At 43.3% G+C, this 461,373-nt stretch carries 377 protein-coding genes, 3 tRNA genes, 1 other RNA gene and 2 riboswitches (2 of these 383 cut by a window edge); of the genes, 222 read left to right on the forward strand and 159 right to left on the reverse strand.

What is annotated here, in order from left to right; genetic code table 11:
• A protein-coding gene (locus tag QEP08_RS04060; RefSeq protein WP_285056028.1) for a hypothetical protein crosses the window boundary here: on the reverse strand, nt 1-15 show its start. Its footprint begins 585 nt before the window's first position; only the first 15 of its 600 coding nucleotides appear in the window; its start codon is at nt 13-15; its stop codon lies beyond the left edge, outside the window.
• Nucleotides 2-499 (reverse strand): RNA polymerase sigma factor, encoded by a 498-nt coding sequence (locus QEP08_RS04065; protein WP_285056029.1) that lies wholly within the window; start codon nt 497-499, stop codon nt 2-4. The genes QEP08_RS04060 and QEP08_RS04065 overlap by 14 nt, the downstream gene beginning before the upstream one ends.
• A gap of 134 nt (nt 500-633) precedes the next feature.
• Between QEP08_RS04065 and QEP08_RS04070 the strand changes: the two genes are divergently transcribed.
• The 4 genes from QEP08_RS04070 (at nt 634) to rpmA (ending at nt 3,479) form a co-directional block, all read left to right on the forward strand.
• Entirely contained in the window at nt 634-2,061 is a 1,428-nt protein-coding gene (locus QEP08_RS04070; RefSeq protein ID WP_285056031.1) for a dicarboxylate/amino acid:cation symporter, read from the forward strand.
• Between the two features lie 2 nt (nt 2,062-2,063).
• Complete coding sequence (locus tag QEP08_RS04075) at nt 2,064-2,573, forward strand: hypothetical protein (RefSeq protein WP_285056034.1); 510 nt, start codon at nt 2,064-2,066, stop codon at nt 2,571-2,573.
• A gap of 85 nt (nt 2,574-2,658) precedes the next feature.
• On the forward strand, nt 2,659-2,970 hold the full coding sequence (gene rplU / locus QEP08_RS04080; protein ID WP_008241463.1) for a 50S ribosomal protein L21: 312 nt from the start codon (nt 2,659-2,661) through the stop codon (nt 2,968-2,970).
• Between the two features lie 56 nt (nt 2,971-3,026).
• A complete protein-coding gene (gene rpmA / locus QEP08_RS04085) occupies nt 3,027-3,479 on the forward strand; it encodes a 50S ribosomal protein L27 (RefSeq protein WP_285056036.1) in 453 nt (150 codons plus the stop codon).
• A 76-nt stretch (nt 3,480-3,555) separates the two neighbouring features.
• On the opposite strand, the gene QEP08_RS04090 is transcribed toward rpmA, so the two are convergent.
• Complete coding sequence (locus QEP08_RS04090) at nt 3,556-4,524, reverse strand: polyprenyl synthetase family protein (protein WP_285056038.1); 969 nt, start codon at nt 4,522-4,524, stop codon at nt 3,556-3,558.
• Nucleotides 4,525-4,544: 20 nt separating this feature from the next.
• Nucleotides 4,545-6,677 carry a ribonuclease R gene (gene rnr / locus QEP08_RS04095; protein WP_285056039.1) on the reverse strand — a complete coding sequence of 711 codons (2,133 nt, stop codon included), beginning with the start codon at nt 6,675-6,677 and terminating at the stop codon, nt 4,545-4,547.
• Nucleotides 6,678-6,784: 107 nt separating this feature from the next.
• Here rnr and QEP08_RS04100 point away from each other — a divergent pair, with 107 nt between their 5' ends.
• A complete protein-coding gene (locus QEP08_RS04100; RefSeq protein ID WP_285056041.1) occupies nt 6,785-7,735 on the forward strand; it encodes a mechanosensitive ion channel family protein in 951 nt (316 codons plus the stop codon).
• Here the strand turns inward: QEP08_RS04100 and QEP08_RS04105 are convergent.
• Entirely contained in the window at nt 7,728-9,443 is a 1,716-nt protein-coding gene (locus tag QEP08_RS04105) for an ABC transporter ATP-binding protein (RefSeq protein WP_285056043.1), read from the reverse strand. The two genes, QEP08_RS04100 and QEP08_RS04105, sit on opposite strands and share 8 nt — an antisense overlap.
• A 95-nt stretch (nt 9,444-9,538) precedes the next feature.
• On the opposite strand from QEP08_RS04105, the gene QEP08_RS04110 reads away from it, so the two are divergent.
• Nucleotides 9,539-10,849, forward strand: a complete 1,311-nt coding sequence (locus QEP08_RS04110) for a nicotinamide mononucleotide adenylyltransferase (RefSeq protein ID WP_285056045.1) — start codon at nt 9,539-9,541, stop codon at nt 10,847-10,849.
• Between the two features lie 8 nt (nt 10,850-10,857).
• On the opposite strand, the gene QEP08_RS04115 is transcribed toward QEP08_RS04110, so the two are convergent.
• Together QEP08_RS04115 and QEP08_RS04120 are read right to left on the reverse strand one after the other, a co-directional pair.
• Nucleotides 10,858-11,292 carry a GNAT family N-acetyltransferase gene (locus QEP08_RS04115; RefSeq protein WP_285056047.1) on the reverse strand — a complete coding sequence of 145 codons (435 nt, stop codon included), beginning with the start codon at nt 11,290-11,292 and terminating at the stop codon, nt 10,858-10,860.
• Complete coding sequence (locus tag QEP08_RS04120) at nt 11,292-11,783, reverse strand: YajQ family cyclic di-GMP-binding protein (RefSeq protein ID WP_285056049.1); 492 nt, start codon at nt 11,781-11,783, stop codon at nt 11,292-11,294. Before QEP08_RS04120 ends, QEP08_RS04115 begins: the two co-directional genes overlap by 1 nt.
• Nucleotides 11,784-11,906: 123 nt before the next feature.
• Here QEP08_RS04120 and QEP08_RS04125 point away from each other — a divergent pair, with 123 nt between their 5' ends.
• The 3 genes from QEP08_RS04125 to QEP08_RS04135 all read left to right on the forward strand — a co-directional run bounded on the left by QEP08_RS04125 (nt 11,907) and on the right by QEP08_RS04135 (nt 15,572).
• Nucleotides 11,907-12,509, forward strand: a complete 603-nt coding sequence (locus QEP08_RS04125) for a hypothetical protein (protein WP_285056051.1) — start codon at nt 11,907-11,909, stop codon at nt 12,507-12,509.
• Nucleotides 12,510-12,618: 109 nt separating this feature from the next.
• Nucleotides 12,619-14,676 carry a polyphosphate kinase 1 gene (gene ppk1 / locus QEP08_RS04130; protein ID WP_285056053.1) on the forward strand — a complete coding sequence of 686 codons (2,058 nt, stop codon included), beginning with the start codon at nt 12,619-12,621 and terminating at the stop codon, nt 14,674-14,676.
• Complete coding sequence (locus QEP08_RS04135; protein WP_285056055.1) at nt 14,676-15,572, forward strand: Ppx/GppA phosphatase family protein; 897 nt, start codon at nt 14,676-14,678, stop codon at nt 15,570-15,572. The genes ppk1 and QEP08_RS04135 overlap by 1 nt, the downstream gene beginning before the upstream one ends.
• On the opposite strand, the gene QEP08_RS04140 is transcribed toward QEP08_RS04135, so the two are convergent.
• From QEP08_RS04140 to QEP08_RS04170, 7 genes are all read right to left on the reverse strand, one after another.
• On the reverse strand, nt 15,563-16,024 hold the full coding sequence (locus tag QEP08_RS04140; protein ID WP_285056057.1) for a 4'-phosphopantetheinyl transferase family protein: 462 nt from the start codon (nt 16,022-16,024) through the stop codon (nt 15,563-15,565). The two genes, QEP08_RS04135 and QEP08_RS04140, sit on opposite strands and share 10 nt — an antisense overlap.
• Nucleotides 16,021-16,275, reverse strand: a complete 255-nt coding sequence (locus QEP08_RS04145) for an acyl carrier protein (protein ID WP_285056059.1) — start codon at nt 16,273-16,275, stop codon at nt 16,021-16,023. The genes QEP08_RS04140 and QEP08_RS04145 overlap by 4 nt, the downstream gene beginning before the upstream one ends.
• Entirely contained in the window at nt 16,276-17,547 is a 1,272-nt protein-coding gene (locus QEP08_RS04150) for a beta-ketoacyl-[acyl-carrier-protein] synthase family protein (protein ID WP_285056060.1), read from the reverse strand. It abuts the gene before it with no gap.
• Nucleotides 17,540-17,986, reverse strand: a complete 447-nt coding sequence (locus QEP08_RS04155) for a 3-hydroxyacyl-ACP dehydratase FabZ family protein (protein WP_285056062.1) — start codon at nt 17,984-17,986, stop codon at nt 17,540-17,542. The genes QEP08_RS04150 and QEP08_RS04155 overlap by 8 nt, the downstream gene beginning before the upstream one ends.
• Before the next feature lie 237 nt (nt 17,987-18,223).
• Nucleotides 18,224-19,276 (reverse strand): type III polyketide synthase, encoded by a 1,053-nt coding sequence (locus tag QEP08_RS04160; RefSeq protein WP_285056064.1) that lies wholly within the window; start codon nt 19,274-19,276, stop codon nt 18,224-18,226.
• 9 nt (nt 19,277-19,285) lie between these two features.
• Nucleotides 19,286-20,017 (reverse strand): methyltransferase domain-containing protein, encoded by a 732-nt coding sequence (locus QEP08_RS04165; protein WP_285056065.1) that lies wholly within the window; start codon nt 20,015-20,017, stop codon nt 19,286-19,288.
• Nucleotides 19,998-21,122, reverse strand: coding sequence for an NAD(P)/FAD-dependent oxidoreductase (locus QEP08_RS04170; protein ID WP_285056067.1), 1,125 nt, complete (start codon nt 21,120-21,122; stop codon nt 19,998-20,000). The genes QEP08_RS04165 and QEP08_RS04170 overlap by 20 nt, the downstream gene beginning before the upstream one ends.
• Before the next feature lie 88 nt (nt 21,123-21,210).
• Between QEP08_RS04170 and QEP08_RS04175 the strand changes: the two genes are divergently transcribed.
• On the forward strand, nt 21,211-24,024 hold the full coding sequence (locus QEP08_RS04175; protein WP_285056069.1) for a family 78 glycoside hydrolase catalytic domain: 2,814 nt from the start codon (nt 21,211-21,213) through the stop codon (nt 24,022-24,024).
• A 47-nt stretch (nt 24,025-24,071) separates the two neighbouring features.
• On the opposite strand, the gene QEP08_RS04180 is transcribed toward QEP08_RS04175, so the two are convergent.
• The 3 genes from QEP08_RS04180 to QEP08_RS04190 are packed head-to-tail and all read right to left on the reverse strand — an operon-like array spanning nt 24,072 to nt 29,055.
• On the reverse strand, nt 24,072-25,184 hold the full coding sequence (locus QEP08_RS04180) for a Gfo/Idh/MocA family protein (RefSeq protein ID WP_285056071.1): 1,113 nt from the start codon (nt 25,182-25,184) through the stop codon (nt 24,072-24,074).
• 1 nt (nt 25,185) lies between these two features.
• Entirely contained in the window at nt 25,186-26,049 is an 864-nt protein-coding gene (locus QEP08_RS04185; RefSeq protein ID WP_285056073.1) for a sugar phosphate isomerase/epimerase family protein, read from the reverse strand.
• Nucleotides 26,050-26,055: 6 nt separating this feature from the next.
• Complete coding sequence (locus QEP08_RS04190) at nt 26,056-29,055, reverse strand: PVC-type heme-binding CxxCH protein (RefSeq protein ID WP_285056075.1); 3,000 nt, start codon at nt 29,053-29,055, stop codon at nt 26,056-26,058.
• 148 nt (nt 29,056-29,203) lie between these two features.
• Between QEP08_RS04190 and QEP08_RS04195 the strand changes: the two genes are divergently transcribed.
• Nucleotides 29,204-30,073 (forward strand): AraC family transcriptional regulator, encoded by an 870-nt coding sequence (locus tag QEP08_RS04195; RefSeq protein ID WP_285056077.1) that lies wholly within the window; start codon nt 29,204-29,206, stop codon nt 30,071-30,073.
• Between the two features lie 10 nt (nt 30,074-30,083).
• Here the strand turns inward: QEP08_RS04195 and QEP08_RS04200 are convergent, their stop codons facing one another.
• From QEP08_RS04200 to QEP08_RS04215, 4 genes are all read right to left on the reverse strand, one after another.
• Nucleotides 30,084-30,962 carry an Rpn family recombination-promoting nuclease/putative transposase gene (locus tag QEP08_RS04200; RefSeq protein ID WP_285056079.1) on the reverse strand — a complete coding sequence of 293 codons (879 nt, stop codon included), beginning with the start codon at nt 30,960-30,962 and terminating at the stop codon, nt 30,084-30,086.
• Nucleotides 30,963-31,047: 85 nt separating this feature from the next.
• Nucleotides 31,048-31,995: a T9SS type B sorting domain-containing protein gene (locus QEP08_RS04205; protein WP_285056081.1), complete on the reverse strand. Its 948-nt coding sequence runs from the start codon at nt 31,993-31,995 to the stop codon at nt 31,048-31,050.
• Nucleotides 31,996-32,023: 28 nt separating this feature from the next.
• On the reverse strand, nt 32,024-32,755 hold the full coding sequence (locus tag QEP08_RS04210; protein ID WP_285056082.1) for a hypothetical protein: 732 nt from the start codon (nt 32,753-32,755) through the stop codon (nt 32,024-32,026).
• A gap of 34 nt (nt 32,756-32,789) precedes the next feature.
• Nucleotides 32,790-34,343 (reverse strand): Ig-like domain-containing protein, encoded by a 1,554-nt coding sequence (locus QEP08_RS04215; RefSeq protein WP_285056084.1) that lies wholly within the window; start codon nt 34,341-34,343, stop codon nt 32,790-32,792.
• Nucleotides 34,344-35,109: 766 nt separating this feature from the next.
• Here QEP08_RS04215 and QEP08_RS04220 point away from each other — a divergent pair.
• The 3 genes from QEP08_RS04220 to QEP08_RS04230 all read left to right on the forward strand — a co-directional run bounded on the left by QEP08_RS04220 (nt 35,110) and on the right by QEP08_RS04230 (nt 37,838).
• Nucleotides 35,110-35,778 carry a DUF6266 family protein gene (locus QEP08_RS04220; RefSeq protein ID WP_285056085.1) on the forward strand — a complete coding sequence of 223 codons (669 nt, stop codon included), beginning with the start codon at nt 35,110-35,112 and terminating at the stop codon, nt 35,776-35,778.
• A gap of 363 nt (nt 35,779-36,141) precedes the next feature.
• The gene (locus QEP08_RS04225) at nt 36,142-37,119 is read left to right on the forward strand and encodes an Rpn family recombination-promoting nuclease/putative transposase (RefSeq protein WP_285056086.1); all 978 of its coding nucleotides are present in this window, start codon (nt 36,142-36,144) and stop codon (nt 37,117-37,119) included.
• 149 nt (nt 37,120-37,268) lie between these two features.
• The gene (locus tag QEP08_RS04230; RefSeq protein WP_285056088.1) at nt 37,269-37,838 is read left to right on the forward strand and encodes a DUF4833 domain-containing protein; all 570 of its coding nucleotides are present in this window, start codon (nt 37,269-37,271) and stop codon (nt 37,836-37,838) included.
• Nucleotides 37,839-37,872: 34 nt separating this feature from the next.
• Here the strand turns inward: QEP08_RS04230 and QEP08_RS04235 are convergent, their stop codons facing one another.
• Nucleotides 37,873-39,126 carry a purple acid phosphatase family protein gene (locus QEP08_RS04235; protein ID WP_285056089.1) on the reverse strand — a complete coding sequence of 418 codons (1,254 nt, stop codon included), beginning with the start codon at nt 39,124-39,126 and terminating at the stop codon, nt 37,873-37,875.
• A gap of 204 nt (nt 39,127-39,330) precedes the next feature.
• On the opposite strand from QEP08_RS04235, the gene hflK reads away from it, so the two are divergent.
• Entirely contained in the window at nt 39,331-40,338 is a 1,008-nt protein-coding gene (hflK, locus tag QEP08_RS04240) for an FtsH protease activity modulator HflK (protein WP_285056091.1), read from the forward strand.
• Between the two features lies 1 nt (nt 40,339).
• A complete protein-coding gene (hflC, locus tag QEP08_RS04245; protein WP_285056093.1) occupies nt 40,340-41,275 on the forward strand; it encodes a protease modulator HflC in 936 nt (311 codons plus the stop codon).
• A 6-nt stretch (nt 41,276-41,281) separates the two neighbouring features.
• Here hflC and QEP08_RS04250 read toward each other — a convergent pair whose 3' ends face one another.
• From QEP08_RS04250 to QEP08_RS04270, 5 genes are all read right to left on the reverse strand, one after another.
• A complete protein-coding gene (locus QEP08_RS04250; protein ID WP_285056094.1) occupies nt 41,282-41,995 on the reverse strand; it encodes a hypothetical protein in 714 nt (237 codons plus the stop codon).
• Nucleotides 41,996-42,118: 123 nt separating this feature from the next.
• Nucleotides 42,119-42,844, reverse strand: a complete 726-nt coding sequence (pgl, locus tag QEP08_RS04255) for a 6-phosphogluconolactonase (RefSeq protein WP_285056095.1) — start codon at nt 42,842-42,844, stop codon at nt 42,119-42,121.
• Between the two features lie 16 nt (nt 42,845-42,860).
• Entirely contained in the window at nt 42,861-44,375 is a 1,515-nt protein-coding gene (zwf, locus tag QEP08_RS04260; protein ID WP_285056096.1) for a glucose-6-phosphate dehydrogenase, read from the reverse strand.
• Between the two features lie 41 nt (nt 44,376-44,416).
• Nucleotides 44,417-45,829 (reverse strand): NADP-dependent phosphogluconate dehydrogenase, encoded by a 1,413-nt coding sequence (gene gndA, locus QEP08_RS04265; RefSeq protein WP_285056098.1) that lies wholly within the window; start codon nt 45,827-45,829, stop codon nt 44,417-44,419.
• Nucleotides 45,822-46,595, reverse strand: coding sequence for an ROK family protein (locus QEP08_RS04270; RefSeq protein ID WP_285056100.1), 774 nt, complete (start codon nt 46,593-46,595; stop codon nt 45,822-45,824). Before QEP08_RS04270 ends, gndA begins: the two co-directional genes overlap by 8 nt.
• Before the next feature lie 758 nt (nt 46,596-47,353).
• Between QEP08_RS04270 and QEP08_RS04275 the strand changes: the two genes are divergently transcribed.
• The 14 genes from QEP08_RS04275 to QEP08_RS04340 all read left to right on the forward strand — a co-directional run bounded on the left by QEP08_RS04275 (nt 47,354) and on the right by QEP08_RS04340 (nt 71,327).
• A complete protein-coding gene (locus QEP08_RS04275) occupies nt 47,354-50,263 on the forward strand; it encodes a SusC/RagA family TonB-linked outer membrane protein (protein ID WP_285056101.1) in 2,910 nt (969 codons plus the stop codon).
• Between the two features lie 50 nt (nt 50,264-50,313).
• Nucleotides 50,314-51,861 (forward strand): RagB/SusD family nutrient uptake outer membrane protein, encoded by a 1,548-nt coding sequence (locus QEP08_RS04280; protein ID WP_285056103.1) that lies wholly within the window; start codon nt 50,314-50,316, stop codon nt 51,859-51,861.
• A gap of 16 nt (nt 51,862-51,877) precedes the next feature.
• Nucleotides 51,878-53,113: a fasciclin domain-containing protein gene (locus tag QEP08_RS04285; protein ID WP_285056104.1), complete on the forward strand. Its 1,236-nt coding sequence runs from the start codon at nt 51,878-51,880 to the stop codon at nt 53,111-53,113.
• A gap of 27 nt (nt 53,114-53,140) precedes the next feature.
• Nucleotides 53,141-54,244, forward strand: a complete 1,104-nt coding sequence (locus QEP08_RS04290; RefSeq protein WP_285056106.1) for a DUF5007 domain-containing protein — start codon at nt 53,141-53,143, stop codon at nt 54,242-54,244.
• Between the two features lie 88 nt (nt 54,245-54,332).
• Nucleotides 54,333-57,476, forward strand: a complete 3,144-nt coding sequence (locus QEP08_RS04295; protein ID WP_285056108.1) for a SusC/RagA family TonB-linked outer membrane protein — start codon at nt 54,333-54,335, stop codon at nt 57,474-57,476.
• A 23-nt stretch (nt 57,477-57,499) separates the two neighbouring features.
• On the forward strand, nt 57,500-59,122 hold the full coding sequence (locus QEP08_RS04300) for a RagB/SusD family nutrient uptake outer membrane protein (protein ID WP_285056109.1): 1,623 nt from the start codon (nt 57,500-57,502) through the stop codon (nt 59,120-59,122).
• A 19-nt stretch (nt 59,123-59,141) separates the two neighbouring features.
• Nucleotides 59,142-59,939 carry a hypothetical protein gene (locus tag QEP08_RS04305; RefSeq protein WP_285056111.1) on the forward strand — a complete coding sequence of 266 codons (798 nt, stop codon included), beginning with the start codon at nt 59,142-59,144 and terminating at the stop codon, nt 59,937-59,939.
• A 37-nt stretch (nt 59,940-59,976) separates the two neighbouring features.
• The gene (locus tag QEP08_RS04310; protein WP_285056112.1) at nt 59,977-61,587 is read left to right on the forward strand and encodes a DUF5008 domain-containing protein; all 1,611 of its coding nucleotides are present in this window, start codon (nt 59,977-59,979) and stop codon (nt 61,585-61,587) included.
• 58 nt (nt 61,588-61,645) lie between these two features.
• Nucleotides 61,646-63,433 (forward strand): DUF4983 domain-containing protein, encoded by a 1,788-nt coding sequence (locus QEP08_RS04315; RefSeq protein ID WP_285056113.1) that lies wholly within the window; start codon nt 61,646-61,648, stop codon nt 63,431-63,433.
• Between the two features lie 77 nt (nt 63,434-63,510).
• Nucleotides 63,511-64,974, forward strand: a complete 1,464-nt coding sequence (locus QEP08_RS04320; RefSeq protein ID WP_285056114.1) for a carbohydrate-binding protein — start codon at nt 63,511-63,513, stop codon at nt 64,972-64,974.
• A gap of 31 nt (nt 64,975-65,005) precedes the next feature.
• On the forward strand, nt 65,006-66,037 hold the full coding sequence (locus QEP08_RS04325; RefSeq protein ID WP_285056116.1) for a PKD domain-containing protein: 1,032 nt from the start codon (nt 65,006-65,008) through the stop codon (nt 66,035-66,037).
• Between the two features lie 380 nt (nt 66,038-66,417).
• Nucleotides 66,418-67,467, forward strand: coding sequence for a PKD domain-containing protein (locus QEP08_RS04330; RefSeq protein WP_285056118.1), 1,050 nt, complete (start codon nt 66,418-66,420; stop codon nt 67,465-67,467).
• 186 nt (nt 67,468-67,653) lie between these two features.
• Nucleotides 67,654-68,772: a DUF5013 domain-containing protein gene (locus tag QEP08_RS04335; protein WP_285056120.1), complete on the forward strand. Its 1,119-nt coding sequence runs from the start codon at nt 67,654-67,656 to the stop codon at nt 68,770-68,772.
• An 89-nt stretch (nt 68,773-68,861) separates the two neighbouring features.
• Entirely contained in the window at nt 68,862-71,327 is a 2,466-nt protein-coding gene (locus QEP08_RS04340; protein WP_285056121.1) for a glutaminase family protein, read from the forward strand.
• A gap of 55 nt (nt 71,328-71,382) precedes the next feature.
• Here QEP08_RS04340 and QEP08_RS04345 read toward each other — a convergent pair whose 3' ends face one another.
• A complete protein-coding gene (locus tag QEP08_RS04345) occupies nt 71,383-71,688 on the reverse strand; it encodes a hypothetical protein (RefSeq protein WP_285056123.1) in 306 nt (101 codons plus the stop codon).
• A 16-nt stretch (nt 71,689-71,704) separates the two neighbouring features.
• Nucleotides 71,705-72,421 carry a pirin family protein gene (locus tag QEP08_RS04350; protein WP_285056125.1) on the reverse strand — a complete coding sequence of 239 codons (717 nt, stop codon included), beginning with the start codon at nt 72,419-72,421 and terminating at the stop codon, nt 71,705-71,707.
• A gap of 104 nt (nt 72,422-72,525) precedes the next feature.
• On the opposite strand from QEP08_RS04350, the gene QEP08_RS04355 reads away from it, so the two are divergent.
• Together QEP08_RS04355 and QEP08_RS04360 are read left to right on the forward strand one after the other, a co-directional pair.
• Entirely contained in the window at nt 72,526-75,060 is a 2,535-nt protein-coding gene (locus QEP08_RS04355; protein WP_285056127.1) for a BamA/TamA family outer membrane protein, read from the forward strand.
• A gap of 110 nt (nt 75,061-75,170) precedes the next feature.
• Nucleotides 75,171-75,773: a sterol desaturase family protein gene (locus tag QEP08_RS04360; RefSeq protein ID WP_285056129.1), complete on the forward strand. Its 603-nt coding sequence runs from the start codon at nt 75,171-75,173 to the stop codon at nt 75,771-75,773.
• A 5-nt stretch (nt 75,774-75,778) separates the two neighbouring features.
• On the opposite strand, the gene QEP08_RS04365 is transcribed toward QEP08_RS04360, so the two are convergent.
• On the reverse strand, nt 75,779-76,075 hold the full coding sequence (locus QEP08_RS04365; protein WP_285056131.1) for a GNAT family N-acetyltransferase: 297 nt from the start codon (nt 76,073-76,075) through the stop codon (nt 75,779-75,781).
• 270 nt (nt 76,076-76,345) lie between these two features.
• Here QEP08_RS04365 and QEP08_RS04370 point away from each other — a divergent pair, with 270 nt between their 5' ends.
• The 4 genes from QEP08_RS04370 to QEP08_RS04385 are packed head-to-tail and all read left to right on the forward strand — an operon-like array spanning nt 76,346 to nt 83,325.
• Nucleotides 76,346-78,673 (forward strand): PSD1 and planctomycete cytochrome C domain-containing protein, encoded by a 2,328-nt coding sequence (locus QEP08_RS04370; RefSeq protein ID WP_285056133.1) that lies wholly within the window; start codon nt 76,346-76,348, stop codon nt 78,671-78,673.
• A 3-nt stretch (nt 78,674-78,676) separates the two neighbouring features.
• Nucleotides 78,677-80,125 (forward strand): DUF1501 domain-containing protein, encoded by a 1,449-nt coding sequence (locus tag QEP08_RS04375; protein WP_285056135.1) that lies wholly within the window; start codon nt 78,677-78,679, stop codon nt 80,123-80,125.
• A 1-nt stretch (nt 80,126) separates the two neighbouring features.
• The gene (locus QEP08_RS04380; RefSeq protein WP_285056137.1) at nt 80,127-81,152 is read left to right on the forward strand and encodes an NHL repeat-containing protein; all 1,026 of its coding nucleotides are present in this window, start codon (nt 80,127-80,129) and stop codon (nt 81,150-81,152) included.
• Between the two features lie 7 nt (nt 81,153-81,159).
• Nucleotides 81,160-83,325, forward strand: coding sequence for a c-type cytochrome domain-containing protein (locus tag QEP08_RS04385; RefSeq protein ID WP_285056139.1), 2,166 nt, complete (start codon nt 81,160-81,162; stop codon nt 83,323-83,325).
• Nucleotides 83,326-83,343: 18 nt separating this feature from the next.
• Here QEP08_RS04385 and QEP08_RS04390 read toward each other — a convergent pair whose 3' ends face one another.
• Entirely contained in the window at nt 83,344-84,717 is a 1,374-nt protein-coding gene (locus QEP08_RS04390; RefSeq protein ID WP_285056141.1) for a flavin monoamine oxidase family protein, read from the reverse strand.
• A 140-nt stretch (nt 84,718-84,857) separates the two neighbouring features.
• Between QEP08_RS04390 and QEP08_RS04395 the strand changes: the two genes are divergently transcribed.
• The gene (locus tag QEP08_RS04395) at nt 84,858-85,034 is read left to right on the forward strand and encodes a DUF6496 domain-containing protein (RefSeq protein WP_285056143.1); all 177 of its coding nucleotides are present in this window, start codon (nt 84,858-84,860) and stop codon (nt 85,032-85,034) included.
• A 132-nt stretch (nt 85,035-85,166) separates the two neighbouring features.
• On the opposite strand, the gene QEP08_RS04400 is transcribed toward QEP08_RS04395, so the two are convergent.
• Nucleotides 85,167-85,292 (reverse strand): hypothetical protein, encoded by a 126-nt coding sequence (locus QEP08_RS04400; protein WP_285056145.1) that lies wholly within the window; start codon nt 85,290-85,292, stop codon nt 85,167-85,169.
• Between the two features lie 154 nt (nt 85,293-85,446).
• Here QEP08_RS04400 and QEP08_RS04405 point away from each other — a divergent pair, with 154 nt between their 5' ends.
• The 7 genes from QEP08_RS04405 (at nt 85,447) to QEP08_RS04435 (ending at nt 94,123) form a co-directional block, all read left to right on the forward strand.
• Nucleotides 85,447-86,037 (forward strand): TetR/AcrR family transcriptional regulator, encoded by a 591-nt coding sequence (locus QEP08_RS04405; RefSeq protein ID WP_285056147.1) that lies wholly within the window; start codon nt 85,447-85,449, stop codon nt 86,035-86,037.
• A gap of 13 nt (nt 86,038-86,050) precedes the next feature.
• Nucleotides 86,051-87,343 (forward strand): MFS transporter, encoded by a 1,293-nt coding sequence (locus tag QEP08_RS04410; protein ID WP_285056149.1) that lies wholly within the window; start codon nt 86,051-86,053, stop codon nt 87,341-87,343.
• An 18-nt stretch (nt 87,344-87,361) separates the two neighbouring features.
• On the forward strand, nt 87,362-88,375 hold the full coding sequence (locus QEP08_RS04415) for a hypothetical protein (RefSeq protein ID WP_285056150.1): 1,014 nt from the start codon (nt 87,362-87,364) through the stop codon (nt 88,373-88,375).
• Between the two features lie 220 nt (nt 88,376-88,595).
• Nucleotides 88,596-89,801 (forward strand): sugar MFS transporter, encoded by a 1,206-nt coding sequence (locus tag QEP08_RS04420; protein ID WP_285056152.1) that lies wholly within the window; start codon nt 88,596-88,598, stop codon nt 89,799-89,801.
• A gap of 142 nt (nt 89,802-89,943) precedes the next feature.
• On the forward strand, nt 89,944-90,360 hold the full coding sequence (locus QEP08_RS04425) for a VOC family protein (protein ID WP_285056153.1): 417 nt from the start codon (nt 89,944-89,946) through the stop codon (nt 90,358-90,360).
• 201 nt (nt 90,361-90,561) lie between these two features.
• The gene (locus QEP08_RS04430; RefSeq protein ID WP_285056154.1) at nt 90,562-91,200 is read left to right on the forward strand and encodes a 3-keto-disaccharide hydrolase; all 639 of its coding nucleotides are present in this window, start codon (nt 90,562-90,564) and stop codon (nt 91,198-91,200) included.
• A gap of 40 nt (nt 91,201-91,240) precedes the next feature.
• On the forward strand, nt 91,241-94,123 hold the full coding sequence (locus tag QEP08_RS04435) for a PVC-type heme-binding CxxCH protein (RefSeq protein ID WP_285056155.1): 2,883 nt from the start codon (nt 91,241-91,243) through the stop codon (nt 94,121-94,123).
• A 295-nt stretch (nt 94,124-94,418) separates the two neighbouring features.
• On the opposite strand, the gene QEP08_RS04440 is transcribed toward QEP08_RS04435, so the two are convergent.
• Nucleotides 94,419-98,402 (reverse strand): hybrid sensor histidine kinase/response regulator transcription factor, encoded by a 3,984-nt coding sequence (locus tag QEP08_RS04440; RefSeq protein WP_285056156.1) that lies wholly within the window; start codon nt 98,400-98,402, stop codon nt 94,419-94,421.
• A 198-nt stretch (nt 98,403-98,600) separates the two neighbouring features.
• Between QEP08_RS04440 and QEP08_RS04445 the strand changes: the two genes are divergently transcribed.
• From QEP08_RS04445 to QEP08_RS04465, 5 genes are read left to right on the forward strand one after another with little or no spacing between them, the layout of a single operon-like run.
• Nucleotides 98,601-101,621, forward strand: coding sequence for a SusC/RagA family TonB-linked outer membrane protein (locus QEP08_RS04445; RefSeq protein ID WP_285056157.1), 3,021 nt, complete (start codon nt 98,601-98,603; stop codon nt 101,619-101,621).
• 11 nt (nt 101,622-101,632) lie between these two features.
• Nucleotides 101,633-103,162 carry a RagB/SusD family nutrient uptake outer membrane protein gene (locus QEP08_RS04450; protein ID WP_285056159.1) on the forward strand — a complete coding sequence of 510 codons (1,530 nt, stop codon included), beginning with the start codon at nt 101,633-101,635 and terminating at the stop codon, nt 103,160-103,162.
• A 9-nt stretch (nt 103,163-103,171) separates the two neighbouring features.
• Entirely contained in the window at nt 103,172-104,236 is a 1,065-nt protein-coding gene (locus tag QEP08_RS04455; RefSeq protein ID WP_285056160.1) for a glycoside hydrolase family 43 protein, read from the forward strand.
• Complete coding sequence (locus QEP08_RS04460; protein WP_285056162.1) at nt 104,233-106,293, forward strand: family 43 glycosylhydrolase; 2,061 nt, start codon at nt 104,233-104,235, stop codon at nt 106,291-106,293. The genes QEP08_RS04455 and QEP08_RS04460 overlap by 4 nt, the downstream gene beginning before the upstream one ends.
• 31 nt (nt 106,294-106,324) lie before the next feature.
• Nucleotides 106,325-107,428 carry a glycoside hydrolase family 2 TIM barrel-domain containing protein gene (locus QEP08_RS04465; protein WP_285056164.1) on the forward strand — a complete coding sequence of 368 codons (1,104 nt, stop codon included), beginning with the start codon at nt 106,325-106,327 and terminating at the stop codon, nt 107,426-107,428.
• Nucleotides 107,429-107,544: 116 nt separating this feature from the next.
• Here the strand turns inward: QEP08_RS04465 and QEP08_RS04470 are convergent, their stop codons facing one another.
• Nucleotides 107,545-110,124, reverse strand: a complete 2,580-nt coding sequence (locus QEP08_RS04470; RefSeq protein WP_285056166.1) for a TonB-dependent receptor — start codon at nt 110,122-110,124, stop codon at nt 107,545-107,547.
• 444 nt (nt 110,125-110,568) lie between these two features.
• Nucleotides 110,569-115,050, reverse strand: coding sequence for a beta-L-arabinofuranosidase domain-containing protein (locus QEP08_RS04475; protein ID WP_285056168.1), 4,482 nt, complete (start codon nt 115,048-115,050; stop codon nt 110,569-110,571).
• A gap of 125 nt (nt 115,051-115,175) precedes the next feature.
• Here QEP08_RS04475 and QEP08_RS04480 point away from each other — a divergent pair, with 125 nt between their 5' ends.
• The gene (locus QEP08_RS04480) at nt 115,176-116,153 is read left to right on the forward strand and encodes a GntR family transcriptional regulator (protein WP_285056169.1); all 978 of its coding nucleotides are present in this window, start codon (nt 115,176-115,178) and stop codon (nt 116,151-116,153) included.
• Here the strand turns inward: QEP08_RS04480 and QEP08_RS04485 are convergent.
• The 3 genes from QEP08_RS04485 to QEP08_RS04495 all read right to left on the reverse strand — a co-directional run bounded on the left by QEP08_RS04485 (nt 116,148) and on the right by QEP08_RS04495 (nt 117,448).
• Nucleotides 116,148-116,600: an SRPBCC family protein gene (locus tag QEP08_RS04485; RefSeq protein ID WP_285056170.1), complete on the reverse strand. Its 453-nt coding sequence runs from the start codon at nt 116,598-116,600 to the stop codon at nt 116,148-116,150. The genes QEP08_RS04480 and QEP08_RS04485 overlap by 6 nt on opposite strands.
• Nucleotides 116,601-116,691: 91 nt before the next feature.
• Complete coding sequence (locus QEP08_RS04490) at nt 116,692-117,015, reverse strand: ArsR/SmtB family transcription factor (protein WP_285056172.1); 324 nt, start codon at nt 117,013-117,015, stop codon at nt 116,692-116,694.
• Nucleotides 116,996-117,448, reverse strand: a complete 453-nt coding sequence (locus QEP08_RS04495) for an SRPBCC family protein (protein ID WP_285056173.1) — start codon at nt 117,446-117,448, stop codon at nt 116,996-116,998. Before QEP08_RS04495 ends, QEP08_RS04490 begins: the two co-directional genes overlap by 20 nt.
• A gap of 230 nt (nt 117,449-117,678) precedes the next feature.
• Here QEP08_RS04495 and QEP08_RS04500 point away from each other — a divergent pair, with 230 nt between their 5' ends.
• From QEP08_RS04500 to QEP08_RS04510, 3 genes are read left to right on the forward strand one after another with little or no spacing between them, the layout of a single operon-like run.
• Nucleotides 117,679-119,007 (forward strand): hypothetical protein, encoded by a 1,329-nt coding sequence (locus QEP08_RS04500; protein WP_285056194.1) that lies wholly within the window; start codon nt 117,679-117,681, stop codon nt 119,005-119,007.
• Nucleotides 119,008-119,027: 20 nt separating this feature from the next.
• Entirely contained in the window at nt 119,028-121,805 is a 2,778-nt protein-coding gene (locus QEP08_RS04505; protein WP_285056196.1) for a family 78 glycoside hydrolase catalytic domain, read from the forward strand.
• A 5-nt stretch (nt 121,806-121,810) separates the two neighbouring features.
• The gene (locus QEP08_RS04510; RefSeq protein ID WP_285056198.1) at nt 121,811-124,576 is read left to right on the forward strand and encodes a family 78 glycoside hydrolase catalytic domain; all 2,766 of its coding nucleotides are present in this window, start codon (nt 121,811-121,813) and stop codon (nt 124,574-124,576) included.
• On the opposite strand, the gene QEP08_RS04515 is transcribed toward QEP08_RS04510, so the two are convergent.
• Nucleotides 124,571-125,461, reverse strand: coding sequence for an AraC family transcriptional regulator (locus tag QEP08_RS04515; protein WP_285056200.1), 891 nt, complete (start codon nt 125,459-125,461; stop codon nt 124,571-124,573). The genes QEP08_RS04510 and QEP08_RS04515 overlap by 6 nt on opposite strands.
• Before the next feature lie 203 nt (nt 125,462-125,664).
• On the opposite strand from QEP08_RS04515, the gene QEP08_RS04520 reads away from it, so the two are divergent.
• The 8 genes from QEP08_RS04520 to QEP08_RS04555 all read left to right on the forward strand — a co-directional run bounded on the left by QEP08_RS04520 (nt 125,665) and on the right by QEP08_RS04555 (nt 138,939).
• On the forward strand, nt 125,665-126,759 hold the full coding sequence (locus QEP08_RS04520) for a Gfo/Idh/MocA family protein (RefSeq protein ID WP_285056202.1): 1,095 nt from the start codon (nt 125,665-125,667) through the stop codon (nt 126,757-126,759).
• A 16-nt stretch (nt 126,760-126,775) separates the two neighbouring features.
• On the forward strand, nt 126,776-128,515 hold the full coding sequence (ilvD, locus tag QEP08_RS04525) for a dihydroxy-acid dehydratase (protein WP_285056204.1): 1,740 nt from the start codon (nt 126,776-126,778) through the stop codon (nt 128,513-128,515).
• The gene (locus QEP08_RS04530) at nt 128,505-129,362 is read left to right on the forward strand and encodes an amidohydrolase family protein (protein WP_285056205.1); all 858 of its coding nucleotides are present in this window, start codon (nt 128,505-128,507) and stop codon (nt 129,360-129,362) included. The genes ilvD and QEP08_RS04530 overlap by 11 nt, the downstream gene beginning before the upstream one ends.
• A gap of 105 nt (nt 129,363-129,467) precedes the next feature.
• A complete protein-coding gene (locus QEP08_RS04535) occupies nt 129,468-132,677 on the forward strand; it encodes a SusC/RagA family TonB-linked outer membrane protein (RefSeq protein WP_285056207.1) in 3,210 nt (1,069 codons plus the stop codon).
• 11 nt (nt 132,678-132,688) lie between these two features.
• Nucleotides 132,689-134,602 (forward strand): RagB/SusD family nutrient uptake outer membrane protein, encoded by a 1,914-nt coding sequence (locus QEP08_RS04540; protein WP_285056209.1) that lies wholly within the window; start codon nt 132,689-132,691, stop codon nt 134,600-134,602.
• A 21-nt stretch (nt 134,603-134,623) separates the two neighbouring features.
• Entirely contained in the window at nt 134,624-135,811 is a 1,188-nt protein-coding gene (locus QEP08_RS04545) for a DUF5000 domain-containing lipoprotein (protein ID WP_285056211.1), read from the forward strand.
• A 35-nt stretch (nt 135,812-135,846) separates the two neighbouring features.
• The gene (locus tag QEP08_RS04550; protein WP_285056212.1) at nt 135,847-137,043 is read left to right on the forward strand and encodes a DUF4998 domain-containing protein; all 1,197 of its coding nucleotides are present in this window, start codon (nt 135,847-135,849) and stop codon (nt 137,041-137,043) included.
• A 6-nt stretch (nt 137,044-137,049) separates the two neighbouring features.
• On the forward strand, nt 137,050-138,939 hold the full coding sequence (locus tag QEP08_RS04555; RefSeq protein ID WP_285056213.1) for a beta-N-acetylhexosaminidase: 1,890 nt from the start codon (nt 137,050-137,052) through the stop codon (nt 138,937-138,939).
• Nucleotides 138,940-138,951: 12 nt separating this feature from the next.
• Here QEP08_RS04555 and rhaT read toward each other — a convergent pair whose 3' ends face one another.
• The 6 genes from rhaT to QEP08_RS04585 form a co-directional block, all read right to left on the reverse strand.
• A complete protein-coding gene (gene rhaT, locus QEP08_RS04560) occupies nt 138,952-140,007 on the reverse strand; it encodes an L-rhamnose/proton symporter RhaT (RefSeq protein WP_285056214.1) in 1,056 nt (351 codons plus the stop codon).
• Nucleotides 140,008-140,321: 314 nt separating this feature from the next.
• Nucleotides 140,322-140,411, reverse strand: a tRNA-Ser gene (locus tag QEP08_RS04565).
• Nucleotides 140,412-140,505: 94 nt separating this feature from the next.
• Entirely contained in the window at nt 140,506-141,498 is a 993-nt protein-coding gene (locus QEP08_RS04570; RefSeq protein WP_285056215.1) for a YihY/virulence factor BrkB family protein, read from the reverse strand.
• Nucleotides 141,499-141,505: 7 nt separating this feature from the next.
• Nucleotides 141,506-141,913, reverse strand: coding sequence for an acyl-CoA thioesterase (locus tag QEP08_RS04575; RefSeq protein ID WP_285056217.1), 408 nt, complete (start codon nt 141,911-141,913; stop codon nt 141,506-141,508).
• Between the two features lie 3 nt (nt 141,914-141,916).
• Nucleotides 141,917-142,975 carry an endolytic transglycosylase MltG gene (gene mltG, locus QEP08_RS04580; RefSeq protein WP_285056219.1) on the reverse strand — a complete coding sequence of 353 codons (1,059 nt, stop codon included), beginning with the start codon at nt 142,973-142,975 and terminating at the stop codon, nt 141,917-141,919.
• A gap of 18 nt (nt 142,976-142,993) precedes the next feature.
• The gene (locus QEP08_RS04585) at nt 142,994-143,764 is read right to left on the reverse strand and encodes a PASTA domain-containing protein (protein ID WP_285056220.1); all 771 of its coding nucleotides are present in this window, start codon (nt 143,762-143,764) and stop codon (nt 142,994-142,996) included.
• A 287-nt stretch (nt 143,765-144,051) separates the two neighbouring features.
• Here QEP08_RS04585 and QEP08_RS04590 point away from each other — a divergent pair, with 287 nt between their 5' ends.
• Nucleotides 144,052-145,038: a D-alanine--D-alanine ligase gene (locus QEP08_RS04590; protein ID WP_285056222.1), complete on the forward strand. Its 987-nt coding sequence runs from the start codon at nt 144,052-144,054 to the stop codon at nt 145,036-145,038.
• An 88-nt stretch (nt 145,039-145,126) separates the two neighbouring features.
• On the opposite strand, the gene QEP08_RS04595 is transcribed toward QEP08_RS04590, so the two are convergent.
• Nucleotides 145,127-145,888 (reverse strand): DUF3575 domain-containing protein, encoded by a 762-nt coding sequence (locus QEP08_RS04595; protein ID WP_285056223.1) that lies wholly within the window; start codon nt 145,886-145,888, stop codon nt 145,127-145,129.
• Between the two features lie 105 nt (nt 145,889-145,993).
• Between QEP08_RS04595 and QEP08_RS04600 the strand changes: the two genes are divergently transcribed.
• Both QEP08_RS04600 and QEP08_RS04605 read left to right on the forward strand, forming a co-directional pair.
• Nucleotides 145,994-146,572, forward strand: a complete 579-nt coding sequence (locus QEP08_RS04600; protein ID WP_285056225.1) for a Crp/Fnr family transcriptional regulator — start codon at nt 145,994-145,996, stop codon at nt 146,570-146,572.
• 120 nt (nt 146,573-146,692) lie between these two features.
• Nucleotides 146,693-147,100 (forward strand): DUF983 domain-containing protein, encoded by a 408-nt coding sequence (locus QEP08_RS04605; RefSeq protein WP_285056226.1) that lies wholly within the window; start codon nt 146,693-146,695, stop codon nt 147,098-147,100.
• Here QEP08_RS04605 and QEP08_RS04610 read toward each other — a convergent pair.
• Nucleotides 147,090-148,517 (reverse strand): MATE family efflux transporter, encoded by a 1,428-nt coding sequence (locus QEP08_RS04610; RefSeq protein WP_285056227.1) that lies wholly within the window; start codon nt 148,515-148,517, stop codon nt 147,090-147,092. The genes QEP08_RS04605 and QEP08_RS04610 overlap by 11 nt on opposite strands.
• A 470-nt stretch (nt 148,518-148,987) precedes the next feature.
• Nucleotides 148,988-149,425 carry an acyl-CoA thioesterase gene (locus QEP08_RS04615; protein WP_285056229.1) on the reverse strand — a complete coding sequence of 146 codons (438 nt, stop codon included), beginning with the start codon at nt 149,423-149,425 and terminating at the stop codon, nt 148,988-148,990.
• Between the two features lie 106 nt (nt 149,426-149,531).
• On the opposite strand from QEP08_RS04615, the gene rpsO reads away from it, so the two are divergent.
• The 6 genes from rpsO (at nt 149,532) to QEP08_RS04645 (ending at nt 157,398) form a co-directional block, all read left to right on the forward strand.
• Complete coding sequence (rpsO, locus tag QEP08_RS04620) at nt 149,532-149,834, forward strand: 30S ribosomal protein S15 (RefSeq protein WP_285056230.1); 303 nt, start codon at nt 149,532-149,534, stop codon at nt 149,832-149,834.
• A 152-nt stretch (nt 149,835-149,986) separates the two neighbouring features.
• The gene (gene pnp / locus QEP08_RS04625; protein ID WP_285056232.1) at nt 149,987-152,134 is read left to right on the forward strand and encodes a polyribonucleotide nucleotidyltransferase; all 2,148 of its coding nucleotides are present in this window, start codon (nt 149,987-149,989) and stop codon (nt 152,132-152,134) included.
• A gap of 120 nt (nt 152,135-152,254) precedes the next feature.
• Complete coding sequence (gene rpe / locus QEP08_RS04630; RefSeq protein WP_285056233.1) at nt 152,255-152,926, forward strand: ribulose-phosphate 3-epimerase; 672 nt, start codon at nt 152,255-152,257, stop codon at nt 152,924-152,926.
• Nucleotides 152,927-152,933: 7 nt separating this feature from the next.
• On the forward strand, nt 152,934-155,324 hold the full coding sequence (locus QEP08_RS04635; RefSeq protein WP_285056234.1) for a TonB-dependent receptor: 2,391 nt from the start codon (nt 152,934-152,936) through the stop codon (nt 155,322-155,324).
• 47 nt (nt 155,325-155,371) lie between these two features.
• On the forward strand, nt 155,372-156,436 hold the full coding sequence (gene serC / locus QEP08_RS04640) for a 3-phosphoserine/phosphohydroxythreonine transaminase (RefSeq protein ID WP_285056236.1): 1,065 nt from the start codon (nt 155,372-155,374) through the stop codon (nt 156,434-156,436).
• A gap of 11 nt (nt 156,437-156,447) precedes the next feature.
• Nucleotides 156,448-157,398, forward strand: a complete 951-nt coding sequence (locus QEP08_RS04645) for a D-2-hydroxyacid dehydrogenase (protein ID WP_285056238.1) — start codon at nt 156,448-156,450, stop codon at nt 157,396-157,398.
• Nucleotides 157,399-157,591: 193 nt separating this feature from the next.
• On the opposite strand, the gene QEP08_RS04650 is transcribed toward QEP08_RS04645, so the two are convergent.
• The 3 genes from QEP08_RS04650 to QEP08_RS04660 are packed head-to-tail and all read right to left on the reverse strand — an operon-like array spanning nt 157,592 to nt 159,128.
• Complete coding sequence (locus QEP08_RS04650) at nt 157,592-157,735, reverse strand: hypothetical protein (RefSeq protein WP_285056239.1); 144 nt, start codon at nt 157,733-157,735, stop codon at nt 157,592-157,594.
• Between the two features lie 9 nt (nt 157,736-157,744).
• Nucleotides 157,745-158,299: a hypothetical protein gene (locus QEP08_RS04655; protein ID WP_285056241.1), complete on the reverse strand. Its 555-nt coding sequence runs from the start codon at nt 158,297-158,299 to the stop codon at nt 157,745-157,747.
• Between the two features lie 49 nt (nt 158,300-158,348).
• Entirely contained in the window at nt 158,349-159,128 is a 780-nt protein-coding gene (locus tag QEP08_RS04660) for an SAM hydrolase/SAM-dependent halogenase family protein (RefSeq protein WP_285056242.1), read from the reverse strand.
• Nucleotides 159,129-159,230: 102 nt separating this feature from the next.
• Between QEP08_RS04660 and QEP08_RS04665 the strand changes: the two genes are divergently transcribed.
• From QEP08_RS04665 to QEP08_RS04680, 4 genes are read left to right on the forward strand one after another with little or no spacing between them, the layout of a single operon-like run.
• Nucleotides 159,231-160,202: a PhoH family protein gene (locus QEP08_RS04665; RefSeq protein ID WP_285056243.1), complete on the forward strand. Its 972-nt coding sequence runs from the start codon at nt 159,231-159,233 to the stop codon at nt 160,200-160,202.
• A gap of 5 nt (nt 160,203-160,207) precedes the next feature.
• Complete coding sequence (locus QEP08_RS04670) at nt 160,208-161,158, forward strand: phosphoribosylaminoimidazolesuccinocarboxamide synthase (protein WP_285056245.1); 951 nt, start codon at nt 160,208-160,210, stop codon at nt 161,156-161,158.
• Nucleotides 161,159-161,206: 48 nt separating this feature from the next.
• On the forward strand, nt 161,207-161,593 hold the full coding sequence (locus tag QEP08_RS04675) for an STAS domain-containing protein (protein ID WP_285056247.1): 387 nt from the start codon (nt 161,207-161,209) through the stop codon (nt 161,591-161,593).
• Nucleotides 161,593-162,504: a ribonuclease Z gene (locus tag QEP08_RS04680; protein WP_285056249.1), complete on the forward strand. Its 912-nt coding sequence runs from the start codon at nt 161,593-161,595 to the stop codon at nt 162,502-162,504. The genes QEP08_RS04675 and QEP08_RS04680 overlap by 1 nt, the downstream gene beginning before the upstream one ends.
• A 1-nt stretch (nt 162,505) precedes the next feature.
• Here QEP08_RS04680 and QEP08_RS04685 read toward each other — a convergent pair whose 3' ends face one another.
• The 3 genes from QEP08_RS04685 to QEP08_RS04695 are packed head-to-tail and all read right to left on the reverse strand — an operon-like array spanning nt 162,506 to nt 165,238.
• Entirely contained in the window at nt 162,506-163,459 is a 954-nt protein-coding gene (locus QEP08_RS04685; protein ID WP_285056250.1) for an MlaD family protein, read from the reverse strand.
• A 35-nt stretch (nt 163,460-163,494) separates the two neighbouring features.
• Entirely contained in the window at nt 163,495-164,337 is an 843-nt protein-coding gene (locus QEP08_RS04690) for an N-acetylmuramoyl-L-alanine amidase family protein (RefSeq protein ID WP_285056252.1), read from the reverse strand.
• Nucleotides 164,338-164,359: 22 nt separating this feature from the next.
• Nucleotides 164,360-165,238, reverse strand: a complete 879-nt coding sequence (locus QEP08_RS04695; RefSeq protein WP_285056253.1) for an N-acetylmuramoyl-L-alanine amidase family protein — start codon at nt 165,236-165,238, stop codon at nt 164,360-164,362.
• Between the two features lie 155 nt (nt 165,239-165,393).
• On the opposite strand from QEP08_RS04695, the gene QEP08_RS04700 reads away from it, so the two are divergent.
• The 3 genes from QEP08_RS04700 to QEP08_RS04710 are packed head-to-tail and all read left to right on the forward strand — an operon-like array spanning nt 165,394 to nt 170,615.
• A complete protein-coding gene (locus QEP08_RS04700; protein ID WP_285056255.1) occupies nt 165,394-167,982 on the forward strand; it encodes a putative LPS assembly protein LptD in 2,589 nt (862 codons plus the stop codon).
• Between the two features lie 9 nt (nt 167,983-167,991).
• Entirely contained in the window at nt 167,992-169,239 is a 1,248-nt protein-coding gene (locus QEP08_RS04705; protein ID WP_285056257.1) for a competence/damage-inducible protein A, read from the forward strand.
• A 50-nt stretch (nt 169,240-169,289) separates the two neighbouring features.
• Complete coding sequence (locus QEP08_RS04710; RefSeq protein WP_285056259.1) at nt 169,290-170,615, forward strand: dihydrolipoamide acetyltransferase family protein; 1,326 nt, start codon at nt 169,290-169,292, stop codon at nt 170,613-170,615.
• Nucleotides 170,616-170,677: 62 nt separating this feature from the next.
• Here QEP08_RS04710 and QEP08_RS04715 read toward each other — a convergent pair whose 3' ends face one another.
• The 4 genes from QEP08_RS04715 to QEP08_RS04730 all read right to left on the reverse strand — a co-directional run bounded on the left by QEP08_RS04715 (nt 170,678) and on the right by QEP08_RS04730 (nt 175,920).
• The gene (locus QEP08_RS04715) at nt 170,678-171,919 is read right to left on the reverse strand and encodes a homoserine dehydrogenase (protein ID WP_285056260.1); all 1,242 of its coding nucleotides are present in this window, start codon (nt 171,917-171,919) and stop codon (nt 170,678-170,680) included.
• A gap of 7 nt (nt 171,920-171,926) precedes the next feature.
• On the reverse strand, nt 171,927-172,985 hold the full coding sequence (locus tag QEP08_RS04720) for a homoserine O-acetyltransferase family protein (RefSeq protein ID WP_285056262.1): 1,059 nt from the start codon (nt 172,983-172,985) through the stop codon (nt 171,927-171,929).
• A gap of 21 nt (nt 172,986-173,006) precedes the next feature.
• The gene (locus QEP08_RS04725) at nt 173,007-174,311 is read right to left on the reverse strand and encodes an O-acetylhomoserine aminocarboxypropyltransferase/cysteine synthase family protein (protein ID WP_285056263.1); all 1,305 of its coding nucleotides are present in this window, start codon (nt 174,309-174,311) and stop codon (nt 173,007-173,009) included.
• 206 nt (nt 174,312-174,517) lie between these two features.
• A riboswitch (SAM riboswitch) is annotated at nt 174,518-174,631 on the reverse strand.
• 173 nt (nt 174,632-174,804) lie between these two features.
• Nucleotides 174,805-175,920 carry a trans-sulfuration enzyme family protein gene (locus QEP08_RS04730; protein WP_285056265.1) on the reverse strand — a complete coding sequence of 372 codons (1,116 nt, stop codon included), beginning with the start codon at nt 175,918-175,920 and terminating at the stop codon, nt 174,805-174,807.
• A gap of 116 nt (nt 175,921-176,036) precedes the next feature.
• Here QEP08_RS04730 and QEP08_RS04735 point away from each other — a divergent pair, with 116 nt between their 5' ends.
• From QEP08_RS04735 to QEP08_RS04745, 3 genes are all read left to right on the forward strand, one after another.
• Entirely contained in the window at nt 176,037-176,525 is a 489-nt protein-coding gene (locus tag QEP08_RS04735) for a lipocalin family protein (RefSeq protein WP_285056267.1), read from the forward strand.
• Nucleotides 176,526-176,870: 345 nt separating this feature from the next.
• The gene (locus QEP08_RS04740; RefSeq protein ID WP_285056269.1) at nt 176,871-178,568 is read left to right on the forward strand and encodes an ABC transporter ATP-binding protein; all 1,698 of its coding nucleotides are present in this window, start codon (nt 176,871-176,873) and stop codon (nt 178,566-178,568) included.
• Nucleotides 178,558-180,333 carry an ABC transporter ATP-binding protein gene (locus tag QEP08_RS04745; protein ID WP_285056270.1) on the forward strand — a complete coding sequence of 592 codons (1,776 nt, stop codon included), beginning with the start codon at nt 178,558-178,560 and terminating at the stop codon, nt 180,331-180,333. The genes QEP08_RS04740 and QEP08_RS04745 overlap by 11 nt, the downstream gene beginning before the upstream one ends.
• Here the strand turns inward: QEP08_RS04745 and QEP08_RS04750 are convergent.
• Nucleotides 180,330-180,863, reverse strand: coding sequence for a methylated-DNA--[protein]-cysteine S-methyltransferase (locus QEP08_RS04750; protein ID WP_285056272.1), 534 nt, complete (start codon nt 180,861-180,863; stop codon nt 180,330-180,332). The two genes, QEP08_RS04745 and QEP08_RS04750, sit on opposite strands and share 4 nt — an antisense overlap.
• A 187-nt stretch (nt 180,864-181,050) precedes the next feature.
• Here QEP08_RS04750 and QEP08_RS04755 point away from each other — a divergent pair, with 187 nt between their 5' ends.
• From QEP08_RS04755 to QEP08_RS04790, 9 genes are all read left to right on the forward strand, one after another.
• Nucleotides 181,051-182,385: a sigma-54-dependent transcriptional regulator gene (locus QEP08_RS04755; protein WP_285056274.1), complete on the forward strand. Its 1,335-nt coding sequence runs from the start codon at nt 181,051-181,053 to the stop codon at nt 182,383-182,385.
• Between the two features lie 258 nt (nt 182,386-182,643).
• Nucleotides 182,644-182,721 (forward strand): potassium-transporting ATPase subunit F, encoded by a 78-nt coding sequence (locus QEP08_RS20900; RefSeq protein ID WP_431844604.1) that lies wholly within the window; start codon nt 182,644-182,646, stop codon nt 182,719-182,721.
• A 9-nt stretch (nt 182,722-182,730) separates the two neighbouring features.
• Nucleotides 182,731-184,449, forward strand: a complete 1,719-nt coding sequence (gene kdpA, locus QEP08_RS04760; protein WP_285056275.1) for a potassium-transporting ATPase subunit KdpA — start codon at nt 182,731-182,733, stop codon at nt 184,447-184,449.
• 16 nt (nt 184,450-184,465) lie between these two features.
• Nucleotides 184,466-186,496 carry a potassium-transporting ATPase subunit KdpB gene (gene kdpB, locus QEP08_RS04765; RefSeq protein WP_285056277.1) on the forward strand — a complete coding sequence of 677 codons (2,031 nt, stop codon included), beginning with the start codon at nt 184,466-184,468 and terminating at the stop codon, nt 186,494-186,496.
• A gap of 22 nt (nt 186,497-186,518) precedes the next feature.
• Nucleotides 186,519-187,085, forward strand: a complete 567-nt coding sequence (gene kdpC, locus QEP08_RS04770; RefSeq protein ID WP_285056279.1) for a potassium-transporting ATPase subunit KdpC — start codon at nt 186,519-186,521, stop codon at nt 187,083-187,085.
• A gap of 37 nt (nt 187,086-187,122) precedes the next feature.
• The gene (locus QEP08_RS04775; protein ID WP_285056281.1) at nt 187,123-188,196 is read left to right on the forward strand and encodes a porin; all 1,074 of its coding nucleotides are present in this window, start codon (nt 187,123-187,125) and stop codon (nt 188,194-188,196) included.
• 141 nt (nt 188,197-188,337) lie between these two features.
• A complete protein-coding gene (locus QEP08_RS04780) occupies nt 188,338-189,468 on the forward strand; it encodes a sensor protein KdpD (protein ID WP_285056283.1) in 1,131 nt (376 codons plus the stop codon).
• Nucleotides 189,469-189,560: 92 nt separating this feature from the next.
• Nucleotides 189,561-191,318, forward strand: a complete 1,758-nt coding sequence (locus tag QEP08_RS04785) for a HAMP domain-containing sensor histidine kinase (RefSeq protein WP_285056285.1) — start codon at nt 189,561-189,563, stop codon at nt 191,316-191,318.
• Between the two features lie 192 nt (nt 191,319-191,510).
• Nucleotides 191,511-192,194, forward strand: coding sequence for a Crp/Fnr family transcriptional regulator (locus QEP08_RS04790; RefSeq protein WP_285056287.1), 684 nt, complete (start codon nt 191,511-191,513; stop codon nt 192,192-192,194).
• A gap of 40 nt (nt 192,195-192,234) precedes the next feature.
• On the opposite strand, the gene nirD is transcribed toward QEP08_RS04790, so the two are convergent.
• Both nirD and nirB read right to left on the reverse strand, forming a co-directional pair.
• Nucleotides 192,235-192,606 carry a nitrite reductase small subunit NirD gene (gene nirD / locus QEP08_RS04795; RefSeq protein ID WP_285056289.1) on the reverse strand — a complete coding sequence of 124 codons (372 nt, stop codon included), beginning with the start codon at nt 192,604-192,606 and terminating at the stop codon, nt 192,235-192,237.
• Entirely contained in the window at nt 192,591-195,101 is a 2,511-nt protein-coding gene (nirB, locus tag QEP08_RS04800) for a nitrite reductase large subunit NirB (protein ID WP_285056291.1), read from the reverse strand. The genes nirD and nirB overlap by 16 nt, the downstream gene beginning before the upstream one ends.
• 275 nt (nt 195,102-195,376) lie before the next feature.
• Here nirB and cobA point away from each other — a divergent pair, with 275 nt between their 5' ends.
• From cobA to QEP08_RS04830, 6 genes are all read left to right on the forward strand, one after another.
• Nucleotides 195,377-196,135, forward strand: coding sequence for a uroporphyrinogen-III C-methyltransferase (gene cobA / locus QEP08_RS04805; protein WP_285056292.1), 759 nt, complete (start codon nt 195,377-195,379; stop codon nt 196,133-196,135).
• 70 nt (nt 196,136-196,205) lie between these two features.
• Nucleotides 196,206-197,399: an aminofutalosine synthase MqnE gene (gene mqnE / locus QEP08_RS04810; RefSeq protein ID WP_285056294.1), complete on the forward strand. Its 1,194-nt coding sequence runs from the start codon at nt 196,206-196,208 to the stop codon at nt 197,397-197,399.
• A complete protein-coding gene (locus QEP08_RS04815; RefSeq protein WP_285056296.1) occupies nt 197,399-198,019 on the forward strand; it encodes a histidine phosphatase family protein in 621 nt (206 codons plus the stop codon). Before mqnE ends, QEP08_RS04815 begins: the two co-directional genes overlap by 1 nt.
• Nucleotides 198,016-198,741 (forward strand): menaquinone biosynthetic enzyme MqnA/MqnD family protein, encoded by a 726-nt coding sequence (locus QEP08_RS04820; RefSeq protein ID WP_285056298.1) that lies wholly within the window; start codon nt 198,016-198,018, stop codon nt 198,739-198,741. The genes QEP08_RS04815 and QEP08_RS04820 overlap by 4 nt, the downstream gene beginning before the upstream one ends.
• Nucleotides 198,742-198,848: 107 nt before the next feature.
• Nucleotides 198,849-201,461 (forward strand): DNA mismatch repair protein MutS, encoded by a 2,613-nt coding sequence (gene mutS / locus QEP08_RS04825; RefSeq protein WP_285056299.1) that lies wholly within the window; start codon nt 198,849-198,851, stop codon nt 201,459-201,461.
• 9 nt (nt 201,462-201,470) lie between these two features.
• Complete coding sequence (locus tag QEP08_RS04830; protein ID WP_285056301.1) at nt 201,471-201,983, forward strand: C40 family peptidase; 513 nt, start codon at nt 201,471-201,473, stop codon at nt 201,981-201,983.
• Between the two features lie 114 nt (nt 201,984-202,097).
• Here QEP08_RS04830 and QEP08_RS04835 read toward each other — a convergent pair whose 3' ends face one another.
• Nucleotides 202,098-204,005: a DUF3858 domain-containing protein gene (locus tag QEP08_RS04835; protein ID WP_285056303.1), complete on the reverse strand. Its 1,908-nt coding sequence runs from the start codon at nt 204,003-204,005 to the stop codon at nt 202,098-202,100.
• Entirely contained in the window at nt 204,005-205,984 is a 1,980-nt protein-coding gene (locus tag QEP08_RS04840) for a DUF3858 domain-containing protein (protein ID WP_285056304.1), read from the reverse strand. The genes QEP08_RS04835 and QEP08_RS04840 overlap by 1 nt, the downstream gene beginning before the upstream one ends.
• 157 nt (nt 205,985-206,141) lie before the next feature.
• Between QEP08_RS04840 and QEP08_RS04845 the strand changes: the two genes are divergently transcribed.
• Nucleotides 206,142-207,122: a 3'-5' exonuclease gene (locus QEP08_RS04845; protein WP_285056305.1), complete on the forward strand. Its 981-nt coding sequence runs from the start codon at nt 206,142-206,144 to the stop codon at nt 207,120-207,122.
• Between the two features lie 3 nt (nt 207,123-207,125).
• On the opposite strand, the gene queG is transcribed toward QEP08_RS04845, so the two are convergent.
• A complete protein-coding gene (queG, locus tag QEP08_RS04850; protein ID WP_285056907.1) occupies nt 207,126-208,061 on the reverse strand; it encodes a tRNA epoxyqueuosine(34) reductase QueG in 936 nt (311 codons plus the stop codon).
• Between the two features lie 97 nt (nt 208,062-208,158).
• Between queG and QEP08_RS04855 the strand changes: the two genes are divergently transcribed.
• Nucleotides 208,159-208,383: a hypothetical protein gene (locus tag QEP08_RS04855; protein WP_285056307.1), complete on the forward strand. Its 225-nt coding sequence runs from the start codon at nt 208,159-208,161 to the stop codon at nt 208,381-208,383.
• Nucleotides 208,384-208,393: 10 nt separating this feature from the next.
• Here QEP08_RS04855 and QEP08_RS04860 read toward each other — a convergent pair whose 3' ends face one another.
• From QEP08_RS04860 to pdxH, 4 genes are read right to left on the reverse strand one after another with little or no spacing between them, the layout of a single operon-like run.
• Complete coding sequence (locus QEP08_RS04860; RefSeq protein ID WP_285056309.1) at nt 208,394-209,902, reverse strand: carbon-nitrogen hydrolase family protein; 1,509 nt, start codon at nt 209,900-209,902, stop codon at nt 208,394-208,396.
• A gap of 56 nt (nt 209,903-209,958) precedes the next feature.
• Nucleotides 209,959-210,981, reverse strand: coding sequence for a Holliday junction branch migration DNA helicase RuvB (ruvB, locus tag QEP08_RS04865; protein ID WP_285056310.1), 1,023 nt, complete (start codon nt 210,979-210,981; stop codon nt 209,959-209,961).
• 31 nt (nt 210,982-211,012) lie between these two features.
• Nucleotides 211,013-211,900: a 3-hydroxyacyl-CoA dehydrogenase family protein gene (locus QEP08_RS04870; RefSeq protein ID WP_285056311.1), complete on the reverse strand. Its 888-nt coding sequence runs from the start codon at nt 211,898-211,900 to the stop codon at nt 211,013-211,015.
• A complete protein-coding gene (gene pdxH, locus QEP08_RS04875; protein WP_285056313.1) occupies nt 211,897-212,547 on the reverse strand; it encodes a pyridoxamine 5'-phosphate oxidase in 651 nt (216 codons plus the stop codon). The genes QEP08_RS04870 and pdxH overlap by 4 nt, the downstream gene beginning before the upstream one ends.
• A 44-nt stretch (nt 212,548-212,591) precedes the next feature.
• Here pdxH and QEP08_RS04880 point away from each other — a divergent pair, with 44 nt between their 5' ends.
• On the forward strand, nt 212,592-213,155 hold the full coding sequence (locus QEP08_RS04880; protein ID WP_285056314.1) for a YqgE/AlgH family protein: 564 nt from the start codon (nt 212,592-212,594) through the stop codon (nt 213,153-213,155).
• Between the two features lie 93 nt (nt 213,156-213,248).
• On the opposite strand, the gene purE is transcribed toward QEP08_RS04880, so the two are convergent.
• Nucleotides 213,249-213,737 (reverse strand): 5-(carboxyamino)imidazole ribonucleotide mutase, encoded by a 489-nt coding sequence (gene purE / locus QEP08_RS04885; RefSeq protein WP_285056316.1) that lies wholly within the window; start codon nt 213,735-213,737, stop codon nt 213,249-213,251.
• Nucleotides 213,737-214,876: a 5-(carboxyamino)imidazole ribonucleotide synthase gene (locus QEP08_RS04890; protein ID WP_285056318.1), complete on the reverse strand. Its 1,140-nt coding sequence runs from the start codon at nt 214,874-214,876 to the stop codon at nt 213,737-213,739. The genes purE and QEP08_RS04890 overlap by 1 nt, the downstream gene beginning before the upstream one ends.
• Nucleotides 214,877-214,954: 78 nt before the next feature.
• Between QEP08_RS04890 and QEP08_RS04895 the strand changes: the two genes are divergently transcribed.
• Nucleotides 214,955-216,145: a BaiN/RdsA family NAD(P)/FAD-dependent oxidoreductase gene (locus QEP08_RS04895; protein WP_285056320.1), complete on the forward strand. Its 1,191-nt coding sequence runs from the start codon at nt 214,955-214,957 to the stop codon at nt 216,143-216,145.
• A 301-nt stretch (nt 216,146-216,446) separates the two neighbouring features.
• A complete protein-coding gene (locus QEP08_RS04900; protein WP_285056322.1) occupies nt 216,447-216,905 on the forward strand; it encodes an SRPBCC family protein in 459 nt (152 codons plus the stop codon).
• 18 nt (nt 216,906-216,923) lie between these two features.
• Here the strand turns inward: QEP08_RS04900 and QEP08_RS04905 are convergent, their stop codons facing one another.
• Nucleotides 216,924-220,184, reverse strand: a complete 3,261-nt coding sequence (locus QEP08_RS04905; protein WP_285056324.1) for an amidohydrolase family protein — start codon at nt 220,182-220,184, stop codon at nt 216,924-216,926.
• 77 nt (nt 220,185-220,261) lie between these two features.
• Between QEP08_RS04905 and QEP08_RS04910 the strand changes: the two genes are divergently transcribed.
• From QEP08_RS04910 to rplT, 7 genes are all read left to right on the forward strand, one after another.
• A complete protein-coding gene (locus QEP08_RS04910) occupies nt 220,262-222,154 on the forward strand; it encodes a RecQ family ATP-dependent DNA helicase (RefSeq protein WP_285056326.1) in 1,893 nt (630 codons plus the stop codon).
• 15 nt (nt 222,155-222,169) lie between these two features.
• Nucleotides 222,170-223,465 carry an MFS transporter gene (locus tag QEP08_RS04915; protein WP_285056328.1) on the forward strand — a complete coding sequence of 432 codons (1,296 nt, stop codon included), beginning with the start codon at nt 222,170-222,172 and terminating at the stop codon, nt 223,463-223,465.
• Nucleotides 223,465-224,202 carry a (Fe-S)-binding protein gene (locus QEP08_RS04920; protein WP_285056330.1) on the forward strand — a complete coding sequence of 246 codons (738 nt, stop codon included), beginning with the start codon at nt 223,465-223,467 and terminating at the stop codon, nt 224,200-224,202. The genes QEP08_RS04915 and QEP08_RS04920 overlap by 1 nt, the downstream gene beginning before the upstream one ends.
• Before the next feature lie 78 nt (nt 224,203-224,280).
• Nucleotides 224,281-226,206, forward strand: a complete 1,926-nt coding sequence (gene thrS, locus QEP08_RS04925; protein WP_285056331.1) for a threonine--tRNA ligase — start codon at nt 224,281-224,283, stop codon at nt 226,204-226,206.
• A gap of 12 nt (nt 226,207-226,218) precedes the next feature.
• Nucleotides 226,219-226,788, forward strand: a complete 570-nt coding sequence (gene infC, locus QEP08_RS04930) for a translation initiation factor IF-3 (RefSeq protein WP_008238148.1) — start codon at nt 226,219-226,221, stop codon at nt 226,786-226,788.
• 26 nt (nt 226,789-226,814) lie between these two features.
• On the forward strand, nt 226,815-227,015 hold the full coding sequence (rpmI, locus tag QEP08_RS04935) for a 50S ribosomal protein L35 (protein WP_048905002.1): 201 nt from the start codon (nt 226,815-226,817) through the stop codon (nt 227,013-227,015).
• Nucleotides 227,016-227,090: 75 nt separating this feature from the next.
• Nucleotides 227,091-227,435, forward strand: a complete 345-nt coding sequence (gene rplT, locus QEP08_RS04940) for a 50S ribosomal protein L20 (protein WP_048905003.1) — start codon at nt 227,091-227,093, stop codon at nt 227,433-227,435.
• A gap of 69 nt (nt 227,436-227,504) precedes the next feature.
• Here rplT and bioD read toward each other — a convergent pair whose 3' ends face one another.
• From bioD to QEP08_RS04955, 3 genes are all read right to left on the reverse strand, one after another.
• Nucleotides 227,505-228,116: a dethiobiotin synthase gene (gene bioD / locus QEP08_RS04945; protein ID WP_285056342.1), complete on the reverse strand. Its 612-nt coding sequence runs from the start codon at nt 228,114-228,116 to the stop codon at nt 227,505-227,507.
• Nucleotides 228,109-229,245, reverse strand: a complete 1,137-nt coding sequence (locus QEP08_RS04950) for an aminotransferase class I/II-fold pyridoxal phosphate-dependent enzyme (protein ID WP_285056344.1) — start codon at nt 229,243-229,245, stop codon at nt 228,109-228,111. Before QEP08_RS04950 ends, bioD begins: the two co-directional genes overlap by 8 nt.
• Before the next feature lie 96 nt (nt 229,246-229,341).
• Entirely contained in the window at nt 229,342-230,118 is a 777-nt protein-coding gene (locus QEP08_RS04955; RefSeq protein ID WP_285056346.1) for an XRE family transcriptional regulator, read from the reverse strand.
• 135 nt (nt 230,119-230,253) lie between these two features.
• Between QEP08_RS04955 and QEP08_RS04960 the strand changes: the two genes are divergently transcribed.
• Nucleotides 230,254-230,604 (forward strand): GIY-YIG nuclease family protein, encoded by a 351-nt coding sequence (locus tag QEP08_RS04960; RefSeq protein WP_285056347.1) that lies wholly within the window; start codon nt 230,254-230,256, stop codon nt 230,602-230,604.
• A gap of 86 nt (nt 230,605-230,690) precedes the next feature.
• Here the strand turns inward: QEP08_RS04960 and QEP08_RS04965 are convergent, their stop codons facing one another.
• From QEP08_RS04965 to QEP08_RS04975, 3 genes are all read right to left on the reverse strand, one after another.
• Entirely contained in the window at nt 230,691-233,861 is a 3,171-nt protein-coding gene (locus QEP08_RS04965) for a tolB protein precursor (RefSeq protein WP_285056348.1), read from the reverse strand.
• 67 nt (nt 233,862-233,928) lie between these two features.
• Nucleotides 233,929-236,385: a penicillin-binding protein 1A gene (locus tag QEP08_RS04970; RefSeq protein ID WP_285056349.1), complete on the reverse strand. Its 2,457-nt coding sequence runs from the start codon at nt 236,383-236,385 to the stop codon at nt 233,929-233,931.
• Between the two features lie 198 nt (nt 236,386-236,583).
• A complete protein-coding gene (locus QEP08_RS04975; RefSeq protein ID WP_285056351.1) occupies nt 236,584-237,828 on the reverse strand; it encodes a serine hydrolase in 1,245 nt (414 codons plus the stop codon).
• Nucleotides 237,829-237,885: 57 nt separating this feature from the next.
• A riboswitch (cobalamin riboswitch) is annotated at nt 237,886-238,091 on the forward strand.
• Nucleotides 238,092-238,245: 154 nt separating this feature from the next.
• On the opposite strand from QEP08_RS04975, the gene QEP08_RS04980 reads away from it, so the two are divergent.
• The 4 genes from QEP08_RS04980 (at nt 238,246) to QEP08_RS04995 (ending at nt 242,443) form a co-directional block, all read left to right on the forward strand.
• Nucleotides 238,246-240,117, forward strand: a complete 1,872-nt coding sequence (locus QEP08_RS04980; RefSeq protein WP_285056353.1) for a TonB-dependent receptor plug domain-containing protein — start codon at nt 238,246-238,248, stop codon at nt 240,115-240,117.
• 38 nt (nt 240,118-240,155) lie between these two features.
• A complete protein-coding gene (locus QEP08_RS04985; RefSeq protein WP_285056355.1) occupies nt 240,156-240,746 on the forward strand; it encodes a DUF6580 family putative transport protein in 591 nt (196 codons plus the stop codon).
• Nucleotides 240,747-240,815: 69 nt separating this feature from the next.
• Entirely contained in the window at nt 240,816-241,760 is a 945-nt protein-coding gene (locus QEP08_RS04990; RefSeq protein WP_285056357.1) for an ABC transporter substrate-binding protein, read from the forward strand.
• Nucleotides 241,757-242,443 (forward strand): Dph6-related ATP pyrophosphatase, encoded by a 687-nt coding sequence (locus QEP08_RS04995; RefSeq protein WP_285056358.1) that lies wholly within the window; start codon nt 241,757-241,759, stop codon nt 242,441-242,443. The genes QEP08_RS04990 and QEP08_RS04995 overlap by 4 nt, the downstream gene beginning before the upstream one ends.
• Nucleotides 242,444-242,463: 20 nt before the next feature.
• Here QEP08_RS04995 and QEP08_RS05000 read toward each other — a convergent pair whose 3' ends face one another.
• The 7 genes from QEP08_RS05000 to QEP08_RS05030 all read right to left on the reverse strand — a co-directional run bounded on the left by QEP08_RS05000 (nt 242,464) and on the right by QEP08_RS05030 (nt 250,647).
• Nucleotides 242,464-244,212, reverse strand: a complete 1,749-nt coding sequence (locus tag QEP08_RS05000; RefSeq protein WP_285056359.1) for an STN and carboxypeptidase regulatory-like domain-containing protein — start codon at nt 244,210-244,212, stop codon at nt 242,464-242,466.
• Entirely contained in the window at nt 244,209-245,165 is a 957-nt protein-coding gene (locus QEP08_RS05005; protein ID WP_285056360.1) for a FecR family protein, read from the reverse strand. The genes QEP08_RS05000 and QEP08_RS05005 overlap by 4 nt, the downstream gene beginning before the upstream one ends.
• 8 nt (nt 245,166-245,173) lie before the next feature.
• Nucleotides 245,174-245,752, reverse strand: a complete 579-nt coding sequence (locus tag QEP08_RS05010; RefSeq protein ID WP_285056362.1) for an RNA polymerase sigma-70 factor — start codon at nt 245,750-245,752, stop codon at nt 245,174-245,176.
• Nucleotides 245,753-245,815: 63 nt separating this feature from the next.
• Nucleotides 245,816-247,360 (reverse strand): DUF4833 domain-containing protein, encoded by a 1,545-nt coding sequence (locus tag QEP08_RS05015; protein ID WP_285056364.1) that lies wholly within the window; start codon nt 247,358-247,360, stop codon nt 245,816-245,818.
• A 10-nt stretch (nt 247,361-247,370) separates the two neighbouring features.
• Nucleotides 247,371-248,021, reverse strand: a complete 651-nt coding sequence (locus QEP08_RS05020; RefSeq protein ID WP_285056366.1) for a head GIN domain-containing protein — start codon at nt 248,019-248,021, stop codon at nt 247,371-247,373.
• 61 nt (nt 248,022-248,082) lie between these two features.
• Nucleotides 248,083-249,201, reverse strand: a complete 1,119-nt coding sequence (locus QEP08_RS05025; protein WP_285056368.1) for a hypothetical protein — start codon at nt 249,199-249,201, stop codon at nt 248,083-248,085.
• 219 nt (nt 249,202-249,420) lie between these two features.
• Nucleotides 249,421-250,647 carry a multidrug effflux MFS transporter gene (locus QEP08_RS05030; RefSeq protein WP_285056370.1) on the reverse strand — a complete coding sequence of 409 codons (1,227 nt, stop codon included), beginning with the start codon at nt 250,645-250,647 and terminating at the stop codon, nt 249,421-249,423.
• A 150-nt stretch (nt 250,648-250,797) separates the two neighbouring features.
• On the opposite strand from QEP08_RS05030, the gene QEP08_RS05035 reads away from it, so the two are divergent.
• The 13 genes from QEP08_RS05035 to QEP08_RS05095 all read left to right on the forward strand — a co-directional run bounded on the left by QEP08_RS05035 (nt 250,798) and on the right by QEP08_RS05095 (nt 271,823).
• Nucleotides 250,798-253,056: a heavy metal translocating P-type ATPase gene (locus QEP08_RS05035; protein ID WP_285056371.1), complete on the forward strand. Its 2,259-nt coding sequence runs from the start codon at nt 250,798-250,800 to the stop codon at nt 253,054-253,056.
• Nucleotides 253,057-253,076: 20 nt separating this feature from the next.
• Entirely contained in the window at nt 253,077-253,283 is a 207-nt protein-coding gene (locus tag QEP08_RS05040) for a heavy-metal-associated domain-containing protein (protein WP_285056373.1), read from the forward strand.
• Entirely contained in the window at nt 253,280-253,843 is a 564-nt protein-coding gene (locus QEP08_RS05045) for an AraC family transcriptional regulator (protein ID WP_285056375.1), read from the forward strand. Before QEP08_RS05040 ends, QEP08_RS05045 begins: the two co-directional genes overlap by 4 nt.
• Nucleotides 253,844-254,481: 638 nt before the next feature.
• A complete protein-coding gene (locus QEP08_RS05050) occupies nt 254,482-257,694 on the forward strand; it encodes a SusC/RagA family TonB-linked outer membrane protein (protein ID WP_285056377.1) in 3,213 nt (1,070 codons plus the stop codon).
• Nucleotides 257,695-257,715: 21 nt separating this feature from the next.
• A complete protein-coding gene (locus QEP08_RS05055; RefSeq protein WP_285056379.1) occupies nt 257,716-259,527 on the forward strand; it encodes a RagB/SusD family nutrient uptake outer membrane protein in 1,812 nt (603 codons plus the stop codon).
• Nucleotides 259,528-259,703: 176 nt separating this feature from the next.
• Nucleotides 259,704-261,506 (forward strand): sodium:solute symporter family transporter, encoded by a 1,803-nt coding sequence (locus QEP08_RS05060; RefSeq protein ID WP_285056380.1) that lies wholly within the window; start codon nt 259,704-259,706, stop codon nt 261,504-261,506.
• Between the two features lie 19 nt (nt 261,507-261,525).
• Nucleotides 261,526-262,332 (forward strand): glutamine amidotransferase, encoded by an 807-nt coding sequence (locus QEP08_RS05065; RefSeq protein WP_285056381.1) that lies wholly within the window; start codon nt 261,526-261,528, stop codon nt 262,330-262,332.
• A 15-nt stretch (nt 262,333-262,347) separates the two neighbouring features.
• Nucleotides 262,348-263,562 carry a hypothetical protein gene (locus tag QEP08_RS05070; protein ID WP_285056383.1) on the forward strand — a complete coding sequence of 405 codons (1,215 nt, stop codon included), beginning with the start codon at nt 262,348-262,350 and terminating at the stop codon, nt 263,560-263,562.
• A 6-nt stretch (nt 263,563-263,568) separates the two neighbouring features.
• On the forward strand, nt 263,569-265,722 hold the full coding sequence (locus QEP08_RS05075) for a hypothetical protein (protein ID WP_285056385.1): 2,154 nt from the start codon (nt 263,569-263,571) through the stop codon (nt 265,720-265,722).
• Between the two features lie 8 nt (nt 265,723-265,730).
• On the forward strand, nt 265,731-267,023 hold the full coding sequence (gene hisD / locus QEP08_RS05080) for a histidinol dehydrogenase (RefSeq protein WP_285056387.1): 1,293 nt from the start codon (nt 265,731-265,733) through the stop codon (nt 267,021-267,023).
• A 15-nt stretch (nt 267,024-267,038) separates the two neighbouring features.
• Nucleotides 267,039-269,297, forward strand: coding sequence for a DUF2961 domain-containing protein (locus QEP08_RS05085; protein WP_285056388.1), 2,259 nt, complete (start codon nt 267,039-267,041; stop codon nt 269,295-269,297).
• Nucleotide 269,298: 1 nt separating this feature from the next.
• Nucleotides 269,299-270,738, forward strand: coding sequence for a sialate O-acetylesterase (locus tag QEP08_RS05090; RefSeq protein ID WP_285056390.1), 1,440 nt, complete (start codon nt 269,299-269,301; stop codon nt 270,736-270,738).
• 80 nt (nt 270,739-270,818) lie between these two features.
• Nucleotides 270,819-271,823, forward strand: coding sequence for a LacI family DNA-binding transcriptional regulator (locus QEP08_RS05095; protein WP_285056392.1), 1,005 nt, complete (start codon nt 270,819-270,821; stop codon nt 271,821-271,823).
• 73 nt (nt 271,824-271,896) lie between these two features.
• Here the strand turns inward: QEP08_RS05095 and QEP08_RS05100 are convergent, their stop codons facing one another.
• The 5 genes from QEP08_RS05100 to QEP08_RS05120 all read right to left on the reverse strand — a co-directional run bounded on the left by QEP08_RS05100 (nt 271,897) and on the right by QEP08_RS05120 (nt 279,699).
• Nucleotides 271,897-273,093: an Sb-PDE family phosphodiesterase gene (locus QEP08_RS05100; RefSeq protein ID WP_285056394.1), complete on the reverse strand. Its 1,197-nt coding sequence runs from the start codon at nt 273,091-273,093 to the stop codon at nt 271,897-271,899.
• Nucleotides 273,090-274,838 carry a RagB/SusD family nutrient uptake outer membrane protein gene (locus QEP08_RS05105; protein ID WP_285056396.1) on the reverse strand — a complete coding sequence of 583 codons (1,749 nt, stop codon included), beginning with the start codon at nt 274,836-274,838 and terminating at the stop codon, nt 273,090-273,092. Before QEP08_RS05105 ends, QEP08_RS05100 begins: the two co-directional genes overlap by 4 nt.
• A 39-nt stretch (nt 274,839-274,877) precedes the next feature.
• The gene (locus tag QEP08_RS05110) at nt 274,878-278,093 is read right to left on the reverse strand and encodes a SusC/RagA family TonB-linked outer membrane protein (RefSeq protein ID WP_285056398.1); all 3,216 of its coding nucleotides are present in this window, start codon (nt 278,091-278,093) and stop codon (nt 274,878-274,880) included.
• A gap of 226 nt (nt 278,094-278,319) precedes the next feature.
• The gene (locus QEP08_RS05115) at nt 278,320-278,967 is read right to left on the reverse strand and encodes an ankyrin repeat domain-containing protein (RefSeq protein ID WP_285056399.1); all 648 of its coding nucleotides are present in this window, start codon (nt 278,965-278,967) and stop codon (nt 278,320-278,322) included.
• Nucleotides 278,968-279,063: 96 nt separating this feature from the next.
• Nucleotides 279,064-279,699, reverse strand: coding sequence for an MgtC/SapB family protein (locus QEP08_RS05120; protein WP_285056401.1), 636 nt, complete (start codon nt 279,697-279,699; stop codon nt 279,064-279,066).
• 105 nt (nt 279,700-279,804) lie between these two features.
• Between QEP08_RS05120 and QEP08_RS05125 the strand changes: the two genes are divergently transcribed.
• A complete protein-coding gene (locus QEP08_RS05125) occupies nt 279,805-280,695 on the forward strand; it encodes a PPK2 family polyphosphate kinase (protein ID WP_285056403.1) in 891 nt (296 codons plus the stop codon).
• A 29-nt stretch (nt 280,696-280,724) separates the two neighbouring features.
• Here QEP08_RS05125 and QEP08_RS05130 read toward each other — a convergent pair whose 3' ends face one another.
• Entirely contained in the window at nt 280,725-281,714 is a 990-nt protein-coding gene (locus tag QEP08_RS05130; protein WP_285056405.1) for a GlxA family transcriptional regulator, read from the reverse strand.
• A gap of 156 nt (nt 281,715-281,870) precedes the next feature.
• Here QEP08_RS05130 and QEP08_RS05135 point away from each other — a divergent pair, with 156 nt between their 5' ends.
• The 3 genes from QEP08_RS05135 (at nt 281,871) to QEP08_RS05145 (ending at nt 283,687) form a co-directional block, all read left to right on the forward strand.
• Nucleotides 281,871-282,317 carry an SRPBCC family protein gene (locus QEP08_RS05135; protein ID WP_285056406.1) on the forward strand — a complete coding sequence of 149 codons (447 nt, stop codon included), beginning with the start codon at nt 281,871-281,873 and terminating at the stop codon, nt 282,315-282,317.
• A gap of 90 nt (nt 282,318-282,407) precedes the next feature.
• Nucleotides 282,408-282,935, forward strand: a complete 528-nt coding sequence (locus QEP08_RS05140; RefSeq protein ID WP_285056407.1) for a DinB family protein — start codon at nt 282,408-282,410, stop codon at nt 282,933-282,935.
• 8 nt (nt 282,936-282,943) lie between these two features.
• Complete coding sequence (locus QEP08_RS05145) at nt 282,944-283,687, forward strand: isocitrate lyase/PEP mutase family protein (protein ID WP_285056408.1); 744 nt, start codon at nt 282,944-282,946, stop codon at nt 283,685-283,687.
• Nucleotides 283,688-283,946: 259 nt separating this feature from the next.
• Here the strand turns inward: QEP08_RS05145 and QEP08_RS05150 are convergent, their stop codons facing one another.
• Both QEP08_RS05150 and QEP08_RS05155 read right to left on the reverse strand, forming a co-directional pair.
• Nucleotides 283,947-285,137: an MFS transporter gene (locus tag QEP08_RS05150; RefSeq protein ID WP_285056409.1), complete on the reverse strand. Its 1,191-nt coding sequence runs from the start codon at nt 285,135-285,137 to the stop codon at nt 283,947-283,949.
• A 75-nt stretch (nt 285,138-285,212) separates the two neighbouring features.
• On the reverse strand, nt 285,213-285,488 hold the full coding sequence (locus QEP08_RS05155; protein WP_285056410.1) for an ArsR/SmtB family transcription factor: 276 nt from the start codon (nt 285,486-285,488) through the stop codon (nt 285,213-285,215).
• A gap of 206 nt (nt 285,489-285,694) precedes the next feature.
• On the opposite strand from QEP08_RS05155, the gene QEP08_RS05160 reads away from it, so the two are divergent.
• Nucleotides 285,695-285,892, forward strand: a complete 198-nt coding sequence (locus tag QEP08_RS05160) for a hypothetical protein (protein ID WP_285056411.1) — start codon at nt 285,695-285,697, stop codon at nt 285,890-285,892.
• Between the two features lie 18 nt (nt 285,893-285,910).
• On the opposite strand, the gene QEP08_RS05165 is transcribed toward QEP08_RS05160, so the two are convergent.
• Nucleotides 285,911-286,810, reverse strand: a complete 900-nt coding sequence (locus QEP08_RS05165; protein WP_285056412.1) for a VanZ family protein — start codon at nt 286,808-286,810, stop codon at nt 285,911-285,913.
• Nucleotides 286,811-286,877: 67 nt separating this feature from the next.
• Nucleotides 286,878-289,667: a TonB-dependent receptor gene (locus QEP08_RS05170; protein ID WP_285056413.1), complete on the reverse strand. Its 2,790-nt coding sequence runs from the start codon at nt 289,665-289,667 to the stop codon at nt 286,878-286,880.
• A 200-nt stretch (nt 289,668-289,867) separates the two neighbouring features.
• On the opposite strand from QEP08_RS05170, the gene QEP08_RS05175 reads away from it, so the two are divergent.
• The 3 genes from QEP08_RS05175 to QEP08_RS05185 are packed head-to-tail and all read left to right on the forward strand — an operon-like array spanning nt 289,868 to nt 292,086.
• Nucleotides 289,868-290,947: a sensor histidine kinase gene (locus QEP08_RS05175; RefSeq protein WP_285056414.1), complete on the forward strand. Its 1,080-nt coding sequence runs from the start codon at nt 289,868-289,870 to the stop codon at nt 290,945-290,947.
• Nucleotides 290,944-291,687, forward strand: coding sequence for a LytR/AlgR family response regulator transcription factor (locus QEP08_RS05180; protein ID WP_285056415.1), 744 nt, complete (start codon nt 290,944-290,946; stop codon nt 291,685-291,687). Before QEP08_RS05175 ends, QEP08_RS05180 begins: the two co-directional genes overlap by 4 nt.
• Before the next feature lie 33 nt (nt 291,688-291,720).
• Entirely contained in the window at nt 291,721-292,086 is a 366-nt protein-coding gene (locus QEP08_RS05185; RefSeq protein ID WP_285056416.1) for a DUF2200 domain-containing protein, read from the forward strand.
• Nucleotides 292,087-292,104: 18 nt separating this feature from the next.
• Here QEP08_RS05185 and QEP08_RS05190 read toward each other — a convergent pair whose 3' ends face one another.
• Nucleotides 292,105-292,884 (reverse strand): class I SAM-dependent methyltransferase, encoded by a 780-nt coding sequence (locus QEP08_RS05190; protein ID WP_285056417.1) that lies wholly within the window; start codon nt 292,882-292,884, stop codon nt 292,105-292,107.
• Between the two features lie 49 nt (nt 292,885-292,933).
• On the opposite strand from QEP08_RS05190, the gene QEP08_RS05195 reads away from it, so the two are divergent.
• Genes QEP08_RS05195 through QEP08_RS05240 form a run of 10 tightly spaced genes read left to right on the forward strand, consistent with a single transcriptional unit; the run spans nt 292,934 to nt 301,971 of the window.
• Complete coding sequence (locus tag QEP08_RS05195) at nt 292,934-293,677, forward strand: proteasome-type protease (RefSeq protein ID WP_285056418.1); 744 nt, start codon at nt 292,934-292,936, stop codon at nt 293,675-293,677.
• Nucleotides 293,674-294,513 carry a transglutaminase-like domain-containing protein gene (locus QEP08_RS05200; RefSeq protein WP_285056419.1) on the forward strand — a complete coding sequence of 280 codons (840 nt, stop codon included), beginning with the start codon at nt 293,674-293,676 and terminating at the stop codon, nt 294,511-294,513. Before QEP08_RS05195 ends, QEP08_RS05200 begins: the two co-directional genes overlap by 4 nt.
• Before the next feature lie 17 nt (nt 294,514-294,530).
• Nucleotides 294,531-296,069, forward strand: coding sequence for a SulP family inorganic anion transporter (locus QEP08_RS05205; RefSeq protein WP_285056420.1), 1,539 nt, complete (start codon nt 294,531-294,533; stop codon nt 296,067-296,069).
• A 60-nt stretch (nt 296,070-296,129) separates the two neighbouring features.
• Nucleotides 296,130-296,825 carry an HAD family hydrolase gene (locus QEP08_RS05210; RefSeq protein WP_285056421.1) on the forward strand — a complete coding sequence of 232 codons (696 nt, stop codon included), beginning with the start codon at nt 296,130-296,132 and terminating at the stop codon, nt 296,823-296,825.
• The gene (locus tag QEP08_RS05215; RefSeq protein ID WP_285056422.1) at nt 296,822-297,658 is read left to right on the forward strand and encodes a phosphoribosyltransferase family protein; all 837 of its coding nucleotides are present in this window, start codon (nt 296,822-296,824) and stop codon (nt 297,656-297,658) included. The genes QEP08_RS05210 and QEP08_RS05215 overlap by 4 nt, the downstream gene beginning before the upstream one ends.
• A gap of 1 nt (nt 297,659) precedes the next feature.
• Nucleotides 297,660-298,214, forward strand: coding sequence for a TerD family protein (locus QEP08_RS05220; protein ID WP_285056423.1), 555 nt, complete (start codon nt 297,660-297,662; stop codon nt 298,212-298,214).
• A gap of 6 nt (nt 298,215-298,220) precedes the next feature.
• On the forward strand, nt 298,221-298,835 hold the full coding sequence (locus QEP08_RS05225) for a TerD family protein (protein WP_285056424.1): 615 nt from the start codon (nt 298,221-298,223) through the stop codon (nt 298,833-298,835).
• 27 nt (nt 298,836-298,862) lie between these two features.
• Nucleotides 298,863-299,966, forward strand: coding sequence for a toxic anion resistance protein (locus tag QEP08_RS05230; RefSeq protein WP_285056425.1), 1,104 nt, complete (start codon nt 298,863-298,865; stop codon nt 299,964-299,966).
• 9 nt (nt 299,967-299,975) lie between these two features.
• Nucleotides 299,976-300,938, forward strand: coding sequence for a hypothetical protein (locus QEP08_RS05235; RefSeq protein ID WP_285056426.1), 963 nt, complete (start codon nt 299,976-299,978; stop codon nt 300,936-300,938).
• 52 nt (nt 300,939-300,990) lie between these two features.
• On the forward strand, nt 300,991-301,971 hold the full coding sequence (locus QEP08_RS05240; protein ID WP_285056427.1) for a TerC/Alx family metal homeostasis membrane protein: 981 nt from the start codon (nt 300,991-300,993) through the stop codon (nt 301,969-301,971).
• A 66-nt stretch (nt 301,972-302,037) separates the two neighbouring features.
• On the opposite strand, the gene QEP08_RS05245 is transcribed toward QEP08_RS05240, so the two are convergent.
• The 4 genes from QEP08_RS05245 to QEP08_RS05260 all read right to left on the reverse strand — a co-directional run bounded on the left by QEP08_RS05245 (nt 302,038) and on the right by QEP08_RS05260 (nt 306,129).
• A complete protein-coding gene (locus tag QEP08_RS05245) occupies nt 302,038-303,351 on the reverse strand; it encodes an OmpA family protein (RefSeq protein ID WP_285056428.1) in 1,314 nt (437 codons plus the stop codon).
• 222 nt (nt 303,352-303,573) lie between these two features.
• Nucleotides 303,574-304,959 carry an MBL fold metallo-hydrolase gene (locus QEP08_RS05250; RefSeq protein ID WP_285056429.1) on the reverse strand — a complete coding sequence of 462 codons (1,386 nt, stop codon included), beginning with the start codon at nt 304,957-304,959 and terminating at the stop codon, nt 303,574-303,576.
• A 61-nt stretch (nt 304,960-305,020) separates the two neighbouring features.
• On the reverse strand, nt 305,021-305,839 hold the full coding sequence (locus tag QEP08_RS05255) for an NAD-dependent epimerase/dehydratase family protein (RefSeq protein WP_285056430.1): 819 nt from the start codon (nt 305,837-305,839) through the stop codon (nt 305,021-305,023).
• Between the two features lie 83 nt (nt 305,840-305,922).
• Entirely contained in the window at nt 305,923-306,129 is a 207-nt protein-coding gene (locus tag QEP08_RS05260) for a cold-shock protein (protein ID WP_285056431.1), read from the reverse strand.
• Between the two features lie 154 nt (nt 306,130-306,283).
• Between QEP08_RS05260 and QEP08_RS05265 the strand changes: the two genes are divergently transcribed.
• The 6 genes from QEP08_RS05265 to QEP08_RS05290 all read left to right on the forward strand — a co-directional run bounded on the left by QEP08_RS05265 (nt 306,284) and on the right by QEP08_RS05290 (nt 313,709).
• Complete coding sequence (locus QEP08_RS05265) at nt 306,284-306,490, forward strand: hypothetical protein (RefSeq protein WP_285056432.1); 207 nt, start codon at nt 306,284-306,286, stop codon at nt 306,488-306,490.
• A 62-nt stretch (nt 306,491-306,552) separates the two neighbouring features.
• Nucleotides 306,553-307,011, forward strand: a complete 459-nt coding sequence (locus tag QEP08_RS05270; protein WP_285056433.1) for a YMGG-like glycine zipper-containing protein — start codon at nt 306,553-306,555, stop codon at nt 307,009-307,011.
• A 113-nt stretch (nt 307,012-307,124) separates the two neighbouring features.
• On the forward strand, nt 307,125-307,514 hold the full coding sequence (locus QEP08_RS05275; RefSeq protein ID WP_285056434.1) for a response regulator: 390 nt from the start codon (nt 307,125-307,127) through the stop codon (nt 307,512-307,514).
• On the forward strand, nt 307,495-308,574 hold the full coding sequence (locus QEP08_RS05280; protein ID WP_285056435.1) for a sugar transferase: 1,080 nt from the start codon (nt 307,495-307,497) through the stop codon (nt 308,572-308,574). The genes QEP08_RS05275 and QEP08_RS05280 overlap by 20 nt, the downstream gene beginning before the upstream one ends.
• 45 nt (nt 308,575-308,619) lie before the next feature.
• Nucleotides 308,620-309,921 (forward strand): glycoside hydrolase family 2 TIM barrel-domain containing protein, encoded by a 1,302-nt coding sequence (locus QEP08_RS05285; protein ID WP_285056436.1) that lies wholly within the window; start codon nt 308,620-308,622, stop codon nt 309,919-309,921.
• A complete protein-coding gene (locus tag QEP08_RS05290) occupies nt 309,918-313,709 on the forward strand; it encodes a glycosyltransferase family 2 protein (protein ID WP_285056437.1) in 3,792 nt (1,263 codons plus the stop codon). Before QEP08_RS05285 ends, QEP08_RS05290 begins: the two co-directional genes overlap by 4 nt.
• Nucleotide 313,710: 1 nt before the next feature.
• On the opposite strand, the gene QEP08_RS05295 is transcribed toward QEP08_RS05290, so the two are convergent.
• The 4 genes from QEP08_RS05295 to QEP08_RS05310 form a co-directional block, all read right to left on the reverse strand.
• Nucleotides 313,711-315,150: a glycoside hydrolase family 26 protein gene (locus tag QEP08_RS05295; RefSeq protein ID WP_285056438.1), complete on the reverse strand. Its 1,440-nt coding sequence runs from the start codon at nt 315,148-315,150 to the stop codon at nt 313,711-313,713.
• Between the two features lie 305 nt (nt 315,151-315,455).
• Complete coding sequence (locus QEP08_RS05300) at nt 315,456-317,594, reverse strand: OmpA family protein (protein ID WP_285056439.1); 2,139 nt, start codon at nt 317,592-317,594, stop codon at nt 315,456-315,458.
• A gap of 2 nt (nt 317,595-317,596) precedes the next feature.
• A complete protein-coding gene (locus QEP08_RS05305; RefSeq protein ID WP_285056440.1) occupies nt 317,597-318,523 on the reverse strand; it encodes a PorP/SprF family type IX secretion system membrane protein in 927 nt (308 codons plus the stop codon).
• Between the two features lie 2 nt (nt 318,524-318,525).
• A complete protein-coding gene (locus QEP08_RS05310; RefSeq protein ID WP_285056441.1) occupies nt 318,526-321,345 on the reverse strand; it encodes an Ig-like domain-containing protein in 2,820 nt (939 codons plus the stop codon).
• Nucleotides 321,346-321,699: 354 nt separating this feature from the next.
• Between QEP08_RS05310 and QEP08_RS05315 the strand changes: the two genes are divergently transcribed.
• From QEP08_RS05315 to QEP08_RS05355, 9 genes are all read left to right on the forward strand, one after another.
• A complete protein-coding gene (locus QEP08_RS05315) occupies nt 321,700-322,389 on the forward strand; it encodes a TolC family protein (RefSeq protein WP_285056442.1) in 690 nt (229 codons plus the stop codon).
• Nucleotides 322,390-324,528 carry a GumC family protein gene (locus QEP08_RS05320; protein WP_285056443.1) on the forward strand — a complete coding sequence of 713 codons (2,139 nt, stop codon included), beginning with the start codon at nt 322,390-322,392 and terminating at the stop codon, nt 324,526-324,528. It begins immediately after the preceding gene.
• A 10-nt stretch (nt 324,529-324,538) separates the two neighbouring features.
• Nucleotides 324,539-325,735, forward strand: a complete 1,197-nt coding sequence (locus QEP08_RS05325; RefSeq protein ID WP_285056444.1) for a glycosyltransferase — start codon at nt 324,539-324,541, stop codon at nt 325,733-325,735.
• 126 nt (nt 325,736-325,861) lie between these two features.
• Nucleotides 325,862-327,367, forward strand: a complete 1,506-nt coding sequence (locus tag QEP08_RS05330) for an O-antigen ligase family protein (protein ID WP_285056445.1) — start codon at nt 325,862-325,864, stop codon at nt 327,365-327,367.
• A 30-nt stretch (nt 327,368-327,397) separates the two neighbouring features.
• Entirely contained in the window at nt 327,398-328,252 is an 855-nt protein-coding gene (locus QEP08_RS05335; protein WP_285056446.1) for a glycosyltransferase family 2 protein, read from the forward strand.
• Between the two features lie 27 nt (nt 328,253-328,279).
• A complete protein-coding gene (locus QEP08_RS05340) occupies nt 328,280-329,473 on the forward strand; it encodes a glycosyltransferase (RefSeq protein ID WP_285056447.1) in 1,194 nt (397 codons plus the stop codon).
• On the forward strand, nt 329,463-330,362 hold the full coding sequence (locus QEP08_RS05345; RefSeq protein ID WP_285056448.1) for a glycosyltransferase family 8 protein: 900 nt from the start codon (nt 329,463-329,465) through the stop codon (nt 330,360-330,362). The genes QEP08_RS05340 and QEP08_RS05345 overlap by 11 nt, the downstream gene beginning before the upstream one ends.
• A complete protein-coding gene (locus tag QEP08_RS05350; RefSeq protein WP_285056449.1) occupies nt 330,363-331,889 on the forward strand; it encodes a lipopolysaccharide biosynthesis protein in 1,527 nt (508 codons plus the stop codon). It abuts the gene before it with no gap.
• A 2-nt stretch (nt 331,890-331,891) separates the two neighbouring features.
• On the forward strand, nt 331,892-332,965 hold the full coding sequence (locus QEP08_RS05355; RefSeq protein ID WP_285056450.1) for a glycosyltransferase family 4 protein: 1,074 nt from the start codon (nt 331,892-331,894) through the stop codon (nt 332,963-332,965).
• A gap of 6 nt (nt 332,966-332,971) precedes the next feature.
• On the opposite strand, the gene QEP08_RS05360 is transcribed toward QEP08_RS05355, so the two are convergent.
• The 5 genes from QEP08_RS05360 to QEP08_RS05380 form a co-directional block, all read right to left on the reverse strand.
• Nucleotides 332,972-335,401 (reverse strand): LruC domain-containing protein, encoded by a 2,430-nt coding sequence (locus QEP08_RS05360; protein WP_285056451.1) that lies wholly within the window; start codon nt 335,399-335,401, stop codon nt 332,972-332,974.
• A gap of 179 nt (nt 335,402-335,580) precedes the next feature.
• Complete coding sequence (locus tag QEP08_RS05365) at nt 335,581-336,108, reverse strand: hypothetical protein (RefSeq protein ID WP_285056452.1); 528 nt, start codon at nt 336,106-336,108, stop codon at nt 335,581-335,583.
• On the reverse strand, nt 336,108-336,443 hold the full coding sequence (locus tag QEP08_RS05370; protein WP_285056453.1) for an STAS domain-containing protein: 336 nt from the start codon (nt 336,441-336,443) through the stop codon (nt 336,108-336,110). Before QEP08_RS05370 ends, QEP08_RS05365 begins: the two co-directional genes overlap by 1 nt.
• Nucleotides 336,430-337,569, reverse strand: coding sequence for a SpoIIE family protein phosphatase (locus tag QEP08_RS05375; RefSeq protein ID WP_285056454.1), 1,140 nt, complete (start codon nt 337,567-337,569; stop codon nt 336,430-336,432). The genes QEP08_RS05370 and QEP08_RS05375 overlap by 14 nt, the downstream gene beginning before the upstream one ends.
• A complete protein-coding gene (locus tag QEP08_RS05380) occupies nt 337,566-338,102 on the reverse strand; it encodes a hypothetical protein (RefSeq protein ID WP_285056455.1) in 537 nt (178 codons plus the stop codon). Before QEP08_RS05380 ends, QEP08_RS05375 begins: the two co-directional genes overlap by 4 nt.
• Before the next feature lie 36 nt (nt 338,103-338,138).
• On the opposite strand from QEP08_RS05380, the gene QEP08_RS05385 reads away from it, so the two are divergent.
• Both QEP08_RS05385 and QEP08_RS05390 read left to right on the forward strand, forming a co-directional pair.
• A complete protein-coding gene (locus QEP08_RS05385; protein WP_285056456.1) occupies nt 338,139-339,053 on the forward strand; it encodes a glycosyltransferase family 2 protein in 915 nt (304 codons plus the stop codon).
• A 16-nt stretch (nt 339,054-339,069) separates the two neighbouring features.
• Nucleotides 339,070-340,242 (forward strand): glycosyltransferase family 2 protein, encoded by a 1,173-nt coding sequence (locus QEP08_RS05390; protein ID WP_285056457.1) that lies wholly within the window; start codon nt 339,070-339,072, stop codon nt 340,240-340,242.
• Nucleotide 340,243: 1 nt separating this feature from the next.
• Here QEP08_RS05390 and QEP08_RS05395 read toward each other — a convergent pair whose 3' ends face one another.
• From QEP08_RS05395 to QEP08_RS05405, 3 genes are all read right to left on the reverse strand, one after another.
• On the reverse strand, nt 340,244-340,804 hold the full coding sequence (locus QEP08_RS05395; RefSeq protein ID WP_285056458.1) for a hypothetical protein: 561 nt from the start codon (nt 340,802-340,804) through the stop codon (nt 340,244-340,246).
• A gap of 325 nt (nt 340,805-341,129) precedes the next feature.
• Nucleotides 341,130-341,381, reverse strand: a complete 252-nt coding sequence (locus QEP08_RS05400; RefSeq protein WP_285056459.1) for a hypothetical protein — start codon at nt 341,379-341,381, stop codon at nt 341,130-341,132.
• Between the two features lie 16 nt (nt 341,382-341,397).
• On the reverse strand, nt 341,398-343,578 hold the full coding sequence (locus tag QEP08_RS05405) for a S46 family peptidase (protein WP_285056460.1): 2,181 nt from the start codon (nt 343,576-343,578) through the stop codon (nt 341,398-341,400).
• 384 nt (nt 343,579-343,962) lie between these two features.
• On the opposite strand from QEP08_RS05405, the gene QEP08_RS05410 reads away from it, so the two are divergent.
• The 13 genes from QEP08_RS05410 (at nt 343,963) to QEP08_RS05470 (ending at nt 356,138) form a co-directional block, all read left to right on the forward strand.
• The gene (locus QEP08_RS05410; protein WP_285056461.1) at nt 343,963-344,439 is read left to right on the forward strand and encodes a GAF domain-containing protein; all 477 of its coding nucleotides are present in this window, start codon (nt 343,963-343,965) and stop codon (nt 344,437-344,439) included.
• Nucleotides 344,440-344,457: 18 nt separating this feature from the next.
• Entirely contained in the window at nt 344,458-345,063 is a 606-nt protein-coding gene (locus QEP08_RS05415) for a DNA-3-methyladenine glycosylase (protein ID WP_285056462.1), read from the forward strand.
• A 64-nt stretch (nt 345,064-345,127) separates the two neighbouring features.
• Nucleotides 345,128-346,435: a kynureninase gene (gene kynU / locus QEP08_RS05420; RefSeq protein ID WP_285056463.1), complete on the forward strand. Its 1,308-nt coding sequence runs from the start codon at nt 345,128-345,130 to the stop codon at nt 346,433-346,435.
• Nucleotides 346,436-346,505: 70 nt separating this feature from the next.
• A complete protein-coding gene (locus QEP08_RS05425) occupies nt 346,506-347,366 on the forward strand; it encodes a bestrophin family protein (protein ID WP_285056464.1) in 861 nt (286 codons plus the stop codon).
• Nucleotide 347,367: 1 nt separating this feature from the next.
• A complete protein-coding gene (locus QEP08_RS05430) occupies nt 347,368-348,267 on the forward strand; it encodes a histone deacetylase family protein (RefSeq protein ID WP_285056465.1) in 900 nt (299 codons plus the stop codon).
• Nucleotides 348,268-348,270: 3 nt separating this feature from the next.
• Nucleotides 348,271-350,100 carry a DNA topoisomerase III gene (gene topB / locus QEP08_RS05435; RefSeq protein WP_285056466.1) on the forward strand — a complete coding sequence of 610 codons (1,830 nt, stop codon included), beginning with the start codon at nt 348,271-348,273 and terminating at the stop codon, nt 350,098-350,100.
• Nucleotides 350,101-350,110: 10 nt separating this feature from the next.
• Nucleotides 350,111-351,193: an MBL fold metallo-hydrolase gene (locus tag QEP08_RS05440; protein WP_285056467.1), complete on the forward strand. Its 1,083-nt coding sequence runs from the start codon at nt 350,111-350,113 to the stop codon at nt 351,191-351,193.
• A 49-nt stretch (nt 351,194-351,242) separates the two neighbouring features.
• Nucleotides 351,243-351,629, forward strand: coding sequence for a hypothetical protein (locus tag QEP08_RS05445; RefSeq protein WP_285056468.1), 387 nt, complete (start codon nt 351,243-351,245; stop codon nt 351,627-351,629).
• Nucleotides 351,620-352,444 (forward strand): hypothetical protein, encoded by an 825-nt coding sequence (locus tag QEP08_RS05450; protein WP_285056469.1) that lies wholly within the window; start codon nt 351,620-351,622, stop codon nt 352,442-352,444. Before QEP08_RS05445 ends, QEP08_RS05450 begins: the two co-directional genes overlap by 10 nt.
• 2 nt (nt 352,445-352,446) lie before the next feature.
• Nucleotides 352,447-353,385, forward strand: coding sequence for a tRNA (adenosine(37)-N6)-dimethylallyltransferase MiaA (miaA, locus tag QEP08_RS05455; RefSeq protein WP_285056470.1), 939 nt, complete (start codon nt 352,447-352,449; stop codon nt 353,383-353,385).
• Between the two features lie 86 nt (nt 353,386-353,471).
• The gene (locus tag QEP08_RS05460) at nt 353,472-353,993 is read left to right on the forward strand and encodes an outer membrane beta-barrel protein (protein ID WP_285056471.1); all 522 of its coding nucleotides are present in this window, start codon (nt 353,472-353,474) and stop codon (nt 353,991-353,993) included.
• A 185-nt stretch (nt 353,994-354,178) separates the two neighbouring features.
• A complete protein-coding gene (locus QEP08_RS05465) occupies nt 354,179-354,736 on the forward strand; it encodes a DUF3347 domain-containing protein (RefSeq protein WP_285056472.1) in 558 nt (185 codons plus the stop codon).
• A gap of 115 nt (nt 354,737-354,851) precedes the next feature.
• Nucleotides 354,852-356,138, forward strand: a complete 1,287-nt coding sequence (locus QEP08_RS05470) for a citrate synthase (protein WP_285056473.1) — start codon at nt 354,852-354,854, stop codon at nt 356,136-356,138.
• Between the two features lie 178 nt (nt 356,139-356,316).
• Here the strand turns inward: QEP08_RS05470 and QEP08_RS05475 are convergent, their stop codons facing one another.
• From QEP08_RS05475 to QEP08_RS05490, 4 genes are read right to left on the reverse strand one after another with little or no spacing between them, the layout of a single operon-like run.
• On the reverse strand, nt 356,317-357,582 hold the full coding sequence (locus QEP08_RS05475) for a nucleoside permease (protein WP_285056474.1): 1,266 nt from the start codon (nt 357,580-357,582) through the stop codon (nt 356,317-356,319).
• 57 nt (nt 357,583-357,639) lie between these two features.
• The gene (locus tag QEP08_RS05480; protein WP_285056475.1) at nt 357,640-358,254 is read right to left on the reverse strand and encodes a bifunctional nuclease family protein; all 615 of its coding nucleotides are present in this window, start codon (nt 358,252-358,254) and stop codon (nt 357,640-357,642) included.
• A 48-nt stretch (nt 358,255-358,302) separates the two neighbouring features.
• The gene (locus QEP08_RS05485) at nt 358,303-359,274 is read right to left on the reverse strand and encodes an electron transfer flavoprotein subunit alpha/FixB family protein (protein WP_285056476.1); all 972 of its coding nucleotides are present in this window, start codon (nt 359,272-359,274) and stop codon (nt 358,303-358,305) included.
• Nucleotides 359,275-359,321: 47 nt separating this feature from the next.
• Nucleotides 359,322-360,059, reverse strand: a complete 738-nt coding sequence (locus QEP08_RS05490) for an electron transfer flavoprotein subunit beta/FixA family protein (RefSeq protein WP_285056477.1) — start codon at nt 360,057-360,059, stop codon at nt 359,322-359,324.
• A gap of 85 nt (nt 360,060-360,144) precedes the next feature.
• Here QEP08_RS05490 and QEP08_RS05495 point away from each other — a divergent pair, with 85 nt between their 5' ends.
• Together QEP08_RS05495 and chrA are read left to right on the forward strand one after the other, a co-directional pair.
• Nucleotides 360,145-360,480 (forward strand): heme biosynthesis protein HemY, encoded by a 336-nt coding sequence (locus tag QEP08_RS05495; protein ID WP_285056478.1) that lies wholly within the window; start codon nt 360,145-360,147, stop codon nt 360,478-360,480.
• 11 nt (nt 360,481-360,491) lie between these two features.
• Complete coding sequence (chrA, locus tag QEP08_RS05500) at nt 360,492-361,694, forward strand: chromate efflux transporter (RefSeq protein WP_285056479.1); 1,203 nt, start codon at nt 360,492-360,494, stop codon at nt 361,692-361,694.
• 5 nt (nt 361,695-361,699) lie between these two features.
• Here the strand turns inward: chrA and dnaB are convergent, their stop codons facing one another.
• Nucleotides 361,700-363,274: a replicative DNA helicase gene (gene dnaB / locus QEP08_RS05505; protein ID WP_285056480.1), complete on the reverse strand. Its 1,575-nt coding sequence runs from the start codon at nt 363,272-363,274 to the stop codon at nt 361,700-361,702.
• A 207-nt stretch (nt 363,275-363,481) separates the two neighbouring features.
• Between dnaB and rlmB the strand changes: the two genes are divergently transcribed.
• Nucleotides 363,482-364,246 (forward strand): 23S rRNA (guanosine(2251)-2'-O)-methyltransferase RlmB, encoded by a 765-nt coding sequence (rlmB, locus tag QEP08_RS05510; RefSeq protein WP_285056481.1) that lies wholly within the window; start codon nt 363,482-363,484, stop codon nt 364,244-364,246.
• A gap of 13 nt (nt 364,247-364,259) precedes the next feature.
• On the opposite strand, the gene QEP08_RS05515 is transcribed toward rlmB, so the two are convergent.
• Complete coding sequence (locus QEP08_RS05515; protein ID WP_285056482.1) at nt 364,260-365,351, reverse strand: mannose-1-phosphate guanylyltransferase; 1,092 nt, start codon at nt 365,349-365,351, stop codon at nt 364,260-364,262.
• Between the two features lie 17 nt (nt 365,352-365,368).
• The gene (locus QEP08_RS05520) at nt 365,369-366,334 is read right to left on the reverse strand and encodes a KpsF/GutQ family sugar-phosphate isomerase (protein ID WP_285056483.1); all 966 of its coding nucleotides are present in this window, start codon (nt 366,332-366,334) and stop codon (nt 365,369-365,371) included.
• 89 nt (nt 366,335-366,423) lie between these two features.
• Between QEP08_RS05520 and recQ the strand changes: the two genes are divergently transcribed.
• The gene (recQ, locus tag QEP08_RS05525) at nt 366,424-368,613 is read left to right on the forward strand and encodes a DNA helicase RecQ (RefSeq protein WP_285056484.1); all 2,190 of its coding nucleotides are present in this window, start codon (nt 366,424-366,426) and stop codon (nt 368,611-368,613) included.
• Nucleotides 368,614-368,645: 32 nt separating this feature from the next.
• Nucleotides 368,646-369,461, forward strand: coding sequence for a 3-deoxy-8-phosphooctulonate synthase (gene kdsA, locus QEP08_RS05530; protein ID WP_285056485.1), 816 nt, complete (start codon nt 368,646-368,648; stop codon nt 369,459-369,461).
• Between the two features lie 3 nt (nt 369,462-369,464).
• On the opposite strand, the gene QEP08_RS05535 is transcribed toward kdsA, so the two are convergent.
• Both QEP08_RS05535 and QEP08_RS05540 read right to left on the reverse strand, forming a co-directional pair.
• A complete protein-coding gene (locus QEP08_RS05535; protein ID WP_285056486.1) occupies nt 369,465-371,360 on the reverse strand; it encodes an OmpA family protein in 1,896 nt (631 codons plus the stop codon).
• Between the two features lie 52 nt (nt 371,361-371,412).
• The gene (locus QEP08_RS05540; protein WP_285056487.1) at nt 371,413-372,036 is read right to left on the reverse strand and encodes a 7-carboxy-7-deazaguanine synthase QueE; all 624 of its coding nucleotides are present in this window, start codon (nt 372,034-372,036) and stop codon (nt 371,413-371,415) included.
• Between the two features lie 95 nt (nt 372,037-372,131).
• Between QEP08_RS05540 and QEP08_RS05545 the strand changes: the two genes are divergently transcribed.
• Entirely contained in the window at nt 372,132-372,464 is a 333-nt protein-coding gene (locus QEP08_RS05545) for a Rieske (2Fe-2S) protein (protein WP_285056488.1), read from the forward strand.
• Nucleotides 372,465-372,467: 3 nt separating this feature from the next.
• Here the strand turns inward: QEP08_RS05545 and QEP08_RS05550 are convergent, their stop codons facing one another.
• The 6 genes from QEP08_RS05550 to QEP08_RS05575 are packed head-to-tail and all read right to left on the reverse strand — an operon-like array spanning nt 372,468 to nt 378,917.
• Nucleotides 372,468-373,349 (reverse strand): bifunctional 5,10-methylenetetrahydrofolate dehydrogenase/5,10-methenyltetrahydrofolate cyclohydrolase, encoded by an 882-nt coding sequence (locus QEP08_RS05550; RefSeq protein WP_285056489.1) that lies wholly within the window; start codon nt 373,347-373,349, stop codon nt 372,468-372,470.
• A 2-nt stretch (nt 373,350-373,351) separates the two neighbouring features.
• Entirely contained in the window at nt 373,352-375,139 is a 1,788-nt protein-coding gene (gene lepA, locus QEP08_RS05555) for a translation elongation factor 4 (RefSeq protein ID WP_285056490.1), read from the reverse strand.
• A gap of 21 nt (nt 375,140-375,160) precedes the next feature.
• A complete protein-coding gene (locus tag QEP08_RS05560) occupies nt 375,161-375,901 on the reverse strand; it encodes a copper homeostasis protein CutC (RefSeq protein ID WP_285056491.1) in 741 nt (246 codons plus the stop codon).
• A 17-nt stretch (nt 375,902-375,918) separates the two neighbouring features.
• Nucleotides 375,919-376,941, reverse strand: coding sequence for a glycosylasparaginase (locus tag QEP08_RS05565; RefSeq protein ID WP_285056492.1), 1,023 nt, complete (start codon nt 376,939-376,941; stop codon nt 375,919-375,921).
• A gap of 3 nt (nt 376,942-376,944) precedes the next feature.
• Nucleotides 376,945-377,748 carry a nitrilase family protein gene (locus tag QEP08_RS05570; RefSeq protein ID WP_285056493.1) on the reverse strand — a complete coding sequence of 268 codons (804 nt, stop codon included), beginning with the start codon at nt 377,746-377,748 and terminating at the stop codon, nt 376,945-376,947.
• Between the two features lie 23 nt (nt 377,749-377,771).
• On the reverse strand, nt 377,772-378,917 hold the full coding sequence (locus QEP08_RS05575) for a methionine aminotransferase (RefSeq protein WP_285056494.1): 1,146 nt from the start codon (nt 378,915-378,917) through the stop codon (nt 377,772-377,774).
• 66 nt (nt 378,918-378,983) lie between these two features.
• On the opposite strand from QEP08_RS05575, the gene QEP08_RS05580 reads away from it, so the two are divergent.
• Nucleotides 378,984-379,754, forward strand: a complete 771-nt coding sequence (locus tag QEP08_RS05580; protein WP_285056495.1) for a queuosine precursor transporter — start codon at nt 378,984-378,986, stop codon at nt 379,752-379,754.
• A gap of 2 nt (nt 379,755-379,756) precedes the next feature.
• Here the strand turns inward: QEP08_RS05580 and QEP08_RS05585 are convergent, their stop codons facing one another.
• Nucleotides 379,757-380,119 (reverse strand): response regulator transcription factor, encoded by a 363-nt coding sequence (locus tag QEP08_RS05585; protein WP_285056496.1) that lies wholly within the window; start codon nt 380,117-380,119, stop codon nt 379,757-379,759.
• A gap of 207 nt (nt 380,120-380,326) precedes the next feature.
• Between QEP08_RS05585 and QEP08_RS05590 the strand changes: the two genes are divergently transcribed.
• The 3 genes from QEP08_RS05590 to QEP08_RS05600 all read left to right on the forward strand — a co-directional run bounded on the left by QEP08_RS05590 (nt 380,327) and on the right by QEP08_RS05600 (nt 382,227).
• Nucleotides 380,327-380,506, forward strand: coding sequence for a histone H1 (locus QEP08_RS05590; RefSeq protein ID WP_285056497.1), 180 nt, complete (start codon nt 380,327-380,329; stop codon nt 380,504-380,506).
• A 64-nt stretch (nt 380,507-380,570) separates the two neighbouring features.
• Entirely contained in the window at nt 380,571-381,566 is a 996-nt protein-coding gene (gene mgrA / locus QEP08_RS05595; protein ID WP_285056498.1) for an L-glyceraldehyde 3-phosphate reductase, read from the forward strand.
• Between the two features lie 7 nt (nt 381,567-381,573).
• Nucleotides 381,574-382,227: a YceH family protein gene (locus QEP08_RS05600; protein ID WP_285056499.1), complete on the forward strand. Its 654-nt coding sequence runs from the start codon at nt 381,574-381,576 to the stop codon at nt 382,225-382,227.
• Between the two features lie 233 nt (nt 382,228-382,460).
• On the opposite strand, the gene QEP08_RS05605 is transcribed toward QEP08_RS05600, so the two are convergent.
• The gene (locus tag QEP08_RS05605) at nt 382,461-384,800 is read right to left on the reverse strand and encodes a GAF domain-containing protein (RefSeq protein ID WP_285056500.1); all 2,340 of its coding nucleotides are present in this window, start codon (nt 384,798-384,800) and stop codon (nt 382,461-382,463) included.
• A 102-nt stretch (nt 384,801-384,902) separates the two neighbouring features.
• Nucleotides 384,903-385,295, reverse strand: a complete 393-nt coding sequence (locus QEP08_RS05610) for a hypothetical protein (RefSeq protein ID WP_285056501.1) — start codon at nt 385,293-385,295, stop codon at nt 384,903-384,905.
• A gap of 95 nt (nt 385,296-385,390) precedes the next feature.
• Between QEP08_RS05610 and QEP08_RS05615 the strand changes: the two genes are divergently transcribed.
• Nucleotides 385,391-385,846 carry a low affinity iron permease family protein gene (locus QEP08_RS05615; protein WP_285056502.1) on the forward strand — a complete coding sequence of 152 codons (456 nt, stop codon included), beginning with the start codon at nt 385,391-385,393 and terminating at the stop codon, nt 385,844-385,846.
• Nucleotides 385,847-385,848: 2 nt separating this feature from the next.
• On the opposite strand, the gene QEP08_RS05620 is transcribed toward QEP08_RS05615, so the two are convergent.
• Nucleotides 385,849-386,115 (reverse strand): hypothetical protein, encoded by a 267-nt coding sequence (locus QEP08_RS05620; protein ID WP_285056503.1) that lies wholly within the window; start codon nt 386,113-386,115, stop codon nt 385,849-385,851.
• A 64-nt stretch (nt 386,116-386,179) separates the two neighbouring features.
• On the opposite strand from QEP08_RS05620, the gene QEP08_RS05625 reads away from it, so the two are divergent.
• The gene (locus QEP08_RS05625; protein ID WP_285056504.1) at nt 386,180-386,638 is read left to right on the forward strand and encodes a ferritin-like domain-containing protein; all 459 of its coding nucleotides are present in this window, start codon (nt 386,180-386,182) and stop codon (nt 386,636-386,638) included.
• 91 nt (nt 386,639-386,729) lie between these two features.
• The gene (locus QEP08_RS05630; protein ID WP_285056505.1) at nt 386,730-389,312 is read left to right on the forward strand and encodes an AsmA-like C-terminal region-containing protein; all 2,583 of its coding nucleotides are present in this window, start codon (nt 386,730-386,732) and stop codon (nt 389,310-389,312) included.
• 6 nt (nt 389,313-389,318) lie between these two features.
• On the opposite strand, the gene QEP08_RS05635 is transcribed toward QEP08_RS05630, so the two are convergent.
• Nucleotides 389,319-390,794 (reverse strand): TPM domain-containing protein, encoded by a 1,476-nt coding sequence (locus QEP08_RS05635; protein WP_285056506.1) that lies wholly within the window; start codon nt 390,792-390,794, stop codon nt 389,319-389,321.
• A gap of 40 nt (nt 390,795-390,834) precedes the next feature.
• Between QEP08_RS05635 and QEP08_RS05640 the strand changes: the two genes are divergently transcribed.
• A complete protein-coding gene (locus tag QEP08_RS05640; protein WP_285056507.1) occupies nt 390,835-391,503 on the forward strand; it encodes an O-methyltransferase in 669 nt (222 codons plus the stop codon).
• 7 nt (nt 391,504-391,510) lie between these two features.
• Here the strand turns inward: QEP08_RS05640 and QEP08_RS05645 are convergent, their stop codons facing one another.
• Nucleotides 391,511-392,554 (reverse strand): NAD(P)-dependent alcohol dehydrogenase, encoded by a 1,044-nt coding sequence (locus tag QEP08_RS05645; RefSeq protein ID WP_285056508.1) that lies wholly within the window; start codon nt 392,552-392,554, stop codon nt 391,511-391,513.
• A 108-nt stretch (nt 392,555-392,662) separates the two neighbouring features.
• A complete protein-coding gene (locus QEP08_RS05650; RefSeq protein ID WP_285056509.1) occupies nt 392,663-393,520 on the reverse strand; it encodes a 3-keto-disaccharide hydrolase in 858 nt (285 codons plus the stop codon).
• 177 nt (nt 393,521-393,697) lie between these two features.
• Here QEP08_RS05650 and QEP08_RS05655 point away from each other — a divergent pair, with 177 nt between their 5' ends.
• Nucleotides 393,698-397,030 (forward strand): VCBS repeat-containing protein, encoded by a 3,333-nt coding sequence (locus tag QEP08_RS05655; RefSeq protein ID WP_285056510.1) that lies wholly within the window; start codon nt 393,698-393,700, stop codon nt 397,028-397,030.
• A 218-nt stretch (nt 397,031-397,248) separates the two neighbouring features.
• Here QEP08_RS05655 and QEP08_RS05660 read toward each other — a convergent pair whose 3' ends face one another.
• Nucleotides 397,249-398,010 carry a response regulator transcription factor gene (locus tag QEP08_RS05660; protein WP_285056511.1) on the reverse strand — a complete coding sequence of 254 codons (762 nt, stop codon included), beginning with the start codon at nt 398,008-398,010 and terminating at the stop codon, nt 397,249-397,251.
• A gap of 243 nt (nt 398,011-398,253) precedes the next feature.
• Between QEP08_RS05660 and QEP08_RS05665 the strand changes: the two genes are divergently transcribed.
• On the forward strand, nt 398,254-398,436 hold the full coding sequence (locus QEP08_RS05665; protein WP_285056512.1) for a hypothetical protein: 183 nt from the start codon (nt 398,254-398,256) through the stop codon (nt 398,434-398,436).
• 226 nt (nt 398,437-398,662) lie between these two features.
• Here the strand turns inward: QEP08_RS05665 and QEP08_RS05670 are convergent, their stop codons facing one another.
• Nucleotides 398,663-399,283, reverse strand: a complete 621-nt coding sequence (locus QEP08_RS05670; protein WP_285056513.1) for a LuxR C-terminal-related transcriptional regulator — start codon at nt 399,281-399,283, stop codon at nt 398,663-398,665.
• 307 nt (nt 399,284-399,590) lie between these two features.
• Nucleotides 399,591-399,663, reverse strand: a tRNA-Lys gene (locus QEP08_RS05675).
• Nucleotides 399,664-399,875: 212 nt separating this feature from the next.
• On the opposite strand from QEP08_RS05675, the gene QEP08_RS05680 reads away from it, so the two are divergent.
• The 9 genes from QEP08_RS05680 (at nt 399,876) to QEP08_RS05720 (ending at nt 409,236) form a co-directional block, all read left to right on the forward strand.
• Complete coding sequence (locus QEP08_RS05680) at nt 399,876-400,919, forward strand: adenylate/guanylate cyclase domain-containing protein (protein ID WP_285056514.1); 1,044 nt, start codon at nt 399,876-399,878, stop codon at nt 400,917-400,919.
• Nucleotides 400,920-401,089: 170 nt separating this feature from the next.
• Nucleotides 401,090-401,407, forward strand: a complete 318-nt coding sequence (locus QEP08_RS05685) for a hypothetical protein (protein ID WP_285056515.1) — start codon at nt 401,090-401,092, stop codon at nt 401,405-401,407.
• 41 nt (nt 401,408-401,448) lie between these two features.
• Nucleotides 401,449-401,886 carry a tail fiber domain-containing protein gene (locus tag QEP08_RS05690; RefSeq protein ID WP_285056516.1) on the forward strand — a complete coding sequence of 146 codons (438 nt, stop codon included), beginning with the start codon at nt 401,449-401,451 and terminating at the stop codon, nt 401,884-401,886.
• Between the two features lie 329 nt (nt 401,887-402,215).
• Nucleotides 402,216-404,066 (forward strand): glycoside hydrolase family 127 protein, encoded by a 1,851-nt coding sequence (locus QEP08_RS05695; protein ID WP_285056517.1) that lies wholly within the window; start codon nt 402,216-402,218, stop codon nt 404,064-404,066.
• Nucleotides 404,067-404,219: 153 nt separating this feature from the next.
• The gene (locus QEP08_RS05700; protein WP_285056518.1) at nt 404,220-405,869 is read left to right on the forward strand and encodes an alpha-L-rhamnosidase-related protein; all 1,650 of its coding nucleotides are present in this window, start codon (nt 404,220-404,222) and stop codon (nt 405,867-405,869) included.
• A 147-nt stretch (nt 405,870-406,016) separates the two neighbouring features.
• The gene (locus QEP08_RS05705) at nt 406,017-407,288 is read left to right on the forward strand and encodes a glycoside hydrolase family 99 protein (RefSeq protein ID WP_285056519.1); all 1,272 of its coding nucleotides are present in this window, start codon (nt 406,017-406,019) and stop codon (nt 407,286-407,288) included.
• Between the two features lie 103 nt (nt 407,289-407,391).
• Nucleotides 407,392-407,958, forward strand: a complete 567-nt coding sequence (locus tag QEP08_RS05710; RefSeq protein ID WP_285056520.1) for a thioredoxin family protein — start codon at nt 407,392-407,394, stop codon at nt 407,956-407,958.
• A gap of 102 nt (nt 407,959-408,060) precedes the next feature.
• Nucleotides 408,061-408,468, forward strand: a complete 408-nt coding sequence (locus QEP08_RS05715; RefSeq protein ID WP_285056521.1) for a transcriptional regulator — start codon at nt 408,061-408,063, stop codon at nt 408,466-408,468.
• A 90-nt stretch (nt 408,469-408,558) separates the two neighbouring features.
• Entirely contained in the window at nt 408,559-409,236 is a 678-nt protein-coding gene (locus QEP08_RS05720; RefSeq protein WP_285056522.1) for a class I SAM-dependent methyltransferase, read from the forward strand.
• Between the two features lie 32 nt (nt 409,237-409,268).
• Here QEP08_RS05720 and ppnP read toward each other — a convergent pair whose 3' ends face one another.
• Genes ppnP through QEP08_RS05740 form a run of 4 tightly spaced genes read right to left on the reverse strand, consistent with a single transcriptional unit; the run spans nt 409,269 to nt 412,476 of the window.
• Nucleotides 409,269-409,580 (reverse strand): pyrimidine/purine nucleoside phosphorylase, encoded by a 312-nt coding sequence (ppnP, locus tag QEP08_RS05725; RefSeq protein WP_285056523.1) that lies wholly within the window; start codon nt 409,578-409,580, stop codon nt 409,269-409,271.
• 34 nt (nt 409,581-409,614) lie between these two features.
• Nucleotides 409,615-409,863: a hypothetical protein gene (locus QEP08_RS05730; RefSeq protein WP_285056524.1), complete on the reverse strand. Its 249-nt coding sequence runs from the start codon at nt 409,861-409,863 to the stop codon at nt 409,615-409,617.
• A 49-nt stretch (nt 409,864-409,912) separates the two neighbouring features.
• On the reverse strand, nt 409,913-412,012 hold the full coding sequence (locus QEP08_RS05735; protein ID WP_285056525.1) for a xanthine dehydrogenase family protein molybdopterin-binding subunit: 2,100 nt from the start codon (nt 412,010-412,012) through the stop codon (nt 409,913-409,915).
• Nucleotides 412,009-412,476 carry a (2Fe-2S)-binding protein gene (locus QEP08_RS05740; RefSeq protein ID WP_285056526.1) on the reverse strand — a complete coding sequence of 156 codons (468 nt, stop codon included), beginning with the start codon at nt 412,474-412,476 and terminating at the stop codon, nt 412,009-412,011. The genes QEP08_RS05735 and QEP08_RS05740 overlap by 4 nt, the downstream gene beginning before the upstream one ends.
• 186 nt (nt 412,477-412,662) lie before the next feature.
• On the opposite strand from QEP08_RS05740, the gene QEP08_RS05745 reads away from it, so the two are divergent.
• A complete protein-coding gene (locus tag QEP08_RS05745; RefSeq protein WP_285056527.1) occupies nt 412,663-413,802 on the forward strand; it encodes a serine hydrolase in 1,140 nt (379 codons plus the stop codon).
• On the opposite strand, the gene QEP08_RS05750 is transcribed toward QEP08_RS05745, so the two are convergent.
• Nucleotides 413,799-414,572 (reverse strand): sensor histidine kinase, encoded by a 774-nt coding sequence (locus QEP08_RS05750; protein WP_285056528.1) that lies wholly within the window; start codon nt 414,570-414,572, stop codon nt 413,799-413,801. The two genes, QEP08_RS05745 and QEP08_RS05750, sit on opposite strands and share 4 nt — an antisense overlap.
• 57 nt (nt 414,573-414,629) lie before the next feature.
• On the opposite strand from QEP08_RS05750, the gene QEP08_RS05755 reads away from it, so the two are divergent.
• The 3 genes from QEP08_RS05755 to QEP08_RS05765 are packed head-to-tail and all read left to right on the forward strand — an operon-like array spanning nt 414,630 to nt 418,663.
• The gene (locus QEP08_RS05755; protein WP_285056529.1) at nt 414,630-416,084 is read left to right on the forward strand and encodes a flavin-containing monooxygenase; all 1,455 of its coding nucleotides are present in this window, start codon (nt 414,630-414,632) and stop codon (nt 416,082-416,084) included.
• Between the two features lie 36 nt (nt 416,085-416,120).
• Complete coding sequence (locus QEP08_RS05760; RefSeq protein WP_285056530.1) at nt 416,121-417,902, forward strand: histidine kinase; 1,782 nt, start codon at nt 416,121-416,123, stop codon at nt 417,900-417,902.
• A gap of 8 nt (nt 417,903-417,910) precedes the next feature.
• Nucleotides 417,911-418,663, forward strand: coding sequence for a LytR/AlgR family response regulator transcription factor (locus QEP08_RS05765; protein ID WP_285056531.1), 753 nt, complete (start codon nt 417,911-417,913; stop codon nt 418,661-418,663).
• A gap of 36 nt (nt 418,664-418,699) precedes the next feature.
• On the opposite strand, the gene QEP08_RS05770 is transcribed toward QEP08_RS05765, so the two are convergent.
• Both QEP08_RS05770 and QEP08_RS05775 read right to left on the reverse strand, forming a co-directional pair.
• Nucleotides 418,700-418,772, reverse strand: a tRNA-Lys gene (locus QEP08_RS05770).
• A 112-nt stretch (nt 418,773-418,884) separates the two neighbouring features.
• Nucleotides 418,885-419,715 (reverse strand): alpha/beta fold hydrolase, encoded by an 831-nt coding sequence (locus tag QEP08_RS05775; RefSeq protein ID WP_285056532.1) that lies wholly within the window; start codon nt 419,713-419,715, stop codon nt 418,885-418,887.
• 110 nt (nt 419,716-419,825) lie between these two features.
• Here QEP08_RS05775 and QEP08_RS05780 point away from each other — a divergent pair, with 110 nt between their 5' ends.
• Nucleotides 419,826-420,362: a D-glycero-alpha-D-manno-heptose-1,7-bisphosphate 7-phosphatase gene (locus tag QEP08_RS05780; protein ID WP_285056533.1), complete on the forward strand. Its 537-nt coding sequence runs from the start codon at nt 419,826-419,828 to the stop codon at nt 420,360-420,362.
• 93 nt (nt 420,363-420,455) lie between these two features.
• Here the strand turns inward: QEP08_RS05780 and fsa are convergent, their stop codons facing one another.
• Both fsa and ffs read right to left on the reverse strand, forming a co-directional pair.
• The gene (gene fsa / locus QEP08_RS05785; protein ID WP_285056534.1) at nt 420,456-421,115 is read right to left on the reverse strand and encodes a fructose-6-phosphate aldolase; all 660 of its coding nucleotides are present in this window, start codon (nt 421,113-421,115) and stop codon (nt 420,456-420,458) included.
• 137 nt (nt 421,116-421,252) lie between these two features.
• An RNA gene (ffs, locus tag QEP08_RS05790) (signal recognition particle sRNA small type) lies at nt 421,253-421,352 on the reverse strand.
• A 377-nt stretch (nt 421,353-421,729) separates the two neighbouring features.
• On the opposite strand from ffs, the gene gltB reads away from it, so the two are divergent.
• The gene (gene gltB / locus QEP08_RS05795; protein WP_285056535.1) at nt 421,730-426,241 is read left to right on the forward strand and encodes a glutamate synthase large subunit; all 4,512 of its coding nucleotides are present in this window, start codon (nt 421,730-421,732) and stop codon (nt 426,239-426,241) included.
• Between the two features lie 2 nt (nt 426,242-426,243).
• Nucleotides 426,244-427,710, forward strand: coding sequence for a glutamate synthase subunit beta (locus QEP08_RS05800; RefSeq protein WP_285056536.1), 1,467 nt, complete (start codon nt 426,244-426,246; stop codon nt 427,708-427,710).
• 64 nt (nt 427,711-427,774) lie between these two features.
• Here the strand turns inward: QEP08_RS05800 and QEP08_RS05805 are convergent, their stop codons facing one another.
• From QEP08_RS05805 to QEP08_RS05820, 4 genes are all read right to left on the reverse strand, one after another.
• The gene (locus tag QEP08_RS05805; RefSeq protein WP_285056537.1) at nt 427,775-428,380 is read right to left on the reverse strand and encodes a hypothetical protein; all 606 of its coding nucleotides are present in this window, start codon (nt 428,378-428,380) and stop codon (nt 427,775-427,777) included.
• The gene (locus QEP08_RS05810; protein ID WP_285056538.1) at nt 428,361-429,155 is read right to left on the reverse strand and encodes a metallophosphoesterase family protein; all 795 of its coding nucleotides are present in this window, start codon (nt 429,153-429,155) and stop codon (nt 428,361-428,363) included. The genes QEP08_RS05805 and QEP08_RS05810 overlap by 20 nt, the downstream gene beginning before the upstream one ends.
• Before the next feature lie 166 nt (nt 429,156-429,321).
• The gene (locus QEP08_RS05815) at nt 429,322-429,852 is read right to left on the reverse strand and encodes an RNA methyltransferase (RefSeq protein ID WP_285056539.1); all 531 of its coding nucleotides are present in this window, start codon (nt 429,850-429,852) and stop codon (nt 429,322-429,324) included.
• Between the two features lie 6 nt (nt 429,853-429,858).
• Entirely contained in the window at nt 429,859-431,010 is a 1,152-nt protein-coding gene (locus tag QEP08_RS05820; RefSeq protein ID WP_285056540.1) for a galactokinase, read from the reverse strand.
• Nucleotides 431,011-431,148: 138 nt separating this feature from the next.
• Between QEP08_RS05820 and QEP08_RS05825 the strand changes: the two genes are divergently transcribed.
• Complete coding sequence (locus QEP08_RS05825; RefSeq protein WP_285056541.1) at nt 431,149-432,195, forward strand: aldose epimerase family protein; 1,047 nt, start codon at nt 431,149-431,151, stop codon at nt 432,193-432,195.
• Here QEP08_RS05825 and QEP08_RS05830 read toward each other — a convergent pair.
• Nucleotides 432,182-432,394 (reverse strand): hypothetical protein, encoded by a 213-nt coding sequence (locus QEP08_RS05830; RefSeq protein ID WP_285056542.1) that lies wholly within the window; start codon nt 432,392-432,394, stop codon nt 432,182-432,184. The genes QEP08_RS05825 and QEP08_RS05830 overlap by 14 nt on opposite strands.
• Before the next feature lie 51 nt (nt 432,395-432,445).
• Complete coding sequence (locus tag QEP08_RS05835) at nt 432,446-434,575, reverse strand: T9SS type B sorting domain-containing protein (RefSeq protein WP_285056543.1); 2,130 nt, start codon at nt 434,573-434,575, stop codon at nt 432,446-432,448.
• A gap of 392 nt (nt 434,576-434,967) precedes the next feature.
• Here QEP08_RS05835 and QEP08_RS05840 point away from each other — a divergent pair, with 392 nt between their 5' ends.
• A complete protein-coding gene (locus QEP08_RS05840) occupies nt 434,968-435,747 on the forward strand; it encodes a hypothetical protein (RefSeq protein WP_285056544.1) in 780 nt (259 codons plus the stop codon).
• On the forward strand, nt 435,722-436,153 hold the full coding sequence (locus QEP08_RS05845) for a (deoxy)nucleoside triphosphate pyrophosphohydrolase (RefSeq protein WP_285056545.1): 432 nt from the start codon (nt 435,722-435,724) through the stop codon (nt 436,151-436,153). Before QEP08_RS05840 ends, QEP08_RS05845 begins: the two co-directional genes overlap by 26 nt.
• Here QEP08_RS05845 and QEP08_RS05850 read toward each other — a convergent pair.
• Nucleotides 436,150-436,740 (reverse strand): RNA polymerase sigma factor, encoded by a 591-nt coding sequence (locus QEP08_RS05850; RefSeq protein ID WP_285056546.1) that lies wholly within the window; start codon nt 436,738-436,740, stop codon nt 436,150-436,152. The two genes, QEP08_RS05845 and QEP08_RS05850, sit on opposite strands and share 4 nt — an antisense overlap.
• 118 nt (nt 436,741-436,858) lie before the next feature.
• Here QEP08_RS05850 and QEP08_RS05855 point away from each other — a divergent pair, with 118 nt between their 5' ends.
• The 6 genes from QEP08_RS05855 (at nt 436,859) to QEP08_RS05880 (ending at nt 446,336) form a co-directional block, all read left to right on the forward strand.
• Nucleotides 436,859-438,010: a FecR family protein gene (locus QEP08_RS05855; RefSeq protein WP_285056547.1), complete on the forward strand. Its 1,152-nt coding sequence runs from the start codon at nt 436,859-436,861 to the stop codon at nt 438,008-438,010.
• Between the two features lie 194 nt (nt 438,011-438,204).
• Nucleotides 438,205-441,609 (forward strand): TonB-dependent receptor, encoded by a 3,405-nt coding sequence (locus QEP08_RS05860; protein ID WP_285056548.1) that lies wholly within the window; start codon nt 438,205-438,207, stop codon nt 441,607-441,609.
• Between the two features lie 12 nt (nt 441,610-441,621).
• Nucleotides 441,622-443,520 (forward strand): RagB/SusD family nutrient uptake outer membrane protein, encoded by a 1,899-nt coding sequence (locus tag QEP08_RS05865; protein WP_285056549.1) that lies wholly within the window; start codon nt 441,622-441,624, stop codon nt 443,518-443,520.
• Nucleotides 443,521-443,564: 44 nt separating this feature from the next.
• The gene (locus QEP08_RS05870) at nt 443,565-444,752 is read left to right on the forward strand and encodes a DUF5000 domain-containing lipoprotein (RefSeq protein WP_285056550.1); all 1,188 of its coding nucleotides are present in this window, start codon (nt 443,565-443,567) and stop codon (nt 444,750-444,752) included.
• 34 nt (nt 444,753-444,786) lie between these two features.
• On the forward strand, nt 444,787-445,899 hold the full coding sequence (locus QEP08_RS05875; RefSeq protein WP_285056551.1) for a DUF4998 domain-containing protein: 1,113 nt from the start codon (nt 444,787-444,789) through the stop codon (nt 445,897-445,899).
• A gap of 257 nt (nt 445,900-446,156) precedes the next feature.
• Nucleotides 446,157-446,336 carry a hypothetical protein gene (locus tag QEP08_RS05880; protein WP_285056552.1) on the forward strand — a complete coding sequence of 60 codons (180 nt, stop codon included), beginning with the start codon at nt 446,157-446,159 and terminating at the stop codon, nt 446,334-446,336.
• A gap of 8 nt (nt 446,337-446,344) precedes the next feature.
• Here the strand turns inward: QEP08_RS05880 and QEP08_RS05885 are convergent, their stop codons facing one another.
• The 5 genes from QEP08_RS05885 to QEP08_RS05905 all read right to left on the reverse strand — a co-directional run bounded on the left by QEP08_RS05885 (nt 446,345) and on the right by QEP08_RS05905 (nt 454,867).
• A complete protein-coding gene (locus QEP08_RS05885) occupies nt 446,345-448,306 on the reverse strand; it encodes a glycoside hydrolase family 97 protein (protein WP_285056553.1) in 1,962 nt (653 codons plus the stop codon).
• A 113-nt stretch (nt 448,307-448,419) separates the two neighbouring features.
• Nucleotides 448,420-448,611, reverse strand: coding sequence for a cold-shock protein (locus QEP08_RS05890; protein WP_073234115.1), 192 nt, complete (start codon nt 448,609-448,611; stop codon nt 448,420-448,422).
• A gap of 106 nt (nt 448,612-448,717) precedes the next feature.
• A complete protein-coding gene (locus tag QEP08_RS05895) occupies nt 448,718-452,524 on the reverse strand; it encodes a PVC-type heme-binding CxxCH protein (protein WP_285056554.1) in 3,807 nt (1,268 codons plus the stop codon).
• Between the two features lie 26 nt (nt 452,525-452,550).
• Nucleotides 452,551-453,690 carry a GNAT family N-acetyltransferase gene (locus tag QEP08_RS05900; RefSeq protein ID WP_285056555.1) on the reverse strand — a complete coding sequence of 380 codons (1,140 nt, stop codon included), beginning with the start codon at nt 453,688-453,690 and terminating at the stop codon, nt 452,551-452,553.
• Nucleotides 453,691-453,745: 55 nt separating this feature from the next.
• Nucleotides 453,746-454,867 (reverse strand): acyltransferase family protein, encoded by a 1,122-nt coding sequence (locus tag QEP08_RS05905; RefSeq protein ID WP_285056556.1) that lies wholly within the window; start codon nt 454,865-454,867, stop codon nt 453,746-453,748.
• 312 nt (nt 454,868-455,179) lie between these two features.
• Here QEP08_RS05905 and QEP08_RS05910 point away from each other — a divergent pair, with 312 nt between their 5' ends.
• The 7 genes from QEP08_RS05910 to QEP08_RS05940 all read left to right on the forward strand — a co-directional run bounded on the left by QEP08_RS05910 (nt 455,180) and on the right by QEP08_RS05940 (nt 460,070).
• The gene (locus tag QEP08_RS05910; RefSeq protein ID WP_285056557.1) at nt 455,180-456,541 is read left to right on the forward strand and encodes a cellulase family glycosylhydrolase; all 1,362 of its coding nucleotides are present in this window, start codon (nt 455,180-455,182) and stop codon (nt 456,539-456,541) included.
• 325 nt (nt 456,542-456,866) lie between these two features.
• Nucleotides 456,867-457,541 carry an ATP-binding cassette domain-containing protein gene (locus tag QEP08_RS05915; protein ID WP_285056558.1) on the forward strand — a complete coding sequence of 225 codons (675 nt, stop codon included), beginning with the start codon at nt 456,867-456,869 and terminating at the stop codon, nt 457,539-457,541.
• A 70-nt stretch (nt 457,542-457,611) separates the two neighbouring features.
• A complete protein-coding gene (locus tag QEP08_RS05920; RefSeq protein ID WP_285056559.1) occupies nt 457,612-457,836 on the forward strand; it encodes a CDGSH iron-sulfur domain-containing protein in 225 nt (74 codons plus the stop codon).
• Between the two features lie 54 nt (nt 457,837-457,890).
• Nucleotides 457,891-458,268, forward strand: coding sequence for a DUF2784 domain-containing protein (locus QEP08_RS05925; RefSeq protein WP_285056560.1), 378 nt, complete (start codon nt 457,891-457,893; stop codon nt 458,266-458,268).
• A gap of 77 nt (nt 458,269-458,345) precedes the next feature.
• Nucleotides 458,346-458,612, forward strand: a complete 267-nt coding sequence (locus QEP08_RS05930; RefSeq protein WP_285056561.1) for a GNAT family N-acetyltransferase — start codon at nt 458,346-458,348, stop codon at nt 458,610-458,612.
• Nucleotides 458,579-458,881, forward strand: coding sequence for a GNAT family N-acetyltransferase (locus tag QEP08_RS05935; protein ID WP_285056562.1), 303 nt, complete (start codon nt 458,579-458,581; stop codon nt 458,879-458,881). The genes QEP08_RS05930 and QEP08_RS05935 overlap by 34 nt, the downstream gene beginning before the upstream one ends.
• A 124-nt stretch (nt 458,882-459,005) precedes the next feature.
• Nucleotides 459,006-460,070, forward strand: a complete 1,065-nt coding sequence (locus QEP08_RS05940) for a glycoside hydrolase family 5 protein (protein WP_285056563.1) — start codon at nt 459,006-459,008, stop codon at nt 460,068-460,070.
• Between the two features lie 29 nt (nt 460,071-460,099).
• Here QEP08_RS05940 and QEP08_RS05945 read toward each other — a convergent pair whose 3' ends face one another.
• Both QEP08_RS05945 and QEP08_RS05950 read right to left on the reverse strand, forming a co-directional pair.
• Nucleotides 460,100-460,549 (reverse strand): DUF4488 domain-containing protein, encoded by a 450-nt coding sequence (locus tag QEP08_RS05945; protein WP_285056564.1) that lies wholly within the window; start codon nt 460,547-460,549, stop codon nt 460,100-460,102.
• A 90-nt stretch (nt 460,550-460,639) separates the two neighbouring features.
• Entirely contained in the window at nt 460,640-461,230 is a 591-nt protein-coding gene (locus QEP08_RS05950) for an HPP family protein (RefSeq protein ID WP_285056565.1), read from the reverse strand.
• 87 nt (nt 461,231-461,317) lie between these two features.
• Between QEP08_RS05950 and QEP08_RS05955 the strand changes: the two genes are divergently transcribed.
• On the forward strand, nt 461,318-461,373 hold the beginning of the coding sequence (locus QEP08_RS05955) for a PhnA domain-containing protein (RefSeq protein ID WP_285056566.1). The gene runs 526 nt beyond the window's last position; only the first 56 of its 582 coding nucleotides appear in the window; its start codon is at nt 461,318-461,320; its stop codon lies off the right edge, out of view.

The raw sequence follows: 461,373 nt of genomic DNA on the forward strand, positions 1-461,373 counted from the left end.
ATCAAATTCCTGCATGCTGATTGTATAATTCTGTAAGTTTTAATTTAATACGGTGAATTTTTACCCTTAGGTTTCCTTCACTGATCCCTGATATCTCTGCTATTTCATTATATGGCAATTCATCCAGTACCATGGTGATGATCAGACGGTCATTCTCTTCAAGTTTCGATATTGACTTGTAGAGTAATGCAATCTGTTCGTTCTTCTCTGAAAGCTCTTCCGGCCTGTTCTCTATGATGTTATCCGTCAGTTCGTCTTTCGCCTGGCGTTTTTCTGACCTTAAATAAGTCAGACAGGTGTTGACCGCAATCCGGTAGATCCAGGTAGAGATCAATGACTTGTTGCGAAATTTGTCCAGATTTTGCCAGACTTTTAAAAATGTTTCCTGTAACAGATCGTTCGCCGAATCTTCATCACCGGTATAGCCGTAGCACAAATGGAATATTTTCTTTGAGTTAGTATCGAAAATCTGCTTAAATAACTGGTCCTTTTGTTCCATTAATTAACTGCTGTTGATGATTTGATCGCCATATCCATAATTTGTTACAGCATCAATAGAGCCCAAAAATAATAAATGTTTGCGGGCTTGGTGCAATTAATTACTTTTGTTGCAAATCAAACAAACCTTAATATATGAAACAAAACCGCGTTGGGTTAATCACTTTGTTGTTTATCACCGTTGCAGCGCTGTTAGGTGTTTTAAAGGACTTCGGTATTGCTAATGTCCCGGACAATGTGATGATGACCGTCCGCTGGCTGCTGGCTGTGGAACTGGTGGTTTACGCTGTAATCAAGAAAAACCTGACAACATGGATCCTGGTTTGTATGGTATTGGGCATCTTCGTCGGAATAGATTATCCGCATGTGGCTGTTGCCCTTCAGCCGTTGAGCAAAGGGTTTATAAAATTAGTAAAAACCATTGTGGGACCTATATTATTTGGAACACTGGTTTATGGGATCGCCGGACATTCCGATTTAAAACAAGTCGGCAGGATGGCATGGAAATCTATGCTGTATTTCTACTTTGCCACGACTATCGCGTTGTTCATCGGATTGGCGGCTATAAACCTCACCCAGGCAGGTGTGGGTGTGAATATTGAGAATATGCCGCACAATGAGCTGCCAAAGCCTGTAAAGGACATCGCCGATGAGAGTATACTAAGTACACTGCCTCATGGTGTGCACTGGTTGTATAAAACCCTGGCCTTTTTCAGAAACATTTTTCCTGAGAATATTGTCAAATCTGTTTATGACGCACAAATTCTTCAGATCGTCATTTTCTCGGTTATTTTCGGTATAGGTCTGGCTATGGTGGATGAAAAGAAGCGGAAACCTATGGTTGATTTCTGCGAAAGCTTGTCAGAAACCATGTTTAAGTTCACCAATATCATTATGTATTTTGCGCCAATAGGGGTTGGCGCCGCTATGGCCTATACTGTAGGGCATATGGGAGTGGATATACTGAAGCATCTTTTCATGCTGGTAGCTACTTTGTACATGGCATTGATTGCCTTTATTCTCCTGGTATTACTGCCGATCGCATTATATATCAAACTGCCGATATTGAAATTTATAAGCGCGATAAAAGAACCCGTGTCCATTGCATTTGCAACAACAAGTTCCGATGCCGCTTTGCCAAAAGCGATGAGCGCGATGGAGAGGTTTGGTGTGCCGCGTAAAATTGTATCATTTGTAATCCCGACGGGTTATAGTTTTAATCTGGATGGCACCACATTATATCTTTCCCTGGCATCGATATTCGTCGCGCAGGCTGCGGGAATGCATCTGTCATTTGGTGAGCAGTTGCTGATTGTCTTTACACTAATGATCACCAGTAAAGGAGTAGCAGCGATACCGAGAGCATCTTTGATCATTTTGATCGCCACAGCAGATCAGTTTGGACTGCCGACCTTCATTATTGCCGCTATTTTAGGGATCGATGAGTTGATGGATATGGGCAGGACATCATTGAATGTAATCGGAAATTGTCTCGCGACGGTGGTGGTCGCTAAATGGGAAGGTGAATATAACCCTGATCAGGTTGAATTGAAAGAATCTTAATTATGAGTACCAGAGGAAAGAAAATATTTTTAGCGCTGACTATTGTAGTCCCATTTTTAATCTATTGTGTGATCTATTATACACCAATGATCAAAAATGCGCCTTTTAAATCCAGTGAATTCGTTTCATTGCAGTTTAAGTGGGGTGTAGGTAAAAATCTGGTGAATACCTATGACTCTTCAACAGGCGAATACCAGTATCTTGACGGCCGGGATTCTTTGATTAAAACGAACGTAAAGTTAAGGACCAATGATATTATGTATTTGCACAGCAAGGCAAATGAACTCGGCTTGTGGAACTTTCCGCCGGTAATCGCAAATACTGGTTCTGATCTGAATTCAGATCAAGTCTTAAGATATGAATTCCAGTTCAATTACAAAAGAAAATCTAAAAAGGTGATCTTTATGACGGATTACAGCGAAATCCCTAAGCTTAGAGATGTAGCGGTACAGATGCAAAAACTGATAGCCCAGAGTATAAATGATGCAGAAGAACGCTACAGCAATAAATAACCAATTCAGTTGTGCATTTATAAAAATTAATTCTATATTTGCACCTCGATAAAAATAAACAATTTAAAATAATAATTATTTAACAATGTACGCAATAGTAAATATAGCAGGACAGCAATTCAAAGTTGCAAAAGACCAGCACCTTTTTGTACACCGTTTGCAAGGAGATGAAGGCGCTAGTATTGAATTTGACAATGTATTGTTGGTTGAAGATGGTGGTAAAATCTCTGTAGGAGCTCCTGCTTTGAAAGGCGCTACAGTTTCAGCTAAAATCGTGTCTCATTTAAAAGGTGATAAAGTGATCGTTTTCAAAAAGAAACGTAGAAAAGGTTACAAAAAGAAAAATGGTCACCGCCAGTATTTCACCAAAATCCAGATCTCTGGTATCAGTTTATAATTAGTCGTTAACAAAGATTAGCTGTTCATACAGATAGTTAAAAAATATAAAACAAGATGGCACATAAAAAAGGAGCCGGTAGTTCCAGAAACGGACGTGAATCGCATAGCAAGCGTTTAGGTATCAAAATCTTTGGTGGTCAGGAAGCTATCGCCGGAAACATTTTAGTACGTCAGCGCGGTACAAAACATCATCCTGATAAAGGAGTAGGTATTGGTAAAGACCATACTTTATTTGCTTTGGTTGATGGTACTGTAATCTTCAAAAAGAAACAAGACAACAAATCATATGTTTCTATTTTGCCTGCAGCTGTAGTTAAAGAAGTTGTAGCTGAAAAAGCACCTGCTAAGAAAGTTGTTAAAGCTGAAGCGCCTGTTGTTGAAGCAGCTGTTGCAGAAGCACCAGCAAAAGAGGAAAAAGCACCTGCAAAAAAAGCACCTGCAAAGAAAGCTGTTAAAGCTGAAGCCGCTGAAACTGAAAGTACAGCAGAAGCTGCACCTGCAGAATAATAATAAATATTCAGATCTAAAGAAGAAGCCCGGACATATGCCCGGGCTTCTTCTTTTATATACGTTTCGGACATCCTCAATGCTCCCTGTTCATCAGCTGATTTGCCAGGAGCACCAGTTCCTTTTTGTTTTGATCAGGGACGTTGATCTTTGCCAATGCCGAGAATGCGTTATCCAGATATTCCTTCATGATCTCAGTCGCTTTTTCCCGTACCTCGTAAAGGTTATAGAGGTCAGTTACATTAGATACCTTTGTTGCATAATCCCCATTGATTACCTGGGCATCTAAGCGCTTTAAATGTTCATGTGATGCCAGTTCCTGTAATTTTAAGCGCAGAAACGTTTTCTTATCGGAGATAATATCACCGCCTACCTGCTTTCCAAACTTCTCAGGATCTCCATATACATCCAGAATGTCATCCTGAAGCTGAAATGCGATACCCAGATTCTCTCCAAACTGATAGATCAGTTCCGCCTCTTCAGGAGTGGCCCCCGCTGTTATAGCTCCGAGTTTCATTGCGCCGCCGAGCAAGACTGCAGTCTTCAGCCGGATCATGCCGATGTATTCTGCTATGCTCACATTGTTCCGGCTTTCAAATTCCATATCCAGCTGCTGCCCTTCACATACGCCCTGAGCTGTGGCATTGAAGGTGTCAAGAGCGGGCTTAAGAATATGGATACCCACATTGGTAATGTGCTTGTTGGCCTCGACCATCATGACATCACCGCTCAATATAGCCGTGTTGTCCCCCCATTTTTCATGCACAGTTTGCTTTCCCCTGCGTAAAGGAGCTTTGTCCATAATGTCATCATGGATCAATGTAAAGTTGTGGAATGTTTCAATCGCCATCGCTGCCGGGATGGCGGCCTTTAAATCGCCATTGAACAGCTCGGCGGACATTAAGAGCATAATCGGCCTTAATCTTTTTCCTCCTAAGTTCATAATGTAACTTATAGGCTCATATAAAGAAGCAGGATATTCGGGATAAGTGGTTTCGTTTATTGCTTGTTCTACGTGCTTTATTAATTCTGAAGGGGAATGCATTCTTTTTCTGTTGTTGTTGTCTAATCTTGTATCAGGGTAAAATCGATCTGTCGTTTTGCCAAATCTACTTTTTTGACTTTTACTTTAACTTCATCACCCAACTGGTATTTTTTCTTTTTGCGCTGACCTATAATACAATAGTTTTTTTCATCCAGTACATAGAAATCATCGGCTATATCACGAAGCCTGACCATACCCTCACATTTGTTTTCGATGATCTCCACATACATACCCCATTCGGTAACACCTGATATGATGCCTGTAAATGTGTTGCCTATGTTTTCTTCCAGATATTCTGCCTGTTTATATTTGATGGAGGCTCTTTCCGCATCCGCTGCCCGTTTTTCCATGGTTGAGGAATGAGAAGAGGCGGTTTCATATTCTTCTTCACTGGCGGACTTCTCGTTGTTTAAATATGCTGCAAGCAGTCTGTGTACCATTACATCAGGATAACGGCGTATAGGGGAGGTAAAATGCGTGTAATGATCAAAGGCCAATCCATAGTGACTGGTTTTCTTAGTGGTATAAACTGCCTTCGCCATAGAGCGTATCGCCAGCTGTGTCAGCACGTTCTGTTCTTTCTTACCTTCCACGTCTTCCATCAGGTAATTCAGTGACTTTGCTATTTCCTTGTCAGATTTTGTATTGATCTTGTAACCAAAGCGTGCAGCAAACAAAGCAAAATTACCGAGGTTTTCGAGGTTAGGGGAGTCGTGTGAGCGGTAAACAAAGGTGTACTTCTTTTTGCCGCTGCCTTTTTTGGAAACAAACTCCGCTACTTTCTTATTGGCCAGCAGCATAAAATCCTCTATGAGTTTATGGGCATCCTTACGTTCTTTTACATAAACTCCTATGGGTTTTCCGGTTTCATCCAGTTTGAACTTGACCTCAGTGCTCTCAAAGCTGATGGCGCCGTTCTTAAACTTCCGGTCACGCAGGACATAAGCAAGTTCATTTAATTTTAGAATTTCCTCAGCATGATCACCGGATTTGTTTTCGATCACCTCCTGAGCTTCTTCGTAACTAAACCGGCGATTGGAATGGATCACCGTACGGCCAAACCACTCTGTGATGATATTGGCCTGTTCATCCAGTTCAAATACGGCTGCAAAACAAAGTTTGTCTTCATTAGGACGCAGCGAACAGACACCATTACTTAGCCTTTCTGGCAGCATCGGGATGACACGGTCTACCAGGTATACAGAAGTCGCCCTTGCGTAGGCTTCCTTGTCGAGGTGACTGTTTGGTTTTACATAGTGAGAAACATCAGCAATGTGTACACCGATTTCATAATTGCCATTGGGCAGTCTTTTAAAGGAGATGGCATCATCAAAATCCTTTGCATCAGCCGGATCAATAGTAAATGTTACTGTATTTCTGAAATCTTTACGTCCTTTAAGGTCATCGGCGGAAATTTCCTCAGGAATGGCATCTGCCTCCCGTTCAACTTCGGGAGGAAAAGCAAGCGGAAATCCATATTGCGCAAGAATTGCATTCATTTCCGTATTGTTCTCGCCCTGTTCACCGAGAATAGTGGTAATCTTTCCGATAGGATTTTTAGCACCTTCAGGCCAGTCTGTAATGCTCACCTGCACTTTCTGGCCATTTTTCGCGCCGCTCAGATCACTCAGCGGAACAAAAATGTCGTGCAGCATTTTGCGGTCATCAACATTTACAAAAGCAAAGCGGTCTGAGATCCTGATCACACCTATAAAGTCCGTCTTTGCACGTTTAATGATCTCCACTACCTCGCCTTCGTTTTTGCGCCCGCTTTTCTTGGCATAGATATAAACCTTTACCTGGTCGCCATTCAATGCATTGTGGAGTTTCCTGGCGGATACAAAAATATCCTTTTCAAATTCATCGTCCGGAACCACAAAAGCAGAACCGTCGGCAGTCATGTCCACCTTTCCGGTAACAAAGGTCTTCAAATCTTTCAGCCGGTACTTTCCCTTTTCCGGCTCCATAAAAACACCCTTTTTTTCCTGTTCCCTTAATATTTCAGAGATGGCGTCTCTTCCGGAAGGATCAGTAATGTTCAGTTTGGCAGATACCTGCTTATAATTGAGCGCCTCATTCTTGCTTTTTTCGAGAACATCGCTAATCAATTGGACCAGAACCAGTTCTAAATGAGATGATTTATTTTTTGCCATAGTAAGAATATGAATCAATCGAAGGTAACAATTTGAAGTGATAGATTGTTGTATTTTGTACCTTTGGACAAGCAATACAAAGTCATTTAATTTACAATTGAGCCATTATGATAGAAGACAGAGAAAGAAAAACAGGCAAGGAACTGCTCATGATCCTGATCAAGACAGTTATTTATTTAACCTTGTTGTATTTCTATATCAATAAGCCCGATTTTTATGTTGAGTATCCCAGGATAGACCAGATCGCTAAAGGACTAATGGTTTTTCTCGGGCCCAGTCTTGTCATTTCTATACTCAGGCTTGTGGTGATCTACTGGTACATCAGAAAGCACAGATTTAAGAACAACATCAAGGACAATTTCATTCTCGGTATCAACAGGATAGTCTCTATTTTAAACACGGTATTTTTCATGATTGCTTTGATCATCTTTTTTGGTTATAACCCAAGAGAATTCATCACCAGCATCTCCATCGTTGCTGCAGCGATAGCGCTGACCTTTAAAGATTATGTAACCAATATGATCAATGGCCTGATCATCATGTTTTCCGACAGGTTGTCATTGGGCGATCACATTAAGATCGGCGATCTGGAAGGGAAAATCCTGGACATAACCCTCATCAACATGATCCTTCAAAATGAGGACAGCGACATGGTCATCATTCCAAATTCACTGGCATTCAGTTCAGTGATCATCAACCAGTCCAAACAGAACACCAAAAAACTAAGCGTGGAGTTCGAAATGTCCCTGGACAATGGATATACCCCGGAATACCTGGAAAAATACCTGGATAAGCACATTTCAGGATTTACTGAAAATATAGTCCCGGGAGGACTGACCGTAAAAACGATTTCCATCAATAAAGATGTGGCCGTATTTAAAGCAATGGTATTGTTAAAGCACTATGATAAACTTAAAGAAAGACAGATCAGAAGGACGATCAATACCGCACTCATCAGGCTGTCAGCGACATTGAAAAAAGAAGAGGAACCTACGGCAGCAAAAGAAGCGCTTAAAACAGAAAAAATAATAGAGCGTGAAGATCCGAAGGTTATTTAAGCGTTGTTATACCCGGTATCGCGGCAATTAGCTTTTGTGTATACTCCGCTTTAGGCCGGTTGTAGATGTCCTCCGGAAATCCTTCCTCTTCAATACGGCCTTTGTTCATGACGATCATCCGGTCCGAAATGTGTTTTACCACCGCGAGATCATGCGAAATGAAAATATAAGTCAGCCCAAACTCCTGCTGCAGCTGTCTGAGCAAGTTTAAAACCTGTGCCTGTACCGACACATCCAGAGCAGATACAGATTCATCGCAGATGATGAATTTCGGCTGAAGCGCAAGTGCCCTCGCAATCACGATACGCTGACGCTGTCCGCCCGAAAACTCATGCGGATACCGGTTAAAATGCTCTGGTTTAAGATCTACACGCTCCAGCAAATTTAACACATGCGCCTTTCGCTGTAGATCATTGTCAAACATATTATGGACCTGAAGCGGTTCCATTAAAGCATTTCCTACGGTAAGACGTGGATTTAAAGAAGAATACGGATCCTGAAAAATGATCTGGATATCCCGTCTCATGTTCCTCAGGTCTTTTTTGTTCAGCTCCGTCACTGCCTTTCCGTCAAACAGAACCTGTCCGGAAGTCGGTTCAACAAGCCTTAAGATACTTCTTCCCAGCGTAGTTTTGCCACAGCCGGATTCCCCAACAAGGCCCAGTGTTTCCCCGGGAAACACATCAAAACTAATCTGATCAACAGCTTTAACAAATTCTTTAGCCTTACCAAAAAGGCCGCTATTTACGGGGTACCACGTACAAAGATCTTTTACCTGGAGCAGAGGTTTTTCCGCATAAAGTTCAGCCCTTCTTTCTGCTATTTCCTGCGGAGTATAACTGTTGCGTTCCAGCAAATGGGCCACAGCCATGTCCTTGTTCTCATTTAAAAAATCCGCTACCACCGGAAGTGCCTTTAGTAAGCGTTCAGGAGAAGGGCGGCAGGCCAGTAAACCCTTGGTATACGGATGCTGAGGGTTTCTGAACAATTCAGCAGCAGGCCCCTGTTCCACGATCCGGCCTTTATACATCACCGCAACATCATCTGCGATCTCACTGATCACCGCAAGGTCATGCGAAATAAATATCATGGCCATGTGGCGTTCCGATTTTAGCCTGAGGAGCAATTGCAGGATGGTTTTTTGAACAGTTACATCCAGGGCGGTAGTAGGTTCATCGGCAATCAGCAGACTTGGATTACAGCTTAGTGCCATAGCGATCATTACCCTTTGCTTCTGTCCGCCCGAAAGCTGATGCGGATAGCTTTTAAATACCTGCTCCGGGCGTGGCAGCTGTACTTCCTTAAATAAGGCAATGGTTTTAGCCTTCGCAGTTTGACTGTCAGTTTTTTGGTGTAAAATAATGGCCTCCTTAACCTGCTCGCCACAAGTAAAAACAGGATTTAATGAGGTCATAGGTTCCTGAAAGATCATAGCGATCTTATTGCCCCGGTATTTTCTGATTTCTTCAGGAGACAGGTCAAGCAGATTGATCTGCTCAAAATCTATTTCACCGCCGATCTTTGTAGCGCCGGGATCGTGCAGCCTCATGATGGAGAATGAAGTAACCGATTTACCCGATCCGGATTCCCCGACTATCCCAAGCACTTTACCGCAATCAATGCTAAAACTAACATCGCTTACTGCCTTTAACCAGGACTTGTCGTCTTTATTCAGGAATTGTATATCAAGATTTTTAACGTCCAGCATCAGCGGTAACAGGATAAGATTTTAATGGTATGAAATTCGGCATTAAGATACGTATTTTGTAGCCCAAATCCGGTTGTTTGTGCTATTTTTGCAAAATGGAAAGAGAAATCCTTGATACCAAGCGCAAAGCCCTTAAGATTAACCTGAATCCAAAGATCTATGGAACTTTTGCAGAAATAGGCGCAGGGCAGGAAGTAGCCCGCAACTTTTTTACCGCAGGCGCGGCATCAGGAACAGTAGCCAAAACCATGTCGGCCTACGACATGACCTTCAGTGATGCCATTTATGGCGTGGAAGAATCCGGAAGGTATGTCAGCAAGTCGAGGTTACTGAAAATGCTCAACCACGAATACGGACTGCTTAATGAACGTCTGAGCGGAGAGAAGTATGACGACCGTACGTTCTTCGCATTTGCAGATACCGTAACCACACTCAACTACAACAAATCAAATGACCCCCACGGCTGGATAGGCTTACGCTTTCAGACAGAGCCGGAAGGCGAGGCCAACGAGATATTTTTTCATGTGCGCTTGCTGGATACCGATGCGGCCCTTCAGCAGAACGTACTGGGAATTATAGGCGTAAACCTGGTTTATGCCGCTTTTTATTACAACCAGGACCGCAGGGCAATGATCGAATCCCTGGCAGACAACCTCACTGTAGGTTCTGTTGAAATAGACCTGATCTCAGTAAACGGGCCGATCTTCAGTGGTGCCGACAATATCCTGCTCAACCTCTACCTGATCGTTAAAGATTTTTCCGATGCCGCGATCTTTGATGCCCAGGGACAGCCCTGCTTGCCCAAAGACCTTTTGTACAAGAAAGACATAATGATCCTCCGGACCAAATACGCACAAAAATCCAATCCGAATTTCAGCATGCTCAACAAAGCTGTTGACCAGTTCGTACGCACAGAAAACGTGCAGGAAGAGAACCTGAGCGTGCTGATCGAGGTTCTGATGTCCAACGTGCTCTCAACGGCTGATGAATCGCAGGAGATCGACCTCAGGGCAGTAGCCAAACGTGCCGAAGAAATGTGCCGGACGGGCAACAAAGTCATCGTGTCCAACTTCGCAAGGCACAACAAACTGGCCAAATACCTGGACCGCTGCAGGCCAAAAAGCGTAGGTATATCCACCAATATCAACAACCTGAAATTCGTATTCAATTCCAGTAATTTCGGAGAGAATTATGCAAGTATGCTGCTGAGCTACGTGAGTGATATGTTCAATAAGAACGTAAAGCTGTTTGCCTATCCTTTCCTCGACAAGAAGACCAATGAAGTCATTACGACTGCAAATATGCCGGTTACACCTGACGCAAAACCGTTGTTTGACTTTCTGATCATCAACGGCTACATCACAGACATCCAGGATTATAGTGAAGCGGATGTAAAAACCGTTTAGGTATCCTGTTATTTATAAATATTTGGGACTGCAATACCCATTAGCCTTTCCGGATTTTCAATAGCCTTAAAGCCAAACTGCGCATACAACCCATGGGCATCGAGGGTACCCAGCATATACCTTCTCAGACCCTGAAGATCCGGGTGAAATAACATAAGGGACATCAATTTTTTAGACAAACCGAGTCCGCGGTAAGGTTCCAGCACATAAACATCAGCCAGGTAGCCAAAAGTAGCTTTGTCTGTGATCCAGCGCGCAAAACCAATCTGTTTGGTCTCTTTGTAGATCCCAAAGCATAATGAATTTTCAACGGATCTTTTTACCACCTCAGGGGGAATACCCTTCGCCCAATAAGAATCGTTAGAAAGGTAATGATGTATAGCCGCAACATCCAACAGTCGTTTATCATCAGAAAAGATGAAGCCATTTTCTTCAATCTCCATTAGCTCCTCATGTTGATGTATTGCAAAGGCTGGCCGAAGTCTTCTTTTCGGCACAATGCGATCACTGCCTGCAGGTCGTCAATATTTTTGCTCTGTACACGTACCTGATCATCCATAATGGAGGCCTGGGCCTTAGATCCGCTGGCTTTTATCTTCGCTACTATTTTCTTGGCCGTTTCTTTATCAATGCCTTCCTTTATAGAGACTTCCTTTCTGATCATATTTCCGGAAGCATATTGCTCCTTTCCAAAGTCCAGGCTGCTGGCGTCCAGGTTCTGTTTGATCATTTTGGAGATAATGGCATCAGTAATGGCTTTCAGGCGCATATCATCTTCAGTGACGATCGTGATGACATTGGTCTTCTTGTCATGATCTATCGTACTTTTAGACGAACTGAAGTCATAGCGGTTCAGAATTTCCTTTTTGGCATTATTCATCGCATTGTCAAATGTTTGCGAATCCACCTTACTTACAATATCGAAACTGGGCATGATTATAGCTTTATAGTAAAAAATATATTATTTTTAGGTAAATGTTCATTTTACCTGTACAAAAAAACGAAAATTATGTGAAACCATCACGTGTTTTCAGGTATAAAATAGAAATCAGAGCTTATGAAAACCAATAAACCAAAAGTTGAAAAAAAAATTGCGAAGAAAGCAGCAAAAAAAGAACTTGAAAAAAGTCTTACTAAGAAATTCCTGGAGGCAGTTAAACACCTGGGACATGATGCTGAACGAATAGGAAAGGATATAGAGATCGCAGGCAAGTTCGTAGCTAAGAAATTGTCAAAGAGATTTAAAAGCGTAAAATCCGCCGTTGAGAATAAGATTGAAGAAGTAAACACTACCACCAGAGAAGCCGGCAAAAAGAGCGAAACCGTTAAAAAAAATGCTGTTAAGGGTGCTAAAAATGCAAAAAGAGTAGTTAAAAAAGCAGCTGCTAAAGCCAAACCAAGTGTACAAAGTGTTAAAGTTGCCGCAATTGCAACAGAAGAAAAGGCTGCCAAGGCGATTGCCAGGCCGGTAGCGAAAGCAGTTACGGCTGCGAAACCGGTAGCGCAGGCTGCAGTAAAAAAAGGCGCTGAAGTTAAAAGGAATGTAACAGCTGCGGTCAATACAGTGGCAGCCAAGGCACCGGTTAAAAAACCTGCGGTATCCAAACCTGCGGTATCCAAACCGGCAGCTAAAAAAACACAAGCGGCAAAAAAGAGCTAAAAAAGTTAAAATTAATTTTATCTCTGAGCAATAATTAACAATTATTTAACAATAGAATGCGCAGTTTTGAGCGTTCCCGCCTTAAACGGGGATTCTTTCATCATTATACATGACAAAAAAAAAAGCACCGTTTCTAAACCGGGAGATCAGTTGGTTATATTTCAACGAGCGGGTCTTGCAGGAAGCTGCAGATGAAACAGTACCGCTTATTGAACGTATAAAATTTCTATCTATCTTTTCATCCAATCTCGAAGAATTCTATAGGGTCAGGGTTGCAACTTTGAGCCGCCTGTCCAACCTGAACGATAAAACAAAAGCGCTTTTAGGCTTCAATCCTAAAAAGATGCTCAATGAGATCAAGAACATCGTAGTCAGGCAGGAACGTAAATTTGAGCTGTTGTTCCAGGCCACCCTCATCAATGAACTGGCTCAAAACAGGATTTTTATCCTCAATGAAACCCAGTTGAATGTATCGAGAGGAGAATTTGTGCGGGAACACTTCAGGGACAGGATCCTATCGACCCTTGTCCCCATTATGCTGGATCTGGACAAACCCTTTCCTGAGCTGAAGGACAGGTACCTGTATTTCTTTGTGCGGCTGTCCAGAAAATCAGCTAAGAAGAGCGAAAAATATGCACTGATAGAATTGCCGCCCGAACTTCCGAGGTTCCTGGTACTGCCTGAGACCAATGGATTAAAGTTCATTATCCTGGCAGAAGACATCATCAAATATTGCCTGGATGACATTTTTTATGTCTTTAATTATGACATCATAGATGCCTATTCCATACAGCTTACACGGGATGCAGAACTCGATATTGATAAAAACATCAGTGATAAATTTATCGATGAACTGAAAAGCAGCCTGGACAAGCGAAAGAAAGGCAAACCCATGCGTTTACTTTACGACACAGAAATGCCTTTTGATATGCTGACTGTATTGGTCTCCAAATTAAAAATAGAAGCAGAAAGCCTGATGCCGGGCAACAGGTATCACAGGTTTGGGGATTTTATCAAATTTCCAAATGTAGGAGCTAAAGAACTGGAATACACACCAAACGTACCATTAAAAGTTTCCGGCCTGCACCGCACCGAAAGTATCTTCAACAAACTGCATGAGCGCGATTACCTCATCAATCTCCCTTATCAATCTTACGACTATATCATCCTCTTTCTTCGCGAGGCCGCCATTGACCCGAAAGTTACGGAGATCAATATCACACTTTACCGGTTGGCAGAAAATTCCAGGGTCATCAACGCACTGATCAATGCGGCAAAAAACGGGAAAAAAGTAAATTGCCTGGTTGAACTAAAAGCCAGATTTGACGAACAGGCGAATATCTTCTGGACCAGCAAACTGGAAGAAGAAGGCGTGCATGTCAATTACGGTCTTACCGACTATAAAGTACATTCCAAGATCTGTCTTGTCAAAAGAATAGAAAAAGGCAGGCCCGTGTATTACGCAAACCTGGCCACCGGTAATTTCAATGAAAAAACGGCCAAACTCTACTGCGACCATAGTATTTTTACCGCGAAAAAAGAAATCACACATGACCTTATAAAACTGTTCGCAGCCCTCAACAAGCGGACAGTAGCAAAAGACTTTAAGCACCTGATCGTTTCTCCTTTAGACTCCAGGAATAAGATCTATGCATTGATCGACAGGGAGATCAAGTTTGCCAAACAAGGCAAACCCGCCTATATGATCCTCAAAGTAAACAGCCTCGCAGACGAGGGTGTAGTCGAAAAACTATATGAAGCCAGCAATGCAGGCGTAAAGATACGGCTCATTGTGCGTGGCATTTGCACCCTGGTGCCGGGTGTGGAAGGCTTTAGTGAGAACATTACAGTGATCAGCATCATAGATAAATACCTTGAACACGCCAGGGTCTTCATTTTTGGTAATAACCAGAAGGAAGAGATGTTCCTGTCCTCAGCCGATCTGATGAGCAGAAATTTTGAGCACAGGGTAGAGGTCGGTTTTCCGGTGCTGGACGAAGAAGTGTGTCACGAGATCAGGGACATCATCGATTTCCAGCTGCAGGATAATGTAAAAGCCCGTGACATCACCAGGCTCAACAACAACAAATACCATAAGAACAGACTTTCCACAAAAGTACGCGCTCAGGTGCAAACCTATAATTACCTTAAGAACAAACACCAGTAATGCTAAGATACGCCGCAATAGATATAGGTTCAAACGCAGTCAGGCTGCTCATCGCTGATATATCAGGTACAGAAGATGGTTTCAGCTTCAAAAAAAATACACTCATCCGCGTACCGCTGCGGCTGGGCGACGACGCATTTCTTGACCACCACATCTCAGACCGGAAGGTCGATGACCTGGTCAAAACCATGACTGCCTTTAAAAATCTCATGGATGTTTACCACGTATCAAAATACCTGGCCTGCGCAACATCAGCCATGCGGGAATCTGACAATGGCCAGGAAATCATCAGGAAGATAAAACAGGTCACAGATATTGATCTGGAGATCATAGCAGGTCAGCGGGAAGCCAATATCATTTACTCCAATCATATTGAGGAAAACCTGGACGCCAACAAAAGCTATCTTTATATCGATGTAGGCGGTGGCAGTACCGAACTTTCTGTATTCGTCAACAAAGTTCCTGTAGCCTCTAAATCATTTGACATCGGAACCATCCGTATCCTCGACAACCAGGACAAAGATGAAACCTGGGAAGACATGAAGCAATGGGCAAAAAAACATACCAAATCTCTGAAGAATGTAGCAGGGATAGGTACGGGCGGCAACATCAATAAACTCTTCAGGATGTCCGGTGAGAAAGAAGGGACGCCCTTATCCTTCATCAAACTAAAAGGAATGCACAATGAACTGAACAACCATTCCCTGAAAGAAAGGATCAGCATTTACGGCCTCAATCCCGATCGTGCAGATGTAATCGTTCCTGCATGCGAAATCTACATCACGCTGATGAAATGGACCGGTATCAAACAGATCTACGTGCCCAAAGTGGGTATGGTCGACGGCATCATCAACCTGCTGATCGAAGAAAACCTAAGCCCTGTATCCTATAAATAAGCAAGCGCGAGATACCTGCCGTGGTGGCTTACAGACTGCGGGTTTGAGATCCTGTATTCCTTGTGATAATCCATTATTTTGACAGATGCCCTGTCCAGCTCATCTTCCTGATCTGCCGCCAGTGTATGAATATAATCTTCACTGATCTGACTTTGAGTGTAGTAGAGCAGCCCGTCACACAGCACATTTCCTGTAGCCTTGTTGTTGTGAATGATCAGGTTCTTGCAGACCAGTTTCACAGGAGCAAACAAACGCAGCTTCGTCTCTCTTGAATTGATCTTATAAGCCGATTCCTTCATGCTCCACAAGAGCCAGACCATTGTAGGAGGCTGGATGTCTGAAGAGATCAGGAACTGCTCCTCCGGGGTAAAAAGCTTATCCAGAAAACCATTTCTTTGCCAGTTGCTGTCTTTGGCGGCCTGCATCAGGTCCACAATATCATTGCCTATCATTGTTGTACCAGTTTAGTTTCTATGATGTCTATCGATGCGCCTACATTAAGCATCTTTTCCATAGAAAGGTTGTCAATGACGATACCAAATTCCTCTTCCACATCCAAAACGATATCCACCAGATTTGCCGAATTGATCCTGAGGTCCTTTATGAAATCTGTAGCCTCATTCAGATTTTCCAGTTGGTCTTTGTCTTCCACATAAGTTGATACTATCGGTTTCAGACGTGCTATTATTTCTTCTCTATCCATTTAACTGTACTTTTTAAAGATCACACAGGCATTCACATCACCAAAACCAAAGCTGGCCTTCGCTACAATGTTCAGGTCTGTACTGATCATTTTTTGAGGAATCCTGACCTCATCTACCATTGTCATTATTTCAGCGTTCAAATCCTCGCAGTTCACATTCGGAAATATAAATCCATGGTGCAGCTGCAATACAGATGCCACACTTTCTATACTTCCTGCAGCGCTCAGACAGTGCCCTACGGCAGACTTCAAAGAATTGATATAAGGAAAATCAATGCCGCTTCTTCCCAGAGCTTCACACCAGTTGCGGATCTCCACAGCGTCCTTGCTTGTCGCTGTCAGATGGCCATTTATGGCATTTACCTCAGCCGCACTTATCCCCGCATCCGCCAGCGCATTTTTGATACAGCGCTGTACAGCCGAAGGATTTGGCGCAGTCATGGTCCCGACACCTTTTTGTCCGCCCGAGTTGATGTGCCCGCCCAGCACTTCCGCATAAATTACAGCACCCCGCCGCAAGGCACTTTCCAATGATTCCAGTATCAATGCCCCCGCGCCACTTGCCGGTACAAAACCACTCGCCGTCGCACTCATCGGTCTCGAGCCTTTTTCCGGATCAGCATTGTGTTTATAGGTGCAAACTTTCATGGCGTCAAATCCACCCCATACATAAGGCCCGCCGTCACTTGTACTGCCGCAGAGCATTCTCAGTGCCCTGCCACATTTGATGCGCTCATAAGCCATTAAAATGCTTTCAGCGCCGGTCGTACACGCGGATGAGTTTGTAGTCACCTGGTTTCCCAGTCCCAGCTTGCCGCCCAAAAAAGCGCTGATACCGCTTGCCATCGTCTGGACTACCGCTGTACTGCCCAGCTTGCGGATCTGCAGGTCATCAATTTTATAAACAGACTCCCTGAATTTGTCAATCCCCGAAGTCCCCGCACCAAATACGGTACCACTGTCCCAATCGGGTTCTTCACCAGCGGAAACAGGGAGTCCAGCATCCTTCCAGGCGTCCATCCCGGCTATAACTCCATAAAGAATGCCCGTGCTGTTCAGGCTTTTAAGCTCCAGTTCAGAAAAATACTGCGCAGCAAGCTCAGCAGAAACCGAAGGCTTTCCTGCGATCTGGCAGGAAAACAGCAAACGCTCCAGTTCCGGATCATGTTTAATTCCCGAATGTCCGTTTTTCAGGGCTTCAGTAAACAATGGCAAGCCCACCCCATTGGGGGCCACCACACCTAATCCGGTAATTACGACCCTGTTATGCATTCATTTTATTAGTCACCATACCTGCTATTGTGCCTTTGCACACTACATCACCCGCGGCATTGATCATTTGAACAGTACAGTTTAATTTCTTGAAACGGAAATATACTTTTTCTGCTTCCACTCTTACCTTTTCACCCGGAAACACCGGTTTCATAAAATCGATAGCCGTAGAAGTCAGCATGACATGTCCCGGCATTCCGCCTTCAGCACTGCCGGATAAATAGATGCCCAGGCATACCAGGCCGATCTGGGCCATAGTTTCCGTCAGAATCACACCCGGAGTCACCGGACTGTCTTTAAAGTGACCTTGATAAAAGTCCAGACCTGCATCAAAAGTATAAGTCCCGATTGCCCTGTTCTCATCAATTTCCAGCAGTTCATCTACAAACAGAAAAGGCTTTGAATAGGGCAGGTGTGCTAAAATTTCTTCTTTATTCATGTTTAAAATTAATGTTCATTTAATATCGGACTTGCAGCGCACTAAAGTATTTATTTTAATCGTGATTTCACTATCGTCCCTGCCATTGTTGTTCCCGCCACCGTTGCCGCCTTCATGTACCCGTGCCAGTTACCGCCGTTGCTACTGTCGTCATTGCGAGGAGTTCTTCACGACGAAGCAATCTCAGCTGGTCCGGAGATTGCCCTGTACCTCGCAATGACGGGAACTATATGCCGTTCACCACTTCAGCAATATACGCTGCGCGGAAAATCCCGGTCCGAAGCTCAGCATCAAACCGATATCTCCGGCAGCGGATTTTCCTGACATATACCTTTCCAGCACATACAATACAGTCGCACTCGACATATTGCCATAAAGCCGCAAAACGTCCTTCGTATCATCGATGTTCTTGCCCAGGCTACCAAACAGACCCTCCACAAGCTGTACAATTTTTTTTCCCCCCGGATGAAAGATCAGGTGGTCTACCTCAGCAATGGTCAATCCATGTTTTGCCAGAAACGGGTGGATGATGTCCGGAAAATTTGCATCAATAGTTTCGGGAACAGCAACATCCAGTACCATTTGCAGGCCGCTGTTGACCAGTTTAAATCCCATTAACTGTTCCGCATCATAAAAATGATACATTTCCTCAGCAATGATTTCCGGCCCCTCATCATCAGCATGTGAGGACAACAGCACACAAGCCGCACCATCACCAAATATGGCCGCACTGACCACATTCACCATCGAATAGTCATTCAGCTGAAAAGTAGCCGTAGGCGATTCATAAGCAATCACAGCCGCCCGCTTTCCGGGATTAGCCTGCAAGAAATTCTTTGCGTAGATCATACCCGATACCCCGGCTGCGCAGCCCATTTCTGTTACCGGCAAACGTACAATGTCCTGGCGCAAACCCAGTATATTGATGAGGTAGGCATCCAGAGAAGGGATCATAATGCCCGTGCAGCTCACTGTAATGATATAATCAAGATCCGCAGGCGCCCAGCCAGCCTTTTCCAGTGTCTGCCGCAGGCAGGCACCTGCCAGCTTAATTCCCTCCCTGACATAAATATCATTCCGTTCCTCAAATGAGCTCGGCGCAAACACTTCCTCCGGCGACATGACCGAATACCGCTGCTCAACCCCCGCATTTTCAAAGATCTTGATCACCTTTTTGACAAAGCGGTCATCCTGCCCCTCCAGCCAGCCCCTTAAATACGGAATGATCTCCGCGGTTTTTCTTGAATATTGGGGCAGCAGCTTTGAAACAGTCTTTATCTTAACGCTCATAGAAAACAATCATCGGGTAAAAATGACCCACTGGTAGCGGAATGCCCATTTCCAGCGGATCAGGTATTTTTTTAAATTTAATTGCCGCGAATAACCCAGCAAGTCCTTATGTTTAAAGCCCCTCAAAATAGAGGTAAGCCCATCATCTCGCGACATGCTGTTCAAACCAAAGACCAAACAGATCAGTTTGAACAAATAATAAGCAACAGCACTCCTCTGCAGGTCATTCACCACTACGCCCAACCTTGCTTTGCCGATAAAACCCTCCATCAGCCCGAGCAGCGCAGCATCCTTAAAATGATGCAGTGTCAGTGTACACAGAATAACATCATAAGCCCTTTCTTGTTTAATCTCCTCAAAAATATCTGCGCACACATAGCTGATATTCCCGTAAGCTGAGGACAATTTCCTGGCATGGCCGATGGTGAATTCATTGGCATCTATGCCGGACAACTGAAACCGCAGGCCCTTTTTATATCCATATTCCGCCAACACCCTCAACATATCACCATTTCCGCAACCCACATCCAGTATCGAAATCTCCCTGTCCGTTTCAGCATTCAGGAGCCGTTCCACACCTTCCAGTGTCACCGCATTGCCTCCCAGCAGCTTATTGATGCTTGCGATTTTATCCAGCGCGTCCCTCAGGACTTCCCCTTCCATAGCAAAATCATCCATGAGCTCAGGCGCATCACTTCTTTCTTTAGTATTTACGAATATTTTACCGAACAGGTTGTCCATGTGTTCTTTTAACAATGAGCGGCAATACAGCCGGAAGTTTAACCAGGAGCTTTAGCAAAGATCCGAATAACCATTTTTTTCTTACTATTGCCGAAAGCATCCGGCCCGTTGCCATTCTGCCTTTAAAATTCAGCTCCCATGCTTTGCCGTACCTATACTCCAGTTCCGCCCGGGAAAGGGATCCCTCCAGGTATTCCATGCACAGTTCCGCGCAAATCTTAGCGCTATGTATCGCCATAGCCATACCGTTTCCACACAGCGGATGGATTACGCCAGCAGTGTCGCCGATCATCAGTACATGGTCGTAGACCGCTTCTTTCGCTTCAAAAGAAACCTGACTGATGGTCAGCGGCGCATCGAACAGAGGTCTGCTTTGCTCAAATACATTTTTCAGCAAAGGATTCTTATAGAGCACCTGACGCTCAAATTCATTCGTATTCTTATACACCTTGAAGTTTTCGTAATCCGTAAGGTAACAAATATTGATCAGCCCATTTTCAACTTTTGATACACCGCAATAGCCCCCATCAAAATTATGCAGTCCAACAAGCCCGTCGGGAAATTTTCCTTTATAATGCCCTTTTACCGCAAGCCAGGGTGACCGCTGCTGTATAAACGGCCTTGCCAGTTTCTGGTCCGGAACAGCCCTTTTGCCATACGCACCAATGACCAGCCCCGCTTTAAAAGCACCTGAAGCATTCGTAAAAACCTCAAAGGAATCATCTTTAAACACAATCGAACCTACCGTATCGGTGATCATTTTACAGCCCAGTTCCAATGCTCTTTTATACAGTAAATGGTCCAGCACATACCTGCTCAGCCCAAAACCTCCCAAAGGCAGCTTGCAGGAGATCTCTTCCCCCTTGGGAGAAGAGAAGTTTAAATGGTTGATGGGCACAGCACCAGATTCAAAAGGATCGATGCCAAGAACCGACAGGTAGGGCAGCACCTCATTGGAAACATACTCTCCGCAAACCTTGTGGTGCGGATAAACCGTCCGTTCTATCAAAATCACCCCTACGCCCGCTTGCAGCAAATGTATGGCGCAGGTCAGACCAGCCAATCCGCCCCCTGCTATAACTACATCATCATCAGTTTCTCTCATACACCAATTTGTCCCGGCATGTTTACTTGCTTATTGTGCAGGTTTTAGTAAATTTAGTTTTTTGCACACAAATAAACCATTTATAAAAATGAAGAAACTCTATTTTCTTTTTCTTCTGGCATTGACGGGCGCAGGAATACCTGCTGCATTCGCTCAAATCGATCTCAGTTCACTGCGCGATGCCAGTTCATTAACCCCGCGCGACCTCCGCTGTGAATACCTGGTCAACCCAAAAGGCATCGATGAACCGCATCCAAGACTGAGCTGGACCTTTAAAGCGACAGACACATCGGCCTCCGGACAAAAACAAACCGCCTACCGCATCACCGTCGCATCTTCACAAAAGCTGCTAGGCAGTAAGCCCGATGTATGGGATTCCCAATGGGTAAACAGCAATCAGATGCAGCAAATTGAATATAAAGGCAAAGCTTTACAGTCTGACAGGAGCTATTACTGGCAGGTGACAGTAAAAGATGAACAGGGAAAGATTTCTTCAAAAAGCATTCCGGCCAGCTGGACTACCGGACTGCTCAGCCCCAAAGACTGGACCGCCAGATGGATCGGCACCGACCAGATCTTTGACCCCTCCAAACCCGACTGCAACATCACCGATCCCTGGCTGCGCAAAACATTCAGTCTGACTGCAAAACCTACAAAAGCGACACTTTTTCTGGCCTCTGTTGGTTACCATGAACTTTATGTCAACGGCAAAAAGATCAGCGAAGACGTCCTTTCACCAGCCGTTTCCGACCATACCAAACGCGCCCGGTACATCGCCTACGACATTGCAGCACAGCTCAGACCCGGTAAAAATGTCATCGCCATCTGGCTGGGTACCTCCTGGTCCATATTCGGCCCCTATATCGACAAAGACAAACCCAATACACCGATCGTGATTGCCCAGGCGGCCATATACAATGGCTCAAAGCCCGTGCTGACCATCAAAACCGACCATACCTGGAAAACACACCTGAGCCCCAACAAACTGCTCGGCAAATGGGATTTCGGCCATATGGGCGGAGAATTATATGATGCCAGTCAGGAAATAGACAATTGGAATACCACTGCCTGCAATGAGCAGGGCTGGAACCAGGCCATCACCTACAACCCCAAGCTCAAACTTTCCGCTCAAATGGTAGAGCCCAACCGCTTATTTGAGGAGATCAAACCCCTAAGCATCAGTGAAAAAAGAGCCGATGGATCTTACCGTGTAGACATGGGCGTAAACTTCGCCGGCTTCACACAGGTAAAACTCAAAGGCAACCCCGGCGATAAAATAGAATTCCTGTATTCAGAAAGACAGCAGGAAGACATGACCTTCAACCTGCACAGCGCATACATTATAGGCAAGTCCGGTACAGGAACCTTTAGAAACCGTTTTAATTACAGCTCAGGACGCTGGATCACCATCCGGGGATTAAAATATAAACCAGCCCCGGACGACATTAAAGGCTGGATGGTGCGTACCAATTTCGAAAATGCAGCCACATTCCAGTGCGCAGACGAATTGCAAAACTGGATCTATGACCGTGTCAAATGGACTTATCAGAACCTCTCTCTTGGCGGCTATGTGGTGGATTGCCCACAGCGCGAGCGTCTTGGCTACGGTGGAGACGCCCATGCCACCTGCGAAACCGGAATGTTCAACTATAAAGTGGGTGCATTTTACACCAAATGGATGGAAGACTGGCGGGACAACCAGGGCACAGAATCCGTAGTGGGCAACCTTTATGACCCTAAATTTGCCCGGCAGGCCGTACAAAGCGGTCGCATCCTGAACAACGGGATCGTACCCCATAGTGCACCCACGTATATGGGCGGAGGTGGCCCCGCATGGGGCGGCATTGTTGTGACCCTTCCCTGGTACATCTATCAGCATGAAGGCGATAAACGTGTGCTCGAAAAGAACTTTGAACTGGTCAAAGGCTGGCTGTCCTTCCTTGACCTCAACACCAAAGACAACCTGCTGCAGCGCTATGGCGGTTCATGGGACTTCCTGGGCGATTGGCTCTGGCCAAATGCCACAGCAGAAGGCATGAACAACAATAAGCCTGAAACCGTATGCCTCAACAACAGCTACCGGGTTTTCAACCTGCTTACCGCAGCAAAGATTGCCAGGACCATCGGCAGGAACACAGAAGCGGAAGCCTGGGAAAAGCAGGCAGAAACTTATAAAGCAGCCATCCATTCCAAATTCTACAATGCAGCAGACCAAAGTTACGCCGATGGCTCTATGGCCAATCTGGCTGCGGCCTTATTGGCCGGGGTGCCGCCTGCAAACCTGCGTGACGACGTGATGAAAAGGCTGGAAAAAGAAATACTGGTCAATAAAAAGGGGCACATCCATGTGGGCATTACCGGCGGTGCCATTCTGTTCAAACTGTTAAGGAATCTGGGCCGTGACGACCTCATCTACTCCATGACTTCTCAGACCACCTATCCGGGCTGGGGCTATATGAAAGCAAACGATGCCACCACGATCTGGGAGATGTGGGAAAAAGACCTGCCGGGACATTCATTGCTCCACAGCTCTTACCTGTATCCCGGAGCCTGGTATATAGATGGAATGGCGGGCATCCGTCAGGACCCGCAATCGCCGGGTTTCCAAAAGTTCATTGTCAGGCTGCCATTGCTTACAGCAGCACAGATGCCATGGGCCAAAGCAACCTATGATTCACCCGCAGGGCTGATCAAAACCTCCTGGCAGAGAAAAGACGGGCAGGTAGCCGTGCAGGTCACTGTTCCGCCAAACTGCCGCGCAACCCTTGAACTTTCGGAAAAAGAGGCCACCAACCTGAGCTATGAAGCTAAAAAAGTAAAGAAAGTAGGCAGTAAAGAAGGTTATGTTACCTTCGAACTGGAACCAGGTAACCACATACTAAAAACGAGCGCTGCCAAATAGGCAAGCGCTCGTTTTCGAAACTAAGAGCTGATGACGACCGATAATAACTATTCCAGCGTAAACGCAGGCAAATCGATCCTTTTACCACCATTCATTGCACTCTCATGGGCAAGTATACCCACACAGGTAATATTCGCAGATTGTCTGGCATTCGGGAAAGGTTCCCTGCCTGCAACCAAAGCAGTTAAAAACTCATGAACCAAATGCGGGTGTGAACCCCCATGACCAGAACCCTGTATAAATGACAAATGCTGGTTGCTGTCCGCATCATAAACTCCGCCCGTTGTAAAATGCTGAATTTCCTCTGGCAGCAAATACGCATAGTCCGGAATGGTGACCTTCTCTGGCGTTTCACCGGTATGGATCACCGACTCTTCATGCTCTACCAAAGTCCATTCGAAGGTCTTTTTAGAGCCGTAGACGTCAAAACTCTCCCTGTATTGCCTTGCAGTATTAAACAGTGATCTTGTCACCTCAGCAGCCAGATCAGAGTCCCTGAACTTAATGTGACAGCTTTCCACCGCAAATGGAGAACCATACTTAGAAATTAAATCTGAATCAATAGTTCCCGATCCAAAACAAGACACATATTCCGCATCAGCTTTGGCCAAAGCCAGAACAGGACCAACGCAATGCGTCGCATAATGCATAGGAGGGAGGCCTTCCCAATATCCCGGCCAGCCCGCCATTTCCTGCTGGTGCGAAGCACGCAGGAACTGCAGCTTGCCCATTGCGCCGCTTTCATAAAGCTCCTTTACAAACAAAAACTCCCGGCTGTAGATCACCGTTTCCATCATCATATAAGTCAGCCCGGTTTCCTTTACCGCTTCCACGATCTGACGGCACTCGTCTTCAGTAGTGGCCATTGGTACTGTACAAGCCACGTGCTTGCCTGCCCTTAGCGCTTTCAAAGACTGCTCCGCATGGCTTTGGATCGGCGTGTTGATGTGCACCGCATGCACCTCAGGATCTTTCAGCAGCTCGTCGTAATCCGAATACCTTTTGGAGATCCCAAAAGCATCACCGATCGCGTTCAGTTTCTCTGTGTCACGCTGACAGATCGCATACATGTTCGCATTAGGGTGTTTCTGATAAATCGGAATAAACTCCGCGCCAAAGCCTAACCCAACTATGGCGATATTGATTTTTTTCTGTTCCATTTTATGTATTGAAATATGATTTTAAGAATTTAAGGCCGTCAGCAGCAAATTCATCCTGGTCATCCGCAAAAGGATACCAGATGCAAACTGCTTCAGCGAGTTCCTTGATCTCAGGTGTAAAGCTCTCTATTGCCACAATGCCCTGATAATTTACAGCTTCCAGACCAGCTTTCAGACGGTCCCAGCGGGTTTGACCCGTTCCGGGCGAGCCTCTGTAATTTTCAGAAACCTGCACATGGAACAATTTATCGCCGGCCAGTTTGACGGCTGCCTCCAGGTCACGCTCCTCCACACTCATGTGAAAACCGTCCAGCAGGATCCCAGCAGCAGGGTGGTTAATGTCATTGACCAGCCGTACCGCATCCTTAGCTGTATTCACCAGGTCAGATTCAAAGCGGTTCAGCGGCTCAATGGCCAGTTTCACGCCACGCTGGGCTGCCATATCGCAGACCACACGCAGATTGGAAACCGCCAGGTTCCATTCTTTTTTTCTTTGCTCAGGCGGCACCATCCTGGCCTTACCGACAGCAGAATACATAGGGCCGGCAAAGATCTTAATGTCCCAAAGAACACAGAAATCAAGGCAGGCCTCAATATATCTAAAGCAGTTCTCATGCACTGAGGTATCTTCATTGGTCAGGTCACGTGTCGGCCCGAAAGCCCCGCAGATCACCGCTTTCAAACCGTACTTCTCTAGTCCGGCTTTTACCGCTTCCCCATCAATCAGTCCCGGATCTTCTACCGCAATTTCTACGGCATCAAAGCCCATTGCTGCTATTTTTGGAAAGAGCTCTTCTATGGAGGAAGTCTGAAAAGGAGAGGTCCACAACCAGGTGCTTACTCCATAAGTTACATTTAAAGGCATATCGGTCTATTTGGTTACTTTCATTACCCCGTTCATGATCCTCCAGTGGCCCGGGAAAGAACAGATGAACGGATAGTCGCCCGCAACAGCAGGGACTTTAAACCTCAATTTAAACGATTCTTCCGGATTTACCAAAGGTGTGTGAAACAATACCTCCGGCATATTCGGAACATATTGTTTTTCAGCTCCTTTAGGATCCTGCGCCATTTTATCTGCCGCTGCTCCCACCTTGTCCATACTTCCTTTTTGAAGGATCAGCACATTGTGCTGCATGAAGTCAATATTGTCAAATACCAGCTCAACGGTACTTCCCGCTTTCACGGTAAATGATTTCTGCGCAAACTTCATTGCATTTACGATCGGGCTGATCTTAATCACCTGGTCCGCCTTTCCGGCAGCATCAGCAGTGCCCTTGGCCTGACCGTCTTTAGCAGGCATTTTGTTGTCGCCAGCAGGCATGACATGGCCCGCATGCGCATCGGCACCAGCTGTTTTTTCGTGTTTGGCAATGGCCACTTTAAGCGCCACGCTGATCCAGCGGTCTTCGCTGTTCTGACTTAAACCTGCAGCTGCCTGAAGTTCCTTGGCCGCTTCCGCCGATTCCGGAAGGTCAGCGATCCTGAGTATCGCCGCCAGGCGGGTATTCAGGTTGGCATCATTCAGTAGTCCCGCCTTTGTTATTGCTGCCAAAGCAGCTGAATTCGCAGGCAATACCTGCAATGCGGCCTTACGCACACCGGCAGAAGGATGACTAAGTCCTTCAACAGCAACACCGAACGCTTCAGTATTTGATCCGTCCAGCAGACCCAGACCATGCAAGGTCCATAGCGCGTGGATCGCTCCCGGGTTAATGCCCAGCGCATCCACCGATTTATCACGGATCAGTTTGTACAGTTCCGGAACGATCGATTTTTTTCCCGATTCCACGATCAGCCTTTGCGCGGTTGTGCGCCAGAACATATTGTCGCTTTTCAATCCGCCGATCAGTGACTGGTCATTATTTTTGTCAAGTGATTTTATTTTAGAAGGCACCGCCTTGTTGTAAGTGATCTTGTAAATCCTGCCATGGGTACGGTCCCTCAGCGGATTGATGTAAGCATTACCTTTTCCATTCTCAAATCCCGGAGGAGTAGGGTTGTGCTGAATGATGAAATTGTACCAGTCCAGTACCCAGACCGAGCCGTCAGGTCCTACTTCAGTTGCCACAGGCCCAAACCACTCATCCGCACTGGCAACAAAATTCCAGCCGTCTTTTTCCGCAAAGCCCGAACCTTTAGGCTCTATGACCGCCTGGTGCACCACACGTCCAGTAGGCTCATTCACAAAAGCAATGCGGTTCCAGTATTCTTTCGGGAAATTCCTTGCCGTGTACAAACTGTGACCTGCTGCGGCAGTAAAACCATTAAATACGTCTACCTGACGAAGATTTTTGGTGACCACATGCATCGCATAGTGGCCGTCTATTTTGTCCACAGCCTTATTAGGTGCTACACCGATCTTAGCCAGATAAGGTGAAGGAATGCCCAAAAAGGCACTGTGTGTGTTGTTGGCAGTAGAAATCAATACATCATTGTTCTCAGAAAAGCCCAGACCCCAGGTATTGTTGCTGGTTGCACCCAGGAATTCCAGGTTTTTGCCATCTTTGGTGAAATGGTATACACCCTGTCCGAACTTTAATTCCTGACCGCCAAAAGTTCCCTTAAAGCCGGAATAGCCCACCGTACCCCAAACCTGGTTGTCCAGTCCATACCTCAGGTTGGAAGGACCAGCGTGTGTATCAAATGTGCCCCATCCGGTAATCAGTTTTTCACGGACATCCGCCTTATCGTCGCCATCCGTATCTTTCAAAAAGATAAAATCAGGAGCCTGCGAAATGATGACCCCGCCATTAGCAAAAACGATGCTGGTCGGGATGTTAAACTTATCCGCAAAAATCGTGAACTTGTCCGCTTTGCCGTCACCATTGGTATCCTCACAAATCTTGATCCTGTCCTGACCTTCACCTTTCACATCCCTTACCGTATTCGGATAGTCTATGGTCTCTACAATCCATAAACGGCCCCGCTCATCCCATGCCATGGCAATGGGTTTCAGGATATCCGGTTCAGAAGCAAACAGTTCCATCTTAAAGTCCGCCGGAACCTGCGTCATCAGCTGCGATGCCTCAGGGCTCAAAGGCGCCTGCAATTGAAAACCGCCCGGTCTTTTTTCGTAATTCGGAAGCTTGGCATCAGAATATTCAGCCGTTGGTTTAGCCAGTTTGTTCCAATCTTTTTTGGCAGCATCATTGACTGCCCAAAGCACACCGTTTTCCAGTAATTTCAGGAAGTCCGGGTTTTTCCAGGTACGTTGATCATGCCCGTATGCAGTATAAAATACCTTGCCCTTGCCATATTTTTTGACCCAGGTATAAGGCTCATGGTGGTCACCTTCCACACGTTCAGTAATCACATGGATATCTTTGGCGATCTTATCGTGAACATAAGTCTCATCCCAGGTGGTAAACGCATTTACACCTTTCATCACCGGATGTTTTTTATCCACAATAGTCGCGGCAAAATCACCTGTTTTATGGGTTTTAAACTGTCCGCCCACCATATTGATATATTCCGGCGAGTTTTGGAAACAAAAAGAAGCACAGTGTACAGGAATAAAACCTTTACCGCTTTTTACATAATCCAGCAGTGCCTTTTCCTGCGAAGGTGTAATCTGGTCGTGGTTTGAATAGATCATCAGCCCGTCGTATTTTGAAAGGTTGTCTGCATTCAGATCATCAGGATCTGTGGTATAGGAAATGTTGATCCCATTTTTAAAGAATTGCTGCGAAATGATTTCCGCGAATTTCTCTGAAAAATGATGCTCGCTCTTGTGCCCAAGGAGCAGGATTTCGAGTCTGTGGGACTTCGGGTCCGCTAAACTATTGGATTTTGTATCGTTTATAAACGTGCCCTTGAAATTGATAATGGCCGCCAGACAGATGACAAAAATAGCAAGGTATTTTTTCATGAATTAAAATGATTTGGTTAGATACTTCTTTACAAAAACTAATCTCCGCAAATAAGGCTGCAAAACCTTTTTCTTTTTTGTCTGATTCTGACTGTATTATGTCATTATATTTGCTATTATTGTAATAATATCAGTCAACATAAAGCAGATGAAGGTCGCCATCCACAAATCCACCATTCCCGAAACACAGATGTTCGTCATCAAAGAACTGGAAGACAAACATTTTGATCCTACCTGGCATTCACATTCCGAATACCAGCTTTTTGTGGTATTGAAAGGCACCGGCACGCGTTTTATCGGCGACAGCATCAAATCCTTTCGTGATACCGAACTGGTATTCACAGGCGCCGATCTGCCGCACCTGTGGCGCAGCGACGAAGCCTACTTCAAAAGGGACAACCACCTGGGCATACAGGGCATTGTCATCTACCTGCAGGAAAACTTTCTGGGCGAGCACATGATGGAAAAAGAGGAGATGCTCCTGCTCAAAAAGCTATTTAAGAAAGCTGCCAGAGGATTGGAATTTTATGGTGAAAAAAGAGATCAGGTGATTGAGCTGATGAAAGAACTGATCCATATGCGTGGTCTGGAAAGCCTGATCCAGCTGCTGAAGATCCTCGACATCCTGGCGCATTCCAAAGAGTACCACTACATTTCGCATACCGAATACAGCGGCCCCTTCAAAGAGAACGAAACCGACAGGATGAATAAAGTTTATGAATATGCGCTGGCTAATTTCCGCAAGAGGATATCCTTGCCGGAACTTGCAGAAATGCTGTTTATGACGCCCACATCATTCAGCCGTTATTTTACGATAAAAAACAATAAGCCCTTTTCCAAATTCATTGCCGAACTGCGGATCAAGCATGCCTGCAAATTGCTGATCGAAACCGACATGCCGGTTTCCACCATTTCCTATGAATGCGGGTTCAACACACTGTCCAATTTCAATAAACAGTTCAAAGAGGTGATGCTGAAGAAACCATCTGAATATAAGGCAGAGTTTACGGGGCTGTGAGCAGTTAAATCTAAGAATGAAGCTTTGCTATCTCTTCAACCGAGAGTCCTGTGCATTTTGAGATCAGTTCAACGGCGATGCCTTCAGCTATCATTTTAGAGGCGACTTCTATTTTCTCTTCTAATTTTCCTTCCAATCTCCCTTCATACTTTCCCTTTTCCTCGCGGAAAGCAAAGGCGGCCTCATTGTCCCACTTACGTTTTAGATTCTGATCATACATCTTTTGTTCCTCCTTGCTCATTTTTGAATACTCTGCAATGTTATACAACTTCTCAAAAATTGTTTTTTTAAGGTGTGCTGGAAGCTCATCCATTTCGTCCATGTGCTTTAGCGAATAAAGCCACGTATCCAGTTGGGTACTGCATTCCTGCTCCGTCTTCACAAAGTTACTCAAATCAATATAAGTGTAGCCCAATCCTTCATAAAATATTTCACCAGTGTCTCTGTAGCAGAGACATACATCATGAAGATAACGGTCGTCGGTTGAATTCTTCTCAATAGGCTTTTCAATAATGGCTACAAAATAGACCTCGGTAATATTGTACAGCCAGCTTTTGAGTTTGCCTTTCGGAGCCTGTTCGCTGACTACGCGTGAAGTATAATAAATTCCTCTTTTTTTAAAGTTAATAGGGTCACTGTGTTGTACTTCGATAATGAACTTTTCACCCATATTTCCAGTGCAGAGCAGATCAAACACCGCAGTCGCTTCCTCCTTGTTGTCGCCGTGATGTTCGTTTTTATTATATATAAGGTCAGTGATCACTTTCCTGCCTTTAAAGATCTCATTCAGAAAAGCGATCAGCAAATCTTTGTTGGGACTAGAACCAAAGATCTTTTTAAAACTAAAATCTAGTAATGGGCTGATGTATTTACTGGGTTTTTGAGGCATGTCGTTACTTTATGCCGCAAGTATATAAAGTCAGCATTCAACTAGTCGGTGATTATCCGGTTAAGTTATCCTTCTGTTTATTTTCTTATCTCTTTCCTCTCAGCAAGGTCACATAGCCCTTGTAGACCTCCCATTTATTGCCTCCTGCTTTTACTTTTAACAAATAATAATAAGTGCCCTCAGCTAAAGAATCCCCTGTCCAGTCATTTTTATAGCCTTTTTTACTGTATACTGTAGCACCCCATCTGTTGATGATGGTCAGCTCATTGGCCTCATATTTTTCAAGACCAGGTATCATGAACGTATCGTTCTTGTTGTCGCCATTTGGCGTAAACACGTTCGGAACCATGATGTCTACAATGGTCTTTTCATGCGTTGAGCTGTTATTGGAAAGATCCGGATCGACCTCAAACGCAGTCACCGTAGCTGTATTTTTCACCAGCCCCGGACTTGCCGCCTTCACCCGGATGTTGATCTGTGCCGTTTTTCCGCTGTCCAGGCTCATGATTTCCCAGTTGACCGCCCTCGATCCATTGTCATACCGTGCAGTGCCTGTAGTTGTCAGGAACTGTTCCAGCGTCACCTCTGGCGGCAGTACATCAGTCACCATGATCTGGGTGGCCTGATCTGCACCCTTATTGGTCACCACGATCTGGTATTCATAGATATCAGCCACGCCAACAGACCTCAGGTCCGCATCTTTTTTAACCATCATATCTGCTTTCCGCGGATTTACCGGTTCCACAAGGACCACGACCGCATCAGAAACATCTGACTCACAGCCTTCTTTATTGTAGGCTACAACTTTATACGTCCCCGCATCTTTCACTTCAATATCGGGAAGCGTCGCATTTTGTATAGGAATCCCATTCCTTAACCACTGGTAAGTGGTTGCATTAACAGAATTGGCCCGCAATTTTACCGACGACCCTTGCTTGATCGTCACTACCGGCGGACCAGTAGATTGCGCAAAGCCTGCCGTTGCACTAAGCAACAGCAGACCAGACGCAAATCTTATCTTTCCGTTAATCATGATAAACAGGGGTAACTAACTCTTTAAGTTAGTTGGATGCAATTGTAATAACTGGTCTATCAGGAGCAGGAGTTATGGTAATAGTTGGTTTGTTAGACTCTGCTGGAGCACATGCTGGTTTTAATTTAAACGTAGCTCTTGCATAAATCTGATACACGCCGTCAGCACTAAATGTTGGAACAGTCAGATTCGCATTGTTGCTATTTGCAATTGCTACTTCAGCATCGGTTCCTTTTTTAGAGAACCATTCATAATCTACTGGAAATGTTAAAGTTCCAACTGTATTACTGCCAATAGATGAAGTAAATGCAAACGTCGCAGTAGTTTCGTTGGTACAAGCGTTAACATCTGATGGAGGTGTAATGGTTAACGTAGCTGCCGGCATTACAAATACTACCTGTTCGAAAATTTCCGAACACTGAGTTGCTGTGTTTGTTGCTTTTAATTTGTATGTGTAAAAACCTGGTGCAGGGGGGACCTCTGTAAAGCTACCAGTGTTGGCCGTTAGGGGTGTCCCTGTTCCTAATCCAGTATCGTCATTTGTCCTTGTTTCCCAAACATAAGTGATTCCAGATGTTGGTGGAACACTCAATTGAACCTGCTTTGTTGCGCATATTATTTGTGTTAGGTCTGTAATTTTAGCGTTGGCTGTGGTAAATTCAGCAAGGCTACTGATTGATGTTTGAGCAATCACACTAGAGAAAACTCCGGTTAACATGATAGTTAACAATGTTTTGAAGATTAAGTAGTTTGTTTTCATGATTTTGAATTTTAACTGTTGTTTATAATTTATTTTAATTTGAACTGATATTGACGTGAGGGGAGGGAGGTTTGGGATTTACCGTTATTGTTACAGCCCCCCGAGTTGCACTAGGACAAGTCCCATTTACCCCTTCGACAAAAAATGTAACAGTGCTACTTAAAGCTCCGGGTGTAGTATAAGTTGTGCCCGTTGCTATCGGAGAACCTCCCGTGGAAGCTGTGTACCAATTGTAAACATACCCAACTACCGGACTTATGATGCTAAAAACCCCGTAGCTTCCTGTACAAATCGAAGGCGCAGACACACTAGGTGTGGCTGGTATTGTGTTAAAGGTTACAGATGCACTTTGATCGCTATAACAACCGTCTTTCGCATATCTAACCCAATAAGTATATGTACCTGCTGATCCAGTTATTGTTGTTGAAGGAAGAGCTGCACCGCCTTGTGTTAAAGACCATATGTATGTACCTCCAGATGTTCCAGTCTGGTCTGTTGGATTCAAAGTTGTTAAGTTTATCGATTGACCAACACAGGTTGATTGTGATGTAATGGAAGCTAGTGAAGGTTGCGGATTTACCGTAACAACTAAATTAAAACTACTACTACAACCGTTTGCAGTAAGATTAAAAACATAGGTGACATTTTTTGGTGACGATGTTGTGTTTATTAATGTCTCGGAAATTGAGTTCGAGTTGCCTGTTCCACTGGCATTGCTTATTCCGCTAACAACAGCTCTAGTCCAGGAAAATGTGGTGCCTGAAATACCACCTATAGCGGAGTAAGAAAAGGTACTACCACTGCAAACAGAACTGGTTAAGCTACTTGTAAAAGTTGGTAATGGCTTGACAGTTATTTGGAAACTTTTGTCGTCATAACAGGCATCCTTGGTATAGCGAACCCAATACGTAGTAGTTCCTACAGGTGGGGTTACCGTTGTTGAGATTGCGCTTCCTCCTTGCATGGTCGACCAAGTGTAACTGCCTCCTGTATAATTATTATTATCAGCCGGATTAATCGATGTTAAATCAAAGGACTGTCCATCACAAATTGACTGCGATGAAATAGTAGCTAGTGACGGAATCTTAGCTGTTTTATAAGCGAAGTATAACCGAAAAGTTCCCAAATTGGCTGAAAGTAGAGCTGAAGACAATGTAACCCTTACTCTATCAAACTTCGCGGTTGGTTTAAAGCGAATTTCGGCTTCGTTCCCCCCCCCAAGCAATGTTAATGTTGCCGAATTAATAGTTATTGCATCATTGTTTGAAGTACTTCCATTCCACGTCCCAATGGATACACCTGTTAGTAGATTGGCTGTTAATACATTACTAGAATTTCCGATATGGACGACAACCTCATCGCACCCTTGTTGTGTATTGACAGAAGGAAATATCAAAGTTTGATAAACAGAAACTGAACCTAACCCTAACGTAACTGTGAAGTCAGAAAAGTCGGTCAAACTGGAGGTACTTGCTGCCCGATTTGGATTATTTACACCACATAACAAACAGATACCTGAAACTCCATCATCAGATCCAGTAGCATACGTTGGGGTTTGCCCCCTCGCACTACTTCCCCCAAGTACCATCAACATTACTGTAAATAGTAGGCCCGTTAGAACAATATGTGCACGTCTTCCTTTCAACACCTGAGCGATAGTTTGATTTCCCCTTCCTATCAACTCTGCTCAAAATTTAGGATAAAAAATTACAGAATTGTATAGTATACCAAACTTACAGACACCGGAGTGATTGTTTTATGTTCATTCCGTTCATTATGACGCAGAAACAGGTAAAGAAAATACCTCAGAGAAAGGATATTCTGTCATTTCTTTTATAATTAATACATTGTATATTAGGTAATTAAACTGTAATTAATTGTCATTTGTTCTGTTCACTAAATCATAAACCGATAAAACGAAAATCTAAAACGTGAACAGAAGGACTGATTTTCATCCTGACAGTACAGCTTTAAGGGTCATTTATTGTGGTTGCAAACAACACTGAATAAGGGGCTGTAATGAAACTCAAGGCAATGGTTCCTGCACTTATTATTCGTATATCTATACAAGCCAATCTATCAGTCCTGTTTTCACACGTTTAGACAAGCAAATCAATAGCATTTAAATCAGCAATCGGTCAATAGTAAGTGGTGGTTGTGTTCACATTTTCTTTTGCTATCCTTTTGCTTTTCTTTTGCTATTGTTTTGCTATCCTTTTGCTCAAGCAATAAAAAAGCAATATTAAAGCAGAATAAAATCATAAAAAAAGCAAAATTAAATTACTACTGTATGTAGACTTATTGTTAACTTTGTGCTAAGGAATAATGGAGTTCCGCTTAAACCAAAAGTAAGAATGGCGCGTTTATTAGAAGGGATTTTTGGTCCCATCGTTGGCAAATTGGCCAACACTGTTGGCTACGTCCGCAAAGGCCAGGCGGTGCTCAGGATGTCGCCTGCTAAACCTAAAAAGAAAAAGGCAAGGACACCAGCCCAGCAGGCTGTAAATTTAAAATTTAAATTGGTAAAAGCCTTTATTTCCGTCATAAATGGTTTCACAAATGTCGGCTTTAAACTGGATGTGGAGGGAACTACAAAAATTGCCCAGAACAATGCAGTTTCTTACAATATCAAAGACGCCATTAAAGGCGAATTCCCTGATTTTGAACTGGATTACAGTAAGATCATCGTGAGTAAAGGCACGCTGATGCCGCCTTTGAATCCGACCGTTGAGCTGGAGGACAATCAGCTCAGGATCAAGTGGGAGATAAACCCGGGGCTTAGCCGTGAGCGGAGAAGAGACCAGGTGATGATGCTGGCCTATCTGCCGGTCAGCAAAGAGACTTCTTATGTGCTTAGTGGTGCGAGAAGGACTGCAGGTGAGGATGTTCTGGAGATCGATTATAGAAAAACAGACCATTATAGTCAGAAAAAAGATACTTCAATCGAGGTCTATGTGGCTTTTATCGCCGATGACAGGCAAAGCATTTCCGATAGCGTGTATGCCGGAAGAATTGAGCTGTAAAATCCCTGATCATTGGCATACAAAAATCTGGGATAATAGGGGAATACCAGCTGAACTACCCCAAACTGGTGTATAACAGGGGGGGCATATCGTCCAGTTCCCTGGTATTCAATCCGGTAAAGGAAAAGGCAATGATTTTGCAGGCTGCGGTAGATAGGTATGCCCAGGGTGATAGCTTGTATATAGAATTCCCATTCGCATTTCGCTAAAAAAAGCAACCTATTAAATCCTTTTATGCTTGTCAAAATATTGTATGAACAACCAATATTTATTGTTTAATCACAATATATTAATTATTAAGAAATAATTGTTTGTTTTAGTTGTTCTTGGTATATTTGGCTTAACTTATTATTTAGGCGAGTAATGGAAAGAGTCCTGGACAAATTGGAGGAAGAATTATTAGACAATATCATCAGCGAGCCGGGAGCGGAGTATGTTCTTAGAAATAAGAATGCTGCTATCACCTACATTAACCCTTTTCGGGATAAGTTCTTCAAAAAAATATTCGCTTCTGAAACGAGTAAGGAGGTGCTTAGGTCTTTTCTTAACGGAGTATTGGAGGGAAAACGGTGTGTTCATACGATTGCCTATGGCAAAAATGAATATCCGGGTGAGATTGATTCTGAACGTAATGCGGCATTTGATGTTGTTTGCACAGATATTGATGGAACGACGTTTTTGGTTGAAGTACAGCGTGTAAAACAGATATATTTTAAGGAAAGATCAATATTTTATGCAAGCAGACTGATCAGCGATCAGGCTCCAAAAGGAGATCCAGATTGGGAATATGACCTTAAAGAGATTTATGTAGTTTGTTTATTGGCAGATTTCAGTCTTCCAAATAGTAAAGCCGAAAGCTATCTTCATAGTGTTACTTTAAATTATAAAGAAACAGGGGAACGATTCTATGATAAACTAGAGTTTATTTATTTGGAGATTGAGAAGTTTAAAAAAGAAGGGGATGCACTAAGTAGCATACTGGATCAGTGGATTTATGCGATTAAACATGCTGAAAAAATGAATACGGTGCCACCTTTTTTAAATGCACCAGAGTTGGATCAATTTTTTTACTTAGCAAAATATTCAAAATTAACAAAGGAGGAACGAGACATGTACAGAACAAAAGAACAAGTGGGCTGGGACAATAAAAATACAGCCAATTTTGCAGGAGGAAAAAAGGAAGGTCTTGAAGAAGGTCGTAAAGAAGGTCGTGAAGAAGAACGGCTGAAAGCATTGGTTGAAAAAAAAGCGATTGCCAAAAACTTGAAGATTAAGGGCATCAGCCTTGAAATTATTGCTGGTGCTACAGATCTTTCAATTGAAGAGATTGTTGGTTTGTAGAAAAGAAATAAATAATCAAAGTGTGAGCATTGAAAATGAGTTTTAGAGATCATGAGTTGATAATTTTTCTCGAAAATTACAGAACCGGGATAATGCGGTGTATTAAACCGTATAATTTCTGACTATCTTTGCCGACTAAATTTTTTTCGATGAATAAGGTAAATGTCTCTTTTGTTGCGGTTTCTGTGGTGCTGCTGTTGTTTTCTGCGTTTTCTGTGCCGGCGCAATCCGGCGATACGAGCAATCCTTCGCCTCTGAAATTCCCAACTCCAAAAGGGATTGCCAACCAGTTGTTTTACCTGCAAAGAGATCCAAACCTCAATACGCTCATTTATGAACTGAATGTAAAAGATGGCGTTGTGGACCGGGAGGAACCGGTCATCGGTTACTGGATCAGGTATGGCGAGGGTGGCAAGAAACAGGACATGAGCTATGTACAGAAGAAATTTGCCTATGGCGTGCACGCAAAGGAGCTGGGCAAAGATCATTTTGAACTGAGATTTGTATCGCACAAAAAGCTCGCTTTATATTTACAGCGTTCCGAGGCCGACAAGAAATTTCATGTGTATGTGACCGTAAACAATAAGAAACTTTTGCTGGACCGGATCTTTGTGCGCATCGAGGGCGGTTCATTCTGGCTGCCGAATGTGAGGTATGTAGAGCTGAGAGGTCTGAACCCGGAAAGCAATACTGTCATTACTGAACGGATTAAAGTATAGTATTCCCAGTTAAAAGCAGATCAGCTGCTTCGGATTACCTGTTGATCGTGTATTTTCCTACCTCTGTACCGTCATCTTTAAGCATGGTCAGGTTCAGTGTCTTTTTGTTTGCAGTGACCTTTGTGAGTGTGCGGCTTCCATCCTTCGGCCCGCCGCCGATGATGATCGGATAGGGATGCTCTGCGGAGGGTGGCCATACGCCATATTTATGAGTGTGGCCGGAGATGACCATGTCCACTTTATATTTTGCAAATAAGGGCGCATACAGTTCCCGGCAGTGCATTGGTCCGTGCCAGTCGCCGGAATGGAAGTGGGGAATGTGCATCATGACGACCCGGAATTTTGCCGTTTTAAACGCGGCAGATCTCATGACTTCCTCAGCCCATTTGGCTTGTTCTCTTCTGTAACCATCAAAATCGACTATTCCCGCATATACCGGGGCGTCGTCAGGTTTGTCTTCACCGGTGTCGAGCACCAGGTTAAAAACGGGTCCCCACTGGTAAGCGAAGAATCCCTTGTCGTCTTTGCTGGAGAAATAATTTTTCAGTTCGCCCCTGAATTTCCCGCGGGTTTCGTGGTTCCCGCGTACGTACAGAAATGGCCTGGTGCTGGCAAAGGCCTCGGTTGAAGGGTTGAGCATGTGGTCGATGATCTGTTTTTCATCTGTTTGATAGTCAAAGATGTCGCCGTTGTAAAACACATAATCGTAATGGTCTGAACCATTGAGTTTCATGAGGTGCGGAATGGAAAGGGGCCTGTCGTGGATGTCGTTCATGATGAGCCAGGAAACGGTGTCAGGGTTTTCTTCCGGTGTGGTAAAGGTGTAGGTTTCGCTGCTGATGGTCTCTCCGTATTTCAGGGCATAAGGCTGAAAGTCCACGATTTCTTTAGAACAGACTTTGTAGCTGTATTTGGTGCCGGGTTTTAAGCCAGACAGGGTAACCTTGTTGATCCTGTTGTGGGCATCTACGAGCCCTTCTATGACATGATGTGCTTTGGTATGGGTATTGTCGCCTTCGCCGTATTCGACCCAACTGTAGCAAAGCTTATTGGTGATCCACCGGATGGTCATGCTGTCGGGATTGGGAAGCTGCAGGTAGGGTTTGGTGAGGAATACGTGCCCTTCTGCGGGTTCGGCAGTCAGCGACTGGAGTACAGCGGCTGCGGAACTGCCGGGAACTGAGGCCCCGAGTGCGGCCAATGTGCCCAATATGCCGGCTTTTGAAATGTTGCCTAAAAAATCACGGCGTGGTATTCCGGTTGTTTCTTTTTCCATTTCTTTTTTCATGGTGTCATCGGGTCGGTTTGTGTGGCAATTTTTTGCTGAGGCAAGCTGGCTTACCCAGCAGTGCCAAGATACGGTCTGGATGATTTTGGTTTTGTAACTATCTTGTGAATATAATGGTTTGCGTAATCTTGTGGAAGTAAGCGATTTTAAGTACCTTTCTCAGCGGCTTGTGCCGGATTTACAGGATTTTATCAGGAAATACAAATGGAATTTAAAGAAAGGGACTATAGCAGTGGCTTTACGCAGTCAACTTTGTGGGCCAGAGTCCAGCAAAATATAAGGTTCATTTTAATCGGACTTGCGGTGATCATTATACTTTGGGGTACCATTTTTCAGATTGGTACGGAGGAAGTGGGTGTCATCACCAGGATGGGAAAATTCACCCGTACTGTGGAGCCGGGCCTGAACCTTAAGATCCCTTTTTTAGAGACGGTTCATAAAGTGCCTGTAGAGCGGCAGCAAAAGCTGGAATTTGGGTTCAGGTCTTCTGCTGCGGGTGACGTCGAGTCGCCTTCAGAATATTCAAAGGAGGGCTTGCAGGATGAGTCTTTGATGCTTACCGGTGACCTTAACCTGGCCGATGTAGAATGGGTGGTACAGTACAGGATCAATAATGCGTACAATTATTTGTTTAAGGTACGGAATCCTGAAAGTACGCTGAGGAATATTTCTGAGGCTGCAACCCGGCAAATTGTGGGTGACCGGACGGTCAACGAGGTGCTGACCATCGGACGTACGGAAATCACGGTCAAACTGCATCAGCTGATCCAGCAGATCTGCAATGAATACAATATGGGCATCAAGGTGGAGCAGGTGGTGCTGCAGGATGTGAATCCTCCTGATCCGGTAAAAGCTGCGTTCAATGCAGTGAATGAGGCCCAGCAGGAGAAAGAAACGCTGATCAACCGTGCCAAGTCTGAATACAATAAAGTGATTCCAAAGGCAAGCGGTGAGGCCAAGGCAACTATTCAGAAAGCGGAGGGCTATGCCATTGAAAGGGTAAACAATGCCCAGGGTGAGGCGGTCCGGTTCAATGATCTTTACAGCCAGTATGTGAAAGCTCCTGAGGTCACGAAAAAACGGATCTACCTGGAGAACATGAGCACCATCCTTTCTAAACTTGGAAATGTCATCATTACCGATCAGAACGGCGCTAATGTATTGCCTTTGCTGCAAATGCAGCTGAACAAAGAAAACACCAAAAAAGACTAAGATGAGAAGACAGATTATAATGGGGGTTGCGGCTTTATTTGTATTGCTGTGCCTGATAACCAGCAGTTTTACGGTAAGAGAGTATGAGCAGGTGGTGGTTACCCAGTTTGGCAGGCCGATCGGCAGTGCCATTACCACGCCGGGCATAAATTTCAAAATGCCTTTTATACAAACGGCCAATGTTTTTGAGAAGCGTTTTATGGAATGGGTGGGTGATCCCAACCAATTGCCTACGAAAGACAAGAAGTTTATTTTTGTGGAAACTTATGCGCGCTGGCAGATCACTGATCCTTTGCAGTTTTTTAAACGGCTAACCAATGAGCGCGGGGCGCAGTCCAGACTGGACGATATTCTGGATGGGGAAACCAGGAATGTGGTCGCTAAGAATAACATTGAAGAGCTGGTGCGCAGCAGCAACCGCAAGCCGGAACTGGATTCGATAGGGGAGGTGCTGGGCGATTCGCTGGCGGTGGTGTCTGTGGGCCGTGACAGAATGCAGGAGATGATCCTGAAGTCGGCGAATAAGCAGGCGATTGAACTGGGAATTAAGATACTGGATTTCAGGTTCAAACGGATCAACTATGTGCAGGAGGTACAGGCGCAGGTGTATGAGCGGATGAAGAGTGAGCGGTTCCGGATTGCCGACAAGTTCAGATCGGAAGGTCAGGGGGAAGCGTCAAAGATAAACGGGGAGAAAGACCGCGAACTGAAGAATATTCAATCTGCGGCCTTTAAAAGGGCCGAGGAGATTAAAGGAAAGGCTGATGCCAGTGCTGCCGCGATTTATGCTGCTGCTTATAACCAATCAGGCCAGTCGCAAAGTCTGTACGGCTTTCTGAAATCTATGGAGACCCTTGAAAAGACGTTTAGTGAGAAGACCTCGGTCGTACTTTCTACCAATAGCGAGATCTATCAATACCTGAAGAAATCTAATTAAAAGATGCTATTTTTCTTCCCATTTGATGCCTTCAAGGACGAAAGGCCTTACACGTTCATCAAACTTGAGGGCAACTGAATTGCCTGTCAGACAGCCTTCGGCTTCGTCTTTGGATACATCTTTAAGTTTGATGCGCAATTTTCCGGGCTCAGTGAGATCGTAGTCAAATCTGGCATTTTTATCGAGGATTTTAAAACAGGCCATTCTGGTCGTATCTTTTAATAAATACTTGCGGTAGTCTCCTATAATTTCTTTCTCAGGCACAATCGCAGCGCCCATCCGGAATAACTCGTAGGTGGTGAAATATTGCTTGTCTTTGGTTTTTTCTTTAGTCAGTATCACGTATTGTCCGTCTTTAATGCGGTAGGCGGCCAGCTCAAAAGTTCCCTTAGCACTTTGGGTTTTAATGTAGTCGTTATTGAATTTTGTGATGATGCCGTTTTCCAGGGTGGTGTCTACGTAATAATTGTGCTGTTGTATACTTTCCCTGAAATCGATCCTGTCCTGTTTGGTCCATTTCCAGTTTGTGGTGATGGAATCGGGCATGATGGTAAGGATGAGCAGCATGTCCCAGTGCGGCTTGAAATCTATCTTAAGGGTGTCGGATTTAGGGAGTTCAGTCAGGTCAGTTGCATCATCTTTTGTGTCTTTTGTTCCTTTGCTGTTGCAGGCGGTTAATAATGCGATGCAGGTAATTGTTAAAATAATTAGCTTCTTCATTTATATTTATAAACTGGTTTTTTTCTGGTGGTTATTGTGGAGCCGAATATACTATTTTCGACAGGTAATGCAAACAGGGCGCTTTTCGGGCGCCCTGTTTGTGTGTATTCTGAAATTTTTATTTTAACTGTCAAGTAAAGCAGCAGCGGCTTTGTCCATAAACCAGGTTACGCTGCCGTCTACGGGCTGGATGAGCTGTGCCGGATACAGATTGGTGTTGTGGTCTGCGGCTTCTACTACCTGTTTCACCGCAACGGCTTTTGACTCTCCAAATACCAGGAATGCAATGTTGCTCGCCTTGTTGATCAGCGGAGCGGTAAAGCTGATGCGATAAGTGGAAAGTTTTTCGACATACACGGAATCTGCTTCTACTTCTTTGCTGTTCAATATGGAGGTGCCTGGAAACAGGGATGCGGTGTGCGCGTCATCGCCCATACCCAGCAGGATCAGGTCAAATACGGGATCAGTGTCCTGGAAATGTGCCCTGATGGCTTTTGTGTATTCTATCGCTGCTTTTTCGGGCGCCAGGGTGGTATCGACATAAAAGATATGGCTGGCTGCTATCTTTAAAGGGTCAAGAATGGCTTTTTTGGCCATCAGGCCATTATAGCTTTCATGATCAGGCATGACATTGCGTTCGTCACCAAAAAAGAAATATACTTTGCTCCAGTCTATTTTGTCTTTATGGGTAGTAGCCAGCAATTCGTACAGCTTTTTGGGCGAATTGCCTCCTGTCAGGACAAAGTTAAAACGTCCGTTTTCGGTTATGGCTTTGTCTGCAATGGCGACGATGTACTCGATCAGGTCTTCAAAAAGTTCTGCCTGGGTTTTGTAAATGAGTAGGTTCATTATCTGGATTTACAGTTTATTTTTCTTTGTTTAAGGGCAGGGTAAACCAATGAAAGCCGTCTCTGGCGATCAGTGCTTCTGCATCTTCCGGACCCCAGGAGTCTGCTGAATAGTTGGGGAAGCTCAGGGATTTTTTAGTTTCCCAGGCATTGACAACCGGCATCAGCAATTCCCAGGCGATTTCTACCTGGTCGGCACGCATAAATTGGGTCTGGTCACCGGTCATGACATCCAGCAGCAGTGTTTCGTAGGCTTCAGGAGACTCGTTGGTGTAGGTGCCTTTGTAGTCAAATATCATATCGACAGGGTTTAATGTCATGTCGAGGCCCGGTCTTTTGCCTTGTACCTGTAAACGGATACTCATTTCCGGCTGTATGCTGATGATGAGCCTGTTTTGCTGCCAGTGTTCAGTTACTGATGCAGGAAAGACCTGGTGCGGTACATCTTTAAACTGGATGGTGATTAAGGAAGAGGTCTGTGCGAGACGTTTTCCGGTACGTACATAAAATGGTATGCCTTTCCAGCGCCAGTTGTCTACAAAGAACTTGATGGCGGCAAAAGTTTCTGTATTTGATTCTTTGTCTACGTCTTTTTCAGAACGGTAGCCGGGTACTTCATCTCCTTTGATCCAGCCTTTGGTGTATTGTCCGCGTACGGTATTGAAACGGATGTCTTCGGCAGAGAAAGGACGCATGGCTTTCAGTACGTCTACTTTTTTATCCCTGATCTCGTCGGCATCGAAGTTGATCGGGGTCTCCATGCCGATGATGCAGAGGAGCTGCAGCAAGTGGTTCTGGATCATGTCCCTCAATGCGCCGGAGCCATCGTAATAGCCGCCCCTGTCGCCCACGCCCAATTGTTCTGTCACTGAGATTTGTACGTGATCGATGTAGTTTCTGTTCCAGAGGGGTTCCAGAAATGAATTGGCGAAGCGGAAGGCCATGATGTTCTGAACGGTTTCTTTACCCAGGTAATGGTCTATCCTGTAGATCTGCTTCTCTGTGAAGCGTTCTTTGAGCAGTTCATTCAGTTCGCGGGCGGTTTCCAGGTCTCTGCCAAATGGTTTTTCGATCACGATCCGGCAGTTGTCTTCATTTTCTGCCAGCTTAAATTTGGCCAGGCGTTTTGCTATTGAAGGGAAAAGCTCTGGTGACACGGCGAGGTAATACACAATTTGTGTGTCTGCTCCAAAGTCGTCCTTAAATTTATCTATGGTTACTTTAAGTTCATCAAACGAGGCTGAATCTTTAACGTCGATCGGGTTGTAATGGATGTGCTGAGAAAAGCTTTCCCATTTGTCTTTGTCCACTTTGCCAGTCCGGGAAAAGCTGTTCACACCGTCCATGAGGGTTTCTCTGAACTTGATGTCGGTAAGCGGCCTTCTGGCAGTACCTATGATGGCGAATTTTTCGGGCATATAGCCCTCAGCGTAAAGGTTATAAAGAGCGGGCGCAAGTTTGCGCAGATTTAAGTCACCGGTTCCACCAAAGATTACAATTATGGTTGGATTAACGTTGAGGCTTGTTTTCATTAGAATGTTATTATGTTGCGATGATTTGCGGTTGTTATCGGTTAATTGTTTGCGTTCCAGTCGGCGTGAAAAATGCCTTCTTCGTCTGTTCGTTCAAAGGTGTGTGCGCCAAAGAAATCGCGCTGTGCCTGCGTAAGGTTCAATGGGGATTTGTCTGTCCTGAGGGAATCGTAATAGGTGAGGGCAGAGGCAAAGCATGGAACGGCTATTCCGTTGTTTATCGCTGTTGTTACTACAGTCCTCGTGCCCGGGATGATTTCTTTCAGCTGGTTCTGGATGCTTTCGTCTGAATACAGGTGCGGAAGCTCCGGCTGTTTTTTGTAGGCCTGATAGATGTCTTCGAGCAATACCGCACGAATGATGCATCCGCCGCGCCAGATCTGAGAGATCTCTTTCAGGTTCAGTTCGTATTTGAATTCGGCGGAGGCTTGTTCCAGCAGGTGGAGGCCCTGTGCGTAAGAGGTGATCATGGCAAAATAAAGTGCCTGTTCTAACTGTGCTTCAAATGCGGCTGTGTTTTCTATTTTAGCTGCCTGATGCGGTAGAGCTTTGGCCAGTGCCACTCGCAGGGATTTGAATTTGGAAAGGTCCCTTGCGCTTACGGATTCATTGATGGTCGGGATAGGCAGCTGCAGATCCATGGAAACCTGTGAGGTCCATTTGCCGGTGCCTTTTGATTTCGCTTCGTCTTTGATGAGGTCTACCAGGAATTTTCCGGTTTTATCGTCCTTTACTTTAAATATGTCACGGGTTACTTCCAGCAGGAAAGATTTTAACCGGCCGTTGTTCCATTTTTCAAATACTTTGAAGATCTGGTCATTGTCGTAACCGAGTACGTTCTTTAACAGGTCGTAGGCCTCTGCCAGGATCTGCATCATCGCATATTCGATGCCGTTGTGTACCATTTTGACGAAGTGACCGGAAGCGCCGGGTCCTATATAAGCGACACAAGGATCACCGTTTACTTTCGCGGATACTGCTTCAAGTATCGGTTTTACTGCATTGTAAGCCGTTTTGTCTCCTCCGGGCATCATGCTCGGTCCGAAACGGGCGCCTTCTTCTCCGCCGGAGATACCCATTCCGAAGAAATGGATTCCTTTGTCGCCAAGCTCTGCGGCTCTGCGGCTGGTATCGGTAAAGTGTGAGTTTCCGCTGTCGATGATCATGTCGCCTTTGTCGAGCAATGGCTGCAGTTCTCCGATAACGTTGTCTACAATTTTACCTGCCGGTACCAGAAGCATGATTCTTCTTGGCAGTTCGAGGCTTTGAACGAAGTTTTCCAGTGATTCGTACCCGACTAAATTATGGGCTTTGCCATCTTCTTCGAGTTTTTTCAGCATACGGGTATCTTTATCGTACCCTGTTACCTGAAATCCGTTGTCGGCCATGTTAAGCAATAAATTGCGGCCCATGGTGCCCAGGCCGATCATTCCTAAAGTATATTTATTATTCATTGTCTGGTGTTTTGCTGGGATGTGTGGTGTACACGTGGTATTTTTCAGCCACTTCCCAAAGTTTGGCGCCGCCTTTGATGCCGTCTTTATTGGTTACGGGTTTGATGTTAGGGGCCAGTTCAAAAGTGATGTGTTTGGAGTTTCCGCCTCCTATATATAAGGTATCATAATTAAATACAGTTTTATAGGTTTGTATGACCTGCTCCAGGCGTTCATTCCAGTCCTTCTTTCCGATCCTTTCTAGGGCTTTGGTGCCGATGTAGTCATCGTAGTCCTTTGTTTTAGATACCGGAAAGTGTGCAAGTTCAAAATGGGGAAGCAGTTCACCGTCGAATACGAGCGCTGTGCCGAATCCGGTGCCTACAGTGAGTACAATCTCAAATCCTTTGCCGCTGACAATGCCGAGGGCCTGCTGGTCGGCGTCATTAATGAGCCGCACAGGGCAGCCCAGCAGATCGCTGACTTGCCGGGCAAGATCAACTTGTCTCCATTTATCTTTGGCCAGGTTAGGGGCGGTGTATACTATCCCGCATTTGACATAGCCGGGAAAGCCTATGGAGACCCTGCCAAATTCCAGGTCCAGCAAGGCAACCAGTTCGCTGATCACTTTAATGACGGCTTCGGGTTTAGCATTTTTGGGAGTAGGGATCTTTTTGAATTCTGATAACAAATCGCCTTTGGGACTAAGGATGCAAGCTTTTATACTTGTGCCGCCAATGTCTATTGATAAGATATTGCTGCTTTCTTTTTTTTGTTTAACTGGCATGTCTGTTTTCTAATAAAAAAGCCTGTCTTTTATTGTATTCTTCAAAATAACAAATTTTCATTCACTAATCGGGTTATATTATGGTATTTATATAGTAATAATTACGGATGACTGATAAAGTATTGCAGCAATAAAAATACGAATGGGGGAGATTATTTTGGAATAGAAATTACTATATCGTTGTAGCTTAGGATAGTATTGAAATAACATACTATAATACAAGGTTTTGTAATGTCAATATTTTTAGAAAAAAAACATTAAAAGATTTGGATTGTAATATTTCTTTCGTATTATTGTTACAGATAATCGATTTAGCACCATGAGGGATTATCGGGAAACCAAATACTTACCTAATTAAGCCAAACTATGAACCAAACTTTTACTAAAAATCTATGGGGTAAACATTCTGCTCCGACTTACGATTATTTTCTTGAACACCGTCACATCATACTGGGGAGTGTTGCTATGCTTTTTTGCGTAAATACTTGTAAAAAGCTTTAGCTAAAACGTTTTAAAATATTTCAAATTAATTAAAAGTATTGTTCAGACTGCAAATAACCGGCGGAAGGGACATTTTCTTTTATCTAATAATTTAAAATAATCTAATACAATCAATAAATATCAGTTTTCAATCAGTTAATACTTAATTATCTGTTATGCGCATTATTGCAACTATGACTTTTCTGGGTGTGTTGTGTACAACAACATGCTCTTTCGGCAATACGGCTAGGTCAGCCTGTGTTTCGAATAACTTCTCTATGAAGGGAAGCTTTCAGCAACAGACGGATACTTCTAAAAAGGATACTGCTTCAACAGACACTTCGGCTGTTGGGATTAAACCTATTAAGAAGACTATCACGCACAGACTTGAGTCGAAAGGCAATAGTCTCGATCCTAAGAAACTTTCTATATTTCCTGCTGTTACCTTGCAGCAGGCTTTAAAGGGAGAGTCTGCTGGTGTTTATGTTCAGGAGCCAACCGGCGAGCCTGGTACTGCTCAAAACATCTTTATCCACGGAACTTCGCAGCCATTGTTGACGGCTCGTGAGTTGTTCCAGTCACAGCCGCTGATCATTTTAGATGGTGTGCCGTTGACAAGTGAGCATCCATATGCATTGGATATTCAGCAATACAAATTTGAAAGAATTGGCCCGGGAACAAATCCTTTGTCTATTATTAATATGGACAACCTTCAGTCTGTAGAGGTATTGAAAGATCTTTCAGCCATTGCTGCTTACGGACCTAAAGGTGCTAACGGTGTAATTTTACTGACCACTAAGGCGGCGACCAGCAAAAGGACGATCACTTTTGATTCTTATGTTGGGATGGCTACTAAAACTGGTGTTACCACCATCAATGGTCAGTTCGAGAATAATTTCAGGAGGCAGTTTTATGATAAGTATACTGGAAACGGAAGTTATACAGGGAATGATGTTTATCCATTGTATTTAAGTGATTCACTGAACAATGCTTATTATGGTCCTGCGAACTGGAATGACCTATACTATAAAAATGGTATGGTTTACGGTGTGAACGCAAGTATTGCAGGTGGAACTGACAGGGCAAACTTCCGCTTTTCTTTGGGATCACTTAAAAATGAAGGTGTAGCTGATGAAACTGGTGTTGAAAGGTACAACACACGTTTCGTGATCAATATGAAGCCAATTACCTGGCTGAATTTTAGTGCGATGGTAAATGGCAGCATAGTGGACCGTGACCGCAACAGAAATGTAAGGGACAGGCTTACCCAGGTGAATTACATACCGGATCTGAGTTCACCGGTTGCTTCAAACAAGGAAAAATACGGACAATATCTTGGGGAGTTTGAAAAAGGATTTGACAACAACAAAACCAATTCTATTCAGGGTTATCTGAAAATTGGTCTGACCTTTGACAATTTCAACTGGATCACTACAGCTGGAGCGGATTACAATGAGGGTTATCGCGATATTTTCTTCCCGAGGACTTTATTGCAAACCACCAATTATGCGTCCAATTATTTTAGTACCAGCCAAAGGGCCTTTGTTGATAACGTAGCGTCGTACGATTGGGAAATAGATGATGACAGCAAATTTAATTTCCAGGCAGGTCTGTCGGCCCAATACGATTCTTATAAATATCAGTATGCTTATGCTTATAAAGGAGCGAATGACTTTATTAAGCTGAACTTATTGTATTCCGATCCTAATAAGACAAGTGGTTCTGAAGAATATTTGACTCCTAGTGTATTTAGAAGGGAGCTGGTATTCAAATATTTAGATAAAACAAAAAATAACCTGCTTTCTGCAAACGTAAGAGCTACTTATTCATTTAAAGATAAATATACTTTCTCACTGATGCTTCGCGGAGATGGGTCTTCTACCCAGCAGCCTACCAGCCGCTGGTTCTATTCTCCGATCTTTTCGGCAGCATGGGATATGAAGAAGGAATTCTTTGAAGATGATGCGACAATCTCTACGCTGAATTTGCGCGGAAGCGCCGGCCGTATGGGCAGACATGAGAGCTTTGACAATTACGCGCAAGGTCCTCAGTATACTGCTTTCGCCGGATTTACAGGAAATTTAATCAGTCCGGGATATAACGGTATTGCAACGATGACCCGTCCTTATTCAACAGGTGGTGTAGGTTACGACCTCGATTGGGCATATACAGATCAGGCTAATATTGGTCTGGACGCGTCATTATTTAACAATCGGGTGAACGGTTCCCTGGACATTTACATGAAAGAAGATAAAAACATGCTTCTGGGTGTGCCGTCAGCTTCTGAGTATGGTTATTCAGCCATTATAAAAAATGGTATGGCTATCCGGAATTCAGGTGTTGACCTGACTTTAAGCGGTGTAATTCTTCCGGCAGAAAAAACTGTTTCATGGACTTCATCACTGAATATCAATTACAACCGCAATGAGCTGACTGCTTTGCCAGGCGGCTTGTCGGAGCTTGCAATCGGCGACAGATTATTGAGAGTTGGTGAGGCAGTGGATCGTTACTGGGTACTGAACAACACGGGTATATATAATACTGATGATGAAGTACCTTCTGTAGGTGGTCAGAAGTTAAGCTATAATGGAATTGACCTGAAAGCGGGTGACCCGATATGGACAGATCTGAATAATGACAACATCATCGATAATCATGACAGGGTTTTACAAGGTCATGCGCTTCCTGTTGTATCGGGTGGTTTCAACAATGATTTTAGTTATAAAAAATGGACTCTGGGCTTGAATTTCTATTATAATCTGGGTCGTCAGCTGATGAACCAGGAAATGGCAAACAGGTTTGACTTCGTAAACCGCGAGGGTCTGAATAACATCAATTCTGTAAGGGAAATTACATTCTGGGAAAAAAGAGGAGATTATTCGAAATATAATCTGTATAACCCATGGAGCTCTGTGGCACCTTACCAGGTAAATCAGGACATTTTTGTTGAAGATGCTGCTTTTGTGAAATTGCGCACGCTTTCCCTTGGCTATGATTTAACTGATATCGTAAAGAAAAATTCTCCGAATGTGAAGAGGATTTATGTTTATGCGAGCGTAAACAATGTGTTTACATTGACTAAGTATACTGGTCAGGATCCGGAACTGGTAGATTATACCGGTTACGATACTGGTTATGGTATCCAGATACCAAGAACTTATTTACTGGGTGTAAAAATGGATTTTTAATTCTTAGCCTTAAACAGAATAATATTTAAGTACCAATTAAAATTGAGGAAATGAAAAAAATAATTTTGCTGAGTCTTATCTTTTTTGCCCTGCTCGCGGGAAGTTGTAAAAAAGCATTGGACGTAAACTCGACCCGTGTGGTAAATGAGGAGAATTTCTGGAATACGATTGAGGACGCCAGGGCCGGGATTATGGGTGTTTATGGGTTGACCAGAGCAGCATTGGCTGATAATAACGGCCATTGGATCTACGGAGATGTACGGATGGGCAGTTTTGCCAGTCCGATCCGTCAGGATTTAAAAGCGGTCATTAAAAATGACCTGACTGCCCAGTATCCGGTGGTGGACGCGCTTTCAAACTGGAGAAGGTTTTACGCTATCGTAAATGCGGCCAACATCTTTTTAGAACGTATTCATGAAGTGCGCGACAACGATGCCCGCTATATTCAGAACAATATGGATGTTGATGTGGCCCAGGTCAGGTTCCTGAGGGCTTTCGCTTATTTCTATATGGTCAGGATCTGGGGTGATGTTCCGTTCATTACGTCTTCCCGTGATGGTTCTTTTGAAAATATGCCAAAATCTGATGGGCGTGCGATCCTTGAATTTGTTCAGTCGGAAATGGCTGCCGCCGCTGAGGTATTGCCTTATAATTATAGTGTTGGTGACATTCAGCAGCCTGGGCAGTATTATAATGAGTCTTCTTCGAGATGGAACGGAGCTCTGGTCAGAAAGATAAGTGCGTACAGCATGCTGGCTCACGTAGCTGCATGGCAGGGTAAATATGCAGACGTGTCTGTTTATACCAAATTTGTGATGGATAACTATACCAGGGGTAGTATCGGATATTCGGATACACAATTCTTAACTCAGCGTAATGGTTTGTTCTACGATAAAAGAAACAGTCAGATCCTTGGATTTGGTTTCATATGGGGACACCAGGATGCTACATTTACCGGAAACATTGAATCATTGACACTGGCTGAACCAGTTGTCAATAAAGCTTTACCTGATATTTACCTTACAAAAGATTCGATCATCGGGATTTTTAAAGAAACCAATGATGCAAGGTTCAATATTGATACAACTGGTGTGCCTCACTCTGATCGTTACATTACCAATTACCAGGGCAAGTATCCGATCTTCAGTAAGATCAAAGTAATGCAGGATGGATCTTCAGACCCTACTTTCAGGATATTTTCCAGTACCATCGTTGTTACCAGACTTGAAGACATCACGTTATTGAGAGCTGAAGCACTGGCTGTACTTGGTGAAAGAGAAGGGGCAATTGCCGCTTTGAATATCATCAGGCAACTGAGATACAATGTGGACAATGTGGGTAAAGCTACTGAGGGTAACACTTACCAGGCTTATAATGAGGCAAAGAGCGGAGCTCTGATCGATGCGATCTTCAGGGAACGTCAAAAAGAGCTGATGGGCGAGGGACAACGCTGGTATGATCAGGTAAGGTATCAGAGGATCAAACAATCTGATCCGAAGTTTGTGGCTTTGCTCAATAATGGAGGAATTTACTGGCCAATAGCTCAGAGTGTTCTGGCTCAGAATCCTAAGCTAACTCAAAATTCATACTGGAAATAACCAAGCATTTATAGACATGAAAAGATCAAATTTTTACAGTAAATATTTAGTCGCATTGTTGTTAGGTGCACTGATATTTCAGGTTGGATGTAAGAGAGAGTCCGGCTACTACAAACAGGAAAATATCAATAGCGGTACTGATTTAAATATGTATGATTATTTAAAGAGTAAACCGGGAGTATATGATTCGTTATTGTTTCTTATCGACGCATTTAAGATGAAGAGTTATCTTACAGATAGCAATGTGACCTTATTTGCGCCTTCAAACAGCAGTTTTCAAATTGCCTTGCTTAACTTAAACAATATCCGCAGGGCACAAAATAGAGATGCGGTGTTCTTAAAAGATATAGTTGTTGGTACCACGTCTGTACTAAGAGACCTCGCAAAGAAGAAAGCAGACAGTATGAACCTGGATACGATGGTATCCCGTTATATCATAAGGGGTCTGTTTAAATCGAATGATTTCTCGGTGGGTGACGGACGGCCACTGATAGCTGCGCGCAGTGCTTTTCCTATGCATGGAAGACGTGTCTATGCGGATGCACAGGGATGGCAGAACGGTGGTTCTGAGGTCATAGAATTTGCAAATACAAAACGAAGTGTGTTTGTGCCTAACTGGTCCACAACTACTACAAGTTCTGTGAACATCCAGGCAAAGAATGGTGTTGTGCATTTGCTTGAACCTGATCATGTATTCGGATTTGACGAGTTCTCGAGAAGGCTTACATTGATCCCGCCACCGAAAAACCTGATTCTGGATGATATGGCTGCATGGAAAGCCGCGCTTGTAGCAGATCCGAATACTCCTAAACCTTATAGCGTTAAATTTAACGGAACTTATGAAGATGGTCAGGTATCGGGCGGAGAACGGATAGATAAATTGTTCGACAATAATATACTGACCAAATTTATCGCAAGGTTCCTTGAGGGCAATAACAACCCGATCAAAATCACTTATAGTTTCTTTGGCGGTCCGAAAGTGGCCAATGTATACACGGTATCCTCTGCAAATGATGCAAAGTTAAGGGATCCTAAGTCATGGGTTCTTGATGGATCACTGGACGGAACCAATTGGGTTCAGCTGGATACTCGTCAGGACCAGGATTTTAATTCCCGTTTTGAGACTAAGATCTACGATTTTAAAAATACTGTAGCTTATAAATATTACAGGTTAACTGTGGTGAGTAATCTTGGAGATAACTTGTTCCAGATGTCTGAGTGGACGCTGAACTATAGAGAGGTTTTTGAATAATTAGGGGTATTTAAATTAAAGAATGATATGCAAAACGCAATAAAATATAATGCACTGATCTTATTGACTGCCGTGGTTACTTTCTCCGGGTGCAGGAAAATATTTGATGTGCCAGAGGAAAAGGACTATCTGAGTACAAAGTTGGATTACACCACAAAGTCCTTTGACCCTAAAATGGGTAGATTGTACAATTATAGAGGTATACTTAATGCAGATAACTCGTCCTTCCCGATGAAGTTCGAACTGATCAATCCGCACTTTGGTGACGGAAGAGACGCAAATGACATCCTTACTAAAAAAGATGTGCTGGTGTGGCATGCTGAATACAATGGTAAGGAGACCAGTCTTGCTGAAATTGAAGCAAAAAGACATGTGGAGAGCCGTCCTATTGTGGAGATCAGAGAATCTGGCGAGCTTATTGTATGGCCGAGTGCTTCAAGAGATCTCTTTACGCCGGCTGATACGGTTGTGTATCCTCAGGACATCAGATATTTTGACGTGAAGGTGAGCAATTCCGGCGGTTCAAAGGTGATTAAAGATTTGTCTCTTATTTTTAAGGCGAATATACCTTATGAGCCAAGTGACGATCTTAACCAGTACAATGGATTGCCAAATACGACGACGCCTTCCGGAAAGGCTTTGAAGCGCCAGTTTGTCCAGTCGGTATCCAATCTGGTTGGTGAGTCTACTAATCAGCCGATGAACGACCCTACAAACGCAGCAAAAGGGATTATCTATTTATACATACGTAAAGTTCCGGGGGGTCCTGGAAATACATTGAGATTTAAGTTTTTAGACAAAGATTCGGCAGCCATTAATCCTGCGAAATTTAATGAGACCAAATGGGATCAGTTGGTTCATGGCTTTAACAAGACGATGACGTCTGAATATGTGCAGTACGATGTGGCTTATCCGATTCCTGTAGCGCCCGGAATTCCGACCAAATACACGAATGGGGGACCAACGGGTCAAGGTAATGAAGCCCATGTTGAGTTTAGTTATTCACGTATCGGTTTTGGTAACATCCGGCAGACGGCTGTTATCGCGCAGAACTTTAGAATATTTGAAAAGGGAGACTGGGAGATTGTATTCCACTTCAAGACTGTAAACCCTAAGTTCACAAACGACTAGAATCTTAATGATAAAAATTAATACAATGAGAAAACATATTATTTTGCTATCAATTTTTTTCAGCTGCATATTTATATGCAAAGATTTGATGGCGCAAACTAAAAAAGTGACTGTTACGATAACCGTATCGGACGCAGCGACCAAGGAGACCTTGCCTGGTGCAGGTGTTTTTGCAGGGAAGCCACCGAAAGGGCTTGGTCAGACTAACGGAAATGGGGTTTTAACCGTTTCTGTGGATGACGGTGCAATTTTGACAATATCCTATCAGGGATATACCACTAAAGAACAAAAACTAGCCCCGGGACAAACCAGAATTGCTATAAATCTTTCTGAAACTAAAACCACGATGAATGAGGTGGTAATTCGCGGATACCAGAAAAGGAGCCGTGATCAGACTACCGGATCGTCATTTATAGTAACGGGTAAAGAGGTACAGGATGTACCGGTGGCCAACGTAGAGCAGTTGCTTCAGGGTAAGGTTGCTGGTTTGAACATTCAGAACAATACGGGTGCGCCGGGTCTGCGTGGATCTGTGAATATTCGTGGTCTGTCTACCATCAGTACTACAGGATCTGGTAACGAGACTTTCCTGCAGCCGACTTCACCCTTATATGTAATTGATGGGGTGCCGATGGATGCGGATAAAGCTTCTGAGTTCGGTTTCCAGCAGCAAGGTTCTGGTGTGAGCCCGCTCTCGTTGATTCCTCAGGAAGATATCGCGAGTATTGAGGTTTTGAAGGATGCTACGGCTACTGCTTTGTATGGTTCAAGAGGTGCCTATGGTGTAATCCTGATCCAGACCATCCGCGGTCAGTCGGAAACGCCAAGGGTACGTTATACTGGTAACTTTTATTTGAGTAAAACGCCTAAACTTCGTGAGACTTTGGGTGGTGCTTCGGAACGTGCTGTAAAAGTGAAACAAATTGCTGATTACAGAACACTGGATGATTATTATCTGCTGTACAGGACTCCGTTTTTATCAGACAGTTTGAACGCTTTCTATAACAACTCTACAAACTGGCAGGCTATCTTTTATCAGGATACTTATAACCAGACACACAACGTGACTTTGGATGGTGGTGACACCAAATTCAACTATAAAGCCAACGTTGGTTATTATGGAAATAAAGGGATCATCAAAAATACTGGTTTTGACCGTTACAGTTTAAACATGAACATGGAGTTCAAACCTTCAGACAGGCTGAGCTTTAATGGTGCTATCCTGGCGTCGGTGTCCAGTATAGAAACCGGTAATGGTCTTGGTCTGCTGCAACAAGGTGTTGCGAGTAACGGACAAAACTCGTCATTACTTCCCGGCCCGTCATTTTTCGTGGCAACCAGTGATGTGTTATCTGCACTGGAGGTAAGAAACGATGCGGGACCTAAATTTTTAAAAGCCAATATGGAGGCGAGATATGAACTGTTTCCGGGACTGACTGCAACCACCAACGGTAGTTATTCCTACAATCAGGATCATAAGGATCAGTTTACTCCGGCTGCTGCGAACTCGCAGTTTGCCAAACTGGAGCGTTTCAATTCATTTACTTCTGAGTTGTACAACAGGAACAGTTTATCTTATGTTAAATCGATTAATGAAGAGCATAACTTCTTCGTCAACTTGTTCAACGAGTTTTACATCAGGAATGGTAAATCGGCAATGACCCGTCTGCAAAGGATACCAAACGATCAGTTTGAAGGTCCACTGGGATATGACGGTTACTTCTCAAGGGGTGGCGGTATCTTGAACGGTAGTTTCTTAGATCAAAAACTGGCTTCATTTGCGGCGGCTTTTACTTATGACTACAAAAAGAAATATGTAATGGATATCACCTATCGTATAGATGGTACATCTGATAGTGGTAGTGATGATCCGTATTCTAAAAATCCGTCTATTGGTTTGAAATGGCACTTCTTTAAGGAAGACTGGCTGAAAGAGATGAAATGGTTATCGTATGGTGACTTGAGGTTAACCGCTGGTAGGAACATCTATCCGGTTGGTAAACTGGTTGATATCTACGGAAGGTATATTCCTAATGGATTTTACAACAACTCGCCGAGAGTGGGTATACATTATGAACAGATTCCTAACCCGATCCTGAAGCCTAAGAGTGTAACTCAGTATAACTTTGGATTTGATGTTGGTTTGTTTGACGGAAAATTTGATGTTATTTTTGATACTTATTACAAACAAGTTGATAACGAGTTGTTTACAAATTACTTATCTAATACTTTAGGTTTCGAGAAATTTACCAGTAATGATGCTGCTCTTGTCAACTATGGTTATGAGCTTTCGGTGAGCAGCCGCCCGTTACCTAAAACCAGCAAAGTTGTATGGACGGTTTCAGTTAACGGTGCCTGGAACACGGACATTCTGACTAAACTGCCTGCTGAATACAATGGTCAGTACATTGAGTTTGATGGCATTACCGCTTACCGCCAGCATTTGGCGAAAAGGGTGGGCAGGAACTCACTCGCCAATTACCTGTTTATCAATCAGGGAGTTTATGCAAATACATCGGATGTGCCAATTGACCCGATCACTGGTCTGAGGTACCGCAATAATAGTCCGGATGATTATAAGAATGCTTTTGAAGGAGGCGATGCAAGATTCTATGACGCAAATGGTGATTACGTCTTGGATAACAGAGATTTACAGGTGACAGGAAATACCCAGCCAGTTTTAACCGGTGGTTTATCCAATACGCTGAGCTATACCTTCCCTTCGACTTCTTCTATTACCCTGAATATCTATTCAACTTTTACTGCTAAACGTTCTATCCTGAACAATGCCCTGGCAGACAGGCTGAGATTGCTTGCTGATCCGTATGGAATTGACAACCAAGGTAGAATAGGGGGAAATACAAAAGCAGTAGTTCCGATTGCTGACCTGAATACCTGGACCCAGCCTGGAGACAATGCGAAATTTGGTAATGCTTACAATTATGTCCATAATTCTTATTCGCAACCATTCAGATATGAGCAGACGTTATGGCAGGAAGAGGGAAGTTATTTTAAAATTAATCAGATCACTTTAGCTTACACATTTAATAAGAAGCTGGCTAAACGTCTTGGGGTAAATTCTATACGTCCATACCTTTCAGCTGCGAACGTGGTTACTTTTTCAGGTTACTCCGGTCCGAATGCGGAAAACGTAACAGCGATCGGACGTGATGGATCAGGTGGTTATCCGGTACCGCGTTCTTACACATTTGGTCTGAACGTAGAATTTTAATTGAAGTCAAAAAAAGATAAGACATGAAAAAAGTAATTATTTGCTTATTAATCGTTGTAAGCGCTTCACAATACAGCTGTAAAAAGTTCCTGGATATTACGCCGATTGATAAGCTGACAGGTAACAATTTTTACAAGAGTACCGATGATATTGAAGCCAATATCACGGATATGTACGGACAGCTGTTCGATAAATACACCAGAACTGCTTTTGCAGGTGCTACTGGTGAATTCCGTTCAGGAGAAGTAGTTCCTGCTGTGCAGGGTGGCGAAGGCCGCTATGGGTCTGCGAGGCTTGGTGGGCACACCAGGATAGCGCCGAATCCAAACGGTAATACTGAAAAGCAATCCATACCGCTTACTTCGGTGAATGACCGTACCTTGCTGGAAGCTGTGCAAAGAGGCCGGCCATGGGAAGGTTACCGTTTCTGGGACCTTACCATATGGAATGAATACTATAAAGTAATCCAGGCAGCTAATATCTTAGTCAGCAAACTGGAGGAAGGGATTCCTGCGCTGAACGAACAGCAGACTAAACGTTATATAGCTGAAGCGAAGTTTATACGCTGCTTTTGTTATTTCACTATGGTTCGTCTTTATGGTGATGTGATCTATTATACCAAAGCTTTCCAGAAAGATCCGCTTCCGAGAGAAAACATGGTTTCAGTAATCAATAAATGTATTGCTGATTTGAAACCAAATTATAAGGACCTGCCGCTTAATTTTACTGATCCTTCTATGAGGGGTGTAAGGGCAACGCAGGGTGCTGGTATCGGCCTTTTAATGAACATGAATATGTGGAACGCAGGGTTTGATCTTCCAAACAGAAGTGCATACTGGACTGAAACGGCAATTTTGGGCGAGGAGATCATGACGAGCGGTGCTTTTCGTTTGCTGCCGCTGACAGAGTGGGCTACTGTAGCCAAAGGTCGTTCTGAAGAGAGTTTATTTGAATTGTTCAGAACGCTGAACTATAATAATGACTTGAACAATCCTTTTGAACAGGCATATGCGTATTCTCCATTTGGTGATGCGTTTATTCACTTCCCTTATAAACAACCGGAGTATACCCACCGCTACAGTTTCAATGTGATGACTGAGGAATACATGAAGAAGCTATATCCCGATGCCAGCGATCAGCGGTTGACAGTATGGTTTGTTGCTCCTTTTGATCAAAATCCGGAGACTTTTCAACTCAGAAAGTTTGCTTTGAACACGTTTATCGATGCAAATCGTCCTGATCTGGATTTGAACCCGGACAACACTTATCTGATCATGCGTTATTCTGATGCCATCCTGCTGCGTGCAGAAGCACTTGCCAATTTGGGCGGTGCTAATGAGGAAGAGGCCATTAGTGCTTTAAACGTCGTCAGGTTAAGAGGCGGAGCATCGTTATACCCGGCCGATGGAGATACAAATCTGAAGGATGCGATCTTCTGGGAACGTGCTAAAGAGCTGATGGGAGAAGGAAGCCGTTATTTTGACCTGGTCCGTACCAGAAGGGTGCTGAGCAAACAGTACACTGACAATCCTTTGACTTCGGATAAATTTAACAGGGGAGGCTGGACCTGGCCGATTGACCAATCCGCACTTATAAATAATCCGTATATGACATTGAACAATTATTGGATTGGAACTGGTCTTTAATTAATTTGATATAACGAACATGAAAAATACGATAAAAAGATATATTAAGCCGGTTGCAATTTGTTCAGTATTGCTGACCATGATGGTGGCATCCTGCAAGCAAGACGATTATTATCAGGACGGCGGAAAGGCTGATCCAAAATTTAATGGTACAGTATTGCAATACCTGCAGTCCGATCCAAAATTTGATACCATAGCGCAGATCGTAAAGCTGGCTGGCCTGGAAGAGATGTTTTCCAATGAGGAAATCACTTTCTTTTGCCCGACGGATGAGGTCATCAGACGTACAATAGGACGCGTAGGTAGAAGACAAAATTTTCCGGGCGATCCTTATATAGATAAATTAAACCAGGCTTTGTTTGATCTGGGTAAAGATACTATAAGTACGCTTGCTGATGTTCCGGGACCTATCTGGAGAAAGTACATGCTAAGGTATGTGTTTAAAGGAAAGAATGTACTGAAAGATTATCCCCAGATTGACTTCAGCCTGAAACAATTGTATCCTGGTGGATTCTATTACACCTGGAACAATGACCTGTGTAATATTGGCGTGGTGTATAACCCTGTTAATGGTGTTAAATATACAGGTTACCGCCAGCTCTGTATTTCATTTGTGCGGGATATTTCAAACCCTGACCAGAGTCTTCTCTATACTGCCGCCGTGGCGACGTCAGATGTTCAGCCTACTAATGGTGCGGTGCATGTACTGGCAATTGCCGGTAGCCTGGGAACCATTGGCGAAGTTCTGGTGAGTCCGTTAGGGGATATGTTTGGCTTCGGTGATGATTTTTGGGTAGATGTAGTTTTTAACAGATAAGGATAAATGTTTTTTGGAAATAATTTAATTGAACATTATGAAATTTAGATATACCGGATTATTAGTCGTGCTGCTCGCAGCGATGATCGGCGGTTGTAAGGGTACAGATACAGACGAATTCAATGATCCTTATGAAGGTGGTAAAGCCGGATTGGGAATTGTTGTAAACCAGCAGCAGGTGCCTGTACCGGCAGAGGGACTTGCTGGTACTGAAGTAAGGATTAAGGCGGCCGGCCTGGAAGCACATCACAAGACGGGTTCGCTGCAGTTTTTGTTTAACGGTGAAAAGGCGGAGATTAAAGCAGTTGATGCTGAAGGAATCACGGCGATAGTACCTGGCAGGGCAAGTTCTGGCATCACTTCATTTGTGGTAGGCGGACAGGTAGTGTTCGGCCCTGATTTTACCGTACTCGGAAAGGTTAAGAAGGACTTTACTTATAAGGTAGTTAATGGTACGGATAACGTGATATACAGAGCGATAGGAGTTGCAAGTGGAAACGTATTGCTTTTGGGTGACTTTACAGATTTTGACAACAAGGGTCTGGTAAGACGGATCAACAGAATAGTAAGGACGTTTCCAGATGGAACTTATGACCGTTCACTTGCATCCGGATTAGGTGCTAACGGAGCTTTATATGATATGGCTGTGGTAAACAGCAACTGGTTTATTGGCGGCCGTTTCAGTGGATATGCACAGCGTGACGGGCTCAGCAATATTACTAAGCTGAGCTCTCAGGGACAAATTGATACGGTTGCTGCGGAGACGTATGAACATAAGACAAAGTATGTGTCGACGTTTAATGGCGGTACCAACGGAACTATTCTTAATGTGTACCCTTCTAACGGAAAGGTGATCATCGCCGGTAATTTCAGCTATTATCTTTCCCGCAGATATGATCAGCCTTCTTATCAATATAAGGACAGTGTGGTAATTGATAGTGTTGATGTGAGGTCTCTGGCAAGGTTGAATGTGGATGGTTCACTGGACAAGACCTGGAGATTTGATCCGAATGCACCTGGCTACAAAGGCCAGCTGGGAAAAAGTTTGCCTGGGCCAAATGGAAACATTGAGTCGCTGATGCATACTGACGGAAAGATCCTGGTATGGGGCCAGTTTACGAAATTTGATGATGCATCGATGGGTTATATCACAAGACTAAATCCGGATGGTTCTATTGACCAGTCGTTTAATCCAGGTAAAGCCGGAGCTGACGATTATATCTTTCATGTAAGCTATAATGCAGTTTTAAATAAGTATTTGGCTGTAGGCAGGTTTAAGAAGTTTAACGGAGAAGCTGCTAATTATATGGTATTGTTAAATTATGATGGTTCGGTAGATAAAAGCTTTACTGCCAAAACATTTGAAGGTGACATTCCTGTCTATTGTAAACTTTTGAATGATGGCCTTGGTGTAATTTCCGGTGGCTTTAAGTCGTATGACGGCGCTGCCAGAAACGGTTTCCTGATCACAGACCTGACAGGTGGTATGGCGCCGGGTTACAATACCATTGGTAATTTAAGCGGTCAGCTGTATGATGTATATGAAACAAAATCTGCAGATGACAAACGTGCGTTATTGCTGGTTGGTATATTCTATCTGTTTGACAATCAAATCACCAATAACATTGTTAGGGTAACATTAGATTAAATGCATGATGATGATATATAGTTTTAGAAAAAACCGAATGAAAAATAAATTAAGGAACATGAAAAATTTTAAGGTTCAATCCTATATTGGAGCGGCTGCACTTTTCATGGTTATTCTGGCTTCATCTTGTAATAAAGATTTTGACAAGGTGATTCCGGAAGCACCGGAGAATAGTGCCAATGTGGATTTTAAGGTGCCAAAGGTACTTTTTATTATTGCTGATGGTGCCCGGGGCTCATCTGTAAGGGATGCTGCTACGGATAATATTAAAGGACTGCTGAGTAATGCGATCTACTCCTGGAACTCTCTGGGGGATGTTGCAGAGAATAATGCGACAAACTGGGCCGATATGATGACCGGGGTGAAGAAAGAAAAGCACAATGTGCTAACTGAGGATTTCGCCGGCAGTAAGCTTGCTGATTACCCGGTCATATTTAAACGCATGAAGGTGATCAATCCAAAGCTTCGCATCGCGTCTTTCGCGACGTCGGCTGGTTTTAAAAATAACCTGACTGAAGGAACAGATGTGTCTGAGCTGGTGGCTGACGATGAGTCGCTGAAGAGCAGAATGGTGCAGTTCCTCCAAACTGATACGGCATCTATTGTGGTAGGTGAATTTTCGGCGATACAGAAAGCAGGAATGGCCGTTGGTTTTGACAATAAATTTGCGGATTACAAAGCTGCTATTGTTGATTTTGATAAAAGAGTGGGAGACCTGGTTGCTGCGGTAAAAGGAAGGCCTACTTATAATAAAGAAAACTGGTTAATTATTGTGACTTCCAATAGGGGCGGTGCTTTTACGCTTCCTCCTGCTGAAGATGACAAGACGCTTTTCAGCAATACGAATGCCAACACCTTTACTATATTTCATAGCGAGCGGTTCAAGCCGACATTTATAGGTAAACCATTTTTAGGTAATACTTTTACCGGGAAAGCTATCAGGTTCTTAGGTGATCCTGAGAAAACCCAGGGTTTTGTAACTCAGTCATTGTCCTCGAATTATAACTTTGGTGAGGATGACTTTACAGTTTCTGTGAAAATCAAGAAAGGATCGCCGAAGGATACTGGTGGTGGTAAATATTGGTACGAGTGGCCATCTATTCTGGGTAAAAGAAATAATGTTGGATGGGGTGGAAGTTCACCGAACCCAGGATGGGATATCTGCTTGTTTTATAACCGCTGGAGGCTGATGGAGCAGGGAGGAGCGGATAACCAAAATGGTGAAGAGATCGCCGGCCTTGACTTTTCAGGTGATACCTGGCATGACCTGACTTTTGTTGTAGAGAAAAAGACAGACGGCAAACGTTATGTCCGCTTGTATACTGATGGTGTGAAAGGCATTACTCCTGCGGGAAGTGGTGAGAACAATAACATCAGCAAGGATGACAGAGCGCTGGCTGGAAAACCGAATTTTGATAATGATGCGCCAATGCGGGTAGGATTTCAGCAAGGGGAGATCAACGGAGGTAAAGGTTATATCAATGTTCAGCTTGCTGAGCTAAGAATCTGGAGAAAAGCACTTGCAGAAAATGTTATTAAGCAGTATGCGTGTGAGCCGTTTATCGATTCAAGTCATCCGGATTGGAATTTGCTGGTGGGTTACTGGCCTATGAATGAAGGTACTGGTGACATTTTAAAAGATCAAAGTGTTATGGCTGCTGATTTTACCTTGCAGGGAACCCGTAACTGGGAGCAGTTCAGCGACTTGATTTGCTCGCCAAGCAACACCAATTTGGGAACATTGGTTCCTAAGAATTCAGATATTCCGACTCAAATGCTTAGCTGGTTCAATATTGCGCGCCAGGAAATCTGGGGTCTGGATGGAAGGGTTTGGATCTCAAATTAAAAATTAACATATAAGTGCCTGCAACAGAGCAGGTACTTACATGTTTTTATGAATGGTTATTTAAAAACTACTGCAAAATGAAAAAAATATTTACTTATTCGTCGTTATGCCTTCTGGCAATGATGACTATATTGACCACATCATGTAAAAGGGAAGACCTGGCTGATGTGATCACCCTTCAGGATGGCGATAAGGTCGCTCTTTCCCTGGTGGACAAGATAGAGGTTGCTGGCGGGACAAACAACTATACACTTGACAATAGTGAAATGGTGATCCCGGTAACAATAGCCTTTGATGGCGCAAGTACTAAGGCATTTACGGTACAATTGCTCGGTAATACCGATACGGTTGCTACATTGGTAGCTAATGGAGCTTTGCCTCCTGGTACACTTCCGTTTGTCCCTGGATCTTTTTCTATTCCGCCTACAATTAACATTGCTTATGGCGTTAAAAGCGTTTCTTTTAATTTACAGGTCAACCGTACTTTTTTAGAGAAAAATTATGGGGCTGACCTGGCTTTTGTTGTGAAAATGGCAGGCGCGGCAAAAGGAAATACTGTGATTACGGGCAAAGCTACAACCATTGTGGTAGTTAAGACCGGGGCAATCATGACGCCTACGGATGTACACTATATTACTTTTGCATCGCCGAACAGTGTATTAAACTTGCCGATTCCAGGTGATAAACCTGGTTTTGTTGTGGGATCTCAGGATTTGAATGTTCCGCTTGATCTGGCGCTTTCAGGAATAGCTGGTGGCCTTTTTACTGTTGATGTCGCTAGAAGTAATGAAATTGTAGAGGCTGCGATACAGGCTGGAACATTGACCGATGCAGTTCCATTGCGGATAGATCAATATGAGGTTACAAGTGGAAAAGGAGTTTTTGAAGCAGGAAAAAATTCATCGAGGATTAATCTTGCGATCAAAACAAGTGCAGTAATATTCGCAGCACCGAATAAGAAACTTGCAATGGGACTGGTATTGAAAGACCCAACAAAGTTTCAGCTGGGTAAATCAAATACCACAATGCTTGTGACCATTGATCCTAATTATTACAAAAGAACGCCTTTTAACGGTACACCTTTTGTCATCAAAGGAACAGTAGGGGTAGCTTCTGATTTTATCCCGGCTTCAAATTATGACTTTGGTGGTGAGGGTGTGGCTTACCACGACAACGGAGGACGAGATGGCGGACAATTCAGAAGACCTGATCAGGTAGATATTGCTGATAATAATATTACTATTGGCTGGACCGGCTCAAATGAATGGTTAAGTTATACTGTTAATGTAGAAGAAGATGGGGTGTATGAAATGAACGCTATATTCGGTGCACCTGATCCAAATTTCACATATTCTGTTTTCTCCTGGATCAACAATATAACGGGGGGAACTTTGGTAGCTGCAAAAACGCCGGGAGGATATGGCGATCAGCAACCGAATTTATCAACAGTTACGTTGAAGAAAGGCCAGCAGGTAATCAAAATGTATTTTGACAATGCCAGGTATGATTTCAGAGGTTTCATCTTTACCAGAAAAAATTAAAAAATAATATAGACAACTAAAAAATAAGGCTATGAACAGATTAATTAAGCCAATATCATTCCTAATTGTTGCGCTCACAATAGCATCTTGTTCGAAAAATAAAGGAGGGGTAGAGGTTATTGATGAAGACGGACCGAGACCTTTTGTTGATTATCAGATAGTAGATGGAGACGACCCGTTCACCTTCGATTTTAAAAACAAATCGACAAATTTTAAGTCATTGCAATGGAGATTTGGAGATGACAGCGTTGCAACTGAGGACTCACCTAAGCACGTTTATTTGACGACAGGTGTCTTCGAAGTTAACCTGACGGCTCTGGGAGAGACGGGTACCAGTGCTAAAAAATTGGTTAAAATCAATATCCGTCCTGACGATGTTGTGGCGATAACTGCTGTGAAGACTGGGGTACCTAATGAGATTAAATTTGTTGCGGAGCCTAAAAAAGGACTGGTGATCCAATCAATAGAGTGGAGCTTTAACGAGGTTAGCCCTGCTGTTAAATCTACTGAACTGTCGCCAACCAGAACTTATGCTGCAGGATCTTTTAATAGTTTTTCTGTTAAAGTTACCTCTAGCAAGGGCTCTGTGATCAACTTTTCTAAGTTTGTAACACCTGAGGGAGTTGCGGAAAACATCACCTCCAGCGCTATCTTTACGCCTTCTTCAAACAACTCAAACACCAATGAGAATGCGGTTAAGATACTTGATGGTAAAGTTGATACCAAAGTTTATCTGGGAGGTGTTGCGCTTCCGCTTACATTCAAATTTGCCTACCCTTCACCTCAGACGGTTAAAATTTATGCGATAGGTAATGCAAATGATTCTGAATCGAGGGATCCAAAAGTATGGACTTTGGAAGGCTCGAATGACGAAACAAACTGGACAATTGTAGATTCGCAAAATTTAACTACCAGTCTTTACGCAAGGGCCGGGAATAAATATAAGCAAATGCATTATTTCGCCGTTGCGAATCCTCAGCCTTTTGCTTTCTACAGGTGGAGAATTACTGCTATGTGGACCAGTACCAATTTCCAGGTGTCAGAGTTCCAGTTATTCAGATAGTACTTTTACTTTAATAAACAAAAAAAAGATGGCCCCATTAGGGGCCATCTTTTTTTTGTTTTATAACCAAGCGGATCCTGCGCTTAATTTGAAAAAAAAGGCGCTGCATAGGTTTATAGCCTATGGTCCTAGTCTGTTGAGTAATTTTTGTGATACATATTGGGATAAGAGGTAACATTAAGCATACAAATTTCAGATAGGAATGCTTAATGCCTTACTTTGCAAGGCTCTTAAATCGATTTTGCTGATGTTTCAGAGACGTTTTGAGAGTCACGACAAATATTATTAATAGGGATATTTCACCAAAGCAGGTGATGATATAATATTTGTAGCATAATATGTTTTAATCAATTACAACGCAAATATAAATCAACAAATTAATGAAAAAATTATTTAGACCGTTACTGTATCTTTTTTTGGCTGCCTCAATGGTTTCCTGCTCCAATTCTGATGATGTGATTGAGGAGCAGATCGTGGATGGCAAAAGGCCATTGGTAAAATATGAAATTGTACCCGGTGATGATCCCTTTACTTTCAAGTTCGAGAACACTTCAGAGAATTATAAGAAACTGGAATGGAGATTCGGAGATGACAGCTTGAGTACGGATGTATCCCCGGAACATGTTTATCTGGCTACTGGAAGGTATGAAGTGAATCTTACTGCCATTTCTGAAACTGGTGCTACCGCAAGAAAGCTATTGGTTATTGACATTAAACCTGACGATGTAGTGAAAATCAATGCTGTGAAAACTGGCATAGAAAATCAGGTTAAATTTAATTTAGAGCCTTTGGCCGATATAAGTTCAGTTGAGTGGACATTTGGTCCGGAGAACATTTCTGTTGATCCGTCGCCGCTTATGACCTATGGAGTCGGTACCCTGAATCCATTTAAGTTAAAAATGACCACTAAAAAAGGATCTGTTGTAGAGCTGGAGAAATTCGGGACAACTGAAGGAATAGTAACCAACGTGACCAATTTAGTTACTTCTCAGGTGTCAAAGGATAACGGGGGTGGGCCGAATGCCAATGAAGGTTCTTTAAAAATCATTGATAATAATGTCGAAACCAAGCTTTACCTGCCGGGATGGGGTGGCTCCTGGTGGATGCAGTTTCAGTTCCCTTCAGAAACGACTATCAAATATTACGGCATAGGCAATGGCAACGATTCTCCTGACAGGGATCCAAAAAACTGGACACTGGAAGGCTCAAATGATGGAATTAACTGGACCGTAGTTGACACCCGCGCCCAGGCTAAGAACTTTTATGATCAGATGTCTGACCGGGGTGCGACAAATGACGATGGAAGGTATAAGAAAATGTTTTATTTTGCTGTCACAAATCCTCAGGCTTTTACTTACTACAGGTATAACGTCAGCTCAAATTTTGGCAGCGGCGACTTCCAGATTTCAGAATTCAGACTGTACAAGTAATATAATTGTTACAGAACAATATGGGACTATTGCTTATATTGTGTTAGTGTTAAACGATGGCATGAAAAAGCCATCGTTTAACATAAGTACAGATTACTTAAACAATAGGGTAAGGATTGCGGGATGGTTTAAATAAGCTGTGCGATTGCTCTTAAATTAACTAAACCAAATATAAAATTGCCCTTTATGAAAATAGCATTCAGACCATTTCTGGTTTTATTTTGTGCTTGCGGATTTTTAGCGTGCTCAAATGATGATGATCTCGTTACAGAACAAGTACAAGATCAGAAAAGACCGACAGTCGATTATGAAATAGTGCCTGGTGAGGATCCGTTTACATTTACATTTCAGAATAAATCAGCAAATTACAAAACTGTGGAATGGCGTTTTGGAGATGACAGTCTTTCTGTTGAGGAATCTCCGTCGCATGTGTTTTTCAAAGATGGCAAGTATGAGGTCACTTTGAAAGCTACTTCTGCCGATGGTTCTACTGCTAAGAAATTGGTTGTGGTGGACATTAAACCGGAGTCGGTGGCTAAAATCCGTGTTGTTGCCAGTGGTGCTCAGGATGAGCTGAATTTTTCGGCGATTGGAATTAATGGTTCGGAGGTACAATCGGTGATCTGGGATTTCGGCGATGGAACGAATTCAACTGCTGTTTCTCCAAATAAAAAATATGCTGTTGGGGAGTTGTTTACAGCAAAGGCGGTCGTAACGACAAAAAAGGGCTCGGTCGCTACAATTGTTAAAGTTGTGACCAGTAATGGTGTGATCGTTGATGTCACCAACCAGTATTTGCTGAATGTTGGTCCTAAATTCATTGCCTCTGAAAGAGTCGGGAATGGCAGATGGGGTGTTGTGGCTGACTGGAGGGTAAATGATGCGGTTAAACAACGGGGAAATGGCATGGGCGGATGGGATGAATGGGAAGGTAATAGTATGTCTATGGAATCATGGGGTGGCGAACCTGATATTGTTAATGGTAAAATTAGGCAAACTACCTTGCAACCGCTACCTGTAGGGCAGTATTATTATGAGTTGAAGTTTCACGATTTTCAAGTTAAAGACCAGCTTTATAATGTGATTTCAAAAGCTGATGATCTTCCTGATGTTGGCAGTGTCACTACTGATCCCGATGTTTTAAGCTACAGACAATTAAGCGGGAATGGGCCTTTGCTGAATTACACTGCATTCAAGATTGAGCAGCCTATGAAAGTGACTGTTGGATTTGTGTCTACCTTCCTTCAGTCTGATCAGAACTTTAAACTGACCACGATAAGAATCTATAAGCAGGTAGTAGAATAGTTTTACTATTTTTGAATGACGAATAGACCCAGCTGCCCGAAAGCAGCTGGGTTTTTAATGATCATAAATTTAATCTAACAACCACACAAATGATAAAAAAGCATCTTTTAGTTTTATTGGTTTCCCTGGCTGGTATTAGTGCCTTTGCCCAGGAGAAAAAAGCCCCCTCATACCCTTTAATCACTCATGACCCTTATTTTAGTATTTGGTCAAATACTGATCAGGTGAATCACTCAGTGACTAAGCACTGGACTGGTGCCGAACAGTCTTTATTGGGTGTGATTAAAGTAGACGGCAAATCATATGGTTTCCTGGGTGCGATGGAACAAGTTTTTAAAAATGTGCTTGCGTCGTCGGATGATCAGGGGTATAATTTTAAATATACCGAATCAGAACCGGCGGGAGAATGGAAGTCTGCTGATTATATTGATACGGACTGGAAATCCGGAGCTGCGCCGTTTGGTGACACTGAGCACCACGCAAAGACAGAGTGGAAAACTAAAGACCTGTGGGTAAGGCGTTCTTTTGATCTGGCAAGCCTGAACTTAAAGGACCTGAGTCTGAAAATTAATCATGATGACAATATCCACGTTTACCTCAATGGGACACTAATCTATGAACATAAAGGCTGGACTGATAATAAGTTTATTTATGTCCCGGTTAAACAGGATGTAATTAAAAGTTTAAAAAAGACTAAGAATGTTTTGGCAATTCACATCGTAAATACGGCTGGCGGTCAGGGTTTAGATGCGGGATTGGTAACGAAGGCGCCTCTGCTGAATCCAATTCTTGCTGCTCAGCAAAAAAGTGTAAATGTAACTGCGACCCAAACCAGGTATGAGTTTAAAGCGGGCGGAATAGATCTTTCCCTCACTTTTACTTCTCCGCTGTTGCTGGATGATCTGAACCTGATATCACGCCCGGTTTCTTACATCACCTACAAGGTAAAATCAAATGATAAAAAGATACACAATGTAGAGGCGCTTTTCAATGCATCAACGAATATTGCTGTAAATATACCGGCACAGGAAGTAAGGGCTGAGAGTAGTAATTTTGGCCCTTTGTCGATATTAAAAGCGGGAACTACTGAACAGCCGGTGCTGCAAAAGAAGGGCGATAACCTGCGGATTGACTGGGGTTATATGTATGTGGCCACACCAATGGCAAATGGCGCTACTCAATATGTAGTTCCATTGCACAATGCGGTTGCAGATTTCAACAGCACTGCAAAAATAAAAAGGCCAACCGCACTGACAGGAACAAAACTCTCTTTAAGTACTGTTCTGCGATTTGGCAAGGTTGGTGCGAGCCCTGAACAGCAGTATGTGATGCTTGGTTACGATGACCTGGAATCGGTTCAGTTTTTTGGTCAGAACCTGAAAGCTTACTGGAATAGTGAGGGTACGGAATCTTTTAATGGTGAACTGGTAAAAGCCAATACTGATTATGCACAACTGATGGCCCGTACAAATACGTTTGATGCTTCCCTGTATAAAACTGCATTGGCCGCAGGGGGAGAAAAATATGCTAAACTTTGTGTGCTTGCGTACAGACAGGCCATAGCGGCACATAAGCTGGTAAAAAGTCCTCAGGGTGACCTGCTTTTCATGTCTAAAGAAAACTTCAGTAACGGTTCTATTTATACGGTGGATGTGACTTACCCTTCTGCTCCTTTGTTCCTGGCTTACAACCCTGAACTGGTAAAAGGTTTGTTGAACGGTATATTCTATTACAGCGAAAGCGGGAAATGGAAGAAGCCTTTTGCTGCGCATGATTTAGGTACTTATCCGCTGGCCAATGGACAAACCTATGGTGAGGATATGCCTGTGGAAGAATCGGGTAATATGCTGATCCTGACTGCTGCGATCGCTAAGGCTGAAGGCAATGCAGATTATGCCAGAAAGCACTGGAAAACTTTAGGCATATGGGCTGATTATCTGAGTAAGGAAGGGTTTGATCCTGGAAACCAGTTGTGTACTGATGATTTTGCTGGTCATTTGGCCAGGAACGCTAATTTATCTGTCAAAGCCATTGTAGCGCTGGGTGGCTATGGCCAGCTCGCAGCGCAGCTTGGTGAAACTGCTGAAGCGAAGAAATATACGGAAATGGCGAAGGCGATGGCTTTGAAGTGGATGGAAATGGCAAAGGATGGCGATCATTATGCATTGACGTTTGATAAAAAAGGTACCTGGAGCCAGAAGTATAACCTGGTTTGGGATAAGCTGTTAGGATTGGGGTTGTTTCCTCAGGAGGTTTACGATACGGAGATTAAATATTATCTGACTAAGCAAAATGAGTTTGGACTGCCTTTGGACAGCCGTAAGACTTATACGAAGTCCGACTGGATCGTCTGGACGTCGGTACTTGCGAATAATGACAGTGATTTTCAGGCATTGATCAATCCGGTTTATAAGTATGCTACGGAGACTTCATCGAGGGTTCCACTGAGCGACTGGCATGAGACCACTACAGGTAAGATGGTGGGTTTTCAGGCGAGGAGTGTGGTCGGAGGGTATTTTATCAAGATGCTGGAATCGACCTGGAAAAAGAAATAACGGTCTAAAAGAAGAATAAAAGGTGATTTTTATAATCTGATTGTGAAATCACCTTTTATTTTCTCCCCAAACACTCATAGATCTCCGCAAACAGCAAGCCGCTGCCGCCGCCATAATGATGTACTACCGGTATTTTAGATCTCGACCTGGCTACTATATTTTCAAACTCCGTTTCCTCTTCACTAGTTAAACCTGCTCCCATCAGTACCATGTCAAATGAAGCGGATTTAAATACCGTGATCGCCTGCTCTAAAGTATTTGCACCCGTACCATTCATGGTCTCATTGGCATTAATGAGCCTCACAATGGTATTCAGGATTTCCTGCTGGGTGCAAATCACTAAGATCTCAGTTTGTTTCATAGGGTAATATAAGCAATTAAAAGTTCATAGGAACTTCCATCAGAAGGACCTGGCTGTCTAGAGCTGCTTCGATGGTTACACTTTCCGTATCCCATATTCCAAAACCATCTCTTTCAGTCAAATCTTGTCCTTCAACTTTAGCGTCCCCTTTAAGTACAAATACATATAAGCCATTGGCTTTGTTTTTAAACTGATAGTCAACTTTAGTGGCTTTGTCAAATTTGCCGAGATTAAACCAGGCATCCTGATAGATCCAAACCCCGTCATCATCTTTGTTTGGAGACAAGATCTGGGTAAACTGGTTGGCTTTCATTAAATTGTCGTACCTCAGTTGCTGATATCTGGGTGTTACATTGCGCTGGTTGGGAAACAACCAGATCTGCAGGAACTGAACCGGCTGATCTTTGTCTTTGTTGAATTCTTTGTGGTAGATTCCTGTTCCCGCACTCATCACCTGGATTTCACCTGCTTCGATCACCGCAACATTTTCCATGCTGTCTTCATGTTGCAAAGCACCTTCCAATGGTATAGATATGATTTCCATATTGTCATGAGGGTGTTCGCCAAAACCTTTTCCGCCACTTACCCAGTCGTCATTTAATACCCTTAGGGCACCGAAATTAATGCGTTCCGGATTGTAGTGCATACCAAAGCTAAAGGTATGAAAGCTTTTCAACCATCCATGATCAGATTTGTCTCTTGTTGCTGCCTGATGTAATACTGTCTGTGCCATTTTCTTTTTGTTTTTATTTAACACCACAAAATTACAGCTGTGGTTTCTTTAAAATCTTACCATAGATTAAGAAATGATCCATAATATATTCAGATATTTAAACTATGCTAAAATATGTCCTCGCTTTTGTACTGCTGCTGTTCAATTTCCTGATTAAAGCCCAGGATTCCATTAGCATTAGGATTTATCCGAAGTATGATAGTGTAAGTAAATTTCACCGTTTCCTTTTCGGGGAGAATTATCGCAGGGAGTATGCCAGTGAAACCAGAGTTCCGGTAATCCGGATTTCGGCGTTCAGGGGCGGGCTGACGCCAACCCAGCGCGGGGGCGGGAACCAGTCACATTCTCTGAGGCTGGTAGATCAAAAGGGGAAAGAATGGGTGTTGCGAAGTGTAGAAAAGTTTCCGGAAATACTCTTGCCTGAGGTATTCCGGAAAACATTTGCCGGCGCAGCCATAAAAGACAACATGTCTGCCCAAAATCCATTTTCAGCACTGGTTGTTCCGGAAATAGCAGAGGCCGCCGGGGTTCCGCATACAGATCCTATGATCGGCTGGGTGCTACCTGATGCTAAACTCGGAGAGTTTTCCAATGTTTTTGCCAATACACTTTGTCTGCTGGAGGAAAGGGAGCCGGTTGGTGATACAGACAATTCATTGAAAATGATGAAGAAGCTGGACGACAATAGTGACAATGGTTATGACGGGGCACAATTGCTGAAGGCTAAAGCACTTGACGCACTCCTGGGAGACTGGGACCGGCATGAGGACCAGTGGCGCTGGAAGCCGGAGAAAAATGCAGACGGGACTACAAAATATCTTGCTATTCCGCGCGACAGGGACCAGGTTTTTTATTTGTCGGAAGGGGTAATACCGAGATACGCGCAGTCTTCATGGCTGCTGCCTATGATACAGGGCTATGAAAGGAACATTTCTGATATCAACTGGTTTTTTTGGGAAGGACGGTTTATTTATGCCAGATGGTTTGCGCAGTTGGATGAAAGGGACTGGACAAGGGTAGTCAATGAATTTTGTGCTGCAGTAACTGACGAGGTATTTGAAAGGGCGCTTAGAAAATTACCGGAACCAGGTTATTCCCTCCGTCACGACCGGTTGCTGAACCAGTTGAAGGAAAGAAGAAGAAAACTGCCTGATCTGATGTCGCAATACTATCACTTTATAAACCGGATAGTTGATGTGCAGGCGACCAATAAAAACGAGTTGCTGAATGTAAAAGATGCTCCGGACGGTGGGCTGACCATCACCATAAACAAGCTGACTAAAGAAGGGGAACTGAGGGAGGTGATCTTTAACCGGACATTCGATCCAAAAGTGACCCGGGAGATCAGGCTGTATGTGAAAGACGGTAATGATAGTCTGGTACTCAACAACAATTCCTCAGCTATAAAGTTAAAAATCGTGGGCGCAGAAGGTAAGAAGGTTTATCACATAGAAAATGCCTTCCGCAGCGTTAAAATATTTGGTAGGGACGACAATGTTTCATTTAGTGGGAAAACCGGTCTGGTCGGTAAAAGTCTGGACAATGACACGGCTAATACTCATTTTGTAGCTACGGATCTTTACACACGCCGGATGCTGCTTTTAAATGCCGGATATAATATTGACGACAGGGTGCTGCTTGGTTTATCTTACAAGATCACCCAGCCTGGCTTCAGGAAGCTACCTTTCGGCAGTACTCATGCTTTCTCTTTTTTACACTCTTTTGCTACTTCGGGATTCCGGTTCAGTTATAATGGGGAGTTGTTTAAAGTTTTAGGAAAGGCCGACCTCATTTTGAAGGCGGATGCATTTGCGCCTGAGAATTCCCAGAATTTTTACGGCCTTGGCAATGAGACTACCTTCAATAAAACCGGGGATTTTATCAGGTATTACCGGGCAAGGTTTAGTTTATATCAGGCAGATGCTGCGCTGCGCTGGCATTTTGGGAGATCGACACTCAGCGCGGGGCCGTCTGTCCAGTATTACAGGTACAGCCGGGATGACAACTATGGCAGGTTTATCAACAATACTGCAGAGCTCCACTCGCCGGACAGTGCGGTGATCAACAGGGACAAGGTTTATGCGGGTGCTGTGCTGGATTTTATCCACGACAACCGGAACAGCAGTATTTTGCCTTCGTCAGGGACATATATTGATGCGAAAATCTCAACCTACAAAGGGCTTAATACTTTTTCGAATTCTATTGCACAGTTTACCGGGAGTGTCGCTTTTTATAAAAGCCTGGACAAGAAAGGTCATTTGGTGATCAGTGACAGGGTAGGCGGCGGCGTCACTATTGGTAAGCAAGCCTTTTATCAGTCACAGTTTCTGGGCGGACAGGGAAATCTTCTTGGTTATCGTGAATTCAGGTTTGGCGGACAGCATAGTTTGTATAATAACTTAGAAATGCGGCTTAAGGTGGCCAACTTTGTCAATTATATATTACCTGGTGAATTTGGTGTGATGGGTTTCCATGACATAGGCAGGGTCTGGAGAAAAAAAGAGCGCTCGGATGTTTGGCATCAGGGCTATGGTGCCGGCATCTATTTTGCTCCCGCATCGTTGGTAGTAATCCGTGCGGTAGCAGGGTATTCCAATGAAGGCTGGTATCCTTACGTTGCAATGAAACTGAGGTATTGATATGGTCATGGTATTTTCATAAGCGCAAAAAACAGATCCTTAATAACACAGAAAAAAAGGAAAACCCGTACTTTAGACTGCCGTATAAGGAGCATCAAATTATTTAAGTGATGAAGAAGAATTTTATATCTAATTCCAGCGAATCGATCAGGATGTTTAAAAACCCGATTTTAGAAGGCTTGTCTAAGGTGCCTTATTTTATTCCGCTGATCGTTTTTGTTCCGGTAATTGGTTATTTCTGCTGGAAGTCTGTAGCCATGAACGGACCGGTTCTGTTTACAGGTTATTTGCTGCTGGGGCTGTTTATCTGGACATTAACGGAATACGTCATGCACCGTTTTGTGTTTCATTTTTATCCTAAGTCGGAATGGGGTAAAAGAATTCATTTTATATTTCATGGGGTCCATCATGATTACCCGAATGATGCCAAACGTTTGGTAATGCCTCCTTCAGCGAGCATCCCTTTGGCGCTGGCATTCTACTTGCTGTTTAAATATACGTTGTCTCCTGTATTGCTTGACGGTTTTTTTGCCGGGTTTTTGCTTGGCTATCTTTTTTACGATATGACCCATTATATGTTGCACCATGCTCAGTTTAAGAATACCTTCTGGAAGAAGCTGAAGCAGCAGCACATGCTGCACCATTATGATGACTCTACTAAAAAATATGGTGTAACCTCAGACATCTGGGATAAGGTTTTTGGGACCCGGTAAATAACTTATTCTTTGTCTACAAGTCTTAACCATTCAGGATGGCGCTTTAAATAGGCAGCAACAAAGGGACAAAGCGGAACCATTTTATAGTCGTTTTCTTCTAAATAGGCAAGTGTTTTTTCGACTATTGCTGTAGCTGAGCCTTTGCCTTTTAACTCTTCAGGGGTTTCTGTATGTATCAGCCAGATTTTTTTACCACGTTCTTTAAATTCAATAAAGGTGGTGTAAGTATCGGTTGTCAATTCAAAACGATTTTTATCTGCATTTTTAATCAAGGGCACATTCAGGTATTCCTCATTCATATTTTCCGCGTTTTAGGCTGCTGTTTTTTGATATTCTGAAAGGTACAAATATTAATATACTTTTCGATAAATCTGATATCAATTGCGCGCTGACAGATTTTGTTGTATACATATCATTGGGCTGTAAATGACCCTTAACCGCCTATTATGTTCATATGTTCATACAAATTGACAATTATCTTAAAAATTCGTTGCGATTCCGGATAGTTTATTCTAAATTTATAACGGCAGACGCAGGTCTTGCCCACACATGAAACCAATAATTACTGTATGAACCGGAGGCTTGTTTATTTAATGCTGACGTTTTTGAGTATTGTATATGCCATACAAGCATGTAACAACAATTCAACAACAACCCAGGTTGCCGAAGAGGAGCTGCCTGACAGCATCAGCTACAATTTTAATGTAAGACCTATTTTATCAGATAAATGCTTTGTCTGTCATGGACCCGATGCTAATAAAAGAGAGGCCGGGCTGAGACTAGACATCGCTGAAGAAGCCTATAAGGCGCTAAAGGATAACCCGTCTGCGCACGCGCTGGTTCCCTTTAAACCTAATGCTTCTGAAGTTTTTCTTAGGATCGCTTCGAAGGATTCTGCTTATATGATGCCGCCAAAATCATCTAATCTCAAATTAACGGCATACGAAATTTCAGTTCTGGAAAAATGGATAAAACAGGGTGCTAAGTATGAAAAGCACTGGGCCTTTAATCCGCCGAAACTTCCTGCTGTCCCTGCTGTAGCCAATAAAACCTGGCCAAAAAATGAGATTGATCACTTCATCCTGAAAAAAATGGAGCAAAAACATCTGGAACCAAATAAGGAGGCGGATAAGGAACGATTGCTCAAGCGGCTCAGCCTTGACTTGACAGGTTTGCCGCCGACCATAGCGATGATGGACCAGTTTCTGGCCGATAACAGCAGCAATGCTTATGAAAAGATGGTTGATCAGTTGCTGGCCAGTCCTGCATACGGTGAAAAGATGGCCTTGCACTGGCTTGATATCGCAAGGTTTGCGGATTCTCATGGTTATCAGGATGATAACTACCGGTCTCAGTGGCCGTGGCGTGACTGGGTCATTCATGCTTTCAATAAAAATATGCCTTATGACCAGTTTATCAGCTGGCAGCTTGCCGGTGATTTGATGCCAAACTCAACAAAGGAGCAATTGCTGGCAACCGGTTTCAACAGGAATCATAAAATCACAGAGGAAGGTGGTGTCGTGGACGAAGAATACAGGGTAGAGTATGTGACTGACCGCACCAATACTTTTGGTAAGGCCATCATTGGAGTCACACTGGAATGCGCACACTGTCATGACCATAAATATGACCCTTTTTCTCAAAAGGAGTATTACCAGGTGTTTGCTTTCTTCAATAATGTCAAAGAAGTTGGGATTGAAAGCGTAGTAGGCGGTCCTGAGACTTATGCTAAAAAGCCCCTGATGGAGATCAGCAATGAGGATGTAAAGAACATTCTGACATTTGTCAATAAACAGGATACCAACAGGCTGATCGTTTCGGTCATGGGTGATCAGGATACCGTAAGAAAAACCTATATCCTCAAAAGGGGCGCCTATGATGCGCATGGCGATGAGGTTAGTGCCGGAACACCTAAATCTCTTTTAAGTTTTAGTGATAAATACCCCAAAAACAGACTGGGCCTGACTCAGTGGCTGTTTGATAAACAAAACCCGCTGACATCCCGCGTCTTTGTAAATCAGATCTGGCAGGAGATATTTGGCCGCGGTATCGTGAAAACCTCAGGTGATTTTGGTATGCAGGGCGAATTGCCCACGCATCCTGAGCTGCTCGACTGGCTGGCGGTTGATTTTATGAACCACAAATGGGACATCAAACGCCTCATGAAACAGATCGTTAGTTCCGCTACTTACCGCCAGTCTGCTGTCGTTACGCCTGAGAAACTCAAAGTTGATCCTGATAATATAATGATGGCCAGGTCTTCGCGCTACCGGGTTCCTGCTGAGATCGTAAAGGATGTGGTACTGGCCAGCAGCGGTTTGCTTGTCAGGACAATTGGAGGACCTAGTGTTAAGGCTTATCAGCCACCAGGACTGTGGGAAGGTGCCACTTCCGGTCGCGGCCAGCTGGCTAAATATGTTCAGGACCATGGTGAAAGTCTTTACCGCAGAGGCATGTATAATTTTATCAAGCGTACCGTTCCACCTCCTAATATGGGGATTTTTGATGCCAGCAACAGAGACCAGTGTGAGGTGAAGCGCAACAAAACCAATACACCGCTACAGGCACTGGTAATGCTCAACGATCCTACTGTATTGGAAGCTTCCCGTGTACTGGCGGGCAATCTGCTGGAGGAAAAGAGCAGTACGGACGCTAAGATCAACAAAGCGTTCCGGCTGATCGTTTGTCGCAAACCTAATGAAAAAGAAAAACAGGTCCTGAATGCTTATTATGCTGATCAGCTAAAAGTTTATACCAGGAACAAACAGGACGCAGCAAAAATAATCGCCGTTGGCGAATATCCGATAAACAACAAGGTAAACAAAACCGATATGGCTGCCATGACGGAAGTGATCACGGCAATATACAATCTGGAAGAAACCATCACAAGATCTTAAGTTATGGAAAAAGACATTTTAGAACACGGGTTAAGCTGGAACAGGCGTCGCTTTTTGTCCAGGCTTAGTTTGGGGCTGGGCAGTGTCGCTCTCGGCTCATTGCTCATTCCCGATCTTTTTACGGGGGCAGCTGATGAAGCCGGACTCCCACCGGGGATTCCCGATTTCGCGCCAAAGGCCAAGCGGGTGATTTACCTGTTTCAAAACGGAGCGCCATCGCAGCTGGAACTTTTTGATTATAAGCCTAAACTGAGGGAAATGATGGGGCAGGAGCTGCCTGCGTCGATCAGGGGCGGGCAACGGCTTACCGGTATGACAGCCAATCAGGCCTCTTTCCCGCTGGTAGGTTCCATCTATGATTTTAAGCAATACGGCCAGTCCAGGGCATGGATCAGTGACTTACTGCCCAATACTGCAAAGGTAGTAGATGACATCTGTATCATACGCTCTATGCATACTGAGGCCATCAACCACGATCCGGCGCTTACTTTCTTCCAGACCGGTGCCCAGCAGGGCAACAGGCCGAGTATGGGTGCATGGCTGAGTTATGGTCTGGGCAGTGAAAATAAAAATTTGCCTGCCTTTACGGTGTTGCTTTCCAGGGGCAAGGGAGATGGACAAGGGGTATATTCCAAGCTCTGGACCAATGGTTTTCTTGATTCTACTCATCAGGGCGTGCAGTTCAGTGCTGGCGAAGATCCGGTGCTGTACCTTAAAGACCCTGCTGGTTTGAACCGTTTTGAACGCAGAAAAATGCTCGATAAGCTGGCAGAGATGAATGACATGTCCTATCAGGAATTCGGGGATCCGGAGATCAGTGCCAAAGTACAGCAATATGAAATGGCTTACCGTATGCAGACTGCAGTTCCGGAGATTACCGATGTTTCCAAAGAACCGGATGATATCATTAAAATGTATGGCGCGGATTGCCTGGTACCCGGCACTTTTGCGGCCAACTGTCTGCTGGCCCGTAAACTGAGTGAAAATGGTGTACGTTTTGTGCAGTTGTATCACCAGGGCTGGGACCAGCACGGCAACCTGCCAAGAGATATTGCCGGTCAGGCTAAAGATGTTGACCAGGCCTCTGCGGCACTGATTACTGATCTTAAACAACGCGGCCTGCTTGACGAGACACTGGTGATCTGGGGCGGTGAGTTTGGGCGTACCAATTACAGTCAGGGTACCCTGAGCAAAGACAACTATGGCCGTGATCACCACCCGCGCTGTTTTAGTATCTGGATGGCGGGCGGAGGCATTAAACCGGGAGTTTATGGCGAGACTGATGAGTTTGGTTACAATGTGGTTAAAGACCCTGTACATGTGCATGACTTTCAGGCAACGGTTTTACATCAGCTGGGGCTGAACCATGAGAAACTGATATTTAAACATTTAGGAAGGAGATACCGGCTAACTGACGTTTCCGGCAAGGTAATTAACGACATTATTGCATAATATGGAAAGAAGAACATTTATCAAACACACTGCTGCCGTTTCGGCAAGCTTTTTTATAGCTAAAGATATGCTCGCGAGCCCAAAAGGACCAGTATATGGTCACAACAAAATGAAGTACAGCATGGATGTAAAATGGGGACAGCTGAACCCATCGGTCAACCCTGTGAATGACTGCCATGAAATGGTGCAGGACGCTAAGGGAAGGATCATCCTGCTGACCAACGAGACTAAGAATAACGTGCTGATCTATAATAAATCGGGCAAATTGCTTTCATCCTGGGGACATGAATTCCCCGGTGCACATGGACTGACCCTGGCAAAGGAAAACGGCAGGGAATACCTCTTCATTACAGATACGAACAGACATCAGGTTTATAAAACTACGCTTGATGGCAAGTTATTAATGACCATAGACTGTCCGATGGAAACCGGCCTTTATAAAAAAATAGAAGAATTTGTGCCTACAGAAACAGCGGTTGCCGACGATGGCAGCTTTTTTATAGCTGATGGTTATGGCTTGCAGTATGTGTTTCATTATAGTGCAGACGGTAAGCTGCTGAGCCATTTTGGGGGGCGTGGTACAGAGACAAAAAATCTGGACAACGCGCACGGAGTTTGCATCGATAAAAGGCAGGGAAAAGCGACCTTGCTGGTTACAGACCGCACACGCAACTGTTTTAAACGGTTTGATCTGCAGGGCAATTTAATAGAAGTGATCGCATTGCCGGGAGCTTGTGTCTGTCGTCCGGTCATCCATAAAGATCATCTGTATGCCGCGGTGTTGCGCTCTCCGGATTTAAATGCTGCGGGAAGTGGTTTTGTAACTATTCTCGATAAACACAACAAGGTCGTGTCAAATATTGGTGGTACTGAGCCTGTTTATAAGGATAGTGTATTGCAGCCTATGTCGCAACTGGACAAGATCTTCCAAAATCCGCATGATGTGTGCGTGGATGATGATGAGAATCTGTATGTAGCGCAATGGGCATCCGGAAAAGTTTATCCTTACAAATTTACCCGCGTATAGTTTCTCTATGAAGATAACCCTGAAAGGTTTCGCAGAGAACCTGCTTTTTGCGGCTAATATTTTTATTGTTTTTCTCCTGATCTTCGGCCATAAGATCAGTATCCCGCTTTGGCTGCAGCCGGTAGGCAGAATGCATCCCATGTTGCTCCATTTTCCGATTGTGATCCTGATGCTGGCTATGGTACTGGAGTTTTTCCGGTTTAAGACTGCTTATGCAAAGGAAAGCCTGTACCAGAATTTTACCTCGGGGTTGTTGTTACTCGGGGTTGTTTTTTCTGCCATTACCGTGATTATGGGATTGTTTCTTTCCAGGGAGCCTGCCTATGGGGGTGCACTCCTGGACTGGCACAAATGGACTGGAGTAAGCGTTGTTTTCGTGGGTTCGGCGATTTATTGGTGTAGAAATACAGCCTGGTACAAAGCTCCGGTTGCTAAAGTGGGGGCCGTAGTAGTTACGCTTGCACTGATCATGACCGGACATTACGGAGCTACATTGACCCATGGAGAGAATTTTGTGCTGGAGCCGGTAACTCCCGCCAAACAAATTGCCAAAGTCCCGATTGACCAGGCAAGGGTATTTGAAGATGTCATCATGCCTATTTTTTCTCAGAAGTGTCTGAATTGTCACAACTTGGAGAAAGCAAAGGGCGGACTGATCCTGGCTGATGCCAATTCAATGCTGAAAGGTGGAAAGAACGGACAGCTTTTTGTACCAGGTAAGCCGGAGATCAGTTTGCTGCTGCAACGCATCCATCTTCCTATGGATGAGAAGAAACATATGCCGCCCAAAGACGAAACCCAGTTAACTGATGATGAAATGGCATTGCTAAGTCTGTGGGTAAAACAGAATGCGGAAATGAAAAAGAAGGTGTTGGACCTGGCTGAAAATGATTCCCTCAGGATACTGGCCGCTGTTTACCTGACTCCCCCGCAAACAGTTGAAGAAGAAGATTATAATTTCAGCGCTGCGGACGAGGATGACATAAATAAACTCAACAACAATTACAGGGTGATTTCGCCTCTGGCAAAGAATTCACCCGCGCTAGCCGTTGTTGTTTATGATAAAACGAGTTTTAAACCGGACGTTTTAAAAGAACTGGAAGCCATTAAAAAACAAATTGTTTCCTTAAATCTAAGCGGAATGCCCGTTAAGGATGAGGATTTGAAGGTGATTGCTGAGTTTAAAAACCTGCGCAAGCTTATTCTTAATTTTACAGCAATAAAGGGGGACGGACTTAAATATTTAAAGGACTTGAAGCATTTACATAGCCTATCGCTGTCAGGCACTGCCGTAAGCCATAAATTTGTTGATGTTTATGCAGATCAAAGCCAGATTAAGCAGCTGACCTTATGGGAAACAGGGCTCAGTGCAGCTCAGATTAAAGCGTTGCAAAAAAAGTACAGGGCGATCAGTGTGGTTGGCGGCTTTAATGGTACAGGCCAGCTTTCATCTAAGCTGAACCCGGCTAAACTAAATGTGGAGTCCAGGTTGTTTAAACAGCCTTTTAACCTGGAATTGAAGCATGCCATAAGAGGTGTACAGATCCGATATACACTGGATGGTTCTGAGCCAGATAGTATTAAAGCTCCACTTTATAAAGACCCGATTCCTATCAGCAAAAACACGGTACTCAAAACACGCAGCTATAAGAAGGGCTGGGTAAGCAGTGATCTGCTGGAGTTCCCCTTGTACAAAAGTACCTATAAACCTGATAGCATTAGCAATTTATTGCTGCCTGAAGAAAACCTCAACGGAGGCAGGGCGCCGGCATTGATCGATGGGCAGTTTGGTAGTATTGATATTTTCCAGGGCCGCTGGGCAGGTTATATTAAGAATGACTTCTCAACCCTGATGTTGTTCAGGCAACCTGTGGTGGTGCAGTCGGTCGGATTAAATGCCATCAGACATCTACAGGCCAATTCATTGCTGCCGCAAGTGGTGGAAGTGTGGGGCGGTAAGGATTCCAGGAATCTGAAATTGCTGGGCAGCTACCGGCCTCCGGCAGCAAAACCTGGCGATATACCATTGATTGTAAACATGGAAGTACAATTTAAGCCGCAGTCGCTTTCCTGTATAAAACTAATTGCCAGGACCACTAAGAAGCTGCCTGCCTGGCATCCTTCGGGAGGAAAACCAGCCGTGATGTTTGTGGATGAGATCTTTGTCAATTAAGTAGGGAAGAGAGGCTGGTTAAATCTTGGCTGCAGCCTCTTTTCCCGTTTCAAGTGCGCCTTCCATAAAACCCTGCCAATATTCAGACAGGTGCTCCCCGGCAAAATGGGTGTGGATGTGGCTTGCGTTTAATTTGGGAAAAAGATCAAACCATTCTCCTTTGCCGTACATGGCATAGGCGCCCATGGAATAATCGTTATTGCCCCAATAGTAATTGGTCTGGTTTTCCAGCATTTCTTTAATGTCTGGAAATGCCGGCTGTAAAGATGCCTGTATCATCTGTGCACGCCACTGATCGGTTTGATTGGCCACTACAGCAGCTTTATCACCTATAGTATAAGAGATCAAAGCGCCTTTGACGGATTGCTGATTCTTCGTGGCATGATAGAAATAGTGACCAGGCATATCTGTGATCATGTCGAAACTTTCATCCTTCCAAAAACGTTTGTTGAATAACAATGCGTTTTTGTTGATTCTTGCGTACTGGAGGGCGTCGAGTGCATAGCTCATGGTTTCAGGCAGTTCCGGCTGCCATGTGATCTTTTTTACGGCAAATGTAGGGGCAGTGCAAATGAGTTGATCACCTTCGGCAATATAGCCGTTATCACAATGTACTTTTACCCCGTTGGTCTGTACTACTTTTTGCACACGGTGCGCAAATTTGATTTTAGCCGCAAACAATGACTTGAGTTTAAGGGCCAGTTGCTGGTTGCCGCCCCTGATCTTGTAATCCATTTCATTACGGGATTTTTTACTGCTCCGGGCGTATTCATCTAAAGCTGCGTATGCAGATACGTGTCTGATGCTTTCTCCGAAATCAGTGCTGTCTGCCAGTTCTCTTATGTCCAGATCCCGGCCACTACAGCCATTGTTTACCAGGTAGCGCCACCAGTCGATCTTATCCAGCTTTCTGCCCAGGACTTCTTTCTGGGTTTCGGTTAATTTTTGATAGTTCAGCAGGAGCTGCTGATATTTTAAATCCCATTCTTTAGAGGTGACCTCTTCAAGAGTCGTGTAATGTTTGTTTTTATAAATTACCTGGGTGTCAAACTGGTTGTTGTCTAAAGGAAGTTTAAACTGGTCACACAATCCGCGTAGAAAATGATGGTCTTCTCCGATCCATTCTGCGCCCAGTTCTACAATGAGTTTTTCTTTTTTATCTATGGTATGTGAAAATACCCTGCCCCCGGCGTCATTTCCAGATTCAATGATCTCAAAATCTATGTTCCGCTGATAAAGAGAATAGGCAGCTGACAGGCCAGCAAAACCGGCACCGATGATAATGATCTTTTTCTTTTTAGGAATCGAAAAGGAACCTAGGGAAGTCCCGGAGATCAATGTTCCTGCAGTCAGTAAGGCGGCCTCTTTGATAAAATCCCTGCGAGAGCTCATAGGTATGTTTTTGTTAATCGGGAATTAAGTTAGATAAATGTGGTGTATAAACAAAATCCTTGAGCGCGGGCAAAATAAAAATGTTTTAAACATTCTAAAAAAGCGCTTGTTAAGGGAATTGAACATAAATTCTAAAGGAAATGGCAAAGTATTCTAAAAAAGCATCTGAAAAGGTAGAAGATGTCATGCATGAAATGAAGGAAGGAAAACTGAAATCGGGAAGCGGCAAGAAAGTAACTTCCAAAAAACAAGCAGTAGCTATAGGGCTGTCAGAAGCGAGAAAAGAAGGCGCCAGGGTTCCGAAAAAGAAATCCTAGTTTCTTCTCTGCTTTATTGTTTGTCAATTGTTTTACGTTCATATCTTATGTGCGCCCCACTCAAGGGGTTCCATATCGTCTGAAAGAATTAGGGGGTCATGCAAGGGTTATGTAATGCCATAGAAAGAGCCATTATTTCTTTTTACTCGTACTTACTTTTTTAGCGTCTTTTGCTGATGTTGCGTTTTCGGGTTCAGCCCCTTTAGATTTTTTTTGATCTTTTATTTCAGCCTTTGTAGTTTTCTTAGGAGTTTTCATAGATGTTTTTTTTAGTAATGCGGCCAACTTTATTCATGTCATCAGATAACAACTAAAGTAAGATAAAGTTCGCAGTTGGCCCCGAAAAATATAGTGTACATAATATTATAAATGAATAAATATTCATTTATATTTGCTGTTGAAATTTACTGATATGCGCGGCAGAGATTTAAATAAGGTAGACCTGGTCAAACTGAATGCAATGGAGTTACTCGTGCGCACTGGTTTTGAGGGGTTTACGATGAATAAGCTAGCCAAAGAATGTAAGATCTCTGTTGCCACGCTTTACATCTACTATAAAGATAAAGATGACCTGATCCTGCAGATCGGGATGGAAGAGGGGAAGCGGATGAGTGACATTATGCTGGAAAATTTCGATCCTGAAGTGTCTTTTGAAGAAGGATTGAGGCAGCAGTGGAAGAACAGGGCAAAATGCATGCTTGAAAATCCAGTATCTGCCCGTTTTCTGGAACTGCTGAGGTCCTCAAGCTACCAGGAGCAGATCTTCAACTGCATTGCCGGTAATTTCAAACCGACACTTGGTAAATTCATGCACAATGCAATAAACCGCGGTGAAATAAACCCAATGTCCCTTGATGTTTACTGGTCGGTAGCATTTGCACCTTTATACAACCTGATCCGTTTTCACAATGAAAAAAGAAGTATAGCGGGCCAGGCCTTTGTACTGACGGATAAAGTACTATGGGAGACTTTTGGACTGGTGCTCAAAGCTTTAAGAAAATAACAAAACATATAAAATGGAACAAACTCAGACAAATATAGCCCAACCTTTCACAACCTATCAGAAACTGGTCATTGCGATCCTTGCTTTGCTGCAGTTTACAATAGTGCTCGATTTTATGATCCTCGCTCCGCTTGGCGATTTTTTGATGAAATCCCTGGAGATCAGTCCCAAAGGATTTGGGTTGGTTGTCTCTTCTTATGCTTTCAGCGCAGGTGCCTCAGGTATTCTCGCAGCAGGATTTGCTGATAAATTTGACCGCAAAAAATTGCTGCTTTTCTTTTATTTTGGATTTATTGTGGGTACGCTGTGCTGCGCACTGGCCACGAGCTTCTGGATGCTGCTTGGTGCCAGGATCGTTACCGGTTTGTTTGGAGGTGTCATCGGTGCCATCACGCTTACCATTATGACTGATCTCTTTGCTGTCAACCAGCGCGGAAGGGTAATGGGTTTTGTGCAAATGGCCTTTTCCGGAAGCCAGATTTTGGGTATCCCAATTGGTTTGTACCTTGCCAATGCCTGGGGCTGGCATTCGACTTTTTTGATGATCGTGGTTCTGGCTTCGTGCATAACAGTTGTCATCATATTGAAAATAAGGCCGATTGATAAACATCTTGATTTACAGTCAGATAAAAACGCTTTTCTGCACCTGTGGCATGCCGTTTCTAACCCATCGTATCAAACAGGTTTTATTGCGACCGCTTTTTTGAGCGTAGGTGGTTTTATGCTGATGCCATTCAGTAGTTCCTACCTCATTAACAACATCAGGATCACTGCGGAGCAATTGCCGCTGATTTTTATGTTTACTGGTTTTTCCTCTATTATAGTAATGCCATTAATCGGAAAGCTAAGTGATAAGGTTGATAAGTTCATAATCTTTAGTGCAGGATGTATCATCGCCATCATTATGATCCTGATCTATACCAACCTGGTTCCGGTTCCGATGTGGCAGGTAGTTGTGATCAACATGATCATGTTTATGGGGATTATGAGCAGGATCATCCCCGCAACAGCACTGACCATGAGTATTCCGGATATGAAAGACCGTGGTGCTTTTATGAGTGTCAACTCCTCACTGCAGCAAATGGCCGGTGGTATTGCTGCGCTTTTTGCTGGTGTGATTGTGACGCAAAAAGATAAGACCAGTCCGCTGGAACATTACGGTATACTGGGAATCGTAGTCTCGGTGGTGATTGTGATCAGTATTTTTTTGATTTACAGAGTTAGTATAATGGTAAAGAAAAAACAAACTATATTTGCTGCCACTGCAAAGACTGAGCAAGACAGCCCGGCTACAGTAACTCACTAACCTCAATTAGCTTTGCCAATGCGTTTTAAATTTCTGTTCAGTATCGTTCTGCTTTACTCCATTGCCAGTAGTGTTCAGGCACAAGAACTGGAAGGTAACCTGAACCTCCATACTTTTGCCGACAACAGGGAATATGCCAATTCCAGCCGTTTTTCCCAAACTATTTTTGGCTTGCGCTTCTCCCCGGAAATCGGATTGTTGCTGGACAGTACACACCGGCTTAGAATAGGTTTAAACGCATTGCATGAATTTGGATCGCCCAAATTTACCAACAAGATTGATCCGGTAGCTTATTACGAATTTAAAAAGCAGGATTGGAATTTTTTTATGGGGATGTTTCCTAGGCGGACATTGGTTGATGATTATCCAAGGGCTTTGCTTAAAGATACTTTTAATTATTACCGGCCAAATGTAGAGGGAATGCTGCTCAAATACCAGAATGAAAACTGGAAGCAGATCCTTTGGATAGACTGGACAAGCAGACAGACTGCTACGGAGCGGGAAAACTTTATTTTCGGACTGTCAGGCAGCTATAAAAAAGGGATATTTTTTGTTTCTCATTATGCCATGATGCTTCACAATGCCGGCCCGGCTGTTCCAATACCTAATGACCATGTTGAAGACAATGGTGCAGCTATTGTAAAAGCCGGTGTTGATTTATCGCACAGAACTTTTTTGGATTCCCTGACGATTAACGCAGGTGGGATGATGTCCTTTGAACGGGTTCGCAGTGTCGGGGGCTGGAAAACTCCTAAGGGCGCATTGCTGGAACTGCTGATGGAATACCGTCGTTTTGGTGTGATCAATTCTTTTTACAAAGGACAGGGTCACAGGTTATTGTATGGAGACCAGTTTTATTCTGCTAAAACTTATAACAGGACTGATCTGACCTGGAGACCACATATTTATAAAGGGATAGAAGGCCAGTTTACCTTGTCCTTTCATTTCCTGGAAGGGGTCGTGGACAACCAGCAGGCTTTTGGTATAAGGTATAATATTGGCGGAAGCAAGAGCCTGAAACGGGTCGAATAATATCTCTGATATTTCCTGAAATTGTTACACATGCTTATTGACGGTAGCTATTGCCAATAATAATAAAAGCTGTATCTTTTGCTTTTGAAATATTATGTATATTCAAATGATAAAACGATTCAGCATTGCTGTGATGATGAATCGTTTTTATTATTATTGAGCCAACAAACAAACCAAATATATGGACCAAAAACCACTATTTACCGACAAAAAATTTGTCATGACATTAGTTTTCGTCACTTCACTTTTTATGTTCTGGGGCATAGCCATCTCTATGGCCGATGCGCTAAACAAGCACTTTCAATCCGTACTCCATCTATCCAAGCTGCAATCCGGATTTGTACAGTTTGCGATATTTGGAGCATATGGAACGATGGGGATTCCTGCGGGATTATTCATGAAACGCTTCGGATATAAAAACGGGGTATTGCTGGGACTTACGCTTTTTGCTCTCGGTGCATTTCTTTTTGTGCCAGCCGCTTATCTGGGTACTTTTACTTTATTTATTATTGCACTTTTTATACTGGGTTGCGGATTGTCCACATTGGAAACAGTTGCCCATCCATTTGTCGCTTCGCTGGGTGATCAGCGTACGAGCGATCAACGGGTCAATTTTGCGCAGACTTTTAATGCGGTAGGCACAATGATCGGACCTGCGCTGGGCGGATATTTTCTATTTGCCAATCATGTTGAAGGAAGCACAGATCTCACTTCTGTTAAAATGCTGTATTTGGCTATTGGTATTGTGATTGCTTTAGTAGCCATTTCCTTCTCTTTCGTGAAAGTACCTCCAATAATTGACCCGCATTCAGCTCCTGCCGGAAATGAAGATGCGATAAATGTTGATACCGCACCGGATAAACCGCTTTTTAGTCACAGACATTATAAATGGGCTGTAATCGCTCAGTTTTTTAATGTAGCGGCGCAGTCAGGTACATGGGCGTTTTTCATTAACTACAGCCACGAGGCTATATCTCTAAGCAGTGAACAAGCCTCTTATCTAATGGGTGGGTTATTTATGGGAATGATGCTTTTGGGACGTATCATAGGAACTTTTCTGATGCGTTTTATTGCGCCTAATAAATTATTGGCGGCTTTTGCTATAGGGAATGTGCTGATGTGTATTATCGTTGCCCAGGATTTCGGTATGGTGTCTTTCGTGGCGCTGCTCTTAATTAACTTCTTTTTCAGCATCATGTTTCCAACAATATTCAGTCTTGGTTTGAAAAATCTAGGAGCACGTACTAAACAAGGAGCATCTTTCATTTCTATGGGAGTTGTCGGCGGTGCATTTTTCCCTTTTTTAATGGGATTTATTGCTGACCATCATGGAGTTGCAACTGCATATTACGCACCAATCATTTGTTATGTCATTATTTTCATTTTTGGTGCAAAAATGTACAAAACCGGAGTTGGAAAGCATTAATACGAAGTCATAAAAAATTAAAGCAAAGGGGACAGGTTGTACTTGTCCCCTTTGTTGTCAGTCGCATTTAACCATTCAAAATGTCACTTCTGCACCCCCTGAAAATTTAATTGCTGTCTTAAATTTGGAGAAAGATATTAAGATGGCAATACTGACTCCATATGTGACCTTCAGAGGGAACTGCCGTGAGGCCATGATTTTTTATAAGGACAGTTTTGGAGGCGAGTTAACTTTTCAGACGGTGGGGGAAACGCCTTCAGATATTCGGTATCCCCCGGGCACAGAGGATCAGATTATGCATGCTACGCTTATTATAGGGGACATAATTATTATGGCCTCTGATATGATCAGCCGCGCTGGTTTTACACTTGGAACAAATATTTCTTTATCACTTACTTGTGATAGTCTGGAACAGATAGAAAGGATCTTTTTTTCTCTTTCGATGGGTGGCAACATTAAAGATCAATTGTCCCGTCGTCCCTGGGGAGCTTTTTTTGGGGTAATTACTGACAGATTTGGGATTACATGGATGCTCAGCTATGATGCGGGTTACACTTAAATGAACACAATTTGTACCGACATGGAACATATTAAGACAACGTTTGGTAACACATAATCTTTCATCAATCTGACAATAAATATTTTTTGCAATTAATATTTCCTATTTTAGTTATATATTCCTAAATTTTCCGCTCCAAAGGTAAAGCCAAAAATGGCTATGATTCTGATAATCAAATATTAAAATAGAAAAAATCCTGATATGAGAGTTTTTTATGTGCTTCTGTTCCTAAGTTTTGCTCCTTTTTTGCAATCGAATGCCCAATCTGGAAAGGAGAAGATTAAACTGTTTGATGGCAAGACTTTTAAGGGTTGGGAAGGCGATACAATTAGCACTTGGCGCATCCAGAACGGTGCAATTATGGGAGGTTCTTTAACAGAAATGGTTCCACATAATCAATTCATAAAAACAACCGGAACATTTTCCAATTATCACCTGAGACTTAAGTTTAAACTTACCGGTACCGAAGGTTTTATAAACGGGGGTGTTCAGTTTCACAGTCAGCGCATTGCAGAGCCTGATTTTGAAATGGTGGGTTACCAGGCGGATATTGGTGATGGATTTTGGGCCTCTCTTTATGATGAATCAAGGCGTAATAAATTGCTGGCAATAGCAGATCCGGAAAAGGTGAAAAAATTACTCCACCGCAACGAATGGAACAATTATGAAGTGCGTTCTGAGGGCCGTCGCATACAGATATTTTTGAATGGAGAACAAACGGTAGACTATACCGAGCCTGACCCGGCAATTCCACAATCCGGTCATATCGCATTTCAGCTCCATGGTGGTGGAAAAACAGAGGTATTCTATAAAGATATCATTCTGGAAAAATTACCCTGATTAATTTAATAAGCTTACAATAATAACCAAATACACACAAATGATGAATTTATACCGATTAATGATTACGCTGCTCATAGCAGTTATTTTAACACCTAAAAGCTATGCTTCGGCAGAAATTGCAAAGCATAAACTCAGGGATACAGTCAAATATGACCGTCAGTATACCTTGGAAACCACCATGCTGGGTTATATAGGATCAGATGGAAAACGCAATCCTACGCTCAAAGCGAGTAAAGGGGAATTGGTGCGCATTAAAATTGTTAACGCGGAATTGATGACCCATGACATTGCGCTAGAAAAGAAAGCAATCAAAAGTAAAGTGCTTGTCGAAAAAGGAGATACTTCCAGCATTGTTTTCAGGGCAACTGCCAATGACATTTATTTTTGCTCTATACCGGGTCACAGAGCTGCGGGTATGGTTGGCAAGATTGAAGTGGTGCAGGGAGCTATTCAAAAGGCAGCTTCCATAGCAGGTATTCTGCCAAAAAAAGCAGGAAAGGTACTGAATTTGAGTTTTGAAAGTGGCACCCTGAAGGACTGGAAAGCAACTGGCGATGCGTTTGTCAACCCTCTTGTTGGACAGGATGCGTCTTTGATCTACGAAAATGACCAACATCCCGGTTTAACAGGTAAATATTTTCTCAGCAGCGGAGGAACAAAAAATTACAAAAAAACTGGCACGCTTACTTCTGTCCCTTTTATGGTTACCCATCCTTTTGCTGCATTTAAAGTGTCAGGCGGGGCTTTGCAGGATACCCGTGTAGAAATTGTTCGTGCGGATAATAATAAGGTGATTTTCCAGATCACCGGATCCGGCCGTTCCAATCTTCAACCGGTTGTAGTTGATCTTAAAGGCCAGCTCAATAAGCAGATTTTTATCAGGATTATAGACAAGGAAACCGGGATCTCCCAAATTCCATATATAGGAGATGACAAGTTTTCCCATATTAACTTTGATGATTTTGAGTTCTACACAAGAAGACCAAATTTTCCTAATGAACTTGTGCCAAGTGATATTATCATTCTCCCTCCTTTAGATCCGGTGATCAATGCGGGTCTGTCGGGTGAGAAAGCCGCGGTAGCCATGACGCCGAAGAAGGGCTTTACGGTAAACCTGGCTGCTGCTGAACCGGATGTAGTGAGGCCTATAAGTTTTACAATAGATGCACGTGGCAGGCTTTGGGTGGTTGAAGCCCATACTTATCCTATACGGGCTGCTGAAGGCCAGGGCAAAGACAGAGTATTGATCATGGAAGATACAGATGGTGATGGTAAACTGGATAAAAGGACTGTTTTTGCTGAAAACCTCAATCTGGTAAGTGCAATTGAAGTTGGAATGGGCGGAGTTTGGCTGGGTGCTGCTCCAAACTTATTATTTATCCCGATTGATCCCAAAACGGATAAACCTGCAGGTCCGCCACAGGTCATTCTGGATGGCTGGGGTTATCAGGATACACATGAAATGCTCAACAACCTGAGGTGGGGACCTGATGGCTGGCTTTACGGTACTCATGGAGTATTTACGCAGTCAAATGTGGGCGTGCCGGGCGCAACTGATGCACAAAGGGTCAGGCTCAATGGTGGTGTTTGGCGTTATCATCCAAGTAAAAAGAAATTTGAACTTTTTGCTGAGGGAACCAGCAATCCATGGGGCATAGATTTTAATGATTATGGACAAGCTTTTGTTACAGTATGCGTTATCCCGCACATGTTCCATGTGATCCAGGGCGCCAGGTATCTTCGCCAGGCAGGAAATCATTTTAATCCTTATACCTATGACGACATCAAACAAATTGGTGACCATGTACACTGGATCGGCGACCGTGGCCCGCACGCAGGAAACTTCAGGTCAAATTCCAAAGGCGGTGGTCATGCCCATGCAGGTGCGATGATCTATCTGGGTAGTGAAAAATGGCCGGCGGAATATCGTAATAATATCTTTATGAACAATATCCACGGCAGCAGGGTCAATATGGATATCCTTAAAAGAAGCGGCTCTGGCTTTGTAGCGAGTCACGGGCAGGATTTTCTGCTGACCAATGATTCCTGGTCTCAGTGGCTCAATCTTAAATATGACCAGACTGGTTCCGTGTTTGCTATTGACTGGTATGACAAAAATCAATGTCATAGTCCAAATCCTGATGTGCACCAGAAGACAATGGGACGGATCTTTAAGATCAGTCACGAAACTGATAAATGGGTGAAAGTAGACCTTTATAAGGCTACTGATCAGGAACTTGTTAATTATCAGCTCAATAAAAATGAATGGTATGTTAGACAGGCGCGTCAGATTCTGCAGGAACGCGGCCCAAATGAAAAAGTGCATAAGGCACTGAAAGAAATATTGATCAATAATCCTGATGCAACCCGAAAATTACGTGCGCTCTGGACGCTTCATGTGACCAAGGGTCTTGAAGAAAAAGATCTTCTGGATTTGCTGGGCAATGAAAATGAGTATGTAAGGGGCTGGGCCATTCAGATTCTGGCAGAAGATGAAAATCCATCTGATGCTGCACTTCAGCGCTTTGCGGAGCTGGCAGTTTCCGACAAATCACAGCTGGTCAGGTTATACCTGACTTCTGCGCTTGAGCGTACTGATCCGGCCAAAAGATGGAAGGTCATCGAAGGATTAGTTCAACATGAAGAAGATAAAGACGATCATAACCTGCCATTGATGTACTGGTACGCGCTGGAGCCGATGGTAAAAATTGATATGAACAGGGCACTGGAAGTTGCAATGAAAGCTAAGGAACCAAAGATTTTGCAATATACTACACAGCGGATAGCTGCGATTAACACTCCGGAATCTAAGAAAATACTTCAGGAGTTAAACCAGAAACTAGATAAGATGGGTGGTCATCATGAGTACCATGACATCCATCAGGTGATAGAAAAAGCACTGATGAAAAGCAGTAAATAAAAGAAAGGGTGATATCCATCCGGATGTCACCCTTTTCTAACCAAATATAAACCTGTATGAACGGGTTGTTATGCAAACATAGGGATTTTTGCCCAATTAGTATGAATAATGACGCTAAGCGATTTGTTAAAAAGTGTTAATTTTTATTCTTCGATAGTTTAATTGATGTTAATTATTATTTTATATTAAAAAATGATATTAAAGAGATGGAAATTGAGTTTTTTTGTTTTGCTTAAAGCTTCATTTAAAATGATTGATGATTGCTGTTTTGGTAACATTGAAAATCCATTTTTTGTTAAATATCAGTGTCAATCAGATGTTTTGAACCCGCATATTCAGATGGGGTCATCCCAAATTGCTTGACAAAACATCGTCCAAACTGCGCCTGGGAACTAAAGCCAGTCATGGAAGCGATCTTAAAGATCTTGTGATTTCCTTCAACCAGTAATTCAGCCGCTTTCTTTAATCTTGTAATGTTGATCAGTTCATGAGGCGAAAGGTTGGAGATCGCCTTTATCTTCCGGTAGAGTGTTGGTCTGCTCATATTCATAATATCAGCCAGTTGATCTACATCCAGAGATTTGTTGTCGATGTTTTTGTTGATGGCCTCATTTAGTTTCTCCAAAAAAGCTTCATCTGCCTTGTTATATGCCATGCTTTTAATATGTACCAGCGGTGAACTGGCAAAATAGTTCCTGATCTTGTCGCGGCTTGCCAGCAAGTTGGAAATCTGAGTCAGCAAATGATCCGGAGAAAAAGGTTTTTCAAGATAAGCGTCTGCACCTACTTCCAGACCTTCTATTTTTGATTGGAGGGTATTTTTAGCTGTCAGCAGGATGATTGGGATGTGTGTATATTCCAGGTTATCTTTCACCGCTTTACACAACTCATAGCCATCCATAACAGGCATCATGATATCGCTGATGATTAAATGAATGCTCCTGTCTCTTAAAATATCCAGAGCTTCTTTGCCATTAACGGCCTGGATCACATGAAAATCTTTAACAAGTTTATCGGCGATAAATTCCCTGATTTCCTGATTGTCTTCTACCAGAAGAATTACCGGCGATACCAAATTTCCATTTTGATGAAGAATTTCTTTCGTTACTGGCTCACCTACAGTGTCGTCTGTCAATTTAAATTCCCGTTCATGGTGCTTGGGGAGTGTAAGGGTGAAAGTATTCCAGTATCCATTTTCATTGCTTACTTGTAAGGTGCCTTCATGAAGTTCTGCCAGTGATTTCGCAAGAGGCAATCCTATTCCTGTTCCTTTTTGATCCTTGTTGCTTTCCATTCTGTAAAATGGTTCAAAGATTTTTTTGTGCAGGCCAGAAGGGATTAGATTTCCATCACTTTTTACGGTTATGATGAATGAATCTTCCCTGGCAATTAGTGCTACTGATATTTTTTCAGTCGCATATTTAACCGCATTATCAACCAGATTGCTCAGGATTTTTTTTAACGCTTCAGGATCAGCATAAGCATAGAGCGGATGATCTGGTAAATTCATGCTCAGCTCAAGGTGTTTTTGTTCTGTCGCTGCCTTATATCTAAGGCAGTTTTCTTCAAGTAATTTGCTGATGCTAATGTTTACAAAATTGAGGTTAAAACCTTTGACCTCGGTTCTCCTAAAGTCGAGCAACTGATCGGTCAGTTCTATAAGCCGGTTGGTGTTCTTTTCCATGATCACCAGGTTGTCATTAATAGAGGGTATCTCCTCCGATCTTTTGATCACCTCTTCGAGAGGCCCTTTGATTAATGTTAGCGGGGTTCTGATTTCATGGGTGACATACGTGAAAAATTCAATTTTTGCATGGTACAGTTCCCGCTCTTTTTTCGATTCCCACAATTCAATTTTACGTTTATTTTTGATGTTTATTCGCCGGTGATAATAGCGGATGGCATAGTATATTCCTATCACAATTATCAAGGCATAACCTAAAAATGCAAGCGGACTAGCCCATAACGGGGGAGCAATAATTATTTTAAGATCAGTAACCTGATCATTCCAAATCCCGCTGCTATTTGCGGCCTTCAGTTTAAATGTATAGGTGCCGGGAGAGAGATTGGTGAAATATACCTTCCTGTTGGTTTTTAGATAGGTCCAGTTTCGGTCAAGACCGTCCATTTTAAAAGTATATTCCGTCATTTCAGGCGCGGTGAACCCCAATGCGGCAAAATCTATACTGAAAGTGGCCTGGTCGTGCTTTAGTTCAATTTCATCAGTAAAGTTAATGGAACGTGTAAGGGGGGAGTTCTTCTGGCCGATCTCTAATTCCTTGTTGTACACTTGAAAACCAGTAATGTAAACAGGAGAGACAAAGCTGTTTTGTATAAACTGATCAGGCAAAAAGCTGATTAATCCTTTGACACTTCCAAAATACATTCTTCCCTCAGGGTCTTTAAATGCGGAACTGTAATTGAATTGATCGCTGAGTAGTCCATTTGCTCTGGTATAGGATTTTATTTTCTTTGTTGCAGGATTAAAGTTAAATAACCCCTTTGATGTACTTATCCATAGATTTTTTTTTGGGTCTTCCAGGACTTTATAAAATACATTACTTAGAAAACCATTTTTGGTACTGTACCTGTTAAAGATATTTTCTTTTTTGTTAAGCTCGTTAAGTCCGTTTTCGGTGGCAACCCATAAAATCCCTCTGCTGTCTTTATAAACGTTATTTATAGCATTACTGCTCAAACTCCTCCTGTTGTTTTCTTCATGTTTATAATAACCCGATGCCTTGCTTGCGGGATTATAGAAATATAATCCATCTCTTAAAGTACCGGCCCAGATCGTTCCTTGGTCGTCTTCTATTAAGCTTGAATAATGTAGGTTTCCCGGTACTTCATTGAGTAATGTAAAATCATCACTGGTCCTGTTATAACGATAGAGGCCAAAAGATGTGCCAACCAAAATTTCTCCTGACCGTGTCCGGAGCAGTGATTCTATAAAATTACTTTTTAAATCATTAGGAGCCTGCCCTGCACGATAATGTCTGACCACTTTGGCAGTGTTAAGATCCATAACATCAAGGCCCTGTTCGAAAGTACCGATCCAGAGTTCGTTATCTGCGGCAAGCAGGCCATGGATGTTTGTGTGTGCGATACTGGTCTTCTCACCAGTAGGCTTGAACCGGTCAAAGTCTCCCGTTTTTGGGTTCAGTTTATTCAGTCCCCCATCCTCAGTGCCTATCCAGATATAGCCTTTGCTGTCATTGCAGATTTCCCTGACGGCATTTCCGCTCAAACTATTATCGTTGCCCTGTGCAAAGAACTTATTGAACGAAGTATATTGTTTAGGGTAGTAGTTTATGCCACCAAAATATGTTCCCGCCCATATCCCGCCTTCCTTGTCTCTGCTTAGCGTATAAACCGCATTGTCTGAAATGGAGTAAGGATCGTTAAATTTATTTCGAAGGTTGTTGAACTTACCCGTTTTTAGGTTGTAAATGAATAATCCGGATTCTGTTGCCATCCAGTATTCATCATTTCCCTTATCTATAAAATCTCTCGCATATATGGCTGTTTGGTCGGTATTTCTCGTCAGGAGATCTCTGTAGTCAAAAGTTTTGAGGTCAAATGTTTTGATGCCTTGATTAGAAGTTCCTATAAAAAGGAAACCTTTGCCGGTATCGTATATCTTCTCTATCCAGGCGGATATAGTAGGTTTTGATTTGTAAAATACATTATAACTTTCAAATGTATTTTTTTTCGGATCATATCTTTGAATAAATCCGTCAGTTGTGGATAGCCATATATTGCCGTCTGCAGCAATACTCAGCGAGGTCGCTGCCGAGTGAAGCCGTTGATCAAAAGTGAGTTGTTTTTTTGTTTGCTCATTATACATGCAAAAAGTCAGCCCTGCGATATACCATAAGTTTCCGTTGTTATCAATTTTGATGTCCCGGATGTCCTTATTCTTTGTGGGACCGATAAGACTGAAGCTTTCATTTAACGGGTTGTATTTATATAAACCCAGGAGTGTGCCAGCCCAGATATTCTGATCTTTATCTTCATACAGACTGTGAATAAAATTGTTTCCTATAGTCTGGGAATTGTCCGGGTCATTTCTAAAGATTTTAAAAGTATATCCGTCGAATCTGTTTAGACCATCCTTAGTACCAAACCACAGAAATCCCTTTTTATCCTGCAGACTACAGATTACAGAATTGTAGGAAAGTCCATGTTCTACCTGGTAATGTCTGAAAGTGTAAGACTGTCCAAATACGGCAACTGCCACACCTGTTAATATGGATAATGTCAATAAAAACTTGTTCAATGCTCTTCTATGTTGGGTCGTAATAAAGATAGGCCGAATTGGGGCATAAAAGAAGATGATTTCCTGATTTATGCAATTAAGGAGTTAATTGAGACAAAATGAACAACATTTGATCTGTAAGATCAAATGTTAATTAGTCAATTAGCATTACAATTATTCCCCTAAAGATTGATTGTGCTAACCAAAATATAAACGAGCATGAAAAAAAAATTACACTTTAGCAAAGCGTTAAAGCTCTGCTTTATTTTAAGCTTATTGTTTGTCCTCTGTTGCCAGGCAGCCTTTGCCCAAAGCAATATCACAGGAACAGTCTCTGATAAATCAGGGCCATTGATTGGCGTTGGCGTGCAGGTTAAAGGAGGATCTGAATCTACAGTGACTGATGGGAAAGGTGCTTATACCATTTCCGCACCAGGTACCTCCAGAGCGGTTCTGGTATTTACCTACATTGGCTATAATACCCAGGAAATCCAGGTAAACAACAGATCGGTGGTCAATGTCACCATGGTTGAATCGGCCTCCGATCTGAGTGAGGTTGTTGTGGTGGGTTATGGTACGCAACGGAAAAAAGACCTTACTGGTGCCATTTCTGTAGTGAAGCCAGCTGACCTCCAAAAGAAACAGGGTACAACAGTAGCTGAATCACTGCAGGGTCTGGCAACTGGTATCCGAGTCAGGGGAGGGGGACAGCCAGGTTCAGAAGCACAGATCCAGATCAGGGGACTGAAAAACATGGGGACAATTGGAGGTACTAACCCGTTATATGTCGTTGATGGATTGATTACGACTGCAAATCGTGATTTCAATCCTGCGGATATTGAATCGATTCAAATCCTTAAAGACGCTTCTGCTGCTGCTATATATGGCTCAAGAGCAGGTAATGGGGTAATCATCATCACCACGAAAAAAGGTTCAGAGGGCCCAATGAAGATTGAATTTACAGGAAAAACAGGGATACAGACCATACCCCGCTATGATCTGGCAGAAACTGAGGAATTCTCAAGAATCAATTTTATGGCATATGACAATGCAGATCTCACCAGGCAGAAACTTGATCTCAACAACAATACGGATTGGCAGGATGTCGCTTTCAGAACTGGCAATATCCAGGATTATAACCTGAGTTTCACCGGCGGTTCAAAAGATGCCAGCTACTATGTTTCGGGTGGGTATTTTGGTAATAAGGGTACTGTGATCAGTACTGATTTTGATAGAGTCAGTTTCAGAGTCAACACAAAAGGAACGAGAGGAATTTTTACCATTGGCGACAACCTGGCCATCAGCAACGCGAAAGCAAATGAAATGTCCGGCAACCCTATAGTCGACATATTCCGGATGCTGCCTACTATCCCCGTCTATGATGCTTCACATCCGGGGGGGTATGGTTACGGAGACGAAGCAAAGGCCCGTACCTTTGGTACCAATCCACTTGCTATTGCCAACCTGGAAGACCGTACTAACGAAAACTTAAGGATCAGGGGCAATTTGTATGCTGAACTGCAGCTCCTTAAGTCGTTAAAATATAGAGGCAGCATTGGTTATGAAACTAGTAGGGATCATTATAAATATTTGAAAAAAGACGGATTCTGGACATTGAATCAGGCATATGATCCTGCTATTTTGAATGAAAACCGGGGTGAGAGTTCAACTGTTCTTGCAGAAAATACCCTGACTTTCAATGAAAAATTTGGTAAACATGGTGTGACAGTTATTGGGGGGCAGTCTTATCAAAAAGACAAGTTCGGGATAATTCGGGGAACCAAAAGAAACATCTTGCAGAATCTGACTACTGGTCATTATTATGACGTTTTGAATCAGGGAAATGAACCACAAACTAGCGGCGAAAGAACACGTGTAGATTTAATATCTTATTTTGGAAGACTGGAGTACAATTATGCAGATAAATATCTGCTTAATGCCATAGTTAGATATGATGGTTCGTCACGCCTTAGTAAGAATGAAAAATTTGATAGTTTTCCCTCAGTTTCTGCTGCATGGCGGGTTAGTGAAGAGGGCTTTTTTGAATCTTCATGGATAAATGACCTGAAAATCAGAGCCAGTTATGGTACACTGGGAACCGGAAACATAGGCCCGTACGATTATATATCTTTTATAAACACGTTTCCGACGGTGGTATTTGGACCTAACCAGACGGTTCAGCCTGGCGGTATACAGGTTCAGCTGGCCAATAATGATTTGCGGTGGGAGAAATTGCAACAACAAAATTATGGTTTCGATGCAGCTTTTTTAAATAATAAACTTTCTGTAACCGCCGAATATTTCATTGCAAAGACAGAAGATGTACTGCTACAATATCCGATCCCACTTTCAACTGGTAATGATGGCGGGAATCCTTATGTGAACGGCGCTACACTTGGAAACCGCGGTTTTGAATTTACTGCAACTTATGCGGAAAATGCAGCAGATTTTAAATATAACATCACTGCAAACCTGACAACACTAAACAACAAAGTACAGGATCTAGGCTATGGAAAAAATAAGACATTTGTAGGAAATACGGTAACCGAAGCCGGAAATCCGATAGGAATGTGGTATGTACTGCAAACCGATGGTCTGTTCCAAAATTTAGACGAAGTAAACAGCTACAAAAATTCTAAAGGTCAGGTTATCCAGTCGGGTGCTAAGCCAGGAGACATCCGCTTTAGAGACAATAACGACGATGGACAGATTAGCAATGATGACAAAGTGATAGTAGGGAGCCCATGGGCCGATTATGAACTGGGCCTAAATTTTGGAGCTTCTTATAAGGGTTTTGAATTCAATATGGATTGGTTTGGTTCTTTCGGAGCAAAAGTGTTTAATGGTCCAAGAAGCGTCATGGATAATTTTTCGGATAATTCAAATTATCGCAAAGGCGTGCAGCCATGGACGACGGAAAATCCGAATACGGACATTCCAAGGGCGTTCTATGGAAGTACAATCAATGCAAGGGGAGATACCGATAGGTGGTTAGAAAATGGGAGCTTTGCCCGCATGAAGTATATCGGTATTTCTTATAATATTCCATCCAGTGCTTTAAAGAGAATCGGATTCAGCACCACAAGGCTAACACTTTCCGGACAAAATCTGATCACCATTACCAAATATACAGGACTTGATCCCGAATTTAACAATGCCAGCATTTTCGAAAAAGGTTTTGATTTTGGTGCTTTCCCCAACTTGAGAACAGTATCTCTTGGTTTAAACTTCGGATTTTAATTAAAAACAAGATGAAAAAGATAACTTCAAAAATATTAATATTAGCTTCGCTGATTCTGATGTCCTCCTGTAAAAAAGACCTTCTGGATCAGGATAGTCCCAATACACTCACAGTTGACCAGTTTTGGAAAACGGAAAATGACGCAAAAAGAGGTATCAATGCAGCTTACGCCATGTTCTATCAAAATGGCGGCTGGAATAGGTGGATCTATTTCAGACTTGATCTGACCTCTGATGAGGGTTGGAGCAATAGCCCATGGACCGAACTTGGAGACTGGACCCGTTTTCAGTACATCAACTACAATTTCTGGGAGGGAAATGTAAATACCTACAGAGATACCTATAAGGCAATTTTCAGGTGTAACCAGGTGTTGACCTATGTCCCCGAAATTCCGTTTGCTGACGAGAAAAACAGAACACAAATCCTGGCACAGGCCAAGTTCCTGAGAGGCTTCTACTATTACTATGCAGCTATACTTTGGGAGAACTTCCCGATCGTAACAACGCTTCAGAAGCCAACAGATCTTCCCGCACGCAGTACACTGGCAGATGTCTGGGCACAGGTTGAAAAGGATTTGAAAGAAGCGAGTGCTGATCTGCCGGAACAGTGGACGGGAGCAGAGCTTGGCCGAGCGACTAAAGGAGCAGCACAAGCAATGTTGGGAAAAGCATTGATTCAGCAACACAAATGGGCTGAAGCAAAAACTGCATTTGATTATCTCGTTACGGGAGCAGGCAAGGGCTACTATGACTTGGTTGCTTTCAAAGACAATTTTCGGGCGGACAATGAGAACAATAAAGAATCTGTTTTCGAAATACAGTTTTCCGATGCCAATAAAACAGGTGAAGGGGATGGTCCAAGTTCGAATATGGGCAGCAATAGGGGACAATTCTTTGCACCGCGCAGTATTGGCTGGTCTGACGGACAGGCAAGAAACTGGCTGGTTGCAGAATTTAAGAAGGAAAAAACACTTGCCAATAAGATCGACGAGCGTTTGAGATATACTTTATTCTATCCCGGACTGGAAGCTGATTTTGGAGATAAGATCTATGGCAAAAGTTGGGAATGGAATGCTGATGAAGCATGGTTCAAAAAGTACTCCCGTGATTATATGAGGAACAATGAAGATTATTTTAGCCAGGTCAACAACCGGGTGATCCGTTATGCGGATGTACTGCTGATGTACGCAGAGGTGCTAAATGAATTGGGTCAGACTGCTGATGCTTATCAATACGTAAACCGTGTCCGCACCAGGGCGAATATGGCGGCACTTGGCACGGCCTATCCTGGTATCGGAACAAACAAAGATCTTTTCAGGGAACGTCTTAAAATAGAAAGAAGTTTAGAGCTTTGCGGTGAGAGTGTACGCTGGGCGGATTTAAAACGATGGGGAGATCTTGATACCAAGGCTGCTGTAGATAAGGTAGCTTTACGTGATCCGGACTTTAAGAACTTCGTCGTAGGAAAACACATCAGGTTGCCGTTGCCTCAAAATGAAGTAGACAACAATACCAATCTTGAACAGAACCCCAATTATTAATAAGCCGATATGCTGATCAGAACCTTAATATTTATTCTTTTATTACAAGCCGCTGCCGGTTGCAGCAAGAGCCAGAAGAAAACAGATCCAAAAGATGACAAACCGGCTCCTGTCGTAGCTACATTTAAAAACCCGCTGCTAAGCAGCGGGCCTGATCCATGGGTGATCCAAAAGGATGGATTTTACTACTACATGAATACCCAGGGTAATAAGATTTCTATTTATAAAACAAAGGCGTTATCGCAACTGGACAAGGCAGAGGTTACAGTCGTCTATAACGCACCAGCTTCTGGGGCAGATTCCAAAAACATTTGGGCGCCTGAACTGCATTTTTTAAATAACAAGTGGTACATTTATTACACCGCCGGGTCGTCAGGTGATCTTTCGACCCAGCGGATGTTTGTTCTGGAAAATAGTGATACTGATCCTACAAAAGGAACATGGGTGGTAAAAGGACAGATTAAGGACGAGGCAGCCGATTTTTTTGCAATCGATGCAACAGTGTTTTCTAAGAATAATAAAAATTATATCATCTGGAGCGGACATATTTCAGCGACCGACAATACACAGCGCCTTTATATTGCTGACCTGGCAGATGAGCCCTGGAAAATGGCGACCCCAAGAGTGGAAATATCGGCTCCCCAGTATGATTGGGAGAAGATAGGGACACCAGATGTTAATGAAGGGCCGGAAATACTAATGAACAAAAAAGGAAATGTTTTTTTAATCTTTTCAGCCAGTGGTTGCTGGACCGATGACTATTCGCTGGGGATGGTAAGTTTAAAGGAAAATGGAGATCCGCTAAAGGCTGCAGACTGGACTAAATCCGCTCAACCTGTCTTTACCAAGAAACCTGAGAACGGAGCCTACGGGCCTGGCCATAATGGTTTTTTCAAATCGGCCGACGGAACAGAAGACTGGATCATTTACCATGCAAATCCCCGAGCCGGCCTTGCATGCAGCAATGACCGCAGTCCGAGAATGCAGAAATTTACCTGGAATCCTGACGGCACTCCAAATTTTGGTGAGCCGGTTAAAATCGATGTGGCCATCACAAAACCTTCAGGCGAATGAAAATCATGACGAATGCACTTTTGACCGTTATAGCCTGTTTGTTACTGATAACGAGCTGTGGTAAAAAGGAAGAGGCATCAAAAAAAGCACATATTCTAAGCAGTGGCAGCCATATCGAATGGGATTACAATACCCTAAAAAAAGTCTCCGGAGGCTCAACTGAACTTTATTGCGGTTATTCGCGGATGATTCAGTTACATGATCAGTCACTGCTGGCGGTTTATGAGGCCAGTGGCAATGTGGTGTGTGTCAGAAGTACAGACCTGGGGATGACCTGGTCCGCACCTGTCTCTATAGCTGTGCGCGCAGACGGTATCAATATGGCTGTTCCTGACATTCTGGAGCTCAAAGACCATTCGTTACTGGCCTGTTACAACCCCAGGCCACACGACATATCACCCTCAAGGAAATTTGCCATCAGAACAAAGAAAAGTTATGACGGAGGACTGACCTGGAAAGATGAAAGACTTCTTTATGAAGCTGGTCACGAGTTTAAGAACGGATGCTGGGAGCCCTCTGCTGTTCAGCTGCCCGATGGTGGGATACAGCTTTTTTTCGCGAATGAAGGTGATTATACCAATTCAGACGAACAGAATATCTCTCTGCTCCGATCCGCCGACAATGGGCTGACCTGGACCAGCAAGCCGGAAATTGTAAGCTTCAGGGCCGGCAAGCGCGACGGGATGCCAGTTCCGCTATTGCTGAAAAATGGGAAAGACATTGTATTTTCTATCGAGGACAATGGCTTCACAAATTTTAAACCTTACATTATCAGAAATTCCCTGGAAAACAACTGGGCCAGCATAACGGATGCCTCAAGTACCAACAGGACTTATGCCCTCACAAATAAAATCGGCGATGAACTCTATGCGGGCGCGCCTTACCTGAGACAATTGAAAACCGGAGAAACCATCTTGTCCTACCAGGGTACCGAGGGGAGGAATAACAAAATGGAATTTGCAGATATGAAAGTTGTAATAGGCGACGATCAGGCGCGCAATTTCAGCAGAAAGTCGGCGCCTTTCATTATTCCTGAAAACAAATCCTGTTTGTGGAACAGCCTATGTGTCTTAAATGACAACACCATTATTGCTGTGACCAGTACCAATGCCTATTCAGATCATACAGAAGTTTGGATGGTCAAAGGACATTTGGTTCCGGATGCTATTGCTTTGGCTGATCCAACTATATTTCTGGACAATGAGACCTATTATTTGTACGGGACGAGCAGCGACCGCGGGTTTGAAGTATACGAATCTTCAGATTTGAAAAACTGGAAAGGACCCGTCGGAAAAAATAATGGCTTTGCACTTTCAAAAGGGGATGCTTTTGGGAGCAAAGGTTTCTGGGCACCCCAGATTTTTAAGCACAACAATGTCTATTATATGGCTTACACTGCAGATGAGCAAATTGCGATTGCCAAAAGTGACAGTCCGCTTGGCCCATTCAGACAGGAAAACCCAAAGCCACTTTCCGGCATCGGCAAACAAATTGATCCATTTGTGTTTTTTGATAACGGTAAAACTTATCTATATCATGTAAAACTCAAGGAAGGCAACAGGATCTTTGTTTCAGAATTGAAACCAGATCTTTCAGATGTTGTTCCGGAGACCGCTGTGGAATGTGTCAGCGGACTTGAGCTCTGGGAGAATACAGAGAAAACACCCTGGCCGGTTACTGAAGGCCCAACGCTAATTAAACGTAATAATCTCTATTACCTGATTTACTCTGCCAATGATTTTCGAAGTAAGGATTATGCGGTAGGATACGCGACAGCAAGCTCGCCTATTGGTCCCTGGAAGAAATACACTGGCAATCCCATCATCAGCAGGGAAAAGTTAAAATACAATGGTACCGGGCATGGTGATCTGTTTAAAGATAAGTCAGGTAGTTACAGATATGTGATGCACACACACCATTCCTCGTCAAAAGTATCACCGAGATCGACAGGGCTGATTGATGTGAAATTTATAAAAAAAGATAACAAAGAAGAAGTGCTAATAGCAGACGAAACGAGTTTTAAACTCTTATATTCAGTGTCTTCAGGTGAAATGTAAATAATAAATTATAACGTAAAGAATGATAAAAATGAGAAACCTAAAAATCTATTACTTGGCGCTGTTCCTGTTTGGCTTTGCGCTCCAGGCATGTGTACAAAAACCAGGCGGGCAAACCACAGCGGCAGATCAAAAACCGCGCGACATATGGAGCGTTGAACAAGCCAATAAATGGTACGAACAATGGGGCTGGCTTCGGGGCAGTGATTTTATTCCAAGCACAGCCATCAACCAGCTCGAAATGTGGCAGAAAGAAACTTTTGATCCTGTCACAATTGACAGGGAACTGGGTTACGCAGAAGGTATTGGTATGAATTCTATGCGGGTATACCTGCACCACGCAGCTTGGCAACAAGATAAAGAAGGCTTTAAAAACAGGATGAAAGAGTATCTGGACATCGCTGATAAACACCATATCTCTACCTTGTTTGTATTGTTTGATGATTGCTGGAACCCGACCTACAAAACCGGAAAACAACCGGAACCAAAAACTGGTATTCACAATTCCGGTTGGATCAGGGATCCGGGAGACCTGTATCACCAGGATTCTACGCTTGTAGATACCCTTGAAGCTTATACAAAAGATGTGCTGACCACATTCAAAGATGACAAGCGCATTGTGCTTTGGGACCTTTATAATGAGCCCGGAAATTCAGACTATGGAAACAAAAGTATGGATCTCCTAAAACGGGTTTTTGAATGGGGCAGAACAGTGAACCCTAGTCAGCCACTTTCTGTAGGCGTTTGGAAACTTGCTTTGAAGGAACTTTCAGATTACCAGATCCAGAATTCCGATGTAACAACTTATCATAACTATGGTGATGTAAAAGATCATCAAAAATGGATAGATACTTTAAGGAGTGTGTCCAAGCGTCCGTTGATCTGTACTGAATATATGGCCAGAACAAGAGGCAGTTTGTTTAGTAACATTATGCCTATCCTGAAAAAAGAGAATATTGGCGCTTACAACTGGGGATTGGTAGCAGGAAAAACCAATACAATCTATGCCTGGAATAATCCTATGCCGGGTGGCGGAGAGCCCAAGCCTTGGTTCCATGATATATTCAGAAAAGACGGGACGCCATACAGACAAGCTGAAGTGGACTCAATCAAAATGCTTACAGGGAAAAAATAGCTCAGAGACATTCAGCAACAATTAAAACAAAAAAGGCCTGCAAGTCATATGATTTGCGGGCCTTTTTTACTGGTTTTAATACCAAAATATTTAAATCTCGCTTAACTCAAATAATCTTAATAAGTAAAGCGTAGTGTAGCTCCAAAAGTTCTTGGATCACCAAGTACGCCTGCATACAGACCTGAGTTTCCTGCTGCGGCTTGCAGCTGTTCGAAATAATTAGTTTTTCCAATATTCCTGCTCCATCCATATATAGAGATTTTATCTGATTTGAATCCGATTCTGCCGTTAAACAAGGTATAGCCTTCCACATTCAGCACTTTTGATGGTGTCGGATTTGAAGAGTATTCTGAGCGGTAGCTAAAATCACTCGCTACAAACCATCTGCCATCTCTGGTGCCCACTTTACCTGGAATACTAAATTCAGCACCACCGGAAGTGTTCCATTTCGAGATGCCCGGCAATCTGCCTCCTGAAGCATCTTTAAATGCCACCTGTGTAGCCACATTATTTACAAGTTCAGTATGACCAGTCTCTTCCAATGGAAGCGGTGCATTGGTGAATTTGTCATATTCGCCATCAAGATAAGCTACTGCAGCATTCAAACTCAGGAATCTTCCCAATTGGTAGGTTCCATCGATTTCCAGTCCTTTTACGATCACCTTTTCAGCATTGGCAAGATAGCCCCTGTTTACACCTAATTGGGGTGACTGTACATTCGTCTGGTAATCTTTAATGTCAGTTTGAAAGGCGGTGATGTTTAAAATGGCACCTTTCACAGGTTTGGTTTTTGCACCTATCTCATAGTGCTGAACGTATTCCGGTTTCACCACAGCAAGCGAAAGATCAGCTTCTCCCGTTGCAGTAGTCGGCAAACCACCTACATTCACACCAACTGGTTTGTAGGCAGTAGAGAAAGTACCATACACGTTTAATTTGATAGTAGGGCGATAGGATAGGGTGAGGTTACCTGATAGATTCTTGTTGTCTGTACTGGTGTTGAATTTTTGATTGGCATAAACAGCAGCTTTGAGTGCTAATAAGGCAGCGTCAGAAGTTTGAAGGCCTCCATAGGTTGTCCTGTCATAATCCACATCTTTTTTATCATAAGTAAACCTCAAACCGGGTAATACATGCAGGTGCTCAATAAATTCCCAATCGGCCTGTGCAAAAATCGCAGCACTTAATGATTTGATCGTCGAATTGGTTTTGATACCGTAACCATCTAATAAACCAGGAGTTGAATATCCTGCCTGAGCACCTGTGGCAGAAGTCTGCACAAATCTCCATTGATCTTTACCTACTTCTTCGGTTTGGGAAAGACCTTTTAGATTTTGTGCAAGGACAAATACACCAATTACCCCGCTTAATTTCTCTGTGAGGTTACCGGCATACCTCACCTCTTGCGAATATTGATCATGGCGGGAGTTCCCCTGAGATTTGGTCAGAGCAGAGAATTCTGAGAAATCCCTGTCATTTGTTGGGTCCCAATTCCAGAATCTCCATGCTGTAGTAGAGGTCAATGTTCCATTACCAATTTTGTAATCTATGTTTGCAGATACTCCACCGATAGATTGGTTTTGTTTCCAGGGTGTGTTGGTATAGATCTTTCTTGAAAAAGGATCTACTTTAGGCTGCTGGTAGCCCAGGTCAGTAATGATTTTAGCGTATTGACGATAAGCGCTTCTCTCTGTTGGAGTGATACCTGCAACTACAAGCGGATAACCGGCCGGATGCTGGAAACTCACGTCACCACTTAATAATACCTGCAACTTCTCCGTAGGGGTGTAATATAACTGACCTTTTAAACCGAGGTTATTTTGACCGCTGTATTTGCGTTCTTCTATTACGTTAGTGATCGTACCGTCTCTCTGCGTGCCCGATAGGGACAACTTTGCAGCGAGATTTTTTGCTATAGCTCCGGAAACTGAGGCTTTCGCCTGTATAAAATTATAATTGCCGACACTAAATTCCGCTTTTGCCGTTGGCACCAGGGTCGGCTTTGTTGTGGTGATGTTAAATGCACCGGCTGTGGTGTTTTTACCAAACAATGTTCCCTGAGGGCCGCGCAAAACTTCTATCCGCTCGATATCAAGGAAATCTGTAGAAGTAGCAGCAGGACGGGCCTGGTAAACTCCATCTACATAAAAGCCAACCCCTGGATCGATACCGTCGTTGGTCAAACCAAATGTTGACCCAAGACCCCTGATGTTGAGCGTGGTGTTACGTGCATTTGATGCATACAGCTGCACCGAAGGAACCAGCTCTTTTAAGCGGTTGACATTAAAAGCACCGGCATTCTCTGCGGCCTGACCACCGATTACGGTGATCGCAATTGGTACATCCTGTAAAACCTCTGAACGTCTTCTTGAGGTAACAACGATCTCATCAAGATCCGCGTTTTCAACCAGGGTAAATTCCAAAGGAGTATCCTGAAATTTTAAAACCTGGAAATCCTGTGGTTTATAGCCAACAGAACTGACCTGAAGATAAAACGGCGGTTCTTGTTTTGTGCTGATGCTAAACGCACCATTGTCATCTGCACTTACAGAGATTTTTGTGCCTCTGATCAATACGGTTGCATTGGGTACAGGAACGCCATTGGCTCCTTTAATGATACCTGTTACCGTGTTCTGGGCAAAAGCAAGGCTTGCCGAGAGCAAAAGTGAAAAGAGGATAAGTAATTTTTTTTTCATGATTTTATTTGACATTATTTGATTATTGGTTATGCGCAATTGTCTTGTCTTATGCGCGTTGATTTTTATTGTTGGGGAATGCTCAGCGAAAAAATCGCATAGACTACCCATATGGACATTTTTCAATATCCTTTTATAGTTTTTCAAGTCTTCAGGGATTTATAGCTGTTGACCTCGAAGGATCACTACCCAGCTTGCATCAACAACAACAACAATAGTCCGGAAGGAAGATCATTTCTTCGTCAGATGCGGTTGTTTTAATTTTAATAAGATATGAATCTGGTCTCATTTTATTCAGATTGTCAACAATTGTTTGTGATGCAAATATACTATTATTTTCAATAATTAAAATTAAATCTATAGAAATAGTAGTCTATTGGTTTTTTACCTAAAAACCCTGCAATTTTAGTTGCAGGGCGTTAAACGTTCCAGTGAAAAATCCAATTATCTGATGAACTTAATTATCGTGTACGAATGCGGGGGAAAGTTGTAATCGGGAACATCGCCGTTCAGTATAATTTTTGATGTGATACTCTTATGTTTCTCAGGTTCTTCCGGAGTGTTCCTGGAGTCCAGTGTGCCGGAAATCGCAAGAACCTCGGTTTCTGCTTTTCTTCCTTCAAATCCGGTAAGCTCAATACTAGTATGCAAGGCATCGCTTCCGGTGTTCACGACATGCAGCATCAGAATTTTACCATCTTCACTGCGCGTCGCTGTTACATCAAGTGGCCCGTCAACGTCAGTTTGCACCCGCAAGGGTAAATGCTGCTCAGCCTGCATTTTTTGCGAATAAAAAGGGGGCATACCCCATACCTGGTCTGCGGTAAAAAAGACCTGGCCCTGGTCCCAGTCATTGTCGTTTTGCCGGTAAGGCTGCAATGCATTGGCCGGGCTTGAAGTGAGCACCGATTCGCTGTGTCTTCTAATGGCGTTGAGGTTAGTGGCGTGTCCAAGTGCCCGTTGTATGTCGTGCCTGCTGCCATTTTCTTCAAAAACGGCGATCTTCATTCTGGTTTGCGGGTCCCATTGCTTTAGTTGCCCAAGCATTTCGGCTAGCTGTTTGTCGGTATACAGTCCAGACTTCGGATCATCACCACCTACATGCAAATCCCAGTAATCAGCTTTACCATTTAGTTCCCGGAAAACATATTCCATATTTGGCGACCCCGGACGCCACCAGGCGGCATTCACAAATTTCAAAGTGCTGTCTTTTTGCTTCATCGCGCTATACAATACATTGAAACGCTGTACGTACTCCTCATAAGCTTTTTTGCTATCACCGTTAAAGATGACTTCTTCGTTGCCAATCTCAATGTATTTCACGCCATAAGGCTTAGGGTGCCCGTTTGCGGCACGTTTTGCGCCCCAAGGGGTAGACACATCCCCGTTGAGATATTCCACCATATCGGCCATGTCTTCGGGCGTTTCGTAAATATTGACGGCAAAGCAAGGGATTATGCCTGTTACTTCACAATATTTCAGGAACTCTTCAATACCGAAACCATTGGTAGTGTAATGGTTCCAGTGTCCACGGTAAGGGGGGCGCTTGTCGGGATCCCCAATCATGTTTTTAAATTTGTATTCTGGAGAATTGACCATTGTGCCGGCATAGCGGAGAAACGTCAGGCCCTGAGCCACCAGCATATTGCCAATGTCTGCCCTTATTGGCAAGCCCTTAAACTGTTCTTTGCCAGTGCCCGTTAACACCACCTGGTCAATCCAGAGTTTGCCTCTCGAACTGACATAAATGGCTAGCCTTGCATGAAGATCGGTGGTATTTGCAGTAAGTGTGAAGGGGAATTTTTTCCAGGATGTACCAATGCCGGTGAGTTGCTTTACTGCATAGGTCCTGCGGCCGTCTGCGCTTTCTAATGCTACGCTTACAGGACCTGAAAATTGTTGTGACTTTAAGTAGACTCTGCCACTTAGAGGCTGATTCCTGCGCACTGCAATGCCCCAGCGGTTCAAGCCCCGGTTAGCAATGCCGGCTTTTCCCATATTGTTTAATGTTATGGTTTGTGAGTTTTTACCATTATAGGCTGTTTTGTTGTCCAGCTCAAAGCTCGCCTTTGCCGAAACAGTACGGATGATATCCCAGTTGTAGCTCAACTGCTCATTGGCACCGTTGACAAGCGGGGCCAGTTCGGTTTCTCCGTTTTCCTCTATGGTAACATTTCTGAATGCCACTGCTGACCGCCAGGTGCGTAAGCCTATCTTTCCTTTAAGCAGGGGGCTGTGGTCGTCTGTAAAGGAAAGCACTGGCTGACCGTTCAGATATACGTCGATTTTTGATCCGTTGAGCGACACGCTTACTTTATTCCATGCCTGGGGATCAAAACTTACCGCTGCTTCTTTTAGCTGTTCGAAATTCTGACGGTGCTTACCTGCCATTATGCTCTTGCCATTCCTGTTCAAGCTGATCTCATAGCCATCAAAAGCATCGTTACCCACACCTGCATTGGCCACCCGCACCAAAAGGGCAGCACTTTCACCCTTTCCCGTAAATTTCATCTCTACAGCAACTGTACAATTGGCCATATCCCTGGATTCATAAACCAGCTTGGCACTGTGATCTGGCTCCACACCGATCGGGTGTATACCATTCATCCTGACATCACTGGTTGTATTTCTGCCGGGGATGATGGCAACTGCACCGTCATTTGCAGTCCAATAACCAGTATATCTCCGCCATTGGTTATAATTTACACCTGTTGAAGGTTCTTCAAAGCTTTCGCCAAATATACGCTGGTCGTAAAAGCCACCGTAAATTTCGTGATTCACATCTTCAATGTTAGAACCGTAAATGAGCGGACTGATCTTGTTTTCAACCTTTCTGCCATTTACCTTAATACGGGAAGTCTGAGGGACAGGCAGCCAGACTTTATAACCTTTTGCCTCCCGGTTTCCGACGGCGTAGTATGGGATTGCAGTAAATGTTTTACCGGAAATGGTTTTGCCGGTGACCACATTCACACCTTTTAACAGATCGTTCCGGTATTGCAATTGCAATGCCGCCGTAGTATCAATCTGCAGCTGCGCAAAGTCATTGTTATCTGCAGCTTCAAGACTATAAACGATAGGTCCGGAAGCTATGGTAACACTATTTCTCAAATCTTTTACTTGAGCATTGGCAGTAACGAAACGTGGTTTCATTGGTAGCTGCAGTTCTACATGGTCACCTTTTTTCCATTTACGGTTGATTACAGCATAACCGTTATACACTACTGCTTGCGCAGGAGTGCCGTTTACAAAAAGACTATAGGATGAGCGCAGATCGGAACGGTAAAGGTCATACGGATTTTCTTTTCCCTTTGCCCATCCGGGAATACGCAAACTTAAACTAAAAGTGGATTGTTTCTCAGGATCTACGCTTACTATAATTTTTCCCTCCCATGGATAATTGGTTTTCTGAGAAATGGCTACAGATGTTTTATTGGCCAGCTGGATATTAGCGGTGCTGCCGATGAACATATTCACAAATAAATGGTCTCCAGAGGATGCATAGATGTAGTTGGGCAGTTCAGATACCATTTTCAGGAACATCGGTGGGCAGCATGGGCAGGAATGCCATGCCCATCTCGAGTGGTCGTGTGCGTTGAGTGGGTTTTGGTAAGTATATTTATCGCCAGATAATGAAATGCCAGTCAGTACGTTATTGTACAGCACCCGCTCAAACTCATCCACATACTTGCCATCTCCGGTAAGTTCATTCATACGCTGGCTAAAGAAACCCGCACCTACAGCCGCACAAGTTTCCAGATAGGCATCAGTAGGGAGGTAATAATCCGGCCCGAATTTCTCATCAATGGCACCAACACCACCAGTTACAAACATGCGGCGGCCTACCATATTGTCCCACAGCCGATCTGCTGTTTGTATGTACTGAGGATCATGGTTTTCCAAGGCAACAGCTGCAATGCCTGTTGCCAAAAGCGTGGCACGCACTGCATGGCCTTCAATTGTCTTCTGTTTGAAAACCGATATAGAATCCTGTGCGTAATCGCCCCAGGATGGCCTGGTAGCGCTGGTTACAGTCCCTTCTTTATATTTTTGGTCCTTGATCCATTTTTCTGATTTGTCATTGCCCCAGGTTTGCCAAAGCGGATAGTTAATGTGATTGCCGCGGTTTTCAATCCAGAACCTTACGAGCTGATAGTAGTCCTGCTCATGTACCGGAAAATTCATTTTCTTTTTGAGCTCAGGGTTGTCCCTGTACAACCTGTACAACTTCATGACTGCCTCTTCAGGGCCGGAATGAGCTGGCACAATATTCCTTTTGGGGACTGGTCCCATTAGACTGCTCATGTGATTTGCGAACCGGGTGGCTACATTCAGCAGCTTGGTTTTGCCAGTAGCTTTGTAATAATGAACACCTGCCTCTATGAGCATACCGGCATTGTAAACATCATGCTGGTACCGCAAAAGACCACCGTTGTCTCCCCAGCGATGAGTGGGTTCCATGAGGTCGGTATAAGTGTTAAGATATCCCTCAGGATCTGCTTGCTGGGCGGCATAAATGCGGTCTATATATCCATCCAGGCGCACTTGTAATACTGGATCAGGACGCTGACCTACCAGGTCACCAATACCGCGGATGCTCTCATAGATCAGGCCATCAAACCAGGGCAGGCCCGCATGACCGCCGGTTCCTTTCTTTCCCTCGGTAATCTTGTCGAAATTCTCAAAAACATTGTTGTTTTTCTGTTCTTTTGAAGGCAGGTGCTGCCCTTCAAATTTATTCAGTACATCATTTGCGGTTGTAGTGCTCCAGAGCTTAAATCTTGGGCTCCAGAAGGCATCATCTATTCGTGCTCTAACGCTTTGAGTAAGCTGAACTCCCGGGTTGCTCTGGGAGGTTTGGGCTATGCAGTTGGTGAATACGGCTGTAGTAATGCTAACAGACATCAGGAAATGGTACTTCTTCATTTTGTGTGATTTGGTGTTCAAATATATAAATATTTCGTAACTGGTACGAACTGGTATGATTTTTTATATTTTTCTTACCAAGTTTGATTGCTGAGTGACTATATTTGCCTTGCAATACATCAAGCGTGAGAGAAAATAAATCAAAATATAAACTTGTAGTAAGCCACGTCGTTGACAGAATAAGCACGGAAGAATACAAGAATGGCGACAGAATACCCTCTATCAATGATTTCAGAACGGAGTATGGCCTGTCGCGCGATACCGTATTTGCAGGATTGCGTGAACTGATGTCCAGGGGGATTATCGCTTCAAATCACGGAGTTGGTTATTTTGTGAAAAGTACCAAAATACAAGCCGGACGTCATATATTCTTGCTTTTCAATGAATTCAATGAATTTAAGGAAGATCTTTTTAACTCTTTTATGGACTCGTCCGGAAGCGGTGTAACAGTTGATTTATATTTCCATAACTACAACCGAAAGGTCTTTGAAACACTGATCAACGACGCCAACAACAAGTATACGGATTACATCATCATGTCGGGAAAGTTTCAGGGGATTGAACCATTACTGGAAACATTATCTGGCAGGGTATTTTTACTGGATCATTTTCATCCAGAACTAAAGGGGAAATATTCATCGGTGGCCCAGAACTTTGAGACAGACACCTATGAAGCTTTGGAATCGGCTATCGAACTGATCCGTAAATATAAGTGCATTTATATGGTGCAAAAAGAGGAGAAGGAACCGCTGGAGCGTTATGATGGCCTTAAAGCCTTTTGCAACCGGTATGGATTTGACCATGACTATCTTTCAGTAACCGTGAAAAGGAAAATAGAAAAAGGCGACTTATTTATTGTTGTTAAAGACCGGGACCTCGTGGATCTGCTGAAACAGGCAGCTCTTCAGCAACTTACCACGGGTACCGATTTTGGGATCATATCTTATAACGATACACCACTTAAAGAGCTCCTGGCAGGTGGGATTACAACACTTTCTACTGATTTTAAGCTGATGGGGAAGACGATGGCAGACCTTATCAAAACAAAATCGATTTCTATAGTTGAAAATCCCTGGACATTAAATATCAGGCGATCATTATGAACCTGCCAAAAGTAGCTGTTGTCCCTTACCTGTAGTAATCAAACTAAATAAGCTTTGCTGAATAAGCTGGCTCCATGAATTTGAGCAGCTTTCAAAACATTCAATTTCGGGAACCAGACCCAGGTGAGAAAAGCGAAGCCTGGTTTTTTTACCCTCCTCAGAGATTTCAAAGCTGATTGTTGTGCCCGTCCATTCGCTATTATCCTCTGTATAGTTAATTTGGCTTTCAATAACAAGCCATACTACTTTTTGATCCGGAATCATATCAACTATTCTTTGCTTTGAAAAATGAAATTCTTTATAACGATAAGTGAACTCGTCGTTTAGTTTTTCAGTACTTCCTTTAATTTCTCCTGACCACCAATTCTCAGGGTGGTTTACGGCATCAAAAACTTCTTTCGGGGTTTGATCTACCAATATTGTAGTTGTAAAATCATTTATTTTCATCTTGATCTTTATTTGGATATTTAATGTTTAATTTTCCATTTATCGTCAGCCCGACATTAAATCTGAATTGATTGTCCGGCACCCGGTAAACTCAATTGTGCCGTTTGTTATTTAATAAGTTTTCTAATTTTTTCAGTTTCGAGGTCCAGAATTCGTCGAAGTAAGAGATCCATGCCTGCAGTTCTTCAAATCCGTCCTTCTGTAGCGTGCAGTATCGTTCACGGCCGATGTCCTGAATGGAAATGAAACCTGCTGTTTCCAGTATTTTGACATGTTTAGAGACGGCAGGTCGACTCATCTCGAAATTTTCTGCCAGGTTATTGATGGTCAGGCTGTCAGCAGAGAGCAGCATCAGCATCTTTCGCCTGCTCGGGTCTCCGATCACTTGGAATGCGTCAAGCGTTGGTATTGCCATGATCTCGCTCATTTAAAAGTTTCTCAATGTTGTGAAGTTTTTCGGCCCATCCGTGATTCAGGCCATCGTAAAATGCCAGGTTCTCTTTTTTCGCAAAACCGCGATGCTCCAGGAAAAGCTGGGTTCCCTTTTCAACTGGCTGCAGTTTCCATTCAACAACGGAATCAAGTGTAATTTCTCCCTCACCCGGGCCGCTGCCCCATGAATAGGAAAGTTTTTTAAATGGAACGATCTCTAATACTTTACAGTAGAAGATCCCGTCAAAATCCAGGCTTGGTATCGGACCTGTCCTGAATTGGAACTCGACGCCGGTAATGGGCTGAAAATTGTTTTTCATAAGCCACAGCTCCATCAATTCTGGTCTTGTCAGATATTCCCAAACTATCTCAGGCGGATGCGGGAAGGAAAATTGGTGTTTAATAATTTTTGCCATAATGAGTAACTTTAGAGTTACTCAAATATATAAGTAACCTGTGAGTTACGCAAATTATTTTTAAAAAAATAAATATCTTGTCCGTCTATGGCTTTACAAGTCAATATAGTATTGGTAAATCATTAGGTAGTATAGGTATTTAATGAACATTTCAAATAGTTTTGAATAATACAATAAGTCAATCGGAGGGAAATGCTGATTGGCCTATTAACTTTTGAAACCAAATAACCATGCTAAGATTTAGACTGCTAATATTACTGAATCTTTCATTCGCGACCGGTATGTTTGCCCAGCATAAATCAGGTGTCATTACGAATGAAGACTTCTTATTTCTTGAAGAAATTACAAAAGCCGTACTGGATACTTCGAGAATTCATCCCGGGCAGGCACTTCCGGCGCCATATGGCAGGAACAATACCGGAGGTATATTAATTCGGCCGGGCGGTAGGGATACCTATCCTTCATTCTGGATTAGGGATTATGCAATGTCGCTTGAGACGGGTTTCGTGAGCAAGGCTGAGCAAAAACATATGCTTTTGCTTACCGCTTCTACGCAATGTGACCAGACGTGGATCACACGGGGCGGAAGCATGGTGCCGTTTGGAGCCATTGCTGATCACATCAGGGTAGATGACCTAAAACCTATTTTTTTCCCCGGCACCTACGATTACGAAGCTCAGGGTACTAACGAATTCGGGACTTTCCCAGCCTATTGTGATCAGTTTTATTTTATCCATATGGCCGATTATTATTTTAAGCAAACGTCGGATCTTTCGCTGTTGTCAAAGGAAATAAATGGAATTCGTCTGATCGATCGTCTGGAAATTGCTTTTAAAACATTGCCGGCCAGGAGGGATAATGAGATTGTTTATACAACTGATGCTTTCAGAGGCGTTGATTTTGGTTTTAGAGACGCCATAGCCATTACCGGCGACTTAAGCTATTCATCTATATTGAAATACCGCGCTGCCAATCAGCTTTCGGCCATGTTTAGCAGATTGAAAAATAAAATAAAGGCAGCTCATTACAAAGATATTGCGGTAAAAATAAAAGCAGCGATGCCCAGGTTTCTGGATAAAAATGGTATGTTAACAGCCTCTGATGGCCGAAGCAGGCAACCTGATGTGTGGGCCACAGCATTTGCTATTTACCTGGATGTTCTAGAAGGTGAAGATGTGTTAAAGGCGGCCAGGCATCTGGAGGCGGCCTATAAAAATGGAACGCTTGCCTACAAAGGCAGTATCAGACATATTATCAAAGACGAAGATTTTAATCAAAATACTGCATGGGAGACCGCAATTGTAGGTAAAAATCAATATCAGAATGGTGCGTATTGGGGTACGCCAACTGGCTGGGTAAGTTACGCCATTGCCAAAGTCAATAAACAAACAGCAGCCAAACTCATCAAGGAATACATTAATGAACTTAGGGAAAATGACTTTAGAAAAGGAAGTAATTTTAATGCGCCATATGAGTGTTTTTACCCTGGAGGATATACCCGGGGGCCGGTTTATTTAACCACGGTTGCCTGTCCATACATTGTTCTTCGTTCATTTTAATCAATTTAGCTTTATACTCAATGAGATTATTTAATAAATTAAATATTGGATTTGTCATCGCAATACTACTTCATTACAACCTTCTACATGCGGCCGGCAAGACGGAATTAAAAACAGACCGCCTTACCTGTGAATACATCGTTAACCCATTAGGCATTGAAGTCATAAAGCCCCGGTTGAGCTGGACGCTTCTGAGTATAGTTCGGGATCAACAGCAGACTGCATATGAACTGATCGTAAGCGACAACATAGAGGATATAAAACAAATAAAGGGAGGAGTATGGAGGACCGGCAGAGTTTTATCCTCCCAGAATGTCCACGTGGTTTATGAAGGAAGTCCCCTCAAGTCATTTACACGTTATTACTGGCGTGTAAAAGTATACGGCAAAAACGGGAAATCATCACGTTGGAGTGAGCCTCAATGGTTTGAGACAGCGATGCTAAATGCCACTGACTGGCAGGGTAAATGGATAGGTGATGGCAGTAAGCAATTTGAAAAAGATGAGGATTTTTATAAAAATGATCCGATGCCTTTGTTGCGGAAAACGTTTAATGCAGAAAAAAAACTGGCTTCTGCCAGACTGTATATAAGTGGAATTGGTTATTATGAAGCTTTTATAAATGGTGAAAAGGTAGGTGATCATGTTCTCGATCCAGGCTGGACCTCTTACGGCAAACGCGTTTTGTACAGTGTATATGACATTACGTCTCAATTGAATAATGGTTTAAATGCAGTGGGTATCATGCTTGGAAATGGCTGGTATAACACTTTGCCTCTGCGATTTTGGGGTGGAATTAATTTGCGGAATGCGCTGGTTTCCGGAAGACCATGCGTAAAAGCGATGATCAGGCTTCAATATACAGACGGATCAATAGCATTGGTACCTACAGATGAAAGCTGGCAGACGGCAAAAGGTCCTATCATCAGGAACAGTATATTTCTTGGTGAACATTATGATGCGCGGGCTGAAAAGGAAAATTGGAATACCATTAAGGCAAATACTTCTGATTGGAAAAACGCAATTGAAGCAGAGGGCCCAAAAGGAATATTGTCTGTGCAGGTGCAGCCCCCTATACGTGTTACCAAGATTATCAGGCCGATCTCAGTAAATGAGATCAAGCCAGGGGTTTTTATTTTTGATATGGGTCAGAATTTTGCCGGTATAGCGCGCTTTCGTGTAAAGGGACCTGCAGGAACACATGTGAAGGTGAGATATGGCGAAGATAAATATGCGGATGAGAGTCTGAACGTAATGACTGCGGTGGCTGGACAGATCAAAGGAGGAAACGGCGGGCCGGGTGCGCCGCATATAGCCTGGCAGGAAGATAGTTACATTTTAAAAGGATCGATAGCAGAGGAATGGTCTCCGAGGTTCACATTTCATGGTTTCAGGTTTATCGAGGTTACAGGTTGGCCGGGTAAGCCAGGTTTGTCCGACATAGAAGGACTCAGGATGAACGCTGACCTTCAGGAACACGGAACTTTCAGTTCATCAAACGAAATGTTTAATAAGCTGGATACCAATATAAAATTCACTTTTCTCAGCAATGCCTTTAGTGTTCAGTCTGACTGTCCGGGAAGGGAAAAGCTCGGCTACGGAGGAGATCTTTTCTGTACTACTGAATCATTTATGTATCACTACGATATGGCGGGATTTTATCGCAAAGTTGTCAAAGACTTTACCGACGATCAACAGCCATTAGGGGGGATAACTGAAACAGTTCCATTCGTGGGTATTGCGGATGCCGGTCCTGGTGATAAATCCGGTCCGCTGGGCTTTCAGATCGGATTTCCCTATCTGATTAAAAAGTTGTATGATTTTTACGGAGATAAGCGGCTGATAGAGGAAAACTATTCAGCATTGACCAAACATATAGAATTTCTGGAATCACGTACCAGTGATAACCTGTTTACCACAGACCTTGGCGACCATGAGTCACTCGACAATAAGTCTATACCGCTCACTGCATCAATATTTTATTACCTGCATGCCAAACTAATGAATAAGTTTGCGGGGATACTCGAAAAGCAAGATGATGAAGCCAGATATGCTGCTCTGGCAAAAAAAATACAGAATACCATAGGAGAAAAGTACTATGATGCGGAGAGCGGGAAATTTGAAAAAGGAACACAAACAGCACAGATTTTTGCATTATGGTCAAAGATCGAAAAAGAAGGAACTCAAGATAAAGTAGTATCTGTACTTTTATCAGAATTTGAAAAGAAGAACTGGCATTTGTCAACCGGAATCTTTGGTACAAAAATGCTTTTTGATGTATTGAGAAACATCGGGCAAAATGAAATGGCCTATCGCATCGCCAATCAGCGCGATTTCCCCGGCTGGGGTTATATGATAGCCAACGGAGCTACTACGGTATGGGAAACCTGGGCCGCTTCAGACAATACGTTCTCTAAGAACCACCCGATGTTTGGATCAGTAGGAGAGTGGTTCTATCGGTCTTTGTTAGGTATCAATGCCGCAGCGCCTGGTTTTAAAAAGATTGTAATTAAGCCACAGCCTGCCGGTGATTTGAAGCATGCTGAAGGCAGTTATCGCTCTCCATATGGTAAGATAGGATCTTCATGGGAGGTAACTGATCAGCGGTTTAAACTAAATGCAGAAATACCGGTAAATACTACCGCCGAGATCTGGGTGCCGCTTAAGTACGGCGAACAGATCACAGAAAGTGGGAAGCGCATTTCAGATGCTGAGGGAGTTGTCATGCTCAGAAAGGAAAATGGTTACGCTGTTATGCAGGCGGGGTCGGGTAGCTATTCTTTTGTAACTACTAAATAGCAGCAATGAGCACCTTTGGTAAATGTGTACTGATCTTAAGCTTGTGCGTAAACGCCTTCAATGCGTTGGCTTCGCTGCGACCGGTTAACCTAACAATCGAATATAAAAAAAATCCACTTGGCATAGCCGCTCCAAATCCGCGGTTCGGCTGGTGGATAAATACAGAACGGCCAGTTGTGAGACAAAGTGCCTGTCAGATCCAGGTAGCGCAGTCAAAACAAACCCTTGTAAATAATAAAGCTCTATTATGGGATTCCGGAAAGCGGAACTCCGGCCGCAATGTGTCGGTTTTATATACGGGTCCAGCATTAAAATCTGCTCAAAAATATTATTGGCGTGTCCGGATATGGGACCAGACGGGAAAAGCATCAGTGTGGAGTGACGTGGCTGAGTTTTCTATGGGTATTTTAACACCAGAGGAATGGTCGATGGCTAAGTGGATAGCTTATGAGGTTTTACCAGATTCTTTAAAAGTTATTCCAGGTGTTCATGCCAGTGGCGACGGGTTGGGCAACAAATTACTGCAGCGTGCCGTCAATCCATATTTCAGGAAATCTTTCGAGCTGAAGAAATCCGTTTCACAAGCCTCAGTTTTCGTTTCAGGAATGGGGCAGTATGAACTGTATCTGAATGGTAAAAAGGTAAGCCCTGATTTCCTGACACCAGGCTGGACGAATTATGAAAAGCGTTGCTTGTATAATACTTATGACGTAACCACGGAACTTCATCAGGGAATGAATGTATTGGGCAGCATAGTAGGGGGAGGATTTTTCTATATAAACAGAGAACGGTACCGTAAAGTTGTGTCCGGATATGGTTACCCGATGCTTAGGATGATATTGCAGATCCGATATACCGATGGAAGTACGACTCAGGTAGTGACTGATGAAAGCTGGAAAACAGCTGCATCCCCGGTAATCTATTCAAGTATATACGGCGGAGAAGATTATGATGCAAGGCTGGAACAGAAAGGCTGGAATCAAAAAGGATTCAAAGATGCCGGCTGGAGAACTGTGAAGATCACAAAGGGACCAGGTGGAAAAATGGCTGCGCAAATAGAATACCCTGTGCAGATTATGGATACCATAGCTGTTAAAAAAATATCGGTCCCTGAAGCTGGTAAGAACATTTACGATTTTGGCCAGAATGCTTCAGGCGTCGTATCCATAAAGGTTAGGGGAAGAAGAGGAGATAAAATCAAAATTACTCCATCAGAACTACTTACTGACAAAGGCTTGATTACCCAAAAGAGTTCTGGAGAGAATTTCTATTTTGAATATACCCTGAAAGGGAATGGCGTTGAAGAATGGACCCCAAAATTTACTTATTATGGTTTTAGATATGCAATGATAGAGGGTGTCAGCCCAATTGCAGTTAAGTTTTTGCATACACGCAACAGCGCTCCGGGCGCCGGCTCATTTTTATCGTCCAATAAACTTTTTAATAGCATTTATCATTTGATAAATTGGTCACTGCGCAGTAACATAGTGAGCGTTTCTACCGATTGTCCACATCGAGAAAAGCTGGGCTGGCTTGAGCAGGCACACTTGATGGGAGAATCGCTAAAATATAATTATGATGTATTTCACCTTTATAATAAAATTGTGGACGACATCATCGAAGCACAGCGACCAGATGGGATGGTCCCCTCTATTGCTCCGGAATTTGTTGAATTTAACGGTCCATTTCGAGATGATCCGGGGTACAGCAGTGCGGCAGTTATTTTGCCATGGTATCTGTATAAATGGTATGGGGATATAGACGCGTTGCGAAGATCATACCCCATGATGAAAAAATACGTGTCCTATTTGCAGCAAAAATCAGTGTCAAACATCATCTCCTACGGACTGGGTGACTGGCTTGACATTGGCCCCAATAGCCCGGGTGTTTCTCAGTTAACGCCCGTAGCACTGACAGCAACTGCATTTTATTACCAGGATGTAGTCCTGCTTGGAAAAATCGCTCAAACCTTGGGAAACAGTGAGGAAGCAAAAACATATGCCTTGCTTGCGGCTGATGTGAAGAAAGATTTTAATACTAAATTCTTTGACAAGACCACTGGTGTTTATGGCTCAGGCAGCCAGACTTCATACAGCATGCCTTTATCTCTGGGGTTGGTAGAAAACTGGCAGGACAAAAAGAAAATATTTGAAAATTTGAAAGATTCAATCCTCGTGCATAATAAAAAAATTACGGCAGGAGATATAGGACACCGGTTCCTGGTGCAGGCATTGGCGCAGGGAGGTGCATCGGATTTGTTATATGAAATGAACAATAGGACAGATGTACCCGGGTATGGCTATCAGATTAAGCATGGCGCTACCGCCCTGGCAGAACATTGGTCAGGCCCGACCGCTGATTTTCTGTCACAAAACCATATGATCTTCGGACATTTAATGGAATGGTTTTACAGTGGCCTGGCAGGTATTAAACAGCCCGACGACGATTCGGGATACAAGAACTTTATCATTGATCCTCAAATTAATGGAAACGATATTGACTGGGTGAAAAGTTCTTATCAGTCCGTAAATGGTGTAATCTCTGTTTCATGGAATAAAACAGGGACTCAATTTAATATGGATGTTACAATTCCTGCAAATTCAAGTGCTGAAGTTTTTCTGCCCGTTTCTGCTGTGGATGGAGTGACGGTAAATGGCCTGGGAATTTTGGCTGCTAAACAAATTAAGAACGTACGGAAGCAGGATGGAAAGCTGGTAATGATGGTGCCATCAGGCAAATACACATTCCGGATGAGCAGGCCTTCTTTATAACGCGGTATTATAACGGGCTTTGTTGTAATATTCTTGCCTGAATGCCTGTGGAGTCATGTTTTTGCGTGATTTAAATTGCCTGTTGAAATAAGAGATGTTGTTAAAGCCACTTTTATAGCAGATTTCTGTGATGCTCAGGTCTTCTTCAATCAGTAATTTACAGGTATGGCCGATACGGATTTCGTTTAAAAAGAAGGTGAACGTATTCCGGGTCCTTTTTTTGAAATACCTGCAAAATGTGGACGGACACATGTGAATAAGTGCTGAAGCTTCATTTATGGTAATCGGTTCCGTAAAATGATTCATTACATATTCGTAGATCTTATTGATGCGTTTCGGATCATTTACATTTACCCCAACCGACGGTCCTTTGTTTGAAAGCAGGGTGTACTCATCAGACTTGGATATAGTATTTAATATGTTCAGTAACTGCAGGAGTCTGTCCATGCCCTTAAGGCCGGTGATCTCTATGATCATTTTTGCCACCCGGTTAGAAAGGTTACCTTTAATCGCAAGGCCCCTCTGAGCTTTTTGCAAAATCTGATGTATTTCAAACATTTCAGGAGAAAGCAAAAAGGTTTCACCTAAAAAGTCTGTGGTGAATTGTAACACGATTGAGGAGGCCCTTAATAAGGGATCATTCTGGTAATAAATGGCATCATTTCTATACCAATGCGGAAGGTTGGAGCCTATTAATACAAGATCACCTGGTTTAAAGTTACTGATCCTGTCGCCAACAAATCGTTTGCCTTCACTTTCTAAAATATAAACCAGTTCGTACTCCGGATGGAAGTGCCATGGGGTATCAAAATAAGCAGACCGAAACTGTTGAACTGCGAAGGATGAGTCAATCGACTCCGGAACCTTTTGTAGAATTGCTTTCATATCTATAATGAATTTAAAAAAATGTTTCCCAACTAAAGAATTAAGTCAAAATAGTATTGTTAAATACTTATTTCGTGTAGGGATTTGGATGGGAATAGGAATAAGTTTGATAGGTGTTAAGATAATTTAACATATAGATTACAAGTGCCAGTAATAAATAAAATAGGTTTGAGTTATTGCTAACTAACCTAAATTTTATGAATATGAAACCCAACCCAGATTTAAATCATAACATTCAAATGCCGGTGAATCCGAGACCTATAGCAATTATAGGAGCAGGAGGTATCGTTCACGATGCGCATTTACCCGCTTATAAAAAAGCCGGCTGGGTGGTGTTTGGTATATATGATCTTTCAAAACCCAAAGCTCAAGATCTGGCCTCTGAATTTGAAATTCCAATTGTGTTTGACTCGATAGGCCAAATGGTACAGGCAGCTCCTCAAGATATTGTATACGACATTGCCGTGCCTGCATCCGTATTAGCAGAGGTATTAGAAATTATTCCCGAAAATGCAGTAATCCTGATGCAGAAGCCCATGGGGGAAAATATTCAGGAGGCGGAGGAGATATTGAGGATTTGCAGAAGAAAGAATTTTACAGCTGCAGTTAATTTCCAAATGCGGTTTATTCCAGCTGTTGCTGCAGCAAAGAAGTTAATTGACAGCGGTGTACTGGGACAGCTCCATGACATAGAAATAAAAATGAACATCTACCATCCGTGGCATCTGTGGGAATTTCTTTTTAAAGTTCCGCGCATGGAAATGCTCTACCATAGCATTCACTATATGGATCTGATGAGGTATTTCTTTGGTAACCCGAAAGGAATATATGCTAAGACGCTGAAACATCCACATATGATGCAGTTGGCTTCTACCCGTTCCACGATCATACTGGAATATGATGATGTAATTAAATCCAACATCAATACCAACCACGGCCATGATTTTGGGCTTAAACATCAGGAGTCATTCATCAAATTTGAAGGCACCAAAGGTGCGATAAAAACCACACTTGGATTAAATATCAACTATCCTGAAGGTGTGCCGGATACATTTGAATACATCACAATTGAAGATAATGAGGCCAGGGAGTGGAAGTCTGTCGATTTTAACGCAAGCTGGTTTCCGGACGCTTTTATAGGTTCTATGGCAAATGTAATGTGTTTTGCCGAAGGATCAGAATCCGTGCTCATCAATGCTGCCGAAAGTGCTTATCAGACGATGGAGCTGGTGGAAGCAGCCTATGCATCCAGCGACGGTGGCGGAAGAGAAATTAAATACAGATACGAACAACAATAAGTAATTCAGGTAATTCATGGAGAGAATATTAAACAGGTATAGCAGAGAAATAACAGAGAACGAAAGTCAGCCATCATCAAGGGCTATGTTGCATGGAGCAGGGTTTACTTCTGCAGACCTAAAGAAGGCACAAGTAGGCATAGCAAGTTCCGGTTATGAAGGAAACCCCTGCAATATGCACTTAAACGAGCTTGCGGTACACATTAAAAAAGGGGTGGATGAAGCTGCTATGAAAGGTTTAATATTTAATACCATAGGTGTGAGCGATGCGCTTTCTATGGGCACTACTGGTATGCGCTTTTCACTCCCTTCCAGAGACATCATAGCAGATTCAATAGAAACAGTCGTGAGTGCCCAATGGTATGATGCCGTGATTCCGGTAATGGGCTGTGATAAAAATATGCCGGGTGCCGTAATGGCGATGTGCCGATTGGACAGACCATCGATTATGGTTTATGGAGGTACCAATGTTTCAGGGTCTTATAACAGCAAAAAAATAAATATTCTCTCGACTTTAGAGGCGTACGGCGAAAAGATTGCCGGTCACATAACTGAGGAAGATTTCGAAGGAATCATCTTAAATGCCTGCCCCGGAGCAGGTGCCTGCGGTGGAATGTACACAGCCAATACCATGTCGGCCGCGATAGAGGCACTGGGACTGAGTCTCCCGTATAGTTCATCTAATCCCGCACTGAGTTCTGAAAAAATTAATGAATGCCTTTCTGTCGGCAAGTACCTTTACCATCTTCTCGAAGAAGATATAAAACCATCTGATATTCTGACGAAGAAATCTTTTGAGAATGCCATCACATTAATTATGACACTTGGGGGGTCCACCAATGCAGTGCTGCACCTGATTGCGATAGCCAGGGCTATAAATATTGATGTTAAGCTTGGTGATTTTCAAAGAATAAGTGATACAACTCCTTTATTAGCAGATCTAAAACCAAGCGGCAGATTTTTAATGGAAGACCTGCACAATGCGGGAGGCATACCGGCGGTTATGAAAGAACTCATGGGAGCCGGTTACCTGCATACAGACTGTCTCACAGTGACTGGTAAGACCCTGGGGGAAAATCTGTCAAGCTTACCGGGGATCGACAAATCCCGTAATATCATGGTGCCTTTTGACCAGCCTATCAAGGCTTCAGGACATTTAAGAATCATGTATGGAAATATTGCCCCTGAAGGTTCCGTGGCAAAGATCACTGGAAAAGAGGGAGAAAAGTTTGAAGGTCCTGCCCGGATTTTTAACGGTGAATTTGACGCAATAGAAGCAGTAAAATTGGGCCAGGTAAAACCAGGTGAGGTTATTGTTGTTAGATATGAGGGGCCAAAAGGAGGGCCGGGGATGCCCGAAATGTTGAAAGTTACCGCTGCGGTAATGGGAGCGGGATTGGGTAAATCAGTTGCGATCATCACAGATGGACGTTTTTCGGGCGGTACACACGGATTTGTTATTGGTCACATTACACCGGAAGCTTTTGATTGCGGTTTGCTTGCTTTGCTTACAGACGGCGATATCATTTCCATTGATGCCGTAAGTAATACCATAGCAGCAAAACTAACTGACGAAGAAATTTTGTTCAGAAAGTCGCAATGGGTGCAGCCAGCCCCTAAATATAAAAATGGTGTCCTATATAAGTACAGCCTTACAGTATCCAATGCATCTACCGGATGCGTTACTGACGAATTTAAAACAGAAAACAGATCTGCTGTCATCAACTCCCTTTTATTAGCTAAAGATGAACACTAGGATTCAAAATATTCCGCTGATTGACTCCCATTTACACCTTTGGGATGTTGAACTACTGGATTATCCCTGGTTACAAGATGTTCCTGAAATCAACAAGTCTTTCTCAATAACGGATTATCAGGATGAGACCAAAGATCTTAATATTGAAAAAATGATTTTTGTGCAGTGCGAGTGCCTCCCGGAACAAAGCATGGAGGAGATCAGATTCGTTGAACAGCAAGCATTAAAAGATCCAAGAATAAGAGGCATGGTCGCCTATGCGCCATTAGAAAAAGGATCTGAAATCATACCTACACTAGCATTATTTAAACAACATCAATTAGTCAGGGGAGTGCGCCGGATGTATGACGATACGCCGGAAATCTGTACGGATCCCGATTTTCTAACTGCTGTCCGTTTACTTCCCGAGTATGGATTAAGTATGGACCTGAGCATTAAACCTTCATCTGCTGCACAGACATTGTTGATGATCCGGGCCTGTCCTGATACGCAGTTTGTCCTGGACCACCTAGGTAAGCCTGACATCAAAAATGATGGTTTTAACAAGTTTAGGCAGGATATGGATGCTTTTGCCTCATTGCCTAATGTTGTAGCTAAGATATCGGGGCTGCTTACGGAAACAAACTGGTATCACTGGTCTGAAGAGGAAGTTGGTAAATATATAGCTTACGCCATAGGCTGTTTTGGACCAGACCGACTGATGTTTGGTGGAGACTGGCCAGTAGTTTTACTGGCCGGCACTTACAATCAATGGCTGCAGACATTGTTTAAATGTGTAAGGAGTTATACAGATGAAGACATTCATAAACTCTTCTACGATACGGCAAATAAAATATATCGCATTTAAAACACTTTTTCAGAAAGAAAGGAGGACTGCTATTATATTTAGATTTCTACTAACCAACGCAACCAAATAAAACTAAAAATTTAAACCTAACCACTTCAAGATATTATGAAATTTCACCAGTATTTTAAATACGGGGGTGCTCTCCGTGTGCCTTTAAAGTCCTTCCTGGTTCCGCTGATTTTGACTGTTTTTATTACAACGACAGCATACGAGGCGAGCAGAGCTGAATCCCTTTCAGACAGTGCCCGGAATAAAAAAATTATTGCTAAACCTGCAGGGTATAAGAAGCTAAACACCGTTTTTAAGGAGATACGAGGAACTGTAAGAGACTCGGCCGGTGTATTGCCGGGCGCCACAATTTCATTAAAGGGCAATCCGAAAATCGGTACCGTGACAGATCCCAATGGTAAATTCATCCTGGAAATACCCAATGATGCAGTGTTGGTTGTAGGCATGATCGGATACCTGACCCAGGAAGTTCCAACAGCAGGAAAAACAAGTGTTGACATATTACTTAAGGTAGATTCCAAAGCTCTGGAAGAAGTTGTAGTTGTGGCTTTTGGCAAACAAAAAAAATCTGATGTCATCGGAGCCGTTTCTTCAGTAAATGTTGCCGACCTTAAAATTCCCTCAAGTAATTTAACGACAGCATTAGCCGGAAGGGTAGCCGGGATGATCGCTTATCAGCGAAGTGGCGAACCCGGGGCAGATAATGCGGATTTCTTTATCAGAGGGGTAACTACTTTTGGGTACAAGAAGGATCCATTGATACTCCTTGACGGGGTTGAGGTCGACAGAACGACCCTTGCTCGTTTACAGCCCGATGATATCGCCAGTTTTTCAATTGCAAAAGATGCGACAGCAACATCCCTGTATGGAGCACGCGGGGCGAACGGTGTTGTTTTGATCACTACCAAAGAAGGTAAGGAAGGCCAGATCAGCATATCTGTCCGTATGGAAAATTCAGTGTCCGCACCTACCAGGAATGTTGAACTTGCTGATCCTGTTACCTATATGAGAATGGGGAATGAAGCCGTGCTCACGAGGGATCCGTTAGGCATGCTGCCTTATTCACAGGAAAAGATAGACAATACAGTTCCTGGAAGCGGCAGTGTCATGTACCCTTCAACAAATTGGCAGGATGCACTTTTTAAGGATTATACAATTAATCAGCGGATCAACATGAATGCCAGTGGCGGTGGCAAAGTGGCCAGATATTACCTTGCGGGAACGCTCAATCAGGACAATGGGGTGTTGAAAGTGAATGGAAAAAACAATTTCAATAACAATATAGACCTTAAAAGTTACTCCCTGCGTTCAAACGTTAACATCAATCTGACTAAGACAACAGAGGCGGTGGTTCGGCTTTCAGGAATGTTTGACGATTATAACGGACCTATTGACGGCGGTACCGGAGTTTACAACCAGGTTATGCATACTAATCCCGTCCTGTTTCCGGCATTCTATGAACCTGATGAGCAGAATGTGGCAACAAAACACATCCTGTTTGGCAATTTTGGCACCGGAGGTTACCAAAACCCGTATGCCAACCTGCAAAGAGGTTATAAAGAATATTCATCATCAAAGATGGATGCCCAGTTTGAGTTAAAACAGGACCTTTCATTTTTAACCGAAGGCCTCTCTCTGAGGGGTTTGTTTAACACTTCAAGATACTCGTTTTTCGATGTAAGCCGCGGTTACAACCCTTTTTATTACAATATTGGATCTTACGACAAAAAGGATGGCACCTATTCTCTTATCGCATTGAACGAAACCGCCGGAACGGAATATCTGGGATATACCGAGGGACAGAAAGAAGTAAGCTCCACAGTTTATATGGAAGCGGCCGCCAACTATAACCGCACATTTGCTGAAAACCATAACATCAGCAGCATGATGGTTTTTATCATGCGGAATAACCTTCGTGGTAATGCCGGGGACCTGCAGAGTTCATTGCCATTCCGTAACTTAGGTGTCTCGGGAAGGCTTACTTATTCCTACAAAAGCAAATATTTTGCTGAAGTAAACTTTGGATATAATGGTTCTGAGCGCTTCTTTGAAACAAACCGATTTGGCTTTTTTCCTTCTGCCGGCATTGCCTACAGTATATCAAATGAGAAATTCTGGGAACCAGTGTCCCCTTATATCTCCAAGCTGAAATTTAGGGCTACTTACGGACTCGTTGGAAATGACGCTATCGGGAATGATTACGATCGTTTCTTTTACCTGTCAAATGTAGATATGAATTATGGTGCCATCGGATTTGGAACCGATAATGGTTATTGGAGGAGTGGTGTGCTGGTAAGCAGGTATGCAAACAACAACATCACCTGGGAAAAAGCCAGAAAGACCAACATAGGTTTTGAAATGAGTTTGTTCAGAAACTTTAATATTGAAGCGGATTATTTTCAGGAATACCGCACCAACATTTTAATGAACAGGGCGTTTATTCCGCCTACCATGGGGCTTTCAGCTGCTGTGAGAGCCAACGTTGGTGAGGCGAGTGCCAAAGGTATCGATGGCTCTATAGATTACACCCAGAACTTCAGCAATACTTTCTGGCTGAAAGCAAGAGGTAACTTTACTTACGCAACCAGCCAGTTTAGGGTAAATGAAGAACCTGACTATAAGGAAACATACCTTTCCAAAGTCGGAAACTCACTTTCACAAAAGTGGGGATATATTGCTGAAAGGCTTTTTGTTGACGATATGGAAGCGCTTAACTCTCCAAAGCAAAACTTTGGTGTGTATGGTGGGGGTGATATTAAATTTCGCGACGTAAACGGAGATGGCCAGGTGACGCCTCTGGATATGGTTCCAATCGGTCATCCTACAGATCCTGAAATTATTTATGGTTTTGGTTTATCAGCCGGGCTAAAAAGTTTTGACCTTTCTTGTTTTTTTCAGGGCTCAGCACGCTCTTCCTTCTGGATAGATCCGGCTGCAACATCACCATTTGCGGATCAGACGCAATTGTTAAAGGCATATGCGGACAACTATTGGTCGGAAGAAAACAGAAATCTGTATGCACTGTGGCCCAGACTGACACCAAATATCAGTTGGAATAACGCGCAGCCGAGTACCTGGTTTATGAGGAACCAGGCATTTGTGAGGCTGAAATCTGTTGAGATGGGTTATACCCTGCCTAAAAGACTGGTTGAAAAAGTGAAAATCTCCAGTGCGAGGGTCTACATGAACGGATTGAACCTGATGTCTATCAGCAGCTTTAAACTGTGGGACGTTGAAATGGGGGGAAATGGTCTGGGATATCCTGTCCAGATGACTCTGAATGTTGGACTCAATGTTTCATTTTAAAAAATTAGATTATGAAAAAATTAAAGATAGTTTTAGTGCTCTTACTGGTAAGTGCGTCCTTTTCATGCAAGAAGTACCTGGACGTCATTCCCGATAACATTGCAACTATAGAAAATGCTTTTAGTAGTCGTACAACAGCGGAAAAGTACCTTTTTACCTGTTTTATGTATTTGCCTGCTCACGCGAATGTGGACAACGTGGCTTTTTTAACTGGTGATGAATTTTGGTTACCTTATCCACAGGTGGCGCAGTTCCATTTTTTCCAGTCTTTTGAAGATATCGCAAGGGACAACCAAAGTATGGTAGACCCTACACTGAATTTTTGGGATGGTTCGAAGGGCGGAAAGCCAATGTTTCGCGGCATACGTGACTGTAATATTTTTCTTGAAAACATTGATAAAGTACCAGGCATGCAAGAGCGCGAGAAGAAGCGCTGGATTGCTGAGGTGAAATTTTTGAAAGCATATTATCACTTCTGGCTGCTGAGAATGTACGGGCCAATCCCACTGATAAAAGAAAATATACCAATTTCTGCTACTGTTGACGGCGTTAAGGTTCAGCGTGAGCCGGTCGACGCATGTTTTGAGTACATCGTCCAGCTATTGGACGAAGCAACGCCTGATCTGCCACCTTTAATTGAGAATGAATCCTCAGAAAATGGCAGAATTACCCAGCCAATTTCTCTTTCTGTTAAGGCATTGACATTGGTAACTGCTGCCAGCCCTTTATTTAACGGCAATACAGATATGGCCAATTTCCGGGATAAGGACAACAGGCAGCTTTTCAGCACCACACCAAGTAATGACAAATGGAAGGCTGCAGCGGATGCCGCCAGAGCAGCAATCGATGCCTGCCATACCGCCGGCGCTAAACTGCATGTGTATGCCCCGGTAGTGAACACCTTTGATTTATCAGATACTACAATTACTCAGATGAGCATCAGGAACAGTGTTACTGAAAAGTGGAACCCTGAAGTAATCTGGGCGAATACAAATAGCATGGCTGTACAAATACAGGCACTGTCACAGGCATTCATCGATCCGGCCAGAACATCCAACATGGGCGCCAGGTCAATGCTTGCGCCAACTTTAAAAATGGCTGAGCTATTTTATACTAACAATGGAGTGCCGATCAACGAAGACGAAAGCTGGGATTATGCGGGCCGCTACAGCGTAAAGACAGTTGCGGTAGAAGACAGGTTTAATCTTCAGGTGGGTTATAAAACAGCTTCTTTACATATAAACAGGGAAAATAGGTTTTATGCAGACCTTGGTTTTGATGGCTCCGTTTGGTATGGACAAGGTAAATACAATGATAAGCAACCCTGGTTTGTTGAAGGACGGACCAATCAGACAGCCGGTAAACGAGGTATCTCTTTATATTCTATTACGGGATACTGGCCTAAGAAACTCGTGAATTTTCAGAATATCATTGAAGCAGGCGATGGAGGCCCGTATACTATCAAACCATACCCCTGGCCGGTAATCAGACTTGCGGATGTTTATTTGCTTTATGCAGAAGCACTCAACGAATCCATGGGGCCATCTGCTGAAGTCTATAAGTGGATCAATCTTGTAAGAACAAGAGCAGGACTCGAATCTGTAGAGAAATCATGGTCTGAACACTCAAGGATTAAAGATAAATACCTTAGTAAGGACGGCTTAAGGTCAATTATTCAACAGGAAAGACAAATTGAACTGGCTTTTGAAGGCCAGCGATATTGGGATATCCTCAGGTGGAAAAAAGGCAGGGATGAATTTAACGGCCCGGTTAAAGGCTGGGATATTGACCAGGAAGCACCTGAATATTACTACAGGATAAGAACGCTCTTCAACAAGAAATTCAGCAATAAGGACTATTTCTGGCCTATCAGTGAAAATAACCTGATTGTAAATAATAAGCTGGTACAAAATCCAGGCTGGTAACATTAATTAAATTTTGTCTATATGAACAATTTTAAATATTTATTGACATTAGGTATGGCTTGTTTTGCACTAGGTGCATGCAAAGTAGATACACCGGCCCCTCTGGATAAAGATAAAGGCGCACCTTCCCCGGTTACTAATGTGAAGGTAGAGAATCTTCCGGGAGCAGCAAAAATAACCTATCGTCTTCCAAATGATGCAAAGCTACTTTATGTAAAGGCAGAATGTATGATCAATGGCAGAATGGTTGAAGCGAAATCATCTCCTTACAATAACGAGTTGTTGATCGAAGGATTTGGATCCGCAGGAGAAGCCGAAGTCAACCTATACTCTGTTAGTGTGAGTGAAACCCGCTCTCAGCCGTTGACGGTTAAAGTTAGCCCGCTCACACCGCCTTACGAGAATGCTTTTAACAGCCTCAGCCTCCGCGAAACGTTTGGAGGTGCCAATGTAGGATTTGAAAACCCGACGGAAGCAAATTTGGTGATCAATGTGCTGGCACAACAAGATGACGGGGAATGGAAAACAGCAGAAACTTTTTATACAAAGAAAGCAAACGGCGTATTTTCCGCGCGTGGTTTTGAACCGGTTCCAAGAAAATTTGCTGTATTTATAAAAGATAGGTGGAACAACTATTCGGATACACTGATGAAGGAACTTGTACCGATTTTTGAGAAACAACTGGATCGAACAAAATTCAGAGAATTTAATTTGCCAACAGATCAGCTTGCAGCTTTTGGCTGGACAATGCCATATATATGGGACGGTATCATTGTTAACAATACAAACGTCGACAAGCCTGGATTTCACACATCTCCGAACGGGGTCTGGCCACAATGGTTCAGCTTTAGTTTGGGCGTAAAAGCTAAGTTAAGCCGTTTTAAATACTGGCAACGCGGATCCTGGGTAGCCTTTACCGACCGGAATATCAAGAAATTTGAGATATGGGGAAGCAATAATCCAGCAGCCGATGGCAGTTGGGATAGTTGGACTAAGCTTATGGATGGCACATCTGTCAAACCTTCAGGCCTTCCCATAGGAACTAACTCCCCTGAAGATATTGCATTAGTTGGAGCAGGAGAGGAGTTTATATTCCCGGAGAATACCCCGGATGTAAAGTACATCAGAATAAAAGTACTGGAGACATGGAGTGGTGCAAAGTCATTCTATATTATGCAGGTAGGGTTCTGGGGAGCTGAACAGCCTTAATTAATTAAAGTATACATACTATTAAAAATTGTTGTATGAAACATATATTTATAAATATTGCCAGTTTTGTTTTACTATCGCTTATAGTTGTTGGCTGTAAAAGGGAAGATGCTTATAAGGATTTTGTAAAAGACGGGGCAATCATTTACCCTGGAAAACCGCTGGGGTTAAAAGCACTTGCGGGAAAGAACCGCGCCAAACTTACATGGGTAGTAATCGACGCCAAGGTTTCCAAATTTAAAATTCATTGGAACAACGGATTAGATTCTCTCGAAGTTCCGGCCATAAGTACAGGTGAGCGGGCAGATACCGTTAACGTTATGGTAGAAAATCTTCCCGAAAATAATTACCTTTTTGAAATTGTCTCCTACGACAAAGATGGCAATAAGTCAATCAAAGAGGAAGTCGCGGCCAAAGTTTATGGCGATGAGTACATCGGTACTTTACTCAACCGTGCGATCAAAAGATCCGGCTCAATGAGTGGGCTTGCTAATGTATATTGGGGTACTCCTGAACAAACAGATGCAGGCGTAGAAGTGAAATATACAGACAATTCAGGGATCCTGCGTAACATAAAAGTCGCAAAAACCGACACTTTGACTTCGCTGCCTAATTACAAAAATGGAACCCGGTTCAGTTACAGAACCCTGTTTTTGCCAGACACTATGTCGTTTGACACAGTGGCAACTGCTTTTGTCACACCGGAAGCACCTGTAATTGCTTATCCGCAGATATCGGCCAGCACATTTAAATCCTATGTCTTGCCTACAGATGCAACTACTGCCTGGGGATGGACACTCCCTATGCTATGGGATAACAATACAGCAGAGGGAAGCGGGTTTCATACAAATGATGTCGCTATGCCGGCACATTTTAGCATTGATCTGGGTGTTGTTACTTCCCTTCATGAAATTAGAATATGGCAGAGGCAATTAACCCTCTATGATGCCGGTAACTTACGTAATTTTGAAATTTGGGGCAGTACTGAACCAGCTGCGGACGGCAGTTTTACCGGCTGGACAAAACTAGGCGTTTTTGAATCAATCAAGCCCTCAGGACAAGCCACCGGATATACTACAGCCGATGCAAATTATGCAAAGGCAGGCGAATCATTTATATTCGCTGACAATATCCCTAATGTGCGCTACATCAGATTTAAAGTGTTTAAGAACTGGCTGGGTAAAAACCCGGGAGCAATACATCTGATGGAAATGAAATTATGGTCTAAATAATATAATATGAATACCAAATTCTTATCACTATGTTTATTTAGCCTCACAGTGGTGCTGGCCGCTCAGGAGATCAGGGCGGCAGCACCGCCAAATGAGGTCAGCCTTATCCCGCAACCGGTAAAAGTCGAAAGGCGAACCGGCACATTTAAGCTCAGCGGCAATACCAGGCTGATTTCCAGCAAATCCAACAAAGAAATAGCTGAGCTGTTTGCCGCTATGTTCAAGGCCCCTACGGGCTTTCTATTGCAACATGCACTTAGCGGACCCGCCGGTATCCAGTTGCTGATCAGCAAAACGCCCAATGTGGTGCTTGGAAATGAAGGATATACGCTTGACGTAACTCCCGGTAAAATTACCATCCTGGCCAATAAACCCGCAGGCTTATTTTACGGCATGCAAACCCTGATGCAGCTGCTGCCCAAGGAAATTGAAAGCCCGCACGTCGTAAAGAATAAGTCCTGGTCGGTACCATGTGTTAAAATTACAGATTATCCAAGATTTGGCTGGCGCGGTCTGATGCTCGATGTGAGTAGACATTTCTTTCCAAAGGAACTGGTTAAAAAATACATTAACCAGTTGGCGAAATACAAAATGAATGTATTCCATTGGCACCTCACGGATGATCAGGGCTGGAGAATAGAAATCAAGAGCTTGCCCAAACTCACCGGGATCGGAGCGTGGCGCGCGCCGAGGGTAGGCCTGTGGTGGACACGCCCTCCACAGGGAGCAAATGAAGCAGCCACCGATGGGGGCTTCTATACCCAGGAGGATATAAAAGAGATTGTTAAGTATGCCCGAAGCCGTTTTGTTACCATTCTCCCGGAGATTGATGTACCTGGCCACAGTCTGGCCGCAATTGCAGCTTATCCGGAGTTGTCCTGCACAGGTAAAGCGTACAAGGTAAATGTAGGTAATCTTTTTTATACAATTGACGACAATGCCCTGTGCCCGGGTAATGATCAGACCTACGATTTTATGAAAAAAGTCATCGATGAGGTAGCCGCCTTATTCCCGGGCGAGTTCATCCACATTGGCGGGGATGAATGCTATAAAGGGTTCTGGAAGGATTGCGCCAAATGCCAAAAAAGAATGAAGGATGAAAAGCTGCAAACAGTTGAAGAACTGCAAAGCTATTTTATCCGGAGGATGGAGACCCTCGTAAAATCCAAAGGCAAAAAGTTAATGGGCTGGGATGAAATATTGGAGGGCGGACTGGCACCAGAAGCAACTGTAATGTCCTGGCGTGGCATGGATGGAGGTGTTACTGCCGCTAAAATGGGGCACAAGGTCGTAATGACGCCTTCAGCTAACTGTTATCTGGACCTTTACCAGGGAGATCCGGCAGTTGAACCTCCGACCTATTCCATGCTCACACTTTCAAGTTGTTATGGTTTTGACCCTGTTCCTAACGGAATATCAGATCCATCACTGATATTGGGAGGACAAGGGAATTTATGGACAGAGTCAGTCCCCAATTACCGTCAGGTAGAATACATGACATGGCCGCGTTCTTTTGCATTGGCAGAAGTATTCTGGTCACCAAAAAGTACAAGAAACTGGGATAGCTTTATTTTTCGGATGGAACAGCAATTTGCGCGGTATGATATGGCACAGGTAAATTATGCCAGAAGCGCTTATGATCCCATTATTAAAGCTGTCAGAGATACCGTTCATAAAGCGGTGCGTATTGCGCTGGATACAGAGATAAAGAAACTGGATGTTTATTACACATTCGATAATACTTATCCGGATAACTTCTCAGCAAAATACAAGGATACGCTATCAGTACCAATAGGTGCGGATCATTTACGTGTGCTGACTTATCGCAACAATAAGCCGATAGGGAAAATGATTACCATCCCGGTTAAAGACCTGGAAAAACGGGCAGGAATGTAAAAGGCAGAGCTGCTAACTGAGCGAATTTCCGTAACCCACCAATACTACAGAGAGAATAATCAGGCCTATCCCAATAAGGATGGTTCTAATTGTTCTCTTGCTTACACCTTTCCATTCTTTATAAAAGAACCCCCACATATTAGAAACCAGGATGATGAACGCCATGTGCAGAATCCAGGAACTTGCCCCATTCCCAAGCTTGCTTTCACCCATTCCATAAAAGAAATATTGCATAAACCAGGTGGTGCCTGCCAGCGCGGAAAAAAGATAGTTCCTGGTAAGTGGTGCTGTTTTATTCGTATAATCACCAAAGCTTTTATTTCTGGTGTTAAGGACCATGCACCAGATGAAATTGGTGGTCAGTCCGCCCAGCATCACCACGATAAAAGTAGTATTGTTTCTGAAAAGCTGATTTGCTCCCGCAGCCTCGGTTGCATCAGATATATCATGACCAGCAGTAATTGCAAAGCTCATGCATGCGCTCATGATGCCGGAAAATACTGCGACCAACAATCCTTTTTTAAGATTAAATTCTTTTACACTCTCTTGCTTTTGTGCGGTGGATAGTTCCAGTTCTTTTCTCATGCCGGCCTTTCCGCAAATGGCAATGCCAAACAGACAAACTGCTACACCAAGAAGCACGGTCAGTCCGCCGGGAGTACTGAGCATATAAGACAGGCTGCCCGTCGGGTCGTCAGATACTATGTCCTGGTAAACAGGAGGGATGAGCGCCCCAAATGCAGAGCAGAAACCAAGGGCGACGGACATACCCAGCGACATGCCCAGGTACCTCATGGCCAGTCCGAAGGTGAGTCCGCCAATACCCCACATTGCCCCCAGAAAGTAAGTCCAGAACAACGTGGAAGTACTTGTGTTTTTGATGATATCCGCAAAGCCGGGAACAGTAAGCCAGGCAGATATCACCGGCACAAAGAGCCATGAGAATATACCCCCGACTATCCAATAGCTTTCCCAGGACCAGCCTTTTACTTTTTTGTATGGAATATAGAAGCTCCCGGAAGCAAAGCCGCCGATAAAATGAAAAATGATACCAAAAATCGCTTGCATGTATGTGTTTTATATTTATACAGTAAAATACTAAGATTATAAAAAGATAGGAGGCCAGGTAATACATTAAGGACAATTCTTAATACAATCTTGACATTTTGAGATAGTGTCTGTTATGCATTTAGTAGTAATGATCTTTAATATTCTGCTGTCCGGCAATTTTATGGCACCAAACAGGATCTGAACCCTGTACCTCTGGCTGTTAACCTTTTAAACTGCAAAATGCACTGCTACTAAATGAAAAAAATGCATAGATATAAAAAAAGCCCCTAGATTGACTCTAAGGGCGATTTAAGTGTTTGTTTGATGCAAACTGGCGGAGAGTGGGGGATTCGAACCCGCGGATGCTGTTACACATCAACAGTTTTCAAGACTGCCGCAATCGACCACTCTGCCAACTCTCCGGCGCAAAAGTACAAATACGGCTTGAATCTGCAAACAATGCGATAGATTTTTTAATGAAAAATTGATAAATGCTTAAAACTGAGTAAGTAAAATTTACTTCCGCTCCAGTTTATCGGTCGCAGGGGCCGTTTTTTTGAACAAATTGAAGTTAGGCTTGATGATCTTTACACTGCGTTTGGACAGATCTACACTGGCATTTAATTCAAAACCTACCAGTAATATCAGGGAATTCAGATATAGCCAGATCATAATTACGATCAGCGTACCTATAGAGCCGTACACTTTATTGTAGGAACTGAAATTATTGATGTAAAACGAAAAGCCCCAAATGGTCAGGAAGGCAAGAATGGTCGCCAGCCAGGAACCCGCACTAAAGAACTTCCATTTTTTTGCATGTGCAGGGCCGTATCTGTACAAAATAGATATCGTTACGAAATAAAGTATGCCCAATAGAGCCCATCTGGTCAGCTGGATCGCAAAAGTTGTCAGCGCATCTTTGATGTTCAGTTCTGTGTCTATATAATTAAGGGCAATTTCACCGATTGTCATCGCTACAATGCAAATGATCACGGAAAAAGCAATGACTAGCGTCAGCGCGACCGCCATGAGACGCTGTTTAAGCCAGCTGCGGGTCTCTATGATCAGGGACGACTTATTAAAGGCCATCATGAGGCTGTGTACGCCGTTTGTAGCAAAGAACAACGATAATATAAAACCAAAAGACAATAACCCGCTGTTTTGCTTGTTGACGATCTCATCCAGTGTCGTATTGAATGCCCCGTAGGCATCGGCCGGCAGTACCAGGATGATCAGTTTCATTAACTGTTCCTGAAAGCCAATACTTTTAGGGATAAAAGGAATCAACGTGAAGAGAAAGATAATGGCCGGGAAAATGGCCAGCATAAAATTATAGGCCAGCGAAGAAGCCTTGTTCACCAAAGAATCTTTGCCAATCTCTTTAAAAAAGAAAGTAGCGACAGTATATAGCGGCAGTGGACTAAAACCCGGCAAAACACATACTTTAGTCCAGTCAATAAACATAGCATAAAGTTTGATTTTCAGCAGCTGATTATGTACCCACTCCATCTAATCTTTAGTTAAAATATTTCCTAAGTTTCTCCATGAACTCTACAGGAGCGGGACAAGGCCTGTTTTTATCCCTGTCAATAAACACCAGGGTCGCATTACCTGTATTGACCAAATCGCCGGTTTCATTAAAAAGTTCGTACTCAAACCTGATCCGCACACCTGGCAATTCGTTTACCGAGGTCACGACAGTGATCTCCTGATCATACAATACAGGCTTTATAAACTTACAATTCAGCTCAAGCACCGGAAGCATCACGCCGTCGCACTCCATCGTTGCGTAACTCATGCCCAGACTGCGGAGCATTTCAACCCGGCCTACCTCATAGTACGCGGCATAATTGCCATAGTAAACATAGCCCATCTGGTCCGTTTCACTGTATCTTACTCTTATCTTGGTGCTGTGTGTATACATGATTTATTTGTAAATGTTGCGTTTATTTAAAGCGTCACGGTATTTTTTTGCATTTCTTTCATGGTCCTGCACAGTAATTGCGAAATTGTGGTAGCCGGAAAAATCTTCCTTAGCGCACATATAAATGTAGTCATTGTCATCCCTGTTCAGAACAGCATCTATCGCATTAATACTGGGCATCATGATAGGCCCCGGAGGTAAGCCTGCATATTTATAAGTATTATATGGTGACTGGACGCCGAGCAATGCATTAGTCACACGCTTTACCGTAAAATCGTCATTGGCGTAAATCACAGTCGGATCAGCCTGGAGCAATATCCCCTTATTTAAACGGTTCAGGTAAAGACCGGCAATAATGGGCATCTCTTTATCATACAATGCTTCTGCATCAACAATAGAAGCCAGAATTGAGACCTGCACAGGCGTAAGGTTTAAAGCCACCGCCTTTTGTTTCCGCTCAGTATTCCAAAACTTAATATATTCATCGTGCATCCTTTCAAAGAAATCCGGGGCAGAGATATTCCAGTACATCTCATAGGTATTTGGGATGAACATCACATAACTGTTGTCTTTTGTGAAACCATACTTTTCTATTAGAGCGGCTGAATCCAGAAGATTGATGAAAGTCAAAGAATCGGGTTCCAGATTTCTGGACAAAAAGGCCGCAAAATTCTCTTTCTTACGGATGTTCTGAAATTTCAACATCACGGGATCCTGATTTCCGGCTTTCAGCATGTTGATGATACGGCGGTTGTTCATGCCGATTAACAGTTTATACCTTCCTGGCTTTAAGGCTCCCGGAAGTCCCATCTTTTCTGCAGCTGCAGTAAAAGAACTGATGTCAGTCAGCAGATCCCTGAACCTGATCTCCTTATACAAATCATCAATTTTGTAACCGGTTCTTACATAAAGGTATTTTTCCTTGCCTGTTGTATTGGGTGCAAAATAGGTTTTGTACAATTTAAGTCCGTAGTATCCGCCAACAGCCAGAACAGCCAGTATAAGAGCGATTATTATTTTAGGGCCATTTCCGGAGCTCTTCTTATTTTCTTCGTTTGACATATAGAAAGGTCGTATATATTATTTTTTGTTGGATAATGTAATGTTAACCGGCGTTCCGATCCTTACCTTGGCTATTGAATCCGTGACCATGGGATCCTGTTTGATCACAACCGCCGTGGCAGAATCTGTGATCGCTCCCTCATAGGTAACAGTACCCAAACTCAGCATAGCGCCATTCCTTATGGCAAACAAGGCCTCATCCTTAGTAAGACCCAGCAGGGTAGGAATGTCCACTTCTTCACTGCCTTTGCCGTCACCCAGTAAAAAGTCGATTCTTGATCCCTTAGGGATCGTTTCCCCGGCCTTTATCGGTTGTCCGCCAAAAGAAACCTGCAGTACAACATCTCTGCTTACATCCGGTTTATAAGTAGTATCCCCAAGTTTCAGACCAAAACTTTCAATGATGGCCTGCGCCTGTCTTAAAGATTTGAATTCGACATCAGGAAGTTTGACATTTGGCGCTGTGTTCATACTCACAGTAAGGTAAATCGTACGGTTATCTTTCACAAAGGTCCTTGCATCAGGATCCTGATCTATCACAGTTCCCGCTGGAGTGTCCATAATATAAACCGAATCCACTTCATATCTGAAACCAAGTTCCTCGAGTTTGCTCACCGCCTGGGTAAAAGACAAACCCTTGAGTGCCGGAACATTCAGCCCCTGTCCATGCTTGGTATAATACCTCAAGCTAAAGAACGCAATGAAAAGCAATATCGCGACAGTGATTACAGCAGCGATAAAGTTATTTCTAAAAGAATTTGTTTTAAGATAAGATATGAATTTGCCCATGCGTTTTTTATGCTGAAAGTATGTCGCCCAAATTTAGATTAAAAAAATATTTAATTGGAATTAAAATGACAAAGCACCAAGTAATTTATATTTTTGGGCTTCGTGGGTATTGTCATCCTGAATGATTGCTTATAGCTAAAGCGATCGTCATCCCGTCTTAGTGAGGTCGCCCTTTCTATTCCGGGATACCAGCCTTCGCTGGTACGACGACCGTGTTAATATGATGTTTAAGCAGCTTATTTTCTGACGATGATTTAAATAATATATATCCCTGGACAGATCATAACATGAAGAAAACAATAGCATTACTTACCGGAGGTACTACAGGAGAATGGGTAGTATCTGTTAAAAGCGCAGCCACTATCGCCCAGAATCTGGACAATGACAAGTTTGAAGTTTATAAGATCATGCTGACCCAGCAGGGCTGGTTTTATGAGCCGGCCGATTCGGTAAAAATAGAAGTAGACCGTAATGATTTTTCTTTGACCATAAAAGGCAGGAAGATTAAGTTTGACGGGGTATTTATTGCCATTCATGGCTCACCTGGTGAAGACGGTAAGCTGCAAGGTTATTTTGATATGCTGGGTCTCCCATATACGACCTGTGATGCACTTACCTCTGCCGTAACCATGAATAAAGGGTACACCAAAGCCATAGTCAGTGACATCGCGCAACTGAACATCGCCAAGTCTGTACAGATCTTCAAAAATGGCAATTACAGCAACACCCAAATAAAAAATGACCTCAAACTGCCTTATTTTGTCAAACCAAACAATGGGGGCAGCAGCATTGGAATGACTAAAGTCAATCACGCCGATGATCTGGAAACTGCCATAGAAAGGGCATTTAATGAAGATTCGCAGATTCTGATCGAGGAATTTATATCTGGGAGGGAATTTACTGTAGGCGTAGTAAAGCTCGACGGAAAGATCACTGTGCTCCCGGTTACAGAAGTAGAAACAGCCAAAGAATTTTTTGATTTTGAAGCCAAATATACACCTGGAGTAGCTACCGAAACTACACCCGCATTGTTAAGAACAGAAACCGTAGAAAGAGTAGGAGAGATCGCTGCAGCAGTATATGCCAGGTTAAATTGCCGTGGGGTAGTCCGCATTGATTTCATCCTGTCCGGAGACGAAGGCGATTTCTATTTTATAGAGATCAATACCATTCCCGGACAGACCGCAACAAGTTTTATTCCTCAGCAAGTCGCGGCGATGGGTATAAAACTGAATGATTTTTATACCAAACTGGTCAGAGAAACCATTGGGTAACTCAGGAAATTATAAGAAAAGAAAAACACAAAAAAGGGGCCTAACGCCCCTTTTTTGTTGCCTGTGTTAAAACAGATAAGCTATTTGTTTAAAAGCGGAACCCGATGCACAGTCCGGCCCTCAGGCCAGCCCATGGGCCATCAAAATCTACTTTAACACCATTGCCGTCGACGGTAGATTTGGTATCGACCAAAGGAAGATCTTCCAGGTCTTTCAGATCTTCCCGCAAGACTTCCTGCTCCTGGGCACTCAGCGTTTTCTGACCAGAAATACTGCCCGATGTGCTGCCATAGTTCGGGCCAAGGATCCACCAGTCCAAATGGATTTGTTTGCCCAGTTTCCATTGTGCACCAAATAACAAACCGCCGGTAATGCTGTTCACATTGCCGCTCAGCGGAATTTCGTCGGTCATGCCGTCGATGTCATATTTATAGGGAACCTCCGCTGAATACTGTGCGTACCTGACGAAAGGGGCAATGTAGAAACCCTGAAACACATTTTTGCCCATGTAAAATCTGATTTCAGGTGTGATGGCAAAATTCCCGGTCTTAAAATCCTTGATGCTTTCCCAGGTATCGTCGTCATCAATGGCATTTTCCAGTCCGGATTTGAAAGGCAGATTTGATTTTGGAGCAAACCTCAGACCACCAGCGACCGAGATCTTCCTGCTGATCGCACGTTCATATTGGAAAGAGAAGTTTTTCAGCAGCAGTGCGCCAACATTCCATTTGACCAGGTTTTTACCGTCCTGACCCGGGTTCACGTCTTTTTGCGCAATACTGGTCTGAGAGAGACCGGCTGTCAGCAGCAATGCCAATAACAGCGTTTTTTTTGTAGAATTTAGATGCATATTAATACTTTGTTATGTTTTTGTCCGTACAAGTTATATATAATGCAATGATAAAACCAACAGGCAGAAAAATTTTTTAATTTATCTTTACCTTCTAATTCAGTCATGATCAAATACCTGCTCGATAACCATTATAAAATAACAGTGTACAAAAAAGGCGAGGTGATTTATCGTGCCCGGACCATGCCCAGGGCAGTATATTTCATCAAAAGCGGTAAAGTAAGCATGAATACAGTCAATGCCGAAGGCAGAGAATTTATACAAGGTATATTTAAAGCAGGCGAGTATTTTGGTGAGCCCGCCTTGCTGCTCAATAAAAAGTACCTTGCCAACACGATAGCGACGCAGGATACGGAAATTATAGCAGTGAACCGGGAGCAATTTCTGAAGTTACTCGAAGAAGACCGCGCTTTTAGCATGGACTTAATCCAAACCATGAGCAGCCGCCTCTTTTACAAATCAATGATGCTTGAGGAACTGGCCAATGAGCAGGCAGATCACAGGATCAGCACCCTGCTGAATTACCTGCTGGCTGAGATGCATCATGGCGAAGCCCTCAAACTGACCCGGCAGCAGCTGGCCGACATGAGCGGGCTCAGGGTAGAAACAGTAATCCGGACTATAAAGAAGCTTTCTGATCAGCAGCACTTTAGACTCATAAAAGGCAAAATATTTAAGCTGTGATATGACCTTTATATGACCCGGACAATCCAGATTATGATCTGTATCATAAATAAGGATTAAATACCTCCTTACCTTTGCTGTGTCCGGTCCATGGGGGATTGGATTTAATTTTGCAGATCAATGAAAACCATTTCTAAATTAGAAGCTGTCATTTCCTGTAAATGTCCGAGATGCAGACAGGGAGCTATTTTTTCCGGTAGTATGCTATCGGTCAAAGGACAAGTTACCAATGAGTATTGTCCGCATTGTCAGCTTCGTTTTGAAAGAGAACCCGGATTTTTTTATGTAGCAATGTTTATCAGTTATGCCCTGAATGTAAGTGAAATGATCACATTGGGTGCCGCTGCTTATCTTTTTGGCCTGGAGCTCACCTATGAAAATCTGTGGGCATATGTAGCGATAACCATTGGAGGCGTATTGTTGTTCGCCCCCTTTAATTACCGCTACTCCCGCGTGATGCTGTTACACTGGCTTACCCCGGGATTAAAGTATATGCCTGAGACCGCTGCAGGGCCGTCTAAACCTTAATGGTCTTCCACCTGCCTTTTTTAAACAAGATATAACCGGCTAAAGCAATACCTGATTCGGCAACAGGGATCGCAATGAAAACCCCTGTCGGACCAAGTTGAAAATATTTCGCCAGCAGGTAGGCCATAGGGATCTGAAACAGCCAGAAGCCGAAGAAATTGACCCATGTCGGCGTCCAGGTATCGCCGGCACCATTAAATGTGCTGATCAAAACCATACCCATGCCATAAAATAAATATCCGATGCTCATGATGTGCAAAGCATGCTGGGCGACCTCCTGGATCCGGACATCATTACTAAAAAAGGAAATGAAATAACGTCCCACTCCAAACGTAATGAGCATTACTGTACCCATATAGATCGCGACATACTTTGCGGTCTTAAATACGGATTGCTCAGCCCTGTCCAGATGTTTCGCACCCAGGTTTTGTCCCACAAGTGTCGCTGCGGCATTGCTCATTCCCCATGCCGGAAGCATAAAAAACATCATGAGTCTTAATGCGGTCTGATAACCTGCTGAACCATGGTCGCCGCCGGTTGTAGCTACCAGTTGGGCCAGAAAAATCCAGCTGCAGGAAGCGATGACAAACTGAAAGATACCCGGAGTCGCGATCTTTAACAAAGCTTTGATTTGTGCCCACTGCGGTTTGAAGTAGGATAAATGGATCTTCAGCTGATTTTTACCGTTGGCCAGGTGATAGACCTGGTAACAAACACCTATGCCCCTGCCCATGCTGGTAGCCATAGCGGCACCAGTAAGCCCGAATGCGGGAATAGGCCCGAAGCCATTAATGAAGACAGGGCATAGTATAATGTTGGCAATATTTGCAATCCATAAGCTTTTCATAGCTATGGCTGCATTACCTGCGCCCCTGAAGATACCATTGATCAGGAACAGCAGTACAATAATGATACTGCCGCCCATCATGATCTTAATAAATGGAGTACCCTGCGAAGCAGTTTCTGCAGAGGCGCCCATTAACAACAGGATATCCGTTGCATAAATGAAACCGGCGATACTAATGAGCAGGTTGATGGCGAAAGCGATGATCACTGCCTGTATACCAGCCCTGGCGGCGGCTTCAGGGTTTTTTTCGCCGATACGTCTTGCCACTACAGCAGTAGCCGCCATGCTCATGCCTATGGCAAGCGAGTAGATCACTGTAAGTACGGATTCTGTTAAGCCCACAGTTTGAATGGCATGGCTGCTGTTGTGCAGGTGACCTACGAAATAAAGGTCTACCAGTGCAAAAACGGATTCCATAGCCATTTCCAGCATCATAGGTATGGCCAGCAGGACTACCGCTTTGCGGATACTACCTTGTGTAAAGTCGAGTTCTTCGCCTTTGATGGCTTGTTTAATAAGATTAAAAATTTGAGATAGCTTGCCCAATGAAGCTGTATTCTGTTCTGACATAAAATAGGAAATAAAAACAAATAAAATAAACCGTCATCAGCCCTGAATTGCTGAATCTGTGATGCTGCGGAAAGGTGGAGCCCTTGGTTCTTAGAACCTCAAACGGACTGCAAAGATTTTCATCGTTCTGCGGTTTTTGTTTGTAAGGTAACAAATATAGAATTGTTTTTCTGACTACAATAACATTTTTTATTTTTGTAGAATGTTTATTTAATGTTTAAACATCTAATCTAAGCCGCCCCCTCCCCAGGCATATTTAACTTCACTGCAGTATATGGGTTGTACTTGTGTAGTAAGTGCGTTCGTACTGAGTACGTGGTGAGTGAACCCTGAATGCACGGTGAGTACGCCTTTTTTCTAGAAAAAAGGCGTACTCAGGGCGTACTCACCGCGTACTCAGGGCGTACTCAGTGTCAACACATGTACCACACATGTAGGAACAGCAGGCAAGCCAGGATAAAAGAATTAAATCAGATGCTGTAAGCGCTGATCATGTCGTCGCTGACTTTGCAGCCTTTGCCGGTATGGATATCAATCATCACATAGTCGAACCAGCCGTCGGCGGCAATCTTGCGGGTACGCTTGTTTTCAATTTCAAACTGTACCCGGCATCCCTTTTCGTTGATGGTCAGGATACCGGTGCGTACAGCGATGATATCGCCCAGCAGGAGCGGGCGTTTAAAATCTACAAGGGCGGTGCGGACCACCCAGCCGTAGCCGCTTTTCAAAAAGGACTCCATGGGCATTTTGTAAGATTCCGCCATCTGGTCATACCTTGCTGCAAGCACATAATCAAAGTATTTGCTGTTGTGGACATGGTTGAACATGTCGATGTCATCCGGACGGACTTTTAATTCACTTTCGAATATGCTGTACTGGGTTTTTTCCATGATCTGGTAGTTGCGCATACAAACTTAATATAAATTGATTTACATGGAGATGTTGTTAATCTTTAAAACTTAAAGTATCTTTGCAGCAATTAATTAATTTTATACACTTTAGTACCATTCAAGAATGTATTTAAGTAAAGAAAAGAAGTCCGAAATCTTTAAACAGCACGGAGAAGTAGAAACCAACACAGGTTCAGCAGAAGGTCAGGTAGCGTTATTTACATATCGTATTGCGCACTTAACAGAACACTTAAAGAAAAATCGTAAAGATTTCTCTACCCAGTTGTCACTACAAAAATTAGTAGGTAAACGCCGTGGTATCCTGGCTTACCTTTACAAAAAAGATATTGAGCGTTACCGTGCTATCATTAAGTCATTAGGACTTAGGGATATCATTAAACCTTTGGGGTCGAAAGACAGCAAATAAGCGTAATTATATCAGGAAAAGCCATTCTTCAGGGAATGGCTTTTTATTTTAAAAAGATAAAACTGGGTTTTTTATCTAAGTTTGAAAAAGTAAATACACATATATATAAATCCGGTGTGTAAAAGAGGAAAACACACCACAACTAATTTTAAATGAATGTAATAAAAAAATCGTTCGATCTGGGCGACGGAAGAACAATCGAAATTGAAACCGGTAAGTTAGCTAAGCAGGCGGATGGTTCAGTAGTAGTGAAAATGGGTGATACCATGCTTTTGGCGACTGTAGTTTCTACAGTGGGTGCGAAGGCTGGTGTTGATTTTTTACCTTTATCAGTAGATTATCAAGAAAAGTACGCTGCCGCCGGCCGTATCCCTGGTGGTTTCTTACGCCGTGAGGCAAGACTTTCAGATTATGAAGTTTTGATCTCCCGTTTGGTAGACCGTGCTTTGCGTCCGATGTTCCCGGAAGATTATCACTCTGATACGCAGGTAATGATCTCTTTGATCTCTTCCGATAAAAATATAATGCCGGACTGTTTAGCCGGATTAGCTGCTTCTGCTGCTATAGCAGTTTCAGATATCCCTTTCAACGGACCAATCTCTGAGGTACGTGTGGCAAGGATTGACGGCAAATTTGTTATCAACCCTTACGTGAGTGATCTGGTGCGTGCTGATATGGAGTTCCTTGTTGCCGGTACCGAAAACGACATCGTAATGGTGGAAGGTGAGTGCGATGAGATCTCAGAAGCTGAAATGGTTGAAGCGATCGAGTTTGCCCACAAAGCGATCGTGGTACAGGTTCAAGCCCAAAAAGAACTGGCTGAACTGGTAGGTAAAACTGTAAAGCGGACTTATTCCCATGAAGACAGCAATCCTGAATTAAGAGAGCAGGTTTTTGCTTATGCTTACGATAAAGTATATGCAATTGCAAAAAGCAATACCAGTAAAGGTGAGCGCGGGGATGCATTTGGTGCGGTGCTGATGGACTTTATCGCCACTTTGGGCGAAGATATTGATGACGTAACCGGTTTTCTTTCAAAAAAATATTTCCACGATGTACAATATGATGCGATCCGTAACCTGATTCTGGACGAAGGTATTCGTTTAGACGGCCGTGATGCACGCACAGTGCGTCCGATCTGGAGTGAAGTAGGTTATTTGCCTGCAGCTCACGGTTCTGCAGTATTCACACGTGGTGAGACACAATCATTGACCACGGTTACTTTGGGATCTAAAGATGATGAGCAGATGATTGACGGTGCTTTCATCAACGGATACAATAAGTTTCTGTTGCACTACAACTTCCCTGGTTTCTCAACTGGTGAGGTTCGCCCGAACAGGGGTGCAGGCCGTCGTGAGATCGGTCATGGTAACTTGGCAATGCGTTCTTTGAAGAAAGTTTTGCCAGGTCTGGAGGAAAACCCATATACGATCCGTATCGTTTCTGATATCCTGGAATCTAATGGTTCTTCATCTATGGCTACTGTTTGTGCAGGTACACTTGCGCTGATGGATGCCGGTATCAAGATCAAAGCACCGGTATCCGGTATAGCGATGGGATTGATCACTGATGAGAAAACAGGTAAGTATGCGATCCTTTCGGATATTTTGGGGGATGAAGATCATTTAGGTGATATGGACTTTAAAGTAACCGGTACTGAAAAAGGTATCGTTGCTTGTCAAATGGACTTGAAGATCAATGGCTTGAAATGGGAAGTATTGACCAACGCCTTGAATCAGGCTAAAGAAGCCCGTTTGCATATCCTGAACGAGATGAAGAAAACCATTTCTGCACCTCGTGAGGATTACAAAGATCACGCTCCGCGTATCGTTTCACTGAGTATTGATAAAGAATTTATTGGTGCGGTAATCGGGCCAGGCGGTAAAATTATCCAGGAAATGCAACGCGAAACCGGTGCTTCTATCTCTATTGAAGAGGTTGGAAACAAAGGTATCGTCGAGATCTTTGCGGATAACAAGGCTGCTATTGATGCTGCGGTAAGCCGTATCAATGCAATCGCTGCTAAACCGGAGATAGGTGCTACTTACCAGGGTAAAGTGAAATCTATCATGCCATTTGGTGCTTTCGTTGAGATCATGCCGGGTAAAGACGGATTATTGCACATTTCTGAAATAGACTGGACCCGTTTGGAAACAATGGACGGTGTGTTTAAAGAAGGTGATAAGATCGAAGTGAAACTTTTGGACGTGGATAAACAAGGTAAAATGAAGCTTTCCAGAAAAGCATTATTGCCTCGCCCTGCAAGGACAGAAGGATCGGCAGAGAATAAACCAGCGTAAGACGCTGCTGAATAATTTATTCAGCATAATAACATTACCATTTAGCCCCCGCAATTTGCGGGGGCTTTTTATTTACATGGGTTATTTATTTATCTTTACCTGATAAATAGCCCGAATGCCATGAAACACTTAATCGCCCCGTCTGTTCTTTCTGCTGATTTTGCCAATCTTCAGCGCGATGTTGAAATGATCAATTCAAGTGAGGCAGACTGGTTTCATGTGGACATTATGGATGGTACTTTTGTTCCAAATATTTCATTTGGATTTCCTGTCATGTCGGCTATTAAAAAATATGCGCAGAAGCCTCTGGACGTTCACCTGATGATTGTAAATCCGGAACATTATATCGAACGGTTTGCGGAAGCCGGTGCTGCTGTAATCACAGTGCATTACGAAGCCTGCACCCATTTGCACAGGGTGGTACAGTCCATTCGTATTGCCGGCTGCAAGGCTGGAGTAGCACTTAATCCGCACACGCCGGTTTCTTTATTGAAAGACATTCTTCCTGATCTGGATCTGGTCCTGGTGATGTCGGTAAACCCAGGCTTTGGCGGACAGCAGTTTATACCAAACACGCTGAATAAAGTGAGGGAACTGCGGGCGATGGCTTCACTGTTACATCCTGACCTGCTGATCGAAGTAGATGGCGGGGTGGGATTGCATAATCTTGAGATACTGATACAGTCCGGAGCCAATGTGTTTGTGGCAGGCAATGCGGTATTTGCCGCTGCTTCACCGCTGGATATGATCGCAGATATGAAAAATCTTGATGCGGGAATCATGAAACTCTAAGAAATTGATGCTCAAAATCCGTCTGTTGCTTTTTATGATTTTTCTTGGATTTGCCTATGTGCAGGCCCAGCCGGTAATCAAGGTGACAGGTACGGTTAAGGATGATCTTAAAAATCCGTTGCCAAAGGTTACTATAAGTATCCTGGGCCAGAACCAGTCTGCTATCTCAGACGAAAAAGGGGTTTATAACATTTATTCTACCAGTACTTTTTTTACTTTAAAGTACAGCTTATTAGGCTACAAGTCTATTCTGATTGAGATCAGGCAGGATAAGGCCGGCCGGATGGTTCAGGATGTGGTCATGACGGGGAATATCAATGAACTGGAGCAGGTAACCATTACCAATAAACAAAACCAGTTGAGTAATACCTCTATCATCAACATTACAGATGTTTCAGCAAGGCCTTCTGTATCTGGGAATTTTGAAGTGCTGCTTAAGACATTGCCTGGCGTGTCAGTAAACAATGAACTTAGTTCGCAATATAGTGTAAGGGGCGGTAACTTTGACGAAAACCTGGTTTATGTAAATGACATAGAGATCAGCAGACCGGTTTTAATCAGGAACGGGCAGCAGGAGGGTCTAAGTTTCATCAACAGCGACCTACTGAGTTCAGCCAAATTCTCTGCCGGGGGATTTGAGTCCCGCTATGGGGATAAGCTGTCCTCAGTACTGGATGTTCGTTATGACCGGCCGGACAGCAGCCAGGCCATACTAAACCTGGGTTTTCTCGGCGGGGCTTTTAGCTCAAAGATATTGAACAAAAACAGTTACCTGCTTGCGGGACTGAGGTATAAAAATAACTCTACTGTATTAAATAAACAGGACAACAGGGGCAGTTATGCCCCTAGCTTTACAGATGCGCAGCTGATCTATCAGTATAGTCTGTCTGAAAAGTTCTCCCTTAATTTCTTAGGCAGTTTCAATAGCGGCAGCTTTAAGCTGGTACCGGAAAGCCGTGAAACGAAGTTTGGTACGCTGAATACTTTGTTGAGATTGCAGACTGCCTACACCGGAGAGGAGGTAGATGATTACCAGTCAGCCGGGGCCGCGGTGACGGCGGTCTGGTTTCCTGAAGCCAACCTGTCGGTCAAATGGATCAACAGTTATTTTAATACGCTGGAACGTGAACGTATTGATATAGAAGGCCGGTATTTGCTGGACGAGCTTTATAATGATTCGGGAACGAAGGGCGCCAGGAGTAAAGCGACGGGGGGATATAACAATTATGCTCATAATAACCTGGAATCGGAAAGTTTTAGTTCAGAAATAAAGGCCGATCAGAATTATAACAGCCATGTGTTTTCTGCGGGGTTCAGGTTTGGAAACAAAAATTACAGGGATGAACTGACAGAGTACAGTTTGATTGATTCTGCGGGGTTTCTATTGCCGGGCAATGTTAAAAGTTTTTATCAGGATAATTTTATCGGTACCAAGAACAGGATTTCTATACAATATCTTACTGCATATGTGCAGGACAGCTATAAGGTGTCAGACCATTCTGACCTGCAGCTGGGTGTAAGGGCAAACTATAATTCGCTGAGCGAACAGCTGCTGCTGAGTCCAAGGCTGCTGCTCGCGTACCGCTCGCCCAATAACAATAAGATCTTCAGGTTTACAGCAGGGGTATACCAGCAGGCTCCGGATTACAGAAGCATCAGGGATTTTAACGCTGTGCCCAACCTGAATCAGCAGGCACAGCGGTCGTACAATACTTCGATAGGTCTGGATTATGCTTTCGATGGTTTGGGTACACGGCTCAAGTTTACCTCCGAGCTTTATTTTAAATTCCAGGACCGGCTGATCCCGTATATGATGGACAATGTGAGGATCAAATATCTGGCCAGGGAGCAGGCTAGTGGTTATACCTACGGAGCGGATTTCAGCATAGGCGGAGAGTTTGTAAAAGACCTGCTTTCTTATTTCAGGGTTTCCCTGATGAAGGCCAATCAGGACATCCTGGGAGATAATAAAGGTTATTTAAAAAGGCCAACAGACCAAAGGCTGAACTTCTCAGTTTATTTTCAGGACCGGTTGCTGAACAGCCCGACCTATAAGGTGCACCTGAACCTGCTTTATGGTTCTAAACTGCCCCTGGGAACACCGCTGGTGAAGCAATATTCCGACGATTTCAGCATCCCGGCATACAAGCGCGTAGATATCGGATTTTCAAAAGATTTTCTGGATGATCTGGTCTTGCGGAAGCCTGAATTTTTAGATAAATATTTTAGTTCGTTTTCTGCGCATCTGGAAGTATTTAATTTGCTGAATATCAATAATACGGTTTCTTATTTGTGGTTAAAAGATGTGAATAACGTACAATATGCCATCCCAAATTATTTGACGGGTCGTCAGCTGAACTTCAAACTCATCATAAAATTCAAGAATTCCAGACGATAAAATAGATAAAATTGCTAGATTTACATCCATTATAAATCACCATAAAAATGAGACACAATTTCGGCGCAGGCCCATGTATTTTACCTCAAGAAGTATTTAAACAAGCATCACAGGCGGTACTGGATTTTAAAGATGGTTTATCCATCCTGGAGATCTCTCACCGTACTGCTGAATTTGAAGCGGTAGTAGAAGAAACCGTTAAATTGATTAAAGAATTAATGGATGTACCATCGGGATACTCGGTTGTACTGTTACAAGGCGGCGCTAGTTTGCAGTTTTCAATGGTTCCTATGAATTTATTGCCGGAGGGTGGCACAGCCGCCTATTTGGAAACAGGAGTATGGGCAAATAAAGCGATCAAAGAAGTGAAAGTTTTTGGAACTGCAAATGTGGTTGCTTCTTCTAAAGAGGCTAACTTTACTTATGTTCCTAAAGATTATGTAATTCCTGAAGACAGTGCTTATTTTCATTGCACTTCCAATAATACGATATATGGTACAGAGCTGTTTAGCTTTCCAAAGACTAATGTTCCTGTAGTTTGCGATATGTCATCAGACATCATGAGCAGGGTAATTGATGTTTCCCAGTTTGACCTGATCTATGCCGGCGCCCAAAAGAATATAGGGCCTGCGGGACTGACTATCGCTATTGTTAAGGATGAAATCCTTGGTAAATCGGGCAGAAAGCTCCCTTCGATGCTGGACTATAAGGTTCATATTGACGGCGGGTCAATGTACAACACACCTCCGGTGTTTTCTATCTATGTGGCCATGCTCAATCTGAGATGGCTTAAAGCTAAAGGCGGTGTTGCGGAGATTGAAAAAGAAAATAAAGCAAAAGCTGAAGCATTATACAAAGAGATTGACAGAAATCCACTGTTTAAAGGAACCTGTGCGGTTGAAGACCGTTCCAGGATGAATATTTGCTTTGTAATGGAAAATCCGGAACTGGAAAAACCATTCCTGAAATTTGCCGAGGAGAATGGCGTTGAGGGTATAAAGGGACACAGAAGTGTGGGCGGTTTCAGAGCGTCAATTTATAACGCGCTGCCGATCACCAGTGTTCATGCTTTAATAGAATTAATGCAGATTTTTGCAGAAAAACACCAATAAAATATAAATTAATGATTAAGATACTTGCAAACGACGGGATCGATCCGGTCGGTAAAAAATTACTGGAAGAGGCGGGCTTTGTTGTTGATACAGAAACTGTTGCACAAGATAAATTGGCTGAGGCATTGCTGAATTACGATGGGATCACCGTACGCAGTGCTACCAAGCTTCGTAAAGAACTGATTGACCAGGTTCCTAATATCAAGCTGATCGGCAGAGGCGGTGTGGGGATGGACAATATTGATGTCGACTATGCGCGCAGTAAAGGCATAGCGGTAGTGAATACCCCGGCGGCTTCTTCTTTGTCTGTAGCTGAGCTGGTATTTGCGCACTTGTTTACAGGAATTCGTTTCCTGCAGGATTCAAACAGGAAAATGCCTGTTGAGGGTGCTACCAAATTTAATGCGCTGAAAAAGGCTTATGCCGGTGGTGTTGAGCTGCAGGGTAAGACCATGGGTATTATCGGCTTTGGCCGTATAGGCCGTGAGACTGCCAAGGTTGCTTTAAGACTTGGGATGAATGTGCTGGCTTACGATCTTTTCCCGTCTGAAGGTACACTTCCTTTGACTTTCCAGGGCGGGGTTTCTGTAGAGATCCCTTTCAAAACGGTTTCATTGGATGAGGTGATCTCCGGGAGTGATTTTATCAGTTTGCATACGCCGTTTGCGGATAAGCCAATATTGGGTGCGGAGGAATTTTCAAAAATGAAGCCGGGTGTTGGTGTGGTAAACTGTTCAAGAGGCGGTACTATTGATGAGGAGGCGTTGATCGCTGCTCTTGACAGTGGTAAAGTTGCTTTTGCCGGATTGGATGTTTTTGATGATGAGCCTACGCCAAGGGCGGGAATTTTGCAGCATGCAAAGATTTCGTTGACTCCGCATATCGGGGCCGCAACAAATGAGGCGCAGGAAAGGATAGGAGTTGAACTGGCTACTTTGATTATTGAGCATTTCAATAAATAGTAGAACATTTCAGTAAATAAGGGACTCACATTCCAATAAGTAAGAATAAGACGGGATAGTACCCGGTTAGTACGATCGTCATTGCGAGGTACGAAGCAATCTCAGTGTAAATGCTGACGGTAGATAGCTTCGTACCTCGCAATGACGATTTTTTATATCAAATGTTAGTCTGTCAGAAAGGTAAACTGACTGCCTACAAAGATCGTGTCAATGCCCAATAGCGATAAGCTAATATTGCTTTTTGCAGCATAGTCAGTTTCATCGGATCTTTTTGATAGAGACTGGGCAGCACCGCCTTATTGATCTTTACCAATATTTTAAAGAACAGCTTTTTCATGCGGTACCATTAAGATTGTTTTGCAACTTTAAGCTTGTTTCTGAAAAAGTATATGGTACCCAATAACGCAATCACTGACAGGACAGCGATGCTGACCGATAGTGTCCGTCCGCTTTTCAGAGTTTCTGCTTCCTTTTTGAGGAGTTCATTCTGGTCCTGAAGCTTTTTGATGGACAGCCTATAATTTTGAATCCGGCTATTGGTACTGTTTGCATTACGCTGGGCCTGCTGCACTTCCTGGTCTTTGTAATTCATCAGTATTTTCAGCTCCTTAAAAATATTGTTGTCGTTAAGTACGATCTGTCTCAATATCTCATTGGAATTTTTAATATCCTGCTTGGTTTGAAAACCAAAAATGCCTGTACGCTGATCTAAACTCTGATCATATTGCCCAAATTTGTTACTGCGTTCTGTGAGTAAGGAGTTTACTTTTAACCGCTGGGTTTGATAAGCGCTGGTGTCGGCCTGAAACGCCCGGGCTGAAAATGAGAAGCCGTAGGTGCACAGGAAGATGGCGAAAAAGGTCAGTACCGGCAAGCGCAGGAAAGATAACAGTTTGATCATACCAGGGTCTTTTAAATAATTATAAGCAAACTCTATGCCCTCATTGCTTTTATGGATGGAATTCAACCCGGATAATATCACTGAGGTGCAGGCCCAGTAGTCCGCTAGCTTTTCCTTTGTTTATGGCAATTTCAAGGTGATTGCTAATTCCGAACAGACAGAGTTTTTCGCCCTCAGGTACCTCATTATAATGCCAGCTGAGCTGGGTAATGGTTTCGCTTTTTCTGAAATAAAGTGTAAAGTCACGATTCCTCTGAATCCTGGTGAACAGATCTTTGGTGATGTTTGTAATCACATTGCAAAAGGTATCTATGTAAATGACACTTCCGCGGATGATGTCGCGCTCGATGACCGGGTTTAAAAGCATCCTTTGCTCTATGCTGTCTGTTGGCACACCGATATCTTTCAGTTTGGATCCCCTGGCCAGGTGTACCGCGGCTTTCACAAATATATCGACCAGCGGAAAGTGCAGGTATTTGAGATCCTGCATGATGTTGAGCTCCACGAGTTCATCTGGTTTTTCATCAAAAAGCAAAGAAAAAATACCATTGTCCGCCCCGACAAAGAAGTGGTCACGGTATTTTAAAGCAATGTATTTTGTGTTTTCACTGAATACAGAGTCGATACCGATCAGGTGCACTGTGCCTTTTGGAAAATAAGGGTATACATTTTTAAGGACGAATGCTGCATAAGAAATATTAAATGATGGCACCTCATGTGTTACGTCAACAATATTGGCTGTAGGTAAGATGCTCAGAATGCTTCCTTTGAGTGCAGCCTGGTAAAAATCTTTAGAACCTAAATCTGTTGTTAAAGTAATAATAGCCATTAAAAATTGAATATTTATTCTTAATCTTGCGTAGGCGGCAAATCGCGTACAAATATTCAATTTTTAAATCAGAATATACACCTCAATCAAAAAAACAATATTTTGAACGAACTAAAATTAACATTAGAATCGGTAGATCCGGTACAGTTTTGGGGAGCAAATAATGAGCATTACGAGATCATCAAAAATGCTTTTCCAAAATTGAAAGTAGTAGCGCGGGGTAATGAGGTGAAAGTGCTTGGTGATGAACAGGAATTGAAAGTGTTTGAAAAAAAATACCATTACCTGATCAGTCACCTGGAGAAGTATAGTTCCTTGCTGGCAAGTGATGTGGAAAGCATTCTTGCTTCAAAAAAAATTGCTTCTGAAGATGAGGCTGCCACACCGGAAAAGACCGCCGGAGGAAATGGCGGAGGTGAGGTGATCGTTTTCGGAACAAATGGTCTGATGGTAAAAGCCAGGACTGCTAACCAGAGAAGAATGGTAGACAGCATCAATAAAAATGATGTGCTGTTTGCTATTGGCCCTGCCGGAACAGGAAAGACCTATACTGCGGTGGCACTGGCCGTAAGGGCATTGAAAAATAAAGAGATCAAACGGATTATACTAACGAGGCCTGCAGTTGAAGCGGGTGAAAACTTAGGCTTTTTGCCCGGAGATCTGAAAGAGAAGGTTGATCCGTACCTGAGACCATTATATGACGCTCTGGACGATATGATCCCTGCAGAGAAACTAAAGGTTTATCTGGAGAACAGGACGATTGAGATTGCGCCGCTTGCCTTTATGAGGGGAAGAACACTCGACAATTGCTTTGTAATTCTTGATGAGGCCCAAAACTCTACAGACCTTCAATTGAAGATGTTCCTGACGCGTATGGGCCCTTCGGCGAAGTTTATAGTGACAGGTGATGTGACCCAGATAGATCTGCCGAAAAAACAGATGTCTGGACTGCACAATGGATTGCGCATCCTTGATGGCATACCGGGTATAGACATCATTTACCTGACCGGTGAAGATGTGGTAAGACATAAACTGGTAAAAAGGATATTAAAGGCCTACGGAGATATACAGTAATAGAAATGACAGCAATAAAAGAGACAAATTTCAGCTTCCCTAAGCAGACAAATTTTTATAAGGGAAAGGTGCGTGATGTATACACCATTGACAACCGCTTTATGGCCATGGTTGTAACCGACAGAATTTCTGCATTTGATGTGGTGCTGCCGGAGGCAATTCCCTTTAAGGGACAGGTGCTGAACCAGATCGCTGCAAAGTTTTTGGCAGCTACGAAAGATATAGTCCCAAACTGGGTGATTGATACCCCGGATGAAATGGTAACGATCGGCCGCATTTGTGAGCCTTTCAAGGTCGAGATGGTTGTCAGGGGTTACCTGGCGGGACATGCCTGGCGTGAATACAGTGCAGGAAGGCGCAGCGTCTGCGGGGTGTCATTACCTGAAGGGTTAAAGGAAAACGACAAGCTGCCACAGCCGATCATTACGCCCACTACCAAGGCATCGGTAGGGCATGATGAAGACATTTCAAAAGAAGATATTTTAGCTAAAGGCATTGTATCTGTAGCTGATTATACCTATCTGGAAAATTATACTTACGCGCTGTATCAGCGTGGTGTGGAAATGGCTGCAGAACGTGGATTGATATTGGTGGATACAAAATATGAATTTGGTAAGGTGGGTGAGGAGATTTATCTGATCGATGAGATTCATACACCTGATTCTTCCCGCTATTTTTATGCGGATGGATATGAAAAAAGACAGGATGCTGATGAACCTCAAAAACAGCTGTCTAAAGAATTTGTACGCAAATGGTTAATAGAAAATGGTTTTCAGGGCAAGGACGGGCAGGTAGTTCCACTGATGACCCCTGAAATTGTCAATTCTATATCAGACCGTTATATTGAGCTGTATGAGCAGATCACGGGAGATACATTTGTGAAAAACGAAGCAAACGATGTGGTCAAAAGAATCGGACAAAACGTAACCGCGGCTTTGGGGCAGCTTTTGATTTAATATTGGTAAATTTTACTTATTTTCGTTTTTAATTCAATCATCAGTATCATGAAATTTTCAATAGATAAGCACGAAAAATATGTTGTTTTAGGAATGGATGAAGTTAAGTTTACTAACGAAAATACTCCTAAATTGAAATCTGAGTTCATTTTATTGAATGCAGAGGGTTTCCGAAATATAGTTTTGGACTTGTCATCCATCAAACAGTGTGATGATTCCCAGGATCTGAGCAGCTTGCTGGTAGGCGACAGGCTCTGTAAAAAAGCAAATGGCCTCTTTATCGTGACCGGTGTCAATGATGTGGTAGCTAAGATATTGAAAATGTCTAATCTGGATCAGTCCCTGACAATTGTTTCCAAACTGGATGAAGCTACTGATCTGATCTTTATGGATGAAATCGAGAAGGAATTGCTGGGTGGAGTAGATCTGGGTTAATGAAGTTTGAGGTTACCATTTTAGGCAGCAGTTCTGCTACTCCCGTACACAATAGAAATCCAACAGCTCAGCTTTTAAATTGTAATGAGAAGTTTTACCTGATCGACTGCGGGGAGGGCACCCAGCAGCAATTGATCAAATATGGCTTTAAGGCAAGTAAAATAGATTTTATATTCATCAGTCACCTGCATGGTGATCATTATTTTGGGCTGATTGGCCTTTTGTCCAGCCTGCATTTGAACGGACGCATCAAGCCACTTAAAATCTTTGGTCCGGCCGCCCTTCAGGAGATATTGGCATTGCAGTTTAAGTATTCAGAAACCGTGATCAGGTACCCGATAGAATTTGTAGTCACAGAAGCTACAGTGCCGGTACAGATATTTGAAAATAACGACCTGGTCGTGGATACCGTAATCCTGAACCATAGAATTCCATGCACCGGATTTATGTTTACCCAAAAGAAGCGTCTGCGCAAGCTAATCGTGGAAAAATTAGAGGCTGAAGGAATCAATATTGATTATTATCCCCTGCTAAAAAGAGGCATAGACCTGGAATTACCGGATGGCAGGATATTGTTAAACAGTGAATACACCACTGATTCAGATACACCTAGAAGGTATGGATATTGCTCAGATACCTTACTGGATGAAGGGTATTTTGAGAGTATTTCAGACTGTGATCTGCTGTACCATGAAGCTACTTTTTTGCATGAAATGCTCGACCGGGCCAATCAGACACATCATACCACTGCGCGGCAGGCCGGGGAGATCGCCAAAGCCACCAGGGCCTCCAAACTGCTGATCGGGCATTTCTCATCAAGATATAAGACATTGCAGGCACTTTTGGAAGAAGCCAGGTCTGTCTTTGAACAAACTGAACTGGCAATTGAAGGAAATACTTATACGATATAGTTTACTGATCCTTTTTACCTCCGCCACCAAATACTGAAAAATGAACATATCGCTTAGGATTTGCCTTTAGGTCGATCATCAGATTGTCCAGATTTTTAGAGGCATTGTTCAGGTTGTCGTATAGCTTGGCGTCATTTACGAGCAACCCTAATGAACCCTGACCGTTATTGATCTTGCCAACGATGGTCTGCAGATCAGCAACTGCTTTATTCGCATTATCCAGGGTTTGTTTGAAGTTCATTGCAGCCACCTGGTCTGTAACGGAATTGATGTTGTTCAGGATGGCGCTGATCTTTTGATTGTTTTGTTTCAGGTTACTTGAAATGGCTTCTACATTGGCCAGTATAGCAGAAACGCGTGATCCTTCAGACCCGACAAGGTTATCTACTTTTTTGGAAGTAGATTCCAGCGACGCAAGGGTAGACGATATGCTGTTGAAGCTTTTGTCCACATTCTTTTGGAAATTGGGATTGAGGATTGAGTTTACACTGGTTAAAATTGAATCCATCTTGCCAATGATCATTTCAGCTTTCTTTTGTACCGGCTGTACGGTTTCCAGTATGCCTTTTTGAACATTGGCATTTAAAGTGTCTCCGTCCTGCGCATAATCATCACCCGAACCCAGGGCCATAACTATAGCTTTACTGCCCAGCAGATCTGTACTTTCCAGTTTGGCGATACTGCTTTTTGGAATTTCATATTTGCCTTTGATCTTCAGCGTAGCTAAAATAGAGCCATCAGGCTGAAGCTGGAGCTTGTCTACACGTCCAATCTGAAAGCCGTTGATCAACACCGGCTTGGATACCGCCAGCCCGTCAACATGCGAATATCTGGCATATAAAACAGTCTCACTTGAAAATATGGCATTACCTTTTAAAAAGTTATAACCAATTATTAATAAGGCAATGGAGAAGGCTGCCAGTATGCCCACTTTGGTTTCGTTCGCTATCTTCATTTAAAGGAGTGTTTTTTTATACAGGTGCTGTGAACTTAATTGATTTCAGTTTCCTTTTTATAGGTTTTTATTGCTTTAAAAATAGAATTTACAATTTCCGCCTGTCCGCTGTCCGAGTTGATGTACTTCTCTTCAGTGGGGTTGGAAATAAATCCAATCTCAGTAAGTACTGCAGGTAATCCGCAACGCTGCAAGATCAATAAACCCTGTTCTTTTACCCCTCTGTTAACCCTGCCGTCGTCATTGGTATAGTTGTTCTGGATTAACCTAGCAAGTTTCAGACTTTTGTCCCGGAATAAATTCTTAAACAAAGATAATATAATAAATGTTTCAGGATCATTGGGATCATAGCCGTTGTAGTTTTGTTTGTAATTCTTTTCGAGTTTGATGTCTTCGTTTTCGCGAATGGCAGCATCTTGTTCATTTAACCGGTGTGAACCCGCGACAAATGTTTCAGTCCCGCTGGTGACTGTGTTTTTTCGATAGCCGTATCTGGGAATTCTTTTGCCCTTTTTATTGCGGGTATAACCTGTTATCACTCTTCTGTCAGGCATGGAATTACAATGTATGGACAGAAAAAGATCAGCCTTGTTGTCGTTGGCAAGTGCGGCCCTTTTGTAAAAATCTACATCAACATCTGTTTTCCTGGTGTAGAGCACTTTAACCTCCGGCATTTCTTCTTCTATCTTTTTGCCCAGCTTCAAGGCTACTTCAAGTGCCACATTTTTTTCCAATGAAAAGCTCCCCCTGGCACCTGGTTTTTTGCCGCCGTGACCAGCATCTATAACAATAGTTTTAACCTTGTAACCCTGAGAAAATGTGACTAGTGAACTAAAAAATAGAAATGATAACGGAAGCAAAACTTTGTTTAATCTCATTCAAATGCGGTTTAGTTTGTAATTATCCTTCGAGGTTCTTTTTGTAATTTTCTATGGCCTTTAATAAACAATTGGTGATTTCATTTTGTCCGGTTTCAGAATTCATGTAATCCTCTTCTTCAGGATTGCTGATAAATCCGATCTCTGTGAGGATGGCGGGCATCCCGGCGCGCGCCAGTACGGCCAGGCTTTTTTCCTGAACACCGCGGTCTATACGGCCGGCATTGATGTATTCATCCTGTACCAGTTTTGCAAGCCTCAGGCTCTGTGTTCTAAACGTATTTTTCATCAGAGAAAGTATGATCATGTTTTCCGGGTTGTTGGGGTCAAATCCTTCATAGTTCTCTTTGTAGTTTTCTTCAAGAAAAATAGCTGCATTTTCCCTTTTTATTGCTTCATCCTGTTCGTTTACCCTGCCAATACCCGAGACAAATGTTTCTACTCCTCTTGTTGAAGTGCTTTTTCTGCTTACAGTCCTGGTTATCGGCACCCTTTTTCCTTTGCTGTTTCTTCTATATCCCGTTACTACGGTTGACCTGTGAACAGGCATATCGTTGCAATGGATAGAGATAAAAAGATCGGCTTTGGCATTGTTTGCTACTGCAATTCTTTCGTAAAGTGGAATAAAAACATCCTCAGTACGGGTATAAATCACTTTTATATCCTTCATGTTTGCCTCAATAGCCGCGCCAAGATGTAAGGCTGTCTTCAGTGCAACGTCCTTTTCAGTGGAATAAAGCCCCCTGGTGCTGCCATCCTTACCACCATGACCAGCGTCAATTACGATAGTTTTTATTTTATATCCTTGCGTAAATGCTTGATAGCTAGATACAATATTGATTGCTAAAGAAATAAATACGATCAAAATAGCTTTTGGTCTGAGCAATGGTATATTTTTCATTAATTTTGAACGTTTTGGATTAAACATTAATGCAAAAATAACATTCACACACGAATTTGAAACTTTTACGGTATATCATTTTTCTTAACTTAACTGTTTTATTAACATCTGTTAGTAATCGGGCTGCTGCTTTTTCCTCATCTTCCTGGCAGCAGGTGATCAGACAGAACGATACGACAAAAAGAACTGGTACTAAAAGAATGGTTACAGATACCAGCTCAAAAGATACAGTTGCAAGTGAAAAACTGGAATATTCGGCAAAAGATTCAACCAGGTTCAGCCCCGACAAAAAAATTGTTTACCTGTACGGCGGTGCAAGGGTGATTTATCAGGGATTGGAGCTGGATGCTGATTATATTACCTATAATGACAGTACAAAAATGCTCTTTGCACGCGGTACAACCAACTCAAAGGGTAAGTATATAGGCAGACCCATTATAAAAATGGAAGGGCAGGGCACCTCGCTTGCAGATTCATTAAGATACAACACCGAAACACTGGAAGCCCAGATCTGGGACGTTTTTACCGAGCAGGAAGGCGGTTTTTTTTCCGGGGGAAAAGCCAAAAAACAACCGGACGATGAAATTCACAGCAAAGGCCAGACCTATAGTACTTGTAATTTGCCCCATCCTCACTTCGGCATCCATATCACTAAAGGAATTGTGACCGGCAACCAGATCATCACCGGTCCGGTGTACCTAAAAATTGAGGATATCCCTCTGCCCATTGGATTGCCTTTTGCGTTTTTCCCCAAGCCCAACAAAAAATCATCAGGGATAATTATGCCATCTCCCGGTGAGGATTATACCAGGGGGTTCTTCCTGCGGGACGGGGGGTATTACCTCGGGCTAAGTGACTACTGGGATGCAAAGATCACGGGTACCATTTATACAAGGGGTTCATACGATGCTTCGCTACTGTCCAATTATACCAAAAGATACAAATACAACGGCAACATCAACCTGAGGTATTCCAACTCCAGGTACGGCTCTGAAGGCAGCCCGGATTTTAACCAGATTAAAGATTTTAAGATCTTATGGAGCCATAGCCAGAATGCAAATGCAAAGCCGGGGACGTCATTCTCAGCTTCCGTAGATGCGGGAACGACAAGTTATGATGCCAATACTGCCGCCGGAGGAAGTTATGATCCGTATCAGTCAGCAAAAAACACCTTACAATCAAGCGTTGGCTATGGAAAAGTGTGGGACAATGGGATGAACCTGGGCATAACGGCGAGCGGCAGGCAGGAAACCCAAAACAAAACGGTGGATTTACTCTTGCCTGATCTCAATTTTTCCATCCCTACTTTTAGCCCTTTTGATTCTAAAGACCGGGTCGGAGAGCAAAAATGGTATCAGAAGATCACAGTTGGATATAGTATGCAGGCCAGCAATAAGATCAATACTAAGGAAAGCGAACTGTTCAAAAGAGAATCCCTCAATAAATTCGTCAATGGAATGAGTCATCAAATCCCGGTGAACATGTCTTTTGCAGTAAGTAATTTTAATTTTAATATGGGGGGCACTTACCAGGAAAGGTGGTCGCTTCAGAGCATAGAAAAAACTTATGTGAGGGTGGTGAACAGTTCTGACGTACAGATCATTGATACCATACCCGGATTTAAAAGAAATGCAGAATACAACGCCAATGTGGGCCTTTCTACCAAGATTTACAGCACAGCCCAGTTCAATAAGTTTGGCAATTTTAAAGCCCTGAGACACGTGATGACCCCAAGGGTAGGCTTCACCTATACGCCGGATTTTTCAGACCCGAAAAGAGGTTATTACAAAATAGCAAAATATGCAGACGGTACAGACGTAATCGGAACAGATGGCAAGCCGCTTAAATATTCTATTTTTGAAAGCACTTTATATGGTGGTCCGGGCTCAGGACGTTCAGCAGCCCTTTCTTTCGGGATAGACAACACAGTGGAAGCGAAAGTTCTTACCCCAAATGACTCCACCGGAAAGGGCAATAAGAAAATACCCGTTATACAAGGGCTTGGTCTTAGCGGTTCTTATAATTTTCTTGCAAAAAGCTATAAGCTGTCTACATTGAGCTTTAACGGCCGATCACAGTTTACAGATAAACTGGGCATCAACTATTATGGCACGCTTAATCCTTACCAGTATAAGGACAGTGTAGATGCTTCAGATGTAGCTGTCAGGGACTCCAGAGGAGTACAGTACAGAAATCTTGTAGACAAATACACCTGGCAGGCAGGAAGACTGCCCCGTTTAACAAGCTTTGGCTTCTCTTTTGACTACAGTTTCAATCCCGAAGCCCTGAAAAAGAGAAATGAAAACCAAGATAATTTAAAGGAACAGGTGGAAAAGGGCGCGATGACACAGGAACAGTCTGACGCACTGGCCAGGGTAAGCCGCGATCCGAATGCATTTGTCGATTTTAAAATTCCCTGGAACTTCGCCTTCAGTTATAGCTTTCAGTACAGTACAGACGCAGTTGGACTAAACAGTAATGTTTCAAACACGTTAAACTTTAACGGCGATGCAAATATCACCCCTAAGTGGAAGGTACAGTTTACTTCGGGCTGGGATTTTCAGGCAAAGACCTTTTCCCAGACCAACTTTTCAATCTACAGAGACCTGCACTGCTGGGACATGAGCTTTAGCTGGGTGCCCTTCGGGAGATATCAATCCTATTCGGTAGATATAAAAGTCAAGGCATCAATACTTCAGGATTTAAAGCTGAGCAAGAGAAAACAATATTTTACCCGATTCTAATCCCATTTTATGTTAGCTGAAATCATTACAATTGGTGACGAGATCCTGATAGGCCAGGTTGTGGATACCAATTCAGCCTGGATGGCCAAACAACTGAACCTGGCAGGTATACAAGTAAAACAGGTCACTTCGGTGTCTGATGATGCAGAACACATCACTGAAGCATTACAATTGGCAGAAAAGCGGGCGCAGATCATTCTCATTACCGGGGGGTTGGGACCTACCAAGGACGACATCACTAAATTTACCCTGGCGAAGTATTTCGGCATGGGTATGCGGCGTGATGAGGAGACACTGATTCATATACAAGGGATATTTGCCAGGTTAAAAAGGCCAATGATCGAATCTAACATGCTTCAGGCGGATGTCCCGGATGGATGCACGGTCATCCAGAACAAGAATGGCACAGCACCATGTATGTGGTTTGAGCATGATGGTAATGTGATCGTATCAATGCCTGGTGTTCCCTTTGAAATGATGTACCTTATGGAGGAAGAGATCCTGCCGCGGCTGAGCAATTCATTTCGGTTGCCTCATATCTTTCATAAAACCATTCTCACAGCGAGTATCGGCGAGTCTTTTCTTGCTGCTGAAATAGCAGGTATTGAAGACAGTCTGCCTGCTCACATTAAACTTGCCTATCTGCCCCGTTTAGGACAGGTACGATTAAGACTTAGTGGCTCCGGGACTAACGAACTTGTTTTAAAACAGGAAGTAGATCATTACGCCCGGCAGATCGCCGACAAAATAAAAAGGTATGTAGTGGTAGAAGAAGATATTGCCCTGGAAAAGGCCCTGCTCAATATTATGGAGGAGAGAAAGCTTACGCTTTCCACTGCAGAAAGCTGTACCGGCGGATATATTGCGCACCTGATCACCCAGCATCCGGGTTGCTCGGCCGTGTACACAGGCGGGGCAGTGGTTTACTCAAATCAGCTTAAGGAGTCTGTTTTGGGAGTTACGCACGAGACCCTTGAAAAATTTGGAGCGGTGAGCGAAGAAACAGTAAGAGAGATGGCGCAGGGAGCCATAGCCCGTTTTAAAACAGACTATGCGGTAGCCGTTACCGGTATAGCGGGCCCTGAAGGAGGAACACCTGACAAACCTGTAGGTACAGTTTGGATCGCCGTAGCCAGTCCTAAAGGAGTTACAGCAAAATTATTTACCTTCGGAAACAAAAGAGCTCAAAATATAGAACGCTCAGCGATAGCTGCTTTGAGTATGATTTTGAATGAACTTCGGAAGGATTATGTTTAAGTCTGCGAAATACTTTACTTTTGCATCCGATATCAATCATAAAATAAAAGATGGCTCAATACGAATTATTGTTACCAAAAATGGGGGAAAGTGTTGCAGAGGCAACCATCATTAAGTGGGTTAAGCAGCCCGGTGATATGATCGCGATTGATGACACAATCCTGGAGATCGCTACCGATAAAGTTGATTCAGAAGTTCCTTCACCGGTATCCGGTAAATTAATTAAGCAGTTATTTAAAGAAGATGAAGTGGCGCAGGTTGGTGAGGTAATTGCCATTATCGAAACGGAAGGTACTGCAGCAGGTCATGCGGTTGAAGACATTCCAGGTATGTCACAACTGGCGCCGCAGGGCGATGTTCCGGCAGCAGAAAAAGCTGAGCCGGAATCCGGGAAAAGCAGCTCAGACCGTTTTTACTCACCACTGGTAAAAAATATTGCAGCCCAGGAAAACATTACCACTGAGGAACTGGACACCCTGCATGGGACGGGCTCAGAAGGCAGACTGACCAAGGATGACCTGCTGGCTTATATTCAAACCAGAAAAGGAAATACCGCACCTGAAATAGCAAATCCGTCTGCTGCCGCAATATTGGCAAACCGACCAGATCAAACCGTTTCAAACGCTCCTGTGAAATCTGCTGTATCGCCTGCTGCCAGTCTAAATGGAGGAGACGAGATCATTGAAATGGACAGGATGCGTAAGCTGATCGCTGAACACATGGTCATGAGCATGCAGACCGCTCCGCATGTGACTTCTTTTGTAGAGGCCGATGTAACCAATATGGTGATGTGGAGGGAGAAAGTCAAACACGGCTTTGAAAAACGTGAAAATGAGAAGATCACATTCACACCAATCTTTATAGAGGCAGTAACCAAGGCGATCAAAGACTTTCCGATGATCAATGTTTCCGTAAACGGAACACAGATCATTAAAAAAAGAGACATCAACATCGGGATGGCTGCTGCGTTGCCAAGCGGTAATTTAATTGTGCCCGTTATTAAAAATGCAGATCAGTTTAATCTCGTGGGATTAACGAAATCGGTAAATGACCTGGCCCGCAGGGCACGAAATTCAAAGTTAAAGCCTGATGAGACGCAAAACGGAACGTTTACCTTAACCAATGTAGGTTCGTTTGGTAATGTAATGGGTACGCCAATCATTAACCAGCCACAGGTTGCCATCTTAGCTGTAGGCGCAATTAAAAAGAAGCCCGCAGTATTGGAGACCGAATTCGGTGATGTGATCGCAATTCGACATATGATGTTCCTTTCTTTATCTTATGACCACAGGGTAGTAGACGGTGCCCTAGGAGGTTCCTTTGTAAGAAGAGTGGCAGATTACCTGGAAAACTGGGATGTCAGCAGGGAAATATAGCATATAAGCAAAAGGCCCCAACCGGGGCCTTTTTGCTATCAAAACAATTAATAAAAAGTAATCTAGTTAAATAATACCTCTTCTTCAGCGACCATCTGAATCTGCTGTTCAGTATAAGTATACCTCCCAGTATGCGCAATAAAGATGTCCTTTTGCTCCAGCAGGTCCCGGTTGGCCAGCAGGTTTTTTAAACTCACGTTTCCGATCACATATTTATAGTCATTGCGTGAAAAGCGTTCACTGATGTTTTCAATTTGAAGCTTCTCTACAGTATATTCATGTGTATACCTCAAATACACTTCAATATTTACATTGTCCGTATGTACCAATCCATTATGCTGGTGATATTTTTTGTACTCATAGCGATAGTCATACCTCAATGCAGCAATATCAGACAACACAGCAGCACCCGTAGGATGGCCGCCGGCTCCTTTGCCAAAAAAGAACTGTTTATCAGCAAAAGCAGCCTGAACAGTTACGCCATTGTACTCATTTTCCACATTGTATAGAAAATCATCAGTCTTTATAAATTTTGGCAATACATAAGTCACAATCTGTTTGGTGCTGATCTTTCTTGCAGTAGGTACCAGTTTTATCTTGAAGTTCTTTTCCCTGGCATACCTGATGTCATTGTCAGACAGATTTTGAATGCCAACATTGAGGATCTTATCCGGATTGATAAACAGACCATAAGCATGGGCCGTGGCAATGGCCAGTTTAAACTTAGGATCATAACCGCCAACATCCATGATTGGATCAGTTTCCGCAAAACCCAGGTCCTGCGCCTGTTTTAACGCAACACCATATTCCAGATCCTCATTGAATATTTTGGAAAGAATATAATTCGACGAGCCATTAAAAATGCCACTGATGCCGTGGAGCAGCTCGTTGTCATAGTACTCTTCCAGGTTACGGATGATCGGGATACTGCCGCAAACGGCGCCTTCATAGAGCAAAGAAGCACCGTATTGCTCCTGCAGTGCCACCAGTTCTGCCAAATGAAGGGCGATCATTTTTTTATTAGCGGAAACGACATTTTTACCACTGATCAAAGCTCTTTTTGTAATGGTAAATGCTGCATCTGCATCATCTATCAGTTCGACGATGGTATTGATCTCTTCATTGCCCAGGATCTCATCGTGATCTGTCGTAAACAGATGCGCGTCAAGACTACGTTTTTTATCAGCGTTCTTTATGGCTATTTTAACGATTTCCAGGTTTAAGTCCTGTCCGCGGATGATGTCATGCAGTCCTTGTCCGACTACACCGAAACCAAACAAACCAATCTTAAGTTTCTTGCTCATTTGTGTACTATGCTGTTTTATGTAATTTAATAATGTTTTTATTGATGCTTTCCTTTAAAAAATTACCGATCATATTGGTTAAAATATCGGTTTCGATCAAAAAACCGTCATGTCCATACGCAGATTTAATGCTGTGAAAAGCTGCACCCGGGATGTGCCTGGCCAGAAAATCCTGTTCCGATAAAGGGAATAAAACGTCATTTTCAACACCTATGACCAGCGTGTTGGCCTTTACAGATGCAAGTGCATCGACTACACTTTGCCTGCCTCTCCCTACATTATGGCTGTCCATAGCCTTGCTCAGGTACCAGTAACTATAAGCGTTAAAGCGCTTGCACAGTTTTTCACCCTGGTAGTTCTGATAAGATGAGGCCCTGAAAGAAGAGGTTTTGTCATTGACACTCTCCAGCTGGGTAGCCGCATAAGCATCATAAGTCCGGTAAGAAAGCAGGGCAATGCTCCGGGCAGTCTTCAGACCTTTTAATCCGCCATCCGGCTGCTGCGCATAAAAAGTGCGGTCTGTACTGATGGCAAGCCGCTGACTTTCATTAAAAGCAATGCCCCAGGGAGAATGAACAGCATTTGTAGCTATGAGTATCAGATTCTTCACAATCGAAGTGTCACTAATCGCCCATTCCAGTGCTTGTTGCCCGCCCAGCGAACCGCCGATGAGCACCCTGATCTCGTCAATGCCCAGGTGCTGTGCAAGCAAACGATGTGCCGCCACGAGGTCCCTGATGGTGAATTCAGGAAAAGCCAGATAAAAAGGCTGCCCGGTAACCGGATTTATACTCAACGGGCTGGTGGAACCATAATGTGAACCCAAAACATTAGCACATACAATAAAATGTTCTTCGGGATTAAAGAGGTCATTGCTTCCAAAGAGCCCCTTCCACCAATCCAGCACATCAGCATTGGCCGTTAGCGCATGGCATGCCCAGATCACATTGTCTTTTTTAGCATTCAGTTTGCCGTAGGTTTGATAGGCGATCTCTACATGACGCAGCTTCCTGCCATTTTCCAATTTAAACTGTTTGCTGTGTTTATATATTGCAGTGTTACTCATTTGGGGTATTAATGCTTGATTTTAAAGTTTTATAGCAGCAAAAGCTTGTTCAAAGTCTGCTTTGATGTCATCAATGTGTTCTATTCCAACCGATACACGGAGCTGATTGGGTTTTACACCGGCTGCAGCTTGTTCTGCATCGCTCAATTGCTGATGTGTGGTTGCAGAAGGCTGGATGATCAGCGTCTTGGCATCGCCCACATTGGCCAGGTGGCTAACCAGTTTAAGGCTGTCTACCAGTTTGCTGGCCTGCTGTTTGTCTCCGTGGAGTTCAAATGAAAGTACGGCACCGAAACCATTTTGCAAATATTTCTTCGCATTTGCATGGTAAGGGCTGCTTTCCAGTCCCGGGTAACTTACTGAGCTGACGGCCTCGTGATTTTCAAGCCATATCGCCAGAGCCAGGGCATTATCCACATGCCGCTGTACGCGGAGCGATAAGGTCTCTAAGCCCTGTATCAGTAAGAACGAATTGAAAGGAGAGATGGCCGGGCCAAAATCCCTTAAACCCTCCACTCTGGCGCGAATGATGAACTGTATATTTCCAAACGGACCAGCTGATCCGAAAACATCATTAAACACCAGGCCATGATAACCTTCAGAAGGTTCAGTAAACTGCGGGAACTTACCATTTCCCCAATTGTAATTTCCTCCGTCTACGATTACACCACCAATACTGGTGCCGTGGCCGCCGATCCATTTTGTTGCAGACTGAACTACAATATGGGCGCCATGTTCCAATGGTTTGAACAGATAACCTGCAGCGCCAAAAGTATTGTCAACGATCAGCGGCAGCTCATGCCTGTTGGCAATAGCAGATATTTTCTCAAAATCTATCACGCTGAAAGCAGGATTTCCAATGCTCTCCAAATAAATAGCTTTGGTATTGGCATCGATCTTTGATTCAAAATCTTCCGGATCATCGCCATTGGCAAACTTAACCTCGATACCCAGACGTTTGAAACCAACTTTAAACTGGTTGTAAGAGCCGCCATATAAATGAGATGAGGAAACAAAATTATCACCTGCCTGCAGGATATTATTTAACGCAATAAATTGCGCCGCCTGACCGGATGCAACAGCTAAACCGGCTACACCGCCTTCAAGGGCAGCAATCCGCTTTTCAAAAACATCCGTAGTGGGGTTCATAATACGGGTATAGATATTGCCGAATTCCTTTAGCGCAAAAAGGTTTGCGCCATGTTCGGAGTTTTTAAAGCCGTAAGATGTAGTCTGATAGATAGGTAAGGCCCTTGCTCCGGTGGTAGGATCTATTTCCTGACCTGCGTGTATCTGTAATGTTTCGAATTTATGAGATGCTGACATGTTATTTTAATTTAAATAATAAAAACTGGAAATTTTATTGCGTATAGTTATTTAGCGTACCCTGGTGGCAGGGCCTTCCTATTGGATCTAAATACAAAGGGAAGATTTTGTAGATTATTGTATGCCACAGCACATATATGTGCTGTGCTGCCTGCAACAATTACTAAATAAATCTGTAATGATTCTTACTGTTTTCATTTTGTTTCAATTTATCTTTCCAAAGGGCACCATGCCTTCTGGTCAGGAATTGGCACCTTCTCCATTTTGGGAGGGTTGCCAGTGGGTCAATGAGCCTGTCTCTCGCCACTTCTTTATAAATCAAACCTTAAAGTGAAGAAGGTTGACTTGATTAGCTTTCGCTAAATGATGTTGCAAATGTATGCTTAGGACTCAAAATATCCAAAATTATATTCTGAATATTTTGTAAGTATCTGTTAATTAGCTTTATAAATTGAATTTAAAATCTAAAAAACCTAAAGATCTTACTCGAAATTTAAGCCAGAGCCTGCTTTAGGTCATCAATCAGGTCGTCTATGTGTTCGAGGCCAGCAGATATCCGAATTAAATTTTGTGGTGTCTTGGTGTCAGGGCCTTCTATAGATGCGCGGTGCTCTATCAGGCTTTCCACGCCGCCCAAACTCGTCGCCTGGGCAAATAGCTTAACAGCATTTACGATTCTCCGTGCTTCAGCCGCACCCCCTTTTACCAGTATGGAAAGCATTCCTCCAAAATCACTCATTTGCGTTTTGGCAATCTCATGCTGCGGGTGCTCCCGAAGTCCGGGATAAAAGACCGCTTCTACCTGATCATGTTTTTGAAGATACAGGGCCAGAGCAAGCCCGTTGGCACTATGCGCGCGCATGCGGTACGGCAATGTTTTTATACTCCTTAGCAATAAATAACAATCAAATGGAGAAGGTACAGCGCCGCCGATCTGCTGGACATTCCTGATCTTTTCCCAAAGTTCATTTTTGGTTGCCGTGATCAGCGCACCTCCGAGAACATCGCTATGACCGCCAATATATTTTGTGGAAGAGTGCATTACGATATCCGCGCCCAGGGAAATCGGGTTTTGCAGGCATGGCGAGGCGAACGTACTGTCACAGGCAAGGATCAAATTGTTTTCTTTGGCTATTTTAGCGATCGCGGTCACATCAGTGATCTTTAATAAAGGATTGGAAGGGGTTTCCACCCATATCAGCACTGTATTTTCTTTGATGGAACTCTTTATTACGGCTATATCGGTCTGGTCTATAAAATCTATTTCCAGTGTATCCTTAAAAATGGTTTGCAGTTGCTTCTTAAAGCCCCAGTACATATCATCAGGTGCGATGATGTGGCTGCCCGGCTTTAATGCCTGGAACAAGCTCATCCCAGCGGTATTTCCCGATGAGAAAGCGCAGGCGTCGGCACCCTTCTCCAGATCAGCAAGGGCCTTCTCAAGTGCGGAACGGTTGGGATTACTCACCCTGCTGTACATATGTCCGCCAGAATAGCCACCGTCCTCATCTCTCAGAAAAGTGGTAGACAGGTTTATTGGCGGGGTCACATCTTTAGTACTGATCTTATATAAATTTCCGGCGTGTATGGCAAGTGTTTCTGGCTTCATTATTACGGTATTAATGTTTAGGAGGGCGTTTAGATAAAACAAAGTTAAAAGGATAAAAGTATTCTGCTGAGGTTTTGGCAAGATTTATGTAATTGGAATATCAAATAAAGAATAACATGAAAAGAATATTCCTGATAGCAGCCATTTTATGCAGTTCATTAATGGTTTTGCAAAGCTGTTCACCAAAAGGTGCAGCTGGTACAAATGTAACGAGAGGCAATGTAACCGGGACCTGGGTGCTGAGCGACATTACTTATGAAGGTGTGCCGGAGGCAAATGTAAAGTCATTGTTTGACGAAGGCCCTGCTTCATGTTTCAAAGGTGGCATCTGGACACTGACCAACAGTGGTAATGGCAGTTATACCCTGCCCGGCGGAGGAACCTGTGCAGCGAAGACCCAAAGCATATACTGGTCAGCAAGTCCTGCAGATCAAACTTTTCAGTTTAAAAAACTGTTTGAGGGCGATAAAGCTAAAAACGTAACTTCAGGATACCGGTCAGTATTGGCTTCGGGGGATGGAAACACCCTTGTGATCAAATCGCCGGTTGAGTATGGCACATCACCTTCATATGTCGTGCTGCATTTTACAAAAGCTACTAAATAACAATTAATACGGTTAAACAAAGGGGGGCTCAATTCATTTTGGGTTCCCTTTTTTGTTTTAGGGCCAGGCTTGCATTATTGGCATATTATTTTTCGTTTATTGATCAGCAGTTATACTGACCAATACTTCGTAAACAATTCCGGTACAGCAGCAGATCAGTTCACATTCAATATACGAATATTTAATGTATAGTCCATGTTTTTTCATGAAAACGTGGACTATAGGTGGACTATACGTGGAGTATAGGTGGACTATGGCAAAGCAATGTGTCTATTGTCCTTTACTTGATTTACTAAAGAAGGTTGAGCAATGGGATCATGGAAGGTAAATCGTTAACTTAGCGCCATGCTAAAAATGTTAAAGCCTTATCAGGGCATTATTTCATTATTGCTGTTATTAGCCCTTCTGGGTAATGGACTCAGTTTACTCTTGCCTAAGATCATTGGAAGTGTCATAGATGGTTTGAATCATCATCAGTTTTCAATGAACAAAGCTATGCTGCAGTTTTCGGGTATCACGGTATTGGTTTTTATATTGGGATATGTCCAGAGCCTGGTCCAGATTTACGCTTCTGAAAATGTAGCACGAGATCTGCGTACCAAACTCGCGTCAAAAATCTCGAAACAAAGCACGGTCTTTATAGACCAGGAAAGCCCTGCCAAACTATTGACCAACCTGACTTCTGATGTTGAGGGGATAAAACAGTTCGTTGCTCAGGCAATAGTCTCTATTTTGTCCTCCCTGGTGATCATCGTCGGCGCGGCCATACTGCTCTTTAGCATAGACTGGGAGCTCGGACTGATCGTGATCCTGATTACCTCCACCATTGGCGTCAGTTTTTTTCTGGTACTAAAAAAAGTAAAACTTCATTATAAAAAAAGCAGAGAGGTAATAGACAGGTTAAACAAGATCATCAATGAAAGTATTTTAGGCGCTTTTTTGGTGCGGGTTGTCAATTCGCAGGCCCTGGAATATGATAAGTTTTTAGAAGCCAGCGTAAAAGGGAAGGATTTGGGGCTGACTATACTCCGCCTTTTTGCATGGCTCATTCCCATCATCACTTTTACCGCCAGTATCGCTGCCCTTGTCATTCTGGCTTATGGCGGCCATTTGGTCATTACCGACAGGATGAGTATAGGAGATCTGGCAGCATTCAACAGTTACCTGGCGATGCTGATCTTCCCGATCATCGTCATTGGCTTTATGAGCAATGTAATTGTACAGGCTACCGTTTCTTACGGCCGGATCAGCAAGGTACTGGATGCTGAAGATATTTCGGATGCAGGTGTGGTTGATATTGAACTGAGCGGAGAGATCGAAGTGGAAAATCTGAATCTGGATTATTCCGGAAAAAGTGTGTTGAAAGACATCAGCTTTTCTATATCTCCCGGCTCAAAAGTTGCGATAGTCGGACCTACTGTAGCCGGAAAAACTCAATTGCTGCAATTGCTGGCAGGGATGACCAGGGCAGACAGCGGGCAGATCAGGTTTAACGGGCATCCGCTTCAGGATTTTAAACAAGATGCTTTTTACAGGCAGCTGGCATTTGTATTCCAGGACAGCGTGATGTTCAATATGAGCATAAGGGAAAATATTGCTTTTAGTGAGCTCGTAACCGATGAATCCCTAAAATTGGCGATTGCCAGTGCTGAACTCAGCACATTCATTGATTCAATGCCTGATGGATTAGACACCGTAGTTTCTGAAAGGGGGTTGAGTTTATCAGGCGGACAAAAACAGCGCATTATGCTGGCCAGGGCACTGGCCATAAACCCCCGCATCTTACTGCTGGATGATTTTACGGCCCGGGTCGACCAGCAGACAGAAAAAAAGATCCTGCAAAATATTCAGCGAAATTATCCTTTTATCACTTTGATATCGGTAACGCAAAAGATCGCCGCCATTGAAGATTACGATCAGGTCATACTCATGATGCAGGGCGAAGTGTTGGATAAGGGGACGCACATTGAACTGATGCGGCGCAGCCCTGAATACGTTCAGATCTATAATTCACAACTTAGTACAAGCAATTATGAACTATAACCTGAATATAGAAAAAGAGGGCAAGGTAAAGAAACCGGTTTATAAGGAACTGACAGGCCTGCTTGAAGTTGCGGGTGATGAAAAGCGGACGATCGTTTTTGCACTGCTGCTCATGCTGGTCAATACAAGCATCAATTTATCCGGTCCGCTGATTGTTGGTTACACCATTGACCATTATATTCAGACCAAGCAATTCAGCGGAGTTTTGTTATTTTCCGGCATATTGCTGTCTATGTATTTTGTCGTGTTTGGCGGCAGTTACCTGCAGACACGATTGATGGGAGGCGCAGCGCAACGGATCGTATTTGCTTTGCGGAATGCGGTATTTCATAAGATTCAGCAATTGCCGGTTGCCTTCTTTAATCAAAATAAAGCGGGCGACCTGATTTCCAGGGTAAACACAGATACCGAAAGGCTAAATCAGTTTTTCTCGCAGGGCCTGCTCCAGTTTTTGAGCAGTATTTTTATGCTGATCGCCGCGGGCTCATTTATGCTGATCATTAATTTTAGGCTAGGAGCGGTTACTGTTTTTCCGGCCCTGTGCATTTGGCTGTTCGTGAACAGGTTGTCGCCATGGGTTAGAAAAAGGAATGCTGCTAACTTAAAAAGTGTAGGCATGATGAGTGCAGAGATACAGGAAAGCCTGAATAATTTTAAAGTGGTGGTGGCTTTTAACCGTCGTGATTATTTCAGAAAAAGGTTTGATGCTGCAAACCAGCAGAACTATAAGACCGCCACGGGCGCCGGTATTGCCAATACTGTTTTTATGCCGGTGTTTAGTTTGTTTTCCAATATTGCACAATTGCTGGTATTGATCTATGGGGTATACTTAATTAAGAATGGAAACCTGACCATTGGTCTGCTGATCAGTTATATCGCTTATGCCAATAATTTTTATAATCCGATAAGACAGCTGGCTACATTGTGGACCAGTTTTCAGACCGCTTTGGCTTCCTGGGACAGAATATCCGGGATGTTGGCATTGGACAATGACCTGCATGTAGTTGAGACAAGTGAAAACATATCTTCTGAATCCCATCTCCCATCTGCGGTACTCGAATTCCGGGGGGTACATTTTGGGTATCCGGGAGGCCGGGAGATTTTGCATGGAATCGATTTTTTACTGGAAAGGGGGAAGATGTATGCTTTTGTGGGCCCAACAGGTGGTGGGAAGACAACTACAGCTTCACTGATGGCAAGATTGTATGATCCCCTGGAAGGTACGGTGTTATTGAGAGGCCGCGACATCAGGTCCTATACCCATGCAGAGCGTACTCAAAAAATAGGTTTCATATTGCAGGAGCCGCTGCTGTTTACCGGAACGGTGAAAGAAAACATTTTGTACGGCAATGACCTGTACACGACGCCGGATGACCCTGCATTTTTAAAAGTCATTGAAGAGGCTGGCCTGGCTGAATTGCTTTCGGTGTTTGACCAGGGGCTGAATACGGAGGTAAAATCCGGTGGTGAACACATGAGTTTGGGTCAAAAGCAGCTCATTGCCTTTATGAGGGCCTTCCTGCGCAAACCCGAATTGCTGATCTTAGATGAGGCCACGGCAAATATTGATACCATTACAGAGCAAATGCTGGGCAGGATATTAGAAAAACTGCCCAAAGAAACCACTTTAGTGGTGATCGCTCACCGGTTAAATACTATTGAAAATGCCGATGAGATCTATTTTGTAAACTCAGGGGATGTGGTACAGGCAGGATCGTTCGATGACGCTGTTGATAAACTGATGAGCGGGAAGCGGCTGAGTTAAAATAAAGACCCTTCAGGAACCCCTGAGTTTTCTCGTTCAAATTTCAGCAGCCATTTTTTCTTGTCTATTCCGGCGGCATATCCGGTCATATTTCCATCACTGCCAATCACACGATGACAGGGTACGATGATGGCCAGACGATTGCGGCCATTTGTTGATGCAATTGCACGGATTGCTTTGGGATTGTTCATCATTTCTGCCTGTTCTTTATAAGAGCAGGTTTTTCCGTAAGGGATTTCCTGCAGTGTTTTCCATACCGCTTGCGCAAATTCATTTCCTGGTGTGTGGAGGGGCACAGAGAAAGATTTTCTTTTTCCCTCAAAATACTCGCTTAATTCTTTTTCCAGCTGATCCAGATGCTGATTCCTGCCCGGCTGCATCGTAGCATTGAGCAGGCGCTGCAATTCACTAAACTCCTTTTCTAACCGGATGCGGTTCGTGAATTCCAAAAGGCAGACCCCCTCAGCTGTCGCACCGGCCAGCATAGGGCCCAGTGGAGTAGAGAATTCGGTCATATTTATTATTTCCATGATGCTCCATTATTTATGACCTAAAGTTACAATACTCGGAAATGAAATGAAACCCGTTTCTTGCCTTTCTTTCACCCCAGGTACAGTGCCGCACAAGAATACGCTTATTTTAAATGGCAACTGATTTAAAAATACCTCATATTTGAATGGCTCTTAGGACCCATCTATTAAAAAAGAAAAACAGATTATGCAAAATAGTGTCCTGATCATTGATGATGAGAAAAAGATCTGCAGCCTGCTCGCCCGTATTATTGAACTGGAAGGGTTTAAAGTTTTCCAGGCCAACTCCGGCAAGGAAGGCCTGAAGATCCTTAAGGCAGAAGATATCCTGGTGGTGGTAAGTGACGTGAAGCTCCCCGACTTCAATGGAGTTGAGTTGGTGAACGAGATTAAAAAGATCAGGCCGGTTGCAGAGGTGATCAACCTGACCGCCTTTGGTACCATTGCAGACGGTGTAATGGCAATGCGCAACGGTGCCTTTGATTACATCACCAAGGGCGATGACAATGACAAGATCATCCCGCTGATTTATAAGGCTATGGACAAAGCCAAACTGAATGCCCGGGTTTATGAACTGGAAAATCAGATCAGCAGGAAGTTTAACTTTGATTCGATCCTTGGCAAATCCAAAACTCTAAAAGAAGCCGTCGCACTCGCACGCCGCGTAGCGGGCACCAACACCACTGTGCTGCTTTTAGGAGAGACCGGTACCGGTAAAGAGGTATTTGCACAGGCCATCCATCATGAAAGTCCCAGAAGGGCAAAGCCGTTTGTTGCAGTGAACTGCAGTGGTTTTAATCCTGAGCTGCTGGAAAGTGAATTGTTTGGTTACAAAGCCGGGGCCTTTACGGGAGCTGCCAAAGATAAAAGAGGACTACTTGATGAAGCCAATGAAGGTACGATATTCCTGGATGAGATCGGTGAATTGAACCTTGATCTCCAGGCCAAGCTGCTTAGGGTACTCGAGAATCAAACTTATATCAAGATAGGCGATACCCAAACCACCCAGGTAAACGTAAGGATCATTGCCGCAACCAACAGGGACCTCAAAGCCGAAGCTGAAGCCGGGAAGTTCCGGCTGGACTTATTTTACAGGCTTTCGGTATTTTCGATCGAACTGCCGCCGCTATCGCACAGGAGGGAAGATATTCTGCCGATCGCTATGCATTACCTCGCTGAATTTACCGCTAAGGTAAACAAGCCGGAATTTAGTGTTGACAAGGAATTTATACGGTTGCTGACCAACCACAACTGGAAAGGAAACATCAGGGAACTCAAAAACGTGATGGAACGTGTAGTGATTTTGGCTGATAATGGATTAATTACCTCTAACCTGCTGCCTTTCGAATTTCACACGGAGGCCAGGGCTGCAGATCCGATGAACATGCAGGATGTGGAAAAACAGCACATCATCAAAGTACTGAAATATACCGGTGGCAATAAAACGGAAACTTCAAGGCTGTTGGGTATTGGGCTGACTACCTTATACCGCAAGATTGAAGAATATAAAATAGAGGCTTAGCCCATTAACCCATTATGAAAAAGACCCTTCCATTTTGGAAGGGTCTTTTTGTTTAAATGTTGTCCGATGATTTTTTTTGTGATTTAAATATCAGATAATGAGCGTGTTGCTTGTTTATTTCGGAATATGGCACCAGGATTGGCATAGGCATATCAAAAATAAAAATATCATGCTAACAATCGTATTATTTCTGACCCTGCTGATACTCTGCCGGGTAATTTACAAATCCATCGACTGGTTCGAAAAAATCTAAAAATTATGATCGCATTATTCATTATCGCAATCGCCGTCTTCATTTACATGATCTACGTGCTGGTTAAACCCGAAAAATTTTAATTAAACACCATGAACACTGAATTATTTGGAATCATAGCTACCTACCTGCTCACATTGATGATCGCTATTCCACTGGGCAAGTACCTGGCTAAGGTATTTGCCGGAGAAAAGGTCTGGTCAGACTTTTTACAACCTTTTGAATCCGGGATCTTCAAGCTCTCAGGTATCAACCCTAAAGAAGAGATGAACTGGAAGCAGCATATGAAAGCGCTGCTGACTATTAACCTGGTCTGGCTGGTTTACGGTTTCTTCGTCCTGATTTACCAGGATAAATTACCGCTAAACCCTGACGGCAATCCGGGAATGAGTCCTGATCTGTCCTTCAATACGATCATCAGCTTTGTGGTCAACTGTAATCTGCAGCATTATTCCGGAGAAAGTGGACTAACCTATCTTACTCAGCACTTTGTAGTGATGTTCCTTCAATTTACAAGCGCTGCAACAGGTATAGCTGCAGCAGTTGTATTCTTTAAAGCCTTTAGGGATAAGACAACCGTTAAACTGGGCAACTTCTGGGATTTCTTTGTAAAGTCCATCACCCGGCTGTTGCTGCCCCTGTCATTAGTTGTTGCATTGATTCTTGCATTTAATGGCACACCAACAAGCTATGAGGCGAAAGATCAGTTCATTTCTGTTCAGGGAGATACTGTAAATGTATCCAGGGGTCCTGCTGCGGGTATGATTGCAATCAAACATTTGGGAACAAATGGCGGCGGCTGGTTTGGAGTCAACTCGGCACACCCTTTAGAGAACCCAAACTACCTGACTAATATGGTTGAGCTTATTGCGCAGGTAATCATTCCCATTGCAATGGTGGTCGCCTTTGGTATATTCATCCGGCGCAGAAAGTTGAGCTGGATGATTTTCGGCGTCATGACAATTGGTATGCTGCTGCTCCTTATCCCGACCATCAGTTCTGAACTTGGTGGAAACCCTGCAATTGCGAAAATGGGTATTTCACAGGCTACAGGCGCAATGGAAGGTAAAGAAGTCCGTTTCGGGCCGGCCATATCCGCTTACTGGAGTACGGTAACAACCATCATATCAACTGGCTCGGTAAACAGCATGCACGACAGTACAATGCCATTAACAGGTATGTGGCAATTATTGGGTATGATGATCAACTCATTCTATGGTGGTTGCGGAGTCGGTGTGCTGAACTATTTCATTTACCTGATTATCGCAGTATTTATATCAGGACTGATGGTTGGAAGAACACCGGAATTCCTTGGACATAAGGTAGAAGCCAGGGAAGTAAAAATAGCTGCGCTGATTACCCTTTTAAGTCCATTTCTAATACTTGCAGGAACAGCAATCGCCAATTATGTATTTACCAATCATGGTACTGCAGATTGGGCTGTACAACCTCAAAACTGGTTAAATAACCCTCGCTTTCATGGCTTCTCGGAAATGCTGTATGAAGTGACTTCTTCAAACGCCAACAATGGATCAGGTTTTGAAGGCTTGGGAGACAACAACATCCTTTGGAACGTGTTGACAGGTTTTGTGCTGCTATTGGGACGTTTCCTGCCGATCATAGGCCCTATAGCCATTGCCGGCTTGCTGGGTGCTAAAAAATACATACCTGAGTCTGCCGGTACATTGAAAACAGACACGCTGACTTTTGGTCTGATGACTTTTGCGGTGATCATTGTTTTGAACGCCCTTTCTTATTTTCCTGCGCTGGCTTTAGGGCCACTGGCAGAATATTTTACCATGCTTAAATAATTAAACAAAACTTAAGATGAAAACATCATCAAATAAATTATTTGAACCGGCTTTAGTGCAAACTGCACTGAAACAGTCCTTCATCAAGCTTGACCCCAGGGTGATGATCAAAAATCCGGTCATGTTTACTGTAGAGATCGGTACGGTCATTATGGCTTACGTAACAATATATTCTTTGAGCAATCCCGGACAAGGATCTCCTGCTTACAATTTTATCATTTTCCTGATCCTGCTGCTTACCGTACTCTTTGCTAATTTCGCTGAGGCTATTGCCGAGGCAAGAGGAAAAGCACAGGCAGACTCTTTAAGAAAAACAAGGGAGGAAACGCCCGCGAAAGTTGTACTCGCTGGCGGAAAAATCGAAACACGGTCGTCTTCCTTATTGAAAAAAGGTGATGTGTTTATCTGCGAAGCAGGTGACACCATCCCTGCGGATGGAGAGATCATTGAAGGTATTGCAACGATTGATGAATCTGCCATTACCGGTGAATCTGCTCCGGTGATCCGCGAATCAGGCGGCGATAAATCATCGGTTACCGGAGGTACCAAAGTGCTCTCAGACCAGATCAAGGTACAGGTCAACACCCAGCCGGGTGAAAGCTTCCTGGATAAAATGATTGCTCTTGTTGAAGGAGCATCACGTCAGAAAACGCCCAACGAGATTGCTTTGACCATTTTGCTGGCAAGTTTCACACTGGTATTTATTATCGTGTGTGTGACTTTAAAACCATTTGCGGACTACGCGAATACCCCAATTACGATTGCTGCGCTGATCTCACTGTTTGTGTGTTTGATCCCTACCACTATCGGCGGCCTGCTCTCGGCCATCGGTATTGCTGGTATGGACAGGGCATTAAGGGCTAATGTGATCACTAAATCAGGTAAAGCGGTTGAGACCGCAGGTGACATCGATGTCTTATTGCTCGACAAAACAGGAACGATCACGATAGGTAATCGTAAAGCCACCAGTTTTTACCCTGCCCCCGGAGTGGCGATGAAGGCTTTTATCGAAGCCTGCGTGATGAGTTCTCTGGCAGACGAAACCCCTGAAGGTAAATCCATCATTGAGCTGGCAGTGGTACAAGGCCACAAAGTAGTGCCTGCTCCAGCAGGATCTGCGTTCATCAAATTTACTGCCGAGACACGTTCCAGCGGTCTGGATGCCACGGATGGTAAGAGAATACGTAAGGGAGCATTTGACTCCATCCGCAATATGGTGCTCCTGGCCGGAAATCCATTTCCTCCGGAAACAGAAGAACAGATCAAAAAAATTTCCAGCAACGGAGGTACACCGCTTGTGGTTGCGGTCAATGAAAAAACAATGGGGGTGATTGAACTGCAGGATATCATTAAACCCGGCATTAGCGAGCGTTTTGAGCGTCTGCGCAAAATGGGCGTAAAAACGGTAATGGTGACAGGGGATAACCCGCTTACGGCAAAATTCATCGCAGACAAAGCGGGGGTAGATGATTTTATTGCTGAAGCCAAACCTGAAGATAAAATGAATTACATTAAGGAAGAGCAGGCATTGGGTAAGTTGGTTGCAATGATGGGCGATGGAACCAACGATGCCCCTGCTCTTGCACAGGCTGATGTGGGTGTGGCCATGAACAGTGGTACACAGGCAGCTAAAGAAGCAGGAAATATGGTGGATTTGGATAACGATCCGACCAAATTGATCGAGATCGTAGAGATCGGTAAACAGCTTCTGATCACCAGGGGTACCCTAACCACCTTCTCTATTGCCAATGACGTGGCCAAATACTTCGCCATTGTACCGGCCTTGTTCATTGCCTCAATTCCGGCACTGCAAAGTTTAAACATCATGGGCCTGCACAGTCCGGAAAGTGCCATCCTGTCTGCGGTGATCTTCAATGCGATCATCATCCCGATCCTGATCCCCCTGGCCCTGAAAGGGGTGGAATATAAACCAATCGGCGCTAGTGCATTATTACGCAGGAACCTGCTGATCTACGGCCTGGGAGGGGTCATTGCACCCTTCATCGGGATCAAAATAATCGATTTACTGGTAGGCTTATTTGTATAAGCCTCAATAAAATATAGAAATCATGAAAAAGTACATCTTACAATCTATACGCTTAACCGCAGTTTTAATGGTACTGCTTTGCGTTATTTATCCGCTTATCGTCGCCTTTGCCGGTGTTTTTTCTAACGGCGATGGAGGTGGTGAAAAAATCACCAAAAATGAAAAAGTTGTGGGTTATGCCTTAATTGGCCAGTCCTTTACCAGACCGGAGTATTTCTGGGGCAGGCCTTCCGCTGTGGATTATAATGCAGCTGGATCTGGAGGTTCCAATAAAGGAGCTTCGAATCCGGATTATCTTAAGCAGGTTTCCGGCAGGATTGATACACTGCTGAAATATAACCCGTCGATCACCAAAGCAGATATCCCGGCTGACCTGATTACTGCATCTGGAAGCGGACTTGATCCGGATATTTCTGAGCAGGGTGCCATTACCCAGATCAAAAGGATAGCTGCTTACCGTAAGCTGGACGAAAAATTGGTTGCCGAACTGGTGGTCAAAAATACTGAAGGACCGCTGTTTGGGCTATTTGGACCTTCAAAGGTAAATGTATTAAAGCTGAACCTTGCTTTGGATGAATTAAAGAAATAATCCGGTCCATTAGAGAATAAATAATTACCATAAATATATGAAATCAATATTATTATTAGTTGCAGCATTAACAACCGGATCGATTGCCTACGCACAGGAAGAGCAGCCTGAAATCAAAGTGAGCGGGTACCTGGAAACTTATTTCGGATACGACTTCAATAAACCCGCCGACAACAACAGGCCCGGCTTCATCTATTCCCATAACCGCCACAACGAAGCCAACTTAAATCTTGGCTTTATCAAAGGCAGCTATGAAAATGGAATGATCAGGGCAAATCTGGCAGTGATGGCCGGAACATATTCAAACACAAACCTCGCCGCAGAGCCGGGCGTATTGAAAAACATTTTTGAAGCCAACGCAGGAGTGAAACTTTCGAAGTCTGTCAACCTTTGGCTGGATGCCGGTGTTTTCTCTTCCCACATTGGTTTTGAAAGTGCCGTTTCTAAAGATTGTTGGGTATTGACCAGGAATATCTCTTCTGAAAATACGCCTTATTATGAATCCGGCGCGAAACTGACCTACGGCACAAATGATGGTAAATTTACCGCGGCTGCTTTATATCTGAACGGCTGGCAACGGATCATGCGTCAAAGCGGAAACAGCCAGCCAGCCGGCGGTTTGCAACTGAGCTGGAAACCCACTAGTAAAATTACCGTCAATTATAGCAATTACCTGGGAACAGAAGGAGCAGATTCAATACGCGTAAGACGCTTTTACCACAATGTATATGGCATATTCCAGGTTACAGACCAGTTTGGTCTCACCCTGGGCTTTGATTACGGGACCCAGCAAAAAGCAAAAGAAGCGGATGATAAAAACGAAGTGTTGTCTCCTGTTGCAATTGCACAGTACAAGATCAGCAGCAAATGGGCCATAGCCGGAAGGATAGAATATTATGAAGACAAAAATGGGGTCTTGATAGCTACCGGCACGCCAAACGGTTTCAAGACTACCGGTTATTCATTAAATTTAGATTATGCACCGATCAGCAACGCAGTAGTACGCCTGGAAGGAAAAATGTACAGTAGTCAGGATAAAATATTTGTAAGGGATCTGAATCCGGTTGATAATAATGCGGTATTGACCGCAAGTATAGCGGTTTCCTTTTAGAAAATGTAGCAATGGTATCTGAATATTCAAAGAACCCTTTACTAAGATTAATCCTGTGCGCGGCAGCAGGATTAATCTTGCGATTATATGGTGTCCGGTAGAAAAAGATATGTTGTTTTAGAATGGTAAATTTAATAAATAATGGAGCAAGACGATAAAGCAGGATCTGTAAAAAAATTCCTCGATCTGGTCAAGAAATCCAGAAGGGGAAAATTTAAGGTGTACATCGGCATGAGCGCGGGTGTGGGCAAGACTTACCGCATGCTGCAGGAGGCCCACGCGTTACTGAAAAATGGCATCGATATACAGATCGGCTATATTGAAACGCATAACCGGGCCGAAACGCATGCACTTTTACATGGCATTCCGCTGATTCCCAGGAGGAAGATCTTCTATAAAGGCAAGGAGCTGGAAGAAATGGATGCCCATGCGATTATCAACATCCATCCCGAAGTGGTTATCGTTGATGAGCTGGCCCATACCAATGTGGAAGGCAGCAAGAACGGCAAGCGCTGGCAAGATGTAAGCGACATCCTTGATGCCGGGATCAGTGTGATCTCCGCGGTGAATATCCAGCATCTGGAGAGCATGAACGAAGAGATCGAGACCATTACAGGTATCCCGATTACGGAGCGGATCCCGGATAAGATTCTGGAGACAGCCGATGAAATCGTCAACATAGACTTAACTGCCGATGAGTTGATAGACAGGCTTAGGACCGGAAAGATCTACGATCAGACTAAGATCAAGCGTGCTTTGGACAACTTCTTTCAACCGGAGAGGATCCTGCAACTCCGTGAGCTGGCGCTGAAAGAAGTGGCGCACCACCTGGAAAGAAAGATCAGTTTGGAAGTACCCAAACAGATCAAACTCCGGCCGGAAAAGTTCCTTGCCTGTATTTCCACCAATCATCAAACGGCAAAGGTCATCATCAGGAAAACGGCGAGACTAGCCTCTTATTACCGTTCGCCATGGATTGTACTCTATGTTCAGCGCAGCCATGAAGGTGGTGACAGAATTAAGCTTGACCTGCAGCGTCACCTGATCAACAATTTCAAACTGGCCACAGAACTAGGTGCGGAAGTACTCAAAGTAAAAAGTGAAGATGTCACAGAGACGATCACCAGGATTGCGGCAGAGAAAGAAATCACGACGATCTGCATCGGGAAGCCGCACCTCAGCCTTTTTCAGGTCATTATGCGAACGGCTATATTTAATAAATTACTAAAAAACATAACAGAAACAGAAACTGACCTGGTAATCCTTTCCTAAAACAATTATACAATGAACGATAATTCAAAATGCCATGAAACCACCAAGATCTTACAGGTGAATAATGAAATGAAAGAACAAACACAAAACAGATGAAAATAAAAACTAAACTTCGCCTGGGATTCGGATTCTTATTTACCATAGTAATCTTTTTCGGTGCCATTTCACTGCACTATATGAATAAAATTTCGATAAGTTCCAGAATTATCCTCAAGGACAATTATGAAACGCTGAAATATGTCCGGGAAATGAGGACGATACTCGACAACAATGATTTGCCGCTTTCTGAAATTGCCAGCTCGAAAATGGTCGCTCAGCTGAGTCTGGAAAAAAACAATATTACTGAGCAGGGGGAGGGGCAGGCCGTAGCTGCCCTGATAAAAGCTTTTGATGAGTTAAAAGCCTCAGGAACTGATGCGGCCGCCGGGCGCGAGGCTCTGCGGAAAATGCGTCTGCAGCTCAGGGTCATTGATGAACTGAACATGAGTGCCATCGTGAGGAAGAATGATGCTGCCCAGGCCAGTGTAGAAAAAGCGGCTACCTATCTGATCTTCGCTGCATCCCTGTGTTTCATCTTCCTGTTCTCATTCAGTGTCAGCTTTCCGGGCTTTGTCGCCGATCCGCTCCGGGAATTTTCTGAAGCCATCAAGGCGATTAGCAGTAAAAATTATAAGCAACGCCTGGAGTTTAAAGGTAATGATGAATTTGCGGAACTTGCAAAGGAATTCAATGCGATGACTACTCAGCTCAACAAATGGGAAAACAGTAACCTGGCCAAACTGCAGTCTGAAAAATTGAGGATCGAAGCCATTATCGGGCAGATGCGGGATGCAATCATTGGCCTGAATGAAAATAAGGAAGTTTTGTTTTTAAACCAGGTAGCTGTACAGTTGCTCAATATAGATGAAAAAGATGCGGTTGGCACCAGTGCACTGGAACTGATGAAAAAAAATGACCTGCTGAACACGGTGATCCGGGTACAAGATGATACAAAACTTGTGAAAATTTATGCCGATGGCAAGGAATCCTATTTTAAGCTGGAACGCCGGGAGATCATGGTTCCTTTTGTTGATGACCAGCAGGAAAATGTGATCAAAGAAGCCAGAAGGGCAGCAGGTGAAGTATACATCCTTAAAAATGTAACCGAGTACAAAGAACTGGACGAAGCCAAGACAAATTTCATTGCTACAGTTTCTCATGAACTCAAGACCCCTATTTCCTCAATCAAGATGAGCCTGAAACTACTGGATGATGAGCGGGTCGGCGGCATGAACCCTGAACAGAGGGAACTCGTGCAGCACATTAAGGAAGACTGCCGACGTTTATTGAAGATCACCAGTGAACTCCTGGATCTGGCCCAGGTAGAAACCGGGAATCTCCAATTGAACTTTGTGAAATCAGATCCAAGAAAGATTGCCATTTACGCGATGGATGCTGTAAGGTTTCAGGCTGAGCAGAAAGCCATTGAACTGGACTTGATCTGCAGGAACAATCTACCGAAAGTAAACGTCGACATCGAGAAAACAGCCTGGGTGCTGGTCAACTTTTTGTCTAATGCGCTGCGCTACAGTCCGCAAAAGTCCAGAGTGGTCGTCCAGATTATAGAGTCCGGCAACGACATTGAGTTTTCAGTACGTGATTTTGGTAAGGGAATAGATCAACAATATCAGAAACGCTTGTTCGACAGGTATTTTCAGGTGCCTACTGATGGCAACAATAAATCAGGTTCGGGACTGGGACTCGCGATTTCTAAAGACTTCATTGAAGCTGAAGGCGGAAAGATCTGGGTAGAAAGTGAGATTGGCGAAGGAAGCAGGTTTTGTTTTATATTGCCGGTTGCTACGACCTAATAATTTTTTTAATGCCTGTACAATAATATGGGATGAAGAGCGTCTATATATTGAGAGCGTTAATTTAGATAAGCGGGAATGACTGGTATGGTTATTCTCGCTTTTTTTATGCCTTTATCCCGGACAGCTGAAGTTTCATATGGCTTCTTTCAAGTAAATCAGTATTATTGTAAGGTTAAAAATCCTTGATAAATGAAGAAGCATACAAGCTGTGACATGCAGAGTTGTTTGATGTGTCAGTTGGCGTTAAAAGAATGGAAACCCGCTATAGATGCACATAAAAAAAACTTTAAGGCGAAAAAAGGAGAGCAGATCATCACCGAAGGCGAACCTGTACACGGGGTTTACTTTGTAACCAGCGGTAATGTAAAAGTTCATAAAAAATGGGGTGATAAGGAACTCATCCTTCGTTTTGCCAATCAAGGGAAGATCTTTGGTCACCGCGGACTGGGTAGTAAAAGTTCAGTATATCCGATTTCTGCTACGGCATTGGAAGAAACGACAATATGCTTCATTGATCTTGAGTTCTTTATGGCTACGCTGAAAGTAAACCATGACCTTGCTTTTAACCTGATGATGTTCTACGCAGATGAACTTCAGGAATCTGAAAAAAGAATGCGGAACCTGGCTTTAATGTCAGTAAAAAGCAGGCTGGCTGTTGCCCTGCTCAATTTGAAGGCGCAATTTGGCGTGGATGTGAACGGGTCTATTGATGTCGACATGAGCAGACAGGATCTGGCCGCCTATTCGGGTGCAACTTACGAGACCGTTTTTCGCACGATGAATGACATTATGCAGGAAAACCTGATCACTTTAAATGGTAAGCGGATTTGTATTGTCAATGAAGAAGGATTAACACATCTTACCAGTGAATGACCAGGTTTCCCGGGTTTGTCAATTGCTTTTATAAACTGGCCTACAGGCCAATATATACTGTCCCGTTCTCTACTTTTACCGGATAGGTTTTAATGGCGCACTCGTCGCCGCTCAGGCACTCGCCTGTAACCAGTGAGAATGTTTTTTTGTGAAAAGGGCAGGCCACCTTTGGTTCTTCAGTAGTGCTGCCTATCATTCCCCTGCTCAGGGCCATTTGCTTGCGGTGCGGACATTCATTTTGCGTGGCATACCACTCATTGCGGCGTGTAAAATAAAAAAGTGCGATCTGTTCGTCTCCATACTTTACACACACACCGCCATTTTCTACTGCATCTTCTACACGGCAGGCTGCAAGCCAGTTAATTGTCTCCTGGGTCATTTGTTTTTCGGTTAAAATCAGGCTGTTGTCCATTCTGGTGTTTTTTTCTGTCCGCGCATCTCCTCAAAAGTGACTGTAGGGTCCTTTTCCTGAGGTGCGTTAACGAAGTGATTAAATCTTTTTCTGATATCAGGGTTCTCTACTGCTGTTTTCCATTCGCATTGATAAGAGCCTACGAGCGCTTCTATTTCAGCCTCCCATTTTTCCGCCATACCCAGGCTGTCGTTGATGATCACACTACGAAGGTAATCTATGCCGCCTTCCATTTTATTCAGCCAGGTAGCTGTACGCGTCAGTGGGTCGGCAGTACGGATATAAAACATTAAGAACCGGTCAATGTATTTGATACAGGTTTCGCTGTCCAGGTCCGAAGCCAGCAGTAATGCATGCTGCGGTTTGCTGCCCCCGTTACCGCATACATAAAGGTTCCAGCCTTTCTCCGTCGCTATAATTCCAAAATCTTTGCTTTGTGCCTCTGCGCATTCGCGGATACAACCGCTCACGGCGGACTTTAATTTGTGCGGTGCACGGATACCCTTGTAACGTTCTTCTATTCTGATGGCGTAGCTCACGCTGTCGTGGAGACCAAATCTGCACCAGGTACTTCCAACACAGCTTTTTACAGTACGCAGGCCCTTGCCATAGGCATGTCCGCTTTCAAAGCCTTCGGCGATCAGTTCGTCCCAGATCGACGGCAGGTCGCTCAGGTGTGCTCCAAACATGTCAATGCGCTGGCCGCCGGTTATTTTAGTATAGAGGTTGTATTTTTTTGCTACACTTCCTATTACCATCAATTTGTCAGGTGTGATTTCCCCTCCCGGGATCCTCGGTACAACAGAGTAAGTTCCTCCTTTTTGAATGTTTGCCAAAAACCGGTCGTTGCTGTCCTGGGCGGTGTCGTTTCCTTTTTTCAGGATCATCTCATTCCACAGACTGGCAAGTATCGAAGAAACAAGCGGCTTGCAGACCTCGCAGCCATCACCCTGGCCCAGATTATCGAGTACTTCTTCATAACTTTTAAGGTTGTGGATGTGGATCAGGTCATACAGTTCCTGCCTGCTGTAGCTCATGTGCTCACAGATTACATTGCGAACATATTTTCCAGTTGCTTTCATGGTATACAGCATCAGGTCTTTTACCATCGGAACGCAGCCTCCGCAACCTGTACCGGCCTTGGTACATTTTTTAATCGCATCTACTGTTTCGCAGCCGTCTTCTGAAACGGAATTGCATATTGCTCCTTTGGTAATGCCTTCACAGCTACAGATGAGTGCGTCATCGGGCAGTGCAGTAATGCCTGCACCCGCAGGCTCAGAGCCGCCCCTGGAGCCCAGTATCAGATCTTCAGGGTTTGGCGGCAGGATGATCTTGTTGTTGGTTGTCTGCAGCAGCATATTGTATGCTGCCGCATCCCCAATTAAAATACCCCCTAAGAGGTACTGCCCGTCATTACTGATATTAATACGTTTATAAGTCCCCTTATGGGTGTCTTCGAAAATAATTGTGCGGCAATCCGGTTCGGTGATGAAATTGTCGCCAAAACTGGCTACATCCACACCAATCAGCTTCAGTTTGGTGCTCATGTCAAAACCATTGAACTGTTTCGCGGCACCGCAGAGATTTGCTGCCACGATCTCAGCCATTTCGTACCCCGGAGCAACAAGGCCGTAGATCATCTGGTCTACCAGTGCACATTCCCCGATTGCAAAGATCGAAGGGTCTGTTGTCTCCATTTTCTCATTTACTATGATTCCGCCCCGCGTGCTGACTTCAAGTCCGCACAATCTGGCCAGTTCATCTCTTGGTCTAATGCCAGCGGAGATCACCAGCATTTCTATAGGGAGTTCTGTATCGTCGTTAAATTTAAGGCCGGTGATGTGGTGTTCGCCTTCAATCCTTGCTGTGCTTTTGTTCAGCATGATCTGCAGGCCCATGGATTGTAATTTGGATTGAAGCATCTGACTTCCGGCATTGTCTATTTGTCTCGGCATCAGGCGAGGGGCAAATTCTATAACCGCAGGCTGCTCAATTCCCAGATCCATCAGTGCTTTGGCGGCTTCCAGTCCAAGTAAGCCACCGCCCATTACTGCGCCGGTCTTCACATTTGCTGCATAGCTTTTGATCATTTCCAGATCGTCTATAGTGCGGTATACAAATACGCCGTCTTTTTCTACGCCATCTATATTAGGAACAAAGGCGGAAGAACCTGTGGCAAGTACCAGATAATCATAAGATACCATCTTTCCTGCATGAGAATGTACAGTCTTTGCTGACCTGTTGATTTCTTTTACCGGATCATTCAAATATAAGGTGATTCCCTGTTCTGAATACCATTCCTGGGTAGACATAGACAGGTCATCTGCATTTTTTCCACTAAAGTATTCGCTCAAATGAACACGGTCATAGGCTCTTCTGGACTCTTCTGCAAAAACAATTATCTCAAAGTCATTAGATTTGGCTGTTATTTTTTCACAAAACTTATAACCAACCATTCCATTACCAATTACAACTACTTTTTTCTGATTCATAACGGATTATTTAGTTTTTTTCTGATATAATTGATTTTTTGTGCTTAATATTTTCAATATATGGTGAAAATTGCATGTGTTTTGATTTTTAAAGTAAAAAACAAGTTATTTTTCATGGTAATTTGTTGATTACTGGTGTTTATGTGACTTTTGATATTCAAATATATCAATTTTTATATTTAAAAATCAAATTAATATGATATTTATCATAAATAAATTCAATTATGTCATTTTATTTACCGATTTTTAGACTTTAATGCTAAAAACAATAGGTTATGGGTAAAAATTCAGGTGATTTTGGGCTATTTGTTATAGGGGGAGGTCCGGGTGACCCGGATTTGATCACCCTTAAAGGGTATAAAGTACTTCAGCGGGCAGACGTCATCCTATATGACAATTTAATCAACAAAGAATTATTGGATATTGCCCCATCTTCCTGTAAAATGGTATACGTAGGTAAGCAGCCCTATGGTAATTATACGCCGCAGGAAACCATTCATGAACTTATTAAAGAATACGCCGCAGACCACAATGTGGTCGTACGGTTAAAAGGAGGTGATCCATTTATATTTGGAAGAGGTTTTGAAGAAGTACTGTTTGCGGAGCAGCATGGCATACCGGCACACTACATACCCGGCATCAGCAGTATGCAGGCGAGCGGCTTCAGTGGTATTCCGTTGACCCATCGTGGCATTAGCGAGAGCATGTGGATCATCACCGGAACAAAGAAAGATGGAACACTTTCCAATGATCTCAAGTGCGCAATGAAAAGCTCAGCGACAGTCGTCATCTATATGGGTATGAAAAAACTGGCAGAGATTGCCGGCATTTATCAGCAGTCCGGATTGGGTGCCATGCCTGCCGCCATGATACAGCATGCTTCACTGCCGCAGCAAAAGAAAGTCATCTGCAAAGTAAAAGACCTGGAGGCTGCGGCTGCAAAAGCAGGGATAAGTTATCCGGCTATTATTATAATAGGAGAGGTTGTCAATGCCAGGGAACTCCCTATGGCTGAGCTATTGAGTGTTTCCTGAGCTCTTTTACATAAGTCTGACAGCCAATAATGGCTAATTTTATCGTACTTTTGTCTATTATATTTTATAGATGGATACTTCTTTAAAACTAGCACTGATCCAGAATGACCCCGATTTGCCGGAAATGCACAGGACCATTGCGCTAAAAGTACAAAACGGGGAAAGAATAACCTTCGATGAAGGGGTTTATCTGTATCAGCATGCTGAGCTCGGATATCTCGGGGTGCTGGCCAATTTCATCAGGGAGCTAAAACACGGGGACCATACTTACTTCAACCGTAATTTCCATCTGGAGCCTACTAATTTATGTGTTTACGATTGCAAATTCTGTTCCTATTCCCGCCTGATCAAGCAAAAGGAAGAGGGCTGGGCGCTGAGTATGGAAGAAATGCTGGATGTAGTGAAAAAGTATGACGGCGAACCGGTAACGGAAGTACACATTGTTGGCGGGGTATTGCCGCAATACGATGTAGCCTTTTATTCCGCCCTGTTCACTGCCATAAAAGAACACCGCCCGGAACTTCATGTAAAGGCACTGACCCCGGTAGAATACCACTATATATTTAAAAAGGCGAAGATCGATTATGCTACTGGCATGAAGCTCATGAAAGATGCAGGCCTCGAATCTATACCCGGAGGCGGAGCGGAGATCTTTCATCCGGAAATCAGGGAGCAGATTGCGAAAGATAAATGTACAGCCGACCAATGGCTTGAAATCCATGAAGAATGGCATAAACTGGGCATGCGTTCCAATGCGACCATGCTTTATGGCCACATAGAGAAGTTTGAACACCGGGTAGACCATATGGAAAGACTTCGTCAGCTGCAGGATAAAACCGGAGGCTTTCAGACTTTTATTCCGCTCAAGTTCAGGAACCAGCACAATCAGATGAGCAACGTGCCTGAAGTTTCAGTGATCGAAGACCTGCGAAATTATGCCATTGCCCGTATCTATATGGACAATTTTGACCACATCAAAGCGTACTGGGCCATGATCAGCAGACAAACTGCACAGCTTTCCTTAAACTTTGGTGTAGATGACATTGACGGTACGCTTGATGATACCACCAAAATCTACTCCATGGCGGGCGCAGAGGAACAGACCCCGGCAATGAGTACACAGGACCTGGTCGCCTTGATCAAACAGGTAAAACGTAAACCTATAGAAAGAGATACCCTGTACAATGTGGTAACCGATTATACCGATGTTGTTTTTGAAAATGAAGTGAAACCACAATTTTATAAGCTGCCCGTAATCAATTAATGGATAAAGAACTATATATCATCAGACATGGTGAAACAGAATTAAACAGACTCGGAATAGTACAGGGAAGGGGCGTAAACAGCGACCTCAACGATACCGGCAGGGCACAGGCTGCTGCTTTCTACAACAAATACAAAGATGTTCCTTTTCAGAAAATATATACTTCCAGCCTGGTGCGGACCCACCAAACCGTTAAAGGCTTTATAGATGCAGGCATTCCCTGGGAACAATTGCCAGGCCTTGATGAGCTGGCCTGGGGGGAATGGGAAGGCAAGCCGAATGATGACAATGCCATTGCCGCATTTAAAAGCATCATGGAGAAGTGGCAGGGCGGAGATTATGACGCACATTTTGAAGGCGGAGAAAGCCCGAACATGGTGCAGCAGAGACAAAGAGAAGCGATGGAGGTTATTAGATCCAAACCCGAAGAAAAACTGGTGCTGATTTGTATGCACGGCCGTGCAATGCGTCTTTTGCTATGCCTGCTGATGAATAAACCCCTGTCTGAAATGGGCGATTTTCCTCACCAGAATACCACTTTGTATAAACTGGAACTAACCGGTGACCAGTTTATCATAACGGATTTTAATGATACTGATCATTTAAACGGTTCGCTTTGAATAAGATAAAGATCTCTGCCGTTTCTTATACCAATACCAAGCCCTTTATTTATGGTATTAAACATTCCCCGATTGCCGGTCAAATAGATTTGAGTTTAGATATACCCGCTGATTGTGCTTCCAAACTCATCAGCGGCAAGGTAGATATAGGGCTGATTCCCGTAGCTGAAATACCGCAGGTACCCAACGCCAGTATTGTCGCTGATTATTGTATCGGATCTGTTGGTGCAGTCAATTCTGTATTTATATTCAGTAACCTTCCTGTTGATCAGATCAGGACGTTAAAACTGGACAGTCAGTCGCGTACCTCCAATAACCTGGCCAGGGTGTTGTTAAAATTTCATTGGAAAAGGGAAGTTGAACTGGTGACAGATCCTGATGCCTCAGCTGATGCTATTGTTCTCATCGGTGACCGGACATTTGGAAAAAAAGCGCAATATGCCTGTACTTATGACATGGGACAGGAATGGATGAATTTTACCGGTCTGCCCTTTGTGTATGCAGCATGGGTGGCCAATAAAACTATTCCTGAAGATTTTATAACGGGCTTCAACCAGGCCCTGAAATCAGGGCTGGACAACCGCAGGATCTTATTAAATGAACTGCCGCCAGATCCTCATTTCGATCTTGAGGACTACCTGCTGAATAAACTGGACTTTGAGCTCACAGACAAAAAACGTGAAGCACTGGATTTATTTTTGTCTTACATTGTGAGGCTTTAATTTACTCAGCGGCAGCGGATAAACCTATTCACATTTTTTAAATTTTCAACAAATCATAAAGCCTTCGCATCAATCCCTATCTTTATGATTTTGTAAACAGAATCATTTTGGCTAAAGACAATACCAAAGAAACACCATTAATGCAGCAGTACAATGCCATTAAGGCAAAGTATCCCGGTGCATTGTTACTTTTCAGAGTAGGCGATTTTTATGAGACATTTGGTGAAGATGCGGTAAAGACAGCTCAGATACTGGGCATTGTGCTGACCAGGAGAGGGACGGGGCCCAACGGCGGCGCGCTTGAACTGGCTGGTTTCCCCCACCATTCACTGGACAATTATCTTTCTAAACTGGTAAGGGCGGGTCAGCGGGTAGCCATCTGCGACCAGCTCGAGGATCCCAAAGCTACCAAAACGATAGTCAAACGCGGCGTGACCGAACTGGTCACACCGGGTGTAGCCTATAGCGACAATATCCTCAGCCAGAAGTCCAATAACTATCTGGCTGCGGTTTATTTTGACAAGAATACATTAGGTGTGTCCTTTGCAGATATTTCTACAGGAGAGTTTTTAGTTGCACAGGGTGATGCTGAATACATAGACAAATTGTTGCAGGGTTTTAAACCGACAGAGGTTGTGTTTCAGAAGAGCAAAAGAAAAGAGTTCCTGGAGTTTTTTGGGGACCGCTTCTATACTTTTCACCTGGATGACTGGGCTTTTACACCCGATTATACTACGGAGATCCTGACCAAGCACTTCGAGGTCAGTTCTCTGAAGGGTTTTGGCGTCGATAAACTGTCTGCGGGCATTGTAGCCGCAGGGGTGGTACTTCATTATTTAAATGAAACCGAACACCGCAACCTCAAACACATTTCTTCAATATCCCGGCTGGAACAGGATAAATATGTATGGCTCGACAGGTTTACCATCAGAAACCTGGAACTGATTACCACAGCCAATGACAATGCGGTCACACTTTTTGAAATATTAGACCAGACTTCGACCCCAATGGGCGCCCGTCTGCTCCACAAATGGATCATTATGCCCTTAAAGGAGCTGAAGCCTATAGAAGAACGATTGGGAATGGTCGAGTTCTTAGTGAAAAAGGATGCTCTTTTGCAGGAATTCCTGACCAATATCAAACAGATCGGTGATCTGGAGCGGCTGATCTCCAAGGTGGGCCTGCAAAGGGTTGGTCCGAGAGAGCTGTGTCAGCTAAAAAAAGCGCTTTACCATATTGAAGCTGTAAAAAAGCTGGCTGAAGAAGCTAAAAATCCGTTTCTGTCTATACTTGCCGATCAGCTGAACCCTTGCCTGACGATAAGGGAAAAACTCGAAAGGGAGTTGCAGCAGGATCCTCCGGCCTTGCTGATCAAAGGAAACGTCATTGCAGACGGCATAGATGAAGATCTGGACAGGTTGCGCAAGATCGCCTTCGGCGGGAAAGACTATCTGGTGGAGATCCAAAAGAGAGAAGCCGCCAGTACTGGCATACCTTCACTAAAAGTAGCCTTCAACAATGTATTTGGCTATTATTTAGAAGTGACCCATACCCACAAGGACAAAGTCCCTGCAGACTGGATCAGGAAACAGACACTGGTCAATGCCGAGCGTTACATCACGCCTGAACTTAAGGAATACGAAGAACAGATCCTGGGTGCGGAGGAAAAGATCCAGCAGATTGAAGTCCGCTTATACAATGATCTGATGTACCAGGTATCTGGCTATATCAAACAAATCCAGCTGAATGCTTTCCTGATTGCACAGCTCGACGTTTTGCTGTGTTTTGCACAACTGGCCATCAATAACCATTATGTGAGGCCGGAGGTCAACAACAAAAAAGTACTCGACATCAAAGGGGGACGCCACCCGGTTATTGAAAAGCGCTTGCCGGCAGGTGAGGAGTACATTACCAATGATGTGTTCCTGGACAATGACACCCAGCAGGTCATCATCATCACCGGCCCCAATATGTCCGGTAAATCGGCCATACTGAGGCAGACCGGATTGATTGTGCTCATGGCACAAATGGGCTGTTTTGTGCCGGCCAAAGCAGCGAGCATCGGCCTGGTAGATAAGATCTTTACCAGGGTAGGGGCTTCTGATAACCTTTCATCGGGAGAGAGTACCTTTATGGTAGAAATGAACGAAACAGCGAGCATACTCAACAACATTTCAGACAACAGCCTGATCCTGCTCGATGAAATTGGCCGGGGAACAAGTACTTACGACGGGATCTCTATCGCCTGGGCGATTGCTGAGTTCTTACATACCCATCCTTCCGCAAGGCCTAAAACCCTTTTCGCGACACATTATCATGAACTGAACGAACTGGCCAATACAATGGGCCGGATTAAGAATTTTAATGTGTCTATTAAAGAAATGGCCAATAAGGTGATCTTCCTGCGCAAGCTGGTCCCAGGTGGCAGTGAGCATAGTTTCGGTATCCATGTGGCCAAGATGGCCGGTATGCCGCCCAAGCTGATCAATCGTGCCAATGAGATCTTAAAAAAGCTGGAAATAGACCGTACCGAAGGACAAAGTATCAAAGACAGCATTAAGAAAGTACAAAACCAGGCTTATCAGCTCCAGATGTTTGCTGTTGAGGATCCGGTACTGGTCAAAATCAGGGATTCGATCAATAACCTGGATGTCAATATCCTGACGCCGGTTGAAGCATTGCTCAAACTGGATGAAATACAAAGAATCATCAAACAATAATATGAAGTCATGAGGGCATTAAAAATACACAAGGATATTGTTACCTGCTCCATGGTCTTATTGATCATGATTGCCTCGGCATGTGGCTCCAGAAAGGCTGCGGTAAAACCAAATCCCAATGCCGCGAAGATCGCTGACGCCATGGCGCATTTAAAAAGTAAAAAACTATATTCTTTTATTACAGACTGGACCGGGGTAAAATACCGTCTTGGCGGTCTGGATAAATCCGGGATTGATTGTTCCGGCTTTGCTTTGCTGCTTCAAAAGGACATTTATGGGAATGCCCTGCCACGAAGGTCGAGGGACCAGGCCGAAGTGATCCGGGAGAAAGATATCGCTCAGCTGAAAGAGGGGGACCTGCTTTTCTTCTCATTCGGCGGCGGAACGGTAGATCATGTAGGTATTTACCTGAATGACAGTTATTTTGTACATGCTTCGACCACCAGGGGAGTGATCGTGGATGACCTCAGCCTGCCGGCTTATCAACGGACTCTGGTCAAAGCAGGTTCCTTTAAAAACTAATTATGAAAACACCTGAACGGGATTCCTTTTGGACTAAATATAAACGCTTTGCTACAACAGAAGTTCTGATGTACCTCATCATGATCATTGGAATCGCGCTTGGGATCATCCTTCTCAGTTAGTCTTTAATATAATCTTGCTGTTGTCATAACTACTGACATCGCTGAAAAATCGCATAAGCTCGGCATACTTTTCAGGAGGATAAGTTCCATTGTTCAGTATAAGCCTGCGGTTGCAGATCAGCTTATCGCCTTCCTGTTTCACATTAAAGCTGTAGCTTCCGAATGCTGATACAATGATTTTATTGTCAGGTTTTGCTTCTATCGCATATTTTTGAGGCAAATTGTAAACGACTTCATCCACATCTGTATACCCCCGATTGATGTAGACGGGCAACTTCCTGTTTTTTACTTCAGGAATAATTGCTGCCTTGTTAAAAACATTAGGGATCAGGTAGACCCTGTTGTTGGTCTTAGGCGCATAATTTGGTATGTTGAGTTCGAGTGTTTCAGTGGTGACCGGTTGGTCATCTTTTTTTTGCACGAGCTTAAAATTGTTAAAATCTATATTATCAATGTCGTACTCTTTTTTAAGCAGTTTCAATTGTTCAGTATATGGCTCATGCACCAGCCCATTGTAATTGTCATACTGCGAACCCCGGAGGTCAGTCTGCAGCTTGCCTGTTATATTGCCATCGGCATCCAGGGTCAATACCGCTTTGCGCTCAAGCAAGTTGACAGCAGTGTTCAGGGCAGGTGTCCTTAATAATTTTCCGCCGCTTTCCGTACAGGCAAGTACTGTTCTGCCGTCTGTAAAGGTACCCAGATAACCGAAAGGGGTATCCTGACTGGTGCATTCCAGCCATATGGTGTCAGTTTTTAAAGGGACACATAAAATGATATGATTACCCTGGTCCATGCTCGCAAAATCAGGATCCATCCCAACCCTTAAACTGCCTGCGTTTACCACACAATAATCACTTGCGATACCGGCTGCTTTTAACAGGCTCTGTGTGTAATTGACCAAAGCCTTGCAATCTCCGTAAGAAAGGCGCTGAACATCCATTGCAGGAAAAGGCTGAAAACCGCCGATGCCTACCTGTACGCTGATGTATCTTGTTTTCTTTTGTACGTACTCGTAGATCTTTCTTACTTTGTCTTTTTCACTTTCAATGTCCTTTACCAGATTTTTTATTTCTTCAGCAGTAGCGGGTGCAAGAGTTTGCTGGGTTTTCAGCAGATCGTCATATATCCATTTGCCCAGTTCTTCCCAGTTTTTGTAATTTCCTTTATGGCCATAATAGCTGAATTGTGTGGCAGCTACCTTTACGTAGGTGAGGTAGCTGTCAGGATTAGGTGCGTAGGGTTCATATTTAAAGGCTGAAATGTTGCTGACCCTCCATGTCCGGCTCAAGACCTTTTCTGAGCTGGTTTCCTCAGGGGTTCCTTTAAAATTATGTGCTTTAATCCTGACCTGGTCTTCAGGTTTACAAATGAAAGTATAGCTGCTTTTTTCTACCGCAACATCCGCATAAGGATTTGCATACCAGTCCGGTATGATCAGGTTTTGTTTAAAGCGGATCTCATATTCATATACTACAGTATATGGATAGCCGGACACATTGGGTGTATAGCGTTTCAAACGGTCATCTTCGAATAATGAATAATCACTGACCGCGCTCTCATCTGCAAAATCGCTTTGGGAGAATTTCCTTTCCGGCATTCCGAATGCGTTCAGAATAACGCCTTTTATGCTTTTTATCGCAGTGCTTTTATTATAATATAAAGCCAGGGCAGCTCTGTTGCTGCCATTTTTATTCAATATAGTAACCACCTTTTTAACAGTCAATGTCACATTTTCAGGACTGTGCATATCCACCGTGGTTTCCATGTTCCTGATCACTGCGGATGCTCTGCTTTTTAATTCCGGGGGAATATTTTCTGCATTATAGTCGGTCTGTGCCTGGGAAAAAGCATTTATAGCGGGCATCAGAAGTGTAAGAAGAACTAATTTTTTCAGCATTACCTACTTTGTTTTTTGATGACTACATCAGTTTTCTGCAATTGTATGATCCGGCTGTAAAATTCTTTAAGACCTAGATATTCATCGGGTCCATATATCGGTTTACTAAGCTGGAAGAGTTGATTGTACGATAGCGTCTTTTCCTCCTGGGCACTTTTGAACTGATATTTGCCCCCGTTATCTGTCAATACCATCGTAAAATCTTTTGGTTTGTCAGCGACCGTAAAATTGTCAGGCAGTCTGATCACTGATATAATCCGCACTTCTTTTAATGAGCCGAGATCAACAGGATATGTTCTTTCATTCAGGTTAAATGGGTTTTTGCTGATCCTGTCAATAAAGAAAGGGTTAAAGAATAGCTGATCCAGATTCATGTTGTCAAAAGCCTTCATCTCGATCTCATATTCTTCCACCAATGCTTCCTCTATGCTGTCTACGTTTGCGATGTGGTGTTTCAAAATACTAATGGCAGGCATTTGCTCATCCAGTTTTTCTACAAATTCATCGACGGAATTTGCCTGGGATATCCGTTCACGCTTCATTAGTGCGGCATATCCGGATGAAGTGGTTGTCAGTTTTCCCTTTATCTTACCCTCAGGAGTAATTTCCGCATCAAGAGCATACATGGTAAAATCCTTTTGACTGGCCTTTATATTATACCAATAAGAAGGTTTTTTAAAAGGGATCGCCCTTCCATTGCCATTGATACAGTGGAGGGGCAGCAACCCGAAAGGCAGGCGCGGCTGCGAAGCATCCAGCAAGTAACTCCGGTCACCGATGTTCAATTTGGCTACTACATAATTAAAATCTGAGAGTACCGGATATAGATTGTTCACCGTACCGTTGTTGCGGGTAGAGAGGATCAGTGCTTCTGCGTCCAGTCCTGCCGCACTCAGGCAGGCAATCAGTGCCAGATTGATGTCCTTTACACTACCGGAGTGCGTTTCCAGTGCTTTTTTGATATTGGATTCACCGAATATACCCCATTCATTGGTGACTTTAATGTTTTTGGCGATGTAGGTATATATTGCCTGTGCTTTACTCAGAGAATCTGAAGCATCTTTAAGTATTCCTGCCAGCAGATCTTTGAAAACATCTTTCTTTTTCATCTGGTCCCCGAAAGATTTGTCACTCAGCAGTTCGTAATCTACATCTTTCCAGGTTTTCGTTACTGCCTTTTTTCCGCCATTGACCATGTGATAGTCGGAAAGCTCATAATAGATGGCTGATCTGAAATTACTTGCCGCAGTCATATAATCCTCCTCAATAAAGGCAGGGATGTCTTTCATGATGTAAGTCATTTGTGAACAGTCATAAGGGCCGCCCTGAATTCTCAGGCATTCCCTCTTGATCTCCGATTTGCTGGACGTTAGTTTTTTAAAGCCCCTCAAAGACGCATTATAGTTATAAAGTGCCGGAATATTAGCCACATATTCACTATAAAGCTTGGGGATGTCAGACTGAAAATCCCAGCCTCTGAAATTAAAGATACTGGGCTGTTTCAAAGAATAACTATACTCTAAGATGCTGCCCTCTGTTAAATTCGGCATTGTGAATTTAGTCACTGCGTAATATTTGTTCTTCTTTTCATTGAACACGTTTTTTTTGTCCAGCTCATACTTTACAGGCCTTCCGTTCACCAGATTAGTCGTTGTCGCGATAAGTTCAGATACTTCATCCTCACCATCTCTGTATACGCTTCGCGGAATAACGATATTGCCACTTCCAAAACCATTTTTATTAAATATTTTGAGCTTCACATGATACCTGAAATAAATACATAAATTGTGGGTTGCATCATCCAGCTGCATAATTGAGGTTCCAAATTCCCTGATCACCATAGCATTGGCATTACTGTCCAGAATGGTGTTTTTCAATTCAAAATCACTTCCGGTGATTTTACCATAGTCAAAATCCTGCGCGCCGGATGGTGCGGTAAGCACCAGGAGAAAGAATACCAGCAGATAAGCGTGTTTCATATTAAGAGCAATTGTTTAGGAATGCAAGATAAACCTCGTAGCTGAAATAATAAAGAAATATCTGTAAATGGTGCGGACAAACTACAGACATTGTTAAATAAAGTAGTGATTTAACGGATGATTTTTACGACTTTTGGACAGCTACAAAATGTTAGAGATGAAATTAAATTTAAACCGTCCCCTTGCTTTTTTTGATTTAGAGACCACAGGAGTCAATGTTGGCTCAGACCGGATCGTGGAAATTGCAATACTGAAAGCCATGCCAGATGGTACCGAAATCATAAAAACGCTAAGGATCAATCCTGAAATGCCCATTCCATTGCACTCATCGCTGATCCATGGGATTTACGACAAGGATATTGCCGATCAGCCGACATTTAAGGCGGTGGCCCAGGAAATTTCCGACTTTATTGGAGATGCAGACCTGGCCGGTTACAACTCCAACCGTTTTGACATCCCGGTTTTGCTGGAAGAATTTCTGCGTGTGGGAGTAGACTTTGACATGTCTGACCGTAAGTTTGTAGATGTACAAAATATCTTTCATCAAATGGAGCAGCGGACCCTCCGTGCTGCCTATAAATTTTACTGCGACAAAGACATCATCAATGCACACTCGGCCGAGGCTGATATCGTAGCTACTTACCAGGTTTTGCTCGCGCAGCTCGACAAGTATAAAGACGCCGATTATGAAGACAAGCAGGGCAATATTTCAAAACCGGTACAAAATAATGTAGAAGCACTGCATACGTTCACCAACATGAACAAGACTGTTGACTTTGCCGGCAGGATGGTTTACAATGAAGATAATGAGGAAATTTTTAATTTTGGCAAGCATAAGGGCAAAACAGTAGAGCAGGTATTCAGCATAGAACCGAGCTATTATTCCTGGATGCTGCAAGGAGATTTCCCGCTGTTCACCAAAAAGAAGCTGACAGAGATCTGGAGTCGCTTTAATAAAAAGAAAGAACAGGCGAGACTGCAGAAGCAGCAGCAGACCCAGCAATCGCGTCCGCAGCCGGCTCCGGCCAAACCCAAAAATAATGTCCTATCCCAGCAGCAACAACCTAAAAAAGATAAACCTGCCGCTGCCGTGACCAATGATATGCTGGAACAGCTTAAAATGAAGTTCGGAAAGTAGTTGTCAGGCCTTTTTAATAAAGTCTATATTCCTGGTCAGTCCCTTGAACCTGGTCCGTTTTACGGCAGAGTTTTTAAACAGGGTTTTAAAAACATCTTCGGTAATGTCAAGCCAATCCCCGCGTTTCATGTTCAGCAGGTTTTCGCTGGGCTGAAACTGTGGTTCTGAATGGGGTACCGAAAATTTATTCCATGGACAGACATCCTGGCAAATGTCACAGCCAAACATCCAGTTGTCCATCTTGTCACTGAAATTGTCCGGGATCTCTTCCCGCAGTTCTATCGTCAGGTACGAAATACATTTTTTGGCGTCAATGATAAAAGGCGATAAAATGGCCTCGGTAGGGCAGGCGTCAATGCAGCGGGTACAAGTCCCGCAATGATCTGTTTCAAACGGATGGTCATATTCCAGCTCAAGATCCACAATAAGTTCTGCCAAAAAGAAAAAGGAACCGCTTTTTTTATTGATCAGGTTGCTGTTCTTGCCGATCCATCCGATTCCTGACCTCCGTGCCCACGCACGGTCCAAAACCGGTGCGGAATCAACGAAAGCACGACCGCTTACTTCACCGATCTGCTCAGAAATAAACCGGAGCAGTTCAAATAGCTTGTCCTTGATTACCAGGTGATAATCGTTTCCGTAAGCATATTTCGAGATTTTTGGTGCATCAGGGTCGGTTTGCTGTTCTCCAGGAAAATAATTTAAAGTAAGGGAAATCACCGATTTGGCACCATCTACCAGCAGTCTCGGATCCAGCCTTTTGTCAAAGTGATTTTCCATATAAGCCATTTCGCCATGAAAATTGCTGTTCAGCCATTTTTCCAGCCTCGGAGCTTCCTCTTCCAGAAACTCAGCTTTGGCAATACCACATTGCATAAAGCCCAGCCTGAAGGCTTCATCCTTAATGAGTTTGCTGTATTTTGCCTTATTTCCGGTCATCCGCTGCAAAGATAAAGCTTTGTTGTTATAAAACATTCCAGGTGCAGTATCTGTTATAACAAACATAAATTCAAGCAATCACCTAATTTCTAAAATCATGGAAGAGCCAGAATCAAAGCATACAGAAGATCCGAATAGACCGCATAAACCAATTGAACATGACTATGCCAAACATGAAGCTGATCCCGGACCATCACCGCAGGCAGTCAAAGAATATAACGACAGGGGAGCAGGTCCGGCAATGAAGTGGATCATTCCCATCATCGTTGTTATTTTACTCATTCTCTGGTTTATCTTTTTCAAGAATAATACCACTACCTAGAAACCGGGTATTATTTGAGCAGTCTGATTTCATAAAGATCCTTCCTGCGGTCCTTTAGGATTTTCACCGTACCAAAATGATGCAGTTCATCCAAAAGGTGCAGATCTACATCGACAACCAGCACCATTTCTGTATTTGGGGTTGCCTCCGCTTTTATAGCATTGGTAGGAAATGCAAAATCTGAAGGAGTGAAAACCGCCGACTGTGCAAACTGTATGTCCATGTTGTTTACTCTGGGCAGATTTCCTACACAGCCCGCGATCGCCACATAGCATTCATTTTCAATAGCCCTTGCCTGCGCACAGTGCCTTACCCTGGTGTAGCCATTCTGCGTATCCGTTAAAAAAGGAACAAACAAAATCTGCATACCCTGGTCAGCATAGATCCTGCTCAGCTCCGGGAATTCCACATCATAACAGATCAGGATACCGATCTTCCCGCAGTCCGTATCAAATACCTGTACCTTATCGCCACCAACCATACCGTAATACTTTTGCTCATTTGGCGTGATGTGGATCTTTCTGTATTCCTCTGTTTTACCGCTTCGGTGGCATAAATAAGTAGCATTATATAACTTATTGTTCTCCAGTATAGGCATGCTGCCTGAGATCACATTGACATTATATGAAACAGCAAAAGATTGGATCTTTTCTACAATATCCGGTGTCAGTTCAGCCAGTTTACGCATGGCTTCCATCTCTGGCAAATGGTTGTAAGGCTCCAGTAAGGGAGTATTGAAGAATTCAGGAAACATAATGAAATCAGATTTATATCCGCTCACCACATCTACAAAGAATTTTACCTGCTCGTAAAAAGTCTCTAAATCCGGAAACAATCGCATTTGCCATTGCACCAAACCAATGCGTATGGTTTTTGCAGATCTTGCTGATGCATCAATACCCTGGTAATAAATGTTATTCCATTCAATCAGCGTAGCAAATTCCTTTGATTCGTGGTCTCCCGGCAAATAATTCTTGAGTACCTTCCTGACATGAAAGTCGTTTGACAGCTGAAACGTAAGTGTAGGATCGTACAATTCCTTTGCCTTCACCTTGTCGATGTACTGCCGCGGACTCAACTTGTCTGCGTGCTCATGGTACCCGGGTATTCTTCCCCCAGCGATGATGCTTTTCAGGTTAAGACTTTCGCAAAGTTCCTTTCTGGCTTCATAAAGCCGCCTTCCCAGACGCAAGCCCCGAAATTCGGGATGAACAAATATTTCTATGCCATACAGGATGTCCCCGTTGCGGTCATGTGTGGAAAAAGAATAATTACCGGTGATGTGCTGATAGGTATGCTTGTCACCAAACTCATCATAGTCCACAATGATCGACAACGAACAGGCTACCACTTTGTCATCTATGGCAATGCACAATTGTCCTTCAGGAAATAATTTTAATAGTCTTTGGATCGTGCCTTTACTCCATATTTGCCCGCCAAGCGTATCGTAGGCCTGCAGCATAGATTCTTTCAGGTCATCATAATCTTCTAAGGTCAGCTTTCTGGTTTCTATATTCATAATTGTTCAAAGCTAGTGGTTTCTGAACCAGGAATGTCCTTTAATCTGAACTTCGCTTAAAACAATTTTCCCGTTTGCCCGGGAAAATTTCTCTTCAAATGCTTATATGCAGCCTCTGTAGCCTCTCTGCCTCTGGATGTGCGCATCAGAAAACCTTCCTGGATCAGGAATGGTTCATAAACTTCTTCAATTGTACCCTCATCATCGCCTACCGCCGTAGCAATAGTTTTCAAGCCTACTGGTCCGCCTTTGAATTTGTCAATGATCGTGGTGAGGATCTTATTGTCCATTTCATCCAGGCCATGCTCATCCACATTGAGTGCATTGAGCGCATATCTGGCAATTTCTGTATCAATCTGACCGTTGCCTTTGATCTGGGCAAAATCCCTGGTTCTTCTCAATAAAGCATTGGCGATACGGGGTGTACCGCGGCTCCTCCTGGCTATTTCGTAAGCACCCTCGTCGGTGATCGGTGTTTTTAAGATCTCTGATGACCGCAATACGATCGTGGTCAGCAATTTGGCATCGTAGTAGGCCAGACGGGAGTTAATGCCAAATCTTGCCCTTAACGGAGCCGTCAGTAGACCTGATCTTGTGGTGGCGCCCACCAAAGTAAAAGGGTTGAGGCTGATCTGTACAGAACGCGCATTTGGTCCGCTTTCCAGCATGATGTCGATCTTGAAATCTTCCATTGCGGAATACAAATATTCTTCAACCAGCGGACTTAACCTGTGGATCTCATCTATAAACAATATATCCCCGGTATCGAGGTTAGTCAGCAAGCCTGCAAGATCGCCGGGCTTGTCCAGCACAGGGCCGGATGTCACCTTTATGCCCACGCTCATTTCATTGGCTATGATATACGAAAGTGTGGTTTTTCCCAGTCCCGGCGGGCCGTGCAACAACACATGATCCAGCGGCTCGCCACGAAGTTTCGCTGCTTTTACAAAAATCTTAAGGTTTTCCATTACCTTTTCCTGACCTGTAAAATCTTCAAAAGCCTGTGGACGCAGTACTCTTTCTATGTCACGCTCAACAGGGGATAAACTTTCAGAAGAAGGGTCAAGATTTTGATTCATAGCGTAAAGTTAAGTTTTATTGTCTAATTCGCTATGCGAATTTATCAGCTATAACCGGGTTCTTAAAGTCCTTTGCATAATTGTAAAATCCTTCACCAGATTTTACGCCTTTATTACCTGCGGCAACCATATTGACCAGGAGCGGGCAGGGCGCATATTTAGAATTCCCAAAACCTTCCTGCAGTACCCGCAATATGGCGAGACAAACATCCAGTCCAATGAAATCGGCGAGTTGCAGCGGCCCCATAGGATGCGCCATACCCAATTTCATCACGGTATCAATTTCTTCAACACCGGCCACACCTTCATACAGGGAATATATGGCCTCATTGATCATAGGCATCAGGATCCTGTTGGCTATAAAACCCGGATAATCATTGACTTCGACGGGTGTTTTGTTAAGCTTTAAAGAAAAGTCCATTACCTTGCCGGTCGTTTCATCGCTGGTCGCATAGCCTCTGATCACCTCTACCAGCTTCATGACAGGCACAGGGTTCATGAAATGCATCCCGATCACTTTATCGCCGCGGCCGGTCATCGATGCGATGCGCGTAATGGAAATAGAAGAAGTGTTGCTGGCCAGTATGGCATCGGGCCTGGCAAAATGATCAAGGTCTTTGAAGATCTTCAGTTTCAGTTCCAGATTTTCTGAGGCGGCTTCCACAATCAGATCAGCTTCAGCTACACCCGTCTCCAAATCGGTGAAAATTGTAATATTTGCGAGTGCGGCTTCTTTTTCGTTTTCAGATAAAGTGCCTTTTGTTACCTGTCTGTCCAGGTTTTTGCTGATAGTAGCCAGTGCCTTTGACAGCGCATTGTCACTGACGTCGATGAGGTTTACCTGGTATCCAAATTGTGCAAAAGTATGAGCTATACCATTGCCCATTGTGCCGGAGCCGATAACTGCGATGTTTTTCATGGTGCTAATCTATTGATTATCCATGAACCATCTATAAGTTCATAAACGATTCTGTCGTGCAATCTGCTTGACCTGCCCTGCCAGAACTCTATTTTTGTAGGTTCTACAAGGTAGCCGCCCCAGTTCAGCGGACGCGGGATTTCCCTGCCCGTATACTGTGCGGTCAGTTCCGTTACTTTGGTTTCCAGTAAAGACCTGTCTCCGATTACCTTGCTTTGTGGAGAAGCCAGAGCCCCTATCTGGCTGCCAGCGGGACGTGAATGAAAATAGGCATCGGATACCTCATCCGCAACTTTGCTCACCACGCCTTCAACCCTGACCTGACGTTGCAGTTCCGCCCAGAAAAAGACCAGTGCGGCCTGCGGATTTTCCAGCAGGTGCTGTCCCTTACTGCTTTCGTAATTGGTAAAGAAAACAAAGCCGTCATTGTCAACCCCCTTTAACAGTACAATTCTCGCCGACGGCTTGCCAAACCGGTCAGAGGTGGCCAGTGTCATTACATTAGGCTCGTAAAGCTGGGCATCAATCGCGTCCTTAAACCAGTTTTGAAACTGAACAACAGGGTTGCGGTCTATGTCCTGTTCAGTAAGTTCTGCCGCAAGATAATCTTGGCGTAAGTTTTGTATGTTTTCTTTAGTCAGTTCCATATACAAAAATAGAGTTAGTTTAATGAATTTTTTAAATTTCCGAAATGTTAAGCCGAATCGCGCCATCCTCAGGTAAATTATTGATCTCCGAGCCATTTTTAATGGACCCTAATTTTCAACGTTCGGTAGTACTGCTTACCCAGCACCACGAAGAAGGTACCATAGGTTTTATTCTGAACCATCCCAGTGCATTATTGCTCAAAGACCTGATCCCGGAACTTGGGGATTCAGATTTCCCGGTATATATTGGTGGTCCTGTTGCCACAGACACGATACATTTCATTCACCGCTGCTACGATAAGCTAAATGATGGGGAAGAGATCGCTAAAGGCATTTATTGGGGTGGCAATTTTGAAGCACTCAAAGTCTTGATCAATACCGGAAATATCAGGCAAAGCGAGATCAAATTCTTTATTGGATATTCAGGCTGGTCTGATCAGCAACTGAAAAGCGAACTTGTGGAAAATACCTGGATCGTATCAGACCAGTACCATCCTGATATTGTTTTTTCTGATGACGAAGGAGAAGTCTGGAGGGAAGTGATTGTGAATCTGGGTCCAAAATATGCCCATGTCAGTAAATTTCCGAGTGATCCGAATTTAAATTAGTTATCGTCCGTCATTCTCCGTCCGTCATTGCGAGGCACGAAGCAATCTTATCATGTGTGGGATTGCTTCGTGCCTCGCAATGACGGGAATACATTAACCTCTCAGATCTCCTGCACTTTCTTCAACTTTCCTGCGCAGTTCATCCTTGTATTCCTGCATCTTAACAGCCAATGAAGCATCAGCTGTTGAAAGGATCTGTACTGCCAGTAAACCGGCATTTTTTGCCGCATTTAGTGCTACAGTAGCCACAGGAATGCCATTTGGCATCTGTAATATGGAAAGTATGGAATCCCATCCGTCAATAGAATTAGACGATTTAACCGGAACGCCGATAACCGGAAGTACTGTAATAGATGCTACCATACCGGGCAAGTGTGCTGCGCCTCCGGCACCGGCGATGATGACCTTCAGACCCCTTTCCGCCGCTTTTTTGGCATAGTCAAACATCCTTTCGGGTGTTCTGTGGGCAGATACAACAGTCATTTCAAACTCAATACCAAAATCTTTAAAAATGTCCGCCGCGTCCTGCATGATGTGAAGATCAGATTTGCTGCCCATTATAATGCCTACTTGTATGCTCATCAGGATATTACTTTTAATGTATTTTTAATATAATTCGCTTTTTCTATCGCACTTTCCCGGTTTTGGTCCACAACGGTAATGTGGCCCATTTTACGGAAAGGCTTGGTATATTTTTTACCATACAAATGTACATATACCCCATCAATGGCCATAACCTTTTCCAGACCGCTGTATTTTGCAACGCCGTCATGACCTTTTTCACCCAGCAGGTTGATCATTACCGCATTGCTGATGGAGCGGGTATCACCCAGCGGTAAGTTAAATATTGCCCTCAGATGCTGTTCAAACTGGGAAACATAATTGCCCTCTATGGTATGGTGGCCACTATTGTGCGGTCTCGGTGCCAGTTCATTGACCAGGATGTTGCCGTCATGGGTGATGAACATCTCCACGGCCAGCAAACCGGTGATATTCAGCGAAGATGCAATGTTTTTGGCGATCACTTCTGCTTTTTGCTGAATGGCCCCGGGATAAGTTGAGGGGGAGATCAGGAACTCTACCAGGTTGGCCTCGGCATTAAATTCCATTTCTACCATCGGGAATGTTTTTACATCGCCATTTGGATTTCTGGCAACAATCACCGCTATTTCCTTTTCAAAATCAACCAGTTCCTCGATCAGACAGGGTGCGTCAAAAGCATTTTCTATATCTGCGTCACTATTAACTTTCATTACGCCTTTGCCGTCATAGCCATCACGGCGCTGTTTTAAGATATAAGGGAAAGCAAAGTGACTGTTTTTGATGTCTTCCCTGGTGTTTACCAGTTGAAAGGGAGCTGTAGGAATGTTGTTTTCTTTGAAGAATTGTTTCTGTACACCTTTATCCTGGATCAACCTGATGACCCTGGCCTGAGGATAAACCTGTTTGCCTTCCTTTTCCAGTTGGTCCAGTGCTTCAATGTTTACTTTTTCTATTTCTATTGTAATGATATCGGCCTTTTTACCAAAATTATAGACAGTATCAAAATCTGTTATGGAACCGCATTCAAAATAATTCGCAATGTGTTTACAGGGAGCGTCGTTATCGGGATCTAAAATCAAAGTGGTCAGATTGTAATTGATGGCTTCCTGGATCAGCATTCTGCCCAGTTGTCCGCCGCCCAATACGCCCAATTTCAAATCACTAATTTGTTTTGCCATATCTATATGAAAAAGTTATGCTTATTTTGCACAAAAATAACAATATAAACGGATTGCCGTAAAAATACTAGAGGATTGATGGATGCAGATGCTATAATTATTGGTGCCGGAGCTTGCGGTTTGATGTGCGCGGTACAGGCAGGTTACCTCGGTAAAAAAGTGATCCTGCTGGAAAAAGGCGACAAACCAGGGGCCAAGATCCTCATCTCGGGGGGCGGCAGGTGCAATTATACCAACTTATATGCGACCGATGAGCAGTTCATTTCCAATAACAAACATTTTAGTAAATCGGCTTTTACGCAGTGGACGGTAGAAGATACCATCAGCTTTTTTGAAACATACGGCATTACAGGCAAGGAAAAGACATTGGGCCAATTGTTTCCGGACGGTAAAAATGCCAAAGATGTAGTCGGGGTGTTTACCGCTTTGTGTTCAGACTTTGGCCAGCAGATCATCTGCGGTGCAGAGGTTTCTGGTATTGAAAGCAACGATGGGTTTTTTTCTGTCAGCTATCTAAAAGGCGGTAAATCCCGGACATTTAAAGTGCCTAAACTGGTGATTGCCACAGGCGGTTTGCCTATACCTAAAATGGGCGCTACAGACTTCGCACTGCGTTTTGCCAGATTGTACGGCCTTCGGATCATTGAAACCGCACCGGCCCTGGTGCCGCTGACCATCACCGGAAAGGATGAGGAATGGTATGCGCAGCTATCCGGGAACAGTGTTTTGTGTGAAGTCAGCAATGACCGGATTTCCTTTGAAGAGAACATCTTGTTTACCCATTGGGGGCTGAGCGGACCAGCAATCCTGCAGATATCTTCGTTTTGGAGGAGGGGTGAGGAGATCAATATCAACTTACTCCCCCGTCAAAACATTACAGATTTGCTCGAACAGGAAAGAAAGTCTAATGGCAAGTTGCTGTTGTCTACTTTTCTGGGCCGCATTTACCCAAAGAAATTTACAGACGCGCTGTCCAAATTCCTCCCTATTGAAAAGCAGGTCGCTTCGCTTACCAAAGCTGATCTGGAAAGTATTCATCAGACCATTCACTTATTTAAAGTAAAACCAGCAGGGGACAAGGGCTATGATAAAGCTGAAGTGATGCGCGGAGGCGTAGATACTGCTGAACTGTCATCCAAAACCCTGGAATGCAAAAAGGTCAGTGGCCTGTTTTTTGGCGGAGAGTGTGTGGATGTAACCGGTTGGTTGGGTGGTTATAATTTCCAGTGGGCCTGGGCCAGTGGCTTCGTGATCGCCCAAAATTTATAATTTCGTTTCTTTTCTGTCCGGGCGTATGCGCTGTGGTCCTCATCATTTGCTGCGAAGTACCTGCATGGCTTGTGCAGCCATACCCTCCTAATTATATGAATAGGATCTCAATGACCTATCCGGATCCTTTCAAGATTTGGGGACCCACCAACCACCTTACAACCCCCTTGGAGGGATCTTGAAGAGATTGGGGAAATATAGCCGCAGAAGCCACGCAATATGGCGGCAAAAGCCATTCATTTACTGAAAACTAAATCGGGCCTGAAACGTTTCTATACCAGATTGTTATTAGTTTTAGATTATGGACAACGAAATCATCAATAACCCTGAACTTGACGGATGGATTAAAAAATCCATAGAGATCAATGCTTCCGACGATAAGGTCTGGAACACGCTGACCAATAAAGACCTTATAAAAAAATGGGCAACTGCTTTTGAAGAGGGGACGGTGGTTGAATCTGACTGGACTGAAGGGGCAACAGTCACCTGGAAAAGTGCTGAAGGGAAGAACCTGATCAAAGGAAAAGTGGCCGTCAGTTATCCCTCAAAACTACTCAAACTAAATTATTTTGATGACGAGAATGCTGCTGATGATGCCGAAACGGGAGAATACGAGGAGCACTACCTGTTGTCTGAACATGGGGGAACGACCACGTTTACCGTAGATTCGGGCCCTTTGTCTGATCATTATATCAAAAGCCTGGACCCGCAATGGGACAATGCACTGCGACTCATTAAGCAATTGGCCGAGGAACAATAATCATTAATGTCGAAATTTTTATTCGCAATGCGGAACAGTAAAAGTCCAGGTTTCTGAATCCCCGGCAGATGCTCCGGCAGGGAAGCTGTAAAGCATGCCTTTGCCGGTTTCAAACCAAAGTTTACTTCTCAGCTTTTCACGGCCGCCAATTTCATTCATGGACAGACTGTCGTATATGCGGCCATTGACCATTACATATTTGATCTTTTCTGAGTTCCGGATATCGTCCAGCGGATTGGCATCCATGACCACAAGATCCGCCAGTTTTCCAGCTTCTAGTGAACCGATTTCATAATTCATCCCCAGGTAAGATGCTCCGTTTAAAGTAGCACAGCGAATGGCCTGCAATGGGGTCATGCCGCCTTGTACCAGCATCCATAGTTCCCAATGCGCTCCGAGTCCCTGGATCTGGCCATGTGCGCCGAGATTTACTTTTGTACCGCCCTCGGCAATTTGCTTCACGGCTTTGGACACATCTATATGGCCGTAATCTCCATATTCGGAGGTGGTTCTTCTGCGTGAACGCTCATCTATGATGGGGCGGGGGGTAAACGCCATCAGCCTTTCGTTTTCCCATACATTGGTGCGGTCATACCAGTAATTTTCACCCCACTGACTGCCATAACTGACGATAAGGGTCGGCGTATAGGCAACCTTGGTATTGTTCCAGAACGAGATCACATCCTTATAAACAGGAGCAACGGGAATGCTGTGTTCAATGCCGGTGTGGCCATCAGCAATCATGTTCATATTGGTGAAAAATGTAGAGCCGCCCTCTGGTACAACCTCCATCTTCAGCCGTCTGGCTGCTTCAAGGATCTGCTGACGCTGGTCGCGGCGTGGCTGGTTGTATGATTTTACAGAGAATGCGCCAACTGCCTTGAGCCTCCTAAGGTGGGAAAGCGCGTCATCCAGGCTGTTAATGACCACCTTGGAATCGCCATCGGCACCGTAGAGAATAGAGCCTGTAGAATATAGCCTCGGGCCTACCATGCGGCCAGATTTGATCATCTCTGCCTGGCTGAACACCATTTCCGTATTGCTGGAGGGATCGTGCGAAGTCGTGACGCCAAAAGCGAGATTGGCGAGGTATGACCAGTCGTTTTGCGGGGAGATGCCATCGGGACTGGTACGCAGGTGTGCATGTACGTCTATGATGCCCGGCATGATCGTTTTGCCTGTGACATCGATGATCCTGGCTTTCTCAGGGATCACGGCTTCTGATGCATTTCCTACCGAAATAATCTTGTTGTTTTCTATGAGTATGGTACCTTCTTCGATCACTTCATCGCCTTTCATGGTGATGATCCTGGCGCCTTTTAAGGCAGTAAGGCCTGTCGGGGTATCGGTCTTGATCCTGAGGCCCATATAGATTCCTGCTGAATCTGGTTTTGGGATTTCCTGCGGGGCACCGTCAACAAAGGTAAAAGTGTTTTTGATCTCCCTGCTGAAATACTGCTCTCCTAATGTCCACATGAGTTTTTTGCTGTCGGCACTCCAGTGCATATAGGTTCCGGCATCCCTGGTGATGCGGGTAAGCGGAATGGTTTTATTGGAAGCTGAAAGATCCAGGGGAGAGCCGATGGTGACCATCGGGGTGATGTAAAGGTTGAACAATTCGGTAAAAGCGATCCATTTACCGTCCGGACTTGGGCAAAATTGATTGGCATAGGTGGAGGTATAATGGGTCCGCTCATTGCCGCCGTTTAGGTCCATGCTTTTGAAGGCTTTTTTGCCATCCTGATTGCCCTGGAAAAAGATCCGGGTATCGTCGGCATTGAACTGAGGCCTGATGCCGGTTTCAGAGACCAGAGTTTTGGCACTGCCATTGGCGCCCATGATATAAATGCCTGTGCCCTTGCCGTAGTTGTAACCCAGTACGTCATTGCCTGATCCTTTCCGGAAAACGATTTTGTCGCCTTTGGCAGAAAAGCTGGGCGAATAATAGAATCCTTTTTCGTCAGTCAGGGTTACTGTTTTACCTTTGATCTCTGTTTTTTTGATGGCGCCTTTAAACTCATCACTCCACGTAGAATAGATCACAGATTTGCCGTCAGGACTGATATCAGGTTCAAATTCAAAGTCCAGGCCGTTGGTCAGTCTTTCGGGCTTGCCATCGGGCAGGTCCTTTTTGTAAAGGAAGCCAGCGGCATTGAAAACTACAAATTTCCCGTCGGGTGAGGTGGTCAGCTGCCGGATCATCTTGGAGGTAAACTCATCCATATATACCTGCTGCGGAAAATGAAGTGCCTCCTGCACGGTCTGTTTGCTGGTGACCTGGAAAGGAACTTCCATGGCAACCAGAGAGGCCACCTCTATTTTCCTGATCTTACCTTTGGCATAGAACACCACGTTTTTAGAATCAGGGGTCCAGGCAAAGTTGGGGTACACACCAAATATTGCCCAGGTTTCCTGCTGGTCATGGGAAAGGTCTTCTGTGAGGGGCCATTCTTCGCCTGTTTGCAGGTTTTGGACATAGAGTACGGATTTGAGTCTGACCCTTTTTACATAGGCCATCATTTTACCGTCAGGCGAGGCCTGTGGACGGGCCGCGCCTCCTTGTGTGGCAATCAGATTGGTTAGCTTGCCGGTGTTCATGTCCAGCTGACGAATGGCGTAGATCATGCCATTCGGGTCTTTACTGTATTCAAAACTGGGACCCGGAGACATGTCTTCACTAAAATATAGGTACCTGCCATTTGGAGATACATTGGGTTCGCCGGCATCCTGCTGGTCATTTTTTCTTTTGGTCAGCTGAATTCCCTCGCCGCCGTAAATGCTGTACATCCACATTTCACCAGCGCCCAGGGAGCGGGTGCCTGTAAAATGCTTTCGGGCAATGATATAGTCACTATTGGGTGTCCAGGTGGCATTATTCAGTAGCCTGAAAGTTTCTTTGCTAACCTGTCTTTTGCCAGAACCGTCGCGGTTCATGATCCAGATGTTGTCTGCCCCGCTTTTATCGCTGGTATAGGATATGTATTTGCCATTGGGGCTGAACCTCGGCTGCACATCCCAGGCAATACCTGTGCTGAGCGGTGTAGCGGTTCCGCCTGCCAGAGGCATGATATAAATGTCGCCAAGAAGGTCAAAAACGATGTCTTTACCATCTGAGCTTACATCGAGATTCATCCAGGTGCCTTCATCAGTCTTTATCTCAAACGTTTTAGCTGTGCCTGAATATTTTTCTATATCCCATTTTTTTTCCTGTGAAAAGGAAGCTTGATATATTGTTTGAAATATTAACAGTAAACTTATTGATAGTAATGATTTTCTCATATGCAGCCGGGGGTGCTTAATTTGTCTGCAATTTAGTAATATCAGTTCATTTTTATAGTTTTACCGGGCACCTTTTTATGAACGAAGCAGAGATATTAAAGCGATACTGGGGATTTGACAGTTTCAGGCCTTTGCAGGATGAAATCATCAGGTCGGTTTTGGATGGACATGATACTTTGGCGCTGATGCCTACCGGCGGTGGGAAATCGCTTTGCTTTCAGGTGCCTGCGATGGTTAAAGATGGAATCTGTATTGTGGTGTCGCCTCTGGTGGCGCTGATGAAAGACCAGGTCGAGAACCTGAAAAGAAGGGGGATCAATGCGGTAGCTATTTATGCGGGGATGGGTAAAAGGGAGATCGATATTTTGCTGGACAACTGCATTTACGGAAAGATCAAGTTTTTGTACCTGTCGCCCGAGCGCCTGCTTTCTGATCTGGTAAGGGAACGGATCTCTTATATGGATGTTAATCTGATCGCAGTAGATGAGGCCCACTGTGTATCTCAGTGGGGTTACGATTTCAGGCCTCCGTACCTGCTGATCAGTGCCTTGCGGGAAGTTGTTCCCGATGCGCCTGTCCTGGCGCTTACGGCAACGGCTACCGCTTATGTGCGGGAAGATATTGTGGCGAAGCTTGCTTTTAAAGACCCGAAAATATTTGTACAGAGCTTTGCCAGGAGTAACCTGAGTTATGTGGTGGCTGCTGATGAGGATAAGCACAGAAAGCTGCTCAGCATTGCGGCTAATGTAAAAGGCAGCGGTTTGGTTTATGTACGCAACCGGCGGGAGACTTCGGATATTGCTTTGTTTTTGCAGCGAAACGGGATTGCTGCAGATTTTTATCATGCCGGGGTGGAAAGAGAGACCCGCTTCAGGCGGCAGCAGGAATGGAAGGAAGGCAGGATCAGGATCATTGTGGCTACCAATGCTTTCGGGATGGGTATTGACAAGGCGGATGTGCGCTTTGTTGTGCACATGGACCTGCCGGAAAGTTTAGAGGCTTATTACCAGGAAGCTGGCAGGGCAGGCCGGGACGGGAAGCGGGCTTATGGTGTGCTGCTGGCCAACAGGTCTGACCAAATGGCGCTCAAGGCCAGGTATGCCGATAGTTTCCCTTCCATAGAAGAGATTAAAAAAGTGTATCACAACCTGGGCAATTACTTTCAGCTGGCATATGGGGCCGGAGAAGGGCTGAACCTGGATTTCGATCTGGCAGATTATTGCAAGCGCTTTGGGATTGGGGTGATGAAGGCGATGTCGGCACTGAAATTTTTAGAGCGGGAAGGGTATATTACTTTATCTGAAAATGTGTTTTTGCCATCGAGATTGCTTTTTCTGGTATCCCATGAGGATGTGTACAGGTTTCAGATAGAAAATGCCGGCTATGACCGTTTGCTGAAAACGATACTGCGGGCCTACGGGGGAATTTTCGAACAGTATGCAAAGATCCAGGAAGCTGATATTGCCAGGAAACTCGCCCTTTCTTTTAATGAGGTGGTCAGGCAGCTGAATTTTTTGCAGGAGCAGGGGCTTTTGTCCTATTTGCCGCAGACTGATCAGCCCCAGCTGCAGTTTGTCAGGCCAAGGGTAGACCTGATGCATCTGGACATTGATGTGAAATATGTAAAACTCCGGAAAAAGATATTGACAGACCAGATCAATGCGGTACTGGCCTATACAGCTTCGGCGGTTTGCCGGAGCAAGCAGTTGCTGGCTTATTTTGACGAGCCTGATGCCGAAAAATGCGGGGTTTGTGACATTTGCCTGGCGGAGAAAAAGGCGGAAGAGCTTGACCTGGTTTGGGATAAGATCGACTTTGAGATCATAACCCTGCTGCAAAGTCAGCCTTATGAATTACAGGATCTGGTCCTGGCTTTGAAAAGCGGAACTGAAACTGAAAAACTGTCGCGCGTCAGCGAGCTTCTTGATGCTGGAAAAATTAAAACAGATGGTAAAAATTATTACCTTTAGTGCCTTACTGAACACATGGAAAAGAACGATAAAAAAGTTATCCGCTCATGGGCATTCTTCGATTGGGCCAATTCAGCCTATAATTTAGTAATTACCTCTACCATTTTCCCGGCCTATTATACGATCATCACCACAACTAAGGAGCATGGTGACCAGGTGGTGTTCTTTGGTCATACGTTTACCAATACGGCATTGTCCAATTATGCGTTGTCCTTTGCTTACCTGGTCATGGTGATCTTGTTGCCAATCCTTTCTTCGGTGGCAGATTACAGGGGCAATAAGAAAGTGTTCATGCAATTCTTTACGTATATAGGTGGTCTGGCCTGTATCGGGCTCTATTTTTTTAAGCTGGATACGCTGGAACTGGGGATCATCTGTTTTGTCATTGCGGCAATGGGTTATATAGGTGGGGTCATGTTTAACAATTCTTATCTGCCTGAAATCGCTACTGTGGACCAGCAGGATAGGGTAAGTGCCAAAGGGTATGCGTTTGGATATGTGGGGAGTGTGCTTTTGCAGATCATTTGCTTTGTGTTCGTATTGAAGCCCGGGCTTTTTGGGATTACTGACCTTTCTTTCCCGCCGCGGTTGTCATTTTTGCTGGTGGGTTTATGGTGGATCGGCTTCGCACAGATCCCGTTCAGGAAATTACCTGCGGGTAGTCCAAATTATAAAGCAATCAATAAGCATGTGGTAAAAAGTGGTTTCCAGGAACTGGCCAAGGTTTGGGTACAGCTGAAACACATGAAGTTTTTGAAGACCTTTTTAACGGCATTCTTTTTCTATTCAATGGGGGTGCAGACCATTATGCTGGCGGCAGCCGGGTTTGGCGAAAAAACCTTGCAATTGGGTACAGAAAAGCTGATTATTGTAATTTTGATCATACAGTTGGTGGCAATTTTAGGTGCCATGCTAATGTCTGCATTTGCTAAAAGGGTAGGGAATGTAAATGTGCTGATGTTTGTAGTAGTGATATGGATCGGTACTTGTTTTTGCGCCTATTTTATAACTACGGCAATGCAGTTTTACGGACTGGCTGCTATTGTTGGCCTAATCATGGGCGGGATACAGTCGCTGTCAAGATCTACGTATTCAAAATTTTTACCTGAGAATACACCGGATACTGCTTCGTATTTTAGTTTTTATGACGTAACCGAAAAGCTGGCCATTGTGATTGGCCTCTTTAGTTTTGCTTTCATTGAAGAGGTAACAGGAAGCATGAGGAATTCTATTATCGCTTTGGCATCATTTTTTGTGATAGGTTTGGTATTTTTGCTGCTGTTGAAAAGAGTTGAAACTAAAGTTGATTGATGAGAATAGAATTATTTGTGCCCTGCTTTGTTGATCAGTTGTATCCTGAAACTGCTTTCAATACCATTAAACTGCTGGAAAAGGCAGGCTGTGAAGTGTATTACAATTCTGCGCAGACCTGTTGCGGACAACCTGCCTATAACGCCGGTTACTGGGAACAGGCAAAAGAGACCGGAAATAAGTTTCTGGCAGACTTTTCTGAAACAGATTATATCGTTGCGCCTTCGGCTTCCTGTGTCGGAATGGTGAAAAATGGCTTTAATGACCTGTTTACCAATACTATTGTGCACAACAAATGCAGAAACATACAGGCAAATATTTTTGAGCTTTCTGATTTCCTGGTCAACATCCTGAAAAAGGATTATTTCGGTGCTGAGCTGGATGGCAAGGCTGTTTACCACGACTCCTGCAGTGGATTACGTGAATGTAAAATTAAGGAAGAACCCCGTTTGCTTTTGTCTAAGGTTCATGGACTTGAAATGGTGGAAATGAAGGAAACAGATATGTGCTGCGGATTTGGAGGGACTTTTGCTGTTAAATTTGATGCGATCTCATCGGCTATGGCCGAACAAAAGATAAATAACGCACTGGAACAGGGTGCTGAATATGTGATCTCTACGGATCTTTCCTGCCTGATGCACTTGCAGGGTTACATTGATAAAAATAATATTCCGCTTAAAACGATGCATTTAGCTGATGTTTTGGCAAATGGCTGGCTGGAAAGTACGGAATATTAATTAACTTTGCCTCAAACGATCACATTGTAGGTGATCTGGTAACATACATTTTTTTAATTTTTTAAATCATAGTTGTAGATGATTAACATTACACTGCCTGATGGCTCAAGCCGTCAGTACGAAAAGGGCACGACTGCCCACCAAATTGCATTGTCAATTTCTGAGGGCCTGGCCCGCAACGTTTTAGCTGCTGAAGTGAACGGAGAGATCTGGGACTCATCCAGACCGATTGAGTCTGATGCTTCTGTGAAATTACTGACCTGGAATGACCCTGCCGGTAAAGCCACTTTCTGGCATTCTTCGGCGCACATTATGGCCGAGGCATTGGAAACGCTCTATCCGGGTACGAAATTCGGAATCGGCCCCGCTATAGAAACCGGGTTTTATTATGATGTCGACTTTGGGGACCGCGAGTTTTCTTCGGATGACTTTAAAGCCATTGAAGAGAAGATCCTGGAACTGGCAAGACAGAAGGAAGTATTTGAACGTAAAGCAATTTCAAAGGCCGATGCGGTCGCTTATTTTAATGAAAAAGGTGATGAATATAAACTGGACCTTTTAGAAGGTCTTGAAGACGGAAAGATCACTTTTTATACACAGGGTGCTTTTACAGATCTCTGCCGCGGCCCGCATATCCCGAATACTGGTTTTGTAAAAGCAGTAAAGCTGATGAACGTGGCCGGTGCTTACTGGCGCGGGGATGAAACCAGGAAACAACTGACCAGGATCTATGGGGTTACTTTCCCTAAAGCAAGTGAGCTGACTGAATATCTTCATATGATCGAAGAGGCTAAGAAGCGGGATCACCGCAAGCTTGGTAAGGAACTGGAATTGTTTGCTTTTTCTGAAAAAGTGGGCATGGGCCTGCCGTTGTGGTTGCCAAAAGGTGCTGCTTTGCGTGAGCGTCTGGTTCAGTTTTTAACAAAGGCACAGGCTAAGGCGGGATATGAGCAGGTAGCAACCCCGCATATCGGGCATAAAAATTTATACATTACTTCCGGTCATTATGAGAAATATGGCAAGGATGCGTTTCAGCCGATAAAAACACCGCAGGAAGGTGAGGAGTTTTTCCTTAAACCCATGAACTGTCCGCACCACTGCGAAATCTATAAAGTAAAACCTCGTTCGTATAAGGATCTTCCTTTGCGTTTTGCAGAATTTGGGACAGTCTACCGCTATGAGCAAAGCGGAGAGCTGCACGGCCTGACCAGGGTACGCGGATTTACACAGGACGATGCTCATTTGTTCTGCAGGCCTGATCAGGTGAAGGAAGAGTTTAAGAAAGTGATTGACCTGGTATTGTATGTGTTCAAGTCGCTGGGTTTTGACGATTATATTGCACAGGTTTCTTTAAGGGATCCTGACAATAAGACGAAATATATTGGTTCGGATGAAAACTGGCATCTTGCAGAGTCAGCAATTGTAGAGGCTGCTGCAGAGAAAGGGCTGCCTACGGTTGTTGAATACGGAGAGGCAGCATTTTACGGTCCGAAACTGGATTTTATGGTCAAGGATGCTTTGGGCAGGAAGTGGCAGCTGGGCACGATCCAGGTAGACTACAATTTACCTGAGCGATTCGAACTGGAATATACAGGAAGCGATAATCTGAAACACAGACCGGTGATGATCCACAGAGCGCCATTCGGCTCTTTGGAGCGTTTTATAGCAGTGTTGATTGAACATTGTGCAGGTAATTTCCCATTGTGGTTGTCACCGGAACAATTTATTATCCTGCCTATCTCTGAAAAGTATGAAGAATATGCAAAAAAAGTTTCAGATGAACTAAATAATTCCGATATTCGCGGGCTGATTGACTTTAGAGATGAAAAGATCGGAAGGAAAATCAGGGATGCAGAGGTGAAAAAGATACCCTATATGCTGATCATCGGTGAAAAGGAAAGTGCGGAGGGAAAGGTATCAGTAAGGAAGCATGGTGAGGGGGATTTGGGTGAGATGAACCTGCATGAGTTTAGTGAATTATTAATTAAAGAAATAACAGTTTAACAGGATACAAATTTGGCATTAGGCAGACCAGGATTTAACAGGGGACCACGTCCTCCTTTTAAGAAAAAAGAAGCAGAACATAATATTAATCAGTTTATCAGAGCACAAGAGGTAAGGTTAGCTGGGGATAATGTGGAACCAGGGATTTATCCTTTGGCAAAAGCTTTGGCGCTAGCAGACGAATTGGAGCTGGATCTTGTAGAGATCTCTCCGAATGCAGTGCCGCCTGTATGCAGAATAATCGATTACAGCAAGTTTGTTTACGAGCAAAAGAAAAAGCAGAAAGAGATTAAGGCCAATGCCAAACAAACAGTTATCAAAGAGATCAGGTTCGGTCCTAATACCAATGATCACGATTTTCAGTTTAAGCTGAAACATGCGGTCAGTTTCCTGGAGAACGGTGAGAAGGTAAGGGCTTATGTTCACTTTAAAGGAAGGGCGATTGTTTATAAAGAGCAGGGAGAGATTTTGTTGCTGAAATTTGCCCAGGCTTTAGAAGATATCGGTAAGGTAGAATTGCTGCCTAAGCTGGAAGGAAAGCGTATGTTTTTAACACTTGCGCCAAAAGTTGCTAAGAAATAAATAAATTAAATAAATAAACACAGGTTATGCCAAAAATGAAAACCAATTCCAGTGCTAAAAAGCGTTTTTCGCTTACTGGAACAGGTAAAATCGCAAGAAAGAACGCATACAAAAGCCACATCCTAACTAAGATGTCGACTAAACGTAAGCGTAACTTAGGTCAAACATCAATGGTTTCTGATGCTGACATGGGCAACGTTAAACGTATGCTTGCAATCGGTAAATAATTAAATTTTTAACCAGGTAACCGGTAGATAAGTTTGCTGTAATACGCAACACCGTTTATCAAAAACAATTAAAACATGCCACGTTCGGTAAACGCAGTAGCTTCGAGAAGAAGAAGGAAAAAGGTCTTAAATTTAGCCAAAGGCTATTGGGGATCAAGAAGCAAGGTTTTCACCATTGCTAAAAATACGGTAGAAAAAGGTTTGCAGTATGCATATCGTGACCGTAAAGTTAAGAAAAGAGAGTTCCGCGGATTGTGGATTCAGCGTATCAATGCTGGAGCACGTCAGCATGGTATATCTTACTCTCAATTGATTGGTAAGTTAGCCACTAAAAACATTGGCTTGAACCGTAAAGTTCTGGCTGATTTAGCGATGAACCATCCGGAAGCTTTTAAAGCGGTAATTGATGCAGTAAAATAGATATAAAATTATCTGATATTAAAAAAAGGGAACCTATATGGTTCCCTTTTTTGTTGTCGTCCATATTGATCACAAGGTAATATACTTACCCGCTTCTTTGATGCTTTCTTTATCTATGACACTTATTTTAGGAATCCGGCCCAGTACTCTTACTTTGCTGTACTGGCTGATATAGGCTTCGCTTTCCGGATTTGAAACACCATTGAATATCAAGCCTTCTATCGCTATTTGGCTTATTTTGAGTACTTCTAAAGTGAGCAGGGTATGGTTTATGCTTCCCAGATAGTTTTGAGAGATTACAATGACTTTAGCATTCGTTTTTTTGATGAGGTCGAGGATCAGGTCTTCGTTGTTTAAAGGTACCATTAAGCCACCTGCGCCTTCAATGATCAGGTCATTGTCTGTTTGGGGTGCTTGTATCGCTGCCAGGCTGATCTCTATACCGTCGAGCCTGGCAGATAAGTGCGGTGACAGGGGCTGCCCCAGTCTGTAGCGTTCGGGGTGGATGACAGTTTTTGTGTTGCTGAGCAGGTTTTTGACAAGCAGGCTATCGCTGATCTCCAGATCACCCGATTGTATGGGCTTCCAGTAGTCGGCATTTAATTTTTCGGTGAGGATGGCGCTTACTACTGTCTTGCCTATCCCGGTTCCGATTCCTGTTACAAAATAGATATTACTCATTGCTTTTTAGTTGGGCTAGTTCTGTGGCCAGTTGTTTGATCTCTTCATCGGTATTGTAGGTATGCAGGCAAATCCTGAGCCGCTCCTGTCCTGCGTGGACGGTAGGACTTAATATGGCCCTTACATCAATCCCTTTGTTTTGCAACAACGCTGCCGCAGTTCTGGCTGCAGTGTTTCCCGGGTGTATCAGGGTTTGGATGGCGCTTGGTGTAGGGGCCGGGTGATTAAGGCCTGTAGTGTTTGCCAGATCAGCATAATGTTTGATCTTTTCTCTGATTATAAGACTAAAGTCTGTCGTCAAAAGCATTTGATACGCGCATTTTACTGCGGCTATCGTATGGATTGGGGCGGCGGTAGTATATATAAAAGACCTTGCAAAGTTAATGAGGTACTGGCGCAACGCTAAACTGCCGAGCACGGCAGCACCATGACAACCCAGCGCTTTACCAAATGTGACCACTCTTGCAAAAACTTTGTCCTGAAGGCCCAGGTGCTGAACCAATCCTTTGCCATGATCACCAATTATACCCAGAGCATGGGCCTCATCTACAATGAGATTGGCATTGTACCGGTCGCATAATGCGCTTATTTCCGGTAAGGGGGCGGTATCACCGTCCATAGAATATACACTTTCTGTGACGACATAGCTATTGCCTTTGGCGTTTTTAAGTTTGGTTTCCAGATCGTTTAAATCGTTGTGTCTGAAGGTATACCGACTGGCATAGGTAAGCCTGGCCCCGTCTACAAGGCTGGCATGGATGAGCTCATCTGAGATGATGGTATCGCCGCGCTGTGCGAGGCAGGAGAGCAATCCTAGATTGGCATCGTAACCAGAGTTGAAGATCAGGGCAGCTTGCGCTTGATGAAAAACCGCAATGAAAGATTCGGTTTCTTCTGTATATTCAGTGTTTCCGCTGAGCAGCCTTGAGCCGCCAGATCCATTTTGATAAAGACTGTGTTTATTTAATTCCTGATCAATCTGCTCTTTTAGCATTGTTGATCTGGCAAAGCCAAGGTAATCATTTGAACAGAAATCAACGGGAAGATGGCTGGAAGACAGGTTTCTGAGCGAGCCGTTGTCGGTTCTGCTTTGTAACCTGTCTTTCATAAACTGTTCGGCTGTATTCATTATGCTCAAAAATAAAGAAAGCAGACTAATAATCTGCTTTCTTTATTCATTGAACTGTTAATCTTTTAATGTGTTCCTGCGCTTAGGCTCGTTACCTTAGTTCTTGTTTAACTGCGAGATTGATTTTTGCATTTGCGACATCATGTTTGTCAGGGTCTCAATTGTAGGCTCAGGTGTAGGGTCGGGAAGGGTAGAGGAAATGTAGGCTTTTGCTTTCCAGATTTCCAGAATATCTTCAGCGGCTACCGTATAGGCATCGTATACTTTATTGTCAGATATCAGCTTTAGCTCTTTGTTGTCTTTAAAACGGTTTCCGGCCCTTTTGTAGACTACGCCTTCATTTTTGCTGATGATGATATAGGTCTCGCCAGTTTTAACGTCGTTCCAGTTGTCCAGGTATTCTGCCAGGATGATGCTGCCCGACTGGATGGGGAGCATAGAGTCGCCGATAATCTCAAAGGCTCTGAAGGTTCCCTGTCTTAAAAAAGGAAGCGGGAGCTGGAATTTGGGCAGCTCTTTAATATATTGGGGGTCAGAGAAACCATTAAGATAGCCCGCGCTTGCTTTAACCGGGACCATTTCGATGTTCTCGTTGTCGTCTTTGTCAACAGAGATACTCAGTATGCGCAGGTTAGAACCCTGGCTTTTTGGCTTTGGTTTCCAGTTGTCATTTATATTTTCATTGATAAATTCATCAATGGTCAAATCAAAATATTCTGCTATTTTCTTTAGTAAATCATATTTCGGCTCTGCCCGGTCTTCTTCATAAGCTCCGATAAGAGATCTCTTAATTTCCATAGCATCAGCAAATTGCTGCTGTGTGTGGCCTTTTTTCTTTCTTAAGTACTTAAGATTGGATGAAATATTTGACATAAAATAAAAATTTAATATTTATTTGTTTTTACTAAAATAGTTAGTATTATTGTGCCAATAAAGTTAGTAATATTTATTGAAATAACCAACAAGTGTACTAATTAAATTAGTTTGTAACCATTTAAGCTTAAAGACATGAAAAAATTCGTCTATATCGTAACCGACAGAAACCGTACTAGTTTACACGTTGGAATGAGTTCAGATCTCATTAAGACATTAGATTTTTACAAACAGATGCCGAGCCTGTTCTTTGATAATGCCCAGCAGCTCACCCGTCTGGTGTACTTTGAAGAGTTTAAAACTGAAGTGCAGGCATTGAGCAGGTTTAAATTAATGAGCAGGTTTACAAGGATGCAAAAGGAAAGGGTGGTCAGATCCTGCAACCCGGATTGGATCGATCTGACCATTGGCTTGGATTTTGAACACCTGATGTCGGGGAAGAAGATCGTAAACCAGGTTAATCTGCCTTTCGCCATACTCTCTTAAGCTTTTTAAATAACAAAGCCCGAATACATGGTATTCAGGCTTTGAGTGATACCTAATGTGGTGATATGTCCTGGGTCGGCTGTAAATTACCAGCCTGGTGCAAAGGTCAATCCGAACACTCCCGAGGATTTGTCCTTGCGCTGGAAAGGGAAAGCATAATAAGGTTCCAGTACAAAATACCCAAATACATTAACCCTCAGAGAAATACCTACACTTAATGCCGGAACCCGTTCGTTCGTGACCTTAGTAGTGATGGGATTGTTGTCATCATCCAGAATAGGTTGTCCCTGCTGATCGAGTACATTAACAGTTTCATAGGTTGGCTGGCTTTTAAAAACCACTTTGGAATCTTCATTCCATGCCAGACCTGCATCAAAGAACAGATTCAGATCAGAAAACAAAAATTTGGAAGGTATTTGCGTCAGCTTCTTAGGACCTGTAAACGGAAGTCTGATTTCAAAGTTGAATACTGCCATTTTACTTCCTGACAGCTGATTGATGTCGAAGGTGCCATCCTGGTTCTGGCTCTTATACAATGAATTTGCTTCATATCCGCGGATATAGTATGGATAGCCTACAAACAGGGGGTATAGATTTTCACCATCTTTACCGATCCTCTGGTAATTATATGTCCTGGCAGCTAGTGTAATTGGTTTAAGGCGGACATATTTCCTGAGATCAACAGTTACTGCAGAAAAATTGTAGTCTCCAAAATACTTTTCGGCACCTACCCTGTATCTGAAACCATCCAGCGGAGAGGTCAGTCCGTTTATAGAATTGTCTCCGACAAAGGATGCATTGGCCTGAAATATATTAAATGAATTCAAAGGGAATCCAAACTCATTGGTAGCCTGGCTTGTTGGAATTTTTGAGCGCTCTGATGTCAGATACAACCCGTCGTAGGTATAATAGTTGCTGATACGGTCAACACGATAGCTGTAGTAGGAAAATGCGCCCCCGGCTTCAAACCTGTGTACTTTGCTGAAAGGGTAGGAGCCAAACAGCTGTACCTGGTCTTCAAATGTCCTGATCAGGTTGGTCCGGTCGTTGATTACATCAAGCTTTTCGCCGTTATTATAAGTTAGCTGGTCCTCGACAATCTCTCTGAAACCTGTAATGTACGGGATGTGTGATACAGCGACACCCCAGTTGATCCGGTTTTGTTGATTGATGTAACCTACCATGCCTCCAAAATCATAAATCTCACCATTTACAGACAGGTTGGCAATGATCTGGTTTCTGCCAAGGATATCACTGAACATACCTACAATGCCTCCCTGCATCCCGGTACCGAACCTGCTCGTAGATACACCCACGCCGCTATTGGCCAAATAATCTAACCTAAACTTAGGACGGTATGGTACTGTTTTCATAGAATCAGAAGTGGTCTTTTCAAACCTTTCAAAGTTATTCAGGTTGGAGTTGACAATATCTACGCCTACACTTTCCTTAGGCGGAAGGACGGCAGCATCAAAATTGACTTCGTTGGGGTCAACAGATTTTGATTTGAAGTTACTTAACGGAGAATTGTACAGTGTATAGCGCTGGGAGCGATAGTAGCTGTAAATAATGTCATCATTTCTGGCTACAGAAATGGCAGGGGAGAACTCGGTAATTCCGCTGATGCCGGTGAAGTAATCAGTTAACTGATTTACCGTATTTCCTTCGAGGTTATATTCATACAAATTCCTGAAACCGTCTCTGTTGGATAGAAAGAACAGCCTTTTGCTGTCGCCTGAGAATTGGGCGTTCAGGTTATTTGCGCCCGGAAACACCGGTACATCTGTTAAGGATTTGCTGGCAATGTCATAAACTGTAAGGTTAATTGGCTGCACTGCAGTGATCCCGTTTTTGTTGATGGCAGCCCTGTCTGAAGAGAAAACAATCTTTTTTCCGTCAGGCGAATAGCTTGGGGCATAATCAGAAAAAACATCATTGGTGATCTGGGTGACCGTTTTGGTTTTCAGGTTGTAAGAGAAAATGTCTCCCTGGCCTTCGACCATTCCGGAAAAGGCAATATCCTCGCCGTTTGGCGACCAGGTCAGGTTCCCGAATTGCTCCACTTTGCCCATATCCGCGCGCAGCGCCACACTTCCGTTGTCAATGTTGATGACCATCATTTGGTTCTTGCCCTTACTGAATATACTGAAAGCAAACTGCTTGCTGTCGGGAGACCAGGTTCCCGCAGATTCTATAAAGTTAAAATCATCGATGTGTGAATTTGAGACCTGGCTGCTCAGCTTTCTGATGATCCTGCCTGTCCTGGCATCTGCAAGGAAAAGATCGACTCCAAAGAGATCTTTTTCCGAAAGAAAAGCGAGGTACTTGCCGTCAGGACTAACCGCAGGAGCAACGTTCATATTGCCTGCATTTTTGTTGTCGATGATCTTCGTGCCACTGATCTTAACCTGTGAACTGTCTGCTTTCAGCATGGGCCGGTAGTGAGATTCGATCGCGTTCTTCCAAAGACCTGAAAGCGTGTTGTCATCGTAACCAAAAGTATATTTTAATCCATTTTCATAGCCGAATCTTGCGGTTGCCTTAAACAGGGGAACAATCGTCGTATCTCCGTACATGGACCCTATAAAGGTCCAGAACGCTTGTCCGTAACGGTAAGGAAAGTACTTATTTGAATTCGTCAGGTCTTTCAAAGAAGGGATGTCCCTATTGAGTAAAGCATCCCGCATCCACATGGAGGTAAAGGCATCTACCTTTCCGACAGACAAATATTCCGCCATACCCTCGATCATCCACAAAGGGATCTCACTGATGTTTTCAAGACCAACAGAATCTTTCTCTAACAGGATATGGTATTGAAAAGCATGGACAAGCTCATGGCCCAGTACATGCCTGGTTTGATTGCTCAATTCCATAACCGGCATGATCACCCTGTTCTTCAGCGCCTCCGTAACACCACCCGTACCGATGCCGATTTCTCCCTGAAGTGCTGTAGTCTGTTGAAAATCAGGATGGTTGCTGTATAAAATGATAGGGTTCTTTTTCAGGAAAGTATCTCTGAAGATCTCCTGGTGCATCTTGTACCAGGTTTCAGCTTCCTGAATGATCTTATGGATCATCTTTTCATTTTTGAGGTAATAATACAGCTCAAAGTGTGGTGTCTGCAGAACTTTGAACTTTTCGTTCTTATACCTCACTTTGTTTTGTCCAAAGTATTGAGCCTGAACCGAAACAGCAAATACCATAAGGATGATCAGCAGCGGGATTGATCGTCTCAAAAATGTAAAGCTCCTTGTCATATGAATAGTTTAGTTGTATAATTAAATGTACGTAATCTTAGCAATAATAGTTGTTTGGGGTTTCAGGCTAGTTGTTGTTGTTTTTTTCTCGCTCTTTTTCTTCCTGTCTCTGCTTTCTTTTCAACTGACGCTCTTCCTTTTTGGTAAGCGGAACAGCCACAGCAGGTTGTTTAACAGGCTCAACAGGTTTTTGTTCTTCAGGTTTCGGTGTGATTACTTCCTGGTTTTGAACAGGCTGCTCAGGTGTTTCTTCCATTACGGGCACTTCAAAATCTGAGGAGTCGACCAGGAGGCTGTCATTTTCTGTAGTGTCTACCTCAAATCTCGGTGAAGGACAGTTGATATCCCTCGTGATTTTAACCTTGGATTTTGGGAAGGGACCCATGGTATAACCCGTAGTCGGATCTTTATAGACCTTCTCCATAAACTTGGCAAAAATAGGAAGGGCAGTTCTGGACCCTTCCCCAGTTTCCCCATTCTGAAAATGTGCAGTACGCTCATCACAGCCTACCCATACACCGGTGACCAGATCCTTGGTAATGCCCATATACCAGGCATCCACGTAATCAGATGAAGTACCTGTTTTCCCGCCGATCTGGTTGTTCTTTTTCCAAAGATCCCATTCCCAAAGCGCCTGTGAGGTGCCGCCGGGTTCTTCCATACCGCCTCTGAACATATATAGCATCAGCCAGGAAATTTCTTCTGTAAGTACACGTTTCATTTTTGCGGTGAATTCTTCAATGATATTGTCGTCCAGATCCGTGATCTTTTCTACCAGAATAGGATCAGTTCTGATCCCGTCATTTAAGAAAGTACCATAAGCCCTTACCATTTCGTATACCGAGACATCATTCGGACCTAAACTAACCGAGGGTACTGAGGCCAGATGGCTGTCTATACCGCATTCATGTGCCCATTTGACCACATTTTCAGCACCCACGGCATCTGTTACCTGTGCGGTAATGGTATTTACCGATTTGGCCATGGCCCAGCGTAAGGACATTTCACGGTAAGTGACACTCCAGTCAGAGTTTTTAGGCTCCCAATATTCTGTTTTGCCTTTTTCCTGGTAAGCGATCCTGACTGGCTTGTCAGTAAATTTATCACATGGACTCATTCCCTGCTCCAGGGCGGCCAGATAGGCAAAAGGCTTAAATGTGGACCCTGCTTGTCTTTTGGATTGCTTTACATGATCATATTTAAAGAATTTGTGGTCAATGCCGCCCACCCAAACTTTGATCTTGCCGTTAAAAGGATCGAGGGTCATCATACCTGTATTCAATATTTTGCCATAATAGCGGATAGAATCCATGGTAGAGAATAACGTGTCGCGGTCGCCTTTCCAGGTAAAGATCTTCATCTTCTTTTTCCTGTTAAAATAAGCCGTGACAGAATCAGGTGTATTTGCAAATTTTTTTTGCAGCAGGGAATAGATGGGCAGGTTTTTCATCGCTCTTGCAGGGTAGTCGACCTTTTGTTTTTCAGAATCTTCCCATGGATCTTCATCACCCCATACATTATAAAACCTGCGTTGTAAAGATTTCATCTGCTCTGCAACGGCTTCCTCGGCGTATTTCTGCAGCTTGGAGTCTATAGTCGTATAGATTTTCAGGCCATCTTCATAAAGATTGTAATTGTTGTCTTTACACCATTTATCCAGATATTTGTCCACAGCTGCCCTAAGGTAGGAATCGCCGTCACTGCCTTCGTCTACACGTCCTTCCTTAAGCTTAAGCGGTGCGTTTTTGAAGGTGTTTAATTGCGCGGCCGTAATGTATTCGTATTTGTTCATTTGGGTCAGGGCCACATTGCGTCTTTCCAGGGCCTTGTCAGGATTTTTAATCGGATTATAGATCGTAGTCCCCTTTAACATACCTACCAGCAGAGCGGATTCAGGTATGTCCAGTTCATTAGCTTCTTTATCGAAATAGATCCTGGAGGCCGTCTTTATCCCATATGCATTGTTACCAAATGATACAGTATTCAGGTACATGGTGATGATGTCGTTTTTAGAATAGTTGGATTCCAACTTGACGGCGGTCAGCCATTCCTTGAGTTTTGGGATGATGGTGCGCAACAGGGGAATTTTACTGAGGAGACCCTGGGATTTATTATATCTGGTGCGGTAAAGGTTTTTGGCAAGCTGCTGTGTGATGGTACTTGCACCACGCCTGTCTCCGGTAGCGGTGGAGATCGAGCTGGATAATAACGAACGGAAATCTATACCCATATGACTGTAAAAACGGGCATCTTCAGTGGCAACCAGTGCGTTGATGACACTTGGGGCAATTTCATTAAAATTAACCGGAGTCCTGTTTTCTTTATAGTAGCGGCCTATCAGTTTGCCGTCTGAAGTATACAATTCTGATCCTACACGAAGGGTAGGGGTTTTAATGTCTTTACGGGAGGGGGAGTATCCAAAGAGCCATAAGAAGTTGAGTTGCAGCGCACAAAAGAAGATGATGATACAATAAAGGAATATACTTAAATAACGGATATACCTATTGCGAATTTCTTTAAACATGGGATAAAGATCAAAAAAACGTAAAACTCTTAGTGTTAAATAGTGTTAAAACTTATGGTACAAATTAACGTAATTAATTTACTTAAATTTTCCCTGCTGCTTAAATTTATCTCATGCACCACTATTCAAAGCAATACCGGGCACTTATCAAACATGACGAGCCAGGCCAGGCAATCGCTACATCAGACAGGCCAATTGTTAATATTGCATCCTAAATTTTTTCAGGTCCGCAGGATGTGTTCTTTTTCTTTCCAGTTCCTCTGCGTAGATGACCCTGCCAAGATTCTTCATAAAGGGATAACACACTGTCTCGTACTCATATTTATTATCATTGTAGATGCCATCCTCGTTAGACTGGACCACAGCGGTTAGAAAGAACTCAATATTATTTTTGAAATCAACAAAGTAAGAATTGTCAATGATGAAGCCATAGGAATCGCCGTACTTGTTAAAGATTCTGATGTCTGGATCAAGCTCTGCGTCCTTTTGCCGGCCATAATAGAGCATTTTGGCATAGGTCGGCCAAAACTCCTTAGGATCATAGGCAGGATAGTCGCTTTCGGTAGGGAGCTTACTCATAAAGGTATAGATCAGCTTATAATCTGCAGCTTTGAGGTTGAACCTTTCTTCTGCCGGAAAAGCTTCCGGAAAAATCAGCTTTTTCATCAGGGCTTGCTGGTCTGAAATGGCGAAAGCATTCTTGTTTTCAAACCTGAAAGGTTTGCTGACCAGTTTATCGGTACTGTCCAGGTAACCAATGCCCATGGTTGTATTGGTTAGGTCCAGCGGGTATTCCAGGGAATCATACTGTGCCGGCTGATCATATATCAGCTTATCCCCATTGTAAAATTTGATGGGATTGGTGTGCTTTGCGGGCTCCCCCGCATCGCCGATGGCCAGCCTGTTGAGGATCCTGCTGTTATTGAGGCCATTTTTTTTCAGCTTGCTGTTGATCTCTGCCCGGCCGATGAATTCAAATAAGCGGTTAAACGCGTCGTTGTCACTGGTCAGCAGGATTTTTTTGATATAATGTTCCAGAGATGGCAATTGATTTTCTGCAGTACTGTCCCGCAACACCCTGGTCTGCCCGGCATAAGCACTATCGGTAATCATGGTGCTTTTTACTGTCAGCCCTCTTATTTTTAATGCATTGAGCTTTTCCAGGGCGAAAATGACAGCTGCGAGCTTAACAGTGCTGGCAGGGTAAAAATACCTGTGATCATCCAGGTTGTAGCTGAAAGTTTTAAATGCAGGCTTGTTTCGGCTGTCCCGGTCTACCTGCGTATACAGCACCTGCACCTGGTTTTTTTGAGGATGATTCAGTATACCGGCAAAAAGATCTGCATGTTTGAGCATCAGGTTTTCAATATACACAGTGTCAGTATTTTGGGCCATCACAGTTGTGCGGATAAAAATAAAAAAGAGCAGGGATAATCGTTTCATGTACAAGAATTATAAGCATAAATATAATGATGTTTGTTGTAATGCTTAATAATTAAGTACATTTGCAGCGCTTTTGGTTTCTTTTCTCAAAAAAAGAAAGAATTAAAAGGGAATACGGTGTAATTCCGTAACTGTCCCGCAGCTGTAAGCTCCAAAACGGTGTTCAAATCGAAGCCACTTTTCCGAATCTTTAAAAGATGAGGACTGGGAAGGCAGAATTACCGGGAGTAAGTCAGAAGACCTGCCATTTGCATGATAATTTCATAGCTTTCGGGGATTGAAGCTAGGAGTGAGTGCTTATTTATTGTATTTCATTTCCTTGATCTAACTGTTTGCTGTGGGTAATACTCACAACAAAATTATTGTTGTTGTTTACCATATTTTTTGAATAAGAATAAATTAAACAAACAATAGAAAATGAAGATTAACAACAAACTATTCATTGCAGCCGGGTTGGGATTACTGCAATTTGGTATCAATGACACCGTCAGAGCACAGGAAGCCATTAAGCTGGATAGCGTAGTGATTTCTGCAACTAAAAATGACCAGAAGCAATCTCAGACCGGCAAGGTGGTCACGATCATTGGACCGGAAATACTGGAACGGAGTTACGGAAAAAACCTGACTGATCTGATCAATGAGCAAGCCGGTATCGTGGTGGGCGGAACTACGGGAAATGTGGGACTCAATAAAAGTCTTTTTGTAAGAGGTGCGGCCAGCGCTTACGCTGTGGTACTGGTCGATGGGATCTTACTGAGCAGCCCGGCGGGTACAGGTTCTTCCTTTGACCTTCGTCTATTCGCCATCGATCAAATAGACCATATCGAGATTATAAAAGGCGGACAATCTACTATCTATGGCTCAGATGCGGTAGCAGGGGTGATCAATGTCATTACCAAAAAGGGCAAGAAAGCAGGAAATAGTGTATATGGAGTAGCCAGTTACGGAAGCTATAAAACCTACAAAGGCACCATAGGCATGAGTGCCAATGTCGATAAGTTCTCTTACAACATCGCCTATACACAAGGCAAAACCGATGGGATTTCTGAAGCAGCAGTTCCCAAAGGAAGCACCGCGGAGTTTGACAAAGACGGAAACAAAACCGGAGCCGTCAACGCAAATTTCTCACTACAGGCGACGGACCAGCTCAGTATCAATCCGTTCCTTCGGTATTTTTACGGACATTACGACCTGGATGCGAGTTCTTTTTCAGACAGTCCGACAAATAACTATAAGGCAGAACATTTTAATGGCGGTGTTAATGCAAAATATGAGTTTAATACCGGCAAGATCAATTTAAACTATAGCTACGAAACAACAAATACCGGATCAGTTAGCCAATACGGAGAAAGTCTGTCGAGAGGTCAAATGCAGCTCATCGATCTTTTTTATAACCAAAAACTTGGCTCTAAACTCGATCTGCTAGTGGGGATCGACAACAGGGCTACTAAATTCAAAGTCAATTCAGACTTAAAGCCTTCTACCAATCTTTTCAGTACCTACGCATCGCTTTTTGCACATGACCTCAGTATTTTCAATATCGAAATAGGCGGACGGTATAATAAACATGACCAATATGGAGAAAACTATACTTACAACATTACACCATCTATCAATGTGATCAAACAAGTCAAACTATTTGGTACCGTTTCCACTTCATTTAAAGCGCCTACCTTAGAAAATCTGTTTGGCGCATTTGGTGCCAACCTGGACCTCAATCCTGAAGAATCCAAAAACTACGAGGCAGGTGTCAACATCAGTTTTGCAGATGACAAATACAGCCTGCGCGCCGCTGGCTTCAAAAGAGACCTGACCAATGCCATCGTATATGGAAATGTGGGTTACGTGAACCAGGCCAGTCAGACTGCCAAAGGTTTTGAGGTAGAGCCCGCTGTCAAGTTCGGTGTTTTCAATATCAACGGATACTATGCTTATGTGGAGGGAACAGAGTTCAACTTCATAACCAATGAAGTTTCAAATTATCTGCTGCGCAGGCCAAAGCACATTATTGGGATTAACGCAGGTGCGCAAGCGACCCACGCCCTTTATGTGAGTTCCTCGTTCAAATACAACGGATCACGTACAGATGGCAACTTTAACGATTATGTCATCGAAGACCTGCCTTCTTATAAACTCCTGAATTTCTATGCTGAATACACGCTCCTTAATAAAAGAGTAAAGCTTTTTGCAGATCTTAAGAACGTTCTTGACGAGCAATATCACGAGTTTTATGGTTACAACAGTATGGGTTTTAACATGAATGCCGGTGTAAGTTTTAATATTAGATAAAGAATTGATATTTTTACACGATTCAAAAAACTACAAATATGTCATTAGATAAAATCAACATCAGAAATTACATCTTAATCCTGATCGTTATTGCTGCTGCGGCCACGCGTTTCTTCCACCTGGATAGTTTTACATCCTGGTTCAATTTTACGCCGATCGGTGCCATTGCCATGTTTGGAGGATCTTATTATAAAAGCCGTACCAAAGCTTATCTGATTCCTTTGATCATCCTTTTTTGCAGTGACCTGATTTTGAATTTAACGGTTTATTACAACATAGACGGCAAATTTGATGCAGCAGTATGGACCTATCTGAGCTTTATGCTGATGGTGACTGTAGGCAGGTATATGAAGAAAGTAAATGTTTGGACAGTAATTGCCGGCTCATTTGCCTGTGTGTTTATTCACTGGATCGTTTCTGACATCAGTGTGGTCATGATGACCGGCTCTATGTACCCAAGGACTTTTGCAGGCTACCTGCTTGCGCTTCAAAATGCGATCCCATGGGAAAGAAACCTGCTGGTCAGTACTTTAGTTTACAGCCTGGTCATGTTTGGCGGATTTGAATACGCAAAAAGTAAATTCCCTGCATTGCAGTTGAACAGCACTGCGGAGTTGCAGCACTCTTAATTCATGCTATAAAATCATTTTAAGCCCCTTTTGCCAATGCACAAAAGGGGCTTTTTATAAATATCTTTTATGAAGATCCTTTCATTTTTACCGGCAGCCACCAAAATGATCTACGACATGGGCCTGCAGGAGCACCTTTATGGGGTAACTTTTGAATGTCCTAAAGAAGCGGCAGACTTACCAAAAGTGGTTCGCTGTGTCCTGGAAGGCAAGAACTATTCCAGCCTCGAGATCGACCGTATTTTCTCAGCATCAAAAGCACAGGGCAAAAGCCTGTATTGGGTAGATGAGGAACTTCTGGAGCAGATCGGGCCTGATGTGATCTTTACCCAGGATACCTGCGAAATATGCCTCATTGACACTGCCTGTACCTTGTCTTCCATCGCCAATCTCAGCAAACAGCCCGCGCTGGTGACGCTGAGCCCAAATAACCTGCAGGAAGTGTTTGATTGCGCATTGACCATCGCAACAACTTTGGGCAGGGAGGAGGTAGCCCTGCACTACCTCGCCGGACTAAAGCAAAAGCTGGATGACATCATTGACCAGCTCCGCGCCGGCCGCGCTCCCCTGAAAAGGGTCATGATCATGGAGTGGATTGCGCCCATTTACAACTGCGGGCACTGGATCCCTTTTCAGATTGCGGCGGCAGGTGGGGTAGACATGCTTTCCAACCCGGGAGGAGATTCTATAGTGACCAAATGGGAGAAGGTCAGAAAATACAATCCTGAAGTGCTGGTGATCGCGCCCTGTGGATTTGACATTGAGCGCAGCATGGAAGAAATGCACCTGCTTTCCGCTAATCCCGGCTGGGAAGATCTGGAAGCTGTGAAAAATAAAGCCGTTTACATTGCCGATTTTGATATGTTCACCCAGCCAAGTGCAGGTACGCTGGTCCATGGCATACAAGCCCTGGCGGCGATGTTCCACCCGGAGCTGTTTCTTCCTGAGCCGTATATCGCAAAAAGATTTATAAACATCTATACCCGGGAACTTCTTGATCAATCTGTCCGGTGAAAAATAAATGTTTGTTCAACTGGAGTGGTGGGAAAGACAGTACCCTGGCATTACATTATGTCTTGCAGGATCCCTCGGTATACGTAAAATACCTGCTGACTACGCTAAACGATGCCTTTGACAGGGTTTCTATGCATGGCGTCCGGTCTTCTTTGCTAATCAGACAGGCAGAAAGCATAGGTATAGACCTTTATCAGGTCCGTCTGCCAGAAATGCCCGGCATGGGCGAGTATGAGCAGGCCATGCAACACCACCTCAGTCAGCTCAAATCAAAAGGCATTACCCATTCCATATTTGGTGATATCTTTCTTGAAGACCTGAAACTGTACCGGGAAAACAAACTTGCCGAAATAGGGATGACCGCGCGCTTTCCATTGTGGAAAAGAGACACCACCGAAGTGCTCAGGGAATTTATCAGTCTGGGCTATAAAACCGTGGTTGTCTGCGCCAAAGACGGATTACAGGACTTTTGCGGACGGGTAATAGACGAAAGCTTTATCAATGACCTGCCCAAAGGAGTAGACCCTTGCGGGGAAAATGGCGAATTTCACACCTTTGCATTTGACGGACCAATATTCAGATCACCGATACGATTCGAATTGGGTGAAAAAGTATTTAAGACCTATGAAACCGCAGCGATGAAAAACGCCGGATATTGGTATATTGATCTGCTGCCGGCCTGACCGTTTTCAATCCCTGCTTTTTAAAACAAGGTAATTCCGACATTCCAACCCATCCAGCCCTTCATCTGTGTACTGAAGCTATGATGCTTTGCCGGTTCGACCTGTTTGCTATACCCTTTTCCGGGCGATCCATTTGCCCCCTCGGTCCGGTAAACCGAATAGGCCGGCCCGCCAAAAATGGTAATGCCCCTTACAAGCTCCACTTGCAGGTTGGTCTGGAGCCTTGCCAGCGTATTGGTATCGTTCCAATTGCCCAGATACAGGTACTGCGCACTGATTTCAGCCGCAACGGAAACCCTATTGCTAAACAGGAAATCATGTCCAAATCCCAGGCCGAAAGCCTCTATTTTAGCAGAGTCTGAAAAGTTTTTTCCCGCAAGAATGATGTTATATAGCTTTGAATTGCCTGTTTTGATGGCCACATTGGTATTGATGGTCTCATTGGCAGACACACTGATCTTATGGTAGCCGCGATGAGAATAGTTGATCATTCCAATGCTATAACCCGTGCTGTTGCCGTTGATGTTGATCAGTCCGATCTGTACTCCCTTCATTTCTTTGGCGTAGTTAAATAAGCCAGCAATCTGCATACCTTTCATGCTCCGCGAAGTAATATTACCCAGGCCTGCAATCTGCATCCCGTCAGTCTCCCGGGCAGAAAAATTACCCAGTCCCGCTATCTGCGTACCGTGTACCGCTTTGGACACAATATTTGCAAGGCCGGCGATCTGCACCCCGTCCATATCCTCCTTCACATGATTGATGAGCCCGGCTGCCTGTACACCATTGACTTTCGTTCTTACATCATTGGCCAGCCCGGCGATTTGCAGGCCGTCCACAGATCCGCCGATTCCATTGTAAACACCGGCAATCTGGAATTTTTTGACATCTCCCCTGGTGATGTTGAACATACCAGCCATCTCAAATCCATTGACCCCGGCAGTATAACCGCCGATTATATTTAAAGAAAACTTGTTGATCACCTGAGAGCTCATAGCGCCATGAGAGCTGAGCCCGGGAGTAAGGGAAGCCTGAAAAGGAGTATTCGCAAAGAAATCCGGAATATTCAGGCCCTGGATCCGCTGCCTCGAAGAGAGGAAGAACCGGCTGAAACCAGACTCAGCCATATTTCTTTTCGACAGTCCATTTGCTTTTTCAGCATCAGCGTCTTCATAACCTTCCGGCTTCACTTTAATGTCAGAAAGAAAAACCAGGGAAGTATCCCGGTAATTCTCCTTACTGGCAGTCAGGATCACCTCGGTATGGTCACCCTTGAACCGGAGCTTAAAATAACCATCGTCATCAGTAAGGGTGGACTGTAACAAGCGCTTTTCATAGACACTTGCCTGTTTTACCTTGCGCCCGGTCTCCGTATCGACCACATATCCGCTGATCAGATAGAGCCGCTCGGCACTTGTAATGTTCTCCGGTTCTATGGTAAGATGATTGGCAGCATAGCGGAGGATCACATGCTCACCGATCTCCCTGTAGTCGACCTTACCAGTAAACAGCTGGTCCAGGACATCCCGGACTGGTTTGTTGTGCATATTGATGCTGACCACACTATCCTGGTTAAACAGTTTACCATTGTAGGAGAAATAAAAATCACCTGCCTTGCTCATTTTATTGAGCACCTCAGATACCGGCTGCGCCCTGATATTTAAGGTGATCAGCTTATCCAGGTTATGCCTGTATTCAACTAATGTGCTTTGTGCCATGCAAAACCCCGGGAGCATCATCAGGAGCAGGACTGTTTTTATCTTCATCATTTAACTCTAGACAACAGAATCTTATTTTCGTTACGCGTTATTTTTACCTCCATTGTTTCCATGATCACTTTCAGGTTGCCTTCAAGCCCGGCATCTACCTTAAATGTAGTGCTGATGGTTTCTGCACCCAATGAAGGATCACTAATGCGGATCTGTGAGCCATAAGCCTCGTTCATCACATCTGCTACTTTTTGCAGCGGTGTATTGTTGGCAATGAATAAATTACTGCGGTAATAATTGTACAGCTGGTCGGTATTCTTTTCTTTGATGAGTTTATCATCAGGACTTCCGATCAGTATTTTTTCACCCTTATGAAGTTCAATCTTTTCCCCGTTCAGTTCCACACGTACGATCCCCGTTTCCACAATGATCTCTATCTGGTCATTCAATCGTTTAATATTGAAAGAAGTACCTACCACCGTCACTGAAACCTTATTGATCCCGATGACAAAAGGATGCGCTTTATCATGTGCCACATTGAAAAACACGTTGCCCCTGCTTAGTTTTACATGGCGGTGTTTTTTGAAATTACGTACATAGCTGATCTCAGAGTTTTTGTTTAAGGTGAGTTCAGAGCCATCGGGGAGCTGCTCAGTCAGTACCTGGTTTTGCGCTACAAGATCCTTATACCGGTCAGGACCAAACAGGCTATAGGCCATCCAGATCCCACCGATCATGACCAGTATGGCAGCGATCTTCAACCAGCTGAAACTTGGTTTCAACGGCCTTACAATAGCTTCATGGTTCGCCGCTTTCTCCTTAAATTTCAGCCATGCCTGCTGCTCATCAACCGTACTGGAGACCGCTAGTTTTTTTCCTGCATTCCAGATCTTTTCAAACTGTCCGAAATAAGCCCGGTTTGAAGGATCAGCCTCCAGCCATGCCTGCACAGTTATCCCTTCCTCTTCACTCGTTTCATTCAGCAGAAACTTTATCAATAATTCATCAGTCATCTGTTCCCCTAATTAAAAAAATCCCTGTAATACCTAATTAACCCTGGTAATGCAAGCGCCATCACTGTGACAAAATCTGCCAGTTTTAAACGCAATAGCTTTAATGCCTTACCCATCTGGTTCTCTACCGTTTTTACCGAAAGATCCAGCTGTTCTGCTATTTCCCTGTATTTTAACTCCTCAAACCTGCTCATCTGGAATATCGTCCGGCAAGCCTCGGGCAGCTCGTTCAGCGCCTCCTGAAGTTTTATTTCCAGCTCGCTCAACTCCACTCTTGAAGAAGCCGGTTCATGTTCATTGTTCATTGTATATGCCGCAAAATCATGGTATTTTGTTTTGACCTTCTGGTGTTTCAGGTAATTCATGCTGTCGTTATACACACATTTGTACAAATAAGCTTTGACAGAAGTCTGCACATTCAGCAGTTCACGTTTTTCCCAGAACCTCAGGAACATTCCCTGTACGATTTCCTCCGCCATATCCGCATCCCTGAGCATGACCCCGGCATAGGCATGCAGCTCTTTGTAGTGGGCTTTGAACAAATGTTCAAAAGTACGGTTGTCGTAAATCGTTAAAGTATCGGTCACGTTTAATTAATTCTGCTTCAAATATATTGGTTTCTATGTTCGAATATGTTAATTCTATTCGGCTTAAATATTAATCCGCTTAAGGAATTCAATACCCGAAGCGCTGTTTACCGTGATCAGATCTATGTACTCTACTTTTGGAAACCAGAACGAACCACCCCTTACCCTCACGAAGACCCTTTTCAATAAATAATCCCTGCCTTCGTCCTTGATATAGATCTTATACTTATTATCTGTTTCAGAACGTTTAAGGTATAATGGCATTTTTTTGTAGGCCATCAGCCTAATCTCAAACTCCTCATTGCCCAGCGCTTTGCATTTTACCCCGTACGCAAACTTGTTCTCGATAAGGGTGAGCTCCTTGCATTTGCCATTCTCAGCGTACCTGATCCAGGAACCCCTGACGGGGTTGCGGTCGTCCAGTTTGCCCTCTTTGTTGAAGTTCAGTTCGTAGATCACCGTATTGGCATCCGGATCTCTTTGCAGGAAGAAAAGCATATTCTCTGTACGCGGAGTAGGGAGCGTGTCTTTCGTACTGCTTTGTGCCGGGACGGCCTGGCTCAGCAGCAGGATCAATAGGAGCAGTATTCCTGCCAGCTTCAGTACTCTTTCTCCTTTTTTCTCAATCTTAATGATACGCGCTCCAGATGCTTTTTCTGCCAATACCATATTCATCTGTTTCACCGACTTTTCTGCCTTGTGCCGGTATATTTTGGCCGGGCTCGCAAACATGAAGAACAACAGTTCCTTTAGGCCGTCACTGTTCTTGATGTCGTGGAGCATGTCCCTGTACTCATGAAAATTGAGCACAAAAGGATTGGTCTTGTTCTCCACAGGCGTGGTTAGTCCGTATACAGGTTTCTCTTCCTCGTATTGAAACGTGCCAAACAAATGGTCCCAGATCATGAACGCCGCACCAAAATTTTTGTCCAGGTATTTTTCCTGACTGCCATGGTGTACCCGGTGATTGGAGGGCGTACCAAAATACTTCTCTATGAAAGGATGCAGCTTACCTATTGCCTCTGTATGTACCCAAAACTGGTATAAAGTACTGATCTGACTGGCCACAAAGAACACCACCGGGTGAAATCCCATCAATGCTACCGGAATGAAAAATACCGTTTTAAAATGCTGTACCCAGCTTTGTCTGAATGCCACGGTCAGGTTGTAATGCTCTGCCGAATGGTGCACCACATGCGTGGCCCAAAAGAAGCGGTTGAAGTGCGAGATGCGGTGCGACCAGTAGCTGCAGCAATCGTACAGGACAAAGCAGGGCGCCAGCATCCACCAGTTGAGTTCCATTCTCCATGGCAATGCATTGTAGATCCATAAGGCGCCGAAAAGCAATACTATTTTCATCAGCAGGTTTACCGCCAGGTTGCCCAGACCGACAAACAATGAGCCTATGGTTTCCCTCTTTTCATAGGTCTTGTGCTCGCCGATGTGAGACAGAAAACCTTCCAGCAGGGTAAAAGCAAATACCACAGGCAAGGCATAAACCATCAGGTTTGGGGCACTTTTTTCCAATTGGTGAATCTGATCTGCAGGAATCCTCATGGCCCCGAAAACTGAGGTAAATGCTTGCAGATGTGGTTGAAATGCTAACATGACGTTGTTGTTAAAGTTTGACCAATTTGCCGCTGCCGCTGACCTGAGAATCGATCTGGGGGTTGCCCAGATAGTACACTTCACCGCTGCCGCTGATCCTGACCTTCAGTTTCTCTGAAACACTGATCCTGGCATCGCCACTACCCGAGATGTGTACTTCTGCTTTGTTGCTTTGCAGCCTCTTCAGGTCAGCTTCACCTGAACCGGAGATCTTTACCAAAGCGTCATTTACGGTTAGCGCATTTTCTGCTTCCACTTCCCCGCTTCCACTGATGGAAACTTCAAAACGATCAAGTGCGGGAAACTGTCCACTGAGGTCTATGTCGCCGCTGCCATTGATTGAAATGTAGTTTATCACTGGTAGCGTTACATAGACCTGTACATCATCACGCCTTACATTGACGTTTTTATAGCCAAGATGCAGCGTGCTGCCCACAACTTCTGTTTTAAAATAAGGGATCAGGTTGTTGGAACCGCTTAAGGTCACCTTAAACTCCGTACCATAGGCGATGTGGATGTCGCTGCTGCCCTCTGTGTCTATGCCTGTGAATTCACTTAAAGTTCTTGCTTCCGTGGCTTTTTCGCCGCTGGCGGTAAGCCTGTCCTTGGAGCAGGAGGTTAAAAAAATACTCAATAATGCTGTTGCTGTTAAAATTCTCATAGTTTTTAGAATTTGTGTGTGTTCAATAATATCGTCGTGCTCCCTTACGCAGATAATCTGCTTAAAATTTTACGTGTATACCGCCGGTATAACCCAGATACAGCCCCTTGAAATCCTCATCATCTTCTCCCGGCCATTTCTTTAAGTACTTTTTGGTTAGTTTTTCGCCCTCAGCTGTATTGATGGTGATGAAATTCAAGGACGGACCGGCAAATATTTCCAGGAAAGAAGTGAGCTTTAATGCGGGCATCAGACGGAAGGAAGATTTGAAATAATCGCCGTCCTCAAAGTCGGTCAGTGAGCTGGCAATCAGCTCGGTATTCAGCCTGAAGCTATTTGAAGTAAAGAAATGCGCGCCAAGACCTGCTTCAGCCGCATATACCGCATCATCGTTTTTAAAATTATAACCCACACCGATGATGCCGTAAAGTACTTTTCCACCGGATCTGAAAGACAGCATTGTAGTTTGATTTTCATCGATGCTAACCCCGATGCTTTTCTCGCCATGTTTGATGATGTTGATGATCCCTATCGGGCAGTCGCTGCTGTCAGCAATGTTCATAAAACCCGCTACCTGTACGCCTTTCACATTTTTTGCAATATTGATAAAACCCGCAAACTGAGAGCCTTTAACATCTTTTGCAACGTTGGCAAAGCCACCAACCTGGGAGACGCTGACATCTTTGGCCACATTGGCGAAACCAGCGAATTGTGCGCCTTTTATATCCTTGGCAACATTGATGAAACCGCCAACCTGTGTACCGTTTACGGCTTTTGCGATATTGGCAAAGCCGGCAAATTGTGCGCCTTTGACCTCGCCGGAAGCAACATTGGCGAAGCCAGCAAAAGCAGGGCCTTTGCCACCGCCATAGGTATTTGCAAAACCGGCAAACAAGGCGCCGTTGACCGTCTTCTTTACGTGGTTGGAAAACCCGGCAAACAGCGTGCCTGTCACATCATTGAGTACGACATTAGAAAGACCGGCAAATGCTGCTCCGCGCTCGGCTGCGGAAACTCCGCCGATCAGGTTAATGGAAAAGTTATTGGTATCCAGGGGGGCATGAGTGCCATTGGTGCTCAATGGATAAACAAGCCCAAAATGAATTTTGCCTGGTATGTGATTTTGTGCTCCGGCAGTCAGACCGGCGAGGAGTAGAGTTAAAGTAATAAAGTTTCTCATTGTATCTTATTTTTAGAATAAGACAACGAGATCAGCTTATACCCCTATGCAGGTTTATTAATTTTTTTTAGCTAAGGCCAAGTCCTCACATGAAACACACCTGAGTCACACTTTCTTCACAAAAAGGTACCTGTTTGTGGCTTTGGTGTGAACAAGGTGTGAAGAATGTGTGAATGAGTATGCCCCTAGACGGCATCTTAAGGGGTATAATAAATGTAATTAATGAAATGTACTTACTCCGCCTGCCGGTGCTTCGACCTTTTTCTTAATGTTTTTTCTGCCGAAATAAAGAATGGCAAATGCCATCAGGGTAGTGACCGTCATAATCGTTACCATAGGCACCGGGGTGGTCTGTTCAAAAAAACCGATGAAAGCCGATGCAATGGCACCCAGCGCCATTTGGAAGGCACCCATTAAAGCGGATGCGCTACCGGCGTTCCTGCTGAAGGGAGCCAGGGAAAGTGCTGCGGCATTGGGATTTGCAAAACCCAGGCAGGCCAGGAAAAGAAACAGCATGATCAAAGACTCTGTGAGGCCAAACCAGCCGTTTATGCTTCCGGTCAGAAACACGATGACCGAAATTGTTTGTCCGATCAATGCTGCAAAGATCAGCTGTTCGCTGGTATATTTTCTAAGCATTATGGTATTGACCTGGCTTGCACCGATAAATCCTATAGACAGACCGGCAAAGATCCAGCCATAGGTTTCCGCTTTTACCTTGAATATTGACATGAACAGGATCGGCGAACCGCTCACATAGACAAACAAGCCTGCAAAAGCCAAAGCACCCGTTAAGGCATAAGTATAAAACTGCGGTTCCTTTAGTACTGCCCAAAAATTGGTGATGATCGGCTTAGGTTTTAAAGAAAGTGTAGTGTCTGGTTTATAGCTATTGGGCAGCCACAGCCAGCTGGAGATCAAATTGAACAGCCCTAATCCCGCCAATGCCAGAAATATCGTATGCCAGCCAAAAGCAACAGAAATATAGCCTCCCAGGGTAGGCGCGATCATAGGTGAAGCTCCCAGAACGAGCATCAGCAAGGCAAATACTTTCGCATTGTCTTCGACAGGAAACAAATCCCTGACCATGGTGATAGAAGCCACACCTGCAGCACAACTGCCAATGGCCTGTATAAATCTAAGGCCGATGAAGCTGTCGACATCGGTCACGAAGACGCACAGCAGCGACGTGAGAATATATACAGCTAAACCGATATACAAAGGTTTTTTCCTGCCATAACGATCCAGCAAAGGGCCATAAAGCAACTGGCCGCCGGAAATGCCAATGAAAAAGCTGGACAGCGACCAGGCTACTTTGCTTTCTGTAGTACCCAGATCCTGTGCTATAGCCTTAAAGCCGGGCAGGTACATGTCAATAGAAAAAGGACTTAAAGCGGTCAGAGAGCCCAGAATAAGGATGAGGAAGAAATATCTTTTTTTAGTCATGGTTTTGATGCCGCAAATATAGGGTTAGAGCAGCTAAAGTAGAGATCATGAAAAGGTCATTTATCCAAATTATGTAAGTTAAAAACTAGATTATATAAAAGCCAAAGAACAAGCCTGCCGTACATTTGTAGTATTAAATATAAAAGCAACATGGCTTCAGTAAAAAATATAAATACTTTATCGCTGCCCGTACTGGGTATGAGTTGTGCAGCCTGTGCGGTAAGTGTAGAATCTATGATCTCTGCGCAGGAAGGAGTAACGCAAGCCGAAGTAAACTATGCTACCCAAAAAGTAAAAGTAAGTTACGACCCTGCTGTGACCGGCCCTGCTAAATTCCAAAAAGCAGTACAGTCAATCGGATATGACCTGATTACCGATACGGACACAGAAAAAGGCAATGAAAAACAGGCAGAAGCACAAGCCCATCATTATAAAGCGTTAAAAAAGAGAACTATCGCCGCTGCCATATTAACTATACCTGTGGTGGTAACCGGTATGTTTTTGATGGATCTGCCCTATGCAAATTACATAATGCTTATACTTACTGCACCAGTGGTCTTCTATTTTGGCAAGAGTTTCTTTGTTAATGCCTGGAAACAGGCGGGATACGGCAAAGCCAATATGGACACGCTGGTCGCCCTGAGTACGGGTATCGCCTTTATTTTCAGTGTATTTAATACCGTTTATCCGGAGTTTTGGCACAGCAGGGGACTGCATCCTCATGTCTATTTTGAAGCCGCTGCGGTAGTCATCGTGTTTATTATGCTGGGCAAATTACTTGAGGAAAATGCCAAATCAAATACTTCAGGTGCAATAAAGAAACTCATTGGTTTACAGCCTAAAATGGTATTGCTGATAACTGAAAAAGGAGAGCAGGAAATTCCTGTGGCCGATGTGCAGAAAGGAGACAAACTCCTGGTCAGGTCCGGAGAGAAAATCCCCGTAGACGGCACCCTTTACGAAGGGAGTTCTTATGTAGATGAGAGCATGCTCAGCGGGGAACCTGTAGCGGTACTGAAAGAGCAGGGCAGCAAAGTATTTGCAGGTACCATCAATCAAAAGGGCAGCTTCCGTTTTGTCGCCGATAAAGTGGGCAGTGAAACCATGCTGGCGCAAATCATCCAAATGGTGCAGGATGCCCAGGGTTCAAAAGCACCTGTACAAAAGCTGGTTGACAAGGTTGCTGGCATATTTGTTCCAGTGGTCATCTTCATTGCCGTATGCACGCTGGGCGTCTGGACGCTTGCCGGCGGTTCGCATGCTTTTACACAGGGGTTGCTGGCTATGGTCACTGTGCTGGTTATCGCCTGTCCCTGCGCCCTTGGTTTGGCTACGCCAACTGCCATCATGGTAGGCATAGGCAAGGGTGCTGAGTCAGGGATACTGATAAAAGACGCTGAGGCACTCGAGCTGGGCTACAAGGTAAATGCGATAGTGTTGGATAAAACAGGAACCATAACTGCAGGAAAACCAGTTGTTACTGCCATTTACTGGAACAAAAACTTGAGCGATGGGAAAGGTTCACTGGAACAAATATTTGCGGCGTTGGAGCAAAGTTCTGAACACCCGCTTGCCGAAGCAATTTATAATGAATTGAAAGCGAAGGGAGTAACGCCGGTCGACATCAGCAACTTTGATAGTCTGACAGGAATGGGCGTAAGTGGTATCCATAATGGTAAAAAGTATATAGCAGGAAGCCATAAGGCAGTTAAAAATCAGCTCAGAGCCAGTGGACTGCAGGGCGAAGCTAAAGGATTGTTGGAGCAGGCTAAAGTATTGCAGGAACAGGCACAAACAGTTATTTACTTTGCCGATGAAAGCGAGGTGCTGGCTGTGGTGGCTATCGCCGATCAGGTCAAAGATGGATCGGCAGCTGCGGTGACCGAACTCAAAAAACTGGGAATAACTGTTTACATGCTGACCGGGGATAATGAGCAGACAGCAGCGGCTGTGGCAAAACAGGCAGGCATAGACCATTATCAGGCGGAGGTGCTCCCTTCGGATAAAGCAGCATTCATCAAAAAGCTTCAGCAGGCAGGAAAGGTTGTTGCCATGGTTGGCGACGGCATCAACGACAGTCAGGCGCTTGCTCAGGCTGATGTGTCGATAGCTATGGGCAAAGGATCGGACATTGCTATTGATGTGGCAAAAATCACCCTGATCTCCTCTGACCTTCGGCAAGTGCCAAAGGCGCTGCAGTTGTCGAGGCTTACAGTGAAGACCATCAGGCAAAATTTGTTCTGGGCCTTTATTTATAATTTGATTGGTATCCCGATTGCGGCAGGAGTATTGTATCCGTTCAACGGGTTTTTGTTGAACCCGATGATTGCGGGAGCAGCGATGGCACTCAGCTCGGTATCTGTGGTAAGCAACAGTCTCCGTCTGAAATTAGCAAAACTTAATTCATAAATCATTAAATTTAAACAGATATGCACACAATTCAATTCAAAACGAACATAAAATGCGGTGGCTGTATAGCTGCGGTGACACCATATTTAAACAAGATCAGCGACAAATGGAGTGTAGATATTGACAATCCTGACAAGATACTAAGTATAGAAACAGAAGAAGCGGTAAGCCCTAAAGAAGTAATAGAAGTGCTGGATACCGCAGGATATAAGGCAGAGAAAATATGATCCTTTATGTAAAAAATATGGTTTGTGACCGTTGCATCATGATTGTGGATCAGCAATTGAACCAGCTCGGTTTTTCTGTAAAAGACATTTCTCTGGGGAAGGTTGAAGTGGAACCGGAGCCCGGTTCGGCACAACTGCAGGATATTGGTGCTGCGTTACAGGTACTTGGCTTTGAGCTGATTGATAAAGGAAGAGATCAGCTTATAGAGCAGGTCAAAAACGAAGTAATCAACCTGGTCCATTATTCAGATCTGAATGAGATCAAACAGAGCCTGATGCACGTCATTGCAGGCAGGCTGAACAAGGAATATACTTACCTGAGCAGGTTGTTTTCCGATGGGGAAGGAATCACAATAGAGCGCTATATCATCCAGCAGAAGATAGAAAAAGTGAAGGAGCTGTTGGAATATGGAGAGCTCAACCTCAATGAGATCTCTTATAAAATGGGTTACAGCAGCAGCGCCCACCTCTCGGCGCAGTTTAAAACCATAACTGGCATGTCGCCAAGCAAATACAAGTCTGCGACAGGTCAAAACAGAAAGCCACTGGACAGGGTTTAATTACTTACGCTGCTGCGCTTCTTCTGTTTTCTCACTATGGTAGGGCTATATCGTAATATGAATGCGGATTCAACTCTTGTTGAATCCATTTATATCTGGTATTTTACTTAAATATCATGTTCGATAATCAAAATATTCTGCAACATTCTGTTGGCTGATTTGATTATAATGTACTGTATTGTAGTTTCTTGAGATAAAAATATCCTTTGAGCTTCTTAAAGTCCTCAGGTTTTAATTAAAAATATCCTGTGGTTGTAAAATTTATTTGGTTATTTAAAATATATAATTAAATTTGTTATATATGAATACGTAATCATTATACAACAACGAACGGTGCGGGAAATTGATAGGGGATCGGTAATAATTGTATATGATGCAATAAAAATGCAACTGCCTCCATTTCATATAATGGAATTGGGGCCAATAGTTGAGACAGTCATTGGTGCTGGAATAATAAATTAGGATGAATGGGGGCGTGCGGGAAAAGGCGCTGTTTTTTTGATGATTTTTGAATACGTATACATTTTAAGTGCGACTTATAAGAATAACAGATAGGATGAAAGGGAATATTGAGACTTACGGAATTGATTGAACAAAAATAACCATTTATATAACCTAAACCTTTAAACCATTATTCTATGCATTTTTTTACAAAATTCAGGCTTCCTGACTTTGTCGTCAGAAAGTTGTTGAACGGAAACATTGACCGGGTTTCCCTGGCCTGCACGGGCTCCGTATTCCGGTTGCTTTTCATTTGCTGCATGGCTCCGGTATTTGTTATGGGGGCAACAAATCCTCATGAAAACGGAATTACTTACGCTCCGGTATTAAATAGCGCTTCTTTTGTTTTACACGGTACAGTTGTGGATGAGAAAGATCAAACTTTGCCTGGTGCGACTGTCGTGCTGAAAGGGAGTAAAAACGGCGCTACTACGGATATCAATGGTAAGTTCATACTGGAAATTCCAACAGAACAAGATTCAATCATAGTAAGTTTTATTGGTTACAAAAGCCAGACGGTTTTTGTAGGAAGCAATAGAACGATGACGATTAAGCTGGAACCTGATGTGGAAAATCAGAAACTGAACGAAGTCCAGATTGTAGGCTTTGGTACCCAAAAGAAAATTACAATGGTTGGTGCTGTTTCATCTGTCAACGTCAAGGAGGTTCAGAAATATTCCACACCTTCTTTAACCAATGCGATTGCAGGAAGGCTTTCCGGTGTCATTACCCGTCAGACATCGGGTGAGCCGGGCTATGATGCTGCCAAGATTTTTATTCGTGGATTGGTTTCGCAAAGCGGCTCAAATGCGCCTTTAATTATCGTTGATGGAGCGGAACGTGAACTTAATAGTTACTGGACCAACATGAATATACAGGAAATAGAGTCCTTTTCTGTATTAAAAGATGCTACCTCCACCGCTGTTTATGGCAGCAGGGGCGCCAATGGTGTGATTTTGATCACCACAAAAAAAGGCGCTGTTGGCAGACCAAAAGTCACTTTCAGGACAGAAGCCGCTATGGTTACGCCATTTAGACTAGAAGATAATATTGACGGTTACGAATACGCTTCGCTGATCAATGAGAACAGGGTAAATATGAAAGCCATGGCCGGCATTGATCCAAATCTGCCATCGGTACAGCCGGTATACACTGCTGAGCAGCTTGAAAAGTTTAAGGATGGTTCGGATCCATATGCTTACCCAAATGTAGACTGGTATAATGAAGTGTTCAGAAAAAGAACAAAACAACTGACAAACAATCTGGGTGTGTCGGGTGGTTCGGAAGCTGTCAGGTATTATATCAATCTGGGCTATAGTTTACTGGAGGGCATATACAAGGAAGATCCGGATAGTAAATACGAAACCAACACGGCCATAAAACAGTATAACTTCAGATCAAATATAGATATGAATTTAACAAAGAATTTTACGGTTGCGCTGGGGCTTTCCGGAATTATAAAAGGCGCCAATTTCCCGGGCCCGGATAGGAATTCGATTTTTACCCAGTTAAAATTATATAGTCCAATTACCAGCGCGAAAACGCTTCCTGATGGCAGTGCCCCGGCAGGGCCTAATATCGACCAGAGAATTAATCCTTATTCACTGGTTACCAAAACCGGCTATACGAAGCAATACTATACTACGCTGATCAGTAACTTGAGTGCAAAGTGGGATTTGGCATCTGTAACCCCGGGCCTGTCGGTAAGCGGATTGCTTACTTATGATGTAGTTGACATTACTCAAAATGTGCGCAGGGAATTCCCGGCCACCTTCAGGTATAATCCTTTTACAAAAGTATATACTCCTGTGCAATTGCCAAGCCCATTGGGCCTTAGTCTTCAAAACGAAAATTATAAGACTGCATACGGGCAGTTTTCGGTTGATTATAGTCATAGTTTTGGCAAGCATAATGTTTCCGGGACTATTTTGGGAAGCAGGAGGGAATATACAAATGTCAACACCAGCAGTTCCATAAACAATCTCCCGCAGAGAAGACAGCATGCGGTGGGCCGTTTGACTTACAATTTTGATTCCAGGTATTCACTGGAAGCGAATGCCGGGTATACAGGTTCGGAAAATTTTCTTAAAGGAAGGAGATATGGATTGTTTCCTTCTATAGGAGCAGCCTGGATTGTGTCCAATGAGCGTTTCTGGAACAAAAATGTGGTGAGTACACTAAAATTACGGGGTAACTATGGGGTAGTGGGAAATGACCAGATAGGCCAAAGGTTTTTGTTTCAATCCACATTTAATCTTGGTGCTACCGGCTATAGCTTTGGTTTTCCACAGGTAATTACCGAAAACGGAAGAAGTGAAAATTTTATAGGAAATCCCAACGTCACCTGGGAAACAGCTTATAAAACAGATCTGGGTATGGACCTGGAACTGCTAAACGGCAAGATTACACTTACAGCAGATTTATTTCACGAGCGCAGAAAAGGACAGCTTTTAAGACGCCAGGTGGTTCCTGCATATGTAGGGTATCCAGCTTCCATCATTCCTTATGCTAATGTCGGCGAAACTGAAAATAAAGGAATTGACGGCAGTTTTCAGTTTAGAAATACGACTAAAGGCGGTCTGTACTATTCCGTTAACGGAACGTTTACGTTTGCAAAAAATAAAATAACAGAGAATGATCAGCCACCACCGCAGTATCCATGGCAAGATTTCAGGGGTCAGCCTATAGGTGCAAACCTGGGTTACGAGGCCATAGGCTTTTTTAAAGATCTGGCAGATATCAGTAACAGCCCGGTTCAGACCTTTGGTACGGTTGGTCCCGGAGATACCAAGTACAGAGATGTGAATGGCGATAATAAAATCGATGTTTCGGATCGGGTATTTATAGGTAAATATGGTTCAGAACCTCAAATTGTATTCGGGCTTGGCGGCACTGTAGCCTACAAGGGTTTTGATGCGACTGTATTTTTTATGGGAAATGGCAGAAGGGACTTCTTTTTCACTCAGGGCTTTACAGCATTTCCATTTAGCAGCAACGAAGGGGAGTATAATGTAATGCAGATGGTCTATGATCAGAGATGGATTCCTGGAGCTGACAACACAAACGCAAAATTTCCTGCAGTCAGGGCCTTGAGTCAAAATAACAGCCAGGGTTCCACTGTTTTCTTTCGGAACGGTGAATATTTACGCTTGAGAAATGCAGAGTTAGGGTATACTTTGCCAGCAAGTGTTGCCAGGAAAATTTCCATGGCCAGTGTCAGGGTGTTTGTTCAGGGCACCAATTTAGCTACCTGGGACAGAATTAAAGCCATTGACCCTGAATCTGACTTTGGAACAGGAACTTATCCGGTCTCGAGAAATTTCAATTTTGGGCTGGAAGTTAATTTTTAATACACAACTAAATACAGTATCATGAAATCAATTATAAGTTTATTTTTTCTGGTAATAATTCTTTTTACTGCCTCATGTAAAAAGGGTTTTCTTGATAAGATTCCTGACGGGGATTTAACACTCGATCAGATATTCCAGGACCCTGCCCATACCAGAGGTTATTTAAATAATGTTTATTCTCATATGCCTAAAGAAGGCGCTATGGTAGATCCCCCGGCACCGAACCCTTACAATGGTATATCAGATGATATGGAGATGAGCTATGAGGCCAGCCAGTCCAACAACTGGAATGCCGGCAACTGGAACAGCTCAAGCGAAGGGGGCGGTCTGTGGACAGACCTTTATACCGGGATCAGGAAAGCTAACGTATTTCTGGAAAATGTTAATAAACTTATCCCAGGCGAATTTGCGTCCCAGGAGCGGATCAACCAATGGAAAGCTGAAGCTACTTTTCTCAGGGCCTTTTATCACTTTTTACTGATGAGGGTCTATGGCCCTGTCCCGATCATGGACAGAACAGTTGGCTTAGATGAGGACTATCTTAAATTCAGACGCCAGCCCATTGATAAATGTGTTGATTTTGTGGTGGCCGAATGCGATAAAGCCGCAGCCGGATTGCTGCCCAGGGTCGTAGATCCCGCAGATCAGGGAAGGCCATCGAAAGCTACAGCCTTAGCACTGAAGGCCAGGGCACTGTTGTATATGGCCAGTCCATTGTGGAATGGCAATGCAACCTATGCGAGTTTTACAAGTGATGGTGTACGGTTATTTCCCGATGCCGATGCGAACAGATGGCAGGCCGCCGCAACTGCAGCCAAGGCCTGTATTGACCAGGCACTGACAGCAGGATACAAACTTTATAACAACAATCCGGACCCTTCACTGAATTATCAGGAATTATTCTGGAAAAACTTTAATGAAGAAGTCCTTTTTGCCATTTTAGGCGGGGGTGTGGATGATGGTTATGCTGAGCCGCGCGGGTTTGTCGATGCCGATTTCGGTCTGATCAGTCCTACACAAAACCTCGTAGATGCCTACGAGACGAAAGAGGGGGTGCGTCCTATCCTGGGTTATAATGCTGACAATACACCCATCCTTAATCCGGAAGCCGCTACATATAATGATAGCAATCAGGCTGCAACGGCAACCAGTGAGTACGTAGCCGGTACCCGCGGGATGTATGTTAACCGTGATCCCCGCTTTTATGCGAGCATTATCTTTACCGGACAGAAATACAAATGGACCCGCACGACCAACCCAAGGAGTACTCCTATACAATTTTGGAGAGGCGGGTATGACGGGAGGCTTGCCAACGGGCATTATGCCGAAACCGGGTATTTACTGAAAAAGATCGGCCACCCGGATTATAGCCGTACCCCCAGAGTTGTTCCTCAGAGGAGCTGGATATTCTTCCGTTTGGGGGAGCAATACCTGAATTATGCTGAAGCATTGAATGAAGCTCAGGGACCCGTGGGCGATGTTTACACCTATGTAAACCTCATCAGGACCAGGGCAGGAATGCCAAATTTACCGGTCGGGTTATCAAAAGATCAGATGCGGGAAAGAATCAGACATGAACGCAGAATTGAGCTGGCATTTGAGACACACCGTTTCTTTGATACCCGCCGGTGGAAAATTGCTGAGGTTACAGATAATGCCATCATCTATGGATTGGATGTACAGGCAACTGGATACAATATGTCAAGTGATGCCTTTTATAAAAGAACTCCAATTGAGAAGAGGGTTTTTGATCCCGGCAAACATTATTTATGGCCTATTCCCCAGGTTGAGATCAATAAGAATCCTAAACTGGTGCAAAATCCGAACTGGTAATCAGATTCCTGCAGGGCAGGTATTTTCTTGTCTGCCCTTTTTTTAAACACACATACTATGAGGATCCTTTTAAATACTTTTAAATAAAAGAATGATAACAGGTTACACATTACACAAATGAAATTATGATTTGGGCTCAATTAGACATTTGGATCGTTGCGGTATACATTTTACTTATGCTGGGTATTGGATTCTGGCACCGCCGTTTTGCCAACAAAAGCATGGATAATTTTTTCCTGGGCGGAAGAAAGATCCCCGGCTGGCTGAACGGAATTTCCTATACCTCTGCATTGGTAAGCCCCGATGCTGCGACAGGATATGGCGGATTGGCCGTTGCCACCGGCGGATTTATCTGCTGGTGGTATTTAAGCCGCTTTGGACTGGCGTTATTTTTAGGGGGGGTACTGTTCGCGTTCTTTTGGAGAAAACTTAATCTGTTCACATCACTCGAATTTTATGACCTGAGGTTTCCCAGGCGCGCCGCTTCGGCGATGAGGTTATGGATCGCCATCCGGACTTCATTGATCGCAATGCCCGCATGGACAGGGATTACCCTGCTTGCCGCTTGTAAGATCATGGGCCCGGCATTCGACCTTAGTAAAATACAAACCCTTTTGCTGGTTGTGCCCATATCGCTGCTCTTTGTATTTTCTTCAGGATATAAAGGGGTAGTAATCTCGAATTTTATCCAGATGATTATCTTTTTTGCCGGAACGCTGCTGCTTGCTTACCTCACCCTGAAGCATTTTGGCGGAGCAACAGCCATGGTTGGAGCCATTACCGGAAAATTCGGCCCGTTAAGTACCGAAATACTGGGTTCAGTGCCACCCGAAAAACATGCCATATTTCCGCTGGCTGCTGCTTTCGGATGGCTTTTCGGGCAAAGTATCGGCTATGGCGGCGATGCAGCCCCCATGGGTGGTGCGATGGAAGGTCAGCGGATACTCTCTACACGCACGCCTGCCGAAGCGTTGACCATGTATGTCGTTGCGGCAATATCCATGTTTCTCCTGCTGCTGCTGGTTACCCTGCCCAGCATAAGCGCTGCGGTGATGTGGCCTGAGCTTCGGGAAGCAGGTGCTGACCGTGAACTGGTGTATGGAAAGCTGATGAAAGCCCTGCTGCCCGCAGGAGCAATGGGCCTGATGATCGCTGCGATGCTGGCGGCAACGATGTCGACAGTTGGTGATAATCTTAATTTTGGCAGCCAGGTATTGGTCAGCGATATTTATAAGCGCTGGTTCGTTCCTGGTGCAAAAGAGAAACACTACCTGCATATGGGGAAACTCGGTATGGTCATTATACTGGCCCTGTCCGTGGCCGTTGTTTTTAATGTGCTGATCATCACTGATGTGGCCATATTCATGCTTTCTTTAAGTGCTGCCGAGCTGCCTGCTAACTGGGCACAATGGTGGTGGTGGCGCTTTAATGGCCCGGCAAGGGTAGCGGCTTCCTTTGGCGGAGCAGCCATTTTCTGCCTGGTTGTTGTCGGACCGAAATTGCTGGTTATGGCCGGGGTATCTGGCGCCTCAGTATTGATCATTGCCTGGTACTGGCAAACCTTGCTGGTCATGGGTATTACAACTTTACTTTGGATTATTGTGGCCCTGCTTACAAAACCTGATCCTGAACAGCTGCTGAGTGATTTTTATGTCCGTGCGCGGCCACTGGGATTTTGGGGGCCATTTCAAAAACTGGCTACAGCAGAGGTCAAAAGATCTGCCAGGCCAATTTTCACAGGTCTGCTGATCGCAGTATTGGGTGCATCTGCTGTAGCCTTATTTATCCTTGGATTTACGCATGCCTGGTTTGCGCGCTACATGACAAGTGTCACTGTACTGGCAATTGCCGTAATCATCTTCTGCGTCTTCTGGAAAATGGCACAACGCTACCTTACGTTTCTGGAGCTCAGGCTGGACGATCGATCTGACAAAGCGGATCCTGGAATGGTGATCCCCATCAAAAAAATAAATCAATAAAACACATAAACATAATTAAATGAAAAAAGAAATCAATTCTGACCGCGAGCATGTCCTGTACCTGGGTGACTGGGTTTTCAGTGTGGGTCCCTTATTTATTGAAACACCATTTGGTACAGAGACAAAAGATGCTGATCTGCATTTCTATGGCAAGCGTCTGGTACAGGCGATTGATCCGCTGGTTGAAGTGACCAGTATGGCCAACTGGGAGCTGTACAGAATGCAGCCAGGGCGGCTTGAAGAAATTTTGGATCAGTCAAAGGGCCTCATCATCAGTGACGTTGAAGCCAAATGCTTCCATCTTTTCCCAAGTTTTTTTGACCGTGCACAGCGCCAAGATAAGGTCGTCACCTTTCCAGACCGCTTGACGTCTATTAAAACCTGGATAGAAGATGGCGGGGGTCTGATGATGCTCGGCGGCTGGCTGTCTTTTAGCGGGGCCCTGGGCAAATCCGGTTGGGGACGGAGTTCATTCTCAAACGCACTTCCGGTCCAGTGCATGGCTACGGAAGATTTGGTTGAATCATCAGCAGGCTTTACTGCTGAAGTTCTGGAACCGGAGCATCCGGCGGTAAAAGGACTGGCCTGGGATAAATTTCCACCAATATTCGGGTACAATGAAGTCACAGCAAAGCCGGAAGGCCAGGTATTGGTCCGTGTGAAAGAAACCGGCCATCCACTGGTTGTGGTAGGCGAATACGGAAAAGGCAGAGTACTGACCTATATGTCTGATCCTGCGCCGCACTGGGGCATCAATTTCGAACTATGGGAAAGCTACGATGCCTTTTGGCAGCAGGCACTGAACTGGGTGAAGAAAAAAAACTAAAAAATACATACACAAATGAGCCAGATATTATTAGCCGGAGCTTCCGTTACAGACATTACACCACCCCTTGAAGTGGGGTTGCTTACTTCGTCGGTAAGGGGTGAATACAAACCATTTGAATCTATAAGAACGCCTCTTCATGCCAGGGTACTGGTGTTAAAATCCGGTACAGAAACTGTGGCTGTCGTAGCCCTGGACTTGCTTGCTTTGAGTGATACTTCAGTCGGCGGCTGGAATGCATTTAAAGAGGGCATTGCCGGGTCCGTTAAAGCCGGTAAGATCATACTTTGCTGCACGCATACACATAATGCGCCTGAATCAGGAGCCATAACAGATCTGTATTTGACCAGTGCATTTCAGAATTGGTTGAAGGACGTACAGGGAAAACTGAAACTAGCAATTGAGCAGGCTTTGAATGCTGCCGTTCCCTGCAGCGTTTCTATAGCTTCAGAGCTGCTGGATGGTTTTTCCTTACAACGCCGCATTAAAACACCTGATGGGATCATTATGTCTGATAGTATCCAGCCTATTCGCGGGGATCTTATGGAGCGTGAACCGGTAGACCGCAGGGTGAAGTGCCTCAAGTTTACCAGCGGCCGGGGTGTGGTCATTGCCACTGTAGTACAAGCCATTTGCCATCCCGTACATGAAATGTGCATGCCACATGTATCGGCCGAATTTCCCGGGGAATTATGCAATGCGCTCGATGAACGCGGTCTGAATGGCATGAGCATGTTCCTTAACGGAGCAGCCGGCGATACCAATCCGCCAACGGTATCGATGGGCCCCGAGTCATCCAGAAAACACGGGCTTGCTATGGCTGAAATTGTGGAAGAACAACTGTATACTGATCTGAATGTGAGTTCATTCACATTTCAGCATAGAGAAATTCAGCTAGCTATAAGGCCGGGTTCCGGCATCACCAATCCATCGGATGCACTGGCAAGAATCAATACATTGACATTCGGAGACCTGGCCATTGTTTTTTTACCCGGAGAGATCTTTGTGGAAACCGCGCTGAAAATAGAAAGAGATGCCGGTACAGAACAGACAATAATCGTAGGATTTTCAGAAAACAGCATCGGATATGTGCCAACTGAAACGGCTTTTACGGAAGGTGGCTATGAGACCGGTCCCGGCAGGTGGTCCTATGTCGAGCACACCGCGGAAAGACGTATCTTAAACGAAACAATGAGACTAATTGGAACTGATCTGGCAAAACCTAATTGAATGAATATGATGAAAAATATCAAAGCTTTAATTTTGATGATGCTGTTTCTGACGGCCTCGTCGGTTGATATCCTTGCACAAAATAAAACGCTGTACCATTACGGCAGTATTAAAAATGACCTGTACATCTACCTTAAAAACAGTGGTTTTGTCCTCAAGACTTACCCTACTCCGATGGAGGCCATAAAGGCAGCGCCGTCAAATGCAGGTTTGCTGCTGCTTGGTAAAGCCTATCCGGAAACAGATCCTCAGAATTCTATAAGCCTGACAGGTCTTAAACAGATCACCGCTAAAAAACTGAAAGTATATGTCGAATATCCTGCAGCTTATCCCAAACTGGACCTGAGCAGCAAGCCGCTCGAAACCCACCTGGAACGTGGCGTGGTTACAACTGATATTTTTGGGAGCAGCCTGCCCAGACTATCGCTCTTTGGCATCCACAACTGCCATATCTTGCCGGTAAAAGTTGATGATCCCTTAATTGTACTGGCAAAGGTAGTCGGTGTAGATAAAGCCGAACTGGGTCTTGACAGCACAATCAGCTATCCCTTATTGTTTAGAAAAGACAATGTGCTGATCGGTACAACTGCGCTCAGCAATTTTAAAACCGGCCGTTACGGTCCTGAAAAATCGGTCAGGCAAGTGCTCAGTTACATCGTAACACAGGTAACAGGTGCCAAAAATGTTCAGCTGAAAAACTGGAAAGGAGATGTAAGGCCAGCTTTTGGACCCAATGAGCCCCTGCCGGAAACGGCCAGACTCAACGGCATTAAAGCGGGCGTAGAGTGGTTTGCCAACGGGAGGTTCTATGTACATCCGGAATGGAAGGCAGACTGGTTAAAATACGGTTCGGACGGATTGAAACCAGTAGGCCCGCCGGTGAGCCAGAGCAAGCCAAACGGCGACGGCAGTCTGGGTATACTCGAAGGTCATACGTCAACCATATACTATGACGGCAGTCAGCAGTACCGGTACTGGATGCGGGCCGACGTCCAGGGAGAGGCCAGTATGGCACTGGCGGCTGCTGGCGCGCTGCTCAACAATGAAGACTTTAAAGCACGGTCGGCCAAACTGATCGATTACATGTTTCATACATCAAACCTGCGTGCAGGACCAAAAAACGATCCAAACAGCCCGGCATACGGCCTCATTGGCTGGGCCACTACCAACGCAGGCACCTTTTACGGAGATGACAACTCACGCGCCATACTGGGGGCAATAGCTGCAGCTGCCTATCTTAAAAACACCAAATGGGACAAGGAACTTGCAGAAGCCATTATGGCAAATTTCAGAACAACCGGCAAAGAAGGTTTCCGTGGTGAGCGGCTGGAAGAAGCGGATATCATCCGGAATGGATGGCCCTATTACTACAACCGGAGCGTGATACATCCATCACCGCATTTTGAGTCCTGGATGTGGGCATTGTACCTGTGGCTTTATGATAAGACAGGCTACGAACCCTTATTGTCCAGAACCAAAGAAGCCATCCGCATTACCATGGCCAATTATCCGGAAAAGTGGAAATGGGGAAGCAGTCTGCAGACCCAGCGGGCCAGAATGATATTGCCGCTTGCCTGGTTACTTCGGCTTGAAAATACGGAGGAACACCGTGGCTGGCTCGACCTGGTTGCCGGTGATATGCTGAAGAACCAGGTAGATTGCGGTGCGATAAGAGAAGAGCTGGGAAAGGGTAAGGGCATGTTTAAGGAGCTGAAGAAGAACAGTGATTATGGTACCGATGAGGGATCTTTAATCACCATGAACGGTCAGGAAATATCATGTATGCTTTATACCAACAATTTTGCGCTGTTTAGCCTTCATGAAGCGGCAAAGGTCACCGGAGATAAAAAATACAAGGATGCGACAGACCGGCTGGCTGATTTTCTGGTCCGGATACAGGTGCAAAGTGAAAAGCATAAAGACCTTGACGGCGCCTGGTTCAGGGCGTTTGATTATGGGAAATGGGATTATTGGGCATCTAATTCAGATGCGGGCTGGGGTGCATGGTGCACGCTCACCGGATGGATCCAAAGCTGGATCGTAACCAGCCAGGTCCAGATCCAGCAGCAGCAAAGCTTCTGGGACATTACAAAAAATACGGCGCTAAAAACTACCGGAAAAGCAGTGGTAGAGGATATGATGAAAACACCGCAAAAATAACTATCTACATGGCAAGATTTATAAAAAAAGGGCAGAGTGAAGCCGATAAAAAAGGCGATGATCTAAGGATCAGAGAAACAGTAGAGCGGATCATTAAGGAAATCACAGCTCATGGAGATGCAGCAGTTAGAAAATATGCAGAGGAGTTTGACCACTGGACACCTGACAGCTTCAGGTTGTCCGATGCGCAGATACGGCAAATCGTAGACGGCACTTCGCAGCAGGTAAAAGACGACATTTTGTTTGCTCAAAAGCAGATCAGGTTTTTTGCGGAGCAGCAGAGAGGATCTGTAAAAGATCTTGAAATCGAAACATTACCGGGAGTATTTCTCGGCCATAAAAATATTCCTGTCAATAGCGTAGGCTGTTACATCCCGGGCGGGCGGTACCCAATGGTTGCTTCGGCGCACATGAGCATCCTCACGGCTAAAGTTGCCGGCGTTAAGCGGGTCATTGCCTGTACTCCACCTATAAATGGCAAAATACCCGAAGCAACAGTATGTGCCATGCATTTTGCGGGGGCTGATGAAATTTATATCCTTGGAGGCATTCAGGCAGTCTGTGCAATGGCCATTGGTACCGAAAATATAACGCCAACAGATATGATCGTAGGGCCGGGAAATGCTTACGTAGCCGAAGCAAAGCGGCAACTTTTTGGGCGTGTAGGAATTGATCTTTTTGCCGGACCGACAGAAATACTGGTCATTGCAGACGAGACCGCCGATGCAGAGATGGTAGCTTGTGACTTGCTGGGACAGGCGGAACACGGCCCTACATCACCTGCAGCTTTGATCACCAGCTCTGAAGCGCTGGCCCTGGAAACCCTTAAAGAGATCGAACGTCAGCTCAAAGTTCTACCAACTGCTGACGTCGCCGGACCTGCATGGCGCGATTACGGCACAGTGATTTTGGTGGCTGATGAGAAAGAAGCGGTAGCTGAAGCCGACAAGCTTGCGTATGAGCACGTGGAGGTGCTGACACGTGAACCCAATTATTTCCTGGAGCAAATGACCAACTATGGTGCATTGTTTCTGGGACCTGAAACCAATGTGGCTTATGGTGATAAGGTGATTGGTACCAATCATACGCTGCCAACCATGAAGGCCGCCAGATATACTGGCGGCCTTTGGGTCGGTAAATTCTTAAAAAACTGCACTTATCAACGCTGTACACCGGAGGCCAGTGTACAGATTGGTGAGTATGCGATGCGCCTGTGCGATCTCGAGGGTTTTGCAGGGCATAAAGAACAGGCTGCCCTTAGGGTCAGACGTTATAAAAAAAATAATATTTTTATTGAGTAAATTAATTGAAAGACAATGAAAACGTTATGCTGTTTATTGATGCTGATGGTATGGTTTCCGCCGTTTGAGCTGCTCGCACAGGATACTGGAGCTGCTTCAGGTTTGCCATCCGTGCCCCATGGTTATGATGCGTACAGAAGATGGGACCTGCTTCCGCTGCAACGCATTGGCGTACGTGCCTATATGCGCAGTACCCATGACCGTCTGGGCGGCAACCATCATGCAGATGCCGGACATTTTCTTTTTATGAACAAGGAAGATGAAAATGTAACCCTGGATGTAAAAGGAAATGGGGTGTTTTATTTCTTTCGCGCCAACCACTGGCATGGGAGCCCATGGCATTTTGTTGTTGACGGAAAAGATAATCTGGTAAAAGAAACGGGCACTTCAGATCCTGCCAACGCCAAAAAGAAGTTTAAAGACACATCATTCATCCCTGAAAGTGCTTTTCCCGCTCCGCTGGCCTGGACCTGGTCCACTACTAAAGGTGCCGATCTGATCTGGACGCCAATGCCCTTTCAGGATTCATTGCGGATAGCTTATTCCCGTACATTTTACGGCACGGGCTATTATATTTACCACCTGTATGCCAATGAACCAGCTAGGCTGCAATCCTGGGATATGACTAAAACACCAGATCAGGATGTTACAGAACTGCTAAGCCGCTCCGGGACAGACATTGCCCCAAAAGACATTGAGGCAGTTAAAGGTAAAGTGAAGTTAAATAAGAAGGACATCGTACTTGCCCGGATTAAAGAAGTACCATCAACCGTCAGGGCCTTAAAACTTACCTTGCCGCTGGATAAAGCGCTGGACCTGGAGCGTATCCGCCTGCAGATCACCTGGGACAACGCCAAATATCCATCTGTGGATGCGCCTCTTTGTTTATTCTTTGGAGCCGGAACGTTTTATAACAGAGAAAATAAAGAATATCTCGTCAAAGCTTTTCCGGTTAATATTCGTTACGATTATCCAAATAAAAAGGTAGAGCTCGCTTGTTATTACCCCATGCCGTTTTTTAAGAATGCAAAAGTTGAGCTAAAAGGCATTAATCCCGAAGACAGCAGCACAGAGATTGATTTTGAAATACGTTATGAGCCCTTGCGGTGGCGGGCGAACCATACGAGTTATTTCCATGCCACCTATAAGGACATTCCTGAACCTGAGCTGGGACAGGACATGACTTATCTCGATACCCGGGGTATAGAAGGGCATAAGGACTGGTCTGGCAATTTTGTGGGAACATCCTTTATTTTCTCCCATCAGGCCAACCTGGGAACACTTGAAGGCGATCCGCGCTTCTTTTTTGACGACAGTGAAAGCCCGCAGGCTTACGGCACAGGAACAGAAGAATGGGGCGGGGGCGGCGATTACTGGGGTGGTGAAAATATGACCCTTCCATTTGCCGGTCACCCTTGCGGCGCACCTGGAAAAAACAAGTCCAGACACGAAAAGGACCTCATAGAATCCGGCTACCGTTTTCTGATCGCCGATCTCATGCCTTTCGGAAAAAGGGCAGTCATAAAGTTTGAGCACGGAGGTGAAAACCTGGCCACAGAACACTATGAGGCAGTGGCCTACTGGTATGGCTTGCCCGCGCCATCGCTTATTCAAACAGATGAAATAGATATCGGAAACCCGGAAAGCGAAAAAAGCCATAGCTATCATTCCCCGGCAGCCTCAGAAGCCGTATCTCTGACATCCCGCTATGAATTGGGAATAGATACATTTCCGGCAATAGCCTGGGGTCTGGAAGCCGCCAAAATCCCGGGCTATCAGGAGAAAAGCGGTAAGGAAGTTTATCCCGTACAGACAATGAACGGACGTTTTACACATGGTGTTTCAGAGTTTACGGTAAGATTGGATCTAAAAAACACAGGCGCACTTCTGCGCAGGACCCTCGACTACAGTTTTCCAAATCAAACCGCTGAAGTTTTTATTGGTGATGCATCAGCGGCTTCAGAAGCGGACATCAAATGGGAAAAGGCGGGAATCTGGTACCTTTCCGGATCGAACACAGCAGTGTTTTCTTCTCCGAATGGTGAAACAGGCAGTCGGAAAACAACAGTAGAAACATCCAACAGGTGCTTCAGGGACGATGAGTTTTTAATTCCTGCCAGGCTAACCCAAAATAAAAAAGCCGTTAGGGTGAGGATCAAATTTGTACCCAATAACCAGCAGCTGTATCCGGGTTTTCCATTCCCTAAGGAAAGTGCCTGGAGCGAGTTCCAATATAAAGTATACAGCTATGTATTGCCAGATTTTAGAAAGTAAGATGACCCGGATTAAACAGAATGAAATTGCATTGCGGATGTTTAAAGCCCTATTTGTGCTGATGCTGATAGGCGCTTTCAACGTCTCCAGCGCTAACGTCCGGCTGCCGAACATCATCAGCAGCAATATGGTGCTGCAACGTAACAGCAAGGTTAAGATCTGGGGATGGAGCAATCCCAACGAGAAGATCTCGCTGACTGCCTCCTGGGACAATAAAACCTATCGGACAGAAGGAACAAGAGATGCCGGTTGGGAAGTATTAATAGAAACACCAGCAGCTGGCGGGCCATATACCATATCGATAAAGGGGAACAATTCAATTGTACTTCAGGATATTCTGATTGGAGAAGTCTGGGTATGTTCCGGACAGAGTAATATGGAGATGTCCGGCAATCTGGGATTAAAGGAAATAAAATCCGAGCTTTCCAGTGCTTATAACCAACACATCCGCTTTTTCCACATCCCTAAATCAACAGCTCCTCATCCACAGAAAAAGGGTGAGGGGGAATGGGCTGTCTGTGACAGCAACTCCTTAAAATCGTTCAGTGCCGTTGCTTATTTCTTCGGAAAAAACCTCAATAATAAACTGGATATACCAATAGGACTGGTGGCAGCCAGCTGGGGCGGCACCACCGCAGAAGTATGGACTCCAGATAGCGTGGTCAACTCAAATGAAGTATTGAAAACTGCAGCTGCAAAGATAATACCCAGTGGCATGTGCCCGTATTTGCCCGGGTACGCTTATAATGCGATGATCGCGCCGATAACCAATTATGCCATTGCCGGCACAATCTGGTATCAGGGTGAAAACAACACGCTTACGGCAGGCACCTATCGGGAGCTTTTCACTTCAATGATTGATGCCTGGCGTGCTGCATGGCATAAAAACCTGCCATTCTACTATGTGCAGATAGCCCCTTACAGGTATGCCGCAAAGAATACCGGTGCACTGCTGCGGGAAGCGCAGCAGCGAAGTGCGGACCACCCCAATACAGGTATGGTGGTTACAACTGATCTTGTCAGTAACGTCAATGACGTTCATCCGCAGAACAAGCACGATGTTGGAATGAGATTAGCCAATTGGGCACTTGCTGAAACCTATCATCAGAAAGGTGTTGCCTATAAAAGCCCGGTGTTTAAAAATGTGAGTTTTAAAGGAGATAAAGCAATTGTTGTAATGGACAATGCAGAAAACGGATTGATGGTAAAAGGCAATGCGGTAACAGAATTATTCATTGCAGGCGATGACCAGGTATTTTATCCTGCACAAGGCGATATAAAAAACAATACCTTAACAGTCCGGAGCAAAGAAGTGAAAAATCCTGTTGCAGTGCGCTATGGTTTTACGGACACCGCAACAGGCAACATTTTCAGTAAAGAAAACCTGCCGGCAGCGCCGTTCCGGACAGACAGCTGGCCGGTAAAAACCAACGAAAAATAAATTTGAACTGTTCGCAATTGGCGGTATATTAGCTTTTTCGAAGGTGTATCCCATTCTGAACCCCAGTTAAATATCCAGTCTTGATTAAAAAGAATTATACCTCAAAAGATGTAGCCGACCTCGCCGGAGTTTCCCAGGCAACAGTTTCGCGGGTTTTCGCCGGTGAAACCAGGGTGTCTGAACGGAAAAAGAAACTGGTCATGGAGGCCGCTGATAAACTCAATTATCAGCCCAATGCACATGCAAGAAGTCTAACTACCAGGAAGACGAAGATCATCGGTATTGTCATGCGCAACATCAGAGACCCCTTCTATACCGCCGTGCTGGAAATCTTCCACAACCGCTTAACTCCCCTGGGTTATCAGCTGATCTTTATCAATTCTGAAAATGAGGTCATTGAGGAGGCGGAAATCAAAAAAATGCTGGAATACAATATAGCCGGGGTAGTCATTACCGATGCTGTGCTGTCAAAAGCAGCCTCAGAAAAATTCAAACACAATGAAATACCGGTATTACTTTTTAACCGCTATACGAAGGAAGGCGATCACAACTCTGTTTTTTGCGACAATTATCATGCAGCAAAGCAGATCGCTTCTTATTTGCTGAAGCTGGGGCACCAGTCGTTTGGTTTTATCTCAGGTCCGTCAAATACCTCTACAACCATAGACCGGCTAAAGGGCTTCACCGAAGTGCTGGATCAGAACAACATCCACGACCTCATCATTGCTTCAGGTGATTACACCTACCATGGCGGGTTCAATGCTACTCAGGAACTGATCACCAGGAATATGAACCTTGACTGCATTTTCTGTGTAAATGACATTACAGCACTAGGGGCAATGGATGCAATCCGAACTATGGGTTTTAAGATTCCCGAAGACATTTCGGTGGTCGGTTTTGACAACATCAGGATGTGCGGATGGACACCTTACTTTCTTTCGACCTGGGAGCAGCCACTGGAGGACATGGTGACAAGATCCGTAGAGATTTTGCTGGAACGGATAGCCGACTACTCCAAAAAACCAGAGACATTGAGAATGATCGGCCAGCTCATTGTGCGAAATTCAGTAAAGTCCAAACGATAAGATCTGCCTATTTTTTTAACACAATCCCAGCCATTAACGGAAGATGATCAGTCGCAAATAAAATTCTTAACCATTATTTTTTCTTTTGTTCCTCTGTAATAAATATAAAACGGGATTTCAACACTTCATCCGGAGTTACCAATATATTTTGGACTTTTACATTTAATACCAGTTGTTTAGGATATTCCCATATCGCTTTCAGGATTATCTTAGTCGTATCATGCGGTACTAGCGTTGTCTGTCCCATCGGGAATTTTTCAATATTGTAATCCGCAGAGGCCTGTATCTTAAAAGGAATATCGCTGTCGTTGAACAGGCTGATCTCAAATATCGGCTCGCCGTTCCTCACCTTTTTCTCAGTACTCACTTTCAGGGCAGCCTTAAAAAAAGCTTCGGCTTCAGTCTGCCTGGCGATGAGAAAATCATCAAAATAAACCGCAGTCCTTCTGGCTGTCATTGCCTCTTTTATACTTTCTTCCGTCTTGTCTTTTGCAAAAACAAGTGTCATTGGCCGGTGGGTCTTTGCATATCTCGGATACATGTCATAATGTTCATCCGTATTACAAAACATGGTTAGGTTATATTTCATTGCCAGCCTGTGGGCAATAATGTTGTACACCCCCGAGTTTGCTACCTCTACGCCCGCCAGAATTTTCTTTTCCAAAAGCTCTTTATGGAAGGATGTAAAGATCGCTGTGTCTTTTTTGTCCCACCAGGAATAACCCGGATGGTTATAGAACACAAAAGCATCCTGTTTTTTAACTTCCAGAAAAGGGGCGATCAGCTGTTCGTGTGTCATACTGTCCTTCATGACAAACTTCTTTTTGCCGCTTTTCATGTACTCGATAGGCAGGATGTTGGCGTCTTTTACAAACAATGCATTGTTATGATAGGGCGGTACCCTTGGCGATATTTCCACACCTCTGATCACCAGGAGCCCTTTGTTTTTAGCAGCCTCAACAGCTATTTGATACGATTTGTTGTAATCACGTTTGATTTCATCAGGGAAACCTTCATAGTCAATGTGTTCCGTCAAAGAAATGACATCAAGACCATCGCGCAGAGCCTCATTGACCCGGAATGAAGGCCAGACATGCCCGTCTGAAAATACGGTATGCATATGGAAATCGCCCTTTAATGTTTGAAAGCCCGGGATGTCAGGAAGGGAAACCTTCCTTTGAACATCATTTTTTTCCTGGATCTGAGCTGATCCCTGCAGGCTCAAAGCCATGCAGGGGATCAGGGTGAAGAATATTTTTTTTAACATCATGGTTCCCATCCTGGATTTTGGTTAAGGTTCGGGTTCAGCAAGCGCTCATTGGCATTTATCGGATACAGGTATTGCTTGTCTTCATATTTCTTTACCGTCGTGCTAAGCCACAGTAAATTGCCCTTAGTGCCTTCAGACAGTTTAGATGTATTGTTGTCTATCACGAAATAAGTTACTCCAGCGACTTTCACTGCAGGTACTTTATCTACAAAGCTGACATCCGGCTTGCCGTCCTCATTGAGGTCCAGTAATTGGTCTTTGCCGGGAATATAGATGCCTGTATAAGGTTTTTCAAGGTTTTTAGCCGCTTTCCAGCGCTTCAGGTCATCATAACGGAAACCTTCTACAGCCAGCTCAATCCCGCGCTCTCTTCTCACCTCCAGAATTAAGGCATTAGTGACATCAGGATAAAAGGTGTTCTGCAGATAAGTATCGGCACTTGCAGGCATCGCATCAAAATTCGCAATTCCTGCACGTTTTCTCAATGCCCCGATGGTCAGAGACCAGTCTGCCTGGTTGATCATACCCAGTTCTGCCTTTGCTTCCGCATAATTTAAAAGGACTTCAGCATAGCGCATAATAGGAATAGAGTTAAAGCTTTCTGTCCGGGTATCAAAATACTTGTCATCAAGGGAATATTTCTGGATTTGATACCCTGAATAGGTAACCGTAAAATCCGGAGGAGCAGGAGTTCCGTCCGTACGCTTATAATCGCCCATCCTGATGGTCTGCTGCAATCGCCTGTCCCGGTTTTTCACTTCGTTCTGAAATTCCATAGTCGCATAAGAAGCTTCATCAGTAAAGCGGGAGCCATCAGCTTTGAGATAAGTATTAATGAACTTCTTGTCTAGTCCAAGGCGCGCGCCAAGTGTTGCACTGTTAAACCACCAGGCCGCATTGTGCCACTTTTTCAAAGAATTGTTATACACTGCCGCAAGAAGAACCTCTGAAGATACCGGGTTTTCACTAGTAAATAAAGAACGATAATCCCTTGTAGCATCTGTACTCGCCTGAAGTTTATACTGCCCGCTGCTGATGAGCAATTCTGCTGCTGAAGCACTCTCCGTCAGCCATTTCTCAGGGTTGCCGTTAGCTATCTTATGGTATTTTCTGAATGTACCTTCAAACAGGCAGATTCTCGATTTCAAAGCAAGCGCAACCCATTTGGTCACCTGTGTTGCCGAGTTGTCCTTGGTTGCATATACATTATTGATAGCAAAATCAATATCAGCCAGCACTGAGTCCATAACCAGAGCCCTCGGATCCTGGGCTTTATACAAACCAGGGTCATTGATACCCAGTGTCTTGCTGTACCAAGGCATGTCCCCATACTGCTTTACCTGCTGGAAATAAAAGTAGGCGCGGAAGAACCGTGCAATCCCCGCAAAGTGGTTTCTGGCCTTGGCAGGAATACTGGGGTTGTTGTTGTAATTTTCCAGGAAGTAATTGATATTCCTCAGCGCACTAAAGCTCCATACAGCCGCATCCTGAACACTCAATTTGCCACTGATATAATTAGGGACAGCATTAGGCACCGTAATGTCCGTCATGACATCCGCCTGGTAAATGCCAGGGCCATCCGGAAGGCTTCCGTAAAAAGAATTGACATACAGCTGGAGGTTATTTTCTGTAGAAAATGCCTGCTCAGGTGTCAGTTTGTCCAGCGGATCAATATCCAGGAATTTTTTGCAGGAGCTGAATGCGATGACCAGCACCAGCAGCAGTATTATATTTTTCAAGTTCATCACGTTATATTTTAAATTGAAATACATCTCGTTCATTAATTAAAACCCGACATTGACACCCAGTGTGTACGTCTTTTGCATCGGATAAGAGAAACCATCACCGCCACCCGCGTTGATCTCAGGATCTGAACCTTCGATTACCTCAGGGTCAAAGTTTTTGGTAATCTTGTACATCGGAGAATAAGTCCAGAGATTTTGGCCCGTTAGAAATACCCTCAGACTACTGATCTTCCACCTGCTCAGTACCGATGCAGGAAGTGTATAGCCGATTGTCAGGTTTTTCAGCCTGATATAGCTTGCATCCTGCAGGTAACGTGTCTGGCGTACTGCCAGCTCCCTGGTGCCCGACAGTGCAGTATATCCCCTGTATCTTGGGAAATAAGCATTCTGGTCGGGATTTTCCTCAGACCATCTGTCCAGGTTGAAAGCAGGCAGGAAGCTGTACGGCCTGTTGTTCTGCCCCCAGAAGAATGCCGCTTCAGTAGAAGGATACCAGTCCCTTTTTCCCACACCCTGAAAGAAGAAGGAAAGTGAGAAATTCTTGTAACCCATATCACCGGTAATGCCATACGGCAGCCTGATCTCAGAGTTGCCTATGATGCGCTGGTCACCCGGTTTGTCCAATGTATTGCTTCCGTTATTAACCACGCCATCACCATTCAGGTCCCTGAACTTGATATCACCAGGCAACAGTTTATTCGTATTAGACACCACGAAATACTTCTGGTCAGCATGTTGCTTAATATCTTCCACTGAGCTAAAGAACCCTTCAGTTTCAAAGCCCCATATCGCTCCAAGGCGCTGACCACTATAATAGGTAGAAAGGAGCATGTTAGGATTGTAATATTTGGTAATGGTCGAAATGTTATCAGCAATCGTCACACGCATGCTGTAGGTAAAAGGATTGGTGTTCCCGATCCTGTCTCTCCAGCCAAGAGAAAGTTCCCAGCCCTTAGTACTCAGATCTGCATAGTTGCCCTTAGGCACGGCGGCTCCAAATACCGCTGGCAATGGCTGCCCGACAGTAATCATGTTGGTCGTTTTTCTGTTGTACCAGTCAAAATTTGCAGTTAAACGGCCTTTCAGCAATTCCACGTCAGCACCAAGATCAAGAGTAGTAGATTTTTCCCAGGTCAGGCCATCAGGCACAACCCTTGGCAAACTGATGAAATTGGCAAAATTACCATTCATGATCGTTCCTGAAGTACCAGGCGCTATCGTTTGCAGGAAAGTATAAGGAGGGATGTTGCCGTTGCCCAGTGAACCATAAGAACCCCTCAGTTTTAATACATTCAGGACTGGTTTCCAGGACTCGGCGAATTTCTCTTCACTGATCACCCAGCCAGCTGAAGCTGACGGAAAAAACCCGAAAGCCTGTGTTTGCGGAAATTTGGATGAACCGTCATACCGGCCATTCAGCTCCAGCAAATACTTATTTTTGTATGAATAATTAGCACGATAGAATATACCGGCAGTAGCCCATTCCTCACCGCCGCCAGTTAAACGGTAGTTCAGCCCGGTCGCCAGGTTAAAGTCAGGCAGGTTATCAACGATGGCGCCATCCCGCTGACTGTAGCGGTATTTTTTCGAATCATACTCCAGGTTACCTCCGATGATCAGCTTGACCTCATGATCGCCCAGCTGCTGGGTAAACTCACCAAAAAGGTTGGAACCATAGTAGTTTTCCTGCTTTAGGTTTTCCCCGATATAATTCAGTCCCGAAGTAATGGTTTCACCAGGTTTAATGCTGTAAGGCACAGGGAAGAACTTACGGTCATCACCCTCACGGGTATTGAGGTATGAAAAATCACCTTTGATGACAAATTTATCCTTGATTGGCGTAGCCGTAAAACTGATGGTGTTCCTGTTGAAAGTTTCTTTTGCCTTTGAAGTACTTTTACCGGTATAAAAATCACCTATAGAGTAAGCTCCGACGATAGTCATTGATCCATCAGGATTTAGCATTGGTGATACCGGAAATGCAGTTACAGCCATCATCCGCCAGATTGCATTCAACCCGCCTACAGCGGTAAGCGGATAAGTATAGGTATTGCTGGAAAAATCTGAGTTAGTGGCAATGCTAAACCAGTCATTTACCTTGATGTTTCCCTTGAAACGGATGTTGTACTTATTGAAATCGTCAGAACTGTACCTGAAAATACCTTCCTGGGTGTAGAAACGTCCCGACATCTGAAAACTCACTTTATCCGATCCACCGCCGATGCTCAATGCATGCTCCATCGTAGCATTATTGTCTTTATACAATTCCTTTATCCAATCGGTGCTTCCATAATATTTATAGTTTCCGTTTGTCGGGTCGATGGAAACTTTAGGCAGAGCAGGATTGTCATGTCTTGCTTTCAGTGAATCCAGATCGGCCAGAGAAAATGGCAGCTGCGAGTTGATGCTCTGCGGATGCGACAGATAATCGTTCCAGGCATTGAAAGACTCATCAAAGTTCTTTGCCCAGATATAGCCATCCGATATCAGATCGGGAGTTGTAGTCCGCTGGTTGATGGAATAATTGGTGTTGTAACTAACCTTAATCTGGTTTGCTTTAGGTGATTTGGTTGTAATTAAAATAACCCCAAAAGCACCCCTTGATCCATATATCGCAGCTGACGATGCGTCTTTCAGAACCGAAACACTTTCAATGTCATTCGGGTTTAGCGTTTCAGGATCACCGGGCACACCATCTATCAGAACCAGCGCACTACCGCCGGCACCGATAGAAGTCGTTCCCCTGATGTTGTAAGTGGCCCCGCGTGTTGGTTTACCGTCTGTCATTTTGATATTTAAATTGGGGATGACACCCTGCAGACCTCTTGTGGCACTTGGAAGAGGCCGGTCTTCAAAATACTCGCTGCCGACCTGGTCGACTGCACCGGTCAGGTTTGCCTTCTTTTGTGTGCCGTAACCTACAACGACTACATCATCCAGTGATTTGGAGTCGGTTTTGAGCTGTACGTTGATCGTGGTTTGCCCGTTGACTGTGATTTCCTGCCGTAATGAGCCAATAAAAGTAAAGACCAGAATATCCCCGTTTTTGGCCAGGAGACTGAAACCGCCGTCACTGTCGGTGGTGGTCCCTGTTTTGCTTCCTTTGATAAACACGCTGGCTCCCGGTATGGGAAGTCTGGCATCGTCTGTAACTGTTCCCGAGATTTTGCTCTGCGCATTGGCCTGTAGCGGTAAAAGAAAGCTAAACAGGATGGCAGAGAATAAGAGTTTGAATGAATTGTAAAAATACTTCATGTGTTGTCCCTAACCTATTATTTGTTGTGAATTAATTGAGGGCAATGTTATTCAACCCAGATTAACGGGGCATAGGCATAGGGTTACCTTTAGATTAAGAAAACCCGGGTTTTATTAAGGATCGATTAAGCTTATGTAACAGCAATAGCGTGTTTTGTATACTGCATATTGTTCGTGACGCGTTTCCGGGGGGCGGAAATCTCAATCATCAACGCAGGGATTGTTTTTAACCTATACGGGGCACATCCCCATAGAGGAGTAATCTGAGGACTGCTGAATTCCTCAAGTGCCAGCTGCCCCAGGAGATGGGTGTGTCGCCATTGGCATCTTTTTCCGCAGGATTGGCCCCAGCTTCCAGCAGTAAGGTGATGATATCCTCATTCCCATATGCAGCTGCCCGGTGGAGTGGTGTTTCGCCCTTCAGAAATGCATCCCGCATAAAGCAAAGTGTAGATTCTCCTTTGATGGTCTTTTTGTTCACGTCGGTGCCTGATTTGATGAGAAGCCTGACGATCCCGGTCCGCTGACTGATTTCACTGGTCTTGCTGATTGTGTAATGCAGGGCGTTTTCGCCGGTTTTCCGGAAGCTGAAGGCGGTATTTGCACCATGTTCGACCAGCCATTTCACCGATTCGTACTGCCCGTTATAAGCCGCATTACATAATGGGTTGTTGTCCTCCAGCTCCAGTTCTGCCCCCATGCGATGGCAGAGGTTGAGTAATTCGATATTGCATTCCCATGCCGCCGTAAACACGGCACAGTTTCCCCATGGGTCTGTAAAATTGATATCAGCGCCCTGAGAAACTAGTTGTTCTACGGTTTTAAGGTCTCCTTTTACAGCGGCATCGAGCATCAATTGGTTCAGGCTTGTCATATATACACTGAATTGGTTGTCTGAATTTACAGAAAATTTGAAGAACTTATCCAAAAATGTACCGTTATAAATACAGATTCATTAATGACCAAAAGACTAGCTAAAACTAATGATGTCAGGGATCGCCGCAAGCGTCTCGTTGAGTTTTAATAAAAACTGTTTCTTTCCTGACACCTGCCAGACCACCGTTAGTGTATCGCGGTCCTTACTGACCCGAAGCCTTTCAATGACCAGGTCGTCAGAATTCAACCGGTCTTCCAGCGCCTGGATCTGGCTGAAATCGGCATTGCGGAAGGTGACGCTCAGCATTTTTTGGCGCTGCAACTTTCCAATAAAGCGTTCTACACGACTCATCATTAACAGGGTGCCCAGGGTAATGAGGGTAAACAAAAATGCCAGAGCATGATAACCTATTCCTGTGGTCATGCCGATGGCTGCTGAAGTCCAGATGACTGCCGCAGTAGTCAGCCCACGCACTGAAAACTGATCTTTAAAGATTACGCCGGCGCCGATAAAGCCGATGCCGGTAATGATATTTGCCGAGATCCTGTCGTCTGTTCCGGCACCATGCCGGGAAACGATGGTGAAAATAGTTGAACCCAGGGTAATCAGTATGATCGTGCGAAAGCCCGCAGACTTGTTTCTATATTCCCTTTCAAAGCCAATTATTCCGCCGCATAGCAATGCCATGAGCATACTCACTAAATCTGCTGTTCCGACGGTAAAATCCATGGAGCTATTTTTTAAATTGTTAATGAATACAATTTAGCAGCCGGAATGTTTGCTTTGTACAGAAAAAACAATTTTCTGGCCCTGATCTTGCTTAATCCGTATTGTATGAAAAAAGAAATCGCGCTATACGCGGCCCCCTCTAAAAAAAAGATTCGCTTAAACGATTATTCAACCACTTACGGTGGGCCGATGGACAAACAAGCTGGTCAGCTGGAACTGGAAAAGATTAAGAAATCACTCCATACCAGTCAGGAAAAATTATATGCTTCCGGTACGCATGCGGTGCTTGTTGTCATCCAGGCAATGGACGCCGCAGGTAAAGACAGCGCGATTGAACATGTTTTTTCGGGGATCAATCCCCAGGGCTGCCAGGTGCATAGTTTTAAGACGCCAACTTCGGCAGAATACGGCCATGACTTCCTTTGGAGACATTATGCCGCGCTGCCGGCGAAAGGGAAGATCGGTATCCATAACCGTTCACATTACGAGTATGTCCTGGCTTGTAAAGTACACCCCGGGTACATTTTAAATGAGAACCTGCCTGATTATGTATCGCCTGATCAGATTGATCAGCGGTTCTGGAAGAACCGATATGAGAGCATCCGGAATTTTGAATCCCATTTGTCGGCCAATGGAACTACGGTGATCAAAATCTTTTTGCATGTTTCCAAATCCGAACAAAAGCAACGTTTCCTGGACCGGATCAACGACCCGGAAAAGAACTGGAAGTTTGCGGGCGGTGATTTAAAGGAGCGGAAGTTATGGCGCCAGTATCAAGCTGCTTATGAAGAAGCCATTTCAGCAACCTCTACTCAAACGTGTCCCTGGTACATTGTCCCGGCAGATAAAAAATGGTATGCCAGACTGGTCGTTGCCAAAATTCTGGCCGACACTTTCGAAAAGCTGGATTTACAGTTCCCCGTCCTGGATGAAAAAGAGCAATCCGCCCTGGCTGCTTATAAAAAAGAGCTCGAAGATGAAAATGAGTCCAGCTAAAATTGTTCTGAAAAAGGACGGTTATCGCCTTAAACGGTGGCTTCCTTATTGTACTTATTCCGGTATGCCAGCGGCGAAACCCCTGTAAACCTCCGGAATATTTCACGGAATGCTTTCAGGTCTGAATAGCCCACCTCATACATCACTTCATTAATTGTTTTGCGGGTAGTTTCAAATGATTTTTTTGCAGCTTCAACTTTGACACGCTGCACATATTCTATAGGAGTGTTCCCGGTTGCTTTTATAAACCTCCTGTCAAAATTTCTCCTGCCAATAGAAAATTTGGACGATAAGCTCTCCATGGAGATTTTTTTCGTTAACTGGCTTTCAATATAGGCCTGGGCCTCCTGGACCATCTCATCGCCATGCTGCTTCTGTCCTTTAAATATAATAAACGGCGACTGGCTTTGCCTGTCCATTTCAATCTGAAAAACCTTGGAACAAAAAATCGCCGTCTGACGGTCATAGTACTTCTCGACAAGATATAGTGTCAGGTTTAAAAAAGAATAGGCCCCGCCATTGGTATAGATGCCATTTTCATCGGTGATCAGTTCATTGGTCTGGAGGTTTACATTTGGAAATAGTGCCCTGAATTTATCGGCATAGTTCCAATGGGTAGAGCAGTTTTTGCCGTCAAGTAGGCCTGCAGAGGCGAGCATGAAAGTGCCGCTGCACATCGTGGCTATTTCTGCGCCGTTTTTATATTGTTTTGTAATCCAGTCGACAATACCAACGTTCCCCTTCTGTGCTTTTTCATAGCTGCTGCCCAAAGATGGGATAATGATCAGGTTTGTTTTCCCGATTTCAGAAATGTGAGCGTGGGTCTTCACCGAAAAAAGACCGCTTGCTAAATTTGTACTTTGTGTTATACCTGCTATTTCAATCTTAAACAGCTCTTTGCCGCCGTTTTCTTTATGGTATTCATTGGCTCTGGTAAATATTTCATAGGCACCTGCTATACAAGCTACAGTACCGAGGTTTGTCTGGCCATCAGGGGCGATGATAGTAATGTGCTTCATTATTTTTTGATTATAGTAATGTGCTTTATTGTTTTTTCTTACAAAGATAAAAAATCTGTATGTCCAAATCAACCCATCATAATGTCTATTTTGCCCTATGCAAAGGTGGCTGGTTTGCCAGTAAATTTGTCCATAACTTAAACTACAAATCCAATTATGAAAACATCTGATTTCACTACCTCCATATTGGCAGACCAAACACAGAGAGAAGTTTTTGATGCAGTCAGCAACCCTCAGATTTGGTGGCCTGGAGACATTGCCGGCAGCCCAGAGAAAATTAACGATGAATTTACCTACCGATATAAAGACATTCATTATTCAAAGCAAAAGCTAGTAGAAATGGTGCCTGATCAGAAAGTAGTATGGCTGGTTACCGAAAGCCAGCTTAATTTTACTGCGGACGCCAGCGAATGGACCGGAACAAAAATCATTTTTGAAATCTCAAAAGAAGGCAGTAAAACCAGGTTAAATTTTACCCATCAGGGATTATCTCCGGAAATTGAGTGTTTTGATGCCTGCTCAGGTGCATGGAGCCAAATCATTCAGCAAAGCCTGTTCAGCCTGATCACGACGGGAAAAGTGGAGCAGCTTAATTTAACTTAATCATCTTAATTTACTTTATCATCGGGGAAGTAGTAAATTTATCAGAAGCGAAAGTAGAATCGAACAATTCACCTAAAAAATCTAAAGAATATGAAAACAAAAGTTTTAGCAATCTCACTGTGTTTACTCATAGGCAGTCAATTGGCAAAGGCACAAGTAAAAGTAGCTGATGTGGTAAAAGAATGGGAAAGATCGAAGGCTTATACCATGGAATATCTGGATGCAATGCCGGAAAGTGGGTATGCTTTAAAACCTACTCCTGAAATGCGGTCTTTTGCAGAGCAGGTATTGCATCTGGCAGACGCCAATTATGGCCTCACTTCGGCTGCTTTAGGCTCGAAAAGCCCGTTCGCGAGGGCTGAGCTGGAAAAAAGCAGTGATAAGTCCAAATCTAATGTGAGCAAACTGGTTCTGGCCAGTTACGATTTTGTGATCGCCAGCATTAAAAAGATGTCAGAAGCGCAACTCAATGAGTCCATCAAATTGTTTGACAAGTTCGATATGTCTAAAGGAACGGCTTTGGCAAAGGTACTTGAACATCAGGCACATCACAGGGGACAAACAACGGTATACCTTCGGCTGGCAGGTGTTAAACCACCAGAAGAAAAACTATTTTAAAAATCAATATGAACCATTACCAAACATTTTATGACCTGCATCACCGGGAGCAGCCCCTGCTGATCGGTAATGCCTGGAATGCCAAAAGCGCCCAAATCATTGAGAAAGCCGGGTTTGATGCAATTGCTACTTCAAGTGGGGCCATTGCTGATTCGCTGGGCTATAAAGACGGAGAAAATATCCCATTTTCCGAAATGCGCTATATTGTCGAGCGGATCAAGTCGGTAAGCAGCATTCCGGTCTCAGTGGATATGGAACGGGGATATTCGGATGATCTGAAACTTGTTGTTGAAAATATTCAGAAAATGTTGGATATGGGCGTAGCAGGCATTAACCTCGAGGATAATCAGGGCGAGGAAATATATCTTAAAAAATTATATGTCATCCGGAACTTCCTGCAACAAACCAATCAGCAGTTGTTTATCAATGCCAGAACAGATGTCTTTCTTCAGAAATTGCCTGATCCATTGGAAACAGTCATCATCAGGGCTGGGCTATATAAAGATGCCGGTGCTGATGGCCTTTTTGTAACGGGTGTGCAGGATACCGGAACGATCAGAGAAATTGTGTCAGCTGTTTCATTGCCCGTAAATGTGGTAGGCGTTTCGCAAATATCATCCGTTCAGCTGCTGGCAGATTGCGGAGTGAAAAGGATCAGTATGGCCGGAATTTTATATTCAGCAGGGTATAAAAAGATTGACAACCTTGTATTAGCGGTTAAGGGAGAAGATTCATTAGCAGGGTTGTATTAAATTACGCTGTACAGTAAGGGAGTAAAATAATGATTTACTCAGCAGCTTATTTCAATATCCCCCGGTAATCCCGGAGAAATCACAGAGTAATCGGCGAGTTGGAATACCCTTGCGATACCCCTGCGTCAGGGTTTCCATACCCCGGGGGTACAGCAACGGGTATCGCAGCTGTGACGCAACAGTATTACAAGGGTCTTCCAACTCCGGGATTTGAGCGCGATTTCAATGCGATTTAACGCGATTTCTAATAAGAATTCACTTACTGACCAAACTCCAGTTCGACAGGCTCAGTAGATTTAGCTGGCTTTTTCCGGCGCTCTGTGATTTTAACAAAGCTGAGACCAAAGGATAACAGCAGGAGAGAAACAGTCATCCAGACTACTTGATGAACACCGTAGTGCGCGATCACAAAACCGCCGAGTAAAGTTCCCAAAGTGATCCCGGCATTGAAGAATGAGGGAAGTAAACTATTGACAAAATCCAGCTTGGTACCGCGCACACCATTTATAACGTGCAGGTTAGCCACCAAAAATCCTCCTGTATGGATAAATCCCCAGACAGAAAGGAGGATAACCATAGGGATAAAGAATCCACCTAATTTATACGCCAGCAGATGCATTACAGCTAATGCGACTAAAAACACACGGCTGGTCAGCTGTATGTTTTTGCTTAATGCAATACCGGTTAGCCAGTTTCCAAGTATCCCGGTTCCGCCAAAAATCAGCAGCATGATGCTTATTTGTACTCCATTCATTTTTGAAACCTTGTCCAGGTATTCAGCCAGATAACCATAAGTGGCAAACATGCCTGCCAGTATCATGGTCGAAGTCAAAAGTCGTACCCACAACTGCACACTGCTCAGGATCCGGAGCTGACTTTTAGGGTTTGTTTGTTTTTCGGTAACCGGCATAGAAGGAACAAATATGGCCAGCGCAGCAAAAGCGAACAGGTTAATAAATGCAGAGAGTACAAATGATGCCCGCCAGCTGAACAGATCAGCTACATAAGTGGTCAATGGAACACCCAATACAGTTGCTATGCTCAAACCGGCCATCACTATGGCAATTGCTTTAGGTGCATCCTTCGGCCCGGCCTGTTTTGAAGCAGCTGTCATCGCTACCGCCCAGAACACGGGATGCAAAAATGCCGGTATGATCCGGGCGATCATCAGAACAGTAAAATTCGGCGCTATAGCGGAAAGCAAATTGGAAATGACAAATATGGCGAGCACCAGGCACATGATGGTTTTACGGTTCATTTTCGCGGTAAGCATATTGGTAAAGGGACCGGCCAGTGCCACTGTTAGGGCAAAGCCACTGAGCAGCCAGCCAGCAGTATCTACTGATATATGAAATTCTTTGACCAGGGCAGGCAATATGCCGATGACGCCAAATTCTGTAGTGATGATTCCAAAGGCCCCAAGGGCCATGATATAGATAGATTTATTCATTGATTTAACATTTAAATATTCAAATATTTCAATATATTAAAGCAGTTTATTGCTTTATTTATAAAGTAGGTTTTCTTAATCTTTTAGCTCATTCAAACTGGCGATGTATTCATCCAGTACCTGCTGATTCAGCACATACTTTAAGTTGCGTCCTTCTTTTTCAGGTAGAAGCAGTTCCGCATCTACTAATAATTTCAAATGATGTGAAACGGAAGGCTGGGTGAGGTCCAGCAGGTCATTGACTTCAGCACAGTAAAGACAGTCTTTCTTTTTTTTAAATTCCTGTAAAATAGCGATCCGGCTGACATCACTCAGTGCCTTGGATATCCGCTCTATTTTTTTATTGTCCATTGCTTTGGCCGGTATTGGTATTGGTGACTGCACCGATCAAAGGTAAATATATCTTTTTATATATAGAAGTATTTCTATATATAAATGTAAAATGAATAAATACGATGGACAGTCGCCTGTTCAGTTCAATTATCTAAACAAACTACCGGTGCCTCAAACTTTTTAGGTTGTGAGGGGTTGTATAGGTGAAATCTAATCAAATAGCGATGTCCATCTTTCTCGAATTCCCTTCAATTGAAGATTATCCCATCTATTCTACAGTTGATCATGCCCAGGATGATGGCCTGATTCCGGCTGCTGCTTTCAACTGGCTCATGACACTGGAGTTTTCCGCACTGAAGTCCCCGGAAATTTCCAGCGCTATAATTACGGATGCGGCTCCGGATGAGCTCAGTACTGTTTAAGGTTATTGCTTCAACATTTTACTGTCCGCTTAGTTTTTCCTGACCTGGTGTGTTGCATACTAAAACAACCGTTGCAATTTTGTTACCGTCCTGATCTGATTCGAATGTGACTATCGTTACCCTGTTGCCTATTTTCAAATTGGACGCCAATAGGGCACCTGCGGAATTTCTGATCTTTGTCCCGTCTGTAAGCTTAATAAGCTGTTCGCTGCCATCACGCGCTTTAATGGTGATGGCATGACTTCCTGTACCAACGATCTGCCCGAGTCCGCCTGTTCCACCGCAGGGATCGTCAGCCACGGGAATTCCACCTTTATCCTTATCTGCATGATCAGACCGGTTGCTCCTGGGGCCTTGTTCGAAACTTAAGGGCAGCTGGCCTTTCTGATAAACAACGGCGCCATAAAATACAGCTGCCGCAACAAGGACAATAGAAAGACCTGCTGCGATCCTTATATTTTCAGACTTCATTGAATGCAGCTTCTTTGCCAGAATCATAAATGCCCAATAACCAATCATTACGCCGAGTCCGTTCAGGATCACATCGTCAATATCAAATATGCCTACGCGCAACACCACCTGCAATCCTTCGATCGCAAAACCAAAGGCAACTGCTACAGCGAGTGTTTTTTTCCAGGTTATGTTCCGGAAAATCAAAGGAAGAAGAAATCCAACCGGCATTAATAAAACAATATTTCCGACAAGATTAATGCCTCCGATCATCAGGCCTTTCTCGCCGAGCAGATACACTAGAATGGTCTTGAACGGTACTAAGTTGGCCGGGCCAGTTTGCGATCCTCCAAAATAAATCATCAGTGAGCCTATCCTGATCATTGGTACGTCCTTGTAGACCATTACCTTGATCAGCACTGCGCTATATGTGATGAGTAGAAATGTTGATATGATTCGCTGTTTCATAGATTTAAGTTATTCTTTTTAATTTATACGTCGGTTTTAATTTTATATATCCTATTTCAATTTATCACTACCCGCCGTTACTTTCAGTGCCTGGCGCTCCCCTGGGAGGCCGGCCGGCAAACTTTTGCAGCCTCAGGCTTAGGGTCAACAGGTAATAACGTCCTAAACGGTTGATGTTACTTTGTGTAATGGCATATGCATTTTGGGTTGAGGTAAAACCAGTATTTTCATTGAACAGGTCATACGCCGAAAAACGAATGGTAGCCGCATTGTTTTTTAAAAAACGACGCTCAATGTATGTATCCAGTAAATTTGGGTTTGTAGCACCCAGATAACCCTTGTTGATCGCCTTGCTATAGGTATAGCTCAGTGTCCAGTGTTTGAAAAAATAGAATTTGCCATTGGTGCCCAGGGTGATGGTCTGAAAGTTATTGTTCAGATTGGCATGCGTTACAGAGTTGCCGGAATGGCTGATCAGATAATTGGCATTGACCTCTGCATCCACCAGGTCGGCAATATCCACCCGGAAACGCGCACCCTGGGTAAGTACAAGGTTTTTTGCCGTATTTTTCTGGATAATCTGGTCCATGCCCAGCGAATCGAGTACATCAGTCAGGTAGGAGATGTTGTTGTTATAGGAAATCCTTCCATTCAGGAACCAGGTGTATTTACGCTTGGCCCAGGCCCCGACCAGCACGTAATAAGCCGAAGCATTATAAAACCCTGATGCATTTTGATAATTTGTCAATATTGCGCCAGCCAGTTTTGGATCAGCGATGTAGTTGCCGGGATAGGTTACCGTATTGGCTACAATTTTGTGATCGGTCTGGCTGAAACTTAAGGTACTGAAAAAGGTTCTCCCTGTTCCGTCACCAAATTTGTTGTACCTGATCTGGAAGGTGTTGCTGAATTCGGGCAAGAGGTTAGTATTGCCTTGCACCGGGTAGCTGGCATTGGAAAAGTCAACTACAGGCTGAAATTGGTGGTAGGCCGGAGGACTGCTAGCACCCTGGAAGTTAAAGGCCAGTGCCTGCAGATCATTGAAATTATATACGTAACGGAGTACCGGTGAAAGATTGAATGTCGTGTGGCGGATTGGTGTATTTGCCGACGATGAACCTTTCAGCAATGTTGGTTGTGCAGCCAAACCCAATGTAAAGTTATATTTCTTTTCTGCCACCCGGTAGTTTGCTCCAAAACGGTTAGTTACGAAACTGAATTTATAGTCGTTGCTCAAATCCGGATCGCGGTTAACTTCACCAGCACCTGTGATGGTATCGGTCAGCCTTTCAGCAGTTGTGCGTGAGTTGTGGTAATTGTAATTGAATTCGAGGTATGATTTTTTACCCAGCGGTTCCAGATAAGAAAGAGAAGCGCCAGCACTGTCTGTGCGGCTGTATGAGTTGATCAGCTGGTTTACAGGCGCACCCGCCCGGCCCGCCAGGTAATTGTAAACCGGGTTCTCATACTGATCATCTGTTGCTGTACCACCTGTCAGCTGTACACTAAAATTGCGGCCACGCTTGTGGAACCGGTGATTGTACAACACATTGAGGCCAACGTTGGGAGCAGAAGATTTTGCATACAGGTTGCCGGTATAGTCGGAAATCACTGTACGGGCAGAATTCCCGGCTTGCAGTTTGCCGGCAAATGCTTCGTTACTGCGGACACCGCCGTAGGAAAACGTCGGGATGAGTTTAAAATAGTTCAGCGTGTCCGGCTTGTATTCTATATTGAAATTAAACCGATGGTTAAGATTGCGGTCATTCCTGGCACTTGTACTGTGCTGTGTCGAGGGCAGCTGGCCCGACAAGTTGTCCCGGATCATTGTCGAATTCGTATAGGCCGAGTTGTCAGCAATACTATAGCTTCCATAAGCAGTCAGCTTTTTACTCCAGTCGTCACGATAATTAAGACCCAGGGCGCGTGCGGTGGTGATGCCATTTTGCTTGTCACCAAATAAGTCGGGCCCCCTTCTTCCCCCGTTAAAGTCGAACAGGCTGGTGTTGGTATTGTTCAGGTCGCCTGATAGGGTGACTTGGCGCTTGCCGCGAAAATTGAATAAATTGGCTGATGCTGCGTAGCGTCCGGCGTTCTTTTGTCCAGTTGCCCCGGGAATTGCATCCTGGCCTCCGCCCAGTGACCCTTGAGCAAAATGCCCGTAATTTTTATCTTTTCTGATGTTGATGTTCAGTACTTTCTGCGACTCACCGGTTTTGACGCCTGTAAGTTTCGCCTGATCGCCGTGATCGTCTATGACCTGCACATTCTGCACCAGGTCTGCAGGCAGGTTTCGGGTGAGGCCTTTAACATCTCCAGCCATATAATCCTTGCCATTGAGCTGTACCTTGCTGACCGGTTTACCCTGCGCTGAGATGCTGCCGTCTCTGCTCACTTCCAGGCCAGGCATTTTTTTAAGCGCATCTTCTATTACGGCACCCTGACGCACTTTGTATGCTGCTGCATTATATTCAATCGTATCCTCCTTTATTTTGACGGCAGCACTTGTGACCGTAATGCCCTTCAGCGAAATGGTGTCGCTTTTTAAGATGATCGGGTCTAATTCAGCAGCAGCATTGCCAGGATTAAGGGTATATCGCCGTTTTACCGCCTGGTATCCTAAAGAAGAAACCAGCAGGCTAAACTGATTAACCGTTACTGAAGAGAAGCTGAATCTGCCTTCGGCACTGGCAACAACAGTTGAGCTGTCTTTACCGGCGAACAACCTGACTGTTGCCATTGGCAGCGCTGCACCTGTGGAGTCCTTTACCACACCACTTACCTGGCGCCCGGTTTGCGCATAAACCGACGTGTTTAAAATCAACGCAGCAACTGAAAGCAAATGTTTAAGTCTCATACTTTTAAATAATTGACACAAAGCAATCCTAAATTTTGCCGCTATAAAATGAAATAGACGATAAGCGGATGATCATAGATAGGGAGGGTGTTTTAGCCGATAAAGATTACTACTGCCTGTTCGTCGGCGAAATAGGTTCCGCCATCGGTTGAATTTGCAGGTAATCACGTAATAAGTGATATTGCAGCGTTAATTAAGAAATGATGCCAACTCTGTCGAAAAGCAAACTGATTACCATATTGGTTCATGTCCTGGTGTGGAGCGTGTTTGGAATTGGGATATTTTTTTACCTGCCAATCTTTTCAGGGATTGATATTCATTACTTATTTTGGATAAGACAGGTGGTCACGTTTGGTTTGCTTGTGATTGCGTTTTACGTGAATGCTTTTGTTTTGGTGCCTGGGTTTTTATTAAAGAATCGTTTGGGTTACTACATTGCAATAATCATTGGCGTCGTCCTAGCAATTGTAGTTTTGGACGGCTGGAGTGATCATTTATTTAATCTGCACCGTTTTTTTGACGAGACTTTCCTCAAACGCGTGATGAAGCAGATATTGGCGCATCGCGGAGAAAATATACTGCAGATATTTACCTTGGTCATGTCTGTACTTGTGCTGGGGATCAGCACTAGTCTCGCAGCAGTCCGGAAATGGCAGAAAGACAAGCAAAAACGCGAGGAACTGGAAAAAGACAAGGTCACTTCAGAACTTTCATTGCTTAAAGCTCAGATCAACCCGCACTTCTTTTTCAATACAATGAATAACATTTATGTACTTACCCAGGTTGACGCGGATCTGGCGGGTCAGGCCATTCACCAGCTTTCAAGGATGATGCGGTATCTGCTTTATGAAACACATCAGGGGCATGCCATGCTCAGCCAGGAAATTGCCTTTGTGAAAGATTATATCAACCTGATGCAATTGCGGCTAACAGATGCAGTGAAGGTCAATCTCGAAACTCCAGACCACTTACTGGATATGCCTATTGCGCCCATGCTGCTATTGCCTTTTCTGGAAAATGCTTTTAAACACGGTCTGAGTACAACGCAGCAAAGCCACATCGATATCCTGATCCGGCAACACAGCAGCGAGCTTGACATTACGGTGAGAAATTCGGTTATGAAGGATAATAATGTTAGCTTAGATACAACCGGGGGTATAGGTCTGGTCAATACCCGCCGCCGGCTTGACCTGCTTTATCCGGATAAATATAAACTGGAAACCTGCGAGCTCAATGCCGATAACGAATATACTGTTCATTTAATTCTTGATCTGTCATGACATTGAATTGCATCGCCGTTGATGATGAACCCCTGGCATTGGATCAGGTGAGCAAATTTATTGAACAGACACCCTTTTTGAACCTGGCCGGAAAATACTCAGACGCTGTGCAGGCGCTGAAAGCCATTCACACGCAGAAGATTGACCTGATATTTCTGGACATACAAATGCCCGATCTGAACGGCATCCAGCTGGCGCGGGTGCTGGAAAAGGGGATTGATAAGCCCCGCATTGTCTTTACAACTGCTTACAATCAGTTTGCCCTTGAAGGTTATAAGGTTGATGCTTTGGATTATCTGTTAAAGCCTTTTAATTATGAAGAGTTCCTGCGTGCAGCCCAAAAGGCCTTGCACTACACTGAATTATTACGCAAACCTGTCACACAAAGCCTTGTTGTAAATGAAATCGAACATGCAGACGACAATTACCTTTTTCTGAAAGTGGAATATCAGCTTGTACGCATAGCCCTGGATGACATCCTGTATATTGAAGGACTGAAGGACTATGTAAAACTCCAGTTGAAGAATACGGAGAAAACCATCTTGTCCCTGAACAGCCTCAAGGCACTGGAAGAAAAATTACCCCCAAAACGTTTCATGCGCGTACACCGCTCGTTTATTGTCTCGCTGGACAAGATCACATCGATGACCAAAAGCTCGGTCCATATCGGCAAGACACTGATCACTGTCGGCGACCAGTACAGGGATGCTTTCTCAAAGTTTGTTGGGAAATGGATTTAGAATTTTATATTACAATAACACAATCATGTATATATGAATACCACGGACACACACAATCAGCGTATTTCAAAAATGATTTTTGGCTCGGTCTATCCTATGTATGTAGAGAAAGTGGAGAAGAAAGGGAGAACAAAAGAAGAGCTGCACCAGGTTATAGAATGGTTGACTGGCTTCGATGAAAAGAAACTGCAGGACCTGATTGAAAAAAAAGTGACTTTTGAAGAGTTTTTTAAAATGGCTTCGCTGAATCCTAATGCAGAGCTCATCACCGGAGTGATCTGTGGATATCGTATAGAGGAAATCGAGAATCCCTTGACCAAGCGGGCCCGCTACCTGGATAAGCTGGTGGATGAGTTGGCGAAAGGCAGGAAGATGGAGAAGATAGTGCGCGGCGCTTAGTTTACTTCTTCTCTGCGCTTATTTCTTCTCTACTGTAATAAATACATAATCTCCCAGATTATTGGCATACTGTTTTTTGACGTCGATGAACTGATCATATTCAAGGTCATGCGATAAACTGGATAGCCCTTCCTGTATCTCCTTATCATCAGCAGATAAAGCGAATGAGGAGATCCCGTTCCTGATCTGCTCGTCGAAGTACAGATAGGGGTTGTTCTTGCCGATATACAGAAAGGAATCCTGCAGGTCTTTATGAATGTTATATTTCTCTTTGGCGGTAATGACCATACCGGATGCTTTGATAGCCTCTTCGAGATCCTGGTAGGATGGCATTTGCTGTATGGAGGCGCGTAGTATCCCCGGGAAATATTTGTTGAGCCAGTAGCCTTTCATTTGCTCCTGCGTAGAGGTGAAAATGACAAGCCTGCCTTTGTTTTTCAATACCCTGCTGATTTCTTTGAAAGATTGCTCCAGGTCGGTCCAGTGGTGCAAGGTCAAAGTGGCAATTGCCCCGTCAAATAGGGAGTGCTCGCAGGGTATTTTTTCTGCTGTGCCTGTTTGCCATTTGATCTGCGGATTTTTGGCTTTGGCCTGTTTGAGCATCTGCTCTGAAGGCTCTACTCCATAAAATTTAAGTCCTTTGTCTGCCAGGGCTATGGTATAGTTGCCGGTGCCGCAACCGATATCGAGATAGAACTGATCGGGTTTGGGAGCCAGTAATTGAAAAATCCTATCGACAATAAAAGGGTCCGCCTTTCTTGTTGCATCATATGTTTGCCCGGTTTTATTGTAGATCATATAAATGGTTAGAAAATGAAAGATAGGGAATAAATGATTAAATTCGCAAATGACATATTGTTTAGCAATCAAGGTTAAAGAGGGGTTAGTAGCAATAGCTGATACAAGGATCACTTCGGGATCGGACACCACACAAAAAAAGAAAGTTTATATAGAGCAGCGTGACAAGTATTCTCTGTTCATCATGACCAGTGGCTTGCGCTCGGTCAGGGACAAGGCGGTTTTGTATTTTAAGGAACTGATCGACGAAGGAGAGGTACACAACAAACTTTACAAAGCGGTGAATGCATTTGGTGAGCAGGTGAAGCGTGTGGGAAGGGAGGATAAACTGGATCTCGAAGCAGGTGGACTGAAGTTTAACCTGCATACCATTATCGGCGGCCAGCTGAAGGATGATGAGGAGCATAAACTGTTTTTGCTGTACCCGGAAGGAAACTGGGTGGAATTGGGCGAGGGTGCGCCGTATGTGGCAATCGGTAATTCGAATCACGGAAAGGCGATCCTGAACCGGACGCTGACCAGTGAATCGAGTATGCAGCTGGCGCTGAAGACGGGTTTTCTGTCTTTTGATTCTACCAGGGTGAGTGCCAATGATGTTGATTTTCCGATCGATGTGGTGCTTTATCAAAACAACAGCCATGAAATGGTAGAGTACAGGTATACCAAAAAGGACCTGGAAAGTATTTCTGATCAGTGGGCAGATGAGCTGAAAAAGGCCCTGGATAATATTCCTGAGCAATGGATGAACCTGGTGTTTGATAAGATGCCATTACCAAAGGAGAATTCTATATGAGGTTTGAGGTATCCGCAAAGCTAAAATATGAGGTACTGGCGCCTTCAACAATTATTTTAAGTGTACAGGCCTATAAATATGGGGGGCAGGTGGTTACAGAAGAATCTTTTTCTTCTGATCCTGAGCTGAAAACATTGGAGTGGGTCGCAGACAGGGGTGAAAAGGTGTTTAAGGTATTGGATATTCCTGATAAGGGCATGGTCACGCTTGAATATAAGGCAATGGTGGAGAACGGCTGTAAGCGTGTCACTGCTAAGGAGCTGGATGAGGTGCCGGTTAGCGTGATGCCTGCTAATGTACTGCCTTATCTGAATCCGAGCAGGTATTGCCAGTCGGACAAGCTGTATAAGTTTGCGTCAACTAATTTTGGAAAGATAAACAATCCGTACCGGCAGGTGATTGCCATCAGGGACTGGGTTTATAATAATGTAGAGTATAAAAAGGGATATACCAACTCGAACACTTCAGCACATGATACGCTTACGGAACATGTTGGGGTATGCCGGGATTTTGCGCATTTGGGTATTGCCCTTTGCAGGGCGCTGACCATTCCGGCGAGGTATTTCACCGCATATGCATATCAGCTGAAACCACAGGATTTTCATGCTTGTTTTGAGGTGTACCTGGGCGGTATGTGGGTCATTGTGGATGCTACGAAGCTTGTTCCGGTAAACGGACTGGTAAAAATTGCAACGGCAATGGATGCTGCTGATGCGGCGCTGGCCAGTATCTTTGGGAATTTGAAGTACCTGCAAATGGAGGTGCAGACGAATTTTCAGGATGGGGAATTTGTGGCTGCGGGTACTGATGACCAGTTTGCTTATAGTTATCAATAATTTTCTTTGTGGCTTTTATGATGACTTTTCCTCAACTTTTTGACTTTTCTAAGAAAGTAGACTATAAGACTGAAGTGCTGGCCGGGTTAACCGTGGCCATGACCATGATGCCTGAATCGCTGTCTTTTGCGATTTTGGCTGGATTTCCGCCATTAACGGGTTTGTACGCGGCGTTCATCATGGGTTTGGTGACTTCAGTGCTTGGTGGCAGACCGGGTTTGATATCGGGTGGAGCGGGTGCTACGGTGATTGTCTTGATTGCGCTGATGAAATCTCATGGCCTGGAGTATGTGTTTGCTGCTGTGGCTTTGGCGGGATTGATCCAGATTGCTGTTGGTTTGTTTAAGCTCGGCAAGTTTGTGCGGCTGGTGCCGCAACCGGTTATGTTTGGCTTTGTAAACGGCCTGGCTGTGATTATTTTCATGGCACAGCTCGAACAGTTTAAAACTATAGTCAACGGGCAGCCGGTATGGCTGAGTGGTTCTGCATTTTGGATCATGCTGGGTCTGGTTTCATTGACCATTGCTATTGTAGTATTGCTGCCCAGGCTGACCAAGGCTGTGCCTGCTTCGCTGGCTGCTATTGCGATTGTGTTTTTACTGGCTTTGGGTCTTGGTATTGATACGAAGACGGTGCGGGATATTGCTGCGGTGGGCGGTGGCTTTCCGCCTTTTCACATTCCAAAGGTGCCTTTTGACCTGGAGATGCTGAAAGTAATATTGCCTTATGGGCTGATCATGGCTTGTGTGGGACTGACCGAAGGCCTGCTGACACTGAACATTGTGGATGAGATCACAGCAACCAAGGGAAACAGCAACAGAGAGTGCATAGCGCAGGGTACTGCCAATATATTGAATGGTTTTTTTACGGGAATGGGTGGCTGCCCGATGATTGCGCAGACACAGGTGAATCTGTCTGCAGGAGCAAGGTCACGGTTGTCGGGCATTGTGGCTTCGCTGATCATATTGGGTATTGTGCTTTTTGGTGCGCCCTTGATAGAAAAGGTGCCTATGGCGGCCTTGACCGGTGTGATGATCATGGCCGCGATCGGGACTTTTGAGTGGATGAGTTTCAGGATCATCAATAAAATGCCGAAACAGGATGTTTTTGTCGGGATTCTGGTAGCTGTGATCACGGTTTGGCTGCATAACCTGGCCTTGGCTGTATTGATCGGTGTGGTCCTTTCTGCGCTCGTTTTTGCCTGGGAGAGCGCCAAAAGGATCAGGGCGAGGAAGTATACGGATGCTGAGGGAGTGAAGCATTACGAAATTTACGGGCCTTTGTTTTTTGGTTCTGTCACTGCGTTTAATGAAAAGTTTGATGTTGCCGCGGATCCGCTGAATGTCATAATAGATTTTAAGGATAGCCGGGTGACGGACATGTCTGGCATTGAGGCGCTCAATAAATTGACGGAGCGCTACCGCGGTGCTGGTAAGCATTTGCTGCTGAAACACTTGAGCCCTGACTGTCGTCAGCTGCTGAAAAATGCAGAGGATGTGATCGTAGTTAATATCCTTGAAGACCCTAAATATAACATAGCTACAGATAAAAAGTAATGGTTTTTTTGTAACATTGGTTGTTATTATTGATCAAAAAACAAAAACAGCACGCTCAGAATGCCTTCATATAAACATTATTCATTTGATCTCTGGCTTACGCTGATTAAGTCCAACCCTGCTTTTAAAGCGGAAAGGGCGCGGTATTTTCATGCTAATTTCAATGCTGCGGGGAAATCCCCGGAGGAGGTTTCTGCCATTTTCCGGAAGGTAGATCTGATGGTCAACGCGATCAATGAGCGGACCGGAAAGAATATTGATGCGGAGGAAATGTACCTGATGGTGATCAGCGTTATCAATGATTATTCTACGGCTTTTCAGGATATTGACATTGATGAGTTGTATGATAGGATGGAGGATTTGCTGCTGGAAAATATGCCGCTGGTGTATTGTCCGGATAGCATGGGGATTTTACAGAAGCTGAGAGACTGCGGGACCTGCAGTATGAGTTTGCTGAGCAATACTGGTTTTATAAAGGGCAAAACACTGCGGAAAATACTAAGCCACCTGGAACTGGATAAATTGCTTGATTTTCAGCTATATTCGGATGAAGTGCGCATGTCTAAGCCTAATTTGAAGTTTTTTCAGCTGATGCTGGATACGATAGACAGAAATAAACACGTTGAATTGGAATTACATGAAATAATACATGTGGGTGATAATCCTCTGGCGGACGTTAAAGGTGCAGAAGCCATCGGGATTAAAAGCCAGCTTATCAATTCAAATCACTTAACCATATCATCCTTACTCTTATGATCCCTTATACTTATTCACTGCACAAAATACAGCATACTGCTCATTTCGGTTTTGAAGCTGACGATTATAGCCGTTTTAAGTTTGGTGATGACCATGTGGCTTACCGGTTTGGAAAGGAGCTTGCTAATGGTTTCATAAAGGGGTTTTTGGAGGACAATCTGATCACGGAACAGATCGTGGTAATATCGAGTCCGTACTGTTTTATACCAACTGCTACTTTTACCATGAAAAATCATTTTGTAAACCAGCTGAACCGTTGGCTGGTTGACCATGGCCGGATGGTGGTTCAGGAGGCTAAGGTCCACCGGACGATTACCTATAAGGAGGATTACGGTGAACTGAGTGCGGAAGACAGGATGAAACTGATCGGAAATGATTCATTTCATATTGATAAGGATTTTCTGGAAGGCAAGACTTTATTCTTTCTGGATGACATCAAGATCACAGGAAGCCATGAGAAAATGATCATGAAAATGGTGCGGGAGTATGGCCTGAAGAATGATATTTTCATGCTGTACTATGCGGAGCTGGTCAACCACGACATTCATCCTAATATTGAAAATCATTTGAACTATCACCAGATAAAGTCTGTTTTTGATCTGGATGAAGTCATTAAAGGCGGTAATTTTTGTTTTAATACAAGGATTGTTAAATATATCTTAAATTGCGATTTCAACAGCTTTGTCATCTTCCTGGAAAGGCAGACTGACGGGTTTAAGAATACACTTTATGATCTTGCGCTGGGTAATAGCTATCATTTGATTGAATGCTATGCGCGGAACCTGGAATTTTTAAAGAACAATATAATTAATAACAAATATAAATTGATATAATATGGCCATTAACTTACAAAAGGGGCAGAGACAAAATATTGATGCTCCCAAATTTACTATTGGTTTAGGATGGGATACCAACAGTTCTACTACAGGTACTGCTTTTGATTTGGATGCTTCTGTCTTTATTCTTAATGAGAACAAAAAGCTGGTGTCTGATGATCATTTTGTGTTTTATAACAACCTGAAATCGCCGGATGAATCGGTAGAGCATACGGGTGATAACCTGACTGGCGATGGTGATGGTGATGATGAGCAGATAAAAGTTGATCTGACCAAAGCTGGTGATGCAGCGTCTGAGATCTGTGTGGTTGTGACCATTCATGATGCGGAAAACAGAAGACAAAACTTCGGCCAGGTGAGGAATTCATTTGTGCGTATTTTTGACGCGGTGACCAACGAGGTATTATTGAAATATGAACTGGAGGAGGATTTTTCTATTGAGACTGCGGTTGAATTTGGAAGGATCTACAAGCGTGAGGGGAAATGGAAATTTGAAGCTGTGGGTATGGGCATGAAAGGTGGCCTGCAGGATTATTTAAACAAATATCAATAAGAAATTATGGCAATTAATCTTCAAAAGGGACAGCGGATCAGTCTTGAAAAAACTAACGGGAGCAAGCTCCAAAGTGTTTGTGTAGGGATCAACTGGGGCGCTATAGAGAAAAAAGGCCTGTTTGGTTTTAGTAAAACCAAGGAAGCTGTCGATCTGGATGCCAGCTGTGCAATGTTTGACGAGAACAAACAGCTAAAGGATGTGGTCTATTTTGGGAACCTGACTTCAAAAGATGGCTCGGCCCGCCACAGTGGTGATGATCTGACCGGTGATATGGGTGGTGATGACGGCCTGGATAATGAGGTGATTACACTGGATCTTTCCAGACTGGATGCTAGTGTGAACTACGTGGCCTTTGTGCTGAATAGTTTCAGGGGCCATGATTTTGGTACAATCCCGTTTGCATCCATCCGCATTTACGAGGGTAGCCCTAAAAGGGTAAATGAGGTTTTTGCTACCTATGATATTGCTAACGGCGCAGGTTTTGCCGGGCATGTCTCTATGGTGCTTGGTGTGTTTTACAAGAAAAACGGGGAATGGAAGTTCAACGCGATAGGCGAGCCGACTAAGGACAAGAAGCTTGAAGAAACAGTGAGAACTGTCGGACAAAGTTATTTATAGACCCAAGTGGTTTTTAATTAAATATAAATGGAAACGAATCAAAATGAAACACAGAGCCAGAGTCTGATGCCGGCAAAGATCGATAAAGAGGGCAATGTGGACCTGACCGTACTGACCGCCGAGGACGAAAAGAAGTATAAGGAGCTTGCTAAATCTCTGGAGCCTTCTGATGTAAATTCTATATTGAACTATGGCGTGGAGACGCAGAATTCTATGGAGAAATACAGCAATGACTTTTTGTCTTCTGTACGTACCTACAACAGTGGCGAGGTGGGTGGCCTGATCAATGAACTGCTGACCGAGCTGAATTATATTGATGTGAATGAACTGGAACAGAGCCGCTTCAAATCATTCCTGTCTAAAATTCCTTTTCTGAAGAACCTGGTCACTGATGTCAAAAAGCTGTTTCAAAAGTATGATGTCGTGGTCAATAACATTGACAAGATCACCAATAAGATCAAAGCCGGGCGCTTAAATTCAATTAAGGACAACAGCTCGCTTCAGACCATGTTTGACAGCAATGTGAACTATATACATGAAATGGAGGAGCTGATCATTTCGGGTCAGCTGAAATACAATGAGCTGAATCTGAAGTTAACAGAGATGGAAGGCCGCCCGGCCGATTACCAGGATTATGAGATTGCTGACCTGAGGGATTTTGTTAGCAGGCTGGATAAGCGGCTGGCTGATATGAAGATCGTTCGTTTCATCATGCTGCAATCGCTGGCGCAGATCAGGGTGGTGCAGAATAACAATACGTCCATTGCTGAAAAAGCACAGTCTATTGTTTCTACGACCATTCCGGTCTGGAAGAACCAGCTGACTATAGCCGTAGCTTTGCAAAGACAGAAGGCTAATGTGGAAATGCAGAAAAAGATCTCTGATACGACAAATACTATTTTGCAGAAAAACGCAGAGATGTTGAAACAGAACAGTATTGATGTGGCTAAGGAGAATGAAAAAACAGTTGTTTCCCTGGAGACATTGAAAATGACTACTGCTTCTTTGATTGATACTTTAAATGAAGTGAAACAGATTCATGAGGCCGGTGCGCAAAGCAGAAGGGTATTGGACGGAGAGTTAAAAACTTTGGAGGAAGAACTGAAGAAGAACGTTACCCGCGTTAATTAAATTTAACTAATGGATGAACGGCGTGTAAACATATTAAGGACATCAAGTGCAGAGATCAGCCGGTTACAGCTGCTCTCTGTATTTTTTGAAGAGGAAATCCTTTATAAGATCTATTTACGGAGCCAGGTAATCCACCAGTTATTTGAAAATAACGAGGAGCTTGATATTGACAAACTTGAGCTTTTTCATGTTCAGTTTACTGCAAGTCTGATTGAACTTCTGAGGAAGATCAAAAAAAGCAATGAAAAAAACGTAAGTCTGATCTATGATGAGATAGATCTGAACAAGGAACTGATCAGAAAGATGAGCGACGCTGTCTTTTCTGAAAAGAGTTTTAATCTTGATAAGCAAAAACAGGCTCTTAAAATCAACTTGTCTTTAAGAAGGCTTTATGAGGTGCTTTCGGATCTGAGTACTGAGTTTCCGTTTGCAAAGAACATCAATGCGTTTAGTTCGCGGTATGCTAAAGATTTCTTTTATGACTTGTCCACTGAACAGCTGGGCGGCCTGATTGCGTTTGATCCAAAGGATATGTATATAAATGCATATGCCAGTATTGAGCGGAAATTGATGGGACTGCTTTGTAAGTATGAGTTTAGAACGGAGTTTTTTTATGGATTAAAGTCAGGACAGCTGGTTGTTGAACTGTATAAGTTTATTGATGTTGACAAGCATTTTTTGTTCTTTCCGAGAAGGAACCTTTTTTTGTTTTTTGAACTGAGTGAACTGGAAGGAATCGACTGGACGAATAGCCTGTCAGAGAAGGGAAGACTTGTACAGGAGTTGTCTTTTAAAAATGATAAACTGGTGAGCGATGCGGCTGCATTGAAAACTTATATGCCTCGTGAGATTACAGAATTGCTGGAGGAAAATTACCTGAAGATATCGGATATTGACTTCCTGGATCATCTGAATAATTTTGATGTTCAGGCAAATATTTTAAAAGCCATGCTTAAAACTGATCTTTTTTAGCATTTTTAAGCCGGCTTATTACAAAAGCATAATTTATAAATTAAAATAGAAAATGGATAATTTGATCAACCACCCCGGTGTAATCATTGGGTTTGCGGTTTTAGTAGTGGTGATGCTCCTGCTGGATTTGGGAGTATTTAATAAGAAGGTACATGCGGTAAGCAGCAAGGAGGCTGCCATATGGTCGATTGTATGGATCTCGTTGTCGATGATCTTCAGTGGTGTGATTTATTATGTTTCAGGATTTGAAAAGTTCACCCAGTTTCAGTCGGCTTACTGGATCGAAAAGGCTTTGTCTGTGGACAATCTTTTTGTCTTTATTTTGGTATTCGGATTTTTTAATGTTCCTAAGGAATTGCACCATAAGGTATTGTTCTGGGGTATTATAGGTGCGCTTGTTTTCCGGGCGATATTTATTTTTGCCGGCGTAGGGTTGATCAATCTTACTTATCTGCCCGAAATGACGCTTTTAGGCCATCAGGTACGAATAAATATTGTATTGCTGGTATTTGGATTGTTCCTGATCTATGCGGGAATAAAATCGGGTATGAGCGGTGATGACGACGACGAGGAAAAAGACTTTAGCAAAAGCGCGGGTGCCCGGCTGATCTATAAGCTTTTTAAAGTAAGCAAAGAGTTTGATGGCGGAAAGTTTTTCACTGTAGAGAATGGAGTTAAGCTGGCAACTCCTTTATTGGTGGTTGTGGCGGTGATCGAGTTTACCGACGTATTGTTTGCGGTAGATTCTATTCCAGCGATATTTGCGATTGCACCGGATGATCCGCTGATCTTGTATACTTCCAATATCTTCGCCATATTGGGTCTGAGGGCGTTGTACTTCCTGCTGGCTAATTTCATACACATGTTTAGTTTGCTGAAATACGGACTGGCAGTAATCCTTTCTTTTATTGGTGTAAAAATGGTGATCGCACCGATTTACCACATTTCATCACCATTGTCTTTATCGATAGTAGGCGGGGTGCTGGTGTTGTCTGTTATTGCATCACTTGTATTTGTTCCAAAAGAGAAATAGGAAAAATGTTTTATAGAAAAAGGCCGCTCAATGAGCGGCCTTTTTCTATAATTCCAGTTTTTGACCTTAGTATAAGGTAAATTCTACCCTTCTGTTTTTTTGACGGCCTTCGGCTGTCTTGTTGGTTGCAATTGGCTGGTTCGGACCATAGCCTGTAGCTTCAATGCGGGAAGCATTTGCACCTTGAGATACCAGATATGCTTTTACAGATTCCGCTCTGTCTTTGGACAAACGCAGGTTCAATGCCATGGATCCGGTATTGTCCGTATGACCCGCCAGTTTTAAACTGAAGTTTTTCTCTACCAGGAGTGCTGCAACTTTATTCAGTGTCTCATAAGAGGTTGAACGGATGGTTGCTTTTCCGAGGTCAAACTCGAGGTTTTTAATGGCTTCGTCTACTACTTTGCGGTCGGCCTCAGTAATGATCACTTTTTCCTGAATAACAGGTGCAGGAGTTTTAAGCGGGCATCCTGCTCCGCCCACTACTGTATTCGCCGGTGTGCCCGGGCATTTGTCAAACTTGTTTGCTACACCATCGCCGTCGTCGTCAGCAAGTTGCTTGGCCAGTTCTTCTTTATCTCTTTTAGCATTCTCTTCGGCTGAAGACAATGCTTTTCTCAGTTCTGCGCTCTCAGCTGCACTTTCTTCGCGGATTGCGGCCACTGCACTGTAGTTTTGCAGTTGGGAAGTACCTTTTCTGCCCAGGGCAATTTCCAGCCCGGCATGCGCATAAGAGAACCTGTCATTGGCTGAACCACTTACGCCGTCGAAATTGGTTGCTTTCACAAAGTTCACAGTATAACCAAGATCAATGTTGACTCCTTTGGATACGCCGAATTTGAAACCTGCGCCGATAGGAATGAACCAGTTGCGGTTGTAGCCAGTGCTTGCAGCATTAACAGTTGCATCAGTAGTAGCTGCGGATGACATGTATCCGGCGCCTGCCGTCAGGTAAGGTGAAAGCACATTGCGCTTTTGATTTAAACTCATGTTGGCAATGGTAAAGTTACCGCTCAGGGCTGCTGACCATTCAATTTTGGATTCGAAAGTTGCGTTGCTGCCAGGAGTGGCATTTGGATAGCCACCTCTGACTTTACCCGCAAGAAAGTCTGCCTGGATGCCAAAGCCTGGTATAATTTGCTTTTTGATGTAACCCCCGTATCCCCAGTCTTCATAAGGCGTACTAAAATCTCCGTTATTTCTGCTGTTGAAAGGAGTGTAATGGGTTAGCATACCTCCATTAAGTCCGACCGACCAGGTCCGGAAATATTTCTTCGAAAACTTATCACCCGTTTGTGAATCGGTTTCCTGTGCAAATAATTGCGCTGATAATCCCACTAAGGACAATACCATCGCTGCTTTTGTAATTTTAGATTTCATTTTTCAAGTATTTAGATATTTTCATTCATAATTCTTCGTTACGAACGACTACATACCTGAAATAATCCTGCCAAAGCGTGTTTATTAAAATTTTGGCTTGGAAGGGTTTAATAATCAACGGCTTAATTGCCTGCCGTGAAAATACCGGAAAAGAAGTGTTATTCTTTGAATCTCAGGTTTTTTGTATACTATTTGCTACATATTGTGCTCGATGAGATATTTTTATAACTGGTGTGTCTCACCTTTTTCAGGTAAATTAACTTGGTAACCTTGTTCTTCCAGTGCAAGCTTTAAAGGCAGCATTCTGCTAAGCTCACCATGGACTAAAAATACTTTTTTGAGTTTTGCCGGATCCTGTTGTTTAACTGTTTCCACGAGATCATTGTGATCACCGTGGCCGCTGAGCAGGTCTGTCTGTTTAATGGTGGCATAGACCATCAGCTCACGGTTTCGCAGGCGGATGATCGGATCGCCCCGCAATAGTCTGTCGCCTAGTGTTCCTTTGGCGCAATATCCTATGAAAAGAATGGTGCAGTAATAGTTTTGTATGTTGTAATAAAGATGGTCCTGGATACGACCGCCTTCCAGCATTCCAGCGGAAGAGATAATAATGCAGGGTTCGTGATAGTTTGATACTGAAAGGCTTTCTTTTTTGTCATGTACGTAGGTCAGCTCTTCAAACTCAAATTCATCACCTTTTGTCTGGTAAAAATGCTGTGAATCCTCATTGAGCAGGTGCTGATGTCTGCGATAGACATCCGTTGCAAAACTTGCTAATGGACTGTCTACAAATATTTTGACTGGAGGGAGCAGACCTTCTGTAAAGATCTTGTTTAAGGCATATACCAGCGCTTGTGTCCTTCCTATGCTAAATGCAGGTATGATTAGCCGTCCGGGGAACTTTACACAGGTTTCATTGATCGTTTCAACAAGCTTGTCCTCTAAAGTAGTCCCTTTACTGTGAAAGCGACCACCATAAGTAGATTCAGAAACCAGGTAATCAACTTGCGGAATTGGCTGGGGATCAACGAGTACCGGATAGTTCTTCCGGCCGATATCGCCTGTGAAGGCTATTTTTTTTTCAGATCCCTCTTCATTTACGGTAAGGACCACCGCTGCCGCCCCCAGAAGGTGACCAACAGGGATAAAGGTTAAAGCGACCTGGTTATTGATCTTGAATTCTTTATGGAACGAGATGGTGATAAAACGTTCCATCGTATCGTTTACATGCTTTTGAAGATATAGCGGCTGAGGCCCGGATCTGTGTCTTTTGCCGTTCGAATGTTTGTTTTGTTTGCTGATGAAGATATTTACAGAGTCCTGAAGGAGCAGTTCTGTAAGATCTGCTGTGGGCGGTGTCGCTAATATCTGGCCGTTAAAGCCCATCCTTAGGAGGGTTGGAAGATTACCGGAGTGGTCAATATGTGCATGTGTCAGGATTACTACGTCGATAGTTGCGGGATCAAATGGAAAGTATTGATTTTCCTCCTGATAAGTTTCTTTTTCATAGTCCAGCCCGCAATCGATAAGTATATTGTAATGTTCTAACTGCAATAGATGCATGCTGCCTGTGACCTGTTGCGCAGCCCCCCAAATGGTCAATTTCATATTTATTATAGTGATATGCCCGGCAAGTTATCATTTTTATACACGCCGGATAGCAGCAAATTTATAATTTATCTGAACGGAGCCAGTCCGACCAGTCGGGTATTTTATATTTATAATTCAGTAATGATGGTATGTGATTGGTAGACACAGCCTTCCATTGATTGAGCTCATCAATGAACGTTGGGGCTTCCAGTTTGGACCGGGCAGCGGCTTTAACGTAAAAATCTTGTTTTGAAGGGTAGTCGGGACAGGAGGCATTAAAAATATGTCCAAATGCATTTTGCTCAAGTATAGAAACAGTGAGGCCGATACAGTCCTCAAGGTGAATGAGATTTACCGGAGCACGGCCATTTGGTATATTTGTTTTCCCAGCAAAAAATCTTGCCGGGTCTCTTCCCGGCCCTATTAGTCCTGAGAATCTGATGATGGTAGTTTTGATTGGATGATGTTGCAGAATCAGCTCTGCCTGGATCATGGCTTGTCCTGAAGGTGTTTCGGGATCAGGTTCATCGGCTTCTGTGACCATCTTATTGTGGTCGCCGTATACGGCAGTTGAACTGGTAAAAATGATATTTTCTACATGGCTGTTTTCAACAGCATTCAGAATATTTTGAATCTTACGGGGGAAACTGGACTGAGCTCCGGTACTTCCTTTTGGCGGGATACAGATAACCAGGATTTTACTGCTGAAAAATTTTGGGTCATAAGTTATCCTTTCATCAAAGGTGATCAGAAAAGGCTCAATATCCGCTTCCTTAAGCGTTTCCATTTTTCCCGGATTGGTTGTGGATCCTTTTACGATGTAGTTTTTGGATTTAAGTGCTTTTGCAAGCGGAAGGCCATACCAGCCGCAGCCCAGTATACTAATTGTTTTGTTCATGTTGTGTCAGTGACTGAGAAAGAAGCGAAATAAAAAAGGGGTATTGCTAATGCATACCCCTTTTTATTGCTTGATTCGGTTAACTAAAGAACTTTTACATTCGTTGCTTCCGGGCCTTTTTTGCCATCGTTCAATTCAAATTCTACATTATCGCCTTCATTTAGTTCTTTAAATGAGTCTCCGGCGATAGCTGAAAAATGTACAAAAATATCTTTTCCTCCGTCTGCCGGAGTGATGAAACCAAATCCTTTTGAGGTATTAAACCATTTTACTTTTCCTGTAGTGCGCATATTGTTAAAATATTTATTTGTGAAAGTAACGATTAGAACATTAATATCAAAATACGTGATGCTGCATTGATATATATGACAGTTCAATTAAATTTAAACTAAAAATGAAGCCTTTTGTTAATTGGGATATACTGCTGATCTATGAAAGAATATTATGGAAAGTAAGAAAAAGCCAGATCGTTTAAAATTCGATGATGAACACGCCAATCTTGGCCTGGATGCCGATCATTCGTCTGAGGGTCCTACAGCCGCGGCAAGATTGAATGATGACAACGACAGGATATCAGGAAATCCCGACGGGGAGAGTGATGATGCCGATAATGATGCCAACGGCATTTACTCGCCTCTTGAAGATAAATAATTGTTTGGCATCATTTTTTCTTATGTACCTGTACAATATTTGTTCATCTAAAATTTAAAGCCATGAAATACATATTATCAATATTCGCTATAGCAATCACTTTGTCAGCATGTAATAACAATGCTAAAGAAGAAGCGATCATGAAACAGAAGGCAATCGCTGCCGTGAAGGACAGTTTAAAACTAGATAGTTTCAAACGGGTTGAAGAAAAGAAAAAACAAGATGAAATTGTAGCGGCACGGGTGAGGGAAGAGAAAAGAACATTGCTATTGTCCGAGCGTAATGATGCTGCTCCTGCACCAAGACAATATAGCGAAACTGCCCCCGCAAAGAAAAAAGGATGGAGTTCGGCAGCTAAAGGTACTGTGATAGGTGCCGGTGCTGGTGCTTTGGGCGGTGTTTTAATAGACAAAAAAGATGGAAGAGGCGCCATAATTGGTGGCTTGGTAGGCGCAGGGACGGGTTATCTGATCGGCAGAGACCAGGATAGGAAATCTGGAAGAGTGCAGCCTAAGAACTAAGTAATTTAACCGTTTTAAAAGAAAAGTCGTTGTCTGGAAGACAACGACTTTTTTGTGAAATCTTCTATAAAATATTTTGTATGTTCGTAATAGAATAAAATCCTTGCTGACATATGGTTAAAAGACAGATATTGGTAGTTGATGACGAGGTTAGTATATTGAAGTTATTGAATTTCGTACTGTCAAGCCAATATGATCTTGTCATTAAAACAAGCGGGGTCGAAGCGCTAACCTGGCTGGAAGAAGGTAATTCACCTGCACTCATTTTATCTGACCTGGAGATGCCTTATTTTGACGGAAGTTCATTTATTCATAATTTAAAGATCAGCGGTTTCTACCGTGATACACCGGTAATCATACTATCAGGTGCAAAGAATTTAGAAGAAAGAGTTTCTCAGATGCCATTTAAACTGGATGATTATATGCCAAAGCCTTTTAATCCGACACAACTTAAAGAAGCCATCTCTAACGTTTTTATAAAATATGATTCAGCAGGACGATAATTCAAATATAACACCCCATAAATCTATATCTCTGTTGTATTCGGCACCCTGGTTTGCTGAAGAACTACTGCCTCAGCTAAATGCATCTTTCGAAGTTCATTCGGAACCAGATATTGAGAATCTGGACAATTACCTAAGGGACCGTTCTTTATTTAAATTGCCTGATGTGATACTTCTCGAAGTGGATGATGCTCATGAATGTTTTAATTATGTAGAGAAGCTAAAAAAAAATGTGCTGTTAAAAGGACTTGTGATTGTTTTAGTAGCCAAAAAAGCTGACAAAGCAGTTAGGAACCGGGCTATGAAATTAAAAGTTAACGACCTTTATAACGATCCTGTTCCCCTAAAGGATTTGTGTGAAAGGATCATATTTCTGGTAAAGTTTAAGCTGATCAAGCCCCAGCTGTCTGATCTTTCGAATATAGATTATACTTATAAAATACCAATTTTCAAGCGTTTGTTTGATATTATTACTTCAGGAATGGCTTTATTAGTGCTTTCTCCGTTCCTATTAATAGTAGGATTGATCGTTGCTATAGAATCAAAAGGTCCTGTGATTTTTAAAAGTAAAAGAGTAGGTACTGGATATCGCATTTTTGACTTTTATAAATTTCGCTCCATGAGACAAGGGGCCAGTGAGGAATTAAAGAAATTGTCAGATCTGAACCAATATGATAAATCTGAAACGGGGGATACAACTTTTGTAAAGCTCAGGAATGACCCGAGGATAACAGCTTTTGGAAGATTCATAAGAAAGTACAGCATTGATGAGTTGCCTCAGCTGGCTAATGTTTTTATGGGTGACATGTCCCTGGTTGGCAATAGACCTCTTCCGTTATATGAAGCCGAAATGCTGACATCCAATGAATGGACAATGCGCTTTTTAGGTCCTGCGGGGCTGACAGGTTTATGGCAGGTGAGCCGCAGGGGCAAGGCAGATATGTCTGAGCGTGAACGTAAAAAACTGGACAACTTCTACGCTCAGAATCATTCATTTTGGCTGGATTTAAAGATCTTGTTGAAAACATTGCCCGCCATTGTACAAAAGGAAAAGGTTTAGTCAGTTGAATTTAGTATCTTAATTGGTTTTCTGAACCAAGCTTTTATGAAGCATTGCCTATTTTATTTAATTTTTTGTTTCGGGCTGTCAGGCTGCGTCAACCGGGATACATCAAAACAGGAGCGGGACGTCTATATCCAAAAGAAAGCTGGCAAATATACCTTAATTAGAAATGGCAAACCTTTCTTTATTAAGGGCGCTGCTGGCTTTTCGAAACTGGAAGTATTGAAAGAGAACGGCGGAAATGCCATAAGGACCTGGGACACGACTAACATTTCTTCAATTTTAGATCAGGCAAATGAAAATGGACTGGCTGTGGTTGTTGGTTTACCTTTGCTTGTTTCAAGAAATAATGAATTCTTTTATAACGATACTGTCAGGAAGAATAATCAAATTAAAGATTTTGAACTGCTTATTAAAAAATATAGGAATCATCCTGCGTTATTGATGTGGTGCGTTGGAAATGAGCTGGACTTTGACAACACACCGTACTTCAATAGTCTTTTTAGTCATTTTAACCGTATCGTCGATATGGTACACAAAGAGGATCCAAATCATCCGGTAACTACGACTGTTGCCAACTTTAACAGAAAGATAATAATCAGCCTTCAGCTAAAATGCAATGTAGATGTTATTTCTTTTAATATCTTCAGTAAGATAGAAACATTAAGAACGGATTTAAATAAATTCTCCTTGATTTGGAAGGGCCCCTTTATGATCACAGAATGGGGTGCAGACGGGCCATGGGAAGGATTTGATACTACGATATGGGGAGCTCATATAGAAGCGACAAGTACAAAGAAAGCAGAGGTATATCTAAAGCGATATCAAAGATATATGCCTTTGGATAGCAAGAGGTTTCTTGGCTCTTTTGTATTTTACTGGGGTTTTAAGCAGGAAACTACAAGTACTTGGTTCAGTATGTTTGATGTTAACGGAAATAAATCGGAAGCGGTAGATGTTATGGGATATTTATGGAAGGAAAAACGACCTGAACACAAAGCACCGCAAATCAATTATATGCTGGTTGACAAGCTCGGTGCTAAAGATAATATCATTTATACATCAAATGACCGTGGCTCTGCTGAAATTAAACTGCTTGAAGAGAATGAAAATATTGTGGATATTAAATGGGAGATTCTGCAGGAAGATTGGTTTAAAAAGGGCATATCCAGTAACACCACTTTTATAAAGGCGGAAAAAGGTCTCATTATATCTGTTTCAGGACTTAAAGTAACTTTTAGAGCTCCGGGAAGAGAGGGACCATACAGAATATTTGCGACCGTTTACGATAAATTTGGAAACTATTCAACATGTAATACACCTTTTTATGTTATGGGCAAATGAGTAACCAGCCAATAAAGTCGCCAACCAGAATTGAAAGGTTTACCTTAAGGTTAATGATCTCTCTTGGGGTTATCGGAATGATATTTTTTTTGAGGAGCTTAATAGATCCTGATGTTATTGGCAATATATTTCTGTATTATCTGCTTATCACAAGCATTGTATTTGGCTGTTTAACGACTTTGCATGAATGGTACCATTATTACCATATAACAGTACCCAAGACCCCGTCGGGCACCAGACGTTATACAGTAGATATCTTTACTACTTTTTGTGCAGGGGAACCGTACGAAATGATCGAAGAGACTTTAATAGCAATTAAAAACATAACTTATCCTCATGAAACTTACCTCTGCGACGAGGCGAATGATCCACATCTGATCCAGCTCTGCAAAAACCTCAATGTACATCACGTTACCAGAACCCTTAAGGTTAACGCGAAAGCGGGCAATATCAACAATGCTTTAAAGGTCTCCTGCGGCGAGTTGTGTGTGATACTTGATCCTGATCATGTTCCCTTTCCCAATTTCCTGGATCCGATTGTTTCACATTTTGACAATCCTGAAATCGGATATGTTCAAATTGTACAGGCTTACAAAAACCATATTCACGGTTTAATTGCTAAGGGCGCCGCACAACAGACCTACCAGTTTTACGGGCCGATGATGATGACCATGAATAAATATGGAACCGTACTGGCCATTGGTGCAAATTGCACATTTCGAAGAACCGCCTTGGAATCAATCGGAGGACATGCACCGGGTCTTGCGGAAGACATGCATACCGCTATGCAATTACATGCCAAAGGCTGGAAGTCTGTATATGTGCCCGAAGTATTAGCCAGAGGACTTGTACCTACAACTTTGTCTGCTTACTACAGTCAGCAGTTGAAATGGTCAAGAGGTGTTTTTGAGCTTTTAGTTGCTACATTTCCTAAATTATATAAACAATTTACCTGGAGGCAAAAGCTTCATTATTTTACTATACCTTTTCATTATTTATCCGGGTTGTTTTTTTTTATGAATTTTATGATTCCAATTTTAGCACTGGTTTTTAGTTTAAGCCCGCTTAAAATGGATATCCAGGAGTTCTGCATAGTCGGTCTGCCTTTTTTTGCTGCAGTGCTGCTCATCAGGCATTTCGTCCAATGGTGGGTCATGGAAGATGAGGAGCGGGGTTTCCATGTAGTAGGTGGACTGTTAATGATCGGAACCTGGTGGATTTACATCATAGGATTATTTTACACAATACTTAGGAAGAAGGTGCCCTATAATCCAACTCCCAAGGACGGAAATGAGGCCAATAACTGGCCTTTGAATATCCCTAATCTTACTATAATTGCTTTATCCGTTTTTGCTGTAATTTATGGGCTGTATAGTGACTTCAATCCCTACAATTTAATAATGAGCGGTTTTGCTGTCCTAAACTGCTTTATCCTGTCCTTTACTGTGCTGGCAAGCAGGCAGATCCAGTTTCGCATGCTCAGGTCCCGGTTCCAAGCCCTGGACCAGTTTATGTACAAGGTCCACCTTGTAAAGAAGGCGCTATGGTTAATCAGACATCGTGTGTATACAGGTATAAGAAGTACTGCATTACTCATAACTATATTGATAACCTGTTTGATCGTTTACTCATTAAACAATGCTCATGAAAAAGATCAGATAACTGCAAGATCAGTTGACGAACATAGATTTTACTACGGAATATTCTCACCCGGGGGCACGAACGGTTTATCTTCACTCAAACAGGTAAGAAAAGAACAGGCAAATTTTAATACACATTTCGACATAATCTCACTCTATGTGCCATGGGGAGATGGGAGCAATTATTCATTTCCACTGACGACGCTTGATTCTATTTATAAAAATGGCTCATTGCCAATGATTACCTGGGAACCCTGGCAAAGCCTGTTTGGTTTTCATCAAAAAGAAAAAGGGGGAATAAATGAGACCATGATCTTCCAAAAGATTGTTCATGGAAATTTTGATGCTTACTTAAAGCGTTTTTCAACGGATATTAAAAAGCTTAAAAGACCGGTTTATATCAGATTTGCCCATGAGGCAGACAATCCATTTTATCCCTGGTCTGAAAAAGGAGGCAACTCTGCTGCAGATTTTAAAGACGCATGGAGATATGTTCATAATTTTTTTAGCAGGGACGAAGTAGTCAATGTAATATGGGTATGGAATCCATGGAAGGCCGAGGCTGTTCAGGCTTATTTTCCTGGCAGGAAGTATGTGGACTGGATAGGAGTTACCAATCTGAACTATGGGTCAAAAGCCTCCGGGGCAAACTGGGTATCAATGGAGGATCTTTACCGTCCTTTTCATAAACAGCCGATTTTCAGATCCGGACTACCGGTGATGCTTGCAGAAATGGGTACTGACAGGTCGGCCGGAAGGCAGAACCAGTGGTTTAATGACGCCCTTATATCAGTTAAAAAGAAATTTCCCGAAGTTAGGGCACTGGTATTGTTCAATAGCGGACTGGATGTGAATATTCCTGACGGCGGAAATGCCGGCGTTATTGACTGGCGAATAGAAGAACCAGCAGCTTTTAAGAAATTGTTTACCTACGGTAGACAGCCTGCGGATACTGGCCAATTGACTTCCATGCCGGTCAATCGGGTAATCAAAAATATAATTACGCCACAAAAGCATTTTAGTGGTTTTAAAGGTGTTAATTATACAAAAGGCCTGAATTGGTATAAAAGCAAACATCCTTTTAGAAAGCGGGAACTTGTTGAAGATTTTAAAGAGATCAAGTCGATGGGTTTAAATGCTGTTAGAAGATTTGGGCCGGGGATCTATGATTTTAATTTATTTAAAGCGGCAAAGCAAACAGATATGAAAATATTATATTGCTTTTGGGTACCTGAAGATTTGGATTTTTCAAAACAAGAAACGCTTGAAAAACTTACCACGCGTTTTGTCGGCACTGTCTCAAAGTTAAAAGACAAAAAGGAGATCATTTCATGGAACATCAGTAATCCGGTATTTCAGAAGCTGGGATTACATGGTATAAAGCCAGAATCAATTTATCAGCAGGACCGGTATCTTGTCTGGCTGAAAGATTTAGTCAATAAGATCAGGCATGAAGATCAATCGAGAAAGATAAATGTTGATATTAATTTTTCAGAGGATTTTATACAAATTGCGCGCAGAATAAAAACATTTATTCCGGAAATCGATTCGTTTGGCCTATTGATAAAAGCAAGTCAATCTGCGGATATAAAGAAAATGATTGGTGAATTTGAATACCCTTATTACTATGCCGAGGTCGACGACGCAGTTTTATACCGAAATAAACTTAAATCCGAAGACTTTTTTGTCACAAACTGGCAGGATGAGGCGACCTCCGATTGGGTCAAATTGAATGGTCTAAAAGACCTTTCAGGGAGACGTAAGGTCGATTTTTTTAAATTGAAGGCCTATCTTCAGGGTTCGGCGGTTCCGAAGCTTCCTGAAGTCAAAATATTAAGACCTGCGCGCTCCACAGAAGAAAATGCATTATTGCGGTATCAAGCTGTAATTAAAGCAGAAGGAAAATGGGTCCCTGCTTCCAACCTTTCTGGTCTAAAGTTTGAATGGAAACTAGTTACAGTTGATCGTTTCCGAAATCCAATTGCAATAAAAGACCTGGGAGAAAGTTCAAGTGTTGAAGTCACGATTCCCGCAGACGCATCATCCTGCAGGCTCTTTTTGTATGTCATAAGCGGTGAGGCCGTGACTACGGTCTCAACTTCTCTAAACACACCTCTTTATGAACTCGAAAAGGAAATAAAGTATTAAGTTATGGGGATAGTTCTTCAGCGAAATTAAGGAAAGAAGATTTACTTATGGCCCAGTTTGGGGCAGCTACTTTACCCCATACCTTTGGATTGTCGACAAAGTTGAAGTAAGAAATACCATATATGCTGGAATGCTTTTTGATTTTTTTTGCGGCTTCGATCAACCACTTGTTCTGGAATTTATTTGATCCTTTAACACCAAACTCTGTTATAAAAAAAGGTTTATCTACCAACCTCATCCTATACGATTTCCGGTTGAAAATTTGCTCGAAAGATTCTTGAGCCGAGGGGTCTGTAATATTCTTGTCGGGTAATCCATAAACTGCGAAGCTGATATAATCCACCACATCATTTCCAGGCCACCATTCAAGAGATCCTCTATCTCCCGCCGGCCCCCATATTCTTTTTATGTTGGAGGAAAGAATATTTTTTTCGAAGGTCATAAAATACCTGTATGCCTTTATATAATCCACAGGATCCTGGCTTTGCCAGGAATACCGATGGATCGGGATTTCCATTTCATGTGCGAATCTTAAATAAACAGTTCCTTTTGCTTTAGAAACAGCTTTATATATCTTCCCGATCGCCTCATCATATTTACCAAGCGTCATTCTATTCAAAACATTCGCATCTGTTTTCCATTTGATTCCCCTCCAGGGTTCAATCGTTAATAAGGCATTATGGCTTCTGCGATTAATCTGATCGATTTGACGTTCCAATGAGCCATCTTCGACGTTACTCCAGTCTATAAAAAGATGTTCAATTGAAATATTGTGTTCGTTTATTAACAACCCTTTAGGATCATACACTCCGATCAGCGGCGCCTTGCCTACTGCATGATCAGTTTTGTTAACAGATTGGTTTCTTAATAATTCCCCGGCGTATAAGATGTATTTGTTTTCCTCTATGCTTTTGATTGCTGTATCAAGAGACATGCTGTCAGACTTGCTGAATTTATTTGGTGAGGCGCCTGCGATAATCAGTGGCTTATTCATAAATCTCATTCTTAATATTTTGCCTTTTATCACCGAGGCCATACTTGAGCTCCGCGGATATGCATTTGTTTGAGATTCTGACTTGCTGTTGAGTATAATGTGAATGCCATCTACGGAGTCATCGCCAGGGTAGTATTCATCCGCTCCGGGATAGCCCGCGGTGCCCCATATTACTTTAACCATGGGGCAAATCTCTTTAACTACTTTTGAAAAATGACGAAAAGCGTCAATATACAATATAGGTGACTGATATTGCCACGGAAAATTTTTTACCGGTACCTCCATTTCAGGATTGAAGGAAAGATACACATTGTCCTGAATGTCTAACAAGCTACGACAAAAGATCCTGATTTTTTCATCGTAATCACCGCCGATCATATTTTCTAAAGGGCCGGATGTACCTTTAATTCCAAAACGTCCAGTATCCCAGGTCTCAATCGTTATCATTAAATGAGTGTAACGGGAGACGGAATCCTTAAGGCTTAATTTCAAAAACTCTTTATTCGGATCCCGCCATCTGATTAGTAGGTTTGCACCGGGAATCTTTAAGTGATTTCCTGCCGCTATTGACGGAGGGGTATACGTGCTTAATACATTTGTGCGACTCGATTCTATGATACTCCGATCACTTTTATGTAAGTTGTGCCAGACAAGGGTACACAAGCCAACTGCAACAATAAAGAACAGAATGTAAATAATATATTTTCTTCTCATGTCAGAAGATTTTATGACCTCTCGCTAATATAGCGAGGTTATCTTTCATTACAATTTTGCCTGGTTATGTTCACACCATTTAAAATGACATCAAATTCTGTACGTCTGTTTAATTGCTGATCTTCCTCTGAGCAAGGCACATCGTCATAACAACGATTTACCAGCCTTGTTTTACCATAATATTCTACTTTTACCCGATCCGGAGCTATTCCTTTTGATATGAGGTATGCCTTTGCCGATTCGCCTCTTCTCAAGGATAAATTTCTGTTGTATATTTCAGAGGCCCTTGTATCGCAATGGCTCGAGGTAATGACTGATATATCAGGATATTTTTTCATTAGTATAGCCAGTTCATCCAAAGCAGGCCTCGCATTAGCCCGGATCTCACTCCGATCCAGATCATAATAAATATTATTTACAAAGAATACTTTTTTTAAGGAATCGCAATTGCTGAGGACATATTGTTGCGGACTCTCTGTTTTATTTAAACGAATGTTTAGCTTAATTGTCGAATCCTGCACAATGCCGACCGAAGTTACAAAGCCGAGCTGATTCACATATCCTATTTTTTGCGCCGTAGTTTCATAATCTGTTTCCAGGGAAATTTCCTTTCTGAATTCGCCTTTATTATTTACTTTTAAAGTGTCAGTTCCGTCCAAATGTCTCAACAGTAAACGGCTTCCCCCCAAGGGCAGTCTGGTCCTGGCGTCAGTAATTGTTCCTTCTAAGAGAACCATATGCTGACTTCTTTTAAACTCGTAAATATCATCATCACCTCTTCTGTTAGAACTGAAGAAGCCGCTTTTGCCATCAGCTGCCCTGATCATTGCAAAATCATCGGTCGGCGAATTAATCGGAGCGCCGAGGTTTTTCATTGCTGATACTGGCTTCATTTCCTTTAATGCTACTTCAAAAAGATCTAAGCCGCCCAAACCTGGATGACCGGTAGACGCAAAAATTAAAGTCCCGTTTTTGTCCAGATCAGGAAACATTTCATCACCCTCGGTATTAATTTGCTTGCCTAAATTCAGGGGCTGTGTCCATTGCCCGTTTCCGGATCTGACACAGTAATAGAGATCGCTTCCGCCGTAGCCGCCGGGCCTGTCAGAAGTAAAAACCAAAATATTTCCATCTCTGCTCAATGTGGGATGTCCGGTCGAATATTCATTGCTGTTATAAGTAAACTCTGTAATTTTTGTAAGGTTTTTTCCGGAAGCTATATAGAGCTTCAATTTATTTATTCTGTCCTTGCTGGTCTGTTTGTTGCCTGGAGTATAGTTGTTGCGTGTGAAGATGATAGAACCATCCGGAAATACAGCTGCGGCTCCTTCATGAAACCTGGTGTTGATATTTCCTCTTACCGGTTTAACAGAGATCTGTTTTTGAAGCATTACCGCAATCGTATCCCGCTGAAGGGCAGGAGTATATTGAACGAGGGTTTTGGTGTCATTGCTTGTTGGAGCAGTATCGTCATCATTAAAACGCAGATCTTTTAATTGATCTTTTTTTGCGGCTCCTATTAAACTGTCGGGATTTACCGTTTTTATGTCTTTTAAACTAACAACCGAAAATATATTGGAGAATGGCGTGTTGTTCCAAAGAAAAATGCCTGTTCCGGGTTTGAAATTTTGTCTGTTACTGGTAAAAAGCAAGCCATCTTTATAATATACAGGTGCATAGTCAGAGCCCTGAGAATTAATATTCAGGTAGGAAATTTTCCAGTTGCCCTGGTTCTTATTTAAATTGCTGATGTTAGTCCTTGCAAAAACGGCGGCTCTTTTATCTTTAGGAACCAATGTAAGGTATTTTCTATACCACTTTTCTGAACGTTCGTATTGCTGTTTGTTTGCCAGTACCTCCGCATAATAAAGCGCCCATTCAGGTTTAATATTTTTCTGAAGGCCTAATTTCTCATACCACTTTAGCGCCTGGTCATAATTTTTTATCATTCTGTAACTGTAAGCGATCATTTCCTGGGCATTTACGTTTGCAGAATCAGTTTTCAGTATTTCGCTTAATTTGTTTATAGCGCTTATATACCTTAAAGATTTAAATTCATCTGTTGCTTGTGTTACTGCAGAAGATTGTTTAATGTTAGACTGGGCATATCCGTTTTTAATTAAACAGGATATCAAAATCAGTGCACCGGAAAAGGCAATTGTTATATTCAATTTCATGTTTAAAAAAATCTTGGAGATAAAATTTTTCCTGATTCGAAGCCAAATTCATAGCGCAGCATAATTTCATGACTTCCGGAATTGAAATTCTGTAAACGCGTTACACTATGATCGTAACTATATCCGATACGTATATTTGGTGTGACCTGAAGTTCAATTAAACCGGAAATGTCTGCATTTGTGCGATACTGGGCCCCGACACCGACAACGTTCTTTACCCAAAGAGTAGCATTAAGATCCGCTTCAATAGGAGCTCCTTTAACTCCTTTGATAAGAAAAGACGGCTTAAGATCAAAATCATCGGATAATGGGAGAACATAACCGGAAGCAAGAAACATATGGATTTCCTGTTTACCGCTGAGCCTTGTTCCGTTATCATCGGAAAGATCGTTGGGTATCAGATCCTGCAGAGATATGCCTAAATAAAACCGGTCACTATTATAGTAGACGCCAGTACCAAAATTAAATAATGTTTTATTGATGTTGGTGGCAAAAGCCGGATCAAGCCCCTGGTTTGATCCAAGCGAAACCTCTGTAAGATTGACTTTAAACTGATTAATATTGGTCTGAAGACCAAAACTTAGTGAACCTTTGTCCATACGGATTCTGTAAGCAGCACTCAAAGAAGCGCCATTTGTCTGGGTTTTACCCAGTTTATCGGAATATAATTGTGCGCCAAGACCTATTTTTTTGTTCAGGAACGGAGCATCGGCCGATAGGGTACCTGTTTTCGGTGCACCTTCTATTCCTGACCACTGATTTCGATATAGTGAGGTAATTGAAACAACGTTTCTGCTTCCGGCGTAAGCAGGATTAATTGCCAGTGTATTAAACATATATTGCGTATACATCGGATTTTGCTGTGCTTTCAAACTATTTCCAATAAGAATTGAAATTGCACAATATATAATTAGTTTAATTTTTTTCATTTTTATCTGCTAATCGTTAGATAACCAACACGTCTCTCTTTGCCATTTATAATAATTATGTAATAGTAAGTGCCGGCCGGTACTTCATTTCCTACATAAATTCCTTCAGTAGTTTTTCCATTCCAGTTATTTTTATAATCTGCTGAACGGTAAATCCTGTTGGCCCATCTGTTATAAATCTCCAAATTGATCAGTTTACCCTGACTGTTTTCGATCGTAAAGAAATCATTTATGCCGTCCCCATTTGGAGAAAAACCACCAGGAATAATTATGTCCTGAGCTGTTAAAACCGCAGGTGTAGGGATGGATGGAGAATAATCGCCGGGAGTAACCGGGTCCGGATTCAGACCATTTGTGGACTGGTCATTTGTTTCACCACCATCGCTTTCGGAAAGCCCCTTTGTAAATGCTGTATTGTTGAAGGTCCCGCCATCAACAATTCCTATCGTAACCTCCAGTTCAACGATTAATTTGAATTTAGCCTGTATCATACTGGAAGGAAGCAGCATTTCTTTTATTTGTTTTCCGTCATACGATTGATTGATAGCCAAAGTTCCTGAACCTGTTAATTTCCGAATGATGATAGAAGCTCCGGGAAAAGCCGTGCCGAGATCATCAACTAAACTTACATTCTTAATCTGGATGTCTCCGAAATTGACAATTGTAAATACATATTTTAGATCATAACTGCCGTCAAGATTTTTCGTAATCGCAGTTAATGCTTTCGCTAAACCAATACGCGCTGGTATTTTGACAGAAAGATTCACCCGACCTGGCGTTGATTCGGCTCCATTACAGTCTCTTATGATGTAAGTGAAATCATCGGCACCACTGTAATCCGGATCGGCCGTATATAAAACCTCTGCAGTAACAGGATTTACAGTAACTGTGCCATGCTTTGGCTGACTGGTAATAATAATAGTACCACATGCAGGTGGAATAATATCTATTTTCTTTGGCCGGCCTGAAATTGCATCAGCGGAGATGTCAGGAGCTACAGGTTTAGGTGAATTTATTGCGATAGTTACTATGGCAGTATTTGATTCCGCACCGTAGTCATCCTTAATTGTATAGACAAAAGAGTCAAATCCGCTATAACCATCTTCCGGTCTGTAAGTTACTGTTCCTGTCACAGGATCAGTAACTAAGGAGCCATGCAGCGGTTGGCTCTTAATTAATACGCTTGACTTATCGATCGTTGTATTACCGTTTGCATCTATGTCATTAATTAATACAGGAAGAGCGATGAAGGTATTTAAAGATGTTGTAAAAACATCATCATTGGCAACAGGAATATTGTTGATTGTGATTTGAACGTCATCCGTCACCTCACAGCCTCCTGCAGATTTAACTGTCCATCTAAAAATATAAATTCCTCCTGTCAGGTTCGTCACCGTAGTATTATTCGTTGCAGAATTTGTAAAAACAGCAGTATTAGGTCCGGAAACCTGGGTCCATATTCCCTGACCAGCAGAAGGAACGCTTGCCTCCAGGAAGAATGCGGCCGGCACAGCACTCACATTTACCAGTTTATCCGGTCCTGCATTAACCGAAACAGGAAGTGAAGCATAAGTCAATGAAATGGCTGCGACATTGGATTCCTTACCATAACTATCCTTGACGGTATAGTTCGCGGTGGCAAGACCCGTAAAAGATGCTTCAGGAGTGAAGAGTACCAGTCCCTGCTGATCCAGGCTAAAGATACCTTTATTCTGAACGCTGTAAGTACTTTGAATACCAATAGTTAACGGATCAAGATCAATAGAAGAGGTGACAATTATTCCACCGTCATTATTAGACACGTCATTCGCAAAAACATTTATTGAAGTTGTTTTTCCCTGACATACAATAGCCTCATCATTAACTGCAGTGGGGCTGACAAAGCGGTCCTTCTTATAGATATCAATTATTACATTCCTGATCTCATGAAAATTAGTTTGGTTGCCGGTTGAAGAAGCCAGCCCATATCGTAAAGTAGCCGGAGCGGTTTCAGGATAATAGAAATTGTCAATTACAGTGGAAGTAACCATAGGGGATCCACCTCTGGTTATTCTTACTGTAATATTATATCCACCGGCTGGGTTTGGTACCAAATCCAGATAAACCTTTCTGTATCCCTGATTTGTAGCAATTGGTTGCCGGGCACCCGAACTGCCAACCAGGCTAAACCCCGGTACGCCGTTCACAGGGTCAGCAGTCCTGACAGTCGTCAGAAATTTATAATTTTCCGGCGTCAGGCCAGAGCCGTTACCCTTCCCCCTTAAAGTTACAGATCCGGGCCTTAAACCCGGAATTCCTCCCTGACGTCCCTCGGTAGGATTAGAAAAGTTCCCGAACTCATCTAAGCCGATGGCCAGATAGCCTTTACTCACACCAGGAGATATGGGATTCGTGGTGTTGATTTGTGCATATCCCAGCGATCCCCCAAATCCTCCGATAACAAAGGGAGAAGCCGTTGCATCGAATAAGAAAAAACTTATACCGTCGGCTCCGTTTCCCCCATAAATGTAATACTCAAATTCGGCGCTCAAGCCTTCTGTAGACGGAAAGTTTGCATTGCTATAAATATAACCTTTTTGGTTTTTTGTGTTGTTAGTCAATCGCAGGTAGCCTTCTCCGTTTGCGTCCAGCGGCGTTCCAGTATGTGCTCCAGCCTCATATCCGCTTCCCCCGGCGGTTAAAAATGCCGAAGGGGCTCCCCCAAAAGTAATTCCGGTTGCGGTGGCCCCCCTGAAACTTTCTATATAAGGAAATTGTGCAGAAACATCTGCAACAATAAAGAAGAATACAAGAAATAGAGCAATTTGTAATTGTTTTATCATATTGTTGGCGAAAATACAGATATACGGGTCAAATTATAATTTGTCTAAAAATACACATCAAAGTAAACAAAAATAACGCCATCAGAAATTGTGAACGATGGAAGCTGTTAATTGAGTTTAAACCGACATTATTTCGGTGAATTCAGTGGTTAACAGATCAACTTAAAAATCTTATCGGGTAAAAATTTCTCAATGCGTGTAAGTTTGTTCTCATTTAAACTGTTTAAATTGGCTTTAGACTTGCAAAGGCCTTTGGTACAGTCTTGGTTATTGGATAATAGTTTAAATGATTCTTTACGTTTCACTTATTTCTTTATTTTTACTGTTTTAACAAGCTAATTGTACAAAATATATATGAACTTAAAAAAAGGTATTGCAATAGTTAGTTTTGTATTTCTTAGTACCGCACAGGCAAAATCCCAGGAAAGTATGCTCAGCGATTTTTCTTATCTTTATATGGAAAAATTAATTGCTGTAGCTAAGGAAAACTATCCAAAATATAAAACCTTTGATCATCAGATAAATATAGCGAAATATAATCTTAATCAGCAGAAGAGTTCATGGCTCGATCCCTTTTCGTTTTCATATATTTACAGGTCAAACAGTAATGCCGTAAACAGTTTGGACGATAATGTAAACCTGCTTTTAAGCGGGTATCAATTTGGAGTTACCATAAGTCCCGGTTTTTTTCTAAAAAAACCATCCACCATAAGAGCGGCTAAAGAAGAGCTTAAACTTGCTCAGCTCTCAAAAGCAGAATATGATTTAATGTTGGAATCGGAGGTTAAAAATCGTTATCTTGTATACCTGCAGAGCTATAATATTTTGAAAATAAGAACAAAAGCGGTGTTGGATGTGGAATCCTCTTTTAAGTTGATTAAGGCGAGGTATGAAAGGAATGAAGTTTCTTTTCAGGATTATAATAATGGGTCAATAGCATTGTCTTCGGCTTATGAGGGCCGGATTACCGCTGAGAGTAATTTGAGTACAGCAAAGGTAGCGCTGGAAACTTTATTGACAAAGAAACTGGAAGAAATAAAATAGATGGAAGAGATCAATCGTTTTTTGCGCTTACTCAATAAACATAAATATATAATCATCGCAATTCCGATGATTGCGATAATCATCGCTTTCTTTTTAGTCCGTAATCTGCCTGATTCTTATGTTTCTCAGGCTCAGATCTCTACCGGCATTGTTGACGAGACCCAGAATATTTTTTCACGCGCCCAAACTTCGTCCAAGAGCTATGACATATACCAGGAATTCAGTAACCTGGTCGAGATGATGCGAATGAAAAAAATGCTGGACCAGATTTCCTATAAACTTATTCTCCACGATTTAACGGCGCCGGTACCTTTCAGACCATTGAGTAAAGAAATTAAACATCTGTCCGGTTCCGCAAAGAATAAGATTGTGGCAACCTTTCAGAATAATTATAATGAAACAAAGTCGCTGAACTTATGGAACAAGGAGCAGAATGACCTGCACCAGCTGCTGCTTGCTATGAACTATGATAGTGAATCCATCCGGGGGAAACTTAAAACTTACAGGGCAGGAGATAGTGATTTCATAAATGTTGAATATGAATCTGAGAATCCGGAGCTTTCAGCTTTTGTTGCAAATACGCTATGTTCGGAGTTCATAAAGTATTATACTGTTTTAGTTAAGACCAATCAGCTTAAGGCAAATACATTTCTCGGCACCCTTTTAAAAGAAAAGAAAGATGCCATGAATGAAAAGATACTTACGCTGAGGAATTATAAAGTAGCCAATCGTGTACTTAACTTAAATGAACAGTCAAGTCAGCTTTATGAACAGATTTTGCAGTTTAGCAACAGACGACAAGAAGCAATAGAAGGTATAGCTTCAAAAGGTGGTGCAATAAGTGAAATCGATAAGAAGTTCAATCCGGGGGAACGTGGTTATCTCGAATCTACTTTAACAAAGGTTAACCAGGATATTGTAGGCACCCGGGAAGACCTCAGAAATCTTTATGATCTCTATATAGAAAATAATTTCGAAACCGGTTACAAACAGTCAATAGACTCCTTGCAAACCGTTCTGAATTCACAAATAAACGCGTCTACTGATCAGTTTATCTACAATCCATTGGTTTCGAAACAAGCACTGGTTGAACAAAAACTGAAATTGGAGATAGAGCTTGACCTTGCCAGATATAGTATGCATTCCATGGAAAAGGAATTAAAGCAGCTCAATCAGGAGTTTGATAAACTAGTGCCACATGAAGCAGATGTTCAGAGTATGGAAAGAGATGTCGAGGTGGCCAGTAAGGAATACCTGGATATATTGGACAAATTCAACCAAAGCAGTATGGAATCTGCGTTTTCAATTAAACTTAAATTTATTCAGCAGGCGATGCCCGGTTTAGCGCAGGCCTCCAAAAAAATGCTCCTAATCCTTTTAAGTGGTATAATTACTTTTATATTTTGCCTGATGGTCCTTTTTATACTGTATTTCATAGATAAAAGAATAATAGCACCAAAAGATCTTGCCAATAAAACCCGATTACCGGTGTTAGGCGTCCTTAGATCTATGAAGGGTTTTATAATAAATCTGGAGAAAATATGGCATACAGATACCAGTGAACCCGTTTTAAGAGAATTTAAAGATCAACTTAGATCTATTCGGTTTGAAATTGAGAACGATTTAAAAGACAAAGTATTATTGATAACTAGCTTAAGTGAAGGAGAAGGGAAGACTCTGTTGACGCTCAGTCTGGCCTTTGCATGGAAAATGACAAATAAAAGAATCCTGATTATAGATGGAAACTTCAGGAGCCCTCGTATTAGCCAAACAATCTCTTCATCAGTTTACCTCGAAGATTATTTTACGGGCAAAGTAAATCTTGAGGACATTCAAGTAAATCAAAATTTTGAATTAATGGCGACCCGGGGAGGAGATTTGTCCATCTTTGAACTGGTAAGCCAGGATATAATTAACGAACGGATAGAAAGACTGAAACGCGTATTTGACATTATCATTATTGAAACGGCGGCCATGGATCAAATGAACTTATCTAAGGAATGGATACTGTTTGCGAATAAGGTAGTTGGAATTTTTGAGTACGGTCAGGTAATTGATGAAGAAAAGAAACAGCGGATTGACTATTTCGTTAGTCTTGGAGAAAAATTTTCCGGATGGATACTGAATAAAACAGTTTAGATTAGCATAAATGGATACATTGATTTGGTTTCTGTGGTATCTTGTTCAAATCGTAGTCTTATTTCAACTCATATTCCCGGTGTTGTTATGGGCTTTGTGGCTCGTTTTCAGAAGGAAGCATACGCTGCCTAATCCCGCACCAAATCAAATAGACTATGCGGTTATCGTAACAGCTTATGAGTACACCAATACCTTGGCTGCAGCTGTTGAATCCATTTTGAAAGCTGACTATGAAAACTATATTGTCTATATAGTTGCAGATAAATGCGATACCTCAAACCTTGTTTTTAATGACAGCAGGATCTTAATTTTGACACCTCCGGAAATACTGGGCAGCAACACAGCTTCCCATAACTACGCGGTAAGTAAGTTTATTCGGAAGCACGACAGACTTACAATTATAGATAGTGATAATTTGGTTCATCCTCAATATTTTAACGAACTCAATTTATTTTCAAACGAATTAGCTATACAGGGCGTAAGAGCTGCAAAGAATCTTAATACCACTATTGCGTGTCTGGATGCAGCCAGGGATATGTACTATCACTTTTATGATGGGCAGATCCTGTATCAACTGGGTTCTTCAGCAACATTGTCAGGCTCTGGAATGGCTTTTGAAGTGGAATTCTATACAACGTTTCTTAAAAATAACAAAGTCATCGGTGCCGGATTCGATAAAGTATTACAGAACTATATAGTTAGCCGCGGTATCCGAATCGCATTTAGTGCCAATGCAATTGTTTACGATGAAAAGACCTCGAAATCCGATCAGTTGATTAAGCAAAGGGCCAGATGGATAAATACCTGGTTTAAATACTTTAAGTATGGTTTCTCAATGGCTTACAATGGCATAACCGGTTTAGACAGGAATCAATTTCTTTTTGGTCTTATACTACTGAGACCACCATTGTTTTTGTTTCTTATTGCTTCTGTCTGCTTTCTGCTTGTCAACAGCTGGATAGATCCTTTAATGGCCATAGTATGGCTCGTTGGCCTTTTATTATTTGTTACAGGGTTTTTCATTTCACTTTTTTATGGAAAGGCTAATGATAAAATATACAGATCACTGATCAACATTCCTTATTTTGTTTATCATCAGGTCATTTCTTTATTAAAAAGCAAGTCTGCTAATAAACATTCTGTTGCAACAAACCACTATCATTCTCAATCAATAGGGACCTTAAAAGAAAATAATGATGAGAATTGAACCCCAAAAGATAAAAGTTAATAAAAATAAGGTTGATGACCCTATTGGTGAATGGAGCAGAAGAATAGCGATCTTTATCGTTTTTATAGCACTCTTCTATTTTTTTATTAAACTTTTAGTATTGTAATGCGTGGTCTTGGTCAGACAAATTTCGACAGCACAGCAAAGAAATCGATGTCATCGTACCTCGAAAGAATTTTCCTGACGGAGAAGTTACAGAACAAAGAGGGGTTTGCTTTTTTTACGGTTTTAGCTGGAATAATTACTTTGACCACCGTCTATTTTGGTGTTATTGGGGTAATTGTAATTTTAATCGTCGTTTTAGGATTACCCGCAGTTTACGGTATTGTAGCTTATCCTAAATTTGGAATCATTACGCTGCTGGTCAGTTCTTATTTTATCATGTATATCATAAGAATGAATCTTGTGGAATTTCCATTGGGAACCTTAATGGATGCAGTGCAGGCCTTACTGATACTAGGGTTTTTCATTAAGCAGAAAAGCAGGCCCGACTGGAAGATTTTTAAAGATCCCATTGGTATAATGATGCTGATCTGGATTTTTTACAATATTTTCCAGGTTGCAAATCCAACGGCAGAGTCTAAGATGGCATGGCTTTATACCATTAGATCAATTGCCGTGGTGATGTTAATGTATTTCATTTTTACATACCACATTCGTGATATCAAGTTTATCCGGCTTATCATAAAGATATGGCTCATACTTGGTCTTATCGCTGCGATTTATGCATTTAAACAAGAGTATATTGGTTTTTTTGGATTTGAAGAAGCTGAATTGAGAAGTGAACGACTAAGGAAGCTTTTATTTATAGCCGGCAGATGGAGAAAGTTTTCTATTTTTTCCGACCCGGTCGCATTCTCCTATAATATGGTTACTTGTGGTATATTTTGTATCAGTATGTTGTTCAGTACCATTAAAAACTGGAAAAAAATGGTGCTAGCGGGAATGGCAGTCATCTATCTTTCGGCGATGCTGTTTTCGGGAACAAGGGGTGCCTATGTGCTTATCCCGGGAGCCATCGGCCTGCTTACCATTATCAATTTTAACAAACGCATTTTCTTTTTCACTATCGCTGCCGGTTTTTTTCTTTTAATAGTTATCAACATCCCGTCGTCTAATTCCACGATCAGGAGGTTTCAGTCTGCTTTTAAGCCTTCCGATGACGCTTCATACAACTTAAGAAGTGCCAATCAAAAAAGAATACAGCCATTTATTCAGTCTCATCCCTTTGGCGGTGGGCTTGGCGCTACCGGTGTATGGGGAGCAAGATTCTCGCCAAATTCCTTTTTGGCCAAGTTCCCACCTGATAGTGGTTATGTAAGGGTTGCAATTGAACTGGGATGGGTTGGACTCTTTATCTTTTGTGCTTTGATGTTTACTATACTTAAAACGGGAATTAATAATTATTATAAAATTAAAGATCCGGAGTTAAAGCGGTATAGCCTGGCAATGATTCTAATCGTATTTGCTTATATGTTGGGGAATTATCCCCAGGAAGCATTAGTTCAATTTCCTTCAAATATTTATTTTTATCTTTTTACCGCATTACTTACCTTAACTTACAAGCTTGATCAGGAAACAGCCCCATCTGACAATCCGTCGAAGCCGTAGAGCCAGATCGTTATTAAATTAATTATCCCTATGAATATATTTAAAGTTCCGGAATGGATAAGCCAGTTTAATTTTGGATACCAAAGTTTTGATGAAATTCCGGAACAAACCTTTAATACGATCAGGAGAGATCTGGAGCATATTGTTAGCAATGAACCTGTTGTAAGTATTTTAATATCAGCCTATAATGAAGAGGTTAATGTTTTGAAATGCCTTGCTTCCTTAAGCAAGACAAAATCCAGTCACCCATTAGAGATCATAGTTACCAACAACAACTCCAATGACAATACGCAGCTAACACTCGACAAATTAAATGTGAAAAACGTATTTCAGGGAATCCAGGGTTGGGGGCCTGCACGGCAAATGGGATTAGAACATGCAAAAGGAACCTATGTTTTACTGGCAGATGCCGATTGTATCTATCCCGGCACATGGGTCGATGAAATGATGAAAGTATTAACAAAACCCGGGATCGTTTGTGTTTACGGCAGGTATTCATTTATTCCCGAACCAGGATTCCCAAGATATAAACTCTATATTCTTGAACAGCTCAAAAATATAATTGCTGAATACAGACAGCTTAAAAGACCTTATCTGAATACCTACGGGATTAGTATGGGTTTTGTTAAAGCATATGCCTTAAAAATAGGCTTTATCATGGAAAAGGTTAGAGGTGAGGACGGCAGGTTATCTTTTGATCTGATGAAATATGGGAAGATTGCCCAGGTAAGGTCAAAAAGAGCAACCGTATGGACAGGCCCAAGAACCCTGGAACGTGACGGCAGCTTTTCTAAAGTACTTACCAAAAGAATAACTAAAGAACTTAAAAGGTTTTTTACCTTGTTAAGTCCTGAAAAACCACATGACACCAAGAAATTAAAGTAGTAAAGTAAAGCATAACAGCGTACCGACATGAATTTCATCTTTGTAAGCCTTCAGCGTATCAATACAGACAGGGAGTCTACATCTACAAGCCTGGCAAAAGAACTTGCCAAAAGTCACAACGTGCTATATGTCAATCCGCCTATAGACCGTAAGGCCTGGTGGCTAAAATCAGATGATAAATATGTAAACCAACAGATCACTGATATAAAAAAAGGAAAAGCCGGACTGGTGAAGTCCGCAGATAAGCTTTGGATATTAACGCCAAAACACATTATCGAATCTATTAACTGGATACCATTTACCCCTGTCTTTTCTTTGTTGAACAGGTTCAACAACAATAGGTTTGCTAAGGAAATCAAAGCGGCTGCGAAGGAGATTGGATTTGAAGATTATATCATTGTAAACGACAAGGATATTTTCAGAAGTTACTATTTAAAAGAAATTCTGAGACCAAAATTGTATATCTATCTTGACAGGGATTATACGCTGGGCTTTGAATATTGGAGAAAACATGGTTCCAGTCTTGAGCCAAAACTTATGAAAAAGAGTGACCTGATCGTATGCAATTCATTAGATTTTACTAAAAATGCCAGAAGATATAACCAAAATAGTTTTTATATCGGTAATGGATGTGATTTAAGCATCTTCGATCCGGATAAAGAATGGGAAATGCCTGAGGAATTGAAAACTATCCAAAGGCCGATAATCGGATATGTTGGAGCGCTCAATTCACAGCGTCTGGACATTAACATGATTGCCCGGATTGCAAAAAAACTCAGCAACTATAGTTTCGTATTTATCGGACCGGAAGATGAGGGATTTAAAGCCAGCGAACTCCATCAGATTTCAAATATTTTTTTTATCGAAAAGAAGCACACACAGATCATTCCCGGGTATATCAGCTATTTTGACGTATGCATAAATCCACAACTAATCAATGAAATTACGATTGGCAATTTCCCATTGAAAATAATTGAATACCTGGCCATGGGAAAACCTGTAGTGGCAACCGTAACAAATACAATGACAGAGGTTTTTTCAGGCCATTGCTACCTGGCGGTAACCGCTGAAGAATTCGCTTCAGCTATTGATCAGGCCCTGGCAAATGACACTGAGCTTTATCAACTGGAAAGGATCAGGTTTTCGAAAAATTACAGCTGGGAAAATGTATCAAACATATTTATTAATGCAATTAGAGAAGTAAGCAACAATGAAGTCTAACAATACCATAACCATAGTTGTCGTTTGTGATAATCATTATCTGGTGCTGCTTGCCGCGCTGATCAAATCTATAGAGATCAATCATAAATCTGATGAAAAAATTGTAATTTATATTGTAGAAGACAAGGTAAAAGCAAAAAACAAAGCTAAATTTGAAACTTCAATTGATCAGAAAATGATTACTATAGAATGGATCAATATGGAGAAAGTCATTCCGGAAAATACGACACTTCCTTTAGATAGAAGTTCTTATCCTTTGAATATTTATATGCGTTTATTCATACCCTCTTTCCTTCCGGAGAATGTTGACAAAGTACTGTATCTTGACGTGGATATGCTTGCTCTGGCCGATGTTAGTGAACTGTGGAAAACTGATCTTGGCGGCAACATAGTGGGAGCGGTGGTAGACCCGATAGGTACCATAGGCAACAAATGGGGGGGGATAGGCAATTACGAGGCTCTCGGGCTTTCCCCGGAAGCCAAATATTTCAATACTGGTATGTTATTAATGGACATTTCCAGCTGGAGAGAAAATAACATTACAGAACAAGTTCTGCGTTGTGTTAAAAACAATAAAGAGTTTGCAAACTTTCCTGATCAATATGGGCTGAATATTGTTTTATATAAAAAGTGGAAGGAACTGGACCCATTGTGGAATTGTTTTTCCAGTCTGGATATCGAAAAACCATTTATTATACACTTTAACCACCGAAAACCGATTTACAGATCATATGACAAAAATACACAATACCAGTCGCTTTTTTTTCATTACCTGAATCTCACTAAATGGAAGGGGACAAAACCGATTGGAGAAGTAAGAAGATACTTGAAAAAGATTAATAATATTATTGAAAAGCTGTTAAAAATGCCTTTTGCAAAGCCGCAATAGATGAGTCCAGACCTAAAAGAAGCAAATAAATACGATAGTTGGTTTAGCATCGACCATTTAAAGGACGATCTTAAGTCAAGATCCGTCAGAGGCGGTTTTAGTACGGTTACCGGACAAGTCTTCTCATTTGTGTTGAATACCCTGTCTACGATTGTAATGGCAAGGCTGTTGTTACCAGCAGATTTTGGCCTGGTCGCAATGGTCACAGCAGTAACCGGATTTGTGACCATATTCAAAGACCTCGGACTCTCGTCGGCGATTATGCAGAGATCTGAAATCAATCAAAAACAAGTTAGCGCGGTATTTTGGATAAATGTACTCATCAGTTTTTGCGTAGGACTGGTTGTGGCAGGTATCACACCATTTATGGTTAGTTTCTATAACGAACCGCGACTTGCCAGCATTACACTTGTGTTTGCGCTCAGCATTTTTATTACCGGCTTATCCATTCAGCACAATGCGCTAATGCAGCGTCAAATGAGGTTTTTTTCTTTATCGCTGATCCAGTTGGGATCTACCTTGCTCAGTCTGGTGATTGGGATTACGATGGCCATTTTCGGATACGGGTATTGGTCGATAGTTGCGATTTCCGTCTCCAGTCCTTTGATCAGTTCAATAGCGCTATGGCTCGTGTGCGATTGGCGGCCCAGCTTTTACAAAAGAGACAACGTCAGTTCGTTTTTAAGATTTGGTGCCGGGATAGCAGGCTTTGACCTGATCAATTATTTTTCGAGAAATGCCGATAATGTATTGATAGGCAAGTATGTTGGCTCAGTGGCATTGGGTTTGTACTCAAAAGCATACCAGCTTTTAATGCTGCCGATCAATCAACTCAAAAACCCCCTCACTTCAGTTGCACTCCCCGTTTTAAGCTCATTGCAGAAAGACCCGGCAAAATATACCTCATTTTATACCAGGTACCTGTTCGTACTTGCTTTCTTTTCAATGCCCATAGTCATGTTCATGGGCATATTTGCAGAAGAGATCATACGAATTATATTAGGCGATAAATGGACCAGTGCGGCCTATATTTTTCAGTTATTAGCCATTACAGGATTTATACAGCCAATTACAAGTACACAGGGACTGGTGCTGATAACTACTGGAAGAACTACCAGATACTTTTATCTGGGCGTATTCAATGCGTTTTTTACTGTTTTAGGATTTATCATCGGCATTAAATGGGGTATAGCCGGTGTCGCTATTTCTCAGGCAATCGTCCTTTACTGTCTGTTTTTTCCTTTGTTATATTTAAATTTTCATCAGTCCCCAATCCGTCCGAAAGCATTCCTAACACAAATAACGCTTCCGTTCGTATTTTCGCTGACCAGCGGGGCCGCTATGTATTTATTGAAGACAGGACTGCAGTCGTTGAATATAATAATTATGGTTTTTTTAGGGTTTCTCTCGGGATTAATTGTGTATCTTCTTTTGTGGATGGTTTCAGCTCATGGCAGGAAAAAATTAAAGGAACTGGCAGAGATCTTTACCCTGCTTTTAAAGAAAAAGAGTCCAGCTGATATTTGATTATGAGTAAATTTGGAATTCTGGCGTGGCCGGCCTATTCGACGAAAAGTAGTAATCCTTACAACTTTTTGATCTATTCTGAAATTGAAAAGAAGGGGTACAAGGTATATGAATTCGATTTTAATCTAAAAAACATCGTAAAGTTTTCGTTTTCAACAAAATATATGATTTTTCATATCCACTGGCCGTCAAATATTTTGACATGGTCGACAGCACTACAGGCAAAAAGACGGCTGGGGATGTTTTATCTTTTTCTTAAGATCATAAAGATCTCAGGTAAAAAAGTCGTTTGGACAGTTCATAACTTACAATCGCACGAAAGTGAGCATCCCGAATTGCAACAGCGTTTATACAAGATGTTATACCAGCATGTGGACGGTTTTATTAGCTTAAACCGGAGTGGCCTTGAATACATAAAGGAATCCTCATTAAACAAAAAACGACAAAAGTTTTGTTACATACCTCACCCACATTATAAAGGATACTATCAAAACGACCTTACCGGGGCACAGGCAAGAGCAAAGCTAGGCATCAGTGAAGAAAAAAAAGTATTTCTGTTTTTAGGACAGATCAGAAGATACAAAAATGTCGCCGGATTGATCACAGCATTCAAAGCTTTAGACCTTCCCGACAAGCTGTTGCTCATTGCGGGAAAAGTGCATGATGAAATGAAGGAGGAAATGGCTCTGGAAAATAAAAATAACGGAAATATAATTATCCATGACGTATTTGTTGACGATGCAGAGCTGCAGACCTATTTTAACAGTGCAGACCTGGTCGTAAACCCATATACGAATATATTCAATTCAGGATCAGTGTTTCTAAATATGAGTTTTAATAAACCCACACTGGCCCCCGCAATTGGTGCGTTTCCCGAAATACAAAAAGAAATAGGGAATAAATACGTCAAACTATATCAGGACGAAATGATTTCTTCTTCTGCCTTGTACAAATCCATGCACGAAGCGCTCGAAGAAAAAGAAACCCTCAGCGACGTCGATCTATCCGTGTTTAGCTCTGATCAGGTAGCCGCTGAGACCCTTCAATTTTATCGTAGATTGCTTAGCAACGCCTAGGTAAAGCTATTTAACTGAAAACACCTTCGAATTATCTACGTTCCCGTCAGTATACCAGTCCATATTGGTTTTTCCTAAACTAAGTGCCCACTTGCCAAAACTTAGGTAAGCAGAAGTTACTGTTGTTTTCTCTATTGGATATTTGAAATTGCTCACCGGCAATTCGATTGCCCATGGCAGATTTTGATCTTTGCTGATATAGCTTACATATCCGCTGCCCACCTTTCCTCCGCCAACAGTACCATCATCTCCTGTCCGGAATAATTTGGTATCGGCAAAATCAGTAGGTTTCCTGTTTTTCAAATGAGTTTCATAACCCCGTCCAAAACCAACGGTTGCATTCCAAATGAAAGGATTATAGTTCCCAATTCCAAATGCCTCTACGGTAATACCAGGCTTCACGTCGAAACTTACATTATATTTAACAGGGTCAGATGTGCTTTCGTTCGGTATGGTGTTCCATCGTGCCTGCTGCTCGCGGCTGTCTCTGAACAAGATCAAAACAAGATCTTTCGAAACAGGTTGTTCTTCGATCTCTGCGCCAGTAACATTGCTGACACTTGAACGTGCGATGTCAAACTGAATACCGGCGCCATTTTTATAACTGCCACCGGTGGCATGCAGGGTATAATTTGCATCAACATGTACTACCTGATTGGCCGCGTTACTGATGATCTGATAGCGATAGGAAATCACGATATCATTCATGTCATAATCACCTTTCAACGGAAAGTTATCTTCAAAAGCGACAGTTGAGCCTCCATTGGCATAATTATAAGACTGGTTGATGAAAGCCCTGTCCGGATCCTCAGGAAATGCATCCTTAGAATTCGGGATTCCGTCATTGTCTGTATCCGGATCTATAGGCTTACCATTTCCTTCATTACAATCCGTAGCCTGAATGAACATACCTTCGCCGGTAGTAGATTTGGCAGTGGCATCAAAATGTCTTGCCTGTATTTTGCCGGAAGGGTCGGCATATTCAATAGATCCCGTAATTTTTGGTGCATTACCGTTATTTATATTATCATAAGACGTACTGACCACCCTGAACAAGGAAGTACTTCCTTCCCCTTTAAGTGTTCCGTCCAGTGAAAGAATCACATTTGTTTTAAAAAGTGCGCCATTTCTCAAAATGGTAGAGCCTTTCAGATTGGATTGGCTGTTGACCTGTATGTAGCTGTTATTGATGATGTTGGCGTTATTGTCAAACAGGTTTAAGGTGATAAACTTACAATTGTTTATCAACGTGCCACTATTTTGAACATAATTCTGAACAGTTACAGAACCTGAATTCGTAAAAGTTCCGCTGGCTGTCATTTTTGAATTAGATGCACTGATTGTTCCGGTATTGTTAACCGCAGGACCATTGTTAAACATGACCTCGCCGCTGGCAACAGTCCAGTTTCCGGAGTTGTTAAAAGTACCGGCAAGAGTGATTTGTTTGGTTTTTAAGATACCAGTATTGACAAAATATGGATTATTGTTCGAATTAAAATTACCCTCCGCATTTAAAGTCCCCGAGTTCGTAAATCTTGCACCCGAATTGAAGTTTCCGGTAACGGTTAGCGTACCATAATTGGTTCCGTCACCATTAGATTCAGTAACGAAATCACCTTCCACACGCATGGTACCCTGATTAAGGAAATTGTTTAATACCTTAACATTACCCGTAGTAACCGTACCGAAATTTTTAAAGGTTGAAGGACCTTCCCAATTTAGATTGTTAAAACGCACAGATGCACCCGATGAAACAATCACTGTCACGTTACTTGCCATTTTCAAGCCCTCGACAACGACCCCTGTACCACAGATACGCATAGTACCACCATTTGTGTTTTGCACCTTGACCGTAATGTTGTTCCCGGTTACGCAATACGTATTTCCGCTTACCATGTCAAAGCTGTTCTGACTGGACTGGGTGATCACCACCGAACAATCTCCGGTGCCGCAGGACGGGCTGTTTTCCTGAGGCAGAGCCATTATTGTATTTCTGTTAGGCGCTGAAGATGTGGTTGTTATAATATCTTTATCGCCCATTGATATATCAACATGATTACCATTTGCCAGAATTTTTCTCGATAGCTCAGTGCCGTTAGGAGCATATTTTTCAATCCAGACCTCAGTCAGGGTAGTGGGCAGCGAGATTTTTGTACTATAGCTACTGGTGATGGTTGCAGAACCTCTTGAAAGCAATGCACCACCGGTTTTAGGATCCGCAGTATAAATGGAGATCACATGAGCTTTGTTTCCATATTGCGTATCACTTACACCAATATTAAAAGTTATATCTCTGGACGTAGCCCAGCTAAATTCAGGCGATGCATTTAAAGAGTTAATGTCTACTTGTGGTACCTCGTTAGGAAGTGTATCCTTTTTGCAGGATACTAGTGTCATACTTAAGAAAAGGAAAATGAGGGGTAGTGCTATTTTCATAAATTCTAATTATTACACCACGATACGCCAAAATCATACCCGTAATCGTTCATGCCGGCAGAAATAAGAAAATACCATTGGTGGATATCCAGGGGTACTTTTATTTGATTTTGCTTTTTTAATTGTTCAAAAAAATGGGGATTTTTTTCCTTCCCTTGGCTGCATTTGAGTAATCTTTTCTACAGGTTTAAATTAACAATATACCTGTTTTCTTTCATCTCCGGATCATACTGGTAAACAAAACTATCAGAAGCCAGCGTAATGATGTAAAATCCAAAATGCTCAGGGATCTGATCCAGGCTTAGCCCCTCAACAAACGGATTTAAAAACTTGAATTTATACCTGTCAAGGGTTTGTATGTGATGGTTATTTTCTTCAGAAAAAGAGATTTTTATGGTCTTGTCGATCTCTTCAAATGGAATTTGCTGAGCAGTAGAACTAAATTCGATCTTCAGCCCTTTTTCAAATTTTTCAATACATACAGTCGGGTGGTCTATTGCTAATTTGATGCTTGAATTTTCATCAGTAGAATGTTTAATAGAGTTGGTAACCAATTCTACCATGATCATTTTAACCCTGCGCTGCTGCGCGAGGTCCAGTTCCTTGTATTCCATTATTGTAGCAAGTACCGTCTTGGTAAAACTGTAAATCTCATCCACATGTTTTGGGATGTCCAGATGCAGTATTATAGGAAGCGTTTTATTCATTAGAATTCTTTAACCGCGTTTTCCAGATCATTGTGTAATATAAAGATTTTGTCCAGTCTGGTCAACTGAAATAAATTCACAATATCATCATTCATATCCGTCAAAATCAATTTGCCGTTGTAGGGTAATAATGCTTTCAGAATTGCCACCAGGGCACCAAGAAAAGAACTATCCAGATATTCTACCTGCTTAAAAGAAATTATAAGTTTCCTTGTACCGCTAGTGATTTCTTCTAAAATCAATTCTTTAAACTCATCAGAATTGGAAAGATTAGCTTCTTTCTCTTCTATGATAATAACACCTATATCACCTGATTGTTGTTTACTTATCTTCATTTTTTATTTTTTTTATGGTAATGATGCTGCAATCGTCTACCTGCGTGGTATTTTTGTTGAATAAAATATAATTAATATCGTCTGCAGATTTCCCGCTTTCTTTTAGCTGATGCAATTTTGATTTAAATATATTAATATCTGAACGTTTTACACCTGCTGTCTCGAAGTCGATCATTCCGTCGGAGATCAGGTACAGCTCATCATTGCTGCCCAGTTCTATTTCGGTTTCATTAAAATTACTTTCAGCAAGAAAGCCGAGTAATATGCCTTCGGACTGATAGCTTTGTAAATCAGCTTTTCCTTTTTCATATTTTAGCAAAGGAAGATCGCCGGCCCCGGCATAGTTTATCTTTTGGGTATCATCATCGATCAGTACAATACTAAGAGTTGAAAATATATCACCCAGCAATTCGTCAAAATGAATGACCCTGTTCAATTTAGCCATAATTTCAGACAATGAAAAGTTTCCGTCATAAACACAAAGCCTGATGGCAGACCTGATATAGCTCAAAAAACTGAATGAGAAGAACCAGGCTCCCCATTTTTTTCCCATCACGTCACCCAATATAATAAAAGTAAAACGTTCATTGACCTGGATGAAATCAATAAAATCACCGCCAGGATGATCCTGGTAGCTGGTATTAAAAAAGCTGACAGAAAAATTCTTCAGGACCGGTGTCGCGGAAGGCGTATTTCTCAGGTTCAGCTTTTCAGCTATCCCCTTGATCTCACTCAGTGATTTTTCATAATGCTGCCTCACGGACCGCATCAGATTGTCGATCTTAGAGAGGATCTGCTTGGCCGGCGTTCCCTTACTGATGTAATCTATTGCCTTTAGGTCAAGTCCCTGCTGTACAAAATTATTGTCATTTACCGATGTAAGGAAGAGGAAGGGGACTTGCTTGAGCAAGTCGTTCTGCAATAATATCCGCCTGAAGTCAAATCCATCTTTGACAGGCATCTGGTAATCGGAAATGATCAGATCGGGAATTTCATGTTTAAGGATCGATTCCGCAATGTCTACAGAAAGGGCTACTTTACAGATATATCCGTTTGATGTCAATAATTTTTTGAAGAGTTCCAACTGCACAATGTCGTCATCGACCATCAGGATTGTTTTGCTCATTTTTTTTGATTTAAAAGAGACCTTATAACAATAAATGTACCCATTGCAATGATGATCAGGGAAATAAGGTCCATCAGCGTTACACCGTCATCAGGCGTAAAGTGAAAGATGGTAAACATTTCGAAATAAGGAGGAGCCGGCATAATGATCATCGCAAACCCCAGTGTGATGAAGAGAAAACCAATGAGCACCCGTACGATTTTCCCCAGGCCGTCGCTGATTTTGTTTTTACTTACCTGTCTGGAGTCCAGGTAATTAGTGTTTAAAATTTGTTCCAGCTGGTCCAGCTGGTCCATTTTTTCCATGCCAGAAAGGCTCAGGTGCTTAATTTCCTGAATGAGCTCACCACCACGCAATTTCTGATCCAAAGCCTTATTGACCCTGATTTTCATCCCTTTGATGTTCTCAGAGTCAATCTCACTTTTTTCCAGAAGCAGCATAAATTCATCTAGTTTTTGAATTAATTGCTCATCTTTAGCATTAAGCTGTTCAAAACGCTGCAGATCTGCTGTAAGTTTGTTTTTATCAGGCAAAATGGTCTATTTGAATGTTAAGCACTAAATAAAATAATGGGTTTGATATCGATTATAACAGTAAATTTCAATCAGCACCAGGCAACTCTGGAATTGCTGAAATCTATTGATCAGCACTATCCTAAAGCTAATATAGAGATAATTTTAGTGGATAACGGAAGTGATATTGATAATGAAGCATTATTCAAAACCGCTTTCCCAAATATCCTTTACATCCGTTCCGCTCAGAATCTCGGTTTTGCCGGCGGCAACAACCTGGGGGTAAAACAGTCCGGCGGAGAATATTTATTTTTTGTGAATAATGATACCGAATTTACCGCCGGACTGCTCGGGACATTGTCCGGAACCTTAGATAATAATCCGCTAATTGGGGCGGTTTCTCCACAGATCAACTACTTTGACGATCAGGCAATTGTGCAATATGCCGGCTTTACAAGAATGAATTACTACACCTGCCGAAATCATTGCATCGGTCAGTTTGAAACCGACCGGGGCCAGTACCGCAACCGCATCTGTCAAACGGGCTATGCGCACGGGGCGGCCATGATGGTCAGACGCGACGCCATAGACAAAACAGGCCTCATGGCCGAAAACTTTTTCCTTTACTACGAGGAAATGGACTGGTGTGACCGGATAAAAAGAGCCGGATACGAGATCTGGATCAATACCAATGCAACCATCTATCATAAAGAATCCCTTTCTGTTGGCAAAAACAGCGCGTTGAAAGAATATTTTATGAACCGCAACCGGATACTTTTCATTCGCCGCAATGCGAAAACCCATCAGCAACTGTTCTTTTTCCTTTATTTCATCACGTTTGTCACGCCCAGGAACATCATTAAATACCTAACTTCGGGTACCCCGGGATTCATCAAAGTGCTATTAAAGGCCATTAACTGGAACCTGACCCACAAAACAAACAGCACAGATCTCGGATATCAATTTAAATAATGATAGCTTTGATCATATGACAACAATTTTTTGGATCTCGGTATTCCTGGTTTTCTATACCTTTTTCGGTTACGGCATACTACTGTACCTGCTGGTTCGCATCAAAAGACTTTTTAAGCCCGCTAAGAGAAAATTATTAGATTTCGATGATCTGCCTGCCTGTACACTAATTGTTGCCGCATACAATGAGAGAGGCCTGATAAAAGAAAAAATAGCCAATACCTTGTCGCTAAAATATCCCGAAGGAAAACTTCAGCTTATCTTTGTAACCGATGGTTCAACAGACGGCAGTCCGGAAATTATAGCTACATACCCGCAGATCAAATTACTCCACACCGACGAGCGCAAAGGTAAAATATCTGCCGTACACCGTGCCATTGAGCAGGTCACATCAGACATCATCATCTTTACAGACGCAAACACCTTTCTCAATGAAGATGCGCTGGCACTGATCGGCCGTCACTACGGCGACCCAAAAGTGGGAGCAGTAGCCGGAGAGAAGCGGGTCATTATCGACGCCGCTGCAGACGCTACGGCAGGCGAGGGCTTTTACTGGAAGTACGAATCTAAGCTCAAGGAATGGGACTCAGAACTGCATTCAGTAGTTGGCGCGGCCGGAGAGCTTTTCAGTATCCGGAAGACACTTTATGAACCGGTACCATCCAACAGCATTTTAGACGATTTCATGATCTCTATGCGCATCGCTGAAAAAGGATACGTGATCGTTTATGAACCCGAAGCCTACGCACAGGAGGACACTTCCGCAAATATTGCTGAAGAACTCAAGCGTAAAGTGAGGATTGCGGCAGGAGGGATACAGTCAGTCATCTGGCTCAGGTCACTGCTCAATCCGTTCCGCTTCCCGGTACTGTCCTTTCAGTACATCAGCCACCGGGTACTGCGGTGGACCATAACCCCCTCGTTAATGATTCTTGCTTTTATACTGAATGTACTTATTGTTTTAGACAGCGGACCTGGTCTTTACCGTGTCCTGCTGGTTGCGCAGGTCTTATTTTATCTTTCCGCTTATCTTGGTAAAATACTGGAGGACAGAAAACTACGTATTAAAATATTATTCATTCCCTATTATTTCTGCATCATGAACTATGCGGTTATGGCCGGACTGTTCAGGTTTTTCTCTGTAGGACAGTCCGTAATGTGGGACAAAGCCGTCAGAAAACAGCAATAACTTAAAATCCTACCGTAATCGTATAGCTGGCGGTCACCTTAGCCTTCAATTCCTTAGTGGTCGGTTTTCTCAATTTAACCCGGATGTCATAGTTAAAAGATGGAGCATTTAAGATATCTTTCAGATCAGCAGTCGGGACACCGCCCGGAACCATGATACTCCCGCTTTTTGCGGATGAATTGTCGGTAACCCTGGCCAATGTGGCCTTTTTTCCTGCGCTGCTGATCTCAACCTGAATCCCTTCAAAATTCCCCAGGTTATTGTCATCCATAATAGGAGTGTCCACAAGTTCAAGTTTAAGGGCTGTAATCCTCAGGTCATTGATGTTGTCAAGCCCGAACTCTCCGGTAACTTTATGCATCTCCTGTTCGATGTCTACCGAAGCTTCAAATGCTCCGGCCACCTGTCCATTATTGGTATTGGAAATAACAGGAATGGTAAACTCAGAACCGGCAGGGGTGATGATGATGTCCCGCTTTATACTTTCCGTTTCTTTGCAGGAAGCAAACACTGTCAGTAAGATGATCGATGCCTTTAACAGCGTGCCTGGTTTTATAGTCATGGGTTGATTTTCATTTGCTTAAATAACGTACAAATATTGAAAATAATATCTACATTACCTACGGTTTTCCGTTATTCGGAAATCATCAGGTGCCGCGCCTTATTTTGAGTAAACCTCCCGGATATTTGGCACTTTTTGCCGGCCATATAATGTTTGGTCAATTGACATATCTTTTTGTAAATCAGATGCATTATTCCTGGTCATTTAAATATTTAATACCACTAATGGCTCATTTAAGGAACATTAATAGGTCAAATCGCAGAATATTATTCTGAATTGTAGTTAATGTATCTATAATACAGTTGATTAAGGTGTTCTATGTCAACTAGTACTGCTGCCTGTTGTATGCCGCTGAAAAATCAGTCCTCATCCCTTTGAAACGTTCCACCACAGTCGCAATAAATGCCTCGTCCAGAATCTGGAATATCTCGTTTACCCCACCCCCACTGAGGTCCAGCTCCGATAGTTTATAGCTTTGCTCGAGCGTTCCCTGCTCAAACTTGACAATGTATTTTTGGTTCATATTGAACAATGTGATCTTACAATCGGGGTGGGGAAGTTCTGCTATTACTCTCATTTTCTGATATCGTTTTTTATAATTTTACACCCATTTCCCTGACCAGGAAATCTGCTTTATCTATTTTGGACGCCACCCATAAAATATAGCGGATGTCTACACCGATCGACCGGCTGTAACTTTCATTCCAGGCATAGTCATTTATAGTGGCGCTGTAGGACCGGTCAAAATTTACACCCACCAGCTCACCCAGGGCATTCATAACCGGCGAACCGGAATTGCCGCCGGTGGTATCCATATTGTAAAGAAAGGCCACTGGTACATCGTTCAAATTCTTCTTTGCGTAAGGGCCAAAATCTTTAGCCTCCCACAGGGTCCTGATCTGTTCAGGGTAGGCAAAATCCGGATTTCCGCTGGAACCCTTTTCTATAATTCCCCGGATGCTGGTATAGGCACGCAGATAGGTCGCATCGGCCGGTTTGTAACCGCGCACATGCCCATAGGTGAGCCTTAGTGTACTGTTGGCATCAGGAATGAAGTTCTTTTGAAGGAACCGCTCTTTTACATTGACATAATCGCCCATGAGCTTGTTCAGCAAGCCCTCCCTGCGGTCTTTTTCCGGACTGAGCTCTGTGATCTGTTTTGCAATCTCTTTCTCAAAGATCATCACACCATCATTATAGTTGGCCACCGATTTGGGTGAAAGCAGTATGGTATTGAACACATACGACTGGTTGTTGAGTTTGCTGATTCCCAGTGTAGTCTCTACATATTGATCGATCACTGTTTTTACATCAGAGCCCCTGCCGCTGATCTTGCCTGCCGCATCCACCTTTTGAGTCAGGTTGAATGCCGCCGCGTCTTCCAGCATCCGCTTAAAGATCATTTTATCGACATCAAAGTCGTAAGACTCATAATTTTTTTCCAGTATCTGTTTCAGTTTTGGCAGGTTCTGCTCAAAGAAAGCCTGCTTTTGTGCCGCAGGCTGTGCGTCCAGAGCCGCTTTAAAAGCATTGATGTTCTTAGCTACTGTGATCAGAGTGGTAGAGGTATAGATTTGCGTAAACCAGAGGTCCCGCTGCGCATCACCGTTGATGATCTTGTACAGGTTGTCAATATCGGCCATCAGGCTGCCGTATTTTGCTTTGAGGCTTACATTGCCATTAATGAACTGAGCCAGACCGGCATCCTCCTTTTTCTTTTGTGAAACGAGGTCTATTCCTTTAAGGCCTTGTATTTTGCCCCTGTAATTTTTGAGCGTATTCGCGTTTCTTTTGATGCGGGTTGCCAGTTTTAGCTCCAGGGTCTTGTCGTTTTTGCCTGCTTTTTCCATAACCCCGTTCTGAAAATCATAAAGATCGGCTACGTAAGGAAGTACAAATTTTTGCTGATATTCGATGAACTGAGCAGGGCGGTGACGATAAGTACGGCCCGGATAACCGAGAATGAACACGAAGTCTTCTTCGTTCGTTCCGTTCGGATTTACCCGGAGAAATTTTTTAGGCTTGTAAGGGATGTTGTCCTTCGCAAATTTTGCCGGAGAACCATCCGGAGCCACATAAGCACGCATAAAAGAGAAATCACCTGTATGGCGCGGCCATACCCAGTTGTCGGTTTCACCACCAAACTCGCCGATCTGCCTGTTGGGCACATATACCAGCCTAACATCCTGTATCGTCTTGTAACGGAACAGCACATAGGTTTTTCCAATAAACATTTCTGAGACTTCGGCTTTTATCGACGGGTCCTTCTTTTCTGCTTCAGCAGCGATGTTTTTCATCGCATCATTGATGAGCTTCAGTCTCGATGCAGGGTCGCTGATTTGTGTCACCGCACCGAGTACCCGGTCAGATACATCGTCGTAACTGTCAGTGATGCGGCAGGTCAGTCCCTTCGCTTCGATTTCCTGTTCCCGTCCTCTGGCGACAAAACCCTTGTTCAGGTAATCATTTTCTGGTGTGCTGGCCAGTTGTACCGCGCTGAACGCGCAATGGTGATTGGTGATGATCAGTCCCTCATTGGAAATAAATGAACCTGTGCAGCCGCCTACATTGACCAGTGCGTCGATCAAACTATTTGCTTTCGGATTGTAAATTTCATTGACGCTGATCTTTAATCCGGCTTTCTTCAGATCGACCTTATGGATCTCGCTGAGCGGAAACATTCCTTCTTCCCAGGGTTTATATGCAGATTGAAGGATCAAAAGCAGGCACAAAGGAATGCTGAGCACCAGGGCTACAAAAGTTTTTTTATGCATATCTGATTATATTTGTAAGTACCTATAAATCATTACTGCAGCTGCAGCGTTATTTCGGCGCTCAAATTTAGTGATTTTAGCGCTACCGGTGTAATTATCAGCGATCATTGCTTTGAGTATTTCACTCATGGCGAACTTAGGTATAACATCCGGAACAGCTCCAATACTGCTGCATATCAGTTCACATACAATAGATGAATATTTAATGTATAGTCCATGTTTTTTCATGAAAACGTGGACTATAGGTGGACTATACGTGGACTATAGGTGGACTATGGCAAAGCAGTGTATCTGTCTATTTGCATTCCAACGTGCATGAGGAGATTAGCTTGACGAAGAATTGGGGGATACTTCGTATTTTTGCTGTACAATATAAAATTAAAAATGGCAGAAGACCTGGTTATTTTAAAAGACACCTCTAAAGAAGAGCAGTACATTTCCCTCATTCCGCAAATTGCTGCACTGATAAATGGAGAGCCTGACCTGACGGCTAACCTGGCCAATATAGCTGCTGCATTAAAAGAGCAGTTCAATTGGTTTTGGGTAGGGTTTTACCTGGTCAGATCGAATGAGCTTGTACTGGGCCCTTTTCAAGGGCCGGTTGCCTGCACCCGGATACAGAAGGGCCGCGGGGTATGCGGCACTTCATGGCAAAGGGCAGAAACGGTAATCGTACCTGATGTTGATGAGTTCCCGGGTCATATCGCATGCGCCTCTGCTTCACGCTCAGAGATCGTGCTGCCGTTTTTCAATGGCAATGAAGTGATTGGTGTTTTGGATGTGGATAGTGAACACCTGTCTCATTTCGATGAGATTGATGCAGTCTATCTCAGGAAAATATTGAACCTGATCAGTATTTAAACGAGCAATTTAAAACCAATGCCTAAACTTCCGTTTTCTTTTTATCAAAATACTGATGTAAATAGCCTGGCTGTGCAGTTGCTGGGCAAACAATTGTTCACCCTTATAGACGGCAGGCTTACGGGCGGCAATATTGTGGAGACCGAGGCTTATAACGGCATTGAAGACAAGGCATCGCATGCCTATGGCGGCCGGCTGACCAACAGGACCAGTATCATGTACCAGCCAGGAGGCGTGTCTTATGTCTATCTGTGTTATGGGATCCACCATTTGTTCAATGTAGTGACCGCACCTGAAGGTGTTCCGCATGCGGTATTGATCAGGGGAGTTGAGCCTGTAGCCGGTCTGGATGTAATGCTGGAGCGCAGGAATATGGCTGCATTGAAACCCAACCTGACCGCAGGCCCCGGTGCGCTGGCAAAAGCACTTGGCATCGATAAAGTTTTGAATGCAAAAGACCTTCTCGGTGACGAGATCTGGATAGAAGATAACGGGGTCATTGTTCCCGGATCATCTGTAGTGGCCTCGCCCAGGGTGGGGGTTGATTATGCAGGTGACCATGCTTTGCTGCCCTGGCGTTATTACATAAAGGGCAACAAGTTCGTAAGCAGGCCCAACAGCTAGATGTCCAAACTAATTCTCATCGACGTATTTTGTTTTCCACACCATTATCGCTAAACCCTCAAAATTGGCTAAGTTTGGACAGATGAATTTTGAGAATAACTTATTATTTGCGCAGGGTCTTGACCAGGCGGACCCATTGAAGGGACTGAGGAATGATTTTCTGTTCCCACAACAAAATGGAAAACCTTTTATTTATTTGTGCGGCAACTCTTTAGGACTTCAACCTAAAGCTGCACGTGAAGTAATGGATGTCCAGATGAACAACTGGCAGAACCTGGCTGTAGAGGGCTGGTTTGAGGGGGACAGCCCCTGGATGTTCTATCATAAGGAGTTAAAAAAGCTAATCGCACCGATCGTAGGTGCCAGTGCGCAGGAGGTGTGTCCTATGAATACACTGACAGTAAACCTGCACCTGCTGATGGTCAGTTTCTACAGGCCGGTAAAAAGCAGGTTCAGGATCATCATGGAGGCGGGTGCATTTCCTTCTGATCAGTACGCTATTGAAAGCCAGGTGCGTTTCCATGGTTATGATCCGGCTGAAGCGATCATAGAAGTGGCCCCGCGCGCCGGCGAATACACCTTGAGAACGGAAGATATCCTTTCGGCGATCAGGGAGAACGGTGAGGAAATCGCTTTGGTGCTATTTGGCGGGGTCAATTATTTTACCGGTCAGTGGTATGATATGGAAGCGATCACTAAAGCAGGTCATGAAGCAGGCGCGGTAGTTGGTTTTGACCTGGCACATGCTGCGGGAAACGTGCCTCTGCAGCTTCATGACTGGGGGATAGACTTTGCCTGCTGGTGTTCTTACAAGTATCAGAATTCGGGGCCGGGCGGGATCAGCGGAATCTTTGTTCACAAAAAGCATTTCGGCGATGCCACTTTGAACAGGTTTGCCGGATGGTGGGGCTACCGGGAACAGCAGCGCTTTAAGATGGAAAAAGGATTTGTACCGGAGGCTGGAGCCGATGGCTGGCAAGTGAGCTGTACCCAGGTGATGCCTATGGCACTGTATCATGCCTCCTTGCAGCTGTTTGAAAAAGCAGGGTTTATAGAGCCATTGCGTGCTAAGAGTAAAACTTTAACCGCATACCTTTTTTATATTGTTAATGAGGTGAATAAACATTTAGGTGAAGTGCAATATAAAATAATTACACCCCCGGGCGAAGCTGACCGGGGCGCACAGGTTTCTATCATTGCAAAGCAAAATGGCAGGTATATTTTTGAGCAATTGGTAGCTGCCAACGTACTGGGCGACTGGCGCGAACCTAATGTGATCAGGCTCAGCCCCGTGCCTATGTATAATTCGTTTGAAGATGTGTTTCGCACCGGTGAGCTGTTGCTGAGCATTGGTAAAGCTCTGCGAATTTAAGTGGCGTATTGAATAATTTTAAATGACATTGGCTGAATATTAGTATTTTTATTCAAAAGGAATTATCTGCATGATCAATTACAATCCCAAGGACTGGGTCAATTTTATATTTCATTTTCACAAGGCGGATACCTTCAGAAAGCTGTGGCCGCTGATGCTGAGTGTGGGCATATTTTCTGCACTGATCGCCTTCTTTGAACTCAATTATTTGAAGCTGGCTGAAACTGCCTATGTTAAAAATATAGGCATGATGCACAATTTGCTGGGTTTCGTAATTTCTATGCTTTTGGTGTTCAGGACCAATACCTCGTACGACAGGTGGTGGGAAGGCAGGAGGATGCTGGGATCGCTGACCAATGTGAGCCGTAATTTTGCGATTAAGATCAAATCTCTGAAACCGGGTGCGGCACATCTGGAGTTTTTCAATTATGCCATACCAAAATATGCCTTTGCTCTGAAAGAACATTTGCGGGAAAGGCAGTATTTTGGAAAGAACAGTTTACTGATAGAAGTGGACGGCGGTAAGCACATTCCAAACCAGGTAGCGGCAAGCATATCGGCCCGGATATTTGAGATGCAGGCCAATGGGGAGATCAGCCAGGAACAACTGATCATACTTAATGCAGATGTTCAGCAATTCACCGATATTTGCGGTGGCTGTGAGCGGATTAAAAAAACGCCGATCCCGTATTCTTACAGTGCATTCATCAAGAAGTTCATCTTCATTTATGTGCTCACATTGCCCATCGGCTGGGTGTTCAGCCTGGGTTATTTTGTGATTCCGATCGTGCCTTTTATCTTGTATGTACTGGCTAGTTTAGAGCTTATCGCTGAAGAGATTGAGAACCCGTTTGGAGAAGATGCCAATGACCTTCCTGTCGATGAGATTTGTGACAACATAGAAAAACACGTGGGGGAGCTGCTCAACTGATATGGTCAAAATAGCCTGGCATCCTTCATATGCTCATCCATTGCCTGAAGGTCACCGTTTTCCGATGATCAAGTACGAACTAATTCCAGAACAGCTGCTGCATGAGGGCCTGATCAGGTCTGATTATCTGTTTGCGCCTGAACCACTGAACGAGGAACTGGTTTTGCTGACCCATGATCCGGGGTACTGGGAACAGCTGCGGGACTTAACTCTACCTGCCAAAGAGCAGAGAAGGATCGGTTTTCCGTTGACTGCGCAATTGCTTGAGCGTGAATTGAGGATAGCCCAGGGATCTGTTGAGGGGGCGCTGTATGCGCAGCAATATGGAATTGCCTTTAATGTAGCCGGTGGCACACACCATGCCGGGAGTAGCTGGGGTGAGGGGTTTTGCCTGCTGAACGATCAGGCGATTGCCGCTAATTATTTATTGAGCAGGGGTTTGGCCAAACGGATCTTAATCATTGATTTAGATGTGCACCAGGGAAACGGAACGGCTGAGATCTTTTACGGACAGCCAGGGGTGTTTACTTTTTCTATGCACGGTGAGAAAAACTTTCCTTTTAGAAAGGAGCGTTCGGATCTGGATATTGCACTGGAAGATGGTTGTGAGGATGATGAATTTTTAACCAGGCTGGCGATTGCACTGAAGGGCCTGCTAAGGGAAAAACCGGATTTTGTGTTTTACCTTTCTGGTGTGGATGTTTTGGAAAGTGACAGCCTGGGCAAACTGGCACTTACTAAATTTGGCTGCAGAGAACGCGACCGTTTGGTATTCCGCTTTTGTAAGGACAACGGTTTGCCGGTACAGGTCAGCATGGGCGGCGGGTATTCGCCCAATATTAAGGATATTGTGGATGCACATTGCAACACATTTAAGACAGGATTAGACATTTTTGAATAGATTATGAAGATCGTTATTGCAGAAAAGCCCTCGGTAGGGCGTGAGTTGGCTAAAGTCTTCGGGGCTACAACAAAAAGGGATGGTTATATCGAGGGCAAGGGATATTCTTTTACCTGGGCATTCGGGCATCTGCTGCAACTGGCGCCGCCCCAGGAATATGGCTATATCGGCTGGAGGAGACAACATTTGCCGATGCTGCCCGCCAAGTTCAAACTGGGCATCCGGAAGATCAGGACTAAAGACGGTATGGTGGAGGATCCCGGGGTAAGGAAACAGCTGGACATCATTAAGAAATTGTTTGACGAGGCTACTGAAATCATTGTGGCAACGGATGCGGGACGTGAGGGTGAACTCATCTTCAGGTATATCTATTATTTTTTGAAATGTAAAAAGCCGTTTAAACGGCTATGGATCTCTTCACAGACTGATGAGGCAATCAAAGAGGGCTTCAGGAACCTGAAGCCGGGAACGGATTACGATACGCTTTTTAATTCGGCACACTGCAGGTCGGAGTCTGACTGGCTGGTGGGTATGAACGCGACGCAGGCATTGAGCATTTCCGCCGGTTCACGTTCGGTATTGTCGCTGGGCAGGGTGCAGACTCCGACGCTGGCCATGATCTGCTCCAGGTTCCTGGAAATCAAAAATTTTATTCCGCAGACCTATTACCAGCTGGCCATACAGCTGGATAAGGACGGGCAGCTGTTCAGGGCCATGTCTGTCAATAATTTCGATAAGAAAGAGGATGCGGAAGCCTTATTTGCGAAGATTGAAGATACGGTTTCAGGTTTTCCGGCGGGAGGAAAGATACTTACTGTCGAAGCTAAGCCGAGGAAGGAACCGCCGCCTTTGCTGCATGACCTGAGCAGTTTGCAGCAGGAGGCCAATAAGCGGAAGGGCCTTACGGCAGACCAGACGCTGAATATCTTGCAGGGTTTGTATGAAAGTAAGCTCGTGACGTATCCGCGTACGGGAAGCAGGTATATCGGTGACGATGTTTTTGCGGGTGTGCCTGCGCTCATTGGTAAGCTGACGGACCATAAAGATTTTGGCCGTCAGGCGGAGTTTTTGCTGACGGCAACTCTGAATAAAAGAAGCGTCAACGCCAAAAAAGTGACGGACCACCATGCGATACTGACCACGGGGGAGTCGCCGTATCAGCTGAGCGGCGATAAACTCGCTGTTTACGATATGGTAGCTGGCAGAATGCTGGAGGCTTTCCACCAGGAATGTGTGAAGGAAGTGACTAAGATCACTGTAGAATCGGGTTCTGTTTTTGTAGCCAATGGCACAGTGATCCGCTCTGCGGGATGGCGCTCGGTATTTAATGAATCCGATGAGGAGAAAAAGGATGAGGAGAACCCTTCTCTGCCAAAGGTAAAGGCAGGTGAGGCGTTGCCGGTGGTCAATAAGGCATTGCTGGAAAAGCAAACCAAGCCGAAGGCGATGTACAATGAGGCTTCTTTGCTGAAGGCGCTGGAAACATCGGGCAAAGACATAGAAGATGAGGAATTGCGGTATGCCATGAAAGACAGCGGTCTGGGTACTCCGGCCACCAGGGCAGCGATCATTGAGACTTTGCTGAACCGGGAATACATCGTCAGGGAAAAGCGGAACCTGGTGCCTACACCGAAGGGACTGGCGGTATATGATGTGGTAAAGGACCAGAAGATCGCGCAGGCCGAACTGACCGGGCAATGGGAGAAGCGGCTGGAGGAGATCCGGTCGGGCGCCTCTGTCTCTGATTTTAAAGCGGAGATCACAGATTATACGAGGTTGATTACTAATGAATTGCTGATGGCTGGTGCTGGATTGGCCGAAAAATTAACTTAGATTTACTGATATGTATGCATTGGTGTTTATTGCCGCTTTGATTTTGCTGGTTGTTTGTGTGCTCAATCTGCCTGCGTTTGGCAGTTTGCCAAAAGGCCTGCGCCTGGCAAGGATCAAAGCGCTGCCAAACTATAAAGATGGTGCTTTGCAAAACTTGTCTTTTACGCCAATGAAGCCTGATGGGGTCACTTATGGGGACATGATAAAGGGCATGCTGAAAGGCAATAAGAATGGGAGGCCGGCAAAAACAATCCCTGTTGTTGCTCCTGATTTTTCTCCGGTATCTGGTCTGAAGGTGATCTGGTTTGGGCATTCTTCTTATTTTTTGCAGGCTGAGGGCTTAAATATACTGGTTGATCCGGTGTTCAGTGAACGGACTTCGCCTTTTTCTTTTATCGGCACCAGGCGGTTTGCCGGAACGGATTTCGTAGCGCCGGAAGATTTTCCGGAACTGGATATTGTGCTCATCACGCACGATCATTATGATCACCTGGACTATGCAAGTATCTTAAAGCTGAAGGCAAAGACCAGGCGGTTCATTACTTCCTTAGGGGCAGGTGCCCATCTCGAACGATGGGGCGTTCCTGCAGACAGGATCACTGAACTGGCATGGGGAGAGGAGGTCATCGCAAATGGTTTGACATTTACGGCCCTTCCTGCCAGGCATTTTACAGGAAGAAGGTTTAAAAGAAACCAGAGTGTCTGGTCGGCTTTTGTATTGCAGACGGCCTCTGCGAGATTGTATCTTGGGGGAGATTCGGGATATGACAGTCATTTTAAAACTGCCGGAGATGTTTATGGGCCCTTTGATCTGGCAATCCTGGAATGCGGGCAGTATAATACTTACTGGCCTTACATCCATATGTTTCCTGAACAAACGGTACAGGCGGCGCTTGACCTAAGGGCTAAAGTGCTTTTGCCGGTTCACTGGGGCAAGTTTACACTGGCCATGCACGACTGGAATGACCCGGTAAAACGGGTGGTAAAAAAGGCTGCTGAAGAAAATTTGAAGATCATTACTCCTTTGATGGGGGAATCAGTTATTTTAGGGCAACAGTATCTGGTTAAGGAATGGTGGCTGGACCTGGACTAGGTGCAAACAATATCGGGAAGAACGTGTTGTAATTTAAATCCTTATTCACATGAACGAGACAAAAACAGACTTTGTTGAGATTTTTCAAACCATCAGGGCTTCTTTGCAGCCCTATGCGGTAATGGGATTTGATAACCGTGTAAACAGTGAGACCACTTATGACCTCTGGAGCAATAAAAATGTAGTGATCGGGGGCAAAAAGAAGGATGAGGTTTTTTTTGCCAGTGTAGTGATTCAAAAAAGTTATGTTGGTTTTTATTTTATGCCGGTTTATGCAGAGCCTGATATGAAACAGGTTTTTGATGAAGACCTGCTGAAACTGCTGAAGGGCAAATCGTGCTTCCACATCAAAAAGCTGGATGAATTGCTGCTTTCGCACATAGAGGACGCGCTGGCTGAAGGGTTTAAGATATATAAAGAAAAAGATTGGGTATAGTACCATTGTGGCACCGGGATGTGCTGGAAAGCTTTTCAGCTTTTAATTTACCTGTAGAACTTATTGAGACCGGTGCCGTTGTATGTCTTTCGTTTGGACAGCGGAATGTGGTGCTGAGCCTGCTTTCACCTGATTGTGTGCCCGATGCGGCCGGTCTTGTTTTGCTGCAGGAGGAATACAAGTCTAAGGGGTTTTACCTGGTTCATCTGTGGGAAGATATCTGGCGGAGCAGAAGGGATCAAGTTGTGGGCAGGGTCGGATCTATTCTGGGGTTCAATGAGCGCATTCACGGACGAAAAACAAATGTCATTAAGATTGGTCAGGAGGAAGCAGATGAGTTTTTTGAAGCGCACCATTTGCAGGGAACGGCAAAAGCAAAATACAGGTTTGCATTGCATGATGGTAAGCGTCTGGTTGCTGTAGCCGGTTTCAGTAACCTGAGGTATATGAAAAAAGGAGGGCCGGAATACAGGTCAGCTGAGCTGATCCGTTTTGCTACACGCACCGGATATACGGTGACCGGTGGCTTTACAAAATTACTGAAGCATTTTATGGAGTTATACCGGCCGCATGATGTAATGAGTTATGCCGACCGTGACTGGTCGCTTGGCCAGGCTTATGAGAAAGCGGGTTTTGTATTGTCTGATGTAACGCCGCCGGCGGAAATATGGCTCGATCTGTTGACGCTGAAACGGTATTTTAGACATCGTCTGCCGGCGAATTTTTTTGAGGAGAGCGTTGCCGACAGGTATGTAAAGATTTTTAATACCGGTAATTTGAAATTTATGTTATACTTGCAATCCGCTAGCGTTTAATTATGATTCAAAATCCATTACTGGTTCTGTTGGGCGCGACTGCATCCGGCAAAACAAAGCTTGCCGTGCGGCTTGCTGATGCTTTGAATGGCGAGATCATCAGTGCAGACAGCAGGCAGGTATTCAGAGGGATGGATATTGGCACAGGAAAGGACCTGGGCGAGTATGAGATTAACGGAAAACGCATTCCCTGTCATTTGATTGATATTAAGGAGGCCGGCGAGCGGTATCATGTCCATGCGTTTAAAGAAGATTTTTACAGGGCTTTTGAGCAGATTGGTAATAATGGTGCCTTGCCGGTTCTTTGCGGGGGTACGGGTATGTATATACACAGCATTTTGCAAAATCATGAATATACCGCCATTCCGGTTGATGATGCATTGAGAAATTCTTTGCTGACCTGGGATATCGGATCTTTAAAACAAAAACTTGGAAAGTATCCTGATGAATTTATTGCGCATGCCGATTTTTCCTCACATAAGCGGCTGATCAGGGCAATTGAGATTGCAGAATATCTGAGCCAGCACAAACTGGATGTCGTGTACCGGCCGGTTATAGCGCCATTTGTAGCAGGGCTAACTGCTGATGTGGAACACAGAAGGAACAGGGTGATCAGGAGATTGAACGACCGGCTGAATGAAGGTCTGATCGATGAGGTTAGGGGCCTGATTGATGCCGGTGTGCCGGCTGAAATGCTTTCTTTTTATGGACTGGAATATAAATTTGTTACCGCTTATATTTTTGGTGAGCTCAGTTATGACGATCTTAAGGAACGGCTTGCTGTAGCAATTTGTCAGTTTGCTAAAAGACAAATGACCTTTTTTAGAAAGATGGAGAAGGACGGGGTAAAGATCAATTGGTTCAATATCGAAGATGGTGCAAGTGCTCTGTTTGAAAGGGTTTTAGCCTCTTTTTCTGAATGGCTTATTGAAAACAAATAACGTATTTTTCCGGGTGTGGCATGTGATTTGTAATTGGTTGTCCGGATATAACTATTATCCAAAGATTAATTTAACAAAACATGAAGATGAAAAATTCCAAAAAATTAATAGTTTCTGCAGTAGCTGCAGTTGCGTTGTTCTTTGCTACTAATGTTAATGCGCAATCGGGAGATTCGAAAGCACTGAGATTGGGTATTGGGGTAAACGCTGGTATTCCTACAGATGATCCTTATGGATTTGTAATTGGAGGTGATCTCCGCTTGCAAAAAGATTTCAGCTCTAATATCTCGGGTTTGCTTTCCGCTGGTTACAATAGCTGGATGGTTAAAGACAAATTTAAAGACATTAGCGGAAAAAGTAGCGTGGGAATGATCCCTGTTAAAGCAGGCGCGAAGATCTTTTTCGCAGAAAGTGCTTATTTCTCAGGTGAACTGGGTGCCGGATTCTCAACCGAAGATGGTGGAAAAACAGCTTTCTTATGGGCTCCGGGAGTAGGCTACGGTTTTGACAATGGCCTTGATTTGGGCCTGCGTTACGAAGGCGCTGAATATAAAGGTGGTTCATTGGGTCAGGTTGCACTTCGTGTAGCTTACGGATTCAAATTATAATCCTGAAATTGAACATTTTATTTAAAGCCTCCTGATAAAATCAGGAGGCTTTTTTATTTATTAAAATTAAAATGTTATTTTAACCAAAAAACCAGGCTAGGCTTGTAATTGTGTAATTTCCATCATGAAATTCCATTTACACGATCAAAAGCAGGGACAGAATACTTATTATCAAATATAAGCTTATGAAAAATTATATTTTAGGACTGGTTTTGTTAACCTTGTTTTCATGTACCAATAATAATACAGGTAATACAGGCGCAGCTGCGGACAGTTCCACTGCAGACAGCACGGCTGTAAAGACAGCCGGTGTATCATCCGGAACGGAGTTGTCTAAACCTGTTGAGCAAGCTATATATGATGGCTATATTGCTTTAAAAAATGCATTGGTTGCTGCAAATTTTGAGGATGCGAAGAAGCTTGCTGCTGACTTGTCCAAAAGTCTGAAAGCACGTGAAGGATGCGAAAATACAGCGCTGATTGCAGACAAGATTTCCTCGGCTAAAGATATTGCTGCGCAAAGAAAAGAATTTACAGCCTTAAGTTCAGATGTGATCGCCTTGTTCAGGCATGCGGATCTGAAAAAAGGAGTGATATATGTTCAGCATTGCCCGATGGCAAACGACGGTAACGGGGGAGATTGGCTGGCTGATGAACAGAAAATACAAAATCCGTATTATGGTGATGAAATGATGGAGTGCGGAGCAGTTGTGGAAGAAATAAAGACTGCTAAAGCGTTGTAATCTTACCTGGTGCTGACCCTTATTTAATAATTATTTAACAGCTTTGTTATAATAGAAGGGGATTCAGATCGAAAATGATTAGTTAGTTTTGTTATTATAAAATTTTAGAATATATATGTCAGATATCGCAGAAATTAAGATTGATGGGAAGGTTTACGAATTCCCCGTTGTAACTGGTACGGAAGGAGAAAAGGCTATTGATATTTCCAAACTAAGAGATTTAACAGGTCACGTTACTTTAGATTTTGGATATAAAAATACCGGCTCTACCAAAAGTGCGATTACATTTTTAGACGGGGAGAAAGGTGTTTTAAAATACCGCGGATATGAGATAGAAGAACTGGCCGAAAAATCAACGTTTCTGGAAGTGGCATATTTACTGATCTATGGCAATCTGCCTGATCAGGCACAGTTAGATGGATTCCAGTCTCAGATCAGCAAGCATACGCTGATCCACGAGGACATGAAGAAGTTTTTAGATGGTTATCCGTCGAAATCACACCCGATGGCCCAGCTGGCTTCTCTGGTGTGTTCTTTGTCTACGTTCTATCCGGAGTCGTTAAATGCCAATGGGTCTGCCGAGACAATGGATCTGACCATGATCAAATTACTGGCGAAATTTCCGACGATTGTGTCTTTCATTTATAAAAAATCATTGGGTCATCCGCTGATCTATCCTAAGAATAAATATGACTATGTAAGCAATTTCTTAAATATGATATTTGGTCAGCGCACAGAGGAGATTGACATTGATCCTGTTGTGGTAAGTGCCATGAATACCTTGCTGATCCTGCACGCAGATCACGAGCAAAACTGTTCTGCGTCTACAGTGAGAATAGTAGGATCTTCAGATTGCAACCTTTACGCATCTGTTTCTGCAGGTATTGCGGCTTTATGGGGACCGCTGCATGGTGGTGCAAACCAGGCTGTAATAGAGATGCTGGAGCTAATTAAAGAAGATGGGGGGGATACTGAGAAATGGATCAATAAGGCAAAGGATAAAAATGATCCTTTCCGTATGATGGGCTTTGGTCACAGGGTGTATAAAAACTTTGATCCAAGGGCTAAGATCATTAAAAAGGCTTGTGATGATATCCTGGAAAAACTGGGTATTGATGATCCTGTTTTGGAGATTGCCAAGAAACTGGAGGAAGCTGCATTAAGCGATCCTTATTTTGTGCAGCGCAAACTTTATCCTAATGTGGATTTCTATTCTGGTATTATTTACAGGGCACTGGGTTTCCCGACAGATATGTTTACTGTGCTGTTTGCTTTAGGCCGCCTGCCGGGATGGATTGCCCAGTGGAAAGAAATGCATGAAAACAAGGAGCCGATCGGCCGTCCGCGTCAAATCTATGTTGGACATACCCATAGGGAATTTACAAGTATTGAAAAGCGATAGGAGGAAAAATCACCATTCTCTTCGAAGACTGGAACTTGCGCGCTGAAGAAGCGCACAATTCCTATGTCTTTCTCTGAAAAGGTAATTTTTCTGGGAATGTAAAAAAGCAGGACGCAAAAACACTCTTCCTTTTAAATAGTCTGCATTTTGTTTTTTTCGTCGAGGCTGTACGTATACACTAATGACTCATTGCTTCGATAGCGGAAAGCTCTGCTTTGTTGTGCCTGTACTTGAATATAAACGGAAATATGATAGCGAGCACTAAGGTATAGCTTGCGAAAGTGATCCAGATATTTTGCCAGTCTTTGCTTTGATCTGGTAGGGTAAAGAACTTTTCGATGATCAGCCCGCTGGTAAAGCTACCGAATAATGCACCAAAGCCGTTTACCATCATCATAAAGAGCCCCTGGGCACTTCCCCTGATTTTGGCATCTATCTGTGTTTCGACAAAGAGTGATCCTGAGATGTTGAAAAAATCAAAGGCCATTCCATAGATGATGCAGGATAATATGATCATCCACAAGCCTCCTGCGGGGTCACCAAATGCGAAAAATCCAAATCTGAGCACCCAGGCCAGCATGCTGAACAGCATGACATATTTGATCCCGAATTTTCTCAGGAAAAACGGTATGGCCAATATGAATAATGTCTCCGAGATCTGGGAGATCGACATAATGATCGCCGGATATTTTACTGCCAGCAGGTCTTTGTAAGCCGGAACATTCTTGAAGTCATGTAGAAATGTGTCTCCATAGGCATTGGTCAGCTGAAGTGCGGCGCCGAGAAACATAGAGAAAAGGAAAAAGACGGCGAACTTTCTTTGTTTAAACAAGGTAAAGGCCCTCAGCCCCAGTGCGTCAACAAATGATTTGGTTTCTACTTTATTTGCCAGAGGGGGACACTTTGGAAGGGTGAACGAATAAAGGCCAAGGCATAGGGAAACAGCGGAGGCGATATAGAACTGGTTGGAAGATGCTTCATTCCCTGAGAGACTAACCGCCCATAGCGCTGCGATAAATCCTATGGTACCCCAGATCCTTATTGGAGGGTAATCCCTGACTACGTCTTTGCCGGCACTTTTAAGTGCAGAATAGGCCACTGTTATGGACAAGGAAAGTGTGGGCATGTAAAATATCATGTTCAGCAGGATGACCCAAAAGAAAGTGCCGGGGTTGTCTACCATTGGCAGACTAAAAAGCACCAGCGCTCCTAAAATGTGCATCGTGCCATATAATTTCTCTGCGTTGATGAACCTGTCGGCAATAATGCCGGTAACGGCGGGCATAAAGATTGCAGATATACCCATTGTTGAAAAGATCGCACCAAATTCAGCTCCTGACCAGCCTTTATTTTGAAACCAGTAAACTCCAATGGTAATGAGCCATGAACCCCAGATAAAAAACTGCATAAAGTTCATCAGCGTTAAGCGAAACTTAACATTCATAATAATAGTTTGGTTGAGTTTGAAATATAACTGGAATATAGTACTATTTGGATAGTATTAAGCTGAATTTCGCTTATTTATTTCATCTCTGATCCTTGCTGCTTTTTCGTAGGCTTCTTCTGTAATGGCTTCCTGAAGTTTCTGGTTGAGTTCTTCTATGCTGAGGGATTTGTAACTCGTACCAGGGATGGATGTGGAAATGTCTTCAGAGCCTTGCTCTTTTGGAATGTTGTCCATGTTTTCGAGAAAAAGGAAATCATTTCCTTCAATGACGATCCCTGCAGAGGACAGGATAAATTCATAGGTGTAAATGGCTGCATTGAACCGGACAGCCAGTGCGATAGCGTCGGAGGTACGGGCATCTATCTCCTGTACGGTCTGACCGTCAGTGCAGATCAGCTTTGCAAAAAAAACACCTTCAACCAGGTTATAGATCAGGATCTCCTGGATCTCTATATTGTATGTTTGAGCAAATGTTTTGAATAGGTCGTGAGTAAGGGGCCTGCTTGGGGTCATCTTTTCAATTTCAATGGCGATTGCCTGGGCTTCAAATGCGCCAATAATAATGGGCAGTCTCCTTCTGCCATTTACTTCTCCGAGTACCAGTGCATAGGCACCTGACTGCGTTTGGCTGTAAGACAAACCAACAATATCGAGTTTTACTTTTTTCATATATAGTAATACCCTTTGACAACAAATCTACTGCCAAAGGGTATATGATTAACCTTTATGTGCTTTTAATGCTTCTATTAATTTTGGAACAATTTCGAATGCATCGCCTACAATCCCGTAATCGGCAACTTTAAAGAAAGGCGCCTCCGGATCTTTATTGATGACTACGATTACTTTGGAGGAACTTACACCGGCTAAATGTTGTATAGCACCCGAGATTCCAATGGCAATGTACAGGTTTGGGCTAATGGCAATTCCGGTTTGTCCGACGTGCTCAGAATGGGGTCTCCAGTCTGCGTCAGATACTGGTTTGGAGCATGCCGTGGCTGCGCCAAGTAAATTTGCGAGTTCTTCGATCATTCCCCAGTTTTCAGGGCCTTTGAGTCCGCGGCCGCCGGATACTACGATCTCGGCATCAGGCAATGAGACTTTATTTGTTGCTCTGACGATTTCTTTTACGATCGCAGCTAAATCTGTTGATTTAACTTCAGGAGAAAAAGTTTCTATGACAGCCTCAGCACCGGATTCTTTTACACCGAAGGCATTGGGGTTTAAAGCGATTACTTTAATGGCCGAGCTGATTTCTACAGTGGCAAATGCTTTACCTGAAAATGCAGATTTTTTGACGGTGAATTTACCTCCGTCAATCTTAGGTAATTCTGTTGCACCATCCACCAGGCCTGCTTTCAGTTTAACGGCGATGCGTGGAGCAAGGCCTTTGCCTGAAAAAGAATTTGAAAGTACGATGATATCGGCGTTTTCTTTTTTCGCAGCTTCTGTGATCACGGAAGCGTAAGCCTGGTTTACAAAATGCTGCAGTTGTTCGTTTGATACATTGAGCACCTTAGATGCCCCATATTGGCCGAGAGTTTTCAGTTCGCTCTCGTCTACGTTGCCAATTGATATGGCTGTTAAATTTGTGCTTTGCTGATCTGCGATGGATTTAGCATAAGATACTGCTTCAAATACAGATTTCTTAAATTTACCATCTACCTGTTCTACATATACTAAAACTGACATACGACTTTTTTTAAGTTTTTTAATTAAATAATGAAATAGAACCCGGGTTAGATCACTTTGGCTTCCTGATGTAAAAGGTCTATTAATTTGGCGGTTTCTTCAGCCGGAACCAATTTAACTGCTCCCCGTGGGGCAGGTGTCTCAAATTCCTGCACTTTGGTCACTGCCTCAATGTCTTTAGCTTCAGCGGTGATGAGTGGTTTTGTACGGGCTGACATGATCCCTCTCATGTTCGGGATTTTAGGTTCAGCTGTGCCTTCTGAACAACTCGCAACAAACTTTCCGCTGATCGTGATCACTTCCTTTCCGCCCTCTATTTCGCGTTCTATGGTTGCGGTGGAACCGTCATAGTCCAGTTTTTTTATAATAGATACAGATGGAATGTCCAGAAACTCGCCGATCATTGCCGCAACCTGTGAACCGTTGTAATCAATAGATTCACGGCCGCACAGGATCATGTCAAACTCTGTTGTTTTGGCATATTCTGCGATCTGATAGGCTGTAAAATAGGCATCTCTTGGCGCTGCGTTTATCCTGACTGCATCATCTGCCCCAATAGCGAGTGCTTTTCTTATCGTCGGGTCTGTCTGGCTTTCTCCGACGTTGATGACAGTAACAGTTCCTTTACCGCCCTCGCAAAGTTCAATAGCTCTTGAAAGGGCGATTTCATCATAAGGATTTACAATAAATTGTACTCCTGCTGTATTGAATTGTGTATTATTGCTGGTAAAAGTTATTTTTGTCGTTGTGTCGGGCACATTACTGATACAAACTAATATTTTCATAGTATAAATTTGTTTTAAAGGTAATATAGCGTTTACAGCTAGAATTGTCTTTTTGCAAATCTAATTAAAAAAGCAGGGATAAAAAATGCAAAGTACCCGTTTAGCGAAGTTATTGGAATTTTTAGAGAGTGATCCAAACGATCCGTTTGTCTTGTATGCGCTGGCCACAGAATACAACTCGTCCAATGAGACTGATAAGGCTTTTGAATACTACAACAAACTGGTTTCCCTGCATCCTGACTACGTTGGAACGTATTATCATTTGGGTAAGCTGCTGGAAAAGCACAATGATACGGCGCAGGCTATTGTGATTTATCAGAAGGGCATGGAAGCTGCCAGAAACAAACGTGATATGCATGCTTTCTCAGAGTTGCAGGGTGCATACAATTCTGCGGCAGGTCTGGATTATGAAGATGATTAATCTGTAGGAGATTGGGCAGGAAGAAGCAGCTGTTATTCATCAGGGATGTGATCCTGTTTACGTTCTCCGCATTTGGCGGGGCACAAGCGCATCTTGCGCTTTTGCTTAAATTTTTTGTGAAAAACACAAAATACATTACTGAGGAGGAATTACTGGAATTGAACGCGCTTGCGCAGATATTGCCTGGTCCGGCGTCTACTCAGACCCTGGTTGGCATAGCTTATAAAGTAGGAGGCTTGAGATTGTCCATCATTACCTTCCTGTTGTGGATCCTTCCGTCAGCCGCCGCTATGACCTTTGCCGCCATCAGCTATGCCAAATTTGACCATAAGGAGAAATTTGTTGAGGTTTTGGAATACATCCAGCCTATTGCCCTTGGTATCGTGGCTTTTGGTGCCTATAATTTATCAAAACGGGTGCTGGTATCGCAGCTTTCTATATTTCTTGCCATTTCGGCGGTGATCTGCACGCTCGTCCTAAGAAACGCATATGTATTTCCGATCGCCATTTTAATAGGGGGGATGATCTCCTCGGCGCTTGAGGCACCAAAGGAAGAGAGTGACATCAGGGTAAAGCTTTTTTCCAATATTAACCGCAGGAAATTAATCTATTTTTTTGGCGTCTTATTGATTCTGGCCCTATTGGGTGCTATCATTAACAGAACCTCGCCTTTTAGCTTGCCCATCAGGTTATTTGAGAATTTTTACCGCAACGGTATCTTTATTTTCGGTGGCGGACAGGTTTTGGTTCCGTTAATGTTCACAGAATTTGTTCAGATGAAGCAGTACCTGCATGCTTCTGGTTTTCTTTCCGGTTTCGCGCTTCAGCAAGCCTTGCCCGGACCCACTTTTTCTTTTACCAGTTATATTGGTGCGTTAAGCATGAAGAATTTTGGATATGGGATAACCGGACAAATATGGGGTGGGACTGTAGCTGTACTGGGCATAAACCTTCCAGGATTGATCCTTGTATTGCTCATTGTACCATTTTGGGAAGATTTGAAAAAGATCACACGTATCAAGTATTCTCTTGCCGGGATCAGTGCTGTGAGTGTAGGGTTTATTATCGCAGCGTTTATATTGCTGGTCAAGCCAATAGGCCTGGACTTTATGGCGATCATCATCCTGATCTGCACTTTTCTGATCCTCAATTTTACAAAGATCAGTCCGCCGGTCATCGTGCTCGCCGGAATTCTGCTGGGCTATTTTCTCTGATCTTGTTAAAACGGAGCATCTTCGTCGTGCATGTCGTCCATGCGTGACGGTTTAATGATTACGTTTCCTGAAGGCCTGTCGAAGTTCTGGGAAGGCTGCATACCTGCTCCCGGACTGTCCATAGAGAACGAGGTCGGTGCCGAGAAACTTTCTTCCAGATCGGCAAATTTAACATATTTACCGATGAACCGGAGCGGTACAATGCCGGTCTCTCCGTTCCTGTGCTTTGCAATGATGACTTCTCCAACACCAGCTTGTGAGCGGCCTTGTTCGTCTTCTGTTATACCGTAGTATTCTGGCCTGTAAAGGAAGAGCACCATGTCTGCGTCCTGTTCAATAGAGCCTGATTCCCTTAAATCTGAAAGCATTGGTCTTTTGCCATTTGCTCCTGGTCTGCTTTCTACAGCACGGCTTAACTGTGACAGTGCCAGTACAGGTACATTCAATTCTTTGGCAACTGATTTGAGCGCTCTTGAAATACTACCAATTTCCTGCTCTCTGTTCCCGCCGCCACTTTGCCCTTCGCCTTTGCCGTGCATCAGCTGAAGATAGTCGATGATGATGAGCTGCAGGTCATATTGTGATTTTAGTCTTCTGCATTTCGCCCTGAACTCAAAGATGTTCAAAGCCGGGGTGTCGTCAATTAAAAGGGGCGCTTCAGTTAAAGTGCCAATCTTGCTGTGCAATTGCTGCCATTCCCATTCGGCAAGATTTCCTTTTCTGATCTTTTCCTGTTCGATTTCTGTTTCTCCGGAGATCAGACGATTGACCAGCTGTACCGAGGACATCTCCAGAGAGAATACTACTACGGGCCGTTTGAAATCTACAGCAGCATTTCTTGCGCAGGTCAGTACGAACGCTGTTTTTCCCATCGCGGGGCGGGCCGCAATGATCACCAGATCCGAAGGCTGCCATCCGCCTGTGATGCGGTCAAGATCCGTAAATCCGGAAGGAACACCGGTCAGTCCGTCACTCTTGGTTCTGAGCTCTTCAAGGGTCGCAAGTGACTGCTTGATGATCTCGTCCATTTTTTGGGTGTCCCGGCGAAGGTTGTTCTGAGCAATGTCAAATAAGTTTTTCTCGGCGTGATCGAGGAGGTCAAAGATATCTGTAGTGTCCTCGTATGCATTCTGAATGATTTCGGACGAGATCCTGATCAGTTCCCTTTGGATATATTTTTGGGAAATGATACGCGCATGGTATTCGATATTGGCAGCTGAAGCCACCCTGTTGGTCAGGTTGGTGATATAGTATGCACCTCCCACCATTTCCAGTAAGCCCAGTGTTCTCAATTCTGAGGTCACGGTAAGGATATCTACCGGTTTGGATTTTTGAAAAAGACCCTGGATCGCTTCAAAGATCTTTTTATGTGCTTCGTGATAGAAGACCTCGGGTTTCAAAATGTCAATTACGGTGGACAGGGCATCTTTTTCAAGCATCAGCGCACCAAGCACAGCTTCTTCCAGATCTATCGCCTGCGGAGGGATCTTTCCCATTGTACTCATGGAATTTGTGATCCTGTTCTTCCTGGCAGTATAGCTGGTTTTGTCTTGCCCCTGGTTTCCGTTATCGATACTCATAGGTACAAAAATAGACAAAAATAGAGTCTGTAATATATTTCTTTATGAACATTCTAACAAGGAGGAATACTTGAACCCAGATATTGGTATCATGAATTTCACAAATTTCCTAACAGATTGATGTGGATAAGCCCGGTCTCAGGCCTGGTAAATATTGCTTTCTGATAATCTGAATATTTCGGCTATTTTTGCGTCAAATTAAGAGAGATGGAAAATTTCAGAAGGCCGGCCAGGCCGAGAGAAAATAATGAATTTGTATTTGGCATTCGTGCTGTAATAGAGGCGATCAGGGCCGGAAGAGATGTTGAAAGCATTTATATCCAACGCGGACTGACCGGTGCAGTTATATTAGAGCTGAAGACCATATTGAAAGATTCTGACATTCCTGTCCATAATGTTCCGGTAGAAAAGTTAAACAGGATGACGCAAAAGAATCACCAGGGAGTAATCGCGGTGATCTCGGCCATCACTTTTCAGAAAATTGAAGACATCATACCTGTTATATATGAAAAAGGAGAGACTCCTTTGGTACTGATCCTTGACGGTGTTACGGATGTAAGGAACATGGGTGCTATTGCCAGAACGGCTTCATGCGCCGGTGTCCATGCGATCGTCGTACCTGCTAAAAATTCTGCCCAGATCAATGCTGACGCCATTAAAACCTCTGCCGGTGCGCTCTTTACTATTCCGGTGTGCAGACATCAAAATTTACATAAAACCGCTTTATTCCTTCAGGAATGCGGATTGCAGATTGTTGCCTGTACTGAAAAGACCAGTGAACTGATCTACGGTCCTGATTATACACTTCCAACTGCAATTGTAATGGGTGCTGAGGATGAAGGCATTTCAAATGAGATCATGCGCATGGCCAATCACCTGGCCAAAATTCCAATGGCAGGCGAAATCAGCTCCTTAAATGTCTCTGTTTCTGCAGGAATTATCTTGTATGAAGCCATCAGGCAACGTCAGTAAGCAGAAGACGGAACTAAATATATTTAGTTCCGAACTTTGATTTGACATCTGCCACAATCTGTTTAATGCTTTGTTCCTCTGACCGCGGACAGATCAGTAAAGTATTGTTTGATTCCACGACGATATAATTGTGCAGGTCCTGAAGGATCACCAGTTTATTCTTTGGAACGTTAACCATACAGTTGGATGAATTGAACATCATTACTTTCTCTGACGGGATCACTGCGTTTCCAACGTAATCATGCTCTGCGATATCGTATATAGATGCCCAGGTGCCCAGATCAGACCATCCAAAATCAGCAGGCAGCACATATACGTTATCTGCTTTTTCCATGATGCCAAAATCTATAGAGATATTGGTGCACTGCTGATAGGCATTTCCTATAAATTCAACTTCCTGGTCTGTGTTGAACATTGAGTTTCCCTGCTGGAATATTTCATGCATATCCGGAAGGTGTTTCAGAAATGCCTTGTTTATCGATTTCGCGGACCAGATAAAGATGCCTGCATTCCACAGAAAATCACCGCTTTGCAAAAAAGACTTTGCCAGTTCAAGGTTGGGTTTTTCGGTAAATGTTTTTACTTTATGAAACTGTTCATCTGTTTTCAGGGAGCTGTCAACGTACTGGATGTAACCGTATCCCGTATCCGGGCGGCTTGGTTTTATACCCAATGTGATCAGCACGTCATTTTGAGATGCAGCCTGCAATGATTGTTCAATTGCTTCGACAAATGCGTCCTGGTTGCTTATGGTATGGTCAGAAGGTGCAACAACAATTGTGGCTTCAGGGTTGAGCTGGGCGATCTTCATGGAGCCGTAAGAGATGCATGGTGCAGTATTTCTCATAATAGGCTCTGCCAGAATCTGGTTGTTGCTGATGTCCGGGATCTGTTCCTTAATGATCTGGGTATAGATCTCATTGGTGACTATAAAAATGTTCTCAGGCGGACAAATGCGTAAGAAGCGGTCATACGTGCTTTGTATCAGTGTCTTGCCAACTCCAAAAAAATCAATAAATTGCTTAGGATATTCTGTTCTGCTCACCGGCCAGAAACGGCTGCCGACTCCGCCAGCCATGATTAAGGCGTAATTATTTTTATTCATATTGATTCAGCGTATCGTTAAATTATGCCTTCCTGCAGAAGGTCATGTAAATGTATCATCCCAAAATACTTATTCTCCTCAGTAACCAGTAATTGGGTGATATTGTTTGCCTTGATCAGTTCAAGTGCATGCACTGCCAGCATTTCCCTGTCGATGGTCTTAGGATTTCTGTTCATCAGGTCAGTCGCTTTTATATTGGCTAAATTAGAATATTTTTCAAGCATTCTTCTAATATCACCATCTGTTATTATTCCTAAAATGGAACCGCCTTCAATAACAACGACTGCACCTAAACGGTTTTGACTAATTTCCACGATCACATCTTTTACGGATGCGGAGGAATGAATACTTGGCTTTTGGTTTTTTACAGCGATGTCTCCGGCCTTTAGATAAAGTCTTTTTCCTAAAGCACCACCCGGATGGTATTTTGCAAAGTCATCTTCGTTAAAATTACGGGCATGCAGCAGGCATACGGCGAGTGCATCGCCCATAGCGAGCTGTGCTGTGGTACTGGTGGTTGGGGCAAGGTTATGCGGGCAGGCTTCTTTCTCTACATAAGTGTTCAGTATGTAATCAGCCTGCAAGCCCAGATCAGAATCCGGCTGTCCTACCATTCCGATCATAATATTGCCGGCCTGCTTAAGCAGCGGGGCCAATATTTTTATTTCCGGGGTATTGCCGCTCTTGGACAAGCAGATCACGATGTCGTTCTTCTGAATCATGCCAAGGTCACCATGAACTGCATCTGCTGCATGCATGAAGATAGAAGGGGTGCCTGTACTGTTGAAGGTCGCTACGATCTTTTGGGCAATGATCGCACTTTTACCAATACCGGTTACAATGACCCTGCCCTCGCTTTGAATGATTAGATCTACAACTTTAACGAAGTCGTCATTTACATTCCCGACCAGTCCCAGAATGGCCTGAGCTTCGAGCTGCAGCGTGTTAATGGCATTGTCTATAATTGATTTTTTACTTTTCAAACAGAATTATTTAGTATATTGATGCTTTGAATTTGTGCAAAATTATGTTATTTTGAAGTAAAAATAGCACTGAATATTTTATACACGGAATGGATGTGAAAAAGTCGTTGTTTGACAACTTACAAACCTTTTTTGGTTTTGATAATTTTAAAGGTGATCAGGAGTCAATAATCACCAATATTCTTGAAAAAAAGAATACGTTTGTCATAATGCCTACAGGCGGGGGGAAATCCATTTGCTACCAGTTGCCAGCTCTAATGGAAGGAGGGACGGCGATAGTCATATCTCCTTTGATCGCACTGATGAAAAATCAGGTTGATCAGTTAAGGGCTTTCGGGGGTAGCGACAGTATTGCTCATTTTTTAAACTCATCGCTCAATAAAACAGAAATCACCCAGGTCAAGACAGATTTGTTAAGCGGACAGACCAAATTGCTCTATGTAGCCCCGGAGTCTTTATCCAAACAAGATAATATTGATTTTCTTAAACTGATCACCATATCTTTTGTGGCGGTGGATGAGGCCCATTGTATTTCTGAATGGGGGCATGATTTCAGGCCGGAATACCGGAAGATCAGGCAGGTGATACAGGGCTTGGGAGAGGAAATTCCCATCATCGCCCTTACTGCTACGGCTACTCCGAAAGTACAGCAGGACATCATTAAAAATCTTCAGATGTCTGATGCCACTTTGTTTAAGTCTTCTTTTAACAGGCCAAACCTGTTTTACGAGATCAGACCCAAAAGGGATGTCATTAAGGAGATCATCAGGTATATCAAACAGAACACAGGAAAGTCCGGTATCATTTATTGTCTCAGCCGTAAAAAGGTAGAGGAGGTGGCTGAAACTTTAAATCTCAACGGGATTAAAGCTTTGCCTTATCATGCTGGCCTTGAGCCAAAGGTGAGGGCTGATACTCAGGACAGGTTCCTGATGGAAGATGTGGAAGTCATTGTGGCCACCATTGCATTTGGGATGGGTATTGATAAACCGGATGTCCGTTTTGTGATCCACCATGACATTCCTAAAAGTATGGAAGGTTATTATCAGGAAACCGGAAGAGCAGGAAGGGATGGTGGAGAAGGAGTATGTATCGCATTTTATACGCAAAAGGATGTCGATAAACTGGCCAAATTCATGAAGGATAAGCCAGTGTCAGAACGTGAGATCGGTACGCAGATTCTGAAAGAAGTTATAGATTATGCCGAGTCCGGGGTATGCAGAAGAAAGCAGATCCTTCATTATTTTGGAGAAAACTTTAATGAAACGGGCTGTAACTGCATGTGTGACAACTGTAAAAAGCCCAAGAAACTCTTCGATGCTGAAGAATCGCTTGTGATTCTGCTCAAACTTATTCAAAAGATCGGTGAGAAATTTGATGACGCACATATTCTAAATGTAATATTAGGTCTTGAAACGGCACAAACTATTGCCTACGAGCATGCAAAGATTCCTGAATTTGGATTGGGCGTAGTTGAAGGGGAAAATCACTGGAAATCACTCATCAGACAAGCCGTCTTAAATAATTTCCTTTCCAAGGACATTGACAACTATGGTTTGCTGGGTTTAACAAACTCGGGACGCAGCTTTATAGAGAATCCTTACAGTCTGAAATTTGTGCTCAATGAGCCTATAGAAAGTGCTGCAGATGATGATGAAGATGATGTAAAACATGGTTCGGGGACGCTGGATACGCAACTGTTGCAACTGCTGAAGGACCTGACCAGGAAGATCGGTAAACAGAAAAACCTGCCTCCTTTTGTGATTTTTCAGGAACCTTCACTGGAGGAGATGTGTACCCATTATCCAATTACGATGGATGAGCTCAAACAGATTTCCGGTGTGGGCCATGGCAAGGCACTTAAATTTGGCGGTCCATTCCTCGAGCTCATCAAGAAATACGTTGAAGACAATGATATTGAACGTCCTATTGATCTGATCATTAAGACACAAGCCAATAAATCTCAAATGAAAGTGTCGATCATTCAGAACATCGACCGCAAGATCGGCCTGGAAGATATCGCAAAATCCAAGGGAATTACCTATGATGACATCCTTAAAGAAATTGAAGCCATTGTTAATTCAGGTACCAAACTTAACCTGAGCTATTTTGTGGATGAACTGATTGAGGAAGAACGTCAGGAAGAAGTGTTCGATTATTTCCAGTCGGCAGAAAGCGATTCTATAGAAGATGCGTTGAAGGAGCTGGGAGAAACGGACTATTCCCGGGAAGAAATACAACTAATGCGAATTAAATTTATGTCAGAGCTGGGAAACTAAGCATCTGACCTGTCAAATATTAAAATAAACGAATGATCAACTTCCCCATAGATAATTTAAAAAATCAGGATTCAGGCAATTTCTTTTTGATGGCGGGCCCATGTGCCATAGAGGGCGAGGAAATAGCGCTTCGCATAGCTGAAAAAATAGTTTCCATTACAGATAAACTCAATATTCCATATATCTTTAAAGGGTCTTATCGCAAAGCGAACCGCTCAAAAGGAAATTCATTTACGGGAATTGGCGACGAGAAGGCATTGAAGATCCTGGAGAAAGTAAGTAAAACTTTCGGCGTTCCTACAGTAACAGATATTCACGAAAGTGATGAGGCAGCTATGGCTGCGGCCTATGTGGATGTGCTGCAGATCCCTGCTTTTTTATGCAGGCAAACTGACCTGCTCGTTGCAGCGGCGAAAACTGGCAAAGTGGTGAACGTAAAGAAGGGCCAGTTCCTTTCAGCTGGTTCCATGAAATTTGCGGTAGAGAAGATTATCGAGGCAGGGAATAATAAAGTAATCCTGACTGACAGAGGCAATACATTTGGTTATCAGGACCTGATCGTTGATTATCGCGGCCTGCCAGAGATGCAGAGCTTTGGAGTGCCTGTGGTAATGGACTGTACACATTCTCTGCAGCAGCCTAATCAAAGCAGTGGTGTTACAGGAGGAAAACCTCAGCTTATTGAAACCATTGCAAAGGCGGCAATAGCGGTGGGCGCAGATGGCTTATTTATCGAAACTCACCCGGATCCTGCGAACGCGAAATCAGACGGGGCAAATATGCTTCATCTTACTTTGCTGGAAGATCTGCTGGTAAAACTTATTAAAATAAGGCAAGCGGTAATCTAGCTGCTACAGACTGGTAATGACAAAAGAGGTTCTTCTATTTAGTTTTCTGTTGCTTTCGGTATCGTTGTTTGCAATGGGGGCAGTTTCACCAAAGCCTTTATAAGCCAGCCGTTCCGGTGCTATTTTCTGTGCCGTCAGGTAATCATAAACAGCTTTAGCCCGCATTAATGATAGTTTTTTGTTGTCTGCATCATTACCTACATTGTCTGTATGTCCCTGGATCTCTATGCTGATCTTACTGTTGTTCTTTAGTAAATTTGACAATGTACTCAGTTCTGTGACCGAGGCAGGCAGGAGTACATATTCGTTGGTGTTAAAGAAGATGTTTTTTAACACTACGTTGGTGCCGATTTTTAGCTTTTCAAGTGCGATCTGCAATAAAAAAGGAGTATTGATGTAAGTTTCATTGAGCTGATAGTTTTCCGAATGAAATAAATATCCGTCTGCGCTTACATTAAACAGGTAATTGCCGCCTATGGGCATTACTGCCAAAAATTCCCCGTTTTCAGTTGATGTAAAGTCATCATACTCTGTGTTTTTACTTTTCAGGTTTACTACCTGAACCCGCGCTTCTAAAAACTTACCGCTTTCTTTGTCTTTTACTATTCCCTTTACATAGGTGATCGGCATGGGTTTTTTATCGGCCGGCATTTTAAACCGATAGATGTCCATATCACCATACCCGCCTTTCATGGTTGAGGAAAATAATGCTTCTGTTCCATCAGGCGTTACGATTAGCCCCGTTTCTTCATTAAACGTGTTGATCGGATAACCCAGATTTTCAGGCAGGCTCCATTTGTTGTTATCGCCAAGACGGCTTAAGAATATATCTTTATTGCCCATTCCAGGCCATCCGTCTGATGAAAAATAGAGTGTTCTGCCATCAGAATGGATGAAAGGAGTATGTTCATCATAAGGGGTATTGATCTCAGCACCAAGATTTTCAGGTTTGCTCCAATAGCCGTCACTTTTCAACATGCTCTTCCAGATGTCGTAGCCACCCAGTCCGCCAGGCCTGTTACTCACAAAATATAATGTGTTTCCATCCGGACTAATTGTTGGCTGCGATTCCCAGTAAGGAGTATTTAAGGGTGCCCCCAGGTTGAATGGATCCCCCCAGCTGCTGCCTTCTTTGTGACTTACATAAATATCGCATCTGCCCAATCCATCGGGTCTGTTACAGCCTGTAAAGAAAAGATACCGGCCATCAGCCGAAATAGACTGCGCACCTTCGTTAAATTTTTCGGTATTGATCTTATTGCTTAATGGTACCGGGATGCCCCATTTGTTATCTTTCTTTTCGGCGATATAGAAATCTTCATTGTCACTGATATTTCTGCTAAAGATCATTTTTTCGCCGTCTGCCGTAACAGAAGGAAAGTAATCCCGGTACTTAGAATTGATGGCGTCCCCAAGATTTACAGGTTCATACTTTTTCGGTGATTTAACAGCCAGAGCTGCAAATTCACAATCTTTTAAATATTTATTGGCCCTTCGAATGAAATCAGGATCTGCTCCTTTATATTTATTCAAAAATAGCTTGATGTTGTCCAGTCCATCGCTATAGTCCCCGATATTGATGTCGGCCTCGGCCAGCCCGTAATACATTCTTGGGTCTGCATCTTTTCCCAATGCTATAGCACTTTTAAAGGCCGCTTTGGAGGCGTCATATGCTTTTATCCGCCTGTTAATGTCTCCAAGTTGTATAAAGGCAAACTGAAAGTCCGGATCCGCTTTTACGGCGTCGGCCAGCGCAGCTATAGCAAGGTCGTACTGATCATTTTTTAAATGAGTCTGTGCCTTGTCAAAGCTGTTCTGAGCTTTCTTTATCGCTGATGTCTGAGCGTTAACATGGCATGCGATAAAGTATAAGAAGAACAGAAATAACAATTTCTTCATAAACGCTCGTCTTAACGATTAGATTAAATATAACGAGAATAGGCAACAAATGCTATGGAATGTTTAAAAATTTGTGGGTCTGCAAGGAAATCTCCCATTTTGGATTGGCCATTACATACTCAATAATAAGCGGGGTGATCTCTTGCGACTTTGACCATTCGGGCTGGAGGTACAATTTACAGCGGTCTGAAACTGTCTCCGCATATTTTTCTGCCCATTCAAAGTCACTCTTGTTGAAAACGATCACTTTGAGCTCATTCGCAAAGGGAGTAATGTCTGGTCTTGGTGCTTTAAACTTCTTTGGTGACAGGCAGATCCAATCCCAGGAACCGGAAAGAGGATAGGCGCCGGAAGTTTCTATAAATGTTTTGATTCCTTTTTTTTGCAGTTCGGCAGTCAGGTAATCCATGTTGTAGATCAAAGGCTCGCCGCCGGTAATCACTACTGCTTTGCCAGGAAAGCTATCTGCTTTGGTCACAATTTCATCCGCTGCGGTCAAAGGGTGTAGTTCTGCATCCCAACTTTCTTTGACATCACACCAGTGACAGCCCACATCACATCCGCCTAAACGGATAAAATACGCTGCTTTTCCGGTATTGAAGCCTTCGCCCTGTATCGTGTAAAATTCTTCCATTAAAGGAAGTAATGTGCCGTCTTCCGGTATTTGATGTGCCATAATGAGGGCGCAAAGTTAAATAAAATAATGTAAGGGAGTGTCAAACCTCGTATATTGAGCGTGTTTAATGACTAAGCAATGAAAAAATATTTGGAATGATCCGATGGCACAAGATTGATAAACCAATTCCGGATGAAGAGTTTGTCATGCAGGTCAACCTTGCCGGAAAAAAACTTTGTCTGATCCGCCATCAGCAAAAAATATTTGCGGTGCAGAATAATTGCCCGCATGCTGGTGGTATCCTAAGCGGTGGCTGGTGCAAAAATGGTTTCCTGGTTTGCCCGATTCATCGCTGGGAATACAGTTTGCAAACAGGAAGAGGAGCAGAAGGTCAGGGTGACTACATCGATACTTATCCCGTTGAGACCAGGGCTGACGGCATCTACATAGGTATTAAAGAAAGTTTTTGGAAAAAACTTTGGAAGTAATGCTTATTTGTAGATTTCTTTCTTTGCAGATGCCAGGGTGTTCTTCAACAAGCCGACAATCGTCATCAGTCCGACACCACCGGGAACAGGGGTGATCCATGATGAAATTGGTGCTACATTTTCAAAATCAACATCTCCATATAGCTTGTAACCTGATTTCGTAGTTTCGGAAGTCTCACGGTTCATACCCACATCGATTACTATCGCGCCTGGTTTTACCATGTCTGCGGTGATGTAGTTCTTCCTGCCGATAGCAGCAATGACGATATCTCCCTGGAGGGTCATTTCTTTCAGATTTGCAGTCCTGCTGTGGGTTAATGTTACGGTGCAATTACCCGGATTGGCATTTCGGCCCATCAGTATACTCATCGGACTACCCACGATATTGCTCCTGCCAACTACAACACAATGTTTGCCTGCGGTATCAATACCGTATTCCTGCAACATCAGCATGATGCCAAAAGGAGTCGCCGGAACAAAGCAAGGCAAGTTGCGCATCATACGGCCCAGATTGATGGGATGAAAGCCATCTACATCTTTGCGGTGGTCGATTGTTTCAGTTACCTTCTCCGGATCGATGTGTTTGGGAAGAGGAAGTTGAACGATAAGGCCGTCTACACCTGCGTCCTGATTAATTTCTTCTACTTTAGCCAGCAATTCGGCCTCGCTCACTGAATTGTCGTACCTAATCAATGAAGATTGAAAGCCAACCTTTTCACAATTTTTCATTTTGCTGGCTACATAGGTTTCGCTGCCTCCATCATTTCCGACCAATATAGCGACCAAGTGGGGCTTTCTCCCTGACGAAGCTAAAAAATCAGCAGCCTCAGCTGCAATGTCCTGTTTTATTTTTTCTGAAATGAATTTTCCGTCGAGTAACTGCATGCTTAATCTAATTTCAGTACGGCCATAAATGCGGTCTGCGGGATTTCTACATTACCGACCTGGCGCATACGTTTCTTTCCTTGTTTTTGTTTTTCCAATAGCTTGCGTTTACGTGAAATGTCACCGCCATAGCATTTAGCGGTAACGTCTTTTCGCAAAGCACTTAGTGTTTCCCGGGCAATAACTTTTGCACCAATAGATGCCTGGATCTTAATTTCAAATTGCTGACGCGGAATCAATTCCCTTAGTTTCTCGCAAATTTTCTTTCCAAAATCATAGGCATTGCTGCGGTGGATCAGGGAGGATAGGGCATCAACCGGTTCTTCATTCAGGAGCATATCCAATCTGACCAGATCTGATTTGCGATAACCGATCTGGTGATAATCAAATGAAGCATAACCCTTGGAAATCGTTTTTAATTTATCATAAAAGTCGAAAACGATCTCTCCCATAGGCATTTCAAATATAAGTTCCACCCGGTCAGAAGTCAGGTAAGACTGGTTGGCAATAATCCCTCTTTTTTGGATACAAAGTGACATCACAGGTCCTACGAACTCGGCTTTGGTAATGATATTTGCTTTGATATAAGGCTCTTCCACAAAGTCCAGTTTACTTGGGTCAGGCAGATCTGAGGGATTGTTTACGGTGACCTCATCGCCCTTAGTGGTTCGCGCAATATAAGATACGTTGGGCACGGTGGTAATCACTGTCATATCGAATTCACGCTCCAGACGCTCCTGGATGATCTCCATGTGCAGCATTCCAAGAAAGCCGCAACGGAAACCGAAACCCAAAGCGGCAGAACTTTCAGGCTCAAAAACAATAGAAGCATCATTCAATTGCAGCTTATGCATTGCTTCCCGTAATTCCTCAAACTCATCGGTATCAACGGGATAAATCCCGGCGAAAACCATTGGCTTCACTTCTTCAAAGCCCTGAATAGAGTCTAAAGATGGTCTGTCAACTGTAGTAATCGTATCCCCGACTTTTACCTCACGGGCTTCTTTAATTCCTGAAATGATATAACCTACGTCACCGGTTTTAACTACGGTACGTGGTGCCATATCCAGTTTCAGGATACCAACTTCGTCCGCTAAATACTGTTTGCCTGTATTGATGAATTTAACTTTATCGCCTTTTTTAATCTGGCCGTTTACTACTTTATAATAAGCGATAATTCCCCTGAAAGGATTAAAAACGGAGTCGAAAATCAGGGCTTGTAAAGGAGCCTCAGGATCGCCAACAGGAGCAGGGACACGGTCTACTATAGCCTGAATGATATCTGGTATGCCCAGACCGGTCTTGCCTGACGCAGGAATAATATCCTCACGTTTACAGCCGATCAGGTCAATAATCTGGTCTTTCACTTCCTCAGGCATTGCTCCCGGTAAATCCATTTTATTTAGAATGGGGATAATCTCCAGATCGTGCTCCAGAGCCAGGTATAAGTTGGAAATGGTTTGTGCCTGAATTCCCTGTGAAGCATCAACGATCAGCAGGGCACCTTCGCAGGCAGCAATGGAACGTGAAACTTCGTAAGAAAAATCCACGTGGCCCGGTGTGTCAATCAGGTTAAAATTGTATTCAATTTCACCAACCTTATAATTCATTTGTATGGCGTGGCTTTTGATCGTGATTCCACGCTCACGCTCCAGATCCATATTGTCCAGCAACTGCGCCTGAGCTTCGCGCGAGCTAATGGTTTTGGTATATTCTAATAAACGGTCGGCCAGAGTGCTTTTCCCGTGGTCAATATGTGCAATTATGCAGAAATTACGTATATGCTTCATCAGTGGCGCAAAGATAAGATTTTATTCTACACTATTGGCCAGTTCAATTAAGGTTTTTACCGTATGGCTGTCAGTCAGATCATAGCTGAATTCATCTCCCAGAGCGCCCATATTCAGGTTTGGATTCCTGAATTTCATATGGCTTTTTACTGTTTTACGGGCAGAGGCATGAAACTCTCCGGCATCTGTTATCCTGATGAGCTCGGAAATATTTTGGGCAGATATACCTGCGCCCGGCATGATACTGATGCGATGTCCGGCCTGCCGGACCAGTGCGGCCAGAACTTTGGCTCCCTGCAATGCCGAAGCTTCTCCACCCGAACTTAGAATGCGTTCGCAGCCCAAATCAATAATGTCTTCCAGTGCCTTAAACAGGTCACTGCTCATGTCAAAAGCCCGGTGAAAAGTTACACCCATTGGGCCAGCAAGGTCGATCAGCTCCCTGCAGCGTGACATGTCCACAGTGCCATCTGCCTTTAAAATACCGATAACTATACCATTGCAGCCAAGCGACCTGCACACAGATATATCTTTTTTCATCAGCTCAAACTCCAGATCAGTATATAGAAAATCACCGCCGCGGGGCCTGATAATTGGGTAAACTTTTATATCCAGCATTTCTTTTGCCAGTTCAATTTGGGCATGGCTGGGTGTAGTACCGCCTTCCGGTAAATTGTCACAAAGCTCAACCCTTATTGCGCCGCCTTCCTGTGCCGCGAGGGCAGAACGCAGGGAGTTGGCGCATACTTCCATATTAATCATAACGGATCTGCTTAATTTTAATAATAACTTTTCCCGTCAATGAGTAAATCGTCTTTTTGCGCTGTACAAACAGCGTAACTAAATCCTTTCTGAATCGCATACGCACCATATTCGCCTTTCTTATTTAAGGCAAGAAATCCTACCTGGATATTTTTTGCGATATCGGGCTTTTTTTTAATGATCCTCATTACAGCCTCTTTACAGGCCTCTTCAGGTGAATGTCCCTGCCTCATCAGTTCTACTACCAGAAAACTGCCCACGTTTCTGATCACTTCTTCACCGACACCAGTAGAAGTCGCGCCGCCGATTTCATTGTCTATATATAATCCTGCTCCGATAATTGGACTGTCACCAACACGTCCATGCAGCTTATAGGCCATTCCACTGGTTGTACAAGCACCTGACAGATTTCCTTTTGCATCCAGTGCCAGCATACCTATCGTATCATGATTGTATTGATTTCCCGGCAATTTCCTGGGTGCGGCTTTGTCGTACTTATTTTCAATATTCATTACCGGTTCGTATTTGGCTGTTTTAAGCCATTCCTTCCATGCTTTCTCACTTTCTTTAGTGAGCAGGTTCTCTTTTTTAAAACCATTTTCAAGTGCAAACTGCAATGCTCCCTCACCAACCAACATGACATGCGGTGTTTTTTCCATTACTAATCTTGCCACTGAAATAGGGTGTATGATGTGTTCCATACCAGCAACTGCACCACAGTTTCCAAATTCATCCATAATGCAGGAATCAAGGGTCACATGGCCATCACGATCCGGAAATCCGCCATAACCGACCGTCTGAATTTTTGGATCTGCTTCTGGTACATGAACCCCTTGTTCTACAGCATCCAATGCCCGACCTCCAGCCGACAATACCTTCCACGCGGCTTTATTTGCCGGAATTCCAAAATCCCAGGTGGAGATTACAACAGGTGGACCGGGATTGGGCACCACAGTGAATGCCAGCGCATTTTTTTTGCCGATAGCCAGCAAGGAAGCAGAAAGAGCAGATGCCTTTATAAATTTTCTACGGTTGAACATTATTTAAATAATTTTAAAATGATCGGCATCTCTTAAAAAAGGAAAGCTGCGGCGGGTTTTTACAAGTTCATCATAATGGATACTAAAAGTATACAGGTCTTCGTCCTCCGGCTTATAATAGACGGTTTTCCCCATAGGATCTATACATTGCGAATGACCACTGTGATAAACCTCCTTACCATCGTGCCCAACACGATTGGCTCCGATCACATAGCTTTGATTTTCAATTGCCCTGGCTGGTATCAATGCATTCCAGTGTGCGGAACGTTTATCAGGCCAGCTGGCAATCAGCAGTAAAATGTCGTACGCTGTATCCTGGTTTCGCAGCCATACCGGGAAACGAAGGTCATAACAGATCGCAAGTCTGATCTTCCAGCCCTTAAGGTCTACTATTACCCTTTCCTGACCGGGTGAATAATGCTTATCCTCGTCACCCAAACCAAATAAATGCCTTTTATCGTAATGACTATAGGTGCCGTCCGGCAGCATCCAGATCATTCTGTTATAATATAGCCCGTTCTCTTTAATGATCAGACTACCAGTCAGGACACAATCGTATTTTTGAGCGGTCTGAGCCATCCAAAGCATTGTTTTTCCGTCCATCTCCTCGGCCAGCGCCTCGGCATTCATACTAAACCCTGTGTTAAACATCTCCGGTAAAATGATCAGGTCAGTTTTTTCCTTGATTCCCATTGAGAGTCTCAAAGCAAGGTTCTGGAGATTTTTATCTATATTTTCCCAAAACAAATAAGCCTGGAAGATGGTGATTTTAAGATTGTTGATGTTCAGGTAATTTGGTTGTTCCATATATTAATTTAATGGGATGTAAATTATAATTTCATTAACCTTTGAACGGCTTTTTCCAGAGTTTCTTGCTTTTTAGCAAAACAAAAGCGTAAAACTTTATGGTCTGTATGCTTTGTGTAAAAAGCTGAAACCGGGATGCTGGCTACCCCGTAATCCCTTACCAGGCTGACAGCCATTTCATTGTCTTTTTCATTACTCAAATGTGCATAGCTAATACATTGGAAATAAGAACCATTACAAGGTAATAATTTAAATTTGGTTTCGCCCAGAAGGGCCCTGAACAAATCCCTTTTTTCCTGGAAAAACGCCGACAGACCTAGATAATTCGAAGAATCCTTCAGATAATTCGCAATCCCCAGCTGCATCGGGGTGTTTACACTGAATACATTAAACTGATGCACTTTTCTGAATTCCTTCATCAATATTTCAGGAGCAAGGCAATAGCCGAGCTTCCAGCCTGTCGTGTGCAGGAGTTTGCCAAAAGATGCAACGATAAAGCTTCTTTCTCTCAATTCGGGATGCAAAGCGATGCTCTGGTGGATCTGGCCATCAAAAATAATATGCTCATAGACTTCATCACTCAGAATCAGAATATCAGTATTTCTGGTCAGTCTGATCAGTGCCTTAATGTCTTTTTCAGACAAAATACATCCGGTAGGATTTTGCGGGCTGTTTAAAATGATCATTTTGGTATTAGCAGAGAACAGTTTCCTGACCATCTCCCAGTCGATCTCATAATCGGGCGGGGCAAGCTCGTAAGGTTTTACCAGTCCGCCAAGCAGCTTTACGGCAGGAGCGTAGCTGTCATAGGCCGGTTCAAATATGATCACCTCATCTCCCGGACTAATGCAGGTACTCAAAGCAGTGAATATCGCCTGAGTTCCGCCCGCTGTTACAGTGACTTCACGCTCCGGATCGTAAGATGCCCCGTACAGATTGTTTACTTTTTCGGCAATAAGCTGTCTCAGTGCAGGAAGACCTGGCATCGGTGCATACTGGTTAAATCCCTTTTTCATAGCCTTTGTCACCTCCGCGACGAGTTTGGGATCACAAGGATAATCAGGAAAACCCTGAGACAAATTTATTGCCTTGTATTCTCCGGCTAATTTTGACATCACGCTGAAAATAGTAGTACCCACACCGGGTAATTTGGATTGTATTGATATCATACCGGGCTAAAATAGAAATAATATTTATCCTGTTATATCAGAATATTTTAATAATTTCAGCCTGATATGAGTTTCAAAACAAAGGAAAGTAAATTGTTATTGGTTTTGGGGGCTTTTTTCGTTGCCAATGCCATTCTTTCAGAATTTATAGGGGTCAAAATATTTACTGTGGAAGGTACCCTCGGCATAAAAAAATTTGACATCGATCTGCTCGGAGTGCCCAACCTTTCTTTCAATATGTCGGCAGGTGTGTTAACCTGGCCCATTATCTTTATCATGACAGATATTATCAATGAGTATTTTGGGGTCAGACAGGTTCGTTATCTTTCCATACTTACAGCAGTTCTCATTTCCTATGCATTTATTGTAGTAGGAGGTGCCATGCAGTTAACTCCGTCAGATTTCTGGATTAATCAAAATATCAACGGCGAAGCCATCAATATGAACAATGCATTCGCTGGGGTTTTCGGTCAGGGCATGTGGATTATAGTAGGTTCTATTGTCGCATTTATCATAGGCCAGATTGCGGACGTAATGATCTTTCACAGAATCAAAAGGATCACAGGCGAAAGGGCGTTATGGCTCAGGGCCACTGGGTCTACACTGGTGTCTCAATGCATCGATAGTTTCGTAGTTATTTTTATTGCTTTTTACCTCAACCCTCAATACCACTGGAGCTGGCAAATGGTTGCGGCGATAGGATTGGTAAACTACACTTATAAATTCGTTGTGGCGATATTGATGACCCCAATCTTATACCTGGTACACGGCCTGATAGACGGTTATCTGGGCAAAGATCTGTCTCAAAGAATGATCAAAATGGCTGGCAGAAAATAATTCTAGGCAGGCAGGATCTTTTTAACATGATCTATCAGGTAATCAAGGTCAAAAGGTTTACTGATAAAATCATCTGCACAAGCTTCTTCCAATACTGCTTTTTCTGCTGCGTGAGCAGACATGATAATGATTTTAATATCTTCTGTTTTAATATCAGATTTTAGATCACGGCATAGTTCAATTCCATTTCCATCCGGAAGCATGACATCCAAAAGTATCAGGTCTGGCCGAACCCGGGCCATGTATGTATGGAACTCTTTTGCGGTGGCAGATGATTCGACCCGGTATCCCGACTCAATAAGTATATATTCAACAATAAATCTAATATCCTCGTCATCCTCCACAACATGTATAAGTTTATCCATAGCTGATAGTCTCTTGTTTGAAAAAACAACCAATGAAGGGGTAAAAGGTTTTTGAAATAAAGTATAAAAAACCAAAACAGCAATGAGGAGTAAATAATACCTCATTATTTATAAAATAATATATATTTGGCTTATAAATTAAACAAGTGGAAGCTGTACAAGCGAAGCATGAACAGTTTCCATACAACTAAAAACAAATAAAAAATCATGGAAAAATTTTCAAAAGTTAAAGAATTGCTGGCTTCTGTAGAGGCTGATGCCGAAAAATTTTATAGTGCAGGCAACAATGCGGCGGGAACCAGAGTGCGCAAAGCAATGCAGGACCTGAAAGTACTTGCACAGGAAATACGTGCTGAAGTTACTGATAAGAAAAACAGCGGTAAATAATTTTTAATTTTATAAGAATAAAGTAGCGGTGGTTAAAAGCCGCTACTTTATTTTTCTTCCATATATGCCTTATACACCCTCTTCTTCACGATATAACAATATGCAATACCGGCGCTGCGGTAAAAGCGGACTAAAACTTTCTGCAATATCTTTAGGCCTCTGGCACAATTTCGGTCATGTTGACCAATTAGAAAATTGTGCTGAAATATTGAGACTTGCATTTGACAGTGGCATCACTCATTTTGACCTCGCCAATAACTATGGCCCGCCGCCGGGTTCAGCTGAAGAGAATTTTGGCAGGTTGATGAAACGGGATTTTCAGGGATACAGAGATGAAATGATCATTTCTTCGAAAGCAGGTTATACGATGTGGGATGGCCCTTATGGCGACTGGGGTTCAAAAAAATACCTGGTAGCAAGTCTGGACCAGAGTCTCAAAAGAATGCAGCTTGACTACGTGGATATCTTTTACCACCACAGACCAGATCCAGATACCCCTCTTGAAGAAACAATGGGTGCGTTAGACCTTATCGTTCGTCAGGGCAAGGCACTTTACGCAGGCATTTCCAATTATAAACCGGCGGAGGCAGCTAAAGCGATTCAATTGCTTAAAGAACTTGGTACACCATGTGTCATTCATCAACCTAAATACTCCATGTATGAACGCTGGGTGGAGGACGGACTGCTGGATTTGCTGGGCAATGAAGGTGTTGGCTGTATTCCTTTCTCTCCATTGGCACAGGGACTGCTTACCGATAAATATTTAAAAGGGATTCCTGCAGATTCAAGAGCAGCCAAGCCCCATGGATTTTTACAGTCAGATCAGATCACAGAAACCATACAACAGCAGCTAAACCAATTAAATACAATTGCTCAGGACAGAGGGCAGAAATTAGCTCAAATGGCCCTTTCCTGGATTCTTCGTGATGAAAGGATAACATCGGTACTCGTTGGCGCCAGCAGGCCCGAACAGTTGGCAGACTCCCTTAAATGTTTGAATAATATAAACTTTAGCGATTCTGAGCTAAAGAATATTGACCGCATTTTATCAAATTCTTGATCACATTATGGACTCGCAGCTTACTTTACCGGTACTGAGTGCCGAAGAGATCAGAGTACTGGGTGTACTAATGGAAAAATCCAGGACTACACCAGAGTATTATCCGATGACCATTAATGCCATTACTGCTGCCTGCAACCAAAAGACTTCGCGAAAACCTGTAGTGCAGTACGATGAACAGACAGTTACACTTACCCTTGATACTTTAAAACGCAAAAGCCTGATCTCTACTGCCACCGGCGGAGCGAGCAGGGTAGTGAAATACAAACATAATTTTGCGATAGTTTTTCCGGTATTACCTGCAGAAGTTGCAGTTATGGCTCTTCTGATGCTAAGAGGCGCGCAAACGCCTGGTGAGATCAATACCAATTCCGGAAGACTATATGAATTTGAATCCCTTGACGAAGTACAGTCTGTACTCGAAAAACTTGCCGGTACTGAATCTGCGTATGTAATGCAATTGCCAAAAAGGGCGGGGCAAAAAGAAACCCGTTATGTTCATCTTTTAGGAGGAGTACCGAACTTAACCCGGGAAGAAGCCGATGACGAGCACTACAGCAGACCCGCCAGCGATCTGGAACAGCGTCTTGCCAGGGTGGAAGAGGAGCTGGCTGCCATGCGTGCTGATTTCGATAAACTAATGAAAGAATTGATGGGTTAAGGTTTGACCGTCTTAACGGTATCTTTTTTTTCCAAAACAGCCGCCTTTTTTTCTTTTTTAGGGTCAGGTGCTTTTAGTCTCATTTTGGGCTCACTGCAGGCCGCCAATAAAAAAAATAATGAAAGTACTGGTATAGCGTTTTTCATAAGTTTTGACTAACTGATTATTTTAGTCAAAAATATACACTAAATAATATATGTTTCAGTTTTTGAAAATAATTGACATATCTATGGCTATAATACCCATACGCGCAGCGCTTTAAGTCCGCTAAGCCCCTGAAGGTCTTCGAGTTCCAGGTCTTCTGTGTCTGCGTGCAAAACACCTGTCTCCTGCAAGTATTTCACAAAAGGAAGGTAATCCTCAATATCCCTCCTGTTAAAATAGATCAAAGCAAGCTTGTCGGGTTGTGTCAACCTTTCCTGCGATCCCCGTATTAATACCTTATCTATCCTTTTCTTGATCATCTGGTACCTGATGTTGTACGCTCCTTCAACATCAAACTTTCGTTCATCTGCCCTGAAGCTGATGTCAATGGTATGATTGTGTATGAAAATCAGTTGTGTTGTCGATAGTTTAACAGGCAGATCAGGTAAGAGCTGTTTCATCATCCTAACTACATGAGTCATTGAAGAAAGTTGCCAGAGCCGGAGATTTTTAAGGTGAAAGTTACTGAAAGGTTTATCCGGAGCAATGGACTGACCAATATAGATGTCGTATTCTACACCATCAGTCCTGAATTTTTCGAAATAACATGGATAAGTCAATTGCAATTTTTCTTTTTCAGCCTCAAAATAATTGTTAATGGCCGTGTTGATCATCTGCATTGAAACTTCCAGAGCGTGCCTGTTTTTGTAGACCTCGCCATTGCCTGATGACATGATCTCCAAATATTTTTGAATCATTTCTTTTGCCCCTGGCTGGGTTTGAGCTACGTGACGCAGGTATTCAGTAGTTTCTTCCTTTAAAAATATGTTCAGATTGTTTTCTTCCGTGGTATTGAGCTCACCCTCTTTCAGGATCCCATTCCATTTTTTGCAATTGAACAACATTTCTTCAATTAATGAGGATTGATCATAGGACCTTAGAGACAGCAAAGTTTCTTCCAGCATACTTAAGTGTAATCCCAGGTCTGCTTTGCTGGCACTATTTCTTTCTGCAGTGGAATTTCTAATATCTATAGCTCCATAAAACGGATATACGTTATTAAAACCAATGCTTTCATTCCTTACTGGCAGGTGCTTTTTCTTATCATGCAGGTGATGCCAGGCAGCCTCATTAAATTTCCACTGTACTGAGGGCTGAATGGAAGTATATTTTTCTTTAATTATATTTTCAATTTCCAGGTTGAATTCGTCAATATAAACCTGCAGCAGCTGCGCTATCGGATCCAATGCCGGTTCCAGAAGAGACAATGTTGTTTCGTCAAAAGTTTCACCTGCCCAGGTGTGCATACCAAGTACACCAACTACCGCATGGTCATAAAATACCGGCATAAGGGCAAGAGATCTAACACCGAGTGCGATGAATTTGTCCAGCCAGGGAAACATCTCCCTGCTCTCTGCCAAAATATCCGGAGAATAGAAAGAGTTGGGATTTGCCGCATAGCCCTCTGCATATTGCTGAAAAGTTTCAGGGCTTAGGGTTTGCTCGCCCCAGACAGAAAACAATACGCCACTGCCACCCTTTACATAACCATAAACCATTTTATTGTTGACCCTCACAAAGGGAAAAAGGTCAAAATGAATATTATTGTTCTGTACCAGGGTTTTAAGTGATTGGATCACTTCAGCATAAGATGCCTTTTCAGCACCGGGGCTCCGCGTAAGCCTTACTTTTTTTATATTTTCAACAGCATACAAAGCAGTTACATCGGATACCGTAAGCACTGAAATGCCACGAAATTCAAAAAGACTTAAGGGCAGCAGACGCTGAAGTGTATTCAGTCCGGATTCATCTGTGAGGTATTGCTGCAACTCTCTGATGGTCAATTTCGGTAGATCTCCTTTAGCCTTTACATCAATAAAGTCAGTGTTGATCTGTACGTGGAAAAATTCCTGCAGGCCAGTATCAGTTTTTATGCCCGTATGAAACTGATGTGTTTTGACCGGAGACTGAAAATGGTATAGTTTTTTAAGGATAAACGAATATAAAAGCCGCAGACGTTCTTCATGATGCTCTTCGGGAGTTTTTGATACCACATAAGCACTGTGATCATGGTTTTTGGTTTCCAGTAGATGGTACATAAGATCCGTACCGTAAAAGGTAATGGGCTGGACGGGAAAACACAATCCCCATGCGAGTGTGTCTTCAGTTGCAAGGGCAGGAGATAAGCAGGCATACATATGCTCAAGCAACAGCTCAAATTTATAGATGTTATCCAGGGAAATATCTTCTTCATCTGAAATTTGTGATTCAAATTCCTGGAGCGCATTTTTATAAAGTAATGCTTTAACAGTATTTTCTTCCTTGACTTTCCCTCTTAAATACTCAACAAAGGGTACAAAAGAGATTGCGGAATCCACTTCAATAGGACACCCCTTACTTTCAGAAAGGTCAAGTATCGTCTTTTTCATAGCTCTTTGTACAATTCTGTTTCAATGTTAGACGTACACATTAACAATTTGTAACGCTGCAATCAAAATACCAGATAAAGATATAAAATAACCTGTCAATCATCAGGAGCTAAGATCACCATTCTTTAATTTTTCTTCTTCTTTTTGGGCCTGGAGCTTTTCCTTCTTCAGATCAATGCGGATAAGATTGTAAATGCTCATGTAAACATTTGCGATCCAGACAATTGAAAATCCTGCAATAAAATACCCCCGCCAGTCGGGGTAGAGTAACGTATATTCGCTAACGAACAATATTAGAATGGTTACATAATGACTGAAGCAGTATTCGCAGGTGAAAAGGTAAAAGAATTTCCTTTCAAAAAAATACCTGCAGGTTTTGGACTTATTGACACAGTATTCCCTTACTTCCTTAAACACTTCTTCTTTCGTTACCGTCCAGGCAATACAGGCGACAGGGAGCGCCAAAACAAACATCCAGTAAACATGTGTTTCCATTAAATATAATTTAGAGGTAGAACAAAATACAAAGGGCTTTGTTTATGAATAAAAATTAGACGTTATTGTAAAATATCTGCTAACACAAGGAATAAATGAAAAGAAGCAAACACAATTTTTTTGAGTATATTTCCAACAGGATTACCAATTGGACAGGTAGTCCTGTTGCTTTTGGTGTGGCCTCACTGGTCATTATCGTTTGGGTGATCACAGGCCCTGTATTCAATTATTCCGATACCTGGCAGTTGGTGATCAATACCGGCACTACCATCATTACATTCCTAATGGTCTTTTTGATTCAAAAATCACAAAATAAGGATTCAAAAGCCATACAGTTGAAACTAAACGAATTGATCGCAGCAAGCAGGCACGCAAGTAACAGGATGGTGGATATAGAGGACCTTACCGAATCTGAACTCGATGTGCTGCATAAGTATTATGAGAAACTGGCAGAGATCTCAGAAAAAGACGAAGATATTCATAAATCACACTCTATTGATGCTGCAGAGGACCTGCACAAAATAAAAAGTGCTAAAAAAACATTTGATTAAGTCTACCCTTCTTCGTCGAGGTATATTTTATGCACCAGGAATTTGACCTTAAGGTGTGGTTCCAGCAGTTCTTCAATGTCTTCTGAATGAATGGGGTAAATAGTCTCGTCTGAATCCGGGATTTCTGAGTCCGGTATCAGTTCAAAAAATTTAACAGGGAGGTCTGTTTCCAATTCTGCCAGTTTGACGTATTTAACCCCGTCTTTTTTCCAGTCATTCCAGATTTTTGCATTGAACAGCACATACGGATTGTCGTTAACGTTTTCCATCGGGTAAATCTAATCAAAACCATTAGTGTGCGAAAGTGGTTATTGAATTATAAAATCAGAAGCTATGGAAAACGACAAAGAAATTGTCAGCGATCTGAAAGGATTGATCAACATCCTGAATGATGGAAAAGAAGGCTATGAAACGGCCAGTGAGAATACAGACAGTATTGAATTAAAAGGTGCTTTTTTAAGATTCTCGGCACAGCGTGCTGGTTATGCAATGGAGCTGAAAGATCATATTGCACTGCATGGCGGTGATTCGGATAATGAGAGCGGTGGATTACTTGGTGCAATACATCGAACCTGGATTGAAATTAAACAGGCCCTGAGTAGTAATGAAGATGTTGCCATCCTAAGTGCAATAGAAACAGGTGAAAGTGAGGCTCTGGATAAGTATGACCAGCTTATAGTCGATCCCGGAACACATGCAGATCATTTGAGTCTGCTGAAAACACAAAGGGCGGGTATAGCCGACGCATTGAGAGAAATTCAGCGTTTGCGTCATCAATTTGAACAAAGATAAATACTTTCATCTCGTAAATTTTTATAAGATAGTACAAGATAATTATACCTTTACCATTCCTTTGTAAGGCTGAATTTTTATTACAAAACCTATGGTAAAAAAAGTAACTGTTATTGTTGTCCTCATTATTGCTATATTATTTGCCGCTGCAGCGGCTATCCCTTTATTCTTTAAAAAAGAAATTGATGCAAAGATTAAATCATCGATTAATAAGAGCGTAAATGCCAAAGTAGATTTTAAAAACCTGGACTTGACTTTGATCAGTTCGTTTCCAAATATGGGGATAAAGATCGGCAGCCTTACCGTTTTGGGTATTGACAGCTTTGCTAAAGACACCCTGGCGAACATTAAGCAAGTTCAGTTGAATGTAAATCTGATGAGCGTGATCAAGGGTGAAAAGTACGAGATAAAATCAATCTATCTGGAAGAACCAAAGATTTTGGCTAAAGTGTTAAAAAGCGGTTTGGCCAACTGGGATATCCTAAAGAAAGACAGTTCGGCCAGCGAAGGAGTTGATACTGCCAGAACTGCTTTCAAAGCGGCCTTACAAAAATATGGAATTGAAAAAGGTAAAGTTGTTTATGATGATGCTTCCCTTGGTTTTTTCCTGGAGATGGATAATTTAAACCATACCGGAACAGGTGACTTTACTCAGGATTTGTTTATCCTTAAAACCCAGTCGAACATAGAAAAACTAACGGTTAAGTATGGTGGTATTCCATATCTGAACAAAGTAAAGCTGGATGCTGACCTTCCAGTTGATGTTGACATGAAAAACATGAAGTTTACTTTTGCTGAAAATAAGATCAAACTTAATGAACTGCTGCTGTCGGCTGTCGGATACCTTGCAATGCCGAATGACAACGATATGGAGATGGATTTTAAATTTGATGCAAAGCAATCAGAACTTAAAAACTTCCTTTCTTTAATACCTGCAATCTATGCCAGCAACTTTAAGGACATGGATGCCACCGGTAAATTTGCCATAAGCGGAAGCGCAAAAGGGACATACAATGAGAGATCATTACCTGCATTTGATGTCAGCCTTTCGATAGAAAATGGTAAGATCAAATATCCTTCTCTGCCTTCGGCTATTAATAATATACAAGTTAAATCGCAAATCAGTAATCCAGACGGTGTAATGGACCATACCGTTGTAAATGTGCCTGCATTTCACATGGAGTTTGGCAATGTACCAATTGATGGGCGGTTCTTGCTGAAAAATCCAGCAACGGATCCATTTGTAGATATGGCACTCAAAGGAAAACTGGATTTAAAACAGCTGACTACGATTTTTCCGATGAAAGATATGACTTTAAGTGGTATTCTGGATGCCGATGTACAGGCGTCGGGCCGTAAATCATCTGTTGATAAAGGACAGTACGAAGCTTTCAAAGCATCAGGACAAATGCTGGCAGGTAATTTTAATTATTCAGGCAAAAATGTGCCAATACCAGTTAATGTCCCTTCGGCAAAAATGACTTTTAGCCCTAGAAATATCACATTAAGTAATCTGACAGCTAAAGTTGGCAAAAGTGATTTTACAGCAAATGGTACAGTGAATAACTACCTGAACTACTTCTTCAAAAAAGACCAGGCTTTACAGGGAACATTCAATATTGCATCAAGCCTGATTGATGTTAATGAGCTGATGGGCCCCGAGAGTGCAGTGCATGCAGAAAAAAGGAGCGATTCGAAATTAACTGTATTTGAAGTGCCTGGAAACATCGATTTTGATATCACAGCAAAAGCAGGCCGCGTACTATATGATAATTACGATATCACCAATGCAAGAGGAGCTTTGGAGGTAAGAAATAAGGCCATATACTTTAAAGATATGGGCATGAACATGCTTGACGGCACAGTAAAGATGAACGGTTCGTATGCAACAACGGATCCTAAAAAGCCAAAAGTTGACATTGATTTCGGTATAGAAAAAATGGACATTCAAAAGGCTTTTACCACCTTCAATACAGTGAAATTATTGGCTCCCGTTGCAAAATTTGCAAAGGGGGTGTTCTCTACTAATTTAAAGTTCAATTCTGATCTGGACCAGAATATGATGCCTGTTTACTCTTCTATAAATGCCGAGGGCCTGACCAACATTATTCAGGCAGTACTTGACGGATTTGAACCTTTGAATAAACTGGCATCTGCTTTAAGTTCTGATAAATTTAAAAAACTGGAATTAAACAATGTACTTACCAAGTTCAGGATCGAAAACGGGCGTTTAAACGTTGCGCCTTTTAATATTAAAAAGGAAGATATTTCGATGGATGTTCAGGGTTCAAATGGCCTGGACCAGAGTATAGATTATCAGCTTGGATTAAATGTGCCAAGAGCTATGCTGGGCGCAAAAGCCAACGAGGCAGCAAACGCTTTTATTGTAAAGCTGAACAGTAAAGCCGGGACTAATGTTGCAATGAGCGAAACTATAAAGGTCAACGCAGTTTTGGGCGGTACAATTCTAAAACCTACCATTAACCTGAAATATGGTGCCGGAGATGCAAAAACCGGGGCTAGGGGAGTAGCAAACCAGGCAGTTGCTGAGAAAAAGGAGGAAATTAAAGCGGTCGCTCAGGCTAAGGTTGATACCATTAAAGCGCAAGCGACAGAAAAAGTTAAGAATACAATCGCGGATAAATTAAACGGCCTGTTTAAGAAGAAGGAATAATTGGATTTACCAGCTGCTTCCCGCCCCGCCACCGCCGGAAGATCCTCCGCTGCTTGAGGAACTGCTGCCCGACGAACTTCCTGAAGAAGAGGAACTGCCTGATGTAGAGATTTTGGCTATTATAAACTGTTTCTTGGTCTCTTTTCCGCAATTGGCGCAGACGAAATAGTCGTAACCGTAGCCCGGATTCGATGTTGTAGCCTGTTCAATCGTTTCACGTCTTGAGAACAATGAAGTAGTGAAATGACAAAATTTACATTCCCTGGCTTTTGATTTCAGATTACTATAATCCAGAATTTTGTTCAGTTCGCAGTCTTTACATACCCATACGTCATAATCTATGGAAAAAATTTCTTCTTCCTTTGCCTGTCCTTTGGATAGAAATTCATCATCCTTATCCTCGCTCGTTAAAGTCATCAGCGTTCCGCAATGCTCACAATTGATATTTTCATACCTCAACGCCTCTAATGTAGCCTGATGTTTTTTCCAGAACAACCATAAGAAAGGAAATGCAAATACCTTTGTAAGCCATTCCATAGCTGCAAACGTGTTGCGGCGTTTCAGGTATTGCTCATGCTGGGTTCCCACTTTAAAAGAAGAAGCTGATATCCAGCTGAGTAAAAAGATATGAATATGGGTATAGATTAGCAGAAAGGTATAGGCGACCAATAATGCCCTGATGTTATGCCAGGAAACCGGATGGTCAAGATTCAGTTGAACGACAGAAAGGACGGGTGCTGTGAAAATAAATAAAATGATCAGTATTCTCAGACTCGCTTTTTTGGAAAGGGCAATTCCTGTTATGATTGAGATTATAAAGTAGATGATAGCTAAAATTAATGAATAGATATCGCCTGGTTCCTTACTGCTATACATGGAATCCATATCTGTCAGGCTTTGCAGAGACTCCGGCGGCGTTATCGTCAACTCCGTCGAACCCATACCCGCTGTGTCCGTCAAATTGGGGGCAGGATTGGAGGTAAGATGGCTGACCACAGCGTTAACCCCACGGGTTACTGCGCTATTAAAATCATTTAACCTTGCATAGGGGATCATATATTGTTGTTGGATCCGGTAGCAGATTATGTCAGGCAGCACACCTTCCAATCCATATCCCGTTTCAAACTCGATCCTTTTCTGATCCTGAACAATCAGGATCAGCAGACCATTATTAGTTTCTTTACTTCCGATCTTCCAGGTATTGAATAACTCATGCGCAACTTCTTTTGGAACGAGTTCCCCGATGGTTTTTACAAATACCACGTCGATGTGCGCAATGCCTGCCTGATCAAGGGTACTTAATTTTGCATTTAGATCCGAAACAGTTTCCGGATCAAGCAGCTGATCTGGATTGCTTACATAAGTTTCGTTAAGTGTTTTGGGGTCTGGAATGCCTGAGATCGTTTCTTTATGAGATTGCTGACTGCATCCCGCCATGAAAAATAAGATAGAAAAGAACAAGAAGAGCGTTGACTTTTTCATAATTATAAAGCAATTTAATGATTGAATTTTATATTTGTGTATGGATCAACAAATGTTTGAAAAGGTGGACGGCTATATCAGTCAGTTGCTGGCGCCTGAGGATGAAGTACTCCGGCAAACGATAAAGTCACTCGATGAAGCAGAAATGCCGCAAATCAGCATAACCGCAAACCAAGGCAAATTTTTACAGGTCATTGCATTGATGTGCAATGCTAAAAAGATACTTGAACTTGGAACTCTTGGCGGGTATAGTACGATATGGATGGCAAGGGCACTCCCAGCTGATGGCAAAATCGTAACGGTTGAATTCGACCCCCATCACGCCAGTATCGCCAGGAAAAATATAGAAAACGCAGGCCTTTTAGAGAAGGTGGATTTACGCGTCGGAAAAGCATCAGAAGTGATGGAGCAGCTCAAAGAGTCCGGCGAAATAAATTTTGATCTTATATTTATCGATGCCGATAAACCGCCATATAAAGAATATTTTGAAGCCGCACTTGATCTGGCACGACCCGGGGCAGTGATTATTTGTGACAATGTGATCAGGGAGGGAAAAGTACTGGATGAGAACAGCAGTGATGACCGGGTAGCAGGAGTGAGGCGCCTAAACCAGATGCTTTCCGAAAATACGAAAGTTACTGCCACTATACTGCAAACCGTAGGAGCTAAGGAGTACGATGGAATGGCAATAGCTTTCGTAAACAAATAAACCAGTGCTATAAAGTAGCCATATCAATTACAAACCGGTAACGGACATCGCCCCTGATCATGCGGTCATAGGCCTTTTGAATGTCTTTTATATCGATCATCTCAATCTCTGACACGATGTTGTTCTCCGCACAGTAATCCAGCATTTCCTGGGTCTCGGCAATACCTCCAATACTAGACCCCGACAGGCTTTTACGGCCGCCAAGTAAACTAAATGCAGTCACTTGCGCCGGTTCCGGAGGCACGCCAACGCAGATCATGCTGCCATTAGTTCTCAATAAAGAGAGGTACATGTTAAAATCATGAGGAGCAGACACCGTATCCAGTATGAAATCAAACGTACCCTTCGCTGCTTTGACCTGATCCGCATCGGTAGTCACTAAAAAATGATGAGCACCAAGTTTTCGTGCGTCTTCCTCTTTTTTAGGTGAGGTGCTGAGTACAGTTACCTCGGCACCGAAGGCCACTCCAAACTTAACCGCCATATGGCCAAGTCCGCCCAGTCCCAGTACCGCAAGTTTATGGCCTTTACCTACTTTCCAGTGCTTCAATGGGGAGTAAGTGGTAATACCAGCACATAATAACGGTGCAACAGCAGCAAGGTTCAGTTTATCTGAGATGTGCAGGACAAATTCTTCCCTGACAACAATAGTGTTTGAGTAACCGCCATAGGTAGGTGTTTTACCATCCCGTTCAAAGCTGTTATAAGTCTGCGTACTGCCTTCGAGGCAGTACTGCTCCAGATCTTGTTTACAGTTTTCACAGACCTGGCAGGAATCAACCATACATCCTGTACCGGCCAGGTCGCCTACTTTAAAGTTTTTTACATGGTCACCTACTTTAATGACACGGCCAACGATTTCGTGACCCGGGACCATGGGGAATATCCCAGGAAACCAGTCATTTTTGATCTGGTGCAGGTCCGAGTGGCAAACACCGCAAAATAAAATGTCAAATTGTACATCGTGAGGCCCTACTTCACGTCTTTCAAAATTCCAGGGGGCCAGATTCGTTTCAGGGCTTTGCGCCGCATATGCTTTTGCTGCTATCATAGTATCTAATTATTGATGTAAAGATAAACGAAACCTAAAGCAGAGAATTGTAAAATTCAAACGATTAATTACAAGAATCAAACCTTCGGAAAATATATAGGTCAAGAGTTACTGTTTGGCAATCCTCTTTTCTGCCATCAGTTTTTTGATGACCCCTTGTAGTTCTGCCGGTTTTTTAGCATACTTTTCTAAATCTATGATCTCTACTTTTCTAAAATCTACCGGATGGCTTTCGCTTTGAAGTGAAATGCTGCCGCCTTTTAGAAGAGCACCTTCTTCTGCTCCGCCAACGGGGTCAGATTGTGGCCTTTCATAACGTAAAACCTCCTCGCCGTTTACATAATGCACCACCAGGGAATCACCCAGGACCAGTACTTCAACCCGGACCCACTGCTCACCGTTAAATGTTTTAGAACTTGACTCAATGCAATGCGTCTTGATCACTTTACCGTCTTTGACAAACTGAGTGCCTGGAGTACAGAGGTTGGCCGTAGGCCGCTCGCCATTACCTGCACCGCCCAGAAGCTGTACTTCAATGGAGTTGGGAAAATCCTGGTCCTTTTTCATGGTCGAAGGATCCTGACCGTGGATCATGATGCCGCTGTTCCGGTATGCCCAGCCGGGTCCGCCCTTTACCTGTTCCCCTACAAAACGGTATTCTGCGGCAATAAGATAATAAGAGTAAGGCTTTTTATAAAAAAGATGGCCAAACGTTTCATCAAACTTCGAATACTGGTCATACCTTACTTCTATATTTCCGTTTTGTACCCGGAAAGTATTTCCAAAGTTCTCATTAAAATCATGATACCTTATTTTAGGACTCCAGCCACTGAGGTCTTTTCCGTTAAAAAGCTGTTCCCATTTAGGGCCGGGTTTTGGCTTTTCCAGCGAACTGCCAAGAAATATAAAAGACAGGAGCAGGATAGATAATGCTCTGGCTATAGAAAAAATAAAGTTCTGTTTCATTGTCGTGTTTATGTGTTTATGCTTTGTAATGTAAACTTAGCAATATATACCATAAAATTCTAAGCCCCGGATAGGACTTTTTATTAGATATGTTGTCATAAGCTTGTATGCTATATTTAATATTCATCATAATTATTCAGGTGAATGTTGAGTATAGAACCAGACTATAACCAAACTATGAACCGAACACCACTGGTAAAATCCTATTTTCCAGGCCTATGCCTTTTTTTGCTGTTTTCCTGCACAGGACCGAAAAAACACGAAACAAACAACATAGCAGAAAATCCACTCTTCACCCTGCTTGATTCTACCAGCACCAATATCCTGTTTCACAATGTGATCAAGGAGGACTTTAAAAAAAGCATGCAGGGATTTTACCAGGGCTTCTATAGCGGTGGCGGTGTGGCGGTTGGCGACCTTAACAACGACGGGCTGGATGAAATCTATTTCTCCGGCAATATGAATGGCAATAAACTCTATCACAACCTCGGTCATATGAAGTTTGCCGACATTACCGAAACCGCAGGAGTAGGTTCGCGGATTCCCGGATGGAAAAACGGGGTGAATATGGTTGATGTCAATGGCGACGGTTATCTGGATATTTATGTATGCTACGCAGGAAGACAAGCCGGACCAGAATCAAAGAATCAGCTCTTTATCAGCCAGGGACTAAACAAAGATGGCATCCCTACTTTTAAAGACGAGGCCGAAACTTATGGACTGGCAGACCCATCCTACAGTACACAGTCGGTCTTCTTTGACTATGACCGGGATGGTGATCTGGACCTGTTTTTGGTAAACGACAACGTTAACGTACTCAGTAATCTGGATGACAGCACAATAGAAGAATTAAAAAAGCAGGACGATCCGCTTGCGAGCTCGAAATTATTAAGAAATGACAACGGACATTTCAAGGATGTAACCAAACAGGCCGGATTAAGTACATCTACCTTATCATATGGCCTGGGCGGAGGCGTTGCTGATATCAACGGTGATGGATGGTCTGACATCTACCTATCTAATGACTATGCCATTCCTGACCGTATGTACATCAACAACGGGAACGGTACATTTACAGATCAGCTGTCTGAAAAGCTGGACCACATCTCCCTGTTTTCGATGGGTAATGACATCGCTGATATCAATAATGATGGTCTGCAGGATATCTTCACCCTGGATATGCTTCCTGAAGACAACAAACGTCAAAAACTACTCGCAGGAGGGATGGATAACTACGAATCCTTTAACATTAACCTGCGAAATGGATTTTACTACCAGTATGTCCGGAATATGCTGCATCTCAACAACGGCAACAGCACCTTTAGCGAGATCGGACAACTGGCTGGCATCTCCAATACCGATTGGAGCTGGGCCCCTTTGTTTGCGGACTATGACAATGACGGCTGGAAAGATCTCTTTATCACCAATGGTTTTATGCGCGACTTTACCAATATGGACGTGCTTAAATTCAATGAGAACTACATGAGAAGCCTCAATGGCCAGATCTCACCAAAAGATCTGGAAACCATCCTTGAAAATGTACCCTCCTCTGATGTAAAGAACTATATCTATAAGAATAACGGTGATCTTACCTTTACCAATAAAGGCGCTGCCTGGGGCATCAATATCCCCTCAAACAGCAATGGGGCGGCATACAGTGACCTCGACAACGACGGAGACCTCGATATTATAGTCAATAACATCAATAAAGCCGCTTTTGTCTATCAAAATCAAAGCGACTCCTCTGCGCACTATTTAAAAGTCAAACTAAAAGGCAGTGGTAAAAATACGGATGGACTTGGCGCCGTCGTAACGGTATTTAACAAAGGAAAGCAACAATGCCTGCAGCAAATGCCATCCAGAGGATACCTTTCCAGCGTATCCCAAATTTTGCATTTTGGCCTGGGCCAGGAGAAAAAAGTCGATTCAGTAAGCGTAGTTTGGCTCAGCGGGAGAAAACAGGTTCTGAGCAATGTTTCTGCCGGCAGGCAATTATTGTTTGCCGAAAGCGATGCCAAAGAGACCTACCGCAGGCCGATGTCACCAAAACCTTTATTTACCGAAATAACCCCGCCAATTGCGTCAGTGCAGGTTAAAAATGACATCAATGATTATAAGCGTCAGCCCTTGCTGGTCAATGCGCTATCCTTTACCGGACCTTGCATGGCCAAGGCAGACATAAACGGTGATGGCCTGGAAGATGTATTTGTGGGCGGCGACATCAATCAGTCCGGTGCATTGTTTTTCCAGAAAAAAGGCGGGTCTTTTGTTAAAGACCAGAAACCGTTTATAACTGACGCAGCGAGTGAAGATACAGATGCCATATTTTTTGATGCCAATGGTGATGGTCATAAAGACCTTTATGTCGTAAGCGGAGGATATGCAAGCTTTAAAGACAATGATCCGCTATTCCAGGACAGGCTTTATTTCAATGACGGCAGGGGCAATTTTAACAAATCCATTAATTCACTTCCGGAAATGTGGGTGAGCAAGAGCTGTGCAAGAACGGGTGATTTCAACGGAGACGGCCATCCAGATCTGTTCGTGGGCAGCCGTGTCACACCTTCCAGGTATCCTGAAACACCGAAGAGCTTCCTGCTGATCAATGATGGTAAAGGGCACTTTACCGATCAGATCAGACAAATTGCACCCACTCTGGAGCATATCGGTATGGTGACAGATGCTGCGGTCCTGGACCTCAACGGCGATAAGAAACAGGACCTCATTGTTGTGGGAGACTGGATGCCCGTTACCGCATTCCTCAATGACGGCCGTAGGCTAAAGAACAGGACAGATAAATACTTTGACAAACAATACAGTGGCTGGTGGAATACCCTGAAGGTCGAAGACCTGAACGGCGATGGCCGGCCAGACCTCGTGATGGGCAATCTTGGACTCAACAGCCAATGCCGGGTAAGCGACAAAGAACCGGCAGAACTGATCTATAAAGACTTTGACAACAACGGAGGAATGGATCCGATCCTCTGTTTCTACATTATGGGCAAAAGTTATCCGTACCTGAGCCGGGACGAGATGCTTGATCAGATGAGTATTATGCGTCCGCGTTTCCCTGATTATAAAAGCTATGCAGAAGCGGGGTTAAAAGAAATCTTTACCGCAGAAGAACTAAAAGGCGCAAAGCGCTTAAAGGCCAGCTATCTCAAGACTGCCTACTTTGAAAGTGCCGGAGATGGCAGGTTCAAAGAGAAGCAATTGCCGCTGCAGGCGCAGCTATCCCCGGTATATACCATCACCTGCCTGGATTACGACGGAGACGGCAATAAAGACCTGCTTTTATGTGGCAACATCAACCAGTCGCGCATCCGATTTGGTAAATATGATGCCAACCATGGCGTACTGCTAAAGGGCAACGGAAAAGGCAAGTTTAATTATGTCCCTGAACAGGAAAGTGGCCTCAAGCTAAAAGGAGACGTGCGAAGTGCAATTATTGTAAATAACACTTTGCTGGTTGGAATTAACCAGCAAAAGTTAAAGGCTTTCCGGTTTTAATCAAAAATAATCTGGCTGTTCCAACAAACTTCAGTGCCATTCCGTTCCTCTTTGCGACCACCGTCACCACCTGCTGTTTTGGTTTGGCGGAACCTCATGTTTTTTTATAAGCCCAATTTCCCGGTATAAAACTCCAACGCTTTCACCTGGTTGGGGACAGGGATGCCCATAACTTTTACTTTCATTTTTTATTGTTTAAATTGAATTACAATATCAAGTTAAATAATCTTGTTGTTAACAGCGCAAGAAAGTGCTTCTACTATATTGCTCACACCTAAACGCTCAAAAATTCGCCTTCTGTAATACTTCACTGTATCAGAAGAAACAAATATTTTTTCTGCAATTTGGCTAATTGTTAACCCTTGCGCATGTAGCCGTAATATCTCTATCTCTCTTTTCGTGAGTTTAGGTTTTTCTGATTTACGCCATACATTATTTTCTATGTTTAGTTTCCAGGTTTCCTCAGTGCCTTGTTTGTGAATACAAACATTACCCGCACTTTTATGGTGTGAAATAGAAACTATACACATTGCTTTCCATAACTGGTCATCGCTTGTTAAAAACAACGGAGTAAGCTTATGATTGATGAGAATATGCTTACCATCCTTATTAACCAAATTGAAATCGTAAGTTATGCTGTACAATTTTTTCGCATTGCCATCTAATTTTTTATAGAAATCAAATCCTGCATCGTTAATCAGATTTAACAGTTCCAAATCACTTTCAGGAACATTTTTAAAATAGAAATCATAGCCCATATCCAACACTTCCTCAGAAGAATATCCACATAAAAACAATGGATTTTCTGATACGTATTCAAACGCCATCTTTTCATAATCGATAACATATATGCTTTCATAGGTCAACCTTGCAAAAGATTTTACAACATCCAAATAATGTTGCTGTTGAAGACGGTCCTGTTCTGATATTTTTCCAAGCCTGTTCCTGGTAAGCAAGCTTGAATTAATGTGGTTTTTCATTAGCTATTAGGGGCTTAGCAGCAAATTTACACTAAAGTGTAGTATATGGGATTTTTTTTGTTTTCATTTTTACCGGAAACAATTGTTGCATGGCTAAGAGAAGCATTTCCCCGGATTACACGTGGGCTCTATATATGGAATCCTATTTAAAACCAAAATACAGGCAGAAACAGTGTTTACTTTTTCATTGGCAGCAATAATAATTGGCATATTAACAGATCTAATAATTAAACATTAAAACTTATGAGCAATAAAAAAGGACAGCCATTTCCATTCGTAATTATAGTAATTGTTTTGGGTTGGGCTATTTTTAAACAATTTGATTTTGAAAACTTAAAATTCGAAAAACCGGCTTTAACTATTGTATATGTATTAACCTTTCTAATGTCTGTTTACTTTCTTGTTAAAAACGTTCAAGAAAAATAATAGTTTAAATGCGGAGTGAGTGGTTACGGCTGGTGGAATACCCGGTCTAAACAGATTAAGTCGTTCAATTGATTTGATGTTGGAAATCGACTGCTAAATAAAAAGGCTGTATAAGTTTCGCTCTTTTCTTTCGGTTGAGGCATTCCCATTGATCCAACAAACTCCCTACAACAGTTGCGGCTGCTTTAGTATAAATTTCTGCTTTTGTGTTACATTGGAGGATATGCTAAATCAAACCTTGGAGAATGCAGGTTTTAATCAGATGAGCAGTGTTTTTGCAATCAGATTTTTCCAAAATATTTTTGCGATGTTTTTTTACCGTTGATTCGGCAATAAACAACTTTTCGGCTATTTCCGCACTGTCCAACCCCTCAGCTATATTTCTAATGATATCGATTTCCCTTTTAGAAAACGGGGCAGGCACTTCTGCATGTCCGTCAATACTTAAATTCATGTACGAAGGTTCGCCATGTAAACCGATAAGCGAAATTTTGTAGTTAGGGGTGTAACCAAGGTGATCAATCCGGGTATTGATAATCAGCGACTTCCCATACCCGCCACTGTCATCCAAGGTAAGCATGAGGGCCTGATGGTTAAATAAAACGTAATCCCCGTTATTTATTCTTGCTCTATAATTGTAACTGATCTTATAGCTCATTAACTTATCCCGGCCAACTTTGTTTGTAAAAAACGTGGTAAGAAAATCTTCTGCCTTGATCACAAAACCAATGTCGTCCGGATGGAGCATACCTAATATGTCATTAATTGTAGTGTCGCCTGGATGGAGACCATGCATTTCATAAAGTGAGTCACTCACATGGGAAATGGACATATCGTAGAAGTCCATAATGAAAAAAGAAAACGGTCCCGTGCTTATTATCGAATTTGTAAGCTCATTAAAAAGAGATCTTGTTACTGTCTGTGATTTTTACTGATCTGTTATCAGACCAGACATTATGGAGTGTTTGTATTTCAGGTTTCATTCAAAACGTTTCACGAATATAATATTTTAAAATTGTGAGAATAATAGTTAGAGTGAGAAAGATTTCCCGCTCACCTTTTATATGCGATTTTTTGAATATTTTGCAGTTTGCCCTAAAAACAAAACCCTGCTAATCGTACGATTGCAGGGTTTTGTAGGTTGTTATTCTATGTGATCCCGCTGGGATTCGAACCCAGGACCACTACATTAAAAGTGTAATGCTCTACCAGCTGAGCTACGGAATCATTCTCTTTTTGAAGAGGGTGCAAAGATAGGATTATTTCATTATTTAACTAAATAAAATTAAAAAAGTTTATTTAACCTCAATCCATGCAGAAAATGCCAGCTCTGGCACCATTCCAATCCACCCCCGATCTGAAAACATAAAGTACCTGCCACAGCCTATTATTTACTAAAATTGAATAACTTAGATTGCAAAAGAACACCTACCAAACCAATGAACCGCAGGACAAATTACAAACTCAAACAACTAGTTGTCATTGTAATCTCCTGGATGATAGTTGGATTTGTAATAGCCATCTATGAACATCTGGTGCTGCATACCCACAATTCACTAGGCACCGTGCCCGTTTATTCATTGACGACCTCTGTTATACTAAATATGGGGATTGCATTGTTCGGCGCCTTAGTCGGCGGAAGCCTGCTGGTTTTCTACGTCAATGTAAAATATCATGATAAACCCTATTTATATACCATTGCCGTCGTAACCGGTTCATTTATTCTGATCATTCTTATCATCAATGTCATATTGAGATACATATCCGTTTCAGACATCCACAGGTTTGAAAAGAATGGATTGGTATGGAGTATTATCGTAGCCATAACCCAGCTGATGCTGCAGATCAACAGTAAATTCGGACCAGGCATCTTCTGGAATATTCTTAGCGGAAAATACAACACACCACGTGATGAAACCCGGATTTTTATGTTTTTGGACCTCAACTCTTCAACAACAATTGCAGAGAAACTCGGGGACAAGCAGTATCATCAATTGCTAAAAGACTTCTTTACAGATATTACCAATCCAATTCTGGACAATAAGGGTGAGATCTATCAGTATGTCGGCGACGAGGTCGTGATCGCATGGAAATATGAAGACGGTATTGAGAACAGCAAATGCATTCAGTGTTTCTTTGACATCAAAGACCACCTGGCCACTCATGCTGAAAAATACCATAGCAATTACGGCCTGCTGCCTACTTTTAAGGCAGGCATCCACTGCGGAAGGGTAGTAGCGGGCGAGATCGGCATTATAAAAAGAGACGTTACTTACTCCGGGGATGTACTCAATACCACATCACGGATCCAGAGTATGTGCAAACAATTCAACGAAGAAGTGATTGTTTCCGCTGATCTGATGGACGAGCTGAGTTTTGAAAGCACCTTTACCACACAGATGCTCGGGTCAATAAAGCTGAGAGGAAAGGAAAAAGAGATGTCACTTATTGCCATTAAACCAAACCCTTATACCAATCCATAAAACCTGAAAAGACTTGCCGGTAACGGTACAGGTTTCAATCACAACTCCAGCCATTATTACAAAAACGCATCATATTAAATACATAATTTGAAACATGCCTTGCGTATATTAGTTTAACATATATATTTGCGCTACAGAGCAACCTATATAAAATTAAACGATTGCACACGATGTTTAGACAACTGGCAGGTATATTTATTTTATTCACTTTCCTTTTTGTAAAGAGCAATATGGCTTTTGCAGATCATTTAGTGGAGAAAATAGCAATCGCCCAGGAGTCACAACAAGATTCCAATGAACCGGCCGATGACGAAAAAGAGTCGAAAAGCATGGAGTTTGCAGATGAATTTATTCCGCATACCAGCACCATCCTGTCTCTGGTTGTACTGTCAAAAAAACTCATTCATACAGATGTTTATCACATTTCTCTCGTTCATTTTCCTGTATGGGGCCCTCCGCCCAATTTTGCCGTTTCGTATAGCGCATAATTAATAGTTTAAACTACAGTATTTACAAACATTTTAAATTTATGAAGTATCCTTTAGCGGGTAAAAGTGCCTTTTGCGGACTTTTACTATTTGCGTGTGCACTCACTGCCAATGCACAAAAGATTGATGAAAAAGAGCTCAAAGTTGAAGTCCAAAAAGTTTCAGGCGCTACACAGCAGTTGGTTAGCCTTGAGCCTGTGAAGTTCAGGTATGACATCAAAAAGTATAAATACCTGAATTTGCCTGAAGGCAATCAATACGGTTTCCTGAGCAACAATGTGCAGACCGCACTGCCTGATCTGGTCCATGAGACCTCAAAACAGGTGCCTGCCGGTAAAAACAATACAAAAGTGGCGTCCTATGACGAAGTGGACAGCAAGGACCTTATTCCTTTGCTGGTTGGAGCCATAAAAGAACAGCAGGCAGAGATTGAAAATTTAAAGAAGGAGATCAGTCTCCTAAAGCAGAAAGCAAAATAATTTAAGTTCCGTTTAGTTTAGTTTAGTTTTGAGAGGCGTCGCAATGTGCGGCGTCTTTTTTTATGTCATGTTACTTTGGTTTAGGGCTTTTCCACATCGGATAACCTGTGTAGTTATAATCGGGTAAGACATCGGGCAAAGTTGTGCATTTCTGTGTACTTCCTGCGGTACTGCTGCGGTAGTCCTGCGATTAAAAGTATATTTAACCGCAGGAGGTATGCAGAAAAGGTGCAGCAACCGCAAACTAAGGGAGAGCAGGTTGGTCTGGTCCTAATATTGAATATTCATTAATATTTGATATTTTTAAGGACACCAAATGAATACCTGTTATGAAATACCTGCTGATCCCGTGTCTCTGTCTTTGCCTTTTATTTCCGAAACCCTCTATTGCCCAGGATAAATTAATTCCTGCGTCAAAAGAAACTATCGAAGGTGTGATCGGACAGAGGCTGATGAGCTCCTACAACAACCGCATACTGACACAGGATGCAGAGTATCTGATCGAGCCCTTTAAACATAGAAATGAAACTAACCTGTGGCAGAGCGAGTTTTGGGGCAAATGGTTTACCTCAGCGGTACTTGCTTACAAATATCACCCTACAGCAGAACTTAAAAAGAAACTGGACGATGCAGTAACTGGATTGATTGCTACGCAAACTGAAGACGGATATATCGGAAACTATAAAAAGGAAAACCGCCTCCAGCAATGGGACATCTGGGGCCGTAAGTACTGTATGCTTGGCTTACTCGATTATTACAAACTCACCGGTGATAAAAAAAGTCTGAAAGCTGCAAAGGGAGTGGCCGATAATCTGATGGATGACCTGGAAAAGGCCGGTGGCATTATTGTCACGAAGGGGAATTACAGGGGCATGGCGGCATCGTCGGTATTGGAACCTGTTTGCCTGCTTTATAAAGCTACAAAAAATAAAAAGTACCTGGATTTTGCTGAAGAAATCGTCAGGCAGTGGGAGAGCCCGCAGGGCCCGCATCTGATCAGCAATGCTGGTGTGGATGTTGCCAAACGCTTTCCTAAACCAGTAAACTGGTACTCTCCGGAGCAGGGCCAAAAGGCTTACGAGATGATGTCCTGCTATGAAGGTCTGCTGGAACTGTACCGGCTGACGGCAAAGCCGGAATACAAAACTGCGGTGGAAAAGACCTGGCAGAACATTTACGATACCGAAATAAATATTGCCGGATCGGGAGCTTCAACTGAAATGTGGTTCGGTGGCAGACCTTTGCAGACCGGGCCGATTCACCACTACCAGGAAACCTGTGTTACGGTGACCTGGATCAAGTTGGGCCAGCAGCTGCTCAGGTTGACCGGTGACTCAAAGTATGCTGATGCAGTAGAAACAAGCTACTATAATGCCTTACTTGGCTCAATGAGCACCGATGGCAGGCAATGGGCAAAGTATACGCCGCTGACTGGTCATCGCTTGCCTGGTAGCGGACAATGTGGAATGAACATCAATTGCTGTGAGGCGAGCGGTCCGCGGGGCTTGTTTAATTTTCCCGCTCATGTAGTCATGAAATCTAAGGACGGCCTGTTTGTAAATTACTTTGCGGAGGGCCGGTACCAGCTGGCTACACCAGCCGGAAATCCGGTAACGCTGATACAGCAAACTGCTTATCCGGAGGATGGAACCATAAAACTGGTGCTGAATTTAAATAAGGAAGAAGATTTTACGCTTAGACTGCGCATACCTGCCTGGAGCGGGAAAAATACAGTTATGGTAAACGGAATTCGTGTTGAAGGAATTAAAGAAGGTACTTATGCGGCCATTACCAGGAAATGGAAAAGCGGAGATGAGGTCAGTATCACGCTGGATATGCGCGGACGTGTCTTGTACCTGGGTGAGCGGCCAAGGTATGCGGCCATCATGCGCGGACCGATTCTGCTGGCCCGTGATGAATCGTTGCCGGGAACGAGTATGGGTGCTTTTGTTGGTGTCAGCACAAATACCGGTTACGTGGATTTGATCCCGGTGGCCCATGATGCTAAAGATACCTGGATGCAGTTCAGGTTTAGGTTTGCACCGGAGTCTTATACTGAGGCTGGTGGGGTTCCTGTCACCATTGACCTTTGTGATTATGCTTCGGCAGGCAACGGGCCAAAAGCAGGGTCTTTTATTTCCTGGCTACCACAGATCACGGATCCGCGGAAAGCCAACTGACAGATCCGGATAGGGTCAAAACTCAGGAATGAACCATTATGATCTTTTATACGAGAGATGATTAAGAACACCATAGCTTCATCACTCCAAAAAACAATCGGAGAAGCAAGCATAAATATTCAACACTATGAAGCCATAAATAATTATTAACAGATGAAAGACTTAAAAATCATTGCCCTGGTCTGCTGTTTGATGTTTCCGTTTTTATTAAAAGCGCAGGATTTTTATAGTGTGGAGCAACGCAAGAGCTGGCTGGGCAAAGCAGAAATGAACAAGCCCCAGCTGGTGGAACAGGAGAAAAAACCAATTGGACTGGTAAAGCTCGTTGCGGATCAAAATGCCTTTCAAGGCTGGAAAGCGGTACCATCGGGTACGGTAGAAAGTCTTTACGGACAGTCCTTTAAAAAACAGTCGGGTGTGGTTGTTGATTTTGGGGAGCATCTGACGGGCTATTATACTTTTACCATCAGGGCGAGTCGTAATTTTCCGGATGCGCCGCTCAGGTTCAAACTGACCTTCGGAGAGGTTCCTGCAGAGCTGGCAACGCCTTTTGATCCGTATCCAGGTGGTTTGAGCAGGGCATGGCTGCAGGACGAAACTGTTACAGTTATTGATCTGCCGGCTACGGTGACCATTCCCAGGAGGGTGGCCTTCAGGTATCTCAAGATGGAGCTGCTGGGGAGTTCCAATGGCTTTGATTTTAAGATAACCGACATGAAATTTAAAGCGCAGAGCAGTGTTTCCAATGCACCTGCGGCTTTAGCGGCTGCAACAAGCCCGCTGATTGCAAAGATTGATGCTGTAGGATTGTCTACGCTGAAAGAATGTATGCAGACTGTTTATGAAGACGGACCTAAGCGGGACAGGAGGCTGTGGATCGGCGATCTTTACCTGGAGTCCATAGCCAATACTTATTCTTTTAAAAATCACCAGCTCACTAAAAGATGCCTGTACATACTTGCGGGCCTTGCGCAAAAGGATGGCTTCCTTCATGCCAGTACTTTTGAGACTCCTGACCTGCATGCGCAGGAGGGACAGGCCTTTCTCTTTGAATATTCTCTTTTGTACAATGCTGCCCTGAAGGAGTATCTGCTGGCAACAGGGGACAAAGAAACGGCGCTTGACCTTTGGCCGGTGGCAAAAAAACAATTGGAAAACATCAGCAGGCATTTGGATGCGAAGGGACTGTTTAATCCTGGCGGAGCAGGGCAACAGGGTTGGTGGTTATTTGTAGACTGGAGAGATGGTCTGGATAAGCAGGCTTCTTTACAGGGCATTATGATCTTTGCCATGAAGGAGACTTTAGCGCTTGCCAGACAATTGGGTAAAGAGAACGAGGTTGCTGAACTTCCTGCGCTGATCTCGAAGATGACTAAGGCTGCAAGGACATCTTTATATGATAAAAATACCGGATTGTTTACCAGTGGACCGGACAAGCAGATCTCCTTGGCGTCGCAATCCTGGATGGTACTGGGTGAGGTGGCGAACAAAGCGGAAGCACAAAGGGCTATGAAAGCGATTGCTGTTCATAAAACCGCTGTGAGGCCGGGTACACCATATCTGACGCACTATTATGTGGCGGCCCTGATCAAGTCAGGAATGGCAAAGGAAGCAAAGGATTTGATGGAAACCTATTGGGGAGGGATGGTCAATAAGGGGGCTGATACATTCTGGGAAGCTTATGATCCGAACAATGATAAACTGTCGCCTTATAACTTCTTTCCCATCAACAGCTATTGTCATGCCTGGAGCTGTACGCCGGTTTATTTTATCAGAAAATATCCGGAAATCTTCCAGAAATAATTCCTGATCGGACTGAAATGGTATTTTATTTGAAACTTAATCCGCCAATTAGTGAAATATTAATCTTTTTTTAATCTTCAAAGCTTTCTTTGGCAACAGCGATCTATTTGAGGACAGTAGCGTACAAGCACAAACATGCACACACAAATGAAATTTAAACGGTTATTTATTCTGGCATTGCTGCTGCTTTTTGTAAGCACTGCCTATGCACAAAGTAAACACAGTAAAACATCCAGGTTCAAAAGTTATAAGGGCCTGATCATGGCTGGGTACCAGGGTTGGCACAATGCGGCGGAGGATGGAGCGGGAAGGGGTTGGTATCATTACCAGTCGAGGGGCAAATTTGAACCCGGAAGTACTAATGTAGACCTCTGGCCTGAGGTAAGTGAGCAGAAAAAGGTATACAAAACGGCTTTTGTGCATGCAGACGGAAGCCCTGCTTACCTGACCAGTGCCCATGATGCATCAACTGTAGAAACCCATTTCAGATGGATGAAAGAATATGGTCTGGACGGTGTGTTTATGCAGCGTTTTGTAGCAGAGATCAGGGGCAGGTCTGGCCGTAACCACTTCAATACAGTATTGGATAATGCCTTAAAATCGTCGCAAAAATATGGCCGTGCTGTATCTGTAATGTACGACCTCTCAGGAATGCGTGACAGTATTGATGTTCCGGTACTGATTAGCGACTGGAAGAACCTGGTAGATAGCATGAAGATTACCAGCAGGGGCAATAATCAGACTTACCTTTATCACAATGGAAAACCTTTGGTTGTAATCTGGGGTGTAGGTTTTAACGACAAACGGAAGTATACTTTAAAAGATGTAGACAAGATTGTTGATTTTTTAAAGAATGATCCGGTTTACGGGGGATGCTCGGTAATGCTGGGTGTACCGACCTACTGGCGTGAGTTTGGAAATGATACAGAAAAGAATCCTTTGCTGCATGAAATTATCAGAAAGGCAGACATTGTGCATCCCTGGACGGTTGGCAGATATGGTAACGAAATGGCTTACAGTAAGTATGCTGAGGTGCAAAAAGGAGATGTGTTGTGGTGCAAACAGAATAAGCTGGATTATGTAGGTGTGGTGTTTCCCGGATTTAGCTGGCACAATATGAACCCAGGAGCTCTTTCTAATCAGATTCCCAGAAACAGGGGCAAGTTTTTCTGGAAGCAATTGTCTGCAGCTATCCAAAATGGTACGGAGATGCTTTATGTAGCTATGTTTGATGAGATAGACGAGGGTACGGCTATTTTTAAAATTTCTAAAAATCCTCCTGTAGGGGCCAGTACTTTTGTGACTTTTGAAGACGATATTCCTTCTGACTATTATTTGTACCTCACGGGTTATGCAGGAAAAATGCTAAGAAAGCAGGTTCCGTTCAGGTCAGACGTGCCTCCTCCTGTAAAAAAATAAACAGCATCAGCTTAAAGTAAGAATTTTGCCATTTATTGTAATATAGTATAATGCTGACAATGTTTAGCACGCAACATAATACATTGCATGCAAATTTTAAGCTATGAATTTCTCTGAATACCAGCAATACTTTCAGTCGATCATTGAAAGCCCTGATCCTTCAGCACCTTACGACAACCCTGCCTATTTTGACTACGCCAAACTCAACTGGTCGAGAATGAATCGCTGGCTGAAGGTGGGGACTTTATCTGACGAAATTAAAGAGACGCTTTCTAAAATTGATACTGCACAGCATTGGGTGGTGATCACAGAGCCCTGGTGCGGGGATGCTGCTCATATCGTGCCTTTTTTCCAGCTGATCACGCTTTGGAACCCCCTGATTGAGATTGATTATCAGCTGAGGGACTCTGAGCCGTTTTTGATCAATGATTACCTGACTGGACAAAGTAAGTCCATTCCTAAACTGGTGATCAGGAATGAAAAGGATCAGGATCTGGCCGTATGGGGTCCCAGACCTGCAGAATGCCAGCTTTTATATAAGAGACTCATGGCAGAACAGGCTGATTTTGAAACAACGAAAACTGAACTGCAGAAATGGTACAATCATGATAAAGGGAAAATGATCCTGGAAGAGCTGAACACGCTTTTGCATGAGATTTCGGTCAAGTGAAACCTGACGTAATCCGCCTCGCAATTTGTCATTTTTATACCTCATCAGGTATGGGCATTAAGGTTTAGATTTGAATAAAATTTAACTTTAACCACTATTATTATGGAGATCATCACGATAGACAATGATATCAAAGCGATGTATGTTACAGCTTCTTCGTTCCCTGACGGAGTGCTGGCTGCTCATCAAACACTTCACGCGTTGATCCCTTATTCTGAAAGCAGAAGGTATTTTGGCTTGTCAAGACCGGAAAATAATGGTGGCATCGTTTACAGAGCTGCGGCAGAAGAATTAAACGACGGAGAAGCCGGACAACTGAAGCTGGAGACCATTACAATAGAAAAAGGACGTTATGTGAGCCTGCTGATTAAAGATTTTATGAAGGATGTCGCCGGTATTGAAAAGGCTTTTAACCAGTTGCTTACATATCCTGGCCTTGATCCGCAGGGTTATTGTGTGGAGCTTTACCTGAGCCAGAAGGATGTGCAGTGCATGATCAGGCTTGCCTGAGCCCATGCTTGTTCTTTTTATTTCAGAAATTGGAATGGCAAAATTGTCAATAAAAATGTAGATTGGTGCTTTAACCAAATATTAGATAGCATGTCTGAAATAAAGGATGAAACGCAGCTCATGGAAATTGCTAAACAGCTGAACTGTCCAAGCGGCGAATATGGGATTTTGACCGCTCAAAATATGGCTATGCACAATCATAACATGATATCGGAAGCCATTCTTGTTCTGGGCCTGACAGATGATCAGCGGGTTTTGGAAATTGGTCCCGGTGGGGGAGATCATGTGCCCAAGGTGTTTAAACAGGCAAAAGGCCTGAAATATTATGGTGTGGATATTTCTGAGCTGATGGTCCTGGAATCTATAAAAGCGAACCAGAAAATGGTAAATTCCGGACAGGCCACTTTTACACTGGCAAATGGCAAAACGCTTGCTTTTTTCAATGAGTTTTTTGATTGTGCGTTTACTGTGAACACCATTTACTTCTGGAATGAGCCGAAGGCGTACGCGCAGGAGATCATGCGCGTGTTAAAGCCCGGTGGACTTTTTACTGTCGCCTTTGCGCCCAAGGACTTTATGGAAAAGCTGCCCTTTACCAAGTATACATTTAAGCTGTATAGTCTTGAAGAGGCACGCGCTCTTTTTGTTTCAGCCGGATTTGCTATAATCAATTCTGACAGCCATCAGGAAACCATTACCAGCAATGCTGGTCAGATTATTGACCGGGAGTTCATTATTCTGACCCTTCGGAAACCTTTGGATGAATAGTGCCGGCAAAAATTTTGAAAAAAGATACGGGATTACCCGTAATAACAGATGTATGCTGCATCAGCATCACAGGTTACTTCAAAGCTTGATCCTGCCGGCACATTAAATTCTTCGCCCGGTTTATAGCTGATAAAGCTGCCCTCAGCCTGTGTTACTTTTAAAATGCCGGATACTACCATCATTCGCTCCGGAGAAGAAGCGGAAAATGTATAGGTTCCGGGTCTCATCACGCCTACAGTTGCCTTGCCTTTTTCAGTATTTAGGCCAAGGCTTTGTACTCTGCCTTCAAAATATACATTGTGGGAAATCTGCTCGGTTGCTGCAGCATTGTTGGTATTGCTCATAATGGTAATAATGGACCGGGTTTGATAGGGTAGTTTATTTTTTCTTTTGGTTTTCCAGGTAAGTGTTTAAAAGGCTCAGCAGATAAAGGTCAGGTTTAGGCATGGTAACGACCGTTCCTGGTAATTTATCCTGCGATTGTTTGAGGTAGTTTGCTTTGATCTTGCCCCAGTCTTTGGAATAAAGCTGGATAAATGTGTCAATAAACTCTTTGTTGGTGTAATCTTCTGGAAGTCTACCTAACACAACCTGGATCTTTTCTTCTTTTTTATGCAATACTGCCATGAGGAATTTTAATGTTTTCCAAAGCTACAAACAAATTTGAGTATATCTCCTATGCTTCATCAAAAGGCATTTTTCTGAAGCGCTTTCCGGTGGCCGCGAATAAAGCGTTGGCCAGTGCCGCGGCTACCGGTGGCAGGGCGGGTTCTCCAAGACCTGTTGGTGGGGCTTCTGACGGAACAAATTTTACAACAACATCCAAAGGGGTCTCTTTCATTCTCAGAAAACGGTAGTTGCCAAAATTGGTCTCTACAACAGCTCCTTTGTCAAAGGTAATCTTAGTCAGCATTGCATGCCCGATGCCATCAATAATGGCGCCCTGTATCTGGTTTTCTGCGCCGCTGAGGTTCACTACTTTGCCACAATTCACTGCGCAGTAGACTTTGTGGACCCTGGGCTTGCCGCTAATGATTTTAAGCTCAACTACTTCTGCTATGTACGTGTTGAACGAAAACCAGGTAGAAAAACCAAGAAATGTGCCGGGGGCTTGTTTTTTACCCCAGTTGCTCATTGCGGCAACCAGTTCGATCACACTTTTGAATTTGTCCGGATCATAGCTTATTTTTCCAACAGGCTGCTGTTTCGCTTTTTCCATGAGTTCCAGACGAAAGGCTACAGGGTCCTTTTTAAGTTCGTGACATACTTCATCCATAAAACTCTCGGCAGCAAAACCAAGCACATTGTGACCGGGTGCCCGCCAGTAGCCCATAGGTATGTTTGTGGTCAGTCCCTGACTTTCTGCCCGGAAATTCTGGAGTGCTCCTGCCGGATAGGTGTCGCTATTGTTGCCCCGGTTGAGCCAGACTGAGGACTGGTGCCAGGCCAGCAGATTTCCGTTTTCAAAGCTTGCGCGGTACCGGAAAGCTGCGCTTGGACGGTAAAAGTCATTTTGCATGTCATCCTCCCGTGTCCACTGGACCTGTACAGGGCATTTTGCAGCTGCCGAAATGAGTGCAGCCTCAACGCCGTTGTCGGGCATCAGTTTTCTTCCAAACCCTCCTCCCTGACGGGGAAGTCCAATTGATATGTTTTCGGGCGCTATATTCAGTTCTTTGGCTACCTGGCTGCGAAGCGACCCGGGAACCTGGGTAGGTCCGAACAATTCTGCTTTTCCATTGCGAACGTCTGCGAAGAAATTGAGCGGCTCCATTTGTGCGTGGGATACTACCGGTGTAGTGTAGGTGACATCTAATACCTGGTGTGATGCTGTCATCGCAGCTTCTACATCGCCGTCGTTTCTTGAAGTATCGGGTGCTTTTTTACTGAGCATCTTCAGGAATGCTGCATCATGGTCGGCAGTACTTTCCAGTTTGCCTGCATCTTCCCATTCCAATGAAAGTGCATCACGTCCTTTTTTGGCGGCCCAGGTTGAAGTGGCGAGTACTGCAACTGAGTTTTTTATTTGCAGTACTTGCTTGATCCCGGTCAGTTTCCTGGTTTCCGTATCGTCAAACGATTTGAGCTTTTTACCATAAGCAGGAGAACGTGCCACGACTGCGAAAAGCATGCCTTCGCGCCGTGTATCGATACCGAATAGGGGTTTTCCGGTAATGATCTTTTTTACATCAATGTCTTTAACCCTTGTTCCGATGATCTTAAAGTCTTTAGGGTCTTTCAATTTAACATCGGAAGGGACAGGCAGTGTGGCGGCTTTTGATGCCAGCGATCCGTAAGATAATTTTCTGCCGCTTGCTTTATGAATTACTGATCCGTTTTCCGCATGACATTCTTCTGCCGGAACATTTAAGGTTTGAGCCGCGGCAGTTACCAGCATGGTCTTTGCGGTGGCGCCTACTTTTCGCAATGGTTCGAATCTGCCGCGTACTGAGCCGCTGCCTCCAGCTACCTGGTTCCCGTATTTCGCATCCAGCGCTGCGATCTCTACATTGATCTTTTGCCAGTCAACGCACAGTTCTTCAGCAATGATCATAGGCAGCGATGTTTTTACGCCCTGACCTATCTCCGGGTTTGGTGCCATCAGTGTGATGGTACCATTCGGGGTTATCTTTATATAAGCATTGGGGGTGAATTCGTCTGCTGTAAGTGCGGGATCTGCTTTGTCAATCATGGAAAAGCCGACCAGCATACCGCCGCCTGCGATGGCTGATACCTTAAGGAAATTTCGTCTGGAAATGGAAGGGATGGTGCTCATTTTGCTGTTCCTCCTTTCCCGGCAGCTGCATGAATGGCTTTGCGCATGCGCACATGTGTTCCGCAACGGCAGATATTGGTCATCGCTGCATCTATATCGGTGTCCGTGGGTTTTGGGTTTCGCTTTAATAATGCGGCGGCGGCCATGATCTGTCCTGACTGGCAGTAACCGCACTGTGCAACATCAAATTCCTCCCATGCTTGTTGTACAGGGTGGTCGCCATTGACACTTAGACCTTCTATGGTCACAATTTTATTGTTGCCGACAGCTGAGACCGGGTACAGGCAGGAACGGATAGCTTTCCCATTGATGTGGACTGTGCAGGCACCACATTGTGCTACACCACATCCATACTTTGTTCCAACCAGGTTAAGGTGGTCCCGGAGGATCCATAACAGTGGTGTATCTGCATCCGCTTCGGCAGACATTTCTTTGTTGTTTACGGAAAGCTTAAATGTTGTCATCTTTGGGTTATTTAGTACTTCCTGATCATTTCGGGCACATGTAATCGGCAGGTGGAATATACATAAATTTATTCAAAACATACAGCCGTTAATTGAAAACCCTGTTTGGTAAAGTGGCATAAACACGGGATGCGAATGAATTTACTTTTGTTGTCATCATTCACTAATGTTTAAAAAAATAAAACAATGAAAACAACAACAAAATTTATTCTGTTTGCCGGATTGGCACTAGCAATGGGGTCGACCATTACATCGTGTAAAAAAGGTCTCCCGATCAAATCCAATGACAAAGTTTTTAAAGTAGAACTGTTCAAACAGGGTCTTAAACAGCAGCTCACCGCTGCCAGGGGTTACCAGTTCATCATCAACAAGAATGGCCAGTGGGCTGACAGTGCTGTAGCTGGTATTGGTGGGTTTAACAGGTCCAATGTGACCTTTCCTGCATCCGTAAATTCTGAGGTGAACATTGCCAGTGTGACCAAACATTTTACAGCTGTTGCTGTACTCAAATTGCTGCCATTAAGAAAGCTCAATATCGAAAGCAAGATAGGCCAGTGGTTGCCTGCCAGCTGGCCAAAGAACAGTACGGTTGCCAACCTGAAGTTTAAGGAACTGCTTACGCATACTTCGGGAATACGTGCGTCCGGAACGAGCTGGGGAACGTTGAAAAATGTCGTAGCGACTGTTCCTCCGGGCACAAAGGATCCAAGTTATGCCAATGCGAATTTTGCGCTGTTCAGGGCCATGATTCCAAAGCTGGTCAACAGTGGCTTGTTTAATTCAAAAGAAGCGGAACTTTCTGATGCGGAATTTGATATCTGGATGGGGGAGGAATATGTGAAGCAAATGAATCTCCTTGTTTTTAATCCTGCCGGTGTAGCTTCGGTTTGTATGCCTACTCCGGGAAGAACGACCAACATGATGTTAAACGAAGCTCCTGCAGCCCTTGAAGGGGAATCTTTAGGAGATTGGACACAAAGCAGTGGTGCGGGTGGTTTTTATCTGACTACCGTTCAAATGGCGCGGATGATTGCTTATTTGGTCCATTCTGATGCGGTGATCGATATCGACATCAGGGACATTATGGATTCTGAGCGGATCGGATATAACAGGGTATTCGCAGTTTCAGATGGCATAGCGCTGGGGCATGGTGGTTTGCTGTATGCCGGGGGCGGTAAGAAGACACCTGGTCTGCGTACGCTGATTATGAAATTTCCGAACAAAGTAGAACTGGCACTGGCAATAAATTCGACAGATGAAGGTGCCAAAAGAGACATCAATACTATTGTTCAGACGGCATATAACAATGCATGGGTTAACGATTAACTAATATTTAGATCATCTGAAACTAACGCAAGCTTTATCTCAACGGAGGTTCCTGTTCCTGATCCGTTTTGATCTGTAAGGTCATGAATGGTAAGGGGCAGGGATTGTCCATGTATCCTGTTGAATAATTCTATTCTCCTGCAGGTAATGGACATTCCCATTGAACGTTTGGCCGTGGGTATTTCTACTGGGGATTTATTGGTTTTTTTCCGTCCCACTCCATCGTCGGTTACTGAACAGGATAGGATCTGGGGCTCTGGTGCCGTAATGTTGATTTTGATGTTCCCTTTGTTTTGCTTTGGGAGGACGCCGTGCAGGATTGCATTTTCGAGAAAGGGCTGAATAAAGAAGGGCAGGACCTGAATGTTTTCGATTTGCAATTGTTCTTCAACGGATATTTTAATGTCAATATCCGGCCCAAAGCGAAGCTGTTCCAGTTTAATGTAGTTGGTTACGGCATCGAGTTCCTGGGCCAGGGTTATTTTAGGCTGGTCAGAATATTCAAGGGTCTTACGCATCAGCCGGGACAGGCAGGTGAGGTAGTTGGAAGCAGTTTCCTTGTCCAGCTTGTGAATAAATGAGTTAATGTTATTGAGGCAGTTATTGAGAAAGTGAGGATTCATTTGAGCGCGCCAGGCAATGTCTTTCAGGTCTGCGATCTGTTGTTCGTAGTGCCGGATCTGATGTCTGTTTTTGACTCTAAAGTATAGGAAACAGCTAAATATGGTGATCGGAATGGCGATAATCGTGGTGATGATTGAGGGAATCATTGAGGAGATGAAAATTTTAATGAGTTGATTTAATGCAATATAGATAAATTTATATATATGAAACACATAGGAATTATTGGTGCCGGCATAAGCGGCCTGGTTACTGCTAAAACTTTCCTTCAGAAAGGTTATCTGGTAACAATTTTGGAGAAGTCTGATCAGGTTGGAGGAGTATGGAACAAAAAAAGGTCTTACGCCGGGGTTACTACTCAGACAACAAGGGATGAGTATGCGTTTTCTGATTTTCCGATGCCTGCCGATTATCCGATGTGGCCATCGGGATCCCAGGTTCAGGAATACCTTGAGAATTATGCCAGGCACTTTGGGTTGCTGCCTTATAATATCCGTTTTGGAGCTACTGTTAAAAGAATGAACTATGATGGTTTTCTTTGGCAGCTAAAATTGGACAATGGCGAGATGCTTTCCTTTTCTTACATTGTGGTCTGTACGGGTACTTTTCATGATCCTTATGTGCCTGAGCTGCCGGGGATCCAATCGTATAAGGATGCCGGAGGTATTGTTCTGCACTCTTCTGAGGTGGCTTCGGAAGATCAGCTCCGCGATAAGGATGTGGCCGTCGTGGGCTTTGCCAAATCTGCGACGGATATAGCTACTATGGCTTCGGATGTGAGTAAAAGCTGTTCGCTGATATATCGCCGTGCTCAGTGGAAGATTCCAAGATATTTTGGTAATCTCATCAATATGAAATATTTGCTCTTCTCCCGTTTTTCTGAGGCTTTCTTTGATGCACACAAGAAAACAAGTTTCCAGAAGGTTTTGCATTCAATAGGTAAGCCGGTGGTATGGCTGCAGTGGCGGGGGCTGGAATTGCTGTTGAGCAAGCAGTTTAAACTTAAGCAGTGTGGTATGCGGCCTGCGCATAGAATTGAGGACCAGATCAGCTGTAGCCTTGGGGTAGAGCCGGTTGGCTTTTTTGAGCGGGTGGCCAGTAAAAAGATCAGCGCTTTTTGTACGGAGATTGAACGTTTTGAGGGTCGCGATGTTGTGCTGAAAAATGGGGAATCTGTCAGGGCTGACCTGGTCGTATTTGGAACTGGCTTCAGACAGCGGTTGCCTTTTCTCAGTTTACAGTATCAGCAAAGGATTACAAATTCTAAAGGGATGTTTTCTCTCTACCGGAACATTTTGCATCCTGATTTACCGCAAATGGGATTTGTCGGATTTAACTCAAGTTTGTTTACGACGGTTACCTCTGAGGTGGCAGCAAGCTGGCTTGCTGCCACGGTGGCGGACGAACTTATACTTCCTCCTGCAGATGACATGTTTGCGGAGATGGCCCGTATGGAAAAATGGAGAAGTGATGGGCGGCCGATTGCTGCTGAGTTCAGCGGTCTTTGCGTTGCTCCGTTCAATTTTCAGCATTTGGACGAACTAATGAAGGACATGGGCCTTCGTACGATGGCATCAAAGAACAGGTTGCGCGAGTTTTTTAAACCGATTGATCCGAAGGATTATAAAAAAATGCTGTCTGCGAGACCCCAAGTATTTTAACCCCTTTTTCTTATCTTAGCTGATATAACCACCCGGATGATACGTTTTAAACTGTGTGTCTTTTTTCTTTTCCTTCCTTTTACCTTTTGTGCGCTTGAGGCTTCTGCTCAATCGACCGATAGCTGGCAGCAGGTCCGGCAGAACAAAGGGGGTACGATCACTGCTTTGTGGTACGATATTGATCCGTTTATTTTCAACGACAAGAACGGCAATTTGCAGGGTGTGGAGTATGAGCTGATGGAATCTTTTGTGAAGTGGATCAAAGAGAAATATGGGTATGAGGTTTCGCTGAAATGGAAGAATGCGAGCAGTTTTGAGAACATTTATGCGGAAATTAAGGACGCAAGGGTTAGCGGGTTGTTTGGCTGGTCCTTTTTTTCTATTACACCGGCGCGGCAGAAAGAGGTGCGTTTTACACCGCCATACATGCCGGATATGAATGTGCTGGTCACCAATGATGCTATGCCGCTCTATAACGATAAGACACGTTTTCTGGACACAATTTCTTCTCTGGAGGGATATACCATGCGCCATACCGCAATGGAGGAAGATTTGGGTATGCTTACTAAGGGGATAGACATTCCGATATCCAGGCAGTATGATGATTATGAGATCTTAAAACGAATCTCTGAAGAAAAAAATGCTTTTGGGTATGTGCCGCTTACTGTTTACGTGGTGAGTTTGCAAAAAGGGATTAAAGTAAAGAGGCAGCATTTATTTGCCACTGAACGTGAAGGTTTATCCGGAATATTTCCACGCAATAGTGACTGGCAGCCGGTGGTGGATGAATTTTTTCATGGTTTTGAGTGTAAGCGGATCGCATCGAGGTTATTGTCTAAATACCTGGGCGCTGAGATCGGTAAAATCATTATGGAAGATCCGGGGACGAGCCCGGACGATCAGCGTTCGGCTGAGCTGGAACTGCTGATGAAAGAGCGCGAAATCGTTTCTCAGCGACTGGTCAATACATTATTGACGGCTGAACAGGATAAGATGCTGCGGAATATCAGTATTTTGGTGGTTGTCATTGTGATCATCATTGCAGCCCTGCTTTATAACCGGTATCGTATAAAAACGGAACTGAGTAAATTATTGCTCCAGCGGAATGCGCTGATCAGAAAGCAGAACCGGGACATTGAACTGATCAACAGAAAGCTGCACATGCGTGTCTTGCAGGCCCAGATTAACCCTCATTTTGTGTTTAATTCACTTAATGATCTTCAGTATTTTATCAATAAGGGTGATACAAGTGTTTCTCTTTCTTATGTTTCGCGATTTTCGAGGTTTATGCGTGAGCTTTTGTCTCAGGCGAATGATCCGGAGATCAGTTTAATGCAGGAGGAAAAGTTCCTGAGGCTCTACCTGGATCTCGAGAAAATGCGGTTTACAGGCAAGTTTGATTATGTGATCGGAATTGATCCTGATCTGCCTTCTGGTTTATCTGGTATACCTCCACTGATTCTTTATCATTTTGCAGAGAATGCTTTGTATCATGGTATTCTGAATAATGATACGGCCGGGGAAATTAGAATAACGTTCAGTTATGAAAATCCGTATCTGGTATGTGTGATTGAGGATAATGGATGCGGAAGGGTAAAGGCGAAGGCGCTGAATGATAAGCGGGCATTGAATGAAAGTACTCCTTATAAAAAGCTGCTTGAAGAAAGGATTGGTGTTTTAAATGAGGAGACGCCGGGACGGATAACTGTACATGTCGAGGACTTGATGGGGCAGGATGATGATCCTGAGGGCACCAGGGTAGTTGTGCGCTTCCTGGTGAATTCCAGTATGCAAAATTCTGCTGTATTTGAATATTAAACTGTGATATGCAAAAAGCAATTATAATTGAAGATGAGGTCCGAAGCAGAGAATTACTGCAGGATCTGATTGAAGCCAACTGTGAGGGGGTACAGATCGTTGCGGTTGCGGGTAATGTTGAGGAAGCTGTGAAGGTGATCAGGGATCATCAGCCAGATCTTCTATTTCTGGATATTGAACTGCAGACGGGAACTGGCTTTGAGGTGCTTCAGCAATTGTCCGGCCTGAGCCCGGCGGTAATATTTACCACAGCTTATGACCATTATGCGATCAAAGCCATTAAGTTTAGCGCAGTAGATTACCTGCTTAAACCGATTGATATAGAAGAACTTAAAGAAGCGGTGACTAAAGTGTTGGGCCGTGGGAAGGAGACGCAGCAGCACCTGCTAAGTTCATTGATCCATAATCTGGGGCATTTGCAAAATAGCAATCCAATTCTTACTTTGTCGCTTGCTAATGAGCTTGAATTCATTCCCGTGCAGGAAATTATCAGGATAGAGGCAGCGGGTGCTTATTCGGTTTTTTATCTTGCTGATGACCGTAAGATCATGGTGAGCAAGAACCTGAAAGAGTATGAGGTGCTGTTAGCTGGACACAATTTTATGCGTGTTCATAATTCTCACATCATCAATCTGAATAAGATAAAACGAATGCTTAAAACAGATGGGGGATATGCAGTAATGAGTGATGATTTTCCTGTAATTATTTCGCCGAAAAAGAAAGATGAGTTTGTAAGAGTGATGACCAACAGGAATTTATAAAAATAAAAAAGAGATACTGATTAGTATCTCTTTTTGTGATCCCGCTGGGATTCGAACCCAGGACCACTACATTAAAAGTGTAATGCTCTACCAGCTGAGCTACGGAATCAAAGTTCTTTTGAACTTTACTCTAAGCGTTCCCGTTTAAAGTGGTGCAAATATAGGAGTACAATATATATTCTGCAAATTATATAGGCATAATTTATATAGTGTACTGATTGTTAGTCTATAAAATTAAGCAAAAGCTGGTTTAGCTCATCTTTATGGGTAATAAACAGGCCGTGAGGTGCTCCTTCAAACCTGTAATATGCCGCATTAGGCAATAAAGAAGATGTGATTTCGCTCGTAGCTTTAATAGGAACTGTTTTGTCGTCATCGCCATGAATGATCATTACAGGAACTGTAATGGTGCTGAGATCAGTTCTGAAATCTGTCTCCGAAAATGAGCGCACACAATCTGCTGTCGCCTTCGGACTTGCAATCACGGCCAGCTGATGTATCCAGTTCTGGATTTCCTGGCTGACGGGCTTATTTAATACCCCTTCACTGAAGAACTGTTTTCCAAATTCCGTGAGAAAGGCCGGCCTGTCTTTGTGGATATTCGCAATGATCTCGTCAAATAGCTCGCGGGGCACACCTTCCTCATGGTCTTCTGTTTTTAAAAGCAGAGGCACAACACTGCTTACCAGTACTGCTTTTGAAACTCTGGATGAACCGTATTTGCCTAAATAGCGAACTACCTCGCCGCCACCCATCGAAAAACCCACGAGTGTTACATCTTCCAGCTCCAGCGTGGTAATCACCTGGTGCAGATCAGCAGCCAGTGTATCATAGTCGTAGCCAGCCCAGGGTCTGTCCGATTGCCCAAAACCCCGCCTGTCATAGGCTATACAGCGATAACCGGCATTTACCAATGCTGTTACCTGGTATTCCCACATTTCGTGCGACACGGGCCAGCCGTGGATTAAAACTATAGGTTTTCCTGTTCCAAGATCTTCAAAGAAGATGTTTACAGAGCTGCTGTTAGAAGGATCTTTTTTAATATAAGGCATGATGTAAATTTTTAAATATACAATTGATTTAATAACAGGACTGATGCGTGTTTGTTTAACAATTAAGCAAGCATTGCCAATAGTAATATTATAATTCTGATATTTGAATAATGAATAAAGCTATTTTCTTAGATCGTGATGGTGTATTGAACCATGAAATATACGATTATATAACCAGGGTGGAAGATTTTAAGATACTTGAATACCAGATTCCACCATTGAAAAAACTGTACGATGAGGGATATTTATTAATTGTGATCACGAATCAGGGTGGTATTGCTTTGAACAGGTACACTGAACAGGAGCTTGGTGTGATGCACCAAATGCTGAGAAATGCTTTCGTTAGCAAATCCGCTGATATAGCTGCTTTTTATTACTGCCCGCACCATCCAACGGTTTCAGGAGCATGTAAATGCAGAAAACCTTTGTCAGGGATGCTGCTGGATGCTATAGATATGTTTGATATTGATCCGTCATTGTCGGTAATGATAGGAGATAAACCCAGAGATGTAGATGCAGCCAACGGGGCAGGGGTGAAGGGAATAGAAATTTTGCCGGATGAGCAGATTGATTATGAACTGGTGAAGCAGGTGCTTGCCGGAACTGAATTTAAAACGCTTTCTGCAGCAATAAAAAAAGGTGTCTGAGCAGAATGAAAACTAGAGAAAGGAAATACTATTAAATAAAAAAACCGATGCATTATGCACCGGTTTTTTTATTTAATAGTAATCAATATAATCTTACAAGCCTGCAGCTTTCTTGTGATCAGCTAAGAATGTAGCCAGTCCGCTGTCAGTTAAAGGATGTTTCAATAATGCTGTAATCGCTGACAATGGAGCGGTGATTACATCAGCACCTAATTTGGCACATGCAACAATATGCAATGGTCCACGGATAGAGGCAGCCAGTATTTGAGTCGGGTAACCGTAGTTGTCAAATATTAATCTGATGTCTTCGATCAGTTGTAGCCCGTCTGTGGAAATATCATCCAAACGGCCGAGAAAAGGGGATACATAAGATGCGCCTGCTTTTGCGGCCAATAAAGCCTGTCCTGGTGAAAATATTAAAGTACAGTTTGTTCTGATGCCTTTTGAGGTCAGGTATTTGATGGCTTTAACACCGTCTTTGATCATAGGGATTTTGACAACGATCTTTGGGTTAAGGGCCGCCAGTGCTTCACCTTCCCTGATCATTTCGTCAAAAGTTGTAGAGATTACTTCCGCACTTACGTTGTCATCTACAATAGCACAAATTGCTTTGTAGTGTGCAATAACATTAGCATCGCCGGTAATTCCTTCTTTAGCCATCAGGCTTGGATTGGTAGTTACGCCATCCAGTACGCCCAGGTCCTGTGCTTCTTTTATCTGGTCAAGATTCGCTGTGTCAATGAAAAATTTCATGTTGTTTTATTATTTGCAATTGGTTAATGAGTATGCTATCAATATAATAGCGGGACTAAATTAGGGATTTAAGATGGATTCTCTTAAGAAAATCTCGAATATGTCACAGAAGAGAGAATCTCACTATGAAAAGAAAAAAAGGGCAAGCACCTCTTATCGCATCGCTACAACCTTCTACCCTTGCTTCGTTCCCGACCTGGGGGAGTTCAAAAGGAGCTGATCGTAAAAGACTTGCCCGGCACAAATGTAGTAAAAGACAGCAATCCGCAAAGAGGAAAATCTTATTTTTTTTCAGGTTTCTGGCCATTACAGCCATAATCTGCTGACCTTAAACAGATTGAAGAATGAAAAAAAATATTATATTTATAATTTCAGAAAGCAATTTTATGGACAAAAAAAAGTGTATTTCTTATGCAAATTTATTCTAAATAACGCGATTATGAATATTGTAAATGAAATCGATGTATATTGTTAATATGATAATTATGTAATCAACATTTTGAAAACTACTGCATATTTTTCAAAAAATATACCAATATTATAAATCCTTGATTTTTATTCGTATCTTAGTGTCATAAATACACTATAACCAAAACTAATATTTAAACGGACTTATGGAACAATCACAAGATAACCAAGGGTTATATGACCAGCGTTTTGAGCACGATGCCTGCGGTATCGGGTTTGTTGCCCATATTAAGGGAAGAAAGTCGCAACAGATCATCTCAGACGCTATAACCATTCTTGAAAATCTTGATCACCGCGGGGCTTGCGGAGCTGAAATCAATACAGGTGACGGCGCAGGTATTATGATTCAGATACCTCACGAATTCCTTTATGATGAGTGTCTGAAAATTGGATTCAGTTTGAATGAATCCGGTGATTATGGCGTTGGGATGCTTTTCCTACCCAAAGATGTGAAGGCAAGAGAAGAATGCAGGGAAATCATCTATCGTGCTGCTGAAAAATTAAACCTGGAAGTATTGGGCTTCAGAAGGGTGCTGACCAATACTGACGGTATTGGAAATATGGCGCTTTCTGTTGAGCCTGAAATGGAGCAGGTATTCATTGCACGCCCTCATGCTGTCGCAGCAGGGGCGGATTTTGAGCGTAAGCTTTATGTATTCAAAAATTATCTCTTAAAAACCATCAATAATACTGTAAAAGGTATTAACGGAGAGTTTTATATTGCTTCTTTTTCATCAAGGACAATTGTTTATAAAGGACAGCTGACCTCATTGCAGGTAAGAACATATTTTACTGAATTGAGCGATAAGCGTGTAGTATCCGCGTTTGGTCTGATCCACTCACGTTTTGCAACCAATACTTTCCCGTCATGGAAACTTGCGCAGCCATTCAGATATATTGCACATAATGGCGAGATCAATACACTGCAGGGTAACCTCAACTGGTTCAGGGCAAGTGTAAAGTCTTTTGCTTCGTCTTACTTTACACCGCAGGAATTAGATATTTTACTTCCTGTGATTGATGAGTCCAACTCTGATTCAGGCTGTTTGGATAATGTTGTTGAACTGTTGCTTCATTCCGGTCGTTCATTGCCGCATGTGCTGATGATGCTGATTCCTGAGGCCTGGGATGGCAATGATGATATGGATGAACTGAAACAGGCATTCTATAAATTCCACGCTACCTTGATGGAGCCCTGGGATGGTCCGGCTGCAGTTTCATTTACAGATGGAAACATCATTGGTGCGACATTAGACAGAAACGGGCTTCGTCCGCAGAGATATGCCATTACCGAAGATGATATGGTAATTATGGCTTCAGAGGCAGGTGCGCTTGCGCTTGATCAGAGCAAGATCATTGAAAAGGGCCGTCTTACCCCTGGGAAAATGTTTGTAGTAGATATGGAGCAGGGACGGATCATCAGTGATGTAGAAATTAAGCAACAAGTATGCGGCAGTAAGCCATATGGTGACTGGATCAATAAATACCAGATCAGACTTGAAGAGCTGCCTGAACCAAGAGTGGTGTTTAGCGGACTTTCCCAGGAGTCTATCTTCAGATATCAGCAGGTATTTGGTTATAGCCGTGAGGACGTTGATTTACTGTTAAAGCCGATGGCTCAGGATGGTAAAGAAGCTATCGGTTCTATGGGTACTGATATTCCTTTAGCTGTTTTGTCTCAAAAACCGCAACACCTGTCGTCCTATTTTAAACAACTGTTTGCCCAGGTAACGAACCCACCAATTGACCCTATCAGGGAAAAAGTAGTGATGAGTCTCGCCGGATTTATGGGGAACAATGGAAATATACTGGAAGAAAATGCCATGCAATGCCATTGCGTTGGTATTAAGCACCCGGTGCTGACCAATGTAGAGCTGGAAAAACTAAGGAGTATTGATACCGGTGTATTTCAGTCTAAAACCCTGCAAACTTATTTCAGGGCAGACGGTAATCCCGGTTCATTGGCCAAAGGTCTGGACAGGCTCTGCCGCTACGCGGTGGATGCTGTTGAAGACGGCTTCCAGGTCATCATACTTTCAGACCGGGCACTGGATTCTGAACATGCTGCCATTCCTTCTTTGCTGGCTGTTTCGGCTGTTCATCATCACCTGATCCGCAAGGGCCACAGGGGTGCTGTTGGTATTGTAGTCGAAGCTGGAGATGTTTGGGAAGTACATCATTTTGCAACCTTGATTGGTTTTGGTGCGACAGCCGTAAATCCTTATCTGGCACTGGAAACCATTGTTGGCTTTCAGAAGGAACTGAATATGACTCCTGAGAAGCTGATCAGTAATTATATATATGCAATAAACAACGGATTGCTTAAGATCTTCTCTAAAATGGGAATCTCTACGCTGCAGTCTTATCATGGTGCCCAGATCTTTGAGATCCTTGGTATTAATAAGAGTGTTGTCGACAATTACTTTACCGGTGCTGTGTCGAGAATCGGTGGCTTAGGGCTTGATGAAATTGCTAAGGAAACCCTGATTAAACACAACAGGATCTTTAAACAAGCCAACAGACCTGATGCGATTTTGCCTACAGGAGGTAATTATAAATGGAAACGTAAAGGTGAACAGCACTTGTTCAATCCTCAGACCATCCACTTATTGCAAAATGCAACCCGCAAAAATGACTACGCTACTTATAAGCAATATTCTAAACTGATCAATGAGCAGACCAACCAGGCTTATACCATCAGAGGTTTATTTGAATTTAAATACAACCGTCCGGCTGTTCCGCTTAGTGAAGTAGAACCGGTAGAAAGCATCTTAAAAAGATTTGCTACAGGCGCGATGTCATTCGGCTCCATTTCTCACGAAGCACACTCTACTTTAGCCATTGCGATGAACCGTATAGGTGGAAAGAGCAATACCGGAGAAGGTGGAGAAGATGAACTACGTTATGAATTGTTGCCAAATGGTGATTCTATGCGTTCTTCAATCAAGCAGATCGCTTCTGCCCGTTTTGGGGTAACAAGTTACTACCTGACCAATGCAGACGAACTACAGATCAAAATGGCTCAGGGTGCTAAACCCGGAGAAGGCGGCCAGCTGCCAGGTCACAAGGTAGACGACTGGATTGCTAAGGTTCGTCATGCTACACCGGGTGTAGGTCTGATCTCACCGCCACCACATCATGATATTTATTCGATCGAAGATTTGGCTCAGCTGATCTTTGACTTGAAAAACGCCAACAGAGCTGCTCGTATCAATGTAAAACTAGTTTCTAAAGCTGGCGTTGGTACCATTGCGGCCGGGGTAGCCAAGGCACATGCCGATGTAATTCTGGTTTCAGGATTTGACGGGGGTACAGGTGCTTCGCCGCTTACATCTATCCAGCATGCCGGGCTTCCTTGGGAACTTGGACTGGCTGAAGCGCATCAGACGTTAGTGAAGAACAGGCTGAGGAGCCGTGTGGTGCTGCAAACGGACGGACAGTTAAAAACAGGTAAGGACATTGCAATTGCTACGTTGCTGGGTGCTGAAGAATGGGGTGTGGCTACTGCTGCACTAGTTACTGCCGGCTGTATCATGATGCGTAAATGTCATCTGAATACTTGCCCGGTTGGTGTGGCTACACAAGACCCTAATCTGAGAAAACTATTTACAGGAGAGGCTGATCATGTAGTGAACCTTTTCCATTTCCTGGCAGAAGAACTGAGAGAAACTATGGCTGAACTCGGTTTCAGGACTATTCAGGAAATGGTTGGTCAGGCGGATGCATTGAGTGTACGTGCCGTGGATCTTGCTGACTGGAAGCAAAAAGACCTTGATTTCTCTAAAATATTGCACAAAGCCGAAGATAATGGCTTGAGTTTATACCAAACTGAAGAGCAGGATCATGGATTGTCTGAGATACTGGATCACGATCTGATCAAAGCAGCACAACCCGCGCTGGCTTCAAAAGAGCCTGTATACAGCGAGTTTGCTGTTAAGAATACAAACCGTGCTATCGGTACCATGCTTTCAAACGAGGTATCTAAAATTTACAAAAGTCAGGGATTGCCGCAGGATACCATTAACTTCAAATTTAATGGTTCAGCAGGACAGAGTTTTGGCGCTTTTGCTACAAAAGGTATTTCCCTTCAGCTGGAAGGTGAAGCCAATGACTATGTCGGTAAAGGTTTATCAGGAGCACGGCTTTCTATCTATCCTTTTGGTAATGTAAAATATGTACCTGAGCAAAACATCATCATCGGTAACGTAGCGCTTTATGGTGCAACCGCAGGTGAGTTGTTTGTAAGAGGACAGGCTGGTGAGCGTTTTGCAGTACGTAACTCGGGTGCCACTGCGGTAGTAGAAGGACTCGGAGATCATGGATGTGAATATATGACAGGTGGTGAAGTGCTGGTGATCGGTGATACCGGAAGCAACTTTGCCGCTGGGATGAGTGGTGGTGTGGCCTGGATCTACGATGTCAAAGGAGAGTTTGCCGGCAAATGCAATAAAGAGATGGTCGATCTGGATCCACTTGATGAACAGGATGAACTGCGCATCAATCATTTGCTGAAAATGCACGTGAAGTTAACAGAGAGCAGTATTGCTAAATTTTTAATCAGTGACTGGGCGACTCAATCGGCCCATTTCATCAAAGTATTCCCTAAAGAATACAAGGCAGTATTAATGAATAAAAGTAACAAACAGACAATATCATAACCATGGGAAAAGTAACTGGATTTTTAGAATATGAAAGGACTGCTCCTGGTAAAGAAGATGCTGCAGCGCGTTTAAAACATTACAATGAATTTGTAAAAGCTTTTGAGCTGGATCAGGTAAATAAGGAAGCGGCGAGATGTATGGATTGCGGCGTTCCGTTTTGCCAGTCAGGCTGCCCGCTGGGCAACGTGATCCCGGAGTTTAACGAAGCAGTATATAAGGGCGATTGGCAACTTGCTACAACTATTTTGCTGAGTACCAATAATTTCCCTGAGTTTACCGGGAGGATCTGTCCGGCGCCATGCGAATCAGCCTGTGTACTGGGAATTAACAAATCACCGGTATCCATCGAGGAGATCGAGAAACACATTATTGAAATGGCTTTCAGTAAAGGGTATATAAAAGCCGAGCCACCTTTATTGCGTACTGGTAAAAAGGTAGCGGTAATTGGTTCAGGCCCTGCGGGATTGGCTGCTGCCGCACAATTGAACAAGGCCGGGCATGAAGTGGTGGTTTATGAACGTGATGATACACCGGGTGGTTTGCTAAATTACGGAATTCCTGATTTTAAATTGCAGAAAGATGTGGTAACACGCCGCATCAGCCTGATGGAAAAAGAGGGCGTTGTATTTAAGTGCAACTCTAATGTGGGTGTTAATGTAGAATTGAATACACTGTTGAGAGAATATCAGTCTATCATTTTGGCTGGCGGTTCGACCATTCCCCGGGATCTTCCGGCTACAGGAAGGGATGCTAAAGGTGTCCATTTTGCGATGGACTTCCTGAAACAGCAAAACAAACGTGTTAAAAACTTTGAAGTAACTGAAGAAGATATCCTGGCGACAGGTAAAGACGTGATTGTGATTGGCGGTGGTGATACGGGTTCTGATTGTATAGGTACTTCCAACCGTCAGGGTGCGAAATCTGTAACCCAGTTTGAGATCATGCCGATGCCTGCGTCTGCACGTACTCCGAATATGCCATGGCCGACTTATCCCATGGTTTTAAAAGTAACTTCTTCACATGAAGAAGGCTGCGAAAGAGGTTGGGGAGTAAACACCAAAGAATTCATTAAAGATGAGGACGGCAATCTTAAAGCGGTGAAGGTTGTTGATGTGGAATGGGAGATTGATGCCAATGGCAGGCCTCTGAACTTTAAAGAAAAACCAGGTACAGAGCGTGACCTGCCTTGCCAGCTGGTTCTGTTGGCAATGGGATTTTTACATCCACAGAAAGAAGGTCTAATCGAAAAATTAGGTGTGGAACTTGATAGCCGTGGCAATGTAAAAGCTGAAGAAGGTAAGTACCAGACCAATATCGCTAAAATCTTCGCGGCAGGAGATATGCGCCGTGGACAGTCATTAGTGGTTTGGGCAATATCTGAAGGCAGGGAAGCTGCCCGTAAAGTAGATCAATACTTAATGGGACATAGTAGTTTGCCTTCTAAAGACGGTATTCCGTACGCATAAAATATTTCCTTTTTAAAAAGAAAAGAGGGTGTCCGGTTTTTTACCGTGACACCCTCTTGGTTTTTTAGAATTTAACCCGCATCCCAACACCGATCTGAAAGATATCATCGATCGTCAGTGCCGACATATTTTGAAGATAATTGATGAGGTAATAATCATTGGTATTGATCTCACCATAGAAGCTTATAGCTTTTATTCTTGAATTTTTCAGCACTTTATCTGCATCCAGTTCAATTTCACTGTTAAATGCGATATGCGGTCGCAAAGCTTCAGACCAGTAATAATAATCGTGAGAATACTGACCACTTGGAAACTTTAATGAAAGATCCTTGTGAAAGGTATATGTCAAAAATGCACCAGGATTAAAGGGATAGATCTTACCCCAATTTTTGACCTTAATATTCCAGGGTTTGTAGGCAAATTTAGCGGTGGCTATATTCAGTACACCACCCTTGCTGCCGGGTACAAAACCATACATCAGATCCAGATTTCCCCTTTGATTGGGAAACAACTGGTAACTGATCCCCCCGCTGAAGTAACCAATGCTACCAGCATACTGGACTACGGCGCCATCAGGGATTAAGAACTTAAGGTTCTGTGCAGATACCTTTATATTTATTGCCAGCAGCAATAAGATGATCAGTTGTAACTTAAAAATATATCCGCTCAAAACTCAACTTGTTGTTAACAATCTCTAATAATAAAAATTCGCTCTTTCCCATAGCACCGGTCACTATATAGGGAATCCCGGAATTGTCCGGATAAAAAACACTGTGATTGTGTGTATGTGCATTTAATGACGCCAGGAAGCCCGGTGCCTGGGCAAATGCGGAAGTATAGCTTTTGACCAGGGTGCTGTCAAAGTCTACAGAATTTGCAGGTACATGAGATATGCCGACATAACCGGTCACCTCAGGTGCAGGTTTCAGCTCATTTTTTAGCCAGGCGATGTCGGGAACCTTGCCGTTAAAATTATACTCCCTGCTGTTGCTGTCATGACATACGAACTTTATTCCACCGTACACAAAGGAATAATTAAGTTGTCCGAACATGTTCAGGAATACTTCCCGTCCCCTTGAAGTCTCATCGTGATTGCCGATTACTGCAATGTACGGCATGGTCAGGTCTTCCAGTGTTCTGGAAATCCAGGTCATTTCCTTTAGCACCCCAAACTCTGAAATGTCACCGTCTAAAACTACAAAATCTACTCCCTTAATGGCATTTACAGTCCGGCAGAACATGACGGTTTCATCCCTGGACTTCTGGGTATCACCAGTCAGTACAAACCTTATGGTATCGTCTTCTGCACCATTACCCAATTCTTTGAGATTTGTCGCGTTCACATCTCTTAAAGACATCCGGTCAAATGACTGGTTTGGGCTAAATTCGAAATGGTTGCAGCTTACTAATATTGTGGAAAGGACAAAAAGTAGAAATATTTTCATAGCACCACAAATAACATGGTTTAAAAAATATTGTTTGTCAGTCTTACTTCATAGTCGGAGTTTTTTTACCTGCCGGCAACATTTCTGTCGTCTTCTGCAGCCTGGTATTTCTGATAGTTTTCGGTTGCCTTTAATAAGTTGTTCTCCATGGCACTATATTGAAGAATTATAATTTCAATTTTGCAAAGAAATCCCAAAGTACAATACCCGCAGAAATCACAATGTTAAAGGAATGCTTGGTGCCAAACTGTGGAATTTCCACACACTCATCAATTTCGGCCATGACCTCATCACTAACACCATTTACTTCATTTCCAAATATAAGCGCATATTTTTCATTTAATACAGGCCTGTATTGATGCAGCATAATGCTGCCCGAAGCCTGCTCAATGGCAACGATCTTATAACCACTTTTGCGTAAATCAGCAATGGCAGTCAGTGTATCCGGATAATGTATCCAGTCTACCGACTGGGTTGCGCCTAAAGCAGTCTTTTCTATTTCACGATGCGGAGGCTCTGCGGTAATGCCGCACAGGATCAACTGAGCCACGGAAAAACCATCTGCTGTCCTGAACACTGAGCCGACATTGTGCATGCTGCGTACGTTATCAAGCACAACCACTACCGGGAGTTTTTCCTGTTCTTTAAATTCTGCTATACCTACGCGCTGGAGTTCGTCTAACTTTAGTTTTTTCAAAATGATTTATATTGCTGACGCACCGTGTCCGATCTCACTTATATATACCGAAGGTGCATAGCCGATCCGCTCAGTATAAAAATCCGTGAGTTTTTCAGTGAAATCATCCTCACTGCCTTTTTTCAATAAAGCGATAGCGCATCCACCAAAACCAGCCCCGGTCATGCGCGCACCGATCACATCCTTATAACCTGTGCAAAATTCTACCACCGCATCGAGTTCAGCACCTGTTACTTCATACAGATCTTTTAGCGACTGATGTGAGGCATACATCAACCTGCCAAATTCCTGGAGGTTACCTTCATTCAGCGCCTTTGCTGCCAGACCAACCCTGTCATTTTCTCTGATCACGTGAGTTGCTCTCTTCAAAACGGTCTCATCGGTAATCAGGTGACTGTGCAATGCAAATTTTTCTGCATTAAGCTCACATAAATTATGGAGTTTAATCTCTTCATTCAACTGTTTTAAAGCAGTCTGACACTCGGCAACACGCTCATTATATTTAGACTCCGCAAGTTTACGAGGTTTGTTGGTATTAATAATAGCCAGGTTAAACTCCCCAAGATTGCAGTCTACCACTTTGTGTTTTAAGGTATCACAGTTGAGCACCAGAGCTTTATCCGTTTCGCCAAACGCAACCGCAAACTGATCCATGATGCCGCAGTTTACTCCTATAAACTGGTTTTCCACCCGTTGCGCAAGCAAAGGAATCTCAATTTTATCCAATCCGAGGTTAAAGTAGTGGTTCAGGGCATAAGTCATGGCAACTTCAATAGAAGCAGAAGAGGATAAGCCAGAACCGATCGGAATATTGCCAAAGAACAAAAGGTCTAATCCTGTTGGGATTCTGTGTTCTTTTTGCAGCTCGTTGAAGACACCCAGCGGATAATTGTACCATTCCGGGCCTGTTTTAGTATAGCTGTCAGCAAGTTGTATTTCTGCCTGTTCTTCAAAATTCAGGCTATTGAACCTGATCACATTGTCATTATTCGGAGCCAGTACCAGCCAGGTCCCCAAAGTTACAGCACATGGCATAACCAAACCTCCGTTATAATCGATATGCTCACCAATCAGGTTTACCCGGCCCGGAGTAAAGTAATGTGCTGCTGGTTCTTGTCCGTATCTTTCAGAGAATTTTTTGGTCAGTTCAAATTTCATTGTAATATATTTCAGATTTATGTTTTAGTTTCGGTAAAGTATTGATAGTATTGCCTCAAATATTAAGCGGGCTAATATACAATTATGTACCGAATCCTGTAAATTCAAACTCAGAATAAAGACATTTATTATAAACATATGAACACGAAGCTAATCAAGACCGGAAAAACTGTGGAAGGGAAAGAAATACTTGCGGTAGAACTGACCAATACCAAAGGAACCTATGTTAAAATATACAATTACGGCGCCATCATAAGTGAGTTTGTAGTGACCAATAAGCAGGGTAAAAAACAGGATATCGTTTTGGGGTTTGATGAATTCGATCAGTATGTAAGTGAAGATTATTTGGCGGCTTACCCATACCTGGGCGCTGTAGTAGGGCGCTATGCCAACCGCATCAAGAATGGTCAGTTTACCCTTGATGGAAAAGCTTATCAACTGGCAAAAAACAATGGTGCCGATTGTCTGCACGGCGGGGTGTCTGGCTTTGATAAAAAGGTCTGGGAAGTTTTATCAACTATAGATCCCAGTTTAACCTTGCGCTATGTAAGCCCTGCGGGGGAGGAGAACTTTCCCGGAACCCTCACCGTAGACCTTACTTTTAAATTAACAGACGAAGATGAACTGATCCTTGATTATAAGGCAACCACAGACGAAGCCACTATAATTAACCTGACCCATCATGGATATTTCAATTTATCGCCGGAGGGCGGATCCGTAAAAGATCATATTCACAGAATGCCTGCAAGCAACTACCTGAAGCAGGATGATAATTATGTTGTTGACGGAACGTTGATCCCGGTAGAGGGCACCATACACGATTTCCTTGCTCCTAAACCAATAGGGCAGGACTGGGATCCTCAAGAAGGTTACGATCAAACCTATGTATTGGATAAGGAATATGGTGAGCTGACTCTCGCATCAGAAACCTCTGAACCTAAAAGCGGGCTTACTCTTGCAGTATACACCACTGAACCCATTGCTCATTTTTATACAGGTAAATATCTGGACGTAAAGAATGGCAGGAACGGCAGTGGTTATAACGCTTATGAGGGATTTTGTATAGAAACACAGCACCATCCCAATGCGGTCAACATCCCGACATTTCCCAATACCATATTAAGGCCCGGAGAGGTTTACAGTCAGACGACCATTTACAAAATAGAGCCTACTACGATTTCTTAGAAGTCACCAAAATAACCACGCCTGCTATGAGAATAATGCCGCCAACATATGGTGGCCAGTTGACGCTCTTTTCCTTGTCTGCCGAGATTTGTATCGGGCCAGCGTCAACTACTTTTTCCTTTTTGGTATAGGTGAAGCCAGTCCAGACCAGCATTAAGATTCCCAATACAATCATGACTAATGCTATTGTTTTGTTCATGGCAATTGATTTAGTTCTTCAACCTAACAACACCATATCCCGGGAAAATGTTTAACGTAATATCGTCACCGCTCCCGAAAGTTTTTTAAGGTCAGGAGTTAGACCAATCACGTAATAGTAAGTGCCTGCCGGAAGAGGCCTGCCTTTGTGGCTGCCATCCCAGGGTTTGGCATGTCCCTTGGAACGAAACACTGATTCGCCATATCGATTGAAAATCTGAATTGTACAATCAGGATAACTGAGCAATGCCGGGATGATCCAGGAATCATTGTTGCCATCGCCATTTGGGGAGAATGCATTGGGCGGACTTACCCTGCATAGTATCTCAGGAAGAAAGGTAATGGTCAGGATATTGGACGTTGCTGACGGATTGACAACGCAATCTGCCGGGGCAGTAAGCGTACAGTTCACCTGATCGCCGTCCCGAAGAGTTGCGCTGCTAAAGTTGATACCCATAACACCTGTAGACTGTCCATTTATATGCCATTCATATCTTGGAGAACTCAATGAATTAGTAGGAGAGAAGGCGGTGAAATTGACGCGGGTGCCTGCGCATACCTGACTGTTTTGATCAGTTGATATATTGACAATAAGCGTCACCAAAGGTTTGACGGTAACAACCGCTTCATTGGAAGGTGCAGAATTTATGGGGGAATCGTTGTCATTGTTGATGACCACACAGGTTATTTTATCGCCATTTTGGAAATCATTCCTGCTGAATTCAGGTGAATCCGGCCCCGCATCAAGCCCGTTTACTTTCCACTGATACACAGGTGCCGAACCAGCATTTTGAGCCGTTGCCCTAAATGTGACCGAGGATCCCTCACAAACTTCGGTGCTTGCAGGACTAATCTGAGCTATCGGCTCAATTCTCTCCTTAACGGTGATATTCATCACAAAACTGCTTTCACCGAAAGAATTGTGCCCGATGATGGTGTAATCAGTGGAAGGAGAGGCCTCTGTAGGCGTCCCTGTAATCACACCGGTCGAAGGATCGAGTTCGAGCCCTGCCGGTAGAGGTTTGTCCACAAAATATCCGCCACCCAAGGTAATCTTCCTTATCTTATTGTTGTTTTCATCGGCAACATACAGGTTAGAATTATTGTCGAAAGTAAGACCTATCGGCGTATAGAATGCGGCTTTTAGGGCCAGACCATCATTTGAGCCGGGCGGAACACGTAAGCTTCCTGCTATCGTATAAGCCTTTCCGGCGGGAGTGATTTTTTTTATGACATCATTGGCATCAGAAAGGTACAGGTTTCCCAGTTTGTCTATGGTTAATCCGTATGGGCGATCAAAACTCGCCGATTCACCGGTTCCATTGGAATTGCCGGGCAGCCCGCTGCCTGCAAATGTGGAGACACGTCCGTCTGGAGTTATTTTTCTGATCAGATGATTGCCATATTCCGCTACATAAATATCGCCTGTGATGCGGTTTATGACCAATCCGATTGGTTTATTAAAGCTTGCAGCGGTTCCGGAACCATTTATCTTTCCGGGATCACCGGAGCCGGCAAAAGTAGTGACTTCACCGGCAGGTGTCATTTTCCGGATGAGGTGATTGTCTGTATCGGCGATATACATATTGCCATCATCATCAAATACCATATTCTCCGGACTGAAAAATTTAGCCGAGGTACCTGTTCCGTTGACCGCACCTTCTCTGTTCACTGTCCCGGCAATAGTGGTTACTGTTCCGGCAGGACTGATCTTGCGGATCACGTGATTGTCCTTGTCGGCTACATAAATATTTCTTGTATTGTCCAGCAATACCCCCCAGGGCCTGTTGAATCTGGCGTTGAGCGCATTCCCGTCTGCATGACCGGCCACCCCTGTGCCTGCTATAGTGGTTACGGTGCCGTCTGCAGTTATTTTTCTGATGATGTCATTGAAGCCGTCGGCAACATAAATATTGCCGTTGCTGTCAGAACCAAGACCAGCTGGCCGGTCAAATCTGGCTGCGGTCCCTACACCGTCTGTCTGCCCTGGCTGGTCGGTGACACTGCCTGCAAAGGTAGTTACATTTGCATACGGGATACGTGGAACAGGCCCTCCGGTATTTTGTGGTACTAATGGATTGATGGGGATATTCTTAGAGTAGATGTTCGGAGTCGTATAGCTAATGTTGGGAGCATCAGGTGCGTTGGGTTGGGCGCAGGCACTGTAATGAAATATAAACAAACACAGTAGGCAGAATATATTCCTGAATATAGGGCTTAGTTGATGCACGTGAATCGATTATGACAGCGGTTAATGGTTATCTCTAAGTTAATAAAAGATTTGATATCACCGCTAAGGTAGTTTTCCCGTCTTACCGCCTTCATGCTCCCCTGCATCTCCCTCTTGGTTTAAAGACTGCTGCAAGGCCGTTGAACAACCCTTTGGGTCATGCAATGGTCTCTGGATTATGGTCAGAGAGTTGATGCAGAGTTCCGAAACCAGAGGTGAGATGGAAGGCAGCAGGAAAGTAAATGGAAGTCAGACATGATAAGGATGGACGAAAACAGGAGGATAATGAATTGTTTTTATTTAACGGAATAAAAGTTTAAATTAGGGTAAATTAACGAATCAATATGATGAACAAGCATTTTACAATTTTAATTATTTGCATGGCTTTTGCGCTTTCAGGTTGTAAGAAAGATAAGCCAAAGGAAGCTGATGAGCAGGAAGCCCCTGTTAAGTTACTTTCCAAAGTAACGGAGATATCAAATGGCGCCACCAGCGTGAGCACTTACACTTATGACGATAAGAACAGGATGATCAGTATCAAAACGGGCAGTACCCAGGAAATCAAATATAGTTACAAGAGTGAGGAAATCGCAGCAATCGAAGTCAGAAGTGGCAATATATCTAATAACTCGGTTTTCACTTATAGCGGAGGCAAGCCTGTTAAAATAATCGCGAAATCATATGATGGCGGTACACTTCAAAAAGAGGCTACTTATAGCTTTGCTTATTCGGGCGAGCTGATCACTGACATAAACATTAGCGAAAATGGGGTAATTGCACAAAAAACAAAGATTAAATATAAGGACAATAACATCATTGAAACTGAATCTGAATCGAATGTGATTATAAAGGTGGTGAATACTTATGGAAATAAATTCAGCAGATTTAAAGACAGCAGACAAAAATATTATACGGGTGCTGAGTTTTTTGATAGTTTTTCTGTCAATGATCTGCTAAAGGCTGTTATTATCTATCCTGATGGGGCTACTTTAACTTCAACCTACACTTATACCTACGACAGTGACGGCTATCCGATTACTGTTTCGGTTGCCCATTTGCATTCTGCTGTAGGCTCTGTCGGAGGATCAACATCTACGTTTGAATATAGAAACGGGAACGAATGAACTTATGATTGATGTTGCCTGTGCTATTATTGTAAGTCCTAAGGGACAGGTACTAGTGACGCAGCGCAGTACTACAATGAAGCTTCCTTTAAAGATGGAGTTTCCCGGGGGAAAAGTCGAGAAAGGGGAAACCTCATCGGCCTGCCTGATCAGGGAAATAAAAGAAGAATTGAACCTCGATATTAAGGTAATCTTTGAAATGCCAGCCAATGAACATGTTTATCCGGATTTTAACATCAGGCTCATTCCGTTTGTCTGCGAGATCACCGGGGGTATGATCGCACTAAAAGAGCATGCAGATTATTGTTGGTTTAATGCAAATGAACTTCCGGATCTGGACTGGGCAGCAGCAGATATTCCCGTAATGAAAAACTATGTAAACAGCATCACTCCGGTCAGGACTTAAGAGCGCAGGTTGTATAACCCTTCAAGAATAATTAAGACTACGGATACATCTTTCAGAGAAAAACGTAAATGTCTTAAAGCGTAGGTCAGCTGGTTTTCTACTGTTCGCTTGGAAATTCCGAGCTGCTCGGCAATTTCATCGTTGGACAGTTCATGTTTACGGCTCATAACAAAGATCTCCCGGCATCGTTTAGGTAAACTGCTGAGGCAGGAGTCTACCTCCATTTCCAATTCCTGACGTGCTAAGTTACTGTATCCTTTATTTTGAGAGGTATAGTCTGCAAAAACGTATTCTTCAAGGTTTTCTTTATAGTCGATTGGGATTACTTTGCAGGCTGTGATATGTTTGTAAACACGGTATCTTGAGGCAGAAGTTAAATATGCTTTGAATGACTGAATGTTAAGGTTTTTTCTGTTGGTCCACAGTGTGATGAATATGTCATGGACAATCTGCTCACACGCGACCGGATCCCTGATATAGGAATAGGCACTGCTATAGATCTTAGCAGAATAGCGGTAAAACAATGTGGCAAACGCCTGTTCATTATCCTCCCTGATACTATCCCATAGTTCGTGGTCGGTGTCCATTTGTGTGGTTAAATTTGGTTTGCCTAAGCTATAAAATTTATTATTAAAAAAAATACTTTTTAAAAGTATGTGTGTGCCCCGGAAGATTTGGTACTATACAGTTAACCAAACATAAATCATGACAAAAGAAGAGTACACTCTGTTGTATGAAAAATATACCGCCGGCCATTGCACTGAACAGGAGAAAGAACTTTTTGAAGCATATACTGATGAATTCGCCCTGGCTGATGAGCCATGGGATACTACGACATTGGGTGATGAAAAGTCAATTATAGGCCGGATATATAATCGTTTGCAGGGAGAAATTCAGGGTAAACCCAGGACGGACCGGTTTTTATGGTATAAGTTTTCTGCAGCTGCGGCAGTACTGCTTATCCTGGGTTCAGGATTATTCTATTATTATATGAATTCTGCAGGTATGCCGGTTTTAAAGGATCAGATTGCAAAAACCAATGTGATAAAACCCGGAAGCCATAAAGCGATACTGACCTTGCAGGATGGCTCTACCATTGTCCTTGATGATTCCAGAAATGGGATAGTGGCCAGCCAGGGAAAAACTGTGATTCTAAAAAGTGAAGATGGCCGGATTGTCTATAATTCTATGGCAGCCCAGCCGGTTACAGAAGCAGAAGAAGTTTACAATACGATCTCGACCCCAAGGGGTGGTGAGACGCAGCTGCTGTTGCCTGATGGAACTAAAGTATGGATGAACGCCGAATCTACTATTAAATTTCCTGCGGTTTTCTGCAGCAAATCCCGTAAGATAGAGCTATCCGGAGAAGCCTATCTGGAAGTTGCCGAAAATAAAAATTCTCCCTTTAAGGTACTGGTAAAAGGCACTGAGGTCGAGGTGTTGGGCACCCATTTTAACATCAATGCTTATGGAGAAGGCCGAGATGTAAATACCACCTTACTGCAGGGTTCTGTGAGGTTAAGGAACAGCAGCCGGGCAGCGATGTTAAAGCCGGGCCAATCCGGAGTATCATCTGCAAACGGCCAACTGACTGTGAAATACGTGAACGTGGAAGATGCTATTGCCTGGAAAAACGGATATTTTGTATATCAGGACGAGGACATTTACAGCATCATGGAAAAGGCCGCGAGATGGTATGACGTAGAAATAGAATACAGGGGCAACATGAAAAACAAAGGATTTTATGGCAGGGGGCAGCGCTATGAAAACATATCAGAATTATTGAAAAATCTGCAATTAACCGGAGAAGTTCATTTTAAAGTTGAGGGAAGGAGGGTTATTGTTATGTCTAAATAGTTACTAATTTTTTAAACATAATAGTTGCTCTCAATAAAAAGCCCGGGTGTTCGCAGCACCCAGGGCTAATATCAGCAACTTAAATCAATTCGCTTAAACCAATTATAAATCAAGCTGACAACCAAATGTATAAATTTTATAATGTAATTCCCTGCGGGATAAGACCCCGTATGCCATTTAAATTCCTGTTAGTAATGAAGCTAATTTGCATTTTATTGATCACTTCCTTCATGCATGCCTATTCCGCCACATATGCGCAGAAAATAAGTATAGACAAGGAACGCGCTTCTCTGAAGGAAATCTTTGATGACATCAGCAGACAGACTGATTATAGTTTCATAATGAGTTCTTCTATGCTAAAACAGGCTTTGCCGGTAAGTATCAAGGTCAAAAATGTCCCATTAAAAGAAGTACTGGACCAATGCTTTTCAGCTCAGCCGCTTACCTATGTGATCAACAACAAAACCATTGTCGTACTGGCACCACAGACCGGTGCCAAACCGGGTACAGTGATACCAACGATGAGGCAAGACGTAAAGGGAACTGTCCGTGATTCAGTAGGCGTTCTGCCGGGGGTATCTGTGACAATCAAAGGAACCAAAACCGGGACTACGACAGATCAGAACGGTAAATATATCCTCGACGTTGCGGATGACAACGCGGTGCTGGTGTTTTCTATGGTGGGATTTCAAACCCAGGAGGTACCTATCAACGGAAAACCCACAGTCAATGTAACTATGAAGTCATCAGACAACGGCTTGGACGAGGTGGTCGTTGTGGCCTTTGGTAAACAGAAGAAAACTGATATGGTCGGTTCTGTAACCTCGATTAAACCATCTGAACTGAAAGTGCCGTCAAGCAACCTGACGACTGCACTGGCCGGGCGGGCAGCTGGTGTTATTGCCTATCAGCGCAGTGGAGAGCCGGGGCAGGACAATGCTGAGTTCTTCATTCGCGGGGTGACATCATTTGGTTATAAAAGAGATCCGCTGATTCTTATTGATAATATTGAGGTGACAACGACCGACCTAGCGCGTTTGCAGGCAGACGATATTGCAAGTTTTTCCATTATGAAAGATGCAACTGCCACCTCATTATACGGCAGCCGGGCAGCTAATGGCGTAATTTTGATCGTCACCAAAGAAGGCAGGGTTCAAAAGGCATCAATTGATTTTCGAGTTGAGAACTCACTATCTGCACCAACAAGAGATGTAGAGCTGGCCGATCCAATTACCTATATGAAGCTGAACAATGAGGCCGTGCTGACACGTGATCCACTGGGAATCTTGCCTTATACTGATCAAAAAATAGATTATACCAAGGCGGGAGTAAACCAGTATATGTACCCTGCTACCGACTGGAAAAAAACATTGTTTAACGATTATACCATGAATCAGCGGGCAAATCTCAATGTAACTGGTGGTGGTGGAGTTGCACGTTATTTTATCGCCGGGTCCGTAAACCAGGATAACGGCATCCTTAAAGTTGATCAGAGGAACGATTTCAATAGCAATATAGACTTGAAAAGCTATACGCTGAGGTCTAATGTTAATGTAAACCTGACCAAGAGCACTGAGGTTATTGTGAGGATGAGCGGAAGCTTTGACGATTATTCAGGTCCGGTAAGCGACGGGGCAGACATCTACAAAAAAGTGATGCGTACCAATCCAGTACTATTTCCGGCCTATTATCCTGTAGATGCAGACCATTCTTATGTGAAGCATATCATGTTTGGTAATTATGATAACGGAAGCGGAGCTTATTTGTTAAACCCTTATTCCGAGCTGGTAAAAGGATATAAAAATTATTCGAGATCCAACATGTCTGCGCAGTTTGAGGCTAAACAAGACCTCGGTATGCTGACATCAGGATTGAACTTCAGCGCATTGCTGAATATCACACGAAATAATTTTTTTGATGTAAGAAGAACCTACAGGCCATTTTGGTATCAAGCCGGTGCTTATGATAAGCAAGCAAATACCTATAAAATTGACCTGCTGAATGAGGAAACAGGTACTGAGTATCTTGATTATGTACCAGGGGACAGGACTGTCAATTCGAAATTCTATATGCAGTCATCGTTGAATTACAGCCGGATTTTCAATGAAAAACACTCCCTGAGCGGGCTGTTTGTATTTATGCTTCGTAATGAGCTTACTGGTGTCGTCAGTGACTTACAATCTTCGCTGCCTTTTAGGAATGTAGGACTCGCCGGCCGCGCTACTTATGGTTATGATAACCGCTATTATGCTGAGGTAAATTTCGGATACAACGGATCAGAAAGATTCTATGAGACCAACCGGTGGGGCTTGTTTCCTTCAGCCGGCGTAGCCTGGAACATTTCCAATGAGAAATGGTGGGAACCACTGAAAAACGTCGTCACCAAGCTTAAATTGAGAGGAACTTACGGATTATCAGGAAATGATGCGATCGGGTCGGCTACTGATCGTTTCTTGTATTTATCTAATGTAAATATGAATGATGCGGGAAGAGGTGCGGTCTTCGGACGTGAAAATGGTTATTCAAGAAATGGGATTTCACTTTCCCGGTATGCCAACAATGACATCACCTGGGAAACTGCAAAGAAGACAAATGTTGCTTTAGAGCTGGATCTCTTCAGAGACTATAGCTTACAGGTAGATTTCTTCAAAGAACATAGAAGCGGCATATTAATGACCCGTACCGCTACTCCGGCTACCATGGGACTTTCCGCTCAGCCAAAGGCAAATATAGGAGAAGCAGAAGGTAAGGGTGTTGACATCTCTTTAAATTATACCCATTCGTTTTCAAGTGGTTTTTGGCTGCAGTCTATGGCCAATTTCACCTATGCAGCGAGCAAATACCTTAAATTTGAGGAGCCATTTTATGACGAAGCTCCTTGGAAACGGCATGTTGGATTATCAATCGGACAACAATACGGTTACATAGCTGAAAGACTGTTTATAGATGATGAGGAGGCACTGAGGTCACCAAGGCAATTTGGAGAGTACGGTGGCGGAGACATTAAATATTATGATGTAAACGGAGATGGTGAGATCACCACTTTGGACCAGGTGCCGATTGGGTATCCTACTACGCCGGAGATCACTTATGGTTTTGGTTTCTCTCTCGGGTACAAGAATTTTGATTTTTCAACTTTTTTTCAGGGACTTGGACGTGAATCTTTCTGGATTGACGCGATGGCTACTGCTCCGTTCATAAATTATTACTATTCTCCGGATGAAGTTTTGCCCGGCTTGCCACAGAATCAGTTGCTCAAAGCTTATGCGGACAATCACTGGTCTGAGGAACACCAGGATGCCTATGCTTTATGGCCACGTCTCAGCATCACGAATGTAGGCACAGAGAACAATGCCCAAAGAAGTACCTGGTTTATGCGAAGCGGAGCATTCCTCAGGGTTAAACAGCTGGAGATAGGTTATACTCTGCCTCAAAAACTCTCACAAAGATTTGCAATGAAAAAATTCCGTGCATACGTAAATGGTACCAATCTATTGTCATTTAGCAGTTTTAAACTTTGGGATATCGAAATGGCTGGAAATGGACTCGGCTATCCGGTACAGCGTGTGTTTAATATCGGTTTACTGGCATCATTCTAAAAAGTAATCATCATGAAGAAATCAATAAAAATAATTCTGATCCTGACGGTCCTGTGCGTACTCGGCGCTTGTAAGAAGTTTCTGGACATTACGCCGGACAACATAGCTACTATAGAATATGCTTTTCGTCTGCGGAGCACCGCCGAAAGGTATTTATTTAGCTGTTACAACTATATGCCTGCCCTTGGTTCTTTCGAAAATAATGTGGCGAATGCGGGCGGCGATGAGTTCTGGCTTCCCGCTACCAGTGGTTCAAACGCCTGGAAGATAGCTCGTGGAAATCAAAATAAGTCTGGTTCATACATGAACTACTGGCAAGGGGTAAATGGTGGCAAGGACCTTTATCAAGGTATACGCGAATGCAATATCTTTTTGGATAATATTAACCAGGTACCGGACATGCCTGACTTTGAAAAGGCCAGATGGGCGGCGGAGGCTAAATTTTTGAAGGCATATTATCATTACTATATGTTCCGGATGTATGGGCCTATTGCCACCATCAAGGTAAATGTACCTGTAGATGCCAGCGTAGAAGAAGTATACCCGGTACGAGCTCCGGTGGATTCCTGCGTAAACTATATTGTACAGCTTCTGGACGAGGCCTTACCAAATCTGCCAGATAAGATAGATAATGAAGTTACCGAACTGGGCCGGGTTACAAAAGCAGTTGCGATGTCCATTAAGGCAGAGGTACTGGTCACTGCAGCGAGCCCGCTTTTTAATGGTAACCCTGACTATACCGGGTTTAAAGATCCTGAGGGAAATGTATTGTTTAATACAACGCATGACCCTCAGAAATGGGTTCGCGCAAGAGATGCTGCTAAAGCTGCAGTTGAATTTTGTGAATCTCTCGGTCATAAACTTTACACCTTTAATCCCGCATTCTTCCAATATAAGATATCTGATACGATAAAAACCCAGATGAATATCCGTAATGCGCTGTGCGAAAAGTGGAATCCTGAAATCATCTGGGGAAATACCAATAGTCTTGTAGGTAGTTTACAGAATCAGGCTACTCCCCGCGGACTCGACCCTGCTAAAAGATCTAATGGTACAACTTCGGGCAATATAGCACCTCCATTGAAAATTGCAGAAATGTTCTACAGTAAGAATGGTGTGCCGATAAAGGAAGACAAAGACTATGATTATTCCGGACGTTTTAAGCTTAAGAGTGTTTCTTCACAGGACAGCCGTTATTTACAGGAAGGCTATGTTACTGCTTCGTTAAACTTCGATCGCGAGCCACGCTTTTATGCAGATCTTGGTTTTGACGGTGGAATCTGGTATGGTCAAGGTTTGTTTGATGATACCAAGAACCTCTTTTTTGTATCCAGTAAAAAAGGACAGCCAGCAAGTGCTCAAAATGAGTCGAGTTATTCTGTAACTGGTTACTGGCCAAAGAAACTGGTAAATTTCAACAATGTAATAGGTGAGACTACATATACAGTACAGACTTATCCATGGCCGATGATGCGGCTGGCAAATCTGTATCTTTTGTATGCTGAAGCAGAAAATGAAGTCGGCGGACCAAATTCTGAGGTATACAAATATATTAACCTAGTCAGGGAAAGGGCAGGGCTATATTCTGTTGAAGATTCCTGGTCCAATTATTCAAAAAATCCGGGAAAATACACCACCAAAGATGGCATGCGTGATATCCTTCATACAGAAAGGTTAATTGAGCTTGCATTTGAAGGTCAGCGTTTCTGGGACCTGCGCAGATGGAAGGAGGCAATCACTGAATTGAACAAACCGATTACAGGCTGGGATTTGATTCAGGAAGATGCAATGTCTTATTACCGTGAAAGAGTGATTTACAACCAAACATTTACGAGCCGGGACTATTTGTGGCCTTTGCCGGAGAGTGAGTTGTTGAGTAACAAGCGGATGAACCAAAATCCCGGATGGTAATGAACAGTTATAAAATGAATATTTCATCAAAAAAATCTTTGATCATGTTTAGATACTTATTGTCGGCCTGCCTGTTTTTATTAACAATTTCCGGGTGTAAAGATGCAGATACCGAGCCATTCAATAAAAATGACGCCGCACCGGGACCAGTTAGCAATGTAAGAGTCGAAAACCTGCCAGGCGGAGCAAACATCACCTATGAGAGACCGGCTAATATGCTGTATGTCAAAGCAACCTATTCCATCAGGCCAGGTGTAGAGCGTGAGGTTAAGACTACTTATTATAAGAATACACTTACTATAGACGGGTTTGCCGATACCAGAGAGTATGAAGTAAAGCTTTATGCTGTGAGCAGAGGAGAGAATGCGTCGGAACCGGTGGTGGTAAAAGTAAAACCTTTAACTCCTCCTATTCAGCAGACGTTTGAAAGCTTGTTCATCCAGGAGAATTTTGGTGGGATCAGGGTATCTTTTACCAACCCATCAGAAGCAAACCTGGTGCTCAACATCCTCGTACAGGACTCAATAGGAGATTACGTCCCGGCCGATGCTTTTTATACCAAAAGAAAAACGGGTTTTGTAAATGTGCGTGGTTTTGCACCGGTAAAAAGAAAGTTTGCGGTTTACGTTCGCGACAGGTGGGATAACCACTCTGATACGGCCTATGCGGAGCTTACGCCGATATTTGAACAACAGCTGGATAAAACGAAGTTTAAAGAGGTAAAACTTCCAACCGATACATATGTGCAGCATTGCTGTGGTACTGGTATGATCAATCTTTGGGACAACAGCTGGAACAGCGGAAATGTCTTTCATACTAAACCGGGAACAGGTTTGCCTCAATGGTTCACCTTTGATCTTGGCGCAGATGTTAGTCTCAGCAGGTTTAAGTTTTATCATCGTTTGGGCGGCGGGCAGCAGGCCACAGATGGTGCGTATACGGGCGGCGATCCGCAGGTATTTGAGCTCTACGGTAGTAACGATCCCAATCAGGATGGTTCCTGGGATAGCTGGACGTTAATAGGAGAGTTCCAATCTATTAAACCTTCCGGTTCACCACAGGGAATGGTAACCACTGAAGATTTTCAATATGCAGTTGTCGATGGTGAAGAATTTGATATCCCCCTGGGAACACCAAAATTCAGATACCTGCGCTGGAAAACCAACAAGGTGTGGGGCGCTCTTGACCATCACTATATTGCGGAACTCACCTTTTTTGGGAGCAGGGACTAATAATTTCATCAAATAAACACATAAACAGATTAACATGAAATTAAAAAAAATAAATGCTGACAAGCTCATCATAATCATTGTTTTTGCTGCTATGCTTGCAGCCTGCAGCAAAATGGATTCCACCTACATTGATTTTATAAAAAAGGGGTCAATTACTTATGTTGGAACTCCGGATTCTTTGAAAGCTCATTCAGATAAAAACCGCCTTAAAATAATCTGGACATTATCAGATCCATCTACTACAAAGGCAAAATTATACTGGAACAATAAGAATGATTCGTTAATTGTAGATATCGCACCCAAAACGGATACCGTAAGTGTATGGCTGACAGATTTGAGAGAGGGCTCATATTCGTTCGACCTGATCATGTACGATAAGGATAACAACAGGTCGGTTACTTCCAATCTAATTGGGAGGGTTTATGGTGATAACTATATCAATACATTACTTGCCAGGCCTGTTAAAACCGCCATACTTATCAACGGAAAGGTTGATGTGACCTGGGGAGCAGCAGATTCGACAGTTATTGCTACTGAACTTACTTACACCGATGAAAATGAAAAATCGCATACGATCATGGTACCTGTAGACAGCGGGGTTACCCGGCTTGACAATTATACCCTGGCTGGCCATGAGACTTTTCAATATCGAACCTTATACGTGCCGGATTCTCTTTCAATTGACACCTTTTATTCTAATGTGCAAACTGTAAAAGTTACAGGTCCGGCTATTGAATACGAACGTAACGGATGGATGGCAGGAACTGAAGACTATGATATTCCATCAGGACGGGTACCTCAAAACACTTTGGATAATAAGACCAATACCATTTGGCACATGGATAAAACTCATGGTTATCCACATGTCGTTACGATAGATATGAAGGCAGAGAACTTGGTTAATGGATTTACCTACATACAGCGCACTCCATTGGATGGAGCAGCTAAGCTTGTCGAAATACAGGTTAGCTCAAATAACATAAACTGGAAATCGTTAGGTGCATACACTTTTGAAAATCTCGGAACCAAGCAATATCTTGAGCTGCTGGAACCGGCATCTTTCAGGTACTTCAGAATGATCGTTAAATCAGACTATAAAAACGGCACTGCAACCGCCATCGCGGAGTTAGGCGCCTACAAAAGATAGCTCTCTTTTCCCTCGAACCAGCAGGCCCTGCGGTATGCAGTCCTGCTGGTTATTTTGTTTTAAACTTGAGTGGTCAGATTTTATCTCGAATTATCAGTCCATACGCTATCGAAAATCGCCTCAGGAGCAAATTCCTACGGCAATCTTAAAGTACCGCACAAAAAATAAGTAAAGATGAGCCGAAAAAAGTAGTGGACGGATTTAAGGATACCTTGGCTGGATAAATACAAAAGCGCACAAACCATATATCTGTTTAAGTGTTTATTTGCGAATGTAATTTCTTCGGCACGCAGATAGAGGGACACATGAATTACGTGGAGCTGGAAAAACTTTTATCTGAGTTTTCGTGCAAAAGAATGCTATCGACTCATTTTGGCCGGGAGATGCAGGAAAGGCTTGATGAGCTGGAAATAGGCTATTTAGCTGATGGAGTGTAATTTATAGTTTAACTTTCCGAAATCACGGCTGCAAATCCGCCGCTGCGGACCATTTTGATTTCAAATTTATCACCGGCTTTTACCTGGATGGTTTTCTTTCTGTAGTCCATTGCCTGCCGGCCTGCGTTGATACCATCCTCAAAATAGGTCATGATATACGTCTTTCCGGCAGTCAGAAAGTCAAGATTCACTGAAACAGTTCTTTCCTCTTGTTTACTATTGGTAATGCCGCCAATAAACCACTTTTCTCCTTTGCGTTTGGCAACCACGACTATGTCCCCTGCTTTCGCTGCCAAGGCTTTAGTCTCATCCCATGTAGTTGGCACCTTCGTAATGAAATCTGTACAATCGGAATTTCTGTAATAAAGAGTGGGGTTGTCTGCAAGCATTTGTAGTCCACTTTCGAAAACCACAAACAATGCCATTTGATAGGCTCTGGTTCCAATGCTGGCAGCATTGGGCCTTTCAGCTCTGTACGATTCAGGCTGCATGCTGATCATTGCACCGGGAGTGTAGTCCATTGGTCCCACAGCATTGCGCATAAAAGGTAGAAGCAAACTATTGTCTGGTTTGGTGCCACCCATTTGTTCCATACCCCTCACGCCCTCATATGAAATCAGGTTAGGATATTTATATTCTAATCCGGCAGGTTTAAATGCACCGTGAAAATCAACAAACAACTTGTTCTTTGCGGCCTCTTTGATTACATTTTCATAATAATTGACCATCCATTGATCGCTCCGGTCCATGAAATCAATTTTTACCCCTTTTACACCCCAGTCGCTAAAAGTTTTAAATAATTCCATATGGTTATGAACCGTAAGCCAGGTCAGCCAAAGAATAACGCCTACATTCTTCTCCTTACCATATCTGATTAGCTCGTGCACATCAACCTTGGGATTGGGCGTATAGGGATCGGTTGTACTATTGGCCCAGCCCTCGTCCATAACGATATATTTTATGCCATATTTTGCGGCAAAATCTATGTAGTACTTGTAGGTTTCCAGGTTATATCCCGACACAAAATTTACATCCGGACCATATGGAGCTGCATCGTTCCACCATTCCCAGCTTGCCTGCCCTGGTTTGATCCAGCTTGGGTCTTTGATTACACTTGGAGATGCAAGTTTTAGGGTCATTGTATTTTCCACCAACTGCTTATCATCTGTTGAAATCACAAAGTACCTCCATGGAAAACTGCGTGTGCCTTTAGTTTTTGCAATATAATCAGCCTCCTTTAAGATTTTCTGACTTCTGTCGCCATCTTCTCCAATTTCCAACGGTACTTTGGGAAAAGCCGCCGATACGCCGTTTTCACCGTTTCCTTTTAGAAACAGACAAGGGTAATCCAGAAGATCTGATTCACTGATCAGTATTTTATATTGTTTCCTGGTATCGATCAATACTGGAAGTGTAGACATTTTATCTGCAGGTTTCCAGTCTTTGGAGTTTACCTGCGAATAATTTTCTTCATAGGAAGTTTTAAAACCACCGGGCTGCTGCAGATGCAGTACGTATTCTGAAGGGAAATTAAGCGCAACATCCTCATTAATCACTTCTATCTCACCTTTCTTCGCAGTTGTAAAACGATAGGCAATACCCTCATCAAATGCACGGAATTCAACCGTATAATTTCCTTTAAAGCTTAACAGGATTGAGTTATAGGTGTTTTTTACCGCGGAATATTTTAGTGGGATGTATGGTTTAATAACGTCATTTCCCTGGCCTTTTTTAGTTCCCGTAAGTTTAGGAGCCTCACCCAGAACTTCGTTTCTTAAACTCAGTGACAAATGGTTTTTCTTTAACAACAGATCGTCACGATATGCTATGGAGTAATATATTTTATCAGAGATGTTCAGTGATACTTTTATAGCTCCATTTGGTGATCTGAGCTCAATCCCTTTATTTCGAGCAGAAAGCATAACTGAAAGGCTCATAAAGACCGCCAGGGCGAAGAAAAACTTATTCATAAAATTCATATAGATCGTGATTTTCGGAGCTAAAGGTAGTAATTTGGAAAAGCATCCCATAAAAAAAGCATCCCTTTTGAGGATGCTCTTCTTAATTTATAAAATGAGTTTAATTAACTGATCTTAACATTAATTGCGTTTAAGCCTTTTTTACCTTGCTCAACGTCATAGCTTACTGAATCATTCTCACGAATGTTGTCGATTAAGCCTGAACTGTGGACAAATATTTCGCTATCACCATTAGCTGGTACGATAAATCCAAAACCTTTTGTCTCATTGAAAAATTTTACTGTTCCTTGTTGCATTATAATATATTTTAATTATGATACAAATGTACAATTAATTTATTGAAAATCAGTAATTTATTTATTTTGCTAAAACAGACCATATTTTAGTCAGTACTTATCTCACTTATTTTGACCGGCTCAGAAAGCCTACCAGATCTATAATTTCTGTATTGCTGAGGGTTTCAAATAACCCGTTTGGCATCATGGATACAGGCATTACTTCCCGTGATTGTATGTTTGATTTGTTGATTACAGTGGCTTCCTGTCCAACAATTCTCAGGGTAATCTGACGCTCATTCTCTGAGACAACATTCCCTGAATAAGTACGCCCATCACGTGTGGTAATGACAACCAGCTTGTAATCTTCCTGTATTTCGCCGCTGGGTTCCAGTACGTTGAAAAGGAGATAATCAACTTTTGATCTGTTGGATCCGGTCAGGTTTGGTCCAATGGAACCACCCTCGCCATACATTTTATGGCAACTTCCACAGGCACGCATAAATACAGTTTGCCCCTTTTTAAGATTGGCATTGTCCAGTGCCTTCGGTGTCAGCAGATCACGGTATTTTTTGTAAGCAAGCTCGTTGGACGGAAGCTGATCGATAGGCCCCCAGATTTCTACAAAGCCACTGCCTACAACACGTCTAAGCTGTCTGGCTACACTCGCTGGAATATCTCGTTTTTCTATGGTCCTATTTTTTATGGCCATGGTAAGCAGCCATCCGGATTTTGGTCTCGATGCCAGTGTTTCTATAGCAGATTGCTGGTCCTTTTCATTAAACCCGGGATATTTGTTTAGCAGAAGCTGGGCCATTTTTTCATTGTCATAATTGGCGATGGCCCTTATGGCGTCATTGCGAAGTGCAGGGTCGTCCAGTAATGCGGGTAAGTCCTTAATCAATTCTGCTCTTTGTTGTGCTGACAACGCAAGCAGGGCTTTACGGCGGCTATCTGCCGTCGCATTTTTATTACGCAGGGCAGCAAAGTACTGATTGGCAGCTTCTGTATCTCCAAAATATTGGGCTATTTCCAGAGACAGTTGCTTGTTTCTTTCACCGGAACGCTGCAATTTAGCATAGGTAGTTTTCCAGTCTGCCGGAGTTTTGAGATCAGTGCGTCCTTCCAGACCATCACGCATGCCGGCAATCATTGCTGTATCTATGCCGGATCGTTTACCAAGCCATGTTACCAGTGCATTAGTGGCATCTGCATCTATCGCACGACGGGCAATGAATTTTCTGATCATGCTTAGCTTACTTGTGGCGGCCAGCTCGAAGGCACGGTTTGGATCTTTGACTACCAGTGGTTCAATACCATACCACAGCATTTTAGGCAGGTTGTGGTCATTCTCATCTTCACCATGCCGGATCAAATTGGCGGCCAATGTCCAGCGGTTATTTAAATCTATCCGCTGCAAGGCTGATGTCAGGTATAAGCGTACGGCGGCTGAGCTTTCAGAGCTTGCCATTTGTTCGAGTTTGGAGACGACAGTCGAAGAGGGGGCTCCGTCTTCCCATAACAGTTGTATGGCCCAGCCACGTATGTACTCGTCCTTATCATTTAAAGCAGCGATCAATTGATCATTGCTGAAACCATTACATACATACAAGCCCCACATGGCACGCAAACGATAATTTGCATCTTTATGATTTAAATAAATATGACGAAGGGCTTCCAAAGTTCCTTTTTTAAGCTGATGTTTAAATGCCCGATTTTGAAGTACACCACGGGCTCGCCTGGAGTGCCAGTCGCTTTTGTTGGTTTGCAGTTCAACAAGTTGTTTGTCGCTGAGTTTATTCAGATCAGCATAGCGGATTTTAAAGCTTTCCGCCAGGGAGACTTTTGGTGAAATTCTAAAGATACGGCCTGTTTCTTTATTAAGGACTGAGCCGCCGCAGATGTCCGCATCGTGCCAGTCCAGAACGTATAAATTGCCGTCAGGACCTACAGAGGTACTGAAGCCTACCCATTGTGCATTGTTTGCTGCCATCAGATCTTCACCGTGTGAACCTACAAAACCAGAACCTTTAGGGATAAGTATGTCTGTAAGAATAGCATGCTCATGTATATTTGCCATAAATATCCGACCTTGCTGATCTTTTGGGAAGGCGTCGCTCTGGTAGATACTTGCACCTCCATGTGCAGAGCGGTGACTATGGTCCGCTATGGTTTTGATGTCTGTATAGGTATAGGGATTGAAATGCTGTCCGCCCTGGCGGTGGTAAATCCCCCCTGGAATTACATACCACAAATGAGGGATGACGCAAGCCGTGATAAAGATCTGGCCTTTGGCATCATAGTCAATTCCCCAGGGGTTGCTAAAGCCGTGTGCAACCACTTCAAATTTGTCTTTAGTAGGATGGTAACGCCACACACCACCATTAATATCTATGCCTTCACCCTTTAAAATTTCATCATCGGGGAAGGGTTCCTTATGGCGGTAAAGTTTACCCTTGCCCACAGGTTTGCGGATGCGTGAGGGGGTAGCGAAACCCTGACAGCCATACAGCCAGCCATCGGGGCCCCAATGAAAACTGTTCATGGTTTCATGCCTGTCCCGAATACCCCAGCCAGTCAGCCGCACTTCTATGTCGGCCATGTCTGCTTTGTCGTCATGGTTGCGGTCCGGCACAAAAAGCAGGTTGGGAGGGGCGCCAATAAATACACCATCAAAACCAACGGCCATCGCTGCGGGGAAGGAGACTCCTTCTGCAAAGATTTTTTTAGTGTCGGCTTTGCCATCATGATCGGTATCTTCCAGTATCAATATCCTACTGTTGCCGTCATTTGAAAAACCTGAAGACCTGGACTCATAATCCCTGTTTTCTGCCACCCAAAGCCGCCCTTTGTCATCCCAACAAAAAGCCATCGGTTGAGTAACCATTGGCTCTGATGCATAGACATTGGCCAAAAAACCATCCTTAAGCGTCATCGCCTTTACAGCTTCTTCAGGGGTAAGGAATTTTGCATCCTTACCTTCCTGTTTGGCGATGGCCCACATGTCTACACTCGCCCAGGAAGGGTCTTTGCCCGCAAATTTGGCCCAGGCATTGTTCATTTCAATGTCGCTGAACTCTCCTGTGTAAACTACCAACTGATGTTTAACTGTCTCAGTTTCTCCCTTTTTAATACTCCAGTCTGCATCATGAGCCCTTACAGGCCCAACACCCATCTGTTCATCGACGCGCCATTTTTGAGGATATCCTTTATTTTCGGGATGATCTAATATTGCGATATGTGCTTTGTCATTCCTACCGTCTACCTGTATAGCAATATCAACCCATGTTGCGGGCTGACCCTCAGCTTTCTGATTGCGCTGACGTGCTGCATTGATCACTTCACCATTAATTCCTGGTTTCCAGGGCATTCGCAGGAACAAGCCCCCGTACGGATATTTCGCCACAGTGATATCTGTTTTTGCTTCACCTTGCCATTCCAGGCTAAGCAGAAACTTTCCATTGTCCTGCTGCATACTCCAGGTCTGGGTTTCTGTCATTACCGGAGTTCCCTTTTCGTCCAGCAAGTTGTATACGGTCTGCCACTTTACGATTGCACCTGTTTTCTCAATAATCCGGGCAGCAATCCGTTTCCAGTAACCATCTCCCGGATTGGCAAAATAATTCCGGCCGTTTACACTGGTGAACCCCCAATATAAACCGGTTTGGTGCTTGTGGTGTTCCGGGCTAAATTCCGTAAGTATTCCTTTTCCGTCTGGCGCTGCGATTGGGTGGATGTACGGGCGAAAGTTTTCGCCGGCATTTTGCGTTAAAATAATCGCCTTACTGTCAGCCCTCAGGACTGAAATGGTTCCGGTTTTTTCATCCTGACGGATTTCCAGCGTAACATCTTCATTTTTGGAAGCTGTTAAATATTTAGGGCCGGCCCATAGGAGAAACAATATGGTAATAAAAAGCAGAATTGATTTTAACATAATAATAGGTTTACATTTTGGTCGCCCTAAATATATGGTTTAGAACCAATAAGCCAATTTTTTTGTTGAAAATTTGTATAGACAAGTTGTTTAGTTGCCGCTTTCCGGATCATACTCAAGTGGAAGCTGATCCCCAATTCTTTTACGGCCCCAGAATCCTTGAAATTCCTGAGCAAATATTTAATTCGATAGCCCAATTTCATATTTTCTATGATAAAAAAATTTTCGGAAGTTGCCTCAACCAAAGACTGCTTTGTAGAAAAATCTATGACATCGGTATTTAATATTTTACAAGCTTTTGCATTTTCAGATTCCCCCATAAAATATTTCATAAATATTTTCAAAAAATTCTTTCTTTGCGAACCATTTCCGATCACAACGGTTTTTAAGTCGATGGCTTTTTGAAGAAGCAAAATATTTAACGCCTCCGGTTTGTCAGCAATCACAACGTCTTTTTTTACTGATGAGTAACCCAGCATATTCACAACAACCTGGTAGGTACCTGAACTGAGATTGGTAAGAGTAAATTCGCCTTTAACGTTTGTTGCGGTGATTTTTTTAGAACCATCAATAAATACTGTAGCAGCCTCCAGGGGTTCTCCTTTGGCATTCTTGACTGTTCCTGTAAGTGTGAAAACGTTTTGTGCATGCAATTGAAAGCTGAAAAGCAGCAAGAAAATAGTGATGAGCGTTTGTATCATTTTATGAATGTTGTAGTTCACGCCATTGTAAACTAAAGTATTGTGTTTTTCTGCAATGTATTCAAACCCGACCGACTTATAGCACTTAATTGCCATTTGATTTTTTTCCCATACAAAAAGTTCGACCTTTTTGCAATCGTATGTGCTCCTGCATTTTTCGACAAGCATCCTGATGAAATATTTGCCAAATCCCATGCCTCTGAGTTTCGAATCTCCAATCAGGATTCTTCCTAACCGGGGTATTCCGCTTTCCTGGGGTATGATTTCGCCGAACGCGAAGGGGATGTCGTTTTGCGAATACCCGATATAAAAGGTGCGGTCGGGATGAAGTGCCTGATAATTTAAGATTTGCTGTTGCGTGATGGGGTATGAAAAATCAGTACCTGAAAATTGAAGCAATAACTCTGGACTTGTTACCCATTTTTCTAAAAGGAGGAAGTCAGAAGAAGCGTACGGTTTTAACATTTATAATATTTTGAGAACGGGAGCTTAAATATAAAAATCTCCATTTGATTTCAGGCTAGACCCGTATGTATATTTTTCTTTTATCGAGGATATAACCGACCATCCAGCAGATCAGCATAAAGCAGATAGCAAAAAGTAGCGAGCCGACAGGACCTGGTGCGATCGCCTGAAAAAAGTTATTGTTAATGCGCCCGGTTACATTTGCGTTTGGAAATAATGTGTAGATGCTGATCAGGATTATTTCTGATAAAATATAGATAGCGAGCGGGTTTTTTCCTAAGACAGTAAAGAATCTTGTCCATTTAACAAAAGACAATACTTCTATTAAATAAATCAGTGAACCGATGATCACCAGATCAAGTCCGCAGGTAAGCAACACAAAGGTACTTGTCCAAAGCTTTTTATTGATCGGAAACACTGGATTCAGACATATTGCTATTAATATTAACAAAATGCCGGCCAGCAGCAATTTAGAAATCGTTTCAAATCCCTTACCTTTTTGCTGGATGAACTTTCCGGCATAATATCCAACGATCACGTTTACACAGGCAGGTATGGTACTTAATATTCCTTCGGGATCAAAGGCGATGCCTTCGCCATGATACAAGTGCTTGTCACCTAGGATATAGAGATCAAGGAACTGTCCTGCATTGCCAGTCATGCTGAATGGGTCTGCGGGGCTGCCAAATAATAACAATACTATCCAGTATCCAGCTAAAAAAAATAACGAGATCAGGACGACGGTTCTTGTGCTCAAATAGTGGATCAAAAGCGAGGCTATGCCATAACAAAGTGCTATTCGCTGGAGTACCCCCATGATACGTGTATTCCCGATAGGAGATAGGCTGAAGCTCCCATCTACTCCATGGCGGAAAAAAGGGAACCAGTACATCAGGTATCCAAGGAAAAAAATGAGCAATGTGCGTTTAAATATTTTTAAAAGCACGTCTGAATTTTGCATTTGTGCAAATTTTTCCATTGAAAAACTCATCGCATTTCCCACAGCGAACAGGAATGAGGGAAATACAAGGTCGGTTGGTGTAAAGCCGTGCCATGCTGCATGCTGCAGAATAGCAAATGGCTCTGCGCCGCTGCCGGGAGTATTGACAATGATCATAAAACAAATAGTCATACCCCGAAAGACATCAAGTGATAAAAAACGTTGTGGCAGGTTCATTTGATTTTAGCTGAATGGTATCTTGGTTCTCAGTTAAAGTTAACATTATATCATTCATTTTCCATTATGTCATGTTATTTATCTCCTTTGGGATTTAGGAAATAATGGCAGGTGCATTTGCGTAGGCCATCAGAAATGTCAGCAACCATTTCAATGTACTAATGAGATTACGACTAAAAGATAAATTCAACATCGTTACAAACGATAACAGGATCTTATTCATCATTTTATATAACTTTAATAAAGCATACAAATTATATGATCTTAAGAAACAAGTGTTCATGGACGGTAACTGTAGCGATCCTATCTATTATGTCAGAATCTGCACTTTGCCAGAATAGATCAATTGCTTTGAACGTTAAAAATCCGCATTATTTTACATACAATGGCAAACCTACCGTTTTAATCACCTCCGGTGAGCATTATGGTGCAGTTTTAAATCTTGATTTTGATTACATAACATACTTTAATGAATTAAAATCCAAGGGTTTAAATCTAACAAGGACATTTACAGGAGCATATGTTGAGCCTGTTGGTGCGTTTTCAATTAGCAACAATACACTGGCACCTGCATCGGGACGTTTTATTTGTCCCTGGAAGCGTAGCTCAATCCCAGGTTATCATGGCGGAGGAAACAAATTTGATCTCGGTAAATGGGATGATGCTTATTTTGCCAGGCTTAAGGATTTTGTTGCACAGGCACAAAAAAGAGGGATCATCGTTGAACTTACATTTTTTTGTCCTTTCTATGATGAATCACAGTGGAAAATAAGCCCGATGAATACAGTCAATAATGTCAATGGTATCGGATCAATGTCAAGTAAATTCGTTTATACGCTGGATAAAAGCAAAGAACTGATATCAGTTCAAAAGGAAATGGTGCAGAAAATCGTTCATGAACTTAAAGAATACAAGAATCTTATCTATGAGATCTGTAATGAACCTTATTTTGGTGGAGTGACCCTAGAGTGGCAATACCACATCGCGGACATTATAAGAGAAACAGAAAAGGACTTTAAACATCCGCACCTGATCTCGCAAAACATTGCCAATAATACACAGAAGATCAAAGACCCGCATGCTGCTGTTTCTGTATTCAACTTTCATTATGCAACACCGCCGGTAGCAGTGGTTGAAAATTATCACCTGAACAAGGTTATTGGTGACAATGAAACGGGCTTTAAAGGCAACGCAGATGAGACATATAGAATGCAGGGCTGGTTATTTATAATGGCAGGAGGAGCACTTTATAATAATCTGGATTATTCTTTTACCATTGAGAAAGAAGATGGGACTTATCAGTATCCTGCTACACAGCCCGGAGGCGGAAGTGTTATATTACGAGAGCAACTCAGCTATTTAAGGCATTTTATTAATGGTTTTGATTTTATAAATATGCATCCGGATGTTTCCTTCATCACTGAGAAATTTTCAAAAAATGCTCAGATCCAAGCCCTTGCTGAAACAGGTAAACAATACGGTGTTTATATTTATGGGGATAAAAAGGCTGATCTGGAATTAAATCTTCCGGCAGGAACTTATCAGGTGGAATGGACAAATACAACCACTGGCCTTAAGGAGAAGACCAAAGCACTTAAGCACAATGGAGGTGCGGCAAAGTTGACCATACCGAAATATAGCAGGGATATTGCGCTGAGTATTAAACGCATTTAAAAACATACTTTAGAAAGAAGTATGCTCCAGGGGAAAAGCAAGATATGAGAATAATAAATGGACTGTGGGTCTTTTATAGAAAACTGGTTATACCTTCTGCGGCATTATCGGTTTGTTTGGGTTTGATGATGGGTACGGGCATGAAAGTCATAGGTATGGCAGGGTTCTCTTATATTTTTATAACCCCTTTCTTTCATCTGATGATATATGATCTGACAAATCCAAAGGAATATTACTTTTATTATAACCTTGGCTTAAGCAAGCTGATGTTATGGTTTGCCACAGTTGTAACCAGCATAATCATAGGTTTAATACTAATGGCTATATGAGTGGACTGCATGTAGACAGTGTAACCAAAAACTTTGGCTTAAGGCAGGTTTTAACAGATATATTTATTTCCTGCACAAAGGGGGAGATCATCGGACTCCTGGGTAGAAATGGTTCCGGGAAGTCTACTTTATTGAAAATTATATTTGGATCCCTAAATGCTGACAATAAGTTTGTAAAGGTAAACGATAAGCATTTAAAAGGCTTATACAGCAATATTGATATCATTCACTATTTACCACAGGATAGCTTTCTCCCCAAGCACATTAAAGTAGAAGATATTATAAAAGTGTTCTGCAAAAAGCAACAAGCAATAAATCTGCTGGAACTTGAATTGGTCAGGCCACATCTTCGTAAAAGAAGTGCTGAGCTATCCGGAGGTGAGCAAAGGGTCATAGAGGTTTTAATTATGATTTATTCGGAAGCAGAGTATTTGTTATTTGACGAACCTTTTAACGGACTTGGTCCGCTGCATATAGAGATTATCAAAGATCTGATCAAAGCACATTCTGAGCGAAAAGGATTTATTATTACCGATCACGATTACCGCAATGTTCTGGATATCTCCACGGGGATCATTTTAATGCATGATGGCGGAACAAAAGTCATTAAGGATAAAAATGATTTAGTGCGGTGGGGGTATTTACCTTCAAGTTCGCTCAGCAACACATAATGTTTCTAAATTGCAAAGAGACCGCATAGTCTCTTTGCATTGTTTTAGTTTTGGAGCAAACTAAAAGCAGATGTCAAAAACAAAACTTACCATCAATAACAACGGTTCGGTCAAAATAGAAGGCGATTTCGAGATTGTCGATAAAAGCGGAAATGTCTATGGCCTACAGGGGAGGAACGTACTTTCCATATGCCGTTGCGGGTTGTCAAAGAATAAACCGTTTTGCGACGGTTCTCATAATGGGCATTTTGAGCATGAAGCTGTCGCATTTGATCTCCCTCCAAAAAAGGTGTAGTTGGTTAATAAGGGGGGCTGTATGCCCATATATCCCTTCTAAGTAGACGATATCATGATCCTGGATTATTTATTTACTTTGCTGCATTTGATCATCATTGGCTTCAATTTGCTGGGGTGGATATGGCGATCGACCAGGAAACTGCACCTTATATTTGTTTTACTGACTGCCGCCTCATGGTTGTTACTTGGAATCTGGTATGGAATAGGTTATTGTCCAATTACAGACTGGCAGTGGCAAATCAAGGAGACGCTTGGTGAAACCAATCTGCCAAATTCTTTTATCAAATATTTTGTGGATAAGCTTACTCGCAGCGATATTTCATCTGACCTGATAGACGCTGTAACAGCAATATTCTTTGCGATTGCAGCGGCCTTATCAGTATATCTCAATTTTTTTAAGAAAAATCAGCAGAAACATAGGCCCAATTAATCTTATCCCTCATAAAAATTCAAATTTAGCGAGTAGTGGTTCTTTTTGCTTATAAGCAAATTCTTAAATTGTCCGGTATGAAAATCTATGCCGAAACTGACCGGATTATAATGAGAGAGATCGTTATGGAAGATGCAGCTGCTATGTTCGAAATGGACAGTGACCCGGAAGTACATCGTTATTTATATAAAACCCCGATCCGGAGCATTGAGGAGACTATCAGTAGTATCAACTACATCAGACAGCAGTATATCGATTATGGTATCGGCAGGTGGGCAATTATAGATAAAAAAACAGATCAGTTTGCCGGATGGGGCGGTCTAAATTCCGCACGGATGAGGTAAACGGACATACCAACTTTCATGATGTAGGATACAGGTTGCTGAGAAAATTCTGGGGACAGGGTCTTGCCACAGAATCCGCAAAAACGACTTTAAAATATGCATTTGAGGAGCTTGATCTCCCAGCGGTTTATGCGCTTGCAGATATTGAAAATAAAGCCTCTACAAATGCATTGTTAAAATCAGGCCTCAAAATCACAGCTCAGATCGAGCACGATGGTCTCAAATGCGACTGGTTTGAAATAAAACAGGAAGATTGGCTTGTCAGATGAAATAAACAACAAATTTATTGTTTTCAAATTTAACCGAATGTATTCTGTCTTTCATTCTATTTAAAGCATACCGTTTTGTATATTTAAAACAGTTTACGGACAAAAACTTACCTGCTTTATTAAAATGGAAAGAAGAAAATTCCTTCAGCTGGGCGCAGGCCTGACCGCTGCAACCATCTTAACCCCAGCTTTAATGGTGCAAGCCAACACGCATGGTACCTATAATAAATTGCCAAAGTGGCGCGGCTTCAATTTGCTCGAAAAATTCAATTTGGAAGTTAATCAGCCCTTCAAAGAGGAAGACTTTAAAATGATGGCCGAATGGGGTTTTGATTTTGCCAGGTTACCCATGTCCTATCACTGCTGGTCAAAACCCAGTGACTGGCTACAAATGGATGAAACAGTTTTAAAAGACATTGACCAAGCGATAGAATTCGGTGCCAAATACAAGATCCATGTTAACCTTAACCTGCATCGTATTCCGGGTTATTGCGTCAACGCACCTGCTGAGCCGCTCAACTTGTGGAAAGATGAAAAAGCACTGGAAGCAGCAGCTTTCCACTGGCAGCACTTTGCAAAAAGATATAAAGGGATCAGCAGTAATAAATTAAGTTTTGATCTGATCAATGAGCCTTCCCAGGTCGAAGAACCTGATTACGTAAGGGTCATTACCCGGATTATCAATGCCATCCGCAAAGAGGACTCTAAGAGGTTAATTGTAATTGATGGCCTTCAATATGGAACTAAACCCGTTTTCGGAGCAGCAAAACTGAATGTTGGCCAAAGCACCAGAGGTTACGGACCAATGCAGGTGAGCCATTATAAGGCTTCATGGGTTAAAGCGGATTGGGGTGTTCCGACCTGGCCTTTAAATGCCGACGGCAACGACCGGTGGGATAAGGACAGACTAAAAAGAGAGATATTTGATCCCTGGAAAAAGCTCGCTGACCAAGGTGTTGGTGTTCATGTAGGCGAGTGGGGAGCATATCACCATACGCCGCACGATGTGGCGCTTGCCTGGATGAAAGACAACCTGGAGATATTTAAAGAAAATGGCTGGGGCTGGTCCCTATGGAATTTAAGAGGGACCTTTGGAATTCTTGACAGTGAACGGAAGGACGTTGAATACGAGTTGTATAAAGGCCATAAACTGGACCGGAAAATGCTTAAACTGCTGCAGCAATATTAGTGGCGGTCTACTATTGGCCTTCCCGCCATTTACTGTATTTGCGGATAGTCAACCCTTGACCAGGTTTCGTTGTAGTGCCCCTTGACCGCTTGACCGTTTTCGTCCTTCGCATCAAAAGAACCCTTTGTTATCATGACATTTCCGTTGAGTGAATATTTGATCTCATAGGTTTTACCAATCATGGGCTTATTTAAAGCGTTCACCAGCGTTTCAGAATAAATACTGTCGTTTAGTACTTTAAACTTCCCATTCATAGTTTTTGCAGATCTTTCAGCTGTAAGGACGTATCCTTCAAAGTTACCTTCATGAAGCACTTTAAGTTGAACTACCTTTGGCTTTCCTGAGCTACGGCCGTAATCAAATGCTATAAGTTGCCAGGTGCCGTCCAGCGGAGAATTATCCTGCTGTTCTGTTTTAAAAGCAAAGACTGTGAGAAGCACAACTGTGGTCACTGTCAGGAGCGTTAATTTAGTTTTCATACAAGTTCGGTTTTATTCCATACAATATAGCTATTTGTTTAGAATTCTCATTGTCAATCTTGCTTAGCCAAATGATTCAGCACCGAACCTTCATACCTGCCGCCTGTATGTCCGTTTCCAGATCATGTACCAGGATTTATTCCTTGGATAGCTGCGATGTGAGGTAGCATTGTTGCAAATCATAGCGACCAGGAACAAAATCATCACTCCTGTAAGCACCGGACTCAATATATAGAAATATCCAAGTGCCTGAATTTTGGCTGAGCCAATATTGGCAATGAGTGCAGTAGCACCTCCTGGGGGATGCAGCGTTTTCGTAATTTGCATGAGCACAATGGCGATCGACACAGACAGCGCCGATGTTAGCCACACTTCGCCAGGAATCAGCTTGTTAACAGTTACTCCGACGAAAGCACATACCAGGTGGCCGCCTATGAGGTTACGCGGCTGTGACAACGGACTGTTTATGGCACCATAGACCAGTACGGAAGAAGCCCCAAATGATCCGATCAGAAAAAGATTGTCAAATGCAGTAAGGTGATAGCTATTTAAAAAGCCGATGATACCAATGCCAAGAAAAGTACCTATAAATGTCCAAAGGTGCTCTTTGAAATCGATAAGTGTCTCCTTATACATGATATATCTGGCCTTCCGGACATGCCGTCTGATTCTCTTTTTCATGGATGGGCACAAAAATAGTATAATCCGCCAAAACTTCGATGCGATGCGCAATTTGTTTGTATATTCGCCGCCATTACCAAATACGATATGAAACTGGAAGAACATCTGTTTAATAGAAGTGACAGCAAATGTGAATTGTGCAC

This window comes from Pedobacter ginsengisoli, assembly GCF_030244015.1.
In the GTDB taxonomy this organism is placed as follows: domain Bacteria; phylum Bacteroidota; class Bacteroidia; order Sphingobacteriales; family Sphingobacteriaceae; genus Pedobacter; species Pedobacter ginsengisoli.

Bases quoted from the DNA above. Each gene is read 5' to 3' on its own strand.
- QEP08_RS04915 (WP_285056328.1), top strand. From the start codon at position 222,170: ATGGAAAAGAACGATAAAAAAGTTATCCGCTCATGGGCATTCTTCGAT.
- QEP08_RS04295 (WP_285056108.1), top strand. From the start codon at position 54,333: ATGGCGCAAACTAAAAAAGTGACTGTTACGATAACCGTATCGGACGCA.
- QEP08_RS05060 (WP_285056380.1), top strand. From the start codon at position 259,704: ATGCTGGGTATTGGATTCTGGCACCGCCGTTTTGCCAACAAAAGCATG.
- QEP08_RS05610 (WP_285056501.1), bottom strand. From the start codon at position 385,295: ATGGAAACACATGTTTACTGGATGTTTGTTTTGGCGCTCCCTGTCGCC.
- QEP08_RS04880 (WP_285056314.1), top strand. From the start codon at position 212,592: ATGTTAAGCCGAATCGCGCCATCCTCAGGTAAATTATTGATCTCCGAG.
- QEP08_RS04675 (WP_285056247.1), top strand. From the start codon at position 161,207: ATGAAATTTTCAATAGATAAGCACGAAAAATATGTTGTTTTAGGAATG.
- QEP08_RS04280 (WP_285056103.1), top strand. From the start codon at position 50,314: ATGAAAAAAATAATTTTGCTGAGTCTTATCTTTTTTGCCCTGCTCGCG.
- QEP08_RS05365 (WP_285056452.1), bottom strand. From the start codon at position 336,108: ATGAATAAAACGCTTCCTATAATACTGCATCTGGACATCCCAAAACAT.
- QEP08_RS05485 (WP_285056476.1), bottom strand. From the start codon at position 359,274: ATGTCAGTTTTAGTATATGTAGAACAGGTAGATGGTAAATTTAAGAAA.
- QEP08_RS04785 (WP_285056285.1), top strand. From the start codon at position 189,561: ATGAAAATAAAAACTAAACTTCGCCTGGGATTCGGATTCTTATTTACC.
- QEP08_RS04920 (WP_285056330.1), top strand. From the start codon at position 223,465: ATGAGAATAGAATTATTTGTGCCCTGCTTTGTTGATCAGTTGTATCCT.
- QEP08_RS05900 (WP_285056555.1), bottom strand. From the start codon at position 453,690: ATGTTAAAACCGTACGCTTCTTCTGACTTCCTCCTTTTAGAAAAATGG.
- QEP08_RS05750 (WP_285056528.1), bottom strand. From the start codon at position 414,572: ATGATTCCCTCAATCATCACCACGATTATCGCCATTCCGATCACCATA.
- pdxH (WP_285056313.1), bottom strand. From the start codon at position 212,547: ATGGAACTGACTAAAGAAAACATACAAAACTTACGCCAAGATTATCTT.
- QEP08_RS05285 (WP_285056436.1), top strand. From the start codon at position 308,620: ATGAAGCATTGCCTATTTTATTTAATTTTTTGTTTCGGGCTGTCAGGC.
- QEP08_RS05210 (WP_285056421.1), top strand. From the start codon at position 296,130: ATGCCTTCATATAAACATTATTCATTTGATCTCTGGCTTACGCTGATT.
- QEP08_RS04645 (WP_285056238.1), top strand. From the start codon at position 156,448: ATGATTAAGATACTTGCAAACGACGGGATCGATCCGGTCGGTAAAAAA.
- nirB (WP_285056291.1), bottom strand. From the start codon at position 195,101: ATGAATCAGAAAAAAGTAGTTGTAATTGGTAATGGAATGGTTGGTTAT.
- QEP08_RS04340 (WP_285056121.1), top strand. From the start codon at position 68,862: ATGATAAAAAAGCATCTTTTAGTTTTATTGGTTTCCCTGGCTGGTATT.
- ppnP (WP_285056523.1), bottom strand. From the start codon at position 409,580: ATGAGCAATACCAACAATGCTGCAGCAACCGAGCAGATTTCCCACAAT.
- QEP08_RS04590 (WP_285056222.1), top strand. From the start codon at position 144,052: ATGAAGAAAACAATAGCATTACTTACCGGAGGTACTACAGGAGAATGG.
- QEP08_RS04075 (WP_285056034.1), top strand. From the start codon at position 2,064: ATGAGTACCAGAGGAAAGAAAATATTTTTAGCGCTGACTATTGTAGTC.
- rplU (WP_008241463.1), top strand. From the start codon at position 2,659: ATGTACGCAATAGTAAATATAGCAGGACAGCAATTCAAAGTTGCAAAA.
- QEP08_RS04680 (WP_285056249.1), top strand. From the start codon at position 161,593: ATGAAGTTTGAGGTTACCATTTTAGGCAGCAGTTCTGCTACTCCCGTA.
- QEP08_RS05645 (WP_285056508.1), bottom strand. From the start codon at position 392,554: ATGATAGCAGCAAAAGCATATGCGGCGCAAAGCCCTGAAACGAATCTG.
- QEP08_RS04355 (WP_285056127.1), top strand. From the start codon at position 72,526: ATGCTAAAATATGTCCTCGCTTTTGTACTGCTGCTGTTCAATTTCCTG.
- QEP08_RS04465 (WP_285056164.1), top strand. From the start codon at position 106,325: ATGAGAAACCTAAAAATCTATTACTTGGCGCTGTTCCTGTTTGGCTTT.
- QEP08_RS04775 (WP_285056281.1), top strand. From the start codon at position 187,123: ATGAAATCAATATTATTATTAGTTGCAGCATTAACAACCGGATCGATT.
- QEP08_RS04905 (WP_285056324.1), bottom strand. From the start codon at position 220,184: ATGAGAAAATCATTACTATCAATAAGTTTACTGTTAATATTTCAAACA.
- QEP08_RS04070 (WP_285056031.1), top strand. From the start codon at position 634: ATGAAACAAAACCGCGTTGGGTTAATCACTTTGTTGTTTATCACCGTT.
- QEP08_RS05405 (WP_285056460.1), bottom strand. From the start codon at position 343,578: ATGCATAAAAAAACTTTTGTAGCCCTGGTGCTCAGCATTCCTTTGTGC.
- QEP08_RS05830 (WP_285056542.1), bottom strand. From the start codon at position 432,394: ATGAACAAAACAATAGCATTAGTCATGATTGTATTGGGAATCTTAATG.
- QEP08_RS04500 (WP_285056194.1), top strand. From the start codon at position 117,679: ATGCTAAGATTTAGACTGCTAATATTACTGAATCTTTCATTCGCGACC.
- QEP08_RS04835 (WP_285056303.1), bottom strand. From the start codon at position 204,005: ATGCTGAAAAAATTAGTTCTTCTTACACTTCTGATGCCCGCTATAAAT.
- QEP08_RS05885 (WP_285056553.1), bottom strand. From the start codon at position 448,306: ATGAATAAGTTTTTCTTCGCCCTGGCGGTCTTTATGAGCCTTTCAGTT.
- QEP08_RS04395 (WP_285056143.1), top strand. From the start codon at position 84,858: ATGGCAAAGTATTCTAAAAAAGCATCTGAAAAGGTAGAAGATGTCATG.
- QEP08_RS05015 (WP_285056364.1), bottom strand. From the start codon at position 247,360: ATGTTAGCATTTCAACCACATCTGCAAGCATTTACCTCAGTTTTCGGG.
- QEP08_RS04385 (WP_285056139.1), top strand. From the start codon at position 81,160: ATGAAGATAACCCTGAAAGGTTTCGCAGAGAACCTGCTTTTTGCGGCT.
- QEP08_RS05340 (WP_285056447.1), top strand. From the start codon at position 328,280: ATGAATTTCATCTTTGTAAGCCTTCAGCGTATCAATACAGACAGGGAG.
- QEP08_RS05235 (WP_285056426.1), top strand. From the start codon at position 299,976: ATGGATGAACGGCGTGTAAACATATTAAGGACATCAAGTGCAGAGATC.
- QEP08_RS04735 (WP_285056267.1), top strand. From the start codon at position 176,037: ATGAAAAGAATATTCCTGATAGCAGCCATTTTATGCAGTTCATTAATG.
- QEP08_RS05740 (WP_285056526.1), bottom strand. From the start codon at position 412,476: ATGACAACATTTAAGCTTTCCGTAAACAACAAAGAAATGTCTGCCGAA.
- QEP08_RS04120 (WP_285056049.1), bottom strand. From the start codon at position 11,783: ATGCCCAGTTTCGATATTGTAAGTAAGGTGGATTCGCAAACATTTGAC.
- QEP08_RS04740 (WP_285056269.1), top strand. From the start codon at position 176,871: ATGCTAAAAATGTTAAAGCCTTATCAGGGCATTATTTCATTATTGCTG.
- QEP08_RS04535 (WP_285056207.1), top strand. From the start codon at position 129,468: ATGAAATTTCACCAGTATTTTAAATACGGGGGTGCTCTCCGTGTGCCT.
- QEP08_RS04605 (WP_285056226.1), top strand. From the start codon at position 146,693: ATGAAAACCATTTCTAAATTAGAAGCTGTCATTTCCTGTAAATGTCCG.
- QEP08_RS04725 (WP_285056263.1), bottom strand. From the start codon at position 174,311: ATGTCAGCATCTCATAAATTCGAAACATTACAGATACACGCAGGTCAG.
- QEP08_RS04220 (WP_285056085.1), top strand. From the start codon at position 35,110: ATGGCGCGTTTATTAGAAGGGATTTTTGGTCCCATCGTTGGCAAATTG.
- QEP08_RS05430 (WP_285056465.1), top strand. From the start codon at position 347,368: ATGGTCAAAATAGCCTGGCATCCTTCATATGCTCATCCATTGCCTGAA.
- QEP08_RS05865 (WP_285056549.1), top strand. From the start codon at position 441,622: ATGAAGAAATCAATAAAAATAATTCTGATCCTGACGGTCCTGTGCGTA.
- QEP08_RS04690 (WP_285056252.1), bottom strand. From the start codon at position 164,337: ATGAGATTAAACAAAGTTTTGCTTCCGTTATCATTTCTATTTTTTAGT.
- QEP08_RS04125 (WP_285056051.1), top strand. From the start codon at position 11,907: ATGAAAACCAATAAACCAAAAGTTGAAAAAAAAATTGCGAAGAAAGCA.
- QEP08_RS04990 (WP_285056357.1), top strand. From the start codon at position 240,816: ATGAAGATCCTTTCATTTTTACCGGCAGCCACCAAAATGATCTACGAC.
- QEP08_RS05330 (WP_285056445.1), top strand. From the start codon at position 325,862: ATGCGTGGTCTTGGTCAGACAAATTTCGACAGCACAGCAAAGAAATCG.
- QEP08_RS04530 (WP_285056205.1), top strand. From the start codon at position 128,505: ATGAACACTAGGATTCAAAATATTCCGCTGATTGACTCCCATTTACAC.
- QEP08_RS05135 (WP_285056406.1), top strand. From the start codon at position 281,871: ATGAAAACATCTGATTTCACTACCTCCATATTGGCAGACCAAACACAG.
- QEP08_RS04275 (WP_285056101.1), top strand. From the start codon at position 47,354: ATGAAGGGAAGCTTTCAGCAACAGACGGATACTTCTAAAAAGGATACT.
- QEP08_RS05550 (WP_285056489.1), bottom strand. From the start codon at position 373,349: ATGCAGTTACTCGACGGAAAATTCATTTCAGAAAAAATAAAACAGGAC.
- QEP08_RS05820 (WP_285056540.1), bottom strand. From the start codon at position 431,010: ATGAAATTTGAACTGACCAAAAAATTCTCTGAAAGATACGGACAAGAA.
- QEP08_RS05660 (WP_285056511.1), bottom strand. From the start codon at position 398,010: ATGAAAAACCACATTAATTCAAGCTTGCTTACCAGGAACAGGCTTGGA.
- QEP08_RS05260 (WP_285056431.1), bottom strand. From the start codon at position 306,129: ATGCGCACTACAGGAAAAGTAAAATGGTTTAATACCTCAAAAGGATTT.
- QEP08_RS05205 (WP_285056420.1), top strand. From the start codon at position 294,531: ATGATGACTTTTCCTCAACTTTTTGACTTTTCTAAGAAAGTAGACTAT.
- zwf (WP_285056096.1), bottom strand. From the start codon at position 44,375: ATGAAAACAAGCCTCAACGTTAATCCAACCATAATTGTAATCTTTGGT.
- QEP08_RS05570 (WP_285056493.1), bottom strand. From the start codon at position 377,748: ATGGAACAACCAAATTACCTGAACATCAACAATCTTAAAATCACCATC.
- QEP08_RS04435 (WP_285056155.1), top strand. From the start codon at position 91,241: ATGATGAATTTATACCGATTAATGATTACGCTGCTCATAGCAGTTATT.
- QEP08_RS05185 (WP_285056416.1), top strand. From the start codon at position 291,721: ATGAATACCACGGACACACACAATCAGCGTATTTCAAAAATGATTTTT.
- QEP08_RS04215 (WP_285056084.1), bottom strand. From the start codon at position 34,343: ATGGTACTTGGGGGAAGTAGTGCGAGGGGGCAAACCCCAACGTATGCT.
- QEP08_RS04200 (WP_285056079.1), bottom strand. From the start codon at position 30,962: ATGCCTCAAAAACCCAGTAAATACATCAGCCCATTACTAGATTTTAGT.
- QEP08_RS05745 (WP_285056527.1), top strand. From the start codon at position 412,663: ATGAAAACAACAACAAAATTTATTCTGTTTGCCGGATTGGCACTAGCA.
- QEP08_RS05735 (WP_285056525.1), bottom strand. From the start codon at position 412,012: ATGAGCACCATCCCTTCCATTTCCAGACGAAATTTCCTTAAGGTATCA.
- QEP08_RS04450 (WP_285056159.1), top strand. From the start codon at position 101,633: ATGAAAAAGATAACTTCAAAAATATTAATATTAGCTTCGCTGATTCTG.
- QEP08_RS05590 (WP_285056497.1), top strand. From the start codon at position 380,327: ATGGAAAAATTTTCAAAAGTTAAAGAATTGCTGGCTTCTGTAGAGGCT.
- QEP08_RS04900 (WP_285056322.1), top strand. From the start codon at position 216,447: ATGGACAACGAAATCATCAATAACCCTGAACTTGACGGATGGATTAAA.
- QEP08_RS05490 (WP_285056477.1), bottom strand. From the start codon at position 360,059: ATGAAAATATTAGTTTGTATCAGTAATGTGCCCGACACAACGACAAAA.
- kdsA (WP_285056485.1), top strand. From the start codon at position 368,646: ATGATCAACTTCCCCATAGATAATTTAAAAAATCAGGATTCAGGCAAT.
- QEP08_RS04235 (WP_285056089.1), bottom strand. From the start codon at position 39,126: ATGAAAAAAGAAATGGAAAAAGAAACAACCGGAATACCACGCCGTGAT.
- QEP08_RS04495 (WP_285056173.1), bottom strand. From the start codon at position 117,448: ATGGCAAAAATTATTAAACACCAATTTTCCTTCCCGCATCCGCCTGAG.
- QEP08_RS05150 (WP_285056409.1), bottom strand. From the start codon at position 285,137: ATGAATAAATCTATCTATATCATGGCCCTTGGGGCCTTTGGAATCATC.
- QEP08_RS05025 (WP_285056368.1), bottom strand. From the start codon at position 249,201: ATGAGAAACTTTATTACTTTAACTCTACTCCTCGCCGGTCTGACTGCC.
- QEP08_RS05720 (WP_285056522.1), top strand. From the start codon at position 408,559: ATGTCTGAAATAAAGGATGAAACGCAGCTCATGGAAATTGCTAAACAG.
- QEP08_RS20900 (WP_431844604.1), top strand. From the start codon at position 182,644: ATGATCGCATTATTCATTATCGCAATCGCCGTCTTCATTTACATGATC.
- QEP08_RS04660 (WP_285056242.1), bottom strand. From the start codon at position 159,128: ATGGCTATTATTACTTTAACAACAGATTTAGGTTCTAAAGATTTTTAC.
- QEP08_RS04685 (WP_285056250.1), bottom strand. From the start codon at position 163,459: ATGAAGATAGCGAACGAAACCAAAGTGGGCATACTGGCAGCCTTCTCC.
- QEP08_RS04195 (WP_285056077.1), top strand. From the start codon at position 29,204: ATGAAGGTCGCCATCCACAAATCCACCATTCCCGAAACACAGATGTTC.
- QEP08_RS04330 (WP_285056118.1), top strand. From the start codon at position 66,418: ATGAAAAAATTATTTAGACCGTTACTGTATCTTTTTTTGGCTGCCTCA.
- QEP08_RS05440 (WP_285056467.1), top strand. From the start codon at position 350,111: ATGTATGCATTGGTGTTTATTGCCGCTTTGATTTTGCTGGTTGTTTGT.
- QEP08_RS05890 (WP_073234115.1), bottom strand. From the start codon at position 448,611: ATGCAACAAGGAACAGTAAAATTTTTCAATGAGACAAAAGGTTTTGGA.
- QEP08_RS04210 (WP_285056082.1), bottom strand. From the start codon at position 32,755: ATGAAAACAAACTACTTAATCTTCAAAACATTGTTAACTATCATGTTA.
- QEP08_RS05775 (WP_285056532.1), bottom strand. From the start codon at position 419,715: ATGCCTTATATTAAAAAAGATCCTTCTAACAGCAGCTCTGTAAACATC.
- QEP08_RS05385 (WP_285056456.1), top strand. From the start codon at position 338,139: ATGGGTTTGATATCGATTATAACAGTAAATTTCAATCAGCACCAGGCA.
- QEP08_RS04180 (WP_285056071.1), bottom strand. From the start codon at position 25,184: ATGGAACAGAAAAAAATCAATATCGCCATAGTTGGGTTAGGCTTTGGC.
- QEP08_RS04890 (WP_285056318.1), bottom strand. From the start codon at position 214,876: ATGGCAAAACAAATTAGTGATTTGAAATTGGGCGTATTGGGCGGCGGA.
- QEP08_RS04115 (WP_285056047.1), bottom strand. From the start codon at position 11,292: ATGGAGATTGAAGAAAATGGCTTCATCTTTTCTGATGATAAACGACTG.
- rpmI (WP_048905002.1), top strand. From the start codon at position 226,815: ATGCCAAAAATGAAAACCAATTCCAGTGCTAAAAAGCGTTTTTCGCTT.
- QEP08_RS04090 (WP_285056038.1), bottom strand. From the start codon at position 4,524: ATGCATTCCCCTTCAGAATTAATAAAGCACGTAGAACAAGCAATAAAC.
- QEP08_RS05290 (WP_285056437.1), top strand. From the start codon at position 309,918: ATGAGTAACCAGCCAATAAAGTCGCCAACCAGAATTGAAAGGTTTACC.
- QEP08_RS04415 (WP_285056150.1), top strand. From the start codon at position 87,362: ATGCGTTTTAAATTTCTGTTCAGTATCGTTCTGCTTTACTCCATTGCC.
- QEP08_RS04670 (WP_285056245.1), top strand. From the start codon at position 160,208: ATGACAGCAATAAAAGAGACAAATTTCAGCTTCCCTAAGCAGACAAAT.
- QEP08_RS04380 (WP_285056137.1), top strand. From the start codon at position 80,127: ATGGAAAGAAGAACATTTATCAAACACACTGCTGCCGTTTCGGCAAGC.
- purE (WP_285056316.1), bottom strand. From the start codon at position 213,737: ATGAGCATACAAGTAGGCATTATAATGGGCAGCAAATCTGATCTTCAC.
- QEP08_RS05085 (WP_285056388.1), top strand. From the start codon at position 267,039: ATGAAAACGTTATGCTGTTTATTGATGCTGATGGTATGGTTTCCGCCG.
- QEP08_RS05215 (WP_285056422.1), top strand. From the start codon at position 296,822: ATGATCCCTTATACTTATTCACTGCACAAAATACAGCATACTGCTCAT.
- QEP08_RS04790 (WP_285056287.1), top strand. From the start codon at position 191,511: ATGAAGAAGCATACAAGCTGTGACATGCAGAGTTGTTTGATGTGTCAG.
- QEP08_RS04610 (WP_285056227.1), bottom strand. From the start codon at position 148,517: ATGTCAGAACAGAATACAGCTTCATTGGGCAAGCTATCTCAAATTTTT.
- QEP08_RS04485 (WP_285056170.1), bottom strand. From the start codon at position 116,600: ATGAAAATAAATGATTTTACAACTACAATATTGGTAGATCAAACCCCG.
- QEP08_RS05245 (WP_285056428.1), bottom strand. From the start codon at position 303,351: ATGAAATCTAAAATTACAAAAGCAGCGATGGTATTGTCCTTAGTGGGA.
- QEP08_RS05680 (WP_285056514.1), top strand. From the start codon at position 399,876: ATGAACCGCAGGACAAATTACAAACTCAAACAACTAGTTGTCATTGTA.
- QEP08_RS04970 (WP_285056349.1), bottom strand. From the start codon at position 236,385: ATGTTTAAAGAAATTCGCAATAGGTATATCCGTTATTTAAGTATATTC.
- QEP08_RS05155 (WP_285056410.1), bottom strand. From the start codon at position 285,488: ATGGACAATAAAAAAATAGAGCGGATATCCAAGGCACTGAGTGATGTC.
- QEP08_RS04745 (WP_285056270.1), top strand. From the start codon at position 178,558: ATGAACTATAACCTGAATATAGAAAAAGAGGGCAAGGTAAAGAAACCG.
- QEP08_RS04445 (WP_285056157.1), top strand. From the start codon at position 98,601: ATGAAAAAAAAATTACACTTTAGCAAAGCGTTAAAGCTCTGCTTTATT.
- gltB (WP_285056535.1), top strand. From the start codon at position 421,730: ATGGAACAATCACAAGATAACCAAGGGTTATATGACCAGCGTTTTGAG.
- QEP08_RS04570 (WP_285056215.1), bottom strand. From the start codon at position 141,498: ATGGAGTGGGTACATAATCAGCTGCTGAAAATCAAACTTTATGCTATG.
- QEP08_RS05930 (WP_285056561.1), top strand. From the start codon at position 458,346: ATGAAAATCTATGCCGAAACTGACCGGATTATAATGAGAGAGATCGTT.
- QEP08_RS05335 (WP_285056446.1), top strand. From the start codon at position 327,398: ATGAATATATTTAAAGTTCCGGAATGGATAAGCCAGTTTAATTTTGGA.
- QEP08_RS04955 (WP_285056346.1), bottom strand. From the start codon at position 230,118: ATGTCAAATATTTCATCCAATCTTAAGTACTTAAGAAAGAAAAAAGGC.
- QEP08_RS04475 (WP_285056168.1), bottom strand. From the start codon at position 115,050: ATGAAGAAGTACCATTTCCTGATGTCTGTTAGCATTACTACAGCCGTA.
- QEP08_RS05945 (WP_285056564.1), bottom strand. From the start codon at position 460,549: ATGAAAACTAAATTAACGCTCCTGACAGTGACCACAGTTGTGCTTCTC.
- QEP08_RS05850 (WP_285056546.1), bottom strand. From the start codon at position 436,740: ATGGACACCGACCACGAACTATGGGATAGTATCAGGGAGGATAATGAA.
- QEP08_RS05295 (WP_285056438.1), bottom strand. From the start codon at position 315,150: ATGATAACGATTGAGACCTGGGATACTGGACGTTTTGGAATTAAAGGT.
- QEP08_RS05685 (WP_285056515.1), top strand. From the start codon at position 401,090: ATGTTTAGACAACTGGCAGGTATATTTATTTTATTCACTTTCCTTTTT.
- QEP08_RS05700 (WP_285056518.1), top strand. From the start codon at position 404,220: ATGAAAGACTTAAAAATCATTGCCCTGGTCTGCTGTTTGATGTTTCCG.
- QEP08_RS05670 (WP_285056513.1), bottom strand. From the start codon at position 399,283: ATGGACTTCTACGATATGTCCATTTCCCATGTGAGTGACTCACTTTAT.
- QEP08_RS05415 (WP_285056462.1), top strand. From the start codon at position 344,458: ATGCCTAAACTTCCGTTTTCTTTTTATCAAAATACTGATGTAAATAGC.
- QEP08_RS05395 (WP_285056458.1), bottom strand. From the start codon at position 340,804: ATGACTATAAAACCAGGCACGCTGTTAAAGGCATCGATCATCTTACTG.
- rhaT (WP_285056214.1), bottom strand. From the start codon at position 140,007: ATGCAAGCGATTTTTGGTATCATTTTTCATTTTATCGGCGGCTTTGCT.
- pgl (WP_285056095.1), bottom strand. From the start codon at position 42,844: ATGAACCTACTCATTTACAAAACCCAGGCAGAACTTTTTGAAGACCTG.
- QEP08_RS05695 (WP_285056517.1), top strand. From the start codon at position 402,216: ATGAAATACCTGCTGATCCCGTGTCTCTGTCTTTGCCTTTTATTTCCG.
- lepA (WP_285056490.1), bottom strand. From the start codon at position 375,139: ATGAAGCATATACGTAATTTCTGCATAATTGCACATATTGACCACGGG.
- QEP08_RS05030 (WP_285056370.1), bottom strand. From the start codon at position 250,647: ATGACTAAAAAAAGATATTTCTTCCTCATCCTTATTCTGGGCTCTCTG.
- QEP08_RS04315 (WP_285056113.1), top strand. From the start codon at position 61,646: ATGAAAAATTTTAAGGTTCAATCCTATATTGGAGCGGCTGCACTTTTC.
- QEP08_RS04585 (WP_285056220.1), bottom strand. From the start codon at position 143,764: ATGGGCAAATTCATATCTTATCTTAAAACAAATTCTTTTAGAAATAAC.
- QEP08_RS05170 (WP_285056413.1), bottom strand. From the start codon at position 289,667: ATGAGACTTAAACATTTGCTTTCAGTTGCTGCGTTGATTTTAAACACG.
- QEP08_RS05565 (WP_285056492.1), bottom strand. From the start codon at position 376,941: ATGTTCAACCGTAGAAAATTTATAAAGGCATCTGCTCTTTCTGCTTCC.
- QEP08_RS04150 (WP_285056060.1), bottom strand. From the start codon at position 17,547: ATGCATAACAGGGTCGTAATTACCGGATTAGGTGTGGTGGCCCCCAAT.
- QEP08_RS05690 (WP_285056516.1), top strand. From the start codon at position 401,449: ATGAAGTATCCTTTAGCGGGTAAAAGTGCCTTTTGCGGACTTTTACTA.
- QEP08_RS05065 (WP_285056381.1), top strand. From the start codon at position 261,526: ATGAAAAAAGAAATCAATTCTGACCGCGAGCATGTCCTGTACCTGGGT.
- QEP08_RS04505 (WP_285056196.1), top strand. From the start codon at position 119,028: ATGAGATTATTTAATAAATTAAATATTGGATTTGTCATCGCAATACTA.
- QEP08_RS04950 (WP_285056344.1), bottom strand. From the start codon at position 229,245: ATGAATACAGCCGAACAGTTTATGAAAGACAGGTTACAAAGCAGAACC.
- QEP08_RS04370 (WP_285056133.1), top strand. From the start codon at position 76,346: ATGAACCGGAGGCTTGTTTATTTAATGCTGACGTTTTTGAGTATTGTA.
- QEP08_RS05020 (WP_285056366.1), bottom strand. From the start codon at position 248,021: ATGAGAATTTTAACAGCAACAGCATTATTGAGTATTTTTTTAACCTCC.
- mgrA (WP_285056498.1), top strand. From the start codon at position 380,571: ATGCCTTATACACCCTCTTCTTCACGATATAACAATATGCAATACCGG.
- pnp (WP_285056232.1), top strand. From the start codon at position 149,987: ATGAATGTAATAAAAAAATCGTTCGATCTGGGCGACGGAAGAACAATC.
- QEP08_RS04190 (WP_285056075.1), bottom strand. From the start codon at position 29,055: ATGAAAAAATACCTTGCTATTTTTGTCATCTGTCTGGCGGCCATTATC.
- queG (WP_285056907.1), bottom strand. From the start codon at position 208,061: ATGACCGGAAATAAGGCAAAATACAGCAAACTCATTAAGGATGAAGCC.
- QEP08_RS05240 (WP_285056427.1), top strand. From the start codon at position 300,991: ATGGATAATTTGATCAACCACCCCGGTGTAATCATTGGGTTTGCGGTT.
- QEP08_RS04135 (WP_285056055.1), top strand. From the start codon at position 14,676: ATGCTAAGATACGCCGCAATAGATATAGGTTCAAACGCAGTCAGGCTG.
- nirD (WP_285056289.1), bottom strand. From the start codon at position 192,606: ATGGACAACAGCCTGATTTTAACCGAAAAACAAATGACCCAGGAGACA.
- QEP08_RS05190 (WP_285056417.1), bottom strand. From the start codon at position 292,884: ATGATCTACAATAAAACCGGGCAAACATATGATGCAACAAGAAAGGCG.
- QEP08_RS04910 (WP_285056326.1), top strand. From the start codon at position 220,262: ATGAACGAAGCAGAGATATTAAAGCGATACTGGGGATTTGACAGTTTC.
- QEP08_RS05640 (WP_285056507.1), top strand. From the start codon at position 390,835: ATGGATCAACAAATGTTTGAAAAGGTGGACGGCTATATCAGTCAGTTG.
- QEP08_RS05465 (WP_285056472.1), top strand. From the start codon at position 354,179: ATGAAAAATTATATTTTAGGACTGGTTTTGTTAACCTTGTTTTCATGT.
- QEP08_RS05230 (WP_285056425.1), top strand. From the start codon at position 298,863: ATGGAAACGAATCAAAATGAAACACAGAGCCAGAGTCTGATGCCGGCA.
- QEP08_RS05925 (WP_285056560.1), top strand. From the start codon at position 457,891: ATGATCCTGGATTATTTATTTACTTTGCTGCATTTGATCATCATTGGC.
- QEP08_RS05710 (WP_285056520.1), top strand. From the start codon at position 407,392: ATGAATTTCTCTGAATACCAGCAATACTTTCAGTCGATCATTGAAAGC.
- QEP08_RS05180 (WP_285056415.1), top strand. From the start codon at position 290,944: ATGACATTGAATTGCATCGCCGTTGATGATGAACCCCTGGCATTGGAT.
- kdpB (WP_285056277.1), top strand. From the start codon at position 184,466: ATGAAAACATCATCAAATAAATTATTTGAACCGGCTTTAGTGCAAACT.
- QEP08_RS05120 (WP_285056401.1), bottom strand. From the start codon at position 279,699: ATGGATTTTACCGTCGGAACAGCAGATTTAGTGAGTATGCTCATGGCA.
- QEP08_RS05225 (WP_285056424.1), top strand. From the start codon at position 298,221: ATGGCAATTAATCTTCAAAAGGGACAGCGGATCAGTCTTGAAAAAACT.
- QEP08_RS05950 (WP_285056565.1), bottom strand. From the start codon at position 461,230: ATGAAAAAGAGAATCAGACGGCATGTCCGGAAGGCCAGATATATCATG.
- QEP08_RS04145 (WP_285056059.1), bottom strand. From the start codon at position 16,275: ATGGATAGAGAAGAAATAATAGCACGTCTGAAACCGATAGTATCAACT.
- QEP08_RS05005 (WP_285056360.1), bottom strand. From the start codon at position 245,165: ATGACTGATGAATTATTGATAAAGTTTCTGCTGAATGAAACGAGTGAA.
- QEP08_RS05665 (WP_285056512.1), top strand. From the start codon at position 398,254: ATGAGCAATAAAAAAGGACAGCCATTTCCATTCGTAATTATAGTAATT.
- QEP08_RS04705 (WP_285056257.1), top strand. From the start codon at position 167,992: ATGTTAGCTGAAATCATTACAATTGGTGACGAGATCCTGATAGGCCAG.
- cobA (WP_285056292.1), top strand. From the start codon at position 195,377: ATGGGTAAAAATTCAGGTGATTTTGGGCTATTTGTTATAGGGGGAGGT.
- QEP08_RS05425 (WP_285056464.1), top strand. From the start codon at position 346,506: ATGATCAATTACAATCCCAAGGACTGGGTCAATTTTATATTTCATTTT.
- QEP08_RS04270 (WP_285056100.1), bottom strand. From the start codon at position 46,595: ATGCCAGTTAAACAAAAAAAAGAAAGCAGCAATATCTTATCAATAGAC.
- QEP08_RS04615 (WP_285056229.1), bottom strand. From the start codon at position 149,425: ATGCGCAACTACCAGATCATGGAAAAAACCCAGTACAGCATATTCGAA.
- QEP08_RS05580 (WP_285056495.1), top strand. From the start codon at position 378,984: ATGAGTTTCAAAACAAAGGAAAGTAAATTGTTATTGGTTTTGGGGGCT.
- QEP08_RS05650 (WP_285056509.1), bottom strand. From the start codon at position 393,520: ATGAAACAGAACTTTATTTTTTCTATAGCCAGAGCATTATCTATCCTG.
- QEP08_RS05575 (WP_285056494.1), bottom strand. From the start codon at position 378,917: ATGATATCAATACAATCCAAATTACCCGGTGTGGGTACTACTATTTTC.
- QEP08_RS04855 (WP_285056307.1), top strand. From the start codon at position 208,159: ATGGAAGAGCCAGAATCAAAGCATACAGAAGATCCGAATAGACCGCAT.
- QEP08_RS04290 (WP_285056106.1), top strand. From the start codon at position 53,141: ATGCAAAACGCAATAAAATATAATGCACTGATCTTATTGACTGCCGTG.
- QEP08_RS04695 (WP_285056253.1), bottom strand. From the start codon at position 165,238: ATGAAAAATATACCATTGCTCAGACCAAAAGCTATTTTGATCGTATTT.
- QEP08_RS05145 (WP_285056408.1), top strand. From the start codon at position 282,944: ATGAACCATTACCAAACATTTTATGACCTGCATCACCGGGAGCAGCCC.
- QEP08_RS04365 (WP_285056131.1), bottom strand. From the start codon at position 76,075: ATGAATGAGGAATACCTGAATGTGCCCTTGATTAAAAATGCAGATAAA.
- kdpC (WP_285056279.1), top strand. From the start codon at position 186,519: ATGAAAAAGTACATCTTACAATCTATACGCTTAACCGCAGTTTTAATG.
- miaA (WP_285056470.1), top strand. From the start codon at position 352,447: ATGATTCAAAATCCATTACTGGTTCTGTTGGGCGCGACTGCATCCGGC.
- QEP08_RS04350 (WP_285056125.1), bottom strand. From the start codon at position 72,421: ATGGCACAGACAGTATTACATCAGGCAGCAACAAGAGACAAATCTGAT.
- QEP08_RS04655 (WP_285056241.1), bottom strand. From the start codon at position 158,299: ATGATCAAACTGTTATCTTTCCTGCGCTTGCCGGTACTGACCTTTTTC.
- QEP08_RS04730 (WP_285056265.1), bottom strand. From the start codon at position 175,920: ATGAAGCCAGAAACACTTGCCATACACGCCGGAAATTTATATAAGATC.
- QEP08_RS04710 (WP_285056259.1), top strand. From the start codon at position 169,290: ATGGCTCAATACGAATTATTGTTACCAAAAATGGGGGAAAGTGTTGCA.
- QEP08_RS04515 (WP_285056200.1), bottom strand. From the start codon at position 125,461: ATGAAAGCAATTCTACAAAAGGTTCCGGAGTCGATTGACTCATCCTTC.
- QEP08_RS04550 (WP_285056212.1), top strand. From the start codon at position 135,847: ATGAAACATATATTTATAAATATTGCCAGTTTTGTTTTACTATCGCTT.
- QEP08_RS05220 (WP_285056423.1), top strand. From the start codon at position 297,660: ATGGCCATTAACTTACAAAAGGGGCAGAGACAAAATATTGATGCTCCC.
- QEP08_RS05730 (WP_285056524.1), bottom strand. From the start codon at position 409,863: ATGGCAGTATTGCATAAAAAAGAAGAAAAGATCCAGGTTGTGTTAGGT.
- QEP08_RS05305 (WP_285056440.1), bottom strand. From the start codon at position 318,523: ATGAAAAAAATTAAACTAATTATATATTGTGCAATTTCAATTCTTATT.
- hisD (WP_285056387.1), top strand. From the start codon at position 265,731: ATGGCAAGATTTATAAAAAAAGGGCAGAGTGAAGCCGATAAAAAAGGC.
- QEP08_RS04470 (WP_285056166.1), bottom strand. From the start codon at position 110,124: ATGAAAAAAAAATTACTTATCCTCTTTTCACTTTTGCTCTCGGCAAGC.
- bioD (WP_285056342.1), bottom strand. From the start codon at position 228,116: ATGAGTAATATCTATTTTGTAACAGGAATCGGAACCGGGATAGGCAAG.
- QEP08_RS05915 (WP_285056558.1), top strand. From the start codon at position 456,867: ATGAGTGGACTGCATGTAGACAGTGTAACCAAAAACTTTGGCTTAAGG.
- QEP08_RS04960 (WP_285056347.1), top strand. From the start codon at position 230,254: ATGAAAAAATTCGTCTATATCGTAACCGACAGAAACCGTACTAGTTTA.
- QEP08_RS05040 (WP_285056373.1), top strand. From the start codon at position 253,077: ATGCACACAATTCAATTCAAAACGAACATAAAATGCGGTGGCTGTATA.
- recQ (WP_285056484.1), top strand. From the start codon at position 366,424: ATGGATGTGAAAAAGTCGTTGTTTGACAACTTACAAACCTTTTTTGGT.
- QEP08_RS05200 (WP_285056419.1), top strand. From the start codon at position 293,674: ATGAGGTTTGAGGTATCCGCAAAGCTAAAATATGAGGTACTGGCGCCT.
- QEP08_RS05070 (WP_285056383.1), top strand. From the start codon at position 262,348: ATGAGCCAGATATTATTAGCCGGAGCTTCCGTTACAGACATTACACCA.
- QEP08_RS05360 (WP_285056451.1), bottom strand. From the start codon at position 335,401: ATGAAAATAGCACTACCCCTCATTTTCCTTTTCTTAAGTATGACACTA.
- QEP08_RS04110 (WP_285056045.1), top strand. From the start codon at position 9,539: ATGGAAAGAGAAATCCTTGATACCAAGCGCAAAGCCCTTAAGATTAAC.
- QEP08_RS05625 (WP_285056504.1), top strand. From the start codon at position 386,180: ATGGAAAACGACAAAGAAATTGTCAGCGATCTGAAAGGATTGATCAAC.
- QEP08_RS04840 (WP_285056304.1), bottom strand. From the start codon at position 205,984: ATGAAACACGCTTATCTGCTGGTATTCTTTCTCCTGGTGCTTACCGCA.
- QEP08_RS04230 (WP_285056088.1), top strand. From the start codon at position 37,269: ATGAATAAGGTAAATGTCTCTTTTGTTGCGGTTTCTGTGGTGCTGCTG.
- QEP08_RS05345 (WP_285056448.1), top strand. From the start codon at position 329,463: ATGAAGTCTAACAATACCATAACCATAGTTGTCGTTTGTGATAATCAT.
- hflC (WP_285056093.1), top strand. From the start codon at position 40,340: ATGAGAAGACAGATTATAATGGGGGTTGCGGCTTTATTTGTATTGCTG.
- QEP08_RS04600 (WP_285056225.1), top strand. From the start codon at position 145,994: ATGATCAAATACCTGCTCGATAACCATTATAAAATAACAGTGTACAAA.
- QEP08_RS04650 (WP_285056239.1), bottom strand. From the start codon at position 157,735: ATGAAAAAGCTGTTCTTTAAAATATTGGTAAAGATCAATAAGGCGGTG.
- QEP08_RS05780 (WP_285056533.1), top strand. From the start codon at position 419,826: ATGAATAAAGCTATTTTCTTAGATCGTGATGGTGTATTGAACCATGAA.
- QEP08_RS05165 (WP_285056412.1), bottom strand. From the start codon at position 286,810: ATGAAACAGCGAATCATATCAACATTTCTACTCATCACATATAGCGCA.
- QEP08_RS05495 (WP_285056478.1), top strand. From the start codon at position 360,145: ATGCAAAGTACCCGTTTAGCGAAGTTATTGGAATTTTTAGAGAGTGAT.
- QEP08_RS05715 (WP_285056521.1), top strand. From the start codon at position 408,061: ATGGAGATCATCACGATAGACAATGATATCAAAGCGATGTATGTTACA.
- QEP08_RS04305 (WP_285056111.1), top strand. From the start codon at position 59,142: ATGAAAAATACGATAAAAAGATATATTAAGCCGGTTGCAATTTGTTCA.
- QEP08_RS05375 (WP_285056454.1), bottom strand. From the start codon at position 337,569: ATGAGCAAAACAATCCTGATGGTCGATGACGACATTGTGCAGTTGGAA.
- QEP08_RS05350 (WP_285056449.1), top strand. From the start codon at position 330,363: ATGAGTCCAGACCTAAAAGAAGCAAATAAATACGATAGTTGGTTTAGC.
- QEP08_RS04545 (WP_285056211.1), top strand. From the start codon at position 134,624: ATGAACAATTTTAAATATTTATTGACATTAGGTATGGCTTGTTTTGCA.
- QEP08_RS05035 (WP_285056371.1), top strand. From the start codon at position 250,798: ATGGCTTCAGTAAAAAATATAAATACTTTATCGCTGCCCGTACTGGGT.
- QEP08_RS04595 (WP_285056223.1), bottom strand. From the start codon at position 145,888: ATGCATCTAAATTCTACAAAAAAAACGCTGTTATTGGCATTGCTGCTG.
- QEP08_RS05115 (WP_285056399.1), bottom strand. From the start codon at position 278,967: ATGACAAGCCTGAACCAATTGATGCTCGATGCCGCTGTAAAAGGAGAC.
- QEP08_RS05705 (WP_285056519.1), top strand. From the start codon at position 406,017: ATGAAATTTAAACGGTTATTTATTCTGGCATTGCTGCTGCTTTTTGTA.
- QEP08_RS05090 (WP_285056390.1), top strand. From the start codon at position 269,299: ATGACCCGGATTAAACAGAATGAAATTGCATTGCGGATGTTTAAAGCC.
- QEP08_RS05635 (WP_285056506.1), bottom strand. From the start codon at position 390,794: ATGAAAAAGTCAACGCTCTTCTTGTTCTTTTCTATCTTATTTTTCATG.
- QEP08_RS05275 (WP_285056434.1), top strand. From the start codon at position 307,125: ATGGTTAAAAGACAGATATTGGTAGTTGATGACGAGGTTAGTATATTG.
- QEP08_RS04345 (WP_285056123.1), bottom strand. From the start codon at position 71,688: ATGAAACAAACTGAGATCTTAGTGATTTGCACCCAGCAGGAAATCCTG.
- QEP08_RS04390 (WP_285056141.1), bottom strand. From the start codon at position 84,717: ATGAGCTCTCGCAGGGATTTTATCAAAGAGGCCGCCTTACTGACTGCA.
- QEP08_RS05050 (WP_285056377.1), top strand. From the start codon at position 254,482: ATGCATTTTTTTACAAAATTCAGGCTTCCTGACTTTGTCGTCAGAAAG.
- QEP08_RS05130 (WP_285056405.1), bottom strand. From the start codon at position 281,714: ATGAAGCACATTACTATCATCGCCCCTGATGGCCAGACAAACCTCGGT.
- QEP08_RS05940 (WP_285056563.1), top strand. From the start codon at position 459,006: ATGGAAAGAAGAAAATTCCTTCAGCTGGGCGCAGGCCTGACCGCTGCA.
- QEP08_RS05620 (WP_285056503.1), bottom strand. From the start codon at position 386,115: ATGGAAAACGTTAACGACAATCCGTATGTGCTGTTCAATGCAAAAATC.
- QEP08_RS05310 (WP_285056441.1), bottom strand. From the start codon at position 321,345: ATGATAAAACAATTACAAATTGCTCTATTTCTTGTATTCTTCTTTATT.
- rpmA (WP_285056036.1), top strand. From the start codon at position 3,027: ATGGCACATAAAAAAGGAGCCGGTAGTTCCAGAAACGGACGTGAATCG.
- QEP08_RS04780 (WP_285056283.1), top strand. From the start codon at position 188,338: ATGGAGCAAGACGATAAAGCAGGATCTGTAAAAAAATTCCTCGATCTG.
- ilvD (WP_285056204.1), top strand. From the start codon at position 126,776: ATGGAGAGAATATTAAACAGGTATAGCAGAGAAATAACAGAGAACGAA.
- QEP08_RS04985 (WP_285056355.1), top strand. From the start codon at position 240,156: ATGTCATTAGATAAAATCAACATCAGAAATTACATCTTAATCCTGATC.
- QEP08_RS04860 (WP_285056309.1), bottom strand. From the start codon at position 209,902: ATGAATATAGAAACCAGAAAGCTGACCTTAGAAGATTATGATGACCTG.
- QEP08_RS05370 (WP_285056453.1), bottom strand. From the start codon at position 336,443: ATGAAGATAAGTAAACAACAATCAGGTGATATAGGTGTTATTATCATA.
- QEP08_RS05585 (WP_285056496.1), bottom strand. From the start codon at position 380,119: ATGGATAAACTTATACATGTTGTGGAGGATGACGAGGATATTAGATTT.
- QEP08_RS04250 (WP_285056094.1), bottom strand. From the start codon at position 41,995: ATGAAGAAGCTAATTATTTTAACAATTACCTGCATCGCATTATTAACC.
- ppk1 (WP_285056053.1), top strand. From the start codon at position 12,619: ATGACAAAAAAAAAAGCACCGTTTCTAAACCGGGAGATCAGTTGGTTA.
- QEP08_RS04175 (WP_285056069.1), top strand. From the start codon at position 21,211: ATGAAGAAACTCTATTTTCTTTTTCTTCTGGCATTGACGGGCGCAGGA.
- QEP08_RS05045 (WP_285056375.1), top strand. From the start codon at position 253,280: ATGATCCTTTATGTAAAAAATATGGTTTGTGACCGTTGCATCATGATT.
- QEP08_RS04335 (WP_285056120.1), top strand. From the start codon at position 67,654: ATGAAAATAGCATTCAGACCATTTCTGGTTTTATTTTGTGCTTGCGGA.
- QEP08_RS04400 (WP_285056145.1), bottom strand. From the start codon at position 85,292: ATGAAAACTCCTAAGAAAACTACAAAGGCTGAAATAAAAGATCAAAAA.
- QEP08_RS05255 (WP_285056430.1), bottom strand. From the start codon at position 305,839: ATGAACAAAACAATTAGTATACTGGGCTGCGGCTGGTATGGCCTTCCG.
- QEP08_RS04155 (WP_285056062.1), bottom strand. From the start codon at position 17,986: ATGAATAAAGAAGAAATTTTAGCACACCTGCCCTATTCAAAGCCTTTT.
- QEP08_RS04065 (WP_285056029.1), bottom strand. From the start codon at position 499: ATGGAACAAAAGGACCAGTTATTTAAGCAGATTTTCGATACTAACTCA.
- QEP08_RS05160 (WP_285056411.1), top strand. From the start codon at position 285,695: ATGTCCATCTTTCTCGAATTCCCTTCAATTGAAGATTATCCCATCTAT.
- QEP08_RS04225 (WP_285056086.1), top strand. From the start codon at position 36,142: ATGGAAAGAGTCCTGGACAAATTGGAGGAAGAATTATTAGACAATATC.
- QEP08_RS05920 (WP_285056559.1), top strand. From the start codon at position 457,612: ATGTCAAAAACAAAACTTACCATCAATAACAACGGTTCGGTCAAAATA.
- QEP08_RS05400 (WP_285056459.1), bottom strand. From the start codon at position 341,381: ATGAGAGTAATAGCAGAACTTCCCCACCCCGATTGTAAGATCACATTG.
- QEP08_RS04755 (WP_285056274.1), top strand. From the start codon at position 181,051: ATGCAAAATAGTGTCCTGATCATTGATGATGAGAAAAAGATCTGCAGC.
- QEP08_RS05390 (WP_285056457.1), top strand. From the start codon at position 339,070: ATGACAACAATTTTTTGGATCTCGGTATTCCTGGTTTTCTATACCTTT.
- QEP08_RS04160 (WP_285056064.1), bottom strand. From the start codon at position 19,276: ATGAGCGTTAAGATAAAGACTGTTTCAAAGCTGCTGCCCCAATATTCA.
- QEP08_RS05105 (WP_285056396.1), bottom strand. From the start codon at position 274,838: ATGAACTTGAAAAATATAATACTGCTGCTGGTGCTGGTCATCGCATTC.
- QEP08_RS04410 (WP_285056149.1), top strand. From the start codon at position 86,051: ATGGAACAAACTCAGACAAATATAGCCCAACCTTTCACAACCTATCAG.
- QEP08_RS04325 (WP_285056116.1), top strand. From the start codon at position 65,006: ATGAACAGATTAATTAAGCCAATATCATTCCTAATTGTTGCGCTCACA.
- QEP08_RS04285 (WP_285056104.1), top strand. From the start codon at position 51,878: ATGAAAAGATCAAATTTTTACAGTAAATATTTAGTCGCATTGTTGTTA.
- QEP08_RS04555 (WP_285056213.1), top strand. From the start codon at position 137,050: ATGAATACCAAATTCTTATCACTATGTTTATTTAGCCTCACAGTGGTG.
- QEP08_RS04430 (WP_285056154.1), top strand. From the start codon at position 90,562: ATGAGAGTTTTTTATGTGCTTCTGTTCCTAAGTTTTGCTCCTTTTTTG.
- dnaB (WP_285056480.1), bottom strand. From the start codon at position 363,274: ATGAGTATCGATAACGGAAACCAGGGGCAAGACAAAACCAGCTATACT.
- QEP08_RS04575 (WP_285056217.1), bottom strand. From the start codon at position 141,913: ATGTATACACACAGCACCAAGATAAGAGTAAGATACAGTGAAACGGAC.
- QEP08_RS05605 (WP_285056500.1), bottom strand. From the start codon at position 384,800: ATGAAAAAGACGATACTTGACCTTTCTGAAAGTAAGGGGTGTCCTATT.
- QEP08_RS04715 (WP_285056260.1), bottom strand. From the start codon at position 171,919: ATGAGCAAGAAACTTAAGATTGGTTTGTTTGGTTTCGGTGTAGTCGGA.
- QEP08_RS05765 (WP_285056531.1), top strand. From the start codon at position 417,911: ATGCAAAAAGCAATTATAATTGAAGATGAGGTCCGAAGCAGAGAATTA.
- QEP08_RS05125 (WP_285056403.1), top strand. From the start codon at position 279,805: ATGAAAAAAGAAATCGCGCTATACGCGGCCCCCTCTAAAAAAAAGATT.
- QEP08_RS04455 (WP_285056160.1), top strand. From the start codon at position 103,172: ATGCTGATCAGAACCTTAATATTTATTCTTTTATTACAAGCCGCTGCC.
- rpe (WP_285056233.1), top strand. From the start codon at position 152,255: ATGAAACACTTAATCGCCCCGTCTGTTCTTTCTGCTGATTTTGCCAAT.
- QEP08_RS05140 (WP_285056407.1), top strand. From the start codon at position 282,408: ATGAAAACAAAAGTTTTAGCAATCTCACTGTGTTTACTCATAGGCAGT.
- QEP08_RS04360 (WP_285056129.1), top strand. From the start codon at position 75,171: ATGAAGAAGAATTTTATATCTAATTCCAGCGAATCGATCAGGATGTTT.
- QEP08_RS05655 (WP_285056510.1), top strand. From the start codon at position 393,698: ATGAACCGAACACCACTGGTAAAATCCTATTTTCCAGGCCTATGCCTT.
- QEP08_RS04140 (WP_285056057.1), bottom strand. From the start codon at position 16,024: ATGATAGGCAATGATATTGTGGACCTGATGCAGGCCGCCAAAGACAGC.
- QEP08_RS05355 (WP_285056450.1), top strand. From the start codon at position 331,892: ATGAGTAAATTTGGAATTCTGGCGTGGCCGGCCTATTCGACGAAAAGT.
- rnr (WP_285056039.1), bottom strand. From the start codon at position 6,677: ATGGCAAAAAATAAATCATCTCATTTAGAACTGGTTCTGGTCCAATTG.
- QEP08_RS05460 (WP_285056471.1), top strand. From the start codon at position 353,472: ATGAAAAATTCCAAAAAATTAATAGTTTCTGCAGTAGCTGCAGTTGCG.
- thrS (WP_285056331.1), top strand. From the start codon at position 224,281: ATGATTAACATTACACTGCCTGATGGCTCAAGCCGTCAGTACGAAAAG.
- QEP08_RS04965 (WP_285056348.1), bottom strand. From the start codon at position 233,861: ATGACAAGGAGCTTTACATTTTTGAGACGATCAATCCCGCTGCTGATC.
- QEP08_RS04310 (WP_285056112.1), top strand. From the start codon at position 59,977: ATGAAATTTAGATATACCGGATTATTAGTCGTGCTGCTCGCAGCGATG.
- QEP08_RS04375 (WP_285056135.1), top strand. From the start codon at position 78,677: ATGGAAAAAGACATTTTAGAACACGGGTTAAGCTGGAACAGGCGTCGC.
- QEP08_RS05895 (WP_285056554.1), bottom strand. From the start codon at position 452,524: ATGTTAAAATCAATTCTGCTTTTTATTACCATATTGTTTCTCCTATGG.
- QEP08_RS05630 (WP_285056505.1), top strand. From the start codon at position 386,730: ATGGTAAAAAAAGTAACTGTTATTGTTGTCCTCATTATTGCTATATTA.
- rlmB (WP_285056481.1), top strand. From the start codon at position 363,482: ATGGAAAATTTCAGAAGGCCGGCCAGGCCGAGAGAAAATAATGAATTT.
- QEP08_RS05935 (WP_285056562.1), top strand. From the start codon at position 458,579: ATGGGGCGGTCTAAATTCCGCACGGATGAGGTAAACGGACATACCAAC.
- QEP08_RS05615 (WP_285056502.1), top strand. From the start codon at position 385,391: ATGAAAAGAAGCAAACACAATTTTTTTGAGTATATTTCCAACAGGATT.
- QEP08_RS04830 (WP_285056301.1), top strand. From the start codon at position 201,471: ATGAGGGCATTAAAAATACACAAGGATATTGTTACCTGCTCCATGGTC.
- kdpA (WP_285056275.1), top strand. From the start codon at position 182,731: ATGAACACTGAATTATTTGGAATCATAGCTACCTACCTGCTCACATTG.
- QEP08_RS04205 (WP_285056081.1), bottom strand. From the start codon at position 31,995: ATGATTAACGGAAAGATAAGATTTGCGTCTGGTCTGCTGTTGCTTAGT.
- QEP08_RS05055 (WP_285056379.1), top strand. From the start codon at position 257,716: ATGAAATCAATTATAAGTTTATTTTTTCTGGTAATAATTCTTTTTACT.
- QEP08_RS04895 (WP_285056320.1), top strand. From the start codon at position 214,955: ATGGATGCAGATGCTATAATTATTGGTGCCGGAGCTTGCGGTTTGATG.
- QEP08_RS05000 (WP_285056359.1), bottom strand. From the start codon at position 244,212: ATGATGAAGATAAAAACAGTCCTGCTCCTGATGATGCTCCCGGGGTTT.
- QEP08_RS05825 (WP_285056541.1), top strand. From the start codon at position 431,149: ATGAACACGAAGCTAATCAAGACCGGAAAAACTGTGGAAGGGAAAGAA.
- QEP08_RS04845 (WP_285056305.1), top strand. From the start codon at position 206,142: ATGAAATTAAATTTAAACCGTCCCCTTGCTTTTTTTGATTTAGAGACC.
- QEP08_RS05515 (WP_285056482.1), bottom strand. From the start codon at position 365,351: ATGAATAAAAATAATTACGCCTTAATCATGGCTGGCGGAGTCGGCAGC.
- QEP08_RS05445 (WP_285056468.1), top strand. From the start codon at position 351,243: ATGAACGAGACAAAAACAGACTTTGTTGAGATTTTTCAAACCATCAGG.
- QEP08_RS04980 (WP_285056353.1), top strand. From the start codon at position 238,246: ATGAAGATTAACAACAAACTATTCATTGCAGCCGGGTTGGGATTACTG.
- QEP08_RS05800 (WP_285056536.1), top strand. From the start codon at position 426,244: ATGGGAAAAGTAACTGGATTTTTAGAATATGAAAGGACTGCTCCTGGT.
- QEP08_RS05410 (WP_285056461.1), top strand. From the start codon at position 343,963: ATGGCAGAAGACCTGGTTATTTTAAAAGACACCTCTAAAGAAGAGCAG.
- QEP08_RS05075 (WP_285056385.1), top strand. From the start codon at position 263,569: ATGATGAAAAATATCAAAGCTTTAATTTTGATGATGCTGTTTCTGACG.
- QEP08_RS04520 (WP_285056202.1), top strand. From the start codon at position 125,665: ATGAAACCCAACCCAGATTTAAATCATAACATTCAAATGCCGGTGAAT.
- QEP08_RS05560 (WP_285056491.1), bottom strand. From the start codon at position 375,901: ATGATTAATATGGAAGTATGCGCCAACTCCCTGCGTTCTGCCCTCGCG.
- fsa (WP_285056534.1), bottom strand. From the start codon at position 421,115: ATGAAATTTTTCATTGACACAGCGAATCTTGACCAGATAAAAGAAGCA.
- QEP08_RS05545 (WP_285056488.1), top strand. From the start codon at position 372,132: ATGATCCGATGGCACAAGATTGATAAACCAATTCCGGATGAAGAGTTT.
- QEP08_RS05280 (WP_285056435.1), top strand. From the start codon at position 307,495: ATGATTCAGCAGGACGATAATTCAAATATAACACCCCATAAATCTATA.
- QEP08_RS05860 (WP_285056548.1), top strand. From the start codon at position 438,205: ATGAAGCTAATTTGCATTTTATTGATCACTTCCTTCATGCATGCCTAT.
- QEP08_RS05470 (WP_285056473.1), top strand. From the start codon at position 354,852: ATGTCAGATATCGCAGAAATTAAGATTGATGGGAAGGTTTACGAATTC.
- QEP08_RS04425 (WP_285056153.1), top strand. From the start codon at position 89,944: ATGGCAATACTGACTCCATATGTGACCTTCAGAGGGAACTGCCGTGAG.
- rplT (WP_048905003.1), top strand. From the start codon at position 227,091: ATGCCACGTTCGGTAAACGCAGTAGCTTCGAGAAGAAGAAGGAAAAAG.
- QEP08_RS05870 (WP_285056550.1), top strand. From the start codon at position 443,565: ATGTTTAGATACTTATTGTCGGCCTGCCTGTTTTTATTAACAATTTCC.
- QEP08_RS05265 (WP_285056432.1), top strand. From the start codon at position 306,284: ATGGAAAGTAAGAAAAAGCCAGATCGTTTAAAATTCGATGATGAACAC.
- QEP08_RS04185 (WP_285056073.1), bottom strand. From the start codon at position 26,049: ATGCCTTTAAATGTAACTTATGGAGTAAGCACCTGGTTGTGGACCTCT.
- QEP08_RS05540 (WP_285056487.1), bottom strand. From the start codon at position 372,036: ATGGCACATCAAATACCGGAAGACGGCACATTACTTCCTTTAATGGAA.
- QEP08_RS05755 (WP_285056529.1), top strand. From the start codon at position 414,630: ATGAAACACATAGGAATTATTGGTGCCGGCATAAGCGGCCTGGTTACT.
- QEP08_RS04750 (WP_285056272.1), bottom strand. From the start codon at position 180,863: ATGGAAATAATAAATATGACCGAATTCTCTACTCCACTGGGCCCTATG.
- rpsO (WP_285056230.1), top strand. From the start codon at position 149,532: ATGTATTTAAGTAAAGAAAAGAAGTCCGAAATCTTTAAACAGCACGGA.
- mltG (WP_285056219.1), bottom strand. From the start codon at position 142,975: ATGTCAAACGAAGAAAATAAGAAGAGCTCCGGAAATGGCCCTAAAATA.
- QEP08_RS05100 (WP_285056394.1), bottom strand. From the start codon at position 273,093: ATGATGTTAAAAAAAATATTCTTCACCCTGATCCCCTGCATGGCTTTG.
- QEP08_RS05535 (WP_285056486.1), bottom strand. From the start codon at position 371,360: ATGAAGAAATTGTTATTTCTGTTCTTCTTATACTTTATCGCATGCCAT.
- QEP08_RS04490 (WP_285056172.1), bottom strand. From the start codon at position 117,015: ATGGCAATACCAACGCTTGACGCATTCCAAGTGATCGGAGACCCGAGC.
- QEP08_RS04300 (WP_285056109.1), top strand. From the start codon at position 57,500: ATGAAAAAAGTAATTATTTGCTTATTAATCGTTGTAAGCGCTTCACAA.
- QEP08_RS04420 (WP_285056152.1), top strand. From the start codon at position 88,596: ATGACATTAGTTTTCGTCACTTCACTTTTTATGTTCTGGGGCATAGCC.
- ruvB (WP_285056310.1), bottom strand. From the start codon at position 210,981: ATGAATCAAAATCTTGACCCTTCTTCTGAAAGTTTATCCCCTGTTGAG.
- QEP08_RS05855 (WP_285056547.1), top strand. From the start codon at position 436,859: ATGACAAAAGAAGAGTACACTCTGTTGTATGAAAAATATACCGCCGGC.
- QEP08_RS05905 (WP_285056556.1), bottom strand. From the start codon at position 454,867: ATGAACCTGCCACAACGTTTTTTATCACTTGATGTCTTTCGGGGTATG.
- serC (WP_285056236.1), top strand. From the start codon at position 155,372: ATGAGACACAATTTCGGCGCAGGCCCATGTATTTTACCTCAAGAAGTA.
- QEP08_RS05175 (WP_285056414.1), top strand. From the start codon at position 289,868: ATGATGCCAACTCTGTCGAAAAGCAAACTGATTACCATATTGGTTCAT.
- QEP08_RS04170 (WP_285056067.1), bottom strand. From the start codon at position 21,122: ATGAGAGAAACTGATGATGATGTAGTTATAGCAGGGGGCGGATTGGCT.
- QEP08_RS05600 (WP_285056499.1), top strand. From the start codon at position 381,574: ATGGACTCGCAGCTTACTTTACCGGTACTGAGTGCCGAAGAGATCAGA.
- QEP08_RS05270 (WP_285056433.1), top strand. From the start codon at position 306,553: ATGAAATACATATTATCAATATTCGCTATAGCAATCACTTTGTCAGCA.
- QEP08_RS05875 (WP_285056551.1), top strand. From the start codon at position 444,787: ATGAAATTAAAAAAAATAAATGCTGACAAGCTCATCATAATCATTGTT.
- QEP08_RS05840 (WP_285056544.1), top strand. From the start codon at position 434,968: ATGATGAACAAGCATTTTACAATTTTAATTATTTGCATGGCTTTTGCG.
- QEP08_RS04320 (WP_285056114.1), top strand. From the start codon at position 63,511: ATGAAAAAAATATTTACTTATTCGTCGTTATGCCTTCTGGCAATGATG.
- QEP08_RS05195 (WP_285056418.1), top strand. From the start codon at position 292,934: ATGACATATTGTTTAGCAATCAAGGTTAAAGAGGGGTTAGTAGCAATA.
- QEP08_RS05480 (WP_285056475.1), bottom strand. From the start codon at position 358,254: ATGAAAAAAGTAAAACTCGATATTGTTGGTTTGTCTTACAGCCAAACG.
- QEP08_RS04720 (WP_285056262.1), bottom strand. From the start codon at position 172,985: ATGAGTAACACTGCAATATATAAACACAGCAAACAGTTTAAATTGGAA.
- topB (WP_285056466.1), top strand. From the start codon at position 348,271: ATGAAGATCGTTATTGCAGAAAAGCCCTCGGTAGGGCGTGAGTTGGCT.
- QEP08_RS05320 (WP_285056443.1), top strand. From the start codon at position 322,390: ATGGAAGAGATCAATCGTTTTTTGCGCTTACTCAATAAACATAAATAT.
- QEP08_RS04540 (WP_285056209.1), top strand. From the start codon at position 132,689: ATGAAAAAATTAAAGATAGTTTTAGTGCTCTTACTGGTAAGTGCGTCC.
- QEP08_RS05910 (WP_285056557.1), top strand. From the start codon at position 455,180: ATGTCAGAATCTGCACTTTGCCAGAATAGATCAATTGCTTTGAACGTT.
- gndA (WP_285056098.1), bottom strand. From the start codon at position 45,829: ATGAATAATAAATATACTTTAGGAATGATCGGCCTGGGCACCATGGGC.
- QEP08_RS05250 (WP_285056429.1), bottom strand. From the start codon at position 304,959: ATGAAATTGACCATTTGGGGGGCTGCGCAACAGGTCACAGGCAGCATG.
- mqnE (WP_285056294.1), top strand. From the start codon at position 196,206: ATGGATACTTCTTTAAAACTAGCACTGATCCAGAATGACCCCGATTTG.
- QEP08_RS05760 (WP_285056530.1), top strand. From the start codon at position 416,121: ATGATACGTTTTAAACTGTGTGTCTTTTTTCTTTTCCTTCCTTTTACC.
- QEP08_RS05475 (WP_285056474.1), bottom strand. From the start codon at position 357,582: ATGAATGTTAAGTTTCGCTTAACGCTGATGAACTTTATGCAGTTTTTT.
- QEP08_RS05315 (WP_285056442.1), top strand. From the start codon at position 321,700: ATGAACTTAAAAAAAGGTATTGCAATAGTTAGTTTTGTATTTCTTAGT.
- QEP08_RS05325 (WP_285056444.1), top strand. From the start codon at position 324,539: ATGGATACATTGATTTGGTTTCTGTGGTATCTTGTTCAAATCGTAGTC.
- QEP08_RS04105 (WP_285056043.1), bottom strand. From the start codon at position 9,443: ATGCTGGACGTTAAAAATCTTGATATACAATTCCTGAATAAAGACGAC.
- hflK (WP_285056091.1), top strand. From the start codon at position 39,331: ATGGAATTTAAAGAAAGGGACTATAGCAGTGGCTTTACGCAGTCAACT.
- QEP08_RS04870 (WP_285056311.1), bottom strand. From the start codon at position 211,900: ATGAAAAACATCGCAGTTATCGGCTCCGGCACAATGGGCAATGGTATA.
- QEP08_RS04460 (WP_285056162.1), top strand. From the start codon at position 104,233: ATGAAAATCATGACGAATGCACTTTTGACCGTTATAGCCTGTTTGTTA.
- QEP08_RS04815 (WP_285056296.1), top strand. From the start codon at position 197,399: ATGGATAAAGAACTATATATCATCAGACATGGTGAAACAGAATTAAAC.
- QEP08_RS04635 (WP_285056234.1), top strand. From the start codon at position 152,934: ATGCTCAAAATCCGTCTGTTGCTTTTTATGATTTTTCTTGGATTTGCC.
- QEP08_RS04510 (WP_285056198.1), top strand. From the start codon at position 121,811: ATGAGCACCTTTGGTAAATGTGTACTGATCTTAAGCTTGTGCGTAAAC.
- QEP08_RS05300 (WP_285056439.1), bottom strand. From the start codon at position 317,594: ATGAAATTGAATATAACAATTGCCTTTTCCGGTGCACTGATTTTGATA.
- QEP08_RS04100 (WP_285056041.1), top strand. From the start codon at position 6,785: ATGATAGAAGACAGAGAAAGAAAAACAGGCAAGGAACTGCTCATGATC.
- QEP08_RS04405 (WP_285056147.1), top strand. From the start codon at position 85,447: ATGCGCGGCAGAGATTTAAATAAGGTAGACCTGGTCAAACTGAATGCA.
- QEP08_RS04165 (WP_285056065.1), bottom strand. From the start codon at position 20,017: ATGGACAACCTGTTCGGTAAAATATTCGTAAATACTAAAGAAAGAAGT.
- QEP08_RS04975 (WP_285056351.1), bottom strand. From the start codon at position 237,828: ATGAAACGATTATCCCTGCTCTTTTTTATTTTTATCCGCACAACTGTG.
- QEP08_RS05110 (WP_285056398.1), bottom strand. From the start codon at position 278,093: ATGAAGTATTTTTACAATTCATTCAAACTCTTATTCTCTGCCATCCTG.
- QEP08_RS05810 (WP_285056538.1), bottom strand. From the start codon at position 429,155: ATGAAAATATTTCTACTTTTTGTCCTTTCCACAATATTAGTAAGCTGC.